This window comes from Ruegeria sp. CDSB114 (assembly GCF_059611025.1).
In genome coordinates this window covers 56703-509505 of record NZ_JBXWOT010000001.1, presented here as the reverse complement: position 1 = coordinate 509505, position 452803 = coordinate 56703, and the positions used below count along the sequence as shown (strand labels likewise).

Below are 452803 nucleotides of genomic sequence, written 5' to 3'. Positions count from 1 at the left end.
AGCGTTAGGGTCCACAAGCGCGAGGCATGCATATAGTCCACTGCCTGGAACTCATCATCCTTGAGGAAAGTCAGCAAGTTCATCGACGCAAGATTACAGGCCGTATCATCGAGGAACATATATTCCGAACACGGGTTCGATCCGCGAATCTCCCCATCTTTGGGGCATGTATGCCACTCGTTGACTGTGTCGTGAAACTGGATGCCGGGATCGGCGCAGGCCCAGGCCGCGTGGCCAACCTTTTCCCACAGGTCGCGCGCCTTGACGGTCTTGGCGACTTTCCCGTTTGTGCGGTTGACCAGCTCCCAGTCCGCGTCCTTCTCGACAGCGGTCAGGAAGGCGTTGGTTACGCGAATCGAGTTGTTCGAGTTCTGGCCCGAAACCGAGCTGTAGGCTTCCGAATCCCAATCCGTATCGTAGGTCGGGAATTCGATGCTATCGTGACCCTGCTTGGCGTAATCCAGAACGCGTTTGATGTAAGTCTCGGGGATCGCAACATTTTTCGCCTCGCGAACCGCCTTTTTCAGGCTGTCATTCGTCTTGGGATCATACGCATCTTCCTGCGCGCCGTCCCAGCTGCGGATGGCCTCGAAAATGCCGTTCAGCATCTTCTCGTGCATCTTCGATCCGGCAACGATCGAGGCCACCTTCTGCTCTTCGATCACCTTCCATTCGATGAATTTCTCGATGTCTGGGTGATCTGCATCGACGATGACCATCTTTGCTGCTCGACGGGTCGTGCCGCCTGATTTAATCGCGCCAGCGGCGCGGTCGCCGATCTTGAGAAAGCCCATCAAACCCGAGGATTTACCGCCACCCGACAGTGCCTCGCCCTCGCCACGCAGGTGGCTAAAGTTGGTCCCGGTTCCGCTTCCGTATTTGAACAGGCGCGCCTCGCGGACCCACAGGTCCATAATGCCACCCTCGTTCACCAGATCATCATCTACGGACTGGATGAAACACGCATGCGGCTGCGGATGCTCATAGGCGGATTTCGATTTGGTCAGCTTGCCTGTCTTATAATCGACATAGTGGTGCCCCTGTGCCGGGCCATCGATTCCGTAAGCCCAGTGAAGGCCGGTATTGAACCATTGCGGGCTGTTCGGCGCAGCACGCTGAGTCGCCAGCATATAACGCATCTCGTCGAAATAGGCGCTCGCGTCATCCTCGGTCGAGAAATAGCCACCTTTCCAGCCCCAATAGGCCCAGGCGCCGGCAAGACGGTCAAACACCTGCTTGGACGAGATTTCGCCCCCAAATTCAGCGTCCTCAGCCGGAACAGAACGCCACAGGAATTCAGGGACATCCTTTTCCTTGACCTTCTTCAGCTTGGTCGGAACGCCTGCCTTGCGGAAATACTTCTGCGCGATGACGTCGCTTGCGACCTGGCTCCAGCTGGTTGGAACCTCGATATCGTCTAGGCGGAAAACGATGGTCCCATCCGGGTTTCGGATTTCTGACGTCGCAGAAGCGAACTTAAGCTCTGCATAAGCATCCTGTCCCGATTTGGTAAATTTTCTGTCAATCTTCATGTCCGCCGCCCTAGATTCAATCAACTTGTCCCTTGGCTTTTGATCCCAATTAACGGACCATCTGCCCTAACCGAAAATCTTGGGCGCAGGAAACTGGCCGCTGCCCGAAGCAGCGTGACCCCGTTCCGACGGACGCACGTAAGTATGATGTGCTCTCCAGCCCTCGCCCTATGCCACGTTCTGGATTTTCTACCAGATTTAGTGGCAGCACTTTCGGCCTATACAATCTGGCGTATTCACACATAGATCGTCAACGGCCTTTTTCCGCCATTTTTGGAATCTTTTATGTTGACCGATCCGCATAGACAAACTGGTGAAGGACAGTTTCCGATTCCTCCACAGAGTTATCCGCCATGGTTCGCCATCACCTAGCCAAGTCCGTAATACGATTAACCGTTCTTTCCGGCTTACTTATCGCGATTTGATAAACCAGCCTTAAGATGTCTAGGTTGAAATAGAATCAGCATCCGGCCGATTTCGACATTACTCAGAGGTGCGCGTAAAAGCACATCCAACAAAGGGCAGACCGATCAATGACCGCGTTTCGAATAATTTCCCTGTTTGCCCTGATCGTGGCCTGCACACCACAAGAAACGCCCGCCACATCGCGCAGCGCGCAGTTCTCAGCCTTTCCCGACAAGTTGTTTGCTACGTTCGAGACATCCTGCAACGGCCCGGGTGAGGAATTTAGGAAATTCGGAAATCGTCAGTTCGAGTGTCAGGAACTCCTGCCTCCGAAGACCACAGCCTACCTGATTCTCAACTATAACGGCTATCCACAGAACCTACCCAAAAGTGTGACTCGGCTGACCGCCGAAAAAAATGCAGATGGCTATCTGGTTGAAGCGGATCTGTTTTTTAATGTGCCGCGCGAAACAGGGCCTGCTGCAAAAGTCCCTGTAGAAAGCAAAGAATTGGATAAAACCCTTAGCGCCATCTATCGAACGATGGGTGGGTCGCCATTTTAATATTTGAAGAAGTGGTCGGGGCGGCAGGATTCGAACCTACGACCCCCTGTACCCAAAACAGGTGCGCTACCAGACTGCGCCACGCCCCGAACCGTGCGCCTTCCTAACCGTGCCGTTCTGATTTGAAAAGCCCTAACAGGGCCAAATTGCCGGACCATGTGAAAAAACTTTGTGCTGGATCTGTGTTCCGGGCGTGATCAGATAACGATCTGCGAGACCAGCGTTGATTTCCAACACCGCGAATACCGAATCGCCCCCTCCGATGGGGGTCAAATCACCGGGAATCGCGTTGTGATGAACTTTCGTTACCATACCCGTCTTATCTATGAAGATCAGGTCCAGAGGAATCAGCGTGTTCTTCATCCAGAACGCAACAGGTTGCGGCGGGTCGAATACAAACAGCATCCCTGAACGTACCGGAAGCGATTCTCGAAACATGAGTCCGCGCGATCGCTCCTGTGGCGACACGGCGAGTTCAATATCAAAGCCGATTTGGGACTTATCATTTTTTAGGCTAACACGATCTGTACGACAGGCGGCGTCTGCGCCACCGGCCCAAAGTAACAAGACGACAGTCAGAACCTTGAAAAGCCCTGCCATGGCAGATCAGTCATCCATAGCTGCTTCCCAGGCCATAACCTGGGCCGCCATCCGACCACGCTGTCCGTCTATGACCCGCATGGCCAATGCTTCACCGGGTTGCAGATCCGCAAGCCCCGAACGGCGTAGAACCTCAATATGCAGGAACACATCCTCGCCACGCCCGAATACATTAGCGAAGCCAAACCCTTTGCCCTTGTCGAACCACTTAACCCGCGCAGCCACCAAAGGGGCCGCTGCAATCTCAACTGGATCAAGTTCAGCAAAATCCGCGAGCATCATCGTATCGGCGCGCGCTGGCGGATCGACGCTGATGACTTCGACAGCTTGCACACCGCGATCAGTGCGATGCGTCATAATTTCGATGCCCGCCCCGTCTGCAACCGAGCTTTGACCGAAATTACGCAAAACGTTTACGTGCAGCAGAATATCCGGCCCACCTTCATCCGATACGACAAAGCCGTATCCTTTGGCAGGGTCGAACCATTTAACGTGTCCTCGGACGCGGTACATGTTGTTCAGATCTTCTGGCACTGTGGTCCCACTGCGTTTTTTTTCACTTTATTAAGGGTCCGATGTGTATGGGATTGACGCGCAAATTCAAGGTGAAAAATCCCTTTGTTATCTGCGCATTGCAATTCGCGACACGTGAACGTCATGGATTCAACCTCTGAATCTGCCATTCGGAAGCAGCGTCATCCCGGCACCACCTGAACCTGTCGTGCAGACGAAATGCGCCGTCTGCCCAGAATTCGATTTCCGTCGGCACAAGCCGGTAGCCACCCCAAAATTTAGGGCGCGGAGGATTTGGGCCAAGCCTTGCGGTCACTTTCGCCACATCCGCCATCAGCGCGGAACGGCTGCTAAGCGGCTGAGATTGCTTGGACGCCCAAGCACCAAGCCGACTTTTCAATGACCTGGAGGCATAATATTCATCAGCCTTTGGTCCATCCTCACGCGTGATTGTACCACGAACGCGGATTTGACGCCGCAAAGATTTCCAATGCATCACGAAGGCAGCCTTGCCAGCATTGTCCAACTCGCCTGCCTTGGCACTTTCGTAATTTGTGTAGAAAACGAAGGCGTCAGCTTCGATCTCTTTCAACAGCACCATTCGTACATTGGGCATACCATCTTCGCCCACGGTTGCCAGTGCAATCGCGTTAGGATCGTTGGGTTCACTCTTCACAGCTTCGCCCAGCCACCGCCCTGCTATTGCAAATGGGTCGGTTCCTGCGAAGATGCCATCACGTTCGCTCATTTCCATCCCCTGGAAACTATTGAGGGATACCCTAGGGCGAGTTCCCGCCACGGGCAAGAGTGCACGGCCTTGAAGCAGACCAGCCAATGGCATAAACCAACGCAACATAACGCGAAGACAGGCGGAGAACCGAACATGTCAAATCAGTTGATGGCCGGAAAGCGCGGCCTCATCATGGGACTGGCCAATGACAAATCAATCGCATGGGGAATCGCCCGCGCCTTGTCCGAGGCCGGGGCCGAGTTAGCATTCTCATATCAAGGGGATGCCTTGAAAAAGCGCGTTGACCCTCTGGCGGCACAGCTGGGCAGTGAAATCGTCCTGCCCTGCGATGTCAGCGATGAAGCCTCGATCGACGGATTGTTCGATGCGCTATCCGAGAAATGGGGAAAGCTGGACTTTGTTGTCCACGCAATCGGTTTTTCAGACAAGAATGAGCTACGCGGGCGCTACGTTGATACATCGCGGGCGAATTTCAACCTCACGATGGACGTGTCGGTTTATTCCTTTACCGCCGTAATGCAGCGTGCCGAAAAGATGATGACCGAAGGCGGCAGCGCCATCACCCTAACCTATTACGGTGCCGAACAGGTGATGCCGCATTATAATGTCATGGGCGTTGCCAAAGCCGCGCTGGAAGCATCGGTCAAATATCTGGCCGAGGATTTAGGCAAGGACGGCATTCGTGTGAATGCGATCTCGGCCGGGCCGATCAAGACGCTGGCCGCCAGCGGTATCGGCGACTTCCGCTATATCATGAAGTGGAACGAATATAACTCACCCCTGCGCCGCAATGTGACCATCGACGATGTGGGCAACTCGGCGCTGTATCTGCTTTCCGATCTAAGCGGCGGTGTCACTGGTGAGAACCTGCATGTGGATTCGGGATACCACATCGTCGGTATGAAAGCCGTTGATGCTCCAGACGTTGAGAAGGGTTGAATCATGAGTGCCAAGGACCGCCTGCCCCACGAAAAAGGCTTTCACATCAGCTGGGATCAGATTCACCGCGATTCCCGAGCGCTCGCTTGGCGGCTGGATGGGCAAGGTCCGGATGATGGAGCCTGGCGTGGCGTCGTTGCCATTACTCGTGGCGGCATGGCACCGGCGATGATAGTCAGCCGCGAGCTGGACATTCGCACAGTCGACACGATCAGCGTGCGCTCCTACCATCATCAGGATCAAGGCGAAGCCGAAGTGCTCAAAGCGCCCGACGCTGACCTCATGGGCGACGGCACCGGAATCCTGATTGTCGACGATCTGGTCGACAGTGGCAAAACTCTGGAACTGGTACGGGCGATGTATCCCAAGGCGCATTTCGCGACTGTTTATGCCAAGCCGAAAGGCCGCCCGATGGTTGACACTTTCATCACCGAAGTCAGCCAGGACACCTGGATTTTCTTCCCGTGGGATATGGCTTTGCAATATGTCGAACCCTATCGGGGCACGGATTGATCCGGCCCAAGCGCAGCAACTGACTGGGGCGCAGAGATGACCCGGACACGCACCGCCGCCACCTTTCCGCCCCCAGTCATGGAGGCGCGCCGGTGGATCGAAGGCGTGACCTTCCCTGAAGAGCGGCCCTTGATAAACGTAAGTCAGGCGGCCCCCGTCGATCCGCCTCCACTTGAGATGCGTCAGGCGATGGCGGCTTATGCGTCGACCGAGGATTCCGCTCATCTCTATGGCCCGGTTCTGGGCAACAGCGCCCTCAGGTCTGAACTGGCCAGCCAGATTACGGTTCATTATGGCGCACCTGTCGCGCAGGAACAGGTTGCCATTACTTCTGGCTGCAATCAGGCCTTCGCCGCTGCGATTTCCTCCATCACAGACCAAGGGGATGAGGTCATTCTGCCCACGCCGTGGTATTTCAACCATAAAATGTGGCTGGATATGACAGGTGTTAACGCCATTGATCTGAGAACTGATGATGGACTGTTGCCAGAGGTGAACGCGGCGCGGGATTTGATAACGGATAAGACCCGCGCCATTGCTCTGGTCACCCCGAACAATCCCGGCGGTGTCGAATACCCGGCTGAGCTGCTGCGCGCGTTTTTCGAACTGTCGCGCGAAACCGGAATTAAGCTTTTGGTTGATGAGACCTACCGCGATTTCGACAGCCGCAGCGGCCCGCCCCATGATCTGTTCGCTCAGCCGGGCTGGGATGACACTCTGATTCATCTATATTCGTTTTCAAAGGCCTACCGTCTGACTGGTCACCGAGTAGGTGCTGTTGCGACCAGTCCGTTGCTGCTGTCTGAGATTGAGAAATTTCTGGATACCGTCGCGATCTGTCCAAACCAAATCGGTCAGTTTGGTGCGCTTTGGGGTATGCAAAACCTGTCGCAATGGCTGGCCGATGAACGAAGGGAAATCCTCGACCGTCGCGCTGTCATTACAAGACAACTTCCCAAACTGACCAGTAAAGGATGGCGGTTGCTTGGGTTGGGCGCCTATTTTGCCTATTTCGAACACCCGTTTGACATCTCTTCGGATGATTTGGCCCGTCGGCTGGTCACGGATGCCAGCATTCTGTTGCTGCCAGGCACGATGTTCATGCCCGATCACGACCCGGCCGGGAAACGACAAGTCCGCATCGCATTTGCCAATCTTGATCGCAACGGAATTACGGAATTGTTTGACCGCCTGCACGCTCTCTCCTTCTAAGCTTGCCCCCCGGCGGTGCGCGTCGTATTCAGGGCCGCAACCGACAGGGCAAATACTTGCCGAATAAAACAAGAGGGCACCATGGCCGCAGGCATGAAAAATCTATCAAAGACCTTTGTCTGGATCCTCATGGGTCTTTTGATGCTGGGCCTTGCAGGATTTGGCGCGACCAGCCTGACTGGAACTGTGCACACTGTGGCGCAGGTGGGCAACGAAGATATCTCGATTGACGATTACGTCCGCGAACTTCAGCGAGAAATCCGCGCGGTCGAAAGCCAGACCGGCCAGCCCCTGCAAATGTCAGAGGCCCGCGATTTTGGCTTGGACCAACTGGCTCTGTCGCGCCTCACCGCGCTGGCTGCTTTGGATAACGAAGTTGGTCTGCTGGGTATTTCGATCGGCGATGAAAATTTGCAGGAAGAAATCGTCTCGATCCCTGCGTTTCAGGGGCCTGATGGTTCTTTCGACCGTGAGGCATATCGCTTTCAGCTTGAACAGGTTGGCATGACCGACACCGAGTTTGAAACCGATCTGAGGAAAGAATCCGCACGGACCATCGTACAGGATGCAGTGGTCAGCGGAGTAGAAATGCCCTCGATCCTGACTGAAGTTCTGACAGACTTTGTCGGTGCGCGCCGCAGCTTTACTGTTGCAACCGTTTCGTCCGAAGCTTTGGCAGAGCCGGTTGCAACCCCAACCGATGAACAAATCCAGGCCTATTACGACGAGAACCAGGACCAGTTTTCCCTGCCCCGCACCAAAAAGCTGACCTATACGATTCTGTCGCCCAATATGCTGCTGGATAGTGTCGAGGTGGACGAAGATTCAGTTCTCCGGCTTTTCGAACAGCGCGCAGACGAGTTTCAGCAACCCGAACGCCGCCTTGTTGAACGCCTTTCTTTTTCTGATGACGCAGCTGCGCAAGATGCCATGGCACAGATTGAAGTTGGCGGGACAACCTTCGAACAACTTGTCCGTGACCGTGAGCTTGAGCTGAGCGACGTGGATCTGGGCGACGTTACCCGCGACGACCTAGGCGATGCGGCCGAGGCCATTTTCGCGGCTGAACTGGACACTGTTGTTGGACCTCTGCCCTCGGTATTCGGCCCTGCCCTTTTTCGTATCAACGGCTCGCTGGCTGAGAACAACACTCCCTTCGAAGACGCCGCCCCAGCTCTGCGCGAAGAGTTGGCCGCAGACCGTGCGCGCCGCCAGATCGAGGCTCAGTCCGAAGACATCAATGACCTGCTTGCAGGCGGGGCAACACTTGAGGAGTTGGCAGCCGAGACCGGGATGGAGCTGGGACAGATCGACTGGACTCGCGCCAGTCAGGATGGCGTGGCCGCATATGACGGTTTCCGCAGTGCAGCCGAAGCCGTGCAAGACGGGGATTTTCCCGAGATTGCATTCCTTGAGGACGGTTCGATCTTTGCGCTGCGCCTGAACGAAACGCTGCCTCGTCGGCCTGAACCGCTGAAATCAGCGCGTGATCGCGTTGCGGCGGCCTGGACACAGGTTCAAACTGACAAAGCGTTGGAAGACCACGCGAATGCCGTGTTGGAGCAGTTGCAGGAGAACGGGGATTTCACCACGACCGGCCTGCCTCACCGCGTGGAAAACGCTCTGACACGAACTGCATTTCTAGAAGATGTACCCGCAGGTTTCATGCCGGAAGTGTTCGACATGGAACTAGGAAGCTATCGTGTCGTTCCCGGTGCCGGGTTCGCGTTGATCGTTCGACTTGACGAATTGTTGCCCCCTGCCGAGACCGATGAACGCCGTCAGGTTCAACAAGCGCTGGCCGCTCAGCTGAATCAGGCTCTGGCACAGAACATTTTCGATGCCTATGTTCGCGACGCCCAGTCCCGCGCCCGTCCTGTGGTGGATCAGCAAGCACTGAACGCCGTTCAGGCGAGCTATTAATTAAGAGACCGAATATGGCCCTGACCCCCGAGTTTGACAGCTTCGCCCGCGCCTATGAGGCCGGCGAAAACCAGGTCGTTTACACCCGTCTGGCAGCCGATCTTGATACGCCTGTCTCCTTGATGCTGAAACTGACCGGCGCGCAAAAAGACGCCTTTATGCTCGAGTCGGTGACTGGTGGCGAGGTCCGCGGACGGTATTCGATCATCGGTATGAAACCCGACCTGATCTGGCGCTGTCGCGCTGAGACCTCGGAACTGAACCGCTCGGCCCGGTTCGACCCGGACGCTTTCACGGCACAGGATGGCGATCCGATGGACAACCTTCGGACGCTTCTGGCCGAAAGCCGGATCGAGCTGCCTGACGACCTTCCACAAGCTGCGGCGGGACTATTTGGCTATCTCGGTTATGACATGGTGCGCTTGGTCGAGCATCTGCCGAACATCAACCCCGACCCTCTGGGCCTGCCGGATGCCGTCATGCTGCGCCCTTCTGTCGTCGCGGTTCTGGATGGTGTGAAGGGCGAAGTCACGGTCGTTTCCCCCGCCTGGGTCAGCGATGGCCAGTCGGCCAAGGCTGCATATGCCCAGGCTGCCGAGCGCGTCATGGACGCAGTGCGCGATCTGGAGCGGGCGATGCCTGCTGAAACACGTGACCTTGGCGATGCGTACGAAGTCGCCCCGCCCGTCTCGAATTTTACCAAATCCGGCTATCTGGAGGCGGTCGAGAAAGCCAAGGAATACATCCGCGCTGGTGATATCTTTCAGGTAGTGCCAGCGCAGCGCTGGACGCAGGATTTCCCGCTGCCTCCATTTGCGTTGTACCGGTCGCTGCGGCGAACAAACCCGTCGCCCTTCATGTTCTATTTTAACTTTGGCGGGTTTCAGGTGATCGGTGCCAGCCCGGAAATCCTGGTGCGCGTGTTTGGCAATGAAGTCACCATACGACCCATCGCCGGGACGCGTCCACGTGGAGCGACCCCGGAAGAGGACAAAGCTTACGAAATTGAGTTGCTGGCCGACAAGAAAGAACTGGCCGAACATCTGATGCTGTTGGATCTAGGCCGTAATGACACCGGGCGCGTTTCAAAGATCGGAACGGTGCGCCCGACCGAAGAGTTCATCATTGAACGGTACAGCCATGTTATGCACATCGTTTCAAACGTTGTGGGTGAGCTGGCCGAGGGTAAAGATGCGCTGGACGCCTTTTTTGCGGGAATGCCTGCGGGGACGGTCTCGGGCGCGCCCAAGGTACGAGCCATGGAAATCATTGATGAGCTTGAGCCGGAAAAACGCGGTGTCTACGGCGGCGGCGTCGGCTATTTCAGCGCCGGCGGAGACATGGACATGTGTATCGCCCTGCGAACAGCCATCGTTCAGGATCAAAAGCTATATATTCAGGCCGGTGGTGGCGTTGTGTATGACAGCGATCCAGAGGCTGAATTCATGGAAACCGTCCACAAGTCCAACGCCATCAGACGCGCTGCGGCTGACGCGGCCCGATTTACGCTGTCCGGCAAGAATTGATAAAGGCAGCCCGTCTGGGCTGCCTGTTTCGGGGAAGGAAGCGACCGGGCCTATTTTGCCCCTTGCATCATCACCGCCGAAATAGGCGCCATTGCTACGCGGCCTCCGCGATCTTCCAGACCCCAAAGCAGCAAGGCCGATATGGTATCCGGGCGCAACCGGCCCAACATGACAACGGTGCCCTCCTGCCCGGCCCGGAACGCAGCCTGGTCCAGAAAACGTCGCATGATTTTTGCATCCTGCCGCGCGCCGTCGATATCTCTGAAAATTACCGCAGACGGAATTCCATTACGGGAGGCCAACTTCTGAACCGTGTTGAGCCCGTTATCCTGAGTGATCAGTCCTCGACCCGTTCCACCGGCGATGGCGGCGACCTGATCCGCCAGTTTCCGGTTACCCTGGATGCCGGATCCATCACCTTCAAGAATTCCTACCGTTTCGGGCAACGCTTCAAGCCACACCGAAAGCGATACCTCAGCATCCTGTGCGCTGGCCGCCTTGGGCAGGTCAGCAGTGACCATCACTTCGAACCCGGCCGCCCGATGTCGAGCCATTTTCTCAGCTGCATCGGGGTCTGATGGGCGCACCGCAAACGTAAGCGGATATGGGAAATCCTGAAGCGCCTCGGCGCCATATGCACCCTCATCGTCAATCAGAATGATCGACATGAGGGGTTTGGAATCCGGATTGTCAAACTTCTCTGCGAAGGCCTCGATCGGTTTACCTACAGGAACCTCTTCCTGCGGATCTTGGGCTGCTTCATCATCTCGTTCAGTCAAAGGCACTACACGACGCCCGATAGTGGTATTTCCCGACGTGTTGTCCTCTGCGCCGATCTGCGGAACCGAGGCGATACGCGGTAGCGGCTGACTGGGCAGCGTGTCCTCGTCCCCTTCCACTGCGATTGGGTTATCCTCCGGATTCACCTCCAGCTCGATTGATTCCGAAGGCGAGACTTCGGGCAAGGGCTCGGCAAGAGCAACCTGATCAGCCGGTGGCTCAGGGGCATCTTCTGCGGCATCTGGGCTGAGGTCGGCAAGCGGCGCAGGCTGAACGGGGACAGGCATTCGCGGAACGACAGGGGCCTCACTCGAGATGCTTACGGAATCCGCCTCGCTCGGCGTCGGCGCTTCGACCGGAACGCTTACGTCATTCACTACCGGCTGGCTGTCCGGGGCGTTCTCAGCTTCGGATAAACCGGCCAGAGAATCCTCTACTTCGACTTCATTCTCGGGCGTCTGCGCAGGGAGTTTGAGCAGATCGGCATCTGCACCCGCCTCAGCGACAACCTCGGAGCTCTCCGACGTCTGCACCGGTGCAGGTTCTGGTGCGACTGTCGCTATGGACGGCTTTTTCGACAGCGGCGCGTTGAGCGATAAGACTGCCCCCAGCACCACAACGACAACTGCGCCTGCGATCATTCCGCCGACAAATCCGCCCATAATATTTGCCTCTCGCCTTAGTCCTGCTGCCTTGCCCTTGCACCATCTGTTGTGGCACCTGCCTGCTGGACCGCCAAGTTCGGGATGCACCCTTGACGCTGCCCCACAAGCCTGAGCATGTATGTGCCAACACTATACCGTGGCCTTGGGTTGCATCGCCAGCCCGAAATGCCCAACACGAGACAAGAGCCAAATGCTGCTGCTGATCGACAACTACGACTCATTTACCTACAACCTGGTGCATTATTTAGGCGAACTTGGCTCGGAAATGGTCATTCGAAGGAATGACGCGCTGGACGTGCAAGAAGCGATGGCCATGAACCCCGCTGGCATCCTGCTCAGCCCTGGCCCTTGCGACCCTGACCGGGCAGGCATTTGCCTTGCCCTGACCGAGGCAGCCGCCGAAACACGGACGCCTTTGTTGGGTGTCTGCCTTGGCCATCAGACCATAGGTCAGGTTTTCGGTGGAAAAGTCACGCGTTGCCATGAGATTGTGCATGGCAAAATGGGAACAATGCACCACACCGGTAAAGGTGTGTTCGCGGGCCTGCCCACGCCGTTTGAGGCGACGCGCTATCATTCGCTGATTGTGGATCGCGATACTCTGCCCGATTGCCTGGAGATTACGGCGGAATTGGAAGATGGCACCATAATGGGCCTCCAGCACCGCGAACTGCCCATTCATGGCGTACAGTTCCACCCGGAATCCATCGCTTCCGAGCACGGCCACGCGTTGCTCAAGAATTTCCTGTCCGAGATGAAAGTTCCCGCATGAGCGACGCCCTGAAACCGCTGATCGGAGTTGCCGCCGACCGCCCCCTGACACGCGCCGAAGCGGAAGAAGCCTTTGGGATCCTGTTTGACGGCGCCGCAACACCCAGCCAGATCGGCGGGCTTTTGATGGCTATGCGCACACGCGGTGAGACCGTCGATGAATATGCCGCCGCCGCTGCCGTGATGCGTGCAAAATGCAATGCAGTTCAGGCACCAGCTGGCGCGATGGATATCGTAGGCACCGGCGGTGACGGCAAGGGAACGCTGAATATCTCGACAGCGACCGCCTTTGTGGTTGCAGGTGCCGGTGTCACCGTGGCCAAACACGGCAACCGGAACCTGAGTTCTAAATCCGGAGCCGCAGATGCGCTAGGTCAGCTGGGTATCAACGTTATGGTCGGCCCGCAAACCGTTGAAAATGCACTGCAAGATGTCGGAATCGGATTCATGATGGCCCCCATGCATCACCCGGCGATTGCGCATGTCATGCCCACCCGGCAAGAGCTTGGGACACGGACGATCTTTAACATTCTCGGTCCGCTGACCAATCCGGCAGGCGTCAAGCGGCAGTTGACCGGAGCCTTTAGCCGAGAGTTGATCCGCCCGATGGCCGAAACGTTGGGCCTGCTTGGGTCCGACCGCGCATGGCTGGTACACGGATCGGACGGCACAGACGAATTGACCATCACGGGTATCAGTTGGATTGCGGCCCTCGAAGACGGCACAATTAAAGAGGTCGAGCTTCACCCAGAAGATGCAGGGCTGCCGGTACATCCCTTCGAGGACATTCTCGGCGGAACCCCCGAGGAAAACGCAGTAGCCTTCCGAGCTCTTCTAGACGGTGAGGCCTCCGCCTATCGCGATGCGGTATTGTTGAATGCCGCAGCAGCCCTGGTCGTCGCAGAGGCCGCTGCTGATCTGCGCGAAGGTGTCGCAAAAGCCGCTGAAAGTATCGACAGCGGAAAAGCCAAAGACAAGATCGCGGCCCTGGCCCGCATTACTCAGGAGGCCGCATGACCGAAACGGTTCTGGACAAAATCAAAGCTTACAAGCTCGAAGAGGTCGCTTCGGACAAGGCCAATAAGTCTCTGGAAGCTGTTGAAAACGAAGCAAGATCAGCCTCTGAACCGCGCGGATTCGCATCGGCGTTGCAAATGGCTGTACGTAGCGGGTACGGGCTGATTGCAGAAGTCAAAAAAGCCAGCCCCTCCAAAGGTCTGATCCGCGCTGACTTTGATCCACCAGCACTTGCACAAGCTTACGAAGAAGGCGGCGCTGCCTGCCTTTCCGTGTTGACCGACACGCCCAGCTTTCAGGGTGCCAAAGAGTTTCTGGTTCAGGCACGCGCAGCCTGTTCTTTGCCGGTTCTACGCAAAGATTTCATGTACGATCCCTATCAGGTGGCCGAAGCCCGCGCTCTTGGGGCGGATTGTATTCTGATCATCATGGCATCGGTTGATGACAGCCAGGCGGCTGAGTTGGAACAGACCGCCTTTGACTGGGGCATGGACGTTCTGATTGAAGTTCATGATGAAGCCGAACTGGAACGTGCAACGCAGCTCAAAAGCCCGTTGATTGGGATAAACAACCGTAATCTCAAGACCTTCGAGACCACTCTTGATACGACACGCCGCCTGTCAAAACTAGTTCCCGCTGACCGGACTATCGTTTGCGAAAGCGGGTTGAGCACTCCAGCAGACTTGGCCGATATCGCCCGTTACGGTGCGCGTTGTTTTCTAATTGGCGAAAGCCTGATGCGTCAGGATGACGTCGCAGCAGCGACACACGATCTGCTGTCGCGTCCGCTCAGCCCGGGTGTGATGTGATGCCGCTGACTCATTTTGATGCCCAGGGTCAGGCTCATATGGTCGATGTGTCGAACAAGCCCATCACGGATCGTGTCGCCGTCGCAGCGGCTCATATCACGATGGCACAAGATACGTTCGACTTGATCGCAGAAGGTCGCGCCCAAAAAGGTGACGTCTTGGGGGTTGCACGTCTGGCCGGTATCATGGGGGCAAAGAAGACACCCGATCTGATCCCGCTATGTCACCCACTGCCAGTGACCAAAGTTACCGTAGACCTGACACTGGATCCAGAATTACCCGGCATACAGGTACAGGCAACCGTCAAGACATCTGGTCAAACCGGCGTGGAAATGGAGGCGCTAACAGCGGCCTCAACTGCCGCACTGACCATATACGACATGGCCAAAGCCGTCGATAAAGCAATGGAAATTGGCGGCATTCGCGTCTTGCTAAAAGATGGTGGTAAATCAGGTCGTTACGAGGCGAAATGATAACCGTAGAAAGCGCCCGGGCGCAGCTATTCGATCTTGTAAACACCCTCCCCTCCGAGCCGGCTCCCTTGATGGATGCGGCGGGTAGAGTACTGGCCGAGGATGTAGCAGCCACACGCGATCAGCCGCCATTCGCTTCGTCTTCGATGGATGGCTACGCGGTAAAATCGACCGAGGTAGAGCCACACGCCATGTTCAAAGTCATTGGCGAGGCTGCGGCCGGTCGGCGATTTGACGGTCAGGTTGGACCCGGACAGGCGGTTCGGATCTTCACTGGCGCCCCTATTCCTGAAGGTGCAGATTTTGTTGTCATTCAAGAGGATGTTGATCGCCGAGGTGACCTGATCACCATTTCTGATCTGCCGGGCCCTAAATCCAACATTCGTCCAAAAGGCGTCGATTTCGAAATTGGCGCCAAGATCTCGGCCCCACGCCGTTTGCGCCCAGAGGATCTGGCGCTTTTGGCGGCGATGAATATCCCCATGGTGCCGGTTGCACGTAAACCTGTGGTCGCGCTGATCGCAACCGGGGATGAATTGATCATGCCCGGCGAAACACCGGGACCGGATCAGATAATCGCCTCAAACACCTTTGGTATCAAAGCGTTGCTAGAGGATGTTGGAGCGCATGTTCGGGTTCTGCCTATCGCCTCTGACACGGTTTCGTCCCTTGAGACCGCTTTTGCCCTAGCAGCCGACGCTGATTTGGTGGTTACGATCGGCGGTGCCTCGGTTGGGGATTATGATCTTGTCTCTCAGGTCTCCACCGCACTGGGGTTGGAGCGGAGTTTTTACAAAATCCGCATGCGCCCCGGCAAACCGCTGATGGCCGGTCGCTTGGGCGATAGCGTGATGGTTGGACTTCCGGGTAATCCGGTCAGCGCAATGGTTTGCAGCTATCTGTTTCTTGCCCCGATGATCCGTAAGATGCTGGGCCTGGAACAGGTTCTGACCCCGCTTCAAAGCGCCAATTTAACCGAGGCAATCCCCGCGAATGGGCCGCGAGAGCATTACATGCGTGCCATCGTGACCGCGGACGGGATAAAAGCCTGCCAAAACCAGGACAGCTCGCTGCTCAGCGTCCTCGCCGAAGCAAACGCGCTTTTGGTTCGGCAACCGAATGATCCGGCGCGCCTGGCCGGTGACGAAGTGATGTTCCTCCCGATCTGAGTCCCTACAAGATCATTGACACAAAACGTGAACATGCGTAGAACAAAAGAAAACGTATGAGCGACGAGGTGTGAGCAATGCTGACCAAGAAGCAGTTGGATTTGTTGGAGTTCATCCATAAACGCGTTCAGGCGGATGGCGTCCCCCCAAGTTTCGATGAAATGAAAGCTGCGCTGGACCTGCGGTCCAAATCCGGCATCCATCGGTTGATCACAGCGCTTGAAGAACGCGGCTTTATCCGTCGTCTGGCCCATCGTGCCCGGGCCATCGAAATCGTCAAACTTCCTGAAAGCCTGGGAGGAGAGCCAACAGTCGCTTTCAAGCCCCGTGTTATCGAAGGTGACAAACCCGAAGGCAGACGCCCCGCGAATTTCGAACCAGTGACCGTAGACGCAATGGAATTGCCGGTCATGGGACGCATCGCAGCAGGTGTTCCGATCGAGGCGATCAGCCATGTCTCGCACCGCGTTGCCGTTCCCGGCAGCATGGTTTCCGGCAGAGGTGAGCATTACGCGCTTGAGGTGCGTGGCGACTCGATGATTGACGCTGGTATCAACGACGGTGATGTGGTCGTCATCCGCGAAACCTCTGCGGCTGATAATGGCGATATCGTTGTCGCGCTGGTCGAAGATCAGGAAGCAACGCTCAAACGGTTCTATCGGAGAGGTCAGGCGATAGCGCTTGAGGCTGCCAACCCGGCCTACGAAACGCGTGTACTGCCCGAAGATAAGGTCAAGGTTCAGGGCCGTTTGGTTGGGCTGATCCGAAGCTATTGATCTTTAGCTGTCTGGCGACCACAGCCTTTTGCCTATGACTTCGGCACTGGTCATTACGTTTCCGCTGGACAGTGCAATACTTCCTGTCTTGTTCAACAACTCGGGATCAATCACCATACAGGTGCCGGACAGCTGGACCGGAACAGCAGAGATGACGATTTGGTCATCTGCACATTCGCTGAATTCGCGCGCAGATCGTTTGCCGGTGAGGTGAATCAGCTCTTTGCCCTGCCAGAAATATCTTTGCGACAGATCTTTCCCATCGGGCCAGCGATTTGCGGCAGTTTTCTGGCTCGCGCCGTCTCCGTCGTTTTCAAGCCATACGGTTGCAATAAATTTGCTGCCCTTTTCCTTGCTCAGCGCGCGCCCCTGATCAGTCATCACACCAACTAACCCACCGGAGTCTGCGACCAAAACTTCCGGACGGTTACCCTGCCCCCAAAGCGCAATCGCCACCATGCAAGGTGCGACGCCGACCCACCCTGCCCCACCGCGCCACAAGGCGATCCAGAGCGCGCCCAATGCAAATATGGGCAAGACGTAGGACGGTGGACTGACCACATAACCTTGCGCACCTTCCAGTCCCGAGATCCAGTCTGAAACCGCCAGAATCCATTCCAACCCTGCCCCCATGACCGCCAGCCCAATCCACTCAAGCCCGAATGGCGCCAGGATTGCGGCAATAACGGCCGCAGGAACCACGACGGTTCCCATCACCGGGACCGACAGCATATTCGCAACCAGCCCATAGTGAGACAGTGAATTGAAATGCGCCGCCCCAATCGGTGCGGTGGCAAGCCCCGCTATGGCAGATGACATCAATACCCCGATAATGGGCCGTAGCCATTTCGGCCCGAAAGCAGAACCGAAACCGCGTAAGGCTCCGAAAACGGCCACAAGTGCCGTTGTTGCAGCAAAGGACATCTGAAAACCGGGGCTTAACAGAGATTCTGGTCGCAACGACAGCACGATAAGGGCAGCGACGGCCACCGCGCGTAGCGAAATTGACCTTCTGTCGATCAAAATGGCCCCCAGCATTACGCTGACCATGATAAAGGCCCGCTCTGTTGCGACATTCCCGCCAGACAGCAATAGATAAACAACCGCCGCGACCAAGGCGCAAACCGCTGCAAGCTTGCGGACCGGAAGTCTAAGAGCGAGCACCGGGACAGCAGACAGCGTGACCCTGCAGATCAGATAAACAAAACCTGTCAGCAACCCCATGTGCAATCCGGATATCGCCAACAGATGAGCCAGATTAGATGCCCGTAGATTGTTCAGCGTTTCCTGCCCCATTCCGCTGCGATCACCCGTCGTGACAGCCGCGGCGAAACCTCCGACCTCTCCAGGCAGCAATGCGCGCACATGTTCAGAAATCGCCATCCTCCACGCCGTGATGCGGAGATTGGTCCTGTCCGGCGGGGCAACCGACAACACCGGTACGCGCGTGTATCCGACTGCCCCTAAACGTTGAAACCATGCGTGGCGACGGAAATCGAAACCGCCGGGCTCTACCGGCCCCTGAGGCGGCGACAGATGACCTGTTGTCATGATCATTTGCCCGGGAACCAGTGCGACATCTCCACCATGCAGGGAAAGTCGGACGCGCCGCGGTCGTCGATCCAAGGGCACGTCCCCTAATCGCACCCGATCGAGCGTCACCCGCAGCGCATCCGACGCAGAGCGGTCTATGGCGACAACACGTCCCTCGACCGGGCCATAGTACCGCCAAGATAGAACCGGCTCTGCCACCGTATGGGCACGTGCGCCGGCCAGGATGAACCCGGCAGCGATCAGTGCCCCCCCGATTGCCAACGGAGCCCAGCCAGACCGCGATTTGCGGGCCATCCCCATAGCCGCAACAATTACCGCGCTGAAACAGACGTAAATCTGCCACCCCGGCTCGAACCGGAGCGCGAAATACAGGCCGATGCCAATGGCCAAGCACACTGGTGACCACTGAAACAAACAGCCTGTCTGGTTCAGCAATGCGGTCTCGACCCGTGCCAGAACACGCATGGTTGCCCCCGTCCTTCGGGCTCGTTAGACAGGCGCCAAGTTAAGCCCGACACGGTTACCAAAAGGTTAATCCACACTATGTCCGATCAGGTCGTCACCCGTTTTGCACCTTCACCCACTGGTTTTCTTCACATCGGCGGCGCGCGCACTGCATTGTTCAACTGGCTCTTTGCTCGGGGACGTGGTGGCAAGTTCTTATTGCGGATTGAGGACACGGACCGCGAACGCTCAACGCCAGAGGCTACTGCAGCAATTCTTCAGGGGATGTCCTGGTTGGGCCTGGACCATGATGGCGATGTGATCAGCCAATTCGAAGGCGCCCCGCGTCATGCTGAAGTGGCACATCAGCTGCTGGCGGACGGCAAAGCCTACAAATGTTTTTCGACCCAGGACGAGATCACAGCTTTTCGCGAACAGGCGCGTGCAGAGGGAAAATCGACGCTGTTCCAGAGCCCCTGGCGCGACGCTGACCCTTCGACCCAACCTGACGCCCCATATGCGATCCGCATAAAGGCACCGCGGGACGGGGTCACCGTGATCCGCGATCAGGTTCAGGGCGACGTGACAATCCGCAACGATCAGTTGGACGACATGATCCTGCTGCGCTCGGACGGAACACCGGTTTATATGCTGGCGGTTGTTGTGGATGATCACGACATGGGTGTGACCCATGTTATCCGGGGCGACGATCACCTGAACAATGCCGCACGCCAGATGATGATCTATGAAGCCATGGGTTGGGATGTTCCGGTCTGGGCACATATTCCGCTGATTCATGGTCCGGACGGCAAGAAACTATCCAAACGTCACGGAGCTTTGGGTGCCCAAGAATATCAGGCGATGGGGTACCCGGCCGCGGGTATGCGCAACTATCTAGCCCGTCTCGGCTGGAGCCATGGGGATGACGAATTCTTTACAGATGAGCAGGCGAAAGAGTGGTTCGATCTGGCTGGAATCGGTAAAAGCCCTGCACGGTTCGATATGAAAAAGCTCGAGAATCTATGTGGTCAGCATATTCCAATCACTGGCGATGCCGCATTGCGGCAGGAAATTCAGGGATACCTGGCGGCGGCGGGACTGCCCGCTCTCACCAATGCACAATCAGGTGATCTGGAACGTGCGATGTATTGCCTCAAGGATCGGGCACGCACTTTCCCGGAACTCCTTGAAAAAGCGCATTTTGTGCTGACGTCACGCCCGATTAAACCTGATGAGAAGGCTGCAAAGGCGCTGTCCTCAGTATCCGACGGTATACTGAGTGAATTGACGCCGCACGTGCAAAATGCTAGCTGGACCCGGAACGAACTGGAGAGTGCCCTGAACTCGTTTGCAGAAGCGAAAGGGCTAAAGTTTGGCAAGCTAGCAGGGCCATTGCGCGCTGCATTGGCTGGTCGGGCTGTAACGCCTTCGGTTTTTGATATGATGCTTGTGCTTGGGCGGGATGAAACCCTGGCACGGCTCTCCGACGCAGCGACATAACCAAAGGTTTCACATTTGGGTAACGCTGCTCCGCTAACACCCGGGCTGCGCCCCTGTGCGCAACCGTTGCCCGCCGAAACGGACGACGATCCGTTTCACGTATGAATGAGGAAGGGACATTATGACCGACAGCAATAAATCAGCCACTTTGACCGTACATGGTAAAACATACGAGTTGCCGGTTCATTCGCCTACCGTGGGACCTGATGTCATCGACATCCGCAAGCTGTACAGCGAAGCGGATGTGTTCACCTATGACCCCGGCTTCACCTCGACAGCCAGCTGCGACAGCACCATCACCTATATCGACGGCGAAAAAGGTGAACTGCTGCACCGTGGCTATCCGATCGACCAGTTGGCCGAGAAATCGCATTTCCTCGAAGTGTGCTACCTGCTGCTTTACGGAGAGCTGCCGGCGGCCAAGGAACTGGAAAAGTTTGAAACCACGATCACCCGCCACACCATGCTGCACGAACAGATGCAGTATTTCTATCGTGGCTTCCGCCGTGATGCGCATCCGATGGCGATCATGGTCGGTGTCGTGGGCGCGATGTCTGCGTTCTATCACGATTCGACCGATGTTTCCGACCCGCATCAGCGTGAGGTCGCATCCCATCGTCTGATCGCCAAGATGCCGACCATCGCTGCCTGGGCTTACAAGTATCACACCGGTCAGCCCTTCGTGTACCCGCGCAACGATCTGGATTATGCGTCAAACTTCCTGCGCATGTGCTTTAGCGTCCCTGCCGAGGAATATGAGGTGAACCCAATCCTCAGCCGCGCGATGGACCGCATCTTTACTCTGCACGCGGATCACGAACAGAATGCCTCTACTTCGACCGTGCGTCTGGCCTCGTCCTCGGGGGCGAATCCGTTTGCGTGCATTGCCGCTGGTATCGCGTGTCTTTGGGGCCCTGCCCATGGCGGCGCAAACCAGGCCTGCCTTGAAATGCTGGAAGAAATTGGCACGGTTGACCGTATCCCGGAATATATCGCCCGCGCCAAAGACAAGGCCGATCCGTTCCGCCTGATGGGCTTTGGTCACCGCGTCTATAAGAACTTTGACCCGCGCGCCAAGGTTATGAAGCAATCCGCCGACGAAGTGTTGGATCTGCTGGGGATTGAGGACAATCCCAAGCTGCAAGTCGCCAAGGCGTTGGAAAAACAGGCGTTGGAAGATCCGTATTTCTCCGAAAAGAAACTGTTCCCGAACGTGGACTTCTATTCGGGAATCATCCTCGAGGCGATGGGTTTCCCGACGTCGATGTTCACCCCAATTTTCGCACTGTCGCGCACCGTTGGCTGGGTCAGTCAGTGGAAAGAGATGATCGCAGATCCACAGAACAAAATCGGCCGCCCGCGCCAGCTCTATCTGGGCGAAACCAGTCGCGATTACGTGGACATCGAAAAACGCTGATTTCGATTCCCAACAAACCAAACAGCCCCGGACCAGAATCCGGGGCTGATTTGTTAGAACAGCGTCAACTGGTCCCCGGCTTGGGGCGGGATATCGAACAAATCGCACCGCAGCTTCGGGGTGCGCGTTGCAAGGCCTAGCCGCTTTACAGCCAGTGAAAACCGTTTAGCCACCATCTCGGCATATTCGCCCTCACCGCGCATTCGGTGGCCCCAACGCGGATCATAGTCCCGGCCCCCGTGCATTTGCCGAAGCTTGGACATGACTTTTTCGGCGCGCGTTGGCTCTTGCTCTTGCAGCCAGGTTTGCCAAAGTTCCGAAACTTCGCGCGGCAACCGCAGCATAATCCAGCTTGCTGCATCCGCCCCGGCATCCCTGCCCGCCTCTAGCAGGCTTTCCATCTCATGATCTGTCAAACCGGGAATTGAAGGAGAGGTCATGACCCGCACCGGAACCCCCGCTTCGGTCAGCCTGCGAATGATTTTCAGGCGCCGATTTGGCGCGGGTGCCCGTGGCTCCATTCGGCGCGATAAATCCGCATCCAACGTGGTCAGAGATATCCCGACCCGAACCAAACCCTGTTCCGCCATCTGTGCGAGCAGATCGAGATCACGTTCGATCAATGCCCCCTTGGTCACAATCGCAACCGGATGGCGAAACTCAGTAAGCACCGACAAACAAGACCTTGTGATTCCCAGGTTTTTTTCAACAGGCTGATAAGGGTCTGTATTGGTTCCAATCGCAATCGGCGCAACACTGTAACCTTTCGCAGAAAGCTCTTTGCGAAGAAGCTCGGCCGCATTGGGTCGGGCAATCAAGCGCGTCTCAAAATCCAACCCCGGCGACAGACCCAGATAGGCGTGGCTGGGCCGTGCAAAGCAATAGATGCAGCCGTGCTCGCACCCCCGATAGGGGTTGATCGAACGATCAAATGGCAAGTCGGGGGAGCGGTTATAAGTGATTATGCTGCGTGCCGTCTCGTGCCTGACTTCAGTCCGCAACGGAGGAAGATCGTCATCATACCCCCAGCCGTCATCGCAGGGGATTGTGTCAAACCGTTCGAATCTGCCTGCCGTATTTTCCGTGGCTGCTCGCCCCTTGGCAATGGCCGAAGGAAGGTTTGTTCTACTTTTGTTCATGCCATTTGGTATATGGAATATCGACCGGTCCGGCAAGCGGCACATTTACCTTTCTGAGGCATCATCAGAGCCCCAATCAGGCCCTGGACATTTGGTGCATTTGAACGAATTGCAGGATGTTCATGTGTAAAATGACGTCGAGATAACGACAAATTTGGCCTATAGGTCGGTCTCGGAACTGCCAAGGTCGCAATCGTCACAGTAGTATTACGGCGAAATGGCCAAAACGGAAAAAATGCCACCACGGGCGCAAGGCCCGAACAGCTCAGGGAAACGCCCCATGTCCGATGAAGAAGACATCGTCCTGTCCGAACTGAACGACGACGAACTGGTCGAACAGATGTTCGATGACCTTTACGACGGTCTGAAAGAAGAAATCGAAGAAGGTGTGAACATCCTGCTGGAGCGCGGATGGACACCTTATGACATCCTGACCAAGGCACTGGTCGGCGGCATGACGGTCGTGGGCCACGACTTCCGTGACGGCATTCTGTTCGTACCCGAGGTCTTGCTGGCCGCAAACGCAATGAAGGGCGGCATGTTTATCCTCAAGCCGCTGCTGGCCGAAACCGGCGCACCGCGCGTTGGTAAAATGGTGATCGGCACTGTTAAAGGCGACATTCACGACATTGGCAAAAACCTGGTGTCAATGATGATGGAAGGCGCCGGATTCGAGGTTGTTGATATCGGCATCAACAACCCCGTCGAAAACTATCTGGAAGCGCTTGATACCGAACAGCCCGATATTCTGGGCATGTCGGCCCTGCTGACGACGACCATGCCATATATGAAAGTCGTGATCGACACACTGATCGAACAGGGTCGGCGCGACGACTATATCGTTCTGGTTGGCGGCGCGCCCCTGAACGAAGAGTTCGGCAAGGCGATCGGTGCTGATGCCTATTGCCGTGACGCGGCCGTAGCTGTTGAGACGGCAAAGGATTTTGTCTCGCGCAAGCACAATCAGCTGGCGGGTTGATCGACATCTAAACCATTTCAGGGCCGTCCGGTTTTCGGGCGGCCTTTTTCATTTATTCACCCTACCCTGATCCGAAGCCGACATTATGTGTCGAATACGGGCTTGCCAGCCACCGAATAAGCCGATTTTCTAGATAACGAGAAAGAGGCGCGAAATGACTCAGGACCAACTTCCCGACGACGCCAGCCTGACAACACAGGGCTATTCAGACCATCACGGCGCAGGGCGAATTCTGTTATTGGCCTGCGGTGCGCTGGCGCGGGAAATCCTGGACCTAAAGCGTCGTAATGGCTGGGATCATATGGAACTGACCTGCCTGCCCGCCATCTTGCACGTCCACCCGGAACGGATCACGCAGGCGGTGGAAGAGGCCGTTGCCAAACACCGCGACCAATACGACAAAGTTTATGTCGTCTACGCAGATTGCGGCACCGGTGGCCTGTTGCAGAAAGCCTGCGAGGAGATGGGTGTGGAGATGATCAAAGGGCCCCACTGCTATTCTTTCTTCGAGGGGAACCAGGTCTTTGAAAATCGCGGCGAGGATGAAACTACAGCGTTCTACCTAACAGATTTTCTGGCACGTCAATTCGATGCCTTCGTCTGGAAGCCGCTGGGGCTGGATCGCCACCCCGAGCTTAGGGAAATGTATTTCGGCAACTACACGAAACTGGTTTATCAGGCACAGACTGATGATGCGGTTCTGACCGAACGGGCCAAGGAGTGCGCAGACCGAATGGGCCTGGCTTTCGAGCGCCGTTTTACCGGTTATGGTGATCTGCAATCCACGCTGAGCGACTGGGCCAGCCGCCCGCTTTAGGCGGCCTCTATCGCGACCTCGCGGATACGGTCGATCATCGCCCTCAAACCGTTAGATCGTTGCGCGGAAAGATGATCGTTTAACCCCAGCCGCGCCAGTTCGCCTCCTGCGTCAACCTGAGGGACTTCTTGAACCGGCAGGCCGTTATATAGGGATCGCAGGACCGCAATCAGGCCCCGCACGATCAGAGCATCACTGTCGCCGTCAAAATGAAAAGTCCCTCCGTCGACACTGGGATGCAGCCAGACCTGGCTGGCGCAACCATGGACTTTAGTTGCAGGCACCTTCAACGCATCATCCAATGGCGCCATCGCTTTCCCCTGCTCGATTACATGGCGGTACCGGTCTTCCCAGTCCTCCAGGAATTCGAAATCTTCGACGATTTCTTCAAAAGCAGGTGTCGCCATCTCGGGGCTGTCCTCTCATTGGGTTCACATTTTTGAACTATGATCCTGACCAGCATCTGTCCAGCCCCCCACGTGGCTTTTCAAACCCGGAAAAGTGCGATAACTCATTGCCATATAGACTGCTCTGGGTGTTGTGACGATGAAGAAATCACTGTCTGTTCTTTTGGCTGCTGCCTTGACCCTGTCGGCTTGCAGCGCTTGGCGTGATTCTCGGGTCAACCCGACAAACTGGTTTGGGTCCAGTACTCCGGCACCCTCTGAAGTATCCGTGAATGATGCAAATGCGCTGGTTCCTCAACAAGCCGAAGGTGTTGGCATATTTTCAAAGCCGGAAGCCGTGGACATGAGCTTCCCGATCGCCAAAGTCGAAGAACTGCGGATCGATCCAATTCCCAATGGAGCTATCGTTTACACGACTGGGATTGCTGCAAGGCAGGGTGCCTATAATGCTCGGCTTGTTCGTGTTGAAAGCGAAGAGAATGCGAAAAATGGCATTCTCGAATTCACGTTCCGTGTCGACTACCCGTCATATGCGACAAGCCAGGGGACCGAACGGTCCCGAAGGGTATCCAATGCAATCAATATCAGCCGAGACGAGCTTGCAAACATTCGGCTGGTCCGCGTCAAAGGGGAACAAAATGCCCTGGAATCCCGCCGCAGATAATTCCTGCTAAAGCTCTACGACCGTGACGGTCTGCCCTTTAGCTGCCAGGGCGATTTTGCCATCGCACAGTTTCAGAGCATCTTCGCCGAATACCTCGAACCGCCAACCGGACATTGCAGGTAATTCCCGTTCACCGGCTGCGATCTGATCCAGTTCGGAACTGGTAGCAATCAGTTTGGCAGCCACGCCCGAGCTTTCCGTTTTTGATTTCAGCAGCACCCGCAATAGGTCGGCAAGCGCAGGATTTACCTTCAACTTGTCACGGCTGGTATCAATCTTGGGCAATTTTTCTGGTGGGCAATTAATACCCTTTTTGACAGCGGCCAGAATCCCATCCGCAATGACCCCTTTGCGGGCCTCGCGCAGCAGCAGGCGCGATCCACCCAAATCTGAGAAAGATTTCGGCTTGGTCGATGCCAGTTCGATCAGAGCGTCGTCTTTGAACACCCGGCTGCGCGGTACGTTGTTTTCCTGCGCATAGGCTTCGCGGAACTCGGCCAACTCGCGAACAACAGCCAAAAACTTGGCCGAGTTCGTCCGGGTTTTGATACGCTTCCACGCATTTTCGGGCTGGATCTCATAGGTGCCGGATTGCGTCAGCGTGCGCAGCTCTTCGGCGACCCAATGGCTGCGCTTGGTTTTCGTCAACTCGGCCGACAGATACTCATAGATTTTCCGCAGATGCGTTACATCTGCCAGGGCATACGTCTTTTGCGCCTCGGACAGTGGGCGGCGTGACCAGTCGGTGAATCGAGAGGTCTTGTCCACGCCTTCCTTACAAATCTTGCGCACCAGGGTTTCATAACCAACCTGCTCGCCGAATCCGCAGACCATGGCGGCGACCTGAGTGTCGAACAGAGGATTGGGGAACACACCCGCCTCAACCCAGAAAATCTCAAGATCCTGACGGGCTGCGTGAAAAACTTTGACCACGCTTTCATCGGCGAAGAGCTCGTACAAAGGCTCCAGAGTCATCCCTTCGGCCAAAGGATCGACCAAAACGGCGCTGTCTTCGTCGGGCGACGGGACCGCCAGTTGAAGCAGGCAAAGTTTTGAATAGTAGGTCCGTTCGCGCAGGAACTCGGTATCTACGGTTACGTAATCAAAGGCCGCAGCCGCTTTGCAGAAATCGGCCAGCTCTTGCGTCGTCGTGAGGGTTTTCATTCGTGGTGCTATTCTTGCTTTTGTTTTTAATCACCCGTCAGTCCTACACGTTTCCGGGCCGTCGGGCGAACCATAGGCCGAATGGCAACCGCGTGTAAATCACCCCGCGGGATTCACGGCAAAAGCACCGGCGTGCGGTCATTTCCGGCAAAGCGGCGCAATACGGCCGGATAAAGCCTGTGTTCGTAGGTCAGAACGCGCGCCGCCAAAGTCTCAGGAGTGTCTCCAGCCTCAATATTCAGGCGGGCTTGCCCCAAGATTGGGCCATCGTCCAGCGCTGCGGTCACTTCGTGAACCGAGCATCCATGCTCGATATCACCTGCTGCAATCGCACGGGCATGGGTGTTCAGACCCTTGTATTTTGGCAACAGTGACGGGTGGATGTTCAGCATCCGACCCTGAAAGCGCGAGACGAAATCACCGGTCAGCACCCGCATGAACCCAGCCAAACACACGATGTCCGGTTGTGCTTGCTCTAACGGTTTCAGCAGCTCGGCCTCAAAAGCCGCGCGGTCGCTCTTGAACGGCCGGTGATCTACGGCTGCGGTTGCAATTCCCCGATCAGCTGCCTTTTTCAGTCCCCCAGCCTCAGCATCGTTCGACAAGACCAAACAAGGTCTGGCCGGATGGTCACCGGTCATGCTGTCGACCAGAGAGACCATGTTCGACCCCCCGCCCGAGATCAGAATGGCGACGCGCTTATGGCTCACAGCAATTTGCCCGAATAGGCCACTCCTGCGGTGTCGGTCACGGTGCCAATCCGCGAAACCGTCTCACCAACTTGGGCCAGCTGTGCCGACAGGTCGTCGGCCTGCTCTGCGCCGCAAACCACGATCATGCCGATGCCACAGTTGAAAGTCTTGAGCATCTCGGATTCAGCAATACCGCCGGTTTCGGCCATCCAGCGGAATACGGGTGACGGATCCCAGGAGTTCAAGTCGATCTGGGCACCCAACCCTTCGGGCAGCACGCGGGGCAGGTTTTCGGTCAGGCCACCGCCGGTGATATGGGCGAGCGCATGCACCCCGCCTGTCCGGATCGCCTGTAGCGCAGGTTTCACGTAAAGGCGCGTCGGGGTCAGCAGTGCCTCGCCCAGCGATCCATCCCCAAAGGGCGATGCCGCATCCCAACCCAAGCCCGAGATCTCGACCAGCTTGCGCACTAGCGAATAGCCATTGGAATGCACCCCGTTTGAGGCCAGCCCAAGCAACACGTCACCCTGTTGAACATCTGCAGGAAGGTGTGCGCCGCGCTCCATCGCACCGACCGAAAACCCGGCCAAATCGAAATCACCATCGGGATACATGCCCGGCATCTCGGCAGTTTCGCCACCGATCAATGCGCAATCCGATTGAACGCAGCCTTCGGCAATGCCCTCAATAATCCGTGCGGCGGTCTCGGTATCCAGCTTGCCTGTGGCGAAATAGTCGAGGAAGAAAAGTGGCTCGGCACCCTGACAGATCAGATCGTTGACGCACATGGCCACAAGATCGATACCGACGCCATCGACCAGGCCTGTATCAATCGCGATCCGCAACTTGGTGCCAACACCGTCGGTGGCGCCGACAAGAATCGGATCCCGATAACCTGCATCCTTCAGGTCGAACAATGCGCCGAACCCGCCCAGCCCGCTCATCACGCCGGATCTGTTGGTCCGCTTGGCAGCAGGTTTTATCCGGTCGACCAGAGCATTCCCCGCATCAATATCAACGCCCGCATCCGCGTAGGTGATTCCGTTTTTGCCCGCTGTCATGGCCAACCTCTTTTGAATGGTTCCCGCGCGGGTTAGTCGATTGTTGGAGATGTTGCAACGGTCAGGCTTGACGCGGGCGTTCACCATGATAGGCAAAGCGCCTAGGCGGGCCTGTAGCTCAATTGGTTAGAGCAGAGCGCTCATAACGCTTTGGTTGGGGGTTCGAGTCCCTCCGGGCCTACCAAAATCCGCAAATTTCCCTTTAAAAACAACGATCGATCAGCCCGAAAATCGAGAGAGATGCTCCACGACCTAACAATAGGTTGCGAGGCAAGTGCCCGACGATTTCAGGACATATCTTCGATTCCCGCTCGGGATATCCCGGTAACTTTTCAGGCGCTTGAATCAGTTTATCGGTCACTGAACATCCGACAATCCAAGATGAACTCACACCGGATTTGGCAGAGCAGAGGTCCGGTGCACGATGATCTAGCGACCGATGATAATATCGGCACACAGACCGCCCAGATGTTCGCTTTTGCCCAATCGAAGCACGCCGCCATGGGCTCGGGCGACATCTGCCACAATGGCCAACCCCAGACCAACACCGCTGCCTCGATTCTGGTTGCGCGCCGGATCCAATCGCGAGAAAGGTTTGACCGCTTCGGTGCGCTGCTCGGGCGGAATACCCGGACCATCATCTTCGACGCGGATACGCAGCGATTTGGAGGAGACCGACAGGCTGATTTCAGCGCGATTTCCGTACCTGACCGCATTCCCGATCAAGTTCTCTACCGCGCGACGAATAGCCGTCGGGCGCAACATCGCGGTTCCTGCGCCATCAACCTTTACCAATTCGACCTTATGCCCTGCCCTGCACGCATCCTTGACGATCTGCCGAAGGAACCTCTCAGGGTCTACGGATTCCGGCGCCACCTCTGCCGCTCCTTTGGAAAAGTCCAAAAACGCGTCCAGCAATAGCTGCATTTCATCCACGTCCTGTTGCAATGGCGCTGCCTCACCTTCGGGCAACAAAGACAGCCCAAGCTTGAGACGCGTCAAAGGCGTTCGCAAATCGTGGCTGACACCGGACAGCATCATGGTGCGCTGCTCCATCTGACGCTCTATCCGGGCGCGCATATCCAGAAACGCACTGCCAGCCGCTCGCACCTCGATCGCGCCGCCTGGCGAATAAGGAACAACCCGCCCTCGTCCGAACGCCTGTGCAGCCTCGGCCAGACGGGTGATCGGTCGTAGCTGGTTGCGCATGTACAAAAACGAAATGGTTGTCATGATGATCGCAAAGAACAAGACGGTCACAATCAACTGATGCGGCGCGGTTGGGGACAATCGCCGACGGTCGAAAGTTAGCTGCAATACACCCAAATCCGTCTGCAGATACAATCGAGCCTCCTGCCCGCTTGGCAAGGCGACCGCTACAAGATCGGGAAGCAGGGCGCGCAACTCGGATTCGACTTGAGGTGCAATGAAATCATACCAGCGGCGATTCCCGATGACTGGCGTTTCGTTTATCCCGAGAAACCGCAGTTTCATATCAAGCGCGGCCAGATCGGGCCGAAGTTCGGCTACCGCCTGTTGCTGCGTTTCAGAATGTTCTATCACATCCGTAACCAGCGTAACCTCACGCGATGCGGCACGAGTCATTTGCGCAGTGACATCTTCTAGGTGCTTTTGCAAAAAGGCGACACTGATCACCAGCAGCATCACCACCACCGGCAAAATGAGAATCAAAGCCGCCCGTGCGTACAGGCTGCGCGGCATATAAAGTTTGAGCCATTGCGTCGTCATGGGTTAAACCTAACGGGCTGTTCAGACGAGAGAAAGAGTGCAGAATGCAAGCACCGGACGATTTCAATCCAATGCCAGGTCGAGATGACGAATTACAACCGAACCTGAGGCGGATTCTTGCCCCCAACCCGTCTCCGATGACATATCGCGGCACCAATACATACTTGCTTGGCCAAACCGATCTTGCGGTGATTGACCCCGGCCCTGCCAATGCGGACCATCTGGATGCAATCCTGAACGCGGTTAAACCCGGACAACGGATCAGCCACATCATCGTCACACATTCTCATCTGGACCACTCTCCGCTGGCTGCACCGCTGGCCGAACGAACGCAAGCAAAGATCATTGCTTTCGGAGGCCCTGAAGCAGGCCGCAGTGAGGTGATGTCCGAATTGGCCAATCAGGGGCTCGCAGGCGGAGGTGAAGGGATCGACACGGCGTTCCGCCCGCATATCGAAGTCGAAGATGGTGATGTAATCGCCGCCGAAGGGTGGCAGTTGAATGTGATCCATACGCCTGGTCATCTTGGTAACCATATTGCGCTGGGTTGGGGGGATGTCTGCTTTACCGCCGATCATGTGATGGGTTGGGCCAGTTCATTGGTGTCACCACCTGATGGTGATCTGACCGATTTCATGGCGGCTTGCGAAAAGCTAGGACAACATAACTGGTCCGTATTCCATGCAGGGCATGGCGCACCGATTAACGACCCTGCCAAAAGGCTCGATTGGTTGATCACCCACCGGCGCGCCCGGGAAACACAGATTCTGTCCGCATTGGAAACCAGGCCAGGAACCGCCCGGGAATTGGCCGAGCGAATCTATACCGAAACCCCCGCTGCCCTGTTGCCCGCTGCCGAACGGAATGTATTCGCCCATCTCGTTGATCTTACGTGCCGATTTCTGGTTGCACCGCAGTCAAAATTATCTGTCGGCGCGATCTTCGCCAGAACCCCATAGATGCCGAGGTAATTTTTTTTCCAAAACCGCGCTTCCCCTCTGGACGGCGAAATTTCGGGTTGCTATATGGCGCGAACCGTTCCGGCGTAGCTCAGCGGTAGAGCAGTTGACTGTTAATCAATTGGTCGTAGGTTCGATCCCTACCGCCGGAGCCAATTTCCCCAAAACACACCGCAAATTATCATGGATGCCCGCCTTCGCTGTGTGCATGTTTTTTCGACGAAAAAACTCACACCCCCCTCTGGACGGCGAAGAGTCGGGTTGCTATACGGCGCGAACCGTTCCGGCGTAGCTCAGCGGTAGAGCAGTTGACTGTTAATCAATTGGTCGTAGGTTCGATCCCTACCGCCGGAGCCAATCTTCCAAAATCTTCACGACTATAGAAACACCCTGCTTCAGGCCGTGCGCCATAACTCAGGGCAGATGATAAACGGTTTCAAAGGTTCATCTTCTAATTTTTCCATTCCCTTCAACCCAAAGTTGAGGGATAAGTTCCCAATTACATTTGCATTGAAGGACTTAGTCTGGGCCCAAGTTATTAGCAGGCTCAGGTGAACTTGAGATAAATTGAAAGAAGATTTTATGCCGGTCACGCTTGTCCCAAAGCCAAACCAGGCAGATCAGAAACGCCACTGGCAAGTCGCGAAACGGACATACGAGCATAAGGAAGTATCATGAAGCAGGTGAACTGTTTGATCATAGGTGCTGGTTTTGGCGGCATTGGTATGGGCTACCAGCTCAGACAAGCGGGAATCGACAGCTTCGCAATACTCGACAAGGCCACTGATTTTGGGGGCACTTGGCAGCATAACACCTATCCCGGTGCGGAATGCGATGTGCCCTCGCATTTGTATTCTTACTCTTTCAGCAAAACGCCGGACTGGAGCCGAAAATGGTCGGGACAGAAAGAGATTCTGGATTACATCCGGGATTGTGCGGAAACATTCGGAGTGATCGCGCATTTACGCCTTGGCTGCGCCGTCACTTCAGCAAGCTTCGATCCGACAAGTGAAATGTGGACTGTAACGACCAAGGGCAATGGAGATGAAACCTATCTCTGCCGCCACGTGGTTTGCTCGGTTGGTCAGTTGCACTTTCCCAACCGTATTGGGATACCGGGGATGAAGCTCTTCGGGGGAACCATATTCCATTCTGCCGAATGGCGCCATGATATCGACCTGAAGGACAAATCGGTTGCTGTGATTGGAAATGCAGCCAGCGCGCTGCAGTTCATCCCAGAGATCGCCAAACAGGCAGACATTCTGACAGTTTATCAACGCACGGCAAATTGGGTCATGCCCAAAGGCAACAAGACCTATGGCGAGAGCTTCAAGTCGCTGATGCGTTCGATGCCCTTCCTTCAAAAACTTTATCGCTTCCGCCTTTGGGCCGAGAATGAATTCAAGATCTTTCCAGTCATGAAAGGATCGAAACTGCACGAGATGCTGATGCAGAACATACTGAACCGGCATCTGGAAAAGACGATATCGGACCCAAAACTGCGCGAGGCGCTTCGGCCCAAATACCCGCCCGGCGCGCGTCGCCTTTTGGTCTCGGACAGCTACTATCAGACCCTGAACCAGGATAAGGTTGATCTGGTAACGGAGCGGATCGACTGTTTCACCAAAGATGGGATCAAGACCACAGACGGTACCGAACGCAACCATGATGTGGTCATTCTTGGCACCGGGTTCCAATCCAACCCCTTCCTGCAAGCTATTGATATCAAGGGACGTGATGGTATCTTGTTGCGCGATGTTTGGGATAAGGGTGGTGCGCGGGCCTATCTTGGTATTTCGGTTCCCAAATTCCCCAATCTGCACATTATTTACGGACCAAACACAAACCTTGGCCACACGACGGTACTGGCCATGATCGAAGCGCAAATCGGTTTTGTCATCCAACTTATCAAGGCGGCCGATCACGGCACGATCGAAGTAAAACCTGAGGCCGCATTGCGTTTCGATGACGAGATGCAACAGCGTCTTGCCAAAAGTCAGTGGGCGCGGATCAAGCGCAGCTATTACAAAGATGGCGAGCGGATAACCACCAACTGGCCAGGCAGTTCGTTCGAGTATTTCAGGCGCACGAGGAAACCCAAACTGGCAGATTTCAGGCGTGGAACTTCAGAAGGCTGAGGGGCTATAGATCTACGTTCGCCGCGAAGTCAGAAAACCCGGCAAACCATCGCGCTTGTGTCTGCCAGACCAGTGATCTTGCGCTAGGTACTCAGCAGACCTTTGAAGTCTTCCCGCAGGTTGCGTTTCAGGATCTTGCCAGTCGCGTTCAGTGGCAGCGCGTCCACAAAGACTACCCTGTCCGGGATCTGCCACTTGGCGATCTTACCACCAAAAAACGCCAGCAATTCTTCTTCGCTTGGGTTTGCCCCCTCGGCTTTCACCGCCACAAGAACGGGCCGTTCGTCCCATTTCGGATGCGGCACACCCACAACGGCTGCGCCTGCCAGCTTTGGATGTGCCACCGCGATATTCTCGAGCTCGACCGAACTGATCCATTCACCGCCGGATTTGATGATGTCCTTTGAGCGATCTCGGATCGTCATATACCCGTCCGGGTCCAGTGTCGCCACGTCGCCAGTGGCAAACCAACCGTCTTGCAGCAGACCCTGATCCTGCATCATGAAATAGCTGTCCAATACCCAGTATCCGCGCACCATCAGGTCTCCCTGTGTTTCACCGTCGCGCGGAAGCTCATTGCCCAGATCATCAACGATTTTCAATTCGACCCCATAACAAGGGCGGCCCTGACTTTCCCGAAGCCCATACTGCTCTTCTTTGGGCAGTTTTCCATGTTTCGCCAAGGGCTGGTTCGCGGTTCCCAGCGGGCTCATCTCGCTCATCCCCCAGGCGTGGACTGTATCAACACCGTAGGTTTCGCGGAACGTCTCGATCATCGACGGCGGACATGCCGCCCCACCAATAACTGTGCGCTCAAGACTGGACAGTTGACTGCCCGACTTCTTGGCAGAGGCCAGCAGACCCTGCCAGATCGTCGGCACACCCATGGCCAGTGTCACCCCATAGTTGTCAATCAAATTGACCAATGCCTCGCCATGCAAATCTGGTCCCGGTAATACCATCCGAGACCCAGACATCGCGCAAGCGTACGGCGATCCCCAAGCGTTCACATGGAACATCGGTACAACTGGCAGTACCACATCCATCGCCGAATACCCGATCACGTCACGCGTGTTGGACCCAAAACTGTGCAAAACTGTCGAGCGATGGGAATAGAGCACCCCCTTGGGGTTTCCGGTTGTGCCCGAGGTGTAACAAAGGCTTGAGGCTGTGTTTTCGTCCAGTCTGGGCCATTGAAAGCCGGAATCACCGGTTTCGATCAGCTCATCATAGAACTGCACCCCTGGAACCTGCACGATTGCGTCATCATTCCGCGGACCCATAAACACGAAATGCTGCACCTCTGTCAGGTGGTCCTTCAAAGCGGCGACAAGCGGGATGAATGTGGCGTCGAAAAACAGAATCCGGTCCTGCGCATGATTGATGATATAGGTCAGCTGCTCTGGAAACAGCCTGGGGTTTACGGTGTGGCACACGAATCCAGCACCCGAAGTGCCATAGTAAATTTCCAGATGGCGGCGGTTGTTCCATGCCAATGTCGCTATCCGAGCGTGCGGTTCCAGCCCAAGACCTAACAGTGCAGAACCCAATTTTCGCGCGTTTTCGGCGACTTGCGACCAGTTTGTTTCAGTTAAACTGCCGTCAGTTTCGACAGAATAAATCTCGGTTTGGCCATGATAGCGATCGGCATGCTCGATCAGTGACGAGATCAGCAACGGTTGCGTCATCATTTGTCCCAGCATGGACATCCTCCCTGTGTCGGGGCCGCTTTTTGCAGCACCTTCTTGTTTGCCACGCATCTTTGACTGTTGGCGCGGTCAAAAGAAATCCTGCCAAGCATTTAATTGTCTGACAATAGAAGAATGCGTCATGCAAGGGCTGCAAAGCTGGCTTTTATTCGGTTTCCCGGTGCAACATGGCATAGGCAACAAGGGCGGCGGTTGACCCGTCTTTGGTCTCGGTACCTTCTGCACCGTCCACGATTGGCCCCAGTGAAGTCGCCAGTTCCTTGCCCAGTTCAACGCCCCACTGGTCAAAAGAGTTGATCCCCAACAGGACCCCTTCGACGAATACGCGATGCTCGTACAGGGCGATGATCTGCCCCAGAACAAAAGGCGTTAGCTTGGGGTACATCAGCGTGGTCGAGGGACGATTGCCAGCAAACACCCGATGTCGGGCCTGACGTTCGCATTCTTCACCCGTCAACCCTTTGTCGGCCATGCGCTGCCGCGCCTCGTCCAGCGATCGGCCGCGCATCAGCGCCTCGGACTGGGCCAGACAGTTGGCCAGCAGCAGCCGGTGATGGTGGGTCAGCTCAGGTTCATGTCCCTCGGCAGCGACCATGAATTCGCAAGGGATAACGTCTGTGCCCTGATGGATCAGCTGATAAAACGCATGCTGACCATTGGTACCAGGCTCACCCCAGACCACTGGACCCGAAGGAATGGTTAGCGCGCTGCCGTCCATGGCAACGGATTTGCCATTCGACTCCATCTCGAGCTGCTGAAAATATGCGGGCAAGCGCAGGAGACGCTGATCGTATGGCAGCACGGCCCGGCTGGCATGTCCCAGAACCTGCCGATGCCAGATACCGGTCAAAGCCAACATCACCGGCATATTCTCGGACCAATCGGCGGCGCGAAAATGCACGTCCATTGCCTGTCCACCGCGCAAAAACGCGTCAAAGGCCGTCGAGCCTACGGCAATCATCACCGGCAGGCCCACAGGCCCCCAAACCGAATAACGCCCGCCGACCCAATCGGCGAAACCAAACACGCGCTGTTCGGAAATGCCAAAGGCCTGAGTCTTGTCCAAAGCACTGGAAACCGCAGCAAACTGTCGGGCCGGCTCCCCGCCGCCATCGACCATCCAGGCGCGCGCGGTGCGGGCATTGGTCATGGTTTCAATGGTCGTGAACGTCTTGGACGCGACAATCACAAGTGTCCGCATCGGATCCAGCTGCCGTAGAACATCGGCAATATGTGCCCCGTCTACATTCGAGACATAGTGCAGCCGTGGCCCATCGTGATACGGAGCCAGCGCATGCGTGGCCATAACCGGTCCCAGATCAGACCCACCAATTCCGATATTCACCACATCGGTAAAGCTGCCCCCTGCCCCGGCCACGGCGCCACCGCGCACCTCTTCGGCAAAGACACGCATCCGCTGCAGCGTATCCAGAACGCCAGGCATGACATCCAGACCATCCACGTCGACCGGACCGCCATCCAGATTCCGCAATGCCGTATGCAGAACCGAGCGTTCTTCGGTTTCATTGATCTTGGCACCCGCAAACATCGCGTCGCGCCTGTCGGCAAGCCCCGCCTCGTCGCATAGGCGGATCAGGGCCGCGCGAATATCCGTGTCAATCTGCGTCTTTGAATAGTCAAACAGCATATCGCCCGTCGAGGTCGAGAAAACCTGTGCCCGATCCACGTCTTGTTCGAACAAGTCCAAAATGGAACGACCGCCATCTGACGCAAATGCCTTGAGAGTATCCAGGTTCATAACTCTACTCCGCCCAATGGACCGTCATGCCGCCCAACACAGCAGCAATCGGTGCCTCTTTGGGATGCAGGGACATGGCTCGGTCCAGCGCCTTGCGTTTGGTTTCCCCAAAAATCACCAGATGCTTAGACAATGCGCCGTCCAAGACCGGAGCCGTTAATGTAATCCGCGCCTCGGGCTGAACTTCGGGTCGGGCCACGGCCAAAGGTGGCGCATGCCCGTCCAATGCGGTGGCCAACCCGTCCATCCCCGGAAACAGCGAGGCGGTGTGCATATCTTCGCCCATACCCAGCATGAGAACCGAAAGAGGCAGCACGGGCGCAATCAAGCTTTCAATTTCGGGCAGCACCGATTCCGGATCTTTGCCATCCAGATACAGCGGCACATATTGCGCGACCGAGGCGCGATTGGTCAGCAAACGCTCTTGGATCAGCCGCGCATTTGCGCGATCGCTGTCGCTGGGCACGCACCGTTCATCCGTTGGCAGAATTCGGACCCGGTCCCAATCCAAATCAGCGGCACACAATCCGTCAAAGACCGGCCCGGGTGTGGTACCGCCCGGCACAGCAAAAGAGACCAGATCGTGATGCAGCAGCGCCGCCTCAAGATCTCCGGCGATAGCATTGGCCACGTCGATGGCTAGCATATCCCGGTCGGCGTATTCCTGAATTTTCATGGGTTTATCCCTTGCCAACGGCGACCGTCCCGTTTCATCAGCAGCTCGGCGTCGCCCGGCCCAGTGCTGCCGCTCTCATAAGGTTTCGGCACGTCGCCACGCGCCTGCCATCCTGCGATGATCGGGTCTGTCCAGGCCCAGGCGGCCTCGACCTCATCACCGCGCATGAACAGCGTCTGATTGCCTCGGATCACATCCATCACCAGACGTTCATAAGCGTCTGGCGGGTCCTGGTTCTCGGCGCCCAATGCCTCGGCAAAGCTCATATCCAGAGGCACGTCGACCAAACGCATACCTCCTTGCCCGGGCTCTTTGATCGTCACTTTCAGCGTGATGCCCTCATTTGGCTGCAGGCGGATCGACAGCGCATTCGCATGACGACCGGCATCCGCTCCAAAGATCGAGTGCGGAGCGTCTTTGAACATCACGTTGATCACCGAAGACCGGGCCACAAGGCGCTTGCCTGTGCGCAAGTAGAACGGTGTTCCCGCCCATCGCCAGTTGCTGATATGCGCCCGCAGCGCCACATAGCTTTCCGTGGTCGAGCGCGGATTTCCAACCGCTTTGCGGTAACTTGAACTTTCGCCCTCAAACTGCCCCCGCACGATATGATGCGGCTTTACCGGGTCCAGAGCGCGAATGACCTTGAGCTTTTCATCACGCACCGCATCCGGGTCGAACTTGGCCGGAGGTTCCATGGCGATCAGGCACAAAAGCTGCATCAGGTGGTTCTGCATCATGTCGCGCATTGCGCCTGCGCGCTCGTAATACTCTTCACGGCCGTTAATTCCGACGGATTCTGCTACGGTGATCTGGATATGGTCGACATACTGGCTGTTCCAAAGTGGTTCGAACAACATGTTGCCGAACCGAACAGCCATCAGGTTTTGGACGGTTTCCTTGCCCAGATAGTGGTCGATTCGATAGATTTGACTTTCCCTGAAATGCGCGGCCAGCGTGGCATTCAAAGCCCGCGCACTTTCCAGATCATGGCCAAAGGGTTTTTCAACCACGATCCTCGTCTGCGGCGTTGTCAGATCATACGCCTCGATCCGTTCCGCCAGAGGGCCAAACAACCGCGGCCCCACCGAAAAATAGAACGCCCGAACCCGATCCGGCTGAAGCTTCTGCGCAAGCTCGGCCCAGCCATGATCCGCAACAGCATCCAATGTCACATAATCAACCCGCTGCAAAAACGCGTTCAGCGCAGCGGTGTCCTGACTGTGTCGTCCGGCATGAGCCTCAAGCGAGTTGCGGACCAAATTGCGGAACTTGTCACGGTCGTAATCCGTTCGGGCCGCCCCGATTACTTGCGCGCCTTCAGCCCATTGGCCAGCACAAAACCGGCGAAACAGAGCGGGCAGGATTTTACCCTGCGCCAGATCGCCGGTTCCGCCAAAAATGACCAGATCAAAGGGGTCTACAGGTATGACGCGAGAAACCATGTGTTTTCCTTACCTTGCCCTATGCTCAATGTCCAATGTTAGCGCAACCATTTTTGCGGATTTCCGCGACATCAATTCTCTGTCAGTTCACCCATGTCTCACTTTGCGAAATGGTCTGAAACCTCTAATTCAAGGTGACAACAGAAAAGAACCGGAAACCGGAATGAAAGACAACGCCCCTCAGATCGTCAATATCGGCAAGTTTCAAAACAAATTGGTGACAGCGGATGGCCAGACTCGTGCCTCGGTGGCGTTGACCAACCCCGAGACGCTCTGGTTCAATACCGGGACTCTGTGCAACATCGAATGTGTGAACTGCTATATCGAAAGCAGCCCGACCAATGATGCGTTGGTCTATATTTCGGCGGGTGAAGTGCGGGACTATCTGGACCAGATCGAAGACAGAAACTGGCCCGTGCGTGAGATTGGCTTTACCGGTGGTGAGCCGTTCATGAACCCCGACATGATCGAGATGGCGCGCGCGGCTCTGGAACGCGGCTATGAGGTGTTGATCCTGACCAACGCCATGCGGCCAATGATGCGCCAAAAGATGCGCGAGGGATTGACTGAACTTCAGCGCGACTACGCTGGGAAACTGACGCTGCGGGTATCGCTCGACCATTATCGTGCCGACCTGCACGATAAGGAACGTGGCAAAGGCAGTTTTGACAAAACCGTGGAAGGTATGAAGTGGCTACGCGATGGCGGATTCCGGATGGCTGTTGCCGGCAGAACCGTATGGGGCGAGGACGATGAAAAAAGCCGTCAGGGATATGCTACGTTATTCAACCACCACGGGTTTGGCATCGACGCGCATGACCCTGCGCGAACGGTCCTTTTCCCTGAAATGGACGAAACCGTCGAAGTGCCGGAAATTACAACCGCCTGCTGGGGTATCCTGGACAAATCACCCGCGACTGTGATGTGCGCCAGTGCCCGGATGGTGGTCAAACGCAAGGGCGCTGAAAAACCGGCCGTTCTGGCCTGCACGTTGCTGCCTTATGAGCCGGAGTTCGAGATGGGGCATACGCTGGCCGAGGCGGAAGCGGACGTGCACCTTAACCATCCGCATTGTGCCAAATTCTGCGTTCTGGGCGGGGCCAGCTGCTCGGCTTGATCAGTTCAGTTCCGGCGATTTCCAGAATTTTGTACCCGACGCGCCCGCTGCCACGCGCCACCCTGACTTGGACAGTTCAAAAAAGGACCGACCATCGGTGAATCGCACGGTTTCCTTCGTGTTTTCGTCGCCGTACATGGCACCGGTTTCGGCGGTCGCGTCATAGCCTTGAGTGATGAACTTATCCAGATCAGCAGCTGTTTCGAACATGATCACAAACTTGGATTCAAAGCCGCCGATGCCGATCGCGCCACCCACGCCGCCTGTTCCCATGTTCATATATGTGTGCTGGCCGGAGTCCTTTGAAACCGCCACACCCCGCCCATAGCCCGCCGAGACCGGAAACACGGTAACCTTGCGCGAGTCGAACACGGCATAGCCGACACAGACCTCGTACAGTGATTGCGCTTCGGGATTTTCGGCCAGCAACTGATCCAGAATCTGCGTGGCCAATGTGTCCAGCTTGGCGCGCGTCTCTTCCGGAGTGGCCTCATTGCTTAGCAATTCGGTGGTCGAGTCGACCGTACCCTCAACAGCTTTCGCGCCTTTATCGATTGTCTCGCCAACGGTTTCGGCCCCTTGCCCGACAACGTCAGCCGCGTTTGCCGCGCCTTTTTTGATCTTGTCCAAAACTCCCTCAGCGGCGACTGACCCACCAAGCAAAACGGCGGCGACAAACAGCAACATTCTGGGCATGCGGCATTTCCTCAGCTGATCAATGGTTTGGACACGACCCTAGCCTAAGAAAATCAAATGGAACACGCCCTTTCGTTACACAGCCAATAATCTGTCAGGGCGGCTAATTCACCCGAAACTCGCCAACTTGATTGCGCCACTCTCCGGGCGCGATCATCTTACGGTGGGTGAATTTTACGGAATGTAAGGGGCCTTCGATCTCTCGCTGCCAGAAATCAATGAACTCGAACAGTTTCGGATGATCCGGCGCCAGATCGTATTCCTGCCAGATGAAGGTGTTCAGAACATGGATATAGTCGGGCATGTGGTAGAATAATTCCGCCGTTGTCAGCCCATAACCTTTAAGCATCAATTCCGTTTCGCTGCGCTCCATTTCGACCTCAATATTAATTGCAAGGTCCCCCTATTGTATCACGAAAACACCCTAATCCTTAGTTAACAATATGTTACCGTGATGTTACCGGAGTTTCTCACTTGCAAAATGGTTGCTTGCTTGCACCTTATGTGCCGGGTCTGATAAGGTGTATCCACAAGATATAGAGTCTGCATACAGAACGGGCAGTTTACGTGAGCGATACGCCAGAAGTTCCTGAAAATATGGATGAAAACCCACCAGAACGCCCCGTTTACGGTGGCCCGACGGTCTCCATCGAATCCGAAATGCGCACGTCCTATCTGGACTATGCGATGTCGGTCATTGTTAGCCGTGCGATTCCTGATCTGCGCGATGGGTTGAAACCGGTACATCGGCGCATCCTTTACGCGATGCACGAGACCGGAAACACCCATGACAAATCCTATCGCAAATCGGCCCGTCCGGTCGGCGACGTAATGGGTAAATACCACCCACATGGCGACAGCGCGATCTATGACGCGTTGGTGCGGATGGCTCAGGATTTCTCGATGTCGCTGCCGCTGCTGGACGGTCAGGGCAACTTTGGCTCGATGGACGGCGATAACCCGGCGGCCATGCGCTATACCGAAGTGCGGATGGACAAGCCCGCCGCCTCTCTGCTGGCGGATATCGAGAAAGACACCGTCGATTTTCAGGACAACTATGACGGCAAAGACAGAGAGCCGACAGTCCTGCCCGCACGGTTCCCGAACATGCTGGTCAACGGCGCTGGCGGCATTGCCGTGGGCATGGCGACCAATATCCCGCCGCACAATCTTGGTGAGGTGGTCGACGCCACCCTAGCCCTGATCGACGATCCCGATCTGACGTCCGAGCAGCTGATCGAGTATGTTCCAGGCCCCGACTTCCCGACCGGCGGCGTAATGCTGGGCCGGTCCGGCGCGCGCAAAGCCTATCTGGAAGGGCGCGGCAGCGTCATAATTCGCTCGAAGACCCGCGTCGAGGAAATCCGCAAAGACCGCTATGCCATCGTGGTTGATGAGATTCCATATCAGGTGAACAAGGCTTCGATGATCGAAAAGATCGCCGAGGCCGTGCGTGAGAAGAGGATTGAAGGCGTCAGCCACGTTCAGGACGAATCCGACCGTAACGGCGTACGCGTGGTGGTCGAACTGAAACGTGATGCCACGCCCGAAGTTGTATTGAACCAGCTTTTCCGTTTTTCGCCGATGCAAACCTCGTTTGGCTGCAACATGCTGGCGCTGAATGGTGGGCGACCCGAGCAACTGACTCTGCGCCGGTTCCTGACCTCCTTCATTGACTTCCGCGAGGACGTCGTCGCCCGTCGCACTGCGTACGACCTGCGCAAAGCCCGCGAACGCAGTCACATCTTGTGCGGTTTGGCCGTGGCAGTTTCGAATGTGGATGAGGTGGTTGCAACCATCCGCTCATCCGCTGACGCCGCGCAAGCGCGTGAAAAGCTGATGACCCGCCGCTGGCCCGCGGCTGAGATCGAAAGCTATCTGCGCCTGATCGACGACCCTCTGTCCATGATGAACGACGACGGCACCTATAACCTGACCGAAGTTCAGGCCCGCGCGATCCTCGACCTGCGTCTGCAGAGATTGACCCAGATCGGTGTCAAAGAGGTTACAGACGAACTGGAAGAACTGGCGGGTAAGATCCAGGAATACCTGGATATTCTGTCCTCGCGAGAGCGCATCATGTCGATTATCGGGGATGAGCTGCGCAGCGTGCGTGAACAGTTTGCCGTGCCCCGTCGCACCGAGATCGTCGATTGGTCCGGCGACATGGAAGACGAGGACTTGATCGAGCGTGAGGATATGGTCGTGACCGTCACGTCGGGCGGCTACATCAAGCGTACTCCGCTGGCCGATTTCCGGGCGCAAAAACGTGGTGGCAAGGGCCTGTCGGGAATGCAGACCAAGGAAGAGGACGTCGTTACCAACCTCTTCGTGGCGAACACGCATACACAGTTGTTGTTCTTCACCACTGACGGGATGGTCTACAAGCTCAAAACCTGGCGTCTGCCGCAATCCGGGCGCACTGGCAAGGGCAAGGCCATTGTCAACATCCTGCCGATTCCGACCGGGGTTTCGATCGCGGCGATCATGCCCGTGGATGTGCCGGACGAAGAATGGGAAAACCTGCAGATCATCTTTGCCACCAGCGCAGGCGATGTGCGCCGGAACCGACTGTCGGATTTCACCAATGTCCGCCGCAACGGCAAGATTGCGATGAAATTGCCCGAAGGCATCGAACTGGTGAATGCACGCATCTGCTCTGAAGACGAAGATGTGATGCTGGTCACCAATTCGGGCCGCGCAATCCGGTTCCGCACCACTGATGTGCGCGTGTTCAACTCACGCGAATCCACCGGTGTTCGGGGTATAAGGCTGAGCGGTGGCGACCGTGTCGTCTCGATGTCGGTGATCCGCCACTTTGAAGCTGATCCGGATGAACGCGCCGCCTATCTCAAGATGCGCCGCGCAGTGGCAGGCATCGCCGATGACGGTGAGACGGATGAGGATGAAGCAACCCCCGACACCATCACGCAGGAACGCTATGCCGAAATGTCCGCTGCCGAAAACATGATCCTGACGATCACCACGGGCGGTGCAGGCAAGCTGAGCTCCAGCCACGACTACCCGGTCCGCGGACGCGGCGGCATGGGTGTTGCGGCGATGGACAAGGCAATGCGCGGCGGAGCACTTGTGGCCTCGTTCCCGGTCGATATCGAAGATCAGATCATGCTGGCCACGTCCAAAGGTCAGTCGATCCGGGTCCCGATCGAAGGCATCTCGTTCCGCTCGCGGTCAGCAGGTGGCGTGAAGGTGTTCAACACCGGCAAAGGCGAAGAGGTTGTCAGCGTCGCCTGGATCGCCGATCAGGGTGACGAGGAAACCGAAGAAGAGTAAACACCATACTGGTGGGAACAGGGCGCCGCTCCATCGGGGTGGCGCCCTTTTTTATGCGCGCACCAGATCATCCACGAGCCAAAGACGGTCCTGCCCCCAAATGCTTTGTCCTGCAATGTGGAAACTGGGAACACCCCACAGGCCGGTCTCTTGCAGTCTTGCCTGATTGGCTTCAACCCGGTCGCTCCAGCCATGTGTGCCCAGGCAAGCGCGTGCCTCGTCCCAGTTCAACCCGGCTGCTGCAACGATACGCGCCAGGCCGTGATCCGTCTCTGGATCAACTCCTTCCGACCACACAGATCGCATGAAGACCGAGCAGAATGCAGCCATCTTCCCCTGGGATTCGGCATGATCCAGCAGGGAATATCCACGCTCCACACCCGCGCCCAACGGATCACAGATACGCCCGAACGGAATGCCCAACCTACGCGCCTCACGCGCGCAATCGCGTAGGATATAGCCCGATTTGACCGTGGGAACTGGCAGTCCACGCATCAGCATCGGCAGGACTGGCCGCAGGATCAGACGGGCGCTGTGACGGTTGGCAAGGGACTGAACACGGTCAAAGGCCAAGTAGGAATACGGGCTGCGGAACGAGAAAAAGAACTCCAGCTCTTTGCCGGCTGCGTTGCTGATTTCCGGTGAGGGATTTGGCGGAGCTATGATCGGTGGCGCGCTTTTGCCAAGCCCGGCCCCCTGCAATCTTTCTTCTAGGTAATGCAGCCGATCCAGACCCCAATACCATTCCCCGCCATAGTAGAACGTTCCGCCAAGATAGTGCCCCAAGGCTGCCAACGCACTGTCACCGGCATGCAGAGCCTTTGATGGGTCGATGGCCGTGCCCAATGGCAGATCACTGCCAGACAACAGAGCCCTGTTGACCCTATCCAGTTGGGCGGCAAAGTCCGACGCATCAAGGCAGGCCGCCAACAGACCATTGGCTTGCGCCTGCGCTTCAGCGCTGCACTTCAGTGGCACCTCCAACCCAAGTTTTGTCGCCAGCCGCGACGCGTCAGCAATCGCATTCTGCCGATGGGCGTCTGCGTCGGGAATAGCTTCCGATGGCGGCCCCGAGATCAGATGCGGGCGCAGCTTGACCCGGTAGCGGTCCTGAAACAGCGAAAGTATCTGCGCGGTCAGATGAGAAAAAGGATCAGCAACATCGTGGAAATAGTGCACCTCATGACCGGTGCCACGCACCCTGCGGCGAACCTCATGCGCCTGCCGTCGTGCAGTCAGAACCGCTTGGCTTGTGATGATCTGAGCAAGCCGGGATTTTACTTTGCGGTCAAGGGACAAAGGGCTCTCCGAGTGAGTGCTTTGCCTGCCACTTTAGCCGTGACCGCGTAAAAGACCACGCGCTTACACGGCGATGTGAGCAGGCATATCTAGACCCCGTAAAGCGCCCCGAATTTTGCCTCGAGATAGGCCAGCAGAGGTTCCGGCCCCGGCTCCATACCGCTGGCGCGTTGGATGATGTCGCGGGGGGCGAACAGGCCACCATGGCGCTGCACGTTGTCGCGCAACCAACCAGTGGCACCCGACGTATCGCCTATGGCCAGCTGGGCGTCCAGATCAGGCAGTGCGGACCTCAGGGCCTGATTCAAGCACCCTGCATAGACATTGCCCAACGAGTAGGTCGGGAAATACCCGAACAGACCGACGGACCAATGGACATCCTGCAAGCATCCGTTCGACGGCCTATCGACCGCATAGCCGAAATCCGCCTTGAACCGGTCGTTCCATGCACCCTCAAGGTCTCTGACCTGCAGATCACCGCTCATCAACGCACGCTCAAGATCAAAGCGCAGCATGATGTGCAGGTTATACTGCACCTCATCCGCCTCGGTGCGGATATAGCCGTTATGGACCCGGTTGACCGTGGCATAGAACGCATCGGCATCGGCGACGCCGAAATTGCCAAAAGCCTCGACCATCTGGCCAAACAGCCAGCCAGTATAGGCGCGTGATCGACCCAGTTGGTTTTCGTAAATCCGGCTCTGGCTTTCATGCACGCCCATCGACACGCCCTGCCCCAGCGGGGTCAAAAGGTAGGCTGGGTCGATGCCCTGTTCATAGGCGGCGTGGCCGACCTCGTGAATGGTTGAATAGAAACAGTTGAACGGATCGGTCTCGCTGGTGCGCGTGGTGATCCGCACGTCCAATCCGCTGCCCGAGCTGAACGGGTGAACGGCCTTGTCGACCCGGCCAGTGTTCAGGTCGTAACCGAATCCGGTGGCCAGCTTCTGTGACAGTTGCATCTGGGTCGCTGCGTCAAACGTCCCAGTCAGGGCGGCCGGTCCGGGTTGGTCCAGTACGGCTGCTCGCAATGCCACCAGACGCGGACGCATCTGGTCAAAGATCGCAGCGATCTGAGTGCCGGTCGTATAGGGCTCGTAATCTTCAACCATGGCGTCATAGACATCACCGCCCTGTGCCAGGGCCTGACCTTCCTGACGTTTGAGCGCCACAACCTCTTCCAACACGGGCAAAAAGGCCGCCACATCCTCATCGGCGCGTGCCTGTGCCCATGTGCCCTGCGCGGCTGAGGTAACGCGTGCGATGGTCTTGGCCAAATCGGCGGGCACTTTCACGGTCCGCTCATAGGACCGGCGGATCTCGCGCAGTTGCGCGCGGGCGACATCGTCCTGCAGCTCGGCCTGCTCCAGCAACTCTGCCACACGCGGATCAGACCGTCGGGCATGCAAAACAGATTCGATCGCGGCCATTTCTTCTGCGCGCTGCGGTGCTGCGCCGCGCGGCATCACTGTTTCCTGATCCCATCCCAGACGCCCGGCAATCTGACCAAGGGCCGAAATTTCACGTTGGAAGGCCATCAGTTCATCATAGGCAGTCATCTGGGTCAGGCTCCGCGGATCGAAGTTGCGATGGGATAGGCTGTCAGGAAGCGCGCACGCAGGATCAGAGTCCACACGATCACGGCCATGAACTGGTGGAAAATGGCGATCTGCCAGGGGGCCGCGTAGATCACGGTCATGATCCCGACAACCACCTGCAGCGACAAGGCTGCGAACATCGTGTTGAAGGCAAAGCGCGTTTGCGGATGCGCACTGGAATTGCCACGCCGCCAGACAACGATGGCAAAGATGAACAGCAGATAACCCGCGCAACGATGGATGAACTGCACAAGCCCGGGGCTTTCGAAAAAGTTCCGCCACATCGGTTCCAGTATCGCCGCGTCCGGCGGGAAAATCTGCCCGCCGATCAATGGCCAGTCGGTATAAGACCGCCCAGCGTCGATACCTGCGACAAGTGCACCGATGAGGATCTGCAGGAATGCGAAATGCATCAGGCCGGTAGACAGGGAAAACAGTTTGGCCTCTTTCGCGCGGCGGGCCTGCATCAGGTCACGCTCTTCCCGGCCAAGTTCGAACATATACCAGGCGAGGAAACCCAAGATCACAAAGGCCAGACCCAGATGGATTGCCAGGCGATAGCTGGCAACGGCGATCATCCCCTCGCCCTGTGTTACGCCGGACGCAACCATCCACCAGCCAACCGCTCCCTGAATCCCACCCAAAGCACCTGGGATCATCAGCTTGCCGGTCCAGCCTGTTGGTATCTTGCGGGCAATAAGGAACCCGAAGAACCCAAGAGCCCAGACCAGCCCGATCACGCGGCCCAACTGCCGGTGGCCCCATTCCCACCAATAGATGGATTTGAAATCCGCCAGCTCCATCCACTGGTTCTGAATGCGCCACTGGTCGATTTGCTTGTACTTGTCGAACTCGGCCTGCCAGTCGACCTCGGTCATCGGCGGGACAGCCCCGGTAAGCGGTCGCCATTCGGTGATCGACAGCCCGCTATCGGTCAGGCGGGTCAGCCCGCCCACAGCGATCATCACAACCACAAGTGCAAACAGGATCATCAGCCAGGCCCGGATGGCCTTGCGCGCGCCGCCACGGCCCCGGTCAATCATACCAGGCTGAACCGCTTGTTGTTTTTCAGAGTCTGAGACCTCTTCGAAGATGCTGCGCTTGCCGCTCATGCGTTCCTCATGTGTCTTGAATTTCGTTGCAAGCTAGGCCCCCCTTAAGGGTAGGTCCAGCCTTACCCTTTGTCTTTCCAACGGACCATCTGACGCATGACCCCGTGCAACATCTGCACATCCGCCCGCGTCATCCGCATCCGCGACCACAGATTGCGCAGATTGGTCTTCATGCTTTCGGCTTTTTCGGGGGGGTAAAAGAACCCCGCCTCTTCCAACCGGTCCTCGTAATGTTCGACCAGCTTTTCAACCTCGATCCCCGTGGCCCAGTCGCCTTTGCCCAAATCGGTTGCCTCATGCACGACATCGACGGTCTGGCGCATCCACTCATAGGCGGTCAGCAACACGCATTGCCCAAGGTTCAGCGAGGCATATTCGGGGTTCACCGGGACCGAGATGATGGCATTGGCCTTGGCGATATCCTCATTCTCAAGCCCTGCCCGTTCCGGGCCGAACAGCACGGCGACATTTTCACCCGCAGCGACCTTTTCAGCCGCTACCTGCATGGCGCGTTCAGGGCTGTAGACCGGCTTGGTCAACCCGCGCTGGCGGGCCGTAGTAGCAAAGACATAGGTACTGTCAGACAGCGCGCCAGCCAGATCGTCAAACAGCTGCGCCTCATCCAGCAGACGGCCCGCACCGCTGGACATCGCCACTGCCTTGGGGTTTGGCCAGCCATCACGTGGGGCCACGATCCGCATCCGGTCCAGCCCGAAATTCCACATCGCCCGCGCGGCGGCACCGATGTTTTCACCCATCTGCGGGCGCACGAGCACAAATGAGGGCTGGGATTTGTCGCTGGGCATGGTTGTCTCCGAAAACTGCGCCTGCTGTAATCGTCGCGCCAACGCAGGGCAAGCCATTGGCGGCGCCAATTCTGCCTGAAACAGGCATAAAAGTTTGCTTCCGGCCCGCAATCCGCTAAACCGCGCAAAAGACTTAAAGCTAAGGACGCGCCGATGGACACCCCCGAGCAGCCGCAGATTTACCTGATCACCCCGCCGACCATCACGTTGAGCACGTTCCCCGACCAACTGGCCCGCGTTCTGGACAGCACCGAAATCGCCTGCATCCGTCTGGCCCTTGCCGGGAATGACGAGGATACGATTGCCCGCGCCGCTGATGCCTGCCGCGAGGTGGCACATACGCGGGACGTGGCGCTGGTGATTTCCAACCACGTCCTGTTGGCGCAGCGTCTGGGTCTGGATGGGGTGCATCTGGATGACGGCGCGCGCTCGGTCCGGTATGTGCGTAAGGAATTGGGTGCCGATGCCATTGTCGGCTGCTTCTGCGGCACCTCCAGCCATGACGGCATGTCGGCTGGTGAGGCCGGGACGGATTATGTCGCCTTTGGCCCGGTTGGCACGTCCTCCTTGGGTGACGGAACCGTGGCCGAGCACGATCTGTTCCAGTGGTGGTCCGAGATGATCGAAGTGCCGGTTGTGGCAGAAGGCGGCCTGACCCCCGAATTGATCCGCGACCTCAGCCCCTGCACCGATTTCTTTGGCATCGGGGATGAAATCTGGCCACAGGAAGACCCAGCCGCCGCACTGAAAACTTTGATCGCCGCCATGGGCTGAACCGGGTGTGAGCGTTAACCCTTGCACCCACGCCGGGGCTGCGGCATGACGTCGACATGACTCAGAACAGCGAAATTCTTTGTATCGGTTCTGTCCTGTGGGACGTGATCGGACGTTCTGCCAGCGCCATGCGGCAGGGGTCGGATGTTCCCGGCAGGATCACCCGCCTGCCCGGAGGCGTGGCAATGAACATTGCCATGACGCTGGTGCGGTTTGGTATGACTCCCACCCTGTTGACCGCCATTGGCCGCGATCCCGAAGGGGATGAGCTGGTCAATGCCTGCGCCCGGCTAGGGATGGTAACGGATCACATCTATCGCTCGCAGGACCTGCCGACCGACCGATATATGGCTGTCGAGGGCGCCAATGGGTTGATTGCCGCGATTGCGGACGCCCATTCACTTGAGGCTGCAGGGGCAAAAATTCTGAAACCCCTGATGCAAGGCCCATTAGGCACAGAGACCATGCCATTTGATGGTCCTGTTGCTTTGGATGGCAACCTGACGCTGTCGCTTTTGGAAGAAATCGCGCAAAGCCCAGCCTTCGCCGGAGCCGACCTGCGCGTGGCACCGGCCTCACCCGGCAAGGCCGATCGCCTGCTGCCTTTCCTCAAACATGCCCGCGCGACGCTTTATGTGAACCTCGAAGAGGCTGGCATCCTGTGCCAGCGCGAATTCGCGGATTCGGCAAGCGCCGCCAAGGGGCTACTGGATCGCGGCGCGCTGCGCGTGCTTGTGACCGATGGCGGCAGTTCAGCAACTGTTGCCAGCGCTGAGGAAATCTTGACCCAAAAACCCCCATCCGTTCTGGTCACCCGTGTGACCGGCGCAGGTGATACATTCATGGCGGCGCATATCGCATCCGAGGCCACCGGTGCCCCAAGCGATGAGGCCCTTTCACGTGCCCTGCATGCCGCCGCAACTTACGTTTCCGGAGAAACCCCACTGTGATCAACATTCAATATTCTGCCGAGGTTCGCGCCGCCAAAGACGCAGGCCAACCCATCGTTGCGCTGGAAAGCACGATCATCACCCACGGTATGCCCTACCCGCAGAACATCGAGGTTGCGGCACAGGTTGAACAAGACATCCGAGAGGCGGGCGCTGTGCCAGCCACCATGGCGGTGATCAATGGTACGCTTCACGTCGGTCTGGAAGCCGAAGAGTTGAGAGCGCTGGGCCAAGCGCATGGGGTCGCCAAACTGTCCCGTGCCGATATGGCCGCCTGCATGGCAACCGGTGGGACCGGTGCAACAACGGTCGCCGCAACCATGATCGCCGCCCATCACGCCGGGATCGACGTTTTCGCCACCGGCGGTATTGGAGGCGTCCACCAAGGGGCTGAGACCTCGTTCGATATCTCTGCTGACCTGCACGAATTGGCCCATACCCCGGTCACGGTTGTTGCCGCAGGCGCCAAAGCCATCCTCGATCTGGCCAAGACGCTTGAGGTTCTGGAAACACTGGGCGTTCCGGTCATTGCCTATGGCCAGGACGAATTTCCGGCCTTCTGGTCGGCAAAATCCCCGCTGGCAGCCCCTCTGCGCATGGACAGTGCGGAAGACATCGCGCACGCACATGCGACCAGACGCGCGCTTGGCCTGCCCGGCGGCCAACTTGTCGCCAATCCGATCCCGGAGGCCGATCAGATCCCATCCGAGGAACTGGCCCCGATCATCGCCTCGGCACAGGCGGATGCAAATGCGCATCGGATCAGCGGTAAAGGGGTTACTCCCTACCTGTTGCAACGGATTTATGAGCAGACCGAAGGTCGTTCTCTGACCGCTAATATCGCATTGGTCCGCAACAATGCCCGTCTGGCAGCCGGGATCGCCCGCGCCCTGTCTGCCAAGGCGGATTGACAAATTGCTATTGTACCAAGGCCAAGGACTGCTTAACTAAATTCGCAAGCCACTCAGGACCGTAATGAACACTCCTTTTGACGAAGAACCCAACCGACAGCCCGGCCTGTTCTCAAGGCTGCGCGCGTCCTTTCTGACGGGCATCGTCGTTATTGCTCCGGTGTGGTTGACGATCTGGCTGATCTGGTCTGTTGTCGGCTGGATCGACAGTGCGGTTCTGCCGCTGGTTCCCCACCAATTCCAGCCTGAACAATATGTTGGCATCAACCTGCGCGGTGTAGGTGTCATCTTTTTTCTGGTGTTCACCGTCGTGGTTGGCTGGGTTGCCAAGGGCATCCTGGGCCGGTCCTTTATCTCGTTCACCGAAAGCCTGGTGAACAGGATGCCGGTCATCCGGTCCATCTATTCAGGCATCAAGCAGATTTCCGAGACCGTCTTTGCCCAGACTGAACGGTCATTTGAAAAAGCCTGTCTGGTTCAATATCCGCGCCGTGGCATCTGGGCCATCGGGTTCGTCTCGACCACCGCTAAGGGAGAAGTCAACGAACGCGCAGAAGCAGGTGGCGATCTGTACAGCGTGTTCATTCCGACGACACCCAACCCGACATCGGGGTTCCTGCTGTTCTTCCCGATCGAGGACGTCATCCTTTTGGACATGTCGATCGAAGATGCCGCCAAGCTGGTAATTTCGGCCGGTCTTGTTTACCCAAACGACAAAGACCCGACCCAGCCACCAGAGTGACTATCCGAACATTTCCGGCAGATTGACCGTGCTGCGTGCACCCAAATCGGCCTTGTGATCTGTCAAAAACTGATCAGCTGCATTGCGGCCAGCTTCTTTGAGCTTATGCAGGACCACAGGGTTGGGCACTGTCTTGGTCGCGACCGAGAGGTCATTCATCAGCGCATCATCAGCAATCATGTGGACCAGAACGCGGCTCATTTCGCCTGCCTTCAGCTTGCCTTCCTCCAGCAACCGCTGAACAAAGCTGATGGCCCGCAACTCTCGAAACAGTGATGAGTTAAAGCCGATCTCATTGATCCGGTTCTGGATTTGCTGCGGTGTCTTGGGAATCTCTTCCCGTTCCAGAGGGTTGATGTTCACGATCACCACATCCTCGGGCAGATCGGAATTGAACAAGGGATACAGGGCCGGATTGCCGGTATATCCCCCATCCCAATAGGCCTCGGTCCGGCCCGATTTCGGGTCGAAAATCTCGACCGCCTGAAACATGGTGGGCAGGCAGGCAGATGCGAGGATAGCGTCGGTCGACAGCTCATCCCCGGTGAACACCCGTATCTTCCCGCTGCGCACGCATGTCGCGCAGACATACAGACGCGGACCTTCGGCAGCGCATATTTCATCGAAATCAAAGCGCTCAACCACGGGTTCCAGGGGGTTGCGGTAGAACGGCCCATAGGCATAAGGAGATACCAACCGCGACCAGGCGTCGCCTACAGCAAACGGCAGCGAATTTTCGATGGACTGTGCGATATGTGAGGGCACAAACGCACGCATCCAATTGGTCAGGTTCGTATCGTCGACGGCCCCCATACGGGCCCAGAGCGCATCCAGATTGGTGCGCGCGCCCTCCCGGCCGCCCCGTACCATGCCAGACTTATAGGCCGCACCGTTCAGTGCGCCTGCCGATGTTCCGGTGATCGCCGCGACTTCGATATCATCTTCGTCCAGCAGACGATCCAGCACACCCCAAGTGAACGCTCCGTGCGCGCCGCCGCCCTGCAAAGCCAGATTGATACGTTTCACTGCCCTACTCCCCAAGGCTCAGAGCGCGGTCCACCCGCCATCAACTGAAATCGTCGTGCCGGTGATCTGCGCCGCCGCATCCGAGCACAGAAAGATCGTCGTACCGCCCAGTTGTTCGACCGTAGCGAATTCTTTCGAAGGTTGCCGCTTTAGCAGGACATTCTTCACGACATCCTCACGGCTCATATCGTATTCTTTCATCGTATTGGGTATCTGCTCTTCGACCAGCGGCGTCAGCACATATCCCGGGCAAATCGCATTACAGGTAATCGGCTCTTGTGCGGTCTCGAGGGCTACGGTTTTGGTCATCCCGACAACACCGTGCTTGGCCGCGATATAGGCGGCTTTGAAAGGCGATGCCGTCAACCCATGGGCCGATGCAATATTCACCACCCGTCCCCAGCCCGCCTTGCGCATCATCGGCAACGCGGCGGCAGTGGTGTGAAAGGCCGAGTTCATGTTGATCGCAATGATCGCGTCCCATTTGTCGGTTGGAAACTGATCAATCGGCGCCACATGCTGAATGCCGGCATTGTTGACCAGGATATCGCAGGCTCCAGCCTTTTCGATCAGCGCCCGACACTCGTCACCCTTGGACATGTCCGCTTTGATATAGCGCGCGTTGGTTCCGGTTTCCTGCCCGATCTCTGCGGCCAGAGCATGATCTTCGTCGCGGTCAGTAAACGAATTCAGCACCACATCCGCCCCGGCCTTGGCCAGCTCGCGGGCGATGCCCAGCCCGATGCCCGAATTCGATCCTGTGATGATTGCTGTTTTGCCCGAAAGACTCATGGGTGCTCTCCGTCAGATTCCGTGTTGACGGCACAGTGCCATGCTGCACCTGCAAAGAAAACGGGGAAAGATTGGGCGCGCTGTATCAGCGAAAATCGCACAAAAAAAACGCCCGCACGAAGCGGGCGTTAAGTTATTGAGGCAGGTTTCATACAGGCAAGAAACCTATCGAGCAGTACGCCCTTTATAAGCAATTCCACGCCTTCGTCCAAGCTAAAAGTTTGATAATATGAAAAATCATGGCTACGGTGAATCCCAACAAAATAAGGCCAGAGCAGGATTGTTTCCAAAATGAGCCCCGATTTTCTTCGCCCCGTTCGCCCTATGATCGCGGGAATCGTTAGTGTTTTTGCCGTTGCAGCAGCCCATGCAGAATCGACCCATGGCATAGCTATGTATGGCGACCCTGCCCTACCACCGGATTTTGTGTCGCTACCCTATGTCAACGCTGATGCACCCAAAGGCGGCAAAGTCGTATTTGGAAATACCGGCGGCTATAACAGTCTTAACCCGTTTGTGCAAAAAGGCACGTCACCCTGGCAGTTGCGATTTTGGACCCATGAAAGCCTGATGGGGCGTTCCTGGGACGAACCTTTCACTCTTTACGGGTTGTTAGCCGAATCAGTTGAGACGGCTCCAGACCGATCCTGGGTCGAATTTACCCTGCGAGAGAATGCCCGATTCTCGGATGGATCACCGGTCTCTGTCGAGGATGTCATATGGTCATATGAGACTTTGGGAACCGAAGGGCATCTGAGATATCGCGGCCTTTGGGGAAAGATCGACAGTATCGAACAAACCGGACCGCGTTCCGTCCGCATCACGTTTAACGACCCCGACCGCGAGCTTGCGCTGATCGCCGGGATGCGTCCGATCCTTCAGAAGGCACAGTGGGAGGGTAAAGACTTTGCCGACGCGCCGCTGCAAGACATCCCTCTGGGGTCTGGACCGTATGTCATCGACGGGTACGAAGCCGGACGGTATGTGAACCTGCGTCGCAATCCGGATTACTGGGGCGCTGACATTCCGTTTCGGCGCGGCACCATGAATCTGGATGAGATGCGGATCGAGTTCTACGGGGATGGCACAGTCGCATTCGAGGCCTTCAAAGCAGGCGAGCTCTCAGCCGTGCGCGAGTTTAACGCCGATAAGTGGAACAACCAGTATGACTTCCCCGCGGTACTGCGCGGCGATGTGGTGAAAACCGAAATCCCGCATCGCAAGCCTTCGGGCATGACCGGATTTGTCATGAATACGCGCAAGCCGCCCTTCGATGATTGGCGCGTGCGCGAGGCTCTGACTCTGGCTTTCAATTTCGAATTCATCAACGACACCGTCACCGGAAGCGCGCAACCGCGGATAACCTCGTATTTCTCGGGCTCGGATCTGGCGATGCAGCCCGGTACTGCGACCGGTCAGGTGGCTGAACTGCTGCAACCGTACGCCGATACACTGTTGCCCGGTACGCTGGAAGGTTACGAGCTTCCGAAAGGTGACGGTTCGGAACGCAACAGGGCCAATCTGCGCAAGGCAACCAAGCTTCTGCAAGAGGCTGGCTGGACAGTTCAGGATGGCGTGTTGCGAAACGCAGATGGCGAAGCGTTCACAGTTGACATGGTCATCAGCCAGGGCAGCCTCAACGTTGTCCAGAATGTCGGAACGATCGCCGAAATCTATGCGCGTACGCTTGAACGGCTTGGCATCGAGCTTACAGTCGAAAAAATCGACGACGCACAATACACCTCTCGGATGGATGCCCATGATTTTGACATGACCCCATTTCGCCGGGCTCTTTCCCTGTCGCCGGGTAACGAACAGCGCCTGTATTGGGGCAGTGAAAATGCTGACACGGCAGGAACACGTAACCTGATGGGGGTTCAGTCGCCAGCAGTGGACGGTTTGATCGATACGATGCTGGCCTCTGAAAGCCACGAAGATTTCGTGTCTGCGACCCGCGCGCTGGATCGCGTTCTAACCGCTGGCCGGTATGTCATCCCGATCTGGAGCTTTGACGTCGGCCGGATTGCACATGCGCGTGAGCTGAAACAGCCGGAAACCCTGCCCATATACGGTGACGGGCCGGAATACATGCCGCAGGTCTGGTGGTACGAGGAATAGCGCCTCAAAAGAGGCGGCCCTGTCCTTTCCTAATTGCTAACTGTCCGTGCCAATCTCGTTCCAGAGGATCGCAACCGCTGCAGATGTGATGCAATAAGACCCGTTCGGCGTTTGCTGTGTGGGTCTCATACCCTTCGGCGGATTCTGGCACAGACCCGCAGTACCACGACATGCAGGTAAATGCTGTAGGCATTCCGCTATAAATTGATGCGATCCCTAGTTTCAGACAAATTTGAAAAATTTCAACAAGGGGCTTTACGTAACGGGTTCGAAAGATATAGCCTGCGACTAGTACAAATGTATCCAATTTGAATTACGCTAAACATTACCGACACATAGCTGTGTTACAACATCAGGAACAGTATTTTCGGACCAGCCTCCACTCACTCAAAACTATTTGGTCCGTAGGCCCGTCTCAGATTTCCTGTGGCGGGCCTAACTGATTTAAACTTCGCACGCTCAAGGTGCGACATTTTGCCATAGCCCTACCTGCAAACACCATTCGTACCCTGAATTCAGGGCCGAGCAGATCTGTAGCCAGACAAACAGAAAGCCCAATAGATGTTTAAGTGGAACGATCTGACGCAAGATTGGAATGAAATGTACGCCCGTGCAAAACGGCGGTTTCCCAATTTGCGCGACCGAGACATGGATGCGGTCGGGCGCGACCGTGCGCAATTCGAGGCTTATCTGGCCGAACGTCATCATCTGACGGTAAACGAAGCACATGAAGAGCTTGAGGATTTCCTGTTCACCGAAGCGCTAACCCGTGAAGTCACCAAACATCTAGGTAAGTGACGTCACCCACAGGATCATCGCGTCTTCTTCACTGACCGAAACGACATTATGCCCCATGCTGCCGTCGTAATAGGCGCTGTCACCGCGGCGCATTTCGACGGGTTCGTAGAACTCGGTATACAGGCGAACAACACCCGTCAGCACGTACAGGAATTCTTCGCCATCGTGGCGGACCCACCCGTCAAACTCATCCATTGACCGGGCACGTACACGGGCGCGATAGGGCAGCATCTGCTTTTTCGTAAGCGTTTCAGCTAGCAGTTCGTGCTCGTATGTTGTGGTTGCGTGGCTGGTGCCTTGCCCCATCCGGGTCACAGCCATACGCCCGATCACCTGCTCGCGCTGTGGCGGCGTGAACAGCTGCGGAACAGAGATTTCCAGCCCGATCGCCAGCTTCTTCAGCGCATCATATGTAGGCGACATCTGCCCGTTTTCGATTTTGCTGAGCGTTGAACGCGCCAATCCCGCCTGATTGGCCGCTTGTTCCAAAGTCCAGTTGCGCGCCTTGCGCAATTCACGCACACGGACGCCAAGGTCCAGCGGTTCAACCTCTGTATGCTCGCCCGAGTTTCGGGCAATTCGGATCAGAGATGTCTGCTCTTTGGTTCTCATGCGCCACTCTATAGGGCCAGCCTGTCCCGCTTGCAACGCAGCAGTTGCCGCGTTAGCCAGACGCCATGCTTTCCCTGTTCGATCAAGGCCCGCCCAAGGCCTGCCCCACCCCTTTCAATCTGGCCGCGCATGTGTTGCGTCAAGCAGATCGCAATGGCGACAAGATTGCCTTGTCGGTACTTGGCGCAACGTCGGCGCAGAACTGGAGCTTTGCTGCGTTGAAACGCGCGATCCTTGCAACCGGTACAGGTCTGCTGCGGGCCGGTCTGAAACCGGGCGATCTGGTCTTGATGCGTTTGGGGAACACGGTTGATTTCCCAATAACCTATCTGGGTGCAATCGCGGTCGGCATTGTACCCGTGCCGACATCGTCACAGCTGACACAGCCGGAAACGGCAAAGATCATCCAAGATCTGAAGCCCGCCGCCATATTGCGCGATCCCGATATCGCCAGCGCGGATCACCCGAACCAAATATCTTTGAGCCAACTGCGCGAGATGCGCGATCTACCTCTGGCCGAGTTTCGGATGGGCGACCCCGAAGACATGGCTTATGTGGTCTATACGTCTGGCACCTCGGGCAAGCCACGGGCCGTTGCACATGCCCATCGTGCAATTTGGGCGCGGCAGATGATGGTGGATGGGTGGTACGGCCTGCAGGAAACGGATCGATTGTGCCATGCAGGTGCGTTCAACTGGACCTATACGTTGGGGACAGGACTGATGGATCCCTGGACCATTGGCGCGACAGCGCTGATACCGGAACCCGGCACCGATCTGTCGACCCTACCCGATATGCTGCGCAATCACGGTGCCACGATATTTGCTGCAGCTCCGGGCGTGTTTCGGAAAATTTTGAACGAAGCAAACGATCTGCACCTTCCCGATCTGAGGCACGGTCTTTGCGCTGGTGAAAAACTCTCACGGCATCTGCACCAGAAATGGACACGGATCACCGGGCGCGAGTTGTATGAAGCTTTTGGAATGTCCGAATGCTCGACCTTCATCTCTTCAAGCCCAGCCTATCCGGCACGTGGCGATGCACTGGGGCAACCACAACCGGGGCGGCGTGTGGCAATTCTGGGTCCAGACGGGCCGGTTCCACAGGGGAAAGAAGGGACCATCGCCATCCACCGATCAGACCCCGGCCTAATGCTGACCTATCTCAACGCGCCGGACGAAGCGCTGGCCAGGATGCAAGGCGAGTGGTTTCTGACCGGCGATCAGGGTGCAATGGCAGTTGATGGTCAGATCACCTATCTTGGCCGAGACGATGATATGATGAATGCAGGCGGCTACCGGGTCTCACCGATCGAGGTCGAGGCCACATTGTCCCGATATCCCGGCATCACGCAGGTCGGCGCGGCCACCGTTGAGGTCAAGCAGGACAGTTTTGTCATAGTGGCATTCTATACCGGGCCGGAAAAGCTGGACGAGGACGCCCTGCGCGCCTATGTCGAGACAAATCTGGCGCGCTATAAGCAACCGCGCGCCTTTATCCATCTGCCTCAGCTGCCAACTGGCGGCAATGGCAAACTTTTGCGCCGGGCGCTGCCGGCCTATTTCAAGGCGACCAATACATGACCCAGACCGTCAAGCTCGACATCATGTCTGACCCGATCTGCCCCTGGTGCTATATTGGCAAGACTCATCTGGACAAGGCGTTGGCTGCAACTCCGGACCATCCATTCATCATTGAATGGCACCCCTTTCAGCTGAACCCCGATATGCCGGTCGAAGGCATGGATCGGCGCGAATACTTGGAGCGCAAATTCGGCGGCAAAGACGGAGCCATCCGTGCGTATGCCCCGGTGGTCGAGCATGCCGAAAACGCAGGGTTGGGCATCGACTTTGAGGGGATGAAGCGTACCCCGAACACGCTGGACGCTCATCGGCTGATCCACTGGGCCGGGATCGAAAACAAGCAGAACGCTATAGTTGATGCCCTGTTTCAGGCCTATTTTGTACAGGGTCGCGATATCGGCGACCACGAGGTTCTGGCGGATATTGCCGACAGTCAGGGGATGGACGCCGCCGTCGTCATGAAGCTGCTGAAATCCAACGCCGACCGCACAGACATCAGCAACCGTGACGCGCATTCCCGGCAGATGGGTGTGACGTCGGTACCGACTTTTATCGTTGCCAACCAACATGCTGTCCCCGGCGCGCAACCACCGGAAATGTGGGAACGCGTGATCGGTGAAATCATGTCTCAAATCGAGGCTTCCCCTGCAAAATAGCACAGCCTCCTGTGCATTCTGACCACTGGCCGTGCCCAATCCGCTGTGATAGCGCGAACGGGTCAGGAGAGCCCCATGAGTAATCGCATGCCGCGCGGAGAATTTGTCGCTTTGATCGCAATGATGTTTGCGACAATCGCGTTTTCTATCGACTCGATGCTGCCCGCCCTGCCGCAGATCAGCGCGCAACTCAGCCCAGGTGATGCAAACAAGGCGCAGTTGATCCTGACCTCATTTGTGCTGGGCATGGGGATCGGCACCTTTTTCACCGGCCCTCTGTCGGATGCATTCGGGCGCAAGCCGGTAATTTACGTCGGCTCTGCGCTGTATATCCTGTCTGCCGCAGTTGCCTGGGCCACCTCCTCGCTTGAGATGCTGTTGATTGCGCGCATCTTTCAAGGCATCGGCAGCGCGGCCCCACGCGTGGTGGCCATGGCCATTATCCGTGACCTCTATTCCGGCCGTGAGATGGCCCGCATCGTCTCGATTGCCATGATGATCTTTACGCTGGTTCCCGCCATCGCGCCCATGATGGGTGCCGGGGTGATCGCTCTGGCCGGGTGGCGTGGCATCTTCGCTTCGTTCATGTTGTTCTCTTTGATCACCATCACGTGGATGGGCCTGCGTCTGAGCGAACCTCTGGCACCCGAAAATCGCCGTCCTCTGCGCCTGCCGCTCATGATTGATGCCGCGCGGCAGATGTTTGCACACCCGACTGTGCGGGTTTCGATCATGGTGCAAACGCTTTGCCTTGGGATGCTGTTCACCATGCTGACGATGGTACAACCTGTTTATGACATCATCTACGACAGAGCAGACAGTTTCCCATTCTGGTTTGGTTTCGTTGCTCTGATGGCTGGCTCGGCCAGTTTGTTGAACGCGACTTTGGTCATCCGATTGGGGATGCGCCGGATTGTAACCTGGACTTTGGGCGCACAGATCATCTTTACGTGTTTTGTCATGGTAATGAATGGTCTGGACCTTTCTGATGGCGCCTCATTTGCGCTTTTTGTCAGTTGGCAGACTGCCGTGTTCTTCATGGCCGGTATGACGATGGGCAACCTAAATGCCATCGCGATGGAGCCGATGGGCCATATTGCGGGCATGGCAGCGTCAGTCATAGGCGCGGTATCAACCGTTCTGGCCGCTGCAGTGGCAGCCCCCTTGGGACAGTTGTTTGACGGATCGATCCTGCCCTTGGCAATAGGTGTCCTGACCATGTGCACGATGGGGTTCGGCCTGATGCTGTATATGGGCCGGATAGAAGACAGATTGCCCGCCTGATCTGTGCAGAGCGCGTGAAACACGTTATCCTCCCCTTGTTTCGAGGGGAGATTTTCAATGAGCGACTACTACGATCTGGGCACCCATTCCTGTCCGGTAAGCACCTCTTCGCCCGATGCGCAACAGTGGTTCGACCGGGGGCTGGTCTGGACCTATGGCTATAACCACGAAGAGGCCGTCGTCTGTTTTCAGCGCGCGCTAGAGCATGACCCGAACTGCGCCATGGCCCATTGGGGCGTCGCCTATGCGGCGGGGCCGAATTACAACATGCCTTGGGACCTGCACGATGACGCGGGCCGGCAAAAGGCGCTGGCGCTGGCCTATGATGCGACGCAGCTGGCCATGTCTCTTGCGGGCGAATGTACGCCGGTTGAACAAGCGTTGATCCGCGCGCTTCCCGCCCGCTATCCCCAGCGCGAAGCCATTGACGACATGCACAACTGGGATCACGATTTTGCCGATGCCATGCGTGCAGCGTTTGCATCGCAGCCCGCTCATCTGGACCTGCGCACGATCTATGTCGAAGCGCTTTTGAATCTCACCCCCTGGCAAATGTGGGATTTGACGACCGGCCAGCCCGCCGAAGGGGCCGCCACGGTCGAGGCGCAAAAAGCGCTGGAGGAGGCGATGGTTGATGATCAAGCAGCGATGTCTCATCCCGGGTTACTGCATCTTTATGTCCACCTGATGGAGATGTCTCCGACCCCGGAAAAAGCGCTGAAAGCGGGGGATGTTCTGCGGACGCTGGTTCCCGATGCGGGCCATTTGGTGCATATGCCCACCCATATCGATGTGCTGTGCGGCCATTACCAGAACGTCGTCCACTGGAACCAAAAAGCCGTTGAGGCCGACCTGAAATATTACGAACGCGAAGGCGCGTTCAACATCTACACCGGCTACCGCCAGCACAATTATCATTTTGTCATATATGGCGCCCTATTTCTGGGACAGATGGAACCTGCTCTGCGGGCCAATCAGGGATTGTGGGACACCACCCCCGAAGAGATGCTGCGCATAGAAAGCCCGCCCATGGCGGATTTCTTCGAAAGTTACATGTCGATGGGGCCGCATATCCTCATCCGGTTTGGCCGTTGGGAAGAGGCAATGGCGCTTGAGCTGCCCTCGGACCCCGATCTGTACTGCACTCTCACGGCAACCACGCATTATGCCCGGGCCATTGCTTTTGCCGCCACTGGGCAGGTCAGCGAAGCCGAAGCCGAAGAGCAGTTGTTCCTCGCTGCCAAGGCCCGCGTGCCAGAAACGCGATTGCTGCACAATAACAGCGTGATCGACCTGCTGGACATTGCCCGCGAAATGCTGCGTGGCGAAATCGAGTATCGCATGGAAAACTACGATGCGGCCTACGCCCATCTGCGCCGCTCGGTCGAACTGGACGACACTTTGCCCTATGACGAGCCATGGGGATGGATGCAGCCCACTCGTCACGCGTTGGGTGCATTGCTGTTCGAACAAGGGCATACAGCCGAAGCCGAGGCCATATACCGCGAGGATTTGGGGTTGGGCGGTACGCTCAGCCGTGCCTCTGTCCATCCTGACAATGTCTGGAGCCTCAAGGGCCTGCATGACTGCCTGAAGGCGCGCGGTGAGACGGTTGAGATCGTGCAGATCAGGCAACGGCTGGATTTGGCTCTGGCTCGTGCGGACCGGGCTGTTGGCGCGTCCTGTTTCTGTGCTCAAGCCGCGATGAGGGCCGCCGAATGAGATACGCCCTGCTGTTTGCTTTGCTCTGCAGCCCGGCGCTGGCGGATCGACAATCCTTTCCGCCCGTCGACGAGGCCGAGCGGGATGCAACTCTTACAGAATTCCGCAGCGAGTTGCTGAACATGGTAGCCGCGCGCGATGTCGACGGCGTGCTGTCCGTTGCATGCCCGGACATTTACCTGAGCCACGGCGGCGATGGCGGCCCGGACGAGCTGCGCGAATATCTTACCCCAGGCCCGGCAGCGTCCGATCAAGATGATGACGGGGGCAAGGACGTTGAAACCTTTTGGTCCGATCTGGAAAACACCCTGACACAGCCTGGCTATTTCAACGAAGACGGCGAGTTCTGGATGCCCCACCAATGGCAGCTCACCCTACCCGCTTCGCTGGATCCGGCGTTGGCCTATTTTGTGACCGCTCAGGATGTAACTCTGCGCAACGCACCAAATCGAGGCGCGGCCATACTCGACCTCATCAGCTATGAGGTCGTCATCATCCGCGACGTCTCGTCCATCGTGCAATACCAGAGGGTTCTGCTGACTGATGGGGGTCAGGGCTATATGCACAGCGATTTCCTGTGGCCTATGACTGGTTATCGGGCGGCATTGGCAAAATCTGAAACTGGCGAATGGCAGTTGTGCACCTTTGTCAGCGGTGACTAGGCTTTGGCCTTTTTCTTTTCGGCCACAAGTTTTTCCGCCAGATCGCGGGCGATGGCAAAGGCCCCCTTGATCTTGTCGCTGTCCTTCTTCCAATCGCGGCGCACGACGATCTTGTTATCCTTGACCTTGGCCAACCCGCGCTGGTTCTGGATGAACTCGACCAGCCCCTGAGGCGAGGCGAATTTGTCGTTGTGAAACTGGATCGTCGCGCCTTTGGGCCCGCCATCTAGCTTGGCAATCCCTGCCCGTTTGCACATCGCCTTGATGCGCACGACCAGCATCAGGGTGTTGACCTCTTTCGGCAGCGTGCCAAAGCGGTCGATCAATTCAGCGGCGAAGCCTTCCAATTCCACCTTGGTCGACAGCGACGACAAACGGCGATACAGGCCCAGGCGGACATCCAGATCGGGCACATAATCCTCGGGGATCAGGACCGGGACGCCAAGATTGATCTGCGGCGCCCATTGGTCATCTGCATCCGACAGGCCTTCCATCTCACCGGCCTTGATCTTGGCAATCGCCTCTTCCAGCATCGACTGGTAGAGTTCATAGCCCACATCGCGCATTTGGCCCGACTGTTCCTCGCCCAACAGGTTACCCGCCCCTCGAATATCAAGGTCCTGAGACGCCAACGTGAACCCCGCCCCCAACGTGTCGAGCGAGCCCAGAACGCGCAGCCGTTTTTCGGCCGTGGCGGTCAGGCGGGCACGCGGCTTTGTGGTCAGATAGGCATAGGCGCGGGTTTTCGACCGCCCGACCCTGCCGCGGATCTGATAGAGCTGCGCCAGGCCGAACATATCCGCCCGGTGCACAACCATCGTATTTGCTGTCGGGATATCCAGCCCGCTTTCCACAATCGTGGTGGCCAGCAAAACATCGTATTTGCCGTCGTAGAACGCATTCATCCGATCGTCGAGTTCCCCCGCCGCCATCTGCCCATGCGCCACCATATAAGTCAGCTCGGGCAGTTGCTCTTTCAGGAATTCCTCAATCTCGGGTAGGTCCGAGATGCGCGGCACGACATAGAAACTCTGCCCACCACGGTAATGTTCACGCAGCAGGGCTTCGCGGATCGTGACCGCGTCGAACTCACTGACATAGGTGCGGATCGCCAGCCGGTCGATGGGAGGTGTGCCGATGATCGACAGGTCACGCACGCCGGTCAGGGACAGTTGCAGCGTTCGTGGAATCGGCGTCGCGGTCAGGGTCAGGACGTGGATATCGCTACGCAGCTGTTTCAGACGCTCCTTGTGGCCAACACCGAAATGCTGTTCCTCGTCGATGATCAGCAGACCCAGATTGTTGAACCGTATCGCTTTTGCCAGCAAGGCATGGGTGCCGATTACAATATCCACCGTGCCGCGCGCCAACCCATCACGGGTCTGTTGCGCCTCTTTGGCCGAGATGAAGCGGGACAGCTGCCGCACCTCAAGCGGGAAGCCCCGGAAGCGATCCTTGAAGCTGGCCGCGTGCTGACGCGCCAACAGCGTTGTCGGTGCTATCACCGCCACTTGCACGCCCGACATTGCGGCAACGAAAGCGGCACGCATTGCGACCTCGGTCTTGCCAAAGCCCACGTCGCCACAAATCAGACGATCCATCGGCGCGCCGGAATGCATGTCTTCCATGACCTCACCGATTGCGCGCAGCTGATCGTCAGTTTCCTGATAGGGAAAGCGCGCACTGAACTCCTCCCACGCGTGCGGAGGCGGGTCCATGATCGGGGCCTTGCGCAAGGCCCGTTCGGCAGCGATGCGGATCAGCTTATCCGCCATCTCGCGAATGCGCTCTTTCAGCTTGGCCTTTTTGGCCTGCCACGCGCCGCCGCCCAATCTGTCCAGCAGACCCTCATCATGACCGTATCGCGACAGCAGTTCGATATTTTCGACTGGCAGGTACAGTTTGGATTGTTCTGCGTATTCCAGCAGCAGACATTCATGGGCGGCACCGGCCGCCGTCACGACCTCCATCCCCAGATAACGCCCGATGCCATGATCCACATGGACCACCAAATCACCCGGGCTAAGGGATTGGGTTTCGGTCAGGAAATTCTCGGCCTTGCGGCGCCTTTTGGGCTGCCGGATCAGCCGGTCGCCCAACACATCCTGTTCGGCGATCACGGTCAGGTCGGGTGTTTCGAACCCGTGCTCCAGCGCCCAGACGGCCAGATGCAGCCCGCGTTTGCCGATGCGCGTACCGTCGGGCACTGGGATCGCCTCGGCAAGGCCTTCATCCTCGATCAGCCCAGTCAGACGTTCGCGGGCCCCTTCGGAATAAGAGGCAATCAGAACCGGCCCCTTGGCCATTTTGTCGGTGATATGGCTGGCCAGTGCTCCGAACAAGCTGATGCTTTCCTGCTGCCGCTCGGGCGCGAAATTCCGTCCAATCCGTCCACCTGCGTCAATCACCCCGGGCCCAAGGGCCTGAGGCAATGCATTGAATTGCAGAACGCGCCTATCGCCGACAGCTTGTTCCCAAGCAGTGTCATCCAGATACAGCAGGCCCGGTGGTGTCGGTTTATACACCGTGTCCATGCGCGACCGGTTCTCCAGTGCGAGCCGCCGCGTTTCGTACTGATCCGCAATGGTTTCCCAACGTGCCAAACGAGCAGGCGTGACCTGATCATCCAGCGAGATTGTGGCACCAGGCAGATAATCAAACAGCGTTTCAAGCTTTTCGTGAAAGAACGGCAACCAATGCTCGATGCCTTGATGCTTGCGGCCTGCGCTGACGGCCTCGTACAGGGGATCATCGGTGCCCGCCGCCCCAAACTCGATGCGATAATTTTGCCGAAACCGGGTGATGGCGGCGTCATCTAGAATGACCTCGGACACTGGTGCCAGCTCCACAACAGCCAGCTTTTCGGTCGTACGTTGCGACACCGGATCAAACCGACGTGCTCCATCCAGAACATCCCCGAACAGGTCCAGCCGCACCGGCCCGGATTCGCCGGGCGGGAAAATGTCGATGATACCCCCTCGAACGGCATAATCGCCAGGCTCCAACACGGTCGGGCTTTGCGTGAACCCCATGCGCACAAGGAAATTCCGCAGCGCGGTTTCATCAATGCGGTGATCGACACGGGCGGTAAACGCCGCCTCTCGCAGCACCGCACGGGCGGGCACGCGTTGGGTTGCGGCGTTCAGAGTTGTCAGCAGCACATATTGCTGCGGCATCTGGTGCACAAGTGCGGCAAGGGTGGCCACACGCGCTGCCGAGATATCGGCATTGGGCGATACCCGATCATATGGCAGACAATCCCAGCCTGGGAACACAAATACCGGCATGTCAGGCGCAAAAAAGGCAAGCGCCGCGCGCATCGCCTCAAGCCGTTTGTCATCACGCGCGACATGGCACACCGGCCCGCCCGAGCGCGCCAGCTCATTCAGGACAAGCTGCGCGTCAAACCCTTCGGGGGCGCCGCCAACGATTACTTGGTTCGGACCCGTCATCGCCAAGCCTTTCTGATTTTACCAACCCGGGACGCCGATGGAAAAATTCTGGTACATGCCCCAAAGCGAAGTGATCAAGATCGAAATCATACCAACTATCTGGGTATAGATCCGGCAGCGCGTAAGAATCTTGGTAATATACTCCAGACTGGGTGTTTCCCGGCGCAGTTTCCGTGCGGCTGATACATTGATCAGCACGACAAGACAAACCGGAAACAGCAACAAAAACACGGCCTGAGCAAATTCGAGCCCGTAGTAAAACCCCAAAGTGGCAAGGCCCGTGAACAAAAAGCAGCTGAATGCCAAAATGGCCAGGCCGGATACCTCAAGGATATAAAGCAAGCGGTTTCCGTTGATGCGGACGATGTCCATCAGATCCTGTTCCGATTGCCCACCTACCCGTCTTGCGCGCACAACAAGGTCATACGGCACGCCCATGGCCCAGTGGCTGGCGGATGACCACAACACCGCAAGCCCGATCCAATACCAGAGATTCGAAAAGCTGCGCATGTCGATGAGTTCAAAAATCGAAGAGTATAAGTCCACGCGTCAGCCCTTAATTTCCGTCTTCAGGGACCTTCTTCGCAAAGACGCGTCCATCGTTACCCTTGAGACTACACGGAATTCATGCCACCCAATGCTGGAATTTACAAGGAGAGCGCGTCATGAAACCGACCATTGCCCCCTATCCTCTGGCCCGTTTTCGTCGAACACGCCAATCACAGGCGGTGCGGGCGCTGGTCCGCGAGAATACACTGACCACCGATGATCTGATCTGGCCGGTTTTCGTCCGAGACGGCGAAGGTATTGAAGAGCCTGTCCCCTCGATGCCTGGTGTCATGCGCCGCTCGGTCGATCTGATCGCACAGGCTGCGGTCGAGGCGCAGGCCCTGGGTATCCCGGCAATCTGCATCTTTCCCTACACCGACGCCTCCCTAAAGACCGAAGATTGCGCCGAAGCGTGGAACCCCGATAACCTGTCCAACCGAGCCATTCGCGCCATCAAGAAAGCAGCACCCAATATCGCGGTGATGACGGACGTGGCGCTGGACCCATACAATATCAACGGCCATGACGGTTATGTGGTCGATGGTGAGATCATAAACGATCAAACGATCGAGGCGCTGGTAAAGATGACGCTGGCGCAAGCAGATGCGGGCGCCGACATCATCGGACCGTCAGATATGATGGATGGCCGGATCGGTGAAATGCGGCGCGCCTTGGAAGGCGCAGACCATCACAACGTGATGATCCTCAGCTATGCGGCCAAATATGCGAGTGCGTTCTACGGACCGTTCCGAGATGCAGTGGGCGCCTCGGGCGCGCTGACCGGGGACAAGAAGACCTATCAGATGGACCCCGGAAACTCGGACGAGGCGCTGCGCATGATCGAGCGTGACCTGACCGAAGGCGCGGACATGGTCATGATCAAACCCGGCATGCCCTATCTGGATATTTGCCGCCGGGTGAAGGACACGTTCGGTGCGCCAACCTATGCCTATCAGGTCTCGGGCGAATACGCGATGATGCAGGCTGCGGCTCAGAACGGCTGGATCGACGGAGAGAAGGTCATGCTCGAAAGTCTGCTGGCGTTCAAACGCGCGGGCTGCGACGGGATCCTGTCCTATTTCGCGCCTCAGGCCGCCCGGATCCTGCAGGGCTAATCCCCCGCGTTTCCGCGATTTTTCGCCGACTATCTTTGGCCACCGGGCAGCTTTCCCGTGACACGAGGCGACAATCGGCGTATTCTTGCGGACAAGATCGGGAGCACCCGACAATCAGGCATTTATACAGAGATAAAAAACATGAGCAGTTCCAAACCTACTCGATTGAGCCGTCGTGGCTTTGCTTTTGGCATGGCCGGTCTGTCAGTGACCGCCGCTTGCGGCAATGGCGTCGGCAGTTCCAACGCAGCGACGATTGACGCCCGTGTGGATGCGACATTGAACCAGATGTACGCCACCTACCCCAACACGCTCGAAATCGCGAACAAGGCCAACGGCATGCTGGTCATGCCTCTGATAACCGATGCCGGACTAATCGTCTTTGGCGGTGCCTACGGCACAGGCGCGCTACGCATTCAGGGCGCGACAGTTGATTACTATTCCGCAATTTCGGGAACCGCCGGCCTGCAAATCGGTGCCCAGCAATATGCGCATGTCCTGTTCTTCATGACACAGGACGCGTTGAACGATTTCCGCCGTTCCAGCGGATGGACCGCCGGGGCCGAAGTCGGCTACGTGGTCGATGCGACGGGCGACTCTCTGTCGACCGACACCACCACCCTGCGTTCGCCGGTTTTGGCGGCGGTCTTCGGACAGGCAGGGCTAAAGTTCGGCGCGACGGTCGAAGGCACGAAATACACCCGCATCATTCCCTGATACCGGACTACCCTCCCCCTTCAAGACACCCCGCTTTCGGCATCAGGCTCGAGGCGGGGTTTTTCATTCAAACCGCGGTAAACACGCATGTTCTCATGCGGTTCCTCTTTCGATCCGTGCGGCCATCCTCTAGTGTCTGCGCAATCATAGAGTGAACGGAAATGTGACCGCTGATGGGAATTGTCTTTCGCTGGCTAGTGCGTATCGCCTCGGGTCTTGTTCTGCTGACATTGGCGGCTGTAATGCTGGTGTATTTTCTGGCCAGTCAATCCCTGCCGGATTACGATCAGACCGTTAAAGTTGATGGCCTGACTGCGCCGGTTGAGGTTGTCAGGGATACTGCGAATGTTCCCCATATTCTGGGCGCATCAGACCCGGATGTCTTTTTTGGCCTTGGCTATGCCCACGCACAGGATCGCCTCTGGCAGATGACCGTTCTGCGCCGGACAGCGCAGGGCCGATTGTCCGAAGTCTTTGGCGCTCGCACTGTTCATATCGACAAGCTTTTGCGACGGTTTGATCTGTACGGGCTTGCACACCGGTCGGTACAAGCCCAGGACGACTATACCAAAGAGGCCCTGCGCGCTTATGCTGCCGGGGTGAATGCACGACTGGCCGAGATTAACGAAAACGCATTGGGCCGTGGTGCGCCAGAGATGTTTTTGTTCAATGCGCCTGTATCGCCCTGGCAACCGGGCGACAGCCTGGCCGTCATCAAACTCATGAGCCTGCAACTTTCTGGTCATCTTGAGGATGAAGTGCTGCGCGCGCGCACATCGCTTATGCTGGATGACCAGACCCGACTGGCGGATATTCTGCCTGATGTTCCCGGGCCGGGAATCGCCGCTCTGCCCGAATACGCCGCCCTGTTTCCCAACCTGCCCAGATATGCGGCCGGATCGTCGATGCCGGACACGCCCATCTCGCCCTTTCCAAAGCGCGGATTGGCCGGAGCATCGAACGCATGGTCTGCCGCGCCCACAAGATCTGCCAGCGGTGGGACGCTTCTGGCCAATGACCCGCATTTGGGCTTCACAGCGCCGGGCATCTGGTATCTGGCCCGTCTGGAACTGGCCAAAGGCGGCGTGATCGGTGCCACGATCCCCGGCATCCCGGCGGTGATGACTGGACGCAGTGATCGACTGGGCTGGGGTTTGACCTCATCCTATCTGGATGATCAGGACATCCATATCGAGCAGTTGAACCCAGAAAACCCCGAGGAATACCTGACCCCCGAAGGATACAAGACCTTTCGCAGCCGCCCTTCGATCATCGAGATCAAAGACGAAGCCCCAATCACTCTGACCCTGCGTTGGACCGAGAATGGACCGGTTCTGCCGGGCACCCATTACGATCTTGGGACGATCACGCCGCCGGGTCATGTCGCCTCGCTGTCCTGGACAGCCCTGAGCGCACAGGACACATCCATGTCAGCCTCAATGGCGCTGATGAATGCGGACACTGTCCGACAAGCCATCACCGCAGCCGAGCTGTTCATGGCGCCATCTCAGAACCTGTCATTGGTCGACAAGGACACCATCGGCATGAAGCTGATCGGCGCAATGCCGCAACGTGCCGCAAAGAACCAAAGCCGGGGGCGTATTCCGACGCCTGGCTGGCTGGCCGAAAACCGGTGGCAAGGCCGCCTGCCCTATGCTGACAACCCCGAATTCGTCGCACCTGCGGGCGGCATTCTGGGCAACACAAACAACAAGATCATCGACCGGCCATTTCCCGAACATGTCTCATATGAATGGGGGGATACGCAGCGCATCCATCGCTGGGAACGGCTGATGCAATCGCGCGAGGTACACACGCGCGACAGCTTTATCGAGGCACAGCTGGACACGGTCAGCTTTACCGCGCGCTCTCTGCTTCCGCTGATCGGGGCTGATCTGTGGTACACCGGCGCCTCTGCCCCCGAAGGCACCCAGGAACGCCAGCGCCAGATCGCGCTGAACCTTTTGGCCGAGTGGAATGGCGAGATGAATGAACACCTGCCAGAACCCCTGATCTATGCTGCTTGGGTTCGGGCGCTGCAAATCCGGTTGATCGCAGATGAGCTTGGCCCCCTGGCGGCTGAATACAAACATGTCGAACCACTGTTCATCGAACGTGTCTATCGCGACATCGACGGAGCTTCGGCCTGGTGTAATGTGCGTCAGAGCGCGCCGACAGAGACCTGCACCGATATGGCGCGCATGGCACTGGACGATGCGCTGATCTGGATTTCCGAAAAATACGGAGGATCGCTGGAATCTCTACGCTGGGGTGACGCGCATCAGGCGACGCATGACCACCCGGTTCTGGGATCGGTTCCGGTGCTGCGGTTCTTTGTGAACATCCGGCAGTCCACCAGCGGTGGCGACAACACCCTGCTGCGTGGCAGAACATCGGGCGAAGGCCCTGATCCGTTTCAGAACGTGCACGGTGCAGGCTATCGCGGCGTATATGATTTTGCGGATCCCGACAGCTCGGTCTTTATCACGGCTACGGGCCAGTCGGGTCACTTCCTGTCACGCTACTATGACGATCAGGCCCAGCTTTGGCGTCGGGGTGAATACATCCCGATGTCGCTGGATCTTGACCTGGCACATGCAGCCGCTGTCGGAGTGACCACCCTTATCCCCCGCTAAGGTCTGTGCTTCGGCAAGACCTCGCCCGTTTATTTTCCATCGCGTGGACGCTGAATGGCGTTTGGCATACGATCCAAAGGCCTAGGATTTGTGTGCGGGGGACCAAATGGCCAGTATCCGGGATAAGCTGAACAATCTCGCGCGGGATTATGCGATTGCCTGGAGCTCGGGCGACCCCGAGGCAGTTGCCAGTTTCTATGCGCCCGACGGACAGATCACGATCAACCGTGGAGAACCGATCATAGGCCGCGCCGCGGTGGCGGAAATGGCGCGCGGGTTTTACACTGATTTCCCCGATCTTGAGGTCCGCTGCGACATGTTTCGCTGGGCGGGAAGCCACGCAATATTTGTCTGGACACTTGAAGGGCAGCATTCCAAGACCGGCAACGACGTCGTGACGCGGGGTTGGGAAGAATGGGAAATGACCGACACCAATCAGGTCCAGACCTCTCTGGTTTGGTTCGATGCCGAGGATTTTCAGCGCCAGATTGACGGCTGATCACGGACCACTTTGTTCGATGGGTATAGGGGAATTCGCCCCCAGTCAGAGTTCAAAGCGCGGAGTATTGCGAGGCCTGTTTTTCTGTCCACAGCACGTCGATCACAAAGCCATCTTCGGTCTGCTTTTCGGACTGCACGACCTCCTGGCGGAACAACCACGCGCGCTTGTTGCCTTCGGCAAATCCCAGTTCCAGCGTTGCCTCAGAACGTACGCCCTGCAGCGTGACGGCAATTTCCGCCAAAAGCGGGGCGATCCCTTCGCCGGTGACGGCTGAAATCGCAAAAATCCCCTGATCCCGCTCTGCCCGCGCCATCGCGGCTTCGCGCTCATCCGGGGACAGCAGGTCGATCTTGTTCCAGACCTCAATCCGGGGCCGCGTATCGTCAATACCCAGTGAAGTCAGGATAGTTTCGACATCCTTCGCCTGCGCCTCAGATTCATCGTGGCTGATATCGCGCACATGAACCACGATATCAGCGCCCAACACTTCCTCCAGCGTGGCCCGGAATGAGGCGACCAATTCGGTGGGCAGGTTCGAAATGAATCCCACCGTGTCCGACAGGATCACTTCGGGACCGTCAGGCAATTCGACCCGGCGCATGGTGGGGTCCAAGGTGGCGAACAACATGTCCTTGGCCATGACATCGGCCCCGGTCAGGCGGTTGAACAGGGTTGATTTGCCCGCGTTGGTATAGCCTACCAACGCCACAATCGGATATGGCACCTTGGCCCGCGCGGCGCGATGCAGCGTGCGGGTCTTGACCACCTTCTGCAACTGACGACGCAAGCGCACCAGTTGTTCATCAATGGCCCGGCGGTCCGCTTCGATCTGGGTCTCACCCGGTCCACCCACAAAGCCCAATCCGCCCCGCTGCCGTTCCAGGTGGGTCCAGGCACGCACCAGCCGGGTCCGCTGGTAGCTCAGCGCGGCCATTTCCACCTGCAAAACGCCCTCACGGGTGCGCGCACGGTCGCTGAAGATTTCGAGGATCAGCCCGGTCCGGTCGAGGATCTTGACTTTCCACGCCTTTTCAAGATTACGTTGCTGAACGGGCGTAACCGATCCGTCGATCAAAACCAGCTCGACTTCGTTCTCGTGCAACCGTTCGGCCAGTTCCTCGATCTTGCCGCTACCGAACAGAAAACCGGCCTGCGCCCGAGGTAATCGCACAACTTCGGATCCGATCACATCAAGGTCGGGCAATGCAGCGGCCAGCGCCACCGCTTCTGCCAGCGCCGGTCCTGGAACGCGGCGCTGTTCATCTGATTTGATTTCCGGATGCAGCACCCACGCTCGGGTGCGCACCCTTTCATGTTCCATCAAGAGGCGTCTTCGCCCTCATACAGGCTGATCGGCTGCGATGGCATGATGGTCGAAATCGCGTGTTTGTAGACCAGCTGCGACTGTCCGTCGCGGCGCAACAATACGCAGAAGTTGTCGAACCAGGTGATCACACCCTGCAATTTCACACCGTTGATCAGGAAAATTGTGACCGGGACTTTTGCTTTCCGTACATTATTCAGGAACGCGTCCTGCAGATTCTGTCTGTCCGAAGCCATATTCTTATAATCTCGCCATTGTTCTTGCTACGCGCTGCGGACCAACGCGCTCCCTCCGGCGGAGTATGGAGTGTCGTTAACCGATATTCCAGATGAAAAATCAGTCACTAGCATGGTTATTGTTTCTTAACCCCTCAATAGAGCGGGTGTGATCAGGGCAATAATCGCCAGCGTTTCCAATCTGCCGATCACCATAGCGGCACACATGGTCAGCTTGGCACCGCCCGAAAGGTCGATCAATCGGATAGGAACATCGGTTGCCAATTCGATCAACGGCCCTGTCGTGCTCAGCGCGGCAACGCTAAGCACCATAGCGTGTTCGAACCCCGTACCCATGGCAGCAAGCAACACATTGAACACAGCAGCTGTCAGGGCAAACATCATGAAAAATATCCAAGCGATAAAGGCCCCATCGCTTTGGATGCGACGGTTTCCGCCACCTACTCCGCTGACCGAAGACGGATAAATCAAACGGTCAATTTCGCGCGCGCCGTTAAGGTACAGAGCAAAAACCCGCAACAGCTTTACCCCGCCCGCCGTTGTTGCAACTCCACCGCCGATCAGCGCAAGCCCCATCAGGATCAATCCCGGGGTGCCTAGACCGGAAATTTGCTGGGCATCATCCCAGTTTGCACTTTCGAACCCCGCGGTAGTCAGAAATGACAAGACCGTAAAAATCATGCCCCAAATTACGCTCAACGCCTGAAGAGGCTCCATCTGGCCGCCAATTTCGCTGACGCCGGCAAGAACCCTGAAGAAAAGCAGCGCCGCTACGCCTGCAACGATCATGAGCCCGATCCGGAACTCGGGGTCCTTATCCAGCCGCGAATATCCGGACGTAGCTGTGTCCGAGGAAAAGGTAAGCCGCGACAAAGCGAAGAACAGGAACAGAAACAGGATGGCCTCACCGGTTACCCCGGCCTGCGCTCCCTCAAGCCCACCAACCGGTGAGATACCCGATGTGGCCATGGTTGACATCGCATGACAGATGGCGGTCAGGCCCTGCTCTCCTGCGATCACGAGCAACAGCCAAATGACAGCGGTCAGCCCGACATAAACCGGCGTCAAAGTCAGCGTGACACGGATTAGACGCCCGCGCGGGTCTACTATCTCGCTTTGCGCCACGCCTGAAACCGGGCGACCGGGTTGACCGCGGGCTGTCACCTCGAACCCGCCCAGCGACAACGGCGCGAGAATCGCAGCCGCTGAAATCCACATCAAAAGCCCGCCCATCCATCCGACCTGAGCCCGCCAAAGGTGTAACGGCGCCGACAAACGGTCTGGATCAGGAAACAAATCAGCCCCGGTAGTGGTCAATGCGCTGACCATGTCGAAATAGGCGTTCAGAAAGCTCGTATTGCCCAACGCATCATGCAGAGGGATCGCAAGAAACAAGGGCAATACGGTGAAACAGCCTAACAAGACCGCCAACTGGCCCAATGTCCCTCGGCGCGGCATTCTGTTGGATGTTGCCAGCGAAATGATCCCGACCACGAACAACCCCAGCAATCCGGAATAGAAGAACGACCGGGACGTGTCGTGATCATCCAGCACCAGCGCAAATATGGCAGGCATCCACATAGCGGCGGCAAAAATACCCCAGATCAGAAGAAACAGCGGCAATCGCCGTATAAGGCTAACCTGTTTTTTCCGTGCATGCGCCATCAGAAGAAATCAATCGAGACCTGCATCAGCCGTTCCACCTCGGGCACGTCTTTGGCTAAGGCAAAAATCGCCACCACATCCTTTTCTTCAATCCTCAGGCTGCCTGTGGGACGCAACATCTCATCGCCTTTGCGTACGGCACCAACCAGCACACCTTCGGGGAAATCAATGTCGCGCAGCTTCTGCCCGGCCATAGGAGAGGTTGAAAGTACTTCGGCCTCGATCACTTCGGCCTCGGCATCGCCGATGGAATAGACCTGCCGCACGCGTCCGTGCCGAATATGGCGCAGAATCGAACTGACGGTGGTGGCGCGGGGGTTGATATAGGCGTCGATACCCAGCGGCCCCATCAGGGCAACCATGCTGGGATCATTGATCAGTGCAATCGCCAGAGCACAACCTTCGGCCTTGGCACGCACGGCAACCAACATATTTACACGGTCATCATCCGTGACGGCCAACATTGCATCCGCGCGTTCGATGCCAGCTTCGCGCAGCAGCGCCGCGTCCAGACCATCACCGTGAAGGACAATCGTTCGCTCAAGCGCTTCGGCTGCCACTTCCGCACAGTGGCGGTCTCGTTCAATTATCTTGGCACGCACGCGGCTTTCACGTTCTTCCAATGTCCGAGCAACTTCAAGACCGACATTACCACCGCCGACAATCACCACCCGGTCCTGCCGTTTTTGCGCCTTGCCGAAAACCTCCATCGTCCGGTCCACATCTTTGACATTGCTAAAGACATAGCATTCGTCACCGACAAACAGCTGGTCCTCGGATTCCGGGGCAAACAGCGTACCCTCGCGCCGGACACCCACCACAATAGAGCTGAGCGTCGAAAACAGATCGGTCAGTTGCCGCAATGGCGTGTTCACGATCGGGCAATCCTCGGCGATGCGAATGCCAAGCAACTGCGCTTTGCCGTCCATGAACATCTCGGTGTCAAAGGCGGATGGGGCAGACAACCGGCGCATCGCCGCTGCGGCAACCTCGCGCTCGGGGCTGATCACCACATCAATCGGCAGGTGATCGCGGCGATACAGATCCGAATGAATCGCCTCGAGATAGGATTTCGACCGAAGCCGGGCGATTTTGCGCTGAATGGAGAAAACCGAATGTGCCATCTGACAGGTGACCATGTTCACCTCGTCCGAATGGGTGGCAGCAATAATCATATCCGCATCGCGCGCGCCCGCTCGGTTCAGAACATCCGGATAGCTTGCAAATCCCGCAATCCCCTGAACATCCAAGGTTTCGGTCGCCCGTCGCACCAGATCAGGATTGTTGTCAACCACAGTAACGTCGTTCAACTCGCCCGAAAGATGCCGTGCAATCTGCCAGCCAACCTGACCCGCACCGCAAATGATGACCTTCATGCTATTGGCCCTTCTGCCTGAAATCTTTGAATGACAGATGCCCCCCAGACGGTCAATTAGTTTGTAACACAAGCAAAGCTGAGGCAAGGTAAGCGTATGAAAACAATAGCTCTCACGATTTCTTTGACTCTGTTGCTAACTGCGTGTGGGCCGCTTTCCCTGTATTATCAAGAGGGCGAGACAGTTTCGCAAATGCAGTCGGAAACGACTGGATGTCAGGTTCAGTCCCTCAAAGACGCCCCCGTTGCCAATCAGGTGCGACAAGGGGCACCAACTTATTGGCCAGGTCGCACCTACTGCGATGGTCGGGGAAGGTGTCATCGCACCGGAGGCTGGTGGCAGCCCGGTCAGATCTATACGGTCGATGTTAACAAAGGGCTGCGCAACAAGCTGGAAGCACAATGCATGGCGCAGAAAGGCTATCGCCCGGTCAGCCTTCCGCCTTGCAAGCAGGGCGTAAAGTCGCGTGTTGCTGCGGTCCCAACAACACAGCTGCCACTGCTCAGCACAGATTCATGTTTCGTCAAATTCGACAACGGAACGTTCCAGATCATTACCCCAGGTCAGGCAGGATAAAGGCCGGCGGCTCACTCCGCCGGTTCAGCCTCGTCCAGTTGCGCGATCCGCGCCCCCGATTTGTTCGAGGTCACTACGCCCAGAGATTTCAGCTTACGATGAAGCGCGCTGCGTTCCATGCCGACAAAGCTGGCGGTACGGCTGATATTGCCCCCGAACCGGTTGATCTGGGTCAGCAGATATTCACGCTCGAACGCCTCGCGAGCTTCGCGCAACGGCAGGGTCGCCAATGCCCCGGACAGAACGACGCGTCCCGATTCATCGGCTTTTTCTTCTTCGTTTGGCAGCTCACGCGCTTCGATCGGGCCCGTACCGTCACCCAGAATGAGCACCCGTTCGATCAGGTTCTTAAGCTGACGCACATTGCCCGGCCAGGTCATGGTCTGCAGCAACGCGACAGCTTCGTCTGAAATCTCGCGCACCGGCAGGCCCTGGGATTCATTGCACATTTCAATAAAAAACTCGGCAAGAACCGGAATATCCTCGCGCCGATCTTCTAGCGAAGGCACCGAAATAGGCACAACATTCAGACGATGGTAAAGTTCTTCCCGAAAACGATCCGCGGCGATTTCTGCATCAAGGTCACGATTGGTCGAAGAGATCACCCGCAGGTCGACCCGAACCTTGTCGGAACCTCCAACCCGTTGAAACTGTTGATCAACCAGAACCCGCAGGATTTTTGACTGGGTTCCCATGGGCATATCTGCCACTTCATCAAAGTAGACGACGCCACCATGGGCCTCTTCCAACAGGCCTGCCTCAACCCCGCGTTCGGTGGTTTCACGGCCGAACAGAACCTCTTCAACGCGCTCCGGCTCGATCCCGGCACAGTTCACGGTCACGAAGGGCGCATTTGCCCGGTTCGATTCTGCATGGATATAGCGCGCGGCGATTTCCTTGCCTGAACCGGCAGGGCCTGTCAGCATCACACGCCCGTTGGACTTGGTTACCTTGTCCAGTTGGCTCTGCATTGCCCGGAACGAGGCCGATTTGCCGATCATATCCGAGCTTGTGACCTCTTTCCGCTTTAGCGAGGCGTTTTCGCGGCGCAGGCGCGAGGTTTCCATCGCGCGGCGGATCACAACCATCAGCTGGTCGATGTTAAAGGGCTTTTCGATAAAGTCATACGCCCCCTGCTTGATCGCAGCGACAGCGATTTCGATATTCCCGTGGCCCGAAATGATCACCACCGGAATGTCTGGGTTGTCGCGCTTTACAGTCTTCAGAATATCAATCCCGTCCATCCGGCTGTCTTTCAGCCAGATATCCAGGATCAAAAGCCCCGGAGGTTCGGAATTGATGGCTGCCATACACTCGTCCGAGTTGCCAGCCAGCCGGGTGGAATAGCCTTCGTCCTCGAGAATATCGGACACAAGCTCGCGAATATCACGCTCGTCATCTACAATCAGAATGTCGCTCATCTTTGGCCTGCTTTCAGTTTGTTTGTATCAATTGCCTGCTTTTTCGGCGCTGAATTTGAGGAAATATTGCTCCCGGGCAAACGGATCACGGCCATTGCGCCAAAATGGTCCTGTCCGTCAAATACGGGGGCGTCCTCAAGTGTCAGCACCCCGCCATGTTCTTCGATAATCTTTTTGACGATCGGCAGCCCCAACCCGGTGCCCTCGTCGCGTGTGGTCACGTAAGGCTCAAACAGCCGCGCACGATCTTCCGGCAAGCCGATACCGTTGTCGGCAATGGTAATTACTGTGCCCGCATCGTCGCCGATCACAGTAACCTTGATCTGAGGCTTGAGGTTCTCAGGTGCCCCTTTTTGTTTCAGCGTTTCAATCGCTTCGCCTGCATTCTTGATCAGGTTGGTCAGCGCCTGATTCAGCATTGTTGCGTCTACATCACCTGAAATCGGCTGATCTGGAAGCATCGCTTCGATTTCGACATCCGGCTGACCGGCTTGCTGCAACAGAACAGCCTCGCGCACCAACCCCACCAGATTTTCTTCGTGCCGATCCGGTTCCGGCATGCGCGCAAACTTTGAAAATTCATCCACGATCCGCCGCAGATCATTCGTCTGGCGAACGATCACATCAGTCATGGATACAAGGATATCGCAATCATCCTCATCCAGTTTGGACGAAAACTTTCGTTTGATCCGCTCGGCGCTCAGCTGGATCGGGGTCAAGGGGTTCTTGATCTCATGTGCGATGCGGCGCGCCACATCACCCCAGGCTGCCATTCGCTGTGCACTGACCAGATCGGTCACGTCGTCAAAGGCAACCACATATCCTTCAAGCCCGCCATCTTCGCCGCGGCGGATCGCCATGCGAACCAACAGGTTTTCCAAATGGCCTTTTCGCGTGACCTTGATTTCACCCTGCACAGCCTCTTGCCCGCTGTCCTTGAGGCTTTCGAACAAAGGCATGAATTCGGGCACCGCAATGCCAATGGCAAGATGTTCCTCTCCACGGGACCAATCCAACAGGCGTTCGGCGGATCGATTCACAAACGTCACGCAACCATCGGGGTCGACACCAACAACACCGGATGTGACCGAGGTCAGAACCGAGTCGAACAGCCGACGCCGGCGTTCGATCTGCCGTGTGTTCTCCAAAAGAGTATCGCGCTGCCCTTTCAACTGTCGGGTCATCTGATTGAAATAACGGCCCAGCATCGCAATTTCGTCATCGGTGGCTTCTTCGATAACCTGAACGCCCAGATCGCCTGCCCCGACACGCTGCGCAGCGGTGGTCAGGCGTCCAACCGGGCGCGAGAGACGCTCGGCGAACCACATTCCCAGCGACACTGCAGCCAGGATCAGGATCACGGCAAAGCCCAGATAAAGCAGGCCGAATTCAAACAATACCCGTCCGCGTTCACTTTCAAGCTGTTGATAGAACTGAACTGTTTCCTTGGTATCGTCCAGCAACGTCAGCAACTGCCCGTCCACTTCCCGGCTGACATAGAGATACCGATCAAGATAAGCCTTCAAAGGCACAAGCGCCCGAAATTCACTGTTTTGCCAATCGGCAATGATCAGCAATTCATTCTCAGTCGCTTGGGCCATCTGTTCAGAGGTCGGCTTTTCGAAGTTGAACAGATAAGAGCGATCCCCCCGGGATCGGATTTCACCATTTCCATCAATGACATAGGCCTCACGCAGACCGCGCTGGATTTGCGCCTGCCCTTGCGCCAGAACCTCTCGCAGTTCAGCATCGGAAATATAGAAATCACGCGTCCGGGCATTGTCCAGAAAAAGCGCTAATACGACGGCGTCCTGCGTCAGGCCCTCTCGGTGTTCCTGTTCATAAGCTTCCGCAGCAGTAAGCGAGGATCCGACAACCTGCCTTACGCGGTCGGAAAACCAGCCCTCAAGACCAATATTCACCGTCAGACCGGCAAAGATTGCAACCGTGACAGTCGGCACCAGAGCCAACAGTGTGAAGGCTCCGATCAGTCGCAGGTGCAAACGGGACCCCGCGGATTTGGCCCGGCGTGCTGCGATCAGGTTGCCTACCTGACCCAGAACCAGCGCCGCAACCACGAGAACATAGACCAGATCCGCAAGCAGGATCAGGCGCAATGAGGGCGCGGTTGCCCCCAGATCGAATGGACCAATGACCAGATAAGTGGTCAAAGCCAGCACCGGGCCCAGCAAAACCAGACCCAAAGTTCCAAAATTGCGCAGCCTTCGGGATTTTCGCCACCGATTGACTGATAAAATCAGCCCGCTCTGTGCTCGGGTTGCCACCGTCTGCCCTCATCCTGATGTGCCGCTTGCGCGACTTACTGCCATATGTCGTGGTCGTTGCCCGGTCGAAACCCGGATGCCACGCTTTGTGTGGCGATATTACATCAGTTTGCGCCGCCGTGTCACCTGAATATCGAGCTCTGTTATCTTTTTGCGCAGCGTATTCCGGTTAATCCCTAGAAGATCAGCACATTTTGCCTGATTTCCCCCGGTCGCATCCAAGGCCAGTTCAATCAAAGGCGCCTCAACCTCACGCAAAATACGCTGATACAGACCCGGAGGTGGCAACATATTTCCATGTAGATCGAAATAGCGGCGCAGGTGGCGTTCGACCGAAGCCGAGAGCTTTTCGCGTTCTCCATTGCCCAGCACCGGCTCGGCTTCGGGTTGGCTGCCCAGCACCGACTCGACCTCGGTTTTGGAGATTTCATCGGCGCGGCTGGTCAGGCTCAAACGACGGACCGCATTTTCAAGCTGCCGTACATTTCCGGGCCAGGAATAGCGCCGTACTAGCTCGACCGCATCCGGACTGAACCAGCGTTTCGCGCCATGTTCGCGTTCTTCACGCGCCAGAAAATGATCGGCAAGCAAGGTGATATCATCGACCCTTTCGCGAAGGGCCGGAACATGCACTGTCGCACCGCAAAGGCGATAATACAGGTCTTGCCGGACGCGCCCGTTCTCCATGGCTTCGGTCAGGTCCGATTGGCTCGTAGCCATGAACCGAGGAACATGATCGCCTGGAGTGTCCATCATCCGAACGAGACGCGCCTGTAATTCGTCATCAATATCCGCGATCTCGTCGATAAGCAGCGTACCGCCCCGCACCCGTGCCATGACGCGCGCCGGGCCTTCAAGATCCCGCAGGTCGGCGGCAGTGGCCGTTACAAATGGCAGCGTCCTGCGATCGGAAAAATCATGTATCGCTTTGGCGATCAACGACTTGCCCGTTCCACTCTCGCCCGAAATCATGACCGACAGATCGGTATTCATCACCCGCGCCACCAAGCGATACAGCGCCTGCATCACTGGTGTCCGCCCCACCAGAGGCAGCTCTTCCGGACGCTCTTGGGACGTGTTACCGGCATCTGACGGCGTGCGCTGTTTCTGTTCCAGCGCGCGCGCGGTACGCTTCATCAAATCCGGCAGGTCGAAGGGTTTCGGCAGATAGTCATAAGCTTCCGCCTCGGCTGCCTGGATAGCCGTCATGATCGTGTTTTGCGCCGAAATTACGATTACCGGTAATCCCGGTCGGTCCTGTGCGATTTTTGGCAACATCTCGAGCCCATTGCCATCCGGCATAACTACATCGGATATGACCACGTCACCTTTGCCCTCGGCTACCCAACGCATCAAAGTGGTCAACGACGAGGTTGCATGCACCTTACACCCAGCGCGTGTCAGGGCCTGTGTCAGAACGGTCCGAATTGTGCGGTCGTCATCTGCAACCAGTACTGTTCCATCCATCAGGTGCTTTCCTTATTCTTGCTCTTTCCGGCGATTCATTCACTATTTCGCGTCACGCGGCGCGCGCCTCAGAGAGATGCGAAATTCCGTTCGTCCCGGAACCGACTCGGCCGAAATCCAGCCGTCGTGGTCCGAAATGATCTTGCTGACCAGCGCCAGCCCCAGGCCGGTGCCGTTTTCCTTGCCCGACACAAACGGATCGAATATCTCGCCCCGAATCTTCTCCGGCAGACCGGGGCCGTCATCGGTCACTTCGATTTGCAGTGGCAGAGAATGACCTGACCCGTCGCTGCGTCGCAGGCGGAAAGAATGTTCAAAATACGTCCTTAAACGTATGGTTCCCCCTTTAGGGTCAGCGGCTTCCGAGGCATTCTTTAACAAATTCAAGATGACCTGCAGAAACTGATCCGGGTCGCCATAAGCAAGTGGCAACGACGGGTCGTAATCCTCGATGATCGTCATATGGGCACCGAAACCCAACAGGGCCGACCGCCGTGCCCGATCCAGCACGTCATGTATGTTGACCGGTTTGAAATCGGGCTTAGAGAGATTTCCGAATTGTTCAACCTGCTCCAACAGTTTTACGATACGACGACTCTCTTCGACAATAAGATCTGTTAATTCAAGGTCTTGCTGCGAGATATTCATGCTGAGAAGCTGCGCCGCGCCGGTAATTCCTGCCAGAGGGTTCTTAATTTCATGCGCAAGCATCTCGGCCATGCCGATCGCCGATTGCGCAGCAGATTTCACTGTGTTTCCACGGGTCATACGCCCAGCAAGTTCACGCGGCGTGATGATCATGATCATTGACCCCGGGTGTCCGACAAGCGGCGCGATCTGAAGCGCACATTGCAACGGAGCACGGTTGCCTGACCCTACATCCACATCGTTTACAAATAGTGGCGTACCGTGCTGACGCGCTCTCAGAAACGCTTCTTCTAATGGAGCGTCCACGGCAATCTGATCCCAGACGGGATGCCCGATCACGGATTTGCGCGAGGCATTCAGGAACCCTTCACCGGCGGAGTTTATGTCTGCGATCCGGTCATCTGCATCTATGACAAAGGCAGGAACGGGCAGCGAGGTCCAGATGCTGTGATCCGAGGTCATGCCGCCACCTCTGCATCACTGCCAAGCGCAACACTCAGCAGGTGCATCACCTCATCCGTGTTGCGCGATGTCAGCACCGCCCGGCGCAACGGGGCCGGTGTTCCAGCCTCATCCATATACCAGCCGAGATGCTTGCGAGCGACGCGCAGGCCCAGATCCAAACCATAAAACCCCAGCATGGCCTGATAATGGGCACGAACCATGTCGATCAGATCACTACCAGCGGGAATGATTGGCGCCTCTGCCCCGTATAACTCATGCCCCATCTGCGCCAGGAGCCACGGTTTACCCTGCGCCCCACGCCCAACCATGACCCCATCGGCGGCGGACTGATCCAGCGCTATGCGTGCAGCGCCAGAATCAACAATGTCACCATTCGCAATCACCGGAATCGAGACCGCTTCTTTGACCGCCCGGATTGCGCTCCAATCGGCATGCCCTTTGTAGAACTGGCAACGTGTGCGACCGTGGATCGTTACCATTTGTATTCCCGCATCCTGCGCCCGCCTTGCCACATCGGGCGCGTTCAGCAATTTGTCATCCCATCCCAGCCGGGTTTTCAGCGTCACGGGCACGTCCACGGCGCTGACAACGGCGTCGATCAATGTCAGCGCGTGGTCAGGCGTCTTCAGTAGGGCCGAGCCCGAATATCCATTTGTCACCTTCTTAGCCGGGCAGCCCATATTGATATCAATCACGCGCGCACCCCGATCAGCGACCTGGCGGGCCGCCTCGGCCATCCAATACGCCTCGCGTCCGGCAAGCTGGACAGCAGTGTTTTCCACATCCGCAGACAGCTCGGCCCGTTCGCGCACACCGGGTTTGGCCTGCACCATTTCCTGGCTAGCCACCATTTCGCTGACCACCATACCGGCACCAAAGCGCGTCACCAGATCGCGAAACGGACGATCAGTGATTCCGGCCATGGGCGCCAGTAGTACGGGCGGGTTCAAATCTTTGTCGGCAAGTCGCAGAGTCAACGTGCTTAATCCTTGAGCAGTTGCAGCTTTGATATCGAATTGAGTGCATATGAACAACAAAACCGCCATGAACAAGCATGCAAAATCATCGTTTGCCTATTTTTTAAGCAGATGAAACCGAGTGATTGCCTCTGCTTTCACCGCACCCTAAACATTGCCCTTAACTCGTCGGAGAGCACGACACATGACGACCGCAGCTATCATTGTCGCCGCAGGACGCGGTCAACGCGCCGGAGGCGGCACACCAAAACAGTGGCGCCATCTGGCAGGTCGTCGGGTTGCCGACTGGACCATCGACCGTTTCCGCGGGCAAGTCGATCACATCGTCCTTGTGCTGTCGAAAGAGGATGCCCCCGCCTGGAAAGAATTTAAAAGCGCCGATCTGATCCTCGCGGAAGGCGGGTCAGACAGAGCAGGATCAGTGCGCAGCGGGTTGTCGGCGTTAAACGGGGTGAATGTGACCCGCGTCTTGATCCACGATGTCGCACGTCCTTGTGTCAGCACCGAGATCATTGATGCCGTTCTGGCCGCTCTGGACAATTTCCCCGGTGCAGCACCTGGCCTTGCGGTGACGGACGCCTTGTGGACAGCAAGCGACACTATGGTCACAGGCACTCAGGATCGATCCGGGTTGCATGCAGCGCAAACCCCGCAAGGCTTTCACTATGACGCAATCGTCGCTGCTCACACCGCGCATCCCGGAGGTTCCGCGGATGACGTGGAAGTCGCGCGCGCCGCCGGGCTGGACGTCTGCATCGTGCCGGGCGATACGGACAACCTGAAAATCACCCGACCCGAGGATTTTGCCAGGGCGGAACGCATATTGGGAACGGATATGGATGTAAGGCTGGGGAACGGCTACGACGTGCATCGTTTTGGTGACGGGGATCACGTAATCCTGTGCGGTATCAAAGTTCCGCATAACCGATCGCTTCAGGGGCATTCTGATGCGGATGTCGGTATGCACGCAGTCACCGATGCGATTTACGGAGCATTGGCACAAGGGGATATCGGACAGCACTTTCCGCCCTCAGATCCCCAATGGAAAGGCGCGGCAAGCGAAATTTTCCTGCGCCACGCGGTCGAGTTGGCCGGGCAGATGGGATATCGTATCTCGAATGTCGACTGCACGCTGGTCTGCGAATACCCCAAGGTCGGGCCTCACGCCGCGGCCATGCGGGCAGAGATGGCGAAGATCATGGAATTGCGCCAGGATCAGATTTCGGTCAAGGCCACAACCTCCGAGCGTTTGGGTTTTACCGGGCGTGGTGAAGGAATTGCTTCTATTGCAACAGCTTGTTTGGTGAAATCATGACCGTTGCACAACTGATTGGCACTGTTTGTGGCGTCGGATATCTGCGACCCGCCCCCGGCACCTGGGGGTCTTTGGTTGCCCTGCCCTTGGTATGGGTTCTGCATACTCTGGGCGGCTTCCCCTTACTGGCGGTCGCGACAGTCGCGGTGTTTTTCGGCGGTCTGTGGGCCACGCGGGTGATGACCGCCGGGCAAGAAGACCACGACCCTTCCGAGATTGTGATTGACGAGGTCGCAGGTCAGTTCCTCGCGCTTTGGGCGATATCCTATCCCAGTTGGGCGCACGGGATCGACATTACGGCGCTGTGGCCAGGTTGGGTAACTGGGTTTGTACTGTTCCGCCTGTTCGACATCCTGAAACCCGGCCCCGTGGGTTGGGCCGACCGGCGCGGTGATCCGATGGGCGTTATGCTGGACGATGTGATTGCCGGGGTATTCGCGGCCATAGGCATCATGTTGGCCGCCGGGTTCAGCCACGGAGTTCTGGGGTTATGACCGTTTCCGACCTGCTAGAAAGCGCCAAAGCGAAAGGGGTGATGATCACCACCGCCGAAAGCTGCACTGGCGGGATGGTCGCTGCGGCTCTGACCGACATCCCCGGCAGCTCTGCGGTCGTTGAGCGCGGTTTTGTGACCTACACAAATACTGCCAAACAGCAAATGTTGGGTGTCCGCAAGGAATCATTGGATGCCCATGGCGCGGTTTCTGAACAGGTCGCGCGCGAAATGGCCGAGGGTGCCTTGCGGAATTCACAGGCGCATCTGGCAGTGTCGGTTACCGGCATTGCAGGCCCGGGCGGGTCCGAGTTTAAACCCGAAGGCCGGGTATGTTTTGGTGTGGCCGGTGACGGCATCCCACCCATGACAGAAACCGTCGAATTCGGCGCATTGGGCCGCGATCGGGTGCGCCGCGCCGCGCGGGATCACGCGCTGGCACTGCTGTCAAAGGCGCTTTTCAGCACTGCCCAATAATCGGGCATGCTCGACAATTTGACGCCCAATTAATCAACTCTTCAAAAAAGGCCCCTGAAATAGGCTGCTTTTTTGGGCTCTGCCTCTTTTTTCCCCAGTCGCAATCCGCTTCAAGCCCCGCCACGCATTCTGAAAAGGAGAGTGGCTGATGAATGGAGCCGATACCGCCTGGATCATAGTAGCAACCGCACTGGTCCTGTTCATGACACTTCCGGGCCTGGCCCTCTTCTATGGCGGCCTTGTACGCGCCCGCAACGTGCTGAGCGTGTTCATGCACTGCTTTAGCATCGCCTGCTTGATGAGCATTCTCTGGCTGGTCGCAGGATATTCCATCGCCTTCGGCCCCGGTGAAAGCGGGATTTGGGGCGGGTTGGACAAGGCCTTTCTGAATGGTGTTGATGCCGACAGCCTGGCCGGCACCCTGCCCGAAATTCTGTTCTTTGCCTTCCAGATGACCTTTGCCATTATCACCCCCGCCCTGATCGTCGGCGCCTATGTCGAGCGGGTTGGCTTTGGCTTTGTTCTGACCTTCTCTGCCCTGTGGATGCTGCTGTGTTATGCGCCCGTGGTCCATTGGATATGGGGCGGCGGAATGCTGAGCGATGGCGGCATTTTTGGCGAGACAGGTGTGCGAGATTTCGCCGGTGGCATCGTGGTGCATGAAACGGCAGGTCTGGCCGCTTTGATCATTGCTGTCGTACTCGGCCCGCGCCTTCACCGCACAACGCCCCCGCATAATCCAGGCTATGTCATGATCGGCGCTGCGATGCTGTGGGTCGGCTGGTTCGGCTTCAACGGCGGCTCGCAACTGGCTGCAGATGGCGGTGCCGCGATGGCGATGACCGTGACGCATCTTTCGGCGGCCACTGCATCCCTAACCTGGGCCTTGTGGGAGAAAATTCGCTTTGGCAAAGCCTCGATGGTGGGTCTTGTGACCGGGACCATCGCTGGTCTGGCCTCGATCACCCCGGCGTCGGGCTTTGTCGGCCCGGTTCAGGCGCTGATCATCGGCGGAGTCGCAGGTATCCTGTGTCAGGAAGCGGTCTATGTCATGCGCAACATTTTGAAAATCGACGACACGCTGGACGTGTTTGCGGTGCATGGCGTTGGCGGCATCTTTGGCACAATCATGATCGCCCTGTTCGGCATGGGTACCTGGACCGCACAGCTGGGCGGTCTGGCAATCGTGGGTATCTTTACCGCGGTGGTGACCTTTGTGTTGATCAAGCTGGTCTCAGCCATCACGCCGCTGCGTGTGGATGCCGAGACCGAGACCAACGGCCTTGACCTGTCGGTCCACGGCGAACGCGCCTATGACATGAGCAGCTAAGCGCATCACATTGTGCAAGCTGACAGCGGGCCCTATTCGGGCCCGCTTTTCTTTTGCCTGCCCTCTCGACTCTGGCAGCAGCAGCAGGCTATCAGCCCCGAAGGTTTTTCAGCTCAGAGGTCCCGCCATGATCCCCAGTTCCTTTCCCGACAGCACCGAAATCGCCCGTCTGACCGCGCGGATGCTACTGGAAATCAAGGCTGTTCACTTCAATTCGCGCGAGCCATTCACATTGGCCAGTGGACTGCCCAGCCCGACCTATATCGACTGCCGAAAGCTGATCTCGTACCCGCGCATCCGGTCTACTCTGATGGATTTCCTGACCGTTACAGTGATGCGGGATGCGGGCTTTGAAGCGTTCGACAATATCGCTGGCGGCGAAACTGCGGGCATTCCCTTTGCCGCGATGGTCGCTGAACGCATGGCCCTGCCGATGACATATGTGCGTAAAAAGCCCAAAGGCTATGGACGAAATGCGCGGATCGAAGGCGCGATGAGCGAGGGAGAACGCGTGTTGCTGGTCGAGGATTTGACCACCGATGGCGGATCCAAGCTGTCCTTCGTCGATGCGATCCGCGAAACCGGCGCGACCTGCGGGCATACCGCGGTGATTTTCTATTATGGGATCTTCCCAGAAACCGAGAAAACTCTGGGTGATCATGGGGTGAAACTGCATTCGCTGTGCACCTGGTGGGATGTTCTGGCCGAGGCCAAAGCGCAGAAAGCCTTTGATACGGAAACACTTGACGGTGTCGAAGCCTTCCTGAACGACCCGCGCGGCTGGCAAGAGACCAACAAACCTTCCTAAACCTGTTGTGGATGGATTGGGGATAAGCGCCAAAGAATCGGCTGAGCATATACGATATCTGGTGACTTTTCCCCGCTTTCCTACATAATAGGCCAAGCACACCACATCGTCCAAACTGTCTGGAAAGTTATCCCTAGGCCTTACCCCCAGTTAGCCACAGGTATTTCCAGATAGCTTGCAATGGCGTTTCGCGTATAGAACCTCGGGACGGGCAGCGGGGACAAAATGAACGAGATAAGCAGCATCGAGCAGGCAGCGGCACAGATCCAAAACGCCGATACCATGCCGCATTCTATTGAGGCTGAACAACAGCTTCTGGGTGCGATCCTGACCAATAATGATCTGTATGATCGGGTCGCCTCGATCATCGGGGCCGAGCATTTCTATGATCCGGTTCATGCGCGTATTTACGAGGTCGCCTCGACCCGTATCGCCAAGAATGCGCTGGCCTCGCCCGTCACGCTGAAATCTTTCATGGCCGAGGATGAAGGCCTGAAAGAACTGGGCGGTCCGGCCTATCTGGTCAAGCTGGCCGGGGCCTCGATCAGCGCCTTTGCGGTGCATGACTATGCCCAGATGATCTATGATCTTGCCATCCGGCGCGAGTTGATCCGGCTTGGCCGCGATATCTCGGACAAGGCGGCGCGGGTCGATGTGGCGAGCGAGCCCAAGGAACAGATCGTCGAGGCTGAACAGCAGTTGTATCAGCTGTCTGAACAAGGCCAGACCGAACAAGGGTTTCAATCCTTCCTCAAGGCGGTCACCGAGGCTGTCAACGTCACCAACGAGGCCTATCAGCGCGGTGGTGGAATGGCCGGGATTTCCACCGGTCTGACCGATTTGGATAAACAGTTGGGTGGCTTGCACCCGTCCGACCTGATCATTCTGGCCGGGCGTCCGTCGATGGGGAAAACCTCATTGGCGACAAACGTGGCGTTCAACGTGGCCAAAGCGTACAAGCGCGGGCTGAAACCCGACGGCACCGAAGGCGCGATTGACGGCGGCGTTGTCGGGTTCTTCTCATTGGAAATGAGCGCCGAGCAGTTGGCGGGCCGGGTTCTGGCCGAAGCCTCGGAAATCTCGAGCCACAAGATCCGCCAGGGTGACATGACCGAGGGTGAGTTTCGCCGCTTTGTTGATGCGGCCAAGGAGTTGGAAGCCTGCCCGCTGTTCATTGACGACACCCCGGCACTACCGATTTCACAGCTCGCCGCGCGTGCACGGCGGTTGAAGCGGACTCACGGTCTGGACCTGCTGGTGATCGACTATCTGCAGTTGTGCCGCGGCATGGCCGAAAACCGCGTCAACGAAATCGCTGAGATTTCGATGGGTATGAAAGCCATTGCCAAGGAACTGAACATCCCGGTCATCGCATTGTCTCAGCTATCCCGGCAGGTTGAAAACCGAGACGACAAGCGCCCTCAACTGTCCGACCTGCGGGAATCAGGCTCGATCGAACAGGATGCTGACGTGGTGATGTTCGTGTTCCGCGAGGAATACTACAAAGAACGTGAAAAGCCCGGCGATCATGAGTTGGAGAAGATGGAAGAGTGGAAGCAGGCCATGGAACGCCTGCACGCCAAGGCCGAAGTAATCGTTGGCAAACAGCGCCACGGCCCCATCGGTACGGTCGAGCTGTCCTTCGAAGCACAGTTCACCCGCTTTGGGAACCTCGTCAAACCCTGGCAGCAGGACGGTCAGATCGAAGGCTACTGACCGTCACCAAAGGTCGGGCCGGTCAAATGCACAAACACAGCGTGACGGCCCCACCATTGGATCAGCCTGTGAACCAGACAGAGATTGCCCTAGCCATCCGATCGGCTGGCTAAGCGGCATTGGCGGCTGAGCGAATGCCTCAGAAATGGGCAGGAAACCGGTTTTGCCGTAATATGACGGATCTCCGTAGGTTATTGCAAAATCGACGCCTTGGGCCCGCAGTTGGTCCAGACCAAAGGTGATCAGCTTCTGCCCGACCCCACCCTGTTGCCGATCCGTCCGCACGGCCACGGGCGACATCAGAAACACCCGTCGCGGATCCTGATCAAAGGTCAGGCGCGAGAACATGATACATCCCAGAAGATCGCCCCCATCAGTCGCAACACATCCCTGCAGATCCTGATCGGGCTCGGTTTTTAGCAATTCCCTGATCAAAGATTGTATGGCCCGTCCTTCCTCGGCCCCCTCTGAAGCAGAGAACACATCATAAAAGAAATCAGGCAACCTACTGCTCTGGTTTTTGTACCCAAACGAGAGTTCAATCATGTTTTCATCCCAACAGGCCCCCTTGGGCATTAGTGAACGATCACCTTGACCCGATCATGGTTGACCACGATGTGCGCTCAATAGTGATTTGTTGCCCTCAGATGATCAATACGCAGATTTACGCTGTTTCAACCCGCTTCCCGGCCTCAAGGTGCCGTTATGCGCAACGTACAGGTCAATTATCGCTGCGACCCCCCTTGACCTGACGCGATCCAATGTCATGAACAGACGCATGAGTACTGCACGCTTAACGATCAATCTTTATACGCTGGCCAGCAACTGGCAGGCGCTTGATGCAAAGACGTCCTGTGAAACGGGTGCCGTGGTCAAGGCCGACGCCTATGGCCTGGGCGCTGGTCCTGTCTCTGCCGCACTTGCTGAAGAAGGTGTCAGAAATTTCTTTGTCGCGGCCGCCGAAGAAGGCGCTGCCGTGCGCGAGGCTGTCGGGCCCGACGCAACGATCAGTGTTTTTTCTGGACATATGGAAGGCGACAGCGACCTTCTGCGCCAACACAATTTGACGCCTTTGCTGAATTCGTCCGAACAGTTCCGCCGCCATCGTCAAACCTTGCCTGAACACGCCTTTGGAATCCAGTTGGATACCGGCATGAATCGCTTGGGGATTGAGCCTGCGGACTGGGCCGCGTTGCGCACAGAGATCGAGCCGCTTAATCCGTCGCTGGTGATGTCGCATCTCGCCTGTGCGGATGAACCTGACAACCCGATGAATCGCCACCAACTGCGGGTGTTCCACGAATTGACTGATGGAAGTGCGGCCCCCAGATCGCTTGCGGCCACCGGCGGTATCCTTCTGGGCAGCGATTATCACTTCGACCTTTGCCGTCCCGGTATCGGGATGTTTGGCGGACAACCCTTTGCCGATGCGAAACCCGTCGTCACCGTCGACCTTCCGGTCATTCAGGTGCGCGAGGTCGAGCCCGGCGAAAGCGTGGGATACGGCAATAGCTGGGTCGCGCGGCGCAAATCCCGTATCGCCACGGTTGCGGCCGGGTATGCGGACGGGCTTCACCGCGCTATCGGAGGCGGCATTGATGCATTTGTGGCGGACAGGCCCTGCCCCGTCGTTGGCCGGATCTCAATGGATCTGATCACCATCGACGTAACGGATCTGCCCGAGGATCCGGAACGCCTGCGTATTCTCAACGGCCACCAGACAGTGGATGATCTGGCCGAGGCCGCCGGCACCATCGGGTATGAAATTCTGACATCTCTAGGCGCGCGCTACTCTCGGGGCTATATCGAATGAACCCTCTTTCAATGCTGGGCGGGTTGGGACGTACAGCCCTGTCTTTGCTTGCAAATTTCGGCAAGGTCGCTCTGTTCTTTGTAGACGCGATTTCACATATTTTCCGCCCCCCCTATTATCCGCGCGAATTTGCGGTCGCTCTGATGAATATCGGCTGGATGTCCCTGCCGGTGGTCGGCCTGACGGCGATATTTACTGGCGGTGCATTGGCGCTTCAGATCTATGCAGGTGGTGCGCGTTTCAATGCCGAAGCTGTGGTGCCACAAATCGTAGCGATTGGCATGGTGCGCGAGCTTGGGCCTGTTCTGGGTGGTCTGATGATTGCAGCGCGGGTCACATCGTCCATCGCTGCGGAAATTGCGACCATGAAAGTGACCGAGCAGATCGACGCGCTGGTAACTTTGTCCACGCATCCGATGAAGTACCTCACCGCTCCACGGGTGCTGGCCGCCGTCATCACAGTGCCGATTCTGGTTGCGGTTGGCGATGTGATCGGCATTGCGGGCGGATATATCGTGGCGACCCAAAGCCTGGGCTTCAACGCCGCGGCCTACCTGCAAAACACCATGAATTTCCTCGAATTTCATGACATCGTCTCATCGCTTACCAAGGGCGCGGCATTTGGCCTGATCACGGCGACCATGGGCTGTTACTACGGCATGAATTCGGGCCGGGGCGCGCAGGGCGTTGGCGCTGCGACCAAATCCTCGGTCGAAGCCGCCGCAATCATGATTCTGGCTGCAAACTTCGTTCTGACAGGGGTGTTCTTCTCGATATGATCCGGATGGAGAGTGTACATAAAGCCTTTGGGTCCAATCAGGTCCTCAAAGGCGTCAATATCGAGATCCCCAAGGGCACCTCGATGGTCATCATCGGCGGGTCGGGCACCGGCAAATCGGTGGCGCTGAAATGCGTTCTTGGCCTGATCAAACCTGATAGCGGCACGGTCTATGTAGACGGTAAAGACGCCACCAAAGGCGACCGCGATGCCTTTCTGGCCCGGTTCGGAATGCTGTTTCAGGGCGGAGCGCTGTTCGACTCGCTGCCCGTCTGGCAAAACGTCGCCTTCCGCCTGCTGCGCGGCTCGCTCAAACGTCCCGTGGACGAGGCGCGCGAGATCGCCATCGAGAAACTGCGCCGCGTGGGTCTGAAAGCGGATGTGGCCGATCGTTTCCCGGCCGAACTGTCGGGCGGTATGCAAAAACGCGTAGGCCTGGCCCGCGCCATCGCCGCCGAGCCCGAGATCATTTTCTTCGATGAGCCCACCACCGGCCTTGATCCCATCATGTCCGGTGTCATCAACGACCTGATCCGCGAGATCGTTACCGAAATGGGCGCCACCGCGATGACCATCACCCACGACATGAGCTCGGTCCGCGCGATTGCCGACAACGTCGCCATGCTGCACGGAGGCGTTATCCAATGGACCGGCCCCGTCGGGCAGATGGACGCCTCGGGCGATCCCTATGTGGAACAGTTCATCAGTGGGAGTGCGGAAGGGCCGATTGAGGCGGTGCGGTGATCGCGCAAGGGACGCATCAAGGAATGTAATCAGTTTCCACAGAAATTTGCTTTATCGATTTAGTTTCTCATGCTTCATTCTTTGGAGAACCTCTCGCAATACAAAAACTGAACAACCAGAATATTCGGAAGAACAAGAACTTGAAAACGTTTCTATTACTGGCAAAAGAGTTTGTGACCCACTATTCGGTTCCGCTTCGTTTGATCGCCAGTATCTCGCCGGTTATAGTTTGGAAGTTTCTTTATCCCGACTGGTACTATGATTCTGCTTATTCTAGGCAAGCCGATTTTGCCCTAATAGTCGTCCTTCCACTTACTGTTTTTTATATGTTCTGGGAGTTTTTTCAGCTAAAACGAGGGAATTCGAAGAAGAAAGCTCAACCAAAAAACACTTAAGCCCTAAAATTATGTTCCCGCTTGAACTTCGATGGAGCAAATGACCCTCCGCCTCGTCACCCTCTCTCTGCTGATCCTCTACCCCATCGCGTGGTTCGCTCCGCTGATGCGCGCGGGGTTTCTGCCCATCTTCGGCCTCAGCGAAATCAGCGTCATCACCGGGCTCCAGTCCCTTTGGAAGTCCGATATCTTCCTCGCGCTGATCGTCACCGTCTTCGCCCTTTTTGCCCCCTATCTGAAAACCATCGGCACCGCCCTGATCCAATGGGACCTGCTGGATGCGCGCGTTCAACCTGCGCTGAACATCCTCGGCAAGCTGGCGATGGCCGACATTTTCCTGATCGCGCTCTATATCACTCTGGCCAAGGGCATCTCTTACGCGACCATCGAAACCGCCTGGGGGCTTTACCTGTTTACGGCCTGTATTCTGGCCTCAATTGGCTTGGGTATTATTACCGAGATGACATCCAGATCACGAAATCATCAGACCTAATTGATTGAAAACACTTATCTGAGTATCATCTTAATATTTCGAGCAGCCAGTTTCTTGTAGTGATCGGTCCGTAGCGGATCAAAAATTATGTTCAACCTTTGTCCGCTTCGGCCCGATATGTATCGGTTTGAGAAGGAGATCGTCGAACATGACCGCACTCCACACGTTAACATTACAGTTTCAAAACGCATTTTTACGACTGACATTTTTTCTGATTTGTTCCGCGGCTTTTCTGGCCGTCGCAACCACTTTGCTATCCGCCCTGGGCGTGCTGCCATGGCTTTCCATGCAAGCCGGACTGGCGAGCGGTACCATCATAGACGCCGGGATCTATGTTCAGATTGGCCTGACCGCTCTGATCCTGATGCTGGCCTTCTACCTTCCTGCGAATGCCCGGATGATGGCCCTGGAAAACGCGCACCGTAAATTTGCGCTGAACATGCACGACATCGCCCATGCCTATCAGCTGGCCCATGCGCAGGACCGCAGCGGGGCATTTATCCTGTCGTCCGAATTTGATGCGGTCAAAGAGCGGATGGCCTTCCTGCGCCAACATCCCAACCTACAATCGCTCGAACCAGAGATTCTGGAGTTGGCCGCGCAAATGAGCCAGATCAGCCAAGAATTGGCCGAAACTTACGGGGATACCCGCATCGCCCGTGCCCGCACATTCCTGCAGCAACGCCAGGAAGAGATCGAACTGTTTCAGCAACGGCTGGAAGAGGCACAAACCATTCAGCACGAGCTGCGCCAGTGGACCCATGATGTTGAAATCGAGGAATCCATTGCTCGTTCTCAGCTAACCCGTCTGCGCGACGAACTTTTCGAACTGTTGCCGGAATTGTCGGCGCAGCTGCAGCAACCCAAGGACGCCGGTTCCAGACCGTCCAGCGTCATAGCCATGTCACCGCCCCGCGCCGCCGAATAGGCGCACAGCGCCCGCCTTGGACGATGGCCCAAACGGGCCTGAGGATATGGCGCGCTACCGGCGGAGATGAAGGCCCACGAGGGCTTGAAGAACCGCCATTCCTCGGGCACCAAGGGCGCCATGGCAAAGACAACTTTTTCATGCTCGGCCTGCGGTGCCACTCATTCACGGTGGTCCGGGCGCTGTGACGGTTGCGGTGAATGGAATTCCATCACGCAAGACGTACCCCTTTCGGCTGGCCCGGCCAAAAAATCCCTCGGCGGCAAGCGTGGCCAGTCCATCACACTCACGGACCTGTCGACCGAGGAAACTCCCCCTCCCCGCACGCTCTGCGGGGTCGAGGAGCTGGATCGCGTGCTGGGAGGCGGACTCGTCCCCGCCTCGGCCTTACTGGTAGGTGGGGATCCGGGCATCGGCAAATCCACCCTTTTGCTGCAGGCCGCGGCCCGGTTCTCGCGTGCAGGTGTGAAAACCATTTACGTCTCGGGCGAGGAAGCCAGCGCGCAGGTTAGGATGCGCGCGCGCCGGTTAGGGCTTGAAGATGCGCCTGTGCAACTGGCCGCCGAAACCAACCTGCGTAACATCCTCACCACGTTGGAAGCCGAGAAACCCGGTCTCGCAATCATCGACTCAATTCAAACCATGTGGGCCGACAACGTCGACAGCGCACCGGGTTCAGTGTCACAAGTCCGCGCCGCAGCACATGAATTGACCACGTTTGCGAAACGACACGGAGTTTCAATCATCATGGTTGGCCATGTCACCAAAGATGGTCAGATCGCTGGCCCCCGCGTGGTTGAACACATGGTTGATACCGTTCTTTATTTCGAAGGCGAACGCGGGCATCAGTTCCGCATTCTGCGCGCGGTCAAGAACCGGTTTGGTCCAGCCGATGAGATTGGCGTGTTCGAGATGACAGGCAAGGGTCTGGCACAAGTCACAAACCCGTCGGCCCTGTTTCTATCTGAACGCGGCAAGCCCAGCCCTGGATCGGCCGTTTTTGCAGGTATCGAAGGGACACGGCCGGTTCTGGTTGAGCTTCAGGCGCTGGTTGCCCCATCCCCCCACTCTCAGCCTCGCCGAACCGTCGTCGGCTGGGACAGCGGACGGCTGGCAATGATCCTTGCCGTGCTCGAAGCCCGCTGCGGCATCCCCTTTGCCGGGCTTGATGTCTATCTCAACGTCGCAGGCGGGCTTAAAATCACCGAGCCAGCCGCGGACCTTGCCGTTGCTGCCGCGCTACTCAGCGCGCGCGAGGACACAGCCCTGCCAACGGACACCGTCGTTTTCGGAGAAATCTCGTTGTCCGGGGCACTTAGACCGGCCCCTCAGACAGAAAACAGGTTGAAAGAAGCCCAAAAACTTGGTTTCACATCCGCCATAGCTCCGGCAGGCGGGAAAACCGGTACTGTGGCAGGTCTGACACTCACCCGGCCCTCTGATTTGGTAGGGTTTGTTGGCGAAACCTTCGGAGCAGGTTAAGGTAACGCCTTGAGGGGCAGAAAAAATTACGGGCGAGGGCCATGGAAGGTTTTACAATAATTGACGGGGTAGTTGCCCTGATCATCGTTATATCGGGTCTGCTGGCCTATTCCCGTGGCCTGTTGCGGGAAATTCTCGCGATCGCGGGATGGGTTGCGGCGGCAGTTTTGGCATTCATTTTCGCACCACAGGCCGTTCCACTGGTCAAAGAAATCCCCGTTGTCGGAGATTTCCTGCGCGACAGTTGTGAATTGTCGGTTATCACCGGGTTCGCTGGCGTGTTTGCCATTGCCCTGATCGTGGTTAGTATATTCACCCCACTGTTCTCATCTCTTGTGCAACGGTCTGCACTGGGCGGCTTGGATCAGGCACTTGGGTTTTTCTTTGGAATCGCGCGCGGCATCCTTTTGGTGGCGATTGCCTTCTTCGTCTATGACACAGTCATGACGGGCCAATCCTACACCATCGTCGACGAAAGCCGGTCAGCCAAAGTGTTCGAACAATTCAGCGACAAAATCGAAGAGCAAAACCCCGAAGCCGCGCTGGGGTGGGTAACATCCCAATATGAAGAACTGGTAGCCAGCTGTGGTGAAAGCGCCGATCCATCCGACGCACCTGCCGCCCCTGCAGCACCTGCAACGGAATAAAGCAAAAGCCCGGTCAAAGCCGGGCTTTTTCAATTCGGCTTAGACAAACCCTTCTCCGGCGCAAACAGTGCATCTGATGTTTTTCAGACCAAAGCACCCCTCGCAACGGGACATGACGGGCTTGCCAAAAATGTCCCGACTTTTGATCACTTCACCTGCGCCTCCGCAAATCTGACAGGGTGCGCGCCCCATTCCACGGCATCGGTGGCACCGGCGTTTTACCGGTTCTTGCTTTTTCTGACCTTGATTGTTTTGCCACATGTCTGAAATCCGCTTGGCTTGAAGAAACTATTGTTTCGGATTGTTTCCTCTATGACAGCACAAGCTGCGAAACCTGTCACCTTTTGTTCGGCCATTGTGGCAAATTCCACCTGCGTCAAATCGCAAATGTGATCCTTTGATGACACAGCCTCCGTAAGGCTTTATGTGAAGTCCGAACTGACATGGAATCGGAGCTGCCGATCTTGCTGTATCTGTTTTCTTTCGCGCCTGCCGCTTGCGACCAGGGCGCGTCTGCATCCCAAGATCTATGGGAAGTATCAGGCAAAGACACCGCCATGCTGATGTTCCGAACACCGCCACAACTTAAATCGTCATAGTAATTTGGAGCCCGTACATGTGTGGGATTTTGGGGATCGCAAGCAAAACACATGATGTGTTTGCGGAAATCTATGACGGGCTTCTGATGCTACAGCACCGGGGTCAGGATGCATCGGGTATCGTCACGTATACCGGAGAGTTCTTCCGCGAAAAGAAAGCCAACGGGCTGGTCAAGGACGTGTTTAACGCTCAGGACGCCGATACCCTGCTTGGAAAGGTCGGCATTGGCCATGTGCGCTATCCGACCGCCGGGTCGCTCAGCGCGGCCGAGGCGCAGCCATTCTTCGTGAATGCCCCGTATGGCATCTACCTGGTTCATAACGGCAATATCACCAACACTGCCGCACAGCGTGAGAAGGTCACTGGAAAATACAGCCGCCACCTGCGCACAACGTCAGATTCGGAAATTCTGCTGAACGTTCTGGCGGACAAGGTCGCTGACGCAATCAAGGTCAATGGCAACGCCGAGCCCATTCGCAATATCTTTGCCGGTGTGAAGATGACGATGGAACGGGTACAGGGCGCCTATTCGGTGATCTGCCTGATTGCAGGTGTCGGAATGCTGGCCTTCCGCGACCCGCACGGAATTCGCCCGCTCTCGGTGGCCATCCGCGAAACCGAAAGCGGTGGCGACGACTTTGCGTTTGCCTCGGAAGATGTGGCCTTTGGCATCAACGGCTTCAACAAGATGCGCGACCTGCGCCCTGGCGAAGCGATCCTGATCGACCTGGACGGCGACATGCACGAATTCCAGGCGGTCGAAGGCAAGCTGACACCCTGTATCTTTGAATATGTCTATCTCGCGCGTCCGGATTCTCTGTTGGACGGCGTCTCTGTCTATAAAACGCAGATGCGTATGGGGCAGACGCTGGCCAAACAGATCCAGGAATCAGGGCTTGAGATTGATCGGATCATCCCGGTCCCAGACAGCGCCCGCCCGGTCGCGCTTGAGGCGGCCAAGATCACCGGCATTCCCTATCGCGAAGGACTGGTAAAGAACCGCTATGTCGGACGAACGTTCATCATGCCCGGTCAGGCCGAACGTCAGAAATCCGTGCGCCGCAAACTGAATGCGGTTCCGCTGGAGTTTGACGGCCACAATGTTCTGTTGATCGACGATTCCATCGTCCGCGGGAACACGATCAAGAAGATTGTGCAAATGTGCCGCGAGGCTGGAGCCAAGAAGGTCTACATTGCCAGCGCCTCACCGCCGGTGAAATACCCGAATGTCTATGGCATCGACATGCCCACCAAACATGAGCTGATTGCCCATGGCAAAGAGGTCGAGGAAATCCGGCAAGAGCTGGGTGCAGACGCCCTGATCTATCAGCATCTGGACGATCTGATCTGGGCCGCCAAGGAAGGAAATCCAGAAATCGAAGCGTTCGACTGTTCGTGTTTTGACGGAAAATACATCACCGGAAGCGTCAGCAAAGACTATCTGGATACGCTCGAGAGCAGTTCACGCGTTAGTAAGAAACGTGAAGACATGCAGGTGCCCGGCGGATCCTGGAACGCGGCCAAGCTGGCTTCGGGATAAGTTCCCGGCGAATCGGTAGCTCTCTGCCCGGTTCAAGCCGGGCGGTTTCCGACTGCATCGGTGTAAATTCGCTTAGTTTCCGCGCACAACTTTTTGGCGAAGGAAATGCAATCGCAATGGGTTCACCGACTGCCTTTTGAAAGTGACGGAACGGACAATTCACCGGACCTTTTGTTCCCTTGTTGCGTTTGATAGTCCGCCTCCAACCACTCATCAAAAGGGGTTGGGGCCGTGTGCCGCAGCCGCACTCTATGTCAAACAAAACCGTCACAAGCGCGGCCACGCAACAGGGCGCGCTTAGCAAAAACTCTGTCACCCTGCTTGGGGTGTTTGGGCCAAAGGCCGATATGCGCGCGCTGATGCGGATGTCTTCTGGCCGGGTCAAAGAGGTCAAGCTGGGCAGCCGTGTGTCTTCAGGTACTATTGTGGCCATTGATGCCGAGGGCATCATGCTGCGACAAAGCGGTCAGACGACGCGCATAGCGATCCCGGGCAGCTAATCCTGTCTTGACGCGCTGCGCGCTTGGGTTCAAACCGCAGTCATGACCGATCAGACTAAAATCGCCCTCATCACCGGGGCCTCACGCGGGCTGGGCGCTGCCCTGGCCGAGGCGCTGGCACCAAAGTACCACATCGTCGCTGTCGCCCGCACCACCGGCGGGTTGGAAGAACTGGACGACCGCATCAAAGCAAAGGGCGGTTCAGCCACCCTGGCCCCTATGGACATTGCCGACCCGAATGCGATGGCCACTCTGTGTCGTGGCATCCATGATCGCTGGGGCAAGGTGGACCTGTGGCTGCATACTGCGGTTCACACTTCGGCCCTGACGCCGACCCATTTCATTGACCCCAAGGAATGGACCAAAGCCATAAACACCAACGCAACCGCCACGTCGGTCCTGATCCCCTATGTTGCGCCTTTGCTGGGTGAGGCCGGCCATGCGGTGTTTTTCGATGATCCGAAGGCGGGCGAGAAATTCTATGGCATCTACGGTGCCACCAAGGCGGCGCAGATGGCTCTGGCCCGTAGCTGGGCGCTGGAAACTGAGCGCACCGGGCCGCGTGTGAGCATCGTGGAACCGGCTGCCATGCCTACTGCCGTGCGTGCCCGGTTTCATCCCGGTGAGGATCGGGAGGCATTGACCAGCACCGCAGATGAAGCGGCGCGCATTCTGGCTCTGTTTTAGGAATGGCCCATTGGGCCATGCCTCCGGCGGAGGTATTTTTAGCCAGATGAAGCCGGCGGATTACGCGATGTGAACACCGTTTCTTCCGGCCAGATCGACGAAGAATTGCCATGCCACACGTCCCGAGCGCGCGCCACGTGTGGCCTGCCATTCGATCGCTTCGGCGCGCAGGGTGTCTGCGTCGACCGAGACGCCGTAAGCAGCACAATAGCGGTCGATCATGGCAAGGTATTCGTCCTGATCGCAAGGATGGAAACCCAGCCATAGCCCGAACCGGTCCGACAGTGAGACCTTCTCTTCTACGGCCTCAGACGGGTTGATGGCGCTGGAACGTTCATTTTCGATCATATCCCGCGGCATCAGGTGGCGGCGGTTTGAGGTGGCGTAGAACACCACATTTTCCGGGCGACCTTCGATGCCACCGTCCAGCACTGCCTTGAGCGATTTGTAGTGCTGATCATCGTGGCTGAAGGACAGGTCATCACAATACAGGATGAACCGATGCGGCGCTGCACGTAGATGGTTCAGCAGCCGCGCGACCGAGCCCATATCCTCGCGCTGCAGCTCAACCAGTTTCAGATCGGGATGTTCGTTCTGCAGGGTGCCGTGGACCGCTTTGACAAGGCTGGATTTGCCCATACCGCGCGCGCCCCAGAGCAGTGCATTGTTGGCCTTAAATCCCGCGGCAAAGCGGCGTGTATTGTCCAAAAGTGTATCGCGAGACCGGTTGATACCCACCAAGAGATCCAAATCGACCCGATTGACCTGCTTAACCGGTTCCAGGCGGTCGGGTTCGACATGCCAGACAAAAGCCGGAGCTGCGGCGAAATCGGGCGCGGCCAGAGGCGCCGGGGCCATGCGATCCAGCGCGTCGGCAATACGGTTCAGAGCTTGTGTATCCATTGGGGCCTCCGGTCGTGTCTGCAGGGTCTCAAACCATGTTCCGCACGGCACGACAAGTGCGACGCATGAAAAAGGCGCGCCGGGCTGGGCGCGCCTGTTCATTGCTTGATCGCAGCTTTATTTGCCGTCTTCTTCGTGGATGATATCGGCATCAGCCTCTTCTTCGTCGTCATAGTATCCTTCTGCGCGCAGTTCGGCTTCGCGCTTTCTCTCGACACGGGCGACAAGGAAGATCGACACCTCATAAAGACCATACACCACGACAAACAGGATGATCTGAGTGATCACGTCTGGCGGTGTCACAAGGGCGGCCAGCACCAGAATGCCCACCATGGCGTATTTGCGGACACTGCCCAAACCTTCGGCGCTGACCAGACCGGCCTTGCCCATTAGGGTCAGCAGAACCGGCAGCTGGAAACACAGGCCAAAGGCCAGGATGAATTTCAGCGTGATATCTAGCGATTCATTCACCTTGCCGAAGAACGTGATCTTCACGCCCTCGGTGGTTTCGGGCACAACCACGATCTCTTCTGGAACATCTCCGGTTGTCGCCGACAACAGATTGGCGAAAATCGAACTGACATCCGCAAAACCCAGGAAGAACTGCATGGCCAGCGGCGTCACTACGAACTGCGCAAAAGATGCCCCCAGCAGGAACATGAACGGCGAGGCGACCAGGAATGGCAGGAAAGCGCCCTTCTCAGACCTGTACAGACCGGGCGCCACAAAGCGCCAGAGTTGATAGGAGATCACCGGGAAGGCCAGCGCAAAACCAAACACCATCGATATCCGGAACAGCGTAAACAGATATTCCTGTGGCGAGGTATATTGCAAAGTCGGAGAAGGATCGCCCAGATCGCGCAGCGTTGCCTCGATTGGTTGGACCAGAAATTGCAGGATCGGTTCCGCGACCGTAAAGGCCAGGACAATGCCTATTACAAAGGCAATGACCGCGCGGATCAGCCGGGTGCGCAGTTCCGCCAGATGCTCGATCAATGGGGCCGAGCTGTCTTCGATCTCGTCTGTGTCGGTCATGATTTGCCTTCGCTTTTCAGCGCGGCTTCGGCCTCTTCAGCCTTGGCCAGCGCGTCGGCGGCTTCTTTCGCCTTCCGCTCGGCCGCAGCGCGTGCGGTCGAGGCCTGGATCTTCTTTGCCTGTTCGGCCCGTTCGGCGGCCAGCTTACCGGTCTCGCTATCGGGGTCAAACTTGGTGGGGTCGATACTTTTGGCCAGGTCCTGCGCGGCTTCTTTCACACCATCCATGGCGCTGCCTACAGGGTTGGTGGCCGCGTTGAGACCTTTTTTGATGTCATTCACACCGGCCTGATCCGCCGCCTCGTTCATGGCACTGCTGAATTCGCGCGCCATGCCACGGGCCTTGCCGACAAAACGACCGACATTACGGAACAAAACCGGCAGATCCTTTGGCCCCACAACGATCAGGGCAACGACGCCGATGACCAGAAGCTCGGTCCAGCCCAGATCAAACATACCGGATCAGACCTTGTCTTTGTCGGTCTCGGGCGTGACGTCTTTGGCCAGCTCGGATGCGTCCTGATCCAGTTCCTCTGCGCCTTCTTTGACGCCCTTCTTGAATGACGTAATGCCTTTGCCCACTTCGCCCATCAACGAGCTGATTTTGCCACGGCCGAATAGCACCAGAACCACAACTGCGATCAGCAGAATGCCGGGAAGGCCAATATTGTTGAGCATCTCTCTTCTCCTATAACATCGGCACCGTACGCCGGAAATGTGATCTGGGTCCGTGTCTACGCCCGCTGGCCCGCCTGCAAAAGTGAGTTGGTTCAAATCTGCGTTCAAATTTGATCCGATCCGATGTTTTTTACGGCCTCGGATTGATCAACTGACAGGTTTGTGTCAGTTGATAGGGGCTAGGTAGGCGGTATCGAAACCTGGTCAACGGAGATTCACATGACCCATGTTGCAGAAATCGTCACCTTCACCCTCGCCAACGGGACAACCCCGGAAGAGTTTGTAAAACTCAGCCAAGCGTCCGAAGCCTTTGTACGCGCAGCTCCGGGGTTTGCCCATCGTCAACTCAGTCAAGGCGAAGACGGGCGCTGGACTGACTACGTGATCTGGACCGATATGAAGGCCGCACAGGACGCAGCTGCGCAGTTCCCGCAGCAGGGTTTTGCGCCCGCACTGATCGCCGCGATCAACCCCGAAGGCATGCAGATGCGCCACGAGAACGTGCTATGGAACATGACCGCGTAACCCCGGTCAGAGCGGCGTGTCATGCGCCGTACTGATCGTCTGTTCGACATTATCCAGATCCTGCGCGACGGTGGCTTGCACCGCGCGCAGGACATCGCGGACCGGCTCGAAGTTTCGGTTCGCACGATCTATCGCGACATGGATACATTGGTGGCCTCGGGTGTTCCCGTCGAAGGTGAGCGCGGCGTCGGCTATATGGTGCGTGAGCAGATCACCCTGCCCCCGCTGAATCTGACCCCGGCCGAACTGGAAGCGCTGAACCTTGGCATGGCAATCGTGGCCGAGGCCGCCGACCCCGACTTGAAAACCGCCGCCGAGTCTTTGGCTGAAAAGATCGACGCCGTGCTGCCGACACAGGTGATTGCCGAGGCTGACAGCTGGAAATTTGCGGTATACCCCTTTGCCGATGCCGCACGCGGGCTGGCGCATATGGCCCCGATCCGCGCCGCCATCAAATCACGACAAAAATTACGTCTGAGTTACCGCAGGATCGACGGCGTGCTGACCGAGCGCACCATTCGGCCATTGCATATGGAGTATTGGGGACGAGTCTGGACGCTGACTTCCTGGTGTGAACTCCGCGATGGTTTCCGGGTCTTCCGAATTGACCTGATCGAAACCGTCCTTCCCCTGCCCGAGATTTTTGCAGACGAGCCGGGAAAGCGTCTGAGCGATTACGACCCATACGCTTAACCCTGCCGTCATCGGGTTGGGATTATCCCTGCCAGCGGCATGGCCCTGACGGGGCCATTCTTATCATTTCAGATAGGGCTCTGGATCTACAGATTCGAAGCCTTTGCGCACTTCGAAATGGACATAGGCGTTGTCCCCGCTCCGCAGCGAGGCAATCTTCTGCCCTCGTCGCACGCGCTCCCCTTTCTTGACCGTGATATCTGCCACATTGGCATAGACGGTCAGCAGATCACTGTTGTGTTTAACAACGATGATCGGAACCTGATCTGCATCAGCAGTGATCGCCGCAACAGTTCCCGCCTCTGCTGCCATTACAGGCGATCCTGCGGCCGCTGCGATGTCGATCCCCTCGTTCTTTCCCTTTTGATAGGTGCGGATAATCGTACCGTTCACAGGAAGCCCAAGCGCCGAATTACTTTGGTTTGTTGGTGCCTCGGCGGTCACATCAGGCGCCGGAGTGGCCGGGGAAATGGTTTCGTCGGGCAAGGGCTGTGTCGCGCTTGGGGGAGTCGGTGTCGGAGACCCCTGGCCGGGCTGAGTCACATTCGTTGCAGGCACAGCAGCTTTGCGCGGTGCGGATTGGCTTTTCACCGGGATCAGAAGGAACTGGCCTTCGCGGACGGTAAAATCGGAATCCAATCCATTCCAGTCTGACAGCGCCTCAACGGGAACGTCATAGAGGCGTGAAATTGTAAATGCCGTTTCACCACGTTTCACCTTGTGGCGGATCGGTTCGGGACCGGTTGGTGCCGGTGCCGCCGCAGGTTTTGCGGGTTCAAGCGTTGATGTACGGACCGAGCCATTTGCGGGGACCTCGTCGATTGCCGTACCAGCTATCGTCGCAATATCGACAGAGCTTGAGGAACCGACCGTCTGGGGCAGTGCCACAACTTCGCCCTCGCGCAGGGAATCGGTAGGCATTAGACCATTGAAACGCGCCAGCTCTCCTTCAGGCAAACCAACCCTTGCGGCCAAGTCTCTGACAGTGTCACCGCGGCGAGCAATCGCCACTTGATAGGTCGGATATGTGATGACACCCCTGGCATCCGGAGCGGGCCGGTTGGTCGTCGCCGACTGTGCTGCTTCGGCGGTGGAAAAACCGCCTACCTGTCCGCGAAGATCATAGTCCAGCGGCCCTTCGCACCCAGCCAGGATTGCAAGGCTAGCCACTCCTAACGCACAGCGGCGCATTGCTGAATTGGAAACTGCTCTCATTTTATTGTCCTCGACACCTGCCCCTGTTCATCGGGGTTCCGGCGCATTTTGCAGAATATTCCTTTAAGCTCCATCCTTCCCAAGCCCTTCTAACAAGGGCACAAAACGGACAGGCAACAATTCGTCATAGTCCAAACCGGATTCGGTGCGTCGGACCCTGATCAACGTCTGGACCGTATCCGACTGCCCCACCGGCAAGACCATGATACCGCCGATTTTGAGCTGCGCCAAGAGCGGCCCGGGCGGGTCCTCGGCAGCTGCAGTCACGATGATACGATCAAACGGGGCTTGCTCGGGCAAACCAAACGAACCATCCGACAACATTGCCGTCACATTCGTCAGCCCCAAATCACGGAACAACTGGCCGGTTTCGCGCACAAGTCGCTTATGACGCTCGACCGTGTATACCCGGCGTGCCAGTTTCGACAGGATTGCGGCCTGATAGCCCGATCCGGTCCCGATCTCGAGCACGGTATCACGCGGACGTACTTCCAGCGCCTGCGTCATCAGCCCAACGACAGACGGTTGGCTGATCGTCTGGCCGCACGCAATCGGCAGCGGCGTATCCTCATAGGCGCGTTCTGCAAACAGGCCTTTGACAAATCTGCCGCGATCTATCTGCTCCATTGCTGCCAGCACGCGAGCATCCGTCACTCCGCGCGAGCGCAGGGCAAACAGGAACTGCATGGTTGTTTCAGGGTCCAGTCCGCTCATTCGATCGACTTTAACGCTTCCAACGCGTCATGCGCCGTCAGATCCGCACGCATTGGTGTGACCGAGATATAGCCTGCCAGATTGACGGCAGCATCCGTCCCAGGTGCAGTCGGGTTGTGTTGATACCCGCCCTTGATCCACAGAAACCGCCGCCCGGAAGGTGAGCTGTACGGCTCGACCGAGAAATGTGTGTCACGCCGATAACCCTGAGGGGCGATCCGGGTGCCAAGTACTTCATCCGCAGGCACTGGGGGGAAATTGACGTTGTAAAACAAACGGTAATCGCCTTGTTCTGCCGGCGTCGCGCCCAGTATCTTACGAACCAGTTCGGCACCAAATCGGGTCGCGGATTCGAACGGATCATCCAGCCCCAAATTGCGCGGACCGAAATATTGAGACAGGGCAATAGCCGGAACCCCCTGCAGGGCCGCCTCCATCGCGCCCCCGACTGTGCCAGAATACAGCGTATTCTCGGCCGAGTTGTTCCCACGATTCACACCAGATAATACCAGGTCGGGTGGCGCGTCCTTCATCACATCGTGCAAACCGGCCAAGACACAATCAGCTGGTGATCCTTCCGCAGCAAAACGGCGTTCTCCCAGCTTGGCAACCATCATCGGGTGCGTGTAGCTGATGCAATGCCCCACGCCGGATTGCTCGAAAGCGGGCGCAACGACCCAGACTTCACCGCCCGGTCCGGCCAGATCGGCAGCAATCGCCTCGAGTGCGATAAGTCCCGGCGCATTGATACCGTCATCATTGGTTAGAAGAATACGCATATGCCCCATCCACCGCAGCGTTTTTTCCTTGATAGACCCAGCCCCGCACTGCGGCAAGCAACCCGCAGGTGCAATCTGAGGCTTTCACGCACCACTTGCGCCTAAACTGCAGTTTTAGACCCTATTTGGGGAATACAAAGCACCGATCGCGGCGAATGGTCAGCCACATGACCCGCCCCGCTTGCGGGACAAACACGTTTGGAACGGTCGCTTTCAAGATTGAATCATCATAGTCCATACGGAATTCAATCAAACTTTCGTTGCCCAGAAAACGCGCCCGTTCGACCACACCACGCGCGGCTACCCCGTCCGTCGGTGTCGGCAGTGGACCTTTGCCATTGCGATCAAAATCCAAACGGACGTGCTGAGGCCGAAATACAATCTCAACATTCGTCCCATCCGGCACACCCGGAGCAAGAAACTGACCAAATGGGGTATCGGCCAATGCTCCGTTAACTTGCGCGCCTAACACATTTATATCGCTAAAGAATGCAACTGCAGCTTTGTCCGCAGGACGGGTGTAGACGTTGTAAGGCGCACCCTGTTGAACGATTCTGCCACGGCGCATCAGGGCGATCTCATCGGCCATACGCATTGCCTCTTCGGGTTCATGGGTAACCAACAGCACAGCGGCGTCCTCTTCCTTGAGGATCGCCAGAGTTTCGTCCCGAATTCCATCGCGTAACCGGTTATCGAGACCCGAAAACGGCTCATCCATCAACATGATCCGGGGGCGTGGGGCCAATGCGCGCGCCAGGGCCACCCGCTGTTGCTCACCGCCCGACAAGTGATGTGGAAAGCTGTCTGCGAAACGCATCAGGTCGACTTTGGCCAGCAACTCATCCACGCGTGCGCGTTTTTCATCTTTGCTACCCTTCAGGCCAAAGGCAACATTGTCAGCTACGCTAAGATGCGGGAACAGGGCAAAGTCCTGAAACATCAGGCCAATCTCGCGCCGCTCAGGCGGGACACGGAACACCGTATCGCAGATCAGCTTGCCATCGACATAGATCTGGCCTGTCTCTTGCATCTCGACACCGGCAATCATCCGCAGCGTCGTCGACTTGCCGCATCCTGACGGCCCCAACAGGCATGTCACCTGCCCCGCTTGCACGGTCAGCGAGACGTCATCAACCACCACCCGACCTTCGTACCGGGCGACCAGATTGCGAATTTCCAGACGCGGAGGAGTTGCGTTTACTGTCACCGATGGACCCCGTAGCCTTACCCGATCAAATCAATCGGGCTTGGGCGGGGATAGCAACCCCTCCCTTTGGGTGCAAGGGATCAGCAGCAGCCGCCCGTTTCGGCCTGCCCGGTCGCCTCAAATGGGCTTTCACCACCGCAGCCTTCGAAGATGCCGTAATGAGTTGAGAAATCACCGAGGAACTCGAAATGCCGCGCAAACCGCGTGTCTTTGAGCATCATCCATGTGTTGCCGCACACCGGAAACACCTTACCCGTCGCGATTGCGTGGTGGTCATCCAGCTCAAACATGTGCGCCGCATTGGGGACAGTGCCCTTATAGATCACGGCCTGACCATAATCTTCACAGGCGGGTTCCAACGCAGGTAACTTGAACAGACGATAGGTGGCTGACAGGAATTTGAGCGGTGCCACGCGGTGCTCAAGAACCGGGTTTTCGATGGTCAAGGAGCGGTGCGTGACTCGACGCGGGTCGCCGAAACCGGCTTTGCGAGACATCGACAGAAAGTCATTCCAGTACAGCGCACCGGACAGACACTCGCCATACAGAACCTCATCCTCGGCCATTGCCTGCGGTACGCGACGATCCGCATAAACGTCCGAGAAATACATCTCTCCGCCGTCCTTAAGCAGGCGATGCGCGCCGCGCAGAACGGCCTCTTTATCGGTGGCCAGGTTGATCACACAGTTCGAAACGATGATATCGAAAGACCCCGCCTTTAAGCCCAGTTCATCCAGCTTTTCGATGTAGCCGTGATGGAATTCCACGTTGCTTTGGGCATACCCAAAGGTTTCGGCGTGATATTCCTGATGCGCGCGGGCGATATCCAACTGCTCGGGTGTCATATCAACGCCCACCACACGGCCTTTCTCACCTACCATAGCAGACAGGGCGTATACATCCCGACCCGCGCCACAGCCAAGATCAAGGATGCTCATCCCCTCAAGATCCAGCGGTGCGATCAGACCGCATCCATAATACTGGGTCAGTACTTCATCGTGAATATTTGCGAGAATCTTCTTCAGATGATCCGGCATATCGTCGGGCGTACAACACGCGTTGGTCTGCAGGTCCGCGCTGCTTTGCAGGACCTCGCCATAATAGTTCTGCACCGATTCATGCTTCATCGCTGTCATCCCCTGATCTGACTGATGTTGAGCTAACCCAGCACCGCGCACCGTGCAATCAAAAGCCGAGCAATCTGACGAAAGGTTGAGCTAGCCCAGCAGCTCAAAATCCAGATCCGCTCGCACCCGGCCATTCACCTGAATCTCCAGAAGATGTGCGCCGGGAACAAGCCTGAACGTGGTCGCATCGCCTTTGAGCTTGTGCTTTTTGCTCAAGGTCAGGTTTCCATTCTTTAGCGCGGCCTGTTTCAGCTTGTGAACTTTGGCCGATTTTTTGCCGCCAGGTCTTTGGAAATGGATGATATAATCAATCAAAACGGGTTGGTTCGCCTCACCAGCCAATGAAACATCAAACTCAAGCGCGCCGCCAATCTTTGCGGGCCCGTTTACCGTGACCGAGACCTGTATGTCGGCATCAGGGTCATATCCCAGCATCTTCATCGCGCGCGGGTGCCCGGCCTTAACCAGACCGCGCAGGGTATGAGAGGTCATCCACCGCAACTCGTCCGCGTCCTGACGCTGTGAGACAGACCAATCCTGCAGGCGGTCCAGCACCATATCCGGGTCTTTTTTGGAGATGTCGTTCAGATGGTTGGCCACCGACCGCGTCACATAGCGCGTTTGATCCTCATGCAGCCGATCCAGCAGAGGCAGCGGGTCGGTTAATTCCAACCCCACCGCCTGGCCCCATGGCAAACGCGGGCGGGTTCCTTCGGACACCAGACGCCGCACGTGATAGCTGTCATGTCCGCACCAATCCTCCAGCCGCTCCATGACATGTTCGGGGTGACGATTGAGAAAGGGGCGAATGGCCCATTCCATCGAAAACCTCTGCGTCAGTTCAGCCAGCACGTCCAGCGCGAGGTCGGGGTGATCAAGGCCGACATTCACGACCCAATCCCCCAGCGGCGCAAAGATGAAATCGCCAAAATCGTCGTCGGTCTTGTTCGGATTCAGCGGCGGCGGCAAGGCCCGTAAAAGGGTCGGAGCGACAGTTGGCAGCTCACCCGGAACCTGTTGCTGCAGGCAATCGGCGATCCACGCCATCCGCTCTTTCAACTCAAGCTCGAGAAGGCGTGACATCACCTGCGTTTGAAACGCCTGTGCATCGAACCCTGGATCAGCCTCGGCAAAAAGCCCCGCCAGATAGCCGGTCTTTTCTGCATTAAACAACTGATCCTTCAGTGAAAACCCTTGCGCCATGGTCACATCGTCAGATTGGTCGCGCCACCATCCAACAGGATGTTCTGGCCGACGATAAAGCCCGCATGTTGCGAGCACAGGAACGCGCAGGTTGCGCCGAATTCTTCCCGCGAGCCATAGCGGCGCGTGGGGATAGTTGCCTCACGCTGCGCGCGCGCCTCATCAATGGAAATGCCCTGCTGCGCGGCCACGCCTCCGTCCAGGGAATCCGCCCGATCCGTGGCATGTATCCCCGGCAACAGGTTGTTGATTGTCACCCCATGCGGCGCGACCTGCCGCGAGGTTCCGGCCACATAGCCGGTCAACCCGGTCCGCGCCGCGTTCGACAGGCCCAGCACTGCGATCGGCGCGCGTACGGATTGTGAGGTGATGTTGACCACCCGGCCCCAGCCCTTATCCATCATGCCGGGCAACAAGGCTTTCATGAAGGCAATCGGGGTCAGCATGTTGGCGTCCAATGCCTTGATGAAGTCGTCACGCTGCCAATCCGACCACATGCCCGGAGGTGGGCCACCGGCATTTGTCACAAGGATATCAACGCCCTGTGCTGCGGCAATCACCTGCGCCTGCCCCTCTTCTGAGGTCACATCACACGCAACACTCTGCACTTCGACACCAAATTCCGAGCGCAAACGCGCGGCTTCAGCCTCTAACGCGTCGGCCCCTCGCGCGTTCATCACCAGATTCACACCAGCCGCCGCCAGAGCCTCGGCGCAGCCCAGACCCAAACCTTTACTGCTGGCACAGACCAGCGCGCGCTTTCCACCTATTCCCAGATCCATCTGTTCCTCCCCATCTGTGATTATCCGCATGTCTTGCACCCAGCAGATAGGGAAGACAGATTGATGACAAGGGGTTAGTAGAAGAACTCTTCCCGGACGATCTTGCCATCCGCGACGTGATACAGCGCAACTTCGCGCATATCGAAGCTCTCACCGCTTTCCTTGAACTTGCCCTGCACCTCAAAGATCACGGCAAAACGGTCTTCGCCATGCACCATCGGGTCACTGACGTTTCCGCCCGTCACTTCGGTCGAACTCTCCCACCAATCGTGCTTGCCACGGATCGCGTCGCGCCCATGCGCCTCGCGTCCCATACCGGATGCATCGACGGCCTCAACCGAAACGGCATCTGCCGCATACAGCTTATCCAGATTGGCCTTGGCCCGGTTTTCCCGGCATCCCGCCACCAGCTCATCGGCGATTTCTTTCAAATTCATTGATCCTCTCCATTATTTGTTCACTATATGTTCTTATTGCCACAGGCAGACGATTCGAACCAGCCTCTTTGTCTTGCTTCGGCAGAATTCCCCGCCTATACGCGCGACTATGCTTGATACCGCCACGAACCAACCCACCTTGCCGCCCGAGATCGCCCGGCGCCGGACATTTGCCATCATCTCGCACCCGGATGCGGGCAAGACGACCCTGACGGAAAAGTTCCTGCTGTATGGCGGCGCCATCCAGATGGCCGGTCAGGTACGCGCCAAGGGTGAGGCACGGCGGACACGTTCGGATTTCATGCAGATGGAGAAGGATCGCGGGATCTCGGTCTCAGCCTCGGCCATGTCCTTCGACTATGGAAACTTCCGGTTCAATCTGGTGGACACGCCCGGCCACAGCGATTTCTCGGAAGATACCTATCGCACTCTGACCGCTGTGGACGCGGCCGTGATGGTGATCGACGGCGCGAAAGGTGTGGAAAGCCAGACCCAGAAACTGTTTGAGGTCTGCCGCCTGCGCGACCTGCCGATCCTGACCTTCTGTAACAAGATGGACCGCGAAAGCCGCGATACGTTCGAGATCATCGACGAAATTCAGGAAATGCTGGCCATCGACGTCACGCCCGCTGCCTGGCCGATTGGAGTAGGCCGCGACTTTATCGGCTGTTACGACATGCTGCGCGACCGGCTGGAGCTGATGGACCGCGCTGACCGTAACAAAGTGGCCGAAAGCATCCAGATCAACGGGTTGGACGACCCCAAGCTGGCTGAACATGTGCCCGAGCACCTGCTTGAGAAGCTGCTGGAAGAGGTTGAGATGGCACGCGAATTGCTGCCCGCGCTTGACCCCCAAGCGGTATTGGAAGGCCACATGACCCCGATCTGGTTCGGCTCGGCGATCAACTCGTTCGGCGTCAAGGAACTGATGGAAGGCATCGGCGCCTATGGTCCACAGCCACAGGTACAGTCCGCGGAACCCCGCCAGATCGCACCGGAAGAAAAGAAAGTGTCCGGATTTGTCTTCAAGGTTCAGGCAAACATGGACCCCAAGCACCGCGACCGGGTGGCATTTGTGCGCATGGCCTCGGGCCATTTCAAACGCGGCATGAAGCTGACCCATGTTCGATCGAAAAAGCCGATGGCAATCTCGAACCCTGTGCTGTTTCTTGCATCCGACCGGGAACTGGCCGAAGAGGCCTGGGCCGGAGACATCATCGGCATCCCAAACCACGGCCAGCTGCGCATCGGCGATACGCTGACCGAGGGCGAAGCGATCCGGGTAACCGGCATCCCTTCCTTTGCGCCGGAACTGCTGCAGACCGTGCGACCAGGCGATCCAATGAAAGCCAAGCATCTGGAAAAAGCCCTGATGCAATTCGCCGAGGAAGGCGCGGCCAAGGTGTTCAAACCGTCGATCGGATCGGGCTTTATCGTCGGCGTCGTTGGCGCGCTGCAATTCGAGGTTCTGGCCAGCCGGATTGAGATGGAATACGGCCTGCCGGTACGGTTCGAGGCGTCTCAGTTCACCTCCGCCCGCTGGGTCAGTGGTGAAAAGGTTGAGGTCGAGAAATTCGTCAATGCCAACAAGCAGCACATCGCTCATGATCATGACGGCGACATCGTCTATTTGACTCGCCTGCAGTGGGACATCGACCGGGTCGTGCGGGACTATCCCGACCTGAACCTGACCGCCACCAAAGAGATGATGGCGTGACAGGGTCACGAGCTTCATATGCCGGATAATGTCCCAAGCTGGGGCATTGTATCAACGATCCGGGGCTCGGCCCCGGACATACTTCGGTTTGCGGCCTATCACCTCGATCTCGGAGCCGACAGGATGTATCTGTATCTGGACGAGCCCTGCCCGGCTGCGTTCAACGCCTTGAACCGCCACCCACGGATCGAAATACGCAACTGCGACGAGGGGTACTGGGCGAACCGAAAGCGCGAGAGGCCCGACAAACATCAGGTCCGGCAAACCGCAAATGCCAGCTTTACTTACAGAAAGGCTGAGGTCGACTGGCTTGCCCATATTGATCTGGACGAGTTCCTCTGGCCGCAATCCGACCTTGGCGTGATATTAGCGGAGATTCCGCAACATATCCCAGCGGTGCGCGTTCGTCCGATCGAGCCCGTAGGCGGAACCGAAGACCTGTACAAAGCCTATATCCCCGCTGGTCAGGGCCGTGATGGGATCGTTCAGGCATTATTTCCGAATTTTGGCGGATTTGTTCTTGCTGGATTCCTCAGCCATGTTCAGGGTAAACTCTTTGTTCGCAAAGGCTTACCTAAGATCAATTTCCGGATTCACAATCTGTTTCAGGATGGCGAAATCCTCCCGACCAAGGTCGAGCTGCCCCAGGTCGATCTATGCCACCGTCATGCACCTGACTGGAATCATTGGCTAGCCCATTATCGGTTCCGGTTCGAAAAGGGCTCGTATCAGCCAGGCATGTCACCCAATGTTCCGCGCGAACAAGGCGGGATGAACATGAATGAATTACTGAACTGGATCGAAAAAGAAGATGGGGCTCACGGCCTGCGTGCTTTCTATAATGAAATCAGTGGCGCCGACCAAGAAGTTCGCACCCGCCTCGAAAAGTTTGGGCTGATTAAGCACCGTCCGCTGGATTTGGATGGAAAAGTCGCGAAACATTTCCCCGGAAGTACCTGAATTGTTGCGATAAATCCGCGTGGTCAGCCGGTGTCGCAGTGTAAAAGTGACTTCATTTGACCCTGCCCCGTGATTTTGTTATGTCCCGCCAAGCCGAAATGCACAAAACATCGCATGGCCATCCGGGCCCGGCACATTCTTTACGCGCGGGCCAGGTTTTAGTGTCCGCAACAACCGGACATACATGACAAAGTTTAACGAACTGAACCTGAACCCGAAGGTCCTCAAAGCCATTGAGGAAGCCGGATACGAAACGCCAACACCGATCCAGGAAGGCGCAATCCCACCCGCGCTTGAGGGCAAGGACGTTCTGGGTATCGCCCAGACCGGTACAGGCAAAACCGCCAGCTTCACGCTACCGATGATCACGTTGCTGGCCCGTGGCCGCGCACGTGCGCGCATGCCGCGGTCGCTGGTGCTGTGCCCGACACGGGAACTGGCCGCGCAGGTGGCCGAGAATTTCGACACCTATGCCAAAAATGTAAAGCTGACCAAAGCGCTGTTGATCGGCGGCGTCAGCTTTAAGGAACAAGATGCGCTGATCGACCGTGGCGTCGACGTTCTGATCGCCACACCAGGTCGCCTGCTGGATCATTTCGAACGCGGCAAACTGCTGTTGACCGGCGTCCAGATCATGGTGGTGGATGAGGCCGACCGAATGCTGGATATGGGCTTTATCCCCGATATCGAACGCATTTTTTCGCTGACGCCGTTCACACGCCAAACGCTGTTCTTCTCAGCCACCATGGCGCCCGAGATTGAGCGGATCACCGATACATTCCTGTCGGCCCCAACCCGGATCGAAGTTGCCCGTCAGGCGACGGCCTCGGAAACCATCGAGCAAAGTGTGGTCATGTTCAAAGGTGGTCGCCGTGACCGCGAGGCCAGCGCCAAGCGCCAGGTCCTGCGTTCGCTGATCGACTCCGAGGGCGAAAAATGCACCAACGCGATCATCTTCTGCAATCGTAAGACCGATGTAGACATCTGTGCGAAATCGCTGAAGAAATACGGCTATGATGCTGCCGCGATCCATGGCGATCTCGATCAGTCACAACGGACGAAAACACTGGACGGTTTCCGTGACGGAACACTACGTCTGCTTGTCGCCTCGGACGTTGCCGCGCGCGGATTGGATGTGCCCTCTGTCAGTCATGTGATCAATTTCGACGTCCCCGGCCACCCCGAGGATTATGTGCACCGGATCGGTCGTACAGGTCGCGCCGGACGCGAAGGCAAAGCGATCACTATCTGTTCGGGTCGCGATGAAAAAGCACTGGCCGCGATCGAGAAGCTGATTCAAAAAGAAATTCCTCGCTTGGACAATCCGGTAAAGGAAGAGCCGAAACCCGAGAGGCCAAAGCCCGAGAAAAAGGCCCGGCCAACAGAAGCCCGACCAACAGAGGCCCCCAAACGCGACGATAAAAGAGAAGATCGCAAGAAGGATAAAGAAGTCAGAGGCCGTGGGCGGCGCGCTGACAACGGTCCTTCGGTTGTGGGAATGGGCGATCACCTGCCCAGCTTTATCGCGCTCAGCTTCGACGAACGCCGCACGGGTTAAATAGACAAAACCAGCGCCAGAATTGATGCGCCCAATAACGTCATCCCGGCGATCTCGCGCCGGGTGATGGTTTCGCGGAAAAACAAGATCGACGCGAACAGGCTGAGGATCAGCTCGACCTGCCCCAGAGCCTTGACGTAGGCGGCGTTTTGCAAGGTGAATGCCAAGAACCAGCAGAACGATCCGCACAGGCTGGTCAGTCCGACAAATACGCCTGTTCGGCGTGTCTGCCACACGGCGCGCAGCTCGGCCCTGTCTCGCCACAACAGCCACAGGCCCATGCTGACGAACTGGAGCGAGACAACGACTGCCAGCGTCACAAGTGCCCGAAACCACGCATCAATCTCGCCCAGTTCAAGCGAGGCACCCCGATAACTGACCGAGGAAAACGCAAACAGCACACCTGATCCCAGGCCAAGCCGCGAGGCCCGGTTCGTCAGATGTCGCCACCACGCCCCGTCTCCTCCGGGACTTTTCGACAGCAGCAACACAGCCGTCAGCCCCAGAAAGATCGCACCAAGCGCCCAGAACGAGACCTGATCGCCCAGGACCAGAAAACCAACGATGGCGGTCTGGATTACTTCGGTTTTCTTAAAAGTTATGCCGACAGCAAAATTGCGCTGTTTGAACAAGGCGACGACACAGATCGTGGCAAGGATCTGAGCCGTTCCTCCAATGGTGGCAAACACCCAGAACCGGGCGGTCAGCGGCGGCAAGGAATACCCCGTCAACTGCAGCGCCGCGATCAGAGCGATTAGAACCAGCGGGATTGAATAGGCAAACCGGGCAAATGTCGCCCCGGCGGCCGTCAGCTTTACACTGCTCAGCGATTTTTGCAGCATGAACCGCACCGTCTGAAACGTTGCAGCTGCGATAGTGACAGGTATCCAGAGGCTCATGCCGCCTTTTGTGGCCGCAAATCAACCCTTTGGCCAGAGCGGATGCGCCACCGGGTCTTTTACCTTCCAGAAATAGGCCCGGAAAACATCGGCATAGGAAGGGTATACATAGGCCTTGTTCGTGGCCAGATAGCCCTCTTTACCCTGCTGGTAGATCTTCGGAAGTTGATACCAGGGGGTACGCGGGTTCAGATGATGAACTACATGTAAATTGTTGTTCAAAAACAGAAAAGACAGTATCCCGCGATCTTCGATGATAACGGTTCTTGCCCCCACATCTTCATGCGCACGGTGTTCCAGAAAAGTGCGTATTTTGACAAGGCCAAGCCCCAAATACGCGGACAGGACATAGGCCCAGACCGGCATGGGCGACAAGGTCACGATCCAGATAACCGCAACCACGCCTGCCATATGCAAAGCCCATGCGCGCAATATGTCCCATTCGCCACGCGCGGCCCCTCGCAACTCGTCCCTGACAAAGGCAACCTGTCCGATTGCAGGGCCCAAAACGATCCGCCCCAACAGAGTATTGTTCACCGATAACAACCGCCTGTGCCAGTGACCTAGCCCCGACCAAACTTTTGGGTCCAGATAGTTTGATTCAGGATCATCATAGGGATCGGTCAGCGTTGCATCCCGATGATGCGCCAAATGCAGGTCCCGAAACCGCTGATATGGGATGAATAAGGTCAAGGGCAGCGCCATCAGCGCCTCGTTCAGCCATCTGGCGCGAAAAGGATGCCCGTGCAGTGCTTCATGCGTCAATGATGAATGTAACGCGGCCACCGCGCCCATCACTGGAACCGCCAACCAGATGGGCAGGAAGAAGATCACGGCCAACCAGGCAGCATAACAGGCGAGCATCAGCGTAAAAGTGCCCCATTCCGGACCCGGGCGCTCAGACATTGCGCCCCCACGAAATGCCCGCCCAGACCCTCTCATAAACCACATAGAGCGTCAGCCCAATCGCCGTATTTACTACGGCCAGAGTTCCGCCGATCGCGGCGGACCCCGTCGCAACCAGCCCAACCACCGACATGATGATCAGACCCATCACGTTCCACAAAACCGCCTTCACGACCGATCTGCGTCGTGTTTCCATTCCGTCACCCATAATATTGTTATGGCTTTAGAATTACGGCTTGCCGCTTAGGTTGAAAATTCCGAATATGATTAACAAAACTCATCAAACGTGATATTTATCACCACATGCAGGATAAAATCGACAAACGCGACCGTGCGGCTCAATTCCGTTTGCGCCTGGCCCGCGCAATGGAAGAACGCCAAATCAGCCGAAGCGCCCTCGCGCGCCAGATCGGTGTTGATCGCTCAACCGTATCGCAACTGTTGACCGATCACGGGGCACGGTTGCCGAATGCCCATGTTGTAGGAAGCTGCGCGACAGCATTGGGTGTTTCGGCGGACTGGTTGCTGAGCCTGTCTGACCGGCCGGAAAGCGCAGCCGAGTTGCTGGCTTTGTCGCTTAGCATGACTGAGGCCCCCCGCGCCCTGGTAGATGAGCGCATATTCGAGTGGCACCAAGAGGCAGCGGGTTACAAAATCAGATATGTCCCGGCGACATTGCCCGACATGCTCAAGACCCGCACCGTTCTGGAATGGGAATACGCACCGCATCTGGGGCGCACGGCAGATCAGGCCATAGGTGCGTCCGAAGATCGACTGACCTGGATGCACAGCGCCCAGTCCGATTACGAGATCGCAATGCCGATGTACGAAATCGACAGCTTTGCGCATGCAACCGGCTATTATCAAGGTCTTAGCCTTCGCAAGCGGCTGGATCAGATTGACCACCTTTTGGAGTTGTGTGAACAGCTCTACCCACGGCTGCGTATCTATCTGTTTGATGCCAAACGGCTATATTCGGCTCCCGTAACGATTTTCGGTCCCCTTCTTTGCGTGTTTTACGCAGGAAGCCATTACATGGCCTTTCGCGATCGCGACCGGATTGAAATTTTCAGCCGCCATTTCGACACTCTGGTTCGCGAGGCGGTCGTGACCGCGCGGGACTTTCCAGAGCACCTGCAACAGCTCAGAGCAGCGATTTCCCGCGACATGTGATGCATCCCCGTACGACCTGTGGTATCGTCGCCGGGCGCGAACTTTCGGGCATTCCGACCACAGACGGAGGACCACAGGAATGGACGCACTGAAAACAGCCCAATATGCACGGGCTTTGTACACGGCGCACGGTGACCAGGCCGAGGCAGAAGCCGCGATGAAAATGCGCGAATGCGAGGCCGCCGGGAACGCCCAGCAAGCCCGCGATTGGCAAGCCGTTCGTCAAACCATCCGCCAGATCCGCGGCCCCAACCAGGGCTAGGTTACAGTTTCGGGTCGGGATTGACCGTGTGGCCATCCACCGCGATCACCTGGCCCGACACTAATCGCGCTGCGCCAGAGGACAGAAAGACAGCCATATTGGCTATGTCCTGCGCTTCGACGAAACGACCCATGGACGTGCCCGAGGCATAGCCCTGATAGACCTCGTCCCGGCTCATGCCTTTGGTCGCCGCCTCGCGTGCCAGAACGCCTTCCATCCTTGGGCCCTCCACCGCGCCGGGACAAATCGCATTGGCGCGGACGCCGTGAGGGCCAAGCTCCATCGCCAGTGTTTTCATCAATCCGATCACCGCCCATTTGGCCGCGGCATAGGGCGCACGAAAGGGATAGCCATATTGCCCCGCAGTGGATGAGGTCAGGATGATGCTGCCCGCCCGGGCGGATTTCATCAGCGGCGCGGCGTATTTGGCCGCCAGAAACGCCCCCTCCAGATTGACCGCTACGCAGCTGCGCCAATCCTTCAGGTCGATATCCTCGATTGCGCTGGTCGGCCCGGCAATTCCCGCATTGGCGCAGAGCGAATCCAGACCACCCGCATCAGAAATCGCGGCGAACACGGCATGCATATCACCCTCATCCGACACGTCAGCATGGTGGGCTGTCCAATGATCCGGCACGCCATCTAGCGCCGCCCGATCAATATCTGTGATCCAGACATCATACCCGGCCGCTTCAAACGCCTCTGCCATAGCCCGACCAACACCCGAAGCGCCAGCCGTCACCAACACCCGGCAGGTCATGAGGGTTTCCGGATCGCAACCCCGGCCCCTTCGGGATAAGGCAATCCGGCCTGCGCATCGGCGATGCGGGCCATAGCGGCCTCAATGCTGGGCGATGGCGGGCTGGGGCGACGTGTTTCCAGGCTGACATGCAGCAAAAAGCTCTCCCCGGTCGCCAGCAGCGTCTCACCGCTATACATGCTGTGGAACACGTGCAGTTTCTTGCCCTGCCCCAACAGCATCTGGGTGCGCACCTCAATCTTTGCGCCCGCATGGACCTCATTCATGTAACGAATGTGGTTTTCCGCGGTGAAATAGCTGCCCCCGGACGAGATATATTCCATATCGCAGCCGATGATCTCCATGAACCGGTCGGTGGCGGCGGCGAAGGCCTCAAGGTATTTGGCTTCGTTCATATGACCGTTGTAATCGGTCCAATCCAAAGGCACCGCACGGGACAGCGTCAGGATCGGTTGGCTCAGATCCGCTTGCTCCAATGATGGCAGCGCACCCGGTTTCAGTAGCGCGTCATGCTGGTTCAGCACCGCCCCCGCGCCCCAGTTCTGCGCCTTGAGTGCGCGCATCATCCCCACGAGGTTGTTGTCGCGGATACGCTCCAGCTCGCGGATCGAATGCATGCCTGATTGCGCATCCGACTGATCCGCAATCAGATCCACAAGCTCGTCAGTGAATTCGGGCACATCCATCAGCTTGGTCCAGGGCCATTTCAGTGCCGGGCCGAACTGCGCCATAAAATGCCGCATCCCAGCCTCGCCGCCGGCGACACGATAGGTTTCGAACAGACCCATCTGCCCCCAACGGATGCCAAACCCCATACGGATCGCCTCGTCGATTTCCTCGGTCGTGGCGACGCCGTCCTTGACAAGCCACAGCGCCTCGCGCCAGACGGCCTCAAGGAACCGATCGGCGATATGCGCGTCGATCTCTTTCTTCACATGCAGCGGGAAGAATCCGACCGATTTCAGAAGGTCTTGCGCCCGTTCGATCATCTCGGGCGGGTTCGCGCCAGTTGGCACCAATTCGATCAGCGGCAGCAGGTATACCGGGTTGAACGGATGCGTCACCACGATCTGTTCGGGGCGCAGCGCGCCCTCCTGTAACTCTGACGGCTTGAACCCGCTGGTCGAGGACCCGATGATCGCTCCCGGATCACAAGCCTCTTGCAAGCCCTTGTAAACTTTCAGCTTCAGGTCCAGGCGTTCCGGTACGCTCTCCTGAATCCAAGCAGCACCCTGCACTGCATCGGCCATATCATCATGGAATGACAACGCACCTTCAGGAGGCAACGGGACGTCGCTCAGCCCCGGCAGCGAGCGGCGCGCATTGTCCAGAACTTCTCCGATTTTACGCTCGGCTTCCGGGTCCGGGTCGAATACCCGAACGTTCCAACCGTTCAGCAGGAATCGCGCGGCCCATCCACCACCGATTACCCCACCGCCAATGATTGCTGCTGTTTTTGTCATCACTTCACTACTTTCAACTCTTGAGGGTCAAACCCATTTTCGCTCAGTACGTCACGCGCAATCGTCAGTTGATTTTGTGTGATCGTTAAATCTCTGCTCAGTACAACTGCAAACGACCTATCTGTGCGGGCCAATACAACCATCTGCTCCCCGTCACCCACGTAGATGATGTGAAACTTTGTGGGGCTTGCGGCAGTGATGTCATATTCAAGTGCAGACTCGGATCGCCGGGTAGGCACGCTCCGGTGGTTTTCAAAGCAATCACTTGCTCCTGCGATGTACCCAAAACATTCGGTCCGGTCCGGGTCACGCAATTGATTGCTAGGGTATGGCTGTCCCTCAAGCCTCACAAAAAGCCGTTGCGTGTTCTTGCTTTTGCGTCTGAACGCAGCCACTTCGAAATACGGCTCATCAAAGATCGACCAATTCACCGCTTCGACAGGTTGAATAGCAAATTGACGCGCTCGAAAGCCTTCATTTCCGACCAAGCCACACGCTGGAACCAATCCAACGAGCAAACATCCGACTACCCATGAAATAACTCGGCGGAACATGGCCCGCCTAGCTTTTCGGCGCCCGCTTCACCAACCCAAGCTTCTCGCGGACCTCCTGCGGCCCGATCACCCGCGCGCCCATATTCTCGATGATGCTGCCCGCGCGTTCTACCAGTTGCCAATTCTCGGCCAGCACGCCTTTGTCCAGCCACAGGTTGTCCTCCAGCCCGACGCGCACGTTGCCGCCCGCCAGAACCGCAGCGGCCACATAGGCCATCTCATTCCGGCCCAATGAGAACGCGCTGAAGGTCCAGTCATCCGGCACGTTGTTCACCATCGCCATGAAGGTGTTCAGATCATCCGGCGCACCCCATGGAACGCCCATACACAGCTGAACCAGAGCGTTCGGTTCCAGAACGCCCTCTTTCACCAACTGCTTGGCGAACCACAGATGACCGGTATCAAAGGCCTCAATCTCGGGCTTTACACCCAGATCGGTCATCATCTGGCCCATCGCGCGCAACGCACCCGGCGTGTTGGTCATCACATAATCGGCCTCGGCAAAATTCATGGTGCCGCAGTCGAGGGTGCAGATTTCCGGCAGGCATTCGGCCACATGAGCCACACGCTCGGTCGCGCCAACCAAATCAGTTCCCGCCTCGGCCAGCGGCAGCGGGTTTTCGATACCGCCAAACACCATGTCGCCGCCCATGCCAGCAGTCAGGTTCAGCACGGCGTCGACCTCGGCATCGCGAATGCGATCTGTGACCTCACGATACAGTGCCAGATCACGCGAAGGCGCTCCGGTCTCAGGGTCGCGCACATGGCAATGCACCACCGCCGCCCCTGCCTTGGCTGCAGCTATCGCGCTGTCGGCGATCTGCTTTGGCGAACGCGGCACATGCGGGCTGCGATCCTGCGTCCCACCCGATCCTGTGACGGCGCAGGTAATGAAGACTTCGCGGTTCATTTCCAAAGGCATGGCGTTCTCCCCAGCTTATACCCGGTTAACCCTGAGTTTTCCCCAGGCTTCTCCACGGATTCCGATTTGCTTTCGCCCCCGAGTTTGGCGCAGCTTTGGTCAAACACTTGTCAGAATGCGAATCGAACTTGATGAAATCCGCAAAAAACATATTGCAGCCCGAACATCGTGCCCTGAAAACGGCTGTGCTGGTGCTGGACGAATGCAACACGCTCAGCTTTGCGTCGGCCGTTGATCCAATGCGCGCCGCCAATCGGTTGGCGGATCGTCCGGCCTTTGACTGGGATTATGTGACAGCCACTGCTGAACCGGCCATGCTGACCAGTGCGCTTTCGGTTCCGGGTGTACCTTTAGCCCGGCTGCAATCCTGCGATCTGATGATTGTCGTTGCCGGGTTCCAACTGGCCCGCCATGCCACACCCAGCCTGCTGGCCGGCCTACGCCGCATCGCCAAGACCGGCGCCACAATGGCAGGAATTGATGGCGGTCCCTGGCTGCTGGCCGAGGCAGGCCTGCTGAACGGCCACGCCGCCACCACCCATTGGGAAGATTTGGAGAACTTCTCTGCCCGCTTCCCCGAAGTGGACGTGCGCCCTGACCGGTTTACCGTTTCTGAAGGCCGCCTGACCTCGGGCGGGGCAATCCCAGCGGTCGAGATGATGCTGCATATCATCGCCGCCCGCCATGGCGCCGGATTTGCCGCCCGCGTCTCGGGTCTGTTCCTCTATGACGGTGCGCCTGATCCCACAAAACCACAAAGCCGCACCGGGGCGCCGCATCGCCACACAGCTTTGACCGCCAAAGCCAATACGCTGATGCAATCCGCACTGGACGACCCTATGCCATTGGCAGATATCGCCGAAACCCTGGGCACCAGTTCACGCACCCTGCAACAGCAGTTCCGACTGCGCCTGAACACCACGCCACAGGACCATTACCTGCAGCTACGACTGGCCGAGGCGCGCAGATTGGTGACGGACACCGATATGTCACTGATGGATGTGGCTCTGGCGACGGGTTTCGCCTCGCAATCCAGCTTTGCCCGCGCCTTTCGCACAGCGCACGGCCTTTCGGCCCGGGACCTGAGGCAAGACAGGACACAACCCACACATCACTAATCGGATCCGCTTCATCTGGCTGAAAATACCTCGGTGGAGGCTCCGCATGCGGAGACGAGGGCAGCGCCCCTAAAACGGCATAGGATGCGCGCGATGCGCTTCGGTGATTTCAGTCAGAATTTCCCCAGAAAGGCGAAGTTCCTTACCGTCGAGAATATGCCCAAGCTGCGCCACCGTTGTCGCGCCGAAAATGGCCGACATCATGAAGGGCCGCGTCCGGCACCAGGCCAGCGCCATATGGACCGGGTCCAGATCGTGGCGGTCAGCGATCTCTAGATAGGCCGCAACCGCCTCAAATGCCCGTCTGCGATGACGTCCTCCCACCTCAGGCACCAATGACATCCGCGAACCCTCGGGCACCATGCCGTTTTGGTATTTCCCGGTCAAAAATCCGGCGGCAAGCGGTGAAAAGGCCATCAGCCCCACATCCTCATGCGCGCTCAGCTCGGCCATATCGGTGTCGAAATGCCGGCACATCAAAGAATACTCATTCTGAACCGATGCCACGCGGGGCGTGCCGGTGGCTTCGGCGATCCGCAACCACTGAGCGGTGCCCCAGGCGCTTTCGTTCGAAAGGCCAAACGCGCGGATGTTGCCCTTGTCGACCTGCACCTGCAGAGCCTCAAGGCAGGCGTGCATATTGTCCAGAACCTCATCGGTATTGTGGCCCGAAGGCGCATAGGTCCAGTTCTGCCGGAACATATAGCTGCCACGGTTGGGCCAGTGAAACTGGTAGAGGTCGATGCAATCCGTTTGCAGTCGGCGCAAGGAACCTTCGACCGCCTCGGGGATTGTCTGCGGTGAAATCGGTGCGCCATCGCGCGCATGTGCGAACCCTGCCCCAGAATGCTTGGTTGCCAGAACATAGTCACCACGCCGTGACGGGTTGCCGGTGTTCCAGTTGCCCAGAATTTCTTCGGTCCGGCCCACCGTCTCTTTCGAGATGGGATTCACCGGATACATCTCGGCGGCATCGACGAAATTAATGCCCCCATCAAGTACCATGTCCATCTGAGTATGCGCGTCGGCCTCGGATGTCTGCGTACCAAATGTCATCGTACCCAGACACAGGTCGCTCACCATGATTCCAGTACGGCCCAGGGGCTTCATTTCCATCGCTCATTCTCCTGAAATCTGCGGAGGCCCTATGCCTCGGCCTTTTTTTCCCACCGGCCCGATTCCTCGGACCAATATTGCGCCGAACAGCCCGCCCCGGTCAGGTTCTTCCACTGCGCGCGGGCATGTTGGAGAGCGTGATCATCATTCCCATCGAACAGGATGCACACGCGTTCCAGCGCGTTCACTTCCTCGGGTTCAACCGTCGCGCCATCGACAGCCATCACGCAAGCCGGATCATTTGCGGCCTCGGCCCCTGTCGTCAGCAATATGGGCTGGTCCCTGTCATGCGGCCCCCCGGTGCGGCCATGTGGCAGGAACCCTTCCTCGGGGCCCTGCCACAGCTTTTCGTCCAACCACTCCATCCGTGCGGGATCAGTTCCCCGCACGGCTATCTTCCACCCGGCCTGCCGCGCCTTGTCCAGCAACACGGGCAAGGTGTTTTCCAGCGGTTGGCGGGTCAGGTGATAGAAATAAACGGCGCCCATTGGATTATTCGAAATTGTCCTGCACGAACCGGCTCAGTGCGCGGACACCCCAACCGGTGGCCCCTTTGGGCGCATAGGATGTCTCGGTTGCAATCGAAGCCACGCCAGCAATGTCCAGATGGATCCAGGGGGTTTCGTCCTTCACGAACCGCTGCAGGAACTGCGCGGCAGTGATTGACCCGGCAGGTCGTCCACCGACATTCTTCATATCGGCGATGCGCGATTTCAGCTGCTCGTCATAGGCTTTGCCAAGCGGCATCCGCCATGCGCCCTCATCCTCGGCCCCGGCAGCCTTTAGGAAGGCGTTGCAGAACGTGTCATTGTTCGAAAAGACACCGGCATTCTCATGCCCAAGCCCAATGATGATCGCGCCGGTCAATGTTGCCAGGTCGATCATGCCCACGGGGGCAAACCGCTCTTGCGCGTACCACATCACATCGCACAGGACCAAACGGCCCTCGGCGTCGGTATTGATGACCTCGACCGTGTCGCCCTTCATCGACTTGACGACATCGCCGGGACGCGTGGCATTGCCCGAAGGCATATTCTCTACCAGCCCGACAAGGCCCACGACATTGGCTTTGGCCTTGCGCTTGGCCAGCGCCCGCATGGTGCCGGCGACCACACCTGCCCCGCCCATGTCCATGGTCATGTCTTCCATGCCTGCAGCAGGTTTCAAGGAAATGCCGCCGGTGTCGAACACGACGCCCTTACCCACCAGCGCCAGCGGCGCATCATCCTTGTCGCCTCCATTCCACTGCATCACCACAACCTTGGACGGGCTGACCGAGCCCTGCCCGACGCTTAACAAGGTGCGCATACCCAATTCGGCCAGTTTGTCTTCGTCGAGCACTTCGACGTCCAGGCCAAGCGCCTTCATTTCGGACAAACGATCCGCGAATTCGGTCGTTGTCAGCACATTGGCGGGTTCATTGGTCAGGTCCCGTGTCATCCGAACGCCATCGGCAATCGCATACAGCGGTGCGAATGCGGCTTCGACCTCATCATGTTTCTGATGACTGATTGTTACTGATCCGGCTTCATCCGAATCTCGGGTTTTATGGGCATCGAAATCATAGCTGCGCAAAACGATCCCCAATGCCAGCTCTTCGGTCCGGGCCTGATTTCCGGCCATGACCAACAAGGGCTGGTGATCAGACAATTTGGCCAGCTTCGCCCCGGCCTTGCGTGCCTCTGCAGCATCGGCACGGCGCGACAGCACGAGAATATCAAGCGCTTCAGCGGCCATTCCGCCTGGCCAGGCAAGAGAGACTACATCGCCGGATTTCACCTTTTCGAACCGGTCGCTTTCGACAAGTCGCGCGACTGCGCCCCGGGTCAGACGGTTGGCGCGGCGTGCGGCTGGGTTCATCTTGCCTTCATCCGAGACAATAATCACGACGCGCCCTTTGGTCTGCGCCATCACGTCCACGTCAAAAGCCTTAAACTGAATTGGAACAAGACTGCTCATTGGGAACTCCTGAAAATCTGTTTCCCAAGACCTAGCCCGCGGCGACCGCATTGACCAGATAGCAGTTTTCCCCGCCGGGCATTTGCATTACAGTCGCGGAAAAAGTTCCGGCAGGGTCGGAGAGCGGGAGGGCGAATTGGCAAATCGGGGCAGGCATAGGCCGTTGCGCGCTGGCGCATGTACCGCTGATTCTCTTAACTTCAAGGCCCCCGCTGCAGGCAACGCAGTGATGCCGAGGGCGCATCGGTGATCCTGGATCGATATTTTGCCCGCCGGTTCACCCAGAGCTTTCTGGTCATTGGCTGTATCTTTTTGACGCTGATGATTCTGATCGATCTGATTGAACAGGTACGGCGCTTTGATGAGGTCGATCTGTCATTTGGCCGGCTTTTGTATCTGACCCTATTGAATACGCCCGCCGCCATCGGTGAGATGCTGCCCCTGCTGATCATCCTGTCCACGATTGCGTTGTTCATCGGATTGGCGCGCAGCTCGGAATTGGTGGTGACGCGCTCGATCGGGCGGTCTGGAATTCGCGTCCTGCTTGCACCTGTAACTCTGGCCCTGTTGATCGGAGCCTTGGCAGTTGCGGTGCTTAACCCGTTTGCTGCCGCAACTTCCGAAGAATTCCAACGGCTTTCCGATTCCTACCGTAACCGCACCAGCTCAGCTCTTTCGATCAGCAGTGAGGGTTTGTGGTTACGGCAAGCTACAGAAGAGGGCCAATCGGTTGTCCACGCGCGCCGAACGTCCAACGGTAACACCCTGCTGTTGAAGGACGTCACCATAATAACATTCGACGCGATTGGTCAGCCGACACGCCAAATCTCTGCCAAACAGGCCGAGTTGGAAGACGGTTTTTGGGTTTTACAGGATGCCAAGATCTGGCCGCTTATGAACGGCATCAATCCCGAAGCTGGCTCGAAAGAGCATGATCGTCTGGAGATTCCGACCACCCTGACACGTCAGCGCATTCTGGACAGGCTGGCCAACCAGGATTCGATGTCTGTCTACGATTTGCCCCAGTTGATCCGAGACCTGCGCGAGGCGGGCTTTTCGACCAAGCAATACGAGGTCTGGTTTCAGGTCCAACTGGCAAGACCTCTGTTTCTGGTCGCAATGGTCTTGATTGGCGCGGCCTTTACCATGCGGCATGTCCGGTTCGGCGGCACCGGAATAGCGGTGCTGACGGCCGTGTTACTGGGCTTCGCCATCTATTTCGTCCGTAATTTCGCGCAAATATTGGGAGAAAACGGTCAGTTGCCTATCTTCGTTGCAGCCTGGGCCCCGCCATTTGCGGCCATCCTTCTTTCTCTTGGCCTGCTGTTGCATGCGGAGGATGGCTGATGCGCAAATTCGCTCTGCTATTGCTCTCGGGTGCGGTTGCATTGTCTTTGCCTTTGGATGTCCTGGCCCAGACTTTGCCGGAACAGGATCAAACGACGAACGCGTCCCAGCAAGAGCCACCAGCCCTGCTTGTCGCCGACAAGATTTTCATTACCCCAGAGCGTGTGCTGATCGCAGAAGGCAATGTCGAAGCGTTTCAGGGTGACGTCAAAATGACGGCCAACCGGATTTTGTACGACCGCGAAAGCGGTGAGCTTACACTGGAAGGACCGATCCGGATTGATCAAGGTAATCGAACGACAGTTCTGGCGGATTCCGCAGAACTCGACCGGGGTTTGCTCAACGGCCTTTTGATCGGCGCCCGAATGGTGTTCGACCAACAGGTGCAAATTGCCTCGGTGCAGGCGACACGTGCTGGCGGCAGATACACCCAGTTCAGCAAAGTCTCGGCGACGTCTTGCCATGTCTGCACGGATGGGCGGCCACCGCTCTGGCAAATCCGTGCCCGCAAGGTGACCCATGATCAGTTGGAACGACAGCTCTATTTCGAAGGTGCGCAATTCCGGGTGCTGGATGTGCCGGTCTTCTATTTCCCTTACCTGCGTCTCCCCGACCCGACGCTGGACCGGGCGACTGGTTTTCTGGTCCCATCGGTCCGCACCACCTCGCAGTTGGGCACAGGCATAAAGGTTCCCTATTTCTTCAAGCTTGGAGATCACAAGGACCTCACACTGACACCTTACCTTTCCGGTAAGACCAGAACTCTGGGCTATCGCTATCGTCAGGCCTTTAAGAACGGACGGATCAAAATCGAAGGCGCGCATACTCGCGATGACCTTCAACGGGACGAGGCGCGCGGATATTTCTTTACCAACGGCTGGTTTGATCTGCCGGACGACTATCGCCTGACCTTCAACATTCGAACCACGTCCGACGATTCCTATCTGGCTGATTACGGCCTGCCCGACTTTGACCGTTTGCGCAGCGAAATTGCCCTGGAAAGGATCAAGCGCGATACCGCTTTCCGGACCAGCCTAAACCATTATAAAACCTTGCGAGATAGCGAGGATCAGGATCAGATTCCTTCTCGCATCTTCGACCTGAACTATCGCAACCGCTTCTTCCCGGCAGCTGTCGGAGGAGAGGTGCGGATGGCTTTCATCGGCCATGCCCATGAAAGAACGAGCAATGAGGACGTTATCGGGCGCGATGTTGCCCGAGCGACCTTCGATACCGAATGGCTGCGCAGCTGGATACTGGGCTGGGGGCTGCGTGCAGATGCCCAGGTAGGCGCGTCAATCGACACGTTCAATATCCGCCACGACAGCGCCTATCCCGATCAGGTGACCCGCACGACCCCGCGCGCCGCACTGACGCTGCGCCTGCCAATGACCCGCCGCGAGGCGTCGGGCGCAACCCAGTTGCTGGAACCCATCGCGCAGATCGGGTGGACGCATGTCTCCGACAATGATGTTCCTATCGACGAAAGTACGTTTCAGGAGTTTGACCAGGGTAACCTGCTATCCCTGTCCCGATTCCCTGCCGAGGACAGGCGCGAAGATGGGGTCAGCGGCGTTGTTGGGGTGAATTGGGCGCGTTATGGCTCCAGGGGCTGGCAAGCGCGTGCCACGATCGGTCAGGTCTTTCGTGCGGATGCTGATCCCGACTTTAACCTTACATCGGGCCTTCAGGGCACATCGTCCGATGTGTTGATCGCCGGACAACTTGAAACGCCCAATGGGTGGTCTCTGGCCGGGCGAGGTTTGGTGAACGGAGATTTCAGCTTTGCCAAGGCCGAGCTGCGTGCTGCATGGCAAAAGGAAACAACGGCCCTCAGCGGAAGCTATGTCTGGCAAGAACCCGATCCCGCAGAAAATGTCGACGATGAGATTTCTGAGATCTGGTTGCGCGGGCGGTACGACATCGATCAGAACTGGCAAACCCGTGCTCAGGCGCGGTATGACCTGAGCGAATCTGAACCGATCAGATATGGGTTGGGTATCACGTACCGGAACGAGTGTGTTCAGGTTAACATGTCGGTCAGCAGGCGCTATACCTCGTCATCAAGTATTGAGCCTTCGACCGAATTCGGCTTTACCGTAGCTCTGACAGGATATTCTGTCGAAGGTGGCGGCAAACAGTACAAGAGAAGATGCAGTTGATAACAGGTTTTTCACGTTTCTTTCGTTCCAGCCATATCGGGCTGGTTGCTCCGGCACTGGTTGCAGTTTCGATTGCCATAGCACCTGTAAAGGCAGTGGCGCAGAACCTGTTCTCGCCTGCCATAAAGGTTAATCAAGACATCGTGACCTGGTATGAGCTGGAACAGCGCCTGCAATTCCTGTCGATTCTGGGTGTTCCCGGCGCAACCGAGGAAGACGTGCGCAAAGCTCTGATAGACGACCGCCTGCGCAAACAGGCGATGCGCGAGGCTGGAATCGTGGTCGCCCCCGAAGACGTTCAGGTTGGAATTGACCAATTTGCAGCCCGCGGTCAGCTTTCGAGCGACGAATTCCTGCAGCTTCTGGCGGATGCCGGTGTTGACCGTGAGACAGTTCGGGATTTCATCGAGGATCAGATTTCCTGGCGTGAATTCGTCAGCGCGCGTTTTCTGTCGCAGGCGAGACCATCGGAAGACGAGATCAATCGCGCACTTGGACAATCTGGAAGTGGCGGCCTGCAAGTCCTTCTTTCGGAAATCATTATTCCTGTGAACCAACAAAACCTGCCACAGGTTCAACTGCTGGCCGAAGAGATCGCCTTGATCGAGGGCTATGATTCCTTTTCAACCGCCGCAACACAGTACTCGGCGGCCGGAACTCGCACCAATGGGGGGCGCCTTGACTGGTTGAACTTGACCGATCTGCCCCCGGCGCTGCAGCCGGTCATCATCGGGCTCAAAAATGGTGACGTCACCCAGCCCATTCCGCTGCCCAATGCCGTTGCACTGTTTCAGATGCGCGGTTTGCGTGAGACCGCTGCGAGTACGCCCACCTATTCCGAGATCGACTATGCTGTCTATTACATGCCCGGTGGTCGTAGTGCGGAAACACTGGCCGCAGCCGAAAAGCTGAAAGAAGAAATAGACACTTGCGATGATCTGTACGGTATCGTGCAAAACAAGCCAGCAGAAGTCTTAGAGCGGAATGTCAGCAAACCGTCGGAAATCCCGCGCGATATCGCGTTGGAACTGGCCAAACTGGACCTGAACGAAGTTTCAACCACGTTGACTCGCAACAACGGCCAAACACTGGCTTTTGTGATGTTGTGCACACGTACCCGCAACCTTGGCGAAGAGACAACGCGTGCAGATGTCGCCAATGCTCTGACCCAGCAAAGGCTGCAAACACTTGCAGAAAGCCTGTTGGGGCAAATGCGTGCCGACGCAACTATTGTTGAACAATGAAGCCAATCGCGCTCAGCTGCGGCGATCCGGCCGGAATTGGGCCCGAGATCGCCGCAAAAGCCTGGGCCAGCCTTAGAACCACTTGCCCTTTCTTCTATATTGGCGATGCCGCGCATTTGCCGCCCGAGACACCTTCGGTACAGATCAGCGACGCCTCTCAGGCGGTCGAGATCTGTGGCTCTGCCCTGCCCGTACTGCAACTGGACTTTCCAGCCCCCAACCGGTCTGGGCACCCTAATCCAGCCAACGCCAGATCAGTTGTCACTGCCATTGAAACCGGCGTGGCGCTGGTTCAGTCCGGTTCTGCATCGGCGCTATGTACCGCACCGATCCACAAGAAAGCACTTATCGATGGGGCAGGTTTCTCATTCCCCGGCCATACTGAATTTCTGGGCGCCTTGGCTGGGTCCCAACGTGTTGTGATGATGCTGGCCAGCGACCAACTGCGCGTTGTACCAGCAACCATCCACATCCCGCTCTCACGCGTTCCTTGCGAGCTTACGCCCGAGCTTTTGCGGGAAACCATCGAAATCACAGCTCAGGGATTACAATCACAGTTCGGTATTGCCACCCCGCGGATAGCCGTCGCGGGCCTCAACCCGCATGCCGGTGAAGGCGGCAAGATGGGACAAGAAGAACTGGACTGGATTGCACCGCTGATCGCGGAGCTGCCCCGCAAAGAGTATACCGTAACCGGCCCGCACCCCGCGGATACATTGTTCCACGCCGCAGCGCGCGCACGCTATGACGCCGCCATCGCCATGTATCACGATCAGGCTCTGATTCCGATCAAGACGCTGGATTTCGATCGCGGTGTGAACGTTACCCTAGGCCTTCCATTTATCCGAACCTCACCCGATCACGGGACTGCACTGGACATTGCGGGGCAAGGCCTTGCAAACCCCACCAGCCTGATCGAAGCGCTGAAACTTGCCCAGCAGATGGCACAAAGCTCTTGATCCTTCAGCGGGCTGTAAATATCCCGGCCAGAGGTAAAAATTCTCTGGCGCTCTCCTATCAAACCGCGCCACGGTGATCGAATCATGAGCACTATCGACAACCTTCCCCCTCTGCGCGAGGTTATCGCCTCGCATCAACTCTCGGCTCGCAAGTCGCTGGGCCAGAACTTTTTGCTGGACCTGAACCTGACCGCCAAGATCGCGCGGCAGGCCGGAGATCTTGCGGAATGCGATGTTCTGGAAATCGGCCCCGGCCCCGGCGGGCTGACCCGTGGGCTACTTTCAGAAGGTGCGCGCAAGGTTGTTGCAGTTGAAAAAGACACCCGCTGTATTGCTGCCCTAAACGACATCGCCGCCGCCTATCCCGGTAGGCTTGAGGTCATCAACGGTGACGCGCTTGAGATTGATCCGCTTACGCATCTGACCCCTCCGATCCGTGTGGCTGCGAACCTGCCCTATAACGTCGGCACCGAATTGCTGGTCCGCTGGCTGACCCCGCCGCAATGGCCTCCGTTCTGGCAAAGCCTGACCCTGATGTTTCAGCGCGAAGTGGCGGAACGGATCGTCGCCCAACCCGGCGGCAAAGCCTATGGTCGCTTAGCCATCCTTGCCCAATGGCGGGCCCACGCGCGCATCGCCATGTCACTGCCACCTGGCGCGTTCACTCCGCCCCCCAAGGTTTCAAGCGCTGTGGTCCACCTGACCGCCCTGTCGCAACCGCGCTATCCGGCTGATCCTGCCACACTGTCCCGCGTGGTCGCCGCCGCTTTTAATCAGCGCCGCAAAATGCTGCGAGCCTCGCTAAAGGGCGTGGCCCCGGATATCGAAGACCGCCTGATCGCCGCCGGAATCAAACCCACCGAACGTGCGGAACAAGTGCCTTTAGAAGCGTTCTGCGCATTGGCCCGCGAAGTCAAAAGATCCTGAAACAAAAAACCCTGCGGGCTAACAGACCGCAGGGTTTTTCTTTTCTATACTGGCTGATTTACTCTGCCGCTTCAGGCGTATCACCGTTGCCGGAGGGCGCGTCCTCAGTCGCAGCAGGTGCGGCTTTGGGCTTGCGCGCCCGAGGCCGACGGGCCGGTTTTTCTTTTTTCTCGGCCTCTTCAGGGCTTTTGCTTTCAGGCGTTTCTACTAGCCCGGATTCCGGAGCAGCTGCGTCAGCGGCAAACCCCATCACATCAGGTTGAGGTGCCTCAGCGGGATCCGACTGGCGGACGGTTTCGCGTTCCTGACGCTCGGCACGCTCACGATCTCGTTCAGCCTGGCGTTCGCGATTCTGACGCTCTTGCTCCTCACGGCGTGCATCCATTTCACGCTGAGCTTCGCTAAGCAAACGCAGGTAATGTTCGGCGTGCTGCTGAAAGTTTTCGGCAGCTACACGGTCGTTAGACAACTGAGCATCGCGTGCAAGCTGATTATATTTATCAATAATCTGTTGCGGCGTGCCACGCACTTTGCCCTCTGGGCCCGAACTGTCGAAAACTCGGTTTACGACGTTGCCGCCAGAAGGACGATTGCGGTTATTCTTTGCCCGAGAGCGGGATTTGGAAGATCTCATCTACTTTAGTCAGCCTTGTCGTTCGCTGCCGATCAGTTCGCGTCTTGCACTGCTCAAGGGCTTAGCTATGACACGATGTCGGCTTTTTTGGGCTTGGCGTCAGGGGCCCGCTGTAACAGCGTCAACCTCTCTGACTACACCTGAGTAAACACGTCCAGAGCGTGCAGACAAGAGGTTTGTCCCAATTTTTGTACCTTTTTTATATCAATCGGCGCATTTCGGCCTCAGAATGTTCCGTCATGAAGGCATTCTGGCGAAAACGACGCGGTCGCGACCGTCCAGATCGGGAATGATCCGTACGTCTGTCAATCCTGCTGCGTCGAACAAAGATGCGACGCTCTGCCCTTGCTCGGGTCCGATTTCGACAAGTAACCGACCATGGGGCAATAGAAAATCCGGGGCGGCGGCAGCAATCCTGCGGTAGGCCCCCAAGCCGTCACCTTCGTCTGTCAATGCCATCCGCGGCTCATGGTCCCGCACTTCAGGTGCCAGGGTGTCCATTTCCGGAAGGGAAATATAGGGCGGGTTTGAAACAATCAGGTCAAATTTAGCTTCAATGTCTCCAAACCAATCGGATTGCTTAATTTCGATCCGGTTCTGAACATCGTGTTGCACGGCATTTGCACTGGCCTGTAGGCAGGCCGCCTCACTCAGATCCACACCAATACCCGATGCACTGGTGCGTTCGGACAGCAATGTGATCAGGATGCACCCCGATCCAACCCCCAGATCGAGGACATAGTCAAAGGGTTCGCTCAGCGCGGCCTCGATCAGAACCTCTGTTTCCGGGCGTGGATCCAGCACGTCCCGGCTAACTTTGAACCGACGGCCGTAAAACTCACGTTCCCCCAACAGATGAGAAACGGGCACACGAATGGCCCGAAGCGAGATCAGTTGCTCGTATCGCTCAGCAATATCCGGTAAAAGCTCTTCGGGTGTAATCAGTGTCACGCGACTTGCTTCGATCCGGGCGGCGTGGGCGAGTAGAACCCGCGCATCCCGCGCCGGATCAGCCACACCAGCCGCACGCAATCTTGCCGTAGCGGCCACCATGGCCTGAGCCGCTGTCTGGCCGCCGGTCATTGCGCCATCTCGGCCAGGAGACGCGCCTGATCATCCGCGGTCAATGCGTCGATTACCTCATCCAGATCGCCCTGCATCACCTGATCCAACTTGTACAGCGTCAGATTGATCCTGTGGTCCGTCATGCGGCCTTGCGGAAAATTATAGGTCCTGATCCGTTCCGACCGGTCGCCAGACCCGACCTGGTTCGCCCGATCTGCCGAGCGTTCGCTGTCAATCCGCTGACGCTCCTGATCATAGAGTCGAGTCTTCAGAACCTGCATCGCGATCTCGCGATTGCGGTGTTGAGATTTCTCGGAGCTGGTCACCACAAGCCCAGTGGGCAGGTGTGTGATCCGCACGGCCGAATCAGTGGTGTTCACGTGCTGCCCACCCGCACCCGAGCTGCGCATCGTGTCGATACGGATATCATTGGCGTCGATCTGAATATCGACATCCTCGGCCTCGGGCAGAACCGCCACGGTCGCCGCCGAGGTATGAATGCGCCCGCCACTTTCGGTCTCCGGCACCCGCTGCACCCGGTGAACGCCAGATTCGTATTTCAAACGGGCAAAGACGTTGTCGCCTTTGATATGGGCAACCACCTCTTTGATGCCGCCTAGATCCGACGCCTGCTCCTCGATAATCTCGAATTTCCAACCGCGCGCTTCGGAATACCGCTGATACATGCGCAGCAGGTCGCCCGCAAAAAGCGCGGCCTCATCACCGCCGGTTCCAGGACGGATTTCCAGCATGGCCGGGCGCGCATCGGCTGCATCCCTAGGCAACAAGGCCAGTTGCAGAGCGTGTTCTGCACCGGGAATTTGGGCCTGCAGGTCGGGGATTTCCTCTTCGGCCAGCTCCCTCATATCAGGATCGGCCAGCATCGCCTCGGCCTCGGCAAGGTCAGTGACCAGCTGGCGCCAAGCCATGATCTGATCGACCACGGGCTTGAGGTCCGAATATTCCTTGGCCAGTACAGCAATATCGCCGCCCAAAGCACCATCTGCCATGGCTGCTTCGAGGTATTGGAATCGCTGAGTTATCTGTTCGAGGCGTTCTTCGGGGATCATCCTGGCGGTGTCTCTTAATCCGGGGCTATGGTCAAGGGCTGTCCGTATGCTAAGCTGCCCCGCATGAGACGGTTGGTTCTGGTTCTATCGCTTTTTGCGACGCCCGCGATGGCCGATGTCGTCGGTCCCGGCGGCAAGGTACAGGACTGCTATTGCACTGACAAATCCGGGTCACGCGTTGAATTGGGCGAGATGATCTGCCTGCAGGTCGACGGTCGCATTTTCACTGCACAATGTCAGATGTCACTGAACGTTCCGATGTGGCGCGAGGTACAGGAAGGATGCCTGTCCTCAGGGTTGCATCCGCGCGAGCCAGCCATCAACGCGGTTTCGGTTTACCCCAAAATCTGAGCGTCCAAAGCGCAACCTGCCATAGATGCGCAGTGTATCGCCATTCTGCTGGGCGGTTGTGTAATCTGGAAAACCTATCACTTTGGTACGGGTGATATAGGTGACCATCCCGTCATCAACTGACCCGGCCAGAACCTTTGTACGTGGTGAGGCCATTGCGATTTCGTTCAACTGCGTCAGCCCGTCCGGCCCCGTTTCAAGTACTCGCACGACGCCACCACGGAGGTCTCTGTTCGCGTCGCCGACGGGGGCATTGTGCCAGATGGCGGGATCAGATGGCGCAAGCCGTAAATACGCCCCCACAAGGACAATCAGTCCAGCAATCAGCCACAGCGTCATTTTCATCTTTTCCACTCTGTTAGATTGCGGAACCATATGCAGTTCCGCATAGCAAACAAGAGACTGCCGTGATCCCTACCGTGACGTCACGCCTGGCAATATGCACAGCAGTTCAAACAGCAGATTGGCAGCGGTCAGCGCCGTATTGCCAGAGGGATCATACGGCGGAGAAACCTCGACCAGATCACACCCAACCACATTTGTCCCGCCCAGGGCATGGATCAGTTGCAGCGCCTGCGGTGTGGTTAACCCGGCGATCTCGGGCGTGCCGGTTCCGGGGGCGAAGGACGGGTCCAGACTGTCGATGTCATAGGTGATATAGACCCGATGATCCCCGATCTCATTGCGTATCTGCGCGCCCATGACCGTCAGGTTCTGCTGCCAAAGCTCCCATGCGGGGTATTGGCGAAAGCCCCACCCTTTGGCCTCGGTAAAGTCCGATGCCGCATAGCCAGAGCCTCGGATGCCGATCTGAAAGGTTTTTTCCGGCACGATCAGCCCTTCTTCATAGGCACGCCGGAAAACGGTGCCATGGGTTTCCTTTTCGCCAAACATCTCATCATTTACATCCGCATGGGCATCCACATGGACCAGCGCCACAGGCCCGTGTTTCGCGGCTATCGCCCGAAGGATCGGCAAGGTGATCGAGTGATCGCCCCCCATCGCCACAGGTGTCACACCCTGCGCCAGAATCGCGTCATAGCTTTCCTTGATGATCCTCAGACTGTCGGACAGCGAAAAGGTGTTGATTGCCAGATCGCCGATGTCGGCGATTTGCAGGCTGTCGAAGGGGGCCGCAAAGGTGGCCATATTGTAAGGCCGCAGCATCGCACTTTCGCTGCGGATCTGTTTCGGTCCGAACCGTGTCCCCGACCGCCAAGAGGTGCCAATGTCCATCGGTATGCCTATTACGGCCACATCCAATCCGGCCAACGTATCCGCCTGCGGCAGGCGCATAAACGTGTTTGGGCCGGAAAAACGCGCCAGATCGTTACCGCTGATTGGTTGGTTGAATTGTGTCATGCCGTTATGTCTTCCGTCCTGCCCTGCTGCTAACCTGATACCGGAAAGATGGCTAACCAAAGGTTAAGGCTTCAGCTTGTTCCATCCCAGCAGGCAAATGATTTGCGTCGCCACATGTGCGCCTGCAATCGCTGTCGCACCTGAGGTGTCATAGGGCGGCGAAACCTCGACCACGTCCCCGCCTTTGATGTTGATCCCAGCAATGTCGCGCAGGATGATCTGGGCCTGAATCGAACTCAGTCCACCCCAGACCGGCGTTCCCGTGCCAGGCGCAAAGGCCGGGTCCAGACCGTCGATATCGAAGCTCAGGTAAACAGGGTTGTCACCAAGAATGCCTTTGATCTTTTGCGCCACGGCGGCGGGACCGGACTCGTACACCTCCCGAGCGTCAATGATGTTGACCCCCAAAGTATCTTCGTTCGTCGTACGAATACCCACTTGAACGGAACGCTTAGGGTCCACTATCCCTGATTTGACCGCCTTGTAGAACATGGTCCCATGATCCACGCGGGACATGTCGTCGTCAGCCCATGTATCCGTATGCGCATCAAATTGCAGCAAGGACATCGGCCCGTATTTCTCGGCATAGGCCTTCAGGATCGGAAAGCTGATATAGTGGTCCCCACCAAGCGTCACCGAGGCCACGTCAGCGTTGAGAATTGTGCGAATGTGGTCCGTCAATGTGTCCGGAAAGGCAGGTATATTGGCGTAGTCATAAGCCATGTCCCCATAATCCACGATTGCCAATTCGCTTAGCGCATCAAACGGCCAGCCATAAGGCTCATCCGGGGATTGCAACGTGCTGGCCTCGCGGATGGCGCGTGGCCCAAGACGCGTACCGGGGCGGTTCGTCACCGCCTGATCAAATGGCACGCCGGTTACGGCGATATCAATCCCGGTCAGATCCTTGGTATACAAGCGGCGCAAAAATGACATCGCCCCCCCGAAAGTATTCTCGTACGAGACGCCTTTCAGTTCAGGATTGGTAAACGCCTCGTCGACGAAATTCTTTGAATCTTCCAGTGCCATGTCTTTCTCCTGTCAGCCCAAAGGCTGGGCCTTTTCGACGATCCGCGCAAAGAAAGACGCCCCAACCGGCGCGATGTCGTCGTTGAAGTTGTATTTCGGATGATGCAGTCCGGCCCCCTCGCCTTGCCCCAGAAACAGGTAAGCGCCGGGGCGCGACTGCAGCATGTATGAAAAATCCTCGGCCCCCATCATCGCGTCGACATTGGTCATCACGCGATCTGCACCGGCAACATCACGCGCGATTTCTGCGGCAAAACCAGTCTTGTCGGCGTCATTGATTGTTGCAGGATAGTTGACCTCATAGTCCAGCCGCGCTTCGACACCATAGGATTGGGCTTGTCCTTGTACGATCTGTTCCATCCGCTCCATCACCATTTTCTGCACAGTCGGATCAAAAGTGCGCACAGTGCCGTTGATAAAGGCGGTATCGGGGATCACGTTGTTCACGGTGCCTGTATGGATTTGCGTGACCGAGATCACCAGACTGTCCAAAGCATAGTTGTTACGACTGACGATGGTCTGAATCGCCTGGGCGATACCGCAGGCCGCCATCACCGGATCCCGGGTTTCATGCGGCATGGCACCATGGCCACCAAGGCCCTGAATGTGAACTTCGAACGTATCAACAGCAGCCATGATCGGCCCGGGGGTTGTCTGAAAGGATCCTTCGGGAATTCCAGGCGCATTGTGCAATGCATAAATTTCGGAAATGTCAAACCTGTCCATGATCCCCTCTTCGACCATGACGCCCGCGCCACCACCCTCTTCTTCGGCCGGTTGAAAGATCAGCGCCACGCGTCCACGGAAATTTCGGGTTTCCGCCAGATAGCGCGCTGCGCCCAACAGCATCGTGGTGTGCCCGTCATGACCGCAGGCATGCATGTTTCCGGGCTTGGTTGATTGGTACGCGACCCCTGTTTCCTCGGGGATAGGCAGAGCGTCCATATCAGCGCGCAGACCGATCGTCGGCCCCTCACCCTGGCCATTGATGATCGCAACGATCCCAGTGGTGGCGATCCCTTGGTGCACCTCATCCACATCGAACTCACGGAGTCGATCAGCGACAAAGGCCGCGGTTTCGTGGCATTCGAATGCAAGCTCGGGGATCGTATGCAGATGTTGGCGCCATGCGGCCATATCGGCAGAGAAATCGGCAATTCGGTTGACGACGGGCATCTGGGGTGGACTCCTGATCGTGACTGCGGAATGGATGCATCTGACACCGGAACGAAAGGGTTCGCAATGGCCGAAAATCCTCTGATCCATGACAGCGATGCTGGCATCGAACGCTTGTTAGAGATCATGCGCCGACTGCGCGACCCTCAAACCGGCTGCCCATGGGATATCGAGCAGGATTTCGGCACGGTCGCTCCTTACACAATCGAAGAGGCTTATGAGGTCGCTGATGCCATCGAACGTGAGGCTTATGATGAGCTGAAGGGCGAACTTGGGGATCTGCTGTTCCAGTCTGTCTTTCATGCACAAATGGCCGAAGAAGCCGGGCATTTCACCTTTCAGGACGTGGTGCGCACCATGTCGGACAAGATGGTTGCCCGGCACCCTCATGTCTTTGGCGACGAATCCCGCGACAAATCGGCAGAGCAGCAAACACTGGACTGGGAAGCCATCAAAGCGGCCGAACGTGCTGGTAAAGAACAACAAGGCGCGTTGGACGGTGTCGCCGCCAACCTGCCCGCCCTGCTGCGTGCTCTCAAATTGCAGAAACGTGCCGCCCGTGTTGGATTCGACTGGCCCGATGCCAGCCATGTGCTGGCCAAGATTACCGAAGAGGCTGCCGAGCTCGAAGAGGCACGCGACCGCATGGATGCGGATGCGTTAGAGGATGAGTTCGGCGATCTGCTATTCGTTATGGTCAATTTGGGCCGCCATCTTGGGGTCGAGCCCGAGACCGCCCTGCGTCGGACCAACGCCAAGTTCACCCGCCGGTTCGAGCAGGTCGAGTCGCGCCTGGCTGCACGGGGAAAAACCCCAACAGAAAGCACGCTGGAAGAGATGGACGCGCTTTGGGACGAGGTGAAGATCGAGGAACATCGGGCCAATGGCAAACTCCCGCCGGCAAAGGCCGAGGCCGGAACGTAAAACCGCTAGACAAGCTCTCGGACACTTGCGAGTGTCCCACCTTCACGACCTCCGGAGACGATCATGCCCGCTCGCAAAATCATTATAGACACCGATCCGGGACAGGACGATGCCGTCGCCATTCTGCTGGCGCTTGCCAGCCCCGACGAAATTGAGGTTTTGGGCATTACCGCAGTCGCTGGCAACGTACCCTTAGAGCTGACAGCCAAAAACGCGCGTATTGTCTGCGAATTAGCTGGCCATACCCAGACCCCCGTCTATGCCGGATGCGACCGCCCGTTAGAGCGCCCCCTGATCACAGCAGAGCATGTGCATGGCAAAACTGGCTTGGATGGGCCGATTCTGCCGGATCCGCAGATGCCGCTGTCAGAAGGGCATGCCGTCGATTTCATCATCGACACGTTGCGCGCGCATGAACCAGGCTCCGTTACGCTCTGTCCCCTTGGGCCATTGACCAACATCGCCACAGCGTTCCGCAAAGCGCCTGACATCGTGGACCGGGTTCAAGAGATCGTTTTGATGGGAGGGGCATATTTCGAAGTTGGAAACATCACCCCAACCGCCGAATTTAACATTTACGTCGATCCAGAAGCCGCTGATATTGTGTTCAAATCTGGACGTCCCATTGTGGTGATGTCGCTTGATGTCACGCATAAGGCTCTGGTGACCAAGTCGCGTAACGATGCCTTCCGTGCAATTGGAAACAAGGCCGGTGTTGCGGTGGCCGAGATGACCGATTTCTTTGAACGTTTCGACAAGAACAAATACGGCTCGGAAGGTGCTCCGCTACACGACCCTTGCGTGACTGCCTATCTTATCAAGCCCGAACTGTTTACCGGGCGGCTGGTGAATGTCGAGGTCGAGACCCAATCAGAGCTGACCCTGGGCATGACTGTTGCCGATTGGTGGGGTGTTACCGACAGAAAACCCAACGCCCTGTTCATCGGAGAAATTGACGCTGGCGGATTTTTTGATCTGCTCACGGATCGGCTGGCCCGACTATGAGCGCCGCACTTCGCCTTGCCCGCCCCGAGGATCTGGAACGTCTGGTTGGTCTGGTCGCCGCCTTTCACGCCGAAGAAGGCATTACCCAGGATGCCGATCAGACGCGCAATGCGCTTGCCCCTCTTCTAGAGGGAATACCTTTTGGGTGCATCTACCTGATTGGCCCCGGTCGCGCACCCTTGGGCTATGTCATCCTGACCTTTGGGTGGTCGGTTGAATTCGGCGGCATGGATGGATTCGTGGATGAGATCTATATTCGTCCTGCCGTGCGAGGGCGCGGAATTGCGTCTGAAGTCTTGCTGGATTTGCCCAAGGCGTTGGCGAGCGCGGGGCTCACAGCCTTGCATCTTGAAGTCGATCGTACAAACGAGACGGCACAGAAACTGTATCTACGCACAGGTTTCAAGCCTCGTGACCGCTATATGCTGATGAGCAAAACCCTTTGATCCATTTCTGTGTGGCTGAACAACAAGGCCACCCGCGAAAGATTGACAGGCCCTACCGGGCCTCACCGCGACGGATGTAAACCGGAGCTTCAAGGTTTGCCACCGGATCGTCAGGGGACACTGCCGTACCAGTGATCGGATATGTTCCAGGCTCTGAGCAAGCAACCAGAAATACAGTGCTGAGTGCAGACGCTACCAGAAGAAGTTTCGAACCATTCATAGTGTTCCCCTTATCTGTTATTTCAATATGATACGAATGCGCACTACAGAACAAAAAGGAAAAAGTTCACACATAAGGATCGCCAGCGCAGGGCCCCTATATAAGTCATTAATATATCTAGATAATACTATTCATAACCTCCCAAGTTTCTTCTGATCCAAACGTACTAAAGTGCCGATATAAGATTCAGACATGGGCAAAACCTACAATCCAACACAAAAAAGCCCGGCCCATTTCCACAGGCCAGGCAATCAAAATTCAGGCTTACAGGTTTCAGCGCTTGAGGATTGAGGCCCCTGCGTATTCGGCAATCTCACCCAGAGACTCTTCGATACGGATCAGTTGATTATACTTGGCTAACCGATCTGACCGCGCCAGTGATCCGGTTTTGATCTGACCGCAATTCGTGGCCACTGCCAGATCGGCAATCGTGGCATCTTCGGTCTCGCCCGAGCGGTGCGACATCACATTGGTATAGCGTGCGCGATGGGCCATATCGACGGCGCGCAGCGTCTCGGTCAGCGATCCGATCTGGTTCACCTTGACCAGCATCGAGTTGGCACAGCCGCGTTCAATCCCTTCCGCCAGTCGCGTGGGGTTGGTCACGAACAGGTCGTCGCCCACCAGCTGCACCTTGTCGCCAATCATGTCGGTCAGGGCCTTCCAGCCGTCCCAATCATCCTCGGACATACCGTCTTCGATTGAGATGATCGGATAGTCGTTGACCAGCGCCGCCAGATAGTCGGCATTTTCTTCCGAGGTCAGGCTCTTGCCCTCACCGGACAGGACGTATTTGCCGTCTTTGTAATACTCGGTCGCGGCGCAATCCAAAGCTAGATGGATTTCCTCACCCGGCTTGTAGCCCGCCTTTTCGATGGATTTCAGAATGAAATCCAGTGCCTCGCGCGTGCTAGCGATGTTGGGGGCAAAGCCGCCCTCGTCGCCGACACCTGTGGCAAGACCTGCCGACGACAGCTCTTTCTTCAGAGTGTGGAACACCTCGGACCCCATGCGCACCGCGTCGCGGATATTCGCGGCCGAGGTCGGCATGATCATAAATTCCTGAATGTCGATCGGGTTGTCGGCATGTTCGCCACCGTTGATGATGTTCATCATCGGCACGGGCAGGATACGGGCCGAGGTGCCGCCGACATAGCGGAACAGCGGCTGCGTGGTGAAATCCGCTGCCGCCTTGGCCGTTGCCAGCGAAACGCCCAAGATGGCGTTTGCGCCGAGACGGCCTTTGTTTTCGGTGCCGTCCAGTTCGATCATAGTCTGGTCGATCGCCACCTGCTCGGTCGCGTCGAACCCAACCAGTTCTTCGGCGATCTCACCATTTACGGCGGCAACCGCTTCGAGCACGCCCTTGCCCATATAGCGCGATTTGTCGCCATCACGCTTTTCGACCGCCTCATAGGCACCGGTCGAGGCGCCCGATGGGACAGCTGCCCGGCCCATGGTGCCGTCTTCCAGGATCACGTCCACTTCGACCGTTGGGTTGCCCCGGCTGTCCAGAATTTCGCGTGCATGGATGTCGATGATGGTGCTCATGAGGCCCGTCCCTGTGGCTGCAATCAGTTGCCAGCCTCATATCAGTACAGGGCAAAAAGTAAACCACTCATGTTATCGCTAACACAGGTCTGAGAGCGTGTTTGCGCAAACCTGCGACGATCCGTCAGGCCGCGACAGCCAGTGACCGCGCCAAGCGCCGTTCGCGCAGGAAGGTATAAAGCCCCGACCCCAGGATCAGCGAGGCACCGGCAACCGTCATCATATCCGGGCGCTCGCCGAACATCAGCATTCCGGCTGCGATGGAGAACACCAGTCGGGTGTAACGGAACGGGGTCAGGGCCGAGGCATCGCCAATCCGCATCGCGCTTACGATGCCGTAATACCCCAGAACACCAAATCCAATCGCGCCCAGGAACGGCCCGAATTGCGCCTGGTTCAGTGCAACGACCGGCTGGCCGGCCATTGAGATCAGCACAAGACCGGCAATGGTAACCGCTCCATAGGCCTGCATCGCAACTACTGCCGAGGCCACACGCACATCCAGCCTGCGTGTGATCAGATCGCGGGCGGCAATAGCCACAACGCTGGCCACGACGAAAAGGGTTTCTGGCTGGAACCCGTCCAACCCCGGTCGGATGATCAAGAGAACACCGATGAAACCAACGCCGATTGCGCTCCATCGCCGCCATCCAACCTGCTCGCCCAGGAACAACGCCGCCCCCATTGTAACGACCAAAGGCATTGCCTGAAACACCGCGGCAACCGTTGACAAATCGACCAGAGACAGCGCGGTCACAAATGCCACGGCCCCGAACCCCTCGCAGAGCGCACGTATCAGGGGCAAAGTCTGCCAGGCAGCAGCATCAAAGATGCGTTTGCGGGTGAACACCGCCATACCAACAAAGACCAGACCACAGGAAAGGCCCAAAAGAACCATGATCTGTCCTGTTGGCACTGTGACCGACAGGTGTTTGATGAACATATCTTCAAGTGCAAAGGCCGCCATTGCGCCGACGACCAGCAAAATGCCGTTCACATTGTTCATAGTTTTGTCCGTAGAATATTGCGGCGCGTTCAGCCGGTCATATCCAAGCAAAAGCCGATGCCGGGCGGTCAGGCAAGCAATATCCGCCTGGGAATCATGAATTCCCGTGCGCAGGCCGTTCGTTTTTTGTGATGGATCAGTCGTGGTCTAGCGGAACGCCATACAGTTCCAGCCGGTGCCCTTTCAGCTTGTAGCCCAGCTTAGCTGCAATCTTTTCTTGTAGCGCTTCGATCTCAGGGTCTACAAATTCGATAACTTCACCTGACTGCATGTCGATCAAGTGATCATGATGGTCCCGTTCGGCATCCTCGTACCGCGCGCGACCATCACCGAATTCCAGACGCTCCAAAATCCCGGCCTCTTCGAACAGTTTGACGGTCCGATAGACGGTGGCGATGGAAATACCAGAATCAACCTGCGAGGCGCGCGAATAGAGCTCTTCGACATCGGGATGATCATCGCTTTGTTGCAGCACCTGTGCAATCGTGCGGCGCTGTCCTGTCATACGCAGGCCTTTGGCTTCGCAACGGGCGATGATCGTGTCGGACATAGGAACCCTCGGCATATATTCGGTTCTCTGTATTAAACCGTATGCGTGATCGGCGCTACAGGGGATTTACCGGCTAAGCTACAAGGCGTAGATCGGCCCAGATTGGCAAGTGATCCGAGGCGATATGCGCGGGTCGCACCGAATGCACGCCATGCAAAACAGCCTCAAGCCCCGCGCCGAGCGCGATCCGATCCAGCGCGCCCAGCGGCTGTGCCGCTGGAAAGCTGGGGAATGGTGGAAGAAAGTGCATATCCGGGGCCAGGTGATCCAGAACCGGCTGTCGGGACCATTCATTGAAATCCCCCGCCCAGACAGTTGGCAAATCCTCAAGATTCGCATCGCACCGTCTGAGGTGGGTGATTTGCTGACGGCGTGAGGCGGGCAAGAGCCCCAGATGCATGCCCATCACCCGAAGCGGACCGATTGGTGTGTCAAACTCGACCCTGACAGCTCCACGCGGTTCCAGCCCCGGTAATTCGTGATGCCCGGTCTGCCGGACACGGATCGCATCACCCCGCCAGATCACTGCATTCCCATGCCACCCCAAGCTGCCAGCCCCACCCAAATCAACGATCTGCCATCCCGCTTCGTCCAGCATGAAATGCGGCAGGGCCGCAGGGCGCGGAGGCAATCGTTTGTCGGCCTCTTGCAAGACGACAATATCGGCCTGAAGGCTTTCGATGACCTGAAGAATCCTCTGGGGCTGTCGACGCAGATCCAGTCCGACACATTTCTGAATATTATAGCTGGCGATGCGCAGGATTGCGGTCTGAGACATGGGTTCCTGAAAGTCCGTTTGAGATCGCAGGATTGCGCTGCTCATCGTTGATTGCAAGCCGGCTTAACCAAAGCAAGCGCATGGCGAAACACCGACGTAGCTGACTGCGAAAACAGGTGTGAGGAACTCATGTACCGCAGAAGGTCGCCTGAACAACCTCATCCTGTGCCGGTGGCCGTGTCAGATCCAAAGCGCCGGGTTGATCCTCATAGGGCCGGGACAGCACATTGCTCAGCCGGTGGAATGGGTCAAAATCCCCCTGCACCGCCGCCTGGATCATCTGTTCGACCCGGTGGTTGCGCGGGATAAAGGCCGGATTGGCCTTGTTAATCACCTCAGCAGGTTTTTTTTCACGAGACAGCCGCGACCGCCAACCCCTAGCCCATTGGTCAAAGGCCTGCGGATCGGTGAATTGATCCCGCGCCTGATCGCCGCCCAGCGCCCGGAAGGTATTGGTGAAATCCGCCTGGTTCTGCGCCATGCAATTCAGCAAGTCCGAGATCATCTCAAGATCGCCGTCTTCCTGCGTCACAAGACCGATCTTGGCACGGAACTTTGTAAGCCAGTGCTGCTGTATCAGGTCGGGCATCGCATGGACGATCTCGGTAGCCTCAGCAACGGCGGCCTCTTTATCCTCGAACTGCTGGATCAGCGCGGTCGCCAGCTGCGCTGCATTCCAAACGGCGATTTCGGGCTGGTTGGAATAGGCATAGCGACCCATGCGGTCGATCGAGCTGTAGACGGTATTGGGATGATAGTTATCCATGAAGGCGCAAGGGCCGTAATCAATGGTTTCGCCTGAGATCGAGCAGTTGTCAGTATTCATCACCCCATGGATGAATCCCACACTCATCCATGCGGGAATCAACTGCGATTGTGCGTCGACAACAGCGCGCAAAAGACCCATCGGGCCGTCGGCCTGCGGGTAATGGCGCTGAATGGCATAATCTGTCAGCTGACGCAGGCTGTCCAACTGCCCACGCGCGGCAAAGACCTGAAAGCTGCCGACACGCAGGTGGCTTTGCGCGACACGGGTCAGGATTGCACCGGGCATCGGGCCTTCGCGAAAAATGGCCTCGCCGGTTTCAACGGCGGCCAGCGCCCTTGTGGTCGGGATGCCCAGCGCGTGCATCGCCTCAGAGACCACATATTCGCGCAACACCGGCCCCAGCCATGCGCGTCCGTCGCCCTGACGGGAAAACGGTGTGGGGCCTGATCCTTTCAACTGGATATCCCGGCGGACGCCATCCGTCCCAACCGTCTCACCCAGCAATACCGCGCGCCCATCCCCAAGCTGAGGGTTATAATTCCCGAACTGATGCCCGGAATAAAGCTGCGCAATCGGTTCCGCCCCTTCTGGCAGGGTGTTGCCGGAAAAGGCCTCGGCCATTTCATGCACGTCACCGGGCGTGATCCTCAGAATCTGCGCGAGATCGGCATTAAACGCGATCAGGCGCGGCGCACGGACGGGCACCGGGGCTTGCCGCGCATAAAAGCTGTTTGGCAAACGGGCGTAACTGTTGTCGAAGGGGATCATCAGGGTCATTGTCCAAACATATTCCTGATCGGGGCGAATACCATAGCGGATCGTCCAAACCCGTGCATAATCTCTCTGAAACACCCGAGGCCCCATGACCGCACAAGAGATCATCCAACACCTGAACCTGCAGCGCCACCCCGAGGGCGGCTGGTTCCGCGAAACCTGGCGCGCCGAAAACCAGGGCCGCGCCACCGGGACCTGCATCTATTTCCTGCTGCCCGAGGGCGAAGCCAGCCATTGGCACCGCGTCGATGCGACCGAGATCTGGCTGTACCACGCAGGAGCACCCTTGGTGCTATCCCTCAGTGCCACCGAAACTGGCCCGGCAACTGACCACCTGCTGACCCCGGACCTGTCGCAAGGCGCACCACAACTGATCGTGCCCAAGGATCACTGGCAGGCCGCGCGCAGCACGGGGGCCTACACGCTGGTCTCTTGCACCGTGTCCCCGGGGTTTGAGTTTGACGGGTTCGAGCTCGCCGCTCCAGGGTTCGACATCCCCCGAGGCTGACCGATGGATCACCGCGCCCTCATCGCATCACTCCCGGCCGAGGCCAAAGACCGGCTGCAGATGCGGTCTGACGCGGCGGGTCTGAGGCACTTGGTGCTGTATCTATTGGTGCTGAGCTCAACGAGTACAGGCATAGCACTGCAAATCCCGCTCTGGCCGCTGCTGATCCTGCCGCAAGGCGTGCTGCTGGTGTTTCTGTTCACCCTCAGCCATGAATGCACCCATAAAACGCCGTTTCGGACTGGCTGGATGAATGATGCGGTCGGGCATCTGGTCTCACTCCCGATCGCCCTGCCCTTTACCTGGTTTCGATACTTTCACCTCGCGCATCACAAATGGACCAACCACCCGGACAAAGACCCCGAACTGGGGGGCAAACCGCGGCCCGACAGCTGGCCCAGCCTGCTGATCTATCTGAGTGGTTGGCCTTATTGGTCTGGGATGATGAGCGTTCTGATCAGTAACGCAATGGGCCGGATCGAGGCGCCCTATTTGCCGCATCGCCAACATAAGGCCATGCGGATTGAGGCCCGTGTCCTGCTGGCCATTTACGCGCTTGCAGGGGCAAGCCTGCTGGTGTCACCTTTGATGGTCAGCTTATGGCTGTTGCCGGTCTTGGTGGCACAGCCCGTTCTTCGGCTGTACCTGCTTGCGGAACACGGCCTCTGCCCGCCGGTGGCGAATATGCTTGAAAACTCGCGCACTACGTTCACCAACCGATTGGTCCGATTTCTGGCCTGGAACATGCCCTATCACGCCGAACACCACGCCTTTCCAAACGTGCCGTTTCACCAGCTGCCAACGCTGCATGACTGGACCAAAGCACATTTGAAATCGACCTCTGAGGGGTATTCAGAATTTACGTCAGACTACGTTCGCTCGATGGAACGCTGACCATCCCGCCCCCGACCAGTGCCTTAACCCCTGTGGTGCCGGGGCAAGAGGTCGGCAGCCCGCGCGCGACACGGACAGCAAGATAGGCAAAGGCCTGTGCTTCCAGCATATCCCCATCCAGACCAACCGCTTCGACCGGCTCCACCGGACAATCCAGCGAAACGCGCAGCATCTCCATCAGGACCGGGTTATGCCGTCCCCCTCCTGTCACCAACACACGCGACGGCGGTTCCGGGCAATGCTCGATCCCTTGCGCAACTCCGGCGGCGCACATGCCGGTCAGGGTGGCAACCGCATCAGCGTCAGAGAGTTCCTGCACCAGGCGGATCATCTCGGCAAAGTCGTTCCGGTCCAGTGATTTTGGCGGCATCCTGTTAAAGAAGGGCTCTGCAAGAAACAACTCAAGCGCCCCGGCCTCGACCCTGCCGCCGCGCGCAATCGCGCCGTCGCGATCCATGGGCAGACCCAGACGTTCCTGCATCAGATCATCAACCGGTGCATTGGCCGGACCGGTGTCAAAAGCCAACAGCGCACCAGGTATTTCAGGGCCATCAAACCTGGGATCTACATAGGTCAGGTTCCCGACCCCACCCAGGTTCAGAAAACAAAGCGGTTGGTTGGCCTCAATCCACTTGGCACAGGCAAAGTGGAAAAAGGGCGCAAGCGGAGCGCCCTCGCCCCCCATCGCCACATCATCGCTGCGGAAATCCCAAACGACGGGGACACCCAAGGCCTGCGTCAGGCCATCGCCGTCACCCACCTGCAACGTACCGCGCCCGCTTGGTTCATGCGCTAGGGTCTGACCGTGAAATCCGATCAGGTCAATCTCATCGAAGTCGGCCAGTATTTCGGCATGGGCAAGCGTGACCAATTCCGCCGCGGCATCCACCTCGGGGCCGTGCCACTGCCCCAGTGCTGCGCGAAGCGTTTTCCGCTCTGCATCTGAATAGGCGCGGTATCCGGTGGGCCCAAAGCCAAGAATTCTGTAACCGTCCGTTTTGATCACCGCCGCGTCCACGCCATCCAGCGAGGTCCCCGACATTGCACCCAATGCAGTCAATACGCCTGATTTGCTAATTGCTCGACCCACGCCAGCCCTCTTTCGCCTGTTCGCGCCCGTTATGTCGTCGCGTTGCCCACAACCTGCACGTTAACGCAAACCCAAGGCAAGCCAGATCACATAAGCGGCGTGTTTTTCTTGGATAAGGTGCCTTTTCCTTGTCATCCCCACCGCCTATACACTGCCCCGCAACATTAACCCAAAGGGCACGATATGACCTACCACCCCAAATCGGATTTCATCGCCACGATGATCGAGCGCGGCTTTCTGGCTGACTGCACCGATTATCAGGGCCTTGACGAGGCGCTGATCAGCGGGTGTCAGTCGGCGTATATCGGGTTTGATGCAACGGCAAAGTCCCTACATGTGGGCAGCCTGATCCAGATCATGATGCTTCGCTGGTTCCAGAAAACAGGTCATAAGCCGATCACCCTGATGGGCGGCGGCACCACGAAGGTGGGCGATCCGTCCTTCCGGTCAGATGAGCGCCCCCTGCTGGGCCCGGACCAGATCAACGCCAATATCGCAGGCATCAGAAAGGTGTTTGCCGCCTATATCGACTATGATAGCGGCGCAGAAAACGCAGCACTGATGCTGAACAACGAAGAGTGGCTGGACGACCTAAATTACCTCGACTTCCTGCGCGACATCGGCCGGCATTTCTCGGTCAACCGGATGTTGGCCTTTGAATCGGTGAAATCCCGGCTGGACCGCGAGCAATCGCTATCCTTCCTCGAATTCAATTACATGATCCTGCAGGCCTATGACTTCCTTGAACTGAACCGTCGCTATGGCTGTGTCCTACAGCTTGGCGGTAGCGATCAGTGGGGCAATATCGTCAACGGTATCGACCTGACCCGTCGCGTGTTGGATAACGAGATCTATGGCCTGACCTCACCACTGCTGACCACCAGCGATGGCAAGAAGATGGGCAAATCGCAAGACGGTGCGGTCTGGCTGAATGCCGAGATGCGCTCACCCTATGAGTTCTGGCAGTTTTGGCGCAACACCACCGACGCGGATGTTGGGCGGTTCCTTAAGCTGTACACCGAACTGCCTGTGGATGAGTGTGACCGCCTTGGCGCATTGCAGGGGTCCGAGATCAACGAGGCCAAGATCCGCCTGGCAAACGAGGTCACCTCCTTGCTGCACGGGGCCGAGGCTGCGGCAAACGCCGAGGCCACCGCTCGCGAAGTGTTCGAAAAAGGTGGCGTCGGGGACGATCTGCCGACCCTAACGGTCGGCGAAGCAGACTTGCCGATATCCATCGTGCAACTGATCGTACAGTCTGGCCTGGCGAAATCTGGCAAAGAGGCCAAGCGCCTGATTGCAGAAAACGGCGCCAAACTGGACGACGCTTCATTAACAGACGCGGGACTGATGATCGACGCAGGCGCCTTGTCCTCGCCCATCAAACTGAGTGCGGGCAAGAAGAGGCACGCGCTGGTTCAGTTGGGATAACTAAGACCTCTGAAAGAAAAACGGCCACCTAATTGGGTGGCCGTTTCTGTTTCGGTACGGACATATCTGCCAAGTGTGGGCTTATCCCTTGCCCCCTTTGCCGCCGCCATGTCCATGACCGCCGCCACCATTACCGTGGCCGCCGCCATTCCCGTGGCCGCCGCCGCCGTTACCGTGGCCTCCGCCGTGGCCGTTGTTACCTCCACCGTTTCCGGTGCCGGGGCCAGAGCCGCCGTTATTGCCCCCGCCATTGCCGGGGTTTCCAGCGTTTCCATTGCCGTTGCCAGGGCCGTTACCGCCCTTACCGGGGCCGTTCCCGCCTTTACCTGGACCATTGCCCCCTTTGCCGGGGCCATTGCCATTTCCAGGTTTGCCGGGGCCATCGCCACCACCATTGCCGGGATCATCACCTGGGTTGTCGTCACCGGGATCATCCCCGCCACCGTTACCCGGATCATCGCCCGGGTTATCGCCACCCGGATCATCGCCGCCGCCGTTGCCGGGACCGTTACCGCCCGACCCGCCGGACCCTGTTCCACCGCCGCCAACCGGCGTGACCGGACTGCTTGGGTCCGAACTGCGGTCTTCGCCCGCATTTGCCGCGCTTACGATCGATGCTGTCGGAAAGTCGGTCAACAAGGCGGCCAACCCCGGGCATTGCGCGGATGTGTTTTGCAATGTGGTTTCGAAATCCGCACGTTTCTGCAAGCGCTCTAGAAAGCTGGGGGTTACCTGCGTGCACTCACACATGGTCGCATAATCGCCGCTGTTTGCTGCATCCCGCGCCGTTTTCCAGTTGCAGACCTCTGGTGCAGCGGCCGCACTTCCAGCCGCCATAATCCCCAGAAACGGAGCGGCTACCAAAGCGGAAAGCCCTGATTTGGTTCCAATTCGCATAGTTTGTCCTCCTCAAATGCGCCACCCAGACGCTCGATTGCGTTCAGTGTCGATTTGAGATTCCAACATTAAGAACGCCTGAAGCTGACCTGAGAAAGCCTTGAGGAAGGGCCGCCTGCCCGACGCCCCCCTATGGACACTGTCCCTTGGCTGATATTAAATGAACGTATGTTCATATCTTTTGGAAGGAGATCCAGATGCACCTGTCGACCACCGCAGCCATTGTCACCGGAGGCGCCTCGGGGCTGGGTGAGGCAACGGCCCGCTTTTTTGCAGAAAACAATGCACAGGTAACCATTCTGGATCGCGATGCCGAGCGGGGTCACCAGATCGCGGCGGAAATAGGCGGGCATTTCGCCCAGACGGATGTGACCGATGAAACATCCGTGGCCGCAACCATCGCCCATGCCCGTGAGAAGATGGGAGCGATCAACGCGGCAGTGAATTGCGCCGGGATCGCGGTTGGTATGAAAACCGTAGGCAGGGATGGCCCACACCCGCTTGATGCATTTCAGCGCACGATCGACATCAACCTTGTGGGTACATTCAACGTTTCACGCCTTGCAGCCGCGGAAATGGCACAAAACGTCCCGGAACCGGACGGCGCGCGCGGTGTCATCATCAATACAGCCTCAATCGCGGCCTTTGATGGGCAAAAGGGTCAGGCTGCCTATGCGGCTTCGAAAGGTGGTGTGGTAGGTATGACCCTGCCCATGGCACGGGATCTGGCCTCGTCCGGAATCCGCGTGATGACCATCGCACCCGGAATCTTTATGACTCCGATGCTGGCCGGTCTGCCCGAAGAGGTGCAGCAACAACTAGCCTCTGACGTTCCCAACCCTGTGCGCCTTGGCGACCCCCGCGAATACGGACGACTGGCCGGGTTCATCGTCGAAATGGGTTATCTGAACGGCGAGGTCATCCGTATCGACGGCGCGCTGCGAATGCGCTGAGCGTGGCTGATCACCTACCGATGAAAACGGCTCGCTCAAATGAACTGTGGTCGGATATCCGGCCACAGCGCGAAAGCTGATCTAGGCGCCCTCGGCCTTTTCCTCGAGGATCAGCCACTCTTCCTCGGCTGCGACCAGCTTTTCCTGCCGCTCGACCAAAGCCTCGGTCGCTTTCTGAAATTTAACAGGTTCACGGCTGAAAAGCTCAGGATCGGACATCAGCTCTTCAAGCTTTCCGATTTCCGTCTCAAGCCGCTCAATCTCGGCAGGCAATTTCTCAAGACGGTGTTTCTCTGAAAATGATAGCCCCAGTTTCGGCTGCGCCTCTTGCTTTACCTTTGACTTGGAAGCTTTTGTTTTTACTTCTTTCTTATCAGACACCTCGCCGCGCTGAACGAGATAGTCCGACCACCCCCCGGCATAGACGGTTGCACGGCCGTTACCCTCCATCGCGATGGTCGTTGCGGCCACACGGTCCAAGAAATCGCGGTCGTGGCTGACCAGCAAAACGGTACCGTCATAATCGTCCAGCAGTTCCTGCAACAGATCCAGTGTTTCCACATCCAGATCGTTGGTTGGTTCGTCCAATACCAGCAGGTTCGACTGTTTGGCCATCAGCTTTGCCAGCAGCAAACGGGCTTTTTCCCCACCAGACAGTGACTTAACGGCTGCTCTGGCCTGCCCCTCGTCAAACAGAAACTCCTTGAGGTAGCCGACCACATGCTTGGGTTGGCCACCCACCATCACCTGATCAGCCTTGCCGGAAACACGCATCTCGGGGTCGCCAGTCAGGCTGTCCCAAAGGCTCATTTCGGGGTCGAGCTGCGCGCGGGTCTGGTCGAAAACCGCAATCTCAAGATTGGTGCCCTGCGTGACCGAACCCTCATCCGGGTTCTCTTGTCCCAACAACATTTTCAGCAATGTTGTCTTGCCGACGCCGTTTGGGCCAACAAAGGCCACGCGGTCGCCCCGCTGTACCAACAGGTCAAAGTTGCGCACGATCTGATGATCACCAAAAGACTTGGATAGGCCTTTGGCTTCAAACACTTTTCGCCCTGATTTTGGTCCAGCCTCAAGGGTCATCGCGGCCGAACCCTGACGTTTTATCTGTGCGGCTTTTTCAGATCGAAGGTCCTGCAAGGCGCGGACCCGACCCTGGTTGCGCTTGCGACGGGCGCTGATGCCCTCGACGGCCCATCGCGCCTCGGACTTGATCAGACGGTTCAGCTTATGACGTTGCTGGTCCTCTTCCTCCCAGATCTTGTCGCGCCAAGCCTCGAATGCCGTAAACCCCTGCTCCTGCCGTCGGACCGCCCCACGATCGATCCATAGCGTCGCGCGGGTCAAGACGCGCAGAAAGGCACGGTCGTGTGAGATCAGCACATAGGCCGTCCGTGTCGATCCTAGCTCACGCTCGAGCCAGGCGATGGCTTCGATATCAAGATGGTTGGTCGGCTCGTCCAGCAGCATCAAATCCGGGGCTTCGGCCATCAGCTTGGCCAGCGCGGCACGGCGGCGTTCACCGCCCGAGGCCGTCTCAACAGCGCGCGCCGGGTCGAATTTCAGCCCTTCGCCTGCGCGTTCGACTTTGTAAAGCTCACCCGGCTCTAACCCGCTGGAGGCATAGTCGCCGAGCGTAGCAAACCCTTCCATTCCGGGGTCTTGCTCCATGTAACCGACTGACTTACCCGGGGGAATTACAATCTCGCCCTTGTCCGGTTCTACCAAACCGGCCATCACCTTCATCAAGGTTGACTTGCCGGATCCGTTCCGCCCAACCAAGGCGACGCGGTCGCCTGGTTGAACCACCAGATCAAGGTCTGAAAAAACCGGATCGCCCCCGAAAGTCAGGGAAATGCCGGACATCTGCAATAAAGGAATTCTTGCCATGCCCGCCAGCTACCCCCGCAGCGTCGAGCCGTCAACGGCGATTACCCGGCAACGGCCCGCAGCAAACGTTTACGTGCGGGCGGAATCGCGCAGATTTCGAGGCCGGTAAAGACATGCAAAGTGTTCATGTGACGGTCAACGACTGCGTGGTCACTGACCCAGCCGCCCATCATCAGGTAAGTACGCAGCAAAGGGGGCATGCGCATCATGGCTTTTTTGGCATCCGGGCGCCGACGCAATCTCGCGGCGAACCGGAAAACATCTGGGGCCTTGACCCGTGGCAACCAGCGTTTCGGGGCCAAATGGCGATGTTTCAACATCGCAAAAGCATCAAGATATTCCGCCGTCTCTGTACCCGCAAACGATGAGCAGCCAAACAGCATCTCAACATTATTCTGATCGACAAATGCAGTCATCGCCCCCCAGGCAACACGCAGAATGTCTGGGTCGTTTTGACCAGGATGCACGCAAAAGCGCCCCATCTCGACCATACGCCCCTTAAACCCTTCAAGTGCCGAGAGGTCATAGAACTGGGCGGAATAGCTTTGGCCAATCTCGGCCCCGCGCTCCATCATCAACATGCGAAAGCAGCACATGAGTTTACCGTTGGCACGCATATCCTCGACCAGAATATGCGTACAACGGCTGTCGAACTCATCCTGATCAGGCTGATCAGTCCCGAAAGCCAGTGTTCGAAGACACTGCGCCGCGGCAACATCCTGCGGTGTTTGCGCCTGACGCGCACGGTACCGGCCCTTGCCGAGCAATAGTGCCATGGTCGCATCCTCCTGGGTTGCTGACCTGTTTCGTCTTGCAGGGTCAATAACACAGGATTTGTGACCGCCCTGTGAAGTTGACAAGACGTGACTATGAATTAGTTGGTCGCGCCAGGAATGTTTGCCGGGTTGAAGTTGCCGATATTGCCAAGCAGCTGCCGCAGGAACCCACGGTTCTGAACTGAGGATTCGGTAATACGACGATCCAGCGTCACGACGTTTCCATCCTCAAGGCCAAAGCGTTCAATATTGCGCACAACACCCCGGTCATCGAAGCTGATCGCCACAAGCTCGCGCGAGACGATTTTCGGTCGTTTCGGACCATAATGACGAACGCGTGATGTCACATAATAAAAGCCGGAATCGCGAACGACACCTGAAGTACTGGGCGCGCCAACGGATTCGAGTACGCTTTCACGTGTATCGACACCCACCTGAATCTCGGCCAGGTCCTCGGCTGTGGGGACATATCCGTGTTTCTTGAAGACCGGAGCACACGCACCAGCAGCGGTCAGACAGGCCGCAAATACGAGCGTTCTGGACGCTGGTTTCAACCTGCTCATAACTTTCAACATTCACACCCTCTTGCCTTGGGACCGTGCGGCCCCTATCCGATTACATCAAACCGCCACCCCGGTTCAACACACGAAAGGGCCACGTATGAGCAACCAGACATCTTTACGGGTCGCCGACCTGCCTCAGAACGCACCGACGCCCTTTGAAATTCGCCCTGACGCGCAGGAGTTGGATGTCTTAAAGAACGAGTTGAGCCTGCTTGGGCTGCGTAAGCTGAGTTTTGTCGGCGAGGTGCGTGCGCATGGAAAGCGTGATTGGGCGCTTTCAGGAAAACTGGGGGCAACCGTGATTCAACCCTGTGTCGTGACGCTGACACCGGTTACCACGCGGATCGACATTCCGGTGACCCGGATGTTTCTGTCAGATTGGACAAACCCTGACGAGGAGGAGTTCGAAATCCCGGAGGGTGACGAATCTGAACCGCTAGGGGCCGAAATCGCTCTGACCGAGGTCATGTCCGAAGCGCTGGCGCTTGCCCTGCCCCAGTATCCCCGGAAAGAAGGTGCCGAATTGGAACAGGCGGGCTTTACCGAACCCGGCAAACAGGCAATAACGGATGAAGATGTCAAACCCTTTGCGGGCTTGGCCGGGCTGCGCGATGCACTGAAAAAAGACGAGTGACACGGGCCTGAAATCCTGTCATAGCAGGCGCTCAGAAAAATCGCTTGAACATGCTGAGAATCGCAGTATTTTCGCGCGCTCATCGGAATTTGGGTTGGACATTGCGGGGCCCGTCCCCTAAACGCGCGTCAAACCACGAGAAAAACGAAGAATGAAACCTGGCCCGCAGCGAATCTGCCGGCCCTTAGTAGACAAAGGTTGAGACCATGGCTGTCCAACAGAACAAAGTTTCCAAGTCGCGTCGCAACAACCGCCGCGCGCACGACGCTCTGGTTGCTGCAAACCCGAACGAATGCGCCAACTGTGGTGAGCTGAAGCGCCCGCACCACGTCTGCGCGTCCTGCGGCCACTATGATGACCGCGAAGTCGTCGCTCAGGCCGACGAAATCGACCTGGACGAAGACGCGGCCTAAGCCCTAAAAGCGCAGGCCAAGCATGACAGAACAGCCCACGCACGCCGGACGGATTACCATCTCGGTTGACGCAATGGGCGGAGATTCGGGGCCCGCTGCTGTTGTGGCGGGGATCGCCAAATCGGCGGATAAGAACCCCGATATCGCGTTCATCTTGCACGGGCCTGAGGCCATGTTGCGCAAACTTGTCGCAAAACGGCGTGTCCTGAACGGGCGCGTCGTTTTTCGTGATTGTCCCGATGTGGTCACGATGGAGGACAAGCCCAGCCAGGTCGTCCGGCACGGCAAGCAAACTTCGATGTGGTCCACACTGGAGTCAGTACGTCAGGGTGAAGCCCATGGCGCGGTCTCCTGTGGCAATACCGGCGCATTGATGGCCCTGTCGATGATGCGTCTACGTAAGCTGCCGGGAGTAAACCGCCCGGCAATCGCTATTTTGTGGCCCTCGCGCAATCCGCAGGGTTTCAATGTGATGCTGGACGTAGGCGCCGATGTGCGCGCGGACGCCAAGGACCTGCTGCAATATGCTTTGATGGGTGCCTCTTATGCCCGAAACGGCATGGCGTTGGAACGTCCCCGGATCGGCCTTTTGAATGTGGGCACCGAGGAACATAAAGGGCGCGCCGAGCTAAAAGAAGCGCATGGCATGATCTCGGATTTTGCGGATCAGGCCAGCTTTGACTTTGTGGGTTTTGTCGAAGGCAGCGACATCCCGGGAGACAAAGCCGATGTCATTATAACAGACGGATTTACAGGCAACGTCGCCATCAAGACCGGAGAAGGCACAGCCAGCCTGATCGGAGATCTTCTGCGCGAGGCGTTCAAATATTCTCCGCTCTCACGACTGGCCTCGATCCTTGCAATCACATCTTTGCAGCGGTTGAAGAAACGAATTGATCCTCGGCGCGTGAATGGTGGGGTTTTCCTTGGCCTGAACGGAACCGTCGTCAAATCACATGGTGGTGCAGACTCGACCGGCGTGTCAGCCGCTGTAAAGCTGGCCTTTACCCTGGCCGAGTCCGGCTTCGCCGAAAAATTGGCAGCACGGGTTGCATCGACAGCCGAGCTTGCACAAGATGCCGCAGACACGCCGTCGAAGGCCGGTGAATAACAAAAAAGGCAGTACCCCAGCATGGCAGGCCGTTCAATTATAGTTGGTGTCGGGCACTATTTGCCAGAGCGCATCGTCCCGAATTCCGAGTTCGAAGAAACGCTCGATACGTCTGATGAGTGGATACGGACACGTTCCGGGATCGAACGCCGGCATTTTGCAGCGGAAGACGAAACCACTTCGATTATGGCCACAAAGGCTGCCAGTGCCGCACTGGCCGATGCGGGTCTGGAGGCAGATGATATTGATGCGATTATTCTTGCAACATCGACCGCTGACCTGACGTTTCCCTCTGCCGCAACAATGGTTCAATCGCAGCTTGGCATGACCAAAGGCTTCGCCTTTGACGTACAGGCGGTTTGCGCCGGATTTGTCTATGCCATGACCAATGCCAATGCGCTGATCGTATCAGGCCAGGCCAAACGCGTACTGGTCATCGGCGCCGAGACGTTCTCTCGTATCATGGACTGGACCGACCGGTCGACCTGCGTTTTGTTCGGCGACGGCGCCGGAGCGATAATCCTTGAACAGCATGAGGGCGCGGGAACCTCGGACGATCGGGGCATACTGGCAACCGACCTGAACTCGGACGGGCGCTATAAGGACCTGCTCTATGTGGATGGAGGCGTCTCGACCCAGTCCACAGGCTATCTGCGGATGAAAGGAAACCAGCTGTTTCGGCAGGCAGTTGAACGTCTGACCTCTACCGCAGAAACCTGCCTAGAGAAGGCTGGGTTAAGTCACAAAGATGTGGATTGGATCGTACCGCATCAGGCAAACATTAGAATCATCCAGGGCACAGCCAAGAAATTGGGCGTTCCTATGGAACACGTTGTCGTTACCCTGCAAGACCACGGAAATACCTCGGCTGCATCGATTCCCCTGGCAATGTCTGTTGCGAAACAGCGTGGGCAGTTCAAACAGGGTGATCTGCTGGTCACAGAGGCAATCGGAGGTGGATTGGCCTGGGGCTCAGTCCTCTTGCGGTGGTAACAAGCGCAATTCAGCTTACACACTCGCCCGCAATTCATTGATATTGACAGCGAATTTGCCCTGACCCTATGCTCTGATAGCAACAGGGGAATTGGCATGAGCGACAAAACACTGACCCGAATGGATCTGAGCGAGGCCGTATTTCGTGAAGTTGGCCTTTCACGCAATGAAAGCGCGCAACTGGTCGAGAGCGTTCTGAACCATATGTCCGACGCATTGGTGCGCGGTGAACAGGTGAAGATCTCGTCTTTTGGAACTTTCAGTGTTCGGGACAAGACAGCTCGTATCGGCCGCAATCCCAAGACAGGCGAAGAGGTTCCAATTCAGCCTCGCCGTGTTCTCACCTTCCGCCCGTCGCATCTGATGAAAGATCGCGTCGCCGCAGGGAACCGCAAATAAGATCAGGACGGCACGAATATGAGCAAGTCCCCAGACGCCTTTCGCACCATCAGTGAAGTTGCGGACTGGTTGGGTGTGCAGCCGCATGTTCTGCGATTCTGGGAAAGCCGCTTCAATCAGGTGAAACCGGTAAAACGGGCGGGCGGGCGCAGATATTACCGCCCCAACGACATGCGCCTGCTGGGCGGCATCAAGAAGCTTTTGCATGAGGATGGGATCACCATCAAAGGCGTACAGCGCATCTTGCGTGAACAGGGCGTGGCGCATGTTTCTTCGGTGTCCCAGGGCCTGGATGAAATGGCGAATCTTGAACCCACACCCGATGCAAATGTCGTTGTGCCATTCACGGCCAAGCCAGCCCCCCCGCAAGAGCAGATACATCTGGATCTAGGCGACGCTCAAAAACCCGAACCGACCCCTGCCCCCGCTCCGCCAAAAGCTGAGCCTGCGGCCCAAGCCCAGCCGTCCTATCCCGACGCCTCGCCCTTGTTGGGTGGGATCGCGACACTGGCCTGGACCCGAGACGCATTCGATGACCAGTTGCTCAGCCAGATAGCGCCCATCGCGCAAGAGCTGCGCAGCGTGTTGAACCGAATAGAAAACCGATCAGCGGGATAAGAAAAAAGGCGATGATTTCCTCTTGCCCCCGCCGGGAAAGTCTTTATGAACACCTCAACGTCGGGCTATGGCGCAGCCTGGTAGCGCGTCCGTCTGGGGGACGGAAGGTCGCAGGTTCGAGTCCTGCTAGCCCGACCAAATCACACCGACGTTTATGGCACACAGGCCAGATCCCGCTCTGGCATCAGGGGGGATCGGAATGACCGGCGTATGCCCGAACCAGCAGATAGAGGCGATGATCGCTCGCAGTGAGATTACCGCAAGCCCAGAGGTCATCCCCGCCCAGATTCAACCCGCCAGCCTTGATTTGCGTTTAGGTACAGTTGCTTACCGGGTACGTGCCTCGTTTCTGGCAGGCGAAGGTCGCACCGTAGCCGAACGTTTGTCGGAATTTGAGATGCACCGCATCGATATCTCTGAAGGTGCTGTGCTGGAAAAGGGCTGTGTCTATCTAGTGCCGTTGATGGAATCGCTGGCCCTGCCCCAGGGGCTGAGCGCGGCCGCCAATGCAAAAAGCTCGACCGGGCGGCTGGACCTTCTGACGCGCACGATCACCGATGGCGGGACCGAGTTTGACCGGGTGCCTGCAGGCTATACCGGCCCCTTGTATGCCGAGATCTGCCCCCGCTCATTCTCGGTTCTGGTGCGTCCGGGAATGCGGCTGAACCAGATCAGGTTCCGGGAGGGTCAGGCCGTGCTGAGCGATACCGATCTAAGCGCCCTGCACGCCGAATCCCCGCTGGTCGATGGCCCCGCTGTCATTCAAGACGGGCTCGGGTTCTCGGTGGACCTGCGGCTGCCCGACACCAATTTGGTGGGCTACCGCGCCAAACCTCATACCGGTGTGATCGATCTGGACCGGATCGGCGAATACGACCCGCAGGAATATTGGGAAGAGGTGCGCACCACCGATGGGCGCATCATCCTCGACCCCGGTGCGTTTTACATTCTGGTCAGCCGCGAGGCGGTGCATATCCCGCCGATGTATGCGGCTGAAATGGCCCCCTATCTGGCGATGGTCGGGGAATTCCGGGTGCATTATGCCGGTTTCTTCGATCCCGGTTTTGGCCATGCCGCCGCAGGTGGCGAAGGATCACGCGGAGTGTTGGAAGTCCGCTGTCACGAGGCCCCATTTGTGTTGGAGCACGGCCAAGTCGTCGGGCGGCTGGTGTACGAGCGGATGTCAGAAATGCCCACGCAGCTTTATGGTGCGGGCATCGCCTCGAACTATCAGGGACAAGGATTGAAACTATCCAAGCATTTCAAAACGGTAACCTGATCAGAACCGGATAAACCGACGCATCTGATTGGCCACTCGCTGGGCTTGACGCATATTTTGACGCTGGCGGTTTCCACCCGCCTGCAACTGGCCAGACGCATCAGAGCTCTTATCCGGTTGCTGCTCTTGCCCCGGCTTCTGGCCCACGCGGCTGGCCATGTCGAACCCCTTATCCACCCCTTTGGTGACAAGCCGCCGCATGATCTGTCGCACAATCATGTCAATGATCCGATTGGCATTCATTGCTCAACTCCGATTTCCAGGCTTCTAAATAGTCGATTTGTGCGGCAACAAAAGGGCCGCGTGATCACTCTTCCTCGAACAGTTCGGTTTGATCTTCGTCTTCCTGCCCCTCTCCCAGTGGGATCGTTCCCGGAGGTGGTCTGTTCTCCAGCAAACCGGCAGCGCGCAATTCTTTCAACCCCGGCAAATCTCGGGCGTTCTCCAGCCCAAAGTGATCCAGAAACTGCGGAGTCACCACGAAAGTCACCGGACGGCCCGGCGTCATGCGACGACGACCCAGTCTGATCCACTCCATCTCCAACAGTTGGTCGATGGTCCCGCGCGAAACCGATACGCCGCGAATTTCTTCGATCTCGGCACGTGTACAGGGTTGGTGATATGCCACAATCGCCAGCGTTTCGATCGCGGCCCGGCTGAGCTTGCGGGTCTCAACCGTTTCTTTTTGCATCAGAAAACCCAAGTCTGGGGCAGTGCGAATGGCCCAGGATTCACCAACCTGAACCACACGAACACCACGCCCTTCATAGCGTTTCTTAAGCATTTCCACCGCCTGTGACGCGTCGCTGCCATGGGGCATCCGCACTTCAAGATCGGCAATCGTCACCGGCTCGGCACTGGCGAATAACACGGCCTCAACCATGCGTTCCTGCTCGGCCATAGGCGGGGCTTCGAACAGGGTGCCGGTACCTTCTTCCTGAGGCGCGTCAGTCACGGGATTGGGTCCTCTTGCGTAGTTGTATCGGAGCAAAAGTTTCGCTCTGCTGTATTTCCATATGCCCTTCTTTCACCAACTCAAGTGAGGCCGCAAAAGTAGCCGCCGTCGCGGACCGCCTGCGCACCGGATCGGCATCCCAGCCTTCGGGCAGATAGGTCTCCATATCCGTCCAGGCTCCTGCAAAGCCGATCAGCGGGCGCATACGTTCCAGCGCCTGTTCCATCGTGAATACGGCGTCACGGTCCATGACAAAGGGGCGGAATTCGTCGCGGGTACGAATGCGGGCATAGCCCTGCATCAGGTCCAGCAGCGTGGCGGAATAGGTCACGGTGCGGATGCGCGTGACATCCTCGCCCTGCCCACGTTTGAAGAAATCGCGCCCCAGCTGATCGCGCCCCATCAATCGGGCGGCAGCATCGCGCATGGCCTGAAGCCGCTCTAGCTGAAACGCCAGATGCGCGGCCAGTTCTTCGCCCGAGGGGCCTTCGTCATTCGGATCCGGAGGCAGCAGCAAGCGCGATTTCAGAAAGGCCAGCCATGCCGCCATCACCAGATAGTCGGCGGCCAATTCGATCCGCAGCGCCCGTGCCTTTTCAACAAAGGACAAGTATTGCTGCGCCAGCGCCAGAACCGATATTTTGCGCAGATCTACCTTTTGCGTGCGGGACAGCATCAGCAGCACATCGAGCGGGCCTTCAAACCCGTCGACGTCTACGATCAATGCCTCTGCCGCAAGGCGATCCGCGACCGAGACGGGGTCTTCGCTAAAAAGATTATCCGACATACACCTGCCCGCCCATTAGGCGAGAAAGTTCGGCTTCGGCGGCTTGGATGTCAAGTTCCTGCGGGGCTTTGCGCATCGCCAACGCCCGTTCAGCGCGTTTCTGTGCCTGTTCGGACATCTTTTCGGCGGTGCTCAGCACCTTAGCACGGGCATCAAAAGAGCCGTTGCAGTACAAAACCACATCGCACCCTGCAGCTAGCGCCTGATTGGCAATCTCTTCTGGATTTCCGCTGAGGGCCTTCATCGAGATATCATCCGTCATGATCAGCCCGCCAAACCCGATCGATTTGCGGATCAGGCTGATCATGGTCCGAGAAATCGTAGCAGGTTGAGGGTCAATCCGGTCATAGACCAGATGCGCCGTCATCCCCATTGGCAGATCGTTCAACTCCCGAAACGGGCCGAAATCGGCCTCGGTCAGGTCCTCTTGCGCCAGATCGACATGGGGCAGGTCATGATGGCTGTCCAGCGTGGACAAACCATGACCCGGCATGTGTTTGAGCACCGGCAATACACCGCCATCCAAATGCCCCTCGGCAACCGCACGACCGATCCGGGAAACCATTTTGGGATCAGACCCATAGCAGCGGTTTCTAAGGAACGGATGCGTTTCGTTCCGGGCCAGATCCACCATGGGGGCGCAGTTGCTGTCGATCCCAAGCTCGAACAATTCATTCGCGATCAGGCGATAGCGCAGATACATAGCACGTTCGGCTTGCTCTCCGCTCTGGGCCACGTGATCCAGCGGCGGCATCCATTCCCGTGCCAGCGGTGTGCGCAGTCGTTGCACGCGTCCACCCTCTTGATCAACAGTGATCGGGCAGTTTCGCCCCACAGCCTCGCGGAAATCGTCGCATAGGGCGCGCACCTGATCCGCAGACTCGATATTACGGGCGAACAGAATGAACCCGAATGGGTTCATCTCTCGGAACAGTTTTTTCTCGTCAGACGTCAGGCGCAGACCTTCAGCGTCGGTAATGACTGCGCCGAAACTCACCGCGCGGCAACCGGAATGCAATCAGCGCCTTCGGCCTGCAAAGCGGCACAGAATTGGCGCGAGTCGCTCAGATCGTCAAACCCCAGAACCCGAAGACGATAGAAGGTTCGCCCACCGCTTGAGGTTTTCTGTATAACACGCTGTTTTCCATCCATATAATCCCCGAATCGTCCATTCATTCGATCCCATTCCGAGCGCGCGACGTCCGAATTTTCATAGGCGCCAAGCTGGGCCATACGGGTGCCCTTGGTCAGAGTTTCAGGATCCACATCCAAGCCGACCGCAGCTTTGACCGCCGCGTTGATCGCGTCTTCGGTAGTGCTGTTTGACGTAATCGCGCTGCGCACACCACCAGCGGGGCGCAGGACCGGGCGCAGCGACCGGCGCACACCTGGCAAAGCTGCCAGTTCTGGGTCCGGTTGCGATGCAGCCAGATCAGCCGGATCAATAGCAGGCTCTTCCTCGGGGATGGTCAAAGAGGCCAACTGAAAACTTTGCTCGCCAACCTGATCGGAATTTTCCGCCTCTCCCGCCAGTTCAGCAACCAGTGTATCAACCGCGCCCTGGCGCATCTGTGTGGCCGTCCGGTCAGAGACGTTTTCCTGGATCACATGTACGGCAGGTATCGGTTGCAACGGTGCCACCGGAGTATCTTCATCTGTCAGGGAAACCGGGCGCGGTGCAAGGATCAGCCGATCAGCAGGCGGCGCTGCTGTGCCCACTGCCGCAACCGTGTTCACGGCCAAACCCTGATGATCAGCCGGGGTGCCACCCGGGCTATCCGGCTGAATACGCATTGGTCCATCTAAGGACCGAACAACCGGTACGCCACTGACATCGCGCATTACCAAATTGTAACCCCAAACACCGATGCCAGCGACCAGCGCCAAAGATGCAACAGCACCCAGAGCACTAACAATACGACCAAAACCCGCAGGATGGGGCGTTTCGTCATATCCGTGCAAGTCATTAGGGAGGTCATACCCATCCTGAGGATGAGCTTGATTCGTATAATGCATCTGCTCGGGGCGCATTTGCCCCGGGTAATCGTAACTTGCCATGTCCGCCTCACCGCCCGTTTAGCGCCGAAAATAAGGCGCGCGGGTCATTTCTTGCCTACCTCGTACCGGCGGTTCGGACGGTGTTGTTCACCGCATCTCCTGCGCCGGGGTAACGCCAAGAATACCCAAGCCTGCTGAAATCACAACAGAAACGGACCGGGCCAGTGCGATTTTTGACTGGCTTGTGGCAACATCGCCATCCTGAATAAACCGCAGCTGGGTTTCATCGTTGCCCTTGTTCCAAAGCGCGTGGAAATCCCCTGCAAGTTCATACAGATAGAAGGCAACGCGGTGGGGTTCATTGGTACGTGCGGCGATCTCAACCAGACGCGGCCATTCGGCCAGCTTCTTGGCAACAGTCAGCTCAGAGGCATGGTCGATCTTACCCAGATCGGCGCTTTTAAGCGCTGGGTCCTGCGCGTCGATCCCGGCCTCAGCTGCACGGCGCAGAACACTCATCACGCGGGCATGGGCATATTGGACGTAGAAAACGGGGTTCTCGCGGCTTTGTTCCAAGACCTTGTCAAAGTCAAAATCCAGGGCAGCGTCATTCTTGCGGGTCAGCATCACGAAACGGGTCACATCCGGGCCAACCTGATCGACCACATCACGCAATGTGACGAAGTTCCCTGCCCGCTTGGACATCTTGAACGGCTCGCCGTTCTTCCACAGTTTCACCAGCTGGGTCAGCTTTATATCCAGCGGTACCTTGCCATCGGACAGAGCCGACACGGCCGCCTTCATCCGTTTGACATAGCCACCGTGGTCAGCGCCGAACACATCGATCAACGCGTCAAACCCACGGGTCACTTTGTCATAGTGATAGGCGATATCCGGGGCAAAATAGGTCCAGCTCCCGTCCGATTTCTTGACCGGGCGATCCACGTCGTCGCCATGCTCGGTCGATTTGAACAGGGTCTGCTCACGTGGTTCCCAATCTTCGGGCTTTTTGCCCTTGGGCGGTTCCAGCACGCCCTCATAGATCAGGCCCTTGTCGGTCAGGGATTGCAACGCAGCTTCAATCCGACCCGTGCCATAGAGCGACTTTTCCGAGAAGAACACATCCATCTCAACGCCCAGCGCCTTCAGGTCGGCACGGATCAGGTCCATCATCGCTTCTGTCGAAAACTCGCGCAGATCCTCCAGCCAGTCGCTTTCCGGCTTGTCGATCAGGCTGTCACCGTATTTCTCTTTCAACGCCTCGCCAATCGGGATCAGATAGTCGCCAGGATACAGGCCCTCGGCGATCTCGGGGCTCAGCCCGTTGGCCTCGCGGTACCGTTCATAGGCCGAGCGCGCCAACACATCGACCTGCGCACCGCCATCGTTGATATAGTATTCACGGGTCACGATATGGCCGGAATAGGCCAGCAAGCTTGCCAGCGCATCGCCAAACACCGCGCCCCGCGTATGACCCACATGCAAGGGGCCGGTCGGGTTGGCCGAGACGTATTCCACGTTCACCTTCTGCCCATGCCCCATGGTCGAGCGGCCATAATCCGTGCCCTGTTGCAGCACCGCAGCCAGAACACCCTGCCAGACTGATGGCGCCAACCGCAGGTTCAAGAACCCCGGCCCGGCAACCTCTACACTTGTGATCCGATCATCCTCTGCCAGCTTTCCAGCCAGCGCATCGGCAATGTCGCGCGGCTTCATCTTGGCGGGCTTTGCCAGCACCATCGCCGCATTCGTTGCCATATCGCCATGCGCCGCATCACGTGGAGGCTCGACCGCCACGTTGTCAAAGCTCAACCCTTCGGGCAGCACGCCTTCGGACTGCATCTGTGCCAACGCGTCCAGCACAAGGCTGCGGATCTCGGAAAACAGGTTCATTTCGAATGTCCTTTTGCTTGCCCGGCGGTTTACCACGCAACACCGCAAGGTCAATGGAGGCATTCAATTTGCGCTTGGATAAAGACCTCTCCCCGCTAAGGTCTGTCAGATACACCTAAACGGAGAATCCCATGCGTTTTGCCCTGCCCGTTGGTCTGATTTTGTCGACCGCCCTTCCGGCTTTTGCTGAAATGCCTGCCCCGCAAGGCCATGTGCTGGTCACCCTTGGCGGCGCGGTTGGGGAAACCAACCTGCCCGCGCGCGGCGAGAATGACGGCGGCTTGCTGGGATATCTGGAGGTCACCCATGACGGGGCAGCTGGCTTTGACGCGGCATTGCTGGATAGTTTGGATCAGGTCGAGATCACAATTCCCTACGGCACAGAGGCCAACCAACGCGACATTACCTTTAGCGGCCCGCTTCTGTCTGATGTGATGGTCATGGCCGGTGCCGAAGGTAAAACGGCCAAACCAATGGCAATGGACGGGTACCAGGCAGAAATTCCCTGGCAAAGCATTTCGACCTATCAGCCCATCCTTGCGACCCACGCCGACGGCGCCCCCATGGGGATCGGAGGATATGGCCCAACGATGATCGTTTTCCCGCCAACCGACGAAGCTGAGGCAGCACAGGATCAGGCAGGTCAACAGGTATGGGCCTTGGCCTATATCGGAGTCGAATGATCTGCTGATATCGGGCGCCCTGTCAATCTTTCATGATCCTGTAGCGCAAACCTGTCGGTCATCCCGGCGATATAGTCCGATACGATCCGGGCTAAGGCAGTCTCATCCTCAGCCTCTTCAATGTCCGCGTGCCAGCGCGCGGGCATCTGCTTCGGATCGCCAAGGTAGATTGGAAACAAATCCTCGACCACTTTGCTGACCTCGGCGCGCACCGTCATCACCGACGGCGCCCTGTACATCCGCGAAAACAGGAAAGCGCGAATTTCCTTCAGTTGCGCCCAAAGGCCTGTTGAGAACTGAATGACCGGATAGCCAAGATGCCGGATCTCTTCGACGCTCTGGGCACCGGACCCTGCGATCAGAGCCCGAGACGTGTCGATCACGTCCGACACCATAACCCCAAACACCCGCCGCAACGCCTCATGCCGACGGCGATAGGGGTCGAGGCCCGGGTATCTGCGATCCACCTCCGCATAACAGTCGCCCACGATCGGCAGTCGCTGATTGTCCTCGTCGCTGAACAACTCCGCCCTCAGCCCGTCCAACAGGTCATGATTGTTATAGGCGATGTCGTCAGACAAGGCCGCCACCTGCGCCTCTGCGCTTGCGTGCGTGTGCAGTTCAAGATTAAACGCCGCATTGCACTCCGCCAGCGCCCAAGGCAGTTCCCCTTCCACCGGTCCGTTATGTTTTGCAATGCCTTCCAGGGTTTCCCACGTAAGGTTGCACCCATCGAACTCGGCATAATGACGCTCAAGCCGGGTCACGATCCGGATGGCCTGCGCGTTATGATCGAACCCACCATACGGCTGCATGATCTCATGCAAAGCATCCTCGCCAGTATGTCCGAACGGCGTGTGGCCAAGATCATGAGCCAGGGCAACCGCTTCGGTCAGTTCTGGATTCAAACCCAAGGCCCCGGCAATCGTCCGCGCCACTTGCGCCACCTCGATCGAATGGGTCAGCCGGGTCCGATAGCTATCCCCTTCGTGCTCAACAAAAACTTGGGTCTTGTGCTTGAGCCGCCGAAAGGCGCTGGCATGAATGATCCGGTCGCGGTCGCGCTGAAAGCATGACCGGAAACTGCTCTCTTCCTCTGGCACCAACCGCCCTCTTGCGCGGTCGGGATTCGAGGCAAAACCTGCTCTGTCCAACGGTCTGTCCTTGTCGCCTGTCCTTGGGCTTTCTATATGGTAGAGTGGTTAAGAAATAAACCTTTGGAGTTTGGCATGAATCTGCCCCCGACAGTTACAGAACGCGCCTTTGACCGCCTTGCCGAGATCGGCGCGGCCGATCAGGGTCAAGCCCTGCGTGTCGCTGTCGAAGGCGGCGGGTGTTCGGGCTTTCAGTACGAAATTGCATTGGACAAACCCAAAGACGACGATCTGGTTCTTGAGGGTAAGGGGCAGAAGGTCATTGTCGACGCAATCTCACTGCCGTTTCTTGAAAATGCGGTGATTGATTTCACGCAAGAACTGATCGGCGCACGCTTTGTGATCGAAAACCCAAACGCCACCTCCTCCTGCGGCTGCGGCACTTCGTTTTCAATGTGATCACCCGTCGGGGTTTCACTCCCAGACCCCCAAGGTATTTCTAGCCAGATGAAGCAGGGATCCGCTCTCCGATTTCTAGACCGGAGAGCTTCACCTGGCGCGGTCATCGGCGCCTCCGCCTGTACCGCCAGCTGATTTTCGGGGATTCTGGTTAATGATCCGTTTCTTCATCTGGCTAAAAATACCTCGGAGCGCGAGGCAGCGCCTCGCAAACCCGTTCTCCGCCTTGCCGTTGGGCACGTTCTGAGCGATAGGTTGCCAAGGACTGTCGGAGGGTCGCGCATGAAAATCGCCACATTCAACATCAACGGCATCAAGGCGCGGGCCGAGGCTTTGCCGCGTTGGCTGGATGATGCTCAACCCGATGTTGTGCTGCTGCAAGAGATCAAGTCAGTCGACGATAACTTCCCCAGAGAGATCTTTGAGGCGCGCGGGTACAACGTGGAAACGCACGGTCAGAAAAGCTTTAACGGCGTTGCCATTCTGTCGAAGCTACCGCTCGAGGACGTCTCGCGGGGTTTGCCCGGTGATGATGAGGATGAACAGGCCCGCTGGATCGAAGCAACGGTGGTCGGCAAACAGGCGCTGCGTATCTGTGGGCTCTATCTGCCAAACGGCAACCCCACCCCGGGGCCAAAATACGACTACAAACTTGCCTGGATGGAGCGACTCTATCATCGGGCCCGCGACCTGATGAACAGTGAAGAACCCGCTCTGATGGCAGGTGATTACAACATCATTCCCCAGGCCGAAGACGCCGCGCGTCCCGATGCCTGGCGCGAGGATGCATTGTTTCGCCCTGAAAGCCGGGCCGCATTTCGGAAAATTCTGAATCTCGGATTCACCGAGGCCTTTCGCGCTGGCACGCAAGGTCCGGAACATTATTCATTCTGGGATTATCAAGCGGGCGCGTGGAACCGAAATGACGGGATTCGTATTGATCATTTCCTTCTGACCCCTCAGGCCGCTGACCTGTTGCGCGATTGCAAAATCGATTCCGAAATTCGGGGGCACGAAAAACCGTCAGATCATGTTCCGGTTTGGATAGATCTAGATCTGTAATCGGCTAAGCCGTGGCATCGAACTCATAGATCCAATCATATTTTCGGCCCAACCGCGATCCAACTGCCATCAACGCCAGTTGCGCCCCGACACGCATAGGGCCACGTAGATGGAAGTTGCGCGCGTTGGCTCCAGCGGCAGCGACCACCCGAGTTGCCCGCTGGCGACGGGTCGCTTCATAGGCGGCCAGTGCTTGCGAAACGCCGGATTGTTCTTCGAAAGACCGCCCCAGAGTCCAGGCATCTTCTAGTGCAAGGCAAGCACCTTGGGCCATGAAAGGCAGCGTCGGATGAGCTGCGTCGCCCAAAAGCGCCACACGCCCATTCTGCCAGCATTCAGCAACAGGGCGCAGGAACAATGCCCAGATATTCGGGTCCTGAACCTCTTGCAAAATCTCTTTGACCAAGCCGCCAAAACCTGCAAATCGCGCCTTCAGCTCTTCGGGATCACCGCGTAGACGCCAACCTTCTTCCTGCCAGTCAGACCTCTCTTCGATTGCCACGATGTTCATCAGGGTCTGATCGCGCAAAGGATACGTCACTACATGCCGTCCCGGCCCCATGGTTAGCACAGCGCAAGGGTTGTTGTTGCATCGGTCCCATGGAATCGTCGCGCGCCACGCAACCTGATGTGTGAATTTCGGTGCTTCCCTGCCAGTCAGGTCAGCACGAATTGCACTCTGGCCGCCGTCCGCCGCGACTGCACAATCAACCCGAAACCTCGCCCCCGTATCGAGGATAATTTCGGCCTCGGACGGGTGCTTTCGCACCCGTTCCACACGCGCACCAAGGTGAAACTCTACCCCTTTTTGAGCCGCCGCTTTGTAGAGAAGATCAAGCAGGTCAGCGCGATGGTAATAATAGGTAGGCCCGGCAGAGGGTGGCGCGATTTTGCAGACCAGCCGCCCTGCCCGGTAATCACGAAGGATCGTTCCATGGGACAAAAGCCCAGCCTCGAGCGTGTCCGCAACAACCTTCAGAGCACGCAGCACAGCCATCCCGTTGGCGCTGATCTGAAGGCCCGCGCCGATCTCGGTCAATTCTGGTGCCTGCTCAAACACGGTCACCACGGCGCCGCGCTGTCGCAGGGTCAAAGCAGCCGCGAGGCCGCCAATGCCACCTCCGACTATGCCGAATTTCGATCCGCTGATGTTCATGTCACCGGCTTAACGCAAAAACGCCGGAGCAAAAGGCCCCGGCGTCTATGTTATCAGATTTTCCCAGCGATCAATCGTCGCGGTGGACCTTTTCGCGACGCTCATGCCGTTCCTGCGCCTCAAGCGTCATGGTCGCGATTGGGCGCGCATCCAAACGTTTCAGCGAAATGGGATCACCGGTCATCTCGCAATAGCCGTACTCGCCTTCATCAATCCGGCGCATGGCAGAATCGATCTTGGCAACCAGCTTGCGCTGACGATCGCGGGTGCGCAGTTCCAGCGCGCGATCGGTTTCTTCGCTTGCGCGGTCAGCGACATCCGGAATGTTACGGGTATTGTCCTGCAGCCCTTCGATCGTATCGCGGCTGCCAGCCATTAGTTCGTTTTTCCAATCCAGCAGCTTGCGACGAAAATACTCTAGCTGCCTATCATTCATAAATGGTTCGTCTTCAGCTGGACGGTAATCTTCAGGCAGAAAAACTTCCTGCTTCATTTTTGCTCCCTCGGTGTGGCCTGCAACGCCGGTCACTCTCTCATTACCTGACATGCGGCAATCCCCTTCTGCGGAGCGTTTATCTGACAGCGCAGTAATTGTCACTATGCAAACGTCGCCCCGGCGCCGCGCCATTGCGCGTGATCTAAATACGTCCAACCAAACAACAAAACCTTGTTTTTCTGTGAAAATTAACTGACCATTTCAGGGCAACTCCAAAAAGACGGCACCGGATGTTAGCGCACGAATCAACCAAAAGCATTGTAGTCACTCGGCAATTTCCCTTCATGCGACGCAGCGACCTGGCTTGTCAAAATTTCTGCTGCGCGGTAACCCCAAGGGCGCATTTCGCGCGACACTTGATGAGGGGCCAATGACCGCACGTTTCCAAGGAACAGCCGAATACGTCGCCACAGACGATCTGACCATTGCGGTAAATGCCGCCGTGACGCTGGAACGTCCCTTGCTGGTCAAAGGTGAGCCGGGAACTGGCAAGACCGAGTTGGCCAAGCAGGTGGCCGGAGCGTTGGGGCTGCGGATGATCGAGTGGAACGTGAAATCCACCACCCGCGCGCAGCAGGGACTGTATGAATACGATGCCGTCAGTCGTCTGCGCGACAGCCAGTTGGGTGAAGAGCGCGTGCACGACGTGTCGAACTATATCCGCAAGGGTAAATTATGGCAGGCCTTTGAAACCGATGAAAAGGTCGTGTTGTTGATCGACGAGATCGACAAGGCCGATATCGAGTTTCCGAACGATCTGCTGCAAGAGCTCGATAAGATGGAGTTTCACGTCTACGAGACCAGCGAAACGATCCGCGCCAAGAACCGTCCGATCGTCATCATCACATCGAACAATGAAAAGGAACTGCCCGACGCCTTCCTGCGCCGGTGTTTCTTTCACTATATCCGGTTCCCTGATGAGGCCACGATGCGCCGCATCGTCGAGGTCCATCATCCCGGCATCAAAGATGCGCTTTTGACAACGGCTCTGACCCAGTTCTATGAGATTCGCGAAACTCAGGGCCTGAAGAAAAAGCCATCGACCTCAGAGGTGCTGGACTGGCTCAAGCTGCTGCTGGCCGAGGACCTGACCGCCGAAGACCTCAAGCGCGATGGCGCCAATGCCCTGCCCAAACTGCACGGTGCGCTGCTTAAGAATGAACAAGACGTGCACCTGTTCGAACGCCTGGCATTCATCGCCCGCAACAAACGCTGAGCCGGTAAACCCTCGGTGATCGCCGCTTGCCTTAGCAAGTCTCGGATGCAAGCATTGGTCTCAGGTTGCCCGGCTTGTCCGGGCAATTTACCATCAGACCCAACGGGACTCAGCAATGCCAGAAACAGTAACAATTCGAGCCTTGCATCCGACTGATCGCGAGGACTGGGCGGATATGTGGCGGGATTATCTGGCGTATTATGAAACGACGGTTCCGGATTCCGTCTATGACAGCACATTCTCGCGACTGCTGAGGGATGATCCGAACGATTTTTCTTGTTTCGTCGCGCAGGCCGACGGGGGGCTTGTGGGTTTGACCCACTTTCTGTTCCACCGCCATGCCTGGAAGGAAGAAAGCGTGTGCTACTTGCAGGACCTATTCGCCCGCCCCGAGGCGCGCGGCATGGGGGTCGGTCGCGCTTTGATTCAGGCCGTTTACGAAGAAGCGGACCGGCAAGGTGCACCGTCTGTCTATTGGCTGACGCAGGATTTCAACCATACCGCGCGAAAGCTCTATGACAGGATTGGCAAACAGACACCTTTCATCAAGTATCAGCGCCCATGACGCGATGGCTCGCAATCTTGATCAGCTTTGTCCTGACCGCATGTGCCACGATTGAGCCTGCCGAAAGCCCACCCGAGATTGTGGACATCGAACCACCCCTGCCCCCTGCCAAGTCCTTTACGCGTGCATATCCCTCGCCTCCGGCGCGGTCGAATGAAAACATGGCAGCGGATTTCATCTCTCTGCATTTCGCACTGGAAGGGGGTACGGCACTGCCTGTTTTTACGCGGTTCGAAACCCCGATCACGGTGCGGTTGACCGGGGCTGCGACGCCCTCGCTTCAAAAGGATCTGGGCCGCCTGCTGACCCGTCTGCGCACCGAGGCCGGGATAGACATCAAACAGATCAAGGACGGTCAGGCCAACATCACGATCGCGGCGGTCAGTCAAAAAGAGATTCAGGCCATCCTGCCTCAGGCTGCATGTTTCGTGGTACCCAATGCCTCAAGCCTTGCGGAGTACCGCCGGGATCGGTTCAAACAGAAAAGCAGCTGGACCAAACTGAGCAGCCGTCAGCGACTGGGCATCTTCATTCCCGCCGATGCAAGTCCGCAGGAAAAACGTGACTGCCTGCACGAAGAGATCGCACAGGCGCTTGGCCCGCTGAATGACCTGTATCGCCTTCCGGACTCGGTATTCAACGATGACAATATCCACACGGTCCTGACCGGGTTCGACATGTTGATCCTGAAGGCCGCATATTCATCCCAACTGCACAGCGGTATGACACGTGAACAGGTCGAAACGGCCATACCCGAAATTCTCTCGCGTCTGAATCCGCGCGGTGATGCGGTGCCGGTACAGCCCATGTCGGAAACTCCACGAGCCTGGATTTCAGCAATTCAGAAATCCTTGCAATCCAATCGCAGCCAGCAATCGCGCATGAGGCAGGCCCGCAAGGCAGCCCGAATTGGCAAGGAACAAGGTTGGACCGATCACCGGCGCGCTTACCCTCATTACCTGATGGGCCGCATGGAACAGTTCGATGATCCACAAGAGGCGTTGCGCCAATATGATATTGCCCTGCAGTTTCTGCGCGCTACACCGGGCACGGAATTGCATCAATCCTACATCACGACCCAACTGGGCGCCTTTGCGCTTTCGCAAGGCAATGGGCCAGAGTTCCTGCCCGAAATCGACGACGCTATTAACGTGATGACACGGGCTGAGAACGCCTCGCAGCTTGCAACGTTGTTGTTGCTGAAAGCCGAGGTCCTGAATGAAATAGGCCGTTCCGCAGAGGCACGTTCCGTCAGGCTGGACAGTCTGAGATGGGCACGATACGGCTTTGGCTCGGATGTAGTGGCCCGGTCGCTTATGCAGGACGTCGCAGAAGGACCAGTCAATTAACGGGGGCGATTAACGCATGATAGTGGTTCTGGGACTGGCGGTGCTGGGTGCGCTCCTTGGGGCGCTGACCGCGCGCAAACGCAACGGCAGCGGCGCCGATATCGCGCAATATGCAGCCGGATATGGAATCGCCTTTGCGCTGGTCGGGCTCATTCTGTCCTTGGTTCTGGTTCGCTTTGTGGTGTAGCCCATGTTTGTTCCCTTTTTCGAAAACCTTCGCAAAGCCGGTATCCCCGTATCCCTGCGGGAATATCTGACCTTTCTGGAGGGTATGAAAAAGGGGCTGGCAACCTATGATGTCGAGGCGTTCTATTACCTCGCCCGCGTGTCGATGGTGAAGGACGAACGCAATATCGACAAGTTCGACCGCGCTTTTGCCGCCAGCTTTGAAGGGCTGGAACAGATCGGGTTCGAACAGGTCCTCGAAGCCGTCGACATCCCTGCCGAATGGCTGGCGAAGATGGCGGAAAAGCACCTCAGCGAAGAGGAAAAAGCCGAGATCGAGGCCCTTGGCGGGTTCGACAAGCTGATGGAGACGCTGAAAGAGCGGCTCAAGGATCAACAAGGCCGCCACCAAGGTGGCAACAAGTGGATCGGTACGGCCGGAACGTCGCCCTTCGGAGCCTACGGGTACAACCCGGAAGGTGTGCGGATCGGCCAGAAGGAAAGCCGTCATCAGCGCGCGGTCAAGGTTTGGGACAAGCGTGAATTCAAGAACCTAGACGACACGGTCGAGCTGGGCACGCGCAACATCAAGGTCGCGTTGAAGCGCCTGCGCCGCTGGGCCCGCGAGGGTGCGGCGGAAGAGCTTGATCTGGACGGCACCATCCGCGCCACAGCCGAGCATGGATATCTAGACGTCAAAACCCGGCCCGAACGGCACAATGCCGTCAAGGTGCTGTTGTTTCTGGACGTCGGAGGCTCAATGGACCCACATATCAAAGTGGTGGAAGAGCTGTTCTCGGCCGCAAGAACCGAATTCAAGCATCTGGAATATTACTACTTCCACAACTGCCTGTACGAAGGTGTCTGGCGTGACAACATCCGCCGCTGGGACCAGCAGACGCCGACCCATGAGGTGCTGCGCACCTATGGTCCCGATTACAAATGCATCTTCGTCGGCGACGCCTCGATGAGCCCTTACGAGGTCGCCTATCCTGGCGGTGCCAATGAACATTGGAACCAGGAGGCTGGCCAGATCTGGCTGCAGCGGGCGCGCGACCAATGGGCATCGAACCTGTGGATCAACCCAGTGCCTAAGAAGTATTGGGAATATACCCACTCAATCGGAATGATCCGCGAGATTTTTCAGGATCGGATGGTGCCGATGACTCTGGCCGGGCTGGAAAAAGGAATGCGCGAGCTGACGCGATAACGCCAGCCCGCGGATCAGGTTCTGCCGAGGCCGGGATTACCCGGCGATGGCCTGAATGCCCAGAAACAGAACACCCGACAACACAGCCGCCGCGGGCACGGTAATAATCCAGGCTGCAATGATCGTCATAAAGTGCGAGCGGCGCACCAGTTTGCGCCGGCGGCGTTCTTCCGGTGCCAGAACCGTCCGCTCAGGCACTGTAATGCGGGCTTTACGCAGCCGTCTTTCAGCATCCCATTCCCGGAAGAAGCCGACGCCAAAGACGGCACCCACTGCAATATGGGTCGAGCTTACGGGAAGACCAAGCCAACTGGCCACGATAACGGTGATGGCTGCGGACAGCGCAACGCAATAGGCACGCATCGGGTTAAGTTTGGTTATTTGGCTGCCAACCATTCGGATCAGTTTTGGCCCAAACAGAAACAGGCCAAACGAAATGCCAAAGGCGCCGATGATCATGACCCAATAGGGAATACTAATCGCCTGGGTGAAATCACCCGAGGCAGAGGCTTGCACGATGGCCGCCAAAGGCCCAACGGCATTGGCCACATCATTGGCCCCATGGGCAAAGCTCAGCAATGCGGCGGATACGATCAGAGGGATGCCGAACAATACTTTGAGGGATCTATTGCGGTTCTCCAGACCTTCGGATTGACGCCGAATAACCGGAATCATCACGGCCCAGACCAGCCCACCACAGGCGGCCCCGATCAACAAAGCCGTGCCGAGGTCGATCTTGACGATCTTCTTGAGCCCCTTCAGCGCCAGATAGCTGGCAAAAGCCGCTGCCATGATACCAACCAGCATCGGCACCCATTTCCGGGCCGCTGCGATCTTGTCGTCCTGATAGATAATCCGCGACTTGATGAACCAGAGAAATCCTGCGGCGACCAGACCGCCAAGCATCGGCGAGATAACCCAGCTGGCCGCGATCTTGCTCATCGTCCCCCAGCTCACTGCGCCAAAACCGGCTGCGGCGATCCCTGCCCCCATGACGCCTCCGACAACCGAGTGGGTCGTGGACACAGGCGCTCCGACCCAGGTCGCCAGGTTGACCCAAAGCGCCGAAGACAACAAAGCCGCCATCATCGCCCAGATGAATACAGTCTGCGTTCCCATGCTTTCAGGAGCGATAATGCCCTTCGCGATCGTGGAAACAACGTCGCCTCCAGCGATCAGCGCGCCGGCACTTTCGAATATGGCAGCAATCGCGATGGCGCCTCCCATGGTCAGCGCATTGGCCCCGACCGCCGGTCCCATATTGTTGGCAACATCGTTGGCCCCGATATTCAGCGCCATATAAGCCCCAAACATTGCCGCAAGCACTACGATCAGCGTGTTGTTGCCTTGTCCGAACAGGAAGGCTGCCACAAGACCTGCGACAACGATAAAAGAAAGCGCGATGCCAGACCCGACAAATGGGCGACCCACCTGTGAGGTTGCCACTTCTAGCCGAGAAAAGCGTCTAAGGTCGCGGTCAAGCGTTTCCAGGTGACGGGCTTCGTGGTCATTGTTGGACATTGTGTGTTCTCCGACGAGTTCCCGTGCGGATAAGGCGGCAGGCGGCGTTTTTCAACAGTTAGAATCCTAAAGAACCCAGTTTCCACTGCGTCATGGCAGCTTGGAGACCTTTCAGGCCCACGGAAACGCTGATGCCTTGCCCTTGTGTCTGCTTATCCCCATATCAGAACCATGCTCCGAATTACTCCGATTCTTCTGGCGGTTCTGTATGCCGTGGTGATGTACCGGATCTCGGTCTGGCGCACCCATCGCGAGCTTGACCTGAAATCGACCGAACTGGCCGATCCCGCCCTCAAGCGTATGACTGACCGGCTGGCGGCGGCGCTGGGGATCGAGAGGGTTCCGGTCTATATATATGAGATCGACCCGGTGAACGGGCTTGCGGCGCCGGATGGACGAATATTCATCACACGCGGGTTTTATCGCAAGTTCCTCAATGGCGAGGTTTCCGCCGAAGAGATGGCGAGCGTCATCGCACATGAACTGGGGCATGTGGCCTTGGGTCATGCACGGCGACGGATGATTGATTTTTCTGGACAGAATGCGTTGCGGACAGCCTTGATGCTGCTTCTGAGCCGGTTCATCCCATTCATCGGTGCGATGATTGCAAACGCGCTGACTGCGCTTTTGGCGTCGCGCCTGTCACGTGGGGATGAATATGAAGCAGATGAATATGCCGCCGCCCTGCTAACCAAAGCCGGAATCGGCATCGGCCCGCAAAAGTCTCTGTTTCACAAACTTGAGGATTTGACGCAGCAACGCGCGGGCGTTGTACCCGCCTGGTTGATGAGCCATCCCAAAACGGATGAGCGGATTGCGGCGCTGGAAGTGCTTGAGCAGCGTTGGGCGCGTGGCTGAGGCTCGGCGGCGAGAGGCCAGCCTCTCGCGCCCTCTGAGGTAATTTTAGCCAGATGAAGTAGGGATCCCACTTAGCTGGCGAGCGCTTTGCCCAGACGCGGCAGGCGGGCTTTTTTCATCAATCCACGCAAAGTCCATGTATCGCCTGACAGGCGGTTTGCTTCGGCCAGTACCTGCTGTGCAAGCTGGTCCAGCCCTTGCGGGTCGTTATACCAGAAACCATGCAGCAGACTGTCAGGGTCGCGCCGCTCAAGCCCTTCTTCTGCAAGAATATTTCTGGGGAAATCCTTGGCGTTGACCGTGACGATGATTTCCGCTGACGCGGCTACTGCAGTGGCCAAAACGTGGATATCAGCGGCGTCCGGCAGCCAGAGCCGAGCCTGCAGGCCAGCATTGGCTGGGCGTTCTGCCTTGGGCCATTTGACCTGCGTCAGGGCAATCTCGGCACGGGCCTGCGCCTCGCCTTCGGGGCCCAGTTTGCGCGCGGCGCGGGCCCATTCCTCGAGGATGCGCGCCGACCATATAGGGGTGAAATGACCTAGTCGGGCGGTGCCCAACAGCATCTCACGCATCACCGTTGGATAGATGACGCAGGTATCGAGTACAGCCTTCATAACCGGTAGAACACGGCCTTGAGGTAACCGCTTTCAGCCAGCTGCGGCAGTTGCGGGTGATCGGGCCCGGCAAAGCCAGTATGGATCAGTTGGGCTGAGCGCCCGGCGCGCCCGATGCCACGGGATGAGGCGTCGCGGAAGCGGCCCAGATCAGCAGCGTGCGAGCAAGAGCATAAGCCCAGATATCCGCCCGGCTTGACCAGTGTGGCGGCCAATCGCGCAATGCGTTCATAAGCCCGCAGCCCTGCATCCAGCGCCTGCCTTGATGGTGCAAAGGCGGGAGGATCACAGATAACGACGTCGAATTTAGCGCCTTCGTCGTTCAACTGAGCCAACACATCAAAAGCATCACCTTGGCGCGTGTCGAATTGATCGGCAAAGCCAGAAGCCTCGGCCCCTTTTGCGGCCAACTCCAATGCCGCGGCCGACCCGTCGACCGACAGCGCCTGTCCGGCACCACCCGCCAGCATCGCCAACCCGAAGCCTCCGACATGGCTGAAGACATCCAGAACCTGAGCCTTGGGTTGAACCAGCTGCGCAGCAAAGGCGTGATTGGGGCGTTGGTCATAGAACAGGCCGGTTTTCTGACCGCCTGCCAAATCCGCCATATAGGTTGCACCGTTCATCAACACGGGCAAAGGCGCATCCGGGACAGTGCCGCGCAAGGTCAGGTTGACATCATCCAACCCTTCCAGACCGCGTGTCCGGCCCGAGGCGTTTTTCAGCACGGTCGTCACGCCGGTCACAGCGACCAGCGCGTCGGTCAACATGTCGAGATACGCCTCGGCCCAGGCGGCGTTTGGCTGGATCACACAGGCCTCACCGAACCGGTCGATGATGACACCCGGAAAGCCATCCGCCTCGGCATGGATCAGGCGGTAAAAGGGCGAGTCAAACAGGCGTTCGCGCATATCAAGCGCGCGGCGCAGACGGGTTTCGAACCAATCAGCCGTCAGCTTGGCGACAGGATCGCGGTCCAGCACACGGCACATGATTTTCGATTCAGGATTGACCGCCACCAACGCGATCGGCGCGCGATTTTCATCCTCGAGCACGGCCAGCGCGCCAGCAGGGATTTTGCGCGTGCGACGGTCGGTGACAATGTCATTGGCATAGACCCACGGGAAGCCATGGCGCAGGCCGCGCGCATTGGCTTTGGGTTTCAGGCGGATACGGGGACGGACTGCAGTTTGGGTCATGGCGACCTCATAGTCGCGAACGCGCCGAGGGGAAAGCCCTAGCGGTTGCGAGACCGCCAACCACCGCGCCGTTTCGGCGCCTGAGCAGATTGCAACCCTTCGGTCAGCACCTGTGTCATTGGGTGATCGACCTCATCTTTGGCATAGATGGCGTGCAGGTCAGACAGGGCTTGCCTCTGATCACGCCCCTCCGGAAGGCTTAACGCCCAGTCCAGAAAGATACTGCGACATTCGGGCAATGTGATGCCATCGATGCGATAGGCCTCGCGGATCAGGCCTTTGTGATCGTTCGGATCGTCATTGCGCGGCATCTTTATCCTCCTGAATCACGCGGCCGATAATTTCGGCGGCGATATCGTAGCTTTCCTGCAACGCGGCCTGCAACTGTTCGACCTGCTCATACCCGGTGGCCCGACACAGGAAGGCGGAACCGCCCTCTCCGATTTTATCGGCCTCGATAACCTTACCTGACAACAGCCGAGCTGCGCATTGCACAGACCAGCATAGATCGTAGCAATCCTTCAACGTTTGCGCCTGAGCGACATCCAAAAGCGCGGCTGCGACTGCACCGTCCAACCCGGCATGTACATCGCGCTTTGCAACACCGGACAGTAAAGCGCCTGTTTCGGCCATCAGCTCTATGTCCATCATGCGCCCGGCCCCATTCTTGGCATCCCAAATACCGGCGGGGGTTTTCGCGGCTGCCAGACGCGCGCGCATTTCGGCAACTTCGCGCAAAACCTGCGCCTGATCGCGGGAGCGCGAAACAAGCTCTATTCGAAAGCCCTCGATATCGTCGGCCAGAGAGGGCTCACCGGCGACGGGATTTGCGCGCGTCAGGCCTAGGTGTTCCCACACCCATGCCTCATTCTGCTGATAGTTCGTGAAGCTGGCCCAACTGGTCGCCACCGGCCCCTGATTGCCCGAGGGGCGCAGCCGCATGTCGACCTCATAAAGTCGCCCCTGCGACATTGGGGCCGACAGCGCCGTGATCAGTGCCTGCGTGAACCGGGCATAGTAGGTCCGCGTGGCAAGAGGCCGTGGGCCCTCGGACATGTCCTGATTCAGCGGGTCGTAGATCACGATCATATCAAGGTCAGATTGCGAGTTGATCCGCCCTGCCCCCAGGGATCCCATGCCCAACACAGCGGCACCGCGACCAGGTGCGGGCCCGTGTTTGCTGGTGAACTGGTCCACAACACATGGCAGGATCGCAGCGATCACCGCGCTTGCAAGTTCGGCATATTGCTGCCCCGCCTGCACGCCGTCGATCAACCCGCGCAGATGGTGAACGCCGATCCGGAAATGCCATTCCTTGCACCAGCGCCGCGCCAGATCAAGCTGGCTTTCGTAGTCCTGCTCCTGCGAGAGTTCTCGCTCCAATTCGCCCTGCAGCACCGTCCGGCCCGGCCAGTCGTCAAAGAAGCTGCCGCCAATCACCGCATCAAAGACCGAGGCGTTGTGCGACAAATGCGCGGCCAATGCATGCGACGTGCCTACTATATCGACAAGCAGGTCGATAAGCTGCGGGTTGGCCTCGAACAGAGAAAACAGCTGCACGCCCGCAGGCAACCCGCGAAGGAACCCGTCCAGTGCCAGCAGCGCCTCATCCGGTTGGGCGGTTTTGGCAAGACGCGTCAGCAGCTCTGGTTTCAGCCGTTCGAAAATCCGCGCCCCGCGCTGAGAACGCAGTGATGGGTAGGTCGTCCAGCGCGCCAATATGCTTTCGTCAAATTCAACTTCTGGCAAAGGTGCACGGGCTGTCGGGCCGGGGGCGAAAAAACCTTCGGTCAACTCATGAACCTCGGTCAGCCGCCGTTTCAGATCCGCAGTCAGATCGGCGCTATCAATCCCCATCAGGCATGCAATCCGCTCAATCCCGTCCGAGGATTGCGGAATCTTATGGGTCTGCGCATCATGGATCATCTGAATGCGGTGTTCGACTTCGCGATGCGCGCGGTAGTGATCGGTAAGCTTTTCAGCCACGTCCTCGGGCACCCACCCTTTGCCGGCCAAAGCCGCCAAACCCGGAACAGTACCACGCACGCGCAGGTCCGTATCGCGACCTCCGGCAATCAACTGTCGGGTCTGAGTGAAGAATTCGATCTCACGTATCCCGCCTTGCCCTAGTTTCATATCATGACCCGGAATGGTCAGCGCACCGCCTGTCCCTTTGTTTTCGCGGATACGCAAGCGCATGTCATGGGCATCCTGAATAGCCGCGAAGTCCAGATGCCTTCGCCAGATGAAGGGGCGGAGCGTATCCAGGAAACGCTGCCCCGCAGCGATATCGCCAGCGCAGGGACGCGCTTTGATATATGCGGCGCGCTCCCAAGTGCGGCCCAGACTTTCATAGTACCGTTCGGCAGCTTCCGCAGCCAGACAAACTGGCGTCACCGCAGGGTCAGGCCGCAGCCTTAGATCCGTGCGAAATACATATCCATCCGCTGTCTTGTCACTGAGTGTGGCGCAGAAATTCCGTGTCGCCCGGACCATCCCTTGCCGCGCTTCATAGAAATCGTCCGGATCATAGCGCGTTTCGTCAAACAAAACGATCAGGTCGATATCAGAGCTGTAGTTCAACTCATGCGCACCCATCTTGCCCATGGCCAATATGATCATCCCCGCGGCAGAGGCGACATCATCTTCGGTCATCCCAGGCAATTTACCTCGCCGGATCAAGGTTGCAATCTCGGCCTTGGCGGCAACATCCGCTACCATGGCCCCGAAATCGGTTAGTGCCCCTGTAACTTTTTCCAACGGCCACGCCCCTGCCAGATCCGCCAGGGCGGTCAACAGCGCCAAACGCCTCTTGGCCTGCCTCAGCCCCGGCCTGAGTTGATCCGCAGGCAAGGCCCTTGCGGTTTCCATAACGGATGCAAGCATCGCGTCCGGTTGCGCCAAAGCTTGCGGTAGCCAGTCGGCTTCCAGATCAATCAGGCCTTTGAGATAGGGGCTGGAGCCCGCAGCCCCTGCGATCAGTTCCCCCTGCTCAGGTGTAATGCCACCCACTGCATCGCGCGCTTCGGAACCAAGTGAAGGATCAAAGGCGCGCGGTACACGGTTGACGGCAAGAAGTCCTGTCATTTCATCTCCGATGACGTGGTTTCAGTATTTCTCTGGCCAAATATCTGACCCGACATTGCAACAATTTGGCGCTTAACTCAAAACAGCGCCGCAGCAGACAACCCAGCCAATGTTTGAAAGAAACCGTGGTGCGTTAGACTGAAATTGCGCTTGTTCAGATGTCAGGTCAACCATCCGAAATTCAGAAATGTAAATCATTTTCACATTGACCTCTTGTAACTGGGTTTGGTGCCCCCATCTATTCAATGTGAAAACAATTTACATCTAACCCGGAGAGCACCAATGACCGCATTGACCGAACACGCCGTCCCTGAAAACCCGGGATGGCTCAGCCGCGCAGAAGCCTGGCTTGACGATAAAGGCAAAGGGGCCTGGATCGCAGCCATGGTCCTTGGCTTTATCTTTTTCTGGCCCGTCGGCCTGGCCCTTCTGGCCTACATGATCTGGAGCAAACGTATGTTCAACAAATCCTGCAGCCGTCGCAAATCCTGGCACAGCCACATGAGCGCAATGAAGCCCTCGGGCAACAGCGCATTCGACGCCTACAAGTCCGATACTCTGGCTCGGCTGGAGCGTGAGCAACAGGAATTCGAAGCGTTCCTGCATCGTCTGCGCGAAGCGAAAGACAAGGCCGAATTCGACCAGTTCATGGATGAACGCGTCCGCGAGAACCGCGAAAGCGATGAAACCGGCGATAACGCCTGATCGACCTTGCCCTGTTCCGACAATCGGGACAGGGTATGTGAAACATCTACCGGAATGACCCGTATGCACTCCTTGCCAGACCCGAACCGACAGCCCGAGTTTTACCAGTCCGTCACGACCAAACGGTTCCTGGCCTGGCTGTTCGATATCGCCTTTATTTCGCTGCTTTGTACCGTCGCCATCGTCCTGACCCTCGGGCTAGGCGTACTGATACTCGCCCTGATTTATGCGGTGGTCAGTTTTGTCTATCGCGTCGTCACAATCGCCAACGGCTCTGCCACTCTGGGTATGCGTTTCATGGGGGTCGAACTGCGCGACGCTTTTGGTGAACGAATGGACACCGGTAAAGCGGTCGCACACACAGCCGGTTATTTTGTCAGCATGGCATTTCCGGTGCTGCAAATCATTTCAGTCATCATGATGCTAACCGGCGCGCGCGGCCAGGGCCTGACCGACACCCTTCTCGGCACGGTTATGATTAACCGTCGCGCTTAAAAGACTGTCGCGTGAATCACTTGGCGGCTCCGGGAACGGTTGTTATCATCCCGTTTCAGGAACCATAGGACATTCATGCGACACACGCTGCCAATCGCGCCGCAATTCTACGTTACGGCCCCTCAGCCTTGCCCTTATCTTGAGGGCAAGATGGAGCGTAAGCTGTTCACAGCGCTGCAGGGCGAAGGCGCGAATCAACTGAATGACTCCCTTTCCCAGCAAGGGTTTCGACGGTCTCAGAACGTCCTATACCGCCCTTCCTGCACCGATTGCGCCGCGTGTTTGTCCGCGCGGATTGACGTTTCGGCCTTTCAACCCAGCAAAAGCCAGAAACGCGCGGTCAGGCGGAACTCACATCTGCGACGCCGGGCGAATTCCCCATGGGCTACCGACGAACAGTATGACCTGTTCCGCACCTATCTTGACACCCGACATGCGGATGGCGGCATGGCGGATATGGACGTCTTCGAATTTGCAGCCATGATCGAAGAGACCCCCATACGCAGCCGAGTGGTCGAATATTCAGACCTGGAATCCGGCAATCTGATCGCTGTCAGTTTGACCGATGTCTTGGATGACGGGCTGAGCATGGTCTATTCATTCTATAGCCCGGAACAGCCTCAGAATTCATTGGGCACGTACATGATTTTGGATCACATCGACATCGCGCGCGAGGCGGGTCTGCCCTATATTTATCTTGGCTACTGGGTGCCTGGCAGCCCGAAAATGGGATACAAATCCCGCTTTGCAGGGCTGGAAGTGTACAGTCAGGGCGAATGGAAACGGGTCAAGGATCCCTATGACATTGCACATGACGGCCACCACCCGCTGTCCACCGCCCCCATCGCCGAACAGGTTGCCAGCATCCAACTGCCTGATCGTCACCCGACCAAAGGCTGAAACCTGATGCAACAAAGCCTCCACGCCGTTACGCTTGTCGTGCCGGACTACGATGATGCCGTCGCCTTTTTCACGCATACACTCAGCTTTTCCCTGACGCAGGACATCGACTTGGGCGCTGGAAAAAGATGGGTCCGCGTAAGCCCACCCGGATCCACCGGGGGCTCACTTCTACTCGCCAGGGCCGTCGATGCAGTTCAGAGAACCGCAATCGGCAACCAGACAGGTGGTCGGGTCGGCTTCTTTCTGGAAACAGACAATTTCGACCGCGACTATAAGGACATGCTGGCCAAAGGCGTCCATTTCGAAGAAGCCCCGCGCCATGAACCCTATGGGACCGTAGCAGTCTGGCAGGACCCGTTCGGCAACCGCTGGGATCTGATCCAATTCACCTGATCCGCATCTTCATCTGGCCAAAAAATACCTCGGGGTTGAATTGGCCGCAGGCCAAGAAGGGGCTGGCCCCTTCTACCTACAAACAAAGCAAAGGGGGCCCGCTGGCCCCCTTTTCATTTGAACACCTGATCTTTGATCAATTCGGGATCAGATCCGGCACGATGGTCACAATCGCAGGGAAGAACCAAAGGATTCCGATACCGACCACCTGGATCAGCACAAACGGTACAATCCCACGATAGATATGGCCGGTAGTCACTTCTTTCGGCGCGACCCCGCGCAGATAGAACAGCGCAAATCCAAAAGGTGGCGTCAGGAACGAGGTCTGCAGGTTCACCGCCACCATGATCGTCACCCATTTCGGATCAAAAGACCCGCCATAGATTACCGGGCCCACAATCGGGATCACGATGTAGATGATTTCCAGGAAATCCAGTACGAACCCAAGGAAGAACAGCACCAGCATCACGATCAGGAAGACTGTGAATTCATTGTCAAAGCTCTTGAGGAACTGCTGGATATAGTGCTCACCGCCGAACGAGATCACCACCAGATTCAACAGCTGTGACCCGATCAAAATGGTGAACACCATTGAGGTCACCTTGGCGGTTTCCCGCACCACCGGGGTCAGTACGCCGCTGGAATACAGAACCCAACAGCCGAACAGCAAACCAAACAGGGCATACAGATAGGCCGCATAGGCTATGATGAAGGCAATCCAGGTTTCGGCCGAGGCGCTGCTCTGATTGATGCGCAGATCAAAATTGACCCCCATCAACAGGGCAATGACCACGGCGAAGGTGGCCCAAATGATGACCTTGCCGGACCGCTCCTGGTCTTGCAGCTTACGATAGGCCGCCAGCATGATCGCACCACCCGCGCCCAGTGCCGCCGCCGGGGTCGGGTTGGTCACCCCGCCCAGGATCGACCCCAGCACTGCGATGATCAGAACCAGCGGTGGAAAGACCACCCGGATCAGATCATTGGTGGCACAGCGCGCCGCAGCCTCTTTGCAGCCATAGATGGCCAAGGCAAAGGGCAACGCCAGCATCACAAAGGTCAACCCTGACGAGGTTGTTGGCGACACGAACAGAATATCGACAAGCAACATCAGGATCAGACCAATGGCCCCAAGGATCAGCGGCTGTGGCGACCGAGACGGCGCGATGCCCCGACCCATCACAATGGTCAGACCCAGCAACAGAACCATCACCGCAACACCCGTTCCAATCGGAGCAGCGTTGGCAATCTTCTCCTGCTGCGCGGTGGCAAGCTCTTCCTCGGTCAGACGAGTTGATTCTGCGGCACCACCTGCGTCATCAATGGCCGTTTGCTCGGCCACGGCCTGATCCCAAGCGGATTGACCATGCAGCTCGATCATCGAGGCTTTGCAGGTTTCGGAAACGTTGGTCCGCAGCGATGCGCCCTGCCCGATATCGGAGAAGGCCGAGACCGAGACGTTCTGGCTGCCGATGACCCCTAGATTGCCCAGCAGAACCGTACCCACGATCAACGCGACAGGTGCACCCAGCAACCAGGTGAAACCTTCTGAACGGGTAATGGGCTCTCCGCTGCCGCCGGTCATGGGCACCGCAGGCGCCTTATGCGGGTTGAGCAGCGCATAGCCAAAGGCATAAAGCGCATATAGCAGCGCCAGCATGATCCCTGGCAGCAAGGCGGCCTGGAACAAAGTACCAACCGATACGACCGCAGGCTGACCTAGATAGGTCAGCGCGTCTGTACACCCGGCATCAACCGCGCGCGTCTCTTGCGCGGTGGAATACAAGTCACCGGCCAGCGTTCCCAGCAAAACAATCACGATCGAGGGCGGAATGATCTGCCCCAGCGTTCCCGAAGCCGCGATGACACCCGTCGCCAATTCAGGCGAATAGTTGTTGCGCAGCATGGTTGGCAGCGCCAGCAAGCCCATGGTCACCACAGTCGCGCCCACGATCCCGGTTGAGGCCGCAAGAAACGCCCCCACAACCACAATCGAGACGGCCAGACCACCCGGCAACGGTCCAAAGACGCGCGCCATTGTGGTCAGCAGATCATTGGCGATCTTCGACCGTTCAAGCGTGATGCCCATCAGCACGAACATCAAAACCGCCAGAAGGGTTTCAATGGACTGACCGGCCAGAACACGCTCGTTCATGCGGTTCACGATGAACGACACGTTGCGGTCCAGCGCGGTTTCCCAGCCCGAGACAAAAACAGGCTCGGCAATCCTTGGTAAGTCCGGGAAGCGGAACACTGATATGGTATCGGGTTTAACCCCGGTGCTGACCAGATCCCGATACGCCGCAGAGCCGGTGTCGATCGCCTGGTGAATCAGCAAACCTGCGCTGTCCAATGCGGCGATGATGCCGAATGAGATCACTCCTGCCCCGCCGATGGCGAAGGCCACCGGAAAACCGGATAGAATACCTCCGAAGAGGCAGAAAAATACGATAATGAGGCCTATCTCGACGCCATCAAGTCCGAATAGCATTGTCTGGTTCTCCGTCCCTAATGCGCGCCTTCGTAGGCTTCTTCACCCTCGCCAAGGCTGTCCTTGTCGAGGTATTTTCCAACACTTTCCGGGCCTTCCACATATTCCAGATACGAGCGGTACAGGAATGCAATCGCGTGCAGGAACACCATCGCTGCGAAGGCGATTAGTAGGATCTTGAACAGGAAATAGCCGTTGAATCCGTTGGGGCTGAACCCGATGGTTTCCACGTTCCAGCGCAGCGCGCGGGACTTGGCCACCAGCCGGTCCAAAGTATCACTGGCCGAGGGCTTCGGCACGATCAGATGCCGCCACATGAAGTACCAGCCATACATCCAGGTCAGCACCGCCATCGGCATCATGAACAGTACAGCACCACACATGTCGACCACACGTTTGGCGCGGTGGCTGATGCCGGCATAGATCAGGTCAACGCGGACATGGCCGCCCTGTACAAAGGTGTAGGTGCAGCACAGGCACACGACCATGGCGTTATACAGTTTCAGCTCTTCCGCGAACCAGCTGATATCCATCTGAAACGGGATACCCAGCCCAAAGGACATATCCGGGCGGGTAAAGACCCGCTGCATGAACACGATGATGATCTGCTGAACCACCATCAAAAGGCCTGCCCAGGCGAAGAAACGCCCCGTCGTGTTGGCAAAGCCTTCAAGCCCGCGCACCATCGCCCACATGAAGTAGCGGTTGTAAAGACCAATGGCCGTCAACACCAGAAACAGCGTGAAAACCACAAAGAAGAACTCGACCGACCCACCGTAATAGACAAAGCGCATGACTGCTTCTTTGTCCGACCAGTCCAGCCAGAGTTGCGGATGCGTGATGGCGTATCCGAAATTAATGAAGGCTTCGGCAATGCTCTGAATGAACCATATCAGCCCATTCCACAGGGCGCCGAAGAACGAGATACCGTTTTCGTCCTGCATGTTGTCCCCAGGTCGCGTCAGTTGCACATTCGAGAGTTACAGTTTGTCCGACCGTCAGATGCGCAACGGGAATGGCTCCCCCGACATGCGGGGGAACCGATTTCAAAGATCGAAGTGACTTAGCCGCGAACGCGGTCGCGCTGCGAGGTGTAAACACCCGACGACAGATTGTTCCAGGCCGAAGACGCGGCCATGGATTCCATCGCACTGTCGTGGATGCGCTTGAACAGCTCGTCGCCCATGTTCTCGTCCAGGACTTCCTGGCTTGCGGCACCAAACGCGTCCCAAACGCTGTCCGGGAACTCCATGACCTTGACGCCACCAGCCTGCAGACGCTGCAGCGCCGCGCCGTTGTTGGCCAGGAATTGCGCCAGGTTCCACTGATGGCATTCACCTGCGGCGATCTCGATGATCTTCTGCTGCGAGGCAGACAGGCTGTCATAGACCTCGCGGTTGGTTGCCAGCGAAAGACCCGCACCCGGCTCATGGAAGCCCGCGGTGTAGTATGTCTTGGTGATTTCCTGGAAACCGGCTTTTTCGTCAGCCCACGGACCGATCCACTCGGTTCCGTCGATCGCGCCGGATGACAGCGCCTGATACACTTCGGAGCCCGGAATGTTCTGCACGGATGCGCCCAGTTTACCCAGTGCTTTACCGCCCAGCCCCGGCATGCGGAACTTCAGGCCGTTGAAATCTTCGGGGCTGTTGATCTCTTTCGAGTACCAGCCACCCGCCTGCGCACCGGTGTTACCAGCCAGGAAGGATTTAAGGCCAAAGATTTCGCCCAGCTCGTCATGCAGTTCCATACCACCGGCATGGTAGTACCAGTTCACCAGTTCCTGGGCGGTCATACCAAACGGAACAGCGGTAAAGAATGCATAGCCCGGATGCTGACCCACAAAATAGTAGTCTGCCGCGTGGTACATGTCGGCCTGACCGGATGATACCGCGTCAAACACTTCGAACGCGCCAACCAGCTCACCGGCTGCTTTGATCTCAACGTTCAGGTTGCCGTCCGACATGGTGGTGATGCTGTCGGCGCAACGCTGCGCGCTGTCGAACACACCTGCAAGGCCACGGCCCCAGGATGTGACCATGGTCAGCGTGCGCTTGCCCTGTGCATAGGCCGGTGCCGCCAGCGTGGTCGCTGCAGCAGCCGAGCCGCCTAGTGCGGATGTTTTCAGAAATGAACGACGGTCCATATGAGTGATCCTCCCCTTCATAATCATGACCCGGATTGTCCGGGCCTGTCGTATTCAACAGCGGCAAGACTAGTCACAAGGAAGTGAAAGGGAATACCTACTACTGCGTAGAAACGCGGCTTTCTGCGCGAATTGCACAGGCAATAACGGTCCAATCATAGCAAAACAGGGATTTTTGGTGCCGTTTTCCCGCCAGACGCCCAATCTTTTTGCAATTTAGCTGTGGCTTGCGTATCGATTCGTCCATGCAAAGACTTCGACAACTGGTCTCGTTGACCTATGCTCAAAAGCTGTCGCTGGTGGCGGCGATCCCGCTGGTCGTGGCGGTGGCCGCGATTGCGGTGATGGTTGCCTATGAGGCGCGCGCCACTGCCGAGCGCGAAATTGAAGCACTGGAACGCTCTTTGATTCAGGCCAAGAAGGAAGAGCTGCGCAACTATGTGACTCAGGCGCGCAATGGGTTTGCCTATATCTACGGGCGCGCGGCTCCGGATGACGCCGCCGCCAAAACTCAGGTCGCGCAAATCCTGTCGGCCATGATCTATGGGCAGGACGGGTTCTTTTTCGTCTATGACTATGACGGCACCAATCTGGTCAGCCCCCGTCAGACTGAGTTCATCAACCGAAATTGGGAGGGTCTGACCGACAGCGACGGCACACCGGTGGTGAATGAGTTCATTCGCCTTGCTCGTCAGGGTGCGGGTTGGCACAGCTTTATGTGGCAAAAGCCCTCGACCGGGGAAGAGGCGCAGATGATCGCCTATGTCGTCGGCCTTCAGGATTGGCGCTGGGTCGTGGGCACCGGGGTATTCATCGATGACATCGTTGCTGCAGTTGCCAGCGCACGGGCCGAGGTTGAAGCGCGCGTGCAGCGTACCTTCATGTATATCGGTGCCATTGTTCTGGCCGCTGTTCTGATTGTCTTTGCCTCAGGCATGTTGCTCAACATCCGCGAAAGACGTCTGGCCGATGCCAAGCTGAAACAGCTGACCCAGCGGGTATTCGACGCGCAAGAGGAAGAGCGCGGCCGTGTGGCACGCGAGCTTCATGACGGGATCAGTCAGATCCTTGTGGGCGTGCGCTTTGCGTTGGACAACGCCCGCCGTCGCCTGTCGCGCGGCGATGATGTGGGCGCGCATGATCCACTGGACAAGGGGATCGAGCATCTGGGAACCGCCATCAGCGAGGTCCGCCGCATCAGTCGCGACTTGCGCCCCGGCGTGCTGGACGATTTGGGCCTCGGCCCCGCGCTTGAGGCTCTGACAGATGATTTCCGCGAGAGAACCGGGATCGAGACCGATTTCTCGACCGTTGTTTTCCGCAACCGGCTGGATCAGGATAGCAAGATCGCCCTCTATCGCATTGCCCAAGAGGCCCTGACCAATATCGAACGCCATTCCGGAGCCACCCATGTCACCATCGATCTGCGCGGGCACAAGAAAGGCGCAACCATGCGAATAACCGACAATGGCCGCGGTTTGCGCAACTCTCCGGGTCGGGGCAGTACCGGGATTGGGTTGCGCAATATGCAGGAACGGATCGAGCAACTTGACGGATCGCTGCGTATTCTGTCATCACGCGGCCACCGCAGCGGCACAGTGATCGAGGTCAGCCTGCCACTCAGCCACCTGTTGCCGCCGCAGGAAGACGCAACTCCGAACCGAAAGGCCGGTACATGAGCGACCAGACGATCCGGGTCCTGATTGTCGACGATCATCCAATGGTGGCCGAGGGGATCCAGTCGATCCTCGAAAGCTATGACGACATCACCGTGGTCGGGACACTCAGCAGCGGAAAGAAAGCGGTTGACCAGGTTGCCGATCTGAAGCCTGACGTCATCCTGATGGACCTGAACATGCCCGGGCTAAGTGGCCTGAGCGCAACCGAGATCATCCTTGAACGCATACCGGACACCTGCATTCTGATCCTGTCCATGCATGACAGCCCCGAATATATTTCGACTGCTCTCAGCCATGGTGCAAAAGGGTACGTGCTCAAGGACGTCCCAACGGATGAAATCAAAAAGGCCATCGATGCCGTCATGCGGGGTGAACAATATTTGTGCACGGGCGCAAGCGGTTCCCTCAAACCCAAAGGCGACACAACGCGCGAGGCTTTGACCGGGCGCGAGCAGACGATCTTGCTGGAGCTGGCACAAGGGAAATCGAACAAGGAAGTCGCCCAAACGCTTGATATCTCAGTGCGAACGGTCGAGACCCATCGCAAGAACATCAAACGAAAATTGGGCATATCCTCAACTGCCGGCCTGACCCGCTATGCGCTGGAGCACGGCGTTCTACAGGGCACCAGCCCAGGGTTCTGATCCCGTAGCGCGGCACGCGCTGCTCGGCCTAGCCTCCGCAGGCAGGCGGGCAACGGGCGAGAGAACTCTTAGTTACCGTCAATCCAGAAGGGCGTCACGCCGGACTCCTTCCTTGTCATGGTGATGCTGAAGAACACGCCCATATAACTGACGGGTCCGTTCCACCCCACCGCACATGCCTTCGGTTTCGACAAAAGAAAAGATCCCGACATATCGTCTGCGCTCTCCTTTCACGGGAGCGACCCGGTGCAAGGAATAGCGCCCTTTGAAAATCTGCAGATCCCCTGGGTTCAACACCAACTGGTGCACCCGTTTCCGATCACCGTCCAGTACTGCAGAAACAGCCGCGAAATTCTCATCCTCGGCGCTTCGTAGGTTGGGGGCATATTCGAATTCACCGCCGAATTCTCCATTCTGAATGGCCAGCGTCACGGTGTAGTTGTTGGTGTCAAAATGCCAGGGAAACCCCTGCCCTTCTTCGACCACGTTGATGATGACATCAGCCAAAGGATCATCGTAGCGAAAGAACCGGTCTTCGGACTCGTTCAATGCCGTTCGAATGAAAGGTAAAAAACCAGCGAACTCATAAATACGTCGCAGCGGTCCGGATTTGGAAAAACTGTCCGCTGGCACAAAGGCATTCGACCGATCATAAAATCGACGCACCGGATGGCTTGGCGCCAATGCCGGGTCGTCTTTGGTGAAATACGCATTCGTTCGGCTAAATGACCTATGTGCACCAACGGCAGTCTTTTCGGCTTCTTTCAGCAAACGCGCCACGCCATCCTCGTGTACGAAACCTGGAAGAACAGCACAGCCGTCCCGATCCAGCTCGCGCCTCAGATCACCTATCAGTTGCTCATATGCCCATGAACCGGGGCGGTCTATCGGGTATCGCCCGAGATCAACCAGATCCTGCAACATGTTCGGCCTCCCTCGCCACTGCAATTAAGTCCAGCGTGACTCAGCCTAAAATCACGATCATGCCCGTTTCGGACATCGGCATGACGCATTTCGACACTTCCGTGCCACTCGCCAAGCATTGCAAAGGGGCGAAAATCCCGAAAGTTCCGAACATGCGTCAAAATGCGCAATAAAATGTCGCAAAATACCACCCAGAAGTTAGAAAATTGGTGCAATTGCCTGTTGACGCCCCTTTCCACCGCCCATAATGTCCAACCCACGCAAAAAGGAGCCTCTGGCGATGAGAACGCTAGTCGTAATCGTAGGAACCACGCGCATGGGCCGGTAACGGTAAACCATAATCGAACCCATGCGCCTCCGAAAATCTCGGGGGCTTTTTTTATGCGAAACGCAAGACACATGTCGCCAATGGAGCAAAGCAGATGACACGTGAGATGACCGGCGCAAAGATGGTAGTTCAGGCCCTCAAGGATCAGGGCGTGGACACGGTATTCGGATACCCCGGCGGCGCCGTGCTACCGATCTATGACGAGATCTTTCTGCAAAACGACATTCGCCACATTCTGGTGCGTCACGAACAGGGTGCGGTTCACGCCGCCGAAGGCTATGCCCGCTCGACCGGCAAGCCCGGCGTTGCGCTTGTGACCTCGGGCCCCGGCGCTACCAATGCGGTGACCGGGCTGACCGATGCGCTTCTGGACTCGATCCCGATTGTTGTTCTGACCGGACAGGTTCCAACCTTCATGATCGGCTCGGACGCCTTTCAGGAGGCTGATACCATTGGCATCACCCGCCCCTGCACCAAACATAACTGGCTGGTAAAGGACACGAATTCGCTGTCCGATACCTTGCACGAGGCGTTCCATGTCGCCACCTCGGGCCGTCCTGGCCCGGTCCTGATCGACATTCCCAAGGACGTTCAGTTTGCGTCCGGAGAATACAGCGCACCGAAACCATCTACCTCACACTATCAACCTGTTCTGAAAGGCGATCTGGAAGAGATCACCGAGCTGGTTGCTGCGATTGAGACCGCGAAAAAGCCAGTGTTTTACACTGGCGGTGGAGTCATCAATTCGGGCCCGGCAGCCAGCCAGTTGCTGCGGGAACTGGTAGACGCAACAGATTTCCCGATCACTTCGACCTTGATGGGCCTGGGCGCCTATCCGGCGTCTGGCAGGAATTGGCTGGGCATGCTGGGCATGCACGGGTTGTATGAGGCCAATCTGGCGATGCATGATTGCGATCTGATGATCAATATCGGCGCTCGTTTTGATGACCGCATCACTGGACGGATCGACGCGTTCTCGCCCGATTCCAAAAAAGCGCATATCGACATCGACCCCTCTTCGATCAACAAGGTGATCCGCGTTGATATCCCGATTGTTGGCGATGTGGCCCACGTGCTTGAGGATATCCTCAAGGTCTGGAAATCGCGCGGTCGCAAGACCAACACCGCGGCTATTGCGAAATGGCAGGAACAGATCGCAGATTGGCGCAAGGTAAATTGCCTTGCCTATACCAACAGCGAAAAGACCATCAAACCGCAATACGCGCTGCAACGCCTTGAAGAACTGACCAAAAAACATGACCGTTACATCACGACCGAGGTTGGCCAACACCAGATGTGGGCCGCACAATACCTTGGCTTCGAAGATCCCAACCGCTGGATGACCTCAGGTGGTCTGGGCACGATGGGTTACGGATTCCCGGCCTCTATCGGTGTTCAGATGGCACATCCCGACGCGCTGGTGATCAACGTGGCCGGTGAGGCCTCGTGGCTGATGAACATGCAGGAAATGGGCACCGCTACGCAGTATCGTCTGCCGGTAAAGCAGTTCATCCTGAACAACGAACGCTTGGGCATGGTGCGCCAGTGGCAGGAACTGCTGCATGGCGAACGGTATTCGCATTCCTGGTCCGAAGCGCTGCCTGATTTCGTCAAGCTCGCCGAGGCGTTTGGCGCCAAGGGTATCTTGTGTTCTGACCCCGCCGATCTGGACGATGCGATCATGGAGATGATCAACTATGACGGCCCCGTGATCTTCGACTGTCTGGTCGAAAAGCACGAGAACTGCTTCCCCATGATCCCGTCGGGCAAGGCCCATAACGAGATGCTGCTGGGCGAGGCCGAGACGCAGGGCGTGATCGATAGCAAAGGTTCGGTTCTGGTATGACAGCGCAGATGATCAGTTTTGACGCAACGCGCTTCCAGCCTACCCCGGACGAGTTGAACGAAGAAGCTGATGATTTCATCAATCCGGATGTGTTTGGCAAGGAACTCAGCATCTTTCTGAGTAAAGAGCTTGCCGCATCCGGGTTTGAGGTTTCCTTCGCCTGTGCCGAGGACTGGGGATGGTATCACGAAATTGATCATGACGAGCCGTTTGCCCTGGTTTTCGGCTGCTCAAACTATGGTGATGGCCATCTGGTTCAGTTCTCACCAAAGACCGAGCATGTGAGAAAGATGTTCAAGAAATACCACGCAGCCCCCAAGGTGGATGCATTGCGTGGCGCAATTTGGAAAATTCTGGAGAATGCCGAAGGTGTATCGAACCTTCGCTACGAAGAGGACTAGCTCAGCATGTCTGCCCTACATATCAAAAAAGGCTCCACCCGCCATTCGGCCTATAACCTACGACCCACGTTTTCCGACGTACAGGAACGCCATACCATCGCAGTTCTGGTCGAGAATGAACCGGGGGTTCTAGCCCGCGTCATCGGCCTGTTCTCGGGTCGTGGTTATAACATCGAAAGCCTGACCGTCGCCGAGGTGGACCATACCGGACACCTCAGCCGCATCACCATCGTCACCACCGGCACCCCGCAGGTGATCGAACAGATCAAGGCACAGCTGGGCCGGATCGTATCGGTGCGCGACGTGCATGATCTGACGGTCGAAGGCGCGTCGGTCGAGCGGGAATTGGCCATCATCAAGGTGGTCGGCGACGGCGACAAGCGGGTCGAGGCGCTGCGTCTGGCCGATATTTTCCGTGCCAATGTCGTGGACAGCACTTTGAATTCGTTCATTTTTGAGATCACTGGCGCACCTGACAAGATCGACGCCTTTGCCGATCTCATGCGCCCACTGGGTCTGATCGAAATCGCCCGGACCGGCGTTGCCGCCCTGTTGCGCGGCGATTGACCAAAACTGCCCCGCCGGCGCATCCAGTTGGCGGCGGGGTATCGGCAATACCCAATTTGCAAGATCACAATACGCCAAACGTGAACATCAACGTCACATTTGCCTAAAAAGTTTAAGCTAAATCAGAATTAACCTATTGCGTCTGTGCATCATCGCGTTAGCCTTCAAGGGTAGCGCGGCGTTGGGATGCGTCCGCTGGGTCATCTGTACGATTTCAGACAGCGCCTGGTTTGTTGGCCAGTTGTGTCGCGGTTATTCGGAATACACACAAGTACCGGGACGAAAATGACGAACGACAGCCGCAGCCCCGACGACCTACGCAGGATGTTCGGCGCCAATCTGCGAACTCTTGCTGGACAATATAATTCAGTTTCCGAGCTGTGCCGCCAGCTTGGAGTGAACCGAACTCAGTTCAATCGCTATCTTGGCGGCGAAAGCTTTCCCCGACCCGATGTCCTTGACCGAATATGCCGCTTTTTTGATGTTGATGCTCGGATTTTGCTCCATCCCTTGGATCAGATTGATCAACCGTCCAAGCACCCGGCTGCGGTCGCCCTGACCGAGTTTCTGGGGTCCACCCCAGCCACCCTGACTGAAATTCTGTTTCCCGGCGGGTTCTATTATGCGACCGAGACAGAACTTGATGGCACAAAACCCCTGAGACACAGGCTTTTTCACGCCAGAAGGTTACCGCAATGTACTTTGGTTAGAGGGTTTGAACCAATTTCCGAGACACCCGGAGCATCAGTCGCAGAGCGCGAAGTACAGGGTATCGTGGCCTGTGCCGGGCGGCAGATTTATATGCTCATGTCCTGTCGTGCGTCTCAGAAAAGCAGGATCTATCTGGTGACACGTGGAATTGAAAATCAAACAAACTGTTGGCGCGGTGTCGCAATTTGCCTGTCAAAAACTACAGCTACCGCAACGACGACACGGCGGATATTGCTCAGACATTTAGGGGACGACACCTCGACAGTCCTGGCCGCCGCGCGCATTGCACGCCGACCAGAAGCCATGGCCCGTGCTTGACGACGATCCTGCCGTGTTAATCCGCGCTTTCCCCGCCCTGAGAGATCAGCCAGTAAAGGTGCCAACTGGCGTGCCCCAATAGCGGCAGTACGATCAACAAGCCGAAAAACCAGGGAATCATTGCGGCAAACGTCAGAACCGCAATCAGCGCGCCCCACCCCAGCATCAATCTGCGGTTTGCGGCCACATAGCTATAGCTGGCAATCATTGCAGTCACAAAATCCAGTTCTCGGTCCAAAAGCATCGGAATTGAAAGCACCGTGATCATGTAGAGGATGGTCACAAAAATCGCGCCAACAGCTGTTCCAACCGTCAACATCGTCAACCCGTTTGATGTAAGGAACACCTCAAGGGACGAAGACACATTGGTCATGGTCGATAGCCCCATAAAAAGGGCAAAGATCATGTGGCCAAGAAAGAACCAGAACAGAAACATCACAACGATGATGGCGCAGATCGAAGGTAACTGACGGCGGCTTTGACCCAGGATTACGCCAAATATGGCCCGAGAATCCAAACCTTCACCCTCTTGAATGCGCCGCGATACCTCATACAGCCCCACCATGGCAAAGGGGCCCAGCATCGGGAAACCGATTGCGGCCAAAATCAGCCAATAGGTCGTTCCGGTCGTGAGAGTGACCCAAACCATCAGCCAGCCCATCAATACATAGAACCCGGAAAAGAGCAGCCCAAAGAGCGGAGCGCGGCGAAAATCGCTCCAGCCTCGCCTTAGGGCCTCGTGCAGCATTTCGACATCTACCCGCCCCATGTTCGGAACACCAAACTGTTTGTCCATGGCTTTTATCCTTCGTATCCGGTCGATTTTCACGCGGGTCGTTTTTGCGGCCAACTGGTGGCAGAATGATATGCGGATCCGATGGACAAAATACGAGAATCCGCTCCGCGCGGACCGAAGATCTGCATCCCCATCGGCAAGCCTTCGGATCCAAATCCAACAGGAACCGAGAGGCAAGGCAGTCCGATCAGGCTGACCGGCACCACAACCTGCATCCAACGGTGATAGGTATCCATCCGGGTGCCGTTGATTTCGGTGGGAAATGCAAGCTGCAAGTCGAATGGCCAGACCTGGGCCGACGGCAGGATAAGCGCATCATAGTCCTGGAAAACTTCGGTCGCACGTCGGAACCACTCGGTTCGCACAACACTGGCACGATGGACCTGCATCGCTGTCAGCGCCAGACCACGGTCCAGTTCCCATTGCGCAGTATCCTTCAGTGACGCGCGGTGTTCTGTCAGAGACGCAAGACCGGCGGCCACGCTCCACGAACGCAATGTAATCCAGCTATTCCACATCTGGTCGGCGTCAAAGGGCGGTGCGAGGGGTTCGACCTTGGCCCCGAGTTGAGTGAACACCTCGAGCGCGTCACGGCAAATCTCGCGGATACCAGGTTCGAATGGAAAGGCTCCGCCCCAGTCATCCAACCACCCGATACGCATTCCGGTCAGGTCTGCGGGTTGGACCGGAGACACGCTTTCCCCCGGATGGCCCAAAGGTTGGGACGGATGAGTGCCGCTGATCACATCAAGCAATAGACCAATATCTTCGGGGCTCCGCGCCATCGGGCCCAATGTAGAAATCTGGTGCAAGTACCCGTCACCGTCGGGTTCGTTTGGCACCCGCCCCCAACTGGGCCTGAAGCCATAGACGTTGTTCCATGCCGCAGGGTTGCGCAGGCTGCCCATCATGTCAGACCCATCGGCCAGCGCCACCATGCCAGACGCCAGCGCGACTGCTGCTCCACCGGATGAACCGCCGCAGGTACGCTCGGGGTCATATGGGTTGCATGTGACGCCATATACTGGATTGAACGTATGTGAGCCCAATCCGAATTCCGGAGTATTGGTTTTACCGATCAGGATTGCCCCGGCCTCTTTCATCCGCTGGGCTAACAGATCGTCTGTTTCCGGAATGAACCCATTCAGGATTGGTGATCCTTGGGACGAAACGACGCCCGCAACATTCACCAAGTCTTTGACGGCAATCGGCAGACCATGCAGCGGACCACGGTTTGGTCCGGAATCAACAGCACGGGCCTCGGCCATCAAATCATCAGGATCACGCATCGCCACGATTGCATTCAGGCGCTCGTTCACTGCGCCGATCCGCTCTAGCGTCAGTTGCATCAGCTCAGCCGCCGATAAACGCCCAGAGGACAATGCACTCAACAATTCGGCTGCTGTTATTTGGCCTAGATCCATCCCTGGGCTCCACCTTTTTGGTCAGCCTAGCCGGAGCGTATCCTCATTTAAACCCTCAGTTTGAATGCATCTTTTTAGCAAAGACCACCCGAGGTCACTTGGATCGAGACTCAAAATGCAAATTGCTGTCGTGCCCAAGAAAGTGTTTTACGCACAATAGGATGGAAAGGACGCTTAACACAAGCCAGATCCCGCCCCACATCATGGTTGTGCCGCCGAATTCTTGGGCCAGCATGTAGGCATCCGAGCGGACACCCGAGCGCCGGATCGTGTCATCAAAGATATCATAAGGCACATAGATCACGCTGGTCAGCCCGATCACGCGTAAAGCCAGATCACAGATCGGCCGACTTAGATAGAACGCCATGCCGATCATTACCGCCCCAACACCTGCACAAAACGCCATGGCAAAGGGATCGCGGACATAAAGCGCTGTTACCAACAGCATCACTCCGCCAAATCCACCCAGCACCGCCCGGTCCCAATGCGTGCGCAATGCAATCAGCAACAACCCCATCCCTAGCGCCAGCGACCCGAGATAACCGGCGGACAGGCTGAAGAACCTTTGCCCACCACGCGCTGTGACAAGACCACCCTGCTGCGGTGAGATCGAGAAGCTCTCGACCGAACCACCGGTTAGGACGACGGTTATCGCGTGCGACAGCTCGTGCAGGAATACGATGAGTATCTTCAGAGGCACCACAACCGGCGTAGACCAGAACACAAACACCAAAGCGACAAGCGCAATCAGTTGCCAATGTCCTTTGATCAGCTTCATCATGGGCATCGAACGCGCTGCTATCAGCCCTCGCCCTGTGCTTCGGAGCGGCTTTTTCCGGCCACGTTCAAGGCCAGTGTGGCGGCCATGAACCCGTCAAGATCCCCATCCAAAACCCCCTTGGTATCCGAGGTTTCATGGTTGGTCCTCAGGTCCTTGACCATCTGGTAGGGCTGCAGAACATACGACCGGATCTGGTTGCCCCAACCCGCATCGCCCTTGGCCTCGTGGGCTGCGTTGATGTCAGCATTGCGGCGGTCCAGCTCTTGCTGGTACAGGCGGGATTTCAGCGCTTTCATCGCAATATCACGGTTCTGGTGCTGGGATTTCACGGATGATGTAACAACGATCCCGGTCGGGATATGCGTGATCCGCACGGCCGAGTCCGTGGTGTTCACGTGCTGGCCTCCTGCCCCCGAGGACCGGTAGGTGTCGATGCGAATCTCGGACGGGTTGACCTCGATCTCGATATTGTCGTCCACCACCGGGTAAACCCAGACCGAACTGAACGAGGTATGCCGTTTGGCCGCCGAGTCATAAGGTGAAATTCGCACCAGCCGATGCACGCCACTTTCCGATTTCAGCCAGCCATAAGCGTTGTGGCCAGAAATTTTGTACGCCGCAGATTTAATACCCGCCTCTTCGCCCGAGGTCTCGGATTGCAGCTCGACCGTATAGCCCTTTTTCTCGGCCCAGCGGACATACATCCGCGCCAGCATCGAAGCCCAGTCGCAGCTTTCGGTGCCGCCTGCGCCCGAATTGATCTCAAGGAAAGTGTCGTTGCCGTCGGCCTCTCCGTCCAGCAGCGCCTCAAGCTCTTTCTTGGCGGCTTTGGCTTTTAGCTTTCTGATCGCCTCTTCAGCGTCGGTGACGACCTCTTCGTCCTCTTCCATCTCGCCCAGTTCGATCAATTCCATATTGTCGCTGAGGTCGGTTTTGATGGATTCATAGATTTCAATAGCATCGACCAGCATCTGCCGCTCGCGCATCAGTTTTTGCGCATTCTCGGGGTTGTCCCACAGATTGGGATCCTCAACCCGGGCATTGAATTCCTCAAGGCGATGGGGTGCGGTTTCATAGTCCATGCGCTGCGCCAGCAGCTCTAGCGACTTTTCAATTTCCGCCACGGTATTCTGGGTTTCGGCGCGCATGGTTACGTCCCAACTTGCTCAATCAGGCCTGCGTGATAGCAAGAGCGTGGGGCCACCACAAGACAGCGGAGACCTGAATGCATATTGTTCCGGCTGATATCATGGATTGCTGGGGATTATGCCGTGCCACACTGATCGCCGAAGCCCAGCATGCGTTAGTCTGGAAAGTTCACGCGCGGGATTATGGGCCGGCCGCGCTAAAGCTATACCACCGCGCAGATCGCGGGAACGAAGCTGCTTCGACCGGGCTTTTGTCGCTCTGGCGGGATCGTGGCGCGGTTGCCATTTATGCCGAAGCGGGCAAAGCCGTATTGATGGAGTGGTTGGAGGGTCCGACACTGGGTGACATCGCGCGTGACGGAAACGCTGAAAGCGCGCTGCAGGTTTTCTCGGAGATGGCCCACCGCCTTCACCAAAAGCCCACGGTTGCGTTCGACGAGCTGCGACCATTGCACAAGGTATTCAATCCACTGTTTGACTGCACGTTTGCCCGCGATTGCCCCGACGCGCTACAACGCGATGTGATCCGCGCAACGGAACTGGCATCAAACCTTCTGACGAGCCAACCGCAGGTGGTGCCGCTGCATGGTGACCTTCACACCGATAACGTAATTCAAACGCCTTCAGGGGCACGGGTAATTGATGCAAAGGGGTATCTGGGCGATCCTGCTTTTGAACTTGCAAACGCATTGCGGCACCCCAAAGGCATGCCCGATCTGGTTCGCAGCCGCGACCAGATCGAACGTTGCCTCCAGCTTTACTCCGGAGCGTTAGGTGTGTCGCGGAAACGTCTTGCCCAATGGGCCGCTGCAAAAGGTGCGCTATCCATCATGTGGCGCGGCCACGGGACAGTTTCAGCTGCGCCCGAGGCAACGCTCTTGAACCTATTGTTGCGCGCGGCGGATCAGTAAAGCCCGCCGCCCTGCAAATCGCCCTGGCTGGCATTTGGGCCAACGGTGATGGTGTCGCCGGTCGACGTGGTCACCTGACGACCCGAACTGTTGACCTCTTCAAACAGCGGCAGGTCGGAACCCATCGCAAAACCACCGTCATAGATGCGGTCGATAAAGCCGTCGGCGCCATCGCGGAAATACTCGGCCACGACAAAATCTCCGGACGCATCAGATGGCAAACGTGCACCGCTGAACCGGTCGATTTTGATAAAGTGACCACCTGGTGGCACCTCGAACGGACCTCCGCCGTATTTCTCGACAGCTGTCTCCATGAAGCTTTGGAACACGGGACCGCACAAAGTGCCGCCATAAGCGCCCCGGCCCATCGGGCGCGGACGGTCGTAGCCGATATAGCAGCCAGCAACGATGTTCGAAGTAAAGCCGATGAACCAGGCGTCTTTGGATTCATTGGTTGTCCCGGTCTTACCTGCGGTCGGCACCGGCAGATTGACAACACGGGATGCCGTGCCACGATCCACGACACCTTTCATCATCGACGTCAGCTGATAAGCGGTGATCGCATCCATGACCTGACTGCGGTTTGTCTCGATCGTGGGGGATTCATCAGGTTCCAGCCAGGCCGAATTACAATCCAGGCACTGGCGGTCATCGTGCCGATAGATTGTCTTGCCGAACCGATCCTGAATACGGTCAACTAGAGTGGGTTCAACCCGCTCGCCGCCATTTGCGAACATCGCATAGGCCGCAACCATCTTGTACAGCGTCGTCTCTTCGGACCCCAGCGAGTTGGCCAGGAAAGCACCCATCCGGTCATAAACGCCAAAGCGTTCCGCGTATCCGGCAACCACCGGCATCGTGACTTCTTGCGCCAGACGGATGGTCATCAGGTTCCGCGACTGTTCAATCCCAGTACGCAATGGCGTCGGCCCGTAGAATTTGTTGGTCGAATTCTTGGGTCGCCACAGGCCCTGCGGTGTGTTCACTTCGATCGGAGCGTCGACCACAATGGTCGCAGGGCTATACCCGCTGTCCAACGCAGCGGCATAGACGAAAGGCTTAAAGCTTGACCCGGGTTGACGCTGCGCCTGCGTGGCACGGTTGAACACAGAATCCTGATACGAGAATCCGCCCTGCATCGCCAAAACCCGGCCCGAGTTCACATCCATCGCCACAAAGCCGCCCTGAACCTCGGGGACCTGACGGGCCGACCATTGGCCTTCTTCCCCGGCCATTACCAGAATGACGTCACCGCGTTTGAAGTTGTCGAAGAAGCTGCCCTGCATCCACTTGATGTCCGAGCGCGGGATGATGCCGTCAGCCGGACCATTTTCAATGCCGACGGTCAGGGCCTGCTCACCGACATCCAGTACTACGGCGGGATACCACTGCGTTGGCAGAACCACATCACGGGGGATTTCCAAAATCGCCAAGGCCTCACGCCACTGCACCTCATCCGCCAGAATTTCTTCGGCGATCACTTCGTCAGTCCCGTGCCATTTTCCACGAGACCGGTCGTATTTCTGCAGCGCCTCGCGCAGGGCGTGCGCGGCTTTGACTTGCATTTCCTCGTCCACAGAGGCGCGGACAGTAAAACCACCAGTGAAGAACTCGCCCTCGCCGAAATCTTCGCTCAGCTGGCGGCGGATTTCGTCGGTGAAGTAATCCCGCGGCGGTAAGGCGGTGCGGAAACTTTCGAAATCACCATTCTGGACAGACCGCAAAGGCATCTCGACCTCGGCCTCATAGGTCGCCGTGTCGATATAACCGTTTTGGTTCATCTCGCGCAGCACGTAATTGCGCCGGTTCACAAGGCGTTCTTTCTGCCGAACCGGGTGATAATCCGACGGCGCCTTGGGCATAGCCGCCAAAGTGGCGGCCTCATGCGGAGCCAATTCCTGTAGGGTCTTGTTGAAATAGGTTTGCGCTGCTGCGGTTACACCATACGAGTTCTGGCCCAGAAAAATCTCGTTCATGTAGAGTTCTAGGATCTGTTCCTTATCCAGCGTATTCTCAAGCCGTGTGGCCAGGATGATCTCTTTGATCTTGCGCTCGGCCCGACGGTCCCCCGACAACAGGAAGTTCTTCATTACCTGCTGTGTGATCGTCGATGCACCCCGTACATTCTCGCCCTTGGATTTCACTGCCTCGACACCAGCGGCAATAATCCCGCGCGGATCATAGCCCTTATGGTTATAGAAATTCTTGTCTTCGGCCGAAATAAAGGCCTGCTTAACCAGTTCGGGGATTTCTTCTGACGGGGTGAACAGACGGCGTTCCTGCGCAAATTCGTCGATCAGCTGACCCTCGCCAGAATAAATCCGGCTGATCGTGGGCGGTTTGTACTGCGCCAGGGATTCGTGACTGGGCAGGTCGCGCCCATACATCCAGAACACCGCGCCGATAACCAGCGCAGCCATAAAAATACCCAGGGTCACGAGGCTGAATATCGCCCCGAAAATCGAAAGAATGAAACGGATCACGTTACTGCCTTTTGCTCGCGGTGCCGCCTATATAGTGTCGCACCTGTGCAGGGTCAAAACACCATGGCCAATAATAGCCGGTTTGCGCCACGGGGTCACTGTCCAATCAGGGATCGTTTTACCATATCGTCCTGGCGCCATTTCTCTAGCCCATCCCGAATACCGCGCGCCATTCCCATGCGCCATTCCTGATTTCGTATATTTTTCAAATCTCTAGGGCTGGAAAGGAAGCCAAGCTCAATCAGAACGGAAGGAATATCCGCTGCCTTCAGAACCGAAAATGAGGCAGTGCGAATTGGCTTGTTGTTCATCGGACCACCCTGTTGCGTCATTCCATTTGCCAGCATTTGTGCCAACGCATCCGTACGCGGCCTGGTTTCCTGACGCGCAAGGTCCAGCAGAACATCTGCAACCTGATCATCTGCACCGCTCAGATCGACGCCCGAAATCAAATCACTGCGGTCGTGCCGCTCGGCCAGTTTGTGGCTTGCCACATCCGAGGCATCTTGCGACAGCGTATAAACGGCTGCGCCATGAGCCCGCCCTTCTGTCAGAATGTCGGCATGTAAAGAGATGAACACATCTGCACCTGCGCGGTGTGCCAATGCAATACGACGTTCAAGAGAAACGAACTGATCATCGGTCCGCGTCATCTCAACTTCGTATCCGCCCGTGCGCAATAGCATCTCGCGCAGCTCTCGGGCAAAGGTCAGCATCAGGGTTTTCTCATCATCACCGTCAACTTCGGCGCCGGGATCAATTCCTCCATGCCCGGGGTCCAGCATGACACGCAAAGTTCCGTTGCCCTGCCCCACCGGAGCGACCGATGTCTCTGCTGGTTCGGGCAAATCCCATCCGGATTGACGCGGCGTTCCGGCGCTGGCTGCGAAACTGTCGAAATCTGTCCCTTGCAGCCCAAGCGTCAAATGTGCAGCCCCAGTCACAGGGTCGACCCGCATATCCGCCGTCTCGACCATCAGAGGCGCGCCCAACTCTAGCACCATGCGGGACCAGCCCGGTACATAAGAGCCGAACTGCACACCGCTGATACGGCCAGTCTGTAGAAAGCGGTCACGGTCAAGACCGGTCCAGTCTACCTCCTGGAAATCCAGGATCATCCGATACGGGTCGCGCAGGGTAAAAACGCGATAAGGCACCCCCTGGCTAAGCCCAAGCTGGATGCTTACACCGGACCGCCCGTCATCAACAATCGAACTTTGGTCTGGCAAAACACGGGCGAGTGCGCTGAAATCCTGCGCAACTGCGGCATTGCCTAGCGCCCAGATCAGCGCGATGGCGTAGATAATTCTGCTCATGGCCTCAAGTTTTCCCGAGATCGTTTGAAGCGCAGCCTACCCGACCCGCACTTGGATGTGAACGCTTTAGGCTTGGGTAGAAATCAAGCCCCGATCAGTCATGAAACGCTGAAGTCGCCGCAGCCCCTCTTCGATATCCCCAGTCGAGCGGGCATAGGAAAAACGGATGGTGCCGTGCCCACGCAGAGGATCGAAATCCAGCCCCGGAGTGACCGCCACGCCGACCTTATCCAAAATCTCAGCCGCAAAGGCACGGCTGTCGTCGGTCAGGTCAGACACATCGGCGTAAACATAGAATGCTCCATCAGGTGGCGCGATATTGGTGAAACCGGCTTTGGGCAGACCATCCAGCATCAGCGCGCGGTTCCGCCGATAGACATCCAGATTTGCCTGCAATTCCTCATCACACTCCATCGCCGCCAGCGCCGCCACCTGGCTGGCATGGGGCGCGCAGATAAACATGTTCTGCGCGATCCGTTCGACAACGCGCACCTGATCCTCGGGCACAACCATCCAGCCCACACGCCAACCTGTCATAGAGAAATACTTAGAGAATGAGTTGATCACATAGCACTCATCTGTCAGCTCCAGCGCGGTGACGGCTTTGGCTTCGTATTCCAGACCATGATAGATCTCGTCACTGATGAAAGACGCGCCCTGGCTGTGTGCGGCGTCGATCAGCGCACCCATCGCGGCATGGTTCAGCATGGTTCCTGTCGGGTTGGCGGGCGAGGCCACCATCAGCCCCTGCAAATTTAGCCCGGCGAAATCGGCTGGCACCGGCTGCAGGCGGTGTTCCGGAGCGGTGGGCAGATCAACCGCGACCAGCCCCAGGGCCCGCAATATCTGCCGATATGACGGATAGCCGGGGGCCCCGATACCCACGCGATCCCCGCCGTCGAACAGCGCGGTAAACGCCAGCAGGAATCCGCCTGACGAACCGGGGGTTATCACCACCCGTTCGGGATTGAGATCGACATTATACCACTCGCCATACATCTGCGCGATCCGGCGGCGCAGTGCTGGCAGACCCAATGCAACGGTATATCCCAGCGGGCCTTGTTCCATTGCCTTAGCCAATGCCTCGGTCGCCCCTTTGGGTGCGCCGGTTCCAGGCTGGCCGACCTCCATGTGGATGATGTGACGGCCGGCTTCTTCAGCTTTGCGGGCAGCCTCCATCACGTCCATCACGATGAACGGATCGACCCCGGACCGGGTTGAGTTTCGCATGGCCATCTCCCATGTTGCAATCATGGCTTTTGAACGCGTATCCAGGCTGGCGTCAATCCCGGCCCTGTTGCTGTTTGCAGTGACCTGGCTCGTAGGAGCTGTTCAGGCCCAAAGCCTGATCCGTGATCCAGATATTGAACACGGTCTGCGAGAGCTGGCCTTTCCCGTTCTGCGCGCCGCCGGTCTAAATACCAACCGGGTCCAGATACTGGTGGTCAATGACAGCACGTTCAATGCCTTCGTTTTGGATTACAATGCGATCTATCTGAACTATGGGCTAATCCTTTCAGTCGAAAGCCCCGAGATGTTGCAGGCGGTTATCGCACATGAGGCGGCCCATATCGCCAACGGGCATTTATCGCGCCGTTACGAAAACCTGAATGCAGCACGGCAAAAAGCCGGGCTTGGGACGGCTTTGGCTCTGATTGCTGCAGCTGCTGGCGGCGGCGAGGCCGCATTCGGAATTGCAGCCGGTACTAATTCGGCAGCCCTGCGCAGCTTTCTTGGCCACACCCGCGCTGAAGAGTCCTCGGCGGATCGCAGCGCAGCAAGCTATCTACGTTGGGCCGGTATCTCGCCCAGTGGCATGGTGTCTCTGCACCGTAAATTCGCGGGGCAAGAGCTGTTAAACACGGTCAACCAGGACCCATACATGCGATCACACCCCACCAGCCGCGAGAGGTTGCGCGCCGCCGAGGCGTTTCTGGAAGAGTTCGGCGATAAAGCCAAACCCAGCCAGAATGCCGATTACTGGTTCGCAAGGGCGAAAGGTAAACTATCGGCCTTCATCCGCTCGCCCACATGGACGATGCGGCGCGCCAAAGAAGAAACCGCCCAGGACATACGACTGATGCGCGAGGCAGCAGCCCACCATCAAAACCGTGATCTGACCAAAGCGCGCGCTGCGATTGATGGTGCTTTGGCAATCCGGCCCAATGACCCCTATTACTATGACCTCAAAGGCCAGATCATGCTTGAAAACCGTCAAGTGGCTGATGCGGTAGCAGCATATGGCAAAGCCGTTGAATTGGCGCCGAATAACCCACTTATCCTGGCCGGATACGGGCGGTCCCTGTTGGTTCAAGGTAAGACAGTGGAAGCCTTGGCCATTCTTGAAAAAGCGCGGGCCAGAGATTTTCGTAACGCAAGATTGATGCAAGACCTGGGTGCAGCTTATGCCAAAACAGGCAATACTGGCATGGCATCGGCGGTTACAGCCGAAAGATATGCCCTGCAGGGCCGTTTGGATGACGCCGGAATTCACGCGAAACGCGCGGTTGCGCAGTTGCCGGTCGGATCACCGGGTTGGCAACGGGCCCAAGATGTGTTGATTGCGTTTGAACAAGCAAACAAGAGTAATTCGAAAAGGAAACGGAAATGATCCTCAGACACGCTGCACCAGCCCTTCTGGGGCTTTCCCTGATCGCAGGATCGGCGCAGGCCCTGGACCTGAGCCAGCTGACCGACGCCGAAAAACAACAATTCGGAGAGCAGGTACGCGAATACCTTCTGGAAAACCCCGAAGTCATCATCGAAGCGATCAACATTCTGGAACAACGCAACGCCGTGGAAGAAGCGCAGGCGGATAAAGAGCTTGTCGCCAGCAATGCTGATGAGCTTTTCAACGACGGGTACAGCTGGGTGGGCGGCAATCCGGACGGGGATATCACGTTGGTCGAGTTCATGGACTATCGCTGCGGATATTGCCGCCGTGCGGTGCCCGAAGTGGCCAGCCTGCTGGCCGAAGATGGCAATATTCGGCTTGTGATCAAAGAGTTTCCGATCCTCGGAGACGCGTCGATGATCTCATCCCGCTTTGCCGTTGCCGCCAAACATGTTGCCGGGGACGATGCCTATAAACAGGTTCACGATGCCCTGCTCGAATTCACCGGGGAACCATCGCCGGTTACTTTGCGACGTATCTCGGACGGGCTGGGTTTGGACAGTGACGCGATTCTGGCGGCAATGGACAGCGAACAGGTCACCGAGGAAATCCAAAAGACCCGTGAATTGGCGCAGCGGATGCAGATTTCGGGCACGCCTTCGTTTGTACTGGGCAGCGAAATGCTGCGCGGGTACCTGAAAGCGGATCAGATGCAGCAAATTGCGAACGCCGTTCGCGCCGAGCAAGGCTGATTTGGCAGGCCGGTTCCGCAACAGGAGCCGGCCATTCCGTCAGGGCATCGGGTCGCCAGCAAGGTGGCTTAGATATTCCTCTAGATTAGACCAGCCATCGCCGTCCCGGTCCGCCCAGACATCAGAGGGATCATTCGGGTCCAGGCCAGTCCGCCCTGTTTCCCAAGTATCAGACATTCCGTCCCGGTCAGTATCAACTGCCGCGTGAACAATGGGCAAATCCGGCCAACCGCCCGCCTCGCCCGGATCGTTTATCCGATGTCCATCACAGCCGCGGACGTTTTCGATCACCATCGCATCCAGACTGTCCAAAGCTTGGTCATCCCCGTGCCGGGCCCCCACGGTTCCAAGAACGGTTTCGTATGTCGTGCTCACCTCGGCAGGTTCAACCGACAGCGGCTGGTGAGGTTCAGCCACAAGGAATTCCACCGCCGCATCATCCGCAATCTTGCCCTTCACTGATCTGTCGCATAGCAGCTCAATACGGCTGTCCAGATGCAGGTTATCTTGTTCGAAAACCGAGATGCTGAACCCTTTGTCCGCGCCATAAGGGAACACCTCGAATGCGGCGGGGGGCGGCCTGTTCCGTGTACTGGGGCCCGGCAGGACCACGTTTCCCACATAGGCGATCCAGGTGTCGCCGTAGTGGTTCCAGAACTCGCCAAATTGCGAGGTCGCGTCGTAGAACACGTTGTTAATAATGTCGACTTGCCCGGAGGGAGACGACTGGATATCCGGATTTCTGTCGCGGTTATGGGCAAACAGGTTCTGATACAGGGTGAGCCGCCCACATTGCCTGGCCGTTCCATCATCAGAACACAGCAGCGCGCCTTTTGAATGCTTGCCCTTTGTATGGGTGGATTTATCCAATGCCAGGGCTGAGATGCTGCGGGCAATCGTGATATCTTCGCTTGGCAGGTTTTCGGTTCCCACGCCCAGATTCTCATCCGTGGCAAATTGGATCGAGACCCGGTCGACATAGATATTCGAACTGCTTTCAATGGAAAGCCCATCCACATTTGACGAGGGCTTGTAACTGGGGCCGGGCCGGAATTTGAGGTTCCGTAACAATACGTCACGCGCCTCAAAGATCATCAGGGGTGAATCCAGAACCTTGCCAAGTTTGATCTGCACACCCTGCCCCGGAGCGGTCTGCCCGGCGATATAGGTGTTCGAAGCCACTTTCATCTGGGTGTCGACGGTGATCGTGCCGGAAATGTCAAAGACGCAAACCCGGCCAGAGCCGTCATTTTCGACACACTCACGCAGGCTGCCCGGGCCGGTATCGTCCAGGGTTGTGATATGAAACACTTCGCCGCCACGCCAACCCGTAGCGTTCTGCCCATAGCCCACGGCACCGGGAAATGCGGGCTGATTGGCCACGGCGCTATCCGCCATCGCGAGCCCGGCGATCACCGCACCAAGGCTGAGCGTTTTCAAATTGCGGCGCATTGCAGTGGCCTCCTGTAAGAATGCGGCCCGCAGGGACTAAGGTCCGTCGAGGCAGGAGACAATCTGATCTTCAAACGATCGCTTACTGGCATGGCGCTGTGAAACCCTTGAAACAAAATCAACTAATCCAAATGGGAATGAAAATCTCATTCCTCACAATAATGTGGACCAACAGCGTCGCGTTTTCAATGAGGTGTCTGGGATTGGGGTCCACCAGATACACGCGGCCAATAACGTGCAGGCCCGATGAATTGACCCTGCATGCCTGCCGAACTGGTCATTCAACGGCCAATTAAGCTGGAAAATTACTCAGCGGCTTCCTGCGCAGCGTCCAATTCAGCGGCCTTCTTCTCGACCTCTTCAACAATGTGGTCGACCATCTGATCGTTGGACATCTTGTGGCTGGCCTTGCCCGCCAGATACACCATACCTGATCCGGCACCGCCGCCGGTAAAGCCGACATCGGTCATCAGCGCTTCGCCCGGGCCGTTCACGACACAGCCGATGATCGATAGGCTCATTGGTGTTTTGATATGTTCAAGACGCTGTTCCAACGCCTCGACTGTTTTGATCACATCGAACCCCTGCCGCGCACAAGAGGGGCATGAGATGATATTAACCCCGCGATGGCGCAAGCCCAGAGATTTCAGAATCTCGAACCCTACCTTGACCTCTTCGACAGGATCCGCAGATAGGCTGACGCGGATCGTGTCGCCAATGCCCATCCACAGCAGATTGCCCAGACCAATCGCCGATTTGATGGTACCCGAAACCAGTCCTCCGGCCTCGGTAATACCCAGATGGATGGGGGCGTCCGTGGCCTCGGCGATGCCCTGATAGGCAGCTGCCGACAGGAAGACATCGCTGGCTTTCACGCTGATCTTGAATTCGTGGAAATCGTTGTCCTGAAGAATACGGATATGCTCTAGCCCGCTTTCAACCATCGCTTCGGGGCAAGGCTCGCCGTATTTCTCGAGCAGATGCTTTTCCAGGCTTCCCGCATTCACCCCGATCCGGATCGAGCAATTATGGTCACGCGCGGCCTGAATGACCTCTTTCACCCGACTTTCATTGCCAATGTTGCCAGGGTTGATCCGCAAGCATGCTGCGCCTGCCTCGGCCGCTTCGATCCCACGGCGATAGTGAAAGTGGATATCCGCCACGATAGGTACCGGACTTTCGTGCACGATCTCTTTCAGCGCCTTGGACGAGGCCTCATCCGGGACCGAAACGCGCACGATATCCGCACCCGCCTCTGCGGCGGCCTGCACCTGAGCCACAGTCGCCGCCACATCCGTTGTCAGCGTGTTGGTCATCGTCTGCACCGCAATCGGAGCGTCACCTCCGACGGGGACGTTTCCAACCATGATCTGACGAGATTTGCGGCGGTAGATATTGCGCCATGGGCGCACGTGATTAAGGGACATGTGGACGGGTCCAAGACTGTCTGAGTTGATCTTTAAATAGTCAGCCTAACTGGCCACTGCAATGGTCAGATCATTCTGTCGGTGCGGCAGAGCTTTGCGCCTGAAGTTCCGCCACCAATTGCTTGAGGGCAACGTTTTGCTCGGCCTCAAGATCAGCTACCGTATAGCGTTCGGAAACCGCATCCTTGGACAGAACGACACCTTTGGCGACAGTTCCTGGTGCCCCGACCGGGCCGAAATGGTCACCATTCATCGAGAAATAGACAGATCCAGCGGCACCTGCACGTAGGTTAGGCGGTTCTTCTGTCAGCGGTACCTCGAATGTACTGCCCTGTTCGACGGTCCCAAGCGTACCCTCGAAGATGATACTTCCATCCGCAGCGGTGACCCGCATCCACGCCGGATCAACGGCGACGATTTTCAGGGTCGTATCAATCTGTTCAACCACCTGCGGCAATGCCGGGCGAAGAACCGTATGGACTTCAGCAACCTCAACCTTGGGCGGCTCAGGCGGCTGGAAGGTGCCAACGGTACGCGGGTCCAGTGTAGAAATCGGTGCATCACGGGCAACGAGCACCGGCAAATCCAGGGCCTGTGGGCGATACAGCCTATCCAGAGCCTCAGCCGAGGGGGTGTCGGTCTGCGCGACTTGATCTTCGGTGGTGCCACGCGCCGCCTCAAGCGGGTCCAAATCAGACAAGACAACCGGAGCCTGTTCAACCGGGCTTACCTGCACTTGCTGAATCCGGTTCAGGACGGACCATCCGCCATACCCAATACCGCCGATCACAGCCAACAGAACCAGAGACGACCCGATGGCACGCGGCTCGATCTGGCTGACCAACGATTCCCGTCCGGGAATATAAGGAGTGTTTGGCGAGATAAACGGATCGCGCCCCATCGGACCGCGAGCCGGCAAGCTGCCCGAGGTCTTTCGAACCACCGACGCCTCGGCCGACATGCCATGTGCGACCTCAAACCCGCTTTCCTTACAAAACGCAAAGAAAGTTTCGTCGGGGTTCATCCCCAGATAGCGGGCATAAGAGCGCACATACCCAGCGATAAATCCGGGCGTATCGAAGGCGTCCGGGTCGGCATCTTCTATGGCTGCAATGTAGTTGGCTTTGATCCGCAGTTCGCGCTGCACATCCAGTAAGGATTTGCCCATTGTTGCGCGTTCACCACGCATCATGTCGCCCAGCCGCACCTCATAGTCGTCAAAGCCCTTGGGCCTGACGTCAGTGTCGCCTTCGGATCCGCGCTGTGATCTGCGCCCAATCATCCCTGCTGCCCCATTCTGCCTGTGCGTGTTTCACGCCGTGGTCGAATCATTAAAAGAATGATTCGCGCCGTAGTTTTGTTAGCGTAATTTTAGCACGCGGCATACGAATTGCACACTTTAGCGTTAGGTTAACCGGCAAGTTCGGCGCGATTTAGCGCACAATGTGACCAAAGTTCGTCCATCGCCTGGATCAAACGGTTCATTTCGTCAGGTCCATGAACCGGGGACGGTGTGAAACGCAGGCGTTCTGTTCCACGCGGAACAGTGGGGAAATTGATGGGCTGGACGTAGATTCCATAGTCATCCAGCAGCATATCGCTGAGTTTCTTCGTGTGCACGGGGTTGCCGACAATCACGGGCACAATGTGGCTGCCGTGATCAATCAGTGGCAGGCCCATCCCCTTGAGCCGAAGCTTGAGGATCTTTGCTTGCGTCTGATGCTGCTCTCGCAATTCGGACGCAGTTTTGAGGTAGGCAACCGAAGCTGCGGCACCCGCAGCAACGGCAGGTGGCAGGGACGTCGTAAAGATGAAGCCCGGAGCATAAGACCGCACAGCGTCACACATTTTAGTGCTGGCCGCGATATAGCCCCCCATGACGCCATAGGCTTTGGCCAATGTGCCGTTGATGATGTCGATCCGATGGGCAAGACGATCACGCTCGGTCACGCCACCGCCGCGCGGTCCGTACATGCCAACGGCGTGGACCTCATCAATATAGGTCAGCGCACCAAATTCATCGGCCAGATCACATATCTCTTCAATCGGGCCAAAATCGCCGTCCATCGAATACACCGACTCAAAAGCGATCAGTTTGGGCGTTGCGGGATCATCCGCTTCAAGCAGTTCGCGCAGATGGGCGACGTCATTGTGGCGGAAGATGCGCTTGGACCCGCCGTTGCGGCGCACCCCTTCGATCATCGAAGCATGGTTCAATGCGTCAGAATAAATGATCAGACCAGGAAACAGTTTCGGCAAAGTGCTGAGTGTCGCGTCATTTGCGATATAGGCGCTGGTGAACAGCAACGCAGCTTCTTTGCCGTGCAGATCGGCCAGCTCGGCCTCAAGCCGTTTGTGGTAAACCGTGGTGCCCGAAATGTTGCGGGTTCCACCTGATCCGGCGCCTGCGGCATCCACGGCCTCGTGCATCGCCTCCAACACCACAGGGTGTTGCCCCATGCCAAGATAGTCGTTGCCGCACCAGACGGTGATATCTTGCTGCGATCCATCGAGGCGCGTGCGCACCGCATGCGGGAAATGACCATTGCGACGTTCGATATCAATGAAGGTCCGGTACCGTCCTTCGTCATGCAGCCTTGCGATCGCTGAATCAAGCTGAGCAGTATAATCCACCGGTTTCTCCTTAGTTGCCCGACCGATATTACGGCGACCGAACGTCTTCTTCTGCGCAGGATACGAATCTGCACCAGAGCATTTCCCACTGCCTGCTTGATACCGCAAGCACAGTGAAAGCTTATTTGATTTGCATCAAATATCCGCTCTGACCCTGACCGACAAGTAAAGTTACGCCCCCTGGACGCGAGGAAACGACGCAGGCACAGCACATTATCTCATCCGGGTTTCCGATATTATACCAGATTCCAGTCCTTGCGGGCTAGACGGCAAAAGTGGCGCTGATAGGGTTCCGGAAAATCCAAATCAAGCAGGAGCCCTCTTATGTCGCTGGACGCTGTTCTGAACCGCATCGACGCCGATTTGCCAACCTCAATCGACCGCCTGATGGAATTGCTCCGCATTCCGTCAATTTCCACCGATCCGGCCTTTGACCAACAGGTCAACCAGGCAGCTGACTGGCTGGTATCTGACCTGAAAAACATAGGAATTCAGGCTGAAAAACGTGAAACCACCGGACATCCCATGGTGGTCGGGCATATAGGTGAGGACAACAGCGCGCCCCATGTTCTGTTCTATGGCCATTATGACGTGCAACCCGTTGACCCGCTGAACCAGTGGAACCGGGATCCGTTCGATCCGGCCATTGAAGAAACCGAAAATGGGCCAGTTATCCGGGGTCGGGGCTCTTCGGACGATAAGGGACAGTTGATGACCTTCGTCGAAGCGTGCCGCGCATGGAAGGCCGTCCATGGCACCCTGCCCTGCCGCATCACCTTCTTCTTCGAAGGCGAAGAAGAATCCGGTTCGCCGTCGCTGGTCCCGTTCCTGCGTGAAAACGTGGCCGAGTTGAAAGCGGATCTGGCATTGGTATGCGACACTTCGATGGTGTCGCGTGGGGTGCCATCAATCGCGTCACAGCTGCGCGGGATGCTCAAGGACGAATTCACCATCATCGGTCCGCGGATCGACCTGCACTCGGGCCATTACGGCGGACCGGGGCTAAACCCGCTGCGAGAGCTCTCCAAGATCGTCGCCTCGTTCTATGACGACGAAACCGGTCGCGTCGCTGTCGAAGGCTTTTATGACGGGGTTCATGAGGTCCCGGCCGAACAGTTGCGCCAATGGGAAAACTGCGGGTTCGATGAGGCGGATTATCTGAACTCGGTGGGGTATTCTCAGCCACATGGCGAAAAAGGATATTCTACATTGCAGCAACAATGGGCGCGCCCGACGCTTGAGGTAAACGGGCTTTGGGGCGGTTATAACGGCGCCGGTTCGAAGACGGTCATTCCCTCACAGGCGCATTGCAAGATCACCTGCCGTCTGGTGGGTGACATGAACCCTGACGCCTTGCGTGACCAGATTCGCAAGCATGTAGAAGACCGCCTGTCACCCGACGCGAAAGTACAGTGGGACAACGATCTTGAAGGCGCGCCCGCATCCGTCATGAATATCAACCGCCCCGAATTCGAAGCCGCCCGAGGCGCATTGTCCGATGAATGGGGGCGCGAAGCCGTCTTTACCGGAATGGGCGGGTCAATCCCTGTCGTTGGCTACTTCGACACGGAACTTGGCATGGATTCCATGCTTGTGGGCTTTGCCAATGATGATGACGCAATTCACTCACCGAATGAGAAATATGACGTCAAAAGCTTTCACAAAGGCATCCGGTCCTGGGCGCGTATTCTCGACGCTTTGACCCGATAACCAAATCCGGGAATCAAAAGGCCAGATGAAGCTTGGTTCGCTGCTTCATCTGGCCAAAGATACTTTTGGTAATGTGCCGCAGATCGGCAGAGGTACCCCCTGCCCTGAGTTACATATGGATCACACGCCCGTAAGCGTCCAAAACGCTTTCATGCATCATCTCGGACAAAGTCGGATGCGGGAACACTGTGTTCATCAGATCCTCTTCGGTGGTTTCAAGCTGCCGCCCGACCACATACCCCTGAATTAACTCAGTGACTTCCGCGCCAATCATGTGGGCGCCCAACAGCTCTCCGGTTTTGGCGTCGAAGACTGTTTTGACCAGCCCTTCGGGCTCTCCAAGCGCGATTGCCTTGCCGTTGCCGATGAAGGGAAAACGGCCGACCTTGATGTCATAGCCAAGCTCTTTCGCCTTCGCCTCGGAATAGCCGACCGACGCAACCTGCGGATGGCAATAGGTGCAGCCCGCGATGCTTTCGGGTTTGACCGGATGGGCATGTTTCCCGGCGATCAGATCGGCCACCATGACACCCTCATGGCTTGCTTTATGCGCCAGCCATGGCGCTCCGGCAATGTCACCGATGGCATACAGGCCATCGACACCGGTGCGACAGAATTCGTCAGTCACAACATGGGTCCGGTCGATTTTGACACCCAAAGCCTCAAGCCCCAGATTTTCGATATTGCCGACGATGCCCACGGCAGAAATCACGGTGTCAAAGTCGTGCTTTTCGACCTTTCCCTTCACCTCGATATGCGCAGTGACTTTACCCTTAGCGCGGTCCAACTGCTTGACCATCGCCTTTTCCATGATCTTCATGCCCTGTTTGATAAAGGCTTTCTTGGCGAAGGCGCTGATCTCGGCATCCTCGACGGGCAGAACGCGGTCCATGACTTCAACCACCGTCGTATCTGCACCGAGCGTATTGTAGAAGCTAGCGAACTCGATCCCGATTGCACCCGACCCGATGACCAGCAATTTCTTTGGCATCCGTGGCGGCTGCAGGGCGTGTTTGTAAGTCCAAACCAGATCACCATCCGCTTCCAGCCCGGGAAGCTCGCGGGCGCGCGCGCCGGTTGCCAGAACGATGTTCTTGGCTGTCAACTCTTCGCTGCCCTTGTCGGTCTTGACGGAGACCTTGCCCTTGGCCGGGATCGTCGCCTCGCCCATGACAACCGTCACTTTGTTCTTTTTCAGCAGGTGACCGATACCGCCCGAAAGTTGCCCGGCGACACCGCGCGATCGCTTGACCACAGCATCCAGATCATATCCGATCTTCTCGGCCTTCAGCCCAAAATCCTTTGCGCGCTCCATCAGGTGGAACACTTCTGAAGACCGCAGCAGCGCTTTGGTTGGGATGCAGCCCCAGTTAAGACATATCCCCCCGAGATGTTCGCGCTCGACCACGGCGGTTTTCAAACCAAGCTGTGCTGCGCGAATGGCTGCGACATACCCGCCAGGACCAGCGCCGATTACGATCAGATCAAAAGATTGTGCTGCCATGTTTCCCTCTCGGAGCAGGTCATTTCCAAATTAGTTTACCATTAAACTAATACCAGTCACCCTTCAACACTTAGTCCCCGCGACAAAAGCTACGCAAGGTAAACCCATACGGATTGCAGAGGTTCGAGCCTATACCGCACCCGTTCGAAACGCTAGAAGATAGCTAAGTATCCCAGTTGCTCCATTCTAAATCCATTTACGCGAAAGGCATAACATGGCTAATACGCTGAAAGATCTGGTCCTCGCCCTAATCAACGCCACGCTTATCCTGGTGGCCTTGTGTTTGTTTTTGGGCTGGAAGCTGACCACAACAGCGCAGTCCCTGATGTCTGATTTTTCACAGAAGGTTCAGATCGTCGCCCCTTTGCGCGAAGAGGTTCAAGGGGTGCGCAGTGAATTGGCAGCACTTCGCACCGAACTCGCGACAATACAAGTCAATGGCGCGCTTGCCGACACCGCCACCGCCCAACGGGTCTCGCAAACGCTCGACCGCCTGAGCCAAATCGAAGATACGCTGCAGGCGGCGCAGTCTCGTATCGTTGCGGTTGCCGAAACGCCTGACGCCTTCATCGGCACCGCAATAGAAAAAACGGCCGACACTGTGGCCGACCGTATTATCACAATCAAAGGTTGTTCGGTCGAAGGCTAACCTGCGGCCTGAAGCTCTCGGACGGTGGATCCGTACCCGCCCATGTTTACATAGGCGGCCTCATGTTCGGTCATGGGGCGCGACAATGCTTCGTTACGATAGGGGAAACGGCCGAACTTTCGGATCACCTCCCTATGCGCCCTTGCATGCAGCAGGTTGGTTGACTTGGATTCGTCGATATTTTGGCACATCAGGCGTACACAACGCTCTTGGTCACACAGATTTTCCGAGTGCATCAGTGGAAGATAAAAGAACTGCCGCGCGGGTTCGTCAATCTTCAGATCCCAGCCCTTGTCGATGGCGCATTTCGCTGCCGACAAGGCCGCCTTGTCAGTGGCGAACGCCTTACCACTGCCGCGGAACATATTTCTAGGAAACTGGTCCATCAGAATGATATAGGCCAGTGCCCCGCTGGGGTATGTCAGCCAGAGAGAGAACTTTCCCTCATTAGCAATTTCCCATGTGGAAAGAAATTTTTCGCGGATCTCTGCGTCTAGCGCTTCATCCTCAATATACCAACCATCTGGACCCACTTGATCCAGCCAAAAACTCAATACTTCTTCAGGCCCTACCATTGCCTTGCTCCGTCGTTTTGCCCTCCCCAGGGACGTAACGTCATTTAAGGCTGATTTACAGATTTGTGACAGTAAAAATTTGCAACACTTGCGACATAATTTCGTGTCCTAGGCTACATCTTGCGTTTCCTGATCGGCTTCGGCGGCTTCGATAGCCACCTCTTGCGCCAATTCGAACGCCACCGGCGAGGCCGTTGGGTAAAGCGGAGACATGGTGCCCGTCTCATCCACAGGAATCGCCGCACGCTGTGTCATGCGATACATCGCATAGACCGCAGTGGCAGCAAGCAGTGCAAAGATGATCAGGAAAAAGCCCGACGGTCCGAACACGTCATCGCCCATCAACCACCCGGTAATCAGCGGGCCGGCAATGGCGCCCATTCCATTGATGAAGACCAGTCCGCCAGAGGCCGCGGCCATATCCTCATGCTCCAGAAAGTCATTCGTATGCGCAATCAGCAGCGAATACAGTGGGTTAGACATGCCTCCGATCACAAAGGCCGAGGCCAGAAGGAACGGAAATGAGGTCGACCCGAACATCATCGCAGTGGCCGCCCCGCAAGCACCAATGATACCCGCCAGCATGATCAGGAACCGGCGATCCATCCGGTCCGAGAACCAACCCAGCGGATATTGCAGCAGAATTGCTCCGATATAGAAGGCGGCCACGAAGGTCGAAATCTCAACCAGTGTCAGCCCAGCGCGCGCGCCATAGACCGCCGCCATACCAAACTGGGCCGAGAACACTCCGCCCAGCAGGAACATGCCCACGCAGCCCAACGGCGACTTCCCCATCAGTTCACGCAATGTCATGGGCTTGGTCGTGTCAAATGCCGGTGTCGGTGAAATCGACAGCAGAATCGGAGCAAAGGAAACCGAAACCAGAATGGATGCGATCACAAAGGTTTCGTAACCAGCAGGATCGCCAACCAGCATAAGCCCCTGAGCGGTGATGATCCCAGTCATCTGTACGATCATATAAAGCGAAAGCGCCTGGCCCCGGTTCTCGTTATTGGCCGCGTTGTTCAGCCAGCTTTCGGCGGTGACATACACGCCCGAGAAACAAAACCCGATCACAACACGCCCCAAAGCCCACGCGACTGGTTCGGTCAACATCGGATACATGATCATCACGGCCGAAATAAAAGAAGCGAGCGCAGCAAAGACCCGCACATGTCCAACCCGCCGGATCATCTCCGGTGCAAGGCGAGAACCTCCGAGGAAACCTACGAAATAAGCTGACATCACAACAGACATCTGAAGGGTCGAAAACCCTTCGATCTCGCCTCGAACGCCCAGGATTGTGCCCTGTAGGCCATTGCCAATCATAAGCAGGCCCATGCCAAGAAGAAGTGACCACGCGCTGGTAATGACCTGAAGCATAGAGGCCTCCGAGATTGCTAACCTGAACTAGAGATTCGTTTTTATATCAAAAACGGCTTTGAACCAGCTTGTCTACGACATCGAAACGCAACGATCCCGACAACACGCCGCTCAAGGGATCAAAAGCGACCCATCCCCATATGAAAAGAACCGATAGTTCTGCGCAATCGCGTGCTCATAAACCTCTTGCATCCGATCCTGCCCCATCAAAGCTGAAACCAACATCAGCAGCGTGGATTTCGGCAGATGGAAATTGGTGATCAGCGCATCCGTGACGTAAAACTGAAAGCCCGGATAGATGAAGATGTCGGTATCGCCCTCCCAGGGTACGATCTGCCCACTGCGGGCGGCGCTTTCGATCAATCGCAGCGCGGTTGTGCCCACCGGAATGACACGGCCACCTATGGCTTTGGTTTCACGAATTTCACTGACGGCTTCTGCACTGACCCTGCCCCATTCTGCATGCATCTTATGGGTCGTCACATCCTCGACCTTGACTGGCAGAAACGTTCCGGCACCGACATGAAGCGTAACGTAGGAAACAGAAACGCCGCGCGCGGTAAGCGCTTGCATCAGCGCTTCGTCAAAATGCAGCGACGCGGTGGGCGCGGCCACTGCCCCGGAGTTGCGCGCCCAGATCGTCTGGTAATCCGTCTTGTCCTGCGCATCGGCAGGGCGCTTGGCGGCAATATAGGGCGGCAGCGGCATGGCGCCGGCCTGTTCCAGCGCAGCATCGAAATCCTGCCCCGTAAGGTTAAACCGCAGAAAGGCCTGCCCGTCCGCCACCCTATCCAACTCAGCGCTCAGTTGATCCGAAAACCGGATCACCTCACCTGTCTTGACCTTCTTGAGAGGCTTGATCAACGCCGCCCAGGTGCCGTCTGCCTGCGGATCAAGCAACGTCGCTTCGATCGACGCAGACACCGGCCCTTGCGCACTGTCGCGATGACGCCGCCCGCTGAGGCGTGCCGGGATGACCCGCGTATCATTCAACACCAGCCGGTCACCGGGTCGCAGCCAATCTGGCAGGTCAAAGACATGCGCATCCGAGATTGCATCGCCCTCGGCCACAAGCAAACGCGCCGAAGACCGCGGGTTGGCAGGCCGGGTGGCAATCAAATTCTCGGGCAGGTGGAAATCGAAATCGCTGAGTTTCATGGGCGCGCCTTACAGGGTCGTATCAGATTCGGCTATATCCCTGTTCAGTTGTCTTTTGGCGGCGATCCAAAGGTGCGCTTAGGCTCATCCGGCTTGGCTTTCTGTGCATTTGGCCCATCCTGAACCTTCGGCGCGGGCTCCCTTAGAAGGTTGCGCAAGAACAATGGCGCAAGCCCTGACAGAGGGTTGACCGAGACAGAGGGTGATTTCAAAGGGCCGGTCAGAGTATAATTGAACGCGATCACACCTTCACCTTTTTTGGTGAAGACACTTCCAATCGCATTCACCAGATAGATTGGGGAAATCGCGCCACGCAAGTTCAGCATTTCGCTAACCGTGTCGATTGTCCCGTCGAAGGACAATCCCATCGAAGGACCGACGGCGCTGCCGCTGAGAACCTTGATTTCGGTCGGCGTAATCCGCATTCGGCTTTCGATGCTCGAGAAAAAGATGCCTTGCCCAGCCATTTCATCCACAAGCCCAACAAGGCTGATTGCGTTCAGCAAGGCAGCCATGGCCGGGGCGTCATGAATTCGGGTGTTCACGATCTTCATGATGACATCGAAGTTCCCGGCCCCGCCGACCGGTTCCAGTTGCAGGTCCAGTTTGCCTCCGCGCGCCTGGGTTATCATTTTGGCCGATCTCAGAACGTCACCTGCATCACCAGAGGTCAGATTGACTGCACTGCGCCCTCCGCGCGGGGTCACCTGTCCGCGCACAGCAGCACCGCCGTTTACATTCGCCGTGAACGCGCCGCTGACACCGCCAGTTGTCGCAAATTTTCCCTTGAACCCGGTCAGGGCGATCGTCTCTGTAATCTGGAGGCGATCCAACACTACATCCAGCTCGGGCCCCTGCCCGGAACCACCGCCACCACCTTCGGAGGATCCAAAGGTCGCGCCCCCCAGATTCATCACGCCCCCTAAAACCCTGATGTCGGGCAAGGCTGACCCCCGTGAAATCAGCTCCGCCGGAACCGCAAGCCAGTTCCCCAGTTCGAATGAGCTGAACTCAACACGATCGAAAGCACCATTTTTGAAATTAATGGAGGCCAGGCTTCTCAACCCCGCCGCATCCAGCCGAAGTGTATCCACGCGCATCTGATCGCCCAGCGTTGCCTCGACATCCATCGACCCCTTGGTACCAGCGCCTTTGCGCCACCCGAGCTCGGGGATAGACAGCACTACGCCTTCCAGATCCGATGTCGCCGTCAGTTTCGGGGGGCGGCCAGCACCGATGCCCAAGGTTATTTCGGCAACGCCTTTTCCAGTCAGCATACCCTTTGGTAACCCGGCACGCAGCTCGGTCACCAACCGGGGCGAAATCTCGATCTGCCCTTTCAGTTCACTGGGTTTCGGTTCTCGACCCCCAATAGGCTGGCGCCAGGTTGCCTGCAGAGGCACGTCGCCGAAATATCCGTCGCCGCCGACTTCGACAGCGGATTGGTCACCTGAAATAGTCAACTGAGGCGCGCTGACGACAAAACCTTTGACCAAGCGATCACTGTGCACATCACCAATCTTACCAGTAAAGTGAAACTGGGTTTCATCGAACTTCAGCCCCTTCTTCATCGGCAGAGATAAGGTGCCTGACAGTTCCACATCGCCAGAGGCCACATCCACGGGCAAATTTGCCTTTGTCATCAGCTGCAGAGGGGGACGATCCATCAAAGACAAGGCGGCCGTTGCCGAGCCCTTGGCCTTGACGCGCACAATCGCCGGCGAAAGCTTTTTGATCGACGTATCCGGAATAATGAAGGATGTTCCTGACCCGTCTATCGGGCCGCCCTGATCGGCAATGACAACCGCTTTCTCGGCTGTCACGGTAAACCGTTGGTTGATCAGGCTGGCCTGCCCCTGAGCGTCCTGGACCGGAGGTAAAGTTTTGGCAAAGCGGACTTTGGCGTCGTCGAACCCGAAGTCCAAGTAAATGTCCGGCTTGGTGTCCGGCTTCAACCGTAATGCAAAATCGACATCCGAGAGCCGGCCTTCATATAAATTGTCGGACACCCATTTACGCGGCTTTTCGGCAAGTAATTGGGGCCAGTATCTCAGCAACTGGCCTGACTCCAACTCGTCCAGATGGGCCTCGAGGTACCCCGACCAACCTTCGGCTTCACCAATCAGATTACCCCTAGCACGCAGCGTTAGGTTTTCGTCTTCAACCGTCATCTGTCCGAGGCGCAACTCGAACGGGGCCAGCTTCATCTTCAGATCAAGGTCGGCACGCGCCAACTTGAGGGGTTCCGGAAACAGACCAGCCGGGTTGATGTCGATGCTGCTGAGACGGAGTTGAGAGGTCAGGCTTTCCAGCAGTCCATTCTCGATACCTCTCAAAAAGGCCCTTCCCTCGGCCTGAACGGACCCCCAGGCGGAGACTACAGAAACCTCGTCGAAATCCAGCTCCTGCCGACTTGGGTCATAGCTGAAATAAGCCCTGGCGGATTCAAACGGGATCGGTTTTGTCTCTTGGTTGGCTTGCACCGCGCCTGCCGCAAGGTTCAGGGTCGCAAATAACGGCCCCAGCGCCGCGTTGCCATCAACACTGCCGCGCACCGCGCCCGAGATCGGAGCGTCAAGGACCTGTAACCATGACAAGGCAAGGCTTTGACTTGCAATATCCTCGGCAGGCAGGTCGGTTATGGCAAAGCCAAAGCTTGCCTGGGGCGTTCCAAGTACGCTGGTATAATTTACCTCAATCGAACTGGCATAATCGCGCCCTGTCAGAACAGAGAACCCAGTGGACATGCGCATTTCGTCACCGGTACGGATGATCGAAATATGTCCGCCGTCGAAAACCCAGGCGCGCGACAGGCGCAAATCCTGATAGTCCAGCGTCAACGACTCAAGCTCGACCGACCGCAGGCCCGACAGCAGCGGTGACAAAAAGACATCGTCAGATTCCTCGATCAACTCGATCAATGTCCGCGCCCGCTGAACCGGTGCACTGCCAGAACCGACTGTCAACGAAAGCGCCCCGTCCAATCCGCGGGTCAATGCGATTTGGGCATCGCGCAGGGTAATCGTGCGCGGCCGGATTTTCCCCCGTAGCAGCCACCGCATCGACAACCGTGTGCGCATATCCGCCACTTGCGCGATCTGTTGTCCCGCCGCGTCGCTTATGGTCACATCCGTCAGTCGCAAACGTGGCAACCAGTTTTCGTTGACGATAAAGCTAGCATCGCCAAAGCGGATCTTGATCCCCCCAAGGCTTTGATCCAGCCGTTTTTCGGCCTGGGCCCGCATCCAGTCGGGTGCGTGCAGCTGTTTGCCAATCAGAAAGAACCAGCCGCCAAAGGCCAGCAGGCAAAGCAACAGGAAGGTTCCGACGATCCCCCACGCAGCGATGCGGCGGCGTGACCGACGGCGGCGGGGTTTCCCGTCCGGGCCTTCTTGTGTATCTTCTTGCCGCGCCAATTTCCGACCCACGCCCTATTACCTGCTTGCACCGCACCATGATGTCAGGCAGCACTTAAAAACCTTTAGCGGAGTTTCCAATGCCCGACGTTACAGACATCGCCCCCGGTTTCACTTTGCCCCGCGACGGCGGTGGTGAGGTTACGCTGTCAGACCTGCAAGGCAGCGCCGTCGTTTTGTTTTTCTATCCCCGTGATGATACGCCGGGCTGCACCAAGGAATCCATCGGTTTCTCGGAACAACTTCAAGCCTTTGCTGATGCCGGCGCCCAGGTTTTCGGCATCTCGCGCGACACGGTGGCTAAGCATGACAAATTCGTCGCCAAACACGGTCTTACGACGCCACTTTTGTCCGACGAAGGCTCGACCGTTTGCGAGGATTACGGTGTGTGGGTCGAGAAGAACATGTACGGGCGCAAGTCGATGGGGATCGAGCGTTCGACCTTTCTGATTGACGCCGACGGTAAGATCGCTCGCATCTGGCGAAAGGTCAAAGTGCCCGGCCATGTGGAAGAGGTACTGGAAACCGTGCGCGCGCTGTAACCCCTTCACCGCGGTCGTCATCCGGATTATGACCCGCACAAATCTTGAAAGCGGAGTTATCCCGGTGTCGAAAACACTGACCCAAATGGCGACCGAAGTTCTGACCACAGCAGACGGGCGCGAAAAGACCGCCCTGTCCAAGCGCCATGCCGCAGCTTGGTTTGCGGCGCGATCAGGGGACGCTCCTGCGATTGAAGTGGGCACCGCAACACCGCCGTTGAATCCCGCCCGACCGGACAAACCAGATTTGCTGTCCCCCCGGGATGTCCCAAGGCGCCGCCCCGGCTCCGAGGCTGGGCGCATTGCCCTGCTACACGCGGTCGCCCATATCGAACTGAACGCGGTTGATCTGCATTGGGATATAATCGCCCGATTTGGCCATGTCCCTATGCCTATCGGTTTCTACGACGACTGGGTCAAATGCGCCGAAGAGGAATCGCGCCACTTCGAAATGGTCTGCGATTGCCTGGAACAGATGGGCAGTCATTACGGCGCCCTGCCCGCCCATGCGGGTATGTGGCGCGCTGCCGAAGATACAGCCGAAGATTTGATGGGCCGTTTGGCCGTAGTGCCGATGGTGCTTGAGGCGCGGGGTCTGGATGTAACCCCCGGCATGATTGACATTTTCCGCAAGGCCAAGGCTGAACAGGCCATTGCAGCGCTCGAGGTGATCTACGCCGAAGAAGTCGGGCATGTTGCTTACGGGTCCAAGTGGTTCCATTTCCTTTGCGGACGCGAGAACGCTGACCCAAAGGGTATCTTTCACGATCTGGTCCGGCGCTATTTTCATGGCGTTCTTAAACCGCCCTTCAACGAAGAAAAGCGGGCCGAAGCCGGATTACCGCCGGATTTCTATTGGCCGCTGACCGAAGGCCTGCCGCCGCCCGGCTCTGCCTGCTAGGTCGGCATGCACGGTCATAGCGGTCTTTGAAACATCCTCCAGTTGATGTAATCGGCAATTTCTCGCCGAGAATTGGCGGGATTAACCCTGTTTGTTGTGTGAACTAGTTAACAAACTTGCCCAAATCGGACGTCCCCTCTATTCAGTTGCCCCAAGGGACGGAGACCACTCACAACCGATCCCGAATTTGGGGATCGAGAGGTAAGGCGCGTGCGAACACGTCTGGCAATCAAACTACATTCGCTGCTTGAGCAGCACTTCCCGGAGCGCCGGGTCTTTCTGAAATCTGACAATGACACACGGTTCATCCGGCTCAGCTCAGAGACACAAATCTTTGCAGTTGCTGGTGTTGCCCTGTTTGTTGGCTGGACTGCGGTCACTACGGCAATCCTGTTGATGGACAGCATCGGATCAGGCAACTTCCGGGAACAGGCCAAGCGCGATCAGGCGACATATCAGGAGCGGCTGAATATCCTGTCAGCAGAGCGTGACGTGCGCGCTCATGAGGCTCTGATGGCTCAGGATCGGTTCAACGCCGCGCTTGAACAGATTTCTGCGATGCAGTCCGAGCTGCTGGCGTCCGAAAACAGCCGCCGTGAGTTGGAAACGGGGATCGAGGTAATCCAGTCCACCCTGCGCACCACCATGAAACAACGGGAATTTGCCCGTCAGGAGCTTGCGGCGCTGCAACAATCAGATTCTGATGATGGGCTCATGTTGGCAAACACTGCCAGCCCCGAACAGATGGAATTTATGACCGTTGCTCTGACCCGCACCGCGCAAGAGCGTGATCAGATCGCAGCCGACGCCCGGAACGCACTGGATCAGCGGGACGATCTCGAGCTTGAGATCCGGCTGATGCAGGAACGCAGCGACGAAATTTTCCGTCAGCTAGAAGAAGCAATGATCATCTCGGTCGAACCGCTCGACAAGATGTTCCGACAGGCAGGTATGCCAACTGACCGTATCATTGAAGAAGTACGGCGTGGCTATAGCGGCATGGGTGGCCCCCTCACCCCAATTTCCTTCAGCACGCGCGGTGAGGACCTGACCCCCGACGAGATCCGCGCGAACACTCTGTTGCAACAGATGGACCAGCTGAACCTCTATCGTATCGCAGCAGAAAAGGCCCCGTTTGCCAGCCCGGTGAAAGCGGCTGTCCGCTTTACCAGTGGCTTCGGCACGCGCCGTGACCCTAAAACGGGCGGTCGCCGTATGCATAACGGTTCCGATTTCGCCGGTGCACATGGAACTGATATCTTTGCGACCGCCGACGGCGTAGTCACCCATGCGGGCTGGCAATCGGGTTTCGGGCGTCTGGTCAAAATCCGGCACGCCTTCGGAATTGAGACACTTTACGCTCATAACACCAAGTTACAGGTTAAGGTTGGCCAAAGGGTCTCGCGCGGGGATCATATTGCTGATATGGGTAACACCGGACGGTCGACCGGAACGCACCTGCACTATGAGGTCCGCGTAAACGGAAAACCTGTTAACCCAATGACTTACATCAAGGCTGCAAGAAATGTTTTCTAAGAGCAAAATCAACGAGCCCGGAACCAATGCCCCAGAGGCCGCCAAGCCTGCCGCTCCGGCCACTCCGGCAACCCCTGCACCGACGGAAACCAAGGCCAGCACCGCGCCCAAACCCAAGCCACCTGCATCGGTCCTGTCTTCGGATCTGCACATCACCGGCAACCTGAAAACCTCGGGTGACATTCAGGTCGAAGGTACGGTGGAAGGTGACATTCGTGCGCATCTGCTGACCATCGGTGAAACGGCGACCATCAAGGGCGAAGTCACTGCAGATGACGTTGTCATCAACGGCCGTATCGTTGGCCGCGTGCGTGGCCTGAAAGTGCGCCTGACCTCGACCGCACGGGTCGAAGGCGACATCATTCACAAGACAATCGCCATCGAAAGCGGCGCGCATTTCGAAGGCTCCGTTCAGCGTCAGGACGATCCTCTGAACCCTGGCCGCAGCGGAAAACCGGGCGCTAACCCGGCTGCTGACGTCAAACAGTAATCCTGACAGACTGACAGGAAACAAACGCCGCGGGACAGCCTGCGGCGTTTTCTTTTGCAATTCTGACCGAAATGCTTTCACTGATCAGGTTGGTTCCAGGTCGCATTGGCCTCGATCACTTCTGCGACCATCAGCGCCTTTTCGGACAAATCTGGTGGCGTGCCATCATCAAAGGCAAGCTGCTGCATTCTTCGATACATGACTTCAGACGTGTAAAAATCAAATGCAGCCGTGCCGTCGGGGCTTTCCCAGAAGGCCGTGATCCAAACCGAGGGCGCATACCCGTAACACCAGTCCTGCCAGAACCGTTCTGCCAAAGTCGCCGTTTTAACTGCGGCTACTTGCGCCAAAAGGCTATCCATTGGCCAACCCCCGAGGCGAAACATGCAAAGCGTATCGTCCAGACATTCTTCTGAGCCCCCTTCGATCGCCTTCAGAAGAAAGCGTTTCTGAAAATTGTCCAGGACACGCCATTCCTCCGACGACCAGTTCCGGGCCTGTCCCGTCGGATACCGGCTCAGGCTGACCTCGATCCCGACAGAGCTTACCTCTTCGCCACAGGCCAAGACCTCTAGCACACGCGGCAAAAGATAGGCCCAGGTATTCTTGGCAATCCCTTCCGGATCACTCGCTGCAAAATACCAGTCCTGAAGATAGTGCAACGGCAGTTCCTGAATGGGCGGGTGAAAGAAATCAGCCTCGATATCCGGTTCCATGCAGCACCCTTCGCAGACCTCGATACCGCTTGGCTTTGGACGTTTAAAAACGCGATAAGCATCCTGAATAAGCGGGAAGAACGGATCATCCGGCAATAACTTGGCCTTAACCGGCTTATTCGTCTTTGACGTCATCGTAGGCTGAACCCATATTTCCATGCCACACCCACAGGTCTATCTGCCCCCTTTTGACGTGGCAAGCGCGCCCAAATACCCCTTCATTCTCCGCCGAATTTCTATGTGTGATGAGTAGCTTCGATATTTCTGCGTTTTGGATTACACTACAGCCCATTGGTTTTCGGAGGACTTTTCATGTCAACAAAACTCATGGCTGAATTTTTCGGTACATTCTGGTTGGTGCTTGGCGGTTGCGGTAGCGCTGTTTTAGCGGCTGGCGTCGCGGATGTCGGTATCGGCTGGTTGGGCGTATCTTTCGCCTTTGGCCTAACAGTGCTGACTATGGCATTTGCCGTTGGCCACATTTCAGGCGGGCATTTCAATCCGGCAGTCAGTCTGGGTTTAATGATCGGCGGACGGTTCCCGGCTAAGGATCTGCTGCCCTATTGGATTGCTCAGGTCATCGGAGCCATTGCAGCAGCGGCTGTTCTGTATCTGATCGTCAGCGGCGCACCAGATTTCGCCGGGGTCGGAGGCTTTGCGTCCAATGGCTATGGCGAGGCTTCACCCATGGGCTATTCGATGATGTCCGCCTTGGTGATCGAGATCGTGCTGACGGCGTTTTTCATCCTGATCATTCTGGGCGCGACCTCAAGCGGTGCTCCGGCAGGGTTCGCGCCGATCGCTATCGGTCTGGCGCTGACGCTGATCCACCTGATCTCGATCCCGGTGACCAACACATCTGTCAACCCGGCACGGTCAACCGGTGTTGCCCTGTTTGCCGATGGGCCGGCGCTGGCTCAGCTATGGTTGTTCTGGGTTGCCCCGCTGATTGGTGGCGCGATTGGTGCGCTGATCTGGAAGGCCATGTCTGACGACTGATCCAAGCGCACGCTTACAAAAAGACCCCGGCACCTGACCAGGCACCGGGGTCCTTTTATCTATTCGGTCACGGTGACCTTTTTCATCGCATCCGGCTGGCCGATTACGGCTCCGTTCGGGCCTTCGCCCCGCTTGATCGCATCAACAACGTCCATACCGTCAGTGACCTGACCGACAACCGTATACTGACCGTTCAGGAACGGCCCAGGTTCAAACATTATGAAGAATTGCGAGTTGGCACTGTCGGGATCCTGCGCCCGGGCCATGCCAATAACACCACGATCAAAGTTATAGTCCGAGAACTCAGCTGGCAGATCCGGCCGATCCGAACCACCAGTACCGGCACGACGCATATCGCCACCGACCCGACCGTGTTCAACGTCACCGGTCTGAGCCATGAAGCCGTCGATCACGCGGTGAAACACCACGCCATCATACTGACCAGCAGCGGCAAGGGCGCTAATTTGTTCAACATGCTTGGGGGCAATATCGTCAAACAGATCAACGGTTACGGTGCCATTGGCCCCCTCGCCCTCAATCTCGATCTCAAGGCCCGTGGCCAGTGCAGGGCCAGCCAGCAGGACAAATGCGGCGGCCAGCTTATACATCGGCAGCCACCTTAACGCTGATCATACGATCCGGGCTTGCGGGAGGCTCGCCCCGAACGATGGCGTCCACATGCTCCATCCCGTCGATGACACGGCCATAGACCGTGTATTGGCCGTTCAGGAAATGGTTGTCGCTAAAGTTGATGAAAAACTGCGAATTGGCCGAGTCCGGATTCTGCGACCGAGCCGCGCCTAACGTGCCGCGATCATGCGGCAGTTTCGAAAACTCTGCCGGAACATTCGGCAGCGATGACCCGCCTGTGCCTGCACTGCGCAGGTTGAATCCGTCTTCCATATCGCCGTGCTGCACGTCACCGGTTTGCGCCATGAAACCGTCGATCACACGGTGAAATGCCACGTTGTCATATTCACCGCTGCGCGCCAGTTCCTTCATCCGAGCGCTATGCTGCGGGGCCACATCTGGCAGCAGCTCGATGACGACATTGCCGCCCTTCAGCTCGATGATGATTGTGTTTTCGGGATCCTTGATCTCGGCCATGTGGCCCTCCTGTCGTTTATCTTGCGCAAATACCTATGCGCCACGCACGCGAAAGCCAAGTGACGCATTGACCTGAGGGCAAAATGCAGGAAAAGAACCGCCTAGATCGGTTGCCAAACACGAGGATCGCGCGATGGGCTGGAAAACACTGGACGATATGGACCTGAACGGTAAGCGCGTGCTGGTGCGCGTGGATATCAATGTGCCCGTGGTGGATGGGGTCGTGACCGACGCTACCCGGATTCAGCGCATCGTACCCACAGTACGCGATATTCTCGCTGCAGGTGGCAAGCCTATCCTTTTGGCCCATTTCGGACGCCCGGGCGGAGAGCGGCGCGAAAGCCTGTCGCTGAAACAACTTATCCCCACATTGGAAAGCGCCTTTGGTGCGCAGGTTCTGTTCGCAGCCGATTGCGTCGGAACCGAGGCCGAGCTTGTCGCAGACACCCTGCAAGCCGGGCAAGTATTGCTGTTGGAAAACACCCGTTTTCATGCTGCTGAAACCAAGAATGATCCTGATCTGGCCGCAGGCATGGCCAAACTGGGCGAGGTCTACTGCAACGACGCCTTTTCCGCTGCGCACCGCGCCCACAGCTCAACCGAAGCCATCGCTCGCCTGTTACCTGCCTGCGCTGGTCGGCTGATGCAGGCCGAGCTGCAGGCACTTGAAAGCGCCCTTGGCGCGCCCGAGCGTCCGGTGACAGCGGTGGTCGGCGGGGCCAAGGTATCGACCAAGCTGGAGCTGCTGGGCAACCTGATCGACAAGGTGGATCACCTGATCATCGGCGGTGGCATGGCCAACACCTTCCTAGTGGCACAAGGTATCAGTGTCGGCAAATCGCTGGCGGAAACCGCGATGAAAGACACTGCCGCAGAGATTCTTGCCAAGGCGGAAAACTCTGGTTGCCAGATCGTTCTGCCGTGTGACGTGGTTGTTGCAAAAACCTTCCAGGCCAATGCGCCGCATCAGGTTTTGCCCGCAGACCAATGCCCCGAAGACGGCATGATCCTGGATGCAGGCCCCGAGAGTGTCGCCGCTATCACTGAAGTCATCAGCCAATGCCGAACCCTGATCTGGAACGGCCCTTTGGGTGCCTTTGAACTGGAACCGTTCGATGCTGCAACGAATGCGGCCGCACTGAAAGCTGCCGCGCTCAGCCGTTCGGGCCAGTTGGTCTCGGTCGCGGGCGGTGGTGATACCGTAGCCGCCCTGAACGCGTCCGGCGCGGCGCGGGATTTCACCTATATCTCGACAGCAGGCGGCGCATTCCTGGAATGGATGGAAGGTAAAACCCTGCCCGGCGTCGCCGCGCTGGAACAATAAATTCAGCTGCACGGGTAATTTTGCGAATCGGGGGATTCACAAGCCGAATCACCTGTGACATAGTGCAGTCAGATGCCAAGCATAATGGCACGACATTGAGGCAGACTTCATACGGCGGTAAACAGAGTGTCCCGTTCCCATCGGCCCGGATTGGGCTCAGTTGCTTTTTTCTCGGTGGCTTTCATGCTGGGTGTGTATTTCACCTTTGCTGCCGTCCAGGGAGACTATGGCCTGTTTCGACGGGTCGAGATTGCAGCGGAACGGGATGCTCTGTCGCGCGACCTTGCAGCGTTGAGCACCGAAATCGCCGAAATGGAAAATCTGACCCGCAGGCTTTCAGACACCTATCTTGACCTCGATTTACTGGATCAGCAGGCGCGCTCGATCCTTGGTATGATCCGCTCGGATGAGATTGTCATCCGCTGAGCGGGACCAAAATTCTTCGTCGGAAATCCCTGCTGTGGTAACGCATACGTCCCTACCTGAACGGTTTTCCGCGTGTCAAACCACAGCGCAATATTTCCACTCGCCAGAAAGCCTCAAATGTTCTATTAGATAGTTTAACGCTAAACTATCTTGCCGAGAGGGGGAGATCGCCACAATGGCTGCGCGAAAAACCACAAAGAAACCAAACGTTTCTGCGGAAGAACTCAAGACCTATTACCGTGAAATGTTGCTGATCCGCCGATTCGAAGAAAAGGCTGGCCAGCTATACGGCATGGGTCTGATCGGTGGTTTCTGCCACCTGTATATCGGTCAAGAGGCAGTTGTTGTGGGACTGGAAGCAGCCGCCGAAGAAGGTGACAAGCGGATCACCTCTTATCGCGATCATGGGCATATGCTGGCCTGCGGCATGGATCCGGGCGGCGTAATGGCAGAACTGACCGGGCGCGAGGGCGGATTGTCCAAGGGCAAAGGCGGTTCGATGCATATGTTCTCGAAAGAGAAGCATTTCTATGGCGGTCACGGCATCGTCGGGGCGCAGGTTCCTCTGGGTGCCGGTCTGGCCTTTGCCGACAAGTATCAGGAAAACGGCCGCGTCACCTTCACCTATTTCGGGGACGGCGCCGCAAACCAGGGGCAGGTCTATGAGACCTTCAACATGGCCGCGATCTGGGAACTGCCGGTGATCTTTGTGATCGAGAACAACCAATACGCCATGGGGACGTCCCAGGCGCGCTCGACCTCAACCAAGGACATCTATCACCGAGGCGAGGCGTTCGGCATCCCTGGCGAGATCGTCAACGGAATGGATGTGCTGGCGGTCAAAGAGGCCAGCGAGAAGGCCGTCGCCCATTGCCGCGCGGGCAAAGGTCCGTACATTCTGGAAATCAAAACCTATCGCTATCGCGGACACTCGATGTCCGACCCGGCCAAGTACCGCACCCGCGAAGAGGTTCAGAAGGTGCGCGAACAAAGCGACCCGATCGAACATGTCCGCGAGCTGCTGCTTTCCGGCAAACACGCGACCGAGGATGACCTGAAGGCGATCGACAAAGAGATCAAAGAGATCGTCAATCAAGCCGCTGAATTCTCGAAAGAAAGCCCCGAGCCGTCGCTGGACGAGCTTTGGACAGATATCTACGCCTGAGAGGACGATTAAGACATGGCAACCGAAATTCTCATGCCCGCCCTTTCCCCCACGATGGAAGAGGGCACCCTGGCCAAATGGCTGGTCAAGGAAGGCGACACCGTATCAAGCGGCGATATCATGGCCGAAATCGAAACCGATAAGGCCACGATGGAGTTTGAAGCCGTTGATGAAGGGATCATGGGCAAGATCCTGATCGCTGAAGGCACAGAAGGGGTCAAAGTAAATACCCCTATCGCCATCCTCGTCGAAGAAGGCGAAGACGCCTCCGCCCTGCCCGCGGCTGCACCCACAGCCGCAGCGACGACCGAAGCCGCCCCTGCTGCGGTTGAGGCCCCTGCTCCTGTCTCTGCCCCAGCCGCACCTAAGGTAGATCTGTCCCCAGATTGGCCAGCTGATGCCGAGATGAAATCCGAAACCGTGCGTGAAGCCCTGCGCGACGCCATGGCCGAAGAAATGCGCAATGACGGTGACGTCTACCTGATGGGTGAAGAAGTCGCCGAATATCAGGGCGCTTATAAAATCTCGCAAGGTTTGCTGGATGAGTTTGGCGCCAAGCGCGTAATCGATACTCCGATCACCGAGCATGGTTTCGCCGGGATCGCAGTTGGTTCGGCCTTTGGCGGGTTGAAACCGATTGTCGAGTTCATGACCTTCAACTTCGCAATGCAGGCGATTGACCAGATCATCAACTCGGCCGCGAAGACGCTCTATATGTCCGGCGGTCAGATGGGCTGTCCCATCGTGTTCCGGGGTCCGAACGGTGCCGCCGCCCGCGTGGCCGCGCAGCACAGTCAGGACTATGCGGCCTGGTATATGCAGATCCCCGGCCTCAAGGTCGTCATGCCCTATTCAGCGGCCGACGCCAAAGGGTTGCTGAAGTCCGCGATCCGCGATCCGAACCCGGTGATCTTCCTGGAAAACGAAATCCTCTATGGTCGTTCATTCGAAGTACCGCAGGTGGATGACCTGAGCATTCCGTTGGGCAAGGCCCGCATCTGGCGCGAGGGCACAGACGTGACCATCGTCAGCTTTGGCATCGGCATGCAGTTCGCACTAGAAGCCGCCGATAAACTGGCCGAGGACGGCATCAGCGCCGAAGTGATCGACCTGCGCACCATCCGCCCGATGGACACAGGCGCAATCATCAATTCGGTGATGAAAACCAACCGGCTTGTGACCGTCGAAGAAGGCTGGCCGCAAGGCTCGGTCGGCAGCTACATCTCATCGGTGGTGATGCAGGAAGCGTTTGATTACCTCGACGCGCCTGTCATCAACTGCACCGGCAAGGATGTTCCGATGCCCTACGCAGCGAACCTCGAAAAACTGGCGCTGGTGACCACCGACGAGGTGATCGCAGCCGTCAAACAAGTGACCTACCGGTAAGGGAGCAACAGACAGATGCCCACCGAAATTCTGATGCCCGCCCTTTCACCGACGATGGAGGAAGGCACGCTTTCCAAATGGCTGGTTAAAGAGGGCGACACCGTCTCCTCCGGAGATCTGCTGGCCGAGATCGAAACCGACAAGGCCACGATGGAGTTCGAGGCCGTGGACGAAGGCACCATTGGCAAGATCCTGATCGCTGAGGGAACCGAAGGGGTCAAGGTCAACACCGCCATCGCGGTTTTGCTGGAAGAAGGCGAAAGCGCTGATGATATCAGTGCAACGCCTGCAGCGGCTCCGGCGGCGGCGCCAGCCGCCACGGACAACGAGGCTTCCGCTCCAGCGGCGTCCGAAGCGCCCGCCCCCGCTCCGGCTGCTCCTTCCAAGGCAGATGGCGGTCGCATCTTCGCGTCCCCCTTGGCTCGTCGCATCGCCGCGCAAAAAGGTCTCGACCTAGCGCAAATCAGTGGATCCGGCCCACATGGGCGTATCGTCAAGGCGGATGTCGAAAGCGCAACCGCAGCCCCTGCTGTGGCGGCTGCCCCTGTACAGGCCGCATCAGCACCAGCCTCCACAGCCGCGCCAACCGGCCCCTCGACGGATATGGTCATGCGGATGTACGAATCCCGCGATTACGAAGAGGTCAAGCTGGACGGGATGCGCAAAACCATCGCCGCGCGCTTGACCGAGGCCAAACAAACCATCCCGCATTTCTATCTACGCCGGGATATCAAGCTGGACGCACTGCTGAAATTCCGCGGTCAGTTGAATAAGCAACTTGAGGCCCGTGGCGTCAAACTCAGCGTCAATGACTTCATCATCAAGGCCCTGGCCAATGCGCTGCAACAGGTGCCCGAATGCAACGCCGTCTGGGCGGGAGATCGGGTTCTGCAGCTGAAACCCTCGGACGTCGCCGTTGCCGTCGCGATCGAAGGTGGCCTGTTCACGCCGGTCCTGCAAGACGCCGACACCAAGTCGCTGTCAGCGCTTTCAACCGAGATGAAGGACCTGGCTGCCCGTGCCCGCGAACGCAAGCTGGCCCCGCATGAGTATCAGGGCGGCACATTTGCGGTCTCGAACCTGGGCATGTTCGGCATCGACAATTTCGACGCTATCGTGAACCCACCGCATGCGGGCATTCTGGCCGTCGGCACTGGCGCAAAGAAACCTGTTGTTGGTGACGATGGCGAACTGACGGTTGCAACGGTCATGTCGGTTACGATGTCGGTCGATCACCGGGTCATCGACGGTGCCCTCGGTGCGCAGCTGCTGCAGGCGATCGTCGACAATCTGGAAAACCCGATGGTCATGCTGGCCTGATATCTGGTTAAAAAAGGCCGCCCTCTTCTGGGCGGCCTTTTTCTTTAAGAATCTTCAGATCTAGTGATCTTTGCCCAGCATATGATCCATCGAGATCGAGGGCTGGTCACATCCTGCTTCACCGACGATCTTGGCCGGAATACCGGCAACAGTTTTGCAAGGTGGCACCTCTTGCAGCACCACCGAACCGGCGGCAATCCGGCTACAATGGCCCACTTCGATGTTGCCCAAGACTTTGGCGCCGGCGCCGATCAAAACTCCATCACCAATCTTGGGGTGACGTTGCTCCTCTTCTTTTCCGGTCCCGCCCAGCGTGACCGAATGCAACATCGAAACGTTGTCGCCAACGATGGCCGTTTCACCGATCACGATGGAATGAGCATGGTCGATCATGATCCCCTTGCCGATTTTGGCAGCCGGGTGAATGTCGATGCCGAAGATTTCGGAGGACCGCATCTGGAAGAAATAGGCCAGATCATATCGCCCCTTGAGCCATAGCCAATGGGCGACGCGGTAGGCCTGCATCGCTTGATAACCCTTGAAATACAGAATCGGTTGCAGAAGTCGGTGGCAGGCCGGGTCCCGCTCGTAGACCGCCATCAGGTCTGCGCGGGCGGCCTCAATCAAATGGGGATCGTCAGCATAAGCTTCGTCCACGATCTCGCGCAGAACCATCATCGACATTTCGTTCGAGCATAGTTTTGCGGAAACGCGATAGGACAATGCTCTGGTCAGGCTGCGATGATGCAGAATACAGGCGTGCACCAATCCACCCATCAGTGGTTCATTCTCGACCGCGGCCTGAGCCTCGGTCGTGATGCGATCCCAAACGGGATCTACGGGTGTGACATGACTGCGCTTTTCCAACATGGCTTTTGATCCTTTGCTGCGCCTAGAATGCCATTTAGTGGCTAAAACGCCAAACGCAAACCCGTGATCGGCAAAGCAACGAAAATGAATGAGGCTGACCTGAAGCAAATCAACGAGAAAATCCTTGTCAGGCTGGACGAATTGGCGCGCCAGTCGCAGGCCGGGAAAGATGCGCAATCTGTTGTTGAACTGGATCAACAATCTATCGGTCGTCTGAGCCGGATGGATGCGCTACAGAACCAGGCTATGGCCAAGGCGCACCAAGTCAGTCGGGACCTGGAGTATCGACGCCTTTTGGCCGCGCTGAAGCGGATTGAAAGTCAAGAATACGGATTCTGCGAAGATTGCGGCGAGCCGATTCCAAATGGCCGACTGGAATTGGACCTCGCCGCAACCAGATGTGTCAGCTGTGCTTCTGGTTAATGCGGAACCGGATCAAATGACGCAGCACCGTCTCAAAACACCGGCAATACTGCAGATCATCGAATGAGGGTTCGGCGGCAAGGCGCCGGTTTCGCGCCGCAGCCATTAACGAACCGTTGCCGAACAACGGGTGTAGCCGCCCTGTTTTACTTACATGGCCATCAGCCGTTTCAGCTTCGGCAATCATACGTCGGCATAAACGGTCACGCTGATCGGGCGGCGCGTTCAACAAAACACGCGCCGCCGTGCTGACATCTCCGTGCAATACGGGCCGCACCGCGCCTATCCGACCTGCAGCCTGACAGGCAATCCAGGTCCGTAAGCCGCAGATATCTGCGAAACCGAAACCTCAAAAGACCCTGTAACAGTATCCGTGGCCTTCATGGATGACGTATAGTGCCAATCCGGCTGGGCAACGACCTCTTCGCGGATCAGGCTACCATTCTGCCGGACCTGAACAAGGTAGGCTTCGGTTTCTTCATTCAACGGCACATCCAGCCCGGACCAGTCATCGCCATCCAGACGTGTCCGCCGCACCCATGAGAACACGTCCCTCGAGCTGGATTGCTGCACGCGAAGATGAGAGGGGGCATAGGGCCGCAAACCATTGCCTTCAAGGGCCTCGACCAGATGCTCGTAAGAGGGATCTTCGTACCCTCTGGTTGCAGGGCCGATGCGGTAATGTTTGGTCAGGCCACGTTCCGACCGCAACAACCCTGTCTGGAAGACACGTTCGTCCAACAACACGAACATTGATCCTTCGGGCCAGAGATCGGGCATAATCGCATCTGTCCCCAGCTGACCGCGCAACCGCCCGGACACGGAGTAGGCACCTGTCGATTGCAAAGCCGCATCCGCGAATTGGAACACCTCCCAGTTGTCCGGCGTTCCGTCGCCAATCGCCGCAAGATTTGCCCCGCTTAACAAGGCAGACCGTGGACGGGACTCCAGGACGCCATCTACAAGATTGACACGTAAGGCATCGCCTTCATCCCAAAGTCCGGTACTGGCCCTTCGCATCGGGCTTTCGGTGAAGCCTATTATGGCCTGCCCTGTTATCACCTGTTGCAACGCGTAATCCTCATCGCTTGATGCGGCATACACCGCAACGCTTCCTGGCCAAGGGTCTGCTGCAACCGCAAGATATGGCGCATGCGGCACTTCGGAACCGGTGATCAGAGGCAGGTCCAAGAATACCGGCAGCACCGGCACCGGAGCGACAAATGGCTTCGCTGTAACTTCATCAGCGGGGGCATCTGGCGGTGTGTAAACGCCGGGCTCGATCCTGACAGCCTCGGCCAGTTGCATTTCAGCCTGTTCAAGCCTGTCAATGCGATAGCGCGCGTCCTGCCCACCACTGACCAGTCGCACAACATCCCCTGCCCCGACATTCAAAAGCGAAGGCGGTAATGCAAACCTAGCCGTTTCACGCGAGACACGCGCCTCACTCAGCCAGCGTTCCACCGTTTGACGCCCCTCGGCCCGCGTCATGGACAACGGCATCTCATTTACCGATACCGAATGGGTTTCATCATCAGGCAACACAGCCTCTTCCGAGGCTATTTCATGGTCAGCATCAGACTGAACAAAGCGCAGCCTGACACGGCCAGACATTTCCGCCTCAGCCTCGCGGCGATATTCCACGTGTCCGTCAATGTCCGAAGTGATGGCCAACTGCTCTTCATTCAGGGTCAGGGCACGTGCGCCATCCCGCATCTGAAAGATCAGCTTTCCTTCGCGTTCAAGCGCATCGAAACCATACCGCAGCATGAGCGGTTGCAATGCCGAACGGGCATCCGAAACCTGTTCAACCGCATAGCCCTGAACGGAACCGTAAAGGCCCGAGACGTCAATCTCGGTAACACCGGCAGCATGGCAAAGCTCGGTTACAACAGAGGCCAGCGTTCGTGAGCCGGAACGCCCATTAAGCCAATGGCCGCGGGCATAGTTGGCCCCGTCGCTCCACTGGCTGCGCAGGTTTGGAAAGGTCGGATAGGGCCGCGCATCCCACGCCCAGACATAGGCATTGGACACGTCCACCATCGGGCCGCCATAGCTGGATGAAACTGGATTGATATCTGCGTCCGACCAATAGCCAAGGACCGCCCTGAGGTATTGCGTCTGCAGAAAGTCGTCCCGAAGCCCGTTTGAATATTTCGGCAACCCGGATTCTGAAGATTTTGGGTCTAGAAACTTGTTGGGCTGGTTGGTGCCTTTGTCTACTGCCGCACAACCGAGCTCAGTGAACCAGATGGGCTTGGACTCTGGCAACCAGTCAGTCGGGTTGTCGCTACGCACACCATTGATTCGCTCGTGATGCGGTTGTGACCACCAGTTGCGAACGTCCTTATATCGCCAGATCCACGGCTCGTTATGTGAACCATCTTCGATCGGCGTACGGATTTGTGCCGCCTCTTCTTCGGGCGAGGCATAATACCAGTCATAGCCTTCGCCACCTTCGATGTTCCCACGCAGATAGGAAAGATCGTAGATGGATTTTGCCCCGGCATCCGCATCCACGTGATCTTCGCCGTCCCGCCAGTCGGACAGAGGCATGTAGTTGTCGATACCGACGAAATCTATGTTGTTATCCGCCCAAAGCGGATCGAGGTGGAAGTAGCGATCCCCACTGCCATCAATTGGCTGGTAGCCGAAATACTCGCTCCAGTCGGCCGCATAACCGATCTTTGTGTCTGGCCCCAGAATACTACGCACTTGCCCTGCCAAAACGCGCAGCTGCTCAACGGCCGGAAATCCGTTTAGGCCACGAATCTGGGTAAGACCACGCATTTCCGAACTGATACAGAAGGAGTCCACCCCACCTGCCGCCTTACACAAGGCAGCGTAGTGAAGAATAAATCGGCACAACCCCCATTCCTGCGGGCCAGAGTAGGAAACCGTGCCGTTTCCGATAACAAAATCATCCGCTCGCGCCTGACCAAAGAAATCGGACACCTGAACATTGGCCTCAGCCATCTGGTCCGGAGACCCGTCCCGCCCAGGCGCAACGCTCAGGGTGATGCGACCGCGCCAGGGAAGGTGCGGCTGATCGCTGGCGTCTGACCACGGGTCGGGCAATCCGTTTCCACCGATCTGATCCATCAGGATAAACGGGTAGAACATGACCCGCTTCGCCTCTTGCTTAAGGTGTTGGATCGCTTGAATGACCGACGCGTCCGCTGGTGTCGCGCCATAGACGGGCTCGTTATTTTCCTGACGAACGATCTGGGCGGTTGCCCTTGTCAGCCCCGCGACACCCCAGGGCATATTTTTGCCTTCGATACCATTTTGCAGAACCTTTGGTTGTATCTTGCATTGACCGCATCGCAGATCACTTCCGAACCAGGACACAACCAAAGAGGCGGCTTCACAGCCCGGAAGTTCACTTTTCAAGGCTTGTGTGGACGTCACGAGATCAGGCAAACCAGAGGTTGAATTCACATTGGCCGCCCAACTGCGGCCGCGGCCTTTTGTGTAATTCACCTGCTGGGACGCCAATGCATATTCACCGGTCCCAGGCATTAGCGCCACGCCTCGTACCATACGTGACAGGGAATTTTCGGTATCAGGCAAACTAGGCTGCTCTTGCCGCACGACCTCGAACGAGAACTGCGGGACGCGGTTTCCAAAAGCGCCCAGCTTCAAATTCTCGATCACAATATAGGCGGTGCCACGATAGGCCGGGACATTTCCAGTACCTTCGATTGCTTCGATCAACGGATCGGGCAGTTGATCGTCGGTGCCAGGATAGACGCGCATATTCAAACTGCTGCGCTCAATCTCTTCGCCATCCGTCCAGACACGCGGCACGTCAGATATTTGCCCCGCGCCCAACGCGACCGCTAATGAAACTGAATAGCTGTAGCTGTTGGTGGTCGTTGTAACCTCGGGCTGCTTGGGGGATCCCTTGCCACCCCCAACCGATTGCGTGGTAGAGCTGGTGCTGCGGGTTTCCAGAAAATCCGAAGCCCAGATAACCTGCCCCCCGACACGCATCCGACCAAATATGTTGGCGACAGCGGCGCCCTCGCCCGTCTGAGTAAGGCGAAAACGGTCCAATCGGCCCGTTTCTACAACTTCGCTGCCGCTGCCCATGACCGACTGGCTCATCAAACGCTGGTCGATGACACGCCCAAGAGTGGCACCAATGGCTCGGCCGATAACTGCCGTAGACAGCCCTGCAACCGTGCCGCCAATGGCTCCGCCAACTGCGGCACCCGCCGCAGACAGTAATATCGTCGCCATCTAGATATCCTCCGTGGGGAACTCAAAACAAGAAACAACCCGCCGTCGCCACGGGTCGCTCAGGGCGCTTTCAACAACGCCATGTCCGGAATAAGCGTGAATGAACCGAGGGATGTCTCGACAGGTGCTGACAATCCCCAAATGCTTGGCAACGCCACTTTCCCGCATTCGAAACAGCAACACGTCTCCGACCGAAAACCATGCCGGATCTTTCTCGACAAGATGGCGGCGTGCTGCGGCCCACATACGCTCTTCGCCCTGCGGTTCAGACCAATCCATGCTATAGATCGGGACGGCCTCGGGTTCGTGCCCAAGCACCGAGCGCCATACGCCACGTAGCAACCCCAGACAGTCCGTACCGGCGCCTTTGACCGACGCCTGATGGACATACGGGGTGCCCAGCCAGCTTCTGGCCTCATCAACAATGCTTTGCTTTGTCGGGATCATCGTCTGCTGCCCCCCCTGTTTGCCCCGTTTTTCTTGGGAACCGCCATCACCCAATCTTCGGAAGGCAGGTCAGGAAAGCCCTGAAAATTCGTGATATTATTGAACTTCAAGCGGCAGGTCGTCATGCGCTTGTCGCAACCTGCGGTCAGCCTCACCCTGTCGCCCTCGGCCAATCCTCCGCTGATTGCAGACCACAGAACGACCGATCGACCTGTGTCGGTCTTTTGGTCCTTCTTGACCGCCCCCCACAGCCCAGCCGCACGGCCTGTCAGCACATCAAGCCGACCACGTTCGAACCATGTCTCAAGGTGAGTTTCCGCCCCTCGCAGCTGCAAAATACTGCCCCCCGCCAAACCGACGATTTCGGCTTCGTCAGAATATCCCGGGGTATCGGTGTTGAACCCGCACGCCTTGTCGCCCAGCACGGCTGTGCAGGGCTTTTGGTAAATCCGGCCTAAAGGCCGGTTCAACTTATCTGTCAGGCCCCGCAGTTCTGCATGAAAAGCCCCACCTGCCCGTCGCAATTCACCAATTGATCCGCGGAACTGCAACATTCGCTGCGATGGATCGGCCCAGTTCACAAGCCATGCCCGCACCTCGGCCCCGTCGAAACGACCGGATTCGATATCCTCTTCGGTTACCGCGACATCCGATAACGCCCCCATTGCTTCCGAGTTATCAATGGACAGCCCCGTTGCCTGCTCGATCGCGGCCGCCGTCAGACCCGAACTTGCATTGAAGTCCAGGCCTTCAAAGCTCAGCTTCAGGTCATGGTCGGTAAAGCCAAACTGAACACCGTCTGTGCGCGCAATCGCCCAACACCGACAGGTCGTTGTCAGACCACTCTGCAGATGGGCCTGCAGTGCCTGTTTGTCACCCGCCATCAGACACGCACCTCGACCACTGGCACGTTCGGAACGTCCCCTGCCTGAAAACTCGCAACACTTGTCTGGATCTTGTCGGTGTCAAACCTCACTGGCACATCGAATTCAAAGCCGGCGGTGATATCAACCCGTTCAGGCGGAGGCGAATAGAACGTGACCAACCCCGAGTTCAGATCCACCTCGAAGTCGACACCTTCACGCATCTCGTCCTGCTCGACGCCCACGCGGACGGTTCCCAATACGGGTTTGACGACCGGCCTTACATAACAGAATCCACCCGAGGAATAGGTCTTTACCAGCTGGAATTCTGTCGCTACGCCATCACCTTGCGCAATGATCTGGTCGCCTTGGGCAACTTCGCCCGTAGCCGCACCAGATTTGAAATCGGACCAGTCTTTCCAGCGAAATCCAAACATCTGCCCCTGCCTCGCCTCGAAGAACGAGATCAACGTTTCGATGTCATCCAAGGATCGCATACCCAGACCGGCATCATAGCGACGCCGCGAATGCGCCCAGGGGGTATTGCGCTCTTCGAACCCGTTCGCCAGCGTCACAATATCCGTGCGCCGCTCTGGCCCACCGACCGAGCCAAAGCTTAGGCTGGCCGGAAATCTCACCTCGTGGAAATTCATGGTCTGCTCCCTGATCTACCTGTTGCGATTGCCACGACCCAGCGCGCGGCTCATCTGGGCTGCGATCTGGCTTTGACTTCGACGGAATCCCTGTACGTCCGGGGTGGTGATGTTCATCACCACGTTCACTGCAGAGCCACCGCCCGACATGCGCACGCCCAGTTTCCCGTCTGAACCGCGGGCCAGAGGCATGATGGCTTCAGGACCGGCCTCACCCATCAACCCAGTGCCGCCACGCATCGGAAACGTGGTCGGGCCGCTGATGACCCCGCCGTTTGCAAAGGGCATCACCCGTCCCTGACTAAAGCTACCACCGTCCGCGAAAGGCAGGATGCCCTTCACAAAACCTCCGATCCCATTGGCTAGAAGGCCGCCGAAATGATCCGTGACCGGTTTGATCGCAGCAGAATAAGCGGTGCGGATCATCGAGTTCTTCAACACGTCCAGCGCATCGGACAGGTTCATTCCGTCCATCACGACGCCATCGAACGCCCGTCGCAGGCCACCGGACATGCCACGCTCCAGCGTTGCAACATCCTTGCCCGTTTCCTCAAAGGCCGCCTTGATGCGCTTCATCTGCCCATCAAATGCCGCAGCCATCGATGCCGCATCACCCAACGAGTCGCCAAGCGCCTCGCCCCGCTCCTGCAGGTCGTCCAACCCGTTACGATCCGTCATCTCGCTCTCCTTTTGTCTTGTCCGGATAGGCCGCCAGCAACGCATCCAGACCCATCCTGTTCATCGAAGGCATGCCCGCGCCCTGCCCCAGCATCAGCCGCAGCTCGGCCGGGGTAAGGCTCCAGAATTGATCCGGTGTCAGGCGCAGGCTGAGGAACCCGGCCCTCATCAATGCGGGCCAGTCGAACCCGCTCATGCCTGCCCCGGCACCATGAAGGCCCTTGCCAACAGCTCGGCCGCTGCACGTGCGCCGTGCATTGGCCCGCCCTCAATCTCGGCACTCAGCAGATCGGTGCGGGTGACATTGGCCCCGCCCCCCCGCAACCCGGCGACGATAAGCGCTAGAACATCACCGCTGGAATAGGCGCCGCCTTCGAACCTTTGCACCAGTTCAACCAGTGTCCCTGTGCCCAATTCCCGTTCCAGTTCCGCCAAAGCGCCCAAGGTCAGCTTCAGAACCCGTTGCTCTCCATCGATGGTCAGTGCCACCTCTCCCGTCCACGGATTGGCCATCGTTAAAGCGCCGTAAAGGTCAGAGCACCGGCGCTTGCCATGCTCATTTCATAGGTCGCTTCGCCATTGTGAGAGCCCGCATATTCGATGCCGGTCACCTGGAACGCACCCTCAACAATCCCGAAATCCGGGATGATGATCTGAAAACCAGGTGTCTCACCGTCAAAGAACAGCTGGCGCGCGCGCTCATCCGTTCCTGCGTCCTTGAATACGCCCGAGCCCGAGATCGAGGCTGACTTGACCCCCGCGCCCGACAAAAGCTCGCGCCAACCACCCTGGCTTTCCAGGCTGGTAACATCGACACTTTCCGCGTTGAAACTGACCCGCGTGGCACGTAGCCCCGCAATGGTCTCGAACAGGCCCGAGCCGTTCATATCCACTTTGACCAACAGGTCTTTTCCGTTCTGGGCAGCCATTTGCTCTCTCCGTTGATTGCTTAATCGTCTTCCACGCGGGCGCGGAATCTAAGGTCGATCTGGCGGATCGCGCCGCCCGTTCCGGTCCGACGGGCCGAGGCACGTTCGAACCACAGCCCGACCAATCGGCCTCGATCCAGGGTCAGCCCCGCACTGTCCAGGGCGTCACAAACTGCCCCTGCCAGCGTTTTTGCAGCACCGAACCCGGCGGCCTCGGACACGACGGACACTGTGAACCGATGCACCGCGCCGGTCCCTGATCTGTCCGAGGCATCGCGAACCTCTTCCGGGCCCAGCGTCACATAGGTTTGCGGAACTGAACCGGCAGGAACGGCGTCATAAATCGCCCCGCCTGCAAGTGTGCTGATCTGCGTGTCACCCGACAGTTTCTGATAAACCGCCGCCTGCAACGCCGCTGAAACGCCATAGCTCATACCGCCACCTCCTCATCCGCAAAGCAGATCAGGTACTGGCCGCGCGGGTCCCGTTCGGCGACGGCGCGGATAACGAAACGGCGTGTGCCTTCCGCAAACCGCTGATCCGGCGAGGGGCGCATGGTCGACCCTTCGGGCGCGCCACGAACCACAATCCGGTAGCCAACACGTGAAACCGGCAAACCTGCAACACTGCGCTCTGACCCGCTGCGTGCGGTGACTTCGGCCCAAACCGAGCCCAAAGCGACCCATGTCTCCAGGTACCCACCCGCGCCATCAGCGGTGCGCACAGAGGCTTCAAGCACCAGTTTTCTGTTCAACCGGGGCGCCTTCATTGGGCCACCCCTGCACCAAAACGCACCACGCGATAGCGTTGGATTAGGCTGGTCACGCCAAAGGGCATACACCCGGCGCCTAGCGTGGTCTCATCCCGGTACTCATAGTAATGCGCGGCCAACAGCAGAACTGCCTGCCCAAGATCCGCTGGCAAGCTTGCCCATTCTTCGGCGATACCGGCGACAAACACTATCTTCACGGACCCGCCGGTTGAAATAGAAGGCAAGACAGCCCCTGCCGGCCGCATCCGCGGACGCTGGCTGTCTCGATCTAACCTGTAACTGTCAGATGAAACGGCGGTTTCGGTTCCCGCTGCATCCGTCAAGCTTACCGCATTGATGGCCGAGACCGGCGCCACAGGCAGCACTTCGCCCGCAGGGTCACGCCAACTGTTAAGGCTCCAGGAAAACTCACGCGTGATCAGTACTTTGCCGGTACGCGCCTCAATCGCAGCAATCGCCGCCCTTAAGAATCCCTTGAGCACCTCATCCTGCACGCTGGCACCAGTAAAGCCTGTTCCCAGCCTCAAATGCGCCTTGAACTGATCCACCGGCAGCGCCGCATCCGCGATGGCGGTTTCTTCGATCAACATCATCCATTCACTCCGCAATCTCGGACCCCTCCGGGGCCGTAACTTCAGGAATTGACGGGCACGCGCCGCCCCACGTTGCTCGGACGGAGGGGAGCAGCTAGACAACGCAGGGGATCTCACCCCGACCCGCGCCCGCCGCCCCGAGGGGCAAAGGCCCCCCAGGAATTCAGCCCGCTTTAGGCGGTGCCGAATTTCACCAGCTTGATCGCAGCAAAGTCGCTGACATCGCCGCCGACGCGCTTGGTCGCATAGAACAGGACATGCGGTTTGGCGCTGAAGGGATCGCGCAATACACGCAGGTCCGGGCGCTCGGCGATGGTATAGCCCGCCTGGAAGTCACCGAAGGCAATCGAGAAACTGTCGGTTCCCGCATCCGGCATGTCTTCGGCGATCAGCACCGGATAGCCCATCAGACGTGCCGGCTCACCGGCCGCCAGACCGTCCGACCACAAGAAGCGGCCATCGCTGTCTTTCAGCTTGCGGATCAGACCAGCAGTTTTCGAGTTCATCACGAAGGTCCCGTTGACCCGGTACTGCGCACCCAGAGCATAAACCACGTCCACAATGGCATCCGCCTCGACACCGCCATCGATGCCGGTGGGGACATAACCAATGTTACCCCAATCCCAAACATCGTTGTCGACCTTGGCGTGGTTCAGAATACCCTTGGGTTTGTCCGCACCGTCGCCGTTGATAAAGGCCGAGGCCTCGGCGCGTGCAAACTTGTCCGCGATACGACCGGCCAGCCAACCCTCGACATCGAACGCGCTGTCATCCAGCAGTCGCTGCGAGGCTTTGGGCAGTGCGCTCAGCTCGTGCAGCGGGATCGAGATCCGGTCAATCGACGGGGTGCTGGTTTCGCTCGCCGCAGCATTTTCATCTGCCCAGCCCGCACCGACATCCGTGTGGTCGATCAAAACATCGAACGAGTTCGCCTCGACATTTACGATCGAAGCAATCGAGCGGATAGAGGCCGTAGATTTCAGCACCGATTTGATGATCTCGGCGGTTTGCGGGTCAATCAGGTACCCACCGTCACTGTTCACAGCGCTCGAGAGCGATTTCACCTCCATCTCAAGCCCACGCAGGCCGTCATCCTCACCCGAGCGCACATAGGCATCAAAGGCCTTCTGATGCGGTGCACCGTCCTCGATTGAGGCCGCAAGATGCGGGCGTGCCGCGATGGTTGATTTACGATCCAGCATGGTCAGTCGCTCTTCTGTCTGTTGCAATTTGGTTTTAACTTCAGCCTTCAGGCCCTTGAATTCGTTCACGAAGCCAGTCATCGCCTGCTTCACCTCCTGAACCAGGGGCACACCCTCTCCGGTCAAGGCCGGGGTTTCGGTCTTGCTCATCAGCACTTCCTTTTTGGGGGTGAGGTTTCGGCGCGCTAGGTTTGCGCCAGCTCCTGCCGGGCGTGATCAAACACCTCGGCAATACTGCGCCAGGTGTTCTCGGCCTCGGGGTCCACCCCCTTTGCCGCCACCCGCGCACTGGGCAACATCGGGAAGGTCACCAAAGACACTTCCCACAGCTCCAGTTCGGTCAGGACCCGCTGGCCCTTGTCATTCTTCACGGCGCGCTTGGTACGATAGCCAATCGACAGGCCATCCATTGCGCCCGCCCGGATCAACTCGGCCGCCTCGCGACCTTTCTGAGTGCTTTCCAGCAGACGTCCCTTGACCCATAAGCCCCGGTCATCCTCGTGCACCTCATTCCAGACACCAATGGGCTGCGCCGGGTCATGCTGCCAGAGCATCTTGACCCGTTGACCCGCTGTGCCCAGCCTCTCAAGCGAACCGCGATACGCACCTTTCTGCACCACGTCACTGCCCTGATCCACCTGTCCAAACAGGCTGGCATAACCTTCGATCACCGCGTCCTCGGTCACCGAAAGGCCCTCTCCGAACCGTGCGAACTTATGTTCCAAATCCATAAACTTCTCCATGTAACCTTCTGAATTCATGGTGTTACTGAAAGGAATGACTGAAACGCCTGCGCTAGGATCACCGCTGCCACGCCATACACCGTCAGCCACAACCGCCTCTCCAGCCGCTCCATCATCTCTTCGATCTGATCCAGCCGCTGGCACAAATGCGCATGCTGGATCTCGGCCACCCGCTCATGCGCGGCCAGCCGCAAGCCTGGCGCGCAATCGAATGGCGGATATCCTTCAGCCATCCGCACGCTCCGGCAGCCCCAGCAAAGCACGCTTTTCTGCGTCAGTCAGGAACTCAGCCCCATTGACCCGCGACCAAAGCGCATCCCGCTCGGCGGACAACGCTGGAACCTGATCCAGATCGGGCTTCAGCATAAGCTCTTCGCCGGTAAAGCCCGCCAACCACGCCGACACCGCCGCCGCCACCCGCGTCACCAGGGGCAGCACGGTCAGGCGGTAAAACGCCCGGTTGGCCTCCTGATAGTTCGAATAGGTCGCATCGCCCTGGATCCCCAGCAACATCGGCGGGACCCCAAAGGCCAGCGCGATCTCGCGGGCGGCGGCTTCTTTAGTTTTCTGAAACTCCATGTCCGAGGGCGAAAAGCCCATCGGCTTCCAATCCAGGCCCCCCTCCAGAACCATCGGACGACCCGCATTGCGCGCCCCGCGATAGTTCTGCTCAATCTCATCGGACAGACGCCGGAACTGATCCTCGGCCATCACCCCTTGGCCATCACCGCCCTTCCAAACCAGCGCCCCCGAAGGCCGCGCCGCATTGTCGAGCAGCGATTTCGACCACCGAGACGCGCTGTTATGCACATCAATCGCCATCGCCGCCGCCTGCATCGGCGAGAACCCATAATGATCATCCTGCGGGTGGAACGATTTGATATGACATATATTTTCCGCCGCAAACCGGTGCTTCTTGCCACCGACCGCATAATCATACGCCTTGGGCCACCCATCCGCTCCCGGCACCACGCTCATCCGGTCGGATCGCAAGACATGCAGCTCAACCGGCAGCCCTTCTTCGGCCTGAACCGCCTCAACATAGGCATTGCCCGACAGCAGCAACTGCGCAAACAAGGCCTCCATCAACTCTGCCCGCCCCTGTGCGGCATTCGGACGGCGCATCAGGGACAGGATCGGATGTACATCATAGCGCTGCGCCTGATCCTGCAGCACCAAAGGTAACGCCGCCGCCGCCTCGGCAATCAGCTTGACCGAGCGAAACCCCACCGGGTTCCCCGCAAACCCCGTCCGCGTCAGCGACACCGCATCCCGCGGACTCCACGCCACGCGCCCCCCGGTCTGCCACGCCACCACAGGCCCCGCCGCGCTCGCCTTCGCCTCGGGCGCCTCATCAGCCGATCCACGACGCAAGAAATCGAATACCATCTGTGCTCCTTTCTGCCGCCGCTCTGCCCGGCTTGTTGAAAGGAGTTATGACGGAAAGAAGTTTAAGCCTTGGGAATGGGGCGTACGGAGGGTGGGCAACGGATCGCGAGCATCAATTTTGTGTATTGCTAACTTCACCTTCGATCCGCCAGTCGCGCAATAGATTTAGCAAACGGCGTTCAAGTTCTTCGGCGTCCTCGAGGGTGATAAATTGGGATTTGATTGCGTAGTTGAGCTGGCCAAGCTCGGTGTCGGTTCTGACGCGACACCTTTCCCCATCGCTGTATGTTGTACACGAAACTTCACGTTGCTGGCTGAGCTCTCGATAAAAGGGAGAACTCGCATGCGCGACATGAAAAAACTGACGCTCGCATCTTTTGCCACCCGGTCTCCGGGCCCCGCTAAAGGTATTGGCGCAATATACTGCCTGCAACCCACCCCCCGGCGGCCCATAGTCCAAGCCGGCGGCATATGCCCGAGGGACTCTGTATCCTTCGCTGCCAATATGCTGGAACCGCCAAGGTTCGTCTTTGACCACATGATAGCCGACTAGCAGCACCATTGCCCCGACTATTAAGATTATAAGCGGTGCAAAAATAATCTTTTCAGTAAAGCTGAACAAGGCTGATGTCATGAGCAACAAGGCAATAAATGCGCAAACTTTTGCCGCGAAGAACTTGTAGGCTAGGCCAGAATTATTGACGTCATCGTGGTAGTCCCACATCGCGTGGCCGAGGAAATAGAGGGCGAGAAAAAAGAAAAGTATGCCCGCACTAATTGCCAACAAATACAATTTTTTCTTCATGGACGCCTCAGTGGACTTACGAGAAGGAACTATAAGATCTTGTTTCAATTTGATTTTTAAGATCAAAACTCAAGATTGCCAAACCCAGTTAAATCAAAAGCTGTTTACGTGTCGAAACAAACACCTTGTAGATGAAGGTAGCCTAACAGTCCTCAAGCCACCTCAAAAGTGTGGATTTCATGCCCTTACTCTCACAACGCCCGCACCCTCGGCCGCCGAAACGCCCCCGCAGGCCCCACAACCAACTCATGCAACGCCCAGACCAGTGCGTCGACCCGGTCGGGTGAGCCCTGACCCTCGAACCCCCGCGCGGTCATCTGGCACATCTGCTCCTCCAGCGCGCCCAGCCCAGCCACATGGCTTATCCGCCCCTGTTCGTACAAAGCCGCCACAGGCTCGGCCCGCGCAACCTTGCCGCGTGACGCTCGCACCGCGCGGTACGGGACCAAAGGGTCCACCTGCCGCACGACCTCTTCCACCAGCTGGCCACCCTGATTGACCTCAGCCACCAGCCGTTCGGCCCCAAATTCATCCATCGCATCAATCGCCGCCTGCGCCCAGCCCGCCGGGCCCACGCCCTGCACCGTCCGGTCAGCCAGCACATAGGCGCGCCACTCCTCGGGCTGCCCTTGCAAGCACGCCCCAACGACGACGATACCGCAAGCATCCGCATCTGCCCCCGCCGTCACCGCCGGGTCCAGCGCCACCACGATGCGATCCAACTCCGGCACATGCGCACAGCGCGCTGCCTCTAGCATAGAACCCGTCCACAGTGCCCCCTCGGCATCCGACAGCAGCACCCCGTCCAACTCCTGCCGCCCTAGCCGTGTACCGGCATAGCGCGCGCGCACCTCGGCTAGAAACGACCCCGCTAAATTGGCCCGGTTCGCCTCGGTCGGCGCATGGGTCTGCACCGTGGACGGCGACGCCAGCAGATCCTTCAAAACCTTCACATTGCGCGGCGTGGTCGTCACACAGACCCGGGGCTGATCCCCCAACCGCAGCGCAAATTGCAACATGTCCCAGGTCTCGCCCGCCTTTTTCCACTTAGCCAGCTCATCCACCCAGGCCGCATCGAACTGAGGGCCGCGCAACCCCTCAGGGTCATGCGCCGAAAACGCCTGCGCCTCGGCCCCATTTGGCCAGACTAGTTTTCGCTCTGACGCCTTCCAAATAGGTCGACGATCCGGTGGTGAGCATTGCAATATCCCACTATCGCCAAAGATCATCACGTCGCGCACCTGATCAAACGTCTCGCCAAGCAGAGCCACCCGGCGCGCCTTACCGGTGTCCAACGGCAAAGACCCCTCAACCATCGACCGAACCCACTCGGCCCCGGCCCGCGTCTTACCAGCGCCACGCCCCCCAATGATCACCCATGACCGCCAATCGCCCTCGGGCGGCAATTGATGCGGCAGAGCCCAAAACTCAAACAGGAAAGGGAGGGCGCATAGCCCCCCCTCCCCGATCTCACTCAGAAATCTGTCCTGCACCGCAGCAGGCGCGGAGGCGAGCCAGCCTGCACCCGATCTCAGATCGTGCCCGATCAAGGTCGAGCGCATAGCCCCCTTGGGCAATTCCGGCTTGTCTGTGATGTTGTTCGACAAAGCTTGTCTCCACTTTTTGGCAACTTCGGATCAGCCCCTCAAGCTGTCCCAGTTGCTTGCCTGTACCAGCAAGATCTGCATCCTCCCCGGCGCCGATCTGCCTGCGCAGTTCTTCCGCTGCTTTGCGCAGATCGCGAATGGACGTCTCGAGCGACCACAACAAGTCAGCCGTCTGGGAAATCCGCTCTTCCGGGGTAATTAAAGTCATGTTTGCGTATTGACCTCATGCGTGAGTTTTCTCCGCACGAGAGAAACGAAAAACGGCCACCGGGATTTACCCCGGGGCCGTTGCCCACCTCTTCTAGCATGACACAGTTCGTACCAAATTAAGTTCGAAAAGTCAATGATTTGCGCAACACCCACGCAACAGGGAACGTGCGGTGCAGGTTAACAATTCCTTCCCTGCAGGTGCCTTTAACCGCTGCCAGTCAAATCCTGCGCCAGCATCAGCGCATTCATATCCGGATCATAAAAGGTGGTCGTGCTGACCATCCCTTCGATCGTTTCTGTCGCCCCATCGAAGGCCACCCCTGCTCCCTCTAGCGCGGCGCGGGCGGTGGTGATGTCGGCGACCTCAAACACGGGAACGCAATTCCCCGGCGACGGCTCGGCCTGCTCTCCTAAACCCAATGTGACACCGTCCACATTGGTGTGCATCTCACTCCAACCTGCTTCATCTATGTGGTGGGCAAGTTCAAACCCCAGTTTGTCATTGAACCATTTAGCGCTGGCATGGCGATCCCGAACCGAGATCGCGAGTGTGATCGTGTTTTTCAAAGAAACAAGGGGCATCAATCTTTCCTTTTGAGCTAAATTATATTAACTATACTTTATGGACATTAATTTGCTTGTCAAGCTGACCTCCCGAGCTTGGTCGCTGAATATTCTGGCCCTCATGCATTCCGGCACTCCTGGCAGGCAGGCCGCTCTGCTTGCTGCCACCAGCGCAGGAAGAACTGCCTTCGCGGCAAGCCTGGACCATCTCATACGCCTTGACCTGATCGAAAGGAATCCGGGCCACGGGCACCCATTGCGCCCTGAATTCCGATTAACCCTGCCGGGGATCGAAGCCGCCAGTATGGCCAGCGCAATCGTAAACGCCGTTCCGGATGGCACCAAGTTCAAGCTCGTCCGTAAATCCTGGACCGTCCCGATCCTGGCACTCACCGGCACTCCGCACCGCTTTTCCGCCATCAAATCGGATTTAGTATCGATCACGGATCGGGCGCTGTCGTCGTCCCTTCAACAGCTAGAGGCGCTCGACTGGATCCGCCGGGACATTGAAACTGCCGCGCGGATGCCCTTCCCTACATATCGAGCTGTAAGAACAGGTTTTGCGATCAACCAGGCGGTCAATCTCACTGCTTAAAGGTTGCAGACAGCCCACAACGATCCTTTTCGCCGGATGTGATCTATAACGCACAGCTTGACATTCCGCCCCGCAACCTGCATGAGCGCCTTAACAAAGCGCTGACGCGTGAGCATTGGCAGGTCCGACCTGCTCCACAGCGCTCGATTCACCCCATAGTTCCCCTTCACGCAGGGTTCTGAATGCAACGGCCGGATGCCGCAGGAAACGCCTGTGCATCCAGAGTCTTAGCGTAACCCTGTTGGCATCGCATATTGCGCTGCTGATTTATGTCGCCCGTGGTGATCCAGTCGCCAGGGGCAAAAAAGGAATGATATTTGTTCGACTTTGATATGCTGGGTCTTGCCCCGGCCCTGAATGACGCATTGAAACGCGCCAATTTTTCACAACCCACTCCGATTCAGAACCAGGCAATCCCCATGGCATTGCAGGGGCACGATATTCTGGGCCTTGCCCAGACCGGCACCGGCAAGACGCTGGCTTTTGGCCTACCTCTGATCGACCACCTGCTGGCTCAGACCGGCAAGCCTGCGCCGAAAACCGCCAAGGCTCTGATCCTTGCCCCGACCCGTGAACTGGTCAACCAAATCGCAGATAGCCTGCGCAATTTGACCACGAATACGAAGCTGCGTGTGGCGACAGTTGTTGGCGGTCAGTCCATCAGTAGGCAGATTTCGTTTCTGGCACGCGGCACAGACATTCTGGTTGCCACCCCTGGTCGTTTGATCGACCTGATGGAACGCAGAGCGGTCGACCTCGGCTCGGTACGTCATCTGGTACTGGACGAAGCCGATCAGATGCTGGACATGGGCTTTATTCATGCTCTGCGCCGGATTGCACCGCAGTTGGGCACGCCCCGCCAAACGATGCTGTTCTCTGCCACTATGCCCAAGCAGATGGAAGAACTCAGCCAGGCCTACCTGACAAACCCGCAACGCATTCAAGTGTCCCCTCCGGGTAAAGCCGCCGACAAGATCACCCAATCGGTTCATTTCCTGAGCCGCGCGGAAAAACCGAGCAAACTGCGGGAGATTTTATCTGCGGATAAAGAAGCTCTGACGCTGGTGTTTTCGCGTACAAAACATGGCGCCGAGAAGCTGATGAAGGGCCTAGTGGCCGACGGCTTCAACGCCGCCTCGATCCATGGCAACAAAAGTCAGGGACAGCGTGACCGGGCGATCAAAGCTTTCCGCGCAGGCGAGATAAATGTCTTGGTGGCGACAGACGTGGCCGCTCGCGGCATCGACATCCCGGGCGTTGCCTATGTCATCAACTACGACCTACCCGAAGTGCCGGATAACTACGTCCACCGCATTGGCCGAACCGCCCGTGCCGGTCGCGAAGGCGAAGCGATCGCTTTCTGTGCACCGGATGAACTGGATCAACTGAAGCAGATTCAGAAACTGATGAAAATTGAGGTTCCGGTCGCCAGCGGCACAATGCCCGAGTTCGCCGAACCCGCAAAATCGCGGAAAGGCGGAGGGTTCCGTCGCCGTGGTCCAAAGCCGCAAGCAGCTAACAAGTCGGGCAATCCCGGAGGCCCAAAGCGTCGGCGACCGCGTCGATCCTCCGCCGCCTAAATCTAAAAGGCGCCGCTATTCGCGGCGCCTTTTTTAGTTTCCGGTGCTTTGGCGCTCGGCCTCAATCTCACGCCATTTGGCGACGTTTCGATTGTGCTCATCCAGTGTCTCGGCAAAAGCATGTCCGCCGGTGCCATCTGCAACAAAGAAGACAAAATCAGTCGCTTCGGGCGAAACTGCGGCTTCAAGACTTGCAAGACCAGGATTTGCGATAGGTGTTGGCGGGAGCCCATCAATCACATAAGTGTTCCAAGGCGTTGCACGGCGCAGTTCGCTGCGGCGCAGGCCTCGTCCCAACGCGCCCTGCCCCTTGGTGACACCGTAGATTACTGTCGGGTCCGTCTGCAGCTTCATGCCTCGCTCAAGCCGGTTTACAAATACGCTGGCAACCTGTCCACGCTCATGCGGAACACCAGTTTCCTTTTCGATGATTGACGCCAAAATCAGCATCTCTTCGGGGGTATTGATTGGCAAATCATCCTGCCGCCCTTCCCAGGCGGCGTTAATGCGCAGTTGCTGCTTATCCTGCATCGACTGCAGGATTGCCGCCCGATCGGCACCTCGCACAATGTCATAGCTGTCCGGTGCCAGCGCCCCTTCGGCCGGTATTTCAGGGATATCTCCCGTCAACGCGTCGATCTGCTTAAGACCCTCGACCACCTGCCAGGATGTAACACCTTCAGCAATCGAGACCCGGTACCGTGTGTCTGAGTCTTCGCGCTTTTGGGTATAAGCCGCGGGTATTTCTTCTTCCGCTACATCGAACGATGCGATTTCATCGAAGTCCAATGTTGCGGGGTTCAATTCGCGTACACGGGTTTGTATGCGGGTTACACCGATCCGGTACTCAATCTCGGATCCGCAGGTACTGGCCCCGCTCCGCGTAATCTCATCAATGATCTGCTCCATCGAAGCACCCTCGCGGACCAGAAAGCTGCCTGCCTTCAGCTGAGGTGCCTTGTCGGTATAATCCGCCGCCATACGGAATATCGTAGCGCTGCTGATCGCGCCCTGATCCTCCAGCTGTCGGCTGACCTGCGTCATGTTCGAGCCACGTTCGACCTGCAAACACATCGCAGCTTCCAGAGGGCCCGCATTCTTGTATCGCGCCTGCCCCCACAAAATCAGTCCACCGGCAAGAAACAGGCCGACCACCAGGATGGTCAGCATGTTGGAGGCCAAAGCGCGCCACATTTAGCTGGCCTTTCCGAAGATCACACTTGCATTGGTGCCGCCAAATCCAAACGAGTTTGACAACGCCACATCAATCTTGCGCTCACGCTTAGCATTCGGAGCCAGATCAATCTGGGTCTCGACCGCTGGGTTGTCCAAATTGATCGTCGGTGGCGCAACCTGATCGCGGATTGCGAGGATCGAGAAAATGGCTTCGATCGCGCCTGCAGCGCCCAACAGATGGCCCGTGGCCGATTTGGTCGAACTCATCGTTACATTCGCCGAATGCTCGCCCAGGAGACGCTCGACCGCACCCAATTCAATGGTATCGGCCATGGTCGATGTGCCATGCGCGTTAATATAGTCTAGGTCCTTCGGCTCCAGCCCCGCGCTGCGTAGCGCTGCGTTCATAGAACGCTCTGCGCCATCGCCGTCCTCACTGGGTGCGGTGATATGATAGGCATCACCGGACATGCCATAGCCCAGAACTTCGGCATAGATTTTCGCGCCACGCGCTTTTGCGTGCTCGTACTCTTCCAGTACAACGATGCCCGAACCTTCACCCATGACGAAACCGTCCCGGTCGACGTCATAGGGGCGACTGGCTGCTTTGGGGTTATCGGCGTATTTGGTCGACAGCGCCTTGCAAGCGTTGAATCCAGCGATACCGATTTCGCAAATGCACCCTTCGCCACCACCGGCAACCATTACGTCAGCGTCACCGGCACGGATAATGCGGCTTGCGTCACCAATAGCGTGAGCACCGGTCGAACATGCAGTCACAACCGAATGGTTCGGGCCTTTGAATCCATGGCGGATCGACACCTGACCCGAGGCCAGGTTAATCAGCGCGCCTGGAATAAAGAAAGGCGACACCCGTCGAGGGCCCTTGTCGCGGATCAGGTTAGCCGTTGCTGCAATGGAGCCCAGCCCACCGATACCTGAACCGATAAGAACGCCAGTGCGCAAGCGCGCCTCTTCATCCTCGGGTAGCCAGTCGGAATCCTTGCAGGCCATTTCAGCAGCTGCAATCGAGTACAGAATGAAGTCTTCGATCTTGCGCTGCTCTTTCGGCGGCATCCAGTCGTCAGGATTGAATGTCCCGTCGGTGCCGTCGCCTCGCGGAACTTCGCAGGCATACGTTGTGGTGACCCCACTTGCCTCAGCATCAAATTGCGTGATCGGGCCTGCACCGGATTCCCCATCCAGCAACCGCGACCATGTTTCCTCGACCCCGCTGGCCAATGGAGTGACCAACCCAAGACCGGTTACAACGACTCTGCGCATAAAATGCCTCTTGCCTGCTTCCTGTTTGAGAAACGCTCATACCCCGGGCCGGGGTGCGGGGGCAAGAGCAAGGCGCAATCATCACACAAGCAGATTGAGCGGAACATCTACAGTATACACTCTTGCAATGCGGCTCCTGGCCAGATGAAAGCCCGCCCTTTCACTGGACATGAAAGGGCGGAACCTGTTGTTTTGGAAGAAATCTTACTGAAACGCCGCAACCGGTTCGTGCGCGGTGCTGGCAACATTCAGCGCATCTGAAAGCTCGAGTGTCTTTCTGAACAGCGCGCGACCAACCAAGGCGCCCGAAATATTCGGGATATAAGCCAACCGCGAGATATCATCTGTCGTGCGGACCACACCGCTTGCGATGATCGGTGTGCGAGATGTCTCTGCCAGCCCCGAGATCAGGCCCAGCTGTGCCTCAACGTCTTCCATGTCGCTATCGATATCAGTGACCAGAATTGCTGCAAACGGCGTCTCTGAAAACGCTTCGATAAAGGCCTCTGGTGTAAACGCACTTTGACTACGCCAACCGTCGGTCATCACTAAGCCTTGCCAAACGTCCACGGCCAGAACGATTTGGTCCGGATAGAGTTTGGCCAATTCTTTCACCAGATTTGGATCCCACGCAGCCATAGTGCCGATAACAATCCGGCCTGCGCCCTTGTCGATCCAGTGCTCGACTTGCTCGCGCGTTCTCATACCACCTGCCAACTGCACAGGGATTTCGGCAGAACGGATGATCTCTTCAACCATCTCCGAATTGGTATCGCGCCCTTCAATCGCGTCAAAATCGGTCAAGTGCATCCACTCGGCTCCAGCATCGGCCCAACTGCGTGCCGTTTCTGCGGGATTCACGTGCCAAATCATGGCCTCATCCAGACGACCCTTGTCCAGTGTGACACAGCGGCCGTTCTGCAGTTCCATCGTAGGGTAAATCCTCATGAGCTTGCTCCTCCGCTCAATCGCAACGTCAATAGAGGATACCATACCCTCAACTCTATCGGCGAGAATTTCCAGTTTCGGCAAACCAAAGGCAATTTGCGGCACGATCAAGGAGAAAGGTTAAGCCAGTTTGGGCGGCCCGTTTCTTTTCAGCAGGTTCACCTGACTTCCCATATAGTCGCGCTCGGCCATGAGCTCATAACCCAGCTTTGCCGCCAGATTCTGCGACGCGTGGTTTTCAGCATCAATCAGGGAAACCAGTGGTCCAGGCATTATTCTGTCAAACCAGTCATGTGCGGCCTGTGCCGCTTCAAAACCAAATCCCTGCCCCTGGGCCTCTGGTGCCAATAGCCATCCGGCCTCGGGAAAGCTGTCGAAGTCGTCGCCTAACCCTCGATTACGATAGAAAAAGCCAGCTTGACCTATCATCTGACGATTCGACTGTCGAAAGACGGCCCATTGGCCAAAACCGGCCATCTGCCAGTGGCCGGCATTCCTCAGAAAGGATTCCCACGCTTCGCCCCGCGATAGCGGTTCCCGGCCAAGATGGCGCACAACACAAGGGTTCCGCCAAATCTCAGCGTAACGACTAAAGTCGTCGGGACGCATAGCGCAAAGCATCAGACGTGCCGTATTTATCATCGGGGTGGATCGTAGCATGCCCTGCCCGCTCAGAATTTCCTGCCTCGCGTAAATGGTTGCGGGTCAATAGCTATCTGGCAAGCGCGAATTCCGGCTGGGCAAAAAAAACGGCGCCTCCGTTGCCCGGAAGCGCCGTTTTAGCGGATAAAGAAGGTCTTAAGACGCTTCAGAGATGAATTTGACGGCGTCGCCAAAAGTTTGGATGGTTTCGGCTGCGTCATCAGGAATCTCGATGCCGAACTCTTCTTCGAAGGCCATAACCAGCTCAACAGTGTCCAGGCTGTCTGCACCCAGATCGTCGATGAAGGACGCGTTTTCGGTCACTTTATCTTCTTCAACACCCAAGTGCTCAACAACGATCTTTTTAACGCGATCTGCGACGTCGCTCATGTCTATTCCTCATTTCATTTCAGGGCATAGTGCCCGGTTCTGCCCTTGCCCGCTCAGGCTGGCCTTGATGTGCCCGTTCTGGGCGGTTTAGGTCCCCGATTACCGGGTAAGTAGAAGGTTGACCATCCGGCCAGCCCCTGCATATGTGCGCCGCCTATAACACAGACAACGCCCGAGGCAAACGCTTTCGCGCCCACCTCGATCCGCGCTCACAACATGGCCATACCGCCGTTCACATGCAAGGTGGTTCCGGTAACATATCCGGCTTCGGCACTTGCAAGATACAGCACAGCCGCAGCAATTTCCGAGGGGTCACCCATACGACCGGCAGGAACCTGCGTCAAAATCCCAGATTTCTGATCCTCGGTCAGTTTGTCGGTCATCGCAGTCGTAATGAAACCGGGTGCCACCGCATTGGCGGTGATTCCACGGCTGGCAACCTCATAGGCCAACGATTTGGTCATGCCCACCATGCCTGCTTTGGATGCAGCATAGTTGGCCTGTCCCGGGTTCCCTGTCGCACCCACCACCGATGAGATATTAATGATCCGGCCCCAGCGCGCTTTCATCATGCCCCTCAAAACGCCTTTGCACAGACGGGCAGTAGATGTCAGGTTGACGTCGATCACGCTCTGCCATTCTTCATCGGACATGCGCATGAACAGATTGTCTCGCGTGATCCCTGCATTATTCACCAGAATATCAACCGATCCCATTGCCTCAGCAGCCTGCTTCGGAAGGGCTGTCACCGCCTCGGCATCACTCAGGTTACAGGGCAGAACATGGGCGCGTTCACCCAATTCGTCGGCCAGAGCCTGTAGCGGCTCAACTCGCGTACCAGACAAAGCCACAATTGCACCGGCTTCATGCAAACTTCGCGCAATTTCTCCACCGATCCCGCCCGATGCACCGGTGATCAGTGCATTCTTACCTGTCAAATCAAACATTCGGTTTTCCTCTTGATGCTCGGTGTCTTACGATTCGGCCTGTGTCACATTCTGCACGTCATCAGGCGTACCGACAGCTTTACCAACAATCGCACGGTCAATTTTGCGAATCATACCGGACAGAGCTTTGCCCGCCCCGATTTCCCAAGTTTCACTCACGCCTTGCGCAACCATGTACAATACGCTTTCGCGCCAGCGAACCGAACCTGTGACCTGCTCGATCAGCAACCCACGGATCAGATCGGGATCTGTGACAGCCTCGGCCCGCACATTGGCAATCAATGGCACGGCAGGAGCTTTGATTTCGACATTTGCCAGGGCTTCGGCCATGACATCAGCGGCAGGTTGCATCAATGCACAGTGGAAAGGTGCGCTGACGGGCAACATGACCGCGCGCTTGGCGCCTTTTTCTTTGGCGATTTCGGCGGCGCGTTCCACGGCAGCCTTTGCGCCTGATACCACGACTTGTGTGGGATCATTGTCATTGGCAGCCTGACAAACTTGACCCTGCGCAGCTTGGTCTGCAACAGCGCGCACAGCATCAAGATCCAATCCAAGAATAGCGGCCATTGCGCCCTCTCCAACGGGAACCGCACTCTGCATCGCTTGCCCGCGGGTGCGCAAAAGGCGCGCCGTATCAGCGACCGACAATGCCCCTGCCGCAGCGAGCGCGGAGTATTCCCCCAACGAATGCCCAGCGACAAAACCAGCATCCGCAATCGAAATCCCATTGGCCTCCAGGGCCCGCATCGCAGCCATCGAGGTCGCCATTAGTGCTGGCTGCGCGTTCTGGGTCAGGGTCAGGTCCGCAATATCACCTTCCCAGATCAGATCGCTCAGCTTTTCCCCGAGCGCCTCGTCCACCTCGTCGAATACAGCCTGTGCAGCCGGATAGGCCTCGGCCAGAGCCTTGCCCATACCGATAGTCTGGGCACCTTGCCCCGGGAAAACAAATGCGCGTGTCATTGCAACCTCTTGGATGACGTTAGGTTGCCGCGGGGTGTAAACCGACAGACCGCGCGGCACAAGCTTTGCCTGATCTCTGCACTTTGGCACCGGCTCTGTGCATCCCTTGCTATTGTGTCCTAGGCTTGTAGCGGTAGGTTGTTGCATACGATCCACCTTCCGGAGCCTCAGATGCCTTCGTCAAACACCTTCTCAAGCTATGGAAGCGTAACCAAGACTTTTCACTGGCTGACAGCGTTACTTATCTTCACCGCATTCCCTCTGGGGTGGGTCGCCAACGGATTGGCCCATGCGATTTATGATCCGGCCATAGCCACAACCGAAGATGACATTGCACGCGCCGCCAGCCTTTTTTCTCTCCATAAAACCGTCGGGGTCACTGTTTTCTTTGTCGCGCTCGCGCGTATCATGTGGGCGATAGCGCAGACCAAACCCGGTCTATTGAACGCCGAGAACAAGCCCGAGGCCTTTGCAGCTGAAACCGTGCATTGGCTGCTTTACGCATCTTTGGTTCTGGCCCCACTAACCGGGTGGACCCATCACGCTGCCGCCGAAGGTTTCGCTCCGATTTTGTGGCCCTTCGGACAGGGCCTACCCCTTGTACCAAAATCCGAGTATCTGGCAGAGCTGACCGGAAGCCTGCATTGGCTGTTCGTCTGGACACTGGCCGGTTCAGTCGCGCTGCACGTCGCCGGGGCGCTAAAACACCACATTATCGATAAAGACAGCACGCTGCGCCGAATGATGCCGGGCGCCTCGGATGCACCGGAACCGCCAGAGCAAAGCCATTCAATGACCCCCGCATTGGCCTCTTTGGCCATTTGGGGTGCCGTTCTGGTCGGAGGATGGTCAATCGGCGCGTTTGACCACCAATCTACAGCTGGCACAGAGGTCGCAGAACTGACCCAGGTACAGTCCGACTGGAACGTCCAGGAAGGCAATCTAAGCATTACCATCACCCAGTTGGGCAGCCCGGTAACCGGCAGCTTTTCCGATTGGACCGCTGCAATCGTTTTCGAAGATCCGCCCACGCCGGGCTTAGCCGGATCAGCAGATGTCACAATCGCGATAACGTCGCTCAAACTCGGGACCGTCACAGATCAGGCAATGGGTGCTGATTTCTTCGACAGTGCGCAATTTCCAACCGCTCAATTCAAAGCTGATCTCTTCAAAACTGAGGACGGGTACGAAGCGCGCGGCGCGTTGACCATTCGCGACAAGAGTGTGGACGTAGTGTTGCCATTTACCCTCGACCTTCAGGGTGACAGCGCAGCTATTTCAGGACAGCTTGAACTGAACCGGCTGGATTTCGACATCGGCACTTCGCAGTCGACCGAGGATTCGCTGGGTTTTGCTGTTACAGTATCAGTTGATCTTACAGCAAAACGTGGCAACTAAGAAAATGGGCCGCCGAAGGGTTACTCCGGCGGCCTCGTTTCAACTCGTTGTAATCGTATTAGTCGGCCTTCTGGGCTTCGACTGAAATCTGAAGTTCAACTTCGTCGCTTACGAATGGCGCAAACTGACCAAGGTCGAACTCACTACGCACCAAGGTGGTGGTTGCGTCGAAACCAGCCCAGGGCTTTCCTGCCATAGGATGTTCACCCACCTGGTTCAGCTTGGCATCCAGAACAACCGATTTGGTCACGCCGTTCATAGTCAGATCGCCAGTGATGTTGGCAGTGTTTTCGCCCGTGACTTCGATACCAGTAGAGGTAAAGGTCACCATTTCTCCTTCGGTCACACCAAAGAAATCCTCGGACATAAAGTGGTCTTCACGTGGCTTCCAACCGGTAATCATCTCGACCACTGGCATGGATACTGTAACACTGGATGCAGCCGGGTTTTCCTGATCGAACATGATCTCGCCTTCAAACCCCGAGAACATGCCATGGGTGGTCGAGAAGCCAAGGTGGTTATAGCTGAAAAGAACTTGGCTGTGGCTGGAGTCCAGAACGTATTTTTCGGCGCCGGCAAATGCCGTTGTGGCCGAAACCGCGAGCGCTGCTGCAAGAAGGGTGGATTTCATGATAATCTCCGCAATTTTGTAGATGCAAACCTCTTGGGTTGCTCGACAACGAAAATGTGCTGCCCTAGGGCAGCACACAAGTAATATTATTTCACAATATCTGTTCTTAATTGAACAGAATAAAACTCAGGCGAAAATTGTTACACTTCCGCTAAGTTGACCTTTGAGCGCTCGGCTGACATCCGCCGATTCAAGCGGCAATTTCATCAACAAGCTGCCGTCCACATCGAACAACTCGATCTGGTCTTCAATGAAACGGGCACCACCCAGGCTGTCATAGCTCCGGCGCAAAACTGTCTGCGGGCGGCCATTTTCATTCTTTTGCAATACCCGGACCTCGCGGCGGATCGGGTCAAAATACGCATCAGGACGCGCGTCCAGAACTTCGATGGTCAGAAGGCTGACACCTACCAGAAGGAACATCAGAGAGGCCGCCAATTTGATCGGCCAGACTTCGGCGGCCATTGCCGTGCTGGGCATCAACCACATGGAAAAGGCAGAAACTATCAGTAGCGCACCGGCCAGACGGGCCAGAACCATCCGAGCTTTCCAATTTGGTGCAAAGCTAATGAGCACCGGCACTGACTTTTCAAAACTTACGCCTGTGGCGGATTTCTCGAAGGTATTTGTGTTAATCGCGGTCATTTTCAGTACCCTGTTTCTCAGGTTGCCGTTCCAACTTTTGTCAGTCCGGTTAATTTCCGGTATACAAAACAACTTTGAGCCGAAAAGCGTCAGGAATTGGGCAGCGCAGAGGAAATAGCGCGACTTCACAAAGGCATCTGTGGCAGGCCTTGCCCCCAGCGTACAAACGTGTATATCGGGCCATCCTTCGCAAACGACATGAATCGCGCAGCCTCTCGTGGCAGGGTCGCGAAGGACGAAACGGCCCCGCCTATGAAATGCGCCTTGATAGAAACAGGAGTGCACATGCCACTATATGAGCATGTAATGATCGCGCGTCAGGATTTGTCCAACGCGCAGGCAGAAAGCCTCGTCGAACATTTCGGCACCGTTCTGGCTGACAATGGCGGCAACGTCATCGACAGCGAGTACTGGGGTGTCAAGACGATGGCCTACAAGATCAACAAGAACCGCAAGGGTCACTATTCCTTCCTCAAGACCGACGCTCCCGCTGGCGCCGTTCAGGAAATGGAACGCCTGATGCGCCTGCACGACGACGTTATGCGCGTTCTGACCATCAAGGTCGACGAGCACAACGAGGGCCCTTCGGTCCAGATGCAGAAGCGCGACGAGCGCGAAGGCCGCCGCGAGCGCCGTTGATTAACGCCTGAAGAAAGGACACTAAACTATGGCCGCAAAACCATTTTTCCGCCGCCGCAAGGTCTGCCCGTTCTCGGGTGAGAACGCGCCGAAGATCGACTATAAAGACACTCGTCTGCTGCAGCGTTACATCTCTGAGCGTGGCAAGATTGTACCTTCGCGCATCACCGCCGTTTCGGCGAAAAAGCAGCGTGAACTGGCCCGTGCTATCAAGCGCGCCCGCTTCCTCGCCCTGCTGCCCTACGCCGTTAAGTAAGGAGATACTGACATGCAAGTTATCCTGCTGGAACGCGTTGCGAAACTGGGTCAGATGGGCGACGTCGTTGACGTCAAGTCCGGTTATGCCCGCAACTTCCTGTTGCCTCAGGGCAAAGCGCTGAGCGCATCGGACGCCAACATCGCGTCGTTCGAAGCCCAGAAAGCGCAGCTTGAAGCCCGCAACCTGGAATCCAAGAAAGAATCTGAAGCGCTGGCTGAGAAGCTGGACGGACAGCAATTCATCGTGATTCGCTCGGCCTCGGATGCCGGCGCACTGTACGGATCGGTCACCCCGCGTGACGCCGCAGACGCCGCTACCGAAGCAGGTTTCACCGTCGACAAGAAGCAGATTGCCTTGATCGCACCGATCAAGGACCTGGGTCTGCACACAGTCGCAGTTAAACTGCACCCCGAGGTTGAAGTGAAAATCGAAATGAACGTTGCCCGTTCGCAAGAAGAAGCCGAACTACAGGCATCGGGCAAATCGATTCAGGAACTGGCCGCCGAAGAAGAAGCCGCCGCAGAATTCGAAATCGCCGAGCTGTTCGACGATATCGGTTCCGCCGCTTCCGACGACGACGACCTGGTTGCTCAGGATGCTTCGGCCGAAGAAGACGAAGCCAAAGCCTGACCCTTGGGTTTCGAATTGAACAAGAAAGGCCGCACGATCTGTGCGGCCTTTTTTATGCCTCCGCCCGGCGAAATCCAGCTTGGGCCCCGGCCTTTGCTTGCGGTCATCAATAGGTTTCCTATCATCGCATAATAACTATTCGGAGACGATCAATGACATTTCTATTGCGCCGCAGTGTATTGGCATTATTGATAATTGCACCCTTTGCGGCGTGCGGAGGGCCCGATACCCCAACCCAGAACACGTTTGATCCTCCGCTCTATCCCAACGAAACACCGGAACTGCGGGCCTCCATAAACAAATGGGCCGACCACTACGAAGTGCCGCGCGAACTGGTGCACAAGCTAGCAATTCGCGAAAGCACCCACCGACCTTGGGCTGTGAATCGGCCCTATTATGGCTTGCTGCAAATCCTGCCGGCCACAGCTCGTTCAATGGGATATACTGGAAACGCCAAAGGCCTTTTGGATGCAGACACAAATCTCGAATTTGCCGGGAAATATCTGCGGGGCGCTTGGCTATTGTCCGACGGGGACCAGCAACGCGCCATATTCCTTTACGCAAAAGGGTTCTATCCCGAAGCAAAGGCACGTGGGATGCTGGTCGAAACAGGGCTACGTCCAGAATAACCGGATTTACCCCGAAACGAATCATCTGAGACATGCTGTTTCGGACCATTCTGTTGCCATTACATCGCAATATGACTACACAAGGCGAACAATTTGCTTGCACAATGCCCTGTGGTTGACGCAACGTATACCCCTAAGGACAAGTCTGGCATGTCTTGGGGGAGAGATATGCCGCCACAAGGGTTGGACAGGTGAAACTTATAGATTTGGCCGCGGTCGACCACACAGAGAAGTCGGCCGCTGACGTTATAAACGCCGTCTGCGAAGAGCTTGGCTTCGACTATGCGTCTTATGCCACCTTTAACCCTGTGAAAGGTGATGTGCAGGGCTATGCAAACTATCCTGATGAGTGGAAAATCCACTATGGCAGCCAGGGCTTTCATCACTTCGATCCGACGCTTTATCAATCTGTCCTAAGCATTGCACCCGTTGATTGGGGACGCTTTGATCAGGACGAGAAGTTCAACGCGGTGTTCCGTGACGCCCATGATTTTGGCATTAGTTCCAGGGGGTTAACAGTTCCTGTTCGTGGACCTTATGGTGAATGCGGACTATTAAACGTTACCCGGGACTGTTCGGATTCCGAATGGGATAAGCTAAAGAAACATGTCATGGGTGATCTGCAACTTGCTGCCGTTCAAGCCCACGATACTGTTATGCAATCCGGCTTGCTGGCCAAAGCTCTTTACCTGCCCACGCTGTCCACACGCGAACAGGAAATCCTCCAATGGGTAGCTGACGGAAAGTCGCAACAAGATATCGGTGATATTTTGTCTATTTCACACCGTACCGTCGAAGTTCATATGCGGTCCGGGCGTGAAAAGTTGGGCGCGCTGACCACCTCACAGGCTATTGGTCGTGCGATCGGCCTGGGCCTAATTGCCCCTGGTTAATCAAAAAAAAGCACTTCTACGGGAAATCCCTAATAGTCTGCGCTTATTTCTTGGTTAACCTAAACCCTACGGTAACCAGACTGTAGGGGGATGGAAATGATCATCGTTATTGATGGTATTAATCAACATAAGTTCAAAGATGTCTTAGATGACATGTTCAAACTGCGCGCTCGTGTTTTCGGCGATCGCCTTGGTTGGGAGGTCAACATTAAGGATGGGCGCGAGCGCGACCACTTCGATGATCTGCATCCAGCACATGTAGTCAGCATCGACGACGAGGGGGACGTTGTCGGGTGCATGAGACTACTGCAAACCAAAGGACCGCATATGCTGTCCGATGTTTTCCATTCGATCTTGGATGGAGAACCTCCAATTCGGAGCGCGCAAGTCTGGGAAGCCACCCGGTTCTGTGTCGATACTAAAAAACTGGGCCGAGGGCGCGGTGAAAACTCTGTATCCTATGTGACCAGCGAAGTTATGATTGGCTCTTTCGAATATGCCAAAGCGGCTGGCGTTCTTGACTCGATCGCGGTGATTGATCCAGTTATGAACCGCGTTCTGCAAAGGTCCGGTAACGCGCCTTATGACTACCTCGGTAGCGCTAAGCCCATGGGTAAAGTCGTCGCCATGGCCGCTTTGATGGACTGCTCAGATGAGAGAATTTCCGGAATTCGGGAATATGCGAACATCGCTCACGATGTATTCCTGACGGACGAGCAGGCAATAGATCTGTATACCAGAAACAAAACACCGGCAGATACAGGTGTGGCGAATTACGACCACCAACCACTAAGCCAGATGGAAAAATACTTTGTCGAACAGATGAATTCGGCAACCACAAAAGCCGAAGTCGAAGCTGTATTGAACCTGATCGAAGCAGTTTCGGATCGGTTCACCCCAGAGCAGAAAACTGCTCTGCTAAGGACCCCCCGTGCTTTTGCTCATGAGGCCTGACCCCCTCACCTCATAAGCATAAAGCCACCCACACGGAGCCGTCTTTTTCAGACGGCTCCGTTTTTTTTGCCCATAAGAATTCTATGGGCAGAAGAGGATTACTCCTCTTCCAATGCCTCTACGGCTTTCTGCAGGTCGTCTTTGCTGACTTCTTTATCCGCTACCTGGGCCAGCTCGACGATATAGTCGATGACTTTGTCTTCGAAGATCGGCGCGCGCAGTTGCTGCTGCATCTGAGCGTTCTGCTGCACGAACTCAAAGAACTGGCGTTCCTGACCAGGGTATTGGCGCGCCTGGTTCATGATCGCTTGGGTCATCTCTGCATCGGTGACTTCAACTTCGGCCTTCTGGCCCAGTTCGGCAAGCAACAGGCCCAAACGCACGCGGCGTTCGGCCAGCTTGTTGTGCTCGTCGGTCGGCTCGATCTCATCGTGGTCGTGGCCTTCCACTTCCGGGTTTTCTTCGTGCCATAGCTGGTGTGCGATCTGCTTGGCCTCGGCATCTACCAGCGACGGTGGCAGATCAAACGAAACCTTCATGTCCAATGCGTCCAGCAGAGCACGCTTCATCACCGCCCGCGAAGCACCGCTATATTCCGCTTCCAGACGTTCTGAAATCTGGCCTTTCAGCGCTTCCAAGTCTTCTGCACCAAATTTGGTGGCCAGCTCATCGTTGATCTCGGCGGCGACGGGTTCTTTCACATCCTTGACGGTGCAGGTAAACACAGCGTCTTTGCCGGCCAGATGCTCGGCACCGTACTCTTCGGGGAAGGTGACGTTTACGTCTTTTTCTTCCTCGGCCTTTACGCCAACCAGCTGCTCTTCGAAACCGGGGATGAAGCTGTTGGAACCCAGAACCAGCGGATAGTCTTCAGCGGATCCGCCCTCGAACTCTTCGCCATCAACCTTGCCGACAAAATCGAACACAATCTGGTCGCCGTCCTTGGCTTTCGAGCCTTTGCGGCGGGATTTGAAATCCTGCGCGGTTTCAGCCAGGTTGCCCAGCGCTTCTTCAACAGCCGCGTCATCGGCTTTGACAACCAGCTTTTCCAATTCAACCGATTTCAGGTCGACCTCAGGGATGGCAGGCAGGGCCTCATAAGACATCTCGACATGTACGTCGTCGCCTTCTTTCCAATCCTCATTGGTCATCTTCACCTGAGGCTGAAGTGCCGGACGCTCACCGCTGTCTTCGAAATGCTGGTTCATTGCACCGTCGATGCTTTCTTGCATCGCCTCGCCAAGCAGACGCTGACCGAACTGCTTTTTCAGCAGTGCCATCGGTACCTTGCCTTTGCGGAAGCCCTTCATCTCGACTTCAGGCTGCGCTTCGACCAGTTTCTCGTTCACTTTGTCGTCCAGCTCAGCCGCGGATACGACGATGTTATAGCCGCGTTTCAGACCTTCGTTCAGCGTCTCGGTAACCTGCATTATGGTAGTCCCCATAGGATTCGGGGCGCGCAAAACGGCGCGCCGGGCAAATTTGAGGCCTTCTATTTGCCCAGCCGCCCGCGTGCAAGGGGCAAAGCCCGGATCAGCCTTGTTTTGCCGCCGATTTGACCAAAAAAACGCCCCGGACCTGGCCGGAGCGTTCTTGAGGAATTGTTCGCGGGATCAGAACTTCCAACGCGCACCCAGCACCCAGGCCTCGTTATCATCGAAACTCGTGGTGTCATCGAAATCATGGTTACGGTATTTCAAATAGGCATCAGTATTGATACTGTCGATGCGCTGTACCACAGCGATACCCCAGGCCTTAGTACTCGAGCCGTCGATCGAGAAATCAGATCCGTCGAAATAGTCGATGCCGATACCAGTCTTACCCCATGACACCCAATCGTCTTCATACGCAAGCTTCGCATACCAATAATTCGGGTCACTGGCACCGCTGGAAGTGTCATCTCTTGTACCCAAAGCTGCGGTTACGCTGAAACCACTGGGCAGCAGAACCGAGGCGGACCCGATTGTGTCTTTTCTCTCCCCGGATCCGCTATCGTAATCGCGCACGGCGTAGGCGAGGGATGCAGCAATCTCCACCCCGTTGGATAAGGTATTTCCATAGGACACCGACACATCGTAGTAATCATCGTCATCGCTGCTGGACAGGATGTTCTGACCATAGGCTATCGCTGCCGAAAACCCATTGAAATCTGGCGTGTCATAGCGAATGCGCCCGCGCCTTGAACCATCGAAGTTATCAGATGTGTCACCAACGGTAATGCCGCTTAGCATTCCATCAGACTCACGATAAAAGAAGGCGCCATTCTCATCATTGGTGAACGAATAGAGCGCCGTGCCAACATAGGATAGATCGGATTCGGCCGCTCCATCCGAGGCCATGCTGCCCTGCCCGGCAGAAAATTTACCATAGCCGCCCTTCAACGCAAAATCGACGTGCCGAATATCTTCACGGTTCCAACCATCGGCATTTGTCCCATCCTGGTTGGCGCTCCCCGTGCTCGGCAGGCCCAGACCGGATTCGAAACGGAAGGTAAACTCATTGCTACCGTAGGGTTGCATCAAAAACAGCCCTACACGGCTGTTGGACAGATCATTGTCCAGCAAACGGGTTTCCGTCTCATCCCCGTCGTCAACTGAGACAATTACGGGGTTAAACTGGCCATACAGCTCAACATAACCGCCGCTGTTGTTGTTATATCTAAGCTCCGCCGCTGCTGGGATGGCCGATGCAGCGGTCAGACAAGTCGCAATCGTGCTTATCGATACTTTCTGGGTCATAGTCATTCACCATAATGGATCCATTTACGGGCACTGCTCGCTTGTGCGCGATTTCTCTATGATCCCCTGTCTCGGGCCCATTCAGCTCGCGCATCTTGTGCGAATATAACCGCAGCTGAAGGGTGTTAATTTGATCTACTTCAAAACGATAGAATATATGTCATCCAAGTCACCCAGACCGCTTGCCGCAATACTGACGCCTGACCTGAATTTCACCATACGCTCATTTTGGGACATCGAATACTGCAGCAGCGGATTTTCGCCGAGGCGATTATGAACCCGCTTCCCGCAAAACCCGTGGCAACTGTTCGGGCAAATCTTCGGCGATCAACCCCGGCCCGAAGGATCGCGCACATTCCACATGCAGCCATGCCGCAGTTTCCGCGGCCTGCAAAGGCGAGAACCGCCGCGCCAGCAACCCGGTGATAAACCCCGCCAACACGTCGCCGGCCCCGGCTGTCGCCAACCAGGGCGCCTCACGTTCATAGACGGCCGAATTCACTGAGCATCGCCCGCTCGGATCCGCAATCACGGTATCGGGTCCCTTGAACAGAACCACGCACCCTGCCCGCCTGGCAGCCTCTCGGGTGGCGTCCACTTTGGAATTGGCCGGACCCTTGATGGGAACCGCCTTCAATTTTTCCGCAATCTCCGGGAACAACCGTGCAAACTCGCCGCCATGCGGAGTGAGAACACAGTTTTCATGCAGCATCTCGAACAAGGCTGCAGGATCATCCGCAAAAGCCGTCAGCGCATCCGCATCCAATACCGTCGCCCGCTCCGCAGCCAACGCAACCGGCACCAGATCGCGCGCGCAGTCCAGCCCCAATCCGGGGCCGAGACACAGAGCGTTCAGCCGCTCATCCTCTAGGATTTTCGACAGACCATCTGCGCTCTCGACCCGCTGCAACATGACCGCCGTCACTTGCGCCGAAACCTCCATCTGAGCCGCAGGAGGCACGCCCAGAGTCACCAGCCCCGCCCCAATCCGCAGCGCCCCCCGTGCTGCCAGCCGCGCAGCACCGGTTTTGCCGGGGCCTCCGGTCATGATCAAGGCGTGGCCGTGCGAGTATTTGTGCTCAAACGAAGCCTTGCTGAGATTCTGTGGCAATCCACTTTCATCTACCAATCGAGACAGCACTCTCCTCAAACGTCGCTCGCTATGCAGATCAGCCAAAGACTTGCGCGAGATCGAACCGAGATCGCTTGGCGAAGACAACCCAATGTCAACTATGACGGTCTTTCCACAGAACTGGGCCCCTACGTCCAGAAGATGTCCACGCTTTTTGCTATGAAACGTAACTGTTAGGTGGGCGCCAACAATTACACCTTCGTCCCCCAGAATCCTACCGCTATCAGCGCAAAGACCAGACGGAATGTCGACCGAAACGACGCGCGGCCACCACGGATCGGCATCCGCCTCTGAACCTATCTGAAGCTTGGCAAGACCAGGTTTCAATCCACCAATCGAACGTATTAGCCCTGTTCCAAACAAAGCATCCAATATCAAATCAGGGCCTTGCGAACCTGACGGTCGGGCTGCGTGTTTCTCCAACTTGGAAACTTCACGTTTGGTCGGTGTCGGCAGGGTAAGCTTAGAAACTTCACCCAGCTCCAGCCACCGCTCATAATTCACCCGCGCATCCGGCGGCAGCTTCTCTAGGTCGCCATACAGAAACACCGCGACTTCCCACCCTTGCTCCCGCAAAAGCCTGGCCACGACGAACCCGTCCCCACCGTTGTTTCCTGGCCCACACAAGACAACTGCCCGCAACGGATCCTCTTCATCTGGCCGCGGATACGTCAGGGAACGCGAGGGGCTGGCCCCTCGCTTGTCCAACTCTGGCCACTCCTCGAAAATCGCCTCGACAACACCCTGCCCAGCCCGTTCCATCAGCTCAAGACCGGTCACCTCACCGGACTCAATGGCCGCTAGTTCGATCGCCCGCATCTGTGCTGCAGTCAGTAAATCTGTCATGCTGAACCCTCGTGCGATTCAATTTCGACTATTTTTTGTGCAAACTGTTCAAAATTTCACCGGCCATCCAATTTCCATGCAACCCGGCATCGCCATTTTCTCATTCACATTGCCGCCCGATCTTAGACGTGGTCAGTGCCATCCTGACAAGAGTTAAAGGGAGCCCGGTATGAAGAAGATCGAAGCGATCATCAAGCCGTTCAAACTGGACGAAGTGAAAGAGGCGCTGCAGGACGTCGGAGTCCAGGGCCTCAGCGTGATCGAGGTCAAGGGGTTTGGCCGTCAGAAAGGTCACACTGAACTTTATCGCGGCGCGGAATATGTGGTCGACTTTCTGCCCAAGGTGAAGGTCGAGGTTGTGCTGGACGACGATCTGGTCGATGCCGCCATCGAAGCCATCGTTTCCGCCGCCAAAACCGACAAGATCGGCGACGGCAAGATCTTTGTCTCACCCGTCGAACAAGCAATTCGCATCCGTACCGGCGAAACCGGTTCGGACGCACTGTAACAAGACCAAATCTTCAATTCAGAGGAATCAAGAGAATGAGCAAGGACGCAGTTCTTCAGCTAATCAAGGACGAAGGCGCCGAATATGTCGACGTCCGCTTCACTGACCCGCGCGGCAAACTGCAGCACGTCACCCTGGTGGCCGATCAGGTAGATGAAGACTTCCTCGAAGAAGGCTTCATGTTCGATGGCTCTTCCATCGCTGGCTGGAAGTCCATCGAAGCCTCGGACATGAAACTGATGGTCGATACCAACAGCGCCTATGTCGATCCGTTCTACGCAGAGAAAACCATCTGCGTGCATTGCTCAGTTGTCGAGCCCGACACCGGTGAAGCTTATGAGCGTGACCCGCGCGGCACCGCCCAGAAAGCCGAAGCCTACTTGAAAGCAACCGGTATCGGCGACGTGGCCTATATGGGCCCAGAGGCAGAATTCTTCCTGTTCGACGATGTGCGTTTTTCCAACAGCATCAACAAAGTATCCTACGAAGTTGATGCAACTGATGCGTCCTGGAACACCGACACCGAATACGAGATGGGCAACATGGGCCACCGCCCGGGCGTTAAGGGCGGTTACTTCCCGGTCAACCCGATCGACGAAGCCCAGGATCTGCGTTCGGAAATGCTGTCGACCATGAAGCGTCTGGGCATGAAGGTCGACAAGCATCACCACGAGGTTGCGTCGTGCCAGCACGAGCTTGGCCTGATCTTTGACAGCCTGACCAAACAGGCAGATGAGCTGCAGAAGTTCAAATACATCATCCACAACGTGGCGCATGCATACGGCAAATCGGCGACCTTCATGCCGAAGCCAATCGCAGGCGACAACGGTACCGGCATGCATGTGAACATGTCGATCTGGAAGGACGGCAAGCCTCTGTTTGCTGGCGACAAGTATGCTGATCTGTCGGACGAGGCACTGTTCTTCATCGGTGGTATCCTGAAGCACGCCAAGACATTGAATGCCTTCACCAACCCGGCGACCAACAGCTACAAGCGACTGATCCCCGGATTTGAAGCCCCCGTCCTGCGTGCTTACTCGGCTCGTAACCGTTCGGGTTGTGTCCGTATTCCATGGACCGAAAGCCCGAAAGCCAAGCGCGTCGAAGCCCGCTTCCCTGATCCGGCCGCAAACCCCTACCTGGCGTTTGCCGCGCTGCTGATGGCTGGTCTGGACGGCATCAAGAACAAGATCGATCCGGGCGAAGCCATGGACAAGAACCTGTACGATCTGCCGGCCGAAGAGCTGGCCGATATCCCGACGGTTTGCGGTTCACTGCGTGAAGCTCTGGAAGCCCTGGCATCGGATCACGACTTCCTGCTGCAGGGCGACGTGTTCACTAAAGACCAGATCGACGGCTACATCGCACTGAAGATGGACGAAGTCGAAACCTACGAACACACGCCGCATCCGGTTGAATACGGCATGTATTACAGCTGCTAATCCAGCATTTTCGACGAAAATTCTATAGGGGCGTCCATCAGGCGCCCCTTGTTTCGTTTGGCCCGATCTTTCACACTTGCCATTACCCCGGTTAGGAGAGATCGCATGTCAGCCGAAACCGCATTCGCCCCGTTCTCGGATTTCGTCACTTCGAAAGAGGAACTGGAACGCATCACCGGCGCGCCCCTTCCCCAGATCATCGCCAAGGAACAAGCCGCGCTGGACGGCATGTGTCGCGACTTTATCGCCACGTCGACCTTCTGCCTGATAGCTTCGGCCAATCCGGGTGGTTATCTGGATATCTCTCCTCGTGGGGATCCCGAAGGGTTTGTTCGGGTGATCTCAGACACTCTGATCGCCATTCCCGACCGCCCAGGCAACAAGCGGACTGACACGTTTCACAATATAATACAGGACCCGCGTGTTAGTGTGATCTTCCTAGTGCCTGGCAAGTTGGAGACTTTGCGCATCCGAGGAACCGCGCGCATATGTATTGACCCGGACTTGCTGAACAGTATGGCAGTGAATAATCGCGCGCCTAAGCTAGCCCTTATGATTCATATCGAGACCGCTTTTGCACATTGCCCTAAATGCGTCATACGGTCGGATATGTGGCAACCTGAAAACTGGCCAGATTCATCAGGGCTTCCCAATATGAACGCCATGATGGTCAAGCACGCCAAAATCGACAAAACGCCGGATGAATGGTTTGATAGCCTGAAGGGCACCGGGGAACTCGACCTTTATTAACCCCTTTTCGTGTGCGGCTTCCCTGCCTAGGCTGCCCCTGTCATTTCATTGGATCGGATTACAAGATGCTTCGGCTTGCTCTTATTTTGGCAATTTCTCTACCTGGCTTTGCGGCAGCGGCTCCCTGTGGCAACACCGGAAATGGATTTGAGACCTGGAAGCGGGATTTCGCGAAGCAGGCCCAGCGCGCGGGAGTAAAAAAGAAGGGATTGCAGGCGCTGAGCCAAAGCCAATACGCCACCCGAACCATTGCCGCGGACCGAAACCAGAAGAGTTTTAAATACTCGCTGGACAAATTCATGCAGATCCGCGGCGCGGATACCATCGTAGCGCAGGGCCGTAAGCGCAAAGCCAGGAACCCTCAGTTCTATGCGACGCTCGAGCGCCAGTATGGGGTGCCAGCGGGCGTTCTGATCGCTATTCACGGAATGGAAACAGGATTTGGAAATTTCATGGGTGACAGCCAGGTTGTGTCAGCAATAACCACTTTGGCCTATGATTGTCGCCGATCCGAGTTCTTTGTCCCTCACGCTATCGGAGCACTGAAGCTGGTCGATCAAGGCAGCATTACGACCAACACTGTTGGTGCCAAGCATGGTGAGCTGGGACATACACAGTTTCTGCCGGGCAATGCCCTGGAATACGGTGTGGATGCCACGGGTGACGGTCAGGTCGATTTCTACAATATGACCGATGCGCTGGCCTCGACCGCTAATTTCCTGCGTAAAAAGGGCTGGAAGCCCGGACGCGGATATCAACCGGGCCAAACGAATTTTGCGGTCATTCAACAGTGGAATGCCGCGACGGTGTACCAAGAATCCATCGCAATCATGGCTGCTCGAATCGACGGATGATTGTGTCGGTCTGTCATGTAGGGCGACCGCAATTCAGACACATTGTCGCCACAGACGCTAAATAGCCCTTAAAATGCCTAGGTTTCCAATGCGTAATCAATCTTGCCGATTTCTCATTTTTTTCCATTTCCGCCCAATTCTTTCCCTTATCTGTTGATAATTTGAGTCATCTGACGGAATGCACAAAGGAATGCGCAGTGACTCCGAAGCACAGCTATCACGGCGGCCTGCAGTTCACAGGCAAGACCAATGGCGCGATCGAGCGGTTTGGTGCCATCGTGGCGGCGACCCTGGAAGATTACGGCCATCTTGTTGAGCGCAAAACGATCTTGAACACGACCGAGGCGAGCATCGTCTCAAGTCAGTACCTCGTGCGCCTTACGCTGGATACCCAACTGGCTGAAACAGAAGATCGGTTTGAACGGCGGGACCGTGCGGCCGGCCTGAGAACCGTCTCGAAACCCCGGGTGACCCTGCCCGAAAACCGGTTGACGGTCACAATTACCCCTGTTTCCGCCTTGCTGGACGACAGCGAGATCTCGGAGCTTATGCTTGTTGTGATCCTGTATCGCATGGTCGATATCTGTGCGACTCAGCGCGTGGAATGGCTGTCTCCGAATACAGTCCTGACCATGGAACAATTCATGAGTGCTTTTGACACTCTGGCGCCCGTTAAACAGCGGGACAGAAAACAAATTTTCGAATCCGTTTCCGGGCCGTTTGCAGGTCTTGAATTAACGGAGACAGAAGATCTGGATGAGCCAAGAAACAAAACGCAGACCTCACATGCGCGGCCAATCCAGCTGTCAGACGAGCAGTTGCTTAGCATTGCTTTTCGGACAGAACCGATCGAGCAGAAACCGGATGATCGGACCGACACTCCCCCCCTCGACCACGAGAAACCCAATGATATCCTGCGACTTACCAGTTGGGGACTTACGGGTGCCGTGGCCAGCGTGTCGGTCCCGATCGCGGCCTCGATGGCTGCCGTCAACCTGATCCGAGGTGAAGATTTCCGCCTGAATACTCAGGTACTTGCCTATTCGGTTGCAATATCAGCGCTCAGCACCAGCGGTGCCTTTGCCGGTGTGGCAACTGCTTTAGGCATGTAGACTAATTCCAATAAGACCCTCCTAAGAAGCCCCGCCGTCAGGTGGGGTTTTCTTTTTGGCGAAGGCTTCCAGCCTCAAGAACATAGGTGTGGATCGAAAAAACCACAGCCCGCGTTTTCGGCAGCCGCAACAATGTTTGCCTCTCGCTGCGTAAATAGCGTGCGGCTCCGGGTGAACTGACCTGGCGCGGTTCTGTTGCGCTTCGAGGCTGATGCAGATCGGCATCCTCATACCACAGCGCATTAAACCGCCAGAGCGGCTTATCGGGCTGAATTCCATCAAACAACCGCTGGACACGGCGCGCGATGCTTTCGTCGTAGCTGTTGACCGGTACATGGATGTCGATCAGGGGACGCATGAATTTTTCTGACAGTCGCCAACTGGCTGGAAAACACAAAACCGCGCCAGTCAAAACATGTTCGTCCCCTTGCTTTTGCAAGATACAGATATCCTCCTGCACCAGTCTGCAAAGGGTTTCCATTGGGGCCTGCCGATCAATCTGGACCTTCTGCCCATCGGCTCTCGTGACGAGGTCTGAGCATCCGGGATACGCATATTGCAACACCAGGTCCAAGACTTCTTGTGCGGCGGGTTCGGCTTCGGGCGCCAGCGCAAGAACATCAGCGTGACGCTCTTTCAGCAACGCTTCCCGATATTCCATCTGGGCCGCGAACGCTTCGTCCTGATGCAACCAAGTTTCCATACTGGCGGGCTGAATACCCGGCAGCGAGCGGGGTTTCAAAGGATCATAGGGAGTAGAGGTCTGCAAAATGGTCGTCATGAGCCCGACCTAACATCGGCACTTCGACTTGTCGGTCAAAAAGCGACGGATGGCGGTCGCAAATTATCAAGACGCTGAAAGAATGCTTCTTCACGCTCGATAGACAGGCAGGGAGGGCTACTATGAACCGTCACCATAGAGATATCCGCAAGATCGACCCCACCAAAGGCACAGCGCTTGGGGACGGCACTCCCAATGATTTGGACCGGATCGAGATCGGTCCCACACAGCTGGCCTTCGCCGAATGGGAAGCCGCCGGCCTGTCCTTGCCGAACCTTGAGAGGATGCGTGAGTATAGGTGGAAACGTCTGACCAAGGCCATCGTTGATCGTGGCTATGGTGGCTTGTTGATGTTTGATCCTCTGAACATTCGATACGCCACAGACAGCACCAACATGCAGCTCTGGAACACGCATAACCCCTTCCGCGCAGTGCTGTTATGTGCCGACGGGTATATGGTGATCTGGGACTATAAAAACTCACCTTTTCTAAGCAAGTTCAACCCGTTAGTGAAGGAACAGCGGTCGGGCGCCGACCTGTTCTATTTCGATCGCGGCGACAAGGTCGATGTTGCGGCGGATGTGCTCTCGAACGAAGTGCGGGCGCTGATTGATGCGCATGGCGGCGGCAACAAGCGGCTGGCTGTGGACAAGATCATGCTGCACGGTTTGCGCGCCCTTGAGGCCCAGGGGTTCGAGATCATGGAAGGCGAGGAAGTCACTGAAAAGTCCCGCGCCGTGAAAGGCCCGGACGAAATTCTGGCGATGCGATGTGCCAACCACGCCTGCGAGACCGCGGTGGCCGAGATGGAGGCATTTGCCCGCGCTAATGTCGGAGACGGAAGAACCTCGGAAGACGACATCTGGGCCATTCTGCATGCCGAAAACATCCGGCGCGGCGGGGAATGGATCGAAACCCGCCTGCTGGCCTCGGGCCAACGCACCAACCCGTGGTTTCAGGAATGTGGTCCCCGGATCACGCAAAAGAATGAAATCATCGCCTTCGATACCGATTTGATCGGGTCTTACGGCATCTGCATCGATATCTCGCGCACTTGGTGGATCGGGGACGAGAAACCCCGCCCGGATATGGTCTATGCCATGCAGCACGCGCATGAGCATATCATGACAAATATGGAGATGCTGAAACCCGGCGTTATGATCCCCGAACTGACCGCCAACAGCCATAGGTTGGATAGCAAGTTTCAGGACCAGAAATACGGCTGCCTGATGCACGGCGTTGGCCTGTGTGACGAGTGGCCTCTGGTCGCCTATCCGGACAAGGCCGTCGCCGGCGCTTATGATTATCCGCTGGAACCGGGCATGGTTCTATGCGTCGAAGCTGCGGTTGGCGAGGTAGGTGGAGATTTCTCAATCAAACTCGAAGATCAGGTTCTGATCACTGAGGATGGGTATGAAAACCTGTCCACCTATCCCTTTGATCCACGGCTTATGGGTTTCGCCTGATCCGTCAGTTCGGCCAGTTTGATCGTTTGACGTTCCCATGCCAGTCCTCGATTTCGGTGCTGGCAAAAGATGTCGGCTGTGTCCAGTTCTGACCCGCGGCAAAACTGATGACCGCAGTTACGGCGATAGCGATCAGTAAATCTACGCGAAGATTTGTGCCATGTGGCTGAGAAGTGAGATGTACCATTGTTGCCTCCGTGGCTGGTTGTGTTCGACAGGCTCAAGATGAGGGTGGCGTTCGCTTTATTAAAGTGAATGTTTGATTGGTAATGCATCACAAAAATTGATGCAATCTATCGCACCAGAACTCCGCCGGCCCCTGACCCAGTCTCACCTTCCCGTGACGCTTCTTACATAGGGGTTGAGACCCCTCGCTGGCGGCCACAATATTGAGGCACCTCATGACGTAAGGAACTGCCATGCCCACCGAACGCATCACCTTTGCCGGTCACGACGGCCACCAACTGGCTGCACGCCTCGACCTGCCGGACGGGCCTGTCCTTGCTACGGCATTGTTTGCCCATTGCTTTACCTGTTCAAAAGATATCCCGGCCGCGCGCAGGATCGCAGCCCGTCTGGCAGCGATGGGTATCGCGGTGTTACGGTTTGATTTCACAGGCTTGGGTCATTCAGACGGCGAATTTGCAAACACCACCTTCACCTCGAATGTTGAGGATCTGATCGCCGCCTCACGGTATCTGGCTGGACGGAACATGTCCCCGTCTCTGCTGATCGGGCATTCTCTCGGAGGGGCAGCGGTTCTGCGCGCCCGAGCTGGTATTTCGAGTGTTAAGGCCGTTGTTACGCTGGGCGCGCCTGCCGATCCAGGGCATGTCTCGCACCATTTCGACGCCGCACTGTCGGAAATCCAACAAGAGGGATCGGCCGAGGTCACTTTGGGTGGTCGCCCGTTCCGTATTGGCAAAGCGTTCGTCGAAGATATCGCCCAATCCGCGCTAACCCCTGCGATTGCGGATTTGAAGGCCGCGCTGCTGATACTTCATGCGCCACGCGACGAAACGGTTAGTATCGACAATGCAAGCGCGATCTTTCTGGCAGCCAAACATCCCAAAAGCTTCGTGACGCTGGACGACGCTGATCACCTGATTACACGCGCGGCGGATGCGGAATATGCTGCAGATGTAATAGCGGCTTGGGTTACGCGCTATGTGGTGCTGCGCCCGCCTGCCCCACCACCGGGTGCGCCCGAAGGCGTAGTGCGGGTGACTGAGGCCGATCCCAACGGATTCCAGCAAGACATTCAGTCCGGCCCCAAGCATCATGTTGTAGCAGACGAACCGGCCTCATATGGAGGCACCGACCGCGGTATGTCGCCCTATGGCTTTGTGTCATCGGGTCTTGGAGCCTGTACTTCGATGACAATCCGGATGTATGCGCGGCGCAAGGGCTGGCCACTAACAGGCATCACTGTCGATGTTTGCCATAACAAAGTCCACGCACAGGATGCGGGTCTGATCACTGACAACAAGGTCGATCTGTTCCGCCGCAAAATCCGGCTCGAGGGCGCCTTGGATCAGGATCAGCGGGCACGTCTGCTTGAAATCGCCGACAAGTGCCCTGTTCACAGGACACTTGAAGGAACAGCGAAAATCACGACGGAATTGCTGTCGTGATCCGCATCAGCGCCGCCGCGGTGACGGGCGGTGAATAGGCGGCCGGGCAACTGGTGGCCGGGCAACCGGTGGACGTGCCGGCGGCTTGGCGACAGGGGGGCGTGGGCGCGCCGGGGGCTTGGTGACCGGAGGTTTGGGTTTGACCGGAGGCTTACCCTGCGGTGGACGATTTACATCAATGTCCACATCAACGTCGTGATAATAGTCGTTCCAAAGCATCGAGTCATAGAACGGATCATATCCGTATCCCACACCAACCGTCACGCCGTCGCAGGCAGACAAGGTGATACTGGTCAAACCGAATACCAGCGCGGCGATCGACCGTTTCATCAGCTTACGAGTCATCCAAACCTCCTCACTGAAGCGACCGGAATGACGCGAATACGGCATTCAGGTCGTCCACATAGCCAGGATCGGCGCCGTCTCTTAATACGGCCACTGCGACAGCCACGCGATCACGCGGCAAGTCAATCACTGTGGCCGTGAAATTTATCCCCCGCCGATCACGGGTACCGGTACCGCGGATAACCCGCGCTGGCAGACCTCCGATCTGGGTTGCGACTGTTTCCGAAACGATCGGATCTTTGACTAGAAACTTGTCGATATCCTGAAGGTATCGCAGGCCACCGTCGATGGATGACACACCAGATGGCGAGACAAATCCAATCCATACGCTGTCATCCGTTACCGGTTTGATCCCCATGACCCGGGCAACCGCGCGGGGATCGTTCAGCTCGGTGTCATCGACCTCACGCGGGCCGCCAGTACGAACCGACCAAAAATCTGGTACCGCAAAGCTGAACAAGGCGCGCCCTTCATCAGTATAGGTGATCGGTGTTTCGGCTTTTGCACTCCCTGCCCCGGCGCAAACAACCGCGCAGGAAAGGGTTACAGCCCTCAATAGATTAGGCATATCTGAATAACCTGTTGTTTCTATTGCTACAGCTTGAACTGTGTCGACCGGTTTTGTCCAGCCTCTTGTTAGCGCAACAAAAAACCGCGCCGGGATCGCTCCGGGCGCGGTTCATGTCAACTAGGTTGACTGTGGTTTAGGTGCGGGCGTCGCCCACCAGCTTCCACAGGCCGGGGATCAGCAGCGCGGCCAGCGCGAGCTTGATCGCATCACCCACCAGGAATGGTGTCAGGCCCCATGCCAGGATCGGCTGGTCCCAGCCATAGAGCTGGCCCAGCCACAGCAGGCCGGGGACATAGATCAGAACGTTGGCCAGTACCAGCGCCAGCGCCATTTTCACGACCGAACGGTCCCAGCCGCGCGCGGCCAGCGTACCCAGCATCAGGGTTGCCAGCACATATCCGACTAGGTAGCCGCCTGTGCCACCCATCATGTAAGTAAGGCCGAATTTTTCAGCCGAAGAGCCCGCGAACACGTCAAAGCCCAGCGCGCCGATCAGCAGATAGCCCATCATGGTTACCAGACCCAGCCGTGCGCCATAGGCGGTGCCGATGGTCAGAACCGCAAATGTACCCATGGTGATTGGAACCGGCCACATCGGCACTTTGATCTTGGCGGCGACGGCCAAGGCAACGATGCCCAAAGCAACCAAAACCACCTGTTTGACGCGCAGCGCCGTCCCTTCACGTGGGCCAAATGCATTGGCCAATACGTTCGCATTCATGTTGTTTCTCCCTAAACGGACCGAGATTCTGCAACAGGAATGCCCTGTCAGCGCCGCATCTGCAAGATGATTACGCTACCGCAGCATGTATTCCGTATTCATTTCGTATGATTTCCGGGGGCCGGACACGGTCCAACGGACCCTCCAGCAGGGCCAGCCCGAGAAATCATAGACTGCGTCATAGCTGTCTGGCGAGCAATTATGATGGTCCGCAGCCTGCGTCACACCCAGCCTGAGCGTGTGAAAATAGCGCCCGTCATCAAAATGCACCGCAACGCTTTCGCCCTTGTCGTGCCACAGGTAGCGGCGCGTTCCCATCATTTCGGGCTGGCCCGGAATGCGCAGAGTTACCGTCTCGTCATAGATCAGACCGTCTTTGGACCTGATGAATCGCGCAGAGCCATCGGCCAAAACCACCTGCCCGGCCCGCGCATCCCGAATGGTGCGTGACAGGCTCCAGCCTCCTTCGAAGTCGGTCAGTTCGTTTGGAAAGGTCATTCGGGATAATACCCGTCTGTGATCTCGCCTGCGCCGTCAATAAATCGAATGATGACACCGCTTTGCAGAACATCATAACACGCCCAGATATCCGAAGGCGGCCAAACCGAGCAATACTGATCGCCCTGCACGGCCCACTTTCCGGTGCTGGGACGGCCCGAAAAATAATGGGTCACCCCGCTTTGGTCGAATGTTTGCCAGATGCCGTCGCCATAAGTTAGTTTTTTGCCCGACAAGGCCTCGGCAATTTCATCACCCGTCAGCGGCCAGAACTCTGTCGCTGCCGCAACACCAGGCCAAAGGGATAAAATCAGGGCAAACCGTCTCATCACCGCACTCGCGCCTTGTTCCGTAGGGCGGCTGGGTTTAAACCGCGCCGCAACGACCTCTGCCAAATCATAAAAAGGTGCCGCTGCCAATGATTCCACGTTATTCCCGCCCCGACATGGTCGCCATCTGGTCGCCCGAGACGAAGTTCCGCATCTGGTACGAGATCGAGGCCCATGCCTGTGACGCCATGGCAGATCTGGGCGTAATCCCGCGTGAAAACGCCGAGGCCGTGTGGAAGGCCAAGGATGTGGAATTCGATGTGGCCCGCATTGATGAGATTGAGGCCGTCACCAAACACGATGTCATAGCTTTTCTGACCCATTTGGCCGAGCATGTCGGCAGTGATGAGGCGCGTTTCGTGCATCAGGGCATGACCAGCTCGGACGTGCTGGATACCTGTTTCAACGTTCAGCTGACCCGCGCTGCCGACATCTTGATCGCCGACCTCGAAGGTTTGCTGGCCGCTCTGAAACGCCGCGCGATCGAACATAAGGACACTGTCCGCATCGGCCGCAGCCACGGCATCCACGCCGAGCCCACCACAATGGGCCTGACATTCGCGCGCTTCTATGCCGAGATGGATCGCAACCTGTCCCGCATGCGCGACGCACGGGCCGAGATTGCAACAGGTGCGATCAGCGGCGCGGTCGGCACCTTTGCCAATATCGACCCTCAGGTCGAAGAGCATGTCTGCGACAAGCTGGGACTGGTGCCCGAACCGATCAGTACGCAGGTCATCCCTCGCGACCGCCATGCCGCGTTCTTTGCCACGTTGGGCGTGATCGCCAGCAGCATAGAAAACGTTGCCATTGAAATCCGTCACATGCAGCGGACCGAGGTTCTTGAGGGGGCCGAGTTCTTCTCGATGGGGCAGAAAGGGTCGTCGGCGATGCCGCACAAGAAGAACCCTGTACTGACCGAGAACCTGACCGGGCTGGCGCGCATGGTGCGCGCGGCGGTGATCCCGGCGATGGAGAATGTGGCGCTCTGGCACGAACGCGACATCTCACACTCCTCGGTGGAACGCATGATTGGGCCGGACGCCACGATCACACTGGATTTTGCTCTGGCTCGACTGACGGGCGTGATCGACAAAATGCTGATCTTCCCCGAGAACATGATGGAGAACATGAACAAGTTCCCCGGTCTAGTGATGAGCCAGCGGGTTCTGCTGGCGCTGACGCAGGCAGGGGTCAGCCGGGAAGAGGCTTATGCTATGGTTCAACGCAATGCGTTGAAGGTCTGGGAACACCGCACAGACTTCAAAGAAGAACTTCTGGCGGATACTGACGTGACCGCCGCGTTGAGCAAGGAGGAGATCGAAGAGAAATTCGATCTCGGCTATCACACCAAACATGTCGATACGATCTTTGCCCGGGTGTTTGGCGAGTAAAATTTCGTAAAGACTCTGCAATACTGACCCGCACAAAATTTTTGTGCGGGTTTTTCTTTGCTTGATCACGGCAGGATCATTCCCGCTTTCTAACTTGTGAATAAATTCGCGCGATCAGTTGTTAGCTTTTGTATAGAACGCGCTATGCTTATTCTGAGCAGCCCTACGAACGGAGACCAATTATGCGCCTCATCCTAGCTTCGGTTATTGCAATTCAGGCCCTTACATTTGCCCCCATGGTTCATGCCGCAGGTGGCGGCGGGGGATCGACGCCGCCAAAAACAACAAACACCACCAAGAAATGTCTGTTCGGACGGGTCTATGATGAGGCCGCGGGCAAATGCGTAAAGCCCAGCAACACCAATTTCACTCAGGATCAGCTGTACCACGCCGTGCGTGAACTGGCCTATGACGGGCAGTTCAAAAACGCCCAAGGCGTGCTGCGCGTGATGGACCAGAATGACGATCGCGTCTTGACCTATTGGGGATTTACCTATCGGAAGATGGGCAAGCTGGAACTGGCGAACCTGTTCTATGAAGGTGCAATTAACGCAAATCCCGACAATATCCTGGCACGTTCCTATATGGCGCAAGGCTTTGTTGCCGAGGGCAAAACCGATCTGGCGATTGCCCAGTGGCGTGAAATCAAGGCGCGTGGTGGCGAAGGAACCTGGGCAGAGGTTTCCCTGCGCGAGGCAATCCGCACCGGACTGACCTACAACTACTAAGCTTCAGCCTTTCTTTACCCGACTCTCTGTAATCTGCCTGTGGAACAGGAACTTTGGCACCGCAGGCAGATGCAGAACACAAACACATTGGTACAGGTGGCCCCGGGGGCTTCTGCCCAGCTGGCTAAAGAAAACGATGACGACCTTCGCTTGGTGGCCCGCAGCCTCAGCAGCCGACAAAAGGCGGCGGTGGTTGTGCGTCTCTTGCTGAATGATGGGGCGGACATTCCGCTGGAAGAGCTCCCCGACGATTTACAGGAAAAGCTAACCCACCAACTGGGCAAAATGGGCCTTGTCGACCGGGTTACCTTGGACGCTGTTGCCGGTGAATTTGCAGATGCGCTGGACAGTGTTGGCCTGTCCTTTCCACATGGTCTGGCGGGCGCTTTGGATGTGGTGAACGACAAAATCGCCCCGGCCACTGCGGCGCGTTTGCGTAAAGTGGCCGGGATACGCCAGATCGGAGATCCTTGGCAGCGATTGCGAGAGATCCCTATAGAAGATCTGGCCGAAATGGCGCAGGCCGAAAGCACCGAGATTGCGGCCGTGATGCTATCGAAACTTGAAATCTCCAAAGCTGCGCAACTGCTAGGGCACCTTCCCGGCCCAGTTGCTCGGCGTATTACCTATGCGGTTTCGAAAACTGCAAATGTCAGCCCAGAGGCCGTCGAGCGGATCGGGTGGTCGCTGGCGGCTCAGATGGATCAGCGCCCTGCCACAGCGTTTGCCGACGGACCGGGTGCCCGCGTTGGCGCGATACTGAATCAGTCCGCTGCCTCGACCCGGGACGGCCTGCTGAGCGCATTAGAAGAAGAAGACGCCGATTTTGCCACCATAGTTCGCCAATCCATTTTCACCTTCGCCCATATCCCGTCCCGCATTCTGCCCCGTGATGTACCGGCCATTCTACGCGGTGTGGAACAACCTGTCCTGGTTAAAGCGCTCGCCGGTGCAGAAACGGAAGGAGACAGGGCATCGGTTGACTACCTGTTGTCCAACATGTCGTCGCGTATGGCCGAAAACCTGCGCGAAGAAATGGATGAGATCGGAAAAATCAAACAACCCGATGCAGAGGAGGCGATGACCCAGATCATTGGCGCCATCCGGACACTTGTCGATGAGGGAACCATCACGCTCCGGGATGATGACGGCGACGAATAAAGAGAGAAAGCGCGCCTAAATTTCTGGCCGAGCAGAAAGCTTGTGGTTACCGCGATCGGCTTGTATGTCTGACCCGGCAATTCACAACAGACGCCGAGACCTTCTGATGCCCGTTGAAAAGTCTGAACTAAGCAGGTCCGAGCTTGGCAAATACTATGTATCCGGCATGTTCCTGAAAGGCGTTATCAAAGCGTTACGGTTGCTGCCCTATGAGACACGCATTGCCACAATGGGCGCCATAGCGAGAAACCTTGCGCCGTTGGTCGGGTTCTCGAAAAGAGTACGCAGCAATCTGAAACTCACCTGCCCGGACCTGACTGAATCCGAAGTGAAACGCATCTGCAAGGCCGTTCCTGACAACGCCGGGCGCGCGATCATGGAGCACTTCTCGCCCGAGGATTTCACAGAACGCCAACGCTTTGCCAAAGTCACGGGTACGGGCCTTGCTGCCTTTGATTCCGCCTTGGCAGAAGGGCGACCAGTGATGATGATCACTGCGCATTTCGGCCATTACCTGGCCGCGCGTATCGCCCTTCAAGAACGCAGCGGTCAGCCTATTGGCTGCCTCTACCGTCGAATGGCGAACCCCTACTTCAACGACATGTATGTCGATGCGTTCTACAAAACCGGCGCCCCGATGTTCGAACAAGGCCGTCGCGGGATGGTCGAAATGGTGCGGACACTCAAAAAAGGCGGGATCATCGCTATTGTGTCAGACCTGCACGCACATGGCGGGGAAGAGCTGACTTTTTTCGGCAAACCGGCCGTGACGTCGGTTTTGAATGCTGAACTGGCCATGAAATACAAAGCCGTCCTGATTCCGTGCTATGCAGTGCGTCAGCCCAATGGGGTTGATTTCGAAATCATCCTGCACGAACCGGTCCCACATACGGATCCAAAGACGATGACCCAGTTCACCAATGATGACCTCGAGGCGGTTGTCCGACAGCATATGGGTCAGTGGTTCTGGATTCATCGTCGCTGGAAAACCTGGAACGGGCTAGGCGTCCAAGCCAAAGACATGCCCTGATCAGCGAACGCGTGCTGCCGCAATAATCGGCCCATGGCCAACCCCTTGCACCAACACAACGGCCGGTAAACCTGACGTCAAAGATACCTTATAGGTCTTAGGCGCTGTCCCGTCCCATTGCCCGGCGACTGTCCAGGCCTCGACCACATTGGCATAATCCAGTTCTTGTCCGGCCAACTCTCCGCGCCGGATCGAGGCATGGCGCATTGGCGTGTATTGCACCACTCGGATGTCATAGACCTGATCCGGTGGCAAACTGATCGAGGAAACGTCGACAGTTACGTTATCTCCTGTACGCGAGGCCGAAACCGACGCCAGCGGAGCGGCCTTGGAATGGCCGCCGATCAGGTAATCCAGCTTTGCCGTATCTGCCCCTACAATATCCTGCTGACCATTCACTACCATCTGAGGCGTATAGATCACCGTACGCCCGGAATTTCCGGCATAGCTGCGCTGACGCTCAGTATGGGTGGGGTCGGCATATTCATCCTCCCATCCGATATAGTCCCAATAATCCACATGCAGCGCCAACCCGATGACGTCATCCCGATTGGCCAGATCGTGCATGATCCGGTCAGCCGGGGGGCAGGACGAACATCCCTGCGAGGTGAACAGCTCCACCACTACGGGTCCGCTTTCTGCAATGGCCGAAGTAGCCAGGAACAGGGATGCCAACGCGGTTGCGGTTGCAGATTTGAACATGTTTGCTCTCGGGTTTCATGGGGTGCATTACTGGTTTAGACGGAACGCTGATCAAGCACCAATCAAGGTTTCTTGAGACTGGTGACACAAGGTTTTCGCAAAAATGTGTGCAATGGTATACAAAAATTGCCGCACCTGGTCTGTTGGACCTTGAACCGCGCGCTTGGGTGATGCAGATAGCCCTCAGCGAATCCCATATTCCACGTCATTTGAGAGGGAGGCCACAGATGCCCATCAAAGTCGGACAGGATACCGCCAAGACACGCCGCAGCCTGAGCGTGAATGGCAAGTCCATCTCGTATTACTCGATCCCCGCCGCGCAAGAGGCCGGCCTGGGTGATTTCTCGAAACTGCCCGCCGCCCTGAAGGTGGTGTTGGAAAACATGTTGCGGTTCGAAGATGACGGATTTTCCGTCTCGGTCGACGACATCAAGGCGTTTGCCGAATGGGGCGCCAAAGGTGGCAAGAACCCCCGCGAGATCGCCTATCGCCCTGCCCGCGTGTTGATGCAGGATTTCACCGGCGTTCCGGCGGTGGTCGATCTGGCCGCCATGCGCGATGGTATCAAGGCTCTGGGCGGCGACGCGCAGAAGATCAACCCGTTGAACCCCGTTGATCTGGTCATCGACCACTCGGTCATGATTGACGAATTCGGCAACCCGCGCGCGTTCCAGATGAACGTTGACCGCGAATACGAACGCAACATGGAACGGTATCAGTTCCTGAAATGGGGTCAGGGTGCCTTCAACAACTTCCGCGTTGTGCCCCCCGGAACCGGGATCTGTCACCAGGTGAACCTGGAATATCTGGCGCAGACCGTTTGGACCGACACGGATCAGGATGGCAACGAGGTTGCCTATCCCGACACGCTGGTCGGCACCGACAGTCACACCACCATGGTCAACGGTATGGCCGTTCTGGGCTGGGGCGTCGGCGGGATCGAGGCCGAAGCCGCTATGCTGGGTCAGCCGATCTCGATGCTGATCCCCGAGGTTGTCGGCTTTGAGCTGACCGGAGATCTGGTTGAAGGCACCACCGGCACCGATCTGGTTCTGAAGGTCGTCGAAATGCTGCGCGCAAAGGGTGTTGTGGGCAAATTCGTCGAATTTTTCGGCGAAGGTCTGGACCGTCTGCCGCTGGCCGACCGGGCAACCATCGCCAACATGGCCCCGGAATATGGCGCGACGTGTGGTTTCTTCCCGATTGACGGTGAAACGCTGCGCTATCTGCGTAACACCGGCCGTGACGAAGATCGCATCGCGCTGGTCGAAGCCTATGCCAAGGAAAACGGCTTCTGGCGCGACGCAGATTACGCGCCGATCTACACCGACACCCTGTCGCTGGACATGCGCACCATCGTTCCCGCGATCTCGGGCCCGAAGCGCCCCCAGGATTATGTTGCTCTGACCGGTGCCAAGGCGGCGTTCACCAGGGAAATGGCCGAGACGTTCAAGCGACCCATGGGCAAGGAAGTCGCCGTCAAAGGCGAAGACTATACCCTAGAATCCGGTAAAGTTGTGATCGCATCGATCACCTCCTGCACCAACACCTCGAACCCATATGTGATGATCGGCGCTGGTCTGGTGGCCCGCAAAGCCGCGGCCTTGGGCCTGAACCGTCAGCCCTGGGTCAAGACCTCGCTGGCACCGGGATCGCAGGTTGTATCTGCCTATCTTGAGGCCGCTGGCCTGCAGGAAGATCTGGATAAGATCGGGTTTAACCTTGTTGGGTATGGCTGCACGACCTGTATCGGCAACTCGGGTCCGATCCAGAAAGAGCTGTCTGAGGCGATTGCCGAAGGCGATCTGGTCGCCACGTCTGTCCTGTCGGGCAACCGCAACTTCGAAGGCCGTATCAGCCCGGACGTCCGCGCCAACTATCTGGCCTCACCGCCGCTGGTCGTGGTCTATGCGCTGGCCGGTACGATGGATATCGACCTGACGTCCGAGCCGATTGGTCAGGACAAGGACGGCAACGATGTCTTCATGAAAGACATCTGGCCAACCCAGCAAGAAGTTGCGGAATTGGTCGAACAGACGGTCACCCGTGAGGCGTTCCTGTCGAAATATGCAGACGTCTTCAAAGGCGACGAGAAATGGCAAGCGGTCGATACCACCGATGCCGAAACCTATGACTGGCCACCGACCTCGACCTATATCCAGAACCCGCCCTACTTCCAGGGCATGGGGACCGAGCCGGGCACAATTTCGAACATCGAAGACGCTAAGGTTCTGGCCATTCTGGGCGATATGGTCACCACTGACCATATCTCGCCTGCAGGCTCGTTTGCCACGACAACACCGGCTGGCAAGTATCTAACCGACCGTCAGGTGCAACCGCGCGAGTTCAACTCTTACGGGTCGCGCCGTGGCAACCACGAGGTCATGATGCGCGGCACCTTTGCCAATATCCGCATCAAGAACGAGATGCTGGACAGCGTCGAAGGTGGTTACACCAAAGGCCCCGATGGCGAGCAGACTTCAATCTATGACGCGTCGATGGCCTATCAGGAACAGGGCACGCCGCTGGTTGTCTTCGGTGGTGAGCAGTACGGTGCGGGATCGTCGCGCGACTGGGCGGCCAAAGGCACGGCTCTGCTGGGTGTCAAAGCGGTGATCGCCGAAAGCTTTGAGCGTATCCACCGCTCGAACCTGGTTGGCATGGGCGTTGTACCGTTCGAATTCACCGGTGGCGACTCGCGCAAGACGCTGGGCTTGAAGGGTGATGAAACCGTCTCGATCCACGGTCTGGATACGATCCAGCCGCTGCAAGAGGTGCCCTGCACCATCACCTACGGTGACGGTTCTGAGAAAACCATAACCCTTAAGTGCCGCATCGATACCGCGCCCGAAATCGAATATATCGAAAACGGTGGCGTGCTGCATTACGTGCTGCGGAACCTGGCCAAGGCCGACTAAGATCTCTGAGCAAACTAAAAAGGGCGCCCGGTCGGGCGCCCTTTTTACGTTCCATTTGCGCCAGGATGCTGTGCCTGGCTTTTTCACCGACCTCCCACTTGTTTCTGCCCAACCAGAGGGGCTACGGTGACAGCACCAAGATGGATGATTGTGACCAGATCATTCAGAAGACTGGTGTTTCTTCCCTCACCCGGCCGCGTTAATCGGCCTTAGCCTTTTCCAAAGCGGGCCGAATAGTTCCTTCGATGACGCGCTGGGTAATCGGCCCAGCAAAGCGCAGGATAATGGTTCCGTCGCCGTCGACTACATAGGTTTCCGGTACGCCGTAAACGCCCCAGTCCAGCGCCATGCGTCCCTGTTCATCCCGGCCGATACCCGTATAGGGATCACCAAGTTCGTTCAGGAATGCCTGGGCATTTTCCAGCTTGTCCTTATAATTGATACCGTAGACAGGAATGCCTTCATCCGACAGGGCCTGCAGGTTCGGGTGCTCTACCCGGCAGGGCGCGCACCAACTGGCCCAATAATTCACAAGCTTGATCTGTCCATCGCGCAACGTTGCGTCGTCAAATTGTGGCTTGCCTGCAAAACCTGTTAATACAACCGGTGGCGCGGTTTGGCCCTCGCGGGCCGAGGGCAAAGCGTTTGGGTCATCACGGAACATGCCAATACCGGCAAGTACAGCAAAGGCACCAAATATCAACGGAGGCGCAATCATCAGGGGCGAGATCTTAGCCATTGCGCTTTATCCTCTGTTCAACTTTTTCCAGTTCAGCCTGGCTCTTGCGGCCCCGCATCACGCTGACCAGAACCAGTGCCAGCAAAAGCCCGATGGAAACTACATAGGACCAGAGCACCGTATCGGCATATTTTCCAAGATCAGGGATCATCCGTTTGCCCTTTCCCGCGCCAGCAGAGTCTTGGTCCGACGCGTGCGAATTTCAGTACCCGTGCGGTAAAGTACCAAGGCGATGAACAACAACACGAACCCGACAATGCAGAGCAGCAGAGGATAGAAATAGATATTGCTGACCTTCTCTTCAGTATCCGCTCCAGTCACAGCACCAGCCCGCAGGACAGAAGCGCCCTGATGCAGCCCCTGATTCCAGAAATTCACCGCATAACGGCTGAGGATAGCAAAGACCGACCCCACCAGACACAGGATCGAGGTCAGATCGGCAGCCGTATCAGGGTCTTCGATCGCCTCCCACAAGGCGACATAGCCCAAATAGAAGAGGAACAGGATCAGGAATGAGGTCAGACGTGGATCCCAGGCCCACCAGGTGCCCCACATGGGCTGCCCCCAAATCGCCCCGGTTGCCAACGCAATCAATGTCATCACGATGCCCACAGGTGCGGCCGCGCGCGCAGCCAGCGCACTGACATGATGACGGCGAACCAGCCAAACCAGAGAGGTCGCCAGCATCATAAGCCAGCAGTTAATCGCCATCAGCGCGGCGGGCACATGCAGGTAAATGATCTTGACGGTCGATCCCTGCTTGTAATCATCGGGTGTGAAGAAAAATCCCCACACCAGACCAATGACGATGCAAACCAAAGCCGCGCCCCAGAAGAACGGCATCACCCGTTCACTGGTGGCAAGAAACTTGCGCGGATTGGCATATTCCCAGAGGGTATTGGCTTTGGCTGCGATAGACATGGGCCTTATCTAGTCCGAGTCGGGTTCATTCTCAATTGACATCCGTCAAAGTTACACTGTGTCACCGTAGGTTAATGCGCAACACGGCGGCGCTGGCAAAAGGTAACAGGGCAATCGTCGCCGCAGTGATCCCAGCAAGCATCAACAAGGGTGTCTGCGTTTCCATTCCGGTTGCCCCGCGGCGCGCGACCTCGGCCCCGAAGATCAATGTCGGTACATAAAGAGGCAGCACAAGAAGCGACAGCAGCAATCCGCCGCGTTTCAAGCCGACCGTAAGAGCGGCACCAAAGGTTCCGATGACGCTCATCGCGGGCGTGCCAATCAATAGTGAGACGACAAGCCAGAAAAAGCCGGGCAAAGGCAAATTAAGCAGAACGCCCAGGAAGGGCGCGGCCAGAACCAGTGGCAAGCCCGTAGTCAGCCAATGCGCCAAAGACTTGATCGTTACGACCGCTTCTAACGGCAGGGGCGCCGTCGCCAATAGGTCGAGCGAGCCGTCCTCCCAATCCAGCGCAAGCAGCCGGTCAAGTGACAGAAGACAGGCCAAAAGTGCCCCCAGCCATAGCACGCCAGGTGCAATCGTGGACAACAACGCGGATTGCGGGCCAACTGAAAAAGGCACCAGCACGGTGACGATAAGAAAAAACGCCAGGCCAAGGCCAAACCCTCCGCCCGCACGGAAGGCCAGTTTCAAATCACGTAATAGCAGGGCGATCACAGGAAACCTCCGTCGAGATCATCGACAGGTTTCGGTTTAGCCTTGTAGGGCCCCACATCCAGGACCTCTCCGTCCAGACCAAGGTCGATATGGGTGGCAATCAGGGCAGACCCACCCTGCCCCAGATGCGCGCGCACCGCGTCAGCAAACATCTGCACTGCATTCTTATCCAGCGACACTGTGGGCTCATCCAACATCCAGATGGGTCGTTCGGTGACCAACATCCGCGCCAACCCCAATCGACGTTTCTGGCCTGCCGACAGATTGCCTGCATGGCGATCCGACAGCTCAGTCAAAGCAAACGCGTCCAGGGCCGGTTGAATGCTGTGACTGCCGAAAACCTGCGCCCAGAATGACAGGTTTTCCACCACGGTCAGAGTCGGCTTGAGTCCGTCGGAATGTGAGGCGTAGGCGATCCGGTCCTCAGCCCCGTCGATCTGCCCCTCAAGCGGAGGCTGCAGGCCTGCCAGCGTTCGCAGCAGCGTTGTTTTACCGATCCCGTTCGGCCCGCGCAGGATAAGCGCCTTTCCGGGCTCCAGCGAAAAGCTGAGATTTTCCAGCACAGGAACGCCCCCTCGGGCGATCGACAGGTCGGTCACGGTCAATGTCATGGATCCCGCTTATCCTATTGCCGTCAGAGGCAAAAGGCGGGATTTGCCGCAGCATACCGACAGCAACGTATTTGGGTGGCATCTAAGCGCAAGGCCAGAGGAAAAGAATCCGATCAGACCGGTAGCAGCGCCAGTGCAATACGGCGCCCTTCGGATAACAGGATATTGTATGTGCGGCACGCGGACGGAGAGTTCATGATCTCAACCCCGATCCCCGAATCTTCCAAGGCGGCGCGCAGATCAGAAGGAATATGGGCCAGCTCAGCGCCGGTTCCGATAAACAGCACATCGACCTGACCCGCCAATTTCAACAGACCATCCCTGTCGTCGTACCCGCCCCATTTCGCTGATCCTGCCGGGCCGGTCAGCACCGACCCGTCATAGACCTGACCACCGATGCGGAAAAACCCAGGACCATATCCGTCAACAGGGGCCGCATTGTCATAAGAGATTTCATTCATACGCATAGGAGGCATCTAGCCCCAAAGCGGTAGGCCCGACAAGGCTGCAAGCGCTATCGCCAGATACGCAGCGGCACGATACAGCTTTTCCCGCTCGGGCCGGAACATCCAACCGCCCAGCCAATTACCAGCTAGATTGGGGACCGCCAGAGCCAGACCCAATATCACAGCAGGCAGCGTGATACGGTCCATGCCAGTCAGGTACCCGAGCAGCAGAAAATCAAAGGCGAACAGGTATAACAGGATCGTCGCACGGATCACGGCCACGGGCAGAGGTCGAGACATATAGAACAAGATAACGGCCGGTCCCGGCAGGCCCGCGACACCGCCCAAAAACCCACCAGCGCCTCCTATTCCCAAAACCATTCTGCGGCTGACATGACCGTGATAGCGCAGACCGAACACCAGAATAGCCAGCATAAGAAACGCCAACAGGCTAACGGTATAGCGAAATACATGTGGATCGACCGTGGTCAGCAACCACAGCCCCAATGGCAGAGCGAGTGCGCACCCTCCCACCAGACGGACCAGATCACCCCTGTCGACCTCGCGCCAGGCCCGGCGAAGGTTGGGCAGCGGGCCCAGAATATCCATGATTGTCAGGCAGGTCAGCGCCTTGAAAGGATCAAGGAATGGGGTTGCGATAGGCAGGAAAATCAGGGCGGTCCCAAATCCGGAAAAGCCGCGCACAACACCGCCAAGAAAGGCAGCAAATACTATGATGGCCAGCCCTGTGGGGGACTGGCCAAAATACTCAGGCATCGATGTTGGCAAACTGGTTGCCAGAGGTGTTTGATGGCTTGGACCAGTCGCGCTTGACGCCCAGCCACAAAAGGATGGTTGATGCCACAAAGACGGACGAATAGGTACCTACGATCACACCCCAGATCATAGCAAAGACAAACCCGCGGATCACATCCCCGCCCAGAACATAGAGCGAAATCAACGCCAGCAAGGTGGTGACAGAGGTCATGACTGTCCGGCTGAGCGTTTCGTTGATCGAAAGGTTCAGAACCTCCTTTAGGTCCTTTTTCTTGTATTTCCGCAAGTTCTCGCGCACCCGGTCGAACACGACCACCGTATCATTCAACGAATAGCCCACGATGGTCAGCAGCGCAGCGATGATCGCCAAATCAAAGCGGATCTGCAGTTCGGAAAAGATGCCGATAGTCAGGATGACGTCATGCACCAGCGCAGCGACAGCCCCCAGCGCAAACTGCCATTCAAACCGCAGCCAGATGTAGACAAGCACCGCCCCAATGGCGAGCACCACCGCGATCACGGCGGTCTGGATAAGCTCTCCCGAGACTTTGGGTCCAACAGATTCGACGCTTTCGAAGGGCAGTTTCAACCCAGGGTCCGCTGCGGCAAGAGCTTCACCAATTTGTTTAATCGTGGCCGCATTGACAGCCTCAGCATCATCCTGCGCCTGAATGCGGATCATCGCGACATGTTGATCTGGCCCGAAGCTCGGATCGAAAATCTCGGTGATCGTCACGTCGCCAAGTCCAAGCGGCGCAATAGCGTCACGATATGTGCCGACATCGATTTCCTGCGCGCTTTGGGTCCGAATGGTGGTCCCTCCACGGAAATCAATGCCGAAGTTCAGGCCCTGCAGCATGAAGGACGTAAACGCGACAATCATCATCAAGGCCGAGATACCCAGCCAGATCTTCCAGCGACTGAAGAAATCGAACGAGGTATTCTGGGGTACGAGTTTCAGTCTCATGTCAAACCTCGATCGTTTTCGGACGGCGGCGTTCGAACCAAATCACGATCATCAGGCGCGTCACGAAGATCGCGGTGAAGACCGAGGTCAGAATACCCAGACCCAAAGTGATTGCGAACCCGCGCACTGGCCCGCTGCCCATAGCAAACAGGATTACAGCGGTAATGAAGGTGGTCACGTTGGCGTCCAGAATGGCCGACAGCGCTTTTTCATAACCCAGCTCAATCGCGCGGGCAGGACCTTTGGCAGATTTCAGTTCCTCTCGGATACGCTCGAAGATCAGTACGTTGGCATCCACCGCCATACCTACCGTCAGAACGATCCCCGCGATCCCAGGCAGGGTCAACGTCGCCCCAATCAGGGAAAGCAGACCGAACAACAGGCCAACGTTGATGATCAGCGCAATATTGGCGAAGATACCAAACAGGCCATAGCTGAGCGCCATGAATGTCAGCACCGCGACAAAGGCCACGATGGTTGCCACTTTACCCGCGTCGATACTGTCCTGGCCCAGCTCGGGACCGATGGTTCTTTCTTCCAGAAACTCCAGCCCGGCGGGCAGTGCCCCTGCGCGCAACAGGACAGCCAGATTTGTACTTTCCTCAACGGTGAAATTACCGGTGATGATACCAGACCCACCGGGGATATGACTTTGGATCACCGGGGCTGAGATCACTTCGTCATCCAGAACGATGGCAAAGGGTGCCCCGATGTTTTCCAGCGTGTAATCACCAAATTTGCGCGCGCCTGAGGTGTTAAAGCGGAAACTCACCGCCGGGCGGCCATTCTGGTCAAACGCGGGCTGCGCATCGACCAGTTCCTCGCCCGTTACAACAGGCGCGGCATCCAACGTGTAATAGACGCCATTTTCGTCAATCGACGGCACCACCTCTTCGCCAACGCCCGCTATCGCATCGGGGTCGGTTCCGCGCCCAACGACGGGGTTAAAGGTCAGTTGCGCGGTCGTGCCGATGATCTCTTTCAACTCTCCTGCGCTGCCGATACCTGGCACCTGGATCAGGATACGGTCGGTGCCTTGCCTTTGGATGGTCGGCTCGCGGGTGCCCACCTCGTCAATCCGGCGGCGAATGATTTCCAGCGATTGACGCACGGTGCGGTCGTCTGAGGCCAGCTTCTCGGCCTCAGAAAGTTGCACAATGATCGTATCACCTTCGGCGCGAGCCTCGATATCCGTGGCCCCTACACCGCTGAGGGTCTGCACCTGACGGGCCAGACCGCGGACAACCTCCAGCGCGCGGGACATGCCCTCGGGCTGACTGATGCGAAGGCGAATCTCATCAGGCGCCGAGTCCTGGCGACGGATGGTGCCCACGGTGGCACGTTCGTCCCGCAGCGCATCCCGAATTTCGGGCCACATGGCGTCCATGCGGGATTCGTAGACGTCACCCACCCGAACTTCGGCCAAAAGATGCGCGCCACCACGCAGATCCAGCCCTAGATTGACAAGCGACGACGGCAGCCAGTTCGGCCATTGCGCCGCCTCGGCCTGCATTTCAGGGGTGTCGACGCCAAGCTCGATCGCCGCCTTAGCGTCATTGGATTGTTCAACGCGCGTATAAAACGCATTCGGCAGGGCCATCAGCAAGCCAGTCACGCAGACCAGCCAGATCAGAACCCGCTTCCAGGTATAAATTTGCAGCATTACCCTGCCTTTTCAAGGGATTATATCGCGAAGTTACTTCGCCGGCTCAGTCTTGTTCAGAACCTGCGAAATGGTCGATTTAACCACGCGGACTTTGACTCCCTCGGCGATTTCGACTTCGATCTCGTTATCGCCTTCTTTGACCTTGGCCACTTTACCAATCAGCCCACCCTGGGTAACGACCTGATCGCCCCGGCGCACGGCCTCGACCATGGCTTGATGTTCCTTCATTTTCTTCTGCTGTGGACGGATCAGCAGGAAATACATGATCGCAAAAATCAGGATCAGCGGGAGAAACTGGGCGATTGCGCCACCTTCCATGGGATATTCCTTTTGGTTTGGTACTGCGAAAATGCTCCGCAAATTTTGCGAGAACCTATTCTCTGAACCACCTGTTTGCAAGGAATGGCAGCACAGGTTTTTACAATGATTGGCTCATAATGATCAAAGAAATACGCCGGGGTCGCAGATCGGTCCTTTGATCCGGGCTCGGCTGGGATATAGTTGGCCGGCAGGAGGACCGATGATTCAATTAATCCAAACGCTTGGCACGCTTGCGCGCATCTGGTTCGCGCTTGTCTGGATTATGTTCAGCACAGCGATGGCGCTAGCACAGGATGCGCCAATCGAAACGCCTGAAACCTCTGAACAATCAGAGAATTTCAAAGCGCCGGTCATCATCGACGGCGAAAGCCTGTTTTTCCTGCGCGGATCCAGCGCCCTGCCCGCGCCCGAACGGGCCGAGACCGTTCAGAACAACATTATCCAAGTGGCCCTGTCCTCGGAAAATCCCGAAGTTACTGTCACTTATGAGGATACGGAACTGGGCACGCGTATTCTGGTTGATGGCGTGCCGGTATCGACGGTCACCGTCGCCGATGCCGAAATGGACCAGATGGAGCTGGACGTCATCACCTATCTCCATGGCTCGGCCATCCATGATGCGATTGTCGCCTACCGCGCAAACCGAACCGAACAGGCGCGCGTATCCGGCGCGCTTGAGGCTTTGGGCTGGACGCTGGGGTTTGCCGTATTCATCGCCTTTATTCTGTGGCTGCACCGGCGCATCAGACGGCGTACGCTGAAATTCGTATCGCGCCATCTGAAGGACGTGGAAACGGCAACAGCCAAAAGCGTTCAAGCCGAAGCCATTGCAGCCCTCGTCAGTTACGGTCTGAACTTCATATTGCTGGTCGTCTTCTTTCTGGGCTTTTACTACTACCTGTCCTTTGTCCTGCTGGCCTTTGCCGAGACCCGGTACTTTGCGCAGCTGTTGCTGACCTATCTGACCGAACCGGTTCTGCTGATCTTCAAAGGGGTGGTCAGCTATATCCCCAACCTGATCATGCTGGCGCTGATCGCCTGGCTGGCGATGTATATTATCAAGGGGATGCGCGTCTTCTTTGACGCGGTCGAAGCCGGCACGTTCGAACTGGGCGATTTTGAAAGCCATTGGGTCAACCCGACATTCAACATTGCCCGTGTGCTGGTCATCCTTATCGCCTTGGTGTTTGCCGTTCCGTATATCCCCGGCTCGGATTCTGCAGCGTTTCAGGGGTTGACCATTCTGGTGGGCGCGATGCTGTCACTGGGCGCGAATTCGGTTGTTTCGAACATGTTGGCCGGGCTGTTCGTGATCTACCGCCGCTCAACCTCGATCGGTGACCGCATCCAGATCGGTGACCACATCGGCGACGTTGTTCGGATCAAGCTGATGGAGACCCACCTGAAGTCGATCAAGAACGAGTTGATCTCGATCCCAAATGCGCAGTTGATGAATTCGGATGTGATCAATTTTTCAAAGAAAACAGATGGTAGCGGGCTGTTGCTGCATACGACTGTTAGTATCGGCTATGAGGAGCCTACGGAGAAGGTCGAAGCGATGCTGATCGAAGCCGCGCGCCGAACAAAGGCAATCAAGGCAAAGCCAGAACCATTCGTTTTGTGGACCGCTCTGGCCGACTATGCGATCAATTATCAGATCAACGGCTATACTACGCGGGGCAGCATCATCCCGAAAATTCGGTCAGACCTGCATCGCAATATTGTGGCTGTGTTCAATGAGAACAATGTGCAGATTATGACCCCGTCTTACATCGCCGATCCACCCGAGCCGAAAATCCCCTCTGAAGGCTGGGATGGCCATCTGGCACATGAAGCACACGAGGGAACGGATAAGTCGTAACCGGTGCTACACCCTGCCTTTCATATGGTGCATAAGCAGGTTCAGTGATTCACGCATTTAAGGACCTGAACCATGCACGACATCCGCGCCATACGCGAAAACCCAGCCGCTTTCGACGCCGCCCTTGCGCGCCGTGGGGACGCGCCGGTGTCGTCGGACCTGTTGCGCCTGGACGAAAGCCGCCGTGCCAAGATTTTAGCCGCCGAAACCGCTCAGGCTGAACAGAACAAGGCCTCTAAAGAGGTGGGCGCGGCCAAGGGGCGTGGCGATGAGGTCGAGTTCGAGCGCCTGCGCGCGCTGGTCGCTGAGAAAAAGGCAGAGATTGCCCAGATGCAGACCGAGGCCAAGGATCTGGACGCCCTTCTGACCGATCAACTGATCCGCATCGCCAACCTGCCCGCCGAAGATGTGCCCGAAGGCGCGGATGAAAACGACAATGTCGAAGTCAACCGCTGGGGCACTCCGCCCACGCTGGATTTTGCGCCCAAAGAGCATTTTGAGATCGAAGCCGTCCAGACCGGTATGGATTTTGAGACCGCCGCGAAACTGTCCGGCTCGCGTTTTGTGCTGCTGTCCGGTGGCGTAGCCCGCATTCACCGCGCATTGGCGCAGTTCATGCTGGACACACATATCAACGAAAACGAACTAACCGAGGTCAACGGCCCGGTTCTGGTTCTCTCCGAAATGATGCAGGGCACCGGGCAACTGCCGAAGTTTGGCGAAGACAGCTATCAGACCCGTGAAGGCTGGTGGCTGATCCCGACCTCCGAAGTGTCGCTGACCAATATCGTCAATGAAACGCTGATCGAAGAAAGCTATCTGCCTCGCCGCTATACCGCGCATTCCCTGTGCTTCCGGTCCGAGGCTGGCAGCGCTGGCAGAGACACCCGTGGGATGCTGCGCCAGCACCAGTTCGAAAAGGTCGAGATGGTCTCGGTCACCCATCCGGACAAATCGGATAAGGAACAAAAGCGCATGTTACGCTGCGCCGAAGGTATTCTGGAAAAATTGGGCATACCCTATCGCACCGTGATCCTGTGTACGGGCGACATGGGCTTTGGCGCGCGCCGTACCTATGACATCGAGGCGTGGTTGCCCGGACAGGATACCTATCGCGAGATCAGCTCGGTCTCGACTTGTGGTGATTTTCAGGCCCGCCGCATGAACGCGCGGTTCCGCCCCGAAGCGGGTGGCAAACCGGAATACGTCCATACACTGAACGGCTCTGGTCTGGCTGTCGGTCGTTGCCTGATCGCCGTGCTGGAAAATGGTCAGAACGCAGATGGTACCGTGACCTTGCCCAAGGTTCTGGCCCCCTATCTTGGCGGTAAACTGACCTTACAGCGGGACGGCACGCTGGTATAAGAAAACCGGCGCTAACCAACTGCGCCGGTCCTGAGAAAATCAAAAGGTGGAGGAGGTCTACTTCTTCGCCTTTTTCTTATCTTTTTTCTTACTCTTCTTCTTGCCGACTTTCTCTTTGGCGTCCTGTTTCTTTTGATCTTTTTTCTTGTCGTCCTTTTTGGACTTTTTATCCTTTTTGGCTTTGGCTTTCACCTTGTCCTTTGCCTTTGAGAATGCGGCCTCCATTTCCAGCAGCTTTTTGGCAGCTTTCTCAGCCTTGGCTTTTGCCTTGGCCTTTTTTCGCGCTTTGGCTTCAGCAGCGGCTTTCTCTTCAGCAGCCTTCTGGGCGGTTTCCTCAGCCCGCTTCCGGGCGGCGGCAGTAACGCCCTTCCGAGCAGCTGGGCGCTTGGATGCCGCGCGCGCAGTCGTGGTTTTGGCTGAAACAGCTGCTTTCGCCGCCGCTATAAGAACCGGTGCCCGTGCCACACCAATGCGGGGAACTTTGACGAGCTCTGCGGGTTTCGCGCTCGCAAGGTCTTCTGCGGTCTTGAAGCCATTGGCAATCAACGCTTGCCCAAGCACCTCGCCTACACCCTTTACATCGGTCACTGCGGTCATCAGAGTTCCTTTCCTTCTCACATCGGGCCGGAATACCGGCTAGCTGCTATGGGCCAGCCCCCGGGATTGATCCTTAGGAGGGAAAGGCACAAGCCGTTTGGTGTCCTCATCCCAAAGTTTCAGATTCAAAGCCGCTACCGCCTCGGGGAATTTGATCCGGCGCGGCGTATATTCGGACGGCAGGTTATAGTGGCATTCCCGCAGCCGGTAAGACGGGATGCGCGCGTTGAAGTGGTGTATGTCGTGCAATGTGATGCAGGCCACCGCATTATCAAACCACCAGCCGAAATCCAGCGCCGACGACCCCTGCAGCGCGGCCAATTTCGGATCCAGATCTGGGCGACGGTCCCAGTATGTGTCTTCGAAATTATGCTGAAGATAGACTAAGAAAACTCCCAGCATCCCGCCAAGGAAGGAAAAGGCCACCCAAACCAAAATACCGGTCGCACCGGCGATCAGATACAGCAGGCCCAGGAAAATCAGGATCGACAGGTTGTGCAGCAGCACGCCTTTGACGCCGAACCGCACCGTATTCTTGGGCCAGCGGTAGCGAATGAAATAAGTAAACAGTGCTCCGACCGGTACCAGCACAAACGGGTTGCGGTATAGGCGATAATACAGCCGCGACCACCAGTTCGCCGCATTCCATTCCCTCACGGTCATGGTATGAATTTCGCCGGTCTCACGATGTTCCAGATTGCCGATGCCGGAATGATGCAGGTTGTGGTTTTGCTTCATCACTTCGAATGGAGCGAAAGTGAACGGGGAAAGCCCATGCCCTGCCCATTCATTCTGTGCACGCGTTTCAAATAGCGAATGATGCCCGCAATCGTGCTGCAGCACGTAAAGGCGAACAGCGGAAAACGCGAAAACCACCCCGGCAGGCATCATGACGTACCAGCGGTCCACATAGATGATGGCTAATGCCAACGATGAGAAATAGACCGCGAAAGTCCCAAAGTAGCTGATCGCGGCCAATCCATTGTCCTGAACCGCGTATTGACGTGTGTATTCTCTCAAATCCATTCCGTCGGCTCCCCACAATGGCCCGTTGCAATGTGATTCTAAAAATGGGTGCGGTCTTCCCGCAAACAAGCGACACGCTTGGAAACAAAAGCGCGCCAGCGAATGCTAGCGCGCCATCAAAGGGCTGTCACGCCCCGAGATGAAAAATGCAACAGATTGGCGCAGTTACGCGCGTCCCTTCAAATGTTTGGCCAAGGCACCTGCGTTTTTCTTACGCCGTCCCTTATAAGGGTTCTTGTCTCCCTGCCCGCGCAAGGTCAGTCGGATGGGGGTCCCGGGCATATCGAAACTCTCACGCAGGCCGTTGACCAGATAACGGTTATAGCTTTCAGGCATCTTGTCGGGGTGCGAACACATAACCACGAATCCAGGGGGGCGGGTTTTGGCCTGTGTCATATACCGCAGCTTGATCCGGCGACCCTGCGGCGCTGGCGGCGGGTGCTGTTCCAGCATAGCGATCAACCAACGGTTCAAAGCTGCAGTCGGTACACGCCGGTTCCAGATATCATGGGCGCGTAGGATAGCAGCACGCAGGCGCTCAAGCCCCCGCCCTGTTTTGGCCGAAACCGTGACCAGTGGCGCGCCGCGCAACTGAGGCAGAAGACGTTCGAACGATTCTTTCAGATCGCGCAGTTTTTCCTGCTTGTCCTCTTCGATATCCCATTTGTTAATGGCGACAACGACGGCTCGGCCCTCGCGTTCGGCCAGATCCGCGATGCGCAGATCCTGCTGTTCAAACGGAATCGCCGCATCCAGCAACACCACCACAACCTCGGCAAATTTTACTGCACGCAAACCATCCGAAACAGAAAGCTTCTCAAGTTTTTCCTGTACCTTGGCTTTTTTGCGCATCCCCGCCGTATCGAAGATCCGCATCGGCGTGCTTTCACCCTCGGGGTCGGCCCAGTCGATCCGCAGGCTTATTGCATCGCGTGTGATCCCGGCCTCGGGTCCGGTCAACAAGCGATCTTCGCCAACGATCTTGTTGATCAGGGTGGATTTTCCGGCATTCGGGCGACCAACAACGGCAACTTGCAACGGCTTGGCGTCGGTGATCAACGGGGTTACGGCTTCGCCGTCTTCATCAAGCTCGATATCAGTTACGGGCGCTTCTTCGATCGCTTTTTCCGCAGCAGCATCCGCCAGAGGCATCAGATGTGCGTAAAGATCGGTCATCCCCTCGCCATGTTCACCCGACAGGCGGACCGGCTCGCCCAGACCCAGATTATAAGCTTCGAGCACACCGGCATCAGCCGCCGAACCTTCGGCTTTGTTGGCCGCAAGGATCACGTGTTTCGATCGTTTGCGCAGAATCTCGGCAAACATCTCATCTGTGGGCGTCAACCCCACACGCGCGTCGATCATGAACAGGCACACATCAGCCATGTCCACGGCGCGCTCGGTCAGGCGTCGCATCCGGCCTTCAAGGCTGTCGTCTGTCGCATCCTCAAGACCCGCCGTATCAATAACGGTAAAGCGCAGATCGCCCAGACGCGCTTCGCCTTCGCGCAAATCGCGCGTAACACCTGGCTGGTCGTCGACCAATGCCAGTCGTTTGCCGACAAGGCGGTTGAACAAAGTGGATTTGCCCACATTGGGGCGCCCCACGATAGCGAGGGTCAGGGACATGTTACTCAACTTTCAAGACTCAGACGCGCCCTTTAGCGCATCTTGTCGTCAACGGAAAGCGTGCAGTTCACCTTTGGTCGAAACGACGTACAAGGTTTGCCCGGCAACAACTGGCGCCGTAGTGGCACCGCCGGGAACCTCGACGCGGTGAACCAGCGTGCCGTCGAGCGGGTTATAGAACCTTAGATAACCATCGTTCGATGCAACAACGATACGCCCACCAGCCATGATCGGCCCGTAATGCGCATAGATTGCGCCACGCCGACCAGGCTTGTCCTTGACGAATCCAGGCAAGTCCTGCGCCCACACAATCGAGCCATCCGAGGCATCCAGACGCACCAACTGACTGCGATCACTAATCAGGAAGATGCTGTTTCCAGCCGGCCAAACCGTATCAACGGCGCCTTCATCCGCGGTCCATCTCCGCTCACCCGAAGTGGAATCGAAAGCCACGGTGCGGCCTGAATGGTTGCCGATATAGATGGTATCGCCGACCACCATCGGACCGCCTGTTACGTCAACGATCTGCGCTGCGGCGCGCCCGCGACGCCCACCAGCAACCGACGCGTTCCAGCGGCGAATACCACCTCTGCGGAAGGTCGCAGCTATATCGCCCGAGCCAAATGCAAACACCGAGAAATCCGAGGCAATCACCGGCGCAGGCGCGCCCAACACATTGCCAACGCTGGGGGTGCCCTGAACCTGCCAGAGGATGCGCCCATCTTTTGTATCAATCGTCCATCCGATTTCATCTCCGGCGACAAGATACAGCAGGCCATCATTGATCAGAGGTGAGCCGCTGCCCGTAGCATTCAGGCGCTTTTGCCAACGAATGGCACCGGTTTTGCCATCCAGAGCGGTCAGGCGACCAAAACCAGAAGACACATAAAGAACGCCATTAGCATAGGCCAATCCACCGCCAGTTGCATCTGAATCCCCGTCGGTGCCAGGGATTAGATCTGTACTCCAGGCAACCTGCCCCTGCGGTGAGACCGCTGAAACGGTCGCTCCGGAATCCAGCGTGTAGATCAAGCCACCTGCAACGACCGGTTCGGCCGTGATGCGCTGCTTGCGCGAATCTCCATCACCGATCGACGTTGACCACAGTTTCTGCGGCGTATTGCGCAAAGAGGCATTTGTCGTCCGATACGCAGCGGTTCCCGGGCTTTGTGACCAGTTGGCATTGGCCGTCTGGGCAGGAAGGCTGATTGGCTTTGCCCCCTGGGTCTCAACCGTTTCATTGTCGGATGTGGGTCGGATGTCCTCACGAGCTCCGGGCAGGATGACCTCGGGCTCCTGACAAGCCGCCAGCAATGTCAGGGAAACAACCGCGACCGGCAACCCAATACGGGGGAAGAGACTAATCACCATGATACTCCGAACTTGCCTGTCATTTATTTTCTACCGGTTCAGCTTTGCCGTGCGACCAGCGGTTCCGGTTCACCACCCAGCGCAACAATCAACTGTGTTGCACGTTGCTGCAGATCTACGCCGATTTCAGCGTCCTGCCGCATTGCCTGCAAACGGGAAATGGCGGCATCGACTTGACCTTCGGACACTTCGATCAGTGCCAGTTGCTCCTCTGCCAGCAACCGCAATGGGGCTCCCGGCACGGCCAGCGCTTCGAATTGCTGACGCCGGTCTGCTACCGGCATTGTCTCGCTTTGCAGCAGCAAAGCCTTGAAGGTCGCGATGGCCCGGTAAATTTCAGGCAGATCACCCTGAACCGCAATGGCGTTCAGACTCTCAACAGCGCCCTGCCCGGACTCGATTTCGGTCTGCGAGGCAGAAAGCAGCATCTTTACAATCGCATCTCCACCGGGTGTTGGTGCAGGTACCAAGGCAAGATCATCGGCACGATCGGCGGACTCATTCTGTGCCATAGCGGCCAGAATCGCATCTCCCAGATCCTGTGCCTGACTGGTTGCGCGCGCTTTGCGCAGTTCGTTGAACGCGGCACCACCAACGATCAGAACAACCGCCACTACGCCAACCCAACCCCAACGGCGCAAAAGCAAGAACAGACGGTCGCGGCGCACCTCTTCGGTCACCTCATCAATGAAACTGTCGACGTCGCTCATCCCTGCTCCCCGGGCTTGTGTTCTGTGATATTGGGCAATGTCATACCCCGCTGCCATTGCCAAGCCAAGGGTACGATTTCATACAATTCCCCCACCTGCGGATACCCTTGCAGAAAAAAGTGAACCGAACTATTCAGTTTAGTGTGGAAAAGATGAGGCCAAGCCCCCATTTCTAAGCATGCGCGCCGAGGGACAGTCGGCAAAGAATTCTGGGAGAGACCCTGTATGCGTTTGATTTCATTCGTAAACGCCTTTTTGGTGATTGTTGCCTTGTTCTATTTGGTATTCGAAAGGGATGCATTATTAGCATTCGCCGGCCGCGATGATTCAAACCCGGGCACTACGTCCGAGGCAGAATCTTCTGAAATTCCCGCGGAGGATCGGCACGTAATCCGCGTGGTTGCACAGCGCTCTGTCGCCCGCGAAGTAGACAGTGCAGTGACTCTGCGTGGACAAACCAGAGCAAACCGCGAGGTCGAAGTTCTGGCCGAAACGACGTCAACTGTCGTATCAGAACCCAAGCGCAAGGGCAGTTTTGTCGAAGCCGGTGATTTGTTATGTGAGCTGGATCCAGGCACCCGTCCGGCAAGCCTGGCCGAAGCAGCAGCCGCCAAGCTTGAAGCCAAAAGCCGGGTGCCCGAAGCCGAAGCGCGTCTGCTGGAGGCACATGCGCGCGTAGCCGAAGCCGAAATCAACTTGAAAGCCGCACGAAAGCTATCAGAGACCGGTTTTGGGTCGGAAACCCGCAGGATTTCCAGCGAGGCAGAAATGAGCACAGCCCAGGCTGGTATCAAAAGCGCCGAAGCCGGGCTGGAAGCAACACGCGCCGGTATCGAAGCGGCATCAGCCGAAGTCGAGGCCGCCGAACGTGAAATCGAACGCCAGACGATCGAAGCTCCATTCAAGGGTCTGTTAGAAAGTGACACAGCTGAGCTTGGAAGCCTTATGCAACCAGGGTCGCTGTGTGCGACTGTGATCCAGTTGGACCCAATCAAGTTGGTCGGGTTTGTTCCCGAGGCAGATGTGAACCGGATCATCGTAGGGTCCGAGGCTTCGGCCCAGCTGATCTCGGGGCTTCAGGTCTCTGGGCGGGTCACCTTCCTTAGCCGGTCGGCCGATGAGACCACCCGGACCTTTGAGGTCGAGATTACCGTTCCTAACCCCGACCTGACAATTCGGGACGGTCAGACTGCGGACATCCGAATCTCGGCTGAAGGGACCAAGGCACATCTGCTGCCTCAGTCCGCACTGACGCTGAATAACGATGGCAAAGTTGGTGTACGGACCGTTGGAAATGGGAACATTGTGGATTTCCTTCCGGTCACTTTGTTGCGCGACACCTCCGAAGGTGTCTGGGTTGACGGGTTGCCGGAAACGGCGGACATCATCATTGTCGGGCAAGAATTCGTGACTCGCGGCGTGATGGTTGAGCCAACTTATCGGGATGCAGTGCAATGACCGGAATAGTAAGCTGGGCCGCTGGCCGAGCCCGAATGGTTCTGGCATTTATCGCGATTTCCTTGATCGTAGGTGGATACGCCTATGTTGGCCTGCCGAAAGAAGGTGAGCCGGATATCGAAATCCCTGCGCTTTTCGTCTCGGTTCAGTTCCCCGGCATTTCCGCTGAAGACTCGGAAAACCTGCTGGTCAAGCCGATGGAAACCGAGCTGGCTGATCTGGACGGTCTCAAAGAAATGACGTCGACGGCTGCCGAAGGCTATGCCGGTGTCGCGCTGGAATTCGATTTTGGATGGGACAAGACGGCGATCATGGCCGATGTCCGCGACGCCATGAACAGCGCCCAGGCCGATTTTCCTGAAGGGGCTGAGCAATATACCCTGACCGAGATCAACTTTTCTGAATTCCCGATTGTGATTGTCAATCTGACCGGAGCTGTTCCTGAAAGAACAATGGCCCGTGTCGCCAAAGATTTGCAGGATGATCTGGAAGCATTGGATTCCGTGCTTGAGGCTGGGATAGCCGGCAATCGAGACGAATTGCTAGAAGTGATCATCGACCCGCTGCGGCTGGAAGCGTATAACGTTACCGCCGCCGAGCTGATCAATGTTGTTCAGAACAACAACCAGCTGATCGCCGCTGGTGAGGTGGAAACCGATCAAGGCACCTTCTCGGTCAAGATCCCTTCGTCTTTCAAGACCGCCCAGGACGTGTATGACCTACCCGTCAAGGTCAATGGCGACCGCGTCGTGACCATGGGCGAGCTGGCGCAAATCAACTATACTTTCGAAGATCGCGAAGGCACCGCCCGCTTCAACGGCGAGGCCACCGTGGCACTGCAGGTCGTCAAACGCAAAGGCTATAACCTGATCGACACGGTCGACGAGGTCAAAGCCTCTATCGCAGCGGCCCAATCCAAATGGCCAGCCGAGATGCAGGCGGCGATCAAACTGGGCACCTCGAACGACCAGAGCCGGATCGTAGGGTCGATGGTCAGCCAGCTTGAGGGTTCGGTTCTGACCGCTATTGCGCTGGTTATGATTGTCATTCTGGCCTCGCTTGGGACCCGTGCCGCCCTGCTGGTGGGTTTTGCGATTCCAACCTCATTCCTGCTGTGCTTTGCATTCCTTGCGGTGATGGGGGTCAGCATTTCGAACATCGTCATGTTCGGTTTGATTCTTGCGGTCGGAATGCTGGTCGACGGGGCCATCGTGGTGGTTGAATATGCCGACAAGCGGATCAACGAGGGCGTGGGTCCCATGCATGCCTATGTCGAAGCCGCACAACGGATGTTCTGGCCGATCGTATCCTCGACAGCTACGACATTATGCGCCTTCTTGCCTATGCTCTTTTGGCCCGGCGTTCCGGGCGAATTCATGGGGATGCTGCCAGTTACGCTGATATTTGTTCTGTCGGCGTCGTTAATCGTTGCACTGATCTACCTGCCCGTGATGGGCGGCGTTTCCGGCCGCCTCAGCCGCGTGTTTGACCGGTCGTCGAACTGGCTGAGGGCGCGAACAGCCTGGTGGGTTCGGGCAGCGATGGTTCCCCCGTCGTTATACCTGATCTTCCTGGGGGCGATGCAGACACTGAACCCGAATTACCTGGTCGATTCAGGTAGTTCAGTTCTTGGCATGATCCTGTTCATGCTAGGTGCGTTTGCCGGGTCGGTCACCCTGAGCGCGGCAAAAATCGAACGCGCCCCGGTTGAGCATGTGCAGACCAGCCGCGAACACACACGCTTTGGGCATGTGGTAAAGTTCCTTGTGGGCAACCCGGTCATGCCGCTTGTGTCAATCCTTGTGATTGGCTTCGCCGTGTATCTGGTCATGACGGCATTCGGGGAAAACAACCGCGGAGTTGAATTCTTCGTTGAAAGCGAACCAGAGCAGGCCACGGCCTATGTCCGTGCACGCGGCAATATCTCTTTGGCCGAAAAGGACCAGATGGTACTCGCCGCAGAAGAGATTATCAGTGCGCACCCGGCTGTTATCAACGTCTTTGCATTCGCTGGTGAAGGTGGTTTGGACACCGGTGGACCCGGTGGCCAATCCCCGGCGGATACAGTTGGTCAGGTTCAGTTCGAAATCATCCCTTGGGAAGACAGACCGAACGTCTCGGAACCGATTTTCGGAGGATTGTTGGACCGGCACACAGTGGCGCCAGACTATGACGGCGATTATGTTCTGGAAGAGTTGAACAGGGAGCTTGCGCAGCTACCGGGGATCATCGTTGAGACCTTGCCGCTTGAGCAAGGGCCGGGCTCTTCCAAACCCGTCCATCTGCGGATCAAGGCCGATGGCTGGCAAGAGCTGACATCAGCCACTTTGGCCGCACGTGAGGCATTCGACGCCACCCCGGGCCTTATTAAGATCGAGGACACGCTGCCCCTGCCCGGTATCGATTGGCAGATTGACGTTGATGTCGCCAAAGCAGGCCGGTTTGGCGCAGACGTAGCAACCGTCGGTGCGATGGTACAGCTTGTTACGCGTGGCCTTTTGCTGGGCGAAATGCGCCCGGACAACGTGGATGATGAAATCGAAATCCGTGTTCGCCTGCCTGATCAGGATCGTGTCTTGTCAACGCTTGACACGCTCAAGGTCCGCACGGTCGATGGATTGGTGCCACTGTCCAACTTTGTCTCGCGCAAACCAGTCGCCAAACTGGCCGAAATCAACCGTGTCGATCAAGAACGTTATTTTGACGTGAAGGCGGATGTTGAGCCCGGCCTGAGCAATGTTGTGGTCACAGGACCGGATGGCGCCGATCAAAGATTGGCAGTGGTGCGTGAACTCGCAGAGGATGAAAGCCCCACAGCTACCGCATTGGCATTTCCCGATGGCTCTCAGTTCGAACTGATCATGTTGACCGAGGCAGAAAGCACCGATGCTTTGCGCACGCTGATCGAATCCGGTGACGCGCGCACCAGTCTGATTAACCCGAACGAACGGATTGTTGTGTTGACTGAATGGCTGGAAACCGATCCTTTTGGCAGTTCCGTCAGCTGGACATGGACAGGTGATCAGGAGGATCAGGCCGAATCCGGGGCGTTTCTTGTGAATGCCTTTATGGGCGCGTTGGGGCTGATGTTCGTTATTCTGCTCGCGCAGTTCAACTCGTTCTACAATTCGATCCTGGTTCTGCTGGCAGTGGTACTGTCCACAACAGGTGTTCTGATCGGTATGATGGTGATGCAACAGCCCTTCTCGATCATCATGACAGGAACGGGTATTGTGGCTCTGGCGGGGATCGTGGTGAACAACAACATTGTTCTGATCGACACCTATCAGGAATATAGCCAGTACATGCCAAGGATCGAGGCGATCATACGCACTGCCGAGGCACGCATTCGTCCGGTTCTGTTGACCACACTCACCACGATGGCTGGCCTTACCCCGATGATGTTCGGGCTGTCGCTGGACTTTATCAACGGCGGGTATTCGATCAACAGCCCCACAGCACTGTGGTGGAAACAGCTGGCAACCGCAGTTGTCTTTGGCCTTGGTATCGCGACGGTACTGACGCTGATCGTGACGCCTTCGCTTTTGGCTATGCGGGTCTGGGTGACAACCTATGCCATCTGGTTGGGTAAGATTTTGGCCCGTGCTACAGCGGGAAAATCCAGCCAGGTGGCGCTGGATATGGCTATCGGTAAAGCCGCGATGAATGCTCAGGCAACCGAAATGGTCTGGGATGATGAGCTGCGTGCCGACGATCCGAGCGCTGACAGTTCTGGGAAAGAACCGACCGGTTCACCGCTGAAAGCAGCCGAATAAAAAGCAACAGGGCTGGGCAATCCAGCCCTGTTTTACTCGCGCGTCCAGGTTTGATGCGCACAAATGTGGTGTTCACACCCTTTGACCATCAGAGTGTCACCCTTCAGCGTCATTTGCGGAACTGCATCAACATTCACTAACGGCACCCAGAATTCACCCCCGCCATATTTACCACCGCCTTGGCTGCCGACATCCCAAAACAGTTTCTTTCCGATATTCGGCGTCTGTACTGCTTTTCCGCTGGCGTCATATGCAGATAAAATCTGACCACAGAACTTGTCACCGCAGGCTGTAATTTTGATGTCAGAGACGAGGTTCTTCCGGTCCGGCTCGGTCTTCCAAATTCCAATGATGGGGTCTCCAAGCGCATAGACCGGTGTAAGTGTGGTAACTGCCGCTATGGCTGGCACAATGAACTTGCGGAAATATTTATGCATAACAAAACCTCAGATGAGTGATCTGTAGTGTAACATAGTTTGGGCCGCCTATCAGGCCGCCTGCATATCCGATTGCTGGCGATTCCAAAGCTGGGCATAACGCCCCTCACGTTTCAGCAACTCATCATGCGTGCCTTGCTCCAGGATTTTGCCACGCTCTAGCACTACAATACTGTCTGCCTCGGCGATTGTGCTCAGGCGATGGGCAATCGTCAGAACCGTACGCCCCTCGCCCGCATGGGCCAAAGCATCCTTGATGTCTTGTTCGGTATCTGTGTCCAGCGCCGATGTCGCCTCGTCCAGCAAAAGGATCGGCGGGTTTTTCAGCAGCGTTCTGGCAATACCGACCCGCTGCTTTTCCCCACCCGACAGCTTTAGCCCGCGCTCACCGACTGTCGTGTCATAGCCTTCGGGCAACGTGACTATGAAATCGTGGATCTGGGCAGCCCGGGCGGCGGCTTCGACATCTTCCTGCGTGGCCCCGTCGCGTCCATAGGCAATGTTGTAGCGAATGGTATCGTTAAACAGCACGGTATCCTGTGGCACCACTCCGATTGCCGCGTGCAGGCTGGTCTGCGTGACATCGCGCACATCCTGCCCATCAATTTTCAGCGCGCCCCCGGTGACATCGTAGAACCGGAACAGCAACCGACCTATGGTGGATTTACCCGACCCCGTCGCACCCACAATCGCTACGGTTTGGCCCGCAGGAATGGTTAGGGAAACACCTTTGAGAATTTCCCGCTCAGCATCATATCCGAATTGTACATCATGCAAGGTAACCTCACCCCCTGTTACATCCAGATCCGGTGCATCGGTCTTGTCGACCACTTCGGCGGGTTGTTCCAACAGGTCAAACATCTGGCCCATATCGACCAGAGATTGGCGGATTTCCCGATACACCGTACCCAAAAAGTTCAGCGGTACGGTAATCTGGATCATATAGGCGTTGACCATGACGAAATCGCCCACGGTCAGCGTCCCGGCCTGCACCCCGATGGCTGCCAAGACCATTACACCGATCAATCCGCAGGTGATCAGAAAGGACTGCCCGAAATTTAGAAACGCCAGAGAATACGCCGTCTTGAGAGCCGCCCCCGCATAGGCTTTCATTGACACATCATACCGTTCAGCTTCACGCGTTTCGGCATTGAAATACTTGACGGTTTCAAAATTCAGCAGGCTGTCGATGGCGCGCTGGTTCGCCTCGGTATCCTGATCATTCATCTCGCGGCGCAGTTTCACGCGCCACTCGGTCACCGCAAATGTGAACCAGATATACAGCGCGATCGTTGCCGCGACGACCACCAGATACCAGACATCAAACAGCCACATCAGAATGATCGCAACAAGCAGCAGTTCAAGGATCAAAGGCCCGATGGAAAACAGCAGGAAACGCAAGAGGAATTCGACCCCCTTTACGCCGCGCTCGATAATACGGCTCAGACCGCCCGTGCGCCGCGTCACGTGATAGCGCATCGACAACTGGTGGATATGCTGGAAAGTCTCCAATGCCAGTGCGCGCAATGCTCGCTGCCCGACAGGAGCAAAGGCCGCATCCCGCAACTGCTGCAAACCAACAGTCATCATGCGCGCGACACCATATGCCACCGTCAACCCAACAGCACCCAGCGCAACGGGGGGAACGCCCTCGCCCGCCAGGCTATCAACCGCGCCTTTGTACAAAATCGGGGTGTAGACCGCGATCAACTTGGCCAGAACCAACATGCCCATTGCAATCAGAACGCGGCGCTTAACCCAGGGTTCATCCTCGGGCCAGAGATAAGGCGCAACTTTCCGGATTGTACGCCAGCCAGAGCTGCGCGCGTCCAATTTTGGGATATTGTCGGAATTCATCGGGGCTACTCGTCTCTTCACGTACCGGAACTGCGGTCAGAGAGTGCCCCTGACCCCGGAAGGTCAGAGGTACAGGATTATTCCGGAATGGTGAATACCTGCCCCGGATAGATCAGATCCGGGTCGCGGATCGCGCCTCGGTTGGCCTCGAACAGTTTGACATACAAGACACCATCGCCAAATCGTTCCCGAGAGATAGCCCAAAGCGTATCACCCTTTTGTACTGTAACCGAACGGATGGCCGGTGTTTCCTGAGAGGGTGCAGGCCCATCGTCCACTTCGGCCACGCTCAGAACTTCTAGAGGCTCACGCTTGAACGGGGTTTCCAGACGGCTTTTAACCGTGCCGTCCGAGGCAACCTCATCCACACGCAACGTATACACACCGGGATCAATGCCTTCGATCTCGCTGCGCCATTTTCCATCATCCGTGGGCTGCATATCGGCGACCAGTTGGTTGTCCAGGTACACGCGTACCGCGGAACCATCAGCCACGCGGCCGGTCAGCTCGACCTCACCCGTGTCTGAATACCCGATCGTATCCAACGCAACCTGATCAGGTTCGGTGCTCTGAGGCGTTGCAGGTTGGACAAGCTCGACCCCGTCTTCCCCCGATCGCAGGATCGCAACCTGTTGTCCTTGCGTGGAATCTGTCGTTTCTTCAGAAGATGTGTCGTCGGTTTGAGCGACCTGCCCCGCCTCGGTTTCATCGCCGCCTGCGGATTCGTCGGCTGCGGTGGTTTCTGCAGTATCGACCGATGCGACCTCTGGTTCAGGTTCGGGCAATGCAGCAATCAGATAGTCATCAGAGCGTACAGGTTGATCGACCCCATCGGTTTCCAGTGTCAGACCGCGTGCGGCCGTGGAAAACGGGATCGACACGAATTCGGCAAACTGCCCGCTGTCATCAACGGTAAAGCTGTGAACTGCCTCACCGTCCAGCAATACCCGCACCTTGGCGCCGGGTTCTGCATTTCCGGACAGAACAGCATTCCCGTCAGGCTCCACGAAGATCTGATCCAGGGCCGGAGGCGTAACTTCGGCAACATTTTCAGCCGGTTCAGCGGTCTCGTCAGCCTCTTCGGTCGGAGCCTCGGCTGCTGCCGTATCCGTATCAGTCGCAGCATCGGCCTGCGCGGTTTCCTCGGTGTCAGAGGCAACAGAGGTGCTCTCGGAGGCATCCTCAGCCACATCTTCCTGCGCTGTTGGGTCGAGAGGCGTGCCGTTAAACGCGCCGGAAAAATATGCGCCGCCGACGCCCAACAGAACCAGCAAACCGGCGATCACCCCCCAGGTGAAAGATCTGGGGCTCTCGCTTCCCGAATTGGAATCCATACTCTTCCTTTCACTCCGCAGCGCAAATGCCTTATCTACAACGCATTCTGCCTGACGGTTGAGCCAATCTATCAATACCGCTATCACGGGTCAAAACCCCAGATACAACCCCGGAGAACCCTCCCGATGTCTCAGAAATCCGTCTGTGTGTATTGCGGGTCACGCAATGGCGCCCAAACCAGCTATTCCGACGCCGCCCGGTCCTTTGGCCAGCTTCTGGCGCAGGAGGACTGGCGACTGGTCTATGGTGCTGGCGATGTGGGCCTGATGGGCGAAGTTGCGCGCGCGGCACAATCCGCCGGAGGCGACACATTCGGCGTAATTCCCGTTCACCTGTTAAAGCGCGAGGTCGGCAAGACCGACCTGACCCGTTTCGTGATTACCGAAACGATGCACGAGCGGAAAAAGGTCATGATCATGAACGCCGATGCCGTGGTCGTACTGCCGGGTGGTCCGGGTTCACTGGACGAATTGTTCGAAGCCCTGACATGGCGACAGTTGGGCCTGCACGACAAACCCATTCTGGTCATGAATGTTGATGGATATTGGGATGCCCTGCATGATCTTGTGCAGCAGGTCATCGGCCAGGGATTTGCGGACACATCTCTGGCCGATTTCATAACGTGGGTCGACAGCCCGGAAACGGCGATGTCGACCCTGAGGGCGATGCTGGTCCCGCATAAGGGCTAGTCGGGCAGTATGGTCCGTCCGCAGATCGCCGGATACTCAACTGGCCGGTTTTAGACGGCTGATCAGAACCTGTTCCACTTTGTTCAGCGGGTGGTTGGTCAGGGTCTTATCAACCTCGGCAACTACTTTCCTTAAGACTTCGCTGTGCAGGCGGCGTCGCAGAAGGCCCAAAACATGGGGGCTGGCGACCAAAACCAGGCGTTTATATGCCCCCTTCAAACCTTTGCGATTCAACAGATTAGCCACATCCTGCACGAACAAAGACTTGGCCTGAGATTTCCACTTGGGTTCTTCGACCGCTGATTTCTGATTTGGGCCATTGTCCGAGCGCCGCCCCGCCCGATCAGAGGGCCTAGCGTTTGGGACATCGCTTTCTTCGACCGAGACAACCACCAGATTGGGGTCTTCGGCATCCGTGATATTCTCCATGAACAGCGCCTTTTCCCCGTCGGCGATGACAATCCATGTTCCCTGCGTTAATGCGACCATTGTGATCTCCTGATTTGGTTTTTCTGAGACCATCCCTCGGGTTTCAGGCACGGCTAACCGTTTGCGCAGCTTTGTTTTTCGCCGCGCCGCCTGTGTTTTTGCAAGTGATTTGCGGCTCTCTCCTCCGCTCCCTTTAAGGTAGGCACTGCGCGCCATCTTACAATCCGGCCGGGCACCGAAACTGCCGCTATAGGCGGGTTATCACCGGTCAGGAGGACAGTTCGATGACCGTAATCTCGGGCGTTACGCCAAAACGGACGGGCAGGATCGAACATCCGATGCCCCCGGACACGACCAGATCACGATTGCCTTCGCGCACGTGACCATAGGCATAGCGATTGCCGAATTTCGAGGGCACCACCGGCGACCAGCCAAACAGCCTTACCTGCCCTCCATGAGTATGACCCGACAGGGTCAGGGCCACGCGATCAGGAACTTTGGGGAAGATATCCGGTTCATGCGCCATCATCACCACCGGGGCATCATCCGTGATCTGCCCAAGCGTCGCAGGCAGGTCATCCAGCCCTTGGTATCGACCATTGCCCGTATAAATCGCCAACTGATCTTCAAGGCCTGCAAGCCAAATCCCGGCACCATCCAGTTTGAAGGCCTCGTTTGAAAGCACCCGGATACCATTCCGCCTCAGCGCATCGCCGTACAGATTCGGCCCGCCCCTGCGCTTTTGGGCTGACCGGTCATCCCACCAATCGTGATTTCCCAGAACCGCATAGACACCATGCTTTGCCTGCAACCCGGACAACACCGGCGCCAGATCGGCAATTTTAACCGGTTGTAAATTTATCCTGTGCCCGGCGGCATAGTCGCCCAACAGCAGGATAAGGTCAGGTGACAGAGCGTTTGTGCGCCGAACGATCTGCTGGACTCTTTTCAACCCCACATAGGGCTCACCCACATGCAGATCAGCCAGCACCGCGATCCGCAGCGGCGGTGCGGTCCAGTCCGCGCGCCGGATCCGCCACTTACGAACACGCAGGCGCAGCGCGGGTTCGATGAAGAAACCATACGTGGCAGCAAAAAGGCCTGCCAGCATCACTGCCAGCAGGCCCTTTATGAACCCTCTACGGGTCACTGGATCACATCCGCGAAGCGACGTTTTCCCAGTTCACCAGATTGTCGAGGAAGTTCGACAGGTACACCGGACGCTTGTTGCGGAAGTCGATGTAATAGGAATGCTCCCACACGTCGCAGCCCAACAGAGCAGTCTGGCCAAAGCACAGCGGGTTCACGCCGTTTTCGGTCTTGGTCACGGCCAGCGAACCGTCCGCATTCTTGACCAGCCACGCCCAGCCCGAACCGAACTGACCGGCACCAGCCGCGCTGAACTGCGACTTGAACTCGTCAACCGAGCCAAAGCTCTCGGTCAGGGCTTTTTCCAGCTCGCCAGGCATGGCGTTGTCACCGGGGCCCATCATCTCCCAGAACTGGTTGTGGTTCCAAAGCTGACTGATGTTGTTGAAGATGCCGTTTTGCGCGACGGCATTTGCGTCGTAGGTGCCGGTGATGATCTCTTCCAGCGACTTGCCGTCCCACTCGGTACCGGCGATCAGCTTGTTGCCGTTGTCGACATAGGCCTTGTGGTGCAGGTCGTGGTGAAATTCCAATGTTTCGGCGGACATGCCCTTGGCTGCCAGCGCGTCGTGTGCATAAGGAAGATCAGGAAGTTCAAAAGCCATCTCGGCCCCCTGTTGAAAATGAATGTTGCGGTTTCCAAAGGTTAAATGCTTTGGCAAGTGCCGCAGGTCAAGGGCAGAGATCATAAAACCCGGAGGTCCGCGATGCTAACTCAGGCGCGCAAGATGTTTTACCGCGCCCGCGGATACTATGCGGGCAGCCTGAATGGCGAGCCTTTCCGGCTGGATCCCTACCACTCGAAGTTCTGGCGCAAGGCCTCGGCCGGCGCGTGGGAGCCCGAGACTTTTGCCGTGCTGGATAGATATCTAACGCCGGACAGCGACTATCTGGACATCGGGGCATGGATCGGCCCAACGGTGCTGTACGGTGCCCGCAAAGCCCGCCACGTCTGGTGTTTCGAACCAGACCCTACCGCGTTTCGGCATCTGGCGTGGAATCTGGACCTGAACGACATTCGCAATGTTTCGGCATTTGGCGTCGCATTGTCGGATCAATTCGGCGTGGCCCGTATGGCATCCGTTCGCGGTGAACCCGGGGATTCCACCAGTTCACTGTTGCATGACGGGGTGCATGGGACAGATGCATTGACCATCGAGTGGGATCAGTTCGAGGCCGTAAATGACCTATCGGGTGTATCTCTGGTCAAAATGGACATTGAGGGGGCTGAGTTTTTTGTACTGCCGACGATCCTGCCCTGGTTGAAACGGACGCGACCCACTCTGTACCTCTCACTCCACTCACCGCTTTTGGCCGAAAAGGACAGACACCAGCGGACATCCGACCTGCTGAACAGCCTCTCCTTTTATTCTAAAATTACTGACGAAACCGGACGCCCGCTGGATGTTCAGAAAGCGCTCAGCCCAACGGAAATGACACGATACCATACGGTTTTATTTACTGGGTAGTAATGCGGCCATTAGCCCTGTCGAAGTAGGTGTTTCCCCACTTGCAACCCAAGCGTGAGCTGGTTGAAGTGCGCCCACGGATTAGTTTGAAGGATAACAAAAATGAAAGCTTCGCTTATGGCGATTGCAGCGATGATCGTTTCCGCGCATTCAGTTTTAGCTGGTACTGTTGAATACAAATGTGAAATCACGAAGCCGGACGGCCACGGCTGGATCGCGCCCGAATATTTTTTTCAAGTAGATACTGACACGCGCGAGGCCAAAGTTGTCAGCGGCCATCACGATTGGACCAGCGCCCAACTCAAAGTGAAAAAAAGTGGCGAATATCGCTTGCTTTGGAACGTCACCCTCCGGTCAAGCGACGGACAAAATCTGCGCATGAAATATCAGGCAAATCTTAATTCAGCAAAAAACACTGTCAAAGTTCGCGCCAGTTTTGCTCATATAAGCGCTGCCAACAAGTCATATGGATCCGGAGTCTGCAGCGTATTCACCGGGTAAAGAAAGCCCCGGTGTGACGGGGGCTTTTTAGTTCACTTCGGTTCAGTAAATCCCGACGCCGCTGCCGGGCTGCGCCGCAACTTTAAGCAGTTTGAACACGTAGTCTGCGGTTGACCGGAAGCAGACGACGCGGAGAGTTTCGGCGTCATCCATCCAGAACGCACCGGCAACCTGCGCCAAGCGCGAGCGGCGGATTTGGCCGGGTTGGAAGGCGTCAGCCGACAGATCTACCGGGGCCAGTTTGCCCAGAACTTCGCGAGCGTTCGCGCCCGAGATGCTGAACACCGCGCGGGCATCCGAGACGTTGACCGCCAGGGCATGCACACCGCTCAACGCGTTGGTCATCGCGGCCAGTTTGGCCTCGACCTCGGCATATGGGACAAGCACAAGCAATTCGTCGGTGGACATCCAGCAAACACCGCTGTCTCCGTCGACAAATGCCTCGCGCTGGCCGGGTACTTTCTGGCCGGTGGCGTCTTTGACGGCCTTGGCCAGAACCTTGTCGGACAGGTCGCCGCGCAGGGTGATCATGCCCTGCAGGCCGCATTCTTCGACCTTGGCGATGCCCTCATAGCTGGCGTGGTTCAGTGCGCTGATGGGTTCAGACATTCTGCTTCTCCCCGTCCTTGTCGAAGAAGATCGGATCCACGATCTTTGCTTTGTAGGATTTGCCATCGGTGCCCGGGAACTCGACAATCTCGCCCATGCGGTCAGGACCATGCTTGATCAAGCCCATGGCGATGCCTTTGCCCAGATTGGCCGAATAATAGGTTGAGGTCACACGACCGATCATGTTGCGCTGACCGTTGGCGTTGACGCCCTCGCCTACTGCGTAAGCCCCATCCGGGATGACAGAACCATCCACAGTCTCAAGACCCACCAGTTTCCAACGCTCGGGATCGGCCATATGGCTGCGGGAATGAGCGCGCTTGCCGAGGTAATCCTCTTTCTTTTTCGACAGCGCCCAATGCAACCCCAGATCCTGCGGGATCACGGTGCCGTCGGTCTCATCGCCGATCATGATAAAGCCTTTCTCGGCACGCAGAATGTGCAGACATTCAGTGCCATAGGGCATCACGCCGAATTCCTTGCCTGCCTCTGTCAGCGCATCCCAGAAAGCCTGCCCTTGGGATGCAGGGACGGCGATCTCGTACGACAGCTCACCCGAGAACGAGATGCGATAGGCCCGGCAATCAAAGTCGCCGATCTTGCCATCGCGCCACTCCATGAAGGGCAGCGCCTCCTTCGACACATCCATGCCGCCGAGCTTTTCAAGCACCTTGCGGGCGTTGGGGCCAACAACGGCGACCTGCGCATATTGCTCGGTCACGTTGGCAACATAGACTTTCCAGTCCCACCATTCGGTTTGCAGCCATTCTTCCATGTGACCGTGGATTCGTTCGGCCCCGCCGGTGGTGGTGTGGCACAACCATGTGTCTTCGTCGATCCTGGCAACAACACCGTCATCGATCAGAAAGCCATTTTCGGAACACATCAGGCCATAGCGGCATTTGCCGATCTTCAGCGTAGACATCATGTTGGTGTACATCATGTCCAGGAACTTGCCTGCGTCCGGCCCTTTTACGATCAGCTTGCCCAGGGTCGAGGCATCCAGCAGACCGAGGTTCTCGCGGGTGTTTTTCACCTCACGGTTCACGGCGTCATGCACGGATTCACCCGGACGAACATAGGCATAAGTCCGGCGCCAGTGGCCGACCGGCTCCCAATCGGCGCCGTTCTTGTCGTGCCAGTTATGCATCGGAGTCTGGCGGATTGGCTGGAACACCTCACCACGTGCCTCACCGCCGATAGATGCCATTGAAATTGGGGTGTAAGGCGGGCGGAACGTTGTTGTTCCAACCTTCGGGATTTCGGAGTCCAACGCATCAGCTAGGATCGCCAATCCGTTGATGTTACTCAGTTTACCCTGATCCGTTGCCATGCCCAGAGTGGTGTAACGCTTGGTATGTTCAACGCTCTCATACCCTTCACGCGCGGCAAGTTGCACGTCCGAAACTTTGACGTCGTTTTGGAAGTCCAGCCAGGACTTCATCCGCAGTTGAATATCCGCGTTCGCAGGCATCAACCAGACCGCAGCCATAGGTGCCTCGGACGTAGTTTCCCCGACAGGCGCTTTGGTGCGTTTGGTTTTGAATCCAGCCGCTTTTGCTGCGGCCTTACCAGCTGCATCGGCATCGGCCAGCACATCGACCAGCGCCATCGGGCCATTCGATGCCCCGGCGGCTACGACGAACCCTTCGCCATCGGCCCCAAGCGGGGGTCGTGCAGGATCCGGCCGGAAATGCGCATTGGCATCGTCCCAGATCAGCTTGCCGCCGCAATGCGACCACATATGCACGACCGGAGACCAGCCGCCTGACATCGCAACAGCGTCGCATTCGACCTCTTCACGGGCGCCACCGATGCCGTCCTGATTGCAAATGGCAACTTTCTTGACGCGTTTGCCGCCTTTGACTTTGGCAATAGCCTTGCCCACATCGACGCGGATACCCAGTTGGCGCGCCTCTTCAGCCAGAGGGCCCGAGGTAGCCCTTGCGTCAACCACACGCAAGATATCCACACCGGCCTGTTTCAAGGTTATCGCAGTCCGGTAGGCGTCGTCATTATTGGTGGCCACAATCACCTTTTCACCGGGTGTCACACCCCAGTTCACGACATAGTCCCGCATGGCCGAGGCCAGCATGACACCCGGCACATCATTACCCGCAAAAGACAACGGACGCTCAATCGCTCCGGTAGCAGTCACGACCTGTTTCGCCCTAATACGCCACAGGCGATGGCGCGGGCCTTGTGCGCCAGGCTTATGGTCCGTCAGGCGTTCATAGCCCAGCACATAGCCATGGTCATAGACCCCTGCACCCATGCAGCGATTGCGCAAGATGACGTTGTTCATTGTTTCTAGTTCGGAAACAGTTTGTTCCACGAACTTATCCACAGGCTCATCATTGATTGTGCCGCCATCAACTGGGGCACGGCCACCCCAATGCGCGGTCTGCTCAATCAACATGACCTTTGCACCGGACTGAGCGGCCACTTTGGCAGCCTGCAAACCGGCCACACCGCCACCGATCACCAATACATCGACGAAGTTGTAGAAATGCTCATAGGTATCCGCATCACGGCTGTCCTTGTCGGGGGCTTTGCCCAGACCGGCAGATTGGCGGATGAACGGCTCGTAGACATGTTTCCAGAACGGCTTGGGATGAATGAACATCTTGTAATAGAAGCCAGCCGGCAGGAACCGCGACAGGTGCGTATTGATCGCACCGATATCAAATTCCAGGTTCGGCCAGTGGTTCTGCGAGATCGAGGTCAGACCGTTGAACAGCTCGGTCGTGGTGGCGCGCTGGTTCGGCTCGAACCGATTGCCCTGCCCCAGACCGACCAGAGCGTTGGGTTCTTCCGCACCACTGGCGACAACACCACGCGGGCGGTGATACTTGAACGAACGGCCCATCATCATCTGATCATTAGCCAGCAAGGCCGAGGCAAGCGTGTCGCCTTCGTAGCCCTGCATCGAAGTGCCGTTGAAGGAGAATGTGACCTGTTTCGACCGGTCAATCAGCCGGCCTTGATTTGCGAGACGGGTGCTCATGATGCGGACCTTTCGCAGGCGGAATTACGGGTGGTGGCGCGGATCATTTGTATTCTCTCCACGTCCAGCCAGGGCGCTTGGCGGTGATCGCCTCGCGAATTTCTTTGGGCGGCTCAAACACCTGGGCAGAGTAGGTGCCGAAAACTTCGAGCGTTTGCGTGCAGCGCGCCGCGTGGAACCACTTGCCGCATCCGTTCGCATGACGCCAGCGTTCGAAATGAACGCCTTTAGGGTTTTCACGCATGAACAGGTAATCGTGGAAGTCACCATCCGACGAGCCCGGACCGAAACGCTTCAGATGCGCCTCGCCACCGGCGGCCAGTTCGGTTTCTTCGGCATCGACGCCGCAGTAGGGGCAATTCAGGATCAGCATATGTTCATCCTTTCGGCAGCAGGCGAGACCATGCTGCATACGAAATCTGAGTAACGGGCGCGCGAGATTTTTCGCCGAAAAATCTGCATCAGTGCGCCACCCCGGCCGCGACGCTTTCGTCGATGAAGCGGCCTTCTTTGAAACGATCCAACGAGAACGCCTCGGTCAGCGGTGAATGACCCGTGGCCATCAGCTGTGCCATGCCCCAGCCGGACCCCGGAATGGCCTTGAAGCCACCGGTGCCCCAGCCACCGTTGATGAAACAGTTCCCCAGGGGTGTTTTTGACAGGATGGGCGAGCGATCGCCGGTCATATCCACGATCCCGCCCCATTGCCGCAGCATTTTCAGGCGAGAGATCATCGGGAAGGTCTCAACCAGCGCGCGCACAGTTTCTTCGATATGGTGGAAGCTGCCGCGTTGGGTGTAGTTGTTGAACCCGTCGGTGCCGCCACCGATCACCATCTCTCCCTTGTCGGATTGCGACATGTAGCCATGCACCGTGTTGGCCATCACGACCACGTCCATGCAGGGTTTTATCGGCTCAGACACCAGCGCCTGCAGAGCAATCGCCTCAAGCGGCAGACGGAAGCCCGCCATTTCGGCCAGTTGACCGGAATGGCCCGCAACCACGATGCCCAGCTTGTCACAGTCGATCGCACCTTTGGTGGTGTCGACACCGACAACACGACCATCCTGTGACCGAATCCCGGTCACTTCGCATTGCTGGATGATATCCATGCCCATGGCGGAACAAGCGCGCGCATAGCCCCAAGCCACCGCATCGTGACGGGCGGTGCCACCGCGTTCCTGCCACAGCGCACCCAGAACCGGATAGCGCGGGCCTTCGAGATTGATGATTGGCACCAGTTCCTTGACCCGTTCAGGTGTGATCCATTCAGTCTTTACACCCTGCAGTGCATTCGCATGAGCCGTGCGCTGATAGCCGCGGATTTCATGCTGGGTCTGCGCCAGCATCATCACACCGCGCGGGCTGAACATGACGTTATAATTCAGGTCCTGGCTCAGATCCTCATAAAGGCTGCGCGCCTTTTCATAGATCGCGGCAGACGGATCCTGCAGATAGTTCGAGCGGATGATGGTTGTGTTCCGACCGGTATTACCACCGCCCAGCCAGCCTTTTTCGATCACAGCGACATTCTGGATGCCATAGTTCTTACCCAGGTAATAGGCGGTTGCCAGACCATGGCCACCCGCCCCCACAATGATGGCGTCATAGCGTTTCTTGGGCTCGGGCGAACGCCAGGCGCGTTCCCATCCGGTATGATAGCGCAGCGCTTCGCGCGCCACAGCAAAGGCTGAATAGTGTTTCATAAGCGAATCCATCCGGTTCGGTGATTGGCGCAGGTATGCCGTGTAACCGCCTTTGGCCCCTGCCGTGCAACGCCATAATATCGCACTATTGCGACATCGCCCTTATTATTGCGACATGAAGCCCCCTCGCGGCCATTTGTCCCTTTTTTCCGCCCCGCCACAGGTCTAAGTCAGGACAGCCATCTTGGAGTTATCATGACCTTCTGGGCCCTCATCATAGCCACCGCTGTTCTGATAGCGGTTTTTCTTGGGATTTCGATACTGCGTAGGCGAGATACGCGCGAACCATCCACAGCGTATGACTTGCAGGTCTATCGTGAACAGTTGGCCAGCGTAGATCGAGACTTGGCCCGTGGTGTCATCGCTGACGCAGATGCCGAGCGAGTTCGCACGGAAATTTCACGCCGCATTCTTGCGGCTGATGCGCAGATGCAATCTTTGTCTGAACCGCAAGGGCCGTCCAAATGGATCTCGGTTGCGGCATCCATATTTGTCGCGGCCATCCTGGTTGGCGGAGGATCCTGGATGTATCTGAAGCTTGGTGCAGCCGGGCTCCCCGATCAGCCCCTGTCATTGCGGCTAGAAATGGCCGATGCTCTGCGCACAGAGCGCCCCAGTCAGGCCGAGGCAGAAGCCGCCACGCCACCCGCACCACTGCCACAGCTTGACGAAAGCTATGCCACTCTTCTCGGGCAACTTCGCGAAACCGTTTCCGGTCGTCCTGATGACCTACAAGGACATATCCTTCTTGCCCAGCACGAGGCGAACGCAGGTAACTTCCATGCCGCCTACAAAGCGCAGCAACGTGTAATCGAACTGTCCGGGAATACTGCACCCGCAGATGCCTATTCGCATCTTGCCGAGATGATGATCCTTGCTACCAACGGATATATCTCGCCCGAAGCTGAAGACGCATTGAAACAGTCATTGCAGCGTGATCCACGCCATGGTCCGGCCTTGTATTACCTGGGACAGATGATGGTACAGGTCGGACGACCTGATATCGGTTACAGGATCTGGGTGGATGCACTTGGAAGCGCGCCGACAAATGCCCCCTGGGCCACGGCCATTCGCGCACAGATGGACGATCTGGCCTTTCGTGCGGGTGTGTTCAATGCCGCCCCTATACCAGCAGGGAACCCAGGCCCCGGTGAGGATGACATCGAGGCCGCTGCATCTCTGACCGCACAAGAGCGCCAAGAGATGATCCTTGGCATGGTCGAGCAACTGTCAGACAGGCTTGCAACCGAAGGCGGTTCCCCCGAAGAATGGGCCCGACTGATCGGTGCCCTTGGGGTGGTTGGCGACATCGACCGGGCCACCGCGATCTACGCCGAAGCCCAATCCGTATTCTCGGACAATGACAACGCACTGGATATCCTTGGTGCGGCAGCAGCTCAGGCTGGGGTGACCCAATGATCCATGACATTTTTGAGGAATTTGCAGGCGCGCTTGCGCCTATGAGCGCGTTGATCGGTCTCGATCTGGGAGAAAAGACTATCGGGGTTGCAGTCTCGGACCGGATGCGCGGTGTTGCTAGCCCGCTGGAGACCGTAAGGCGCAAGAAATTCACTCTGGATTCTGCCCGTCTGCTGGAAATCATAGCCGACCGTGAGATCGGGGGCATCCTACTGGGTCTGCCGAAAAACATGGATGGCAGCGAAGGGCCGCGCTGCCAGTCCACCCGTGCCTTTGCCCGAAACCTGTCCCGTTTGACCGAAGTTCCGATCGGGTTCTGGGACGAACGGCTCAGCACGGTTGCGGCAGAAAAGGCACTGCTTGAGGCGGATACGACACGAAAGCGTCGCGGACAGGTTATCGACCACGTCGCGGCAGGCTATATTCTGCAAGGCGCGCTGGACAGAATGCGCTTTCTTTAAGGATCGGAAAACGCTGATGTCGAACATGGTTTGGAAAAGGAACGAGGTCGAAAGCCCGTGCATCCAGATCTGCGTTGTGCACCCGACCGAGCGTATTTGTACCGGTTGCTACCGCACGATCGACGAAATCTCTCGCTGGTCGAAAATGGACAACTCTGAGCGCGCCGATATCATGGCAGACCTACCGTCTCGCAAACCGCTGCTTGCCAAACGGCGCGGCGGCCGGGCGGGGCGGCTCAACAAGGCCTGAGATTTCCACAAAAGGATGTGATTGCTGAATCTGCACCGCTGCGGGCTGGTCTGAACTACGAGGGGGTCAAGTTCGTTGACAGCTGGTGAGTGAGTGGCAACCCACAGCGGCGCGTTTCAACAATCGATCCTCTGCAGTGGCTCGGCAGAGGAGTTCGATCTGTGTACGTCTTTTTTGACCAATCGATCAAGAAAAATCCTCGCTGATATTTCTGTGCCCTGACGTAAATGTCACAGCAGGCTCAAGCCGCTGCGTTTCTACCCAGACGCAAGCCATGTTTTGGCGTTCTGAATTTCCTCGGCGGGAAAGAACTGAGTGCGTGTGCCAAGGATGTGGCTGGCGACCCGTTGGGCCAGATGTTGCCAGGCTTTGTCGCCAACAACCGCTGCCCGATCCAGATTACCAATATGCCCCCGGGCCAGCCGAAAATGCGAGGCAAGCGCCGTAAGGCCTTGCCATCCGTCAAACTTGGACAGATCAATCAGCAGGCGAAACCCCTGTTTCTCCCGCAAAATGTAGTCCAGATCGGTTTCGGCCTTTTTGAATTCTTCAGGGTCGAGTTTTCCCATCAGGCTGACCTGCACGCAGGGGCCGCCCAGATCCATAACGTGAATAGAGCCCAGAGATTCGCGCAACCATCGGCGCGCTTCTTCAATATTCGCGTGATCGAATACCTGCACAGGGCAAGGGAAAAGCGGAGCCGCAAGCCGGATACTGGTCTGAACCCAACCCTGATCCGCCACCACTCCAATTCGATCAAAGCCGCGCCAGTGGCTGAGGCCCAATTTTGTATCCGACCAAACCGCATTCAGATCGTACCCTTTGAACTCTGGCTGCACGATCGCCAACAACCGCACCGTGTCGTGTTCGGCCAGTGCGGCCTCAATCGCCGGGATCAATGTTGTGGAATAGTCCGTACCTGTCACTTCGCCGGAAAGCTCGATTTCAATCAATGCTCCGTCAGAGTTTTTGTGGACAGCAATCATTAAAAAATCCTCCAAATCTGTATAATGACAGAACGTTAGGAGGATTTGATCCATTCGGCCACACCGCCAGCGCATTCAGGCCGAAAATAGGCGATCATCCGGCCATCCGACCCAGCCTCAGCCCCGCTGCCCCATGGCGCTACCCCGTGCAGGCAGTGGCGGTGCAGCAGATAGGCCTCGCCCGGACGTGCGGGCAGTACGATGCGACGGCAAGTATCAAAGACCTCACGACGGGCAGCCTGATAAACATCTGTTATGTCCACCTGATCCAGAGTTTCCGGGCGCTTGTCTTCAAGTGCATCAGCAAATGCTACCTGCATGATCTTGTGGCTACCTTCCCAAAGAACCATCGGGGACGCATTCGCGCTGGCATCGGTCAATGGAATGCCCAGTATCCACGCATGCGGTTCCTCGACCCTGCGGCGCCGCTCCGGGCCGGACGGACGTAAGCCATCCACATGGGCTGCATCCCGCTTTGCTCGATACTGAGCAGCAGCCTCGCCCTCTCCGCGCCGGGGCAACGGGTAGCCGGGGTAAATGACCGAGACCTGGGCTTTGTGCAATGGCAACGACCCATAACGCGACACTATGAAATCCATTACGGCCCCGGTCAGAACCGGGGAACCCTGGACCCTGCCCTCGGTGTCGTTGTTCAGCGCGTCGACCCCAATGAACCAAGTCCCTTCACAGTCCAGCCAATGCGCGAATTCCGGATCCGTCGCAGAAGCGCGTGCTGCAGGCAGCGCATAAGATACCCAGTCCAGAATAGCCCGGTCGTGGGGAAATTTAACCCACCCCTTTTCCTCGAAAGAACTCAAAAACCCAACGCCTTGCGCAACATATTCAGTGCGACCAGAGTCAGGAAGACCGCGAATATCCGCTTGAGCGGCTTTGGATCCATCGCATGGGCCAACTTAACGCCCCAAGGCGCAGTGATCATGGTCATGGCGACCACAATCCCAAAGGCAATCAGATTGACGGCGCCGATGGTAAAGGGCGGGCGGTGTTCAGGGGCAATTTCGAGAAACAGGAACCCCATGACCGAGGGCACAGCGATGATCACGCCAAACCCGGCCGCCGTGGCCACAGCCCGGTGAATTGGCGTGTTGAACAAGCTCATTAACGGCACGCCAAAGCTGCCGCCGCCGATACCCATCAGAACGGATAGGAAGCCGACCGAGGGCGACAGGAGAGCGCGTTTCAGGCCCTTGGGCATGGCGTCTCCAAGCCGCCATTCGGATTTACCCAGACCAAGATAGGCGCCAATCACCATACCCAATACACCGAACAGGGCTTGCAATGCCTCGGTCCGAAGAGCGGATGCCACCATCACGCCCAACACCGCACCGATGGCGATGCCCGGACCCCAACTGCGCAGGATATCCCAATCAACGGCACCCTTTTTGTTATGGGCCAGAACCGACCGTAGTGAGGTTACGATAATCGTTGCCAGTGAGGTGGCGAGGCACAGCTGCATCAACTGCGGGCCGCCATATCCAAGGGTCTGAAACGCATAGAAAAAAGCAGGGACCAGCACGATGCCTCCGCCGACACCCAACAGACCCGCCAAAACGCCTGCCAGCGCTCCGATCACCAGCAGAAGAACCAGCATCTGAGCAAGCAACATTACTTCGGGCATCATTCCCCCCAACCGACCTTTTGCAGTATTGCCATCATTCAGGCCTCGGTCAGAGGCGCGACATGATCCAGTGCCTGCAACATAACCTCGGGGCCCGCCCCGTCATGCACCGCACCTTCAGACAGAGCCCGCCGCCAAGCCCGCGCACCCGGCCGTCCTGCGAACAGGCCCAGCATATGTCGCGTAATCTGGTGCAAGCGCCCTCCGCCAGCAAGATGGCATTCGATATAAGGCACCATTTTCCGGACAACAGCAAACGGGTCGGCGGCCTGACCGACCCCAAAAATCACAGGATCCGCTGTGGACAGAACATCTGACGGCTGATGATACGCAGCCCGCCCGATCATGACACCATCCAACCCTGCGTCCAGATGCCCGCGCGCCTGTTCCAGATCAGCAATGCCACCATTTATCGAGATGTGCATATCCGGGAATTCCGCCTTCATCCGATGCACGAGATCATAATCCAGGGGTGGAATATCCCGGTTTTCTTTGGGGCTGAGCCCTTGCAGCCAGGCTTTGCGCGCGTGGATCGTGACCCGTGTGCATCCCGCTTGCCTGATCTGGCTCAGAAACTCAGGCAATATGTCTTCGGGCTGTTGGTCGTCGACTCCAATGCGGCATTTGACCGTGACATCTACGTCCACGGCTTCGCGCATTGCGGCAACACAATCTGCAACGCGGTCCGGGGATTTCATCAGCACCGCACCAAAAGTGCCCGATTGCACCCGGTCAGACGGGCAGCCACAGTTCAGATTGATCTCATCATAACCGGCATCCGCCCCCAACCGAGCCGCTTGCGCCAGCTCGTCAGGGTCCGACCCGCCCAGCTGCAGGGCCACGGGATGTTCCTGTGGGCTGTAGGCCAGCAAATGCAGCGCCCCACCCCGAACCAACGCAGGTGCAGTGACCATTTCGGTGTACAGCAGCGTCTCGGCACTCAGCAGCCGATGCAGATAGCGACAATGCCTGTCGGTCCAATCCATCATCGGAGCGACGCTCAGGCGTGCGGCGTGTCTTACCTTGTCATTCAATGCTGAGCCCTCGTCGCACCCGGTTTCCAATCAGACGGATCGAAACCGCAAATTCCTGCCCATCGAATCGGGCAGCCCGGGGTTTAGCATATTCGAAAGAGGCCGTCCTTGTGTCTGCCAACCGCGTTACCGATTGTCGACACCGTACCGGCAAATCATCATTTCGACGCTGCGCTGAATGGTATCAGACATTTCGTCCTGACTAAGTACGGTCCCGCAAAAAACCATGGGCCAGAATGCCCTGCTCTTGATCAATCCGATGAATTCACGACCCGCGATGTCGGGGTTATCGATGCGTAGCTGACCATCCTCTGCCGCATCTTTAAGCATGGCCGAGAAGATGGCAGTTTTGTCCAATTTGCCCTGCGCGGCGACCGCAAGGTCGGGATTGCGCAAGGTTTCGCTGATCACCATACGCGACATCGCCATCACCTCGGGTGACATCAGAATGCGACCCTCGGCCCAAGCCAAATCTGTCAGTTGCGCGCGGATATCTCTGCCCTTTTCATATCTGATATCCTGAACCTCAGAGAAGCGGTTCGACAGCTCAACCACGATCGAGCGGAACAGGTTTTCCTTACTTTCGAAATACTTGTACAGTGTGCGCTTGGAGACCTCGGCCCTTGCCGAGATCCGATCCATGCTGGCTGCCGAGAACCCCTTTGCCTGGAATTCAGCTACGGCAGCCTCGATGATCTGGGCATGCTTTAATGCTTTCGGTGCGCTGAGGTCATTCATGCTCCAAAGCTATAGACCCTTTGACACGAGCCGGTCAAACGCTAGGTAAACTCCCGGGTTTACAACGCCCTGCCTCCTGCCTAAGGTAAACCCGCCAGTTTACCGATTCAGGTAGCCAGCCCAACAGGAGATCCCCCCAATGGCTTTGACATTGAAACTGAACGGCCAGACCCACACGGTTGAGGCCGAGCCCGGCACACCCCTGCTGTGGGTGATCCGGGACGAACTGAAGATGACAGGAACCAAATTCGGCTGCGGTGTCGCCTCGTGCGGGGCCTGTACCGTGCATCTGGACGGAGAGCCGGTGCGCTCGTGCCAGACATATATCGAAGATGTCGAAGGTGCCGAAATCACCACGATCGAAGCGGTGGGCGAAAATGATATCGGCGCTGCTGTCCAGCAGGCTTGGGTCGAGCTGGACGTGGTTCAATGCGGCTATTGCCAGTCGGGTCAGGTGATGTCGGCGGTCGGGTTGCTGTCCGAGAATCCAAAGCCCAGCGTTGAAGAAATCGACGATTACATGTCCGGCAACGCCTGTCGCTGTGCCACCTATCAACGCATCCGCGCCGGTATCCAGCGCGCAGCCGAAATTCTGGAGGCCTGATCCATGACCATCAACACCTCTCGCCGTAGTTTTCTGAAAGGCGCTGCTGCTACCGGTGCCGTCTTGCTGATTGGAGCCCGCCCCGATGGCGTTCTGGCTGCGGCCTCGTCCGAGACGACGCAGCTCAACCCATTTGTGAAGATTGACGCGGACGGCACTGTGACTGCCATCGTCAAACACTTCGAAAAGGGTCAGGGGCCGGCGACCGGCCTGCCGACGCTTATCGCCGAGGAGATCGGCGTGTCCATGGACCAGATCGAATACGAATTCGCGCCCTCTAACCCCCAAGTCTATAACAATCTGCTGTTTGGCCCCTTCCAAGGCACCGGCGGGTCAACCGCAATGGCGAACTCCTGGCAGCAATATCGCCAGGCGGGCGCTGCTGCCCGTGAGATGCTGATCAACGCCGCCGCCCAAAGATGGGGTGTAGATGCATCAGGCATCACCATTGAGGAAGGCATCGTCAAAGCAGACGAGAAATCTGCACCGATTGCCGATTTCGTGGCAGCCGCTTCGCAGATGGAAGCGCCGACCGAGCCACGCCTGAAAGACCCCTCGGAATTCCGCCTGATCGGAAACGAGGCCGTGCGTCGCAAGGACTCGGCAATCAAAGGCAACGGACAGGCGATGTACGCCATGGATGTCCACCTGCCCAACCAGATGGTGGCGATGATCAAACGTCCGGAGTCGCGCGGTGGTGTTGTCATCAGCTTTGACGACAGCGCCTCGAAAGAGATCAAAGGCTATATCAGCGCCGCTGCACTGCCCAATCAGGCGGGCGTTGCGGTCTATGCCGAAGATACCTGGGCGGCGATTCAGGCGCGTGACGCGCTTGAGGTCGAATGGGACATGTCAGGCGCTGAAACGCGCGACTCGGATCAGATCAAGGCCGAGATCATGGACGCGCTGAATGCCCAGCCGACCTATAACGTGAACAAGGCAGATGTTGCCACGGTTTCGGCGGCGATCGACGCGGCGGATACGGTCGTAGAAAAAACTTATTACTACCCGCTCCTCGCCCATGCTCCGATGGAGCCACTGAACTGCACAATCGAACAGACAGCAGAGGGTGACATCGTTCTGCATGATGGCGCTCAGATGCCAACCGGTCCGCACATGGCGTATCAGCAAATCTTTCAGCTGCCACCCGAGAAAATCCACATCAGAACGATGCTGGCCGGCGGGTCTTTCGGGCGTCGCGCAACACCGGATGCGGATTATCAGGTTGAGGCCGCGTTGGCCTTTGTTGTCACCGACCGCTCGCGCCCGGTCAAACTGGTCTGGACGCGGGAAGACGACATTCGCAGCGGGTACTACCGCCCGGCCTTCGGCCACAAAGTCCGTGTCGGGTTGAATGCGGAGGGGAATATCGTCGGATGGCAGCATCAGGTCGCTGGGCAGTCGATCATGAAGGGCACCCCGTTCGAAGCGGTTGCAGTGCATGACGGCGTCGACCACAGCTCGATCGAGGGCATCGCAGACAGCCCCTATGATATTCCGGGGATGGCGCTTGGACTGACCGACACACCCAAGGCCACGTCAGTCCTATGGTGGCGGTCGGTAGGACATACCCACACTGCCTATACGATGGAAACAATGATGGATTTGGCCGCCACCGCCGCGGGCCGTGACCCGGTTGAGTTCCGTCTCGCACATCTGGCGGATGCGGGTAATGCAGACCAACAGCGCAAGGCCTCAGTTCTGAAACTTGCGGCCGAGAAAGCAGATTGGGGCAACGTCCCTGCCGGTCGCGCGCAAGGTATTGCGGTGCACAAATCCTTTGGTTCTTATGTGGCTGAGGTGGTCGAAATCTCGGGCGATCCGGATGACGGCATCAAGATCGAAAAGGTTACCTGTGCTGTCGATTGCGGTATCGCGGTGAACCCCGACGTGGTGCGTGCCCAGATGGAAGGTGGGATTGGCTATGGCATCGGGCATGTGATGCGCGATCAGATCACACTGACCGGCGGTTCCGTGGATCAATACAACTTCCCGGACTACGAGCCCCTTCGGATCGGCGATATAGCAACAATCGACGTCCACATCCTGCCCTCGGCCGAGGCCCCTACGGGCGTGGGCGAACCCGGCACGCCTCCCTCGGCCCCCGCGCTCGCGAACGCAATCAAGGCAATGTCCGGGACCTTGATTGCCGATCTGCCGATGGCCGAGAACGGCATAAGCTTTGCATAAGGTCCCGACCCCGCGCCGAAAAAAACGGCGCGGGGATAATTTGATCAAATTTCGTGACAAGGCGCTTTGTGTCGATTAAACCTCGGGGTACCAGAGTGATGGAGACGCCGATGGACCTGAACGCCCTACACAGTTTTCGCGTAGCGGCCTGCGACCTTAACGGTCAGCTGCGCGGCAAACGCGTGCCTCCTTCTTATGCTGACAAGCTGAGTAAAGGTGTGGTGCGGATGCCCTTTTCGGCATTGAATGTTGATCTGTGGGGCGCGGATATCGAGGATAGTCCGCTTGTGTTTGAATCAGGCGACGCGGACGGCATATTACTGCCAACCGAGCGTGGCCCCGTCCCTGTTCCTTGGCTTGAAACCGAAACAGCGCTGGTATTGATGTCCCTGTATGACGATCAGGGCGCGCCCTTTGCCGGCGACCCTCGCCATGCTCTGACCTCGGTGCTGCAACGCTATGCCGAGCGTGGCTGGTCTGTTGTTGCGGCGACCGAGCTGGAATTCACGCTATTGGACTCATCAGGTGCACGACCGGTGCCTCCGATCAATCCTTTGACGGGGCGACGGCTGGTCGACGAGGCAGTCCTGTCCATGGCGGAAATGGATGCGTTCGACGCCTTTTTCACAGACCTCTATGACGGATGCGAGGCAATGAGCATCCCGGCTCAAACCGCCATTTCCGAAAGCGGGATCGGCCAGTTTGAAATCAACCTGAACCATCAGGACGCCATGCGCTGCGCAGATGATACGTTGCTTTTCAAGGTGTTGACTCGTGGCCTTGCACGCAAACATGGGTTTACCGCAACTTTCATGGCCAAACCCTATGCCCAGGATGCGGGCAATGGGATGCATGTCCATTTTTCGGTCGTCGACCAGGATGGGCAAAATATCTTTGACAATGGCGGGCCTGAAGGCACTGATCATTTGCGCTCGGCCATAGCCGGATGTCTGTCTGCAATGCCTGGTTCAACTCTGATTTTTGCACCGCACGGGAACTCCTACACCCGGCTTGTCCCCGGCGCCCATGCCCCAACTGAGGCATGCTGGGCTTATGAAAATCGCACTGCCGCGCTGCGCGTTCCCGGCGGCGCGCCCTCTGCCCGCAGGATCGAACATCGCGTTGCTGGTGGTGACATCAATCCCTACCTCATGCTGAGCGCCGTGCTCGGTGCGGCGCTGAACGGCATCGAGGACGGAACTGAACCGCCAGCTCCGATCACGGGCAACGCATATGAGATCGACGGCCTGCCGCAACTCGCTGGCGACTGGGCTTCAGCCATCACCGCCCTTGAAACCGATCCGCAAGTTGCGCGCATCTTTCCCGCCCCGCTGATCAGCAATCTTGCCATGACAAAGCGACAAGAGATCCTGCGCTTTGACGAACGCCCACCCGAGGAGCATTGGCTAAGTTATCTCGAGGCGGTTTGAGCCCCCTTGCCCGCTTCGTTCTGCTCAGCTAGAATAAATTTGATCAAATTTGGTGACCCATGAAAATCGGTATCCTTGTAACCGGCCACCCCCCTGACGAATTGCACGATCAGTTCGGTGAGTATGACGGCATGTTTCGCGCGCTGCTGGATGGCAACGGCTTTGAGTTTGTGACCTATGCGGTTGTCGACGATCACTTTCCGCAAAGTTTTGACGATGCTGATGGATGGATCATCACCGGCTCGCGCTATGGCGCCTATGAGGACCATGCCTGGATTCGCAAGCTCGAAGCGCTGATCCGCGACATCCATCAAAGCGGCAAACCACTGATCGGCATATGCTTTGGTCATCAAGTCATTGCGCAAGCCCTTGGCGGGAAAGTTGAAAAGTTCAAACAGGGCTGGGCCGTGGGGCGGACGGACTACGATTTGGACGGACAGACCGTCACTTTGAATGCCTGGCATCAGGACCAGGTGGTAGAGCTGCCCGCCGGTGCACAAGTAACCGGTTCGAACGCCTTTTGCCAGAATGCCATGCTGGCCTATGGCGACACGATCTGGACCGTTCAGGCCCACCCGGAGTATGGCGACAGCTTCATCGAAGGGCTGATGGACACACGCGGCAAAGGTGTCGTTCCAGACAATCTGATGCAGGCCGCCGCCGACCGTCTGCCCACCCGCGACGACAGTCCGAAGATCGGACAGTTCATGGCAGAGTTTTTGAAGAAAGAGAGGGCCTGATGGCCGATTGGACAGAACAACTGCCACAGGCAGCCCGTACCTATTTTGAAGGTCACCGATTGGATGAGGTCGAGTGCATCATCTCTGACCTGCCCGGCATCGCGCGCGGGAAAGCGGTTCCGGCCACCAAATTTGCACGCCAGTCCTACTTCCATCTACCCGATAGTATCTTTTACCAGACTATCACCGGGGACTGGGGCGAAGCCGCCGGAGAGGACGGCTTCATTGAACGGGACATGATCCTTAAACCTGACTTTTCGACTGCTTCCGCTGCTCCTTGGACGGGTGACTGGACGCTGCAGGTGATCCACGACGCCTATGACCGGGACGGAGAGCCGATCCCGTTCAGCCCACGCAACGTGTTGAAGCGCGTCGTAAAAATGTATCACGACAAAGGCTGGAAACCGATTGTCGCGCCAGAGATGGAGTTCTTTCTGGTCGCCCCCAATGTCGACCCCGCGCAGGGGATCAAACCGATGATGGGCCGTTCGGGTCGTCCTGCGGCCGCGCGGCAGGCCTATTCGATGACCGCGGTGGATGAATTCGGCCCGGTGATCGACGACATCTATGACTTTGCCGAGCATCAGGGATTCGAGATTGACGGCATCACCCAGGAAGGCGGCGCCGGACAGCTTGAAATCAACCTGCGCCATGGTGATCCGGTCAAGTTGGCAGATGAAGTGTTTTATTTCAAACGCCTGATCCGCGAAGCCGCGTTGCGACACAACTGCTTTGCGACCTTCATGGCGAAACCGATTGCGGATGAGCCCGGATCGGCCATGCACATCCACCACTCGATCACCGAGATCGAAACCGGACAGAATATCTTTTCCGGACCTCAGGGCGGCGAAACGGATGCATTCTATAACTTCATTGCAGGGCTGCAAAACCACTTGCCTGCAGGCCTGGCAGTCATGGCACCTTATGTGAACTCGTACCGCCGCTATGTGAAAGACCATGCCGCGCCGATCAATCTGGAATGGGCTCGTGACAACCGCACGACCGGCATCCGTGTTCCCCTGTCCGGCCCCGAGGCGCGGCGCGTTGAAAATCGTATCGCAGGCATGGATTGCAACCCTTATCTGGGCATCGCCTTGTCGCTTGCCTGCGGCTATCTCGGCCTGACCCAGCAGGAACGCCCGCGCCGTCAGTTTTATGGCGACGCCTACGAAGGTGACGGTGATATCCCGCAGGTCATGGGCAATGCGCTGGACCTGTTCGACGAGGCCACCGCCCTGCACGAAGTGCTGGGTCCGGAATTTGCCCGCGTCTATGGCATTGTCAAACGTGCCGAGTATGAAGAATTTCTACAGGTCATCTCTCCGTGGGAGCGTGAGCACCTGCTCATGAACGTTTAAGCCGCGATGAATCTCCTCTATTCCAACGACCGCAAGGCCGAGTATCCGGCCAGCTGGTATGCCGCGACGGCCAACACGCTCGACCGTTTTCCAGCGCTTGCTGGGGATACCAAAGCTGATGTCTGTGTGGTCGGTGGCGGCTATACTGGCCTGTCCGCCGCGCTGCATCTGGCCGAGGCCGGGTTCGACGTCGTGCTGCTTGAGGCGCATCGCGTTGGTTTCGGAGCGTCAGGCCGCAATGGCGGGCAGCTGGGCAGCGCCCAGCGGATGGATCAGGAAGACCTTGAACGCCTGGTCGGCGATGACGATGCCGCCAAGCTGTGGGATCTGGCCGAAGATGCCAAGGATCTGGTCAAATCGCTGATCGAAAAGCACAAAATCGACTGTGATCTGAAACCGGGCGTGGCGGTTCTGGGCCTCAGCGCCGGGGATCAGAAAGACCTCCACGATCACGCCGCGCATCTGTCGGCGCGATATGGCTATGACCATATGGAGCTGCTGGACGAAGGCGCGGCGCATGGCTTGTGCCCATCCCCAACCTATCGCGGAGGTTATCTGGACATGGGGGCGGCCCATCTGCACCCGCTGAACTTTGCCTTGGGGCTGGCTGATGCCGCAGCCAAGGCCGGCGTGCGCATCTTTGAGGGTACCGAAGTCACCGGGATCGACGAGACCGATCCGGCCATCGTGCAAACCCCACAGGGAAAGGTGACGGCCAACCACGTCATATTGGCCTGCAACGGGTATCTCGGCGATCTGAACGGCAAGGTGGCGTCGCGCGTCATGCCGATCAACAATTTCATCGCCGCGACCGAGCCTTTGGGCACCGATGCCGCCCGCGTCCTGACCCGGGATGTCGCCGTCGCCGACACCAAGTTTGTGGTGAACTATTTTCGCCTCAGCGCCGACAACCGCCTGCTATTCGGCGGCGGGGAAAGCTATGGCTACCGTTTCCCGACAGATATCGCCTCCATGGTGCGCAAACCGATGATCGAGATTTTCCCGCATCTGCGCGATGTGAAGATCGACTATGCGTGGGGCGGTACTCTGGGCATCACCATGCGGCGAATGCCCTACCTGACACGGGTTGCCCCGAATATCCTGTCAGCCTCTGGCTATTCGGGTCACGGTGTTGGCACAGCTACACATGCCGGGCAACTGATGGCGATGGCCATTCAGGGCCAAGCCGAAGGGTTCGACACCATGTCCCGCGTACCCGCCTTGCCCTTTCCAGGCGGCGCAGCCCTACGCAGCCCGTTGCTAGTGCTGGCGATGACATGGTTTTCCCTGCGGGACCGGCTGGGATTCTGATTTCGAGATTGTCAGAGAAACTCACTTAAACTCTCTCAGGATACGAAAGCCCGTCAATTTTGACCGCCAATCAATGCCCGCCCCACCGCGACTTGCAGCGCGCGAAAAATCCATAGCAAATGGATAAGAACCGCCTTTTACAACCCGCCTGTGACAATCGACTGATCTTGCCATCTCTAAGTGCTGGCTGGAAGTCGACCAACCCGGGTGCGTCGCTGTCCAGCAGGACATCGTTTTTTCCCCGACATTCCCCGACATATGCCGAAGACCCCAAGCATTGGAGGCATCAAGTTCATCAACGCGAACTGGGTAACCGCGCCACACTAAATCCTGCCGCTTTTCACCAATCATCTCTTCTGTCGGTTTGGCATGGAAATTGGCCTGATCCGTCGTAACTTCCTCTCCTTGCGCAAAAGGAGTCTGCGTTCCGGCACGGGCGGCATATTCCCATTCGGCTTCCGTTGGTAAGCGGTAAGCATCTATCCCGAGTTTTTTGTTCAGCCAATCCGTGTAAGCCAAAGCATCCAAATAAGACACATCATTCACTGGATGATTGCCCGTAAGTTCTATGCGCTCAAAACTATCGCCGATTACAAAATCTTCCGGCACATATTTGCTACATCCCCCATCTTCAACGCAGGCCATCCACTCATCACGGGTAACCTCGTTACGCCCCATGGCAAAGGACAGATCTATCCTGACGCTATGAACCGGACCTTCACGATGCGCGATATACGGCTCTTCCGGTGTCGCGGGTCGGCGCCCTTTTTCATCCCAATGAAAGTTTCGTTTCGATTCTCCCGGCGGTCCACCCATCATGAACTCACCCAAAGGCAAGACAATCATCTCAGGGCAAACATCGCATTCCTGAAACATCTCAAGCGGCGCAACTTCAGTGCCATCCGACAGAAGATAGTCTGCGTGAACCGCCGAAGCGAAAGTTGAAAGCGCGCCCCAGAGGGCCAAACGAATGATAGTCAATGCAGTGATCCAACCCATCATACGAGAGCAACGTCAAAGAAGATCCATTGCCACCTTACTTCCCCCAAAGCTGCAAGTTCAAAAGAATTTCCCGCTACGCAGGGTAAGCCAACCTGTGTCTCTCTGACTACGACAGAATAGTGAAATTTCGCCACCCTGAAGATTAAGGGCTTGGATTGACACTTCATTAGCTTTATCTTTCCCAAAGATAGAATTCAGGAATGCCAAATATGACGCTGCCTCCGAACGTCCATGACGCCGAACCCATCCCAGCGGTCGCCCGCGACGCCATTGATGCCCTGATGCAGTCAGGCGACCTGTTCCGCTACACTGCGCCGCAGGACGCTCCGGTTGCGCTGCTCGAGTCGGAATTCGCGGAACTGCTGGGCACGAAATACGCGCTGGCTGTATCGTCCTGCTCGGCGGCACTGTTCCTGTCGCTCAAGGCGCTGGGTTTGCCGCGGGACGCGCGGGTGCTGATACCGGGCTTTACCTTTGCGGCGGTGCCCTCATCGGTCATACATGCGGATTGCATCCCCGTATTGTGTGAGGTGGGTGACAATTATCGCATCGACATGGATGACTTTGCCGCCAAACTGGATAACGTGCAGGCCGTGATCATTAGCCATATGCGCGGACATACTTCGGATATGGACGCGATCATGACTCTGTGCAGCGCGCGCGACATTCCGGTGATCGAGGACGCAGCCCATTCGCTGGGGACAACTTGGCATGGCCGCAATATTGGGACGATTGGCAAGATCGGCTGTTTCTCGTTTCAGTCCTACAAGATGATCAATGCGGGCGAAGGTGGCATTCTGATAACCGACGACGCTGATCTGGTGGCGCGTGCCGTGATCATGTCCGGCGCCTACGAACATAACTGGAAGAAACACAAAGGTCCGCGTGGCGACAACTCATCGGAACTCGAAGAGGCCTTTGGCCGCTGGCAGAACCAGTTGCCGCTGTATAACCTGCGGATGAGCAACCTGAGCGCTGCAGTAATCCGTCCCCAGATGCCTGAATTGGCACGCCGTGTCCGCGATGGGTTGCAAAACCACGACTATGTGGCAGAGCGCCTGAACTCATCGCCCTATATCAACGTGCCTGCCCCGCTGGTGCCAGAGCGCCGGGCGCCGGACTCGATCCAGTTCAATCTGGTTGACCTAAGCGATGATGATATCCGCGCCTTTGCCGCAGCATCCGAAGCACGCGGGGTGAAAGTTCAGGTATTCGGCCTGAGTGAGGACAACGCCCGTGCCTTTTGGAACTGGCAATTCCTGCCGGAACAGACCGAGCTGCCACAAACGCGAAACATGCTGATGAAAGCTTGCGACGTGCGCCTGCCTGTACGCCTGACAGGCGCGGAACTGGATGTGATCGCTGATATTCTGTTGGCTTCAGTAGGGGAAATTACCGCCCCGAAAATCGCATTTGGAACCTGAACAAGCTGAATTCAAACGAAAAGGCCCGCCAGCGGCGGGCCTATTTCATTGTGTGGACAAATTCAGTTCAGTTTAGACAGCTTTTGCTGCAACTCCGCCAACTGCTTCTTGATGTCGTCCAGATCCTCACTCGACTGGGGTTTGGCCTCGCTATCCGTTTCCGAACCGGACCAACTGCCGGAAATGCCGCTGGTCATCGCCTTCAGAAATGCCTTTTGCTGCGCTTGCAGTGCTTCGAAACCCGGAATCTGGGTCATCGGATTCATCGCAGACATGTTTTCCATCATTTTGCTTTGGCTTTCGCGCAGCATTTCGAACGAGCTTTGCAGGAATTGCGGCATCACTCCTCCGCCCGGCAACATATAGCTGCGCACAAGATCGTTCAGCACGTTCACCGGCAGGACATTCTCACCGCGGCTTTCATGCTCGGCAATGATTTGCAGCAGATATTGCCGTGTCAGATCATCCCCAGTCTTCAGGTCTATGATCTGAACTTCGCGACCGTCACGTATGAATGCCGCAATATCTTCGAGCGTGACATAGTCACTGGTTTCAGTGTTATACAGCCGACGGCTGGCATATCGTTTGATTAGCAACGGTTTTTCTTGTTCTGACACCGTCTACCCTCCCCAAGGAATGATGCATTGCAGCAGAGATTATGCGAGTGCAGAACAAAAAGAAAGGGCAGGTCTTTCGACCCGCCCAACGCGATTGCACCAAATGGGAGGAGTGGGTGCGCCTCGCTATCTTACCTTACTTGGCGCCAGCTGCTTTTTTCGCAGCAGTGGACACGTCGTTGGTTGCTTTTTTGACAACGGCAGTTGCGTCTTCTGCAGCGTTTTTGCCAGCAGCCATCAGCAGCTCAACGGTTTCCGACTGAACTTTTTTCGCAATTTCAGCGAAAGCAGCCAGGTTTTCAGCAGCAACTTCAGCCGACGCGCTTGCGTAGTCGGTTGCAGCTTTTGCGTAATCTGCAGGGTCAGATTTCGCTTTCGACATATCGGACAGTTTGGCCAGGGTTTCCTTGGTCCATTTGTTCGAAATCTCAGCCGATTTCTCAGCCGCTTCCAGAGCAACGCCCGACAGCTTTTCGTTCAGGGTCGCGGTGGTGTTGAACGCACCTTCCAGAGCAGTGGTGTCAACAGGGAATGCACCCATCATGTCTTTCAGGGTCGCGGTAAAGTCTTGAGTCTTTGCCATTGTCCAAATCCTTTGCTTGCCGATCCGGGCCAACCCCGGGCTTCATCAGCTTGAGGATAATATCGTTGCTGCATCGCAGCATTGCAAGTTTTTTCTTGCTGCACTGCAGCAATATTTTTGTAAAATGTTAAAAATCAATCTGTTGCCTTCACCAAAACATAGGTTCCTGGTGCCTCGGCCAGGGAAGCGTATCCCGAATCGCCCACTTGGCGCGCGGGGATTTGCTTGCCGGATCTCTTCTTCAGCCAAGCTTCCCACTGCGGCCACCAGGACCCTTTATGAAAATCGGCCTCTTTCATCCATGCATCGGCATCCGCATTCAGATCAGGGTTGGTGTAGTGGCCGTATTTCTTCTTGCTCGGCGGGTTCACGATGCCTGCTATGTGACCGGATTCCGAAACGACAAACGTCTTCGAACGTGACCCCATCTGCTGCACACCCCGATAACAATCTTTCCAGGCGGCGATATGGTCGGTTTCACAGCTGATGGCCATCAAAGGAACATCAACGTCGCGGATATGTAGTTTGTGCCCAAGCAAATCGAAACCGTCGGTCACAAATTGATTTTTCTGACAAAGCCCCCGCAAATACTCGATTGCCATTTTGCCCGGAAGATTTGCGCCATCCCCGTTCCAGTAGAGCAAATCAAACGCCGGAGGGGTCTCGCCCATCATATAGCTTCGAATGGCGGGGCCGTAGATCAGGTCATTCGATCGCAGGAACGACATGGTACGACCTATGACCCATGCTCTTAGGATACCGTCTTTAGTCACTTGTTCTTGAATGCCATCGACAAAGTCATTCTGTAGGAACGGCGTGAATTCCCCCTGTTCACCGAAATCGGTCAAGGTTGTAAAGAAGGTCGCCGATTTGATGGATTTGTCGCCACGCTGTTTCATCAGGGACAGGGTCAGGCTCAACGTGGTGCCGGCAATGCAATATCCTACCGCATTGACCTGCTTGACCTTACAGATCGACTTGACGGTCTCGATGGCGGTCAGAAATCCCTCTTCGACATAGTCGCCCATACCGACCTCGGCATGAGAAGCATCCGCATTTACCCAACTCACAACAAACAGGGTATAGCCCTGCTCGGTCACCCATTTGATGAGGCTGTTCTGCGCCTTAAGGTCCAGAATATAGTATTTGTTGATCCAGGGCGGAAACAGAACGATCGGGGTTTCGTGTACGGTCTCGGTCGTGGGTTTGTACTGGATCAACTCCATAAGCCTGTTGCGATAGACCACGTCGCCCGGAGTTGTCGCGATATTCTCGCCAAGCTTGAACGCGGATTCATCCGCCAGTCTGACAACCATTTCACCATTATTGGCTTCTAGGTCCGCAACTAGATTCTCTAGCCCTTTGATCAGCGATTGCCCTTCCGTCTCGACCGCCTTTTCCAGCGCGTCGGGATTGGAGGCCAGGAAATTCGTCGGAGACATCAAGTCAATGATCTGTTGCGAAAAGAAATGCAGCCTCTGCTTGTCCTTGCCGTCCAGATCGTCGACCGAAGCAACCGCCTGCGCGATTGCATCGGCGTTTGTCTGATACTGCTGGCGAATAAACCGGAAATAGGGGTTGGTGTCCCAAAGAGGGTTTGAGAACCGTTTATCCTTGGGTCCGGGTTCGCTGTCCTCGACCCCGCCGGCGGCCAGCGCCTGCTGAGCCTCAGCAAAGTTCATAACGGATTGTCCCCAGAAAGCGACCTGATGTTCCAGAAGCTTGGCGGGATTCTGCCACGCTTCGGCGAAATACGAAGTTGCTGCTCTTGCGAAAAGATCTTGATTCGGACCGTCCAACGCGGGAGTGTGCGCCTCTTTGCCAGCCATCACATCGATCAGCCTTTTCGACAGTTCTTCGACTTTCGTCATATTTTCTCTAATCCGTTCAAGGTGTTCCTCGGACAGCTCTGGCGCGTTATCTTCACTTGTTGTCATTTTAACAATTCCACCCTAACCTCGCTGCTATGCAGAATAACGTCGTGGGCGTCGGGGGGCAAAGCGACGAATGGTCCGAATTATCAGGCTGACACTCAGGAGGCCCATTTCATGCGCTACATGATGACCTACGATCTGATGGAAACGATGCGCAACACCAATCAGTGGATGGGTGCTACGGCAAGTGCCATGGCTTCTTATCCGCTGTTTTCGATGGTGCCCAACCCTGCGTTCAGCATGATGGCCGCCTGGGGCGAGGTGACTGAGCGGACGTTCCAGCGCATGGTTGTAAAACCCGACTGGGGAATCCGTACATTCACTTGCGAAGACGGCAAGGATCATCTGGTCGATATTGTCCCGGTGATCGAACGCCCTTTTGGTGACTTGATACATATTCGTGTCAATGGCCGCGCCGAACAGCCCCGCAAGGTGCTGTTGGTAGCCCCGATGTCTGGACATTACGCCACTTTGCTTCGGTCCACCGTAAAAAGCCTCTTGGTGAATTGCGAAGTTTATATCACAGACTGGCATAATGCGCGCGATATCCCCGTGTCCGAAGGTAAGTTTGATGTAGAGGATTATACACTTTACCTTGTCGATTTCATGAAAGAATTGGGACCGGACACCCACGTTGTAGCCGTCTGCCAACCGGCGCCGCTGACTCTGGCCGCCACAGCCTATCTGGCCGAGGTCGAACCCAAAGCCCAACCCAGCACGCTGACATTGATCGGCGGACCTGTTGACCCGGATGCCACACCTACCGACGTGACTGATTTTGGCCGCCGCGTGACAATGGGGCAGCTGGAAGAAACCATGATTCAGCGCGTCGGCTTCAAGTATAAGGGCGTCGGGCGCATGGTGTATCCCGGCCTGCTGCAGCTGGCCTCGTTCATGTCGATGAATTCGGACCGGCATTCTCAGGCGTTTTCCGAGCAGATCCAGAGGGTTATGCGGGACGAGGCTTCGGATCACGATGCCCATAACAGATTCTACGATGAATACCTCGCCGTCATGGACATGACCGCCGAGTTCTACCTTTCGACCGTCGAACGTGTCTTCAAAAACCGCGAAATCGCGCGCAACGAGTTTGTTGTTGCAGGGCACAAGGTGGATATCGGCAAAATTACAAACGTTGCTGTCAAAACAGTCGAAGGTGCGAATGACGACATCTCGGCCCCTGGCCAGTGCATTGCTGCGCTCGAGCTGTGTACAGGGCTGCCGGATTCGAAAAAAGCCAGCCATGTCGAACCTGGCGCAGGTCACTATGGCATCTTCGCCGGCCGCAGCTGGCGCGACAATATCCGCCCATTGGTGATCGAATTTATGAACGCCAACGCCCGCAAACCCTCGCGCAAAGCGGCCAACCGCAACAAAGTGGCCTAACGCCGATGGGAAAGAAAGTCGCCAAACAGACGGCTTTCGCCTGCAACTGTGGAAAACTCTTTGGCAGCATTACAGCCAGAGGCGTTCAGTACGGAACGCATGTAGTCTGCTTTTGCCGTGATTGCCGGGCCGCGCAGATATATTTCGGGCAACCGGATCCTGCGCCGGAACCGGTGGGCATTTTCCAAATGGCCCCTGAAGAAATCAGGATCGACGGCGGCATCGAACACCTGGCCGCGATGCGCCTTGGCCCCAAGGGGATGCTGCGCTGGTATGCCAGCTGCTGCAATGCACCGCTGGCGACGACATCAAATACTCCAAAATTTCCGTTTGCGGGCTTTGATGTGAAACGAGTTTCCGATCCGGACTGTTTAGGGCCGGTTACGACCCAAGGGTTCATTCCGCAGGCCGATGGAAAACACAAACACAAGCGACTGGGTTACGCTGTCGCCGGGATTGTTACGCGGGTACTAAAATCCCGGCTTTCTGGCAGCTGGAGGGACACCCCGTTCTTTGATCAGAATACGGGCCAGACGATCTCAACCCCGGTCATTCTAAGCAAAGAACAGCGTAAAGCGCTCTACACGTAATCCAGCGCAGGCTTCACGCTGAGCCAGGTCTTCAGCGCCTCGGTGACATTTTCAGGCGATTCCAACGTAGGCAAATGTCCTGCATCCTTGATGACGTGCAATTCTGCATTTGGGATCAGGTCCGCCATGAACGCATGCCTTCGCACCGGAACAACTGTGTCATGCGCCCCGCATAGCACCAAAGTCGGGGCCGTGATCCGGCGCAGGTTGCCCTGCTGGTCCGGGCGACGCTGCAGCGCGCGAATCTGACGCTCGAACACCTGCGGGCCCAAATCCAACGCCATCGAGATGACATCAGCAAGAATGGGAATACGTCGAGGCCCCGGGGCCAGCGAATCCGATCCAATCAGCCGACGCATCACTTCCTCTAACCGACCCATCTTGGCGGCGACCAACAGCTCCTCCCGCGCGGCTGCGGTCTGGGGCGATTCCGAATGCGCATCCGAAGCCATCAGACACAAGCGCGACACCCTCTCGGGTGCATATCGGACAATTTCCAAAGCGACTACTGCGCCCAGGCTTAGGCCCGCCAATGCAAAGCGTTGTGGCAACTGAACCAATAGGCCCCGCGCGATCTCTTCAATCCGTTCAGCAGTCGAAACCGAAGCGACCGTCACGGCGCGATCACGTGACAGGGCGCGCATCTGATGCTCAAATACCCGCGCATCACACATCAAACCGGGCAAAAGAACCAACGGCTCGATCAAACAACGCCTCCTTTGGAAAAGTCACTCAAATCGTCGTCATTAGTTTCAGGATGAGAGGTTTTGTATGGTTCGGCAAGTTAAAGTTCAGGGGTAGCGGATACTGCGAAAAGCGGGGAAGTCCGCATATCGTTTTTGCCGCTCAAGGTCACCATCGCCAGGCGCGCCTCCTGGGCGCAGAAGGCAGCCCCGCGGTGCAATATAACTGTCGATGCGCTTATAAGGCACAGGCCTCCAGACCAGATTGAAAGCACAGAGTTTTGGAAAGAACCAGATTTCGGAATATTCAAGATGGTCGTGCATCCACCACGCCAAATCCCGCCAATCCCGCCCCGCCTCATATTGATCCGCAAACCATGGGATCACGATCGATGCCCCGGCAATCCGATCATCACCCACAGCGCGATCCCAGATGTGACATTCAAGCGGGTTATCATTTCGCGCGCAATTCAGCCGGTTTTCATTACCGAAATGGTTCAATGATGCCGAGCGATAGCCGGATCGTACGGCAATCCGGCCAAAGGTCTCCTCAAGCGGGTCCAGCAGGGTTTCGCAAAGCGCCTTTCCGGTTTCGATGGCAAGGTCGGGATCGTCAGGAAAATTCTGCTTTTCGTGAAAATTGCCTATTTCCGAATACAGAAAATCGCGCATGAAAAAATGACGGGACAGACGCACACGACCGAGGGTTTCAAGGCTCCACATACTGCCTGGTCTGCGCATTATTTCTTCCTCACTCGATCCCCAAGGTTTTCAGCCATCTCAGGATACCAGCCACCACTTCGTCGGTCTGCCCCGGAGACATCAACCGCCCGGCGATCACATGGGAATTAGGATCGTCCCCGGGCCCCATTGTTACCAGCTCAACCGACGCAGGGGCGCCCCATGCCTTGGCAATCTCGTGGGTCAGGTCGGCACGCACGACCTGATCTTCATTCGAGAACCAGAACAACGCGGGAACCTTTGCGTCTGAAAAATCCAGCGCATAGACCACATCCACCAGCACTGTCATCGGCACCACAGCCTGCCAAGGGTAGACCGCCGACCAGAATTTGTTCATTTCCGGGTTCACCCCTGCGACGCCCCGGGTTTCACCCATCATCAGGGGCAACCAAATGCGCGCCCAAGGCAATCCGGGTATCCATGCTCCGGCCGCTTTAACGCCGAAATTCGGAGAAACAAATACGATCCCTGCAACGTTTTGGCTCAGCTCTTCATTCAGTGCGGCCGCCGCTGCCAACGTGCCGCCGGTTGATGTCGAAATCACCACGACCTTATCCCCAACCGCCCGTGCAGCAGCCAGCCCTTCAGCAAGATCCTGCATCCAACCCGAGGCCGTCGCCTCACCCATTGCATCCCCGCCGCGACCATGACCCTGCAGCCGCGTGTAGACCAGATTGGCGCCCAACGTTTCGGCGAGCAGATCGGGAACCGGTCGGATCTCTTCGGATGATGCCGAAAACCCGTGCAGATATAGAATCGAAACAGGTGTTCGCTGCTCTTTATAGCCCTCTTGCCAAATAACTCGCTTTTCGACCCCCGGAATGATGTCGGCGAATGCAGATTCCACACTTTCGAAATAGACCTGCACCCCTTCACCGAATTTGCGCGCGTCAAATGTTGGGGCCAGATCAACCTTCTCACGCGGGCCAAGCCAATAGATCAGGCCAAACGCAACGATCAATGTCAGAAAAACGCGACCCAATATCCGCATTATTGGGCTGCCATCACATCGAGAACGGCTTGTTCGATCAACCCAAGGCATGGGCCATCCGAAAAGCGATGATCGGCGTGCTTGATCAATGACAGGCGCATATCGGGCCCGAACGCATGTTCAATCAGGCGCACTGCTGTTCCGGTTGAAACCGCTGTGTCTTCGGTACCTTGCAAAAACCGCACGGGAAAAGGCATATGCAGAGGCTTGCGCAGAACCAAATGTTGGCGACCATCTTCGATCATCCGTTTGGTCACGATGTATGGCTCCATATAGTCCGAAGGCAGCTCGACATGGCCAACAGTTTCCAGTGCCTGTTTCTGGTTTTCCGAGAATGAAGCCCAATACCCGTCCTCAGTAAAATCCGGTGCAGCAGCGATGGTCACCATTCCCTGAATCCGATCTGGCAGCGCTTTGGCCAACAGCAGCGCCTGCCACCCCCCCATGGACGAGCCGACTACAATCAGCGGTCCATCCGTCAATTCCGTGATCGCGGCCAGCGTATCCTCATGCCAGTCACCAATGCATCCTTCTTCGAACGTGCCCCCGCTTTCACCGTGACCTGAATAGTCGAACCGCAGAAATGAATGGCCACGCCCCTTCGCCCAGGCCTCCAAATGCACCGCCTTGGTGCCCTCCATATCGGATTTGAGCCCGCCCAGAAACACAATGGTTGGCCCGGTGCCCTCGCTTTTGTGATAGGCCAGCCGCCGTCCCTGCGCCGTTTCCAGAAAATTCGTCGCTGCCATGACACCCTCTTTTCTTTTTCCGACATCATGCACGCCCCACCCCCAAGTGCAATTCCAAGATCCCCCTTCATCTGGCAAAAAAAACCTCAGGGAGCGCGAGGGGCTGGCCCCTCGCGCCGGCCCTTGACAGGTCCACCACCACCTGACAAATGAAGCGAACACAACATAACCCGCAACCGGGCGTTCAGTGGGCGCCAAACCGACGAGGAGAGCCAGCCATGGCCTTGGACGCACAGTCAATCTCTCTCACTTTTCCTGACGGCAATGCACGATCCTATGACGTGGGTGTAACCCCTGCGCAGGTGGCCGCCGACATCTCGACCTCACTGGCCAAAAAGGCCATCTCAGCCACGGTGAATGGCCAGCATTGGGATCTGCAATGGCCCATTGAATCTGATGCCGAAATCGCCCTGCACACCATGAAAGATGAAGATCAGGCAAACGAACTGATCCGCCACGACCTGGCTCATATCATGGCCCGCGCCGTGCAGGAGATCTGGCCCGATACCAAAGTCACCATCGGCCCCGTCATCGAAAATGGCTGGTACTACGACTTTGACCGGGTCGAGCCTTTCACACCCGAAGATCTGGGCAAGATCGAAAAAAAGATGAAGGAAATCATCAATAAACGCGACGCCGTGACCACTGAGGTGTGGGATCGGCAACGCGCGATCGATTTCTATAACAAAAATAACGAGCCTTATAAGGTCGAGCTGATCGACGCCATCCCCGGGGATGAACCTTTGCGCATGTACTGGCATGGCGACTGGCAAGACCTGTGTCGCGGTCCGCATCTGCAGCATACCGGCCAGGTTCCGGGCGATGCGTTCAAGCTAATGAGCATTGCTGGCGCCTATTGGCGCGGTGACAGCGACCGTGCGATGCTGCAACGCATCTATGGCGTGGCTTTTACCGGCAAGGAAAAGCTAAAAGCGCACCTGCACATGCTGGAAGAGGCTGCCAAGCGTGACCACCGCAAGCTGGGCCGCGAAATGAACCTGTTCCACATGCAGGAAGAGGCTCCGGGCCAGATCTTCTGGCATCCGAATGGCTGGAAGATCTATACCACCCTGCAGGACTATATGCGCCGCATGCAGGAACGTGACGGCTATGTCGAAGTCAACACACCGCAGGTTGTTGACCGCAAATTGTGGGAAGCCTCGGGCCACTGGGACAAGTATCAGGAAAACATGTTCATCGTCGAAGTCGACGAGGAACATGCCCGTGAAAAGGCCGTGAACGCCCTTAAGCCGATGAATTGTCCCTGCCACGTGCAGGTGTTCAATCAGGGTCTGAAATCCTATCGCGATCTGCCTCTGCGCATGGCCGAGTTTGGGTCTTGCGCGCGGTACGAACCCTCTGGCGCGCTGCATGGTATCATGCGGGTGCGCGGCTTTACCCAGGACGATGGGCATATTTTCTGCGCCGAAGATCAGATCGAATCTGAAACTGCAAAATTCATCGCGTTTCTGTCGAAGGTCTATGCCGATCTCGGTTTCCATGATTGGACCATCAAGCTCTCGACGCGCCCGGAAAAACGCATCGGGTCGGATGAAAGCTGGGATCTGGTCGAAAAAGCCCTGGGTGACGCCTGCAAGGCCGCAGGATACGACTATGAGCTTCTCGAAGGTGAAGGCGCCTTCTACGGACCCAAGCTTGAATTCACCCTGACCGACGCGATCGGCCGTACTTGGCAATGCGGCACCCTTCAGGTGGACCCCAACCTGCCTGAGCGGCTGGACGCCAATTTCATTGGCGCGGACGGATCGAAGCACCGCCCCTTCATGCTGCATCGTGCAACGCTGGGTTCGTTCGAACGGTTCATCGGCATCCTGATCGAAGAACACGCGGGCAAATTGCCCTTCTGGCTGGCCCCGCGTCAGGTCGTGGTCGCTTCGATCACCTCCGAGGCTGACGGTTACGTGCAGGAAGTGGTTGAGACACTCAAGGCCGCAGGTATCCGAGCCGAGGCGGACATCCGCAACGAAAAGATCAACTATAAGGTTCGTGAACACTCGGTCGGCAAAGTTCCGGTCATTCTGGCCGTCGGTCACCGTGAAGTTGAGGACCGCACGGTCAGTGTCCGTCGTCTTGGTGAGAAACAGACACAAGTGCAGCCGCTTGAGGCTGTAACAAATGAACTGTCGCGGGCCGCTACGCCGCCCGACCTGCTGTAACAATCAGCGGCAAATTGCACAAAATCCGGCCCTCTCTGAGGGGCCGGATTGAAACATTTGCGTTTTATCTCTTCTAAAACAAACTATTAGTTTGCAAGATGTCATGACAGTCATTGACGGGCTCGTGAGACACAGGCTCGTGAATTCAACTGTGACCTGCAACCCATTACCTTTGTCATTGTCGAACACAGACATACGCAGTCATCAAAAGGATAACCGAGATGTCGAACACCGCTAAATCCCTTGTCATCGCAAGCGCCGTAGCCGCAGCCGTTTCAGGCATGGCCACAACCGCATCCGCACAAGCCAAAGAAAAGTGCTATGGCGTTTCTCTGGCCGGTCAGAATGATTGTGCCGCCGGTCCTGGCACCACGTGCGCGGGCACCTCGACTGTTGATTATCAGGGCAATGCCTGGACGCTGGTAGATGCCGGCACCTGCGCCGATATCGACCTGCCTCAGTCAGCTGACGGCGCTGCCCGCAAGGGATCGCTCGAGCCGCTGGAGCGCGACCTGCCGGCATAAGCCTGAGTTTTTGCCAAATCTGAGGGGCGGGCAAGAATCGCCCGCCTCTTTTTTCAAGACCGCGAGGTTACCAGATGCTGGACAGCACAATCCGATCGAACAGGCTGCCTGCGGCACCAGGCGTCGGCTATAAGCCTCAGCATTTCCAGCAGATTCTGGATCACCCGCAACCGGTCGCATGGCTGGAAATCCACGCCGAGAACTACATGGGCGATGGTGGCCGACCGCTGGCACAGCTGCGGCACTTGTCGGAACACTTCCCGATTTCCGTCCACGGCGTTGGCCTGTCCATCGGCGGAGAAGGCCCGCTGGATACAGACCACTTGGCCCGCTTGAAACACCTCGTCGGCTGGCTCAACCCCGCCAGCTTTTCCGAACATCTGGCCTGGTCGACACATGACAGCCACTTCCTGAATGATCTGTTGCCCCTGCCCTATACCGACGCAACCCTTGCACGGATTTGCGATCACATCGACCAAGTTCAGAATGTCGTTGGGCGACAGATGCTGCTTGAAAACCCGTCAAGCTATCTAGCATTTGATGAAAGTACGTGGTCCGAACCAGACTTCCTGCGCGAAATTTCGGGCCGCACCGGATGCGGGCTCTTGCTGGATGTGAACAACGTTTTCGTATCGGCGACAAATCTCGACTTCTCACCGCAGAGCTATATCGACGCCTATCCGCTGGACAAGGTTGGTGAGATCCACCTTGGCGGGCATGATGAGGATGAAGACGACCACGGGCTTCCCTTGCTGATCGATAGCCACGGACGAGAAGTGGTTGATCCGGTTTGGGCGCTTCTGAACTATGTGCTTGAACAATCGGGACCAAAACCTGTTCTTGTGGAATGGGATACCGACGTCCCTGATTGGCCTGTCTTGCGCGCAGAAGCCGATCGCGCCCAGGCGGCACTGGACCGCATTCCAGCATGAGCGTGTCGCAAGAAGAGTTTCACCTTGCTTTGCTGGATCCAGCCATGTCGGTGCCTGAGGGCCTTGTAGACGCGTCGGATCAGCCGGCGGGACGGCGTTTCAGTGTCTATCGCAACAATGTTGCCGTTTCGCTGACCGAAGCCATGCATCAGGCTTTCCCGGTTATCGCCAAGTTGCTGGGTTCGCAAAACATGGACGGGTTGGCCGGGCTTTTTCTGCGCAGCCACCCACCAACCTCGCCGTTGATGATGTTCTATGGCGAAGCGTTTCCGGATTTCCTGGTCGGGATGGATCAGCTGTCGCATATCGGGTACCTGCCCGATGTGGCGCGACTGGAACTGGCCCTTCGCCGATCTTACCACGCGGCGGACAGCGTGCCAGCGTCGGACGACGCGTTAGCCGTGCCACCCGAAGATCTGTTCCGGGCCCGATTGGAATTCGCACCTTCGATGCAAATCTTGCGCTCGGACTGGCCCATCTTTTCGATATGGCGGTTCAATACCGAAGACGGCGCACCGAAACCCCAAGCTGGTGCTGAAGATACCGTGATCACGCGCCGCGAATATGATCCTGTTCCTCAGGCCCTGCCGCAAGGCGGGGCGGGTTGGATCGCCGCGATGAAGGCCGGAAACACAATCGGACAGGCATTTGAAAACACTACCGAAACCACCCCGGATTTTGATCTTGGGGCCACTCTGGCGCTGCTGTTACAGGGCGGCGCTATCACTTCTGTGACTATTGAAAGGCTGGCAACATGACTGCCCTGATCTCTCTTCATAACAACGTCCTGGGACGGATCGACAGCTCGGCCAACTGGCTGACACCAACCCTGGCGCGTCTTGTCTTTGTTGCCGTGTTGCTTGTCTACTACTGGAACTCAGCCACCCTGAAAATCGACGGGTCGATTTTCTCTCCGTCAGCGGGGGCGTTTGGGCAGATTTTCCCCAAAGCGGCAGAGGCCGTACTTTATGACGTAACCCAGATGACTTTTTTCCAACGCGTCGTAATCTTTCTGGGAACAGTCGCCGAATTTGTCCTGCCAGCCTTGTTGCTGGTCGGCCTGCTGACCCGGGTGGCAGCCCTTGGGATGATTGGGTTTGTTTGGGTCCAGACCATTGTCGACGTGACCGGTCATGGCGTCAAATTGGGAGGCCTGTTCGACAACGCACTTACTTTGATGGATCAGCGCGTGATGTGGACTTTCCTGTTTCTGGTCATCGCGATAAACGGCGCAGGCCCGATCTCGATCGATCGCATCCTGCGCCTGAAGTAACTCAGAAATGTGCCTTGGGCTCGTCCGGTTTACCCGCGGCCAGCCCAAGGAGACCCGCCACGGCGGCAAAGGCGACCGGGAACATGGTGAACACATTGAACCCGAACGCATAATACATCCCAGCCGCAGAAATCAGCAGCAACACGCCACCAATCAGAGCGCGGGCATGTGCCATCGCCCCGCCCGCAATAGCCAATAAAGGCGCAAGGATCGCCACGGTTCGGATCAACTGCGCATTGTCCACCTGCTCGGCAATCCCGTCGATTTCGCCAAACCTGTCGATCAACTCGACATATCCATAGCCAACAAACCCGACCAACATGCCGATCAGACCGGCAACTACCCCTAAAATCATCGCTGCGTTACGCATTTAGAACCCTCTAGCTTGCGACCAACCACATAAGTACCCACTCAGCCAACGCCAAGGGCTGCCTGCGTTTCAGCCGTCCAGCCCAGATAAAGTGCACCGTCTTTCTCAACAAGCGGTCGCTTCATCAGGGTGGGGTGTTCCTGCAACAGCTCCAGCGGCTCTTTTTTGCGCTGCTCTGCATCTAACCCCCGCCATGTTGTTGATCGAATATTGAGCAAAGCCTCGCCGAAGTGATTCAGGGCCTGAGCCAGCACCGCCGCTGGCACGCCCTGCGCCCGGACGTCGATGAATTCTGCATCTGGAAGCGATTTCAATGCCTTACGACAAGTATCACATGTTTTCAGTCCATAAACGCGCATTTTCGGGCTGCTCCTGTATTGATTTTGGTCGTCGGCAAATTCGCCAGTGTATTCCGGTATTTCTTGATTTTTTACTTCACCGTGCAATGTTGAAAAAGACGAAACACGTAATTCGGGCCGTGTCGTGAGCGCGAGACGGTGATGTGTTGTGGTGACGTCAATTCCTACCCCCACCAATTTTGTGGGACAACGTGCAAGTAGAAGGAGACACGGGAAATGCCAACTGGCACCGTGAAATGGTTCAACACCACCAAAGGCTATGGGTTTATTGCCCCTGACGAGGGCGGCAAGGACGTATTTGTTCACATCTCGGCCGTTGAAAGATCCGGTCTTACCGGACTCGCTGACAATCAAAAGGTCGCTTACGAACTGGAAGACGGACGTGACGGCCGACAAATGGCTTCAGATTTGAAGCCACTGTAAAATCCCGTTACTGCGGGTACGAAAATCAGGACAACGGCCAATTTCAGGCCGTTGGCCATCGAAAGTGATGTGCCTATTCTCGCGCCCTGCTGCTTTCGGGGCGCGTGGTTCAATTTTGCCACATGGCACGATTCAGGACGTACTGGTCGCATAGGTGACCACCATCTTCCAGTTGCCGGATTATCTAGTCCACACTTCCATCAGTTGTTCAGGATCGCACATCCCGGCTCTTGCCCGCTCAGAGGTGAACTGGAGCGCAAGTTTTTGGTGCATGTAGCCGTGGGTTCGCAAATCACCATCGACGATGGGGGGACTCGGCCTGTGCCACGCAAGGCATGAACAGGGTCAGACAACCGGTTTTGATCAAAACTGAAAGTGTCATGAAACGATCGCAACCATTTCATGACGCCCCGTATAGACAGACGGCAAGCGCACTCAGCTTTCCTTGATGATCGCCTCGAACTCACGCCATTCCCGCCCGGTCATGCCCGAGATTTCCTGCGTGACCGTCTCTCCGGCCAACATCCGACGCAAGCTGTCGACCATCTGCGCGGAAAGATTGACCGCACCCAGGCGGTAATCTTCAAACGCCTTATAGGCGGCCGGCACCCAATCAGCGACGATCTTGCACATGGCATCGGCGTAAACACGAATTTCGTATTGGGCATGAGGATCCGCGCGCAGACGCAGGAAGTGGAACAGGTTGTGCAGGTCAACCTTCCAGTACCATTGCGTGTAGATATTCGCCGGAAGGTTCATCCGCGCCAGTTCACGCGCAAGCCCTTGCTGCCCGTCCTGACCCATCATCGCCTCGTAATTGTCATAACAACGCGCGCTATCAGCTTTCAGTATCTCAAGGACGCGCGCGGCTTCTTCGCCCTGCAACGTATCGCCGCGACCCTGATTGTTGATCTCGGACTGCGCGGACACATGCTCGGGTGCCGGGATATAGAATTCACGGTCCAAAATCGAATAGCGCGCCGAATATTCATTCACATTCGCCGTCCGGTGCCGAATCCACTGTCGCGCGACAAAAACCGGTAATTTGACGTGCAACTTGATCTCGCACATCTCAAACGGGGTCGAGTGCCAGTGCCGCATCAGATAGCGGATCAACCCTTCGTCATTTTGCACTGATTTGGTGCCCTTGCCATAGGACACGCGTGCGGCCTGACAAATCGCAGCGTCATCACCCATATAGTCGATCACGCGCACAAAACCGTGGTCCAGAACCTGATGCGCCGTGTACAGGTGTTCCTCCATCCCCGCAGCTACAACACGGCGTGTTGGATGCGATTGCGCCCGTTGCGCTTCGATCTCGGCCAGTTGGTCAGAGGACAGCGGCATGAAATTTCCTTTCCAGCAATGAGTCGCCTGCCACTATATATCGCCAATCAAAAGACAGGAACCGCGATATGTGCGCCCACATTTGCATTTTCAGAATTGTGTCCGCGCGGCCTCTCGACACGTGATGTACGCGCGCTAAGGTGCAGGGCATCACCGGAACAGAAAGGAACCCGCAATGGGGCTAACTTACCTCCACACCATGGTTCGCGTGAAGGACCTGGACAAATCCATGGCGTTTTACAAGTTGCTGGGCCTTAAGGAAACGCGCCGCTATGACAGCGAACAGGGGCGGTTTTCCCTGATCTTCATGGCTCCCGCTGGGCAAGAGGATCGACCAATCGAGTTGACCTATAACTGGGATGGGGATGACGATCTGCCCAACGACAGCCGCCATTTCGGCCATCTCGCCTATGGAGTCGACAATATTTATGAAACCTGCCAGCACCTGCAGGACAATGGAGTCGTGATCAACCGGCCACCGCGCGACGGCCGAATGGCGTTTGTGCGGTCACCCGACAATATCTCGGTCGAGTTGCTACAAAACGGTGATGCACTGGAACCGGCCGAACCCTGGGCCAGCATGGAAAGCACCGGGCACTGGTGATCCGCTGGTTGATCACACTGGGCCTAGCCTTTTTAGCCAGCCCCCTGCGGGCCGAGCCCTGTCGCCTTGCGCTTGCGCTGGCAATGGACATTTCAACATCGGTAAGCGCAGAAGAGGACGCGCTGCAAAGGCAGGGCCTTGCCGCAGCGTTGGTTGCCCCCGAGGTGACCGAGGCCTTCTTTTCCTCGTCGATGCCGGTCGCGCTGGCTGTTTATGAATGGAGCGGCCGGGACGTTCAGCACATCATACTGGGCTGGACGATGATCAACACGCAGACCGATTTGCTGGTGGCAGCGACCACGATACAGCAATCGGTCCGATCAGACAGCGACTCGGCCACGGCGATGGGGTATGCGCTAGCCTTTGGGGCGACGCTGATGCAGCAGGCCCCGACATGTCTTTTTCAAACCATTGATCTGTCAGGTGACGGTTCGAACAACGATGGATATGGCCCGGATTCCGCCTATCGGCATTTTCCCTTTGAGAATACGATTGTGAATGGCCTAGTCATTAATGCCGCCGACTTCGAAGGCGAGCTGTACCTGATTCCCTTCTTTGAAAACAATGTCCTGTACGGCCCCGGGGCGTTTCTGGAAATCGCCGACGGGTTCCAGGATTTCGAACGCGCCATGCGGCGCAAACTTGAACGCGAACTAAAAGGTATGCAGATCGGTGCATTGTCGGGCCCCGGCCAGCGATGATACGTGCGCTTGCAACGATAGTCAGCATATTGGCCACCTCTGCGGCATCAGAATGCCGCCATGCTTTGGCTTTGGGCCTGGATGTGTCGGGATCAGTCGACAGCTCGGAATACCGGTTGCAGCTTGGCGGCTTGGCAGGTGCTTTGCGCAGGCCCGAGATTAAGCAACTCTTTCTTTCAAACACAGCAAACCCGGTACACATCGCGATTTATGAGTGGAGCGAACCCGGCCACCAACGCCTGTTATTGAGCTGGACCGCAGTACAATCGGACCTCGATCTGGAGCGCATAGCCACCCTGCTCGACCATGTGAAACGCAGCGGCGCTCCGCAAGGAACCGCCGTCGGGTCCGCCATGCTGTTCGGTGCCGAGCTTTTGGGCCAGCAACCCGATTGCTGGAAGCGGACATTGGATCTGTCGGGGGACGGAAAGCACAATATCGGCCTGCATCCAAGAAATGCGAAACAGACGCTCTCTGGCGACGGTATCACGGTCAATGGACTGGTCATCGGTGCCGACGACCGTGACATCGGTAGCACCCGCTATGTTCAGGTCGGAGAGCTGCTGGCCTATTTCAAAGCATGGGTCATCCTTGGCCCCGGCGCCTTTGTCGAGGTTGCCCTGGGCTTTGACGATTACGAAGAAGCAATGACCCGTAAACTGATCCGCGAACTTGAAGGCCTGACCCTATCGGATGCGGGACGGAGGCCGACCGAGCATCAGTAGATATAGCGGATCTGATCCGTCCAATACCGTTCTACCCGCCGCAATGCTCCGGTAATGTCTTCGATCCCTTCCTGTCCAAGCACGCCGCGCGATTGTAGGCCTTCGGCATGTCTCGAAAACAGCTCGGAGACGATATCGCGGATTTCGCGGCCCTGTGGCGTCAACCGGACACGCACCGATCGGCGGTCTATTTCGCAACGCTGGTGGTGCATATACCCCATCTCGACCAATTTTTTGAGGTTGTAGCTGACATTGCTGCCTTGATAGTAGCCGCGGCTTTTCAATTCACCAGCGGTAACCTCATGATCTCCGATATTGAACAAAAGCAACCCTTGAACCGCGTTGATCTCAAGAACACCGACCCGTTCAAACTCATCTTTGATAACGTCCAACAACAAACGATGAAGCCGCTCAACCAGAGCAAGTGCCTCAAGATAGCTTGTCATGAAGCCTTTGACCCCCGGCGCGGAGACCTGCATTTCCAAACTCATACGATCCTCCGATTCATTCGCGCAGTTTCAGGCAGGATGAAGCGAAAAGCCGAAAAATCAGTTAAGCCGGATAATCTTTATTTTTGAAAGGTTTGCGCAATATCAGAAACAAGCCCCGAGAATTGGGCCGGTGGCGAGACCTGGCCAGTGACCCATTGATACAGATCCTGATCATTCTCGTGCAGCAGAGCGTCGTAAACATCCAACCCCGCCGCATCCATGGTTTCGAGATTGCGGTCTGCATAGGCAGCCAGAATCAGATCCATCTCTTTGATGCCGCGTCGCATGGAACGCATTTTCATCCGTTTGATCCTGACATTGCGCGGTTCGGCCACTATTCCGCCTCCAGCATCATGCGCACACGTTTCTCCAGCCTTGCAGCCCGCTCGGCGCTGGCGCGCATCTCGCCTCGGATTGAGCGAAGCTCGGATACGATTCCGGCCAGGTCAGGTGCGTTTTCTCCAGCCTCGACAGGGGCGTCCATCCCGTCGCCCTCGCCGGTGAGAAGCCACATGATCGAAACGTTGATCATGCCTGCCATCATCGACAGTCGGTTGGCCCGGGGCTCTGACAGATCATTTTCCCAGGCGGCAATCGTAGACTTCTTGACACCCAGCCTGCGGGCCAGATGTGCCTGCGTCATCCCCGCTGCTTCACGCGCCCCTGCCAGCCGGTCTCCGAATGTCGCCGCGTCGGGTCCGTACCAGTCATTTTCGTCGTTCATCGGGGTCTCCAAATCTCTTGTTTTATATCGCTTGATCGTCGTTCGGGCGCACCCTATGACAGTCAGGCTAAACATACAAACTGAGGCCGACCATGAGTTTCCTGTCTGCGACACTGTCACGCGTAAAACCATCTCCAACAATCGCGATGACAGCCAAGGCGGCCGAATTAAAGGCAGCCGGACGAGACGTAATTGGCCTAAGCGCCGGAGAGCCAGATTTCGACACGCCCCAGAACATCAAGGATGCTGCGGTGGCGGCCATCGCCGCTGGAAAGACCAAATACACCGCGCCCGATGGCATACCAGAGCTGAAGCAGGCGGTTTGCGCCAAGATGAAACGTGATCATGGACTGGACTATTCGCCTGCTCAGATCTCGGTCGGAACCGGTGGCAAGCAGACGTTGTATAACGCGCTGATGGCCACCATGAACGCGTGCGATGAGGTGGTCATACCTGCACCTTATTGGGTCAGCTATCCCGATATGGTTCTTCTGGCCGGGGGAACGCCTGTGACAGTTGAAACGACCCTGGAGAACAGTTTCAAACTAACCGCTGAACAGCTTGAGGCAGCTATTACCCCAAAGACCAAATGGTTCATCTTCAACTCTCCGTCCAACCCAACCGGTGCAGGGTATAGCCGGGCGGAATTGAGAGCTTTGACCGATGTCCTGATCAGGCACCCGCATGTTTGGGTAATGACAGATGATATGTACGAGCATCTGGCCTATGACGGGTTTGAATTCTGCACACCGGCCGAAGTCGAGCCCAGGCTTTATGACCGCACCCTGACCTGCAATGGTGTATCCAAAGCTTATGCGATGACTGGCTGGCGGATTGGCTATGCAGCAGGGCCTGCCGAATTGATTGCGGCAATGCGCAAGGTTCAGTCTCAATCGACCTCGAACCCCTGCTCGATCAGCCAATGGGCGGCGGTAGAGGCGCTGAACGGTACACAGTCCTTTCTGGCCCCGAACAATGAAACGTTCAAACGCCGCCGTGATCTGGTCATCAGCATGCTGAACCAGATCGAAGGAGTGACCTGCCCAACTCCGGAAGGTGCGTTTTACGTCTACCCTTCCATTTCCGGGTTGATCGGAAAGACCACGCCTGCTGGCACTTTGATCGACACAGACGAAGCCTTCGCAACCGCGCTTTTGGAAGAGGCTGACGTTGCAGTCGTCTTCGGCGCTGCGTTTGGGTTGTCCCCCAACTTCCGCGTCAGCTATGCTACGTCAGATGAAGCGCTGACCGAAGCCTGCACGCGCATTCAGAGGTTTTGTGCTTCGCTGACCTGATCGGAGACCTTATGACTGCCGAATTGCCTGAGTACTATTTCCGCATACGCGAAAACGGTGCCGCGGTTTTCCGGATCGACACGGAAAACCGCCAACGTCGGATTGAAATGAACCAGATCGCGGTCATCAACATCCGCAACGGAGAGGTGAAGCCGCAGGGTCAGCGCGCTCTGACTGAGGCGGATCAGGCCGAAATCGAGCGCTGGATGGCAGAACGTAAAGATCTTCTGGCGCAGCGCGATATCGACGATATTCACCGCGCGGTGGACTATCTGAACCTAACCACACAGTGGGCCCAGTCCAAAGCGACTGACCAACAGCTCGAGGACGTTACGGACCGGCTACTACTGGCGATGCATGATCTGCGCAGCGTATTGGTTCGGAAGAAAGCCGACCGGCTGAACAAAGGCTAATTTGCCTTCACGCTGCCGGTTCAGCGATTACACGCACTGATCGTAACCAGAAGCGCGCCATCAACAGTACGGCGGCACAGGCAAGACCCAGCACAAGGCCCAACCAGACACCGACGCCCTCCATGCCGCGGATGAACCCAAAATAGTAGGACGCCGGAATTCCGACGACCCAATAGCTTAGCCCCGCCATGACCATTGGCACCTTGGCATCCTGCAATCCGCGCAAAAGGCCCAACGCGATCACCTGTGCACCGTCCACCAGCTGGAACAACGCAGCCATGGCCAGCAACCCGGTACCTATGGCCAGAATCTCGGGGCGTTTCGGATCCTGCGGTTCCACAAATACGGAAATCAGAGGCTCGGCGCAGGTCAGGAACAGGATGATTGTCAGGATAGACACCACAAGAGACATCCCTGTCACGGCGACGGCTCCTTTTTCCAGATGCGCGCGGTCCTTGCGGCCAAGCGCATTGCCCGCCCGGATCGTGGCGGCGTTGGACAGGCCCAGATGCACCATGAATGTCGCCGAGGCGAGGTTCAGAGCGATCCCATGCGCCGCCAGCGGCACCTGACCGATCCAGCCCATCATAAAGGCCGACATCGCGAACAGAGACACTTCGGCCAGCAGGGTCAGCCCGATGGGTATGCCTAGCTTCAGAACGCTCAGCAGCATCTCCCAGTCGGGCCGCCAAAACCTTTGGAACAGGCTATGCTCGGGCAGAACTTTTACAGCATAGATGATAACCGCAATTAACGACACGGTCTGCGTCACGACCGAAGCGATAGCGGCGCCCATCACGCCCAGTTCAGGCGCACCCCAGTTGCCAAAGATCAAAGCATAGTTGGTCAGACCGTTCACCACCGCAGCTGCAACAGTGATCCACAAAACAACCTGGGTTCGCTCCAACGCCGCAAGGTAGGACTTCAAGACCATTACCACCAGAGCGGGGAACAGACCCCAGCCTGCAACCCGCAGGTATTCCGATGCAGTTTCTGCCACCTGTGGATCCTGATCTGTGGCGATCAAGATCGGGTATGACCACCACAGCAATGGCATTACCACTGCTGCATATAGCAACGACAACCAGAGCCCCATGCGGGTCGAACGGCGAATGCTGGTTTCATCGTCTTCGGCAGCGGCTGTTGCCACCATTGGCATAACGGCCAGACCGAACCCGCCCCCGAACAGGAACAGGACAAAGTAAAAGCTGCTGGCCAACGTGACCGCCGCCAGAGCTTCGACCCCGTACCAGCCAAGCATGATCGTGTCCGTCAGACCGATTGCGAACTGCGCCAGATGCCCGCCAACCAATGGCAGGCCCAGGACGGCAATGGCACGGAAATGGCCTTGATATGTCATCACCTTATTCATTCCACCAGCCATAGGCCCGGGGAAAGGCCGGGACAAGACCGGAACAGAGAAATTTCAGAGTGAGACATGGATCCGAGACAGGTGCCCTGCCCCGAACCTTAGGCCTAGCAGCGGGCGTCAGGATGCAGCGCGTTGCCCAGAATATGCTCGGATCGGTGGATCACATGATGCGCCTGACCCACGATCAAAGGATCGGGCTCGCCAACAATGCCGTGATCCTTGTCCGGGTAATCAAGTGTCGACAGAAAGTGGCGCATACAGTTCAGACGAGCGCGTTTTTTGTCATTCGATTTCACGATGGTCCAGGGCGCATCAGCGGTGTCTGTATAAAAGAACATCGCCTCTTTCGCCTCGGTATAGTCATCCCATTTGCCAAGGCTTGCCTTGTCGATCGGAGATAGTTTCCATTGCTTCAACGGATCGGTCTCACGGCTTTGAAACCGCCGCTGTTGTTCGGGTTGCGTGACCGAAAACCAGTATTTGTAAAGCTGAATTCCCGACCTCACCAACATCCGTTCAAGCTCTGGCGTCTGGCGCATAAACTCTAGGTACTCGTTCGGAGAACAGAACCCCATCACCCTCTCGACCCCGGCGCGGTTGTACCAAGAGCGGTCGTAGAACACCATTTCACCAACGGTGGGAAGCTCGTGCACATAGCGCTGATAGTACCATTGGCCCTTTTCTTCCCAGGTGGGTTTGTTAAGGGCGACCACGCGCGCCTGACGGGGGTTCAGGTGTTCCATAAACCGTTTGATTGTACCGCCTTTACCAGCCGCATCGCGCCCTTCGAACAGCAATACGAACCGTTGACCGGTTTCCTGCGCCCACAGCTGAACCTTAAGCAATTCAGCCTGCAGTTTGGCCTTCTCGGCCTCATAGACCCGCCGGGGCATCTTGCGATGATAGGGATATCTTCCGCTTTCGAATGCCTTGCGGATCTTTTCCGGGCTTGGCTCGGAAACAGCACCTGCAACAGGTGTTTCGTCATTCACGCGTGGTAGATTTTGCTCGGGTTGCGCAGCTGCATCCATACATATTCTCCTTTTTTTCACTGTTCGAAAAAACGGCTAGCAGAACCGAAGCTTTCGCGCTTTGATTGGGGTCAAACCAAATTCACTTATACGGCGAAAAGGCCAAGAAACATGGAAACCCGATTTCAGATCCTGAATGGCCAGAGGTTTCATATTCGCCGTTGGGGGTCATCCGACCTGCCACCCTTGCTGATGCTGCACGGCTTTCCGGAATATGGTGGGGCATGGGCCGATCTGGCGCCACATCTGGCATCTCATTTCCATTGCATTGCCCCTGATCAACGCGGTTACGGCCAAAGCTGGGCACCAGAGGGTGTCGGCCAATATGCCACGTCCGAGCTGGTCTCGGATATGATCGCACTTGTCGAAGGTCTGGATACGCCAATCAGTGTTCTGGGCCATGACTGGGGCGCCGCGGTCGCCTATGGCCTGGCCATGTTCCGCCCAGATCTCGTCGGTCGCCTGATCATCGCAAACGGCGTTCACCCGGTGCCCTTCCAACGGGCTATGGCATCGGGCGGCGCACAATCCGCGGCCTCTCAATATATTAACGCGCTACGGGCCCCTGATGCCGCAACACACTTTGCCGCGAACAATTTTACCCGCTTGGAAAGTTTCTTTCGCCACGGGATGGGCTTGGACTGGCTGTCCGATGCCCGAATGGAGGACTATCGAACTGAATGGGCCCGTCCCGGTCGTCTGAATGCCATGCTGAGCTGGTATCGGGCCTCTCCGCTGGTTGTGGCGAAACCGGGCGAGCCCTGCACAGACCTGCCCCGGCTTCCGGTCGAGCGGCTGATGGTTCGTTGCCCACATCTTTTGCTATGGGGCTCCGATGACAAAGCGCTGCTGCCCGAGACGACAGACGGTCTGGAAGATTTCGCGCCCGACCTCACACGAGTCGATATTCCGGGCACAGATCACTGGTTACACCACCAGAAGCCCGAAGCAATGGCACAGGCAATCATCGAGTGGACAGACGGCTGAGGCCTATTTATGCCCCCAATCAGCAGGATCAGCCGAGTTATTGGGGGACAGCCCCAGAATGTCACCCTCGGTGGAACATCCCAGCCCCAGAACGGTGCGGTTGGCATAGGCAAAATAGGCGCAGACCTGATTGATCTCGAGGATTTCACCATCGTCCCACCCTGTGTTGCGCAGGACGGCTATGTCGTCTTCCACCAGATCCGCCGGGGCCTGCGTCAGCTTGCGCGCATACAACATGGCCGCAACCTGAGCAGCCTCCAATGGTGCGCTTTCGGGTGTCCCAGCTTCGATCGCGGCACGGATTGCATTACCGCGCACTTCGTCGCCTAACAGCCTTTGCAACCCGTTGAAATGATGCTCGACACAGTACCCGCAGTGGTTCAGGGAACTGACCCAGACACCCAGAGTTTCGAGAAACCATTTCGGAATCTGATTGGCCGAATGATGCAGCACATTCTTGTACAGCGCCATATGCCCTTCCATCGAATGCGGCCGCAAGGAATGCGCCATCATGATATTGTCGACATTGTTGTCGGGGCCGGTCACCCGCTCATACAGCTTGCGCAGCTTGCCCGTAGCTTGTTCGAAAGGAATGGTTTTGATCCAGCTCATTTGGCATGCCCTGTTACTGTTGTTCAGCTTCGCGAAAAGACTAGAAGCGAAAACTGAGCGTTGCGAGGTAAAAAGCAGAACTTTTAGCACCTCGGGGCATCGAACCAGATAGATACACAAGGTTCGGGATTTTTATACAACGTTTTGGGCTGCACATAGCGCCAATCCCAACACCACGTCGCCCCGGGCCCCACTATATTTTAATTTTCATTTCGGTGTTTTATTCGCTTCAGTTACATAGACTATCAATTTTGCGAAAGAGATTCTGGAATTGCGCATACTCTGTACTGTCTTCGTGCTCTCCGGGATAGGCACCGTCGTCGCATTGACGCAACCCGGGCTCACCGATTGGGTATTGCTGGCTGGGCCCTGCGCATTGGCAAGTGTGATATTGCTGCTCAAAAACTGGCTGAAGCGCTTTCAAAAAGCAAGAAAGTGGGCCGTCGTTGACGGATCAAACGTCATGCACTGGAAGGACGATGTTCCAAGTATCGAGACCGTTCGCGAGGTCACGATCGCACTGACCAAAGCAGGGCTAACGCCCGGAGTGGTCTTTGATGCGAATGTGGGATACAAAATTTCTGATCGATACATGAGTGACAAATATCTGGCGTCCAAGCTTAGGCTACCGAGAGATCGCGTTATGGTCGCTCCAAAAGGAACACCAGCAGACCCATTAGTCTTGCAAGCCGCCAGGGATTATCAAGCCACCATCGTTACGAATGACCGATTCCGCGATTGGGCTGATGACCACCAAGATGTTCTAAACGACAGAAAACCAATACGCGGCGGTTACAAGGACGGAATGCTTTGGTTGTCTCTTTGATACCTCACTCATTTACGGGTAGCTTTGCCTGACGTATTCGCTTGTATGTCTGTGCTTAGCCAAAGACAGACACCACAGAACGTCCAATTCCAAAGCATCGCTCCTACTCCTCGCGCTTCCAAGACCCAAACCATCCACAACACCTCGCGTCCCTCTTCCCCCGGACCACATCACCTGCCATAATAGGGGGAAACTCAAAAACAAGAGCAGCCCATATGCCCGACGACCTGTTGACGCCCGAAGCGACCAATACCTATGACGCCTCATCCATTGAGGTGCTCGAAGGTCTTGAACCTGTTCGCAAACGCCCCGGCATGTATATCGGCGGCACGGATGAGCGTGCGCTGCACCATATGGTCGCTGAAATCCTCGACAACTCGATGGACGAAGCGGTGGCAGGCCATGCCAACCGGATCGAAGTCGAACTGCACGCCGATTACGCCCTGACCGTCCGTGACAACGGGCGCGGCATTCCGATCGATCCGCACCCGAAATTCCCCGACAAATCCGCGCTTGAGGTCATCCTGTGCACCCTGCACGCGGGTGGCAAGTTCTCGGGTAAGGCTTATCAGACCTCGGGCGGTCTGCATGGGGTTGGCGCATCTGTGGTCAATGCTTTGTCGGATTCCATGGTTGTTCAGGTGGCCCGCGACAAACAGCTGTTCGAACAACGCTTCTCGCGCGGAGTACCTCAGGGACCGGTGGAAAAGGTCGGTGCTGCCCCCAATCGGCGCGGCACCACTGTGACCTTCCATGCCGACCCCGACATCTTTGGCCACCACAAATTCAAACCCGCGCGGCTGTTCAAATCCATCCGCTCCAAGGCCTATCTGTTCTCGGGCGTCGAAATCCGCTGGAAAACCGCCATCGACGACGGCGAAACCCCCACCGAGGCGACGTTCCACTTCCCCGGCGGGTTGTCGGATTACCTCAAAGAGACGATGAACGGCTCGTCCACCTATGCCGATCAGCCCTTTGCCGGCACCGTGGACTTTCGGGAAAAATTCAATGCCGCTGGCAAGGTCGAATGGGCGATCAACTGGACGCCCTCGCGCGACGGGTTCATCCAATCCTACTGTAACACCGTCCCCACCCCCGAAGGCGGCACCCATGTGGCGGGGTTCTGGGCCGCTGTCCTCAAGGGCATCAAAGCTTACGGCGAGCTGATCAACAACAAAAAGGCCGCGCAGATCACCCGCGACGACCTGGTCACCGGCGGCTGTGCCCTGGTGTCCTGTTTCATCAGCGAGCCCGAGTTTGTCGGCCAGACCAAAGACCGCCTCGCCACGGTCGAAGCTCAGCGGCTGGTCGAAAACTCGGTCCGTGACCATTTCGACAACTGGCTGGCCGCGGATAACAAATCCGCCGGAGCGATCCTCGACTTCCTCATTCTAAGGTCTGAGGAGCGCCTGCGCCGACGGGCTGAAAAGGAAACACAGCGCAAGTCCGCCACTAAGAAACTTCGTCTCCCCGGCAAGCTGGTGGACTGTTCCAGTTCAACGCGCGACGGAACCGAATTATTCATCGTCGAGGGCGACTCGGCGGGCGGCTCGGCCAAGATGGGCCGTAACCGCAAAACGCAGGCGCTGCTGCCCCTGCGCGGTAAAATCCTGAACGTGTTGGGCGCGGCCAGTTCCAAGCTGGGCACCAATGCGGAGATCAACGATCTGACCCAGGCGCTGGGTGTGGGCCTCGGCACCCGTTTCAACGTCGATGACCTGCGCTATGATAAGATCATCATCATGACCGACGCGGATGTCGACGGCGCGCATATCGCGGCGCTGCTGATGACGTTCTTCTTTACCCAGATGCGGCCGATGATCGACGCGGGGCACCTGTATCTGGCCTGCCCGCCGCTGTACCGCCTGACCCAAGGGGCCAAACGCGTCTATTGCCTGGACGAGGCCGAGCGCGACGAGTGGATGGAGAAAGGTCTGGGCGGCAAAGGCAAGATCGACGTCTCACGCTTTAAGGGTCTGGGTGAAATGGACGCCAAGGACCTGAAAGAGACCACGATGGACCCGGCCTCGCGCAAACTGATCCGCGTCACTATTGATGAGGACGAACCCGGCGAAACCAGCGATCTGGTCGAGCGCCTGATGGGCAAGAAACCCGAACTGCGGTTCCAATACATTCAGGAGAACGCACGGTTTGTGGAGGAGTTGGATGTTTGAAACGAGCTTCAGCCGATAATAGATTTCCCCCACAAAAAAAGATGAACGCCAAGGAAGAAATCCGAGCAATCAATCGCACGATAGCAGTTTTTAGTACGTGTTGGGCATTGACTGTAATCTGGGTCTTGTTCTTTCCTCACCTATTTCCAACTACCGGCATCTCGCTATCCAAAGCGTACATCTTTATCTTTGCTTGGTGGCCAGCGGCGTTGTTGCTGTATCTAATAAAAAAGAGTGTGTACAAACGCCAATGAGGCAAACGCTTTCGCACATCAGAAAGGACTAACGTGGCGAAACCTGCGACCTTGCTGTGCGCCTGATGGGCAAAAAAACCGAACTGCGGTTCCAATACATTCAAGAGAACGCGCGGTTTGTGGAGGAGTTGGATGTTTGAGGAAGAAATCTAGTTCTTTCTCAATGGGTGCTGGGTAACTCTGAGTTCTGAATTTGCTCGCCTATCCAGTCGGGTATATCTGACTAGCATCAAATTGGAACCGCTTTAGACTGAGCACACCAAATTCATTAACCTTTTTAGTTGTGTCGGTGAAGTAGTTGGCGAAGCTCCTAGTGTCTTTAAATGCTTGCACACCAATAATTTTTTGGCTCGGCAGTGGGTTTGCTGCACTGTCAGAAAGCAACCGAGAGGATGTTTGGGAGCATTGCCGCCCAGACGATAGCTGCGTAGTCGAATTCGGTCATTTAGCCAATCAGACCACCGATCCTTACATGTTTTCCGGGTATGTCGTTGATGAAAACAGCAACAAGTGGGCAAGTCATCGACGTTCCATACACAGATATTCCGATGTACGCGATTGCCTTGTAAGGAGCGAGAAGCTCAAAGAAAAACCAAACTTGCTATTGATCGATTGGGATCGAGTGGGGTTCGATCATGCTGCCGAAGTCTGCGTTTTCCGCATCGCGCGCAGCTTAGGGGACGTGGAAGTTCTAAAAGACTGGTTTGGTTACCATGGCTTCAGAACAAAAGGGCCAAACAGATCATTTTCTGAAAGCTACAAACCACGATATGAAACTCAATCGGTGCAAGGCCTTTCCGCCAAATGGAGCGGTGTAGAGTTCAAATCCCAATACATGGCGCGCAAAAGCTTACTGTTTCATATTTTTGCAAACACTTACGGAATTGGCGGGTACGCCTTCAATGTCGGTTTGGCAGAAGACGATCGTATCGTGGCCATTGAGGCGAGTTGGACTGGAAATCACTGAAGTAGCTGTATGTTCTCAGCGCTGCCCAAAACGCTTCGCGCCCGCCTTAAGGGGCGGGTCGAGCGCGTGCTTGATGCTTTGCATCAAGCATTGTGTGAATAGATTAGTACGTCTCCACTATCCGTAGGCCGGGCTTCAGCCCGGCATCACCGACACCCCTTCCAACCACTCCGCAATCTGCCCGACTGGCCCCTCCCACCCGGGCTCCATGAACAGAAAATGCGCGTGGTTTTCGACCGGCAGAAACGTCGCGCGATCCCCATAAAGCTTCGCCAACGCGCGGCAGGTGTTGGGGTTCACGGCCCGATCCTCGGTGCCGGATACGATCAGAACCGGGCAGTCGACCTTGTCGATATCCAGCTTCATCGCGTGGTGGTCGTCGAACATCCAAAAGAACATCTCGAACATCACCCGCCCGCTTTCGGCACCCAGCTGGTCGAACACCGCGTGCTGCTGCGCCTCGGGCATCTTGTTCAGCGCAAAGGGCGCCATCAGATCGAACTCAACGCGCATGGGCTGTTTCCAGAACGCCCCGCCCTCCATCAACGCGCGCGGCACGGCGCGTTCGTCGTCGGTTTCGGGCAGCGTGCCCCATGGCGCGTTCGGATTGATCAGAACGATGGCGCAGGCCAAGCCGCGCGCTGCCACCTGCTGCGCCACAACGCCTGCGATGGCGTGACCCAGCAACACCGGTTTGCTGTCCAGCCCCTGCACGAACTCTGCAATGTCGTTGGCATAATCGATGACGCTGACGTCGGTCAGGCCCGGATCGGGTTCGGCCTTGGGGTCGCCGCCATGGTACCGCAGAGCAGGCGTGTGCACGGTCCAGCCCCGGTCGCGGAAGAACCCCGCGTAATCGGCCATACACCACGGTCCGGCAAAGGCTCCGTGGATCAGAACAATCTCTTTGGTCATGGAAACGCCCCCTCACCTGCCATCACTATGAGAGATGAGGGAGCGGATCGGCAAGAGGCTTACAGTGCGGCTTTGAACAGCGCCGTCAGGTTGTCCTCGGTCAGTTCAATCGGATTGCCGCCGCAAGAGGGGTCGATGATCGCCCCCTTGACCAGTTCGGGGATTGCCGCATCGGTCACTTTCATATCCGAGAGTTTGCGGGGAATACCCAGCGAGTCATTAAACTCCTGCACAAAGGCGCGGAACCCGTCAAAGCCTCCATCGATGCCCAGATAGGCCGCGGCCTGCTGGAACCGGTCGGCGATGGCGGGGGCGTTGAACTCTAGCACCGCGGGCATACAGACCGCGTTGGTCGTCCCGTGATGGGTGTTGAACACCGCGCCAATCGGGTGGCTCATCGCGTGGATCGCGCCGAGGCCTTTCTGAAACGCCGTAGCACCCATCGCTGCCGCGCTCATCATTTGCGCCCGCGCTTCGATATCGGTGCCATCGGTATAGGCGCGCGGCAGGTAGTCCTTGACCAGCCGCATCCCCTCCAGCGCGATGCCGTGTGACATCGGGTGGTAATGCGGGCTGGAGAACGCCTCGACACAATGGGCAAAGGCGTCCAAACCGGTGCCCGCGGTGATGAATTTCGGCATCCCCACGGTCAGTTCCGGGTCACAGATCACCACGGTTGGCAGTACCTTAGGGTGAAAGATGATCTTTTTCGCGTGGGTTTCCGAATTGGTGATGACGCTGGCGCGCCCCACCTCTGACCCCGTCCCGGCGGTGGTCGGCACCGCAATGATCGGAGCAATGACATCGGCATCGGCTCGGGTCCACCAATCGCCGATATCTTCGAAATCCCAGACCGGGCGCGTCTGCCCGGCCATGAAAGCGACCATCTTGCCCAGATCCAGCCCCGAGCCACCGCCAAATGCGATCACCCCGTCATGGTCGCCTGCCCGATACGCCGCAACGCCGGCCTCAAGGTTCTTCTCATTGGGGTTCGGGTCCACTTCGCTAAACAGGCCACGCCCCAGACCCGCAGCCTCAAGAATATCCAGCGTCGCCGAAGTGATCGGCAGATCAGCCAACCCCTTGTCCGTGACCAGCAGAGGGCGTTTCATTCCGGCCGCAGCGCAGGCTTCGGGCAGTTCCTTGATGCGGCCAGCGCCGAATTTGATCGCGGTCGGATAGGACCAGTTTCCAGACAGGCTCATGATGTCACCTTCTTCAGATGGTAGGATTTGGGGCGGGTAAGGTTGTGATAGCCGATGACAGAAAGACCACCGCCACGCCCGGTATTCTTGCAACCGGTCCAGCACAGGCCCGGATCCAGATAATCGGCGCGGTTCATGAAGACGGTGCCAGTTTCAATCTGGTCCCCGACCTGCGCAGCCCGGTCCACGTCGCGGGTCCAGAGGCTGGCGGTCAGGCCAAACTCGCTGTCATTCATCAGCGCGATGGCTTCGTCATCCGACGACACTTTCATGATACCAACTACGGGGCCGAAACTCTCATCCCGCATCACCCGCATGTCGTGTGTGACATTGGTCAGGATTTGCGGGGTCAGATATGCCCCCCCATCATCCTCGGGGAAAGTGTCGATATGGGTAACTGCGCCATCCGCGACTGCCTCGGCAATCTGCGCGCGGACCTCATTGGCAAAGCGTACACTGGCCATCGGTCCAATCGTCGTCTCTGCATCCAGCGGATTGCCCAGCTTATAGCCCTGAACAATCTCAACCGCTTTGGCAACGAACGCATCATACAGGCTTTCGTGCACGTAAATTCGCTCAATCCCGCAGCAGCACTGGCCCGCGTTGAACATCGCACCGTCGATCAGCGTATCAACAGCTGCGTCCAGATCGGCGTCGTCCATGACATAGCCTGGATCCTTGCCGCCCAACTCGGTACCGACCCCGGTGAATGTGCCCGCCGCCGCACGTTCCATCGCCTGACCACCACCGACCGAGCCGGTGAAGTTCACGAAATCAAACGCATTTCCAGCGATCAAATCGTTAGTCACATCATGACTCAGGAACACATTCTGGAACACATCCTCAGGAACACCTGCCGAATGGAAAGTCTGCGCCATCCGCTCACCCACCAACAAGGTCTGGGTCGCGTGTTTCAGCACCACGGTATTGCCCGCAATCAACGCCGGGGCCACCGTATTGATCGCAGTCATGTACGGGTAGTTCCAGGGCGCCACGACAAAGACAACCCCATGCGGAATGCGTTTGATATAGCGCCTGAAGACCTCATCCTCGCCCACCGCAATATCGGCCAGTGCATCCTGCGCGATCTCGGCCATATGGCCGGCGCGCTCGTTGAACCCGCCGAACTCTCCGCCGTAGCGCACTGGGCGCCCCATCATATGGGCCAACTCGGGCACGATTTCGTCATTCATCGCACCAACAGCGGCGACACCCGCCATCACAAGATCAATTCGCTCTTGTAATGGGCGTGCTGCCCAGGCTGTTTGCGCTTCCCTGGCCCGCGCAGCCACCTCAAACGCTGCTTCGCGCGATAAGGTTTCGCGCTCAGCATAAACCGATCCATCGATCGGCGAGATGCATTTCAACATCTGCCCCATCTCCATTCCATCCTCTAAAAAGCAGAATCTCCTGCTTTATCTGGCCAACACAAACCTCGGGGGCCGTCATTGATGCGCCATTGGTTCAAGCACCAATAGCGGCAAGCAGGGCCCCCAGCTTCGTCCACCCTCAGGCCCGTTCGAACCCGCGGGCAATTTCCCAATCAGTAACCACGCTTTCGAATTCCTCGATTTCCACCTCGGCGGCGCGCGCATAGTGATCAACAACTTCGTCCCCCATAGCGGCCCGCAACATGGTTGAGCCAAGCAGGGCATCCCGCGCAGCGGGCAGGTTCCCGGGGATCATGCCGGACTCGCTCTGATACGCATCGCCTTTGGTTGGTGGTTCAAGCTCCAACCCCTCCTCGATGCCCGCGATACCCGCCGCCAACATACCAGCAATCGCCAGATACGGGTTCATATCCGAGCCCGGAATACGGCATTCCACGCGAACCGATTTGGTTCCATCACCACACAGTCGGAAACCGGCGGTGCGGTTGTCGACCGACCAGATGATCCGCGTCGGCGCAAAACTTCCTTTTTGGAAACGCTTGTAGCTGTTGATGTAGGGGGCCATGAAACACGTATAATCGGCAGCGTATTTCAACAACCCGGCCATATAGCTTTTCATTACTGCCGACATGCCGAGCGGATCTTTTTCGTCGAAAAAGATTGGCCTTCCCTCAGACCACAGCGACTGATGCACATGGGATGAACTACCAACCTTGTCATGATGCCATTTCGGCAGGAACGTGGCCGCATGCCCGTGCTGCCAGGCGATTTCCTTCACCGCATTCTTGGCGATCGAGTGATACTCGGCCGTTTCCATGGCGGCGGCGTATTTGATGTTCAACTCTTCCTGACCGGTCTCGGCCTCGCCCTTCGTATTCTCGACCGGGATGCCCGCGTTCCACAAATGATTGCGGATAGGACGCATCACATGCTCTTCCTTGGTGGTTTGCAGGATATGATAATCCTCATTATAGCCCGAGATCGGCGCCAGATCGCGAAAGCCTTCCTTGCGGATCTGATCAAAGCTTTTCTCAAACAAAAAGAACTCCAACTCGGTGGCGCACATCGCGTCGTAACCCATGGCTTTCAGGCGTTTGACCTGTTTCTTCAGGATCGACCGGGGCGCGTGCGGGACCTCTTCATGCGTGTGGTGATCCAGAACATCGCACATCACCATCACCGTGCCCTCAAGCCACGGCACCGGGCGCAAAGTGCTGAGATCAGGTTTCATGACGTAATCGCCATAGCCCCGCTCCCAGCTGGTCGAGGCATATCCGTCAGGCGTGCCCATTTCCAGATCTGTCGCCAACAGATAATTGCAGCAATGGGTCTCTTGCCAAGCGCCTGCCACAAAGTGACCGGCGTGAAACCGTTTGCCCATCAGCCGCCCCTGCATGTCCACCATGCAAACAAGAACGGTGTCTACTTCACCTGCTTCAACCTTGGCTTTGAGGTCCGCCAACACAGCATCATGGCCCATCATGTTCATCCTTCATCACAATCGGGCCCACCGCGCCCCTGTTCCCATCGACGGCCGTTAGTCTTCGGCCGCTTCTTTCTCCATTTCCATAACCAGCCGCGTTTCCAGAACCTGTCCGCTTTTGTAGAGGATCGGATAGGCGATGGCCGCGATATGGCCGTGCAGATCGCGCATAGCGCGCAGTGCCTCCAGATGCAGATCGCTGGACTGGAAACTTTCCGTTTGACCACGCTCCAGCCGCTTTAGATGCGCCTTGCGGCTGTCGCGGGACATCTTTTTGATCTCGGCCTTATCCAGAACAAGACGGCGGGCACAGTCGACGTCATCCACCAACAAAACGTGTCGCGCCAGCGAAAAACTTTCCAGAATGGTGGCGTGTAAATCCTTGAGTTCTTTCCACCCCTGGGCGGAAAACTCGGACCTTTCCATGTGTTTATTCTTTGCTGAACGCGTCATTCTGTTCGACACGACATCTCCAGCGGCCTCGAGCCGAATAGCGTATTCCACCAGACCACGGGCGGCTTTGATCTGAGACTTGCTCATATTCTGCCGCGGCAACCGCGCGACAAAGCGTCGGATTTCCGTCAACTGGGCGTTTACCATTTCATCCTGCTGCGACAGGGCGGCAATGGTATCAATGTCGTCACGCTCATAGATATCCAGCACCGGGCGGAACATGCGTTCGACCTGCGTGACCATCTGCAACAATTCGTGGCGCACCGAGGACATCGCAACATCAGGGCCTTTGGCACTGGGGTCGCCTAGCGGATTAAGAGCACCCGAGAATTGATCTGCCACACCAGATTCAGGGTCGGTCTCGGGCATGAGCAATGCCATCGGCGCTTCCATCCGGGTGACGAATCCGGTTGCCAGCAGAAACACCACGAGGTTGAAACCGATATGGGCAAAGATCAACGATTGCCCCGGCCCGCTGATCATCAATGCGGCATGGGTCCCGGTGACGTTGACAGCAAACAGCATCACAAGCGCCGCACTGCCGCGCAGCAACAGGTTGGCTATCGGTATCCGGCGGGCCGAAACGATCTGGTCGCGCGTCAACCAGATCGGAATAAAGGCCGAGCCCAAATTTGCCCCCAATACCAACGACAAACCCGCCGCGAATGGGATTGCCCCGATCTGTACAAGCGTCACGCACATCAGGATTGTCGCAACCGAGCTGTGCATGACAAAGGCAAGCACAGCTCCAACGATGAAGGCACTGAAATAGTCGCTTTCAAGATAGCCCGCGATGGCCGGCAAAAAGGCGCTTTCGCGGATCGGATCGACAGCATCGCGCAAAAATTGCAGTGATACCAAAATGAAGGCTACACCCAGAACAATCCGCCCCATCAGGCGAACATTTGCCCGATCAGATTTGAGGTAGAGCCACCCGCCCAGCGCCAGCAACACCGGCTGCAACCATCCCAAATCATAAGACAGTATCTGAATGACCAGAGCCGATCCCAGATCGGCCCCCAAAACCCCCGCCAGGGCGATGCCAAAACTGACCATTCCGGCCGCCGCAAACCCTGTCAGCAAAACCGCCACGGCGGCTGAACTTTGCAGGATCGTAGCCAGAACCATACCCGCGCCACCGGCGACAAAACTGTTTGAATGTCGGGTCAAAAGCGATTGAAATAGCGCGCCAAATCGCCGCTCAATCCCCGTACGAACCAGGCGAACGGCGAAAAGCAGCAACATGGTTGCGGCAAAAATCTCGATCAGAAAACCAGCGATGGCCATGTGTTCATACCCCGTCCGACCGGTGAGCAGCACTGTGCATCCGGTTTCGCATCTCTGTTATTGGGATTGATATGAACATAAGAGGTGTCGCCAGGTGATGTCCAAACCCGACGCGAGAGGAGTTACCCGCGTCGGGAAGTTGCTTATTATCCGTAACGATAAGGCCGTCCGGCCTTGAGCATGTCGGCGTTGTATTGCTTGAATATCTCAACAACCCTCGCCTTGATCTCAGATTCTGCCGCAATCTCATCCCAGAATGCGATTGCCGCGCCTTCGACCTGTGCCCATTCCTCATCCGGGATCGTGGTAAGCTGCATCTTGTCTCCATTGACCCGCAAGCTGGCCTCGCCGCCCCAGTACCACCACTGGCGGTAGTAATGCGACTGGTCACAGCAAACACGGAACAGCGTTTGCAGATCTTCCGGCAACTCGTTCCAGCGATCCATGTTGGCAAAGAAAGACCCGGCCCAGGCGCCTGAGATGTTGTTGGTCAGGAAGTAGTTGGTCACATCCGCCCAGCCGACAGTGTAATCCTCGGTGATGCCCGACCATGCGATGCCGTCCAACTCGCCGGTCTGTACGGCGACCTCGATATCTTCCCATGGCAGTGTAACTGGTACCACACCGAACTGGCTGAGGAAGCGACCCGCTGTAGGGAAAGTGAAGACACGCTTGCCTTGCAGGTCCGCCAGGCTGTTGATTGGATCCTTGGTGGCGAAATGGCACGGGTCCCATGCGCCAGCCGAGATGTGCTTGACCCCGACTTTCGAGTATTCTTCGTCCCAGATTTCGTTCAGACCGTACTGATTGAACAGAACCGGTACATCCAGGGAATAGCGCGAGGCAAACGGGAAATAGCCGCCGAACACTGTGACATCGGTGGGCGACGCCATCGAGTCATCATCGGACTGTACCGCATCAATGGTGCCTTTCTGCATGGCACGGAACAGTTCGCCTGTCGGAACAAGCTGGTCAGCATAGAACAGCTCGATCTGCATCCGGTCACCGGCGATCTTGTTGAACATCTCGATTGCCGGGTCGATCACATGCGCAGCCAGCGCAGGACCGGCATAGGTCTGCATGCGCCACGTGATCGTGCTTTGAGCCAGCGCCGGTGCGGCCAGAGGTGCGGCTGCGACCCCTACCCCGGCGGTTTTCAGAAACTTACGTCTTGTCGTCATGTCAATTTCCTCTCTGTTGAAGTGCTTCGTGCCTCTTCGAAAGGCATTCTTGTTAATTTCCATAGACATATCCGGGCAGCCAAAGAGCCAGTTCCGGGAAGATCATGATAATCGTAAGCGCCAGAACCATCACGGCGACGAACGGAAAGATCGAGCCATAGATATCCCTCAGCGTGATTTCTGGTGGGGCCATCGCGCGCATCAGAAATAGGTTATAGCCGAAAGGCGGTGTCATATAGGCGATCTGTGTGGTGATCGTGTACAGAACCCCGTACCAAATCAAGTCAAAGCCCAGCGCACCAACTAGCGGTACATAAAGCGGGGCGACAATGACCAGCATCGCAGTGTCGTCCAGAAACGTGCCCATGACAATAAAGCTGAGCTGCATCAGGATCAGGATCATCCAGGGTGACAGACCCAACTGGTCGGTGAACAAGTTGTCGATTGCCTTCACCGCACCAAGCCCGTCGAAAACCGCGCCAAAACCAAGTGCTGCAAGGATGATCCACATGAACATGCACGATATCGCCAGCGTATGCTTGGTACAGGTTTCAAAAATCGCCCAGGTCATTCGACGTTTGGCCACCGAAACCACCAATGCCGCCAGCGCTCCGATGGCCGAACTTTCAACCAGTGACGTCCACCCGTTCACAAAGGGCACCATCATCGCAGCGAAGATAATCAGCGGCAACGCACCCGCGCCCAGCAACCGGATTTTCTCGGCCCGCGGAACCTCATGCGCGTCTTTCATCGCTGGGCCGAGCTCGGGCTGAATGCGGCAGCGGATCCAGATGTAAAGGATGAACATACCAGCCATCATCAGGCCGGGCACGATCCCCGCCAGCCATAACTGTCCCACAGGTTGACGGGCGATCATCGCATACAGCACCAGAACCACCGAAGGCGGTACAAGGATACCCAGACTGGACCCGGCCTGAATGACACCGGTCACCATGGTTTTGTCGTACCCGCGTCTCAACAGTTCGGGCAGCGCAATGGTGGCCCCAATCGCCATCCCGGCCACGCTGAGGCCATTCATGGCAGAAACCAAGACCATCAAACCAATCGTCCCGATGGCAAGCCCGCCATTCACCGGCCCCATCCAGACATGGAACATGCGATACAGGTCATCCGCCAGCCTGCTTTCGCTGAGCACATAGCCCATGAAAATGAACATTGGCAGGGTCAGCAGCGGATACCACTTCATCAGCTTCATCGCGGCTGAAAATGTGATGTCCTGCCCTCCGGTTCCCCACAATGAAAGCGCCGCGATCGTCGCAACCGCACCGATCGCACCAAAAACGCGCTGACCGGTGAACAGCATCAGCATCATCAACGCGAACATGAAGATGGCGATATATTCCTGGCTCATGCCCGCTGTACCCCGATTTCCTGCCCGTTGATCCGCGCAATGTCTTTGAAAAATTCCGAGACTGCCTGCAGCAACATCAGGAAGAAGCCGAAAACCATGATGGATTTGACCGGCCAGATATACGGCCGCCACGCAGTCGACGAACGTTCAAGCCGACCGATCTCTTCACTGCCGGTCAGCAGTCCGGTGAAGTAGGAAACGGGTTCGTCGCCCCAATAACCAAGGCTATACGCCGTCGAGCCAAGCCCACCGTAGAACAGCACACCCAAATAGAGGATCAGCAAAAGCACGGTGAACGCATCGAACCACGCTTTTCGTTGAGGGCTCCAGTTGTGGTAAAACAGGTCCATGCGCACATTCGACCCTAGCTGGATCGAATATGGCCCACCCATGATGTAATAGGTCACCATCGCAAACTGTGCCATTTCAAGTGTCCAGAGCGACGGTAGGAAGAAGGTCTTTGATATCGAAGACCACAGCAGGATGCCCATCATGACAAACAGGCCCCACATCATGACCCGCCCGATCCGATAGTTGATCGCATCCACGATACGGACATATACGCTCATCGCTTTGATCACGCTGACGCCCCTTCCTGAAAACCGGACAGAACACGCGCAATCCAGGGCACCAGGCAATCGGCCATCTCTGCCTGCTGCTTAGGCGTGCGGATCAAGTCATTGCGGATTTCGATCATCACGTTCAGCAAGCGGTGGGGCAGCGCCTGGGTATCCAGTGTATGAGCTACTCCATCCGCCGCAGAATAAGGCTCATTCAGCCTGATGATAAAGGGGTTGCCGATAGCTTCGTCAGCCATCATCGCTGTGGCAAACTGGTTGTCCACTCCGTGCAGAATACCCAGTTCGACCTGCCGTTTCTGCCCCAGATAGACCGGCGTGAAACTGTGGATTGTCACCATCAACCTAAGTGAAGCGCTGTGCTGATCGATCAAATCCGACAGAGCGGCGCAAAACGGCTGATACACGTTTTCGATTCTGGCCACTCGGTGCTCGGGCGACATGTTGATGTTCGCCGGGATTTCGTAATCCTCGCTGCGGATCGGCATTGCACCCGCCGCCTCGGGCGGGCGATTGCAGTCATAGACCAGCCGAGACACCCCGCCATGGACCAAAGGTGCTGACATGCGTTTGGCCATAGCCTGCGCCACGGCCAGTGCGCCTGGATCCCAGGCAATATGACTTTCGCGTGCTTCAGCGCTTAGCCCCATATCACCCAGAAAAGCCGGGATACGATTAGACGCATGTTCGCACACCAGCACGACCACAGGCGCATTGCCCGCCAAATCCGTATGAACAACTTTGCCGAAGTCCAATCTACCGTCCTGCGATTCCAAAATGAGACATTGTGGAAAAATTTCCACAGACCGCATCATCCTGTCAATATTTTTTCTGTATAAATTTTTCCAAGCTTGATCTTGCTGAAAAATTATTCACATTATGGTCTGGTCGCATAATAGGAGGACACGCCAGTGCGGGTGACAGACAGGCTTCTGGCCCATCGGGACAAGATGACCCCGTCTGAACGGCAACTGGTCAGCGTTCTGCTGGATGATTACCCGATGGCCGGGCTGGGTAGTATTACCGAATTGGCCAGTACCGCCTCAGTCTCGACCACTACGGTTGCACGGATGCTGCAAAAGACCGGTTTTGACGGATATCCTCAATTTCAGGCCGCGCTGCGTGGTGAGGTCAAAGAAATGATCTCGGGGCCAGTAGCCAAACGTGATGTCTGGCAGAATGACCTGCCCGAAGAACATATCCTCAACCGCTATTCCCAGCGTTCTCTGGCCAACCAGAAGCGCACAATCGACGAGATCGACCCCGACGAATTCGATAGCTTCTGCAGCCTGCTGAGCGATCAGAACCGGCGTATTTTCATCACCGGTGGCCGCATTACCGGAACACTGGCGCAATACCTGTATCTGCACCTGCAAATGATCCGACCGGATGTCCGCCTGTTGCCGGTCGCCGCATCCTGGACCCATGATCTGTTGGACGTGCGTCAAGGGGATGTGCTGATCGCGCTGGATGTCCGGCGCTATGAGAACGCGAGCCTGCTGATTGGTCAGCTCTGCCACGAGCGCGGGGCCGAAATCGTGCTGTTGACCGATCAGTGGCGCTCGCCAATCCACCGGCTGGCCAAACACACATTCGCGGCGCGCATCTCGGTGCCTTCTGCCTGGGATTCGATGGCTGCGATACTGACCCTGATGGAATGCGCCATAGCCGAAGTTCAGGAACGGCTTTGGGATTCGGTCAAAGATCGCACGGTCGAACTGGAACAGGCCTTTGATCGCACCAAGCTGTTTAGGAAATTCGGCCAAAGTTCGGGCTCCTAGCTTCGGATTGTTCCAAAACTACAACTGCCCGTGAGGAGTGTTGCCACTTGACCGGCGGTTGGTCACTTTGTTTCCATGACATTTATTACCGAAAACCAGTTGCCGCTGCTGATTCTGTTTTTTCTGATCGGCACAGTCGGCACAGCATTCCTGTTTCGCAAACCAGCCGGGCATCGCGCATGGAAACTGGCTGATCTGGTCTGGGTGGTTCTGGGCGGGGTCGGCGCATTGGTTGCGGTGATGGCCGGGCTTTATACAGCGGACAGTTCCCGTCTGGACCGGCAGATTGACGTTGCCTATGCCGCTACGCTTGCCTTTGACCGCGACGCCGCGCGGTTTCGTTTGCGGTTCTGCGACCCGGCCTATGACAAGGATATCGGAGCGCTGTGCGAAAAAGTTGAGTTCCTTTCAGCCTCCACCGCAAGCAACGCTGACCTGCCCTTGTTTATTGCCGTAACAAACGAAGTCGCCCCTCTGAGGGGGTTACAATTCCTGTTTGGACGGCAGGCCCAGGAAGAGCGCGATGACATGCGCGCGATGACATCGAAGGTGCACTCATTCGACGTCGACCAGTTTCTGGTGTTCACAACGCTGGATGACTCGACACAGGAAGCTATCGACAATCTGCGCAGGAAAGTTCCCGCAATCGCAGGCGACTATTTGATCTTGGCTCAAAGTTACGATGATCTTGTTACTCAGGTCGGCAAGCTTAAGGATGAATGGGAGTATTTGCGGGAAAACGGGCATATTCTGGTGCTTCAGATCATTGCGCTGTGCCTTGTCAGCTTTGCCGCCCCGTTCCGGCTGGGCAAATCCATTGTCGAACTCAGAACGACGCTTACTGCCGGTACGCCCGCGCCAACCGCTCGGGATCAGCGCCCAGAAGATAGCGGGTCAGAGTCCACAGATTCCGACCACCACGACGCAACCACCCTGCCCGTTCATACCGGTCCGCGCTCGTAAAAGCGCGGGCGGACAACAGCGTGATGCGGCGCAACTTTTTGGCAAGCGCCACGTCTTCCATCAAGGGCTGGTCCGGGAAGCCGCCTGCATCTTGATATTCAGAACGCCGGACTAGCAAGCCCTGGTCACCATAGGGCAACCCAAAGATCCGGCTACGAAGATTGGCCCATCCGGCAACCCAGGATGGCGCAAAGCCCGCGGCCACAAAGGCCAGTCTGAACGCCGCAGGTCGCCCCGAGGGCAGATGATCCCGCACAACATTGCTCCACCCGTCCTGCAAAACCGTATCCGCATGAAGTACCAACAGCCAATCGGCTTTGGCGGCTGCACAGCCACGGCGCAGCTGCCCCCCGCGCGAGGCTTCTCCTGTCACGATCCTGGCCCCGGCATTCTCGGCGATTTCATGGGTTTTGTCGGTAGAGCCTGCGTCCGACACAATCAATTCGTGGATCAACCCTGCGCGCAGCCCCTCCATCAGCGCCCCAAGTGTAGCAGGCAAGGTTTCGGCCGCGTTCAGAGTTGGAATTACAATACTGATCGGTGCCGGCACGTCGGATATCCTCTGGTCTTATGAGCGACTTCTCATATATCACGAGCACCATGGAAAAGACGAGGACTCTGCCATGCCCAATCGCCGCATCCTGCGCCTAACCGGTGCCGACGTTTACAGCTTCTTGCAGGGGCTGGTGACCAATGACATTGCCGGGCTTGATCGGGGTCTGGTCTATACGGCGCTGCTGACCCCGCAGGGCAAGTATCTGGCCGATTTCTTTCTAAAACGCGAGGGTGACGATATCTTGCTGGACGTCGCCGAGGTTATTGCCGACGGGTTGATCAAACGTCTGAGCATGTACAAGCTGCGCGCCGACCTAACGATCGAAGCCAGCGACCTGAATCTGCAACGCGGCACTGGCCTGGCACCCGATGGGGCCCTGCCCGATCCGCGCCATTCAGATATGGGCTGGCGCGCATATACCGAAGATGCGGAAAGCGAGGACGGAACCGATTGGAACGCGATCCGCGTGCTCCATTGCATTCCCGAAACCGGAATCGAATTGACCGAAGACAGTTATATTCTGGAATCAGGGTTCGAGTTGCTGAACGGCGTTGATTTCAAAAAAGGGTGTTATGTCGGTCAGGAAGTGACCGCGCGCATGAAACACAAGACCGAGCTGCGTAAAGGGCTGCGCACGGTACTTGTCGCAGGCACCACGCCTGTCGGAACCGAAATAACTGCTGACGGGAAATCCGTGGGGCGCCTGTTTACCCAAGCGGATGGCCAGGGGATCGCATATCTCAGGCTCGACAGGGCCAAGGGCGATATGCAGGCGGGCGACGCGACCGTGCGCCTGAAGGAATGAAATTTCTCGAATACAGCCTGGCCATGGCCCCGCCAGCCCCGGAACCATTTGATCCGCCCAGCACAGGCTGCCAAACTAGGTTTGGTTCAGCGATCCGGGTGAGTTGATGTTTCGTCTGTATAAAGCAATTTGGCGTGCCAGTTCCGCCCGGCAGATCATCCTTATCATCCTGTCTATTGCGGTTGCCGCTCTGGCAGCCGTCCCGCTGGAGTTTCAGCGCGATATCATCAACCACCTGACCTCGGACGATGTATCTTTGGACCGAATGATCCTGCTTGGTGCGGGCATGATGGTGGTTATCTTGCTGAGCCTGGGGCTGAAATGGCTGCTCGGCTATCGGGCGGGAACACTGGGCGAGGATATGATCCGCCTGATCCGGCAAAGGCTGCTGGTCCGGTCCGCCGATCTGGATGAAACCGGCGAGACCATGCGCAAGGGGACCATGACTACCGCCATTTCTGCCGAAGCCGAAGAGCTGGGTAAATTCGCAGGCGGTGCCTTTTCCGACCCGGTGGTCCAAATTGGCACTCTGATCAGCGTGATTGGCTATATCTCGTCTACACAGCCGGGGCTGGGTTTGATCGCTTTTTCGATGGTCGCGCCGCAGATCATCATCGTTCTGGTTTCACAACGCAAAGTGAACGTCTTTGTCGCCGAACGCGTTCGTATCCTGCGCCGCGCCACCGACAGTCTGACAGCAGAAAAGATTGACGCGGCCGCGCACGAGATCGAAGCGGAATTCGACAAAATCTACGAAACTCGCCGAAAGATGTTCATCTGGAAGCTCTCGGCCAAATTCCTTCTAAGCGTGATCAATGGCGCCGGGACGGTTGGGGTTCTGATGCTGGGTGGCTGGCTTGTCCTTCAGGGCAGAACCGATGTCGGCACAGTTGTTGCCGCCACCAGTGGGCTCAGCCGTATTCAAGGCCCCACGGCTTTTCTGATCGCCTATTATCGCCAAGTCAGCGCAAACCGGATCAAATTCGAACTGATGCTCGAACTATTTGGCCCGAACCCCGAAAAATACCGACGCGTCAAAGACTAAAAATAGAAAGAACCGCGCAGCGCGGGCTGTCGCGGTTCTCGGTGTCTTGAAGCAGAAGTGCAGTTACGCGCGTTCTGAATAGTCCATGGTTTCAGTATTCACCACGATCATTTCATCTTGGCCCACAAACGGTGGCACCATGACTTTTACACCATTGTCCAGAACGGCCGGTTTGAACGAGTTCGCAGCGGTCTGACCTTTGACCACAGGCTCGGTCTCGACGATCTTGCACGTCACTTTCTGTGGCAGTTTGGCGTTCAGTGCCTCACTTTCGTAAAATTCTACGACGATAGTCATGCCGTCCTGCAGAAACGGGCGGCGATCACCCAACAGATCAGCGGACAGTTCGATCTGCTCATAGGTCTCGGAATCCATGAACACCAACATGCCGTCGGATTCGTATAGAAACTGCTGGTCTTTCTGTTCCAGGCGAACACGCTCGACCTTGTCAGCTGACCGGAAACGTTCATTCAGTTTGGAACCATTGCGCAGATTGCGCAGTTCGACCTGTGCAAAAGCCCCGCCTTTACCGGGCTTTACATGATCAACTTTGACAGCGGCCCATAGCCCATCGTTATGCTCAAGCACATTGCCGGGGCGAATTTCGTTCCCATTTATCTTGGGCATGACTTAAATCCTTCACAAACGGTTGATGCGTCAGTCGCGCACCCTATATCTGGCGTGGCCGCACCTGACAAGACAACGACACCTTGTGCTGCAGCCGCAGCAAGCTATGCGCGTGACGCAACGCAACTATGCACATTAGGTGTATCCGAATCGCACTTAATAGGTCATAAGAACCGTCACGCCGAAAATGCAAGAGCAAGAACAACAAGGAAGACGAGATGAGAGATTTCGTTGACGGCACCGCCTTTAACAATGAGCAAGGCAACCGTGCTCGTAAACTTTTCGCAGCTGTCGTTTTGGCTGCGCTGGATGATGCTATTGCCGACGACAAAAAGTATGGCAATGGCCCAGAACAGATCGCCCGCTGGGCACGCTCGCGCGATGGGCGCGAAGTGCTGTCTTGCGCGGGTATCGACCCAAATGAACGGGTTGTCAGCGGATTGATGGATTTCGTTGGTCGCGGTGTGCGGACTTCGGTCGCTCTTTCGCGCGAAGAAAGCGAGCGCCGCAACGCCGCCCAACAGGCCGAAGCCGCCTGATCACAGACACGAGTCTGTTTGAAAAAACGCGCCTCCTATTGATGGAGGCGTGTTTTTTTGTTGCATAGACCCCGAATATGAATTCCGGTGCGAAACTGCGCCCTCACCCGAAGACTGAAAAATGATGATGATGCCACGTCATCCGGGGCTTTCCCTTCACCGTCAAATCAGGTCATCTGCGCGTTAGCTAACAGGAGACACGGCATGGTTCGCGCCATCATGATTCAGGGCACAGGCAGCAATGTTGGAAAATCGGTTCTGGTGGCCGGATTGGCACGCGCCTATACGCGCCGAGGCCTGCGGGTTGCGCCGTTCAAACCGCAGAACATGTCGAATAACGCCGCAGTAACCGAAAATGGTGGCGAGATCGGGCGCGCACAAGCCCTACAAGCGTTGGCGGCACGACGCGCCACACATACGGATATGAACCCGATCCTTTTGAAGCCTGAAACAGATACAGGCGCGCAGATCATCATTCAGGGCAAACGCGCCGGAACGATGCAGGCTGGCGATTACCGCAAGGATAAATCCAAGCTGATGACAGCCGCGCGCCAGAGTTTTGACCGGCTCTGCACCGACGCTGATCTGGTGTTGGTTGAAGGGGCCGGAAGCCCCGCCGAGACTAACCTGCGTCAGGGTGATATTGCCAATATGGGCTTCGCCTGCGCCGCGGGTGTTCCGGTCGTACTTGTCGGCGATATTCACCGAGGTGGGGTAATTGCTCAGATCGTCGGGACTCAGGCCGTGCTGGATGCTGGCGATCTGGCAATGATCCGAGGCTTTGCCATCAATCGCTTTAAGGGCGATGTATCCCTATTCGACGAAGGTCGGGATGACATCGCCGCTCGAACAGGCTGGGCCTGTATCGGTGTTGTGCCCTGGTTCGACGATGCCTGGAAGCTGCCAGCCGAAGATATGATGGATATCCGGTCGCACAGTGGCGGTTCCTGCAAGGTTGCAGTCCCTCAGTTGGAACGGATGGCCAATTTTGATGATCTTGATCCGCTATCGGCAGAGCCTGGCATCACGGTCGAGATCGTGCCCGCTGGCCGCGCGCTGCCCGGCGATGCGGATTTGGTCCTGCTTCCCGGAAGCAAATCAACCATTGGCGATTTGGCTTACTTTCGTGCGCAGGGCTGGGATATCGACCTTTATGCCCATGTGCGACGTGGCGGTCACGTGTTGGGATTATGCGGTGGCTACCAAATGCTAGGTAACACCATTGCTGATCCCGATGGTGTGGACGGGCGGCCAGGTACAGTCGATGGATTGGGGCTGTTGGATGTGGATACCGTTATGGTCGGCGAGAAAAAGGTGACCCTGCGGACTGCACGCGGCCTGCCGGGGCACCAACCGCTAACCGGATATGAGATCCATATGGGCCGCACCGAAGGCAATGATTGCACCCGCGCCTGGCTGGAGGTCGAGGGCCGCCCGGAGGGCGCAGCTGATCGGACTGGCCGGATACGCGGAAGCTACCTACACGGTATATTCTCATCCGATCAATTTCGGACCGACTACCTACAGCTTTTGGGAGTCTCTTCCACCCTGCACTATGAGGACGGTGTCGAAGATACGCTTGATCGTCTGGCCGACCATCTGGAACGGCATATGGATCTGGATCGCTTGCTGGAACTGGCTGAAGCGCCGATTAAAGGCTGACTTTCACTCGGCTTTTTGCTCGGCCAACGCACGGTAGATCTCGCGGCGAACCATTTTTCGAACGTTCCGCGTAATGCGTTCACCCAGTACGCCCTGCAGTTCTTCACGAACAACCTGCGCAATCAAAGAGCGCAAGCCATCGTCATCAAGCCGGGACATGGCAGCATCTGCTTCTGAACCTGTTGTATCCGCGGCAGCCGATACCTCTGGGTCCCGTACAAAAACTGCCTTTGCAACAGTCTCAGTCTCTGCATCCGGGGCTTCGTCTTGGGGTTGCCATTCCAACGGTTGATTTGGCGTTCCTGAATAGGCATCTACGCTGTCACCGTCGGGCTCCCACTGATCTTCGGTCCTGGCGATCGCGGCTTCCAGCGCCTCAATTTTGGCACTTAGACTTTTGGCTATGCCCTCTTCCGCAACTGGATCAGGTGAATGCTCTGTAGCCGACTCCGCTTCATCACCCGCAACAACATCGCAGGCGCGCAAAAGCATCGGTTTCACCGATTTTTCAGCGCTGTACTCAGCATCCAGCTTGAAAGGCTGCGTCTCGACACCTGTTTGCTCGCCAACCCTGAGCGCATCAGTCAGAACAAGCCGCCCTGGCTTTCGCTCTGACTTGGAACGCACCAGATCGGGAACTTTTCGACCTTCTTCGCTGACCAGCCGCTTGACCGATGACAGTAGGTCTTCGATCCCGGAGTTCACGACATTGTCTGTCATTGTTTTCTACCGCTCTAACCTCAGGTCCGAGTGTAGCCAAACAATGCAGACCTCACAACAGGCAGTATTGGGTGTTTAGTCCCGACGCAGTGCTTTCAGGACCCGATCCAGATCTTTGCTCTGCTTGCTGACCTGCGCGGGGGCTTTCTTCACCAGATTATAGTAAAGGGTCGGATCGTAAATCTGAACCGCCAGACCCAAACGCTCGGCCGTGAGCAAACCTTGGGCCTGCAGCAACTGATAAGCCGCCAGAGATCGCTCGGTTCTGGAAGCAATTTCGGCAAGCTGCGCGTCCAGCAAATCCTGCTGAGCAGCCAGCACGTCCAGAGTGGTCCGCGCACCCAAAGTTGCCTCTTCGCGGATACCATCAAACGCAACTTCCGAGGCGCGTACACGTTCCGAAGAGGCCCTCAGGCTTGCGCTTGCAGTTTGAAACCGGACATAGGCATCAGACACGCCCTGCGTAATGTTCTTTTGCACATTCAGCAGATTGGCACGTGACCCATCCCGCGAGGCCATTGCGCGGCGCACGCTTGCCGCGAGTCGACCACCCGCATAGATCGGCTGGCTGAAGTTCAGCGAGATACTCGCATCATTCACATAATCGTCGTCATCATAGCTCTCGGTGACGCCCGCATCAGCGTTCAGGCTGACATTCGGACCCAGGCCCGCGCGCTGCTGCTGCACGACCAGATCAAGGGCGCGCACCTGATGCTGGGCGGACAGAATGGATGGGTGATTGCGTTGGGCCAGGCTGACGGCCTCGCTCTGGGACCGGGGCAAGTTTGGCAGGCTGGGCTGACCAGCAGTACGGCCCGGCAGTTTGCCAACTGCGTTTACATATTCCGCCTGAGCAGTGCTCAGATCGCCGCGCGCATTCGCCAGATCGGCCTGCGAGCTTGCAAGCTGAGCCTGAGACAATGCGACGTCTGTGCGGGTAACTTCCCCAACTTCGAAACGATCCTGCGAGGCGCGAAGCTCTTCTGCGGACAGTTCAACGTTGTTTTGACGAATCGATACGGTCTCTTCCTGCAGCAGAACACTCAGGTAAGCGGTCGCCGCGCGGAACAGGACCTGCTGTTCGATATCGATCAGCGCCTGCCGGGTCGACAGCACCGTTTCCTGCGCTGATTGCTTGCCCAGAATCGAGGCTCCGCCATCGTATAAAAGTTGGCTTAGCGTCAGGCCCGAGAAGAAGTTCGAAGGATCAACACTGTTCGTAACACCACTGTTTCTGCTGCGCGTATAGTCTTGGCTAACCGCGACGGTCCAGTTGATAATAGGGCGCAAAGCCGACAGCGCGATCGCCACATCCTCGTCTGCAGCCCGAAGCAGCGCCCGGTTCTGTTCCAGCAAACCACTAGTATTATATGCTCCGATGAACGCGTCGGTCAGGTTGTCGGCCCAAACCGCCCGTCCAGGCAACGTGCCCAAAGCAATACCTGCAGTCACTGCCAGAGTCCTGACCAGCTTTCCTCCCGCTGCAAAACGCATGGCGAAATCCTCTCAAATCAAAATAACGCAGCCCTCAGGGCAGTTTGCGTCTTTGTGTTGAACTAATCAAGGCAGCAGATAAATCTGCCCGCCGACTATAGCGAAAATGCACTCTCGGCCGAGAAGGCCTTCAGAACAGGTGCACTGGCGTTGAATGCCTGGCGCCATGTAACGCGATCGCCTGATTTGTGGCCTATACGGACTGTCCCAAGATCACCTTCCATGAACAGGCAGGCGATACGCCCATGATCTTTAAGCTGGTCAATCAATGCAGACGGAACCTCTTCTACGCCGCCCTGGATCATGACCACGTCATAAGGCCCATGCTCGGCAGCGCCCTCATCCAGCGGCCCCACGTGAACGACCACATTATCCGCGTCAGCCTCCATCAGCAGCGTTTGCGCTTCGGCAGCTAGCGCTTCATCCGCTTCCACCGCTACGACCAACTGCGCCATATGGGCTGCAACAGCCGTCGAATATCCCAGCGCCGGAGCAATATCCAGAACAACCTCATCATTGGTAATGTTCAGCACATCCAGCATCTTGGCCAGTGTTCTCGGTTCCAGAATGCAGCGTCCAGCCTCAAGTTCTATCAAACCCTCGACATAGGCGGCTTCGCGTTGCGCGTCTGGCACAAAATTCTCGCGCTTGACGGACAGCATGGCATCAATGATCGGGAACTTGGTAACGTCCGAAGGCCGGACCTGCGTATCGACCATGGTGCGGCGGCGGGCTGCGAAATCTGTCATTGGATCGCTCATTCATTTCCCAAGGTTGCTGGGCTTGTGCCACATCCCGGGCAAACCAGCAACGGCCCGCAAGCGGAAACTTTCGTCTGTCGTGAAGATTTTAGAGTGATCCGATTGGGTGATCCAATTTTCAGTTCCTCAAATTTAGACCGAACCCACTGGACGCCCCGGATTAAAGCTGCTAAAACGCCTGTCACACCACGGCAAGTATTTGATATTACTTGAAAAGGCGAGTTGGCGGAGTGGTGACGCAGCGGATTGCAAATCCGTGTACACCGGTTCGATTCCGGTACTCGCCTCCAATAAAATCAATGACTTGCGTCATCCTGCCTCTCCTTCACTGCCATTTTTGAAACAACCGTTGAAACTTTCACGTTTCGCTCTTGCTTCGTTCCATTTGATTTCTCGCCTCTTGAGCGCGCTTCGCGAGCTCCCTTTGCCGGATCGGCCCGCCGTATTTTTTCAGCATCTCAACGCCTGAGTGCCCGGTGACAGCCTTGACCATCTCGTCATCACATCCAGCCAAATAAAGCTCGATCGTCGCGTTTTTCCTGAGCCCGTGCGTTTTGTAGTAGCTCGCCTTCTCATGCTTCATCTTCTTTTTGATGGTGCGCATTTCCTCCGCAACGATGCGGTAGCTCACCGGTCGACCTTTGGGGTCGGTCACGACAGTACCATCCGTTCGCGCGAGTCCGTCGAGATGGGCCTTGAGGCGATCGGTGAGCGGGATCCACAGCGGCTTGTCGGTTTTGCCTTGAGTGAAATCGAATCCCTCATCCGAAAAGTGCGCCCACTTCATCTTCACGACATCGCCAATGCGCTGGCCCGTGCCAACGCAAAGCTCGTAGACCAGCCGCGCGCGTTTTGAAGCCAGGGCCTCGAACTCTGCTCGAACATCGTCTGGCCAAGGCTCCCACCCGTCGCTTTGCTGCTTGAAGAGCGGAATGCCCTTCGCCGGATTGCCATGCTCTTTCTTGATAAAACCAATCAGACGGGCGTGGTTCATCAAGACGACCATGACCTGGACGAGATAGTTGGCTTGCCGCCAGTGATCCGCATTGGCGCGGTGCAATTCGTAAATGTGATGGGTTTCGATCCTGGCCGGGTCTTTCTCCGCCCATATCTCACGAATGTGGCTGATGTAACGCCGATAGTCGGATCTCGTCCGGGGCTTCAGCTTCTTGTAGGCGTCGCTCTCGTAGTAGCTGAGAATCAACGCCTCAAAATTGCGCTTCACCGGCGCAGGCGCTGGTTTTCCCTTCAGCAAGCGATTGTAGTGATCCCAAAATTCCGGTGTGCCCGCTTCCTCGTGCATCATAACAGAGATGCCGCGCGATCGCCGGATGAACCGTAGGTAACCCCTGTCACTATAGACGTATTTTGGCAGGCTCTTGCGGGTCATTCGCCCATTCTCAAGTCGCTGTTGAGAAAGTCGTCGGCGGCCTCTGGCGCGACCATATTCGCATCGACGATGACACTGCCATCAGGCTTGATCTCGAACTTTGCGCGCTGCCAACCTGCCTCCCGCGCCTCGCGGATAAAGGCTGAGGCCGCTTGTTTCGCTTTTGTCTGTGCACTTGCTTTGGTCATCGTCTCGACACCTCTCTCACCTCGTTAACAACGCGCATTATCACACTGATTCATATTGATATTTCCAATTGAACCGAGTGCGGAACGCCTGTCCTTCGCCGCGCGAATGGCTCGGATAACTTCAGAGTTTTGGGAGTTGCCATTGCGATCGGACTCCGCCTTAATCCACTCCTTGAGCTCTTGCGGAAGCCGAAGCTGCATTGGTTTACGACTATTCATGAAACGCCTCCAGGTTGAAAACATACCCCTTTAGTGGCACTTAGCCACTATTGCGTCAATCGAATTTTATGGCACAGTGCCACCATGTCAGAACAAAGTGCTCAAAATCAGGACAAGTTCATCGTGCGATTGCCGGATGGCCTTCGTGACCGGATACGGCTTGCGGCCGAAAGCAACCACCGTAGCATGAACGCTGAGGTCGTTGCCGTCCTTGAAGAAAACTACCCCGCGCCAGTCCCGGAAAATATCAGCGACCCCGCAGCCCGAATGCTATTCTGGCTCGCCAAACGAATCCGACGGAGAAGCCCGCAACCGGGCTCACCCAGAGACAAGCAAGCCGCCCTATACGAGCGTATTGCGGGCGATATATCGGAACGCATGAAGGATATCGGGGAATAGCCTTAGTAGGCCACCCACTCGTATCCATGGTTGCCTTCGTGATCTTCCCATTCAACGCCAACCCCGCGTCGCCAATTCGATGACGAACAGCGCCGCGACGGCAGCACCCACTGCGGGGCGGCCGCCGGTGTCGTGCGTTGCCATCCGAATTCGCCCTGCGTGCCATAGGTCCCGAGGCGAATATTGTAGCTCTCAGAGCAGTTATCGTCGCGACCGCGTTCGCTATGGCTGTAGTATCGAACATCCCAGACGCGGATCGAGCGCACGAAATCGAATTCCAGACCACTGATGTCGATATCGGCACCGCCTTCAGCCATCTGTGTAAGAATGACTTGGCCGAGCGTCTGACCTGTTTGGTTGCTGGCCTCCCAGATCTTTGGGGCCGTGCTTTGCAAAGGCACCCGCTCAGAAACACCCATCGGGCAGCGCCAGATTTGCAACGGCGGCTCGATCGGCCAAGGCGTAATCCGCCTAATGAAAACCGCACGAGCATGGGCACATTCTGCTGAAGCTGGCCACCCGCCAGCCAGGCAAAGCAGAATGGCGCAATCAACTTGGTAGGCTTTTGCTGCCTGCGGAGCCAAGCTGGAGACGACACTTATGGCGACCCCGCCAAGCAAATTTCGGATGGATTTGAGCCACATATCAATAAGCGCCTTTCGACTTCATTGCTATAATATTGATGGTTGTTGCTCAACTTCGCCCCGCACACCATATGCGAGCAAGGGATTAGATTCACTCGCGCGCATTTTGTGGAATATATTCCGTAGAGCAATTCTTGTGATCTGGCCGAATACAGGCCATGAAATTGAGGGAAACAGTAGGGTTAAATATTCGGAATCTAAGAAATTCCAGAGGATTGAGCCAAGAACAATTAGCTTTAGCTGCTGACCTGGATCGTAGCTATATCAGCGAGATCGAGCTCGCGAAATTCTCAGCATCGATCGATGTTCTAGAGCGGATCGCGCATGCTCTCGAGGTCGCTCCCAAGGAATTGTTTAACGAGAGGGGCTAGTGTTGCCCGAATTTGAGAGTGGTCGCACAACAGCCGAAGCCATCGGCCGCATTACGTGCATCAAAACAGGCGTCGAAATCGGCCTACTTTATCTGTGGGATAACGGCGACACGCAGGCCGCGCTGCACGAAGACGGCCTGCTTCGATCGACAATCTGCCCAGAGCAACAGGCAGGACCGGACCTTGGTGCAAATCGCGGCTAAGAGCCGGAATGAGCCCAAACTCACCGATGCTGCGCAACGCATGAATAACCGCTTCGGGATTCCGATTATTCGAGAGCACCTTCATGGCGTAGCAGAAATTCTTTCGTTGGAAGGCCTCCGCCGAATCCGGTCAATGATCCGCTCGCACCGATCACCCGATGGCAAGGCAAGATGATCGGCAGGGGGTTACTTCCGTTTGCAGTACCAACTGCACGACTGGCCCTTGATCGGCCGAGTTGGGTGGCGATTTGACCATAGGTCCGCGTCTCGCCAAACGGGATGCCGGACAGACGGTTCCAAACGCTGTTTTGAAAAGCTGTACCGGACAACCGAAGGGAAAGATCAAAGCAGCGCAACTCTCCTGCAAAGTAGGCGTTGAGCTGCTGTCTCACGTTTTGGAACGGCGCATCAGCTTGTTGCCAGTCCAGCGCAGGACCAAACGCCTTGTGGCCTGTTGGAAAACTCAGAAAATGTAATGTTGTTTCGGTGCCAGCAACGAGAAGATCGCCGATGGGGCTGGCAACGTGGGTAAAATATAAACTGCTCATCGTTTCGGCTTTCGGATGGAGGATGGCGGTCTCCCATAGAGTGCTTTGAATACGTCATTGAAGCGACGGACGCTCTGAAAGCCCGCCGCAAACGCGATCTCCGACAGCGCCATATCACCGGCGTCGATCATACGTTTCGCTCGTTGCACTCTGACGGTTGCTGCAACCTGCGTCGGGCTGGCACCCGTGTGTTTGTTGAATAGACGTAACAAATGCCGTGAACCTATCCCTAATGAGGTCGCCAACTCATCCACACTTCGCACATCCAGAAAGCCATCTTCGATCAAACGCATAGCACGGCCCACTGTCGTCGCAGTGCCGCGCCATGCAGGGCTGCCTGGTGCAGTTTCAGGACGGCAGCGCAGGCAAGGACGGAACCCCGCTTGCTCCGCCGCTGCCGCAGTTGGATAGAACGTGACGTTAGCTGATTTTGCAGGTCGTACCGGGCAGACAGGACGGCAATAAATTTTCGTGGACCGGACGCCTGAAAAGAACAGCCCATCAAATGATGGATCGCGGGCCAGTCGTGCCCTGTCGCAGGTTTCAGCGTCGGGAAATGCGGGTGAAATATTATCCATAATCTTTCTTCACCCAGATAGGCGGTCTCGGTCTAGCTGGAATCGGACTCTATCGGGGGATCACGTCCGATTCCAGCCAGTCAATATTCTTGGAAAAAGCGATAGTTTGGAAAATTCAAAGGTTTCACATGTCTCAAACACCCCAAAATACTGTTCTCGAAATTGCCCTACTTGTCCTCCTGTCTTTTCTTTGGGGCGCGTCTTTCACACTGATTGAAGTCGCTATCGACACCATCCCGCCTGCAACGATTGTCTTCGGCAGGCTTGTCATTGGCGCGGCCTTGCTCTTGCTGTTTGCTCGCTGGAGCGGTGCTGCGTTTCCAAGATCGTTGTCACGTTGGGGCGCACTCCTCCTTCAAGGAGTTCTGCAGAGCGCGCTTCCCTTCACACTCATAAGCTGGGGGCAAAAGCATATCGACAGCGGCCTTGCAGGCCTGCTGAACACAACGCCACCACTTTTCGTGTTTTTGATCGGGTTCTTTCTATTGAGGGATCGCAGCGCTGGAGCGCGGCATATCACTGGCATTCTCTTGGGTTTTGCGGGTGTTCTTGTAATTATGGGACCGGCTGCTTTGGCAGGGGAAGGCAATTCGGTTTTGGGACAGTTGGCCATCACGGGAGCCAGTCTGAGTTATGCTTTTGCCGCCATCTACGCGAAACGGTTTTCTGACCAGCCGCCAGTCCTCACCGCCGCCTGCTCAATGGCCTTCGCAGCGCTTTTGATGGGGCCTGTCTCTTTCTGGGTTGACGATCCATTCAACCTCACGCCAACACCCCCAGCGATAGCTGCGGTTGTTGCGATGGGTGTGTTTTCGACAGCCATTGCTATGGCTATTTACTTCCGACTGGTCCGCACGCTTGGACCATTAGGCGTCACAACCGGCAGTTACATGCGTGCTGGTTTCAGCGTTGTCCTCGGCGTTCTCTTACTTGGGGAAGCTCTTTCGCCGACACTGATCCTCGGCCTCGCAATGATCTTCGCAGGCGTCGCAGTCGTGACAGGCCACTTGAAGTTCCCGACCCGAAAGCCCGCAACTTCATAGGAGAAAATCTATGTATTCGATATTGCTATGGATGCTAAAACTGTCCTGTTCTCTTGGACGGATCAACAGTGAAAATCTCTACAACGTAAAGAGGGTGCAGAGCACTAGAAATGTTCAACCTTTCAACAGAGCATCCAATTCAGTGATTGCTGTTTCGGGCCAAACAAGAATCTTTGCCTCACGCAATGCTGCTGTAGTCGTCCCTATGCCTGGTCTCTGAGCGCCGGAAAACGTACCATCATAGATGAACGTCGAACCACAGGATGGCGAGCCATCCGTGAGGACTGCGTGGCGGCATCCGTGGCGTTGAGCGAATACAACGGTGTCGTGAGCGGCCTTGATGTAAAGCTCTGACACGTCCCTGCCAACATCTTCAACCACGCGCGCCATGCCAGCGAGCACATCAGCGCCGTTATATGCACTACTAGCCGTGTCTGATACTCTTTGTATCTCAGCGGGTGGGCGAGGAGTTGGAAATCCTACGGCGACTTCTGGGCAAATATGAACAAGTCGGCCCTCGCTGTGCCAACGCTCGATAACGTCCGCAGAATCGGAAGCCTTATCTGTTCCATTGTAGCGGACAGGGCGGCCTACAAGACAAGCTGAAATAAGAATGCGATCCATGTAAGTCCAATACTGAATTATCAGCGCCAATCCAAGCAAGGTTAGACCAAATGACTCACCCAATATGCGAAGCTCGGTGCCGTACCGGACATTGGCGTAATTGCAGCGAAAGCTCGATTTGTCCCGCCTTGGCGACCTTCGTCGCCGCGTTTTTGAACGGCAGCTTTCTCTACAGTGAGGACGGGCGTCATTTCCTCACGCGGCCCTGAAGCTCCAAAACGCGCGCGTAACCTTCGCTGACCTCGCGCGCTTGTTCGAAGACCTCTCGCCGCTCCTGATCCTGACAACGGAAGTACTGCTCGACTTCGGCAAAATACGCCTCAGCATCACGCCTCAACAGGTCAGCATATGCCCTGACATCATCGGGATCGGTGGGCATCCATGGCGACACTGGTGGCAGGCAACTGCCTGCGATCGAGGCTGATCCCCAACCCAAAACAGCCAGAGCCGCCCATGTTTGTTTCAAAAGCGCCATATTATCTTGGCTCAGCCACTCTGTTGCAGTAAATTCGTTTCAACGCATGAAAGGCGCAATAACTCAAATTGCACCTATTGATTGCAAGATTATAATATTGTATCGGTTGGGTAGTCCATGAGGGACTGCCGGGCCAATGCACAATTCTGTAAGGCTCGATCCTATGAATTTGATGCAAGACGCCCCCAATGTTGTCAGCGAAGACGGGCTGCGCACACTGCTTGCCGAAAGACATTCGGCGGATGTCGTGTGCCGAGTTACGCCCACACGCACAGGTGCTCAGTGGTCCGGAGTTTGGACCGTGCATTGCGTCTCGCCAGACGGCGAGACACGCCGCCTGCTCGTCACCGCGCGCAACAACATGGCCGCCCGAGAATTCAAGACAATCAACGGCTTATCCAGTTTCCTTGCCGGGCTTGGCGTTTCGATCATTTCTATCCCGATGTTCGAAGGCAAGGTCGCCTCGCACACACTGGACGACGCGAGCTAAGCCACTTGCCGTCCTCGCAGCATTCCTTGCTGCACCCGCCTATTCTGAAGGTTTCGTTCTTTCTATGCGGGCCGATGGCCAGCTGGAGACCAAAGAACCGCAATCAGGTTTCGCGCAAAGCTACGTCGATGGTATTGGTGCAAACTCACCAGAGCTGATCGTTTTCGCAGCGCCTGAGCGTGAAGCACCGCCTCCTGCACCTACCCGCGTGGTTCCCCGCCCCGAGATCCTCGCAGCCCTTGAAAGCACCGCGCATCGCTATGGCGGGCACCCTGCGCTGCGCCGCTCCGGGCTGTCGGTGACGGAATGGCAGGCGCTGTTCCAAGCCAATATCGAGATCGAAAGCGCCTATCGCCCGAATACGCGCAGCTCCGCAGGCGCGATTGGCCTTGGACAGTTGATGCCCGCAACAGCCGCGCAGCTCGGCGTGGATCCGCATGACTGGCAGGCAAACCTCGATGGGTCCGCCCGCTACCTTCTGATGATGCTGGCGCAGTTTGGCACGCCCGAACTGGCGCTCGCTGCCTACAACGCGGGGCCGAACGCGGTCGCGCGCTACGGCGGCATTCCCCCTTACCAAGAAACCCAAAATCACGTGCGCCGCGTCATGGCCGTACGTGATCGACTGACTGGAGCCTCCTAATGCACACACAATTCCGTACCATCCTGTCGCTGGCTCTGGCCAGCTTGATGATTGCCAACCCGGCCTTTGCGCAGAGCATCGACCTCTCGCCGGTGCAGAACCTTCTGCAAGGCATCGTCGACACGATCACCGGCCCCCTGGGCATAGTCATCGGCACCTTAGCCCTGATCGGCGTGTTCCTCTCATGGCTCTTTGGCATTCTCGACTTCCGCCAGGCCCTTTGGGTGCTGGTCGCTATCGCAGGCATCGCAGCTGCGCCGACCATCGTGACCGCCATCTGGGGCGCGTAAATTCGGCATGGCAACGCAAACCCGCCTCTTCCTCGGCCTGATCCGACCGCCAAAGCTCATCGGCTTGCCGATCATGTATGCCATGGTCTGGCTCTTCGGGTTTGTATTGCTGTTTCTGTGGGTCCAGAGCTGGCCGGTGATCATCATCGCCGCTCTCGCCTATCCCGCGCTGTGGAAAGCGGCGGATTGGGATCCGGCCTTTCTTGAAGTGATGGTCACCGCCTTGCAGGAGACGCCGCCTACCCCGAACCGCAAGATCCATTCGGGGGACAGCTATGCTCCGTGATCCTTCGGATGATCTTGAGATGCTGCCAAACTGGGCGTGCAAAGAGCGTCCGATGGCCAGCATGCTGCCCTATGTCAGCCTCGTGAATGACGTGACGATCCGCACGCGCGGCAATGCCCTTTTCCAGTGCATTCGGATTGATGGTGTGAACAGCATGACCAGCGATGACGCGCATTTGGAGAAAATCCGCGCGCTCTTCGCCGCGATCATCGCGCAGATCGGGCCGGAGTACAGTTTCTACGTTCACAAGGTCTCCAAGGCGATTGAGACCGCCTTGCCGCCGGTACCCAATGAGGGGTTTGCCCAAGTCCTGGACAACCGTTGGCAAACGGCCATGTCGCGGGCGGGCCTTCGAGACAAAACGCTCACGCTGACAGTGCTGAAGCGTCCTCCCCTCGGCGCGCGGCTGCGCCTGAAACGTTCAGACTCAATCGCACGGATGAAAGACCAGACGGCCAAGCAACTGCGCAAGCTTGAGGAGGTCGTCGGGTTTCTTCTGTCGTCTTTTGCAGAGATGAAACCGCGCCTTCTTGGAGCCGAAAGCGGCGAGCTACTCGGGTTCCTTGGGGCGCTCAATATTGGCCAGGAACGACCGCTCTTCGCAAAATCCCGCTTTGGCATCATTGCTGAGGATGTGGCCAACACGCGCGTCACGTTTCAGGGGCAAGGCTTTACGCTGGACGATGGGACGGCAGGAAAGCGGTTTGGTACGAGCTTTGCGATCAAGACCTACCCGGCCAAGACTAACTGCACCATGTTCGATGAGCTGAATCTGCCCGTCGACATGGTGGTCACGCATTCTTTCACGCCGATCAACAGCAACATCACGGCCAGCCGGATCAAGCGGCAACAGCGCCTTATGAAGGCCAGCGATGATGGCGCGATTTCTCTCGCAGAAGAACTGGTCGACGCGCTGGACGATCTGGAGTCTAAGCGGCTCAGCTTTGGCGATCATCACATGACGGTGACGGTTTTCGCCGAGACCGAGGAAAAGCTGGAAGCAATCGCCGCCGAGGTACGCAACATCGCAGCCAGTGAAGGCGTAAACCTAGTGAACGAGAGCTTTGCGGCGCGCACCCACTATTTCGCGCAGCATCCGGGCAATGGGCAGATGCGCAGCCGCAAGGCCGCCATCACCAACACCAACTTTGCCGATCTCGCGGCGCTGCATCGTGGTCAACTGGGGAAACCCGGGCACAAAGTGCCTTGGGGCAAGCCGATCACTCTCTTCCCGACGCCTGAACGCTCGGGCTTTCTGTTCAACTACCATGAGACGGGTCGGCCAGACAAAGAGCCGACAGGCGGGCACACCTTGATCCTAGGCCGCCCTGGCTCGGGAAAATCGGTCTTGTCAGCCTTCCTCATGACCCAAGCCCGGCGCTGCGACGCGCGCGTCTTTGTCTTCGACTATCGCGCTGGCATGGAAATGGCGGTGCGGGCCAATGGCGGGCGCTACAGCGCCATCAAGGCGGGTGAAGCAACCGGTCTCAATCCGCTCCGCACCGAGATCGACGGGCGCGGTCAAGCCTGGCTATCGGATTGGCTGGCCACGCTGCTTCATCGCGCCGACAAACCCTTGAGCCCGGTTCAAATCAACCGAATTCAGGAAGTCGTGCGTCAGAACGCCGGAGCCAGTGATGCCGCCCTTCGTAACTGGCAAGATTTAGCCTCCCTCTTTGTCGCCGGTGCGGATGAAGGGGACCTGTTCGAACGGATTCAGGAATGGACGGCGGATGGCCGCTACGGCTGGATCTTTGGACAGAGTGCCGAGGATACCTTTTCGCTCGATGGTGATGTCGTGGGGTTCGACCTGACCGGCATTCTCGACAGCGAAAGCGAGAAGGAACGTATGGCGGTCCTGTCCTACCTGTTCCGCCGCGTGGAGCGCGTCATCGAGGATCGCAAGCCGACGTTGATCATCATCGATGAAGCCTGGAAGGCACTCGACAACCCATATTTTGCCGACCGTCTTAGCAATTGGCTTGTGACCGCGCGCAAACAAAACGCGGTTGTCGTAATGATGACCCAATACGCAAGCCAGCTTGAGAAAACCCGCACCGGCAAGACGATTGTCGAGGCCGTTCCTACGCAACTCTTGCTTCCCAATATTCGTGCTTCGGCCTCCGATTACGCGATGCTGGGCCTTTCTGAGAAAGAGCTCAGCGTATTGCTTGGAACAGGTAGCAACTCCCGTCTGGCGCTGGTGCGCGATGATCAAGGCTCGGTGGTGATCGATGCCGACCTAAGCGCCCTTGGGCCTTACCTCACGATCCTTGGCGGCATGGAAAAAGGCGAAGCGCTTGTTGGCGAAGATTATCGCCAAAACCCAAATTTTTGGAGACAGATTGATGTGTAGACTTTGCGTACTGACCCTCACCCTTTTGACCCTGACGGCATGCGCGGAATACCGGCCGTCAGAAGCCGAATGCTTTAGCTCCTTTGCCGAGGTCAGCCGCAGCAACTGCAATTTCGAGCTGCTCGGGCCGATTGGTGGTCTCAGTGAATAAGCACCGCCTGCATATCCTTGCGGGCTTGATGTGGTTCGCCACGCCAATGGCCTTTGCCCAAGGCGTGCCCACATTCGATGCGGGCATGTTCTTGCAGCGTGAGCGCGTGTTGCAGCAGGGCGAACAAGATCTGGCGCTGCAGCGGGATCGGTTAACCAAAGAGGAAGAGCTTGAAGAGCTCGAACAAGAACAACTCCAGGCGCTGGAAGACATCCTCGATGCCACGACGTTGGCCAGCGGAAATTCCGGCGCACTTGTCGCTAGTTTGGAAGCTGGTTCATCACCTGAAAGCGCTGCAGAGACGCTTTACGGTCCGGTCGACCCAAACCCTGGCGCGGCACAGATGTTCGGCGATGCCTCGGGCTCGATCGAAGAGCTGATCATTCGTGCGGCTCAGGAAACGCACCTTATGTCCGGCGTGCGCGCGGCGGGCCTGTCACCCAAGCAGTGGCGCTGCCTGTTGCAGGCGCTGATCTGGCAAGAAAGCCGCTTCACCATCGGCGCGCGCTCCCCTGTCGGCGCATTTGGCCTGACCCAGATTATGCCCGGCACGGCACAGGACCTCGGCATTTACCCGGCCTACTATGAAAACCCCTACATCCAGGTCACCGGCGGCGCGCGCTATCTGGCGCGGATGCTAGCCATGTTTGACGGCAACATCATTCACGGGCTCGCGGCCTACAATGCCGGTCCCGGCAATGTGCAGCGCTACGGCGGCGTGCCACCCTTTGCCGAAACCCAACACTACGTTCAAGTCATCCCCGAGCGCTACAATCTCTACCTTGCCCGTGTCGGTGGCGTCGATGCGCTCGGCACCATTGATCCCGTCTTGCTTGCCAACTCCACGATGAGCCTGACCTCTTTCGGTGCGGGGATCTACGGCGACTATTCCATGGTCTCGGTGCAAGCGGCCGCACTGCGCGTACAGGACATCATCACCCGCATTGGCGAGACAGATGACATTCACGCGGCCATGTCGCTCAACACCTACGCGCGGGCCGAACTCGCTCGCCTGATCGCGATCCGCACGCGCCTCAAAGCCGCCCATACCCGCCCGCTCAGCGCGACCGAGCTGGCCATGGCCGCCGCGCAGGCGCGCGAACAAGACTTCATGCAATTCGATCTGGAGGCACTCCGATGATCCGCTTTCTTTCTACCGTTGCCACTTGCGCGTTGCTGGTTGCCTCACCCCTTTCCGCCCAAGGCGTTCCCACCGTCGACACACGCAACATCGCCCAGGAAATTCGTCAGCTACAGCAGATGCTGGAGGATTTTGGGATTCAGACCGACCAGCTCGACACTCTTCTCGAACAGCTCGATCTGGTGCAGCAGCAACTCGACACGCTCAACGAGACCTACGCCGCCCTAACCGGCGCAACAGATATCATTGAAATGGCCATGGGCGGTGATCTTGATGGACTCCTCGATCAGGAATTCGGCGACCTCCTTGGCACCATACGGCAAATCCAAAGCGGCGATTTTAGCGGCTTGATCGGCGATGCCGCCCCTCAGATGGAAGGTCGCATGACGCAAGCCCTGGAAGATGCAGGTTTTGACCAGGACAGCCTGTCCGACATGGCCAGCAGCGGCAATCCAGGGGCTGAGCGTATTGCCAGCCAGGCGGGCACCGGGGCGATGATGTCAGCAGCGGCCGAGAACAGCTATGAAGAAGCCGCGCAGTCCCTTGAACGGGTCGAACAGTTGGTCTCGCTAATCCCGGACATGGAAACGCTCAAGGAAGCCGTCGATCACAACACCCGCGTCACGGCCGAGCTGGCCATTGCCATGACGCGCATGTGGGAGCTCGAAGCCATCCAGACCGTCGGCGCGGGCCAATCAGGTGTGGTGGATGCCGCCACGCTGGCCGAAGAGCGCCGCTATATGGACTTCACCCTGCCAGACCTGCGCGCGGACTGATCCAATGAGTAGCGAGACAGACATCATTGAAGAAGAGCTCGTCTACGGCGCACGACGACGCGAGCTCATGTGGCAGAAACTGGGGCTGACAGGCATGGCGTTTGGCATGGCAGGTTGCCTCGCCGCTGCCCTTGTCGCCCTGTTCGACGTGGACCCGCCGCCCATGATCGTGCCCTTTGATAGCGAAACCGGCATGGCCCTCCCCAATGCCATGGTTGAAGCGGTCTCACTCACGGAACGCCCCGCTATCATCGAGGCACAGGTCTACCGCTATGTCATTGATCGAGAAACCTATAATCAACTCGACAATGATGTGCGCGTGCGGCGGGTCCTGGATCAGTCGGACGGCGCGGCCGCCACAGGGCTACGGGCGCTTTGGACCAGTGGTCATGAGGCCTATCCGCCCGACAGTTACGGCACAGATGCCCGGCTTGATGTCGAGGTTCTGTCGATCACCCATATCAGCGCCAGTCGCGCCCAAATTCGTCTGCGCAAGCGTCTCAACTCACCGCGAGGCAGTCAAAACGGTCTCTTTACCGCAACCCTGATGTTTGAATTCCGGCCCGAGAATAGCCGGTTGATCGATGATGTCTGGCAGAACCCTTTCGGCTTCACCGTCACCGAGTACGCGATCCGCTCGGATCGTCTGGAGTAACTAATGCGCCGCCTGCTCCTAATCCTCGCCCTCTTTGTTCCGCTTGCTGGCACCGCCTATGCAGAGACCCAGCCGCGCCAAGGTCCCTATGACGCCCGCGTCCGGCTGGCCACCTATCAGGATGGGCAGGTCTACCGTATCCGCACCAGTCTGACCCATGTGACCAGCATTGAATTCGGCCAAGGCGAGACCATCCGCTCGATCATTGCGGGCGATACCGAGGGCTTCCTGTTGGATGGCGTGCCCGGTGGTCAGGCATTTGCCATCAAGCCCGTCACACACGGCGCACATACCAACATCACCGTCTACACCAACCGGCGCAGCTATTACTTCAACGTGACCGAGGCGAGCTCGCCGACCTTCTATGTCATCCGCTTCACCTATCCGGATGCAACCCCTCGGCAATCCCGAGTAGCCGCAAGCCAACCTGCAAACCACGCCTATGGCGTCAGCGCGCGGTCCGAGATCACCCCGCGTGAAATCTGGGACGACGGCACCTTCACCTATTTTCGCTTTGCCGCGAATGCGCCTTTGCCCGCGATCTTTCGATGGTCTGCTGGCAATGAGCGCAGTGTGAATGCGCTTGCGCGGCCAGATGGCGTGATCCGCGTGTCAGGTGTCAGCGATCGATGGGTTCTCAGGCTCGGCGAGGACGAGATTTGCGTCCAAGAGATGAGCGAGGCAAATCAGGATGAGTGAAACAGCCGAGCTTAAGAAGCGCCTCGAAGCGCTTGAAGGTAAACCACAAAAACCAAAGTTGCAGCCGTCTGTTGTTACGATTGCCCTAGGCATCGGGGCAATCTTGGCTCTTGGCGGTCTCTTACTGTTGTTCTCTGGCGGCTCTGAACCCGATAGCCTGGAAACAGCCTCACCGGACGAATTCCAAGCGGCCGGTCCGGGGTTTGGAGACCTTGAACCAACCCCTGCACCGATTGACGCATCGCCACCTCCAGCAGAGTCAGAACCAGACAGCGAAACAGACGAGCTGCGCGCGCAAATGGACGCCATGCGGGAAGAACTTGAAGCCCTGCGCAACGCACCTGTTGCTGAAGCCCCAACCGTCAATCTCGAGGCATTGGATTCCCTGGGCGCAGAGATCGATGCCCTGCGCGGTGAGGCCGCTGCAACACAGGCCGCCCTGCGCGAGGAGCTGGAAGAACGTGCCCGGCAAATCCAGCGACTGCAGAACGATCTTGAGCTGGCGCGCCTTGAAACCCCGCGCACGCCCGCGCCAACCGGCCCCACGGCCGAGGAGCTACGCCTTCAAGAGCTCGAGCGGCGACGGCAAGCCGAACTTGAGGAGCTGCAAGCCCGTATTGCCAGTCCCATCATCGCCTTTGGGGGTTCGGGCAACAGCAACAATGAAACCGCCGCGCAGCAGCGGCGGCTTGATGGCGTCACAGACTTTGTCCGCAACGGCGCTGAACCCGCTGAGGTGACACAGGCCCAGTTGATCGTGAACCCGTCAAACACGGTTGTTCAGGGTACGATGATCCAGGCCGTGCTTGAGACGGCAATCGACAGCTCGCTCGCCGGTCAGGTCCGCGCGATGGTATCGGAAGATGTCCACGCCTATGACGGCTCGCGGATCCTGATCCCACGCGGCGCGCGTCTGATCGGGCGGTATCAATCCGGTCTCGACATTGCGCAGCAACGCGTGACGATCGCCTGGGACCGGATCATTCTGCCCAGCAACCAGACCGTAGAAATCAGCGCTTTCGGTGGTGATGAACTGGGGCGGTCCGGCACAACTGGATTCGTCGACAGCCGTTTCGGCACGCGGTTCGGGTCCGCCGCCCTGATATCTCTGATCGGGGTATTGCCTACAGTGGCAGCCCAAAACACCGACGACGAGATCACCTCTGATGTCTTGGAAGGCATTGGCGAAGACCTGCAAGACAGCGCACAAAGCGTTATTGGTGAATACCTCTCCGTCTCACCTGTGATCTATGTCGATCAAGGTGCTCGCGTCACCGTGATGGTTGACCGCGATCTGGAGATTTTCTGATCATGGCGGCCAGCTATCTGCAAAGTTCGATGGACAAGGTCCCCGAAGCGCGTGATCCAAAGCTGATCGAGCTTTGCATCAACCCCGACGGCACTCTTTGGGCGGAGTTTCAGGGGGATAACTTCATGCGGCCCGTCAACCGGCGGCTCTCGCCCAATGAAATCAAAGACCTTGGCAATCAGATTGCTTCCGCCGCGAACACCACCCTCAGCCGGACCAAACCCATCGTGTCGGTCAGCATCACTTACCGTGACCGACCAATCCGCGCGCAAGTCATCCAGCCCCCCGCTGTCGATGGCGGCTATGCGATTTCTCTGCGGTTCTTTGCCGACCTTCCATTGGACCAGATCAAGCTGTCTTACCTGTTCGGCAAAGAACGCAGCAACGAAGGAGCAAGACGCAAGCGCAATGCCGAGTTGCGCGATATCGTGGCCACCGGCGACATCGACGCCGCGATCAAGTTCTGCGTCACGCACAAGCTCAACATGATCGTCTCCGGCGGCACCTCGACCGGCAAGACCGTCACGGCACGCAAGATCCTTTCCTTCGTGCCCGCCGACGAGCGTATCATCACGATCGAAGAAGCGGCCGAGTTGCGTCCCACTCAGCCCAATGTCGTCACGCTAATGTCTGACCGCGACGAAGCCACGCGCAGCGCGGATGTACTGCTGACCTCTACCCTGCGCATGCGGCCGGACCGGATTGTTCTAGGCGAAGTGCGCGGCAAAGAGGCCATGACCTTCCTTGAGGCAATAAACACCGGCCATGGTGGTTCCCTCACCACACTGCACGCTGAAACCCCTCAGCTAGCCGTCCAGCGCCTGGCTATCGCCGCCCTCAAAACCGATGTGCCAATGACCTACCAGAACATGAACGACTACATCACCCGCTCCATCGATGTGATTATCCAGGCCGGTCGCCATGAAGGCGCGCGCGGCATCACCGAATTCTATCTGCCGATTGATCCGGCCCATTCAAAGGAAAAAGCCCATGTTTGAATACAAGATTGAACAGATCAACACAGCCAAGACGAAGCCACCGAAGATCGAAGCGCAGTTGACCGCCCTTGGTCAGGATGGCTGGGAGCTGGTCTCTGTCGTGCCGGATTTCAACGGCGAGCACATCCTGAAGGCCTTCCTGAAGCGCGACATCTGGCGTGTCAAACCGACCGAGAAAGCATAGGAGCACCCAATGGGCGTCGTCACATGGATGGTTGAGACAACCGACAACTTTCTGGACGACGCGGCCCAAACCACTTTTGGCAACGTCGCCGGTCAGCTAGGCGGCGTCATCGCGGTCGCCTCGACGCTTGCCGTGATTGGCGTCTTCATCAACATGGTGTTTCAGTACAAATCCATGGACGGGCGAACCGCGTTTTGGTTCGCCCTCAAACTAATGCTCATATCCCTGTTTGCAATGAACTGGGTCCAGTTTAATGCTGTCGCTAGCGCCCTAATCGATGGGCTCGACCAGCTCGCGGGCGGCATGGTTGCGGGACTTGGAGGCGGCGGTGCCGGGGCTGGATATTTTGCCAGTGCTTTTGACGATCTGATCGAAGGGTTTGGTAATTACCTAAACGCCGCCGGTGACAACATGCATTGGATGGCCGGAGCTCTCATCGGCGCGATCGGCGCTTTCCTCCTTGGCGTGATCGGCGCGCTCTGCGGCCTTGTCCTGATCTTTGCGAAGATCATGTTGGCCTTCATGATCGGCATCGCCCCAATCATGATCGCGCTTTCGCTGTTTGATGTTAGTAAGGACTACTTCCACCGCTGGCTGTCCAGCACAGTGTCATACGCGCTCTACCCTCTCGTGATCGCAGGGGTGTTTTCCACCGTCGTCGGCATGTCGCGCTCGCTGATGACGGAACTCGGCGATCCCTCCGGCGCAAGCAACATCGGCGCGCTGGTGCCCTTTTTCATGATGATGTTCCTCGCAGGCGGCATGATCATCGCCACCCCGCTGATAGTACGTTCTATCTCAGGCAACTTCATGATGGCCGGGCCACCAAGCATTCCTGGCCCCAGCGGATTTGCCAAAGGTTTGGTTGGCACCAAGGGTTCACGAGCGAGGGCGCGTTTTGGAAGCAGGTCAAATGCTGAGATTGCGGGGGCTGGAATACGGCAGGCGGGCGGTGCAACTGTTTCAGTGGTTCAGGAGGTTGCTGAACGAGCGAAGCGGTTGAAGTAAAATTAGCCAAAACGGACCTGGTCTGCACCGCCGCAGCATCAGCACCATCCTATAGAGGGGGCGGCAGGCCGTCATTCTCCGCAAGTGCGCGATGCAAGTCGCGGTTTGTTGAAAACCGACACTTGGGTATTCATGCTCAACATACACTAGCACGCAATAAGTTCTCCCTACCCCCACCTGTCAACCTAGGGTATTGTAAATGGATCGAGTTTATTGAGATTGAACACACAATGCTTTTGAGCAAGATAAGACTTAGGAATTACCGTCGCCTCGCAGACGTCAAGATCGATCTGGACAGCGAAATCTCGATCTTCGTTGGTGCGAATAACAGCGGCAAGACCTCCGTCGCCCATGCAATGCATTTCTTCATCGGCGGTGCCCGTGACCGTGTTAACTTTCATGACATAAGCGCATGCCGCTGGAGCGACATCGACGCAATTGAAGCCGGTCAAGCAGACGCTGAACTTCCTGTTTTGTCGCTCGATTTGTGGTTCGGGGTCGAGCAAGCGGACCTGCATCGAGTCATAGACCTTCTTCCCAACCTTGAATGGCAAGGAGCGATGGTCGGCGTTCGTATCGCCTTCGCACCACGTAACGAAGATGAGACTCTGGCGCGCTTCCAGGAACGGCATGCACAGGCACAAGATGCGGTCGCCGACTTGGAGACACCGGAAGGAGAGGAACCATATGTTGCTCCGCCGCGAACGCTGCGCGATTATCTCGAAGACGAACTCCAGAGAGAGTATGAGTTCAAGTATTTCGTCCTTGATCAAGCCCAATTCAACGAAGAGCTTGAGCCAAACGAAGAATACGAACCGCAAGAGCTTCTGCGAGATCAGGGACGCACCGGAAAGGATATCGTCAACTCGCTGGTCAAGGTCGATTTCCTGCACGCCCAACGCCATCTTTCTGACAGTGAGGGAGGCAGCCGTTCAGAAGAACTCTCGCGGCACCTTAGCCGCTATTACCAAAGAAATCTTGAGCGCCACAGTGACGACTACAACGCGATCAGGGCGCTCGCGGATTCGGAACTACTGCTGAACCAGCATCTAGAACAGGTCTTCGCCGATACCCTCCAGCGGCTGGCACAGTTGGGATATCCGGGACTGACCAATCCGCGCCTGATGATCAAATCCGCACTTAATCCTGCGACAGTGATGAACAGCCAGGACGGTGCCCATGTTCATTACGCCCTAAACGATGAGGGTCTAACGCTCCCCGACAAATATAACGGGCTCGGCTTCAAGAATCTGATCTACATGGTGGTCGAACTTCTCGATCTTCACGCTCAGTGGCTTGCTACGGAAGAGAAGCGTCCCCCCCTTCATCTGGTGTTCGTCGAAGAGCCGGAAGCCCATATGCATGCCCAGTTGCAGCAAGTATTCGTCAACAAGGTGTTGGAAATCTTGGCGGCGGAGGGAGACGCGCCGGAAGGCTTCCACACGCAGCTAGCGCTGACGACGCACTCACCTCATATCCTTTACGAGCGCGGCTTTCAGCCCATTCGCTATTTCAGGCGCGAAGGTACAGGCATTGCACAAGCCTCGAAGGTCCTGAATCTGTCGGAATTCTACCGTACCACAGCTAACCCGAGCCGTGACTTTCTGGAACGCTATTTGAAGCTAACGCACTGTGACCTTTTCTTTGCCGATGCGGCGGTGCTCGTCGAAGGCAATGTCGAACGGCTGGTTATGCCGCAGATGATCGCTAAAGCAGCGCCGGGTCTGCGGTCCTGCTACCTTAGCGTTCTTGAAATCGGTGGAGCATACGCTCACCTGTTCCGGACTCTTATAGAGTTTATCGGGATCACCACGCTCGTGGTTACCGATCTGGATAGCGTAACCGGACCCGCCGACGAGGAAGGCGAGAATGACACTGAACCGATGGAGGGCGACGATGAAGAGGACGAAGTTGCGGCACGCAGCACTTGCACGCCCGAAACTCCGAATGCAGTGACGTCGAACCAAATGCTTGCCCAGTGGCTGCCCGGCAGGCAAAGTATTGATGAGCTGCTTTCTGTTGAAGACTGCTGCAAGGAGCTCCCCACCGATCTGTCTAGAAATGGAGCTATTCGCGTCTGTTTCCCTGGCACAGTTACTCTCGAGCGCAACGGCGAACAGATAGAGCTTGCCGGTCGCACGCTCGAAGTTGCCTTCGCATTCGATAATCTGGAGTGGACACAGGAAGTCGCCAATCGGGAGTTGAAACTTAGGGTGCGCGCGCCCCAAAATCTCGAGGACCTCGCCGCGAAGTTGCACAACAAGGTGCACAGCTCAAACTACAAGAAAACGGATTTCGCGCTCGCATTGCTCGCCAAGGACCCTGACGACTGGAACGTCCCGCACTACATTGCCGAAGGCCTCGAATGGCTCGAAGCCACTTTAGGCGTAGCAGTGGAGGAGGATGAGCAACAAGAAGGCGACGCCGCATGACAAGCCGCATTGGCAAGCCCAATACAGATACCGACATAGCTCTTCACGAGCGGCTCGCAGGTGACGGCAACCGGCATTTTGTGATGGTTGCGGGAGCGGGTTCGGGAAAGACAACATCGCTCGTGAAAGCCCTAGCGCAAATCGAACGAACGCAGGGGTCTGCCCTGCGCCGCAACGGGCAACAAGTAGCCTGCATCACTTACACCGAAGTGGCCGTGGAAGAAATTCGCGGAGACGTCGGAAATGACGAACTATTCCATGTCTCCACAATCCACAGCTTTCTCTGGACGGTCATAAAGCCATTTCAAAACAATCTTCGGGAATGGGTGAGAAACCGATTGAACGAGAAGATTGCCGAAGAGCAAGAGAAAATCGACAAACCGCGAACCAGAGAAGCCACGAAGGCCCGCGCTGCGGAAAACATCGAACGATACAATCGTCAGCTAACGGAAATCAATGCGGTGAAAAGCTTCCGGTATGGGACCGGTAGCGACTACTCGAATGGCGTTCTCGGCCATAGCGATATCCTAAAAATCGGCCCGGACTTTATCGCCGGACATGCATTGATGCAGACCCTTCTGGCACGTCGCTTTCCGGTCATCTTTGTCGATGAGAGTCAGGACACAGACCCGGCCTTTGTGGATGCGCTCCGCGAAGTGGCGCGAGCGGTTCCACTAGACTTCTGTCTAGGCTTTTTCGGCGATCCGGTGCAGAAGATTTACATGCAAGGTGCCGGACCCATTCCGCCAGAAGAGGGATGGGAGACGTTTGAAAAGCCGGAAAATTTCCGGTGCCCGCAGGCCGTGCTTCGCGTCATCAACCGGATTAGAGCAGAAGACGACCAGCTTGAGCAAACACGCGGACGCCATATTGCGGTGAACGGGGAAGGCGTTCTCGTCGAAGGGTCGGCCAGAGTATTGATCCTGCCCGCCGATGATCGGCGACAGGAACGTCTGGAAGAGGCTCGACGCTGGCTGGCCGACCAGGACGGTGATGAAGGCTGGTTGGAGGAAGAAGACGAGGAAGCACTGCGGCTTTTGGTATTGGTTCACCGAATGGCGGCAACCCGTCTGGGATTTCCGAACCTCTATAGCGCGCTCAATGACAAGGCACCCGAAGAATTGAAATCCGGCCTAATTGATGGTACGGCTTGGGTAATACGCCCCTTTCTATCCTACATCCTCCCAACGGCTCTCGCGCGTCACGAAGGGCGGGATTTCGAAATTATGCGCTTGCTTCGCAAACACTGCCCGTGGTTGCAGGCGGATGCATTGGCTGGTGTAGACACCGCGGGCCTCTTGAATGGTCTGCAAGGACAGATCGGTGAACTCGTGGCGATGTTGGAAGCCGACAGCGATGCGCGCATCGGTGATATCGTCCGTTTTACGAGAGCCAAAAACTTGATGGCGTTCGATGATCGCTACATCGAGCTCATTGATCTCTACGAGGCTACGGCTGCTCCTGTTGCCGAACCTGCGACCGACAATGCCGCTGTTCGTTTCATGCAATGTGACGCATCGGAGCTGTGGGGATATCGAAAATACATCGAGAAAATGTCTCCATTTGCCACTCAGCAAGGCATCAAGGGCGCGGAGTTCGACAAGGTGATCGTGGTCGTTGACGACGAGGAAGGACGAACTACTACCTTTTCCTACGGCAAGTATTTGGGTGTTACAGAGCTCTCAGATAGAGACCGAGCGAACATTGCCGAGGAAAAGGATTCTGTTGTCGATAGAACGAGGCGGCTGTTCTATGTGTGTTGCTCTCGAGCCCTGTCAGATTTGGCGGTAATCATTCTTGCCGACGATGCCAAGCAAATGCGCACGGCTCTGATTGCCAAAGGATTCTTCGAGACAGAATCCGTCTTCGTCCTGGAGTAAGCCCGAAAGTAAAAAATTGTTTCCCAGTAACAGACCAAGATCTCCTTGAAGAGAAGTGAGACGACCATGTGCCCGCAAAGAGACCTATCTTACCACTTCCGCCAACTTAGCCCCAATGTTGCGGCGATGGCTTCAGGGCAACCAGCCTGAACACGGCTGCGATATGCGCGGACAGATAGCCCGTTTTCCAGCGCAATTACTTCCCATTCATCATCCGGGTTATGCGCTATTTCCCGTACCCCTTCAGTTGCTGCTCTTTCACCCGACCAGCCTCTTTTGAGCCGTTGTTTGAAGGTTTGGAATGCAATCCCATTTTCTTCAGCAACAGGCCATGCTGGAAGGCCGTTCTCTAATGTAGCCAAACCATCACGACGTCGATTTTCAAAGGCAGCACGATCATATGGGAATTGGGTGTGCTCGCAGGGAACAGTCCACACCTTTGCCCCATTCTCAGCGTCTTCTAAACTCACCGATGAAGCATCGTTCAAAGGAAATGGTTTCAGGCCATAGCGGCTACAAAGCCACCAGGCACCTTCGCGACTTGCGGCTTTGCCGATTGTCTGACCGCCCAGTGGAGCAACATAGTTTATCATCAATTTTTACCGTTTCAAAAATGGTGCAAGTGGCTCGCTTGGAGTGCGCTGTTTGACTGCATGTAGGCATTCGGGTCCGCTGGGAAAACAGATGTGAGCAGCCATTTCTTATAAATCGCATACGGCTGCTGCGTCCTAGACCTGTTAGGTCGATCAAGTAAAGGTTTCGGGTTTGCGGCGAACGTCCAGAAACTGGGTTGCAACCATAGAAACCGAACAACGATCCCAAACTCAGCTTTTGGCAGTCCTGTCTTTAACCAACCCGACTGAGGTGCCCCTCATCCCCGAGCTGCCTCCTCCAAAAATCTCTCCACCCGATCTGTTCCAGCCTGATACTCGCCCAGGCTAGGCTTGTCGTCGGACGTTACTTCCCGCTGTTCGCTGGCCAGATCTTCGATCTCTTCTCGCAGATTCCCACCACCTTCAGAACCACCAACTGGCACCACCTTCGGCATCTCAAGCTCTCCGATCTTCGCCTCCAGCGCCTTAATCTGCCCTTGCAGGCCGCGCATCTGGTCTCCCGCGGAGGGATACGGCAGATCGCCGGTCTGCTTGTCGAAGATCTGCTCAAAGAACCGGTCCTCATAGTATTTGATCCGCTTGGCGCGCACGGGCATTTGCGCGTCGACCACCAGAACGATGTCATCAAGATCCATGCGCCGCGCCTCATCCTCAGGTAGCAACGCGGTCTCTTCGGTCCGTTCAGACATACTGCGCCCGGCGAAAGGGTTGCGACCGACCGACCGCGAGCGGGTCACAACGCGTTTGGTGGTTTTGCCGACAGCCTTACTCAGCTCTTCGATGGTTTTTTCATCCGATGGGGTCAGATAGAGCTTGATACCCGCGTTCCCCTGCAAGGCGCGTCGGGCATTTTCGCCGTAAATCTCGTCGAGCGCCGGGATCGTCTGTGTGACGATCGCAAGATTGGCTCGGTACGATCGCAGGGTTTCAATGCTGTCGAGCACGATCGGCATTTTGCCCAGGCGATTGAATTCATCGAGCATGACCATCACCGGCCAGGGCTCGTCCTCGTCTGGTTCATGGTCTTGCAACGATGCCAGCAAGTCCGAGAAAAACAGGCGGATCAGCGGCGCGAGCGGTTTCACCATCAGCGGTTCGACTACGAGATAAACGGAAAACGGCGTCTTTCGGATCTCGCGGAAGTCGAAGTCTGAAGTTGCGGTTGCTCGGTCGATGGCGGGGTTGGACCACTGCTTGAGACCGGAGGTCATCAAGAGCGACAGGTAAGAGGTCAGCGTGTCGTTGTTGGTCGAGGACATCCGCATGAAGATCAGCTTGGCGGCTGGGTTGACTACTTCGTCGGCACGGCGGCGATATTCCTTCTGTTTATCACCGCCTGAGGCCGTGATGCGGTAGATTTCGCCCAGGGTCGGCCGCCTGCGCTCGAACGCCAAAAGCCCTGCCGCCACAAACAGATCGATACCGCCGTCTAGAAGCCCCTGAACGCGATCGCTTTCGGTCTGAAGGAACAGTGAGGCCAAGAGTTGCAGTTCCATCTGCTGACGATCAACATTTTCGAGCGCCGATATCCGCAACAAAGGATTGTAGCGGTGCGAGCGGCCATCCTTCCAATCAGTGGGCGCGAACCGAAAAACCTTGTCACCCTGAGCGGCTCTGTGGCGCGCCGTCGCCTCGAAGTTTTCGCCCTTCACGTCCAGAACCACTGCACTGCCCTGATAGGTTAGAAGGTTTGGAATAACGAAACCCGTAGTCTTACCGCGCCCGGTCGGGGCCACGATCAGAGCATGTGGAAAGACCTTGGACATGACAAAGGGTTTGCGGCTCTTGGGTTTACCCATCTTGCCAAGAACGAAGCCGTGACCGGGCTTCCCGAAAAAGCCGTTCCGCTTCATCTCGGACATGTGCTGCCAGTGGGTTTCACCAAACTTGGTCAACGCGTCGTTCATCAAGACGGCGCTGAGCAAAACACCGGCACAGGTGCTGATCCCGATGATCAAGTGCACGATTTGCATATCGCTAGGCTGGATCGCCCGAAAATCCGCATAGCCGCGTGCCAGCATCAGGAAATCGATGTCAGCTCCAACCCCGAACCAGCGGAACGTCAGAAAAGCCGAAGCCAGGACGTACCCAAGAACCGCGCCGAGCAAGGCAAAGCTCATGACGCCGAGTGCGATCCGCGCCTTACCCATGCGTCACGCCCTTTTCGCCATCGGCATCGACGTGCCGCTCGCGTTGGAGGTCGATTTCTTCATTGGCGATCTCATCGAGGACATGCTCCATCGCCACACTGTTCGCCAGCGCAGCGTCGCTCTGCAGATACGCCTTGGCCGCGTAGAGCCGGTCCAGGCGATCGCTCATGTGTTCCTCCAGCGTGGTCTCGTCACCGATCGCCAAGTCCGGGGTGCTTTCTTCACCGACCAGTTCCCCCAGCTCGGCACGCAAGGTCTCGCGCTCCAGATCGCTGCGGAATGGATCTGCGGTTGGGTCGTCCCTCATACGGCTCAGGATATCAGCGGTGGTCGGCGGCAACCTGTCGACTATGGTTTCCGGCCGGTCGGCCTCTACCGCACCGCTGTCTTTGAGAACTTCAGCATCGGCCAACGAACGACCCAGATCACTGTGTACCTGGTCGAGACGGTCGATCGCATTTTCAAGTTCATCGGCGCGCGACAGGTCAAAGCCTTCCTTGTCGGCAATCGCCTTCAAATCCTGTCCAAGCCATTGCCGCTCTAGCGCGGCATTACCCGCGCCGATTTCAACGCGGCGCGTCACCTCTTGCGCGTCAATGCCGGTGCCTTTCAAAGCCTGATGAAGACGTTCGGCGAGCGCTGGATCCTGCAAGGCACCTTGGGCCTCTGCCTGGATGTTCGCAGCCGAATAAATCCCGCTTTTGGACGCGTCTTCGAGCAAGGTGTGGGACTGCGTTCCCATTGGGCTCAGATGCGACAGTGACCGATAGATGTCGTTCAGCTCATGCTCTAGCGCCGCGCGCCGATCGACCGGGGCGTCGGCGACAATGCGTTCGGCCTGGTCGATCTTGTCGTGAAAGCCGTCCACGACCTCATCAAACGAATGCTGTTCTGCGGCCATGCCATATACCTTTCCATCTGCTTCAATCGATTTTCCCTTCGCCAAGAGCGTCGCGGCCCTGTCTAAAGCAGCAGCGATGTCTTGCTGGTTCTCGCGCGAGGCTTCTGCCGCTAGGCCGCAATAGAGTCGCGCGTTCTGCGCCACTTCAGCCAACGCACGGTCAAGCTCTCGCCCCACGCGCTCACGCTCAGTAGGCTGCTGACCCGTAGCTTCCGCACGTCGGTGGTCCGCATCGCTTGACTTCTTCGTCGTGATGCCACGCTCAAGCTTTCGGGTCGCCTCAAGGCGCAGCCCATAGCGGTCCGACACCTCGACCATCGCCTCGCGAAAACTGTCGTAGTTGAAGTGATGCCCCTCCTTCAGAAAGAAGAACTCCCTATCCTTGCTGCGCCGGTTCAGAACGATGTGGGCATGCGGGTGGTCCCGGTCCTCGTGCACGGCCGCGATGTAGTCAAAGTGGCTTCCTTCGCCCTGAAAAAACCGCTCACAAATCTCGCGCGTGATCTCGGCGACATCCTCGCCGCGCGTGCCAATCGGGAAGGCCATCAAAAGATGGGAGGTGTGCCCCAGCTTGGGATGAAAGCTTTCATTCCACTGCGCGGAAAACCGGCGTGTGACCTGCTCGATCTCTTTGGCAGAGAGAGCCCTTTGGTCGTCATAAGTGCCACGGCTGTCGATGATAAAGCTCGATTTGGTGGTCAGGTATTCCAGCTGGTTGCGAAGCTGCGCTTTATTGTGCGTGCCTCCATCGCGAATGGCTTTGAAGATCGCGGGCGAATGCCCCATGGCGGCGCGCGCCATCTGCTTTGCCCGAGAGCGGGGAACGCTTCCACGAATGCGGCTCCAGTCCCGATCGAAGAATGCCTCCTGCGCGGAGGCAACGGTGCTATTCCGGGCCATCGGCAAAGCCTCCCAGTACGCGCGCAATCTCGCCGGACAGCGCGCTGCGGCGGCGCTGCGCCATATCCTGAACCTGGTCCGTGATATCGAAGATCAGTCCGGCCAAGACGCGGACCTGGCTATGGGCAGAATTGCCATAGGGCGGCGCCTTACCCTGCCGCTTCGCCTCGTTGAGGCGCTGCGCGATCTGGTTGATATTGTTGCCGGTGCGATTGAGAGAGGCCGACAACCCCTGCATCTGGTTGGACAGTTCATCGTCGGGAACGAAGAGATCACTCGACGCATGGATCAACCGCCGCAACCCCTCCGCGCGGCTGGCGATATCATGCCGCGTCAAGACCGCATCAAAGCTCGCCAACTCCTTGGGCGTGAGCCGGACATTCACCAACTCGGAGCGTACGCGCGCATCAAGCTTGCGGCTTTGATCGGCCTTCAACGTGTAGAAGATGCTGCGGGGCGTGACCCCGAATTCGCGGGCCAGCTCCTCAATAGGCATCCCCTCGGCACGCTTGCGCACGATGGCAAAACGCTGGTTCTGCGTCAGTCGCTTGTGCCGTGGTGTGTGCGGTCGGTGCATGTGAAGTAATCACCCCTATTTCTTGCCAGCATCATACAGGCAGCCCTATTATGGCATTTCGCCATAATTGATTCAATATTATAATATTGAATCAACTGCCTGTATTCCGTTTGGAGCAGCCATGGGCTGCAACCGCCGGGCAAAGCCCGGCCACAGCGCAAGGCATGGCACCACTAATCGTGGTTCCATGCCTCAGCATCGCCAAGCAATTGCAGCGCTATTGCGCGGGCCGCGCCTTCGGCGCTGGCATAGGTTTGATGATCGGGCAGCTCGTGCAGATCAAAGGGCTGTTGCGGGTCGTCCGGTGTCTCAACTCGGACATAGATTGCCCAGCCATCGATCAGTGCTGGATCGTCACAATACTCCTGCCCACCATCGGGCAGATTGCAGAAGCCATACAGATGCACACTGGCGCGGCTCTCTCGGGCCGCCTGCTTAATGTCAGAATACTTCATGGCGAACCTCTGCAATTTCCTCGATGAAGAATTCGTCAGGTTTGCCGTTCAGGCATGTGCCATCCCGACTGGTCAAACCGATAGCTGACCCGTTATGCGTGAAGGTGATGAGGCATTGCCCGTGGCCATCACGCGTAACGACATACCCTCTATTGGCCCAGTGAACGCGGTTGCCCGCGTCCACTGCTGCTTTGATCTTTTCCAAAGTCATCGCAACGCCTCTTCAAGGATTGCGAGAGCCCCAAGACAATCGTCGATATAGGGCTGTTCCTCGCCGTCCAGATCGTTCAGCTCCAGCCGGTTCAAAACCGCGTAGAGCGTGGCGCGCACTTCACGGGCCGCACTTCGCAAGCTGACAGTGTCTTCTAGGCGTGCGGTCGAAAAATCATCGCTGTGATAGTCAGGGATCATGCTGCCGCCTCCTTGCTCTGACCTGCAGCTGCTAGGACAAAATCGGCAGCCTTTTGCGCCTCAGACGCCGCGCGAAAAATCGCCCGCTTCTCCTCTTTGAGCGCTTTCAACCAGCCTTCAACATAAGCGGCGCTTTGGTCGAATTCCGGCGCGACGCCAATCTGAGCCCCAAGAAAACAAGCGCCGATTTCCGCCACCAGCTCTTCAAAGGCATAGGCTTCACGGTTCGCAAACTTCTTGATCCGCTCAAGCCGCTTTTCACTGCCGGTCCAATGGATCACCTCATGGGCCAACGTCCCATAGTAGCCTGCCGCATTATTAAAGGTGCCAATCGGCGGCATGTGAATGTGGTCTTTGGCGGGGCTGTAATAGGCGCGCGGCTCATCACTGGTGAGGATCTCCGCCCCTGTCTGGCTGAAAAACGCCTCAAGCTTTGGTTCTTCCGCCGTACCAAGGTCGCGCGGGGCCTCGGGCCGGATGTAGTAATCCTCCGGCAAGCCTTCGATCTGATCCGCATTGAAGACGCGGTAGGCGCGCGCATAGGGCAGCTCCTCCTCGATGCCCAATTCGTTCTCTCTGGTGAACATCCCGTATTTGACCACTGTGGACGACGTCTCACCTTTGCGGACCTGACCGCCCAATTCCTGTGCCTGCTTGTAAGTCATCCAGCGGCTGGACACGTAGCCATGCTTGGCCGCCATGACCCAGAGCATCAGGATGTTAATCCCGCGATACTCCTCGCCGTTGTGTCGGGTCGGCAGGGCAATGCCGGACGCGCTCCCTGTCCACGGCTTGCGCCATGGCGGTGTGCCTGCCTCGATCTCTGCAATAATGGTGTCGGTGACGTGGGCATAAACATCAAACTTCGGTGCCATTTGTGGCCTCCTCGATCAAAGTGAGGCGGGTGAGGCTTCGCGCCCCCTTCCGCCGATGGGCTGCGCCTCGGCCACCTGATCTGACCGAATACGCATGTATTCGGCGGAACAGAGTGGGAGAGGGCAAAGCCCGACCCATGGACCTGAACGGGGCTGTCAATCGGCCACATTTGCGAAGAAAATGTCTGCGCCGAAATCAGACGCAAATTCGCCCCGCGAGGAATGGCTCGCACGCGAGACAGGGGAAATTGGTGGCTGATTTTGGGGATGGTCTAAGGTTGACCGCTACGGTCAGGGATGTTGGGCGGACCAAAAAAGGAATGATGCCTGGATCGGGGTGAGCGGGCCAACGGTCCGTTGAGCCCCGGTGCAGTCTATTGCAAATAAGCCGTCCTCACGGGACGACAATCATCTGACTTCGTGTTTAAAGTGTGCTGTGCAGGCAATTGTTAGAACCATGTTTTAAAGGAGCAAGTCGTGCAATCAGAGGGCTCATTCGGTCGAACAATCCAGCTTTTCCTCGTAGACGGGAAGCCAACCGGGCTGCGAAAAGCGACGATCCATGGTTGGACAGGTTTGCTTTTTGTAAGCGGGGCTTCTGCATTCGGTGACCTTACCGCTCGTGAAGAGGTCGATCGGACCGGCATCTACATACTGTCGGGTCCTGATCCAGAAAAAGCCGGTGCAACCCGCACCTATATTGGCTCTGGAAACTCCGTGTCTGAGAGGATCAAGCAAAGCGCGATCAAAAGAGACTTCTGGGAAACGGCCATCACCATCACCACAAGTGACGATGACCTCTCCAAAGGACACGCGGAATACCTGGAGGCGCGGCTCATAGAGCAAGCCGCCCAAGCAGGTCGCGTCACGTTGGATAACGGCACACAACCGGACACCAGCAGGCGACGATTGCCAGAGGCTGACGTAGCCAACATGGAGCAGTTTCTATCAAACCTTCGCATTATCCTGCCCGTGATCGGTTTGGATATGCTCAAGCCACAACCGCGCGCGGTGACGCAAACAGCGAAGCCAGTCGAAGAGCGGACCGAAGGAGAAGTGCAGTTCGAGATTCGCCACAAGAGCGGTGTCAAGGCGACCGCTGTCGAAGAAGACGGTGAATTTGTTGTACTGGAAGGGTCCGAGGCGCTCACCGAGACCGGCTATGTCCAACAAAGCTACGGCAGCTTGAAGGAAAAGCTCATCTCAGATGGTGTCCTGGTCACTGACGCCAACCAAAAACTCAGGTTCACTAAACCTTGGTCCTTCAATAGTCCTTCAGCCGCCGCAGCTATCATCTTAGACCGAAACAGCAACGGTCGCCTGGAGTGGAAGGTCAAAGGATCGAAGCAGACCTACCATGACTGGCAACAAGCTGAAGCGAACCGACCCTCCTAGGCAGCGCCAACGCTTTCGCTAGACTTGCCCGCCGACCCCTTTGAACTTTTCGACAAAGGCCGAAATCTTCTCGAAGACAGTTGTCTTCATAGTCCGAAACTGCGGATTTAGTGGGCTCATTTTGGGAAGTATGGCATTTAGGTCGGCACCGTTTTCACTTGCAAATTCGCGTTTTATGGAAGCCGAAATATAACGCTTCGCGGCGTCAGAATTTAGATCTTCTGACTTGATAAGCTCCTCGACTTCCTTGCGTTGCTCGGCTTGGGCAAATGAAAAAAATGCGTCGATCACACCAGCCTTGTCATCAATCTGATCGAGATCAGTCCGGTTGATGAAGTCCACTATCAGACTCTCTTTTGCCCGATTGCCAAGACTGCCGCGAATGACACGGCGAGCATCTTCAATCAGATCTCCCTTGCTCTTCACTTTCTTGTTCTTGTCGAAGATCAGCTCGAGGATGTAGTCGAGGTTGATCTCTTGCGATTTAAGAAGGTCGACCTCAAAAACGACGTCATCCCACTCGATAGTGTTCTGTTCTTGCTCAGCCGACGACTTTTCTCGACGTAGCCAATCGCGAATATCATTGTACGACGATCTATAATCTTGAATCGCTCTCTCTGAGGGTAGGTCTATTGCCTCCAAGTCACGAAGGTCATCATCGTTCAAGTAGTGCTTTTGCTTGAACTCCTCGACGGCATCAGCGTCTTTTGGGTCTAGGCCCTGGTAGGCCTTCAATGCTGAGAATTCATCGTAGTTCCGAAGCACATTTTCGACTCTCAGATACTCACCAAAGAGCTTTGCAAACTCCTTCTTGTCTTCTTCTTTGACGATCTCGTCCGGATTGGGAAAGCGTTCGGTTAGCTCCTTCACAACATCAATGAACCCGCGTCGCGCCGCACCGGTTTCCTGATCAACGAAACCATTCATGTACTCGTCGTAGCTCTTTTCCAGCACAACGTTCTTTGTGTTCTTGTCACCGAACAACGTGATCGCATCAACTGTCGCTTGTTCAAGGTCCCTAAACGCTACGATATTGCCGAATGTCTTTGTCGCATCGTAGATCCGGTTGGTCCTGGAGAACGCCTGCATCAAGCCATGGTAGCGGAGGTTTTTGTCAACAAACAAGGTATTGAGCGTCGGAGCATCAAAGCCGGTAAGGAACATGCCGACGACAATTAGCAGGTCGATATCCTTCGAGCGAACCCGGCTGGCGAGGTCGCGGTAGTAGTTCTGAAAACCACTGCTATCGACACTGAAATTCGTTTTGAAAAGTGCATTATAGTCTTCGACTGCGGCGCTCAAAAATTCCTTGGCACTGCTATTCATCGCTGACACATCAAAGCTCTCGTCCTGAATGTCCCCGATCGCGTCTTGCTCTTCGTTGGCTGCAAACGAGAAGATCGTCGCGATCTTCAGCGGCTTTTCACTGTCTGCCTGCAGAGCGTTTAGGGTTTCGTAGTAGAGCTTGGCCGCATCTACACTGCTGACGGCGAACATAGCGTTGAAGCCACTGCTTCCCGCATGCATTCGGTGGGTTTTCTGACGGAAATTGTTTAGTATGTACTGCGAAACTTCTCGAATACGTTCTTGATGAAGCAGCGCTTGCTTGTTCTCAGCTGCGCTGAGCTTTTTTTCGTCTTGCTCTGTTTCAATGGCTTTAAACCGGGGACGTACATCGTTGTAGTCGACCTTGAATTTCAGAACCTTTTCGTCGCGAATGGCGTCAGTGATCACATAGGAATGCAACTCACGTCCAAACACGCTGGCGGTCGTTTCAGCCCCCAGTGCATTCTCAGGAAAGATCGGCGTTCCGGTGAAGCCAAACTGATAAAACCGCTTGAACTTCTTTTTCAGGTTCTTCTGCGCCTCGCCAAACTGACTGCGGTGGCACTCGTCGAAAATGAAGACCACCTGCTGATCGTACACCGGCAGATCGCCTTCTGATTTCATTAGATTATTCAGCTTCTGGATCGTCGTGACGATGATTTTGTTATCGTCTTTACCCAAGTTGCGCTTCAACCCGGCGGTACTGTCAGAGCCGTTGACACTGTCAGGGGAAAATCGCTGGTATTCCTTCATGGTCTGGTAATCGAGATCCTTACGGTCCACGACGAAGAAAACCTTGTCGATAAATCCCAGCTCAGTCGCTAACCGCGCAGCCTTGAAACTCGTTAGGGTCTTGCCAGAACCAGTGGTGTGCCAGATGAAGCCACCACCCTCTGGCTTTCTCCAGTTTTTGGCCTCAAATGAACTCTTGATCTTCCATAGAATGCGTTCTGTCGCAGCAATCTGGTAGGGGCGCATGACCAGCAATGTGTCGCTGACATCGAAGACCGAATACTGCAGCAAAACGTTCAGCAGTGTGCGCTTCTGAAGGAAAGTAGCTGTGAAGTCCTTAAGATCTTTGATCAGTTCATTGTCAGACTTCGCCCAGTTCATGGTGAAATCGAAGCTGTTCTTGTTACGCTTGGTCGTGTTGGCGAAATACCGGGTGTCGGTGCCGTTCGAAATCACGAAGAGCTGCAGGAACTTGAACAGGGAATTTTCGCTGTTGAAGCTCTCTTTGCTATACCGGTGGATCTGATTGAACGCCTCCCGGATCGCCACGCCGCGCCTTTTCAACTCGATTTGCACCAAGGGCAAACCATTGACCAAGATCGTCACGTCATAGCGATTAGAATGGGTGCCAACTTGCTCGAACTGCTTGATCACTTGCAGTTTGTTGCGTGCCTTGTTCTTTTTGTCGACCAGGTAGATGTTCTGGATGCGCCCGTCGTCAAAGACGAAATCATGGATGTAGTCGTCGTGGATCTTGCGGGTTTTGTCGACGAGGTTGTCGCTGGGTTTGTCTAGGTAAGTCTCGGCAAAACGTTTCCATTCTTCATTCGAAAACTTGACGTTGTTCAGTTCTTCTAATTGCACCCGAACGTTGGCGAGCATGGCCTCTTGGGTCGTGAGTGCAGGCATAAACTCATAGCCCTGATTGACCAGGTCCTGAACCAACTCACGTTCCAGATCATCTTCGCTCTGGTACCGATCGGCGGCGTCCCACTCTTTGGTGTACTTGTCGAGGACGATGAAATTCTTCGTTTCCGCGATGGTTTTCGTCTGCTCAACCATTTTGTTCGTCCTGCTTCCAATAGCCGTAGTTGTTTATCAAATGGTCCAGCAAAAACTTGACTGTCTGCTTTTCAGGTCCTGTCGGGTCACGAACCTCTTCGTTGGAAAGACTTGAGTGACTGGAGAACTGGATTATGCGGCTCAGGTAGGCTTGTTTTTCGCCTGGCACGGTATCTAGGAGATCACCCCATTCACGGTGCCCCAAGAAGCCCGCAGTCTTTTCATACAGATTGCGCAAGAGAGTGAAATGATAACGCTCAACTCTGTTTTCAGCGATCGCTTCCTCCAACACCCTCTTTAGGTGCAAATGGTAGGAAAAACTCTTATTCGCGTCGCCATACTTGACGTTCAGATTGTAGGTTCCATCCTCCAACCGCTCCAGCAGATAGCACCCTTCTTTCTTGCCCTGCTTCTTTAGGCCGAGCTCATTGTGCAGGACGTTATAAAACAGGGGGCTGTGCGTGGTTATGACGAACTTCAATCCTTGCGGAGCGATCTTGATCAAGCTGGCCAAGTTCACGGCCAATTCGATCAGATGGTTTTCGTCGAGCGAGCTGACCGGGTCATCGATGAAGATATATTCCAGCTGATCGAACTGCCGGGTGCCCCGCTCCTCTGGCTCTGGGACGTTCAGGACAGAGACCACCTCTTCGAGCAGTGTGTAGAAAATGCTCCAAACAAAAAGGCTTTCCTCGCCCTTTGAGATCTTGAAGTTGCCGGTTCCCTCGTCGCCGCCTGTATCAACTGAAAAAGTCACCTCAGAGAAAGCCTTGACCGTCGTTTCGTTTCCGTTTGCGTCTTGGCGCGTGTATTCCTCGTTGAACGTCGGCGTTAGCTTATCATTCGCATAGCGCTGAAAGTTCTTGGTGATGTTTATCTCTTGCCCCTGATCAACCAAAATCCAGTCGGTGAAGGTGTTTGGCTGGATCATCAACTTGGGGTCACCATCTCCTAGAAGGTCATTGTCCCAGTAGAACAAGTCTTCGGTGAAGGCGTTGTAATACAGGACTTTTTCGCGCGGGAGTTCACCATCTTCTCCCTCCTCTGGCTTTGGAGCGATAAGGTCTTTGAGGGCGCGAGACAGGCGGGTCTTACCGGTCCCGTTGAAGGCGTAGATCAGTTGTACTTTGGGGACAGGTTTTGTCTGCTCAACTTCCTTTGGCGGAATCTGCTTCGTTTCCTTGGTTACAGTCGTTCGGATGACCTGCGGCGTACTAAGCTGCTGTGCGATCTGTTCGAGGGTCTGGCTCATTTACGCGGCCTCCTCAGGTTTGGGGAAGTTAAGCAGCAGATCGCGGTAGTATTCATATTGCTGCTGACGCAGCTCAATTTCGCGCGGCAGGCCTTCGCTGAGCGACGTGGTCAGCGTGTTGAACTTGTCGAGAATGGCGACGATGCGGGCCTGCTCTTCAAGGGACCTTTCGGGGTCGTTCGGATAAGGGACCGGTAATTTTACCTTCTTGATCCCGTCAATCAGTAGCCTTTTGATCTTGCCGCTCGAAACGTGCTTGGCCTTCTGGTCATGGAAGGTGTCTGTTTGCATTGCGTAGGCGATGAACTTGGGGTTCATGGCATGGCGAAAGGCATAGCTATCGTCATGAATGGCGACCTTCTCTTCACCAAGCCACGCAACTGCTTTGCCAACGTCTTCGACGGTTTCGCTTACACCTGCAATCACCACGTCGTTCTGTTCAGCGTACCGAAGCGCATCGGCCATGTCGCTTCTGACCTTGGAAAGCGTTTCGTGCGCAAATACTCCGTAGTGGGTGTAGATCTCGCCGTAGTGGATGGCGGAAACACCGTCATCAACATAGTCGGCTTTAGTGAACCGCTTCCCGCGAATGAACTCACCAATTTCGTCAAGGGTCTTCCACTCGGCATCGCCACCCTCAAAACCTAGCAAAAGATCGCGATAGTATTTGTATTGTTGCTTTCGAGCCTTAAGCTCGGCTGTCAGCTCGGCTGTCAGCTCGGCTGTCAGCTCGGTGAAAGCGTCCAGAGTTCGCACGATATCCAATTGAATTTCAAGCGATCTCTTTGGCCGCTCTGGGCAAGGAATTGGCACCAGTTTATTACAGTAGCTACTAATCCATTGTCGTTTGTGGTCGCCATCAACCAACCCGCTGGGAAGAGTATTTAGCCAGTAGTAGATGTACTTGATCGAAAACTTGCTGTTGTCGCTCGAAGTGATCATCTTCATCGCTGATGATTTGGCTTTGAAATCGAAATCAACCCATTTGTTTGCTGTCGTGAAATCATCGAAGATTATGGTCGGGGTCTTCGATGCTTCGTAAATACCACTGGCTTCAGCAGTATACCCAAGCACAAAGGTTTTACCCGCCGTCAAAACTGGGGTCTTGAGACCTTCGCCATAGTTTTTTGACTTTACTAGGTACTTAGTGGGCTGCTCATATTGAGTGACCTCACCCAATGGTTTCCATACAACGGGAGCACCATCCAGCAGCCTTTGCAGAAAGCTGAGGTTGCTCATCTTTCGATCTCCGCAACGAGAACATCGATGTCCTTACGTAGCTCTTCAATTCTGGAAACGGTGGTCTTCAGCTTGGCATTCAGCTTGGTGATATCAATCTGCTCGCGGGTGTCTTTTGCTTCCACGTAAGTGCTAACGGACAGATTGTAGTCACTCTCAAAAATCTTGTCGTAAGCGACAGTTTCGGCAACGTGTCGAACATCGTGTTTGCCGTCAAATATATCAACGATTTTAGCAATATGCGCGTCTTGCATGACGTTGATGTTGACCCCTTTCTTGTAGAAATCGTCGCCACTGGCATCAATGAACTGAACGGTTGTGTCGGACTTGTTCTTGGCCAGCACCAGAATGTTCACTGAGATGGTGGTTCCGAAAAACAGGTTCGGAGCCAGCGCGATAACCGTCTCAACGAAGTTATTGTCGACCAAATATTTGCGGATCTTCTGCTCTGCCCCTCCCCTATAAAAGATACCTGGAAAGCAAACGATCGCAGCGCGCCCTTTGGCCGACAGGTAGTGCAGAGCATGAAGGACAAAGGCAAAATCGGCCTTTGACTTCGGAGCCAACACACCTGCCGGTGCGAAGCGTTCATCGTTGATCAGTGTAGGGTCATCCGCGCCCTTCCATTTCACCGAATACGGCGGGTTCGACACGATGGCATCAAAGGGTTTGTCATCGCCGAAATGCGGGTCTTCCAGCGTGTTGCCGTACTGGATGTTGAACTTGTCGTAGTTGATGTTGTGCAGGAACATGTTCATGCGGGCGAGGTTGTAGGTGGTGTAGTTGATTTCCTGCCCGAAGAAGCCGTCTTCGATGATGTGTTTGTCGAACTCATCCTTGGCTTGCAAAAGCAGCGACCCAGACCCCGCCGCCGGATCATAGATCTTGTTGACGCTGGTTTGCTTGTGCAAGGCCAGTTTCGCGATCAGTTTGGACACATGGGTTGGCGTGAAGAACTCGCCACCTGATTTGCCCGCATTGGCGGCATAGTTTGAGATCAGGAACTCATAGGCGTCGCCAAAGAGGTCGCCTTCGTTCTCGTCGAAGTTCAACGTCACGCTTTCTACGCCCTTTAGGACTTCCGCCAGACGTTCGTTCTTTTGCTTAACCGTGTTGCCAAGGCGGTTGCTGGTGGTGTCGAAGTCAGCAAAGAGGCCAATGATGTCGTCTTCGGACGGGTAGCCACTCGCTGAAGCCTCGATCGCCGAGAAGACTCCTGCCAAGTCGGTATTCAGGCTGTCGTTCTTGCTCGCGGTCTTGGCCACATTTTGAAAGAGCTGACTGGGATAGATAAAGTATCCCTTGGTCTTGATCGCATCGACTTTGACGTCATCGGGGATGTCAGCGTCAGACATTCCAGCATAATCGATACTGTCGTCGCCACCTTCGATGTAGTTGGTGAAGTTCTCACTGATGAAGCGATAGAACAATGCCCCTAGGACGAACTGCTTGAAGTCCCAGCCATCGACCGCGCCGCGCACTCTATTTGCGATTTGCCAGATTTCCCGGCGCAAAGCCTCAGCTTGTTGCTGACCCGTCATTTCTGCTCCCCTTCTTGTTTTTGTTCCTGCTCAGCAATCCAGCGATCGATCTCGCTTTTGCGAAACCGCCATGCGCTTCCCACCTTGAACCCGGGAACCTTCCCCTCAGATGCGAACCGATAGGCCGTTTTCTCAGCGATTTTGAGATACTCAGCGAGCTCTTTCACGGTCAGAATGTCTTCATTGGGCATTTCAAAAATGTCCTCTCTGAGGGATATGGATTGAAACTAGTTGAAAGGAGACGAAGCGACAAGCTTAGCTTTCCAGTGATCGATTGCGTTCATCTGCTGCCTACCCGTGGCGGCGTGCCAGGGCGAGAAAATCCGCCCTGGCATTGAGGTCACTCAGTGACCTGTTCTTCATCTCGACGCGGGAAGGCGACCATATCGACGTCGGGGAACATGCTGTGTTTGACGTTGATCGACGTGATGTTGCCGCTGTCGTCGGTGTTGACGAAGAGGACGCCGCAGCGGTCCCAGAAGTTCTTGCCGTCTTTTTCGCCGGATTTGACGTTCAGTTTCAGAGTTTGAGTAGCCATGTTTTGATCCTCACTTTGAGTGTTTCGATGAACAGGGCCAAAGCAGGCACTAAGGGGAAGTCAGCGGGAAAATTGGCTCGCGAGGAATGCGCTGGCGCAGGGGAATTTTCTTGTTGAAGCGGGGCTTGCACCGCGTCTGGCACGGCCGCCCGCTTATGTTCAGCAATCAGAAACACGGCGTTGAGGATCTGAGTTTGGTCATCAATCTCTGGGCTGGCCCGTCAAAGCTTGCCTGGAACGCTGCAACTACTGTACTGGGCCTGCAGATTGCTCACGGTAAATATGATCTACCGACCATAAAACGGAAATATGATCTGCGGATCATACGGCATGAAAGGCAATCGCCCGACGTCGTATGCCAGCAGCAATGGCATCTGCCAATGGCTGTGGAAATTCATCCGGCAGGTCTGCAAGCGTCTTGTCCAAGGCGGGTTCAAGCTCAGACGCGACGCCCGACAAGACCTCTTCCGCCAGCGCCACACCAAAACCTGCCGCCTTCGCAGCCTGCAGGAAATGGCGCGGCACGACCTCATTGATCCTATAGTGCCCATCCACAGCCATCGCGAGACGCATCCGGTTCTGGCGAATTTGACCGTCATCCACGGCTTTCTGAGCGCTTAGCACGTCATAAAGCGGGGTTATGCGGAAACCGCCGGGGCGCAATGCAATGCTGAAGTTCTTGGCGTGCCCGTCTGTCGCTCCCAAGAGCCAAAACAGCACCTGCGCACGGAAGAACGCGCGCTGATCTGTTTCTGGGTCATCACTGCCAGTCAGCAACCCGATCCCTTCAGTGATCCCCGGCCCGCCATCCATTTGGTATTTCTGGCTGGGTGGAACTGTGAGCGCCTGGCAAAAGTCTTCCTGCGGGAGGCGGATCAACCGGCCATCTTTGGTCCAGCGCCGATCGAACCGGGTCACAACAAGGCTCCGCACGTCCTCGAAGTCGGCAATCTCGACTTCAGCCACATCCATGCCCATGGCCCGACAGAGGTTCATGCAGAAAAATTCGTTCTCAACACTGTCAGACAAATCGATCTCTGCGGGCAGAACGCCAAGCTGCGTCTTGAGGATATGGGTTGTTGGGGTGAGCCCCGATGGACGGATCCACGCGCCCTCGTGGCGTAGCAGCGCCGTTTTCTCCTGCGCCCCTGCGATAGAAATGCGGAAGTCGTCTTCCTCGTCTAAGCCAAGGGGGGCACTTGCGAGGTTGCGTAACATATCCGCAATCTGTGCCTCGGAAACGGGCTCTCCCTCGAGTGCGCCAACCTCGGGGATCTCACCCGAAACGAACTGCAAGGCCCCCACACAATCGCGGCCGATCTTCTCCAGCATGTGCCACGCGTCCGTGCCGCCCGCACGCACCCGTGCAGCAACGCGTTCTCGTATCGCCTGATTGTCCGGCAGCAGGTTTTCCAGGTAGGCGATAACAGGGCCGCCCTGGTGTGCCTCTTCACGCAAAGGCAGCGAAAGCGAGATGGGCATGGCATGTTCCCATGCCAACCATTCCGGATCATAGATAAAGCTGATCGCGCCTGAACCAGCGAGACGCAAAGCCCCCACCAACCGTCCGTTCAGAAGCACTTGCATCGTGCCGCTACGCCCGTGTTTGGCCATCAGAAGATATCCTCAATCTCAAGCGAGCCACCGCGTTCCACCAATCGGAACTCAAGCCCAAGTGCCGCCATAACAGCGAGCACTGTGGCGAGCTTGGCTCCCGCGTCGCCATTCTCTAGCGACGAAATCGTCGCGACGCGCAAATTCGTACGCGCGCTGATGTCGCTTTGGGTCCAGCCGCGCGCTTTGCGCGTCCGGCGAAGTGCCTCGCCGATCTGCTCGGCCGTTCGTGCTGTGAGGTCCATGATGTGGCTCCTTTTACGGCACAGCGTAAATTGAAACAAATTACGCCGCAACGTAAATATTCACTTTTTACGCCATAGCGTAACAATCGAGCCGCACTCATGCCTGCAGCCCCGCAGCTCGAACTTGCTCAGGCGTCACCAGCTTTGACGCAATTAAGTCCTCGACCTGCCGGTTGGTGATATGGCGGCACAGAGGATGGCGCTCGTGAATCCACTCGGTGAGGCTGGCACGACCTTTGGCTTCCAACTCTCGCGCTTTCTCGCGGTCCGCCTGTATCTGGGCGAGCCCTTTTTCCCAACGTCGCATCTTGAACCAATTGTCGGAGAAACACACCTTGCTGCGCGTGTAGCCCTCGGTTTCGTTGGCATAGGCTTTGACCGCCTGCAGCAGGTCATCGGGCTTTACCCCGGATTTCACCGTCGCTGAGATCAAGCGCAGAGTAGCTCTCCGGTCTCGGATCCTGTCCTGAGGATAGGCCGCTAGGACCTTCTCAGATTCAAGATCTTCAACCTCCTCCTCCGCCGCCTCGCGCTTGCGCGTAGGTGGTTTATGGATGGTTTTGGGATGGTTTGGGGTCCACCGTGAACCCCGTACCCCGTTCACCGTGGACCCCGTACCGGGTTCAGGCTGGACGGGGTTCACGGTGGACCCCGCCTCAATGTCGGGCTCAGCCGTGGGTTCGAGCGCGGCCACGCGCTCCAGAACGATGCGGTAAATGACGGTGTAGCCGTTCTTGCATTGCCGCCGCCCCGTCTCGATCAGAATGCCTTCGCGCAGGAAGTCGATGATGGTGCGCTTCACTGTGCTCTCGCTCAGCTCTGTGTGGCGCTGGATCGTCCCCTTGGAACACCAGATACCCGAGCCGTCATCGCTCGCCTTGTCGGCCAGGAACATGATGATTTGCTTACGCGCGGCGCTACCAAAGCGGCGCTCGGCGCATTCGTTTGCAATGCGCCAGCTCAATGGACCACCTCACCGGTCAGAGGCCGCGAAAAAGCTGACTGAGCGTTTGCGGTAAGGCATTGGCCCGTGCTAAAGTCTTCCGAAAGCTGACAGGCTTTTTCTATTTGGCCCCGGTTCACAGTTGCCGCTGTGACGGGGCCTTTTTCGTTTTGAACCGGCGAATTTGGCTTTGAAACTTTCGCTTTTTGTTCACTTTTTGTCAGGGGGTATTTTGCACCCCTAAGCCATTGTTTTTGCTGTCTCTCTTTCTGGATTGCAAATCCGTGTACACCGGTTCGATTCCGGTACTCGCCTCCAATACTTTCAAACAGTTGCTTCGCATTCGGCTTTTCGAGCCTGCGACACGCCGTCTCGCTACAGCAGTGCTTTGCTGAGTGAAGCTTGGCACCGGATTGATCAGAAGGCGGTGAACTCACTGGCTCGGCCGGTAAATTTGACCGCTCTATCGATTCCACGCGATATGCCCTTTGAAGTGACGGGCCCGCGAATCCTTTCGTCTGGATATCTTCGAGGCGCAAAGCCCAAATTCGCCTGCGGTCATTTTGCATATGGCTGACCAAACATGCCGCTGACAGGCATTGGCAGGTCGCTTTTCCATTCTCGATGATTTCCGTGCGTCTGCCGCGCTTGACAAGCCCCCTGCCCGTGCCGCATGTCCCATCCGTTGGTGTCTGCACATGCAGATGAAAAGGGAATGCGTCAGCGGTCATCCGTCAAACGCAGCCGCCCCCGCGACCGTGACCGGAGAGGGTGCCCAAAGCCACTGGCCAGACAGGCCGGGAAGGCGGGACATCTGCCAGAGGCCAGCCTCTGACATCCGCAAGCCGGGAGACCTGCCAACATCCGAAGTTGAAACCGGACGGGGTGATCCGGTGTCGGGCCCATGTCGCAATACGTGGCCCGCATGAAACCCCGTCCCCCGCGAAGAGGATTTGGGGGGATGAGAGACATGACCGAGACCACACCTGTTGAACTGCTGGTGTGCACGACCTGCCGCCGCGGCCTGCCCGTCGAGAATGATGCAGATCGTCCTGGGGCGTTGCTGCACAAGGCGTTGGAGCAGGCAGAACTTCCTGATGGCGTCACTTTGAAGGCAGTAGAATGCCTTTCAAATTGCGATCAGGGCTGCTCGATTGTGCTGCGTGGCGGACCCAAACGTTGGACCTTTGTCTATGAGCATCTCGATGAAACCGATCATGTCGAGACCATTGTTGAAGGCGCGACCAAATATCTCGCGACCCAAGATGGCCTCGTTAAATGGCGCGAACGTCCTGAACATTTCCGCAAAAACTGTGCGGCCCGCATTCCCCCGATTGGAGCTTAGATATGAGCAATCTCGAAAAACTGCCCGTCACTGTGATCACCGGCTTTCTGGGCTCGGGCAAGACCACGCTGGTGCGTCATCTGATGCAGAACCCGCAGGGCAAGCGCCTGGCCATTGTGGTCAACGAGTTTGGAGATGTTGGCGTCGATGGCGATATCCTCAAATCCTGCGCGATCCCCGATTGCCCGGCGGAAAACATCATGGAATTGGCCAATGGATGCATCTGCTGCACCGTGGCAGATGATTTCATCCCGACCATCGAGGCGCTGATGGCGCTAGAGCCGCGCCCCGATCACATTCTGATCGAAACCTCTGGCTTGGCCCTGCCCAAGCCGCTGCTGAAAGCGTTCGACTGGCCGGATATCCGCTCGAAAATCACCGTGGATGGCGTAATTGCTCTGGCCGATGCCGAAGCTGTGGCCGCCGGTCGCTTTGCCCCGAATGTCGCTGCGGTGGATGCCCAGCGCCTGGCCGATGACTCGATTGATCACGAAACGCCGCTATCCGAGGTGTTCGAGGACCAGATCTCCTGCGCCGACATCATTCTGCTGACCAAGCCTGATTTGGCGGGTCCCGAGGGTGTTGCCAAGGCCAAGGAAATCATCGCAGCTGAAGCCCCGCGCCCTCTGCCCGTGGTCGAAGTGGCCGAAGGCGCTGTGGATGTACGTATTGTGCTGGGGCTTGAGGCCGCTGCAGAAGATGACATGGAGGCGCGTCCCAGCCATCACGATGGCCATCACGATCACGAGCATGATGATTTCGAAAGCATCATTGTCGAGCTGCCGGAACAGACCGATCCGGCCCAGCTGGTCGCCAATATCGAACGTCTGGCGAATGAACTGAACATCCTGCGGGTCAAAGGCTATGCCGCTGTTACCGGCAAACCCATGCGCCTTTTGGTGCAGGCAGTCGGGGCCCGTGTGCGTCATCAGTACGACCGCCCGTGGGAGCCAGGTGAAGAGCGTCGCTCGCGTCTGGTGGTCATCGCCGAACATGACGATATCAAAGAGGCTGAAATCCGCGAAATCCTCGTGGGTGTGACCGAGGCCGCCGAGTAAGCCATGCACGTCGTCTTCCGCGAAAGCCATGGGTTAGAGGAAACGGAGACCCCAACCGATCTGGGCCAGAACCCGGCGGATCTGGTGGTGCTGTCCTTTTCCGACAGTGACCTTGGCGCTTTCGCGGCAGGCTGGCATCGTGGTGGCGGACCCGAAGGTCGGATGCCGACCCTGCGGCTGGCCAATCTGACAGCGCTGAAACATCCCCTGTCGGTCGATACTTATGTCGAACAAACGCTTGAGGGCGCCAAAGGCATTCTGATCCGCCTGATCGGTGGCGTGCCCTACTGGTCCTACGGGTTGCAGCAGGTTCTGGCACTGGCCCACGCCAAGGGCATGGCCGTTGCTGTGCTGCCTGCGGATGGACGTGAAGATACGCGACTGGATGACTATTCTACCCTGCCCGTTTCAACCCTGCGGCGGCTGGCGCATCTTTGCGACACAGGCGGTGAGGTCGCGGCGCAGGCTGCGCTGGCGCAAATGGCACTGGCCGCGGGGCTTTATTCTGGCCCGGTGATGGGGGCCAAGACGATCCCGGAATGTGGCGTATGGTGCCCGGATCGCGGTGTGATCCCGGCGGATACCGCATTCACCGGTGATGCCAAGCGCATCCTCGTGACCTTCTATCGCGCCTATCTGACCTCGGCAGACACTGCCCCGGTCGCAGCCCTGATCCACCGTCTGCGTGCGCGTGGGTTTCAGGCTGTTGGCCTATTTGCGCCGTCGCTCAAAGCCCCTACCGCCGCTGACTGGCTGCGCGAACAGGTCGTAGCGCTGGCCCCCTCGGCAATCATCAACGCCACCTCCTTTTCGGGCAAAGGCGCTTCGGGAACGTCCCCGCTGGACGCCGCCAATGTGCCGGTATTTCAGGTCGCCCTGTCCACCGCACGCCGCAAGGCCTGGGTCGATGCGGAACGCGGGCTGTCCCCCGCCGACCTCGCAATGCATGTGGTCCTGCCCGAGGTGGATGGCCGCATTTCGGCGGGCATCGCTTCGTTCAAGGAACCGGGCAAGCGCGACCCGTATCTGGAATATTCCCGTTTTGCCCACCGCCCCGAGCCGGAACGGGTTGAGGCGATCATTGATCGGGTGGACGGCTGGCTGCGCCTAAGCGACAAACCCAAGCCAGATCAGGTCCCAGCGTTGGTGCTGTCGACTTATCCCGGCAAGGACTGGCAGATGGCCCATGCGGTTGGCCTTGATGCGCTGGCCTCGGCCGAGGCGATGCTGTCTGATCTGCAGGCCGAAGGCTATGACACCGCACCTGGCGCGCCGATTGCCGAGACGCTTCTGGATGCGCGACTGTCTTGGCCGCTCGCGGCCTATCAGACCGCGCTGGCAGACTTGCCGGAACAGTTGCAAACGGATCTGCAATCCATCTGGGGCAAGCCTGAGGACGACCCGGTTTTTGCCGATGGTGCGTTCCACTTTACCGCCTTGAACCGGGGCAAGACACTGATCGCGCTGCAACCGGAACGCGGCACGCCCGAGCTGCGCGATGACGACTATCACGATCTTTCGCGCACCCCGCGCCACAGCTATGTTGCCTTCTATCTCTGGCTGCGTAAGGGGCATGGCGCGGATGCGCTGATCCATATCGGCGCGCATGGCACGCTGGAGTGGTTGCCTGGTAAATCCGTTGCTCTGTCGGCAAATTGCTGGCCCGAGGCGTTGGTCCGCGATCTGCCGGTGATCTACCCCTTTATCGTGAATGACCCCGGCGAGGCCGCACAGGCCAAGCGCCGGATCGGCGCGGTTACACTGGGCCATATCCCGCCCCCGATGCGCACAAGCGACACACCGGACCGTATGGTGCGGCTGGAATCCCTGCTGGACGAATTCTCGAACGCCGACGGGCTGGACCCCAAACGCCGCGACCGACTACAAGAAGACATACGGGATGAGGCGCAGGCCATTGGTCTGGAAAGCGATCTGGGTCTGAATCAGGCAACCTGTACCGCCGAAGCGATCACCCGTATCGACCGATTTGTCTGCGACATCAAAGAAAGCCAGTTCGGCGACGGCTTGCACGTCTTTGGCCGCGTCCCCGAAGTGACCGGCAATTTTGATGCCACGCCTTCGGCGCATGCGGAACGTCAATCACTTTTGGACGCACTGGCCGGGAAACGGATCGAGGCTGGCCCGTCTGGCTCACCCTATCGCGGGCGCTCGGACGTGCTGCCGACAGGGCGAAATCTTTACACCACCGATCCGCGTTCGGTTCCAACACGCGCGGCCTATACCCAAGGTGTCAAACTGGCCGAGGAACTAGTGCGGCGGCATCTGCAGGAAGAAGGCGATTACCCCAAGGGGCTGATTGTCGACCTCTGGGGCTCGGCCACGATGCGCACTGCGGGTGAAGAATTCGCCATGGCGCTTCACCTGCTGGGTGTGAAACCGGTTTGGGACAAGGGGTCGGAGCGGGTTTCCGGTATCGAGGTGCTGCCAATCACTGATCTCAGCCGTCCACGGCTAGACGTGACCTTGCGTGTCTCGGGCCTGTTCCGCGATGTATTCCCGACGCTTTCTGCGCTGTATGGCCAGGCAGTGCGAGCATTGTGTGAACGGGACGAGGCAGCAGACTGGAACCCATATGCCGGGCAGGCACCCGCCGCCCGTGTCTATGGCCCCGCCCCCGGCAGCTATGGCCTGAACATGACGCAGCTATCCGAAATCTATACGGACGAAGCGCGGGCACAGGCCGGTCAGGCTTGGCTGGATGCCAGTTCCTTTGCGCTTGAGGGCGAGCAAATTGCACGGGATGTCGATGGTATTACCCAACGCGTTGCCCTTGCCGACAGCTTTGTTCACCTTCAGGACCTGACCGAAACCGATCTGCTGTTGGCCAATGACTATGCCACCCATGAGGCCGGTTTTGCCGCCGCCAAGAAAGTCACTGGCGGTACTGCGCAGCTGTACCATCTGGACAATACCAACCCAGACACCCCCCGCGCCCGAACCCTGTCTGAGGAAATCAGCCGCGTTGTCCACGCGCGCGCGGCTAATCCTGACTGGATCGCAGGAATGCAACGGCACGGATTCCGCGGCGCCGCCGAGATCGCGGCAACGCTGGATCATATGGCAAGCTTTGCCCATCTGTCGGGAACCGTTGCACCGCATCTGTTTGACATCTACCACGATGCCACACTGGGTAACGCCGAGGTTGATGCCTTTCTGCAAGAGAAGAACCCACAGGCGCATCAGGCCATGCAGGATCGGTTCCGTGCGCTGCTCGAGGCTGGCCTGTGGAACACGCGCCGAAACTCGATCCGAGCCGATCTGGAGGGGTTGGGATGAGTGCACCGATCGTTCAGGGCTGGTGCCCCGGCGCCCATCGCCCGATGATGTCGGGGGACGGGCTGGTCGTGCGGGTTCGGCCGCGGCTGGCGCGCCTTGAGGCAGCGCAGGTTTTGGGCCTGTGCGACCTGGCCGACCGGTTCGGCAATGGCACCATCGATCTGACCAACCGCGCCAATCTGCAACTGCGCGGTGTGGCCGAGGCCGATCACCAACCTTTGCTAGAAGAACTCGCTGCGCTGAACCTTTTGGATGCGGAACCGGGTATCGAGGTGCGGCGCAATATTCTGGTGACGCCGCTCTACCAATCCGGCGATCTTACCGCACGACTGACGCAGGAACTGACCGACCGGTTGGGTGAATTGCCGTCGCTACCAGCCAAGTTTGGGTTTGCCATCGACACCGGACCAAATCGCCTGTTGGTCGGGGATTCCGCGGATATCCGGCTGGAGACAGGCCCCGAGGGGCTGATCCTACGCGCTGATGGGGCCGAAACAGGGCGTCGCGTGACCGAACAAATCGCCATCGACCACCTGATCGCGCTGGCCGAATGGTTCGCGGGTCACCACACTCCCGAGGCCCGGCGCATGGCCCGCGTGGTTGCGTCACAGGATTTGCCGTCAGAATGCCAAGGCAGCGCACCGGGTGATGTTGGCGTTCTGCCTGAGCCGGGCATCGTGGAACTGGGTGCGCTTTACGGAGCCGCGTTCGGTCAGTTGCCAGCGCGCGGGCTTGCGGGGCTGATTGAGACCTGCGGTGCCTCTGCGCTGCGGGTCACCCCTTGGCGGCTGTTCCTGATGGAAGGCGGGGCGGCGATACCCGCCCGAGCGTTCGTCACCGATGGCACCGACCCGCTGATGACCACTGACGCCTGCCCCGGCGCCCCGCTCTGCCCGCAGGCGCAGGTGGAGACCCGCGATATCGCCCGCGCGCTTGCCTCGCGTATTCCCGGCCACTTGCATGTCTCGGGCTGTGCCAAAGGATGCGCGCGCATGGGACCAGCTGATGTCACCCTGGTCGGCCACGATGGTCGATTTGATCTTGTCAAACAAGGCCGCGCGGGAGATGAGCCAAACCTGCGCGGGTTAAGCCCCGAAACACTTATGACCATGGACTTCACCTGATGCCCTATGAATACGAAACCGACGGCGCCGCGATCTACAAACAAAGCTTTGCCACCATCCGGTCCGAGGCCGATCTGGCACGGTTCGACGCCGATGAGGAACAGGTCGCCGTCCGGATGATCCACGCGGCAGGTATGGTGGGGCTGGAAGAGTTCGTGCATTTCTCACCCGGTTTTGTGACCTCGGCCCGTGCCGCGTTGGAAGACGGCGCACCGATCCTGTGCGACGCCCGCATGGTCAGCGAGGGTGTGACCCGGTTCCGCCTGCCCGCCGATAACGAGGTGATCTGCACCCTGCACGACGAACGTGTGCGTCCGCTGGCTGCCGAGATGAGCAACACCCGGTCCGCCGCTGCGCTGGAGTTGTGGCGCCCGCATCTGCAAGGTGCCGTGGTGGCCATCGGTAATGCGCCCACCGCCCTGTTCCACCTGCTGAACATGCTGGAAGACCCCGACTGCCCGCGCCCTGCGGCCATCATCGGCTGCCCGGTGGGCTTTGTCGGTGCGGTCGAATCTAAAGACGCTCTGTGGGAGGCGCAGCCTGTGCCTTCCTGCATCGTCAAGGGTCGCCTTGGTGGCAGCGCCATCACGGTCGCCGCGGTCAACGCCATCGCGAGCCGCGCCGAATGAACGCGGGCAAGATATACGGTGTCGGCCTCGGCCCCGGCGATCCGGACCTGATGAGCGTCAGGGCCGACCGCCTACTACGCACTGCCCGCCACGTGGCCTTTTTCCGCAAACCGGGTCGCAGTGGTCAGGCCCGCAAGATCGTCAATGGCATGATCCCAGAAGGCGCGGTGGAATTCCCGATGGAATACCCCGTGACCACAGAAATTCCATTGAGTGATCCGCGGTACAATGAGCTGCTCTCGGCGTTTTATGAAGATTGTGCCGCGCATCTGAAGACACTGTCGGATCAGGGCGAAGACGTGGTGGTCCTGTGCGAGGGTGATCCGTTCTTCTACGGATCATTCATGCATCTTTACAATCGATTACGCGGCGAATCTGAAGTTGAAGTCGTGCCTGCGATCACCGGTATGTCCGGCGCGTGGACCGCAACCGGCGACCCCATCACCTGGGGAGACGACGTATTGACCGTTCTGGTCGGCACATTGCCCGAGGATGATCTTGCACATCGGATGGCGCAAACCGACGCGCTGGTGGTGATGAAGATCGGGCGCAATATCGACAAAGTGAAGCGGGCCTTGAAGACGGCCGGTTTGTATGACCGTGCTTGGATCGTGGAATACGCTCAGATGCCTAATCAACGCGTGTGCAAATTGTCGGAAAATTACGAGGGGATCACCCCGTATTTCTCGATCATCATCGTTCACGGACAAGGGCGGCGGCCATGAGCGGCTGGGTCAAGATTGCAGGACTCGGGCCAGGAAACGAGGCTCTGGTGACGCCCGAAGTGACCGCTGCGCTGGCTGAGGCGACGGATGTCGTCGGCTACATTCCTTACGTCGCGCGCATCGCCGAACGCCCCGGCCTGACGCTGCATGCCAGCGACAACCGGGTTGAGATCGACCGTTCGCAGCATGCGTTGCAAATGGCGGCCGAAGGTAAGCGCGTAGTGGTCGTATCCTCGGGCGATCCGGGCGTATTTGCCATGGCAGCAGCGGTGTTCGAAGCGCTGGAAAACGGCCCCCGTGAATGGCGCGACCTACCGGTTGAGGTGCTGCCCGGGATCACCGCGATGCTTGCGGCCTCCGCCCGCGCTGGTGCCCCGCTTGGGCATGATTTCTGCACCATCAACCTGAGTGACAACCTCAAACCTTGGCCTCTGATTGAGAAGCGCCTGCGTCTGGCCGCGCAAGCGGATTTCGCGATGGCGTTTTACAACCCCCGCTCGAAATCCCGCCCCGAAGGCTTTGTCAAAACGCTGGAAATCCTGCGCGAAGAATGTGAACCCGAGCGGCTGATCCTGTTCGCCCGCGCTGTCAGCCGGGCGGATGAGGTAATCCGGATTTCAACCTTGGTCGAGGCCACGCCTGATATGGCCGATATGCAGACCGTTGTCATCGTCGGCTCATCGCTGACCCGCGTGATAGAACGCGCCGGTGACCCGATCGTCTATACGCCGAGGTTCACCCCGGAATGAGCCAGCCAGTCCAGAACCTGCGGAACGCTCGACAGTTCCAGCCGCTGCGGCAGGGCTGGACGGTCGATCATCAACACCGGTATGTCCAGAGCCCGCGCGGCGTCCAGCTTGGCGCGCGCGCCGGCGCCGCCCGCGTTCTTGGATACCACCAGCTGCGTGCCGTGGCGCTGCATCAACGCCCGGTCATCAGCCTCGGCAAAGGGTCCGCGCGCCACGACAACCTCGCAATTCGGCAAGGGCAGGACATCGGGTTCATCCACCAGCCGCAACAGGTAATGGTGCTGGGGCTGGCTGACGAAATCTTCGAGATGCATGCGCCCGACCGCAAGAAACACGCGCTGCGGATTACCGGACAAAGCGGCCACCGCTGCGGCGATATCCGGGACGCGCAGCCAGGTGTCACCGGGCTGCGGTGCCCATTCGGGCCGTGTCAGCGCAACAAGTGGAATCTGCGCCGCATGGCAGGCCTCAATCGCGTTACGGCTCATCCCGGCGGCAAAAGGGTGGGTCGCGTCGATCACGTGGCTTATGCTGTGGTCATGGATATATTTCACCAGCCCTTCGGCCCCACCGAACCCGCCAACACGTACCGGCAGAGGTTGCGGGCGCGGATTGTCGACACGCCCGGCATAGGTATAGGTCGCGGGAATACCCAGATCCGCGATGGCTTTTGCCAGCGCGTTGGCCTCGGTCGTGCCGCCCAATATCAGGAGGTTGGACATGTCTGAAGCTCCGTGGCTGACCGTTTTGGGTTTGGGCGAAGATGGACTGGATGGCTTGCCCCCCGCAAGCCGTCAAGTGCTGGAACGCGCCGAAATCATCATGGGGCCACCGCGACACCTGTCCTTGGTTCCCGATTTCGGGGCCCAGCAGGTGGAATGGCCCGTGCCCTTTGCCGATGGGCTGCCGATCCTGACCGGTTTTCGCGGGCGATCAACCGTGGTTCTGGCCTCGGGCGATCCGTTCTGGTTCGGTGCCGGATCCGTGATCGCACGGAATTTCGAGGCCGGGGAATGGACCGCCCTGCCCGGCCAATCGACGTTTTCGCTGGCCGCTGCGCGGTTGGGCTGGCCGCTGGAAAGCACGCAGACATTTGGTCTGCACGCGGCCCCGCTGACCCGGCTGCGCCCGCATCTGGCCCCCGGCCTGCGCGCGATTCTGCTGCTGCGCGATGGTAAGGCCGTGACGGAACTTGCCACCTATCTGACTGACACCGGCTTTGCCGACACACACCTACATGTGATGGAGGCCCTGGGTGGCCCGCGCGAACGGGCGCGCAGTGTCTCGCTGACTGAGGCGCTGTTGGGTGGGTTCGATCACCCGGTCTGCGTCGGGCTCGAGGTTGCTGGCGGCGGGCAGGCCTTTCCGCGCGCCTCTGGCAAACCGGATGAGATTTTTGAGACCGACGGCCAGATCACCAAACGCCCTATCCGTGCGCTGACCCTTTCGGCGCTGGCCCCGCAGCGGGACGAGCATCTGTGGGACATTGGCGGCGGCACCGGGTCAATCAGCATCGAATGGCTAATGTGTGATCCAACGCTCAGCGCCACGACGGTCGAACCCCGCGAAGACCGCGCCGAGCGTATTCGCCGCAATGCCGACGCTTTGGGTCAGGACCGGCTGCAGGTGGTGCATGGCACCGCCCCGGATGCGCTGGACGGCCTGCCCCTGCCCGATGTGGTTTTCATTGGCGGCGGGCTGAGCAGTGAGCTGCTGCAATGGCTGCATACAACCCTGCCCTCCGGCACGCGGCTGGTGGCCAACGCGGTGACTTTGGAAAGCGAAGCTCTACTAGCGCAGTGGCAGGATAGGCTGGGCGGTGAGCTGCTACGGGTCGAACTGGCACAGGCTTCAGCCCTGGGGCCGCGGCGCGGTTGGAAATCGGCCTATCCGGTGGTGCAATGGAGCGTCACGCTATGATCGTCGCAGGCATCGGTTTTTCCTCGGCCGCTACGCTGAACAGCCTGCGCGCCGCCTATGATCAGGCGAGTGCCGGTCACGCTGTGGACGCGCTTGCCACGGTAGCCGACAAGGAAGGCCACGCCGCACTAACAGATTTTGCCTCGGCCATTGCCCTGCCCTTGCATTTCATTCCCCCCGCCGATCTGGCCGGGCAGCGCACCCTCACCTGCTCGACCCGCAGCCGCGCCACCTATGGCACCGGCAGCGTCGCCGAAGCATCCGCCCTTGCCGCCGCCGGAACTGGTGCGCGGCTGATCTCACCCCGACAGATTTCAGACGACCGGCTGGCCACCTGCGCCATCGCCATCGGAGGACAGACATGACCGTTCATTTCATTGGCGCCGGACCGGGCGCCGCCGACCTGCTGACCCTGCGGGGGCGCGATATCATCGCCGCTTGCCCGGTCTGCCTGTATGCGGGTTCGCTGGTGCCAGAGGAAATTCTGGGCCATTGCCCCGACGACGCCAAGATCGTGAACACGGCGGCGATGGATCTGGATCAAATCATGGCCGAGATCGAGACCGCACATCAGGCCGGTCTGGATGTTGCGCGACTGCATTCCGGCGACCTGTCGGTCTGGTCCGCGATGGGCGAGCAGATCCGCCGCCTGAAAGAGCTGGGCATCCCGGTCAGCGTGACCCCCGGCGTGCCGTCTTTTGCCGCTGCGGCCGCATCACTGGGCACGGAACTGACCCTGCCCGGACTTGCGCAATCAGTGGTCCTGACCCGGACACCGGGACGCGCATCGTCGATGCCCGAGGGCGAGACGTTGGCGAATTTTGCCCGTACCGGGGCGACGCTGGCCATCCACCTGTCGATCGGCAATCTGGACACTGTGATCGCCGATCTGACCCCGGCCTATGGCGCCGAATGCCCGGTGGCCGTGGTCTATCGTGCCAGCTGGCCCGACGAGCGGATCATCCGTGCGACGCTGGCGACGCTGAAAGACGCGCTGGACGAGAGCATCTCACGCACAGCGCTGATCATGGTGGGTCCAGCACTCGCTGGTGAAGGGTTTGACGAAAGCTGCCTGTATTCAAAGGATTACGACCGCCGGTATCGCCCGCAAAGCGCGGACAGCCCTTGGTCAAGCTGGAGCCATGGTGATGACTAACCCTCCGGGTATTCTGATTTCGGCACCGTCTTCGGGGACTGGCAAGACCACCGTGATGCTGGGCCTGCTGCGTGCGCTGGCCGAGGATGGCCTGACCGTTCAACCTTTCAAAAGCGGCCCTGACTATATCGACCCGGCCTTTCATCGGGCGGCGGCTGGGCGCGCCTCGTTCAATCTGGACAGCTGGGCGATGGGCGATCCTCTGCTGAACGCAATATCGGCACAGGCTGACGGCGCGGATATCGTCGTAGCCGAAGGATCGATGGGTTTGTTCGACGGTGTCGCCAAACCCGGTGAGATTGGCCATGGATCTAGCGCGGAAACCGCACAGCGTATGGGCTGGCCTGTGGTGTTGGTTCTGGATGTCGGCGGTCAGGCGCAATCAGCTGCAGCCACGGCGCTGGGGTTTCGGATGTACAATCTCGACCTGCCCTTTGCCGGGGTAATTTTGAACCGCTGCGCCAGCCCGCGCCACGAGCGTCTGACCCGGTTGGGTATGGAACGTGCAGGCCTGCCGGTTCTGGGCGTTCTGCCACGACGCGGAGACCTGACACTTCCCGAGCGGCACTTAGGTTTGATCCAGGCAGTGGAACATCCCGATCTGGAAAGCGCCATTGTCGGCTATGCTGCGTTCCTGCGTGAACATGTCGATCTGGAGGCGATCAAGCGGGCGGCTTCCTCAAGCCCAAATAGGCCATCGTCAGCCGTGCTGCCCCGCCCTCCGGCGCAGCGGATCGCACTGGCCCGGGATGCTGCGTTTTCGTTCACCTATCCGCATTTGCTGGAAGGCTGGCGCACGGCGGGTGCAGAAATCCTACCGTTTTCACCACTGGCGAATGAAGCCCCTGCCCCGGATGCCGATCTGGTCTGGCTGCCGGGTGGGTATCCCGAGTTGCACGCAGGCACATTGGCCGCCGCCAACACCTTCCAGACTGGGCTGCGCAAACATGCCGAGACAAGACCTGTGCATGGCGAATGCGGGGGCTACATGGCGCTGGGCCAGGCGTTGATCGACAAAGAGGGTGCCCGGCACGAAATGGCGGGCCTTCTGGGCCTTGTGACCTCCTATGAAAAGCGCAAGTTCAACTTGGGTTATCGCAAGGCGGAATTACTGGCCCCAATGGCCGGATTTGCCGAAGGCACAGCGCTACGCGGGCATGAGTTCCACTATTCCTCGATCATCGAACAGCCTGACGCCCCGCTCGCGCGCGTGTTCGACGCCGAAGGCGCGGAAGGCCCGCAAACCGGATCGGTGCGAGACAATGTCACCGGGACATTCTTTCATCTGATCGCCGAGGCCTCGGCATGAGTGGTTTTGTGTCCTTCATCGGTTCAGGCCCCGGCGACCCGGAATTGCTGACGCTGAAGGCGGTAGACAGGATGCAGAAAGCTGATGCGGTGCTGTTTGACGACCTCAGCAGCGGCCCGATCCTGAGCCACGCGCGTGAGGATGCCGATCTGGTTGGTGTCGGCAAACGCGCCGGGCGCCCCTCGCCCAAGCAGGATCACGTCAGCCGCTTGTTGGTCGAATATGCACAAACCGGTCAGCATGTTGTGCGGTTGAAATCCGGTGATGGCGGGATGTTCGGCCGGCTTGAAGAAGAACTGGTGGCCCTGCAAGAGGCCGGGATCGACTATGAAATCATCCCCGGCATCCCCTCGGCGGTAGCGGCGGCGGCAGCGGCGGGCATTCCGCTGACCCGGCGACTGACCGCGCGGCGTGTCCAGTTCGTCACCGGCCACGATGTCAGCGGCAAACTGCCCGAAGATCTGAACCTGGCAGCACTGGCTGATCCACAGGCTACGACCGTCGTGTTTATGGGCAAGCGCACCTTTCCCCTTTTGGTTGGCGCCCTGCATTCCCACGGCCTGCCGTTGGACACGCCTGCATTAATGGCCGAATCCGTCTCGACCCCCGAACAAAAGCTGCAACGCTCGACCATCGGTGCCTTGTCGCAGCAGTTGGAAACCGAGATCGGCACCGCCCCGGCCCTGATCCTGTATGGACCTCTGGCAGAGTTCGAAAATGATTGACCTGACGCTGATCGGTATTGGCACCGGCAACCCGGATCATGTGACATTTCAAGGGGCGCAGGCGATCCGTTCGGCGAACCTGATCCTGATCCCCCGCAAGGGCGAAAACAAGGCCGATCTGGCAGGGCTGCGCGAGCAGATCATCGCTCAGGTCGCGGATACCCCTCCGCAAATCGCGTATTTCGACATTCCCAAACGCCGTGCCGATGATGGCTATTTACGCGGAGTGGACGAATGGCACGACGCGATTGCATTGCGCTGGCACGAAGCCATCGCAGCCCACCCGAAGGCCCGCCATGTGGCGCTGCTGATCTGGGGGGATCCGTCGCTGTATGACAGTTCGCTGCGAATCGCGGCACGTTTGACCCCTCAGCCAGAAACACGGGTGATTCCCGGCATAACCGCGC

General features: G+C 57.1%; 448 protein-coding genes, 6 tRNA genes, 1 pseudogene and 1 riboswitch (2 of these 456 only partly in view). Of the genes and pseudogenes, 213 read left to right on the top strand and 242 right to left on the bottom strand.

Annotation, left to right across the window (positions count from 1 at the left end):
• A protein-coding gene (locus AC2FIP_RS02545) for a vitamin B12-dependent ribonucleotide reductase (RefSeq protein ID WP_496785065.1) crosses the window boundary here: on the bottom strand, positions 1 to 1532 show its start. The gene continues 2089 nt to the left of window position 1, outside the view; the window shows 1532 of its 3621 coding nt (coding positions 1–1532); the start codon lies at positions 1530 to 1532; its stop codon lies off the left edge, out of view.
• 533 nt (positions 1533 to 2065) lie between these two features.
• Between AC2FIP_RS02545 and AC2FIP_RS02540 the strand changes: the two genes are divergently transcribed.
• Positions 2066 to 2500: a hypothetical protein gene (locus AC2FIP_RS02540; RefSeq protein ID WP_496748891.1), complete on the top strand. Its 435-nt coding sequence runs from the start codon at positions 2066 to 2068 to the stop codon at positions 2498 to 2500.
• Positions 2501 to 2512: 12 nt separating this feature from the next.
• Here the strand turns inward: AC2FIP_RS02540 and AC2FIP_RS02535 are convergent.
• The 4 genes from AC2FIP_RS02535 to pdxH form a co-directional block, all read right to left on the bottom strand.
• Positions 2513 to 2589, bottom strand: a tRNA-Pro gene (locus AC2FIP_RS02535).
• 43 nt (positions 2590 to 2632) lie between these two features.
• Entirely contained in the window at positions 2633 to 3100 is a 468-nt protein-coding gene (locus AC2FIP_RS02530; protein WP_281972048.1) for a DUF192 domain-containing protein, read from the bottom strand.
• A 6-nt stretch (positions 3101 to 3106) separates the two neighbouring features.
• A complete protein-coding gene (locus AC2FIP_RS02525; protein ID WP_282021219.1) occupies positions 3107 to 3613 on the bottom strand; it encodes a cold-shock protein in 507 nt (168 codons plus the stop codon).
• A gap of 142 nt (positions 3614 to 3755) precedes the next feature.
• A complete protein-coding gene (pdxH, locus tag AC2FIP_RS02520) occupies positions 3756 to 4361 on the bottom strand; it encodes a pyridoxamine 5'-phosphate oxidase (RefSeq protein WP_142633627.1) in 606 nt (201 codons plus the stop codon).
• 135 nt (positions 4362 to 4496) lie between these two features.
• Between pdxH and fabI the strand changes: the two genes are divergently transcribed.
• The 5 genes from fabI to trpE all read left to right on the top strand — a co-directional run bounded on the left by fabI (position 4497) and on the right by trpE (position 10477).
• Positions 4497 to 5303: an enoyl-ACP reductase FabI gene (gene fabI, locus AC2FIP_RS02515; RefSeq protein WP_142633624.1), complete on the top strand. Its 807-nt coding sequence runs from the start codon at positions 4497 to 4499 to the stop codon at positions 5301 to 5303.
• 3 nt (positions 5304 to 5306) lie between these two features.
• Positions 5307 to 5816: a xanthine phosphoribosyltransferase gene (gene gpt, locus AC2FIP_RS02510; RefSeq protein ID WP_496688181.1), complete on the top strand. Its 510-nt coding sequence runs from the start codon at positions 5307 to 5309 to the stop codon at positions 5814 to 5816.
• Positions 5817 to 5852: 36 nt separating this feature from the next.
• Positions 5853 to 7028, top strand: a complete 1176-nt coding sequence (locus tag AC2FIP_RS02505) for an aminotransferase (protein ID WP_496748889.1) — start codon at positions 5853 to 5855, stop codon at positions 7026 to 7028.
• Between the two features lie 81 nt (positions 7029 to 7109).
• Entirely contained in the window at positions 7110 to 8951 is a 1842-nt protein-coding gene (locus tag AC2FIP_RS02500) for a peptidylprolyl isomerase (RefSeq protein ID WP_496785063.1), read from the top strand.
• Positions 8952 to 8965: 14 nt separating this feature from the next.
• Positions 8966 to 10477, top strand: coding sequence for an anthranilate synthase component I (gene trpE / locus AC2FIP_RS02495; protein WP_142633617.1), 1512 nt, complete (start codon positions 8966 to 8968; stop codon positions 10475 to 10477).
• Between the two features lie 50 nt (positions 10478 to 10527).
• Here the strand turns inward: trpE and AC2FIP_RS02490 are convergent, their stop codons facing one another.
• A complete protein-coding gene (locus tag AC2FIP_RS02490; protein WP_496785061.1) occupies positions 10528 to 11919 on the bottom strand; it encodes a divergent polysaccharide deacetylase family protein in 1392 nt (463 codons plus the stop codon).
• Between the two features lie 193 nt (positions 11920 to 12112).
• Between AC2FIP_RS02490 and AC2FIP_RS02485 the strand changes: the two genes are divergently transcribed.
• The 6 genes from AC2FIP_RS02485 (at position 12113) to lexA (ending at position 16937) form a co-directional block, all read left to right on the top strand.
• Positions 12113 to 12694 carry an anthranilate synthase component II gene (locus AC2FIP_RS02485; protein WP_142633613.1) on the top strand — a complete coding sequence of 194 codons (582 nt, stop codon included), beginning with the start codon at positions 12113 to 12115 and terminating at the stop codon, positions 12692 to 12694.
• Positions 12691 to 13710, top strand: coding sequence for an anthranilate phosphoribosyltransferase (gene trpD, locus AC2FIP_RS02480; protein WP_496700419.1), 1020 nt, complete (start codon positions 12691 to 12693; stop codon positions 13708 to 13710). The genes AC2FIP_RS02485 and trpD overlap by 4 nt, the downstream gene beginning before the upstream one ends.
• Positions 13707 to 14519 (top strand): indole-3-glycerol phosphate synthase TrpC, encoded by an 813-nt coding sequence (trpC, locus tag AC2FIP_RS02475; protein WP_496785059.1) that lies wholly within the window; start codon positions 13707 to 13709, stop codon positions 14517 to 14519. Before trpD ends, trpC begins: the two co-directional genes overlap by 4 nt.
• A complete protein-coding gene (moaC, locus tag AC2FIP_RS02470; protein WP_496700421.1) occupies positions 14519 to 14992 on the top strand; it encodes a cyclic pyranopterin monophosphate synthase MoaC in 474 nt (157 codons plus the stop codon). Before trpC ends, moaC begins: the two co-directional genes overlap by 1 nt.
• Positions 14989 to 16161 (top strand): molybdopterin molybdotransferase MoeA, encoded by a 1173-nt coding sequence (locus AC2FIP_RS02465; protein ID WP_496785058.1) that lies wholly within the window; start codon positions 14989 to 14991, stop codon positions 16159 to 16161. Before moaC ends, AC2FIP_RS02465 begins: the two co-directional genes overlap by 4 nt.
• Positions 16162 to 16238: 77 nt before the next feature.
• A complete protein-coding gene (lexA, locus tag AC2FIP_RS02460) occupies positions 16239 to 16937 on the top strand; it encodes a transcriptional repressor LexA (protein ID WP_281972042.1) in 699 nt (232 codons plus the stop codon).
• A gap of 3 nt (positions 16938 to 16940) precedes the next feature.
• Here lexA and AC2FIP_RS02455 read toward each other — a convergent pair whose 3' ends face one another.
• Complete coding sequence (locus AC2FIP_RS02455; RefSeq protein ID WP_496785056.1) at positions 16941 to 18956, bottom strand: ComEC/Rec2 family competence protein; 2016 nt, start codon at positions 18954 to 18956, stop codon at positions 16941 to 16943.
• Positions 18957 to 19034: 78 nt separating this feature from the next.
• On the opposite strand from AC2FIP_RS02455, the gene gltX reads away from it, so the two are divergent.
• The gene (gene gltX / locus AC2FIP_RS02450) at positions 19035 to 20435 is read left to right on the top strand and encodes a glutamate--tRNA ligase (protein WP_496785055.1); all 1401 of its coding nucleotides are present in this window, start codon (positions 19035 to 19037) and stop codon (positions 20433 to 20435) included.
• Between the two features lie 121 nt (positions 20436 to 20556).
• On the top strand, positions 20557 to 21852 hold the full coding sequence (gene gltA / locus AC2FIP_RS02445) for a citrate synthase (RefSeq protein ID WP_281972039.1): 1296 nt from the start codon (positions 20557 to 20559) through the stop codon (positions 21850 to 21852).
• Between the two features lie 53 nt (positions 21853 to 21905).
• On the opposite strand, the gene AC2FIP_RS02440 is transcribed toward gltA, so the two are convergent.
• Positions 21906 to 22991: a PA0069 family radical SAM protein gene (locus AC2FIP_RS02440; protein WP_496691186.1), complete on the bottom strand. Its 1086-nt coding sequence runs from the start codon at positions 22989 to 22991 to the stop codon at positions 21906 to 21908.
• A gap of 280 nt (positions 22992 to 23271) precedes the next feature.
• On the opposite strand from AC2FIP_RS02440, the gene AC2FIP_RS02435 reads away from it, so the two are divergent.
• Positions 23272 to 23970 carry a corrinoid protein gene (locus AC2FIP_RS02435; RefSeq protein ID WP_271947279.1) on the top strand — a complete coding sequence of 233 codons (699 nt, stop codon included), beginning with the start codon at positions 23272 to 23274 and terminating at the stop codon, positions 23968 to 23970.
• 154 nt (positions 23971 to 24124) lie between these two features.
• On the top strand, positions 24125 to 24787 hold the full coding sequence (locus tag AC2FIP_RS02430; protein ID WP_142633590.1) for a DUF1638 domain-containing protein: 663 nt from the start codon (positions 24125 to 24127) through the stop codon (positions 24785 to 24787).
• On the opposite strand, the gene AC2FIP_RS02425 is transcribed toward AC2FIP_RS02430, so the two are convergent.
• Positions 24784 to 25194 (bottom strand): SufE family protein, encoded by a 411-nt coding sequence (locus AC2FIP_RS02425; protein ID WP_496785054.1) that lies wholly within the window; start codon positions 25192 to 25194, stop codon positions 24784 to 24786. The two genes, AC2FIP_RS02430 and AC2FIP_RS02425, sit on opposite strands and share 4 nt — an antisense overlap.
• A 139-nt stretch (positions 25195 to 25333) precedes the next feature.
• Here AC2FIP_RS02425 and AC2FIP_RS02420 point away from each other — a divergent pair, with 139 nt between their 5' ends.
• Positions 25334 to 25858, top strand: a complete 525-nt coding sequence (locus AC2FIP_RS02420) for a hypothetical protein (RefSeq protein WP_496695573.1) — start codon at positions 25334 to 25336, stop codon at positions 25856 to 25858.
• 6 nt (positions 25859 to 25864) lie between these two features.
• On the opposite strand, the gene rnd is transcribed toward AC2FIP_RS02420, so the two are convergent.
• The 3 genes from rnd to purM all read right to left on the bottom strand — a co-directional run bounded on the left by rnd (position 25865) and on the right by purM (position 28775).
• The gene (rnd, locus tag AC2FIP_RS02415) at positions 25865 to 27022 is read right to left on the bottom strand and encodes a ribonuclease D (protein WP_496695575.1); all 1158 of its coding nucleotides are present in this window, start codon (positions 27020 to 27022) and stop codon (positions 25865 to 25867) included.
• A 113-nt stretch (positions 27023 to 27135) separates the two neighbouring features.
• The gene (gene purN / locus AC2FIP_RS02410; RefSeq protein ID WP_496785052.1) at positions 27136 to 27732 is read right to left on the bottom strand and encodes a phosphoribosylglycinamide formyltransferase; all 597 of its coding nucleotides are present in this window, start codon (positions 27730 to 27732) and stop codon (positions 27136 to 27138) included.
• A complete protein-coding gene (gene purM / locus AC2FIP_RS02405) occupies positions 27729 to 28775 on the bottom strand; it encodes a phosphoribosylformylglycinamidine cyclo-ligase (RefSeq protein WP_496785051.1) in 1047 nt (348 codons plus the stop codon). Before purM ends, purN begins: the two co-directional genes overlap by 4 nt.
• 107 nt (positions 28776 to 28882) lie before the next feature.
• Here purM and AC2FIP_RS02400 point away from each other — a divergent pair.
• A tRNA-Ile gene (locus AC2FIP_RS02400) sits at positions 28883 to 28959 on the top strand.
• A 245-nt stretch (positions 28960 to 29204) separates the two neighbouring features.
• Here the strand turns inward: AC2FIP_RS02400 and AC2FIP_RS02395 are convergent.
• Positions 29205 to 30524 carry an ATP-binding protein gene (locus AC2FIP_RS02395; protein ID WP_496708494.1) on the bottom strand — a complete coding sequence of 440 codons (1320 nt, stop codon included), beginning with the start codon at positions 30522 to 30524 and terminating at the stop codon, positions 29205 to 29207.
• 44 nt (positions 30525 to 30568) lie between these two features.
• Here AC2FIP_RS02395 and AC2FIP_RS02390 point away from each other — a divergent pair, with 44 nt between their 5' ends.
• The 4 genes from AC2FIP_RS02390 (at position 30569) to AC2FIP_RS02375 (ending at position 33621) form a co-directional block, all read left to right on the top strand.
• Positions 30569 to 31483: an MBL fold metallo-hydrolase gene (locus AC2FIP_RS02390; protein WP_496785049.1), complete on the top strand. Its 915-nt coding sequence runs from the start codon at positions 30569 to 30571 to the stop codon at positions 31481 to 31483.
• An 80-nt stretch (positions 31484 to 31563) separates the two neighbouring features.
• Positions 31564 to 31638, top strand: a tRNA-Asn gene (locus AC2FIP_RS02385).
• 127 nt (positions 31639 to 31765) lie between these two features.
• Positions 31766 to 31840: transfer RNA gene (locus AC2FIP_RS02380), tRNA-Asn, on the top strand.
• A gap of 317 nt (positions 31841 to 32157) precedes the next feature.
• Positions 32158 to 33621: a flavin-containing monooxygenase gene (locus AC2FIP_RS02375; RefSeq protein WP_496706081.1), complete on the top strand. Its 1464-nt coding sequence runs from the start codon at positions 32158 to 32160 to the stop codon at positions 33619 to 33621.
• An 83-nt stretch (positions 33622 to 33704) separates the two neighbouring features.
• Here AC2FIP_RS02375 and AC2FIP_RS02370 read toward each other — a convergent pair whose 3' ends face one another.
• From AC2FIP_RS02370 to zwf, 4 genes are all read right to left on the bottom strand, one after another.
• Positions 33705 to 35324 (bottom strand): long-chain-fatty-acid--CoA ligase, encoded by a 1620-nt coding sequence (locus AC2FIP_RS02370; RefSeq protein WP_496785048.1) that lies wholly within the window; start codon positions 35322 to 35324, stop codon positions 33705 to 33707.
• A 151-nt stretch (positions 35325 to 35475) separates the two neighbouring features.
• Positions 35476 to 37089 (bottom strand): glucose-6-phosphate isomerase, encoded by a 1614-nt coding sequence (gene pgi, locus AC2FIP_RS02365; protein WP_496785046.1) that lies wholly within the window; start codon positions 37087 to 37089, stop codon positions 35476 to 35478.
• A 4-nt stretch (positions 37090 to 37093) separates the two neighbouring features.
• Positions 37094 to 37765, bottom strand: coding sequence for a 6-phosphogluconolactonase (gene pgl / locus AC2FIP_RS02360; RefSeq protein ID WP_496785045.1), 672 nt, complete (start codon positions 37763 to 37765; stop codon positions 37094 to 37096).
• Positions 37762 to 39210 carry a glucose-6-phosphate dehydrogenase gene (gene zwf, locus AC2FIP_RS02355; RefSeq protein ID WP_496691175.1) on the bottom strand — a complete coding sequence of 483 codons (1449 nt, stop codon included), beginning with the start codon at positions 39208 to 39210 and terminating at the stop codon, positions 37762 to 37764. Before zwf ends, pgl begins: the two co-directional genes overlap by 4 nt.
• Before the next feature lie 163 nt (positions 39211 to 39373).
• Between zwf and AC2FIP_RS02350 the strand changes: the two genes are divergently transcribed.
• Positions 39374 to 40327 carry a radical SAM protein gene (locus AC2FIP_RS02350; protein ID WP_496785044.1) on the top strand — a complete coding sequence of 318 codons (954 nt, stop codon included), beginning with the start codon at positions 39374 to 39376 and terminating at the stop codon, positions 40325 to 40327.
• On the opposite strand, the gene AC2FIP_RS02345 is transcribed toward AC2FIP_RS02350, so the two are convergent.
• Together AC2FIP_RS02345 and AC2FIP_RS02340 are read right to left on the bottom strand one after the other, a co-directional pair.
• Positions 40328 to 41023, bottom strand: a complete 696-nt coding sequence (locus tag AC2FIP_RS02345; protein WP_496785042.1) for a lipid-binding SYLF domain-containing protein — start codon at positions 41021 to 41023, stop codon at positions 40328 to 40330.
• Positions 41024 to 41126: 103 nt separating this feature from the next.
• Positions 41127 to 41396, bottom strand: coding sequence for an usg protein (locus AC2FIP_RS02340; RefSeq protein WP_142633572.1), 270 nt, complete (start codon positions 41394 to 41396; stop codon positions 41127 to 41129).
• Positions 41397 to 41620: 224 nt separating this feature from the next.
• On the opposite strand from AC2FIP_RS02340, the gene gyrA reads away from it, so the two are divergent.
• On the top strand, positions 41621 to 44317 hold the full coding sequence (gyrA, locus tag AC2FIP_RS02335; protein ID WP_496785789.1) for a DNA gyrase subunit A: 2697 nt from the start codon (positions 41621 to 41623) through the stop codon (positions 44315 to 44317).
• 51 nt (positions 44318 to 44368) lie between these two features.
• Here gyrA and AC2FIP_RS02330 read toward each other — a convergent pair whose 3' ends face one another.
• From AC2FIP_RS02330 to AC2FIP_RS02315, 4 genes are all read right to left on the bottom strand, one after another.
• Positions 44369 to 45616, bottom strand: coding sequence for a DsbA family protein (locus AC2FIP_RS02330; protein WP_496695588.1), 1248 nt, complete (start codon positions 45614 to 45616; stop codon positions 44369 to 44371).
• Positions 45617 to 45705: 89 nt separating this feature from the next.
• Positions 45706 to 47175 carry a carboxypeptidase M32 gene (locus AC2FIP_RS02325; RefSeq protein WP_496785041.1) on the bottom strand — a complete coding sequence of 490 codons (1470 nt, stop codon included), beginning with the start codon at positions 47173 to 47175 and terminating at the stop codon, positions 45706 to 45708.
• 5 nt (positions 47176 to 47180) lie between these two features.
• Positions 47181 to 48326 (bottom strand): heme A synthase, encoded by a 1146-nt coding sequence (gene ctaA / locus AC2FIP_RS02320; RefSeq protein WP_496785040.1) that lies wholly within the window; start codon positions 48324 to 48326, stop codon positions 47181 to 47183.
• A 62-nt stretch (positions 48327 to 48388) separates the two neighbouring features.
• Positions 48389 to 49132, bottom strand: a complete 744-nt coding sequence (locus tag AC2FIP_RS02315) for an RNA methyltransferase (RefSeq protein WP_496785038.1) — start codon at positions 49130 to 49132, stop codon at positions 48389 to 48391.
• Positions 49133 to 49285: 153 nt separating this feature from the next.
• On the opposite strand from AC2FIP_RS02315, the gene AC2FIP_RS02310 reads away from it, so the two are divergent.
• The 4 genes from AC2FIP_RS02310 to AC2FIP_RS02295 all read left to right on the top strand — a co-directional run bounded on the left by AC2FIP_RS02310 (position 49286) and on the right by AC2FIP_RS02295 (position 52509).
• Entirely contained in the window at positions 49286 to 49906 is a 621-nt protein-coding gene (locus AC2FIP_RS02310) for a thiamine phosphate synthase (protein ID WP_496785037.1), read from the top strand.
• 56 nt (positions 49907 to 49962) lie between these two features.
• Positions 49963 to 50856 (top strand): PfkB family carbohydrate kinase, encoded by an 894-nt coding sequence (locus AC2FIP_RS02305; RefSeq protein ID WP_281972023.1) that lies wholly within the window; start codon positions 49963 to 49965, stop codon positions 50854 to 50856.
• A complete protein-coding gene (locus AC2FIP_RS02300) occupies positions 50853 to 51767 on the top strand; it encodes a pseudouridine-5'-phosphate glycosidase (protein ID WP_496785035.1) in 915 nt (304 codons plus the stop codon). Before AC2FIP_RS02305 ends, AC2FIP_RS02300 begins: the two co-directional genes overlap by 4 nt.
• 64 nt (positions 51768 to 51831) lie before the next feature.
• Positions 51832 to 52509 (top strand): DUF502 domain-containing protein, encoded by a 678-nt coding sequence (locus AC2FIP_RS02295; RefSeq protein WP_142633557.1) that lies wholly within the window; start codon positions 51832 to 51834, stop codon positions 52507 to 52509.
• Here AC2FIP_RS02295 and AC2FIP_RS02290 read toward each other — a convergent pair whose 3' ends face one another.
• Together AC2FIP_RS02290 and AC2FIP_RS02285 are read right to left on the bottom strand one after the other, a co-directional pair.
• Positions 52510 to 53535 carry a patatin-like phospholipase family protein gene (locus tag AC2FIP_RS02290; RefSeq protein ID WP_496785034.1) on the bottom strand — a complete coding sequence of 342 codons (1026 nt, stop codon included), beginning with the start codon at positions 53533 to 53535 and terminating at the stop codon, positions 52510 to 52512.
• Positions 53536 to 53553: 18 nt separating this feature from the next.
• Complete coding sequence (locus AC2FIP_RS02285; protein ID WP_142633555.1) at positions 53554 to 54327, bottom strand: 3-hydroxybutyrate dehydrogenase; 774 nt, start codon at positions 54325 to 54327, stop codon at positions 53554 to 53556.
• Between the two features lie 291 nt (positions 54328 to 54618).
• Between AC2FIP_RS02285 and AC2FIP_RS02280 the strand changes: the two genes are divergently transcribed.
• On the top strand, positions 54619 to 56445 hold the full coding sequence (locus tag AC2FIP_RS02280; protein ID WP_496785033.1) for an extracellular solute-binding protein: 1827 nt from the start codon (positions 54619 to 54621) through the stop codon (positions 56443 to 56445).
• Positions 56446 to 57006: 561 nt separating this feature from the next.
• Complete coding sequence (locus tag AC2FIP_RS02275) at positions 57007 to 57243, top strand: hypothetical protein (RefSeq protein WP_142633552.1); 237 nt, start codon at positions 57007 to 57009, stop codon at positions 57241 to 57243.
• On the opposite strand, the gene AC2FIP_RS02270 is transcribed toward AC2FIP_RS02275, so the two are convergent.
• Positions 57232 to 57855, bottom strand: a complete 624-nt coding sequence (locus tag AC2FIP_RS02270) for a helix-turn-helix domain-containing protein (RefSeq protein WP_142633550.1) — start codon at positions 57853 to 57855, stop codon at positions 57232 to 57234. The two genes, AC2FIP_RS02275 and AC2FIP_RS02270, sit on opposite strands and share 12 nt — an antisense overlap.
• 65 nt (positions 57856 to 57920) lie before the next feature.
• Between AC2FIP_RS02270 and AC2FIP_RS02265 the strand changes: the two genes are divergently transcribed.
• The 5 genes from AC2FIP_RS02265 (at position 57921) to AC2FIP_RS02245 (ending at position 63762) form a co-directional block, all read left to right on the top strand.
• Positions 57921 to 59438, top strand: a complete 1518-nt coding sequence (locus AC2FIP_RS02265; RefSeq protein WP_496785031.1) for a class I adenylate-forming enzyme family protein — start codon at positions 57921 to 57923, stop codon at positions 59436 to 59438.
• A complete protein-coding gene (locus AC2FIP_RS02260; RefSeq protein ID WP_496785030.1) occupies positions 59435 to 60094 on the top strand; it encodes a DsbA family oxidoreductase in 660 nt (219 codons plus the stop codon). The genes AC2FIP_RS02265 and AC2FIP_RS02260 overlap by 4 nt, the downstream gene beginning before the upstream one ends.
• 75 nt (positions 60095 to 60169) lie before the next feature.
• The gene (locus tag AC2FIP_RS02255) at positions 60170 to 61378 is read left to right on the top strand and encodes a multidrug effflux MFS transporter (protein ID WP_142633545.1); all 1209 of its coding nucleotides are present in this window, start codon (positions 60170 to 60172) and stop codon (positions 61376 to 61378) included.
• A gap of 57 nt (positions 61379 to 61435) precedes the next feature.
• Positions 61436 to 63100 carry a hypothetical protein gene (locus tag AC2FIP_RS02250; RefSeq protein WP_496785029.1) on the top strand — a complete coding sequence of 555 codons (1665 nt, stop codon included), beginning with the start codon at positions 61436 to 61438 and terminating at the stop codon, positions 63098 to 63100.
• Positions 63097 to 63762, top strand: a complete 666-nt coding sequence (locus AC2FIP_RS02245; protein WP_496785027.1) for an SH3 domain-containing protein — start codon at positions 63097 to 63099, stop codon at positions 63760 to 63762. Before AC2FIP_RS02250 ends, AC2FIP_RS02245 begins: the two co-directional genes overlap by 4 nt.
• Here AC2FIP_RS02245 and mfd read toward each other — a convergent pair.
• Together mfd and AC2FIP_RS02235 are read right to left on the bottom strand one after the other, a co-directional pair.
• Complete coding sequence (gene mfd / locus AC2FIP_RS02240; RefSeq protein ID WP_496785026.1) at positions 63759 to 67214, bottom strand: transcription-repair coupling factor; 3456 nt, start codon at positions 67212 to 67214, stop codon at positions 63759 to 63761. The genes AC2FIP_RS02245 and mfd overlap by 4 nt on opposite strands.
• Before the next feature lie 18 nt (positions 67215 to 67232).
• Positions 67233 to 67760 (bottom strand): component of SufBCD complex, encoded by a 528-nt coding sequence (locus AC2FIP_RS02235; RefSeq protein ID WP_496785025.1) that lies wholly within the window; start codon positions 67758 to 67760, stop codon positions 67233 to 67235.
• Between the two features lie 119 nt (positions 67761 to 67879).
• On the opposite strand from AC2FIP_RS02235, the gene hemB reads away from it, so the two are divergent.
• The 4 genes from hemB (at position 67880) to AC2FIP_RS02215 (ending at position 72730) form a co-directional block, all read left to right on the top strand.
• Positions 67880 to 68878, top strand: coding sequence for a porphobilinogen synthase (gene hemB, locus AC2FIP_RS02230; protein ID WP_496785024.1), 999 nt, complete (start codon positions 67880 to 67882; stop codon positions 68876 to 68878).
• A 141-nt stretch (positions 68879 to 69019) separates the two neighbouring features.
• On the top strand, positions 69020 to 69595 hold the full coding sequence (locus AC2FIP_RS02225; protein WP_142633534.1) for a lipid-binding SYLF domain-containing protein: 576 nt from the start codon (positions 69020 to 69022) through the stop codon (positions 69593 to 69595).
• Between the two features lie 173 nt (positions 69596 to 69768).
• Positions 69769 to 72231 (top strand): penicillin acylase family protein, encoded by a 2463-nt coding sequence (locus AC2FIP_RS02220; RefSeq protein WP_496785022.1) that lies wholly within the window; start codon positions 69769 to 69771, stop codon positions 72229 to 72231.
• Positions 72232 to 72337: 106 nt separating this feature from the next.
• Positions 72338 to 72730, top strand: coding sequence for a nuclear transport factor 2 family protein (locus AC2FIP_RS02215; RefSeq protein ID WP_496695612.1), 393 nt, complete (start codon positions 72338 to 72340; stop codon positions 72728 to 72730).
• A gap of 52 nt (positions 72731 to 72782) precedes the next feature.
• On the opposite strand, the gene hflX is transcribed toward AC2FIP_RS02215, so the two are convergent.
• The 9 genes from hflX to dusB form a co-directional block, all read right to left on the bottom strand.
• Positions 72783 to 74054, bottom strand: coding sequence for a GTPase HflX (hflX, locus tag AC2FIP_RS02210; protein ID WP_142633528.1), 1272 nt, complete (start codon positions 74052 to 74054; stop codon positions 72783 to 72785).
• On the bottom strand, positions 74054 to 74293 hold the full coding sequence (gene hfq, locus AC2FIP_RS02205; protein ID WP_010440340.1) for an RNA chaperone Hfq: 240 nt from the start codon (positions 74291 to 74293) through the stop codon (positions 74054 to 74056). Before hfq ends, hflX begins: the two co-directional genes overlap by 1 nt.
• 126 nt (positions 74294 to 74419) lie before the next feature.
• The gene (locus AC2FIP_RS02200) at positions 74420 to 75958 is read right to left on the bottom strand and encodes a TrkH family potassium uptake protein (protein ID WP_496785021.1); all 1539 of its coding nucleotides are present in this window, start codon (positions 75956 to 75958) and stop codon (positions 74420 to 74422) included.
• The gene (gene trkA, locus AC2FIP_RS02195) at positions 75958 to 77334 is read right to left on the bottom strand and encodes a Trk system potassium transporter TrkA (RefSeq protein ID WP_496695617.1); all 1377 of its coding nucleotides are present in this window, start codon (positions 77332 to 77334) and stop codon (positions 75958 to 75960) included. Before trkA ends, AC2FIP_RS02200 begins: the two co-directional genes overlap by 1 nt.
• Positions 77335 to 77921: 587 nt before the next feature.
• The gene (gene ntrX, locus AC2FIP_RS02190) at positions 77922 to 79331 is read right to left on the bottom strand and encodes a nitrogen assimilation response regulator NtrX (RefSeq protein ID WP_496749665.1); all 1410 of its coding nucleotides are present in this window, start codon (positions 79329 to 79331) and stop codon (positions 77922 to 77924) included.
• Entirely contained in the window at positions 79328 to 81616 is a 2289-nt protein-coding gene (locus AC2FIP_RS02185; RefSeq protein WP_281972011.1) for a sensor histidine kinase NtrY-like, read from the bottom strand. The genes ntrX and AC2FIP_RS02185 overlap by 4 nt, the downstream gene beginning before the upstream one ends.
• A 99-nt stretch (positions 81617 to 81715) precedes the next feature.
• Complete coding sequence (locus tag AC2FIP_RS02180; protein ID WP_281994544.1) at positions 81716 to 83083, bottom strand: response regulator; 1368 nt, start codon at positions 83081 to 83083, stop codon at positions 81716 to 81718.
• 42 nt (positions 83084 to 83125) lie between these two features.
• Entirely contained in the window at positions 83126 to 84193 is a 1068-nt protein-coding gene (locus AC2FIP_RS02175; RefSeq protein WP_496785020.1) for a two-component system sensor histidine kinase NtrB, read from the bottom strand.
• Positions 84190 to 85173, bottom strand: coding sequence for a tRNA dihydrouridine synthase DusB (gene dusB, locus AC2FIP_RS02170; RefSeq protein WP_496700461.1), 984 nt, complete (start codon positions 85171 to 85173; stop codon positions 84190 to 84192). The genes AC2FIP_RS02175 and dusB overlap by 4 nt, the downstream gene beginning before the upstream one ends.
• A gap of 184 nt (positions 85174 to 85357) precedes the next feature.
• On the opposite strand from dusB, the gene AC2FIP_RS02165 reads away from it, so the two are divergent.
• The 6 genes from AC2FIP_RS02165 (at position 85358) to AC2FIP_RS02140 (ending at position 91312) form a co-directional block, all read left to right on the top strand.
• A complete protein-coding gene (locus AC2FIP_RS02165; protein WP_496785018.1) occupies positions 85358 to 86488 on the top strand; it encodes a bifunctional 2-C-methyl-D-erythritol 4-phosphate cytidylyltransferase/2-C-methyl-D-erythritol 2,4-cyclodiphosphate synthase in 1131 nt (376 codons plus the stop codon).
• On the top strand, positions 86485 to 86982 hold the full coding sequence (locus AC2FIP_RS02160; protein ID WP_142633508.1) for a phosphatidylglycerophosphatase A family protein: 498 nt from the start codon (positions 86485 to 86487) through the stop codon (positions 86980 to 86982). The genes AC2FIP_RS02165 and AC2FIP_RS02160 overlap by 4 nt, the downstream gene beginning before the upstream one ends.
• Complete coding sequence (locus AC2FIP_RS02155) at positions 86979 to 87458, top strand: CinA family protein (RefSeq protein ID WP_496695626.1); 480 nt, start codon at positions 86979 to 86981, stop codon at positions 87456 to 87458. The genes AC2FIP_RS02160 and AC2FIP_RS02155 overlap by 4 nt, the downstream gene beginning before the upstream one ends.
• Before the next feature lie 148 nt (positions 87459 to 87606).
• Positions 87607 to 88788: an ammonium transporter gene (locus tag AC2FIP_RS02150; RefSeq protein WP_496785017.1), complete on the top strand. Its 1182-nt coding sequence runs from the start codon at positions 87607 to 87609 to the stop codon at positions 88786 to 88788.
• 127 nt (positions 88789 to 88915) lie between these two features.
• Positions 88916 to 89596, top strand: a complete 681-nt coding sequence (locus tag AC2FIP_RS02145; RefSeq protein ID WP_496695630.1) for an orotate phosphoribosyltransferase — start codon at positions 88916 to 88918, stop codon at positions 89594 to 89596.
• A gap of 225 nt (positions 89597 to 89821) precedes the next feature.
• Positions 89822 to 91312: a replicative DNA helicase gene (locus AC2FIP_RS02140; RefSeq protein ID WP_496706049.1), complete on the top strand. Its 1491-nt coding sequence runs from the start codon at positions 89822 to 89824 to the stop codon at positions 91310 to 91312.
• A gap of 3 nt (positions 91313 to 91315) precedes the next feature.
• On the opposite strand, the gene AC2FIP_RS02135 is transcribed toward AC2FIP_RS02140, so the two are convergent.
• The gene (locus AC2FIP_RS02135) at positions 91316 to 91858 is read right to left on the bottom strand and encodes a GNAT family N-acetyltransferase (RefSeq protein ID WP_496785016.1); all 543 of its coding nucleotides are present in this window, start codon (positions 91856 to 91858) and stop codon (positions 91316 to 91318) included.
• 232 nt (positions 91859 to 92090) lie between these two features.
• Between AC2FIP_RS02135 and alr the strand changes: the two genes are divergently transcribed.
• From alr to AC2FIP_RS02085, 10 genes are all read left to right on the top strand, one after another.
• Positions 92091 to 93125 carry an alanine racemase gene (gene alr, locus AC2FIP_RS02130; protein WP_496785014.1) on the top strand — a complete coding sequence of 345 codons (1035 nt, stop codon included), beginning with the start codon at positions 92091 to 92093 and terminating at the stop codon, positions 93123 to 93125.
• Positions 93122 to 93904: an MlaE family ABC transporter permease gene (locus AC2FIP_RS02125; RefSeq protein ID WP_142633494.1), complete on the top strand. Its 783-nt coding sequence runs from the start codon at positions 93122 to 93124 to the stop codon at positions 93902 to 93904. Before alr ends, AC2FIP_RS02125 begins: the two co-directional genes overlap by 4 nt.
• Positions 93901 to 94647 carry an ABC transporter ATP-binding protein gene (locus AC2FIP_RS02120; RefSeq protein WP_281972002.1) on the top strand — a complete coding sequence of 249 codons (747 nt, stop codon included), beginning with the start codon at positions 93901 to 93903 and terminating at the stop codon, positions 94645 to 94647. Before AC2FIP_RS02125 ends, AC2FIP_RS02120 begins: the two co-directional genes overlap by 4 nt.
• A 435-nt stretch (positions 94648 to 95082) precedes the next feature.
• A complete protein-coding gene (locus tag AC2FIP_RS02115) occupies positions 95083 to 95535 on the top strand; it encodes a paraquat-inducible protein A (protein ID WP_142633488.1) in 453 nt (150 codons plus the stop codon).
• A 148-nt stretch (positions 95536 to 95683) separates the two neighbouring features.
• The gene (locus AC2FIP_RS02110) at positions 95684 to 96463 is read left to right on the top strand and encodes a DNA repair protein (protein WP_496785013.1); all 780 of its coding nucleotides are present in this window, start codon (positions 95684 to 95686) and stop codon (positions 96461 to 96463) included.
• Between the two features lie 120 nt (positions 96464 to 96583).
• Positions 96584 to 97945 carry a DNA repair protein RadA gene (gene radA / locus AC2FIP_RS02105; RefSeq protein WP_142633484.1) on the top strand — a complete coding sequence of 454 codons (1362 nt, stop codon included), beginning with the start codon at positions 96584 to 96586 and terminating at the stop codon, positions 97943 to 97945.
• Between the two features lie 41 nt (positions 97946 to 97986).
• Positions 97987 to 98592 (top strand): CvpA family protein, encoded by a 606-nt coding sequence (locus AC2FIP_RS02100; RefSeq protein WP_496785012.1) that lies wholly within the window; start codon positions 97987 to 97989, stop codon positions 98590 to 98592.
• Between the two features lie 616 nt (positions 98593 to 99208).
• Positions 99209 to 100732, top strand: coding sequence for an amidophosphoribosyltransferase (gene purF, locus AC2FIP_RS02095; protein ID WP_496785010.1), 1524 nt, complete (start codon positions 99209 to 99211; stop codon positions 100730 to 100732).
• A 251-nt stretch (positions 100733 to 100983) separates the two neighbouring features.
• Complete coding sequence (locus AC2FIP_RS02090) at positions 100984 to 101232, top strand: hypothetical protein (RefSeq protein ID WP_496688283.1); 249 nt, start codon at positions 100984 to 100986, stop codon at positions 101230 to 101232.
• Positions 101233 to 101274: 42 nt separating this feature from the next.
• The gene (locus AC2FIP_RS02085) at positions 101275 to 101919 is read left to right on the top strand and encodes an SDR family NAD(P)-dependent oxidoreductase (RefSeq protein ID WP_496785009.1); all 645 of its coding nucleotides are present in this window, start codon (positions 101275 to 101277) and stop codon (positions 101917 to 101919) included.
• Positions 101920 to 101979: 60 nt separating this feature from the next.
• On the opposite strand, the gene AC2FIP_RS02080 is transcribed toward AC2FIP_RS02085, so the two are convergent.
• From AC2FIP_RS02080 to AC2FIP_RS02065, 4 genes are all read right to left on the bottom strand, one after another.
• Positions 101980 to 102822, bottom strand: coding sequence for an ATP-binding protein (locus AC2FIP_RS02080; protein WP_496731754.1), 843 nt, complete (start codon positions 102820 to 102822; stop codon positions 101980 to 101982).
• 117 nt (positions 102823 to 102939) lie between these two features.
• Positions 102940 to 103857, bottom strand: coding sequence for a twin-arginine translocase subunit TatC (gene tatC / locus AC2FIP_RS02075; RefSeq protein ID WP_142633471.1), 918 nt, complete (start codon positions 103855 to 103857; stop codon positions 102940 to 102942).
• Complete coding sequence (gene tatB / locus AC2FIP_RS02070; RefSeq protein ID WP_496749652.1) at positions 103854 to 104312, bottom strand: Sec-independent protein translocase protein TatB; 459 nt, start codon at positions 104310 to 104312, stop codon at positions 103854 to 103856. The genes tatC and tatB overlap by 4 nt, the downstream gene beginning before the upstream one ends.
• Positions 104313 to 104318: 6 nt before the next feature.
• Entirely contained in the window at positions 104319 to 104534 is a 216-nt protein-coding gene (locus AC2FIP_RS02065; RefSeq protein ID WP_142633467.1) for a twin-arginine translocase TatA/TatE family subunit, read from the bottom strand.
• Positions 104535 to 104753: 219 nt separating this feature from the next.
• Here AC2FIP_RS02065 and AC2FIP_RS02060 point away from each other — a divergent pair, with 219 nt between their 5' ends.
• Complete coding sequence (locus tag AC2FIP_RS02060) at positions 104754 to 105059, top strand: hypothetical protein (protein WP_142633465.1); 306 nt, start codon at positions 104754 to 104756, stop codon at positions 105057 to 105059.
• A gap of 21 nt (positions 105060 to 105080) precedes the next feature.
• The gene (locus AC2FIP_RS02055; protein WP_496785008.1) at positions 105081 to 105752 is read left to right on the top strand and encodes a helix-turn-helix transcriptional regulator; all 672 of its coding nucleotides are present in this window, start codon (positions 105081 to 105083) and stop codon (positions 105750 to 105752) included.
• A 63-nt stretch (positions 105753 to 105815) separates the two neighbouring features.
• Here the strand turns inward: AC2FIP_RS02055 and AC2FIP_RS02050 are convergent, their stop codons facing one another.
• From AC2FIP_RS02050 to AC2FIP_RS02015, 8 genes are all read right to left on the bottom strand, one after another.
• Complete coding sequence (locus tag AC2FIP_RS02050) at positions 105816 to 106967, bottom strand: peptidoglycan DD-metalloendopeptidase family protein (RefSeq protein ID WP_496785007.1); 1152 nt, start codon at positions 106965 to 106967, stop codon at positions 105816 to 105818.
• Between the two features lie 63 nt (positions 106968 to 107030).
• Complete coding sequence (locus tag AC2FIP_RS02045; protein WP_142633458.1) at positions 107031 to 107681, bottom strand: protein-L-isoaspartate(D-aspartate) O-methyltransferase; 651 nt, start codon at positions 107679 to 107681, stop codon at positions 107031 to 107033.
• Positions 107678 to 108460, bottom strand: a complete 783-nt coding sequence (surE, locus tag AC2FIP_RS02040; RefSeq protein ID WP_496785006.1) for a 5'/3'-nucleotidase SurE — start codon at positions 108458 to 108460, stop codon at positions 107678 to 107680. The genes AC2FIP_RS02045 and surE overlap by 4 nt, the downstream gene beginning before the upstream one ends.
• Before the next feature lie 121 nt (positions 108461 to 108581).
• Positions 108582 to 109667 carry an ABC transporter ATP-binding protein gene (locus tag AC2FIP_RS02035; RefSeq protein ID WP_185956606.1) on the bottom strand — a complete coding sequence of 362 codons (1086 nt, stop codon included), beginning with the start codon at positions 109665 to 109667 and terminating at the stop codon, positions 108582 to 108584.
• An 80-nt stretch (positions 109668 to 109747) separates the two neighbouring features.
• Entirely contained in the window at positions 109748 to 110794 is a 1047-nt protein-coding gene (locus tag AC2FIP_RS02030; RefSeq protein ID WP_496785005.1) for a methyltransferase domain-containing protein, read from the bottom strand.
• Positions 110795 to 110884: 90 nt separating this feature from the next.
• Positions 110885 to 111997: a DNA alkylation repair protein gene (locus tag AC2FIP_RS02025; protein WP_496785003.1), complete on the bottom strand. Its 1113-nt coding sequence runs from the start codon at positions 111995 to 111997 to the stop codon at positions 110885 to 110887.
• 2 nt (positions 111998 to 111999) lie between these two features.
• Positions 112000 to 112779, bottom strand: coding sequence for an SDR family oxidoreductase (locus AC2FIP_RS02020; RefSeq protein WP_496785788.1), 780 nt, complete (start codon positions 112777 to 112779; stop codon positions 112000 to 112002).
• A gap of 74 nt (positions 112780 to 112853) precedes the next feature.
• Positions 112854 to 113216, bottom strand: a complete 363-nt coding sequence (locus tag AC2FIP_RS02015) for a nuclear transport factor 2 family protein (RefSeq protein ID WP_142633450.1) — start codon at positions 113214 to 113216, stop codon at positions 112854 to 112856.
• A gap of 109 nt (positions 113217 to 113325) precedes the next feature.
• Here AC2FIP_RS02015 and AC2FIP_RS02010 point away from each other — a divergent pair, with 109 nt between their 5' ends.
• From AC2FIP_RS02010 to AC2FIP_RS02000, 3 genes are all read left to right on the top strand, one after another.
• Positions 113326 to 114933: a peptide chain release factor 3 gene (locus AC2FIP_RS02010; RefSeq protein ID WP_281994525.1), complete on the top strand. Its 1608-nt coding sequence runs from the start codon at positions 113326 to 113328 to the stop codon at positions 114931 to 114933.
• An 18-nt stretch (positions 114934 to 114951) separates the two neighbouring features.
• Positions 114952 to 115893, top strand: coding sequence for a glycosyltransferase family 2 protein (locus tag AC2FIP_RS02005; protein WP_496785002.1), 942 nt, complete (start codon positions 114952 to 114954; stop codon positions 115891 to 115893).
• A 184-nt stretch (positions 115894 to 116077) separates the two neighbouring features.
• Positions 116078 to 117451 (top strand): DEAD/DEAH box helicase, encoded by a 1374-nt coding sequence (locus AC2FIP_RS02000; protein ID WP_496785000.1) that lies wholly within the window; start codon positions 116078 to 116080, stop codon positions 117449 to 117451.
• Here the strand turns inward: AC2FIP_RS02000 and AC2FIP_RS01995 are convergent.
• Genes AC2FIP_RS01995 through AC2FIP_RS01985 form a run of 3 tightly spaced genes read right to left on the bottom strand, consistent with a single transcriptional unit; the run spans position 117448 to position 119452 of the window.
• Positions 117448 to 118350 (bottom strand): EamA family transporter, encoded by a 903-nt coding sequence (locus AC2FIP_RS01995; protein WP_142633442.1) that lies wholly within the window; start codon positions 118348 to 118350, stop codon positions 117448 to 117450. The genes AC2FIP_RS02000 and AC2FIP_RS01995 overlap by 4 nt on opposite strands.
• A gap of 21 nt (positions 118351 to 118371) precedes the next feature.
• Complete coding sequence (locus tag AC2FIP_RS01990; RefSeq protein WP_496708523.1) at positions 118372 to 119256, bottom strand: fatty acid desaturase; 885 nt, start codon at positions 119254 to 119256, stop codon at positions 118372 to 118374.
• The gene (locus AC2FIP_RS01985; RefSeq protein WP_142635106.1) at positions 119249 to 119452 is read right to left on the bottom strand and encodes a DUF2061 domain-containing protein; all 204 of its coding nucleotides are present in this window, start codon (positions 119450 to 119452) and stop codon (positions 119249 to 119251) included. The genes AC2FIP_RS01990 and AC2FIP_RS01985 overlap by 8 nt, the downstream gene beginning before the upstream one ends.
• 107 nt (positions 119453 to 119559) lie before the next feature.
• Here AC2FIP_RS01985 and AC2FIP_RS01980 point away from each other — a divergent pair, with 107 nt between their 5' ends.
• A complete protein-coding gene (locus AC2FIP_RS01980; protein ID WP_496784999.1) occupies positions 119560 to 120429 on the top strand; it encodes a helix-turn-helix domain-containing protein in 870 nt (289 codons plus the stop codon).
• Between the two features lie 79 nt (positions 120430 to 120508).
• Entirely contained in the window at positions 120509 to 120691 is a 183-nt protein-coding gene (locus AC2FIP_RS01975; RefSeq protein WP_142633436.1) for a hypothetical protein, read from the top strand.
• A gap of 1 nt (position 120692) precedes the next feature.
• Here the strand turns inward: AC2FIP_RS01975 and AC2FIP_RS01970 are convergent, their stop codons facing one another.
• The 4 genes from AC2FIP_RS01970 to bcoG are packed head-to-tail and all read right to left on the bottom strand — an operon-like array spanning position 120693 to position 124390.
• The gene (locus AC2FIP_RS01970) at positions 120693 to 121451 is read right to left on the bottom strand and encodes an SDR family oxidoreductase (RefSeq protein WP_496784998.1); all 759 of its coding nucleotides are present in this window, start codon (positions 121449 to 121451) and stop codon (positions 120693 to 120695) included.
• Complete coding sequence (locus AC2FIP_RS01965; protein ID WP_496784997.1) at positions 121448 to 122914, bottom strand: carnitine 3-dehydrogenase; 1467 nt, start codon at positions 122912 to 122914, stop codon at positions 121448 to 121450. The genes AC2FIP_RS01970 and AC2FIP_RS01965 overlap by 4 nt, the downstream gene beginning before the upstream one ends.
• On the bottom strand, positions 122914 to 123468 hold the full coding sequence (locus AC2FIP_RS01960; RefSeq protein ID WP_496784995.1) for a lipocalin/fatty acid-binding family protein: 555 nt from the start codon (positions 123466 to 123468) through the stop codon (positions 122914 to 122916). Before AC2FIP_RS01960 ends, AC2FIP_RS01965 begins: the two co-directional genes overlap by 1 nt.
• Before the next feature lie 7 nt (positions 123469 to 123475).
• On the bottom strand, positions 123476 to 124390 hold the full coding sequence (gene bcoG, locus AC2FIP_RS01955) for a 3-dehydrocarnitine:acetyl-CoA trimethylamine transferase BcoG (RefSeq protein WP_281994518.1): 915 nt from the start codon (positions 124388 to 124390) through the stop codon (positions 123476 to 123478).
• A gap of 131 nt (positions 124391 to 124521) precedes the next feature.
• Between bcoG and AC2FIP_RS01950 the strand changes: the two genes are divergently transcribed.
• On the top strand, positions 124522 to 125508 hold the full coding sequence (locus AC2FIP_RS01950; protein WP_496784994.1) for a GlxA family transcriptional regulator: 987 nt from the start codon (positions 124522 to 124524) through the stop codon (positions 125506 to 125508).
• Positions 125509 to 125577: 69 nt separating this feature from the next.
• On the opposite strand, the gene AC2FIP_RS01945 is transcribed toward AC2FIP_RS01950, so the two are convergent.
• Genes AC2FIP_RS01945 through AC2FIP_RS01935 form a run of 3 tightly spaced genes read right to left on the bottom strand, consistent with a single transcriptional unit; the run spans position 125578 to position 128583 of the window.
• Positions 125578 to 126624, bottom strand: a complete 1047-nt coding sequence (locus AC2FIP_RS01945; RefSeq protein ID WP_496784992.1) for an aldo/keto reductase — start codon at positions 126622 to 126624, stop codon at positions 125578 to 125580.
• A gap of 29 nt (positions 126625 to 126653) precedes the next feature.
• A complete protein-coding gene (locus tag AC2FIP_RS01940) occupies positions 126654 to 127112 on the bottom strand; it encodes a DNA polymerase III subunit chi (RefSeq protein ID WP_496784991.1) in 459 nt (152 codons plus the stop codon).
• A 4-nt stretch (positions 127113 to 127116) separates the two neighbouring features.
• Positions 127117 to 128583, bottom strand: a complete 1467-nt coding sequence (locus tag AC2FIP_RS01935) for a leucyl aminopeptidase (protein WP_271947431.1) — start codon at positions 128581 to 128583, stop codon at positions 127117 to 127119.
• Positions 128584 to 128829: 246 nt separating this feature from the next.
• On the opposite strand from AC2FIP_RS01935, the gene lptG reads away from it, so the two are divergent.
• The 5 genes from lptG (at position 128830) to rsmA (ending at position 135222) form a co-directional block, all read left to right on the top strand.
• Positions 128830 to 129930 carry an LPS export ABC transporter permease LptG gene (gene lptG, locus AC2FIP_RS01930; protein ID WP_496700483.1) on the top strand — a complete coding sequence of 367 codons (1101 nt, stop codon included), beginning with the start codon at positions 128830 to 128832 and terminating at the stop codon, positions 129928 to 129930.
• Entirely contained in the window at positions 129930 to 132092 is a 2163-nt protein-coding gene (locus AC2FIP_RS01925) for an LPS-assembly protein LptD (RefSeq protein WP_496784990.1), read from the top strand. Before lptG ends, AC2FIP_RS01925 begins: the two co-directional genes overlap by 1 nt.
• A complete protein-coding gene (locus AC2FIP_RS01920) occupies positions 132083 to 133336 on the top strand; it encodes a peptidylprolyl isomerase (RefSeq protein WP_496784988.1) in 1254 nt (417 codons plus the stop codon). Before AC2FIP_RS01925 ends, AC2FIP_RS01920 begins: the two co-directional genes overlap by 10 nt.
• Complete coding sequence (gene pdxA / locus AC2FIP_RS01915) at positions 133333 to 134295, top strand: 4-hydroxythreonine-4-phosphate dehydrogenase PdxA (protein WP_496688311.1); 963 nt, start codon at positions 133333 to 133335, stop codon at positions 134293 to 134295. Before AC2FIP_RS01920 ends, pdxA begins: the two co-directional genes overlap by 4 nt.
• A gap of 84 nt (positions 134296 to 134379) precedes the next feature.
• Positions 134380 to 135222 (top strand): 16S rRNA (adenine(1518)-N(6)/adenine(1519)-N(6))-dimethyltransferase RsmA, encoded by an 843-nt coding sequence (rsmA, locus tag AC2FIP_RS01910; RefSeq protein WP_496784986.1) that lies wholly within the window; start codon positions 134380 to 134382, stop codon positions 135220 to 135222.
• 58 nt (positions 135223 to 135280) lie between these two features.
• Here rsmA and AC2FIP_RS01905 read toward each other — a convergent pair whose 3' ends face one another.
• The 3 genes from AC2FIP_RS01905 to prfA form a co-directional block, all read right to left on the bottom strand.
• Complete coding sequence (locus tag AC2FIP_RS01905; protein WP_496691122.1) at positions 135281 to 135856, bottom strand: DUF4167 domain-containing protein; 576 nt, start codon at positions 135854 to 135856, stop codon at positions 135281 to 135283.
• A gap of 237 nt (positions 135857 to 136093) precedes the next feature.
• Entirely contained in the window at positions 136094 to 136939 is an 846-nt protein-coding gene (gene prmC, locus AC2FIP_RS01900) for a peptide chain release factor N(5)-glutamine methyltransferase (protein WP_496675942.1), read from the bottom strand.
• Positions 136936 to 137991 (bottom strand): peptide chain release factor 1, encoded by a 1056-nt coding sequence (prfA, locus tag AC2FIP_RS01895; RefSeq protein ID WP_281971980.1) that lies wholly within the window; start codon positions 137989 to 137991, stop codon positions 136936 to 136938. Before prfA ends, prmC begins: the two co-directional genes overlap by 4 nt.
• A gap of 63 nt (positions 137992 to 138054) precedes the next feature.
• Here prfA and AC2FIP_RS01890 point away from each other — a divergent pair, with 63 nt between their 5' ends.
• Positions 138055 to 138342, top strand: coding sequence for a hypothetical protein (locus AC2FIP_RS01890; RefSeq protein ID WP_271947446.1), 288 nt, complete (start codon positions 138055 to 138057; stop codon positions 138340 to 138342).
• On the opposite strand, the gene AC2FIP_RS01885 is transcribed toward AC2FIP_RS01890, so the two are convergent.
• The 4 genes from AC2FIP_RS01885 to AC2FIP_RS01870 form a co-directional block, all read right to left on the bottom strand.
• Positions 138283 to 138687 (bottom strand): DUF1499 domain-containing protein, encoded by a 405-nt coding sequence (locus AC2FIP_RS01885; RefSeq protein WP_496784985.1) that lies wholly within the window; start codon positions 138685 to 138687, stop codon positions 138283 to 138285. The two genes, AC2FIP_RS01890 and AC2FIP_RS01885, sit on opposite strands and share 60 nt — an antisense overlap.
• 69 nt (positions 138688 to 138756) lie before the next feature.
• On the bottom strand, positions 138757 to 139704 hold the full coding sequence (gene speB, locus AC2FIP_RS01880; RefSeq protein WP_496784984.1) for an agmatinase: 948 nt from the start codon (positions 139702 to 139704) through the stop codon (positions 138757 to 138759).
• Between the two features lie 63 nt (positions 139705 to 139767).
• Entirely contained in the window at positions 139768 to 140733 is a 966-nt protein-coding gene (gene speB, locus AC2FIP_RS01875; RefSeq protein WP_142633391.1) for an agmatinase, read from the bottom strand.
• Between the two features lie 12 nt (positions 140734 to 140745).
• Positions 140746 to 141909 carry a M20 aminoacylase family protein gene (locus AC2FIP_RS01870; RefSeq protein ID WP_496700487.1) on the bottom strand — a complete coding sequence of 388 codons (1164 nt, stop codon included), beginning with the start codon at positions 141907 to 141909 and terminating at the stop codon, positions 140746 to 140748.
• Between the two features lie 66 nt (positions 141910 to 141975).
• Between AC2FIP_RS01870 and mazG the strand changes: the two genes are divergently transcribed.
• The 3 genes from mazG to AC2FIP_RS01855 all read left to right on the top strand — a co-directional run bounded on the left by mazG (position 141976) and on the right by AC2FIP_RS01855 (position 144284).
• Positions 141976 to 142833 (top strand): nucleoside triphosphate pyrophosphohydrolase, encoded by an 858-nt coding sequence (gene mazG, locus AC2FIP_RS01865; protein ID WP_142635104.1) that lies wholly within the window; start codon positions 141976 to 141978, stop codon positions 142831 to 142833.
• Between the two features lie 63 nt (positions 142834 to 142896).
• A complete protein-coding gene (locus AC2FIP_RS01860; protein ID WP_496784982.1) occupies positions 142897 to 143838 on the top strand; it encodes a nucleoside hydrolase in 942 nt (313 codons plus the stop codon).
• Positions 143835 to 144284, top strand: a complete 450-nt coding sequence (locus AC2FIP_RS01855) for a GNAT family N-acetyltransferase (RefSeq protein WP_142633385.1) — start codon at positions 143835 to 143837, stop codon at positions 144282 to 144284. The genes AC2FIP_RS01860 and AC2FIP_RS01855 overlap by 4 nt, the downstream gene beginning before the upstream one ends.
• Positions 144285 to 144336: 52 nt before the next feature.
• Here AC2FIP_RS01855 and AC2FIP_RS01850 read toward each other — a convergent pair whose 3' ends face one another.
• The 6 genes from AC2FIP_RS01850 to AC2FIP_RS01825 all read right to left on the bottom strand — a co-directional run bounded on the left by AC2FIP_RS01850 (position 144337) and on the right by AC2FIP_RS01825 (position 149935).
• Positions 144337 to 144504 carry a hypothetical protein gene (locus AC2FIP_RS01850; protein ID WP_185956604.1) on the bottom strand — a complete coding sequence of 56 codons (168 nt, stop codon included), beginning with the start codon at positions 144502 to 144504 and terminating at the stop codon, positions 144337 to 144339.
• A gap of 273 nt (positions 144505 to 144777) precedes the next feature.
• Positions 144778 to 146055 (bottom strand): phosphopyruvate hydratase, encoded by a 1278-nt coding sequence (gene eno / locus AC2FIP_RS01845; protein ID WP_281994511.1) that lies wholly within the window; start codon positions 146053 to 146055, stop codon positions 144778 to 144780.
• A 124-nt stretch (positions 146056 to 146179) separates the two neighbouring features.
• Positions 146180 to 147061 (bottom strand): DMT family transporter, encoded by an 882-nt coding sequence (locus AC2FIP_RS01840; RefSeq protein WP_496691116.1) that lies wholly within the window; start codon positions 147059 to 147061, stop codon positions 146180 to 146182.
• 136 nt (positions 147062 to 147197) lie between these two features.
• Positions 147198 to 147611 carry a Fur family transcriptional regulator gene (locus AC2FIP_RS01835; RefSeq protein WP_142633379.1) on the bottom strand — a complete coding sequence of 138 codons (414 nt, stop codon included), beginning with the start codon at positions 147609 to 147611 and terminating at the stop codon, positions 147198 to 147200.
• 73 nt (positions 147612 to 147684) lie between these two features.
• Complete coding sequence (locus AC2FIP_RS01830) at positions 147685 to 148389, bottom strand: endonuclease/exonuclease/phosphatase family protein (protein ID WP_142635102.1); 705 nt, start codon at positions 148387 to 148389, stop codon at positions 147685 to 147687.
• 127 nt (positions 148390 to 148516) lie between these two features.
• Positions 148517 to 149935, bottom strand: a complete 1419-nt coding sequence (locus AC2FIP_RS01825) for a protein adenylyltransferase SelO (RefSeq protein ID WP_496785786.1) — start codon at positions 149933 to 149935, stop codon at positions 148517 to 148519.
• A gap of 85 nt (positions 149936 to 150020) precedes the next feature.
• On the opposite strand from AC2FIP_RS01825, the gene AC2FIP_RS01820 reads away from it, so the two are divergent.
• Together AC2FIP_RS01820 and AC2FIP_RS01815 are read left to right on the top strand one after the other, a co-directional pair.
• A complete protein-coding gene (locus AC2FIP_RS01820) occupies positions 150021 to 150440 on the top strand; it encodes a cupin domain-containing protein (RefSeq protein ID WP_496784981.1) in 420 nt (139 codons plus the stop codon).
• 3 nt (positions 150441 to 150443) lie between these two features.
• Positions 150444 to 151334, top strand: a complete 891-nt coding sequence (locus AC2FIP_RS01815; protein ID WP_496693433.1) for a fatty acid desaturase — start codon at positions 150444 to 150446, stop codon at positions 151332 to 151334.
• On the opposite strand, the gene AC2FIP_RS01810 is transcribed toward AC2FIP_RS01815, so the two are convergent.
• Complete coding sequence (locus tag AC2FIP_RS01810) at positions 151300 to 152424, bottom strand: anhydro-N-acetylmuramic acid kinase (protein ID WP_496784979.1); 1125 nt, start codon at positions 152422 to 152424, stop codon at positions 151300 to 151302. The two genes, AC2FIP_RS01815 and AC2FIP_RS01810, sit on opposite strands and share 35 nt — an antisense overlap.
• 183 nt (positions 152425 to 152607) lie before the next feature.
• Here AC2FIP_RS01810 and tyrS point away from each other — a divergent pair, with 183 nt between their 5' ends.
• Positions 152608 to 153855, top strand: a complete 1248-nt coding sequence (gene tyrS, locus AC2FIP_RS01805; RefSeq protein ID WP_142633369.1) for a tyrosine--tRNA ligase — start codon at positions 152608 to 152610, stop codon at positions 153853 to 153855.
• 81 nt (positions 153856 to 153936) lie between these two features.
• Here the strand turns inward: tyrS and AC2FIP_RS01800 are convergent, their stop codons facing one another.
• A complete protein-coding gene (locus tag AC2FIP_RS01800) occupies positions 153937 to 154752 on the bottom strand; it encodes a hypothetical protein (protein WP_496784978.1) in 816 nt (271 codons plus the stop codon).
• 197 nt (positions 154753 to 154949) lie between these two features.
• Between AC2FIP_RS01800 and AC2FIP_RS01795 the strand changes: the two genes are divergently transcribed.
• Entirely contained in the window at positions 154950 to 155705 is a 756-nt protein-coding gene (locus AC2FIP_RS01795; RefSeq protein WP_496784976.1) for a 3-hydroxyacyl-CoA dehydrogenase, read from the top strand.
• 81 nt (positions 155706 to 155786) lie between these two features.
• Here AC2FIP_RS01795 and AC2FIP_RS01790 read toward each other — a convergent pair whose 3' ends face one another.
• The 3 genes from AC2FIP_RS01790 to AC2FIP_RS01780 all read right to left on the bottom strand — a co-directional run bounded on the left by AC2FIP_RS01790 (position 155787) and on the right by AC2FIP_RS01780 (position 158946).
• On the bottom strand, positions 155787 to 157595 hold the full coding sequence (locus AC2FIP_RS01790) for an ABC-F family ATP-binding cassette domain-containing protein (RefSeq protein ID WP_496784974.1): 1809 nt from the start codon (positions 157593 to 157595) through the stop codon (positions 155787 to 155789).
• A 41-nt stretch (positions 157596 to 157636) separates the two neighbouring features.
• Positions 157637 to 158371: a GNAT family N-acetyltransferase gene (locus AC2FIP_RS01785; protein ID WP_496784972.1), complete on the bottom strand. Its 735-nt coding sequence runs from the start codon at positions 158369 to 158371 to the stop codon at positions 157637 to 157639.
• 98 nt (positions 158372 to 158469) lie between these two features.
• Positions 158470 to 158946 (bottom strand): outer membrane protein assembly factor BamE, encoded by a 477-nt coding sequence (locus AC2FIP_RS01780; protein ID WP_142633360.1) that lies wholly within the window; start codon positions 158944 to 158946, stop codon positions 158470 to 158472.
• Positions 158947 to 159031: 85 nt separating this feature from the next.
• On the opposite strand from AC2FIP_RS01780, the gene AC2FIP_RS01775 reads away from it, so the two are divergent.
• The 8 genes from AC2FIP_RS01775 (at position 159032) to AC2FIP_RS01740 (ending at position 164381) form a co-directional block, all read left to right on the top strand.
• Positions 159032 to 159568: a YceD family protein gene (locus AC2FIP_RS01775; RefSeq protein ID WP_496784970.1), complete on the top strand. Its 537-nt coding sequence runs from the start codon at positions 159032 to 159034 to the stop codon at positions 159566 to 159568.
• A 206-nt stretch (positions 159569 to 159774) separates the two neighbouring features.
• Positions 159775 to 159981, top strand: coding sequence for a 50S ribosomal protein L32 (gene rpmF, locus AC2FIP_RS01770; RefSeq protein WP_037316137.1), 207 nt, complete (start codon positions 159775 to 159777; stop codon positions 159979 to 159981).
• Positions 159982 to 160003: 22 nt separating this feature from the next.
• Positions 160004 to 161092, top strand: coding sequence for a phosphate acyltransferase PlsX (gene plsX, locus AC2FIP_RS01765; RefSeq protein ID WP_142633356.1), 1089 nt, complete (start codon positions 160004 to 160006; stop codon positions 161090 to 161092).
• A 21-nt stretch (positions 161093 to 161113) separates the two neighbouring features.
• Positions 161114 to 162085 carry a beta-ketoacyl-ACP synthase III gene (locus AC2FIP_RS01760; protein WP_271947477.1) on the top strand — a complete coding sequence of 324 codons (972 nt, stop codon included), beginning with the start codon at positions 161114 to 161116 and terminating at the stop codon, positions 162083 to 162085.
• Positions 162086 to 162181: 96 nt separating this feature from the next.
• Complete coding sequence (ihfA, locus tag AC2FIP_RS01755; protein WP_037316145.1) at positions 162182 to 162484, top strand: integration host factor subunit alpha; 303 nt, start codon at positions 162182 to 162184, stop codon at positions 162482 to 162484.
• Positions 162485 to 162502: 18 nt separating this feature from the next.
• Positions 162503 to 163102: a MerR family transcriptional regulator gene (locus AC2FIP_RS01750; RefSeq protein ID WP_496701226.1), complete on the top strand. Its 600-nt coding sequence runs from the start codon at positions 162503 to 162505 to the stop codon at positions 163100 to 163102.
• 61 nt (positions 163103 to 163163) lie between these two features.
• Positions 163164 to 163240, top strand: a tRNA-Pro gene (locus AC2FIP_RS01745).
• Positions 163241 to 163301: 61 nt separating this feature from the next.
• A complete protein-coding gene (locus tag AC2FIP_RS01740; RefSeq protein WP_496784969.1) occupies positions 163302 to 164381 on the top strand; it encodes a 2'-deoxycytidine 5'-triphosphate deaminase in 1080 nt (359 codons plus the stop codon).
• Here the strand turns inward: AC2FIP_RS01740 and AC2FIP_RS01735 are convergent, their stop codons facing one another.
• The 6 genes from AC2FIP_RS01735 to argS all read right to left on the bottom strand — a co-directional run bounded on the left by AC2FIP_RS01735 (position 164382) and on the right by argS (position 170014).
• Positions 164382 to 164624 (bottom strand): hypothetical protein, encoded by a 243-nt coding sequence (locus AC2FIP_RS01735; protein WP_496784967.1) that lies wholly within the window; start codon positions 164622 to 164624, stop codon positions 164382 to 164384.
• A 64-nt stretch (positions 164625 to 164688) separates the two neighbouring features.
• A complete protein-coding gene (scpB, locus tag AC2FIP_RS01730) occupies positions 164689 to 165336 on the bottom strand; it encodes an SMC-Scp complex subunit ScpB (RefSeq protein WP_281994496.1) in 648 nt (215 codons plus the stop codon).
• Entirely contained in the window at positions 165329 to 166123 is a 795-nt protein-coding gene (locus AC2FIP_RS01725; RefSeq protein WP_142633343.1) for a segregation and condensation protein A, read from the bottom strand. Before AC2FIP_RS01725 ends, scpB begins: the two co-directional genes overlap by 8 nt.
• Complete coding sequence (gene nagZ / locus AC2FIP_RS01720; RefSeq protein ID WP_496784966.1) at positions 166113 to 167120, bottom strand: beta-N-acetylhexosaminidase; 1008 nt, start codon at positions 167118 to 167120, stop codon at positions 166113 to 166115. Before nagZ ends, AC2FIP_RS01725 begins: the two co-directional genes overlap by 11 nt.
• Positions 167117 to 168181: an SPOR domain-containing protein gene (locus AC2FIP_RS01715; RefSeq protein WP_496784965.1), complete on the bottom strand. Its 1065-nt coding sequence runs from the start codon at positions 168179 to 168181 to the stop codon at positions 167117 to 167119. Before AC2FIP_RS01715 ends, nagZ begins: the two co-directional genes overlap by 4 nt.
• A gap of 87 nt (positions 168182 to 168268) precedes the next feature.
• Positions 168269 to 170014 carry an arginine--tRNA ligase gene (argS, locus tag AC2FIP_RS01710; protein WP_496784963.1) on the bottom strand — a complete coding sequence of 582 codons (1746 nt, stop codon included), beginning with the start codon at positions 170012 to 170014 and terminating at the stop codon, positions 168269 to 168271.
• 131 nt (positions 170015 to 170145) lie between these two features.
• Here argS and AC2FIP_RS01705 point away from each other — a divergent pair, with 131 nt between their 5' ends.
• On the top strand, positions 170146 to 170697 hold the full coding sequence (locus AC2FIP_RS01705) for a putative pterin-binding protein (protein WP_496700501.1): 552 nt from the start codon (positions 170146 to 170148) through the stop codon (positions 170695 to 170697).
• Here AC2FIP_RS01705 and AC2FIP_RS01700 read toward each other — a convergent pair.
• The gene (locus AC2FIP_RS01700) at positions 170679 to 171851 is read right to left on the bottom strand and encodes a deoxyguanosinetriphosphate triphosphohydrolase (RefSeq protein ID WP_496784961.1); all 1173 of its coding nucleotides are present in this window, start codon (positions 171849 to 171851) and stop codon (positions 170679 to 170681) included. The two genes, AC2FIP_RS01705 and AC2FIP_RS01700, sit on opposite strands and share 19 nt — an antisense overlap.
• Positions 171852 to 171926: 75 nt before the next feature.
• Between AC2FIP_RS01700 and AC2FIP_RS01695 the strand changes: the two genes are divergently transcribed.
• A complete protein-coding gene (locus AC2FIP_RS01695; protein WP_142633331.1) occupies positions 171927 to 172250 on the top strand; it encodes a HesB/IscA family protein in 324 nt (107 codons plus the stop codon).
• Between the two features lie 282 nt (positions 172251 to 172532).
• Complete coding sequence (gene xth, locus AC2FIP_RS01690) at positions 172533 to 173312, top strand: exodeoxyribonuclease III (protein ID WP_271947496.1); 780 nt, start codon at positions 172533 to 172535, stop codon at positions 173310 to 173312.
• A gap of 4 nt (positions 173313 to 173316) precedes the next feature.
• Here xth and AC2FIP_RS01685 read toward each other — a convergent pair whose 3' ends face one another.
• Together AC2FIP_RS01685 and dksA are read right to left on the bottom strand one after the other, a co-directional pair.
• Positions 173317 to 174468, bottom strand: coding sequence for an FAD-dependent monooxygenase (locus AC2FIP_RS01685; protein ID WP_496784959.1), 1152 nt, complete (start codon positions 174466 to 174468; stop codon positions 173317 to 173319).
• A 70-nt stretch (positions 174469 to 174538) separates the two neighbouring features.
• The gene (dksA, locus tag AC2FIP_RS01680) at positions 174539 to 174961 is read right to left on the bottom strand and encodes an RNA polymerase-binding protein DksA (RefSeq protein WP_142633326.1); all 423 of its coding nucleotides are present in this window, start codon (positions 174959 to 174961) and stop codon (positions 174539 to 174541) included.
• 373 nt (positions 174962 to 175334) lie between these two features.
• Here dksA and AC2FIP_RS01675 point away from each other — a divergent pair, with 373 nt between their 5' ends.
• The 5 genes from AC2FIP_RS01675 to AC2FIP_RS01655 all read left to right on the top strand — a co-directional run bounded on the left by AC2FIP_RS01675 (position 175335) and on the right by AC2FIP_RS01655 (position 179469).
• Complete coding sequence (locus AC2FIP_RS01675) at positions 175335 to 176180, top strand: AAA family ATPase (RefSeq protein WP_496784957.1); 846 nt, start codon at positions 175335 to 175337, stop codon at positions 176178 to 176180.
• Positions 176181 to 176295: 115 nt separating this feature from the next.
• Positions 176296 to 176745, top strand: coding sequence for a GNAT family N-acetyltransferase (locus tag AC2FIP_RS01670; protein ID WP_496784955.1), 450 nt, complete (start codon positions 176296 to 176298; stop codon positions 176743 to 176745).
• Positions 176742 to 178094 carry a DUF2927 domain-containing protein gene (locus AC2FIP_RS01665; RefSeq protein WP_496700504.1) on the top strand — a complete coding sequence of 451 codons (1353 nt, stop codon included), beginning with the start codon at positions 176742 to 176744 and terminating at the stop codon, positions 178092 to 178094. Before AC2FIP_RS01670 ends, AC2FIP_RS01665 begins: the two co-directional genes overlap by 4 nt.
• Before the next feature lie 16 nt (positions 178095 to 178110).
• Entirely contained in the window at positions 178111 to 178281 is a 171-nt protein-coding gene (locus tag AC2FIP_RS01660) for a hypothetical protein (RefSeq protein ID WP_185956603.1), read from the top strand.
• Between the two features lie 3 nt (positions 178282 to 178284).
• Positions 178285 to 179469, top strand: coding sequence for a vWA domain-containing protein (locus tag AC2FIP_RS01655; RefSeq protein ID WP_496784952.1), 1185 nt, complete (start codon positions 178285 to 178287; stop codon positions 179467 to 179469).
• Between the two features lie 36 nt (positions 179470 to 179505).
• Here AC2FIP_RS01655 and AC2FIP_RS01650 read toward each other — a convergent pair whose 3' ends face one another.
• The gene (locus AC2FIP_RS01650) at positions 179506 to 180990 is read right to left on the bottom strand and encodes an inorganic phosphate transporter (RefSeq protein WP_496784950.1); all 1485 of its coding nucleotides are present in this window, start codon (positions 180988 to 180990) and stop codon (positions 179506 to 179508) included.
• A gap of 171 nt (positions 180991 to 181161) precedes the next feature.
• On the opposite strand from AC2FIP_RS01650, the gene AC2FIP_RS01645 reads away from it, so the two are divergent.
• Positions 181162 to 181848, top strand: coding sequence for a M48 family metallopeptidase (locus AC2FIP_RS01645; protein ID WP_142633315.1), 687 nt, complete (start codon positions 181162 to 181164; stop codon positions 181846 to 181848).
• A 71-nt stretch (positions 181849 to 181919) separates the two neighbouring features.
• Here AC2FIP_RS01645 and AC2FIP_RS01640 read toward each other — a convergent pair whose 3' ends face one another.
• From AC2FIP_RS01640 to AC2FIP_RS01625, 4 genes are read right to left on the bottom strand one after another with little or no spacing between them, the layout of a single operon-like run.
• Positions 181920 to 182462, bottom strand: a complete 543-nt coding sequence (locus tag AC2FIP_RS01640) for an RSP_2648 family PIN domain-containing protein (protein ID WP_496784948.1) — start codon at positions 182460 to 182462, stop codon at positions 181920 to 181922.
• Positions 182459 to 183661 (bottom strand): RSP_2647 family RNA methyltransferase, encoded by a 1203-nt coding sequence (locus tag AC2FIP_RS01635; RefSeq protein WP_496784946.1) that lies wholly within the window; start codon positions 183659 to 183661, stop codon positions 182459 to 182461. The genes AC2FIP_RS01640 and AC2FIP_RS01635 overlap by 4 nt, the downstream gene beginning before the upstream one ends.
• A gap of 38 nt (positions 183662 to 183699) precedes the next feature.
• Positions 183700 to 183972, bottom strand: a complete 273-nt coding sequence (locus AC2FIP_RS01630) for a hypothetical protein (protein ID WP_271947514.1) — start codon at positions 183970 to 183972, stop codon at positions 183700 to 183702.
• The gene (locus AC2FIP_RS01625; RefSeq protein WP_496784944.1) at positions 183959 to 186748 is read right to left on the bottom strand and encodes a [protein-PII] uridylyltransferase family protein; all 2790 of its coding nucleotides are present in this window, start codon (positions 186746 to 186748) and stop codon (positions 183959 to 183961) included. Before AC2FIP_RS01625 ends, AC2FIP_RS01630 begins: the two co-directional genes overlap by 14 nt.
• 282 nt (positions 186749 to 187030) lie before the next feature.
• Here AC2FIP_RS01625 and AC2FIP_RS01620 point away from each other — a divergent pair, with 282 nt between their 5' ends.
• From AC2FIP_RS01620 to AC2FIP_RS01605, 4 genes are all read left to right on the top strand, one after another.
• The gene (locus AC2FIP_RS01620; RefSeq protein WP_142633305.1) at positions 187031 to 187453 is read left to right on the top strand and encodes a DUF2852 domain-containing protein; all 423 of its coding nucleotides are present in this window, start codon (positions 187031 to 187033) and stop codon (positions 187451 to 187453) included.
• 63 nt (positions 187454 to 187516) lie between these two features.
• Positions 187517 to 187948 (top strand): RDD family protein, encoded by a 432-nt coding sequence (locus AC2FIP_RS01615; protein WP_142635100.1) that lies wholly within the window; start codon positions 187517 to 187519, stop codon positions 187946 to 187948.
• A gap of 75 nt (positions 187949 to 188023) precedes the next feature.
• Positions 188024 to 188848: an arginyltransferase gene (locus AC2FIP_RS01610; protein WP_496784942.1), complete on the top strand. Its 825-nt coding sequence runs from the start codon at positions 188024 to 188026 to the stop codon at positions 188846 to 188848.
• Between the two features lie 6 nt (positions 188849 to 188854).
• Positions 188855 to 189244, top strand: a complete 390-nt coding sequence (locus tag AC2FIP_RS01605) for a VOC family protein (protein WP_496784940.1) — start codon at positions 188855 to 188857, stop codon at positions 189242 to 189244.
• A gap of 136 nt (positions 189245 to 189380) precedes the next feature.
• Here the strand turns inward: AC2FIP_RS01605 and AC2FIP_RS01600 are convergent, their stop codons facing one another.
• The 3 genes from AC2FIP_RS01600 to AC2FIP_RS01590 all read right to left on the bottom strand — a co-directional run bounded on the left by AC2FIP_RS01600 (position 189381) and on the right by AC2FIP_RS01590 (position 193881).
• Entirely contained in the window at positions 189381 to 191735 is a 2355-nt protein-coding gene (locus tag AC2FIP_RS01600; protein WP_496691093.1) for a TRAP transporter large permease, read from the bottom strand.
• A 17-nt stretch (positions 191736 to 191752) separates the two neighbouring features.
• Complete coding sequence (locus tag AC2FIP_RS01595; protein WP_496784938.1) at positions 191753 to 192679, bottom strand: TRAP transporter small permease subunit; 927 nt, start codon at positions 192677 to 192679, stop codon at positions 191753 to 191755.
• A 119-nt stretch (positions 192680 to 192798) separates the two neighbouring features.
• Positions 192799 to 193881 (bottom strand): TRAP transporter substrate-binding protein, encoded by a 1083-nt coding sequence (locus AC2FIP_RS01590; RefSeq protein WP_142633295.1) that lies wholly within the window; start codon positions 193879 to 193881, stop codon positions 192799 to 192801.
• Positions 193882 to 194126: 245 nt separating this feature from the next.
• Here AC2FIP_RS01590 and AC2FIP_RS01585 point away from each other — a divergent pair, with 245 nt between their 5' ends.
• On the top strand, positions 194127 to 195560 hold the full coding sequence (locus AC2FIP_RS01585) for a cache domain-containing protein (protein ID WP_282027358.1): 1434 nt from the start codon (positions 194127 to 194129) through the stop codon (positions 195558 to 195560).
• On the top strand, positions 195557 to 196204 hold the full coding sequence (locus AC2FIP_RS01580) for a response regulator transcription factor (RefSeq protein WP_142633290.1): 648 nt from the start codon (positions 195557 to 195559) through the stop codon (positions 196202 to 196204). The genes AC2FIP_RS01585 and AC2FIP_RS01580 overlap by 4 nt, the downstream gene beginning before the upstream one ends.
• Positions 196205 to 196282: 78 nt before the next feature.
• Here the strand turns inward: AC2FIP_RS01580 and AC2FIP_RS01575 are convergent, their stop codons facing one another.
• On the bottom strand, positions 196283 to 197128 hold the full coding sequence (locus AC2FIP_RS01575; protein ID WP_496784935.1) for a HalD/BesD family halogenase: 846 nt from the start codon (positions 197126 to 197128) through the stop codon (positions 196283 to 196285).
• A 422-nt stretch (positions 197129 to 197550) separates the two neighbouring features.
• Here AC2FIP_RS01575 and AC2FIP_RS01570 point away from each other — a divergent pair, with 422 nt between their 5' ends.
• The 4 genes from AC2FIP_RS01570 to AC2FIP_RS01555 all read left to right on the top strand — a co-directional run bounded on the left by AC2FIP_RS01570 (position 197551) and on the right by AC2FIP_RS01555 (position 201299).
• Positions 197551 to 199302, top strand: a complete 1752-nt coding sequence (locus AC2FIP_RS01570; RefSeq protein ID WP_496784933.1) for an acetolactate synthase 3 large subunit — start codon at positions 197551 to 197553, stop codon at positions 199300 to 199302.
• 8 nt (positions 199303 to 199310) lie between these two features.
• Positions 199311 to 199703, top strand: a complete 393-nt coding sequence (locus AC2FIP_RS01565) for a hypothetical protein (RefSeq protein WP_496691088.1) — start codon at positions 199311 to 199313, stop codon at positions 199701 to 199703.
• A 6-nt stretch (positions 199704 to 199709) separates the two neighbouring features.
• Entirely contained in the window at positions 199710 to 200270 is a 561-nt protein-coding gene (gene ilvN, locus AC2FIP_RS01560) for an acetolactate synthase small subunit (RefSeq protein WP_142633282.1), read from the top strand.
• Between the two features lie 285 nt (positions 200271 to 200555).
• Positions 200556 to 201299, top strand: a complete 744-nt coding sequence (locus AC2FIP_RS01555; protein WP_282021886.1) for a helix-turn-helix domain-containing protein — start codon at positions 200556 to 200558, stop codon at positions 201297 to 201299.
• A 16-nt stretch (positions 201300 to 201315) separates the two neighbouring features.
• Here the strand turns inward: AC2FIP_RS01555 and AC2FIP_RS01550 are convergent, their stop codons facing one another.
• From AC2FIP_RS01550 to prfB, 4 genes are all read right to left on the bottom strand, one after another.
• Entirely contained in the window at positions 201316 to 202095 is a 780-nt protein-coding gene (locus AC2FIP_RS01550; protein ID WP_496784931.1) for a DUF2189 domain-containing protein, read from the bottom strand.
• Between the two features lie 29 nt (positions 202096 to 202124).
• Positions 202125 to 203519 carry an amidase gene (locus tag AC2FIP_RS01545; RefSeq protein WP_496784929.1) on the bottom strand — a complete coding sequence of 465 codons (1395 nt, stop codon included), beginning with the start codon at positions 203517 to 203519 and terminating at the stop codon, positions 202125 to 202127.
• 94 nt (positions 203520 to 203613) lie between these two features.
• Entirely contained in the window at positions 203614 to 204306 is a 693-nt protein-coding gene (locus AC2FIP_RS01540; protein WP_496691084.1) for a M50 family metallopeptidase, read from the bottom strand.
• Positions 204307 to 204320: 14 nt separating this feature from the next.
• Entirely contained in the window at positions 204321 to 205448 is a 1128-nt protein-coding gene (gene prfB / locus AC2FIP_RS01535) for a peptide chain release factor 2 (RefSeq protein WP_142633271.1), read from the bottom strand.
• A gap of 77 nt (positions 205449 to 205525) precedes the next feature.
• On the opposite strand from prfB, the gene AC2FIP_RS01530 reads away from it, so the two are divergent.
• Positions 205526 to 206359: an aminoglycoside phosphotransferase family protein gene (locus AC2FIP_RS01530; RefSeq protein ID WP_496784927.1), complete on the top strand. Its 834-nt coding sequence runs from the start codon at positions 205526 to 205528 to the stop codon at positions 206357 to 206359.
• On the opposite strand, the gene AC2FIP_RS01525 is transcribed toward AC2FIP_RS01530, so the two are convergent.
• The 3 genes from AC2FIP_RS01525 to AC2FIP_RS01515 all read right to left on the bottom strand — a co-directional run bounded on the left by AC2FIP_RS01525 (position 206353) and on the right by AC2FIP_RS01515 (position 211388).
• Positions 206353 to 208842, bottom strand: a complete 2490-nt coding sequence (locus AC2FIP_RS01525; protein WP_496701263.1) for a penicillin-binding protein 1A — start codon at positions 208840 to 208842, stop codon at positions 206353 to 206355. The genes AC2FIP_RS01530 and AC2FIP_RS01525 overlap by 7 nt on opposite strands.
• Before the next feature lie 95 nt (positions 208843 to 208937).
• Complete coding sequence (locus AC2FIP_RS01520) at positions 208938 to 210158, bottom strand: N-acetylmuramoyl-L-alanine amidase (RefSeq protein ID WP_496784925.1); 1221 nt, start codon at positions 210156 to 210158, stop codon at positions 208938 to 208940.
• Positions 210159 to 210224: 66 nt separating this feature from the next.
• Positions 210225 to 211388 carry a pyridoxal phosphate-dependent aminotransferase gene (locus AC2FIP_RS01515; RefSeq protein WP_496708548.1) on the bottom strand — a complete coding sequence of 388 codons (1164 nt, stop codon included), beginning with the start codon at positions 211386 to 211388 and terminating at the stop codon, positions 210225 to 210227.
• Here AC2FIP_RS01515 and AC2FIP_RS01510 point away from each other — a divergent pair.
• Positions 211387 to 212769 carry a M48 family metalloprotease gene (locus AC2FIP_RS01510; protein WP_496688382.1) on the top strand — a complete coding sequence of 461 codons (1383 nt, stop codon included), beginning with the start codon at positions 211387 to 211389 and terminating at the stop codon, positions 212767 to 212769. The genes AC2FIP_RS01515 and AC2FIP_RS01510 overlap by 2 nt on opposite strands.
• A complete protein-coding gene (locus AC2FIP_RS01505) occupies positions 212766 to 213524 on the top strand; it encodes a DsbA family protein (protein WP_142633258.1) in 759 nt (252 codons plus the stop codon). Before AC2FIP_RS01510 ends, AC2FIP_RS01505 begins: the two co-directional genes overlap by 4 nt.
• 39 nt (positions 213525 to 213563) lie before the next feature.
• On the opposite strand, the gene AC2FIP_RS01500 is transcribed toward AC2FIP_RS01505, so the two are convergent.
• The 4 genes from AC2FIP_RS01500 to hemA all read right to left on the bottom strand — a co-directional run bounded on the left by AC2FIP_RS01500 (position 213564) and on the right by hemA (position 219037).
• Positions 213564 to 214976, bottom strand: coding sequence for a pectate lyase family protein (locus tag AC2FIP_RS01500; RefSeq protein WP_496784923.1), 1413 nt, complete (start codon positions 214974 to 214976; stop codon positions 213564 to 213566).
• 305 nt (positions 214977 to 215281) lie between these two features.
• Positions 215282 to 216403, bottom strand: a complete 1122-nt coding sequence (ispG, locus tag AC2FIP_RS01495; RefSeq protein WP_496784921.1) for a flavodoxin-dependent (E)-4-hydroxy-3-methylbut-2-enyl-diphosphate synthase — start codon at positions 216401 to 216403, stop codon at positions 215282 to 215284.
• A gap of 70 nt (positions 216404 to 216473) precedes the next feature.
• The gene (locus AC2FIP_RS01490) at positions 216474 to 217685 is read right to left on the bottom strand and encodes a helix-turn-helix domain-containing protein (RefSeq protein ID WP_496784919.1); all 1212 of its coding nucleotides are present in this window, start codon (positions 217683 to 217685) and stop codon (positions 216474 to 216476) included.
• A gap of 128 nt (positions 217686 to 217813) precedes the next feature.
• Entirely contained in the window at positions 217814 to 219037 is a 1224-nt protein-coding gene (gene hemA, locus AC2FIP_RS01485; protein WP_142633250.1) for a 5-aminolevulinate synthase, read from the bottom strand.
• Positions 219038 to 219361: 324 nt separating this feature from the next.
• Here hemA and AC2FIP_RS01480 point away from each other — a divergent pair, with 324 nt between their 5' ends.
• On the top strand, positions 219362 to 220747 hold the full coding sequence (locus tag AC2FIP_RS01480) for a M20/M25/M40 family metallo-hydrolase (protein WP_496784917.1): 1386 nt from the start codon (positions 219362 to 219364) through the stop codon (positions 220745 to 220747).
• Positions 220748 to 220856: 109 nt separating this feature from the next.
• On the opposite strand, the gene lpdA is transcribed toward AC2FIP_RS01480, so the two are convergent.
• Positions 220857 to 222251 (bottom strand): dihydrolipoyl dehydrogenase, encoded by a 1395-nt coding sequence (lpdA, locus tag AC2FIP_RS01475; protein ID WP_271947557.1) that lies wholly within the window; start codon positions 222249 to 222251, stop codon positions 220857 to 220859.
• Positions 222252 to 222465: 214 nt separating this feature from the next.
• Between lpdA and AC2FIP_RS01470 the strand changes: the two genes are divergently transcribed.
• Positions 222466 to 222900, top strand: coding sequence for a hypothetical protein (locus tag AC2FIP_RS01470; RefSeq protein WP_496784915.1), 435 nt, complete (start codon positions 222466 to 222468; stop codon positions 222898 to 222900).
• On the opposite strand, the gene AC2FIP_RS01465 is transcribed toward AC2FIP_RS01470, so the two are convergent.
• From AC2FIP_RS01465 to AC2FIP_RS01450, 4 genes are all read right to left on the bottom strand, one after another.
• The gene (locus AC2FIP_RS01465) at positions 222897 to 223475 is read right to left on the bottom strand and encodes a DUF924 family protein (protein WP_142633241.1); all 579 of its coding nucleotides are present in this window, start codon (positions 223473 to 223475) and stop codon (positions 222897 to 222899) included. The two genes, AC2FIP_RS01470 and AC2FIP_RS01465, sit on opposite strands and share 4 nt — an antisense overlap.
• Positions 223476 to 223583: 108 nt before the next feature.
• Positions 223584 to 224858: an MFS transporter gene (locus AC2FIP_RS01460; protein ID WP_496784913.1), complete on the bottom strand. Its 1275-nt coding sequence runs from the start codon at positions 224856 to 224858 to the stop codon at positions 223584 to 223586.
• Positions 224859 to 224969: 111 nt separating this feature from the next.
• The gene (gene queA / locus AC2FIP_RS01455; protein ID WP_282027353.1) at positions 224970 to 226016 is read right to left on the bottom strand and encodes a tRNA preQ1(34) S-adenosylmethionine ribosyltransferase-isomerase QueA; all 1047 of its coding nucleotides are present in this window, start codon (positions 226014 to 226016) and stop codon (positions 224970 to 224972) included.
• A 44-nt stretch (positions 226017 to 226060) separates the two neighbouring features.
• Positions 226061 to 229444 carry a YhdP family protein gene (locus AC2FIP_RS01450; RefSeq protein ID WP_496784910.1) on the bottom strand — a complete coding sequence of 1128 codons (3384 nt, stop codon included), beginning with the start codon at positions 229442 to 229444 and terminating at the stop codon, positions 226061 to 226063.
• A 68-nt stretch (positions 229445 to 229512) separates the two neighbouring features.
• Here AC2FIP_RS01450 and AC2FIP_RS01445 point away from each other — a divergent pair, with 68 nt between their 5' ends.
• The 4 genes from AC2FIP_RS01445 (at position 229513) to AC2FIP_RS01430 (ending at position 232901) form a co-directional block, all read left to right on the top strand.
• Positions 229513 to 229974, top strand: coding sequence for a peroxiredoxin (locus AC2FIP_RS01445; RefSeq protein WP_496691071.1), 462 nt, complete (start codon positions 229513 to 229515; stop codon positions 229972 to 229974).
• 85 nt (positions 229975 to 230059) lie between these two features.
• Positions 230060 to 230875: a ferritin-like domain-containing protein gene (locus tag AC2FIP_RS01440; RefSeq protein ID WP_496785784.1), complete on the top strand. Its 816-nt coding sequence runs from the start codon at positions 230060 to 230062 to the stop codon at positions 230873 to 230875.
• Positions 230876 to 231085: 210 nt separating this feature from the next.
• Positions 231086 to 232411, top strand: coding sequence for a DUF5930 domain-containing protein (locus tag AC2FIP_RS01435; RefSeq protein ID WP_496784908.1), 1326 nt, complete (start codon positions 231086 to 231088; stop codon positions 232409 to 232411).
• Positions 232401 to 232901 (top strand): bactofilin family protein, encoded by a 501-nt coding sequence (locus AC2FIP_RS01430; protein WP_271947570.1) that lies wholly within the window; start codon positions 232401 to 232403, stop codon positions 232899 to 232901. The genes AC2FIP_RS01435 and AC2FIP_RS01430 overlap by 11 nt, the downstream gene beginning before the upstream one ends.
• A gap of 77 nt (positions 232902 to 232978) precedes the next feature.
• Here AC2FIP_RS01430 and AC2FIP_RS01425 read toward each other — a convergent pair whose 3' ends face one another.
• Positions 232979 to 233776 carry a hypothetical protein gene (locus tag AC2FIP_RS01425; protein ID WP_496784906.1) on the bottom strand — a complete coding sequence of 266 codons (798 nt, stop codon included), beginning with the start codon at positions 233774 to 233776 and terminating at the stop codon, positions 232979 to 232981.
• Between the two features lie 153 nt (positions 233777 to 233929).
• On the opposite strand from AC2FIP_RS01425, the gene aqpZ reads away from it, so the two are divergent.
• On the top strand, positions 233930 to 234616 hold the full coding sequence (gene aqpZ / locus AC2FIP_RS01420; protein ID WP_271947574.1) for an aquaporin Z: 687 nt from the start codon (positions 233930 to 233932) through the stop codon (positions 234614 to 234616).
• Positions 234617 to 234675: 59 nt separating this feature from the next.
• On the opposite strand, the gene AC2FIP_RS01415 is transcribed toward aqpZ, so the two are convergent.
• The gene (locus tag AC2FIP_RS01415; protein ID WP_142633219.1) at positions 234676 to 235224 is read right to left on the bottom strand and encodes a peptidylprolyl isomerase; all 549 of its coding nucleotides are present in this window, start codon (positions 235222 to 235224) and stop codon (positions 234676 to 234678) included.
• Positions 235217 to 235723 carry a peptidylprolyl isomerase gene (locus AC2FIP_RS01410; RefSeq protein WP_271947577.1) on the bottom strand — a complete coding sequence of 169 codons (507 nt, stop codon included), beginning with the start codon at positions 235721 to 235723 and terminating at the stop codon, positions 235217 to 235219. The genes AC2FIP_RS01415 and AC2FIP_RS01410 overlap by 8 nt, the downstream gene beginning before the upstream one ends.
• Before the next feature lie 133 nt (positions 235724 to 235856).
• On the opposite strand from AC2FIP_RS01410, the gene AC2FIP_RS01405 reads away from it, so the two are divergent.
• The 5 genes from AC2FIP_RS01405 (at position 235857) to AC2FIP_RS01385 (ending at position 241344) form a co-directional block, all read left to right on the top strand.
• Positions 235857 to 237047: a phosphoglycerate kinase gene (locus AC2FIP_RS01405; protein WP_496784904.1), complete on the top strand. Its 1191-nt coding sequence runs from the start codon at positions 235857 to 235859 to the stop codon at positions 237045 to 237047.
• Between the two features lie 126 nt (positions 237048 to 237173).
• A complete protein-coding gene (locus tag AC2FIP_RS01400; RefSeq protein ID WP_185956602.1) occupies positions 237174 to 237473 on the top strand; it encodes an FtsB family cell division protein in 300 nt (99 codons plus the stop codon).
• A 175-nt stretch (positions 237474 to 237648) separates the two neighbouring features.
• Positions 237649 to 238638 (top strand): pyruvate dehydrogenase (acetyl-transferring) E1 component subunit alpha, encoded by a 990-nt coding sequence (gene pdhA, locus AC2FIP_RS01395; protein ID WP_142633213.1) that lies wholly within the window; start codon positions 237649 to 237651, stop codon positions 238636 to 238638.
• Between the two features lie 15 nt (positions 238639 to 238653).
• Positions 238654 to 240024, top strand: coding sequence for a pyruvate dehydrogenase complex E1 component subunit beta (locus tag AC2FIP_RS01390; protein ID WP_142633211.1), 1371 nt, complete (start codon positions 238654 to 238656; stop codon positions 240022 to 240024).
• A 15-nt stretch (positions 240025 to 240039) separates the two neighbouring features.
• Complete coding sequence (locus AC2FIP_RS01385; protein ID WP_496695795.1) at positions 240040 to 241344, top strand: pyruvate dehydrogenase complex dihydrolipoamide acetyltransferase; 1305 nt, start codon at positions 240040 to 240042, stop codon at positions 241342 to 241344.
• 60 nt (positions 241345 to 241404) lie between these two features.
• Here the strand turns inward: AC2FIP_RS01385 and cysE are convergent, their stop codons facing one another.
• Positions 241405 to 242214 (bottom strand): serine O-acetyltransferase, encoded by an 810-nt coding sequence (gene cysE, locus AC2FIP_RS01380; RefSeq protein ID WP_496676121.1) that lies wholly within the window; start codon positions 242212 to 242214, stop codon positions 241405 to 241407.
• An 84-nt stretch (positions 242215 to 242298) separates the two neighbouring features.
• Here cysE and AC2FIP_RS01375 point away from each other — a divergent pair, with 84 nt between their 5' ends.
• Positions 242299 to 242637, top strand: coding sequence for a TraR/DksA family transcriptional regulator (locus AC2FIP_RS01375; protein ID WP_496784901.1), 339 nt, complete (start codon positions 242299 to 242301; stop codon positions 242635 to 242637).
• Here the strand turns inward: AC2FIP_RS01375 and AC2FIP_RS01370 are convergent.
• The 19 genes from AC2FIP_RS01370 to AC2FIP_RS01280 form a co-directional block, all read right to left on the bottom strand.
• Entirely contained in the window at positions 242618 to 242914 is a 297-nt protein-coding gene (locus AC2FIP_RS01370) for a DUF7742 family protein (protein ID WP_496691065.1), read from the bottom strand. The genes AC2FIP_RS01375 and AC2FIP_RS01370 overlap by 20 nt on opposite strands.
• 5 nt (positions 242915 to 242919) lie before the next feature.
• Entirely contained in the window at positions 242920 to 246882 is a 3963-nt protein-coding gene (locus AC2FIP_RS01365) for a baseplate multidomain protein megatron (RefSeq protein ID WP_496784899.1), read from the bottom strand.
• Positions 246883 to 247329: an NlpC/P60 family protein gene (locus AC2FIP_RS01360; protein ID WP_496695802.1), complete on the bottom strand. Its 447-nt coding sequence runs from the start codon at positions 247327 to 247329 to the stop codon at positions 246883 to 246885.
• On the bottom strand, positions 247326 to 248213 hold the full coding sequence (locus AC2FIP_RS01355) for a phage/gene transfer agent baseplate hub protein (RefSeq protein ID WP_496784897.1): 888 nt from the start codon (positions 248211 to 248213) through the stop codon (positions 247326 to 247328). The genes AC2FIP_RS01360 and AC2FIP_RS01355 overlap by 4 nt, the downstream gene beginning before the upstream one ends.
• A complete protein-coding gene (locus AC2FIP_RS01350) occupies positions 248213 to 248845 on the bottom strand; it encodes a phage distal tail protein, Rcc01695 family (protein ID WP_496749548.1) in 633 nt (210 codons plus the stop codon). The genes AC2FIP_RS01355 and AC2FIP_RS01350 overlap by 1 nt, the downstream gene beginning before the upstream one ends.
• Before the next feature lie 15 nt (positions 248846 to 248860).
• Entirely contained in the window at positions 248861 to 249523 is a 663-nt protein-coding gene (locus AC2FIP_RS01345) for an RcGTA-type gene transfer agent tail tape measure protein (protein ID WP_496784895.1), read from the bottom strand.
• The gene (locus AC2FIP_RS01340) at positions 249510 to 249719 is read right to left on the bottom strand and encodes a rcc01693 family protein (protein ID WP_496700532.1); all 210 of its coding nucleotides are present in this window, start codon (positions 249717 to 249719) and stop codon (positions 249510 to 249512) included. Before AC2FIP_RS01340 ends, AC2FIP_RS01345 begins: the two co-directional genes overlap by 14 nt.
• Entirely contained in the window at positions 249716 to 250036 is a 321-nt protein-coding gene (locus tag AC2FIP_RS01335) for a gene transfer agent family protein (protein WP_496695811.1), read from the bottom strand. The genes AC2FIP_RS01340 and AC2FIP_RS01335 overlap by 4 nt, the downstream gene beginning before the upstream one ends.
• A gap of 2 nt (positions 250037 to 250038) precedes the next feature.
• On the bottom strand, positions 250039 to 250452 hold the full coding sequence (locus AC2FIP_RS01330) for a phage major tail protein, TP901-1 family (RefSeq protein WP_142633188.1): 414 nt from the start codon (positions 250450 to 250452) through the stop codon (positions 250039 to 250041).
• Positions 250453 to 250472: 20 nt separating this feature from the next.
• Entirely contained in the window at positions 250473 to 250886 is a 414-nt protein-coding gene (locus AC2FIP_RS01325; protein ID WP_496710267.1) for a DUF3168 domain-containing protein, read from the bottom strand.
• Positions 250883 to 251221 (bottom strand): phage head closure protein, encoded by a 339-nt coding sequence (locus tag AC2FIP_RS01320; protein ID WP_496784894.1) that lies wholly within the window; start codon positions 251219 to 251221, stop codon positions 250883 to 250885. Before AC2FIP_RS01320 ends, AC2FIP_RS01325 begins: the two co-directional genes overlap by 4 nt.
• Positions 251218 to 251817, bottom strand: a complete 600-nt coding sequence (locus tag AC2FIP_RS01315) for a head-tail connector protein (protein WP_496784893.1) — start codon at positions 251815 to 251817, stop codon at positions 251218 to 251220. The genes AC2FIP_RS01320 and AC2FIP_RS01315 overlap by 4 nt, the downstream gene beginning before the upstream one ends.
• A 173-nt stretch (positions 251818 to 251990) precedes the next feature.
• The gene (locus AC2FIP_RS01310) at positions 251991 to 253169 is read right to left on the bottom strand and encodes a phage major capsid protein (protein ID WP_281971923.1); all 1179 of its coding nucleotides are present in this window, start codon (positions 253167 to 253169) and stop codon (positions 251991 to 251993) included.
• Positions 253170 to 253204: 35 nt separating this feature from the next.
• Complete coding sequence (locus AC2FIP_RS01305; protein ID WP_496784891.1) at positions 253205 to 253750, bottom strand: HK97 family phage prohead protease; 546 nt, start codon at positions 253748 to 253750, stop codon at positions 253205 to 253207.
• A gap of 26 nt (positions 253751 to 253776) precedes the next feature.
• Positions 253777 to 253995, bottom strand: coding sequence for a GTA head formation protein, RCAP_rcc01685 family (locus AC2FIP_RS01300; protein ID WP_496691057.1), 219 nt, complete (start codon positions 253993 to 253995; stop codon positions 253777 to 253779).
• A complete protein-coding gene (locus AC2FIP_RS01295) occupies positions 253988 to 255151 on the bottom strand; it encodes a phage portal protein (RefSeq protein WP_496708566.1) in 1164 nt (387 codons plus the stop codon). The genes AC2FIP_RS01300 and AC2FIP_RS01295 overlap by 8 nt, the downstream gene beginning before the upstream one ends.
• A gap of 112 nt (positions 255152 to 255263) precedes the next feature.
• Positions 255264 to 255956, bottom strand: coding sequence for a hypothetical protein (locus tag AC2FIP_RS01290; RefSeq protein ID WP_496691055.1), 693 nt, complete (start codon positions 255954 to 255956; stop codon positions 255264 to 255266).
• 191 nt (positions 255957 to 256147) lie between these two features.
• Positions 256148 to 257518, bottom strand: a complete 1371-nt coding sequence (locus AC2FIP_RS01285; protein ID WP_496785783.1) for a DNA-packaging protein — start codon at positions 257516 to 257518, stop codon at positions 256148 to 256150.
• A gap of 459 nt (positions 257519 to 257977) precedes the next feature.
• Entirely contained in the window at positions 257978 to 258355 is a 378-nt protein-coding gene (locus tag AC2FIP_RS01280; RefSeq protein WP_496784890.1) for a VOC family protein, read from the bottom strand.
• A gap of 52 nt (positions 258356 to 258407) precedes the next feature.
• Here AC2FIP_RS01280 and AC2FIP_RS01275 point away from each other — a divergent pair, with 52 nt between their 5' ends.
• Positions 258408 to 258932, top strand: coding sequence for a winged helix-turn-helix transcriptional regulator (locus tag AC2FIP_RS01275; RefSeq protein WP_496784888.1), 525 nt, complete (start codon positions 258408 to 258410; stop codon positions 258930 to 258932).
• A 317-nt stretch (positions 258933 to 259249) separates the two neighbouring features.
• Positions 259250 to 260512 (top strand): DEAD/DEAH box helicase, encoded by a 1263-nt coding sequence (locus AC2FIP_RS01270; protein ID WP_142633162.1) that lies wholly within the window; start codon positions 259250 to 259252, stop codon positions 260510 to 260512.
• Between the two features lie 33 nt (positions 260513 to 260545).
• Here the strand turns inward: AC2FIP_RS01270 and mltG are convergent, their stop codons facing one another.
• From mltG to fabD, 7 genes are all read right to left on the bottom strand, one after another.
• Positions 260546 to 261706 carry an endolytic transglycosylase MltG gene (gene mltG / locus AC2FIP_RS01265; RefSeq protein WP_496691052.1) on the bottom strand — a complete coding sequence of 387 codons (1161 nt, stop codon included), beginning with the start codon at positions 261704 to 261706 and terminating at the stop codon, positions 260546 to 260548.
• Positions 261707 to 262972, bottom strand: a complete 1266-nt coding sequence (fabF, locus tag AC2FIP_RS01260) for a beta-ketoacyl-ACP synthase II (RefSeq protein ID WP_496695829.1) — start codon at positions 262970 to 262972, stop codon at positions 261707 to 261709.
• 204 nt (positions 262973 to 263176) lie between these two features.
• Positions 263177 to 263920 carry a 1-(5-phosphoribosyl)-5-[(5-phosphoribosylamino)methylideneamino]imidazole-4-carboxamide isomerase gene (locus AC2FIP_RS01255; RefSeq protein ID WP_496691050.1) on the bottom strand — a complete coding sequence of 248 codons (744 nt, stop codon included), beginning with the start codon at positions 263918 to 263920 and terminating at the stop codon, positions 263177 to 263179.
• Positions 263921 to 264040: 120 nt separating this feature from the next.
• The gene (locus AC2FIP_RS01250) at positions 264041 to 264541 is read right to left on the bottom strand and encodes a GNAT family N-acetyltransferase (protein WP_496691339.1); all 501 of its coding nucleotides are present in this window, start codon (positions 264539 to 264541) and stop codon (positions 264041 to 264043) included.
• Between the two features lie 177 nt (positions 264542 to 264718).
• Positions 264719 to 264952: an acyl carrier protein gene (locus AC2FIP_RS01245; RefSeq protein WP_005982462.1), complete on the bottom strand. Its 234-nt coding sequence runs from the start codon at positions 264950 to 264952 to the stop codon at positions 264719 to 264721.
• A gap of 209 nt (positions 264953 to 265161) precedes the next feature.
• The gene (fabG, locus tag AC2FIP_RS01240) at positions 265162 to 265899 is read right to left on the bottom strand and encodes a 3-oxoacyl-[acyl-carrier-protein] reductase (RefSeq protein ID WP_496700541.1); all 738 of its coding nucleotides are present in this window, start codon (positions 265897 to 265899) and stop codon (positions 265162 to 265164) included.
• A 27-nt stretch (positions 265900 to 265926) separates the two neighbouring features.
• On the bottom strand, positions 265927 to 266865 hold the full coding sequence (fabD, locus tag AC2FIP_RS01235; protein WP_496691049.1) for an ACP S-malonyltransferase: 939 nt from the start codon (positions 266863 to 266865) through the stop codon (positions 265927 to 265929).
• A gap of 171 nt (positions 266866 to 267036) precedes the next feature.
• Between fabD and AC2FIP_RS01230 the strand changes: the two genes are divergently transcribed.
• Positions 267037 to 268263: a cytochrome b/b6 domain-containing protein gene (locus tag AC2FIP_RS01230; protein WP_496784886.1), complete on the top strand. Its 1227-nt coding sequence runs from the start codon at positions 267037 to 267039 to the stop codon at positions 268261 to 268263.
• A gap of 58 nt (positions 268264 to 268321) precedes the next feature.
• On the opposite strand, the gene AC2FIP_RS01225 is transcribed toward AC2FIP_RS01230, so the two are convergent.
• Together AC2FIP_RS01225 and AC2FIP_RS01220 are read right to left on the bottom strand one after the other, a co-directional pair.
• Positions 268322 to 268894, bottom strand: coding sequence for a YceI family protein (locus AC2FIP_RS01225; RefSeq protein WP_281971916.1), 573 nt, complete (start codon positions 268892 to 268894; stop codon positions 268322 to 268324).
• Between the two features lie 126 nt (positions 268895 to 269020).
• Complete coding sequence (locus AC2FIP_RS01220) at positions 269021 to 269539, bottom strand: hypothetical protein (RefSeq protein ID WP_496691047.1); 519 nt, start codon at positions 269537 to 269539, stop codon at positions 269021 to 269023.
• A 285-nt stretch (positions 269540 to 269824) separates the two neighbouring features.
• Here AC2FIP_RS01220 and rpsF point away from each other — a divergent pair, with 285 nt between their 5' ends.
• From rpsF to AC2FIP_RS01190, 6 genes are all read left to right on the top strand, one after another.
• A complete protein-coding gene (rpsF, locus tag AC2FIP_RS01215) occupies positions 269825 to 270178 on the top strand; it encodes a 30S ribosomal protein S6 (protein ID WP_142633142.1) in 354 nt (117 codons plus the stop codon).
• A gap of 28 nt (positions 270179 to 270206) precedes the next feature.
• Positions 270207 to 270434, top strand: coding sequence for a 30S ribosomal protein S18 (gene rpsR, locus AC2FIP_RS01210; protein WP_005608650.1), 228 nt, complete (start codon positions 270207 to 270209; stop codon positions 270432 to 270434).
• A 12-nt stretch (positions 270435 to 270446) separates the two neighbouring features.
• Positions 270447 to 271067, top strand: coding sequence for a 50S ribosomal protein L9 (rplI, locus tag AC2FIP_RS01205; RefSeq protein ID WP_142633139.1), 621 nt, complete (start codon positions 270447 to 270449; stop codon positions 271065 to 271067).
• Between the two features lie 152 nt (positions 271068 to 271219).
• Positions 271220 to 271696: a transglycosylase SLT domain-containing protein gene (locus AC2FIP_RS01200; RefSeq protein WP_281994455.1), complete on the top strand. Its 477-nt coding sequence runs from the start codon at positions 271220 to 271222 to the stop codon at positions 271694 to 271696.
• A gap of 191 nt (positions 271697 to 271887) precedes the next feature.
• Positions 271888 to 272589 carry a helix-turn-helix transcriptional regulator gene (locus AC2FIP_RS01195; RefSeq protein ID WP_185956601.1) on the top strand — a complete coding sequence of 234 codons (702 nt, stop codon included), beginning with the start codon at positions 271888 to 271890 and terminating at the stop codon, positions 272587 to 272589.
• Positions 272590 to 272685: 96 nt separating this feature from the next.
• Positions 272686 to 273543, top strand: a complete 858-nt coding sequence (locus AC2FIP_RS01190; protein ID WP_496784885.1) for an acyl-homoserine-lactone synthase — start codon at positions 272686 to 272688, stop codon at positions 273541 to 273543.
• 98 nt (positions 273544 to 273641) lie between these two features.
• Here AC2FIP_RS01190 and tig read toward each other — a convergent pair whose 3' ends face one another.
• From tig to AC2FIP_RS01175, 3 genes are all read right to left on the bottom strand, one after another.
• Positions 273642 to 274973, bottom strand: a complete 1332-nt coding sequence (gene tig / locus AC2FIP_RS01185; protein ID WP_496784883.1) for a trigger factor — start codon at positions 274971 to 274973, stop codon at positions 273642 to 273644.
• Positions 274974 to 275156: 183 nt separating this feature from the next.
• Complete coding sequence (locus AC2FIP_RS01180) at positions 275157 to 276281, bottom strand: porin (RefSeq protein ID WP_496676156.1); 1125 nt, start codon at positions 276279 to 276281, stop codon at positions 275157 to 275159.
• Between the two features lie 271 nt (positions 276282 to 276552).
• A complete protein-coding gene (locus tag AC2FIP_RS01175) occupies positions 276553 to 278259 on the bottom strand; it encodes an NAD(P)H-hydrate dehydratase (RefSeq protein ID WP_496784882.1) in 1707 nt (568 codons plus the stop codon).
• Positions 278260 to 278428: 169 nt separating this feature from the next.
• Here AC2FIP_RS01175 and AC2FIP_RS01170 point away from each other — a divergent pair, with 169 nt between their 5' ends.
• The 5 genes from AC2FIP_RS01170 to AC2FIP_RS01150 all read left to right on the top strand — a co-directional run bounded on the left by AC2FIP_RS01170 (position 278429) and on the right by AC2FIP_RS01150 (position 282925).
• Complete coding sequence (locus tag AC2FIP_RS01170; protein WP_142633129.1) at positions 278429 to 278767, top strand: P-II family nitrogen regulator; 339 nt, start codon at positions 278429 to 278431, stop codon at positions 278765 to 278767.
• A 35-nt stretch (positions 278768 to 278802) separates the two neighbouring features.
• Positions 278803 to 280209 carry a type I glutamate--ammonia ligase gene (glnA, locus tag AC2FIP_RS01165; protein WP_142633127.1) on the top strand — a complete coding sequence of 469 codons (1407 nt, stop codon included), beginning with the start codon at positions 278803 to 278805 and terminating at the stop codon, positions 280207 to 280209.
• Positions 280210 to 280314: 105 nt separating this feature from the next.
• A complete protein-coding gene (locus tag AC2FIP_RS01160) occupies positions 280315 to 280959 on the top strand; it encodes an MSMEG_1061 family FMN-dependent PPOX-type flavoprotein (RefSeq protein WP_496784880.1) in 645 nt (214 codons plus the stop codon).
• Positions 280960 to 281024: 65 nt separating this feature from the next.
• On the top strand, positions 281025 to 281813 hold the full coding sequence (locus AC2FIP_RS01155; RefSeq protein WP_496784879.1) for a lytic murein transglycosylase: 789 nt from the start codon (positions 281025 to 281027) through the stop codon (positions 281811 to 281813).
• 197 nt (positions 281814 to 282010) lie between these two features.
• The gene (locus AC2FIP_RS01150; protein WP_246097123.1) at positions 282011 to 282925 is read left to right on the top strand and encodes a hypothetical protein; all 915 of its coding nucleotides are present in this window, start codon (positions 282011 to 282013) and stop codon (positions 282923 to 282925) included.
• A 37-nt stretch (positions 282926 to 282962) separates the two neighbouring features.
• Here the strand turns inward: AC2FIP_RS01150 and AC2FIP_RS01145 are convergent, their stop codons facing one another.
• Entirely contained in the window at positions 282963 to 283706 is a 744-nt protein-coding gene (locus tag AC2FIP_RS01145; RefSeq protein WP_496784878.1) for a heme-dependent oxidative N-demethylase family protein, read from the bottom strand.
• Positions 283707 to 283828: 122 nt separating this feature from the next.
• On the opposite strand from AC2FIP_RS01145, the gene dddP reads away from it, so the two are divergent.
• On the top strand, positions 283829 to 285172 hold the full coding sequence (gene dddP, locus AC2FIP_RS01140; RefSeq protein ID WP_496784877.1) for a dimethylsulfonioproprionate lyase DddP: 1344 nt from the start codon (positions 283829 to 283831) through the stop codon (positions 285170 to 285172).
• A 4-nt stretch (positions 285173 to 285176) separates the two neighbouring features.
• On the opposite strand, the gene AC2FIP_RS01135 is transcribed toward dddP, so the two are convergent.
• Entirely contained in the window at positions 285177 to 285359 is a 183-nt protein-coding gene (locus tag AC2FIP_RS01135) for a hypothetical protein (protein WP_142633116.1), read from the bottom strand.
• Positions 285360 to 285591: 232 nt separating this feature from the next.
• On the opposite strand from AC2FIP_RS01135, the gene AC2FIP_RS01130 reads away from it, so the two are divergent.
• Positions 285592 to 286806 (top strand): bifunctional alpha/beta hydrolase/OsmC family protein, encoded by a 1215-nt coding sequence (locus tag AC2FIP_RS01130; RefSeq protein WP_496784875.1) that lies wholly within the window; start codon positions 285592 to 285594, stop codon positions 286804 to 286806.
• Between the two features lie 6 nt (positions 286807 to 286812).
• Here AC2FIP_RS01130 and AC2FIP_RS01125 read toward each other — a convergent pair whose 3' ends face one another.
• From AC2FIP_RS01125 to AC2FIP_RS01105, 5 genes are all read right to left on the bottom strand, one after another.
• Positions 286813 to 287151 carry a hypothetical protein gene (locus AC2FIP_RS01125; RefSeq protein ID WP_271947672.1) on the bottom strand — a complete coding sequence of 113 codons (339 nt, stop codon included), beginning with the start codon at positions 287149 to 287151 and terminating at the stop codon, positions 286813 to 286815.
• 10 nt (positions 287152 to 287161) lie between these two features.
• A complete protein-coding gene (locus AC2FIP_RS01120) occupies positions 287162 to 287719 on the bottom strand; it encodes a hypothetical protein (protein ID WP_496688467.1) in 558 nt (185 codons plus the stop codon).
• A gap of 136 nt (positions 287720 to 287855) precedes the next feature.
• On the bottom strand, positions 287856 to 288443 hold the full coding sequence (locus AC2FIP_RS01115) for a biotin transporter BioY (RefSeq protein WP_142633110.1): 588 nt from the start codon (positions 288441 to 288443) through the stop codon (positions 287856 to 287858).
• 75 nt (positions 288444 to 288518) lie between these two features.
• Positions 288519 to 288941 (bottom strand): DUF6314 family protein, encoded by a 423-nt coding sequence (locus tag AC2FIP_RS01110; RefSeq protein ID WP_496695857.1) that lies wholly within the window; start codon positions 288939 to 288941, stop codon positions 288519 to 288521.
• Positions 288938 to 289270, bottom strand: coding sequence for a hypothetical protein (locus AC2FIP_RS01105; protein WP_281994446.1), 333 nt, complete (start codon positions 289268 to 289270; stop codon positions 288938 to 288940). The genes AC2FIP_RS01110 and AC2FIP_RS01105 overlap by 4 nt, the downstream gene beginning before the upstream one ends.
• A gap of 89 nt (positions 289271 to 289359) precedes the next feature.
• Here AC2FIP_RS01105 and purB point away from each other — a divergent pair, with 89 nt between their 5' ends.
• The 4 genes from purB (at position 289360) to AC2FIP_RS01085 (ending at position 293583) form a co-directional block, all read left to right on the top strand.
• Positions 289360 to 290664 carry an adenylosuccinate lyase gene (gene purB / locus AC2FIP_RS01100; RefSeq protein WP_281994445.1) on the top strand — a complete coding sequence of 435 codons (1305 nt, stop codon included), beginning with the start codon at positions 289360 to 289362 and terminating at the stop codon, positions 290662 to 290664.
• A gap of 182 nt (positions 290665 to 290846) precedes the next feature.
• Positions 290847 to 291392, top strand: coding sequence for a tetratricopeptide repeat protein (locus tag AC2FIP_RS01095; protein WP_281971903.1), 546 nt, complete (start codon positions 290847 to 290849; stop codon positions 291390 to 291392).
• 69 nt (positions 291393 to 291461) lie between these two features.
• Positions 291462 to 292553 (top strand): flagellar motor switch protein FliG, encoded by a 1092-nt coding sequence (locus tag AC2FIP_RS01090; protein ID WP_496784874.1) that lies wholly within the window; start codon positions 291462 to 291464, stop codon positions 292551 to 292553.
• Positions 292554 to 292659: 106 nt separating this feature from the next.
• Positions 292660 to 293583: a lysophospholipid acyltransferase family protein gene (locus tag AC2FIP_RS01085; RefSeq protein ID WP_142633100.1), complete on the top strand. Its 924-nt coding sequence runs from the start codon at positions 292660 to 292662 to the stop codon at positions 293581 to 293583.
• Here AC2FIP_RS01085 and AC2FIP_RS01080 read toward each other — a convergent pair whose 3' ends face one another.
• Positions 293584 to 294285 carry a DUF1223 domain-containing protein gene (locus AC2FIP_RS01080; protein ID WP_496784873.1) on the bottom strand — a complete coding sequence of 234 codons (702 nt, stop codon included), beginning with the start codon at positions 294283 to 294285 and terminating at the stop codon, positions 293584 to 293586.
• Between the two features lie 227 nt (positions 294286 to 294512).
• On the opposite strand from AC2FIP_RS01080, the gene acnA reads away from it, so the two are divergent.
• A complete protein-coding gene (gene acnA, locus AC2FIP_RS01075; RefSeq protein ID WP_281971900.1) occupies positions 294513 to 297203 on the top strand; it encodes an aconitate hydratase AcnA in 2691 nt (896 codons plus the stop codon).
• Positions 297204 to 297402: 199 nt separating this feature from the next.
• Here acnA and AC2FIP_RS01070 read toward each other — a convergent pair whose 3' ends face one another.
• From AC2FIP_RS01070 to yajC, 10 genes are all read right to left on the bottom strand, one after another.
• Positions 297403 to 297942 carry a DsbE family thiol:disulfide interchange protein gene (locus AC2FIP_RS01070; RefSeq protein ID WP_496784871.1) on the bottom strand — a complete coding sequence of 180 codons (540 nt, stop codon included), beginning with the start codon at positions 297940 to 297942 and terminating at the stop codon, positions 297403 to 297405.
• On the bottom strand, positions 297935 to 298093 hold the full coding sequence (gene ccmD, locus AC2FIP_RS01065) for a heme exporter protein CcmD (RefSeq protein ID WP_185956600.1): 159 nt from the start codon (positions 298091 to 298093) through the stop codon (positions 297935 to 297937). Before ccmD ends, AC2FIP_RS01070 begins: the two co-directional genes overlap by 8 nt.
• A complete protein-coding gene (locus AC2FIP_RS01060) occupies positions 298090 to 298863 on the bottom strand; it encodes a heme ABC transporter permease (protein WP_142633092.1) in 774 nt (257 codons plus the stop codon). Before AC2FIP_RS01060 ends, ccmD begins: the two co-directional genes overlap by 4 nt.
• Before the next feature lie 61 nt (positions 298864 to 298924).
• The gene (gene ccmB, locus AC2FIP_RS01055) at positions 298925 to 299581 is read right to left on the bottom strand and encodes a heme exporter protein CcmB (protein WP_282021834.1); all 657 of its coding nucleotides are present in this window, start codon (positions 299579 to 299581) and stop codon (positions 298925 to 298927) included.
• Positions 299578 to 300192, bottom strand: coding sequence for a heme ABC exporter ATP-binding protein CcmA (gene ccmA, locus AC2FIP_RS01050; protein WP_142633088.1), 615 nt, complete (start codon positions 300190 to 300192; stop codon positions 299578 to 299580). The genes ccmB and ccmA overlap by 4 nt, the downstream gene beginning before the upstream one ends.
• 113 nt (positions 300193 to 300305) lie before the next feature.
• Entirely contained in the window at positions 300306 to 300659 is a 354-nt protein-coding gene (locus AC2FIP_RS01045; RefSeq protein WP_142635082.1) for an Mth938-like domain-containing protein, read from the bottom strand.
• A gap of 9 nt (positions 300660 to 300668) precedes the next feature.
• Positions 300669 to 301415 carry a TSUP family transporter gene (locus AC2FIP_RS01040; RefSeq protein ID WP_496784869.1) on the bottom strand — a complete coding sequence of 249 codons (747 nt, stop codon included), beginning with the start codon at positions 301413 to 301415 and terminating at the stop codon, positions 300669 to 300671.
• Positions 301408 to 302382, bottom strand: a complete 975-nt coding sequence (gene secF / locus AC2FIP_RS01035) for a protein translocase subunit SecF (RefSeq protein WP_496676195.1) — start codon at positions 302380 to 302382, stop codon at positions 301408 to 301410. The genes AC2FIP_RS01040 and secF overlap by 8 nt, the downstream gene beginning before the upstream one ends.
• 1 nt (position 302383) lies before the next feature.
• On the bottom strand, positions 302384 to 304045 hold the full coding sequence (gene secD / locus AC2FIP_RS01030; protein ID WP_496784867.1) for a protein translocase subunit SecD: 1662 nt from the start codon (positions 304043 to 304045) through the stop codon (positions 302384 to 302386).
• Between the two features lie 33 nt (positions 304046 to 304078).
• A complete protein-coding gene (gene yajC, locus AC2FIP_RS01025; protein ID WP_142633080.1) occupies positions 304079 to 304366 on the bottom strand; it encodes a preprotein translocase subunit YajC in 288 nt (95 codons plus the stop codon).
• Between the two features lie 202 nt (positions 304367 to 304568).
• Between yajC and AC2FIP_RS01020 the strand changes: the two genes are divergently transcribed.
• Both AC2FIP_RS01020 and serS read left to right on the top strand, forming a co-directional pair.
• Positions 304569 to 306230, top strand: a complete 1662-nt coding sequence (locus tag AC2FIP_RS01020) for a mechanosensitive ion channel family protein (RefSeq protein ID WP_496784865.1) — start codon at positions 304569 to 304571, stop codon at positions 306228 to 306230.
• 72 nt (positions 306231 to 306302) lie between these two features.
• A complete protein-coding gene (gene serS / locus AC2FIP_RS01015; protein ID WP_496695872.1) occupies positions 306303 to 307595 on the top strand; it encodes a serine--tRNA ligase in 1293 nt (430 codons plus the stop codon).
• A 57-nt stretch (positions 307596 to 307652) separates the two neighbouring features.
• Here the strand turns inward: serS and AC2FIP_RS01010 are convergent, their stop codons facing one another.
• The 5 genes from AC2FIP_RS01010 to AC2FIP_RS00990 form a co-directional block, all read right to left on the bottom strand.
• Positions 307653 to 308192, bottom strand: a complete 540-nt coding sequence (locus AC2FIP_RS01010; protein WP_496693379.1) for a helix-hairpin-helix domain-containing protein — start codon at positions 308190 to 308192, stop codon at positions 307653 to 307655.
• A gap of 39 nt (positions 308193 to 308231) precedes the next feature.
• Positions 308232 to 309218, bottom strand: coding sequence for a fatty acid desaturase (locus AC2FIP_RS01005; RefSeq protein WP_496700554.1), 987 nt, complete (start codon positions 309216 to 309218; stop codon positions 308232 to 308234).
• Between the two features lie 165 nt (positions 309219 to 309383).
• Positions 309384 to 310847: a ribosome biogenesis GTPase Der gene (der, locus tag AC2FIP_RS01000; RefSeq protein ID WP_142633070.1), complete on the bottom strand. Its 1464-nt coding sequence runs from the start codon at positions 310845 to 310847 to the stop codon at positions 309384 to 309386.
• A 48-nt stretch (positions 310848 to 310895) separates the two neighbouring features.
• The gene (locus AC2FIP_RS00995) at positions 310896 to 312218 is read right to left on the bottom strand and encodes a PQQ-like beta-propeller repeat protein (RefSeq protein WP_496784863.1); all 1323 of its coding nucleotides are present in this window, start codon (positions 312216 to 312218) and stop codon (positions 310896 to 310898) included.
• Between the two features lie 38 nt (positions 312219 to 312256).
• A complete protein-coding gene (locus AC2FIP_RS00990) occupies positions 312257 to 312928 on the bottom strand; it encodes a hypothetical protein (protein WP_142633066.1) in 672 nt (223 codons plus the stop codon).
• A 225-nt stretch (positions 312929 to 313153) separates the two neighbouring features.
• On the opposite strand from AC2FIP_RS00990, the gene AC2FIP_RS00985 reads away from it, so the two are divergent.
• Positions 313154 to 314386 carry an efflux RND transporter periplasmic adaptor subunit gene (locus AC2FIP_RS00985; protein ID WP_271947728.1) on the top strand — a complete coding sequence of 411 codons (1233 nt, stop codon included), beginning with the start codon at positions 313154 to 313156 and terminating at the stop codon, positions 314384 to 314386.
• Positions 314383 to 318162: an efflux RND transporter permease subunit gene (locus tag AC2FIP_RS00980; RefSeq protein WP_496784861.1), complete on the top strand. Its 3780-nt coding sequence runs from the start codon at positions 314383 to 314385 to the stop codon at positions 318160 to 318162. Before AC2FIP_RS00985 ends, AC2FIP_RS00980 begins: the two co-directional genes overlap by 4 nt.
• Positions 318163 to 318194: 32 nt before the next feature.
• Here the strand turns inward: AC2FIP_RS00980 and AC2FIP_RS00975 are convergent, their stop codons facing one another.
• The 3 genes from AC2FIP_RS00975 to AC2FIP_RS00965 form a co-directional block, all read right to left on the bottom strand.
• Entirely contained in the window at positions 318195 to 318599 is a 405-nt protein-coding gene (locus AC2FIP_RS00975) for a DUF2147 domain-containing protein (protein WP_496784859.1), read from the bottom strand.
• 51 nt (positions 318600 to 318650) lie between these two features.
• Positions 318651 to 320456: an ABCB family ABC transporter ATP-binding protein/permease gene (locus tag AC2FIP_RS00970; RefSeq protein WP_142633058.1), complete on the bottom strand. Its 1806-nt coding sequence runs from the start codon at positions 320454 to 320456 to the stop codon at positions 318651 to 318653.
• A gap of 77 nt (positions 320457 to 320533) precedes the next feature.
• Complete coding sequence (locus AC2FIP_RS00965; protein ID WP_496784857.1) at positions 320534 to 321790, bottom strand: LysM peptidoglycan-binding domain-containing protein; 1257 nt, start codon at positions 321788 to 321790, stop codon at positions 320534 to 320536.
• 126 nt (positions 321791 to 321916) lie between these two features.
• Here AC2FIP_RS00965 and AC2FIP_RS00960 point away from each other — a divergent pair, with 126 nt between their 5' ends.
• Positions 321917 to 322480 carry an LOG family protein gene (locus AC2FIP_RS00960; protein ID WP_281994432.1) on the top strand — a complete coding sequence of 188 codons (564 nt, stop codon included), beginning with the start codon at positions 321917 to 321919 and terminating at the stop codon, positions 322478 to 322480.
• Positions 322481 to 322516: 36 nt separating this feature from the next.
• Here AC2FIP_RS00960 and AC2FIP_RS00955 read toward each other — a convergent pair whose 3' ends face one another.
• From AC2FIP_RS00955 to AC2FIP_RS00945, 3 genes are all read right to left on the bottom strand, one after another.
• On the bottom strand, positions 322517 to 322969 hold the full coding sequence (locus AC2FIP_RS00955) for a host attachment family protein (protein WP_142633052.1): 453 nt from the start codon (positions 322967 to 322969) through the stop codon (positions 322517 to 322519).
• Positions 322970 to 323177: 208 nt separating this feature from the next.
• On the bottom strand, positions 323178 to 324059 hold the full coding sequence (locus AC2FIP_RS00950) for a metallophosphoesterase (RefSeq protein ID WP_496695882.1): 882 nt from the start codon (positions 324057 to 324059) through the stop codon (positions 323178 to 323180).
• 4 nt (positions 324060 to 324063) lie between these two features.
• Entirely contained in the window at positions 324064 to 324663 is a 600-nt protein-coding gene (locus AC2FIP_RS00945; RefSeq protein ID WP_496784856.1) for a superoxide dismutase, read from the bottom strand.
• 102 nt (positions 324664 to 324765) lie between these two features.
• Between AC2FIP_RS00945 and AC2FIP_RS00940 the strand changes: the two genes are divergently transcribed.
• Together AC2FIP_RS00940 and AC2FIP_RS00935 are read left to right on the top strand one after the other, a co-directional pair.
• Positions 324766 to 325527 carry an FkbM family methyltransferase gene (locus AC2FIP_RS00940; protein ID WP_496784854.1) on the top strand — a complete coding sequence of 254 codons (762 nt, stop codon included), beginning with the start codon at positions 324766 to 324768 and terminating at the stop codon, positions 325525 to 325527.
• 102 nt (positions 325528 to 325629) lie between these two features.
• Positions 325630 to 326028: a hypothetical protein gene (locus tag AC2FIP_RS00935; RefSeq protein WP_496784853.1), complete on the top strand. Its 399-nt coding sequence runs from the start codon at positions 325630 to 325632 to the stop codon at positions 326026 to 326028.
• A gap of 42 nt (positions 326029 to 326070) precedes the next feature.
• On the opposite strand, the gene AC2FIP_RS00930 is transcribed toward AC2FIP_RS00935, so the two are convergent.
• From AC2FIP_RS00930 to AC2FIP_RS00915, 4 genes are all read right to left on the bottom strand, one after another.
• On the bottom strand, positions 326071 to 326637 hold the full coding sequence (locus tag AC2FIP_RS00930) for a sarcosine oxidase subunit gamma (protein ID WP_496784852.1): 567 nt from the start codon (positions 326635 to 326637) through the stop codon (positions 326071 to 326073).
• A complete protein-coding gene (locus tag AC2FIP_RS00925; RefSeq protein WP_496784851.1) occupies positions 326630 to 329644 on the bottom strand; it encodes a sarcosine oxidase subunit alpha family protein in 3015 nt (1004 codons plus the stop codon). Before AC2FIP_RS00925 ends, AC2FIP_RS00930 begins: the two co-directional genes overlap by 8 nt.
• A gap of 43 nt (positions 329645 to 329687) precedes the next feature.
• Positions 329688 to 330017 (bottom strand): sarcosine oxidase subunit delta, encoded by a 330-nt coding sequence (locus tag AC2FIP_RS00920; protein ID WP_142633040.1) that lies wholly within the window; start codon positions 330015 to 330017, stop codon positions 329688 to 329690.
• 88 nt (positions 330018 to 330105) lie between these two features.
• Positions 330106 to 331350: a sarcosine oxidase subunit beta family protein gene (locus tag AC2FIP_RS00915; RefSeq protein WP_496784849.1), complete on the bottom strand. Its 1245-nt coding sequence runs from the start codon at positions 331348 to 331350 to the stop codon at positions 330106 to 330108.
• Positions 331351 to 331545: 195 nt separating this feature from the next.
• Between AC2FIP_RS00915 and ccmI the strand changes: the two genes are divergently transcribed.
• Genes ccmI through AC2FIP_RS00900 form a run of 3 tightly spaced genes read left to right on the top strand, consistent with a single transcriptional unit; the run spans position 331546 to position 333480 of the window.
• The gene (gene ccmI / locus AC2FIP_RS00910; RefSeq protein ID WP_496784848.1) at positions 331546 to 332769 is read left to right on the top strand and encodes a c-type cytochrome biogenesis protein CcmI; all 1224 of its coding nucleotides are present in this window, start codon (positions 331546 to 331548) and stop codon (positions 332767 to 332769) included.
• The gene (ruvX, locus tag AC2FIP_RS00905) at positions 332766 to 333230 is read left to right on the top strand and encodes a Holliday junction resolvase RuvX (protein ID WP_142633033.1); all 465 of its coding nucleotides are present in this window, start codon (positions 332766 to 332768) and stop codon (positions 333228 to 333230) included. Before ccmI ends, ruvX begins: the two co-directional genes overlap by 4 nt.
• Before the next feature lie 16 nt (positions 333231 to 333246).
• Positions 333247 to 333480, top strand: coding sequence for a DUF1289 domain-containing protein (locus AC2FIP_RS00900; RefSeq protein ID WP_496784847.1), 234 nt, complete (start codon positions 333247 to 333249; stop codon positions 333478 to 333480).
• Positions 333481 to 333737: 257 nt separating this feature from the next.
• Here the strand turns inward: AC2FIP_RS00900 and AC2FIP_RS00895 are convergent, their stop codons facing one another.
• From AC2FIP_RS00895 to AC2FIP_RS00875, 5 genes are all read right to left on the bottom strand, one after another.
• The gene (locus tag AC2FIP_RS00895; RefSeq protein WP_496784845.1) at positions 333738 to 334466 is read right to left on the bottom strand and encodes a SpoIIAA family protein; all 729 of its coding nucleotides are present in this window, start codon (positions 334464 to 334466) and stop codon (positions 333738 to 333740) included.
• Positions 334467 to 334501: 35 nt separating this feature from the next.
• On the bottom strand, positions 334502 to 335284 hold the full coding sequence (locus AC2FIP_RS00890; RefSeq protein WP_496784844.1) for a hypothetical protein: 783 nt from the start codon (positions 335282 to 335284) through the stop codon (positions 334502 to 334504).
• Complete coding sequence (locus tag AC2FIP_RS00885; RefSeq protein ID WP_281971883.1) at positions 335281 to 336105, bottom strand: sulfite exporter TauE/SafE family protein; 825 nt, start codon at positions 336103 to 336105, stop codon at positions 335281 to 335283. Before AC2FIP_RS00885 ends, AC2FIP_RS00890 begins: the two co-directional genes overlap by 4 nt.
• 38 nt (positions 336106 to 336143) lie before the next feature.
• Positions 336144 to 337139: a tRNA dihydrouridine(20/20a) synthase DusA gene (gene dusA / locus AC2FIP_RS00880; RefSeq protein WP_496784843.1), complete on the bottom strand. Its 996-nt coding sequence runs from the start codon at positions 337137 to 337139 to the stop codon at positions 336144 to 336146.
• A gap of 126 nt (positions 337140 to 337265) precedes the next feature.
• The gene (locus AC2FIP_RS00875) at positions 337266 to 337877 is read right to left on the bottom strand and encodes a TetR/AcrR family transcriptional regulator (protein ID WP_496784842.1); all 612 of its coding nucleotides are present in this window, start codon (positions 337875 to 337877) and stop codon (positions 337266 to 337268) included.
• 139 nt (positions 337878 to 338016) lie between these two features.
• On the opposite strand from AC2FIP_RS00875, the gene AC2FIP_RS00870 reads away from it, so the two are divergent.
• The 6 genes from AC2FIP_RS00870 to AC2FIP_RS00845 all read left to right on the top strand — a co-directional run bounded on the left by AC2FIP_RS00870 (position 338017) and on the right by AC2FIP_RS00845 (position 345510).
• Positions 338017 to 338481, top strand: coding sequence for a (2Fe-2S)-binding protein (locus AC2FIP_RS00870; protein WP_496705877.1), 465 nt, complete (start codon positions 338017 to 338019; stop codon positions 338479 to 338481).
• A 3-nt stretch (positions 338482 to 338484) separates the two neighbouring features.
• The gene (locus AC2FIP_RS00865) at positions 338485 to 340671 is read left to right on the top strand and encodes a molybdopterin cofactor-binding domain-containing protein (protein ID WP_496784841.1); all 2187 of its coding nucleotides are present in this window, start codon (positions 338485 to 338487) and stop codon (positions 340669 to 340671) included.
• Between the two features lie 110 nt (positions 340672 to 340781).
• The gene (locus tag AC2FIP_RS00860; RefSeq protein WP_496749499.1) at positions 340782 to 342101 is read left to right on the top strand and encodes a glutamine synthetase family protein; all 1320 of its coding nucleotides are present in this window, start codon (positions 340782 to 340784) and stop codon (positions 342099 to 342101) included.
• Positions 342102 to 342160: 59 nt separating this feature from the next.
• Entirely contained in the window at positions 342161 to 342841 is a 681-nt protein-coding gene (locus AC2FIP_RS00855; RefSeq protein WP_142633014.1) for a type 1 glutamine amidotransferase, read from the top strand.
• Positions 342841 to 344199: a glutamine synthetase family protein gene (locus AC2FIP_RS00850; protein ID WP_496688525.1), complete on the top strand. Its 1359-nt coding sequence runs from the start codon at positions 342841 to 342843 to the stop codon at positions 344197 to 344199. Before AC2FIP_RS00855 ends, AC2FIP_RS00850 begins: the two co-directional genes overlap by 1 nt.
• A 6-nt stretch (positions 344200 to 344205) precedes the next feature.
• Complete coding sequence (locus AC2FIP_RS00845) at positions 344206 to 345510, top strand: NAD(P)/FAD-dependent oxidoreductase (protein WP_496749497.1); 1305 nt, start codon at positions 344206 to 344208, stop codon at positions 345508 to 345510.
• Between the two features lie 21 nt (positions 345511 to 345531).
• Here the strand turns inward: AC2FIP_RS00845 and AC2FIP_RS00840 are convergent, their stop codons facing one another.
• Complete coding sequence (locus AC2FIP_RS00840) at positions 345532 to 346491, bottom strand: formylglycine-generating enzyme family protein (RefSeq protein WP_496784839.1); 960 nt, start codon at positions 346489 to 346491, stop codon at positions 345532 to 345534.
• Between the two features lie 230 nt (positions 346492 to 346721).
• Between AC2FIP_RS00840 and AC2FIP_RS00835 the strand changes: the two genes are divergently transcribed.
• Positions 346722 to 347936 (top strand): DegT/DnrJ/EryC1/StrS family aminotransferase, encoded by a 1215-nt coding sequence (locus AC2FIP_RS00835; RefSeq protein ID WP_496784838.1) that lies wholly within the window; start codon positions 346722 to 346724, stop codon positions 347934 to 347936.
• 62 nt (positions 347937 to 347998) lie between these two features.
• Here AC2FIP_RS00835 and phaR read toward each other — a convergent pair whose 3' ends face one another.
• The 3 genes from phaR to AC2FIP_RS00820 all read right to left on the bottom strand — a co-directional run bounded on the left by phaR (position 347999) and on the right by AC2FIP_RS00820 (position 351073).
• Positions 347999 to 348553: a polyhydroxyalkanoate synthesis repressor PhaR gene (gene phaR / locus AC2FIP_RS00830; RefSeq protein ID WP_496695913.1), complete on the bottom strand. Its 555-nt coding sequence runs from the start codon at positions 348551 to 348553 to the stop codon at positions 347999 to 348001.
• A 136-nt stretch (positions 348554 to 348689) separates the two neighbouring features.
• On the bottom strand, positions 348690 to 349136 hold the full coding sequence (locus tag AC2FIP_RS00825; protein ID WP_142633002.1) for a phasin family protein: 447 nt from the start codon (positions 349134 to 349136) through the stop codon (positions 348690 to 348692).
• 134 nt (positions 349137 to 349270) lie between these two features.
• Positions 349271 to 351073: a PHA/PHB synthase family protein gene (locus AC2FIP_RS00820; RefSeq protein WP_496784837.1), complete on the bottom strand. Its 1803-nt coding sequence runs from the start codon at positions 351071 to 351073 to the stop codon at positions 349271 to 349273.
• A gap of 111 nt (positions 351074 to 351184) precedes the next feature.
• On the opposite strand from AC2FIP_RS00820, the gene phaZ reads away from it, so the two are divergent.
• Together phaZ and AC2FIP_RS00810 are read left to right on the top strand one after the other, a co-directional pair.
• Entirely contained in the window at positions 351185 to 352456 is a 1272-nt protein-coding gene (gene phaZ, locus AC2FIP_RS00815) for a polyhydroxyalkanoate depolymerase (RefSeq protein WP_271947865.1), read from the top strand.
• Positions 352457 to 352461: 5 nt separating this feature from the next.
• Positions 352462 to 353046, top strand: a complete 585-nt coding sequence (locus AC2FIP_RS00810) for a DUF6151 family protein (protein ID WP_496784835.1) — start codon at positions 352462 to 352464, stop codon at positions 353044 to 353046.
• Here the strand turns inward: AC2FIP_RS00810 and AC2FIP_RS00805 are convergent.
• The 4 genes from AC2FIP_RS00805 to AC2FIP_RS00790 all read right to left on the bottom strand — a co-directional run bounded on the left by AC2FIP_RS00805 (position 353037) and on the right by AC2FIP_RS00790 (position 356210).
• Positions 353037 to 353753 carry an alpha/beta fold hydrolase gene (locus tag AC2FIP_RS00805; protein ID WP_496784834.1) on the bottom strand — a complete coding sequence of 239 codons (717 nt, stop codon included), beginning with the start codon at positions 353751 to 353753 and terminating at the stop codon, positions 353037 to 353039. The two genes, AC2FIP_RS00810 and AC2FIP_RS00805, sit on opposite strands and share 10 nt — an antisense overlap.
• 84 nt (positions 353754 to 353837) lie before the next feature.
• A complete protein-coding gene (locus tag AC2FIP_RS00800) occupies positions 353838 to 354452 on the bottom strand; it encodes a hypothetical protein (RefSeq protein ID WP_496692460.1) in 615 nt (204 codons plus the stop codon).
• 28 nt (positions 354453 to 354480) lie between these two features.
• The gene (locus AC2FIP_RS00795) at positions 354481 to 355461 is read right to left on the bottom strand and encodes an alpha/beta hydrolase (protein ID WP_496695919.1); all 981 of its coding nucleotides are present in this window, start codon (positions 355459 to 355461) and stop codon (positions 354481 to 354483) included.
• A complete protein-coding gene (locus AC2FIP_RS00790; RefSeq protein ID WP_496710259.1) occupies positions 355461 to 356210 on the bottom strand; it encodes an alpha/beta fold hydrolase in 750 nt (249 codons plus the stop codon). The genes AC2FIP_RS00795 and AC2FIP_RS00790 overlap by 1 nt, the downstream gene beginning before the upstream one ends.
• Before the next feature lie 218 nt (positions 356211 to 356428).
• On the opposite strand from AC2FIP_RS00790, the gene thrS reads away from it, so the two are divergent.
• The 5 genes from thrS to AC2FIP_RS00765 all read left to right on the top strand — a co-directional run bounded on the left by thrS (position 356429) and on the right by AC2FIP_RS00765 (position 361116).
• Positions 356429 to 358387 (top strand): threonine--tRNA ligase, encoded by a 1959-nt coding sequence (thrS, locus tag AC2FIP_RS00785; protein WP_496784833.1) that lies wholly within the window; start codon positions 356429 to 356431, stop codon positions 358385 to 358387.
• Positions 358388 to 358608: 221 nt separating this feature from the next.
• Entirely contained in the window at positions 358609 to 358911 is a 303-nt protein-coding gene (locus tag AC2FIP_RS00780; protein WP_142632987.1) for a BufA1 family periplasmic bufferin-type metallophore, read from the top strand.
• 74 nt (positions 358912 to 358985) lie between these two features.
• The gene (gene bufB, locus AC2FIP_RS00775; RefSeq protein WP_496695924.1) at positions 358986 to 359843 is read left to right on the top strand and encodes an MNIO family bufferin maturase; all 858 of its coding nucleotides are present in this window, start codon (positions 358986 to 358988) and stop codon (positions 359841 to 359843) included.
• Entirely contained in the window at positions 359840 to 360601 is a 762-nt protein-coding gene (locus AC2FIP_RS00770; RefSeq protein WP_496784832.1) for an HvfC/BufC family peptide modification chaperone, read from the top strand. The genes bufB and AC2FIP_RS00770 overlap by 4 nt, the downstream gene beginning before the upstream one ends.
• A complete protein-coding gene (locus AC2FIP_RS00765; RefSeq protein ID WP_496695928.1) occupies positions 360598 to 361116 on the top strand; it encodes a hypothetical protein in 519 nt (172 codons plus the stop codon). The genes AC2FIP_RS00770 and AC2FIP_RS00765 overlap by 4 nt, the downstream gene beginning before the upstream one ends.
• Position 361117: 1 nt before the next feature.
• Here the strand turns inward: AC2FIP_RS00765 and AC2FIP_RS00760 are convergent, their stop codons facing one another.
• Both AC2FIP_RS00760 and AC2FIP_RS00755 read right to left on the bottom strand, forming a co-directional pair.
• A complete protein-coding gene (locus AC2FIP_RS00760; RefSeq protein WP_496784830.1) occupies positions 361118 to 361486 on the bottom strand; it encodes a hypothetical protein in 369 nt (122 codons plus the stop codon).
• Between the two features lie 41 nt (positions 361487 to 361527).
• Positions 361528 to 361845, bottom strand: coding sequence for an ArsC/Spx/MgsR family protein (locus AC2FIP_RS00755; RefSeq protein ID WP_496785781.1), 318 nt, complete (start codon positions 361843 to 361845; stop codon positions 361528 to 361530).
• Between the two features lie 216 nt (positions 361846 to 362061).
• Here AC2FIP_RS00755 and AC2FIP_RS00750 point away from each other — a divergent pair, with 216 nt between their 5' ends.
• Positions 362062 to 362268: a cold-shock protein gene (locus AC2FIP_RS00750; RefSeq protein ID WP_142632979.1), complete on the top strand. Its 207-nt coding sequence runs from the start codon at positions 362062 to 362064 to the stop codon at positions 362266 to 362268.
• A gap of 435 nt (positions 362269 to 362703) precedes the next feature.
• Here AC2FIP_RS00750 and thyX read toward each other — a convergent pair whose 3' ends face one another.
• Positions 362704 to 363615, bottom strand: a complete 912-nt coding sequence (gene thyX, locus AC2FIP_RS00745) for an FAD-dependent thymidylate synthase (RefSeq protein WP_496784829.1) — start codon at positions 363613 to 363615, stop codon at positions 362704 to 362706.
• Positions 363616 to 363790: 175 nt separating this feature from the next.
• Here thyX and AC2FIP_RS00740 point away from each other — a divergent pair, with 175 nt between their 5' ends.
• Genes AC2FIP_RS00740 through AC2FIP_RS00730 form a run of 3 tightly spaced genes read left to right on the top strand, consistent with a single transcriptional unit; the run spans position 363791 to position 365645 of the window.
• Positions 363791 to 364219 (top strand): VOC family protein, encoded by a 429-nt coding sequence (locus tag AC2FIP_RS00740; RefSeq protein WP_142632976.1) that lies wholly within the window; start codon positions 363791 to 363793, stop codon positions 364217 to 364219.
• Positions 364216 to 364920: a DUF1194 domain-containing protein gene (locus tag AC2FIP_RS00735; protein WP_281994409.1), complete on the top strand. Its 705-nt coding sequence runs from the start codon at positions 364216 to 364218 to the stop codon at positions 364918 to 364920. Before AC2FIP_RS00740 ends, AC2FIP_RS00735 begins: the two co-directional genes overlap by 4 nt.
• Positions 364917 to 365645, top strand: a complete 729-nt coding sequence (locus AC2FIP_RS00730; RefSeq protein WP_496784828.1) for a DUF1194 domain-containing protein — start codon at positions 364917 to 364919, stop codon at positions 365643 to 365645. The genes AC2FIP_RS00735 and AC2FIP_RS00730 overlap by 4 nt, the downstream gene beginning before the upstream one ends.
• On the opposite strand, the gene AC2FIP_RS00725 is transcribed toward AC2FIP_RS00730, so the two are convergent.
• The 3 genes from AC2FIP_RS00725 to AC2FIP_RS00715 form a co-directional block, all read right to left on the bottom strand.
• Positions 365639 to 366136 carry a MarR family winged helix-turn-helix transcriptional regulator gene (locus tag AC2FIP_RS00725; protein WP_496700587.1) on the bottom strand — a complete coding sequence of 166 codons (498 nt, stop codon included), beginning with the start codon at positions 366134 to 366136 and terminating at the stop codon, positions 365639 to 365641. The two genes, AC2FIP_RS00730 and AC2FIP_RS00725, sit on opposite strands and share 7 nt — an antisense overlap.
• A 77-nt stretch (positions 366137 to 366213) precedes the next feature.
• Positions 366214 to 366438, bottom strand: coding sequence for a succinate dehydrogenase assembly factor 2 (locus AC2FIP_RS00720; RefSeq protein WP_496784826.1), 225 nt, complete (start codon positions 366436 to 366438; stop codon positions 366214 to 366216).
• Positions 366439 to 366470: 32 nt separating this feature from the next.
• Positions 366471 to 366860: a helix-turn-helix domain-containing protein gene (locus AC2FIP_RS00715; protein WP_142632968.1), complete on the bottom strand. Its 390-nt coding sequence runs from the start codon at positions 366858 to 366860 to the stop codon at positions 366471 to 366473.
• Positions 366861 to 366952: 92 nt separating this feature from the next.
• On the opposite strand from AC2FIP_RS00715, the gene AC2FIP_RS00710 reads away from it, so the two are divergent.
• Both AC2FIP_RS00710 and AC2FIP_RS00705 read left to right on the top strand, forming a co-directional pair.
• Positions 366953 to 368155 carry a pyridoxal phosphate-dependent aminotransferase gene (locus AC2FIP_RS00710; protein WP_496784825.1) on the top strand — a complete coding sequence of 401 codons (1203 nt, stop codon included), beginning with the start codon at positions 366953 to 366955 and terminating at the stop codon, positions 368153 to 368155.
• A gap of 11 nt (positions 368156 to 368166) precedes the next feature.
• Positions 368167 to 368568: a hypothetical protein gene (locus AC2FIP_RS00705; protein ID WP_271947903.1), complete on the top strand. Its 402-nt coding sequence runs from the start codon at positions 368167 to 368169 to the stop codon at positions 368566 to 368568.
• A gap of 7 nt (positions 368569 to 368575) precedes the next feature.
• Here AC2FIP_RS00705 and AC2FIP_RS00700 read toward each other — a convergent pair whose 3' ends face one another.
• A complete protein-coding gene (locus AC2FIP_RS00700; RefSeq protein ID WP_496784824.1) occupies positions 368576 to 369928 on the bottom strand; it encodes an MATE family efflux transporter in 1353 nt (450 codons plus the stop codon).
• 116 nt (positions 369929 to 370044) lie between these two features.
• Positions 370045 to 370971, bottom strand: coding sequence for a polyphosphate kinase 2 (gene ppk2 / locus AC2FIP_RS00695; RefSeq protein WP_142632960.1), 927 nt, complete (start codon positions 370969 to 370971; stop codon positions 370045 to 370047).
• Positions 370972 to 371082: 111 nt separating this feature from the next.
• Between ppk2 and AC2FIP_RS00690 the strand changes: the two genes are divergently transcribed.
• Complete coding sequence (locus tag AC2FIP_RS00690) at positions 371083 to 371958, top strand: alpha/beta fold hydrolase (RefSeq protein WP_496784823.1); 876 nt, start codon at positions 371083 to 371085, stop codon at positions 371956 to 371958.
• A gap of 3 nt (positions 371959 to 371961) precedes the next feature.
• Here the strand turns inward: AC2FIP_RS00690 and AC2FIP_RS00685 are convergent, their stop codons facing one another.
• Positions 371962 to 372570 (bottom strand): carboxymuconolactone decarboxylase family protein, encoded by a 609-nt coding sequence (locus tag AC2FIP_RS00685; RefSeq protein WP_282021855.1) that lies wholly within the window; start codon positions 372568 to 372570, stop codon positions 371962 to 371964.
• 271 nt (positions 372571 to 372841) lie between these two features.
• Between AC2FIP_RS00685 and AC2FIP_RS00680 the strand changes: the two genes are divergently transcribed.
• From AC2FIP_RS00680 to AC2FIP_RS00670, 3 genes are all read left to right on the top strand, one after another.
• Complete coding sequence (locus AC2FIP_RS00680; protein ID WP_496784821.1) at positions 372842 to 373396, top strand: NYN domain-containing protein; 555 nt, start codon at positions 372842 to 372844, stop codon at positions 373394 to 373396.
• A gap of 215 nt (positions 373397 to 373611) precedes the next feature.
• A complete protein-coding gene (parE, locus tag AC2FIP_RS00675; protein WP_496784820.1) occupies positions 373612 to 375570 on the top strand; it encodes a DNA topoisomerase IV subunit B in 1959 nt (652 codons plus the stop codon).
• 552 nt (positions 375571 to 376122) lie between these two features.
• Positions 376123 to 376791, top strand: coding sequence for a hypothetical protein (locus AC2FIP_RS00670; RefSeq protein WP_496784819.1), 669 nt, complete (start codon positions 376123 to 376125; stop codon positions 376789 to 376791).
• A gap of 135 nt (positions 376792 to 376926) precedes the next feature.
• Here AC2FIP_RS00670 and AC2FIP_RS00665 read toward each other — a convergent pair whose 3' ends face one another.
• From AC2FIP_RS00665 to AC2FIP_RS00625, 9 genes are all read right to left on the bottom strand, one after another.
• Entirely contained in the window at positions 376927 to 377706 is a 780-nt protein-coding gene (locus AC2FIP_RS00665) for an alpha/beta hydrolase (RefSeq protein ID WP_496784818.1), read from the bottom strand.
• Between the two features lie 59 nt (positions 377707 to 377765).
• Positions 377766 to 378911 carry an iron-containing alcohol dehydrogenase gene (locus AC2FIP_RS00660; protein WP_496692403.1) on the bottom strand — a complete coding sequence of 382 codons (1146 nt, stop codon included), beginning with the start codon at positions 378909 to 378911 and terminating at the stop codon, positions 377766 to 377768.
• The gene (locus AC2FIP_RS00655; RefSeq protein WP_496785779.1) at positions 378908 to 380290 is read right to left on the bottom strand and encodes an aldehyde dehydrogenase family protein; all 1383 of its coding nucleotides are present in this window, start codon (positions 380288 to 380290) and stop codon (positions 378908 to 378910) included. Before AC2FIP_RS00655 ends, AC2FIP_RS00660 begins: the two co-directional genes overlap by 4 nt.
• 130 nt (positions 380291 to 380420) lie before the next feature.
• Positions 380421 to 381782 (bottom strand): glutamine synthetase family protein, encoded by a 1362-nt coding sequence (locus AC2FIP_RS00650; protein WP_496701414.1) that lies wholly within the window; start codon positions 381780 to 381782, stop codon positions 380421 to 380423.
• Positions 381783 to 381839: 57 nt separating this feature from the next.
• Positions 381840 to 383525 carry a Na/Pi cotransporter family protein gene (locus AC2FIP_RS00645; protein ID WP_496784816.1) on the bottom strand — a complete coding sequence of 562 codons (1686 nt, stop codon included), beginning with the start codon at positions 383523 to 383525 and terminating at the stop codon, positions 381840 to 381842.
• 146 nt (positions 383526 to 383671) lie between these two features.
• Positions 383672 to 384706 carry a TRAP transporter substrate-binding protein gene (locus AC2FIP_RS00640; protein WP_142632938.1) on the bottom strand — a complete coding sequence of 345 codons (1035 nt, stop codon included), beginning with the start codon at positions 384704 to 384706 and terminating at the stop codon, positions 383672 to 383674.
• A gap of 52 nt (positions 384707 to 384758) precedes the next feature.
• Positions 384759 to 386078 carry a TRAP transporter large permease gene (locus AC2FIP_RS00635; protein ID WP_281971849.1) on the bottom strand — a complete coding sequence of 440 codons (1320 nt, stop codon included), beginning with the start codon at positions 386076 to 386078 and terminating at the stop codon, positions 384759 to 384761.
• On the bottom strand, positions 386075 to 386647 hold the full coding sequence (locus tag AC2FIP_RS00630; RefSeq protein WP_496749474.1) for a TRAP transporter small permease subunit: 573 nt from the start codon (positions 386645 to 386647) through the stop codon (positions 386075 to 386077). Before AC2FIP_RS00630 ends, AC2FIP_RS00635 begins: the two co-directional genes overlap by 4 nt.
• An 8-nt stretch (positions 386648 to 386655) precedes the next feature.
• Positions 386656 to 387411 (bottom strand): N-formylglutamate amidohydrolase, encoded by a 756-nt coding sequence (locus AC2FIP_RS00625; protein ID WP_496784815.1) that lies wholly within the window; start codon positions 387409 to 387411, stop codon positions 386656 to 386658.
• A 162-nt stretch (positions 387412 to 387573) separates the two neighbouring features.
• On the opposite strand from AC2FIP_RS00625, the gene AC2FIP_RS00620 reads away from it, so the two are divergent.
• Positions 387574 to 388437 (top strand): MurR/RpiR family transcriptional regulator, encoded by an 864-nt coding sequence (locus AC2FIP_RS00620; protein WP_246097116.1) that lies wholly within the window; start codon positions 387574 to 387576, stop codon positions 388435 to 388437.
• Positions 388438 to 389275: 838 nt separating this feature from the next.
• On the opposite strand, the gene AC2FIP_RS00615 is transcribed toward AC2FIP_RS00620, so the two are convergent.
• Positions 389276 to 389950, bottom strand: coding sequence for a TIGR04283 family arsenosugar biosynthesis glycosyltransferase (locus tag AC2FIP_RS00615; protein WP_496700600.1), 675 nt, complete (start codon positions 389948 to 389950; stop codon positions 389276 to 389278).
• A 73-nt stretch (positions 389951 to 390023) separates the two neighbouring features.
• On the opposite strand from AC2FIP_RS00615, the gene ygfZ reads away from it, so the two are divergent.
• Both ygfZ and AC2FIP_RS00605 read left to right on the top strand, forming a co-directional pair.
• On the top strand, positions 390024 to 390761 hold the full coding sequence (ygfZ, locus tag AC2FIP_RS00610) for a CAF17-like 4Fe-4S cluster assembly/insertion protein YgfZ (RefSeq protein WP_496784814.1): 738 nt from the start codon (positions 390024 to 390026) through the stop codon (positions 390759 to 390761).
• Between the two features lie 106 nt (positions 390762 to 390867).
• Positions 390868 to 391806 carry an ABC transporter transmembrane domain-containing protein gene (locus tag AC2FIP_RS00605; RefSeq protein ID WP_496784812.1) on the top strand — a complete coding sequence of 313 codons (939 nt, stop codon included), beginning with the start codon at positions 390868 to 390870 and terminating at the stop codon, positions 391804 to 391806.
• A gap of 63 nt (positions 391807 to 391869) precedes the next feature.
• On the opposite strand, the gene efp is transcribed toward AC2FIP_RS00605, so the two are convergent.
• On the bottom strand, positions 391870 to 392433 hold the full coding sequence (gene efp / locus AC2FIP_RS00600; protein WP_142632922.1) for an elongation factor P: 564 nt from the start codon (positions 392431 to 392433) through the stop codon (positions 391870 to 391872).
• A 218-nt stretch (positions 392434 to 392651) separates the two neighbouring features.
• Between efp and AC2FIP_RS00595 the strand changes: the two genes are divergently transcribed.
• Both AC2FIP_RS00595 and AC2FIP_RS00590 read left to right on the top strand, forming a co-directional pair.
• On the top strand, positions 392652 to 392972 hold the full coding sequence (locus AC2FIP_RS00595; protein ID WP_108785849.1) for a DUF6280 family protein: 321 nt from the start codon (positions 392652 to 392654) through the stop codon (positions 392970 to 392972).
• A 204-nt stretch (positions 392973 to 393176) separates the two neighbouring features.
• Positions 393177 to 394634, top strand: coding sequence for a cobyric acid synthase (locus tag AC2FIP_RS00590; RefSeq protein ID WP_496784811.1), 1458 nt, complete (start codon positions 393177 to 393179; stop codon positions 394632 to 394634).
• Between the two features lie 3 nt (positions 394635 to 394637).
• Here AC2FIP_RS00590 and AC2FIP_RS00585 read toward each other — a convergent pair whose 3' ends face one another.
• The 3 genes from AC2FIP_RS00585 to AC2FIP_RS00575 all read right to left on the bottom strand — a co-directional run bounded on the left by AC2FIP_RS00585 (position 394638) and on the right by AC2FIP_RS00575 (position 397597).
• A complete protein-coding gene (locus AC2FIP_RS00585; protein WP_496784810.1) occupies positions 394638 to 395354 on the bottom strand; it encodes a hypothetical protein in 717 nt (238 codons plus the stop codon).
• A 75-nt stretch (positions 395355 to 395429) separates the two neighbouring features.
• On the bottom strand, positions 395430 to 396848 hold the full coding sequence (locus AC2FIP_RS00580) for a TolC family outer membrane protein (protein ID WP_496701429.1): 1419 nt from the start codon (positions 396846 to 396848) through the stop codon (positions 395430 to 395432).
• A gap of 95 nt (positions 396849 to 396943) precedes the next feature.
• Positions 396944 to 397597: a protein-L-isoaspartate O-methyltransferase family protein gene (locus AC2FIP_RS00575; RefSeq protein ID WP_496692411.1), complete on the bottom strand. Its 654-nt coding sequence runs from the start codon at positions 397595 to 397597 to the stop codon at positions 396944 to 396946.
• A gap of 228 nt (positions 397598 to 397825) precedes the next feature.
• Between AC2FIP_RS00575 and AC2FIP_RS00570 the strand changes: the two genes are divergently transcribed.
• Positions 397826 to 397899: transfer RNA gene (locus AC2FIP_RS00570), tRNA-Cys, on the top strand.
• Between the two features lie 68 nt (positions 397900 to 397967).
• Here AC2FIP_RS00570 and AC2FIP_RS00565 read toward each other — a convergent pair.
• The 3 genes from AC2FIP_RS00565 to AC2FIP_RS00555 are packed head-to-tail and all read right to left on the bottom strand — an operon-like array spanning position 397968 to position 399388.
• Positions 397968 to 398999: a site-specific integrase gene (locus tag AC2FIP_RS00565; protein WP_496784809.1), complete on the bottom strand. Its 1032-nt coding sequence runs from the start codon at positions 398997 to 398999 to the stop codon at positions 397968 to 397970.
• On the bottom strand, positions 398996 to 399187 hold the full coding sequence (locus AC2FIP_RS00560) for a hypothetical protein (protein WP_024096637.1): 192 nt from the start codon (positions 399185 to 399187) through the stop codon (positions 398996 to 398998). The genes AC2FIP_RS00565 and AC2FIP_RS00560 overlap by 4 nt, the downstream gene beginning before the upstream one ends.
• A gap of 24 nt (positions 399188 to 399211) precedes the next feature.
• On the bottom strand, positions 399212 to 399388 hold the full coding sequence (locus AC2FIP_RS00555) for an Arc family DNA-binding protein (RefSeq protein WP_366523193.1): 177 nt from the start codon (positions 399386 to 399388) through the stop codon (positions 399212 to 399214).
• A 102-nt stretch (positions 399389 to 399490) separates the two neighbouring features.
• Here AC2FIP_RS00555 and AC2FIP_RS00550 point away from each other — a divergent pair, with 102 nt between their 5' ends.
• Complete coding sequence (locus AC2FIP_RS00550; RefSeq protein ID WP_138162252.1) at positions 399491 to 399805, top strand: Arc family DNA-binding protein; 315 nt, start codon at positions 399491 to 399493, stop codon at positions 399803 to 399805.
• A 2-nt stretch (positions 399806 to 399807) separates the two neighbouring features.
• On the opposite strand, the gene AC2FIP_RS00545 is transcribed toward AC2FIP_RS00550, so the two are convergent.
• Positions 399808 to 400224: a hypothetical protein gene (locus AC2FIP_RS00545; RefSeq protein WP_496784807.1), complete on the bottom strand. Its 417-nt coding sequence runs from the start codon at positions 400222 to 400224 to the stop codon at positions 399808 to 399810.
• A gap of 383 nt (positions 400225 to 400607) precedes the next feature.
• Between AC2FIP_RS00545 and AC2FIP_RS00540 the strand changes: the two genes are divergently transcribed.
• Complete coding sequence (locus AC2FIP_RS00540; protein ID WP_106607237.1) at positions 400608 to 400820, top strand: helix-turn-helix domain-containing protein; 213 nt, start codon at positions 400608 to 400610, stop codon at positions 400818 to 400820.
• A 2-nt stretch (positions 400821 to 400822) separates the two neighbouring features.
• Positions 400823 to 401023: a hypothetical protein gene (locus AC2FIP_RS00535; RefSeq protein WP_106607238.1), complete on the top strand. Its 201-nt coding sequence runs from the start codon at positions 400823 to 400825 to the stop codon at positions 401021 to 401023.
• Between the two features lie 65 nt (positions 401024 to 401088).
• Here AC2FIP_RS00535 and AC2FIP_RS00530 read toward each other — a convergent pair whose 3' ends face one another.
• Positions 401089 to 401571: a methylated-DNA--[protein]-cysteine S-methyltransferase gene (locus AC2FIP_RS00530; protein WP_496784806.1), complete on the bottom strand. Its 483-nt coding sequence runs from the start codon at positions 401569 to 401571 to the stop codon at positions 401089 to 401091.
• Positions 401568 to 402149 carry a bifunctional transcriptional activator/DNA repair enzyme AdaA gene (locus AC2FIP_RS00525; protein ID WP_496784805.1) on the bottom strand — a complete coding sequence of 194 codons (582 nt, stop codon included), beginning with the start codon at positions 402147 to 402149 and terminating at the stop codon, positions 401568 to 401570. Before AC2FIP_RS00525 ends, AC2FIP_RS00530 begins: the two co-directional genes overlap by 4 nt.
• Positions 402150 to 402277: 128 nt before the next feature.
• On the opposite strand from AC2FIP_RS00525, the gene AC2FIP_RS00520 reads away from it, so the two are divergent.
• A complete protein-coding gene (locus AC2FIP_RS00520; RefSeq protein WP_496784804.1) occupies positions 402278 to 403192 on the top strand; it encodes a DMT family transporter in 915 nt (304 codons plus the stop codon).
• Positions 403193 to 403306: 114 nt separating this feature from the next.
• On the opposite strand, the gene AC2FIP_RS00515 is transcribed toward AC2FIP_RS00520, so the two are convergent.
• On the bottom strand, positions 403307 to 403816 hold the full coding sequence (locus AC2FIP_RS00515) for a 2-thiouracil desulfurase family protein (RefSeq protein ID WP_496784802.1): 510 nt from the start codon (positions 403814 to 403816) through the stop codon (positions 403307 to 403309).
• A gap of 187 nt (positions 403817 to 404003) precedes the next feature.
• A complete protein-coding gene (locus tag AC2FIP_RS00510; RefSeq protein WP_229802354.1) occupies positions 404004 to 404291 on the bottom strand; it encodes a hypothetical protein in 288 nt (95 codons plus the stop codon).
• Between the two features lie 163 nt (positions 404292 to 404454).
• On the opposite strand from AC2FIP_RS00510, the gene AC2FIP_RS00505 reads away from it, so the two are divergent.
• The 15 genes from AC2FIP_RS00505 (at position 404455) to AC2FIP_RS00435 (ending at position 419589) form a co-directional block, all read left to right on the top strand.
• Entirely contained in the window at positions 404455 to 404781 is a 327-nt protein-coding gene (locus AC2FIP_RS00505; protein WP_170805376.1) for a hypothetical protein, read from the top strand.
• A 64-nt stretch (positions 404782 to 404845) separates the two neighbouring features.
• Complete coding sequence (locus AC2FIP_RS00500) at positions 404846 to 405424, top strand: lytic transglycosylase domain-containing protein (RefSeq protein ID WP_496784801.1); 579 nt, start codon at positions 404846 to 404848, stop codon at positions 405422 to 405424.
• Positions 405424 to 405714, top strand: coding sequence for a TrbC/VirB2 family protein (locus AC2FIP_RS00495; protein WP_090219049.1), 291 nt, complete (start codon positions 405424 to 405426; stop codon positions 405712 to 405714). Before AC2FIP_RS00500 ends, AC2FIP_RS00495 begins: the two co-directional genes overlap by 1 nt.
• Before the next feature lie 7 nt (positions 405715 to 405721).
• Positions 405722 to 406000: a VirB3 family type IV secretion system protein gene (locus AC2FIP_RS00490; RefSeq protein WP_024096577.1), complete on the top strand. Its 279-nt coding sequence runs from the start codon at positions 405722 to 405724 to the stop codon at positions 405998 to 406000.
• On the top strand, positions 405990 to 408356 hold the full coding sequence (locus tag AC2FIP_RS00485; RefSeq protein ID WP_496784800.1) for a VirB4 family type IV secretion/conjugal transfer ATPase: 2367 nt from the start codon (positions 405990 to 405992) through the stop codon (positions 408354 to 408356). Before AC2FIP_RS00490 ends, AC2FIP_RS00485 begins: the two co-directional genes overlap by 11 nt.
• A 179-nt stretch (positions 408357 to 408535) precedes the next feature.
• Positions 408536 to 409648, top strand: a complete 1113-nt coding sequence (locus AC2FIP_RS00480) for a lytic transglycosylase domain-containing protein (RefSeq protein WP_496785777.1) — start codon at positions 408536 to 408538, stop codon at positions 409646 to 409648.
• A complete protein-coding gene (locus AC2FIP_RS00475) occupies positions 409645 to 410424 on the top strand; it encodes a type IV secretion system protein (protein ID WP_496784798.1) in 780 nt (259 codons plus the stop codon). Before AC2FIP_RS00480 ends, AC2FIP_RS00475 begins: the two co-directional genes overlap by 4 nt.
• 4 nt (positions 410425 to 410428) lie before the next feature.
• Positions 410429 to 411079, top strand: coding sequence for a VirB8 family type IV secretion system protein (locus AC2FIP_RS00470; RefSeq protein ID WP_496784797.1), 651 nt, complete (start codon positions 410429 to 410431; stop codon positions 411077 to 411079).
• 3 nt (positions 411080 to 411082) lie between these two features.
• A complete protein-coding gene (locus AC2FIP_RS00465; protein WP_496784795.1) occupies positions 411083 to 411778 on the top strand; it encodes a TrbG/VirB9 family P-type conjugative transfer protein in 696 nt (231 codons plus the stop codon).
• Entirely contained in the window at positions 411771 to 413087 is a 1317-nt protein-coding gene (locus AC2FIP_RS00460) for a TraB/TrbI/VirB10 family type IV secretion system protein (protein ID WP_496784793.1), read from the top strand. The genes AC2FIP_RS00465 and AC2FIP_RS00460 overlap by 8 nt, the downstream gene beginning before the upstream one ends.
• A 2-nt stretch (positions 413088 to 413089) precedes the next feature.
• A complete protein-coding gene (locus tag AC2FIP_RS00455) occupies positions 413090 to 414085 on the top strand; it encodes an ATPase, T2SS/T4P/T4SS family (protein ID WP_496784791.1) in 996 nt (331 codons plus the stop codon).
• A complete protein-coding gene (locus tag AC2FIP_RS00450) occupies positions 414078 to 414269 on the top strand; it encodes a DUF4177 domain-containing protein (protein ID WP_496784790.1) in 192 nt (63 codons plus the stop codon). The genes AC2FIP_RS00455 and AC2FIP_RS00450 overlap by 8 nt, the downstream gene beginning before the upstream one ends.
• Before the next feature lie 9 nt (positions 414270 to 414278).
• Positions 414279 to 415277 carry a TrbL/VirB6 family protein gene (locus AC2FIP_RS00445; protein ID WP_496784788.1) on the top strand — a complete coding sequence of 333 codons (999 nt, stop codon included), beginning with the start codon at positions 414279 to 414281 and terminating at the stop codon, positions 415275 to 415277.
• Between the two features lie 230 nt (positions 415278 to 415507).
• Entirely contained in the window at positions 415508 to 417709 is a 2202-nt protein-coding gene (locus AC2FIP_RS00440; RefSeq protein ID WP_496784786.1) for an ATP-dependent nuclease, read from the top strand.
• The gene (locus tag AC2FIP_RS00435) at positions 417706 to 419589 is read left to right on the top strand and encodes a UvrD-helicase domain-containing protein (RefSeq protein WP_496784784.1); all 1884 of its coding nucleotides are present in this window, start codon (positions 417706 to 417708) and stop codon (positions 419587 to 419589) included. Before AC2FIP_RS00440 ends, AC2FIP_RS00435 begins: the two co-directional genes overlap by 4 nt.
• A gap of 89 nt (positions 419590 to 419678) precedes the next feature.
• Here AC2FIP_RS00435 and AC2FIP_RS00430 read toward each other — a convergent pair whose 3' ends face one another.
• The 8 genes and pseudogenes from AC2FIP_RS00430 to AC2FIP_RS00395 all read right to left on the bottom strand — a co-directional run bounded on the left by AC2FIP_RS00430 (position 419679) and on the right by AC2FIP_RS00395 (position 426472).
• On the bottom strand, positions 419679 to 420182 hold the full coding sequence (locus tag AC2FIP_RS00430) for a hypothetical protein (RefSeq protein WP_496784782.1): 504 nt from the start codon (positions 420180 to 420182) through the stop codon (positions 419679 to 419681).
• Between the two features lie 278 nt (positions 420183 to 420460).
• Positions 420461 to 422353, bottom strand: a complete 1893-nt coding sequence (locus AC2FIP_RS00425; RefSeq protein WP_496784780.1) for a type IV secretory system conjugative DNA transfer family protein — start codon at positions 422351 to 422353, stop codon at positions 420461 to 420463.
• Positions 422346 to 424154, bottom strand: coding sequence for a relaxase/mobilization nuclease domain-containing protein (locus AC2FIP_RS00420; RefSeq protein WP_496784778.1), 1809 nt, complete (start codon positions 424152 to 424154; stop codon positions 422346 to 422348). Before AC2FIP_RS00420 ends, AC2FIP_RS00425 begins: the two co-directional genes overlap by 8 nt.
• Positions 424141 to 424731 (bottom strand): helix-turn-helix domain-containing protein, encoded by a 591-nt coding sequence (locus AC2FIP_RS00415; protein ID WP_496784777.1) that lies wholly within the window; start codon positions 424729 to 424731, stop codon positions 424141 to 424143. The genes AC2FIP_RS00420 and AC2FIP_RS00415 overlap by 14 nt, the downstream gene beginning before the upstream one ends.
• 173 nt (positions 424732 to 424904) lie before the next feature.
• The gene (locus AC2FIP_RS00410; protein WP_496784775.1) at positions 424905 to 425186 is read right to left on the bottom strand and encodes a hypothetical protein; all 282 of its coding nucleotides are present in this window, start codon (positions 425184 to 425186) and stop codon (positions 424905 to 424907) included.
• 22 nt (positions 425187 to 425208) lie between these two features.
• A pseudogene (locus AC2FIP_RS00405) lies at positions 425209 to 425397 on the bottom strand (hypothetical protein); the annotation flags it as partial.
• Complete coding sequence (locus AC2FIP_RS00400; RefSeq protein ID WP_496784773.1) at positions 425394 to 425597, bottom strand: hypothetical protein; 204 nt, start codon at positions 425595 to 425597, stop codon at positions 425394 to 425396. The pseudogene AC2FIP_RS00405 and the gene AC2FIP_RS00400, both read right to left, overlap by 4 nt.
• The gene (locus AC2FIP_RS00395) at positions 425594 to 426472 is read right to left on the bottom strand and encodes an ArdC family protein (RefSeq protein ID WP_496784771.1); all 879 of its coding nucleotides are present in this window, start codon (positions 426470 to 426472) and stop codon (positions 425594 to 425596) included. Before AC2FIP_RS00395 ends, AC2FIP_RS00400 begins: the two co-directional genes overlap by 4 nt.
• 477 nt (positions 426473 to 426949) lie before the next feature.
• On the opposite strand from AC2FIP_RS00395, the gene AC2FIP_RS00390 reads away from it, so the two are divergent.
• Positions 426950 to 427867, top strand: coding sequence for a GIY-YIG nuclease family protein (locus tag AC2FIP_RS00390; protein ID WP_496784769.1), 918 nt, complete (start codon positions 426950 to 426952; stop codon positions 427865 to 427867).
• 18 nt (positions 427868 to 427885) lie between these two features.
• On the opposite strand, the gene AC2FIP_RS00385 is transcribed toward AC2FIP_RS00390, so the two are convergent.
• The 9 genes from AC2FIP_RS00385 to AC2FIP_RS00345 all read right to left on the bottom strand — a co-directional run bounded on the left by AC2FIP_RS00385 (position 427886) and on the right by AC2FIP_RS00345 (position 438380).
• The gene (locus tag AC2FIP_RS00385) at positions 427886 to 430987 is read right to left on the bottom strand and encodes a type I restriction endonuclease subunit R (protein ID WP_496784767.1); all 3102 of its coding nucleotides are present in this window, start codon (positions 430985 to 430987) and stop codon (positions 427886 to 427888) included.
• Positions 430980 to 432239: an AAA family ATPase gene (locus AC2FIP_RS00380; protein WP_496784765.1), complete on the bottom strand. Its 1260-nt coding sequence runs from the start codon at positions 432237 to 432239 to the stop codon at positions 430980 to 430982. Before AC2FIP_RS00380 ends, AC2FIP_RS00385 begins: the two co-directional genes overlap by 8 nt.
• A complete protein-coding gene (locus AC2FIP_RS00375) occupies positions 432240 to 433478 on the bottom strand; it encodes a restriction endonuclease subunit S (RefSeq protein WP_496784763.1) in 1239 nt (412 codons plus the stop codon). It lies immediately after the preceding gene.
• The gene (locus AC2FIP_RS00370; protein WP_496784761.1) at positions 433475 to 434992 is read right to left on the bottom strand and encodes a type I restriction-modification system subunit M; all 1518 of its coding nucleotides are present in this window, start codon (positions 434990 to 434992) and stop codon (positions 433475 to 433477) included. Before AC2FIP_RS00370 ends, AC2FIP_RS00375 begins: the two co-directional genes overlap by 4 nt.
• 23 nt (positions 434993 to 435015) lie before the next feature.
• Positions 435016 to 435210 carry a methylation-associated defense system helix-turn-helix domain-containing protein MAD1 gene (gene mads1 / locus AC2FIP_RS00365; protein ID WP_058239057.1) on the bottom strand — a complete coding sequence of 65 codons (195 nt, stop codon included), beginning with the start codon at positions 435208 to 435210 and terminating at the stop codon, positions 435016 to 435018.
• 149 nt (positions 435211 to 435359) lie between these two features.
• Positions 435360 to 435557 (bottom strand): hypothetical protein, encoded by a 198-nt coding sequence (locus AC2FIP_RS00360; RefSeq protein WP_496784758.1) that lies wholly within the window; start codon positions 435555 to 435557, stop codon positions 435360 to 435362.
• 321 nt (positions 435558 to 435878) lie between these two features.
• On the bottom strand, positions 435879 to 437171 hold the full coding sequence (locus AC2FIP_RS00355; RefSeq protein WP_496784756.1) for a type II toxin-antitoxin system HipA family toxin: 1293 nt from the start codon (positions 437169 to 437171) through the stop codon (positions 435879 to 435881).
• On the bottom strand, positions 437171 to 437416 hold the full coding sequence (locus AC2FIP_RS00350) for a helix-turn-helix domain-containing protein (RefSeq protein WP_025059995.1): 246 nt from the start codon (positions 437414 to 437416) through the stop codon (positions 437171 to 437173). The genes AC2FIP_RS00355 and AC2FIP_RS00350 overlap by 1 nt, the downstream gene beginning before the upstream one ends.
• A gap of 97 nt (positions 437417 to 437513) precedes the next feature.
• Complete coding sequence (locus AC2FIP_RS00345; RefSeq protein ID WP_496784754.1) at positions 437514 to 438380, bottom strand: hypothetical protein; 867 nt, start codon at positions 438378 to 438380, stop codon at positions 437514 to 437516.
• A gap of 648 nt (positions 438381 to 439028) precedes the next feature.
• A riboswitch (cobalamin riboswitch) is annotated at positions 439029 to 439235 on the top strand.
• 94 nt (positions 439236 to 439329) lie between these two features.
• Here AC2FIP_RS00345 and AC2FIP_RS00340 point away from each other — a divergent pair.
• Genes AC2FIP_RS00340 through cobJ form a run of 7 tightly spaced genes read left to right on the top strand, consistent with a single transcriptional unit; the run spans position 439330 to position 447286 of the window.
• A complete protein-coding gene (locus tag AC2FIP_RS00340; protein ID WP_142632902.1) occupies positions 439330 to 439704 on the top strand; it encodes a DUF1636 family protein in 375 nt (124 codons plus the stop codon).
• 2 nt (positions 439705 to 439706) lie between these two features.
• Entirely contained in the window at positions 439707 to 440762 is a 1056-nt protein-coding gene (cobW, locus tag AC2FIP_RS00335) for a cobalamin biosynthesis protein CobW (RefSeq protein WP_282021861.1), read from the top strand.
• Positions 440763 to 440765: 3 nt separating this feature from the next.
• On the top strand, positions 440766 to 444059 hold the full coding sequence (gene cobN, locus AC2FIP_RS00330; protein ID WP_496784752.1) for a cobaltochelatase subunit CobN: 3294 nt from the start codon (positions 440766 to 440768) through the stop codon (positions 444057 to 444059).
• Positions 444056 to 445183 (top strand): ferredoxin-like domain-containing protein, encoded by a 1128-nt coding sequence (locus AC2FIP_RS00325; protein WP_496692414.1) that lies wholly within the window; start codon positions 444056 to 444058, stop codon positions 445181 to 445183. Before cobN ends, AC2FIP_RS00325 begins: the two co-directional genes overlap by 4 nt.
• Positions 445183 to 445812, top strand: a complete 630-nt coding sequence (locus AC2FIP_RS00320) for a precorrin-8X methylmutase (RefSeq protein ID WP_496749464.1) — start codon at positions 445183 to 445185, stop codon at positions 445810 to 445812. The genes AC2FIP_RS00325 and AC2FIP_RS00320 overlap by 1 nt, the downstream gene beginning before the upstream one ends.
• The gene (locus AC2FIP_RS00315; RefSeq protein WP_496784750.1) at positions 445809 to 446537 is read left to right on the top strand and encodes a precorrin-2 C(20)-methyltransferase; all 729 of its coding nucleotides are present in this window, start codon (positions 445809 to 445811) and stop codon (positions 446535 to 446537) included. Before AC2FIP_RS00320 ends, AC2FIP_RS00315 begins: the two co-directional genes overlap by 4 nt.
• Positions 446534 to 447286 carry a precorrin-3B C(17)-methyltransferase gene (gene cobJ, locus AC2FIP_RS00310; protein ID WP_496784748.1) on the top strand — a complete coding sequence of 251 codons (753 nt, stop codon included), beginning with the start codon at positions 446534 to 446536 and terminating at the stop codon, positions 447284 to 447286. Before AC2FIP_RS00315 ends, cobJ begins: the two co-directional genes overlap by 4 nt.
• Here the strand turns inward: cobJ and AC2FIP_RS00305 are convergent.
• The gene (locus AC2FIP_RS00305; protein ID WP_496784746.1) at positions 447259 to 448008 is read right to left on the bottom strand and encodes a cobalt-precorrin-6A reductase; all 750 of its coding nucleotides are present in this window, start codon (positions 448006 to 448008) and stop codon (positions 447259 to 447261) included. The genes cobJ and AC2FIP_RS00305 overlap by 28 nt on opposite strands.
• Between AC2FIP_RS00305 and cbiE the strand changes: the two genes are divergently transcribed.
• The 6 genes in view from cbiE to cobF are tightly spaced (each overlapping or abutting the next) and all read left to right on the top strand, a layout consistent with a single transcriptional unit that may run on beyond the window.
• Positions 448007 to 449206, top strand: coding sequence for a precorrin-6y C5,15-methyltransferase (decarboxylating) subunit CbiE (gene cbiE / locus AC2FIP_RS00300; protein ID WP_496749460.1), 1200 nt, complete (start codon positions 448007 to 448009; stop codon positions 449204 to 449206). The genes AC2FIP_RS00305 and cbiE overlap by 2 nt on opposite strands.
• On the top strand, positions 449203 to 449571 hold the full coding sequence (locus tag AC2FIP_RS00295; protein WP_496696105.1) for a cobalamin biosynthesis protein: 369 nt from the start codon (positions 449203 to 449205) through the stop codon (positions 449569 to 449571). The genes cbiE and AC2FIP_RS00295 overlap by 4 nt, the downstream gene beginning before the upstream one ends.
• Complete coding sequence (gene cobM, locus AC2FIP_RS00290) at positions 449568 to 450362, top strand: precorrin-4 C(11)-methyltransferase (RefSeq protein WP_496784744.1); 795 nt, start codon at positions 449568 to 449570, stop codon at positions 450360 to 450362. The genes AC2FIP_RS00295 and cobM overlap by 4 nt, the downstream gene beginning before the upstream one ends.
• Positions 450349 to 451671 carry a cobyrinic acid a,c-diamide synthase CobB gene (locus AC2FIP_RS00285; RefSeq protein WP_496784742.1) on the top strand — a complete coding sequence of 441 codons (1323 nt, stop codon included), beginning with the start codon at positions 450349 to 450351 and terminating at the stop codon, positions 451669 to 451671. Before cobM ends, AC2FIP_RS00285 begins: the two co-directional genes overlap by 14 nt.
• Entirely contained in the window at positions 451668 to 452396 is a 729-nt protein-coding gene (cobA, locus tag AC2FIP_RS00280) for a uroporphyrinogen-III C-methyltransferase (protein WP_142632880.1), read from the top strand. Before AC2FIP_RS00285 ends, cobA begins: the two co-directional genes overlap by 4 nt.
• Positions 452389 to 452803, top strand: the 5' portion of a protein-coding gene (cobF, locus tag AC2FIP_RS00275) for a precorrin-6A synthase (deacetylating) (RefSeq protein ID WP_496784740.1). It continues 329 nt past the right edge of the window; 415 of the gene's 744 nt are visible here — the first part of the coding sequence; the start codon lies at positions 452389 to 452391; its stop codon lies off the right edge, out of view. The genes cobA and cobF overlap by 8 nt, the downstream gene beginning before the upstream one ends.

What these genes read in the sequence shown, in the direction of transcription:
- AC2FIP_RS02540 (WP_496748891.1), top strand. Translation starts at nt 2,066, where the DNA reads ATGACCGCGTTTCGAATAATTTCCCTGTTTGCCCTGATCGTGGCCTGC.
- AC2FIP_RS02530 (WP_281972048.1), bottom strand. Translation starts at nt 3,100, where the DNA reads ATGGCAGGGCTTTTCAAGGTTCTGACTGTCGTCTTGTTACTTTGGGCC.
- AC2FIP_RS02525 (WP_282021219.1), bottom strand. Translation starts at nt 3,613, where the DNA reads ATGTACCGCGTCCGAGGACACGTTAAATGGTTCGACCCTGCCAAAGGA.
- pdxH (WP_142633627.1), bottom strand. Translation starts at nt 4,361, where the DNA reads ATGAGCGAACGTGATGGCATCTTCGCAGGAACCGACCCATTTGCAATA.
- fabI (WP_142633624.1), top strand. Translation starts at nt 4,497, where the DNA reads ATGTCAAATCAGTTGATGGCCGGAAAGCGCGGCCTCATCATGGGACTG.
- gpt (WP_496688181.1), top strand. Translation starts at nt 5,307, where the DNA reads ATGAGTGCCAAGGACCGCCTGCCCCACGAAAAAGGCTTTCACATCAGC.
- AC2FIP_RS02505 (WP_496748889.1), top strand. Translation starts at nt 5,853, where the DNA reads ATGACCCGGACACGCACCGCCGCCACCTTTCCGCCCCCAGTCATGGAG.
- AC2FIP_RS02500 (WP_496785063.1), top strand. Translation starts at nt 7,110, where the DNA reads ATGGCCGCAGGCATGAAAAATCTATCAAAGACCTTTGTCTGGATCCTC.
- trpE (WP_142633617.1), top strand. Translation starts at nt 8,966, where the DNA reads ATGGCCCTGACCCCCGAGTTTGACAGCTTCGCCCGCGCCTATGAGGCC.
- AC2FIP_RS02490 (WP_496785061.1), bottom strand. Translation starts at nt 11,919, where the DNA reads ATGGGCGGATTTGTCGGCGGAATGATCGCAGGCGCAGTTGTCGTTGTG.
- AC2FIP_RS02485 (WP_142633613.1), top strand. Translation starts at nt 12,113, where the DNA reads ATGCTGCTGCTGATCGACAACTACGACTCATTTACCTACAACCTGGTG.
- trpD (WP_496700419.1), top strand. Translation starts at nt 12,691, where the DNA reads ATGAGCGACGCCCTGAAACCGCTGATCGGAGTTGCCGCCGACCGCCCC.
- trpC (WP_496785059.1), top strand. Translation starts at nt 13,707, where the DNA reads ATGACCGAAACGGTTCTGGACAAAATCAAAGCTTACAAGCTCGAAGAG.
- moaC (WP_496700421.1), top strand. Translation starts at nt 14,519, where the DNA reads ATGCCGCTGACTCATTTTGATGCCCAGGGTCAGGCTCATATGGTCGAT.
- AC2FIP_RS02465 (WP_496785058.1), top strand. Translation starts at nt 14,989, where the DNA reads ATGATAACCGTAGAAAGCGCCCGGGCGCAGCTATTCGATCTTGTAAAC.
- lexA (WP_281972042.1), top strand. Translation starts at nt 16,239, where the DNA reads ATGCTGACCAAGAAGCAGTTGGATTTGTTGGAGTTCATCCATAAACGC.
- AC2FIP_RS02455 (WP_496785056.1), bottom strand. Translation starts at nt 18,956, where the DNA reads ATGCGTGTTCTGGCACGGGTCGAGACCGCATTGCTGAACCAGACAGGC.
- gltX (WP_496785055.1), top strand. Translation starts at nt 19,035, where the DNA reads ATGTCCGATCAGGTCGTCACCCGTTTTGCACCTTCACCCACTGGTTTT.
- gltA (WP_281972039.1), top strand. Translation starts at nt 20,557, where the DNA reads ATGACCGACAGCAATAAATCAGCCACTTTGACCGTACATGGTAAAACA.
- AC2FIP_RS02440 (WP_496691186.1), bottom strand. Translation starts at nt 22,991, where the DNA reads ATGAACAAAAGTAGAACAAACCTTCCTTCGGCCATTGCCAAGGGGCGA.
- AC2FIP_RS02435 (WP_271947279.1), top strand. Translation starts at nt 23,272, where the DNA reads ATGTCCGATGAAGAAGACATCGTCCTGTCCGAACTGAACGACGACGAA.
- AC2FIP_RS02430 (WP_142633590.1), top strand. Translation starts at nt 24,125, where the DNA reads ATGACTCAGGACCAACTTCCCGACGACGCCAGCCTGACAACACAGGGC.
- AC2FIP_RS02425 (WP_496785054.1), bottom strand. Translation starts at nt 25,194, where the DNA reads ATGGCGACACCTGCTTTTGAAGAAATCGTCGAAGATTTCGAATTCCTG.
- AC2FIP_RS02420 (WP_496695573.1), top strand. Translation starts at nt 25,334, where the DNA reads ATGAAGAAATCACTGTCTGTTCTTTTGGCTGCTGCCTTGACCCTGTCG.
- rnd (WP_496695575.1), bottom strand. Translation starts at nt 27,022, where the DNA reads ATGAAAACCCTCACGACGACGCAAGAGCTGGCCGATTTCTGCAAAGCG.
- purM (WP_496785051.1), bottom strand. Translation starts at nt 28,775, where the DNA reads ATGACAGCGGGCAAAAACGGAATCACCTACGCGGATGCGGGCGTTGAT.
- AC2FIP_RS02395 (WP_496708494.1), bottom strand. Translation starts at nt 30,524, where the DNA reads ATGACGACGCAATGGCTCAAACTTTATATGCCGCGCAGCCTGTACGCA.
- AC2FIP_RS02390 (WP_496785049.1), top strand. Translation starts at nt 30,569, where the DNA reads ATGCAAGCACCGGACGATTTCAATCCAATGCCAGGTCGAGATGACGAA.
- AC2FIP_RS02375 (WP_496706081.1), top strand. Translation starts at nt 32,158, where the DNA reads ATGAAGCAGGTGAACTGTTTGATCATAGGTGCTGGTTTTGGCGGCATT.
- AC2FIP_RS02370 (WP_496785048.1), bottom strand. Translation starts at nt 35,324, where the DNA reads ATGCTGGGACAAATGATGACGCAACCGTTGCTGATCTCGTCACTGATC.
- pgi (WP_496785046.1), bottom strand. Translation starts at nt 37,089, where the DNA reads ATGAACCTGGATACTCTCAAGGCATTTGCGTCAGATGGCGGTCGTTCC.
- pgl (WP_496785045.1), bottom strand. Translation starts at nt 37,765, where the DNA reads ATGAAAATTCAGGAATACGCCGACCGGGATATGCTAGCCATCGACGTG.
- zwf (WP_496691175.1), bottom strand. Translation starts at nt 39,210, where the DNA reads ATGGTTTCTCGCGTCATACCTGTAGACCCCTTTGATCTGGTCATTTTT.
- AC2FIP_RS02350 (WP_496785044.1), top strand. Translation starts at nt 39,374, where the DNA reads ATGAAAGACAACGCCCCTCAGATCGTCAATATCGGCAAGTTTCAAAAC.
- AC2FIP_RS02345 (WP_496785042.1), bottom strand. Translation starts at nt 41,023, where the DNA reads ATGCCCAGAATGTTGCTGTTTGTCGCCGCCGTTTTGCTTGGTGGGTCA.
- AC2FIP_RS02340 (WP_142633572.1), bottom strand. Translation starts at nt 41,396, where the DNA reads ATGGAGCGCAGCGAAACGGAATTGATGCTTAAAGGTTATGGGCTGACA.
- gyrA (WP_496785789.1), top strand. Translation starts at nt 41,621, where the DNA reads ATGGATGAAAACCCACCAGAACGCCCCGTTTACGGTGGCCCGACGGTC.
- AC2FIP_RS02325 (WP_496785041.1), bottom strand. Translation starts at nt 47,175, where the DNA reads ATGACTGCCTATGATGAACTGATGGCCTTCCAACGTGAAATTTCGGCC.
- ctaA (WP_496785040.1), bottom strand. Translation starts at nt 48,326, where the DNA reads ATGAGCGGCAAGCGCAGCATCTTCGAAGAGGTCTCAGACTCTGAAAAA.
- AC2FIP_RS02315 (WP_496785038.1), bottom strand. Translation starts at nt 49,132, where the DNA reads ATGCCCAGCGACAAATCCCAGCCCTCATTTGTGCTCGTGCGCCCGCAG.
- AC2FIP_RS02310 (WP_496785037.1), top strand. Translation starts at nt 49,286, where the DNA reads ATGGACACCCCCGAGCAGCCGCAGATTTACCTGATCACCCCGCCGACC.
- AC2FIP_RS02305 (WP_281972023.1), top strand. Translation starts at nt 49,963, where the DNA reads ATGACTCAGAACAGCGAAATTCTTTGTATCGGTTCTGTCCTGTGGGAC.
- AC2FIP_RS02295 (WP_142633557.1), top strand. Translation starts at nt 51,832, where the DNA reads ATGAACACTCCTTTTGACGAAGAACCCAACCGACAGCCCGGCCTGTTC.
- AC2FIP_RS02285 (WP_142633555.1), bottom strand. Translation starts at nt 54,327, where the DNA reads ATGAGTCTTTCGGGCAAAACAGCAATCATCACAGGATCGAATTCGGGC.
- AC2FIP_RS02280 (WP_496785033.1), top strand. Translation starts at nt 54,619, where the DNA reads ATGAGCCCCGATTTTCTTCGCCCCGTTCGCCCTATGATCGCGGGAATC.
- AC2FIP_RS02275 (WP_142633552.1), top strand. Translation starts at nt 57,007, where the DNA reads ATGTTTAAGTGGAACGATCTGACGCAAGATTGGAATGAAATGTACGCC.
- AC2FIP_RS02270 (WP_142633550.1), bottom strand. Translation starts at nt 57,855, where the DNA reads ATGAGAACCAAAGAGCAGACATCTCTGATCCGAATTGCCCGAAACTCG.
- AC2FIP_RS02265 (WP_496785031.1), top strand. Translation starts at nt 57,921, where the DNA reads ATGCTTTCCCTGTTCGATCAAGGCCCGCCCAAGGCCTGCCCCACCCCT.
- AC2FIP_RS02260 (WP_496785030.1), top strand. Translation starts at nt 59,435, where the DNA reads ATGACCCAGACCGTCAAGCTCGACATCATGTCTGACCCGATCTGCCCC.
- AC2FIP_RS02255 (WP_142633545.1), top strand. Translation starts at nt 60,170, where the DNA reads ATGAGTAATCGCATGCCGCGCGGAGAATTTGTCGCTTTGATCGCAATG.
- AC2FIP_RS02250 (WP_496785029.1), top strand. Translation starts at nt 61,436, where the DNA reads ATGAGCGACTACTACGATCTGGGCACCCATTCCTGTCCGGTAAGCACC.
- AC2FIP_RS02245 (WP_496785027.1), top strand. Translation starts at nt 63,097, where the DNA reads ATGAGATACGCCCTGCTGTTTGCTTTGCTCTGCAGCCCGGCGCTGGCG.
- mfd (WP_496785026.1), bottom strand. Translation starts at nt 67,214, where the DNA reads ATGACGGGTCCGAACCAAGTAATCGTTGGCGGCGCCCCCGAAGGGTTT.
- hemB (WP_496785024.1), top strand. Translation starts at nt 67,880, where the DNA reads ATGAAACCGACCATTGCCCCCTATCCTCTGGCCCGTTTTCGTCGAACA.
- AC2FIP_RS02225 (WP_142633534.1), top strand. Translation starts at nt 69,020, where the DNA reads ATGAGCAGTTCCAAACCTACTCGATTGAGCCGTCGTGGCTTTGCTTTT.
- AC2FIP_RS02220 (WP_496785022.1), top strand. Translation starts at nt 69,769, where the DNA reads ATGGGAATTGTCTTTCGCTGGCTAGTGCGTATCGCCTCGGGTCTTGTT.
- AC2FIP_RS02215 (WP_496695612.1), top strand. Translation starts at nt 72,338, where the DNA reads ATGGCCAGTATCCGGGATAAGCTGAACAATCTCGCGCGGGATTATGCG.
- hflX (WP_142633528.1), bottom strand. Translation starts at nt 74,054, where the DNA reads ATGGAACATGAAAGGGTGCGCACCCGAGCGTGGGTGCTGCATCCGGAA.
- hfq (WP_010440340.1), bottom strand. Translation starts at nt 74,293, where the DNA reads ATGGCTTCGGACAGACAGAATCTGCAGGACGCGTTCCTGAATAATGTA.
- AC2FIP_RS02200 (WP_496785021.1), bottom strand. Translation starts at nt 75,958, where the DNA reads ATGGCGCATGCACGGAAAAAACAGGTTAGCCTTATACGGCGATTGCCG.
- trkA (WP_496695617.1), bottom strand. Translation starts at nt 77,334, where the DNA reads ATGAAGGTCATCATTTGCGGTGCGGGTCAGGTTGGCTGGCAGATTGCA.
- ntrX (WP_496749665.1), bottom strand. Translation starts at nt 79,331, where the DNA reads ATGAGCGACATTCTGATTGTAGATGACGAGCGTGATATTCGCGAGCTT.
- AC2FIP_RS02180 (WP_281994544.1), bottom strand. Translation starts at nt 83,083, where the DNA reads ATGGATGGAACAGTACTGGTTGCAGATGACGACCGCACAATTCGGACC.
- AC2FIP_RS02175 (WP_496785020.1), bottom strand. Translation starts at nt 84,193, where the DNA reads ATGACCTCGGATCACAGCATCTGGACCTCGCTGCCCGTTCCTGCCTTT.
- AC2FIP_RS02165 (WP_496785018.1), top strand. Translation starts at nt 85,358, where the DNA reads ATGACGACCGCAGCTATCATTGTCGCCGCAGGACGCGGTCAACGCGCC.
- AC2FIP_RS02160 (WP_142633508.1), top strand. Translation starts at nt 86,485, where the DNA reads ATGACCGTTGCACAACTGATTGGCACTGTTTGTGGCGTCGGATATCTG.
- AC2FIP_RS02155 (WP_496695626.1), top strand. Translation starts at nt 86,979, where the DNA reads ATGACCGTTTCCGACCTGCTAGAAAGCGCCAAAGCGAAAGGGGTGATG.
- AC2FIP_RS02150 (WP_496785017.1), top strand. Translation starts at nt 87,607, where the DNA reads ATGAATGGAGCCGATACCGCCTGGATCATAGTAGCAACCGCACTGGTC.
- AC2FIP_RS02145 (WP_496695630.1), top strand. Translation starts at nt 88,916, where the DNA reads ATGATCCCCAGTTCCTTTCCCGACAGCACCGAAATCGCCCGTCTGACC.
- AC2FIP_RS02140 (WP_496706049.1), top strand. Translation starts at nt 89,822, where the DNA reads ATGAACGAGATAAGCAGCATCGAGCAGGCAGCGGCACAGATCCAAAAC.
- AC2FIP_RS02135 (WP_496785016.1), bottom strand. Translation starts at nt 91,858, where the DNA reads ATGATTGAACTCTCGTTTGGGTACAAAAACCAGAGCAGTAGGTTGCCT.
- alr (WP_496785014.1), top strand. Translation starts at nt 92,091, where the DNA reads ATGAGTACTGCACGCTTAACGATCAATCTTTATACGCTGGCCAGCAAC.
- AC2FIP_RS02125 (WP_142633494.1), top strand. Translation starts at nt 93,122, where the DNA reads ATGAACCCTCTTTCAATGCTGGGCGGGTTGGGACGTACAGCCCTGTCT.
- AC2FIP_RS02120 (WP_281972002.1), top strand. Translation starts at nt 93,901, where the DNA reads ATGATCCGGATGGAGAGTGTACATAAAGCCTTTGGGTCCAATCAGGTC.
- AC2FIP_RS02115 (WP_142633488.1), top strand. Translation starts at nt 95,083, where the DNA reads ATGACCCTCCGCCTCGTCACCCTCTCTCTGCTGATCCTCTACCCCATC.
- AC2FIP_RS02110 (WP_496785013.1), top strand. Translation starts at nt 95,684, where the DNA reads ATGACCGCACTCCACACGTTAACATTACAGTTTCAAAACGCATTTTTA.
- radA (WP_142633484.1), top strand. Translation starts at nt 96,584, where the DNA reads ATGGCAAAGACAACTTTTTCATGCTCGGCCTGCGGTGCCACTCATTCA.
- AC2FIP_RS02100 (WP_496785012.1), top strand. Translation starts at nt 97,987, where the DNA reads ATGGAAGGTTTTACAATAATTGACGGGGTAGTTGCCCTGATCATCGTT.
- purF (WP_496785010.1), top strand. Translation starts at nt 99,209, where the DNA reads ATGTGTGGGATTTTGGGGATCGCAAGCAAAACACATGATGTGTTTGCG.
- AC2FIP_RS02090 (WP_496688283.1), top strand. Translation starts at nt 100,984, where the DNA reads ATGTCAAACAAAACCGTCACAAGCGCGGCCACGCAACAGGGCGCGCTT.
- AC2FIP_RS02085 (WP_496785009.1), top strand. Translation starts at nt 101,275, where the DNA reads ATGACCGATCAGACTAAAATCGCCCTCATCACCGGGGCCTCACGCGGG.
- AC2FIP_RS02080 (WP_496731754.1), bottom strand. Translation starts at nt 102,822, where the DNA reads ATGGATACACAAGCTCTGAACCGTATTGCCGACGCGCTGGATCGCATG.
- tatC (WP_142633471.1), bottom strand. Translation starts at nt 103,857, where the DNA reads ATGACCGACACAGACGAGATCGAAGACAGCTCGGCCCCATTGATCGAG.
- tatB (WP_496749652.1), bottom strand. Translation starts at nt 104,312, where the DNA reads ATGTTTGATCTGGGCTGGACCGAGCTTCTGGTCATCGGCGTCGTTGCC.
- AC2FIP_RS02065 (WP_142633467.1), bottom strand. Translation starts at nt 104,534, where the DNA reads ATGCTCAACAATATTGGCCTTCCCGGCATTCTGCTGATCGCAGTTGTG.
- AC2FIP_RS02060 (WP_142633465.1), top strand. Translation starts at nt 104,754, where the DNA reads ATGACCCATGTTGCAGAAATCGTCACCTTCACCCTCGCCAACGGGACA.
- AC2FIP_RS02055 (WP_496785008.1), top strand. Translation starts at nt 105,081, where the DNA reads ATGCGCCGTACTGATCGTCTGTTCGACATTATCCAGATCCTGCGCGAC.
- AC2FIP_RS02050 (WP_496785007.1), bottom strand. Translation starts at nt 106,967, where the DNA reads ATGAGAGCAGTTTCCAATTCAGCAATGCGCCGCTGTGCGTTAGGAGTG.
- AC2FIP_RS02045 (WP_142633458.1), bottom strand. Translation starts at nt 107,681, where the DNA reads ATGAGCGGACTGGACCCTGAAACAACCATGCAGTTCCTGTTTGCCCTG.
- surE (WP_496785006.1), bottom strand. Translation starts at nt 108,460, where the DNA reads ATGCGTATTCTTCTAACCAATGATGACGGTATCAATGCGCCGGGACTT.
- AC2FIP_RS02030 (WP_496785005.1), bottom strand. Translation starts at nt 110,794, where the DNA reads ATGAAGCATGAATCGGTGCAGAACTATTATGGCGAGGTCCTGCAAAGC.
- AC2FIP_RS02025 (WP_496785003.1), bottom strand. Translation starts at nt 111,997, where the DNA reads ATGGCGCAAGGGTTTTCACTGAAGGATCAGTTGTTTAATGCAGAAAAG.
- AC2FIP_RS02020 (WP_496785788.1), bottom strand. Translation starts at nt 112,779, where the DNA reads ATGGATCTGGGAATAGGTGGAAAGCGCGCGCTGGTCTGTGCCAGCAGT.
- AC2FIP_RS02015 (WP_142633450.1), bottom strand. Translation starts at nt 113,216, where the DNA reads ATGAATTTGAAAGAAATCGCCGATGAGCTGGTGGCGGGATGCCGGGAA.
- AC2FIP_RS02010 (WP_281994525.1), top strand. Translation starts at nt 113,326, where the DNA reads ATGCTTGATACCGCCACGAACCAACCCACCTTGCCGCCCGAGATCGCC.
- AC2FIP_RS02005 (WP_496785002.1), top strand. Translation starts at nt 114,952, where the DNA reads ATGCCGGATAATGTCCCAAGCTGGGGCATTGTATCAACGATCCGGGGC.
- AC2FIP_RS02000 (WP_496785000.1), top strand. Translation starts at nt 116,078, where the DNA reads ATGACAAAGTTTAACGAACTGAACCTGAACCCGAAGGTCCTCAAAGCC.
- AC2FIP_RS01995 (WP_142633442.1), bottom strand. Translation starts at nt 118,350, where the DNA reads ATGAGCCTCTGGATACCTGTCACTATCGCAGCTGCAACGTTTCAGACG.
- AC2FIP_RS01990 (WP_496708523.1), bottom strand. Translation starts at nt 119,256, where the DNA reads ATGTCTGAGCGCCCGGGTCCGGAATGGGGCACTTTTACGCTGATGCTC.
- AC2FIP_RS01985 (WP_142635106.1), bottom strand. Translation starts at nt 119,452, where the DNA reads ATGGAAACACGACGCAGATCGGTCGTGAAGGCGGTTTTGTGGAACGTG.
- AC2FIP_RS01980 (WP_496784999.1), top strand. Translation starts at nt 119,560, where the DNA reads ATGCAGGATAAAATCGACAAACGCGACCGTGCGGCTCAATTCCGTTTG.
- AC2FIP_RS01975 (WP_142633436.1), top strand. Translation starts at nt 120,509, where the DNA reads ATGGACGCACTGAAAACAGCCCAATATGCACGGGCTTTGTACACGGCG.
- AC2FIP_RS01970 (WP_496784998.1), bottom strand. Translation starts at nt 121,451, where the DNA reads ATGACCTGCCGGGTGTTGGTGACGGCTGGCGCTTCGGGTGTTGGTCGG.
- AC2FIP_RS01965 (WP_496784997.1), bottom strand. Translation starts at nt 122,914, where the DNA reads ATGACAAAAACAGCAGCAATCATTGGCGGTGGGGTAATCGGTGGTGGA.
- AC2FIP_RS01960 (WP_496784995.1), bottom strand. Translation starts at nt 123,468, where the DNA reads ATGTTCCGCCGAGTTATTTCATGGGTAGTCGGATGTTTGCTCGTTGGA.
- bcoG (WP_281994518.1), bottom strand. Translation starts at nt 124,390, where the DNA reads ATGCCTTTGGAAATGAACCGCGAAGTCTTCATTACCTGCGCCGTCACA.
- AC2FIP_RS01950 (WP_496784994.1), top strand. Translation starts at nt 124,522, where the DNA reads ATGAAATCCGCAAAAAACATATTGCAGCCCGAACATCGTGCCCTGAAA.
- AC2FIP_RS01945 (WP_496784992.1), bottom strand. Translation starts at nt 126,624, where the DNA reads ATGGAAATGAAGCCCCTGGGCCGTACTGGAATCATGGTGAGCGACCTG.
- AC2FIP_RS01940 (WP_496784991.1), bottom strand. Translation starts at nt 127,112, where the DNA reads ATGGGCGCCGTTTATTTCTATCACCTGACCCGCCAACCGCTGGAAAAC.
- AC2FIP_RS01935 (WP_271947431.1), bottom strand. Translation starts at nt 128,583, where the DNA reads ATGAGCAGTCTTGTTCCAATTCAGTTTAAGGCTTTTGACGTGGACGTG.
- AC2FIP_RS01925 (WP_496784990.1), top strand. Translation starts at nt 129,930, where the DNA reads ATGCGCAAATTCGCTCTGCTATTGCTCTCGGGTGCGGTTGCATTGTCT.
- AC2FIP_RS01920 (WP_496784988.1), top strand. Translation starts at nt 132,083, where the DNA reads ATGCAGTTGATAACAGGTTTTTCACGTTTCTTTCGTTCCAGCCATATC.
- pdxA (WP_496688311.1), top strand. Translation starts at nt 133,333, where the DNA reads ATGAAGCCAATCGCGCTCAGCTGCGGCGATCCGGCCGGAATTGGGCCC.
- rsmA (WP_496784986.1), top strand. Translation starts at nt 134,380, where the DNA reads ATGAGCACTATCGACAACCTTCCCCCTCTGCGCGAGGTTATCGCCTCG.
- AC2FIP_RS01905 (WP_496691122.1), bottom strand. Translation starts at nt 135,856, where the DNA reads ATGAGATCTTCCAAATCCCGCTCTCGGGCAAAGAATAACCGCAATCGT.
- prmC (WP_496675942.1), bottom strand. Translation starts at nt 136,939, where the DNA reads ATGACCGGCGGCCAGACAGCGGCTCAGGCCATGGTGGCCGCTACGGCA.
- prfA (WP_281971980.1), bottom strand. Translation starts at nt 137,991, where the DNA reads ATGATCCCCGAAGAACGCCTCGAACAGATAACTCAGCGATTCCAATAC.
- AC2FIP_RS01890 (WP_271947446.1), top strand. Translation starts at nt 138,055, where the DNA reads ATGAGACGGTTGGTTCTGGTTCTATCGCTTTTTGCGACGCCCGCGATG.
- AC2FIP_RS01885 (WP_496784985.1), bottom strand. Translation starts at nt 138,687, where the DNA reads ATGAAAATGACGCTGTGGCTGATTGCTGGACTGATTGTCCTTGTGGGG.
- speB (WP_496784984.1), bottom strand. Translation starts at nt 139,704, where the DNA reads ATGACACAATTCAACCAACCAATCAGCGGTAACGATCTGGCGCGTTTT.
- speB (WP_142633391.1), bottom strand. Translation starts at nt 140,733, where the DNA reads ATGGCACTGGAAGATTCAAAGAATTTCGTCGACGAGGCGTTTACCAAT.
- AC2FIP_RS01870 (WP_496700487.1), bottom strand. Translation starts at nt 141,909, where the DNA reads ATGCCCGTCGTCAACCGAATTGCCGATTTCTCTGCCGATATGGCCGCA.
- mazG (WP_142635104.1), top strand. Translation starts at nt 141,976, where the DNA reads ATGGCCGAAAATCCTCTGATCCATGACAGCGATGCTGGCATCGAACGC.
- AC2FIP_RS01860 (WP_496784982.1), top strand. Translation starts at nt 142,897, where the DNA reads ATGCCCGCTCGCAAAATCATTATAGACACCGATCCGGGACAGGACGAT.
- AC2FIP_RS01855 (WP_142633385.1), top strand. Translation starts at nt 143,835, where the DNA reads ATGAGCGCCGCACTTCGCCTTGCCCGCCCCGAGGATCTGGAACGTCTG.
- AC2FIP_RS01850 (WP_185956604.1), bottom strand. Translation starts at nt 144,504, where the DNA reads ATGAATGGTTCGAAACTTCTTCTGGTAGCGTCTGCACTCAGCACTGTA.
- eno (WP_281994511.1), bottom strand. Translation starts at nt 146,055, where the DNA reads ATGAGCACCATCATCGACATCCATGCACGCGAAATTCTGGACAGCCGG.
- AC2FIP_RS01840 (WP_496691116.1), bottom strand. Translation starts at nt 147,061, where the DNA reads ATGAACAATGTGAACGGCATTTTGCTGGTCGTCGGCGCAATGGCGGCC.
- AC2FIP_RS01835 (WP_142633379.1), bottom strand. Translation starts at nt 147,611, where the DNA reads ATGTCCGACACGATCATCGCCCGTTGCGAAGCCAAAGGCCTGCGTATG.
- AC2FIP_RS01830 (WP_142635102.1), bottom strand. Translation starts at nt 148,389, where the DNA reads ATGTCTCAGACCGCAATCCTGCGCATCGCCAGCTATAATATTCAGAAA.
- AC2FIP_RS01825 (WP_496785786.1), bottom strand. Translation starts at nt 149,935, where the DNA reads ATGACCCTGATGATCCCCTTCGACAACAGTTACGCCCGTTTGCCAAAC.
- AC2FIP_RS01820 (WP_496784981.1), top strand. Translation starts at nt 150,021, where the DNA reads ATGACCGCACAAGAGATCATCCAACACCTGAACCTGCAGCGCCACCCC.
- AC2FIP_RS01815 (WP_496693433.1), top strand. Translation starts at nt 150,444, where the DNA reads ATGGATCACCGCGCCCTCATCGCATCACTCCCGGCCGAGGCCAAAGAC.
- tyrS (WP_142633369.1), top strand. Translation starts at nt 152,608, where the DNA reads ATGACCTACCACCCCAAATCGGATTTCATCGCCACGATGATCGAGCGC.
- AC2FIP_RS01800 (WP_496784978.1), bottom strand. Translation starts at nt 154,752, where the DNA reads ATGCGAATTGGAACCAAATCAGGGCTTTCCGCTTTGGTAGCCGCTCCG.
- AC2FIP_RS01795 (WP_496784976.1), top strand. Translation starts at nt 154,950, where the DNA reads ATGCACCTGTCGACCACCGCAGCCATTGTCACCGGAGGCGCCTCGGGG.
- AC2FIP_RS01790 (WP_496784974.1), bottom strand. Translation starts at nt 157,595, where the DNA reads ATGGCAAGAATTCCTTTATTGCAGATGTCCGGCATTTCCCTGACTTTC.
- AC2FIP_RS01785 (WP_496784972.1), bottom strand. Translation starts at nt 158,371, where the DNA reads ATGGCACTATTGCTCGGCAAGGGCCGGTACCGTGCGCGTCAGGCGCAA.
- AC2FIP_RS01780 (WP_142633360.1), bottom strand. Translation starts at nt 158,946, where the DNA reads ATGTTGAAAGTTATGAGCAGGTTGAAACCAGCGTCCAGAACGCTCGTA.
- AC2FIP_RS01775 (WP_496784970.1), top strand. Translation starts at nt 159,032, where the DNA reads ATGAGCAACCAGACATCTTTACGGGTCGCCGACCTGCCTCAGAACGCA.
- rpmF (WP_037316137.1), top strand. Translation starts at nt 159,775, where the DNA reads ATGGCTGTCCAACAGAACAAAGTTTCCAAGTCGCGTCGCAACAACCGC.
- plsX (WP_142633356.1), top strand. Translation starts at nt 160,004, where the DNA reads ATGACAGAACAGCCCACGCACGCCGGACGGATTACCATCTCGGTTGAC.
- AC2FIP_RS01760 (WP_271947477.1), top strand. Translation starts at nt 161,114, where the DNA reads ATGGCAGGCCGTTCAATTATAGTTGGTGTCGGGCACTATTTGCCAGAG.
- ihfA (WP_037316145.1), top strand. Translation starts at nt 162,182, where the DNA reads ATGAGCGACAAAACACTGACCCGAATGGATCTGAGCGAGGCCGTATTT.
- AC2FIP_RS01750 (WP_496701226.1), top strand. Translation starts at nt 162,503, where the DNA reads ATGAGCAAGTCCCCAGACGCCTTTCGCACCATCAGTGAAGTTGCGGAC.
- AC2FIP_RS01740 (WP_496784969.1), top strand. Translation starts at nt 163,302, where the DNA reads ATGACCGGCGTATGCCCGAACCAGCAGATAGAGGCGATGATCGCTCGC.
- AC2FIP_RS01735 (WP_496784967.1), bottom strand. Translation starts at nt 164,624, where the DNA reads ATGAATGCCAATCGGATCATTGACATGATTGTGCGACAGATCATGCGG.
- AC2FIP_RS01725 (WP_142633343.1), bottom strand. Translation starts at nt 166,123, where the DNA reads ATGTCGGATAATCTTTTTAGCGAAGACCCCGTCTCGGTCGCGGATCGC.
- AC2FIP_RS01715 (WP_496784965.1), bottom strand. Translation starts at nt 168,181, where the DNA reads ATGGCAAGTTACGATTACCCGGGGCAAATGCGCCCCGAGCAGATGCAT.
- argS (WP_496784963.1), bottom strand. Translation starts at nt 170,014, where the DNA reads ATGAACCTGTTTTCCGAGATCCGCAGCCTTGTGCTGGACGCGTTGGCA.
- AC2FIP_RS01705 (WP_496700501.1), top strand. Translation starts at nt 170,146, where the DNA reads ATGCGTTTTGCCCTGCCCGTTGGTCTGATTTTGTCGACCGCCCTTCCG.
- AC2FIP_RS01695 (WP_142633331.1), top strand. Translation starts at nt 171,927, where the DNA reads ATGAATCTGCCCCCGACAGTTACAGAACGCGCCTTTGACCGCCTTGCC.
- xth (WP_271947496.1), top strand. Translation starts at nt 172,533, where the DNA reads ATGAAAATCGCCACATTCAACATCAACGGCATCAAGGCGCGGGCCGAG.
- AC2FIP_RS01685 (WP_496784959.1), bottom strand. Translation starts at nt 174,468, where the DNA reads ATGAACATCAGCGGATCGAAATTCGGCATAGTCGGAGGTGGCATTGGC.
- dksA (WP_142633326.1), bottom strand. Translation starts at nt 174,961, where the DNA reads ATGAAGCAGGAAGTTTTTCTGCCTGAAGATTACCGTCCAGCTGAAGAC.
- AC2FIP_RS01675 (WP_496784957.1), top strand. Translation starts at nt 175,335, where the DNA reads ATGACCGCACGTTTCCAAGGAACAGCCGAATACGTCGCCACAGACGAT.
- AC2FIP_RS01670 (WP_496784955.1), top strand. Translation starts at nt 176,296, where the DNA reads ATGCCAGAAACAGTAACAATTCGAGCCTTGCATCCGACTGATCGCGAG.
- AC2FIP_RS01665 (WP_496700504.1), top strand. Translation starts at nt 176,742, where the DNA reads ATGACGCGATGGCTCGCAATCTTGATCAGCTTTGTCCTGACCGCATGT.
- AC2FIP_RS01660 (WP_185956603.1), top strand. Translation starts at nt 178,111, where the DNA reads ATGATAGTGGTTCTGGGACTGGCGGTGCTGGGTGCGCTCCTTGGGGCG.
- AC2FIP_RS01655 (WP_496784952.1), top strand. Translation starts at nt 178,285, where the DNA reads ATGTTTGTTCCCTTTTTCGAAAACCTTCGCAAAGCCGGTATCCCCGTA.
- AC2FIP_RS01650 (WP_496784950.1), bottom strand. Translation starts at nt 180,990, where the DNA reads ATGTCCAACAATGACCACGAAGCCCGTCACCTGGAAACGCTTGACCGC.
- AC2FIP_RS01645 (WP_142633315.1), top strand. Translation starts at nt 181,162, where the DNA reads ATGCTCCGAATTACTCCGATTCTTCTGGCGGTTCTGTATGCCGTGGTG.
- AC2FIP_RS01640 (WP_496784948.1), bottom strand. Translation starts at nt 182,462, where the DNA reads ATGAAGGCTGTACTCGATACCTGCGTCATCTATCCAACGGTGATGCGT.
- AC2FIP_RS01635 (WP_496784946.1), bottom strand. Translation starts at nt 183,661, where the DNA reads ATGACCCAAACTGCAGTCCGTCCCCGTATCCGCCTGAAACCCAAAGCC.
- AC2FIP_RS01630 (WP_271947514.1), bottom strand. Translation starts at nt 183,972, where the DNA reads ATGCCGCGCAATGACGATCCGAACGATCACAAAGGCCTGATCCGCGAG.
- AC2FIP_RS01625 (WP_496784944.1), bottom strand. Translation starts at nt 186,748, where the DNA reads ATGACAGGACTTCTTGCCGTCAACCGTGTACCGCGCGCCTTTGATCCT.
- AC2FIP_RS01620 (WP_142633305.1), top strand. Translation starts at nt 187,031, where the DNA reads ATGACCGCATTGACCGAACACGCCGTCCCTGAAAACCCGGGATGGCTC.
- AC2FIP_RS01615 (WP_142635100.1), top strand. Translation starts at nt 187,517, where the DNA reads ATGCACTCCTTGCCAGACCCGAACCGACAGCCCGAGTTTTACCAGTCC.
- AC2FIP_RS01610 (WP_496784942.1), top strand. Translation starts at nt 188,024, where the DNA reads ATGCGACACACGCTGCCAATCGCGCCGCAATTCTACGTTACGGCCCCT.
- AC2FIP_RS01605 (WP_496784940.1), top strand. Translation starts at nt 188,855, where the DNA reads ATGCAACAAAGCCTCCACGCCGTTACGCTTGTCGTGCCGGACTACGAT.
- AC2FIP_RS01600 (WP_496691093.1), bottom strand. Translation starts at nt 191,735, where the DNA reads ATGCTATTCGGACTTGATGGCGTCGAGATAGGCCTCATTATCGTATTT.
- AC2FIP_RS01595 (WP_496784938.1), bottom strand. Translation starts at nt 192,679, where the DNA reads ATGCAGGACGAAAACGGTATCTCGTTCTTCGGCGCCCTGTGGAATGGG.
- AC2FIP_RS01590 (WP_142633295.1), bottom strand. Translation starts at nt 193,881, where the DNA reads ATGGACCGTCGTTCATTTCTGAAAACATCCGCACTAGGCGGCTCGGCT.
- AC2FIP_RS01585 (WP_282027358.1), top strand. Translation starts at nt 194,127, where the DNA reads ATGCAAAGACTTCGACAACTGGTCTCGTTGACCTATGCTCAAAAGCTG.
- AC2FIP_RS01580 (WP_142633290.1), top strand. Translation starts at nt 195,557, where the DNA reads ATGAGCGACCAGACGATCCGGGTCCTGATTGTCGACGATCATCCAATG.
- AC2FIP_RS01575 (WP_496784935.1), bottom strand. Translation starts at nt 197,128, where the DNA reads ATGTTGCAGGATCTGGTTGATCTCGGGCGATACCCGATAGACCGCCCC.
- AC2FIP_RS01570 (WP_496784933.1), top strand. Translation starts at nt 197,551, where the DNA reads ATGACACGTGAGATGACCGGCGCAAAGATGGTAGTTCAGGCCCTCAAG.
- AC2FIP_RS01565 (WP_496691088.1), top strand. Translation starts at nt 199,311, where the DNA reads ATGATCAGTTTTGACGCAACGCGCTTCCAGCCTACCCCGGACGAGTTG.
- ilvN (WP_142633282.1), top strand. Translation starts at nt 199,710, where the DNA reads ATGTCTGCCCTACATATCAAAAAAGGCTCCACCCGCCATTCGGCCTAT.
- AC2FIP_RS01555 (WP_282021886.1), top strand. Translation starts at nt 200,556, where the DNA reads ATGACGAACGACAGCCGCAGCCCCGACGACCTACGCAGGATGTTCGGC.
- AC2FIP_RS01550 (WP_496784931.1), bottom strand. Translation starts at nt 202,095, where the DNA reads ATGGACAAACAGTTTGGTGTTCCGAACATGGGGCGGGTAGATGTCGAA.
- AC2FIP_RS01545 (WP_496784929.1), bottom strand. Translation starts at nt 203,519, where the DNA reads ATGGATCTAGGCCAAATAACAGCAGCCGAATTGTTGAGTGCATTGTCC.
- AC2FIP_RS01540 (WP_496691084.1), bottom strand. Translation starts at nt 204,306, where the DNA reads ATGCCCATGATGAAGCTGATCAAAGGACATTGGCAACTGATTGCGCTT.
- prfB (WP_142633271.1), bottom strand. Translation starts at nt 205,448, where the DNA reads ATGCGCGCCGAAACCCAGAATACCGTGGCGGAAATTGAAAAGTCGCTA.
- AC2FIP_RS01530 (WP_496784927.1), top strand. Translation starts at nt 205,526, where the DNA reads ATGCATATTGTTCCGGCTGATATCATGGATTGCTGGGGATTATGCCGT.
- AC2FIP_RS01520 (WP_496784925.1), bottom strand. Translation starts at nt 210,158, where the DNA reads ATGAGCAGAATTATCTACGCCATCGCGCTGATCTGGGCGCTAGGCAAT.
- AC2FIP_RS01510 (WP_496688382.1), top strand. Translation starts at nt 211,387, where the DNA reads ATGGCCATCTCCCATGTTGCAATCATGGCTTTTGAACGCGTATCCAGG.
- AC2FIP_RS01515 (WP_496708548.1), bottom strand. Translation starts at nt 211,388, where the DNA reads ATGCGAAACTCAACCCGGTCCGGGGTCGATCCGTTCATCGTGATGGAC.
- AC2FIP_RS01505 (WP_142633258.1), top strand. Translation starts at nt 212,766, where the DNA reads ATGATCCTCAGACACGCTGCACCAGCCCTTCTGGGGCTTTCCCTGATC.
- AC2FIP_RS01500 (WP_496784923.1), bottom strand. Translation starts at nt 214,976, where the DNA reads ATGCGCCGCAATTTGAAAACGCTCAGCCTTGGTGCGGTGATCGCCGGG.
- ispG (WP_496784921.1), bottom strand. Translation starts at nt 216,403, where the DNA reads ATGTCCCTTAATCACGTGCGCCCATGGCGCAATATCTACCGCCGCAAA.
- AC2FIP_RS01490 (WP_496784919.1), bottom strand. Translation starts at nt 217,685, where the DNA reads ATGATTGGGCGCAGATCACAGCGCGGATCCGAAGGCGACACTGACGTC.
- AC2FIP_RS01480 (WP_496784917.1), top strand. Translation starts at nt 219,362, where the DNA reads ATGTCGCTGGACGCTGTTCTGAACCGCATCGACGCCGATTTGCCAACC.
- lpdA (WP_271947557.1), bottom strand. Translation starts at nt 222,251, where the DNA reads ATGGCAGCACAATCTTTTGATCTGATCGTAATCGGCGCTGGTCCTGGC.
- AC2FIP_RS01470 (WP_496784915.1), top strand. Translation starts at nt 222,466, where the DNA reads ATGGCTAATACGCTGAAAGATCTGGTCCTCGCCCTAATCAACGCCACG.
- AC2FIP_RS01465 (WP_142633241.1), bottom strand. Translation starts at nt 223,475, where the DNA reads ATGGTAGGGCCTGAAGAAGTATTGAGTTTTTGGCTGGATCAAGTGGGT.
- AC2FIP_RS01460 (WP_496784913.1), bottom strand. Translation starts at nt 224,858, where the DNA reads ATGCTTCAGGTCATTACCAGCGCGTGGTCACTTCTTCTTGGCATGGGC.
- queA (WP_282027353.1), bottom strand. Translation starts at nt 226,016, where the DNA reads ATGAAACTCAGCGATTTCGATTTCCACCTGCCCGAGAATTTGATTGCC.
- AC2FIP_RS01445 (WP_496691071.1), top strand. Translation starts at nt 229,513, where the DNA reads ATGCCCGACGTTACAGACATCGCCCCCGGTTTCACTTTGCCCCGCGAC.
- AC2FIP_RS01440 (WP_496785784.1), top strand. Translation starts at nt 230,060, where the DNA reads ATGGCGACCGAAGTTCTGACCACAGCAGACGGGCGCGAAAAGACCGCC.
- AC2FIP_RS01430 (WP_271947570.1), top strand. Translation starts at nt 232,401, where the DNA reads ATGTTTTCTAAGAGCAAAATCAACGAGCCCGGAACCAATGCCCCAGAG.
- AC2FIP_RS01425 (WP_496784906.1), bottom strand. Translation starts at nt 233,776, where the DNA reads ATGGAAATATGGGTTCAGCCTACGATGACGTCAAAGACGAATAAGCCG.
- aqpZ (WP_271947574.1), top strand. Translation starts at nt 233,930, where the DNA reads ATGTCAACAAAACTCATGGCTGAATTTTTCGGTACATTCTGGTTGGTG.
- AC2FIP_RS01415 (WP_142633219.1), bottom strand. Translation starts at nt 235,224, where the DNA reads ATGTATAAGCTGGCCGCCGCATTTGTCCTGCTGGCTGGCCCTGCACTG.
- AC2FIP_RS01410 (WP_271947577.1), bottom strand. Translation starts at nt 235,723, where the DNA reads ATGGCCGAGATCAAGGATCCCGAAAACACAATCATCATCGAGCTGAAG.
- AC2FIP_RS01405 (WP_496784904.1), top strand. Translation starts at nt 235,857, where the DNA reads ATGGGCTGGAAAACACTGGACGATATGGACCTGAACGGTAAGCGCGTG.
- pdhA (WP_142633213.1), top strand. Translation starts at nt 237,649, where the DNA reads ATGGCTGCGCGAAAAACCACAAAGAAACCAAACGTTTCTGCGGAAGAA.
- AC2FIP_RS01390 (WP_142633211.1), top strand. Translation starts at nt 238,654, where the DNA reads ATGGCAACCGAAATTCTCATGCCCGCCCTTTCCCCCACGATGGAAGAG.
- AC2FIP_RS01385 (WP_496695795.1), top strand. Translation starts at nt 240,040, where the DNA reads ATGCCCACCGAAATTCTGATGCCCGCCCTTTCACCGACGATGGAGGAA.
- cysE (WP_496676121.1), bottom strand. Translation starts at nt 242,214, where the DNA reads ATGTTGGAAAAGCGCAGTCATGTCACACCCGTAGATCCCGTTTGGGAT.
- AC2FIP_RS01375 (WP_496784901.1), top strand. Translation starts at nt 242,299, where the DNA reads ATGAATGAGGCTGACCTGAAGCAAATCAACGAGAAAATCCTTGTCAGG.
- AC2FIP_RS01365 (WP_496784899.1), bottom strand. Translation starts at nt 246,882, where the DNA reads ATGGCGACGATATTACTGTCTGCGGCGGGTGCCGCAGTTGGCGGAGCC.
- AC2FIP_RS01360 (WP_496695802.1), bottom strand. Translation starts at nt 247,329, where the DNA reads ATGATCCCGACAAAGCAAAGCATTGTTGATGAGGCCAGAAGCTGGCTG.
- AC2FIP_RS01355 (WP_496784897.1), bottom strand. Translation starts at nt 248,213, where the DNA reads ATGGCGGGTGACAAACAGGCACTGCAGGCCCATCTGCAGAGTGGTCTG.
- AC2FIP_RS01350 (WP_496749548.1), bottom strand. Translation starts at nt 248,845, where the DNA reads ATGAATTTCCACGAGGTGAGATTTCCGGCCAGCCTAAGCTTTGGCTCG.
- AC2FIP_RS01345 (WP_496784895.1), bottom strand. Translation starts at nt 249,523, where the DNA reads ATGACGGATCGTAACGGGTTGGACGACCTGCAGGAGCGGGGCGAGGCG.
- AC2FIP_RS01340 (WP_496700532.1), bottom strand. Translation starts at nt 249,719, where the DNA reads ATGAGCGGGTTCGACTGGCCCGCATTGATGAGGGCCGGGTTCCTCAGC.
- AC2FIP_RS01335 (WP_496695811.1), bottom strand. Translation starts at nt 250,036, where the DNA reads ATGGCCAATCCGTGGACGGGAGAGGTGGCACTGACCATCGATGGAGAG.
- AC2FIP_RS01330 (WP_142633188.1), bottom strand. Translation starts at nt 250,452, where the DNA reads ATGGCTGCCCAGAACGGAAAAGACCTGTTGGTCAAAGTGGATATGAAC.
- AC2FIP_RS01325 (WP_496710267.1), bottom strand. Translation starts at nt 250,886, where the DNA reads ATGAGCTATGGCGTTTCAGCGGCGTTGCAGGCGGCGGTTTATCAGAAA.
- AC2FIP_RS01320 (WP_496784894.1), bottom strand. Translation starts at nt 251,221, where the DNA reads ATGAAGGCGCCCCGGTTGAACAGAAAACTGGTGCTTGAAGCCTCTGTG.
- AC2FIP_RS01315 (WP_496784893.1), bottom strand. Translation starts at nt 251,817, where the DNA reads ATGATGTTGATCGAAGAAACCGCCATCGCGGATGCGGCGCTGCCGGTG.
- AC2FIP_RS01310 (WP_281971923.1), bottom strand. Translation starts at nt 253,169, where the DNA reads ATGAGCAAGACCGAAACCCCGGCCTTGACCGGAGAGGGTGTGCCCCTG.
- AC2FIP_RS01305 (WP_496784891.1), bottom strand. Translation starts at nt 253,750, where the DNA reads ATGGATTTGGAACATAAGTTCGCACGGTTCGGAGAGGGCCTTTCGGTG.
- AC2FIP_RS01300 (WP_496691057.1), bottom strand. Translation starts at nt 253,995, where the DNA reads ATGGCTGAAGGATATCCGCCATTCGATTGCGCGCCAGGCTTGCGGCTG.
- AC2FIP_RS01295 (WP_496708566.1), bottom strand. Translation starts at nt 255,151, where the DNA reads ATGGTATTCGATTTCTTGCGTCGTGGATCGGCTGATGAGGCGCCCGAG.
- AC2FIP_RS01290 (WP_496691055.1), bottom strand. Translation starts at nt 255,956, where the DNA reads ATGAAGAAAAAATTGTATTTGTTGGCAATTAGTGCGGGCATACTTTTC.
- AC2FIP_RS01285 (WP_496785783.1), bottom strand. Translation starts at nt 257,518, where the DNA reads ATGCGCTCGACCTTGATCGGGCACGATCTGAGATCGGGTGCAGGCTGG.
- AC2FIP_RS01280 (WP_496784890.1), bottom strand. Translation starts at nt 258,355, where the DNA reads ATGCCCCTTGTTTCTTTGAAAAACACGATCACACTCGCGATCTCGGTT.
- mltG (WP_496691052.1), bottom strand. Translation starts at nt 261,706, where the DNA reads ATGTGGCGCGCTTTGGCCTCCAACATGCTGACCATCCTGGTGGTCGGC.
- fabF (WP_496695829.1), bottom strand. Translation starts at nt 262,972, where the DNA reads ATGCGCAGAGTCGTTGTAACCGGTCTTGGGTTGGTCACTCCATTGGCC.
- AC2FIP_RS01255 (WP_496691050.1), bottom strand. Translation starts at nt 263,920, where the DNA reads ATGAGGATTTACCCTACGATGGAACTGCAGAACGGCCGCTGTGTCACA.
- AC2FIP_RS01250 (WP_496691339.1), bottom strand. Translation starts at nt 264,541, where the DNA reads ATGCTTTGCGCTATGCGTCCCGACGACTTTAGTCGTTACGCTGAGATT.
- AC2FIP_RS01245 (WP_005982462.1), bottom strand. Translation starts at nt 264,952, where the DNA reads ATGAGCGACGTCGCAGATCGCGTTAAAAAGATCGTTGTTGAGCACTTG.
- fabG (WP_496700541.1), bottom strand. Translation starts at nt 265,899, where the DNA reads ATGTTTGATTTGACAGGTAAGAATGCACTGATCACCGGTGCATCGGGC.
- fabD (WP_496691049.1), bottom strand. Translation starts at nt 266,865, where the DNA reads ATGACACGCGCATTTGTTTTCCCGGGGCAAGGTGCCCAGACTATCGGT.
- AC2FIP_RS01230 (WP_496784886.1), top strand. Translation starts at nt 267,037, where the DNA reads ATGCCTTCGTCAAACACCTTCTCAAGCTATGGAAGCGTAACCAAGACT.
- AC2FIP_RS01225 (WP_281971916.1), bottom strand. Translation starts at nt 268,894, where the DNA reads ATGAAATCCACCCTTCTTGCAGCAGCGCTCGCGGTTTCGGCCACAACG.
- AC2FIP_RS01220 (WP_496691047.1), bottom strand. Translation starts at nt 269,539, where the DNA reads ATGACCGCGATTAACACAAATACCTTCGAGAAATCCGCCACAGGCGTA.
- rpsF (WP_142633142.1), top strand. Translation starts at nt 269,825, where the DNA reads ATGCCACTATATGAGCATGTAATGATCGCGCGTCAGGATTTGTCCAAC.
- rpsR (WP_005608650.1), top strand. Translation starts at nt 270,207, where the DNA reads ATGGCCGCAAAACCATTTTTCCGCCGCCGCAAGGTCTGCCCGTTCTCG.
- rplI (WP_142633139.1), top strand. Translation starts at nt 270,447, where the DNA reads ATGCAAGTTATCCTGCTGGAACGCGTTGCGAAACTGGGTCAGATGGGC.
- AC2FIP_RS01200 (WP_281994455.1), top strand. Translation starts at nt 271,220, where the DNA reads ATGACATTTCTATTGCGCCGCAGTGTATTGGCATTATTGATAATTGCA.
- AC2FIP_RS01190 (WP_496784885.1), top strand. Translation starts at nt 272,686, where the DNA reads ATGATCATCGTTATTGATGGTATTAATCAACATAAGTTCAAAGATGTC.
- tig (WP_496784883.1), bottom strand. Translation starts at nt 274,973, where the DNA reads ATGCAGGTTACCGAGACGCTGAACGAAGGTCTGAAACGCGGCTATAAC.
- AC2FIP_RS01180 (WP_496676156.1), bottom strand. Translation starts at nt 276,281, where the DNA reads ATGACCCAGAAAGTATCGATAAGCACGATTGCGACTTGTCTGACCGCT.
- AC2FIP_RS01175 (WP_496784882.1), bottom strand. Translation starts at nt 278,259, where the DNA reads ATGACAGATTTACTGACTGCAGCACAGATGCGGGCGATCGAACTAGCG.
- AC2FIP_RS01170 (WP_142633129.1), top strand. Translation starts at nt 278,429, where the DNA reads ATGAAGAAGATCGAAGCGATCATCAAGCCGTTCAAACTGGACGAAGTG.
- glnA (WP_142633127.1), top strand. Translation starts at nt 278,803, where the DNA reads ATGAGCAAGGACGCAGTTCTTCAGCTAATCAAGGACGAAGGCGCCGAA.
- AC2FIP_RS01160 (WP_496784880.1), top strand. Translation starts at nt 280,315, where the DNA reads ATGTCAGCCGAAACCGCATTCGCCCCGTTCTCGGATTTCGTCACTTCG.
- AC2FIP_RS01155 (WP_496784879.1), top strand. Translation starts at nt 281,025, where the DNA reads ATGCTTCGGCTTGCTCTTATTTTGGCAATTTCTCTACCTGGCTTTGCG.
- AC2FIP_RS01145 (WP_496784878.1), bottom strand. Translation starts at nt 283,706, where the DNA reads ATGACGACCATTTTGCAGACCTCTACTCCCTATGATCCTTTGAAACCC.
- dddP (WP_496784877.1), top strand. Translation starts at nt 283,829, where the DNA reads ATGAACCGTCACCATAGAGATATCCGCAAGATCGACCCCACCAAAGGC.
- AC2FIP_RS01135 (WP_142633116.1), bottom strand. Translation starts at nt 285,359, where the DNA reads ATGGTACATCTCACTTCTCAGCCACATGGCACAAATCTTCGCGTAGAT.
- AC2FIP_RS01130 (WP_496784875.1), top strand. Translation starts at nt 285,592, where the DNA reads ATGCCCACCGAACGCATCACCTTTGCCGGTCACGACGGCCACCAACTG.
- AC2FIP_RS01125 (WP_271947672.1), bottom strand. Translation starts at nt 287,151, where the DNA reads ATGACTCGTAAGCTGATGAAACGGTCGATCGCCGCGCTGGTATTCGGT.
- AC2FIP_RS01120 (WP_496688467.1), bottom strand. Translation starts at nt 287,719, where the DNA reads ATGCCTAATCTATTGAGGGCTGTAACCCTTTCCTGCGCGGTTGTTTGC.
- AC2FIP_RS01115 (WP_142633110.1), bottom strand. Translation starts at nt 288,443, where the DNA reads ATGAATGCGAACGTATTGGCCAATGCATTTGGCCCACGTGAAGGGACG.
- AC2FIP_RS01110 (WP_496695857.1), bottom strand. Translation starts at nt 288,941, where the DNA reads ATGACCTTTCCAAACGAACTGACCGACTTCGAAGGAGGCTGGAGCCTG.
- AC2FIP_RS01105 (WP_281994446.1), bottom strand. Translation starts at nt 289,270, where the DNA reads ATGAGACGGTTTGCCCTGATTTTATCCCTTTGGCCTGGTGTTGCGGCA.
- purB (WP_281994445.1), top strand. Translation starts at nt 289,360, where the DNA reads ATGATTCCACGTTATTCCCGCCCCGACATGGTCGCCATCTGGTCGCCC.
- AC2FIP_RS01095 (WP_281971903.1), top strand. Translation starts at nt 290,847, where the DNA reads ATGCGCCTCATCCTAGCTTCGGTTATTGCAATTCAGGCCCTTACATTT.
- AC2FIP_RS01090 (WP_496784874.1), top strand. Translation starts at nt 291,462, where the DNA reads ATGCAGAACACAAACACATTGGTACAGGTGGCCCCGGGGGCTTCTGCC.
- AC2FIP_RS01085 (WP_142633100.1), top strand. Translation starts at nt 292,660, where the DNA reads ATGCCCGTTGAAAAGTCTGAACTAAGCAGGTCCGAGCTTGGCAAATAC.
- AC2FIP_RS01080 (WP_496784873.1), bottom strand. Translation starts at nt 294,285, where the DNA reads ATGTTCAAATCTGCAACCGCAACCGCGTTGGCATCCCTGTTCCTGGCT.
- acnA (WP_281971900.1), top strand. Translation starts at nt 294,513, where the DNA reads ATGCCCATCAAAGTCGGACAGGATACCGCCAAGACACGCCGCAGCCTG.
- AC2FIP_RS01070 (WP_496784871.1), bottom strand. Translation starts at nt 297,942, where the DNA reads ATGGCTAAGATCTCGCCCCTGATGATTGCGCCTCCGTTGATATTTGGT.
- ccmD (WP_185956600.1), bottom strand. Translation starts at nt 298,093, where the DNA reads ATGATCCCTGATCTTGGAAAATATGCCGATACGGTGCTCTGGTCCTAT.
- AC2FIP_RS01060 (WP_142633092.1), bottom strand. Translation starts at nt 298,863, where the DNA reads ATGTCTATCGCAGCCAAAGCCAATACCCTCTGGGAATATGCCAATCCG.
- ccmA (WP_142633088.1), bottom strand. Translation starts at nt 300,192, where the DNA reads ATGACATTGACCGTGACCGACCTGTCGATCGCCCGAGGGGGCGTTCCT.
- AC2FIP_RS01045 (WP_142635082.1), bottom strand. Translation starts at nt 300,659, where the DNA reads ATGCGTATGAATGAAATCTCTTATGACAATGCGGCCCCTGTTGACGGA.
- AC2FIP_RS01040 (WP_496784869.1), bottom strand. Translation starts at nt 301,415, where the DNA reads ATGCCTGAGTATTTTGGCCAGTCCCCCACAGGGCTGGCCATCATAGTA.
- secF (WP_496676195.1), bottom strand. Translation starts at nt 302,382, where the DNA reads ATGAGACTGAAACTCGTACCCCAGAATACCTCGTTCGATTTCTTCAGT.
- secD (WP_496784867.1), bottom strand. Translation starts at nt 304,045, where the DNA reads ATGCTGCAAATTTATACCTGGAAGCGGGTTCTGATCTGGCTGGTCTGC.
- yajC (WP_142633080.1), bottom strand. Translation starts at nt 304,366, where the DNA reads ATGGAAGGTGGCGCAATCGCCCAGTTTCTCCCGCTGATCCTGATTTTT.
- AC2FIP_RS01020 (WP_496784865.1), top strand. Translation starts at nt 304,569, where the DNA reads ATGATTCAATTAATCCAAACGCTTGGCACGCTTGCGCGCATCTGGTTC.
- serS (WP_496695872.1), top strand. Translation starts at nt 306,303, where the DNA reads ATGCACGACATCCGCGCCATACGCGAAAACCCAGCCGCTTTCGACGCC.
- AC2FIP_RS01010 (WP_496693379.1), bottom strand. Translation starts at nt 308,192, where the DNA reads ATGACCGCAGTGACCGATGTAAAGGGTGTAGGCGAGGTGCTTGGGCAA.
- AC2FIP_RS01005 (WP_496700554.1), bottom strand. Translation starts at nt 309,218, where the DNA reads ATGGATTTGAGAGAATACACACGTCAATACGCGGTTCAGGACAATGGA.
- der (WP_142633070.1), bottom strand. Translation starts at nt 310,847, where the DNA reads ATGTCCCTGACCCTCGCTATCGTGGGGCGCCCCAATGTGGGCAAATCC.
- AC2FIP_RS00995 (WP_496784863.1), bottom strand. Translation starts at nt 312,218, where the DNA reads ATGGTGATTAGTCTCTTCCCCCGTATTGGGTTGCCGGTCGCGGTTGTT.
- AC2FIP_RS00990 (WP_142633066.1), bottom strand. Translation starts at nt 312,928, where the DNA reads ATGAGCGACGTCGACAGTTTCATTGATGAGGTGACCGAAGAGGTGCGC.
- AC2FIP_RS00985 (WP_271947728.1), top strand. Translation starts at nt 313,154, where the DNA reads ATGCGTTTGATTTCATTCGTAAACGCCTTTTTGGTGATTGTTGCCTTG.
- AC2FIP_RS00980 (WP_496784861.1), top strand. Translation starts at nt 314,383, where the DNA reads ATGACCGGAATAGTAAGCTGGGCCGCTGGCCGAGCCCGAATGGTTCTG.
- AC2FIP_RS00975 (WP_496784859.1), bottom strand. Translation starts at nt 318,599, where the DNA reads ATGCATAAATATTTCCGCAAGTTCATTGTGCCAGCCATAGCGGCAGTT.
- AC2FIP_RS00970 (WP_142633058.1), bottom strand. Translation starts at nt 320,456, where the DNA reads ATGAATTCCGACAATATCCCAAAATTGGACGCGCGCAGCTCTGGCTGG.
- AC2FIP_RS00965 (WP_496784857.1), bottom strand. Translation starts at nt 321,790, where the DNA reads ATGGATTCCAATTCGGGAAGCGAGAGCCCCAGATCTTTCACCTGGGGG.
- AC2FIP_RS00960 (WP_281994432.1), top strand. Translation starts at nt 321,917, where the DNA reads ATGTCTCAGAAATCCGTCTGTGTGTATTGCGGGTCACGCAATGGCGCC.
- AC2FIP_RS00955 (WP_142633052.1), bottom strand. Translation starts at nt 322,969, where the DNA reads ATGGTCGCATTAACGCAGGGAACATGGATTGTCATCGCCGACGGGGAA.
- AC2FIP_RS00945 (WP_496784856.1), bottom strand. Translation starts at nt 324,663, where the DNA reads ATGGCTTTTGAACTTCCTGATCTTCCTTATGCACACGACGCGCTGGCA.
- AC2FIP_RS00940 (WP_496784854.1), top strand. Translation starts at nt 324,766, where the DNA reads ATGCTAACTCAGGCGCGCAAGATGTTTTACCGCGCCCGCGGATACTAT.
- AC2FIP_RS00935 (WP_496784853.1), top strand. Translation starts at nt 325,630, where the DNA reads ATGAAAGCTTCGCTTATGGCGATTGCAGCGATGATCGTTTCCGCGCAT.
- AC2FIP_RS00930 (WP_496784852.1), bottom strand. Translation starts at nt 326,637, where the DNA reads ATGTCTGAACCCATCAGCGCACTGAACCACGCCAGCTATGAGGGCATC.
- AC2FIP_RS00925 (WP_496784851.1), bottom strand. Translation starts at nt 329,644, where the DNA reads ATGAGCACCCGTCTCGCAAATCAAGGCCGGCTGATTGACCGGTCGAAA.
- AC2FIP_RS00920 (WP_142633040.1), bottom strand. Translation starts at nt 330,017, where the DNA reads ATGCTGATCCTGAATTGCCCCTACTGCGGCGTCGATGCCGAAGAAACC.
- AC2FIP_RS00915 (WP_496784849.1), bottom strand. Translation starts at nt 331,350, where the DNA reads ATGAAACACTATTCAGCCTTTGCTGTGGCGCGCGAAGCGCTGCGCTAT.
- ccmI (WP_496784848.1), top strand. Translation starts at nt 331,546, where the DNA reads ATGACCTTCTGGGCCCTCATCATAGCCACCGCTGTTCTGATAGCGGTT.
- ruvX (WP_142633033.1), top strand. Translation starts at nt 332,766, where the DNA reads ATGATCCATGACATTTTTGAGGAATTTGCAGGCGCGCTTGCGCCTATG.
- AC2FIP_RS00900 (WP_496784847.1), top strand. Translation starts at nt 333,247, where the DNA reads ATGTCGAACATGGTTTGGAAAAGGAACGAGGTCGAAAGCCCGTGCATC.
- AC2FIP_RS00895 (WP_496784845.1), bottom strand. Translation starts at nt 334,466, where the DNA reads ATGATTGCTGTCCACAAAAACTCTGACGGAGCATTGATTGAAATCGAG.
- AC2FIP_RS00885 (WP_281971883.1), bottom strand. Translation starts at nt 336,105, where the DNA reads ATGCCCGAAGTAATGTTGCTTGCTCAGATGCTGGTTCTTCTGCTGGTG.
- AC2FIP_RS00875 (WP_496784842.1), bottom strand. Translation starts at nt 337,877, where the DNA reads ATGAATGACCTCAGCGCACCGAAAGCATTAAAGCATGCCCAGATCATC.
- AC2FIP_RS00870 (WP_496705877.1), top strand. Translation starts at nt 338,017, where the DNA reads ATGGCTTTGACATTGAAACTGAACGGCCAGACCCACACGGTTGAGGCC.
- AC2FIP_RS00865 (WP_496784841.1), top strand. Translation starts at nt 338,485, where the DNA reads ATGACCATCAACACCTCTCGCCGTAGTTTTCTGAAAGGCGCTGCTGCT.
- AC2FIP_RS00860 (WP_496749499.1), top strand. Translation starts at nt 340,782, where the DNA reads ATGGACCTGAACGCCCTACACAGTTTTCGCGTAGCGGCCTGCGACCTT.
- AC2FIP_RS00855 (WP_142633014.1), top strand. Translation starts at nt 342,161, where the DNA reads ATGAAAATCGGTATCCTTGTAACCGGCCACCCCCCTGACGAATTGCAC.
- AC2FIP_RS00850 (WP_496688525.1), top strand. Translation starts at nt 342,841, where the DNA reads ATGGCCGATTGGACAGAACAACTGCCACAGGCAGCCCGTACCTATTTT.
- AC2FIP_RS00845 (WP_496749497.1), top strand. Translation starts at nt 344,206, where the DNA reads ATGAATCTCCTCTATTCCAACGACCGCAAGGCCGAGTATCCGGCCAGC.
- AC2FIP_RS00835 (WP_496784838.1), top strand. Translation starts at nt 346,722, where the DNA reads ATGACGCTGCCTCCGAACGTCCATGACGCCGAACCCATCCCAGCGGTC.
- AC2FIP_RS00825 (WP_142633002.1), bottom strand. Translation starts at nt 349,136, where the DNA reads ATGGCAAAGACTCAAGACTTTACCGCGACCCTGAAAGACATGATGGGT.
- AC2FIP_RS00820 (WP_496784837.1), bottom strand. Translation starts at nt 351,073, where the DNA reads ATGACAACAAGTGAAGATAACGCGCCAGAGCTGTCCGAGGAACACCTT.
- phaZ (WP_271947865.1), top strand. Translation starts at nt 351,185, where the DNA reads ATGCGCTACATGATGACCTACGATCTGATGGAAACGATGCGCAACACC.
- AC2FIP_RS00810 (WP_496784835.1), top strand. Translation starts at nt 352,462, where the DNA reads ATGGGAAAGAAAGTCGCCAAACAGACGGCTTTCGCCTGCAACTGTGGA.
- AC2FIP_RS00800 (WP_496692460.1), bottom strand. Translation starts at nt 354,452, where the DNA reads ATGTGGAGCCTTGAAACCCTCGGTCGTGTGCGTCTGTCCCGTCATTTT.
- AC2FIP_RS00795 (WP_496695919.1), bottom strand. Translation starts at nt 355,461, where the DNA reads ATGCGGATATTGGGTCGCGTTTTTCTGACATTGATCGTTGCGTTTGGC.
- AC2FIP_RS00790 (WP_496710259.1), bottom strand. Translation starts at nt 356,210, where the DNA reads ATGGCAGCGACGAATTTTCTGGAAACGGCGCAGGGACGGCGGCTGGCC.
- thrS (WP_496784833.1), top strand. Translation starts at nt 356,429, where the DNA reads ATGGCCTTGGACGCACAGTCAATCTCTCTCACTTTTCCTGACGGCAAT.
- AC2FIP_RS00780 (WP_142632987.1), top strand. Translation starts at nt 358,609, where the DNA reads ATGTCGAACACCGCTAAATCCCTTGTCATCGCAAGCGCCGTAGCCGCA.
- bufB (WP_496695924.1), top strand. Translation starts at nt 358,986, where the DNA reads ATGCTGGACAGCACAATCCGATCGAACAGGCTGCCTGCGGCACCAGGC.
- AC2FIP_RS00770 (WP_496784832.1), top strand. Translation starts at nt 359,840, where the DNA reads ATGAGCGTGTCGCAAGAAGAGTTTCACCTTGCTTTGCTGGATCCAGCC.
- AC2FIP_RS00765 (WP_496695928.1), top strand. Translation starts at nt 360,598, where the DNA reads ATGACTGCCCTGATCTCTCTTCATAACAACGTCCTGGGACGGATCGAC.
- AC2FIP_RS00760 (WP_496784830.1), bottom strand. Translation starts at nt 361,486, where the DNA reads ATGCGTAACGCAGCGATGATTTTAGGGGTAGTTGCCGGTCTGATCGGC.
- AC2FIP_RS00755 (WP_496785781.1), bottom strand. Translation starts at nt 361,845, where the DNA reads ATGCGCGTTTATGGACTGAAAACATGTGATACTTGTCGTAAGGCATTG.
- AC2FIP_RS00750 (WP_142632979.1), top strand. Translation starts at nt 362,062, where the DNA reads ATGCCAACTGGCACCGTGAAATGGTTCAACACCACCAAAGGCTATGGG.
- thyX (WP_496784829.1), bottom strand. Translation starts at nt 363,615, where the DNA reads ATGCCGCTGTCCTCTGACCAACTGGCCGAGATCGAAGCGCAACGGGCG.
- AC2FIP_RS00740 (WP_142632976.1), top strand. Translation starts at nt 363,791, where the DNA reads ATGGGGCTAACTTACCTCCACACCATGGTTCGCGTGAAGGACCTGGAC.
- AC2FIP_RS00730 (WP_496784828.1), top strand. Translation starts at nt 364,917, where the DNA reads ATGATACGTGCGCTTGCAACGATAGTCAGCATATTGGCCACCTCTGCG.
- AC2FIP_RS00725 (WP_496700587.1), bottom strand. Translation starts at nt 366,136, where the DNA reads ATGAGTTTGGAAATGCAGGTCTCCGCGCCGGGGGTCAAAGGCTTCATG.
- AC2FIP_RS00720 (WP_496784826.1), bottom strand. Translation starts at nt 366,438, where the DNA reads ATGAAAATGCGTTCCATGCGACGCGGCATCAAAGAGATGGATCTGATT.
- AC2FIP_RS00715 (WP_142632968.1), bottom strand. Translation starts at nt 366,860, where the DNA reads ATGAACGACGAAAATGACTGGTACGGACCCGACGCGGCGACATTCGGA.
- AC2FIP_RS00710 (WP_496784825.1), top strand. Translation starts at nt 366,953, where the DNA reads ATGAGTTTCCTGTCTGCGACACTGTCACGCGTAAAACCATCTCCAACA.
- AC2FIP_RS00705 (WP_271947903.1), top strand. Translation starts at nt 368,167, where the DNA reads ATGACTGCCGAATTGCCTGAGTACTATTTCCGCATACGCGAAAACGGT.
- AC2FIP_RS00700 (WP_496784824.1), bottom strand. Translation starts at nt 369,928, where the DNA reads ATGACATATCAAGGCCATTTCCGTGCCATTGCCGTCCTGGGCCTGCCA.
- ppk2 (WP_142632960.1), bottom strand. Translation starts at nt 370,971, where the DNA reads ATGGATGCAGCTGCGCAACCCGAGCAAAATCTACCACGCGTGAATGAC.
- AC2FIP_RS00690 (WP_496784823.1), top strand. Translation starts at nt 371,083, where the DNA reads ATGGAAACCCGATTTCAGATCCTGAATGGCCAGAGGTTTCATATTCGC.
- AC2FIP_RS00685 (WP_282021855.1), bottom strand. Translation starts at nt 372,570, where the DNA reads ATGAGCTGGATCAAAACCATTCCTTTCGAACAAGCTACGGGCAAGCTG.
- parE (WP_496784820.1), top strand. Translation starts at nt 373,612, where the DNA reads ATGCCCGACGACCTGTTGACGCCCGAAGCGACCAATACCTATGACGCC.
- AC2FIP_RS00665 (WP_496784818.1), bottom strand. Translation starts at nt 377,706, where the DNA reads ATGACCAAAGAGATTGTTCTGATCCACGGAGCCTTTGCCGGACCGTGG.
- AC2FIP_RS00660 (WP_496692403.1), bottom strand. Translation starts at nt 378,911, where the DNA reads ATGAGCCTGTCTGGAAACTGGTCCTATCCGACCGCGATCAAATTCGGC.
- AC2FIP_RS00655 (WP_496785779.1), bottom strand. Translation starts at nt 380,290, where the DNA reads ATGGGGCAGATGTTGAAATGCATCTCGCCGATCGATGGATCGGTTTAT.
- AC2FIP_RS00650 (WP_496701414.1), bottom strand. Translation starts at nt 381,782, where the DNA reads ATGGGCCATGATGCTGTGTTGGCGGACCTCAAAGCCAAGGTTGAAGCA.
- AC2FIP_RS00645 (WP_496784816.1), bottom strand. Translation starts at nt 383,525, where the DNA reads ATGGCCATCGCTGGTTTTCTGATCGAGATTTTTGCCGCAACCATGTTG.
- AC2FIP_RS00640 (WP_142632938.1), bottom strand. Translation starts at nt 384,706, where the DNA reads ATGACGACAAGACGTAAGTTTCTGAAAACCGCCGGGGTAGGGGTCGCA.
- AC2FIP_RS00635 (WP_281971849.1), bottom strand. Translation starts at nt 386,078, where the DNA reads ATGAGCCAGGAATATATCGCCATCTTCATGTTCGCGTTGATGATGCTG.
- AC2FIP_RS00630 (WP_496749474.1), bottom strand. Translation starts at nt 386,647, where the DNA reads ATGAGCGTATATGTCCGTATCGTGGATGCGATCAACTATCGGATCGGG.
- ygfZ (WP_496784814.1), top strand. Translation starts at nt 390,024, where the DNA reads ATGCCCAATCGCCGCATCCTGCGCCTAACCGGTGCCGACGTTTACAGC.
- AC2FIP_RS00605 (WP_496784812.1), top strand. Translation starts at nt 390,868, where the DNA reads ATGTTTCGTCTGTATAAAGCAATTTGGCGTGCCAGTTCCGCCCGGCAG.
- efp (WP_142632922.1), bottom strand. Translation starts at nt 392,433, where the DNA reads ATGCCCAAGATAAATGGGAACGAAATTCGCCCCGGCAATGTGCTTGAG.
- AC2FIP_RS00595 (WP_108785849.1), top strand. Translation starts at nt 392,652, where the DNA reads ATGAGAGATTTCGTTGACGGCACCGCCTTTAACAATGAGCAAGGCAAC.
- AC2FIP_RS00590 (WP_496784811.1), top strand. Translation starts at nt 393,177, where the DNA reads ATGGTTCGCGCCATCATGATTCAGGGCACAGGCAGCAATGTTGGAAAA.
- AC2FIP_RS00585 (WP_496784810.1), bottom strand. Translation starts at nt 395,354, where the DNA reads ATGACAGACAATGTCGTGAACTCCGGGATCGAAGACCTACTGTCATCG.
- AC2FIP_RS00580 (WP_496701429.1), bottom strand. Translation starts at nt 396,848, where the DNA reads ATGCGTTTTGCAGCGGGAGGAAAGCTGGTCAGGACTCTGGCAGTGACT.
- AC2FIP_RS00575 (WP_496692411.1), bottom strand. Translation starts at nt 397,597, where the DNA reads ATGACAGATTTCGCAGCCCGCCGCCGCACCATGGTCGATACGCAGGTC.
- AC2FIP_RS00565 (WP_496784809.1), bottom strand. Translation starts at nt 398,999, where the DNA reads ATGACCCGCAAGAGCCTGCCAAAATACGTCTATAGTGACAGGGGTTAC.
- AC2FIP_RS00560 (WP_024096637.1), bottom strand. Translation starts at nt 399,187, where the DNA reads ATGACCAAAGCAAGTGCACAGACAAAAGCGAAACAAGCGGCCTCAGCC.
- AC2FIP_RS00555 (WP_366523193.1), bottom strand. Translation starts at nt 399,388, where the DNA reads ATGCAGCTTCGGCTTCCGCAAGAGCTCAAGGAGTGGATTAAGGCGGAG.
- AC2FIP_RS00550 (WP_138162252.1), top strand. Translation starts at nt 399,491, where the DNA reads ATGTCAGAACAAAGTGCTCAAAATCAGGACAAGTTCATCGTGCGATTG.
- AC2FIP_RS00545 (WP_496784807.1), bottom strand. Translation starts at nt 400,224, where the DNA reads ATGGGTGTTTCTGAGCGGGTGCCTTTGCAAAGCACGGCCCCAAAGATC.
- AC2FIP_RS00540 (WP_106607237.1), top strand. Translation starts at nt 400,608, where the DNA reads ATGAAATTGAGGGAAACAGTAGGGTTAAATATTCGGAATCTAAGAAAT.
- AC2FIP_RS00530 (WP_496784806.1), bottom strand. Translation starts at nt 401,571, where the DNA reads ATGAGCAGTTTATATTTTACCCACGTTGCCAGCCCCATCGGCGATCTT.
- AC2FIP_RS00525 (WP_496784805.1), bottom strand. Translation starts at nt 402,149, where the DNA reads ATGGATAATATTTCACCCGCATTTCCCGACGCTGAAACCTGCGACAGG.
- AC2FIP_RS00520 (WP_496784804.1), top strand. Translation starts at nt 402,278, where the DNA reads ATGTCTCAAACACCCCAAAATACTGTTCTCGAAATTGCCCTACTTGTC.
- AC2FIP_RS00515 (WP_496784802.1), bottom strand. Translation starts at nt 403,816, where the DNA reads ATGGATCGCATTCTTATTTCAGCTTGTCTTGTAGGCCGCCCTGTCCGC.
- AC2FIP_RS00510 (WP_229802354.1), bottom strand. Translation starts at nt 404,291, where the DNA reads ATGGCGCTTTTGAAACAAACATGGGCGGCTCTGGCTGTTTTGGGTTGG.
- AC2FIP_RS00505 (WP_170805376.1), top strand. Translation starts at nt 404,455, where the DNA reads ATGAATTTGATGCAAGACGCCCCCAATGTTGTCAGCGAAGACGGGCTG.
- AC2FIP_RS00500 (WP_496784801.1), top strand. Translation starts at nt 404,846, where the DNA reads ATGCGGGCCGATGGCCAGCTGGAGACCAAAGAACCGCAATCAGGTTTC.
- AC2FIP_RS00495 (WP_090219049.1), top strand. Translation starts at nt 405,424, where the DNA reads ATGCACACACAATTCCGTACCATCCTGTCGCTGGCTCTGGCCAGCTTG.
- AC2FIP_RS00490 (WP_024096577.1), top strand. Translation starts at nt 405,722, where the DNA reads ATGGCAACGCAAACCCGCCTCTTCCTCGGCCTGATCCGACCGCCAAAG.
- AC2FIP_RS00485 (WP_496784800.1), top strand. Translation starts at nt 405,990, where the DNA reads ATGCTCCGTGATCCTTCGGATGATCTTGAGATGCTGCCAAACTGGGCG.
- AC2FIP_RS00480 (WP_496785777.1), top strand. Translation starts at nt 408,536, where the DNA reads ATGTGGTTCGCCACGCCAATGGCCTTTGCCCAAGGCGTGCCCACATTC.
- AC2FIP_RS00475 (WP_496784798.1), top strand. Translation starts at nt 409,645, where the DNA reads ATGATCCGCTTTCTTTCTACCGTTGCCACTTGCGCGTTGCTGGTTGCC.
- AC2FIP_RS00470 (WP_496784797.1), top strand. Translation starts at nt 410,429, where the DNA reads ATGAGTAGCGAGACAGACATCATTGAAGAAGAGCTCGTCTACGGCGCA.
- AC2FIP_RS00465 (WP_496784795.1), top strand. Translation starts at nt 411,083, where the DNA reads ATGCGCCGCCTGCTCCTAATCCTCGCCCTCTTTGTTCCGCTTGCTGGC.
- AC2FIP_RS00460 (WP_496784793.1), top strand. Translation starts at nt 411,771, where the DNA reads ATGAGTGAAACAGCCGAGCTTAAGAAGCGCCTCGAAGCGCTTGAAGGT.
- AC2FIP_RS00455 (WP_496784791.1), top strand. Translation starts at nt 413,090, where the DNA reads ATGGCGGCCAGCTATCTGCAAAGTTCGATGGACAAGGTCCCCGAAGCG.
- AC2FIP_RS00450 (WP_496784790.1), top strand. Translation starts at nt 414,078, where the DNA reads ATGTTTGAATACAAGATTGAACAGATCAACACAGCCAAGACGAAGCCA.
- AC2FIP_RS00445 (WP_496784788.1), top strand. Translation starts at nt 414,279, where the DNA reads ATGGGCGTCGTCACATGGATGGTTGAGACAACCGACAACTTTCTGGAC.
- AC2FIP_RS00440 (WP_496784786.1), top strand. Translation starts at nt 415,508, where the DNA reads ATGCTTTTGAGCAAGATAAGACTTAGGAATTACCGTCGCCTCGCAGAC.
- AC2FIP_RS00435 (WP_496784784.1), top strand. Translation starts at nt 417,706, where the DNA reads ATGACAAGCCGCATTGGCAAGCCCAATACAGATACCGACATAGCTCTT.
- AC2FIP_RS00430 (WP_496784782.1), bottom strand. Translation starts at nt 420,182, where the DNA reads ATGATAAACTATGTTGCTCCACTGGGCGGTCAGACAATCGGCAAAGCC.
- AC2FIP_RS00425 (WP_496784780.1), bottom strand. Translation starts at nt 422,353, where the DNA reads ATGGGTAAGGCGCGGATCGCACTCGGCGTCATGAGCTTTGCCTTGCTC.
- AC2FIP_RS00420 (WP_496784778.1), bottom strand. Translation starts at nt 424,154, where the DNA reads ATGGCCCGGAATAGCACCGTTGCCTCCGCGCAGGAGGCATTCTTCGAT.
- AC2FIP_RS00415 (WP_496784777.1), bottom strand. Translation starts at nt 424,731, where the DNA reads ATGCACCGACCGCACACACCACGGCACAAGCGACTGACGCAGAACCAG.
- AC2FIP_RS00410 (WP_496784775.1), bottom strand. Translation starts at nt 425,186, where the DNA reads ATGAAGTATTCTGACATTAAGCAGGCGGCCCGAGAGAGCCGCGCCAGT.
- AC2FIP_RS00400 (WP_496784773.1), bottom strand. Translation starts at nt 425,597, where the DNA reads ATGATCCCTGACTATCACAGCGATGATTTTTCGACCGCACGCCTAGAA.
- AC2FIP_RS00395 (WP_496784771.1), bottom strand. Translation starts at nt 426,472, where the DNA reads ATGGCACCGAAGTTTGATGTTTATGCCCACGTCACCGACACCATTATT.
- AC2FIP_RS00385 (WP_496784767.1), bottom strand. Translation starts at nt 430,987, where the DNA reads ATGGTTGAGCAGACGAAAACCATCGCGGAAACGAAGAATTTCATCGTC.
- AC2FIP_RS00380 (WP_496784765.1), bottom strand. Translation starts at nt 432,239, where the DNA reads ATGAGCCAGACCCTCGAACAGATCGCACAGCAGCTTAGTACGCCGCAG.
- AC2FIP_RS00375 (WP_496784763.1), bottom strand. Translation starts at nt 433,478, where the DNA reads ATGAGCAACCTCAGCTTTCTGCAAAGGCTGCTGGATGGTGCTCCCGTT.
- mads1 (WP_058239057.1), bottom strand. Translation starts at nt 435,210, where the DNA reads ATGCCCAATGAAGACATTCTGACCGTGAAAGAGCTCGCTGAGTATCTC.
- AC2FIP_RS00360 (WP_496784758.1), bottom strand. Translation starts at nt 435,557, where the DNA reads ATGGCTACTCAAACTCTGAAACTGAACGTCAAATCCGGCGAAAAAGAC.
- AC2FIP_RS00355 (WP_496784756.1), bottom strand. Translation starts at nt 437,171, where the DNA reads ATGGCCAAACACGGGCGTAGCGGCACGATGCAAGTGCTTCTGAACGGA.
- AC2FIP_RS00350 (WP_025059995.1), bottom strand. Translation starts at nt 437,416, where the DNA reads ATGGACCTCACAGCACGAACGGCCGAGCAGATCGGCGAGGCACTTCGC.
- AC2FIP_RS00340 (WP_142632902.1), top strand. Translation starts at nt 439,330, where the DNA reads ATGACCGAGACCACACCTGTTGAACTGCTGGTGTGCACGACCTGCCGC.
- cobW (WP_282021861.1), top strand. Translation starts at nt 439,707, where the DNA reads ATGAGCAATCTCGAAAAACTGCCCGTCACTGTGATCACCGGCTTTCTG.
- cobN (WP_496784752.1), top strand. Translation starts at nt 440,766, where the DNA reads ATGCACGTCGTCTTCCGCGAAAGCCATGGGTTAGAGGAAACGGAGACC.
- AC2FIP_RS00325 (WP_496692414.1), top strand. Translation starts at nt 444,056, where the DNA reads ATGAGTGCACCGATCGTTCAGGGCTGGTGCCCCGGCGCCCATCGCCCG.
- AC2FIP_RS00320 (WP_496749464.1), top strand. Translation starts at nt 445,183, where the DNA reads ATGCCCTATGAATACGAAACCGACGGCGCCGCGATCTACAAACAAAGC.
- AC2FIP_RS00315 (WP_496784750.1), top strand. Translation starts at nt 445,809, where the DNA reads ATGAACGCGGGCAAGATATACGGTGTCGGCCTCGGCCCCGGCGATCCG.
- cobJ (WP_496784748.1), top strand. Translation starts at nt 446,534, where the DNA reads ATGAGCGGCTGGGTCAAGATTGCAGGACTCGGGCCAGGAAACGAGGCT.
- cbiE (WP_496749460.1), top strand. Translation starts at nt 448,007, where the DNA reads ATGTCTGAAGCTCCGTGGCTGACCGTTTTGGGTTTGGGCGAAGATGGA.
- AC2FIP_RS00305 (WP_496784746.1), bottom strand. Translation starts at nt 448,008, where the DNA reads ATGTCCAACCTCCTGATATTGGGCGGCACGACCGAGGCCAACGCGCTG.
- AC2FIP_RS00295 (WP_496696105.1), top strand. Translation starts at nt 449,203, where the DNA reads ATGATCGTCGCAGGCATCGGTTTTTCCTCGGCCGCTACGCTGAACAGC.
- cobM (WP_496784744.1), top strand. Translation starts at nt 449,568, where the DNA reads ATGACCGTTCATTTCATTGGCGCCGGACCGGGCGCCGCCGACCTGCTG.
- AC2FIP_RS00285 (WP_496784742.1), top strand. Translation starts at nt 450,349, where the DNA reads ATGGTGATGACTAACCCTCCGGGTATTCTGATTTCGGCACCGTCTTCG.
- cobA (WP_142632880.1), top strand. Translation starts at nt 451,668, where the DNA reads ATGAGTGGTTTTGTGTCCTTCATCGGTTCAGGCCCCGGCGACCCGGAA.